The 449,972-nt window shown below is 63.4% G+C and carries 458 protein-coding genes, 3 tRNA genes, 3 pseudogenes and 1 riboswitch (2 of these 465 running past the window's edge); of the genes and pseudogenes, 192 read left to right on the plus strand and 272 right to left on the minus strand.

Annotation, left to right across the window (positions count from 1 at the left end; all coding sequences use genetic code 11):
• Positions 1-679, minus strand: the 5' portion of a protein-coding gene (locus ABMC89_RS06735; protein ID WP_349566485.1) for a T6SS phospholipase effector Tle1-like catalytic domain-containing protein. Its footprint begins 395 nt before the window's first position; the window shows 679 of its 1,074 coding nt (coding positions 1-679); the start codon lies at positions 677-679; the stop codon falls past the left edge of the window.
• Positions 657-2,954 (minus strand): xanthine dehydrogenase family protein molybdopterin-binding subunit, encoded by a 2,298-nt coding sequence (locus tag ABMC89_RS06740; RefSeq protein WP_349566487.1) that lies wholly within the window; start codon positions 2,952-2,954, stop codon positions 657-659. Before ABMC89_RS06740 ends, ABMC89_RS06735 begins: the two co-directional genes overlap by 23 nt.
• A 255-nt stretch (positions 2,955-3,209) precedes the next feature.
• Here ABMC89_RS06740 and ABMC89_RS06745 point away from each other — a divergent pair, with 255 nt between their 5' ends.
• Positions 3,210-6,137, plus strand: a complete 2,928-nt coding sequence (locus ABMC89_RS06745; RefSeq protein WP_349566489.1) for a valine--tRNA ligase — start codon at positions 3,210-3,212, stop codon at positions 6,135-6,137.
• Positions 6,138-6,234: 97 nt separating this feature from the next.
• Here ABMC89_RS06745 and ABMC89_RS06750 read toward each other — a convergent pair whose 3' ends face one another.
• Positions 6,235-7,023: a crotonase/enoyl-CoA hydratase family protein gene (locus ABMC89_RS06750; protein WP_349566491.1), complete on the minus strand. Its 789-nt coding sequence runs from the start codon at positions 7,021-7,023 to the stop codon at positions 6,235-6,237.
• Positions 7,024-7,154: 131 nt separating this feature from the next.
• On the opposite strand from ABMC89_RS06750, the gene ABMC89_RS06755 reads away from it, so the two are divergent.
• Together ABMC89_RS06755 and ABMC89_RS06760 are read left to right on the plus strand one after the other, a co-directional pair.
• A complete protein-coding gene (locus tag ABMC89_RS06755; protein ID WP_349566493.1) occupies positions 7,155-8,258 on the plus strand; it encodes a pyridoxal phosphate-dependent aminotransferase in 1,104 nt (367 codons plus the stop codon).
• A gap of 41 nt (positions 8,259-8,299) precedes the next feature.
• The gene (locus ABMC89_RS06760; RefSeq protein WP_349566495.1) at positions 8,300-8,488 is read left to right on the plus strand and encodes a hypothetical protein; all 189 of its coding nucleotides are present in this window, start codon (positions 8,300-8,302) and stop codon (positions 8,486-8,488) included.
• Here the strand turns inward: ABMC89_RS06760 and ABMC89_RS06765 are convergent.
• Positions 8,485-9,699 carry a pyridoxal-phosphate-dependent aminotransferase family protein gene (locus ABMC89_RS06765; protein WP_349566497.1) on the minus strand — a complete coding sequence of 405 codons (1,215 nt, stop codon included), beginning with the start codon at positions 9,697-9,699 and terminating at the stop codon, positions 8,485-8,487. The two genes, ABMC89_RS06760 and ABMC89_RS06765, sit on opposite strands and share 4 nt — an antisense overlap.
• A gap of 152 nt (positions 9,700-9,851) precedes the next feature.
• On the opposite strand from ABMC89_RS06765, the gene ABMC89_RS06770 reads away from it, so the two are divergent.
• Complete coding sequence (locus tag ABMC89_RS06770) at positions 9,852-11,708, plus strand: ABC transporter ATP-binding protein (protein WP_349566499.1); 1,857 nt, start codon at positions 9,852-9,854, stop codon at positions 11,706-11,708.
• Between the two features lie 2 nt (positions 11,709-11,710).
• Here ABMC89_RS06770 and ABMC89_RS06775 read toward each other — a convergent pair whose 3' ends face one another.
• A complete protein-coding gene (locus tag ABMC89_RS06775) occupies positions 11,711-12,388 on the minus strand; it encodes a TIGR04283 family arsenosugar biosynthesis glycosyltransferase (RefSeq protein WP_349566501.1) in 678 nt (225 codons plus the stop codon).
• Positions 12,389-12,458: 70 nt separating this feature from the next.
• Between ABMC89_RS06775 and ygfZ the strand changes: the two genes are divergently transcribed.
• Positions 12,459-13,196, plus strand: a complete 738-nt coding sequence (ygfZ, locus tag ABMC89_RS06780) for a CAF17-like 4Fe-4S cluster assembly/insertion protein YgfZ (protein ID WP_349566503.1) — start codon at positions 12,459-12,461, stop codon at positions 13,194-13,196.
• Between the two features lie 60 nt (positions 13,197-13,256).
• Here ygfZ and efp read toward each other — a convergent pair whose 3' ends face one another.
• Positions 13,257-13,820, minus strand: coding sequence for an elongation factor P (gene efp / locus ABMC89_RS06785; protein WP_349568539.1), 564 nt, complete (start codon positions 13,818-13,820; stop codon positions 13,257-13,259).
• Here efp and ABMC89_RS06790 point away from each other — a divergent pair.
• Entirely contained in the window at positions 13,734-14,042 is a 309-nt protein-coding gene (locus ABMC89_RS06790) for a hypothetical protein (protein ID WP_349568638.1), read from the plus strand. The two genes, efp and ABMC89_RS06790, sit on opposite strands and share 87 nt — an antisense overlap.
• The gene (locus ABMC89_RS06795; protein WP_349566505.1) at positions 14,039-14,359 is read left to right on the plus strand and encodes a DUF6280 family protein; all 321 of its coding nucleotides are present in this window, start codon (positions 14,039-14,041) and stop codon (positions 14,357-14,359) included. Before ABMC89_RS06790 ends, ABMC89_RS06795 begins: the two co-directional genes overlap by 4 nt.
• A gap of 79 nt (positions 14,360-14,438) precedes the next feature.
• On the opposite strand, the gene ABMC89_RS06800 is transcribed toward ABMC89_RS06795, so the two are convergent.
• The gene (locus ABMC89_RS06800) at positions 14,439-15,014 is read right to left on the minus strand and encodes a cobalamin biosynthesis protein CobQ (protein ID WP_349566508.1); all 576 of its coding nucleotides are present in this window, start codon (positions 15,012-15,014) and stop codon (positions 14,439-14,441) included.
• Between the two features lie 65 nt (positions 15,015-15,079).
• On the opposite strand from ABMC89_RS06800, the gene ABMC89_RS06805 reads away from it, so the two are divergent.
• Positions 15,080-16,549, plus strand: a complete 1,470-nt coding sequence (locus tag ABMC89_RS06805; RefSeq protein ID WP_349566510.1) for a cobyric acid synthase — start codon at positions 15,080-15,082, stop codon at positions 16,547-16,549.
• 6 nt (positions 16,550-16,555) lie between these two features.
• On the opposite strand, the gene ABMC89_RS06810 is transcribed toward ABMC89_RS06805, so the two are convergent.
• The 3 genes from ABMC89_RS06810 to ABMC89_RS06820 all read right to left on the minus strand — a co-directional run bounded on the left by ABMC89_RS06810 (position 16,556) and on the right by ABMC89_RS06820 (position 20,038).
• The gene (locus ABMC89_RS06810; RefSeq protein WP_349566512.1) at positions 16,556-17,746 is read right to left on the minus strand and encodes a hypothetical protein; all 1,191 of its coding nucleotides are present in this window, start codon (positions 17,744-17,746) and stop codon (positions 16,556-16,558) included.
• Between the two features lie 121 nt (positions 17,747-17,867).
• Positions 17,868-19,295 (minus strand): TolC family outer membrane protein, encoded by a 1,428-nt coding sequence (locus ABMC89_RS06815; RefSeq protein WP_349566514.1) that lies wholly within the window; start codon positions 19,293-19,295, stop codon positions 17,868-17,870.
• Positions 19,296-19,384: 89 nt separating this feature from the next.
• Positions 19,385-20,038 (minus strand): protein-L-isoaspartate O-methyltransferase family protein, encoded by a 654-nt coding sequence (locus ABMC89_RS06820; RefSeq protein WP_349566516.1) that lies wholly within the window; start codon positions 20,036-20,038, stop codon positions 19,385-19,387.
• Positions 20,039-20,213: 175 nt separating this feature from the next.
• Between ABMC89_RS06820 and ABMC89_RS06825 the strand changes: the two genes are divergently transcribed.
• The 3 genes from ABMC89_RS06825 (at position 20,214) to ABMC89_RS06835 (ending at position 22,404) form a co-directional block, all read left to right on the plus strand.
• Positions 20,214-20,287 (plus strand) — tRNA-Cys (locus ABMC89_RS06825).
• 321 nt (positions 20,288-20,608) lie between these two features.
• Positions 20,609-21,883: an HD domain-containing protein gene (locus ABMC89_RS06830; RefSeq protein WP_349566518.1), complete on the plus strand. Its 1,275-nt coding sequence runs from the start codon at positions 20,609-20,611 to the stop codon at positions 21,881-21,883.
• On the plus strand, positions 21,883-22,404 hold the full coding sequence (locus tag ABMC89_RS06835; RefSeq protein WP_349566520.1) for a hypothetical protein: 522 nt from the start codon (positions 21,883-21,885) through the stop codon (positions 22,402-22,404). The genes ABMC89_RS06830 and ABMC89_RS06835 overlap by 1 nt, the downstream gene beginning before the upstream one ends.
• Before the next feature lie 452 nt (positions 22,405-22,856).
• Here the strand turns inward: ABMC89_RS06835 and ABMC89_RS06840 are convergent, their stop codons facing one another.
• Positions 22,857-24,254, minus strand: coding sequence for a pyridoxal phosphate-dependent decarboxylase family protein (locus ABMC89_RS06840; protein WP_349566522.1), 1,398 nt, complete (start codon positions 24,252-24,254; stop codon positions 22,857-22,859).
• Positions 24,255-24,413: 159 nt separating this feature from the next.
• Here ABMC89_RS06840 and ABMC89_RS06845 point away from each other — a divergent pair, with 159 nt between their 5' ends.
• On the plus strand, positions 24,414-25,340 hold the full coding sequence (locus ABMC89_RS06845) for a formylglycine-generating enzyme family protein (RefSeq protein ID WP_349566524.1): 927 nt from the start codon (positions 24,414-24,416) through the stop codon (positions 25,338-25,340).
• A 52-nt stretch (positions 25,341-25,392) separates the two neighbouring features.
• Here ABMC89_RS06845 and ABMC89_RS06850 read toward each other — a convergent pair whose 3' ends face one another.
• The 4 genes from ABMC89_RS06850 to ABMC89_RS06865 all read right to left on the minus strand — a co-directional run bounded on the left by ABMC89_RS06850 (position 25,393) and on the right by ABMC89_RS06865 (position 29,555).
• On the minus strand, positions 25,393-26,490 hold the full coding sequence (locus ABMC89_RS06850; RefSeq protein ID WP_349566526.1) for an ABC transporter ATP-binding protein: 1,098 nt from the start codon (positions 26,488-26,490) through the stop codon (positions 25,393-25,395).
• Between the two features lie 4 nt (positions 26,491-26,494).
• Positions 26,495-27,385, minus strand: a complete 891-nt coding sequence (locus tag ABMC89_RS06855; RefSeq protein ID WP_349566528.1) for a carbohydrate ABC transporter permease — start codon at positions 27,383-27,385, stop codon at positions 26,495-26,497.
• The gene (locus ABMC89_RS06860) at positions 27,378-28,250 is read right to left on the minus strand and encodes a carbohydrate ABC transporter permease (RefSeq protein ID WP_349566530.1); all 873 of its coding nucleotides are present in this window, start codon (positions 28,248-28,250) and stop codon (positions 27,378-27,380) included. The genes ABMC89_RS06855 and ABMC89_RS06860 overlap by 8 nt, the downstream gene beginning before the upstream one ends.
• A gap of 63 nt (positions 28,251-28,313) precedes the next feature.
• Complete coding sequence (locus tag ABMC89_RS06865) at positions 28,314-29,555, minus strand: ABC transporter substrate-binding protein (RefSeq protein WP_349566532.1); 1,242 nt, start codon at positions 29,553-29,555, stop codon at positions 28,314-28,316.
• A gap of 211 nt (positions 29,556-29,766) precedes the next feature.
• Here ABMC89_RS06865 and ABMC89_RS06870 point away from each other — a divergent pair, with 211 nt between their 5' ends.
• Together ABMC89_RS06870 and ABMC89_RS06875 are read left to right on the plus strand one after the other, a co-directional pair.
• A complete protein-coding gene (locus ABMC89_RS06870; RefSeq protein WP_349566534.1) occupies positions 29,767-30,504 on the plus strand; it encodes a response regulator transcription factor in 738 nt (245 codons plus the stop codon).
• On the plus strand, positions 30,501-31,934 hold the full coding sequence (locus ABMC89_RS06875; protein WP_349566536.1) for a sensor histidine kinase: 1,434 nt from the start codon (positions 30,501-30,503) through the stop codon (positions 31,932-31,934). The genes ABMC89_RS06870 and ABMC89_RS06875 overlap by 4 nt, the downstream gene beginning before the upstream one ends.
• Positions 31,935-31,946: 12 nt before the next feature.
• Here ABMC89_RS06875 and ptsP read toward each other — a convergent pair whose 3' ends face one another.
• The 5 genes from ptsP to ABMC89_RS06900 form a co-directional block, all read right to left on the minus strand.
• Positions 31,947-34,187, minus strand: coding sequence for a phosphoenolpyruvate--protein phosphotransferase (gene ptsP / locus ABMC89_RS06880; RefSeq protein ID WP_349566538.1), 2,241 nt, complete (start codon positions 34,185-34,187; stop codon positions 31,947-31,949).
• Positions 34,188-34,396: 209 nt separating this feature from the next.
• Positions 34,397-35,635, minus strand: a complete 1,239-nt coding sequence (locus ABMC89_RS06885) for an aspartate kinase (protein ID WP_349566540.1) — start codon at positions 35,633-35,635, stop codon at positions 34,397-34,399.
• 120 nt (positions 35,636-35,755) lie between these two features.
• Positions 35,756-36,400, minus strand: a complete 645-nt coding sequence (locus ABMC89_RS06890; RefSeq protein ID WP_349566542.1) for an SDR family NAD(P)-dependent oxidoreductase — start codon at positions 36,398-36,400, stop codon at positions 35,756-35,758.
• Between the two features lie 33 nt (positions 36,401-36,433).
• A complete protein-coding gene (locus tag ABMC89_RS06895) occupies positions 36,434-36,853 on the minus strand; it encodes a DUF1178 family protein (protein ID WP_349566545.1) in 420 nt (139 codons plus the stop codon).
• Between the two features lie 61 nt (positions 36,854-36,914).
• Positions 36,915-37,394, minus strand: coding sequence for an NUDIX hydrolase (locus ABMC89_RS06900; protein WP_349566547.1), 480 nt, complete (start codon positions 37,392-37,394; stop codon positions 36,915-36,917).
• A gap of 137 nt (positions 37,395-37,531) precedes the next feature.
• Between ABMC89_RS06900 and modA the strand changes: the two genes are divergently transcribed.
• The 3 genes from modA to modC are packed head-to-tail and all read left to right on the plus strand — an operon-like array spanning position 37,532 to position 40,043.
• Positions 37,532-38,272 carry a molybdate ABC transporter substrate-binding protein gene (gene modA / locus ABMC89_RS06905; RefSeq protein ID WP_349566549.1) on the plus strand — a complete coding sequence of 247 codons (741 nt, stop codon included), beginning with the start codon at positions 37,532-37,534 and terminating at the stop codon, positions 38,270-38,272.
• Complete coding sequence (modB, locus tag ABMC89_RS06910) at positions 38,269-38,961, plus strand: molybdate ABC transporter permease subunit (RefSeq protein WP_349566552.1); 693 nt, start codon at positions 38,269-38,271, stop codon at positions 38,959-38,961. Before modA ends, modB begins: the two co-directional genes overlap by 4 nt.
• The gene (gene modC / locus ABMC89_RS06915; RefSeq protein ID WP_349566554.1) at positions 38,958-40,043 is read left to right on the plus strand and encodes a molybdenum ABC transporter ATP-binding protein; all 1,086 of its coding nucleotides are present in this window, start codon (positions 38,958-38,960) and stop codon (positions 40,041-40,043) included. Before modB ends, modC begins: the two co-directional genes overlap by 4 nt.
• A 47-nt stretch (positions 40,044-40,090) precedes the next feature.
• Here the strand turns inward: modC and ABMC89_RS06920 are convergent, their stop codons facing one another.
• Both ABMC89_RS06920 and ABMC89_RS06925 read right to left on the minus strand, forming a co-directional pair.
• Positions 40,091-40,855 (minus strand): EcsC family protein, encoded by a 765-nt coding sequence (locus ABMC89_RS06920; protein ID WP_349566556.1) that lies wholly within the window; start codon positions 40,853-40,855, stop codon positions 40,091-40,093.
• A 73-nt stretch (positions 40,856-40,928) separates the two neighbouring features.
• Positions 40,929-41,417 carry a GNAT family N-acetyltransferase gene (locus tag ABMC89_RS06925; RefSeq protein WP_349566558.1) on the minus strand — a complete coding sequence of 163 codons (489 nt, stop codon included), beginning with the start codon at positions 41,415-41,417 and terminating at the stop codon, positions 40,929-40,931.
• Between the two features lie 82 nt (positions 41,418-41,499).
• Here ABMC89_RS06925 and ABMC89_RS06930 point away from each other — a divergent pair, with 82 nt between their 5' ends.
• Positions 41,500-42,105: a flavin reductase family protein gene (locus ABMC89_RS06930; RefSeq protein WP_349566560.1), complete on the plus strand. Its 606-nt coding sequence runs from the start codon at positions 41,500-41,502 to the stop codon at positions 42,103-42,105.
• Here the strand turns inward: ABMC89_RS06930 and ABMC89_RS06935 are convergent.
• On the minus strand, positions 42,102-43,316 hold the full coding sequence (locus ABMC89_RS06935; protein ID WP_349566561.1) for a GAF domain-containing sensor histidine kinase: 1,215 nt from the start codon (positions 43,314-43,316) through the stop codon (positions 42,102-42,104). The two genes, ABMC89_RS06930 and ABMC89_RS06935, sit on opposite strands and share 4 nt — an antisense overlap.
• 122 nt (positions 43,317-43,438) lie before the next feature.
• Complete coding sequence (locus tag ABMC89_RS06940) at positions 43,439-45,115, minus strand: SulP family inorganic anion transporter (protein ID WP_349566563.1); 1,677 nt, start codon at positions 45,113-45,115, stop codon at positions 43,439-43,441.
• Positions 45,116-45,304: 189 nt separating this feature from the next.
• Between ABMC89_RS06940 and ABMC89_RS06945 the strand changes: the two genes are divergently transcribed.
• From ABMC89_RS06945 to ABMC89_RS06960, 4 genes are read left to right on the plus strand one after another with little or no spacing between them, the layout of a single operon-like run.
• Entirely contained in the window at positions 45,305-46,177 is an 873-nt protein-coding gene (locus ABMC89_RS06945; RefSeq protein WP_349566566.1) for an S-methyl-5'-thioadenosine phosphorylase, read from the plus strand.
• 3 nt (positions 46,178-46,180) lie between these two features.
• On the plus strand, positions 46,181-46,840 hold the full coding sequence (locus ABMC89_RS06950) for a DUF2927 domain-containing protein (RefSeq protein WP_349566568.1): 660 nt from the start codon (positions 46,181-46,183) through the stop codon (positions 46,838-46,840).
• A 12-nt stretch (positions 46,841-46,852) separates the two neighbouring features.
• Positions 46,853-47,482: a LysE family translocator gene (locus ABMC89_RS06955; RefSeq protein WP_349566570.1), complete on the plus strand. Its 630-nt coding sequence runs from the start codon at positions 46,853-46,855 to the stop codon at positions 47,480-47,482.
• Positions 47,479-48,009: an adenine phosphoribosyltransferase gene (locus ABMC89_RS06960; RefSeq protein ID WP_349566572.1), complete on the plus strand. Its 531-nt coding sequence runs from the start codon at positions 47,479-47,481 to the stop codon at positions 48,007-48,009. The genes ABMC89_RS06955 and ABMC89_RS06960 overlap by 4 nt, the downstream gene beginning before the upstream one ends.
• Positions 48,010-48,042: 33 nt before the next feature.
• Here ABMC89_RS06960 and ABMC89_RS06965 read toward each other — a convergent pair whose 3' ends face one another.
• The 11 genes from ABMC89_RS06965 to coxB form a co-directional block, all read right to left on the minus strand.
• The gene (locus ABMC89_RS06965; RefSeq protein WP_349566574.1) at positions 48,043-49,464 is read right to left on the minus strand and encodes an FAD-binding oxidoreductase; all 1,422 of its coding nucleotides are present in this window, start codon (positions 49,462-49,464) and stop codon (positions 48,043-48,045) included.
• Positions 49,465-49,508: 44 nt separating this feature from the next.
• Positions 49,509-50,345 (minus strand): MBL fold metallo-hydrolase, encoded by an 837-nt coding sequence (locus ABMC89_RS06970; protein WP_349566575.1) that lies wholly within the window; start codon positions 50,343-50,345, stop codon positions 49,509-49,511.
• A gap of 110 nt (positions 50,346-50,455) precedes the next feature.
• Positions 50,456-51,049 (minus strand): GNAT family N-acetyltransferase, encoded by a 594-nt coding sequence (locus tag ABMC89_RS06975; protein WP_349568541.1) that lies wholly within the window; start codon positions 51,047-51,049, stop codon positions 50,456-50,458.
• Positions 51,049-52,311, minus strand: a complete 1,263-nt coding sequence (locus tag ABMC89_RS06980; protein WP_349566577.1) for a M16 family metallopeptidase — start codon at positions 52,309-52,311, stop codon at positions 51,049-51,051. The genes ABMC89_RS06975 and ABMC89_RS06980 overlap by 1 nt, the downstream gene beginning before the upstream one ends.
• Complete coding sequence (thrC, locus tag ABMC89_RS06985; RefSeq protein WP_349566579.1) at positions 52,308-53,696, minus strand: threonine synthase; 1,389 nt, start codon at positions 53,694-53,696, stop codon at positions 52,308-52,310. The genes ABMC89_RS06980 and thrC overlap by 4 nt, the downstream gene beginning before the upstream one ends.
• Before the next feature lie 3 nt (positions 53,697-53,699).
• On the minus strand, positions 53,700-54,377 hold the full coding sequence (locus ABMC89_RS06990) for an SURF1 family protein (RefSeq protein ID WP_349566581.1): 678 nt from the start codon (positions 54,375-54,377) through the stop codon (positions 53,700-53,702).
• Positions 54,378-54,484: 107 nt separating this feature from the next.
• Entirely contained in the window at positions 54,485-55,291 is an 807-nt protein-coding gene (locus ABMC89_RS06995; protein ID WP_349566583.1) for a cytochrome c oxidase subunit 3, read from the minus strand.
• Positions 55,292-55,319: 28 nt separating this feature from the next.
• Positions 55,320-55,895 carry a cytochrome c oxidase assembly protein gene (locus ABMC89_RS07000; RefSeq protein WP_349566585.1) on the minus strand — a complete coding sequence of 192 codons (576 nt, stop codon included), beginning with the start codon at positions 55,893-55,895 and terminating at the stop codon, positions 55,320-55,322.
• A complete protein-coding gene (locus ABMC89_RS07005; RefSeq protein WP_349566587.1) occupies positions 55,895-56,095 on the minus strand; it encodes a cytochrome c oxidase system small membrane protein in 201 nt (66 codons plus the stop codon). Before ABMC89_RS07005 ends, ABMC89_RS07000 begins: the two co-directional genes overlap by 1 nt.
• Before the next feature lies 1 nt (position 56,096).
• Positions 56,097-57,032, minus strand: a complete 936-nt coding sequence (cyoE, locus tag ABMC89_RS07010; protein WP_349566589.1) for a heme o synthase — start codon at positions 57,030-57,032, stop codon at positions 56,097-56,099.
• A gap of 88 nt (positions 57,033-57,120) precedes the next feature.
• Positions 57,121-58,017: a cytochrome c oxidase subunit II gene (gene coxB / locus ABMC89_RS07015; RefSeq protein WP_349566591.1), complete on the minus strand. Its 897-nt coding sequence runs from the start codon at positions 58,015-58,017 to the stop codon at positions 57,121-57,123.
• 162 nt (positions 58,018-58,179) lie between these two features.
• Here coxB and tldD point away from each other — a divergent pair, with 162 nt between their 5' ends.
• The 6 genes from tldD (at position 58,180) to ABMC89_RS07045 (ending at position 65,882) form a co-directional block, all read left to right on the plus strand.
• Entirely contained in the window at positions 58,180-59,601 is a 1,422-nt protein-coding gene (gene tldD, locus ABMC89_RS07020; protein WP_349566593.1) for a metalloprotease TldD, read from the plus strand.
• Between the two features lie 98 nt (positions 59,602-59,699).
• Entirely contained in the window at positions 59,700-60,851 is a 1,152-nt protein-coding gene (dprA, locus tag ABMC89_RS07025) for a DNA-processing protein DprA (protein ID WP_349566595.1), read from the plus strand.
• A gap of 186 nt (positions 60,852-61,037) precedes the next feature.
• Entirely contained in the window at positions 61,038-63,785 is a 2,748-nt protein-coding gene (gene topA / locus ABMC89_RS07030; RefSeq protein WP_349566597.1) for a type I DNA topoisomerase, read from the plus strand.
• 120 nt (positions 63,786-63,905) lie between these two features.
• Entirely contained in the window at positions 63,906-64,460 is a 555-nt protein-coding gene (locus ABMC89_RS07035; RefSeq protein ID WP_349566599.1) for a L,D-transpeptidase, read from the plus strand.
• A gap of 94 nt (positions 64,461-64,554) precedes the next feature.
• Positions 64,555-65,259, plus strand: coding sequence for a CoA transferase subunit A (locus tag ABMC89_RS07040; RefSeq protein ID WP_349566601.1), 705 nt, complete (start codon positions 64,555-64,557; stop codon positions 65,257-65,259).
• A complete protein-coding gene (locus ABMC89_RS07045) occupies positions 65,259-65,882 on the plus strand; it encodes a CoA transferase subunit B (protein ID WP_349568543.1) in 624 nt (207 codons plus the stop codon). The genes ABMC89_RS07040 and ABMC89_RS07045 overlap by 1 nt, the downstream gene beginning before the upstream one ends.
• A gap of 304 nt (positions 65,883-66,186) precedes the next feature.
• Here the strand turns inward: ABMC89_RS07045 and ABMC89_RS07050 are convergent, their stop codons facing one another.
• Positions 66,187-67,017: a lytic transglycosylase domain-containing protein gene (locus ABMC89_RS07050; protein ID WP_349566603.1), complete on the minus strand. Its 831-nt coding sequence runs from the start codon at positions 67,015-67,017 to the stop codon at positions 66,187-66,189.
• A gap of 364 nt (positions 67,018-67,381) precedes the next feature.
• On the opposite strand from ABMC89_RS07050, the gene ABMC89_RS07055 reads away from it, so the two are divergent.
• From ABMC89_RS07055 to ABMC89_RS07130, 16 genes are all read left to right on the plus strand, one after another.
• Positions 67,382-67,600 carry a Flp family type IVb pilin gene (locus ABMC89_RS07055; RefSeq protein ID WP_349566605.1) on the plus strand — a complete coding sequence of 73 codons (219 nt, stop codon included), beginning with the start codon at positions 67,382-67,384 and terminating at the stop codon, positions 67,598-67,600.
• A gap of 104 nt (positions 67,601-67,704) precedes the next feature.
• Complete coding sequence (locus tag ABMC89_RS07060) at positions 67,705-67,911, plus strand: hypothetical protein (protein ID WP_349566607.1); 207 nt, start codon at positions 67,705-67,707, stop codon at positions 67,909-67,911.
• 138 nt (positions 67,912-68,049) lie between these two features.
• On the plus strand, positions 68,050-68,898 hold the full coding sequence (gene cpaB / locus ABMC89_RS07065; RefSeq protein WP_349566609.1) for a Flp pilus assembly protein CpaB: 849 nt from the start codon (positions 68,050-68,052) through the stop codon (positions 68,896-68,898).
• A gap of 199 nt (positions 68,899-69,097) precedes the next feature.
• Positions 69,098-70,537 (plus strand): type II and III secretion system protein family protein, encoded by a 1,440-nt coding sequence (locus tag ABMC89_RS07070; RefSeq protein ID WP_349566610.1) that lies wholly within the window; start codon positions 69,098-69,100, stop codon positions 70,535-70,537.
• Complete coding sequence (locus ABMC89_RS07075; RefSeq protein ID WP_439655641.1) at positions 70,524-71,222, plus strand: OmpA family protein; 699 nt, start codon at positions 70,524-70,526, stop codon at positions 71,220-71,222. Before ABMC89_RS07070 ends, ABMC89_RS07075 begins: the two co-directional genes overlap by 14 nt.
• Before the next feature lie 300 nt (positions 71,223-71,522).
• A complete protein-coding gene (locus ABMC89_RS07080) occupies positions 71,523-72,758 on the plus strand; it encodes a CpaE/TadZ family protein (RefSeq protein ID WP_349566612.1) in 1,236 nt (411 codons plus the stop codon).
• A 23-nt stretch (positions 72,759-72,781) separates the two neighbouring features.
• The gene (locus tag ABMC89_RS07085; RefSeq protein WP_349566613.1) at positions 72,782-74,215 is read left to right on the plus strand and encodes a TadA family conjugal transfer-associated ATPase; all 1,434 of its coding nucleotides are present in this window, start codon (positions 72,782-72,784) and stop codon (positions 74,213-74,215) included.
• Positions 74,216-74,263: 48 nt separating this feature from the next.
• Entirely contained in the window at positions 74,264-75,226 is a 963-nt protein-coding gene (locus ABMC89_RS07090; protein ID WP_349566614.1) for a type II secretion system F family protein, read from the plus strand.
• Positions 75,227-75,238: 12 nt separating this feature from the next.
• Positions 75,239-76,222: a type II secretion system F family protein gene (locus ABMC89_RS07095; protein ID WP_349566615.1), complete on the plus strand. Its 984-nt coding sequence runs from the start codon at positions 75,239-75,241 to the stop codon at positions 76,220-76,222.
• The gene (locus ABMC89_RS07100; protein ID WP_439655642.1) at positions 76,222-76,815 is read left to right on the plus strand and encodes a tetratricopeptide repeat protein; all 594 of its coding nucleotides are present in this window, start codon (positions 76,222-76,224) and stop codon (positions 76,813-76,815) included. Before ABMC89_RS07095 ends, ABMC89_RS07100 begins: the two co-directional genes overlap by 1 nt.
• A 70-nt stretch (positions 76,816-76,885) precedes the next feature.
• Positions 76,886-77,734 carry a tetratricopeptide repeat protein gene (locus ABMC89_RS07105; RefSeq protein ID WP_349566616.1) on the plus strand — a complete coding sequence of 283 codons (849 nt, stop codon included), beginning with the start codon at positions 76,886-76,888 and terminating at the stop codon, positions 77,732-77,734.
• Between the two features lie 2 nt (positions 77,735-77,736).
• Positions 77,737-78,231, plus strand: coding sequence for a prepilin peptidase (locus ABMC89_RS07110; protein WP_349566617.1), 495 nt, complete (start codon positions 77,737-77,739; stop codon positions 78,229-78,231).
• 61 nt (positions 78,232-78,292) lie between these two features.
• Positions 78,293-79,600: a DUF8689 domain-containing protein gene (locus ABMC89_RS07115; RefSeq protein ID WP_349566618.1), complete on the plus strand. Its 1,308-nt coding sequence runs from the start codon at positions 78,293-78,295 to the stop codon at positions 79,598-79,600.
• Positions 79,601-79,704: 104 nt separating this feature from the next.
• Complete coding sequence (locus ABMC89_RS07120) at positions 79,705-82,158, plus strand: ligase-associated DNA damage response DEXH box helicase (RefSeq protein WP_349566619.1); 2,454 nt, start codon at positions 79,705-79,707, stop codon at positions 82,156-82,158.
• Between the two features lie 65 nt (positions 82,159-82,223).
• On the plus strand, positions 82,224-82,886 hold the full coding sequence (pdeM, locus tag ABMC89_RS07125) for a ligase-associated DNA damage response endonuclease PdeM (protein ID WP_349566620.1): 663 nt from the start codon (positions 82,224-82,226) through the stop codon (positions 82,884-82,886).
• 2 nt (positions 82,887-82,888) lie between these two features.
• Positions 82,889-83,308 carry a PaaI family thioesterase gene (locus ABMC89_RS07130; protein WP_349566621.1) on the plus strand — a complete coding sequence of 140 codons (420 nt, stop codon included), beginning with the start codon at positions 82,889-82,891 and terminating at the stop codon, positions 83,306-83,308.
• A 50-nt stretch (positions 83,309-83,358) separates the two neighbouring features.
• On the opposite strand, the gene folD is transcribed toward ABMC89_RS07130, so the two are convergent.
• The 16 genes from folD to ruvC all read right to left on the minus strand — a co-directional run bounded on the left by folD (position 83,359) and on the right by ruvC (position 98,843).
• The gene (gene folD, locus ABMC89_RS07135) at positions 83,359-84,261 is read right to left on the minus strand and encodes a bifunctional methylenetetrahydrofolate dehydrogenase/methenyltetrahydrofolate cyclohydrolase FolD (RefSeq protein WP_349566623.1); all 903 of its coding nucleotides are present in this window, start codon (positions 84,259-84,261) and stop codon (positions 83,359-83,361) included.
• 107 nt (positions 84,262-84,368) lie between these two features.
• The gene (locus ABMC89_RS07140; RefSeq protein ID WP_349566625.1) at positions 84,369-86,045 is read right to left on the minus strand and encodes a formate--tetrahydrofolate ligase; all 1,677 of its coding nucleotides are present in this window, start codon (positions 86,043-86,045) and stop codon (positions 84,369-84,371) included.
• A 178-nt stretch (positions 86,046-86,223) separates the two neighbouring features.
• The gene (locus ABMC89_RS07145; RefSeq protein ID WP_349566627.1) at positions 86,224-86,802 is read right to left on the minus strand and encodes an MOSC domain-containing protein; all 579 of its coding nucleotides are present in this window, start codon (positions 86,800-86,802) and stop codon (positions 86,224-86,226) included.
• Positions 86,803-86,902: 100 nt separating this feature from the next.
• A complete protein-coding gene (ftsH, locus tag ABMC89_RS07150) occupies positions 86,903-88,828 on the minus strand; it encodes an ATP-dependent zinc metalloprotease FtsH (RefSeq protein WP_349566629.1) in 1,926 nt (641 codons plus the stop codon).
• 83 nt (positions 88,829-88,911) lie between these two features.
• Entirely contained in the window at positions 88,912-90,210 is a 1,299-nt protein-coding gene (tilS, locus tag ABMC89_RS07155; protein WP_349566631.1) for a tRNA lysidine(34) synthetase TilS, read from the minus strand.
• A complete protein-coding gene (ybgF, locus tag ABMC89_RS07160; protein WP_349566633.1) occupies positions 90,164-90,988 on the minus strand; it encodes a tol-pal system protein YbgF in 825 nt (274 codons plus the stop codon). Before ybgF ends, tilS begins: the two co-directional genes overlap by 47 nt.
• An 11-nt stretch (positions 90,989-90,999) precedes the next feature.
• On the minus strand, positions 91,000-91,527 hold the full coding sequence (gene pal / locus ABMC89_RS07165; RefSeq protein ID WP_349566635.1) for a peptidoglycan-associated lipoprotein Pal: 528 nt from the start codon (positions 91,525-91,527) through the stop codon (positions 91,000-91,002).
• A gap of 103 nt (positions 91,528-91,630) precedes the next feature.
• The gene (gene tolB, locus ABMC89_RS07170; protein WP_349568547.1) at positions 91,631-92,911 is read right to left on the minus strand and encodes a Tol-Pal system beta propeller repeat protein TolB; all 1,281 of its coding nucleotides are present in this window, start codon (positions 92,909-92,911) and stop codon (positions 91,631-91,633) included.
• A 178-nt stretch (positions 92,912-93,089) separates the two neighbouring features.
• Positions 93,090-94,187 carry a cell envelope integrity protein TolA gene (gene tolA, locus ABMC89_RS07175; protein ID WP_349566637.1) on the minus strand — a complete coding sequence of 366 codons (1,098 nt, stop codon included), beginning with the start codon at positions 94,185-94,187 and terminating at the stop codon, positions 93,090-93,092.
• Positions 94,188-94,191: 4 nt separating this feature from the next.
• Positions 94,192-94,662: a protein TolR gene (tolR, locus tag ABMC89_RS07180; RefSeq protein WP_349566639.1), complete on the minus strand. Its 471-nt coding sequence runs from the start codon at positions 94,660-94,662 to the stop codon at positions 94,192-94,194.
• 3 nt (positions 94,663-94,665) lie between these two features.
• Positions 94,666-95,361, minus strand: a complete 696-nt coding sequence (tolQ, locus tag ABMC89_RS07185; protein WP_349566641.1) for a protein TolQ — start codon at positions 95,359-95,361, stop codon at positions 94,666-94,668.
• Positions 95,362-95,470: 109 nt separating this feature from the next.
• A complete protein-coding gene (gene ybgC, locus ABMC89_RS07190) occupies positions 95,471-95,857 on the minus strand; it encodes a tol-pal system-associated acyl-CoA thioesterase (RefSeq protein ID WP_349566643.1) in 387 nt (128 codons plus the stop codon).
• Positions 95,854-96,486, minus strand: a complete 633-nt coding sequence (locus ABMC89_RS07195; RefSeq protein WP_349566645.1) for a hypothetical protein — start codon at positions 96,484-96,486, stop codon at positions 95,854-95,856. Before ABMC89_RS07195 ends, ybgC begins: the two co-directional genes overlap by 4 nt.
• A 120-nt stretch (positions 96,487-96,606) precedes the next feature.
• Positions 96,607-97,626, minus strand: coding sequence for a Holliday junction branch migration DNA helicase RuvB (gene ruvB / locus ABMC89_RS07200; RefSeq protein WP_349566647.1), 1,020 nt, complete (start codon positions 97,624-97,626; stop codon positions 96,607-96,609).
• Positions 97,627-97,674: 48 nt separating this feature from the next.
• The gene (gene ruvA, locus ABMC89_RS07205; protein WP_349566649.1) at positions 97,675-98,340 is read right to left on the minus strand and encodes a Holliday junction branch migration protein RuvA; all 666 of its coding nucleotides are present in this window, start codon (positions 98,338-98,340) and stop codon (positions 97,675-97,677) included.
• Positions 98,337-98,843 (minus strand): crossover junction endodeoxyribonuclease RuvC, encoded by a 507-nt coding sequence (gene ruvC / locus ABMC89_RS07210; protein WP_349568549.1) that lies wholly within the window; start codon positions 98,841-98,843, stop codon positions 98,337-98,339. The genes ruvA and ruvC overlap by 4 nt, the downstream gene beginning before the upstream one ends.
• A gap of 346 nt (positions 98,844-99,189) precedes the next feature.
• On the opposite strand from ruvC, the gene ABMC89_RS07215 reads away from it, so the two are divergent.
• A complete protein-coding gene (locus tag ABMC89_RS07215; protein ID WP_349566651.1) occupies positions 99,190-99,408 on the plus strand; it encodes a DUF1127 domain-containing protein in 219 nt (72 codons plus the stop codon).
• 179 nt (positions 99,409-99,587) lie between these two features.
• Here the strand turns inward: ABMC89_RS07215 and ABMC89_RS07220 are convergent, their stop codons facing one another.
• From ABMC89_RS07220 to ABMC89_RS07240, 5 genes are all read right to left on the minus strand, one after another.
• A complete protein-coding gene (locus tag ABMC89_RS07220) occupies positions 99,588-99,935 on the minus strand; it encodes a hypothetical protein (protein WP_349566652.1) in 348 nt (115 codons plus the stop codon).
• Positions 99,936-100,046: 111 nt separating this feature from the next.
• Positions 100,047-100,919 carry a 50S ribosomal protein L11 methyltransferase gene (locus tag ABMC89_RS07225; RefSeq protein ID WP_349566654.1) on the minus strand — a complete coding sequence of 291 codons (873 nt, stop codon included), beginning with the start codon at positions 100,917-100,919 and terminating at the stop codon, positions 100,047-100,049.
• Positions 100,919-102,313, minus strand: a complete 1,395-nt coding sequence (locus ABMC89_RS07230) for an MATE family efflux transporter (RefSeq protein WP_349566656.1) — start codon at positions 102,311-102,313, stop codon at positions 100,919-100,921. The genes ABMC89_RS07225 and ABMC89_RS07230 overlap by 1 nt, the downstream gene beginning before the upstream one ends.
• The gene (locus ABMC89_RS07235; RefSeq protein WP_349566658.1) at positions 102,310-103,542 is read right to left on the minus strand and encodes an MFS transporter; all 1,233 of its coding nucleotides are present in this window, start codon (positions 103,540-103,542) and stop codon (positions 102,310-102,312) included. Before ABMC89_RS07235 ends, ABMC89_RS07230 begins: the two co-directional genes overlap by 4 nt.
• A 189-nt stretch (positions 103,543-103,731) precedes the next feature.
• A complete protein-coding gene (locus ABMC89_RS07240; RefSeq protein ID WP_349566660.1) occupies positions 103,732-105,984 on the minus strand; it encodes a primosomal protein N' in 2,253 nt (750 codons plus the stop codon).
• Between the two features lie 61 nt (positions 105,985-106,045).
• Between ABMC89_RS07240 and fsa the strand changes: the two genes are divergently transcribed.
• From fsa to ABMC89_RS07260, 4 genes are all read left to right on the plus strand, one after another.
• The gene (gene fsa, locus ABMC89_RS07245) at positions 106,046-106,699 is read left to right on the plus strand and encodes a fructose-6-phosphate aldolase (protein ID WP_349566662.1); all 654 of its coding nucleotides are present in this window, start codon (positions 106,046-106,048) and stop codon (positions 106,697-106,699) included.
• A gap of 126 nt (positions 106,700-106,825) precedes the next feature.
• The gene (locus ABMC89_RS07250) at positions 106,826-107,533 is read left to right on the plus strand and encodes a DUF484 family protein (protein ID WP_349566664.1); all 708 of its coding nucleotides are present in this window, start codon (positions 106,826-106,828) and stop codon (positions 107,531-107,533) included.
• On the plus strand, positions 107,530-108,468 hold the full coding sequence (locus ABMC89_RS07255; protein ID WP_349566666.1) for a tyrosine recombinase XerC: 939 nt from the start codon (positions 107,530-107,532) through the stop codon (positions 108,466-108,468). Before ABMC89_RS07250 ends, ABMC89_RS07255 begins: the two co-directional genes overlap by 4 nt.
• 50 nt (positions 108,469-108,518) lie before the next feature.
• Positions 108,519-109,214 carry a CDP-alcohol phosphatidyltransferase family protein gene (locus tag ABMC89_RS07260; RefSeq protein WP_349566668.1) on the plus strand — a complete coding sequence of 232 codons (696 nt, stop codon included), beginning with the start codon at positions 108,519-108,521 and terminating at the stop codon, positions 109,212-109,214.
• A 23-nt stretch (positions 109,215-109,237) separates the two neighbouring features.
• Here ABMC89_RS07260 and ABMC89_RS07265 read toward each other — a convergent pair whose 3' ends face one another.
• The 6 genes from ABMC89_RS07265 to ABMC89_RS07290 all read right to left on the minus strand — a co-directional run bounded on the left by ABMC89_RS07265 (position 109,238) and on the right by ABMC89_RS07290 (position 116,011).
• Positions 109,238-109,693 carry a methylated-DNA--[protein]-cysteine S-methyltransferase gene (locus ABMC89_RS07265; RefSeq protein WP_349566670.1) on the minus strand — a complete coding sequence of 152 codons (456 nt, stop codon included), beginning with the start codon at positions 109,691-109,693 and terminating at the stop codon, positions 109,238-109,240.
• 31 nt (positions 109,694-109,724) lie between these two features.
• Positions 109,725-109,946: a DUF3253 domain-containing protein gene (locus ABMC89_RS07270; RefSeq protein ID WP_349566672.1), complete on the minus strand. Its 222-nt coding sequence runs from the start codon at positions 109,944-109,946 to the stop codon at positions 109,725-109,727.
• A gap of 16 nt (positions 109,947-109,962) precedes the next feature.
• Entirely contained in the window at positions 109,963-112,866 is a 2,904-nt protein-coding gene (gene ileS / locus ABMC89_RS07275; RefSeq protein ID WP_349566675.1) for an isoleucine--tRNA ligase, read from the minus strand.
• 255 nt (positions 112,867-113,121) lie between these two features.
• A complete protein-coding gene (locus ABMC89_RS07280) occupies positions 113,122-114,150 on the minus strand; it encodes a YcjF family protein (RefSeq protein WP_349566677.1) in 1,029 nt (342 codons plus the stop codon).
• A complete protein-coding gene (locus ABMC89_RS07285) occupies positions 114,150-114,599 on the minus strand; it encodes a GNAT family N-acetyltransferase (protein ID WP_349566679.1) in 450 nt (149 codons plus the stop codon). The genes ABMC89_RS07280 and ABMC89_RS07285 overlap by 1 nt, the downstream gene beginning before the upstream one ends.
• Complete coding sequence (locus tag ABMC89_RS07290; protein ID WP_349566682.1) at positions 114,596-116,011, minus strand: YcjX family GTP-binding protein; 1,416 nt, start codon at positions 116,009-116,011, stop codon at positions 114,596-114,598. Before ABMC89_RS07290 ends, ABMC89_RS07285 begins: the two co-directional genes overlap by 4 nt.
• A gap of 85 nt (positions 116,012-116,096) precedes the next feature.
• Between ABMC89_RS07290 and truA the strand changes: the two genes are divergently transcribed.
• Positions 116,097-116,867, plus strand: a complete 771-nt coding sequence (gene truA / locus ABMC89_RS07295; RefSeq protein ID WP_349566684.1) for a tRNA pseudouridine(38-40) synthase TruA — start codon at positions 116,097-116,099, stop codon at positions 116,865-116,867.
• 16 nt (positions 116,868-116,883) lie between these two features.
• Here truA and ABMC89_RS07300 read toward each other — a convergent pair whose 3' ends face one another.
• The 6 genes from ABMC89_RS07300 to ABMC89_RS07325 form a co-directional block, all read right to left on the minus strand.
• Positions 116,884-117,375, minus strand: coding sequence for a hypothetical protein (locus ABMC89_RS07300; protein WP_349566686.1), 492 nt, complete (start codon positions 117,373-117,375; stop codon positions 116,884-116,886).
• Positions 117,351-119,006, minus strand: coding sequence for a hypothetical protein (locus ABMC89_RS07305; protein ID WP_439655643.1), 1,656 nt, complete (start codon positions 119,004-119,006; stop codon positions 117,351-117,353). The genes ABMC89_RS07300 and ABMC89_RS07305 overlap by 25 nt, the downstream gene beginning before the upstream one ends.
• Positions 119,003-119,986: a membrane dipeptidase gene (locus tag ABMC89_RS07310; RefSeq protein ID WP_349566688.1), complete on the minus strand. Its 984-nt coding sequence runs from the start codon at positions 119,984-119,986 to the stop codon at positions 119,003-119,005. Before ABMC89_RS07310 ends, ABMC89_RS07305 begins: the two co-directional genes overlap by 4 nt.
• 61 nt (positions 119,987-120,047) lie before the next feature.
• The gene (locus ABMC89_RS07315) at positions 120,048-120,398 is read right to left on the minus strand and encodes a DoxX family protein (RefSeq protein ID WP_349566690.1); all 351 of its coding nucleotides are present in this window, start codon (positions 120,396-120,398) and stop codon (positions 120,048-120,050) included.
• 324 nt (positions 120,399-120,722) lie between these two features.
• Positions 120,723-121,421, minus strand: a complete 699-nt coding sequence (locus ABMC89_RS07320) for an anti-sigma factor (protein WP_349566692.1) — start codon at positions 121,419-121,421, stop codon at positions 120,723-120,725.
• Positions 121,418-121,960 (minus strand): sigma-70 family RNA polymerase sigma factor, encoded by a 543-nt coding sequence (locus tag ABMC89_RS07325; RefSeq protein ID WP_349566694.1) that lies wholly within the window; start codon positions 121,958-121,960, stop codon positions 121,418-121,420. Before ABMC89_RS07325 ends, ABMC89_RS07320 begins: the two co-directional genes overlap by 4 nt.
• Positions 121,961-122,100: 140 nt before the next feature.
• On the opposite strand from ABMC89_RS07325, the gene ABMC89_RS07330 reads away from it, so the two are divergent.
• The 4 genes from ABMC89_RS07330 (at position 122,101) to ABMC89_RS07345 (ending at position 125,395) form a co-directional block, all read left to right on the plus strand.
• On the plus strand, positions 122,101-122,700 hold the full coding sequence (locus ABMC89_RS07330; RefSeq protein ID WP_349566696.1) for a 2-hydroxychromene-2-carboxylate isomerase: 600 nt from the start codon (positions 122,101-122,103) through the stop codon (positions 122,698-122,700).
• Positions 122,701-122,781: 81 nt separating this feature from the next.
• Positions 122,782-123,978: an NAD(P)/FAD-dependent oxidoreductase gene (locus tag ABMC89_RS07335; protein WP_349566698.1), complete on the plus strand. Its 1,197-nt coding sequence runs from the start codon at positions 122,782-122,784 to the stop codon at positions 123,976-123,978.
• A 31-nt stretch (positions 123,979-124,009) separates the two neighbouring features.
• Positions 124,010-124,456: a GNAT family N-acetyltransferase gene (locus ABMC89_RS07340; RefSeq protein ID WP_349566700.1), complete on the plus strand. Its 447-nt coding sequence runs from the start codon at positions 124,010-124,012 to the stop codon at positions 124,454-124,456.
• Positions 124,457-124,549: 93 nt separating this feature from the next.
• Entirely contained in the window at positions 124,550-125,395 is an 846-nt protein-coding gene (locus ABMC89_RS07345; protein WP_349566702.1) for an NAD-dependent epimerase/dehydratase family protein, read from the plus strand.
• A gap of 94 nt (positions 125,396-125,489) precedes the next feature.
• On the opposite strand, the gene ABMC89_RS07350 is transcribed toward ABMC89_RS07345, so the two are convergent.
• The 3 genes from ABMC89_RS07350 to ABMC89_RS07360 all read right to left on the minus strand — a co-directional run bounded on the left by ABMC89_RS07350 (position 125,490) and on the right by ABMC89_RS07360 (position 128,037).
• Positions 125,490-125,963, minus strand: coding sequence for a MarR family winged helix-turn-helix transcriptional regulator (locus ABMC89_RS07350; protein WP_349566704.1), 474 nt, complete (start codon positions 125,961-125,963; stop codon positions 125,490-125,492).
• Between the two features lie 195 nt (positions 125,964-126,158).
• Positions 126,159-127,535: an ABC1 kinase family protein gene (locus ABMC89_RS07355; protein ID WP_349566706.1), complete on the minus strand. Its 1,377-nt coding sequence runs from the start codon at positions 127,533-127,535 to the stop codon at positions 126,159-126,161.
• Between the two features lie 37 nt (positions 127,536-127,572).
• Positions 127,573-128,037: a CIA30 family protein gene (locus tag ABMC89_RS07360; protein ID WP_349566708.1), complete on the minus strand. Its 465-nt coding sequence runs from the start codon at positions 128,035-128,037 to the stop codon at positions 127,573-127,575.
• A gap of 194 nt (positions 128,038-128,231) precedes the next feature.
• On the opposite strand from ABMC89_RS07360, the gene ABMC89_RS07365 reads away from it, so the two are divergent.
• From ABMC89_RS07365 to ABMC89_RS07375, 3 genes are read left to right on the plus strand one after another with little or no spacing between them, the layout of a single operon-like run.
• A complete protein-coding gene (locus ABMC89_RS07365) occupies positions 128,232-128,918 on the plus strand; it encodes an ABC transporter ATP-binding protein (RefSeq protein ID WP_349566710.1) in 687 nt (228 codons plus the stop codon).
• A complete protein-coding gene (locus ABMC89_RS07370; RefSeq protein WP_349566712.1) occupies positions 128,915-131,314 on the plus strand; it encodes an ABC transporter permease in 2,400 nt (799 codons plus the stop codon). Before ABMC89_RS07365 ends, ABMC89_RS07370 begins: the two co-directional genes overlap by 4 nt.
• Positions 131,304-132,386: a lipocalin-like domain-containing protein gene (locus ABMC89_RS07375; RefSeq protein WP_349566714.1), complete on the plus strand. Its 1,083-nt coding sequence runs from the start codon at positions 131,304-131,306 to the stop codon at positions 132,384-132,386. Before ABMC89_RS07370 ends, ABMC89_RS07375 begins: the two co-directional genes overlap by 11 nt.
• A gap of 8 nt (positions 132,387-132,394) precedes the next feature.
• On the opposite strand, the gene ABMC89_RS07380 is transcribed toward ABMC89_RS07375, so the two are convergent.
• Together ABMC89_RS07380 and ABMC89_RS07385 are read right to left on the minus strand one after the other, a co-directional pair.
• The gene (locus ABMC89_RS07380; RefSeq protein WP_349566716.1) at positions 132,395-133,930 is read right to left on the minus strand and encodes an AMP-binding protein; all 1,536 of its coding nucleotides are present in this window, start codon (positions 133,928-133,930) and stop codon (positions 132,395-132,397) included.
• A 23-nt stretch (positions 133,931-133,953) separates the two neighbouring features.
• Complete coding sequence (locus tag ABMC89_RS07385) at positions 133,954-134,724, minus strand: SDR family oxidoreductase (RefSeq protein ID WP_349566719.1); 771 nt, start codon at positions 134,722-134,724, stop codon at positions 133,954-133,956.
• 160 nt (positions 134,725-134,884) lie between these two features.
• On the opposite strand from ABMC89_RS07385, the gene ABMC89_RS07390 reads away from it, so the two are divergent.
• Positions 134,885-135,799, plus strand: a complete 915-nt coding sequence (locus ABMC89_RS07390; protein ID WP_349566721.1) for an SMP-30/gluconolactonase/LRE family protein — start codon at positions 134,885-134,887, stop codon at positions 135,797-135,799.
• Positions 135,800-135,866: 67 nt separating this feature from the next.
• Positions 135,867-136,877, plus strand: coding sequence for a serine hydrolase domain-containing protein (locus tag ABMC89_RS07395; protein ID WP_349566723.1), 1,011 nt, complete (start codon positions 135,867-135,869; stop codon positions 136,875-136,877).
• Positions 136,878-136,933: 56 nt separating this feature from the next.
• Here the strand turns inward: ABMC89_RS07395 and ABMC89_RS07400 are convergent, their stop codons facing one another.
• The 5 genes from ABMC89_RS07400 to ABMC89_RS07420 form a co-directional block, all read right to left on the minus strand.
• On the minus strand, positions 136,934-139,351 hold the full coding sequence (locus ABMC89_RS07400; RefSeq protein ID WP_349566725.1) for a YbcC family protein: 2,418 nt from the start codon (positions 139,349-139,351) through the stop codon (positions 136,934-136,936).
• A gap of 18 nt (positions 139,352-139,369) precedes the next feature.
• Positions 139,370-140,875 carry a proton-conducting transporter transmembrane domain-containing protein gene (locus tag ABMC89_RS07405; protein WP_439655657.1) on the minus strand — a complete coding sequence of 502 codons (1,506 nt, stop codon included), beginning with the start codon at positions 140,873-140,875 and terminating at the stop codon, positions 139,370-139,372.
• Positions 140,876-141,672: 797 nt separating this feature from the next.
• On the minus strand, positions 141,673-142,782 hold the full coding sequence (locus ABMC89_RS07410) for a sugar-transfer associated ATP-grasp domain-containing protein (protein ID WP_349566728.1): 1,110 nt from the start codon (positions 142,780-142,782) through the stop codon (positions 141,673-141,675).
• A 468-nt stretch (positions 142,783-143,250) separates the two neighbouring features.
• On the minus strand, positions 143,251-144,474 hold the full coding sequence (locus ABMC89_RS07415; RefSeq protein WP_349566730.1) for a GAF domain-containing sensor histidine kinase: 1,224 nt from the start codon (positions 144,472-144,474) through the stop codon (positions 143,251-143,253).
• A gap of 461 nt (positions 144,475-144,935) precedes the next feature.
• Positions 144,936-145,025: transfer RNA gene (locus ABMC89_RS07420), tRNA-Ser, on the minus strand.
• Positions 145,026-145,357: 332 nt separating this feature from the next.
• On the opposite strand from ABMC89_RS07420, the gene ABMC89_RS07425 reads away from it, so the two are divergent.
• Positions 145,358-145,654: a hypothetical protein gene (locus tag ABMC89_RS07425; RefSeq protein WP_349566732.1), complete on the plus strand. Its 297-nt coding sequence runs from the start codon at positions 145,358-145,360 to the stop codon at positions 145,652-145,654.
• A 69-nt stretch (positions 145,655-145,723) separates the two neighbouring features.
• Here the strand turns inward: ABMC89_RS07425 and ychF are convergent, their stop codons facing one another.
• From ychF to ABMC89_RS07440, 3 genes are all read right to left on the minus strand, one after another.
• A complete protein-coding gene (gene ychF, locus ABMC89_RS07430) occupies positions 145,724-146,821 on the minus strand; it encodes a redox-regulated ATPase YchF (protein ID WP_349566734.1) in 1,098 nt (365 codons plus the stop codon).
• A gap of 50 nt (positions 146,822-146,871) precedes the next feature.
• Complete coding sequence (locus ABMC89_RS07435; RefSeq protein ID WP_349566736.1) at positions 146,872-147,075, minus strand: hypothetical protein; 204 nt, start codon at positions 147,073-147,075, stop codon at positions 146,872-146,874.
• Positions 147,076-147,150: 75 nt separating this feature from the next.
• Positions 147,151-148,272, minus strand: a complete 1,122-nt coding sequence (locus tag ABMC89_RS07440) for an NAD(P)-dependent alcohol dehydrogenase (RefSeq protein WP_349566738.1) — start codon at positions 148,270-148,272, stop codon at positions 147,151-147,153.
• 137 nt (positions 148,273-148,409) lie between these two features.
• Between ABMC89_RS07440 and trpA the strand changes: the two genes are divergently transcribed.
• The 9 genes from trpA to ABMC89_RS07485 all read left to right on the plus strand — a co-directional run bounded on the left by trpA (position 148,410) and on the right by ABMC89_RS07485 (position 156,145).
• Positions 148,410-149,201: a tryptophan synthase subunit alpha gene (gene trpA, locus ABMC89_RS07445; RefSeq protein ID WP_349566740.1), complete on the plus strand. Its 792-nt coding sequence runs from the start codon at positions 148,410-148,412 to the stop codon at positions 149,199-149,201.
• An 82-nt stretch (positions 149,202-149,283) separates the two neighbouring features.
• A complete protein-coding gene (locus tag ABMC89_RS07450) occupies positions 149,284-150,450 on the plus strand; it encodes an alpha-hydroxy acid oxidase (protein ID WP_349566742.1) in 1,167 nt (388 codons plus the stop codon).
• Between the two features lie 7 nt (positions 150,451-150,457).
• Complete coding sequence (locus tag ABMC89_RS07455; protein ID WP_349566744.1) at positions 150,458-151,078, plus strand: hypothetical protein; 621 nt, start codon at positions 150,458-150,460, stop codon at positions 151,076-151,078.
• 264 nt (positions 151,079-151,342) lie between these two features.
• A complete protein-coding gene (locus ABMC89_RS07460) occupies positions 151,343-152,011 on the plus strand; it encodes a 50S ribosomal protein L25/general stress protein Ctc (protein ID WP_349566747.1) in 669 nt (222 codons plus the stop codon).
• Positions 152,012-152,175: 164 nt separating this feature from the next.
• Positions 152,176-152,892: an aminoacyl-tRNA hydrolase gene (gene pth / locus ABMC89_RS07465; RefSeq protein WP_349566750.1), complete on the plus strand. Its 717-nt coding sequence runs from the start codon at positions 152,176-152,178 to the stop codon at positions 152,890-152,892.
• On the plus strand, positions 152,889-153,935 hold the full coding sequence (locus tag ABMC89_RS07470; protein ID WP_349566752.1) for a DUF2332 domain-containing protein: 1,047 nt from the start codon (positions 152,889-152,891) through the stop codon (positions 153,933-153,935). Before pth ends, ABMC89_RS07470 begins: the two co-directional genes overlap by 4 nt.
• Positions 153,936-154,010: 75 nt before the next feature.
• Entirely contained in the window at positions 154,011-155,183 is a 1,173-nt protein-coding gene (locus ABMC89_RS07475; protein ID WP_349566754.1) for a serine hydrolase domain-containing protein, read from the plus strand.
• Positions 155,184-155,186: 3 nt separating this feature from the next.
• Positions 155,187-155,567, plus strand: coding sequence for a DUF2237 family protein (locus tag ABMC89_RS07480; protein ID WP_349566756.1), 381 nt, complete (start codon positions 155,187-155,189; stop codon positions 155,565-155,567).
• Entirely contained in the window at positions 155,564-156,145 is a 582-nt protein-coding gene (locus tag ABMC89_RS07485; RefSeq protein WP_349566758.1) for a DUF4893 domain-containing protein, read from the plus strand. The genes ABMC89_RS07480 and ABMC89_RS07485 overlap by 4 nt, the downstream gene beginning before the upstream one ends.
• 91 nt (positions 156,146-156,236) lie before the next feature.
• Here the strand turns inward: ABMC89_RS07485 and trpB are convergent, their stop codons facing one another.
• The 7 genes from trpB to ABMC89_RS07520 all read right to left on the minus strand — a co-directional run bounded on the left by trpB (position 156,237) and on the right by ABMC89_RS07520 (position 162,847).
• Positions 156,237-157,469, minus strand: a complete 1,233-nt coding sequence (gene trpB, locus ABMC89_RS07490) for a tryptophan synthase subunit beta (RefSeq protein ID WP_349566761.1) — start codon at positions 157,467-157,469, stop codon at positions 156,237-156,239.
• Positions 157,470-157,924: 455 nt separating this feature from the next.
• Entirely contained in the window at positions 157,925-158,572 is a 648-nt protein-coding gene (locus tag ABMC89_RS07495) for a phosphoribosylanthranilate isomerase (RefSeq protein WP_349566763.1), read from the minus strand.
• Between the two features lie 7 nt (positions 158,573-158,579).
• Positions 158,580-158,930, minus strand: a complete 351-nt coding sequence (locus ABMC89_RS07500) for a LapA family protein (RefSeq protein ID WP_349566765.1) — start codon at positions 158,928-158,930, stop codon at positions 158,580-158,582.
• Positions 158,931-159,215 (minus strand): integration host factor subunit beta, encoded by a 285-nt coding sequence (gene ihfB, locus ABMC89_RS07505; RefSeq protein WP_349566767.1) that lies wholly within the window; start codon positions 159,213-159,215, stop codon positions 158,931-158,933.
• A gap of 290 nt (positions 159,216-159,505) precedes the next feature.
• The gene (gene rpsA, locus ABMC89_RS07510) at positions 159,506-161,182 is read right to left on the minus strand and encodes a 30S ribosomal protein S1 (protein ID WP_349566769.1); all 1,677 of its coding nucleotides are present in this window, start codon (positions 161,180-161,182) and stop codon (positions 159,506-159,508) included.
• Positions 161,183-161,615: 433 nt separating this feature from the next.
• The gene (locus tag ABMC89_RS07515; protein ID WP_349566771.1) at positions 161,616-161,993 is read right to left on the minus strand and encodes a rhodanese-like domain-containing protein; all 378 of its coding nucleotides are present in this window, start codon (positions 161,991-161,993) and stop codon (positions 161,616-161,618) included.
• A 47-nt stretch (positions 161,994-162,040) separates the two neighbouring features.
• Positions 162,041-162,847, minus strand: coding sequence for a glycosyl transferase (locus tag ABMC89_RS07520; protein WP_349566774.1), 807 nt, complete (start codon positions 162,845-162,847; stop codon positions 162,041-162,043).
• A gap of 99 nt (positions 162,848-162,946) precedes the next feature.
• On the opposite strand from ABMC89_RS07520, the gene ABMC89_RS07525 reads away from it, so the two are divergent.
• Positions 162,947-163,645: a ZIP family metal transporter gene (locus tag ABMC89_RS07525; protein ID WP_349566776.1), complete on the plus strand. Its 699-nt coding sequence runs from the start codon at positions 162,947-162,949 to the stop codon at positions 163,643-163,645.
• Positions 163,646-163,756: 111 nt separating this feature from the next.
• Here the strand turns inward: ABMC89_RS07525 and ABMC89_RS07530 are convergent, their stop codons facing one another.
• From ABMC89_RS07530 to trmB, 3 genes are all read right to left on the minus strand, one after another.
• Positions 163,757-164,371, minus strand: a complete 615-nt coding sequence (locus ABMC89_RS07530; RefSeq protein ID WP_349566778.1) for a (d)CMP kinase — start codon at positions 164,369-164,371, stop codon at positions 163,757-163,759.
• Positions 164,364-165,713: a 3-phosphoshikimate 1-carboxyvinyltransferase gene (gene aroA, locus ABMC89_RS07535; RefSeq protein ID WP_349566780.1), complete on the minus strand. Its 1,350-nt coding sequence runs from the start codon at positions 165,711-165,713 to the stop codon at positions 164,364-164,366. Before aroA ends, ABMC89_RS07530 begins: the two co-directional genes overlap by 8 nt.
• Positions 165,714-166,194: 481 nt before the next feature.
• Entirely contained in the window at positions 166,195-166,896 is a 702-nt protein-coding gene (gene trmB, locus ABMC89_RS07540; protein ID WP_349566782.1) for a tRNA (guanine(46)-N(7))-methyltransferase TrmB, read from the minus strand.
• Positions 166,897-166,983: 87 nt separating this feature from the next.
• Between trmB and ABMC89_RS07545 the strand changes: the two genes are divergently transcribed.
• The gene (locus ABMC89_RS07545; protein ID WP_349566784.1) at positions 166,984-167,733 is read left to right on the plus strand and encodes a response regulator; all 750 of its coding nucleotides are present in this window, start codon (positions 166,984-166,986) and stop codon (positions 167,731-167,733) included.
• A gap of 273 nt (positions 167,734-168,006) precedes the next feature.
• On the opposite strand, the gene metK is transcribed toward ABMC89_RS07545, so the two are convergent.
• The 8 genes from metK to miaB all read right to left on the minus strand — a co-directional run bounded on the left by metK (position 168,007) and on the right by miaB (position 175,911).
• Positions 168,007-169,188, minus strand: coding sequence for a methionine adenosyltransferase (gene metK, locus ABMC89_RS07550; protein WP_349566786.1), 1,182 nt, complete (start codon positions 169,186-169,188; stop codon positions 168,007-168,009).
• A 5-nt stretch (positions 169,189-169,193) separates the two neighbouring features.
• A riboswitch (SAM-SAH riboswitch) is annotated at positions 169,194-169,244 on the minus strand.
• A 32-nt stretch (positions 169,245-169,276) separates the two neighbouring features.
• Positions 169,277-170,788 (minus strand): apolipoprotein N-acyltransferase, encoded by a 1,512-nt coding sequence (lnt, locus tag ABMC89_RS07555; RefSeq protein WP_349566788.1) that lies wholly within the window; start codon positions 170,786-170,788, stop codon positions 169,277-169,279.
• On the minus strand, positions 170,788-171,693 hold the full coding sequence (locus ABMC89_RS07560) for a hemolysin family protein (protein ID WP_349566790.1): 906 nt from the start codon (positions 171,691-171,693) through the stop codon (positions 170,788-170,790). The genes lnt and ABMC89_RS07560 overlap by 1 nt, the downstream gene beginning before the upstream one ends.
• A 31-nt stretch (positions 171,694-171,724) precedes the next feature.
• Positions 171,725-172,252 carry an rRNA maturation RNase YbeY gene (gene ybeY, locus ABMC89_RS07565; RefSeq protein WP_349566792.1) on the minus strand — a complete coding sequence of 176 codons (528 nt, stop codon included), beginning with the start codon at positions 172,250-172,252 and terminating at the stop codon, positions 171,725-171,727.
• 7 nt (positions 172,253-172,259) lie between these two features.
• Positions 172,260-173,288, minus strand: coding sequence for a PhoH family protein (locus ABMC89_RS07570; protein WP_349566794.1), 1,029 nt, complete (start codon positions 173,286-173,288; stop codon positions 172,260-172,262).
• A 136-nt stretch (positions 173,289-173,424) separates the two neighbouring features.
• Complete coding sequence (locus ABMC89_RS07575) at positions 173,425-173,745, minus strand: hypothetical protein (protein WP_349566796.1); 321 nt, start codon at positions 173,743-173,745, stop codon at positions 173,425-173,427.
• Between the two features lie 11 nt (positions 173,746-173,756).
• Positions 173,757-174,332 (minus strand): OmpA family protein, encoded by a 576-nt coding sequence (locus ABMC89_RS07580; RefSeq protein WP_439655644.1) that lies wholly within the window; start codon positions 174,330-174,332, stop codon positions 173,757-173,759.
• 259 nt (positions 174,333-174,591) lie between these two features.
• A complete protein-coding gene (gene miaB, locus ABMC89_RS07585) occupies positions 174,592-175,911 on the minus strand; it encodes a tRNA (N6-isopentenyl adenosine(37)-C2)-methylthiotransferase MiaB (RefSeq protein WP_349566798.1) in 1,320 nt (439 codons plus the stop codon).
• A gap of 123 nt (positions 175,912-176,034) precedes the next feature.
• On the opposite strand from miaB, the gene ABMC89_RS07590 reads away from it, so the two are divergent.
• Positions 176,035-176,904 (plus strand): glycosyltransferase family protein, encoded by an 870-nt coding sequence (locus tag ABMC89_RS07590; RefSeq protein WP_349568557.1) that lies wholly within the window; start codon positions 176,035-176,037, stop codon positions 176,902-176,904.
• A gap of 1 nt (position 176,905) precedes the next feature.
• Here the strand turns inward: ABMC89_RS07590 and ABMC89_RS07595 are convergent, their stop codons facing one another.
• Positions 176,906-177,256 carry a hypothetical protein gene (locus ABMC89_RS07595; protein WP_349566801.1) on the minus strand — a complete coding sequence of 117 codons (351 nt, stop codon included), beginning with the start codon at positions 177,254-177,256 and terminating at the stop codon, positions 176,906-176,908.
• Between the two features lie 89 nt (positions 177,257-177,345).
• On the opposite strand from ABMC89_RS07595, the gene ABMC89_RS07600 reads away from it, so the two are divergent.
• Positions 177,346-178,461 carry a THUMP domain-containing class I SAM-dependent RNA methyltransferase gene (locus ABMC89_RS07600; protein ID WP_349566803.1) on the plus strand — a complete coding sequence of 372 codons (1,116 nt, stop codon included), beginning with the start codon at positions 177,346-177,348 and terminating at the stop codon, positions 178,459-178,461.
• Positions 178,462-178,525: 64 nt separating this feature from the next.
• Here the strand turns inward: ABMC89_RS07600 and ABMC89_RS07605 are convergent, their stop codons facing one another.
• Positions 178,526-179,317 (minus strand): enoyl-ACP reductase FabI, encoded by a 792-nt coding sequence (locus ABMC89_RS07605; RefSeq protein ID WP_349566804.1) that lies wholly within the window; start codon positions 179,315-179,317, stop codon positions 178,526-178,528.
• Between the two features lie 12 nt (positions 179,318-179,329).
• Positions 179,330-180,559, minus strand: a complete 1,230-nt coding sequence (gene fabB / locus ABMC89_RS07610; RefSeq protein WP_349566806.1) for a beta-ketoacyl-ACP synthase I — start codon at positions 180,557-180,559, stop codon at positions 179,330-179,332.
• A gap of 209 nt (positions 180,560-180,768) precedes the next feature.
• On the opposite strand from fabB, the gene ABMC89_RS07615 reads away from it, so the two are divergent.
• From ABMC89_RS07615 to ABMC89_RS07625, 3 genes are all read left to right on the plus strand, one after another.
• The gene (locus ABMC89_RS07615) at positions 180,769-182,490 is read left to right on the plus strand and encodes a calcium-binding protein (RefSeq protein WP_349566808.1); all 1,722 of its coding nucleotides are present in this window, start codon (positions 180,769-180,771) and stop codon (positions 182,488-182,490) included.
• A gap of 112 nt (positions 182,491-182,602) precedes the next feature.
• The gene (locus ABMC89_RS07620) at positions 182,603-183,982 is read left to right on the plus strand and encodes an NAD-dependent succinate-semialdehyde dehydrogenase (protein WP_349566810.1); all 1,380 of its coding nucleotides are present in this window, start codon (positions 182,603-182,605) and stop codon (positions 183,980-183,982) included.
• Between the two features lie 64 nt (positions 183,983-184,046).
• Positions 184,047-184,643 carry an SDR family oxidoreductase gene (locus tag ABMC89_RS07625; protein WP_349568559.1) on the plus strand — a complete coding sequence of 199 codons (597 nt, stop codon included), beginning with the start codon at positions 184,047-184,049 and terminating at the stop codon, positions 184,641-184,643.
• A 175-nt stretch (positions 184,644-184,818) separates the two neighbouring features.
• On the opposite strand, the gene fabA is transcribed toward ABMC89_RS07625, so the two are convergent.
• Complete coding sequence (gene fabA / locus ABMC89_RS07630) at positions 184,819-185,328, minus strand: bifunctional 3-hydroxydecanoyl-ACP dehydratase/trans-2-decenoyl-ACP isomerase (RefSeq protein ID WP_349566812.1); 510 nt, start codon at positions 185,326-185,328, stop codon at positions 184,819-184,821.
• Between the two features lie 191 nt (positions 185,329-185,519).
• Between fabA and irrA the strand changes: the two genes are divergently transcribed.
• Positions 185,520-185,939, plus strand: coding sequence for an iron response transcriptional regulator IrrA (gene irrA / locus ABMC89_RS07635; RefSeq protein ID WP_349566814.1), 420 nt, complete (start codon positions 185,520-185,522; stop codon positions 185,937-185,939).
• Positions 185,940-186,322: 383 nt separating this feature from the next.
• On the opposite strand, the gene ABMC89_RS07640 is transcribed toward irrA, so the two are convergent.
• Positions 186,323-186,757, minus strand: a complete 435-nt coding sequence (locus ABMC89_RS07640; RefSeq protein WP_349566816.1) for an FKBP-type peptidyl-prolyl cis-trans isomerase — start codon at positions 186,755-186,757, stop codon at positions 186,323-186,325.
• 174 nt (positions 186,758-186,931) lie between these two features.
• Here ABMC89_RS07640 and ABMC89_RS07645 point away from each other — a divergent pair, with 174 nt between their 5' ends.
• The 8 genes from ABMC89_RS07645 to ABMC89_RS07680 all read left to right on the plus strand — a co-directional run bounded on the left by ABMC89_RS07645 (position 186,932) and on the right by ABMC89_RS07680 (position 195,399).
• Positions 186,932-187,618, plus strand: coding sequence for a haloacid dehalogenase type II (locus ABMC89_RS07645; RefSeq protein ID WP_349566818.1), 687 nt, complete (start codon positions 186,932-186,934; stop codon positions 187,616-187,618).
• Positions 187,619-188,443, plus strand: coding sequence for an alpha/beta fold hydrolase (locus ABMC89_RS07650; protein ID WP_349566820.1), 825 nt, complete (start codon positions 187,619-187,621; stop codon positions 188,441-188,443).
• Positions 188,440-189,408: a threonine ammonia-lyase gene (locus ABMC89_RS07655; RefSeq protein WP_349566822.1), complete on the plus strand. Its 969-nt coding sequence runs from the start codon at positions 188,440-188,442 to the stop codon at positions 189,406-189,408. The genes ABMC89_RS07650 and ABMC89_RS07655 overlap by 4 nt, the downstream gene beginning before the upstream one ends.
• 45 nt (positions 189,409-189,453) lie before the next feature.
• Positions 189,454-190,242, plus strand: a complete 789-nt coding sequence (pcaD, locus tag ABMC89_RS07660; RefSeq protein WP_349566824.1) for a 3-oxoadipate enol-lactonase — start codon at positions 189,454-189,456, stop codon at positions 190,240-190,242.
• A 33-nt stretch (positions 190,243-190,275) separates the two neighbouring features.
• A complete protein-coding gene (locus ABMC89_RS07665) occupies positions 190,276-191,601 on the plus strand; it encodes a lyase family protein (protein ID WP_349566826.1) in 1,326 nt (441 codons plus the stop codon).
• On the plus strand, positions 191,598-192,830 hold the full coding sequence (locus tag ABMC89_RS07670; protein ID WP_349566828.1) for a TCR/Tet family MFS transporter: 1,233 nt from the start codon (positions 191,598-191,600) through the stop codon (positions 192,828-192,830). The genes ABMC89_RS07665 and ABMC89_RS07670 overlap by 4 nt, the downstream gene beginning before the upstream one ends.
• A 108-nt stretch (positions 192,831-192,938) precedes the next feature.
• On the plus strand, positions 192,939-194,027 hold the full coding sequence (locus ABMC89_RS07675) for a zinc-binding dehydrogenase (RefSeq protein ID WP_349566830.1): 1,089 nt from the start codon (positions 192,939-192,941) through the stop codon (positions 194,025-194,027).
• A gap of 139 nt (positions 194,028-194,166) precedes the next feature.
• Positions 194,167-195,399 carry a mandelate racemase/muconate lactonizing enzyme family protein gene (locus ABMC89_RS07680; protein WP_349566833.1) on the plus strand — a complete coding sequence of 411 codons (1,233 nt, stop codon included), beginning with the start codon at positions 194,167-194,169 and terminating at the stop codon, positions 195,397-195,399.
• Positions 195,400-195,402: 3 nt separating this feature from the next.
• Here ABMC89_RS07680 and ABMC89_RS07685 read toward each other — a convergent pair whose 3' ends face one another.
• Positions 195,403-195,945, minus strand: coding sequence for a hypothetical protein (locus tag ABMC89_RS07685; RefSeq protein WP_349566835.1), 543 nt, complete (start codon positions 195,943-195,945; stop codon positions 195,403-195,405).
• A gap of 270 nt (positions 195,946-196,215) precedes the next feature.
• Between ABMC89_RS07685 and ABMC89_RS07690 the strand changes: the two genes are divergently transcribed.
• Complete coding sequence (locus tag ABMC89_RS07690; protein WP_349566837.1) at positions 196,216-197,304, plus strand: alkene reductase; 1,089 nt, start codon at positions 196,216-196,218, stop codon at positions 197,302-197,304.
• A 377-nt stretch (positions 197,305-197,681) separates the two neighbouring features.
• Positions 197,682-198,974, plus strand: a complete 1,293-nt coding sequence (locus ABMC89_RS07695; RefSeq protein WP_349566839.1) for an autotransporter outer membrane beta-barrel domain-containing protein — start codon at positions 197,682-197,684, stop codon at positions 198,972-198,974.
• Positions 198,975-199,173: 199 nt separating this feature from the next.
• Here ABMC89_RS07695 and ABMC89_RS07700 read toward each other — a convergent pair whose 3' ends face one another.
• Complete coding sequence (locus ABMC89_RS07700; RefSeq protein WP_349566841.1) at positions 199,174-200,397, minus strand: acyl-CoA dehydrogenase; 1,224 nt, start codon at positions 200,395-200,397, stop codon at positions 199,174-199,176.
• Positions 200,398-200,504: 107 nt separating this feature from the next.
• On the opposite strand from ABMC89_RS07700, the gene ABMC89_RS07705 reads away from it, so the two are divergent.
• Together ABMC89_RS07705 and ABMC89_RS07710 are read left to right on the plus strand one after the other, a co-directional pair.
• Positions 200,505-201,398 carry a LysR substrate-binding domain-containing protein gene (locus ABMC89_RS07705; RefSeq protein ID WP_349566843.1) on the plus strand — a complete coding sequence of 298 codons (894 nt, stop codon included), beginning with the start codon at positions 200,505-200,507 and terminating at the stop codon, positions 201,396-201,398.
• 105 nt (positions 201,399-201,503) lie between these two features.
• Positions 201,504-201,965, plus strand: a complete 462-nt coding sequence (locus tag ABMC89_RS07710) for a cupredoxin domain-containing protein (RefSeq protein ID WP_349566845.1) — start codon at positions 201,504-201,506, stop codon at positions 201,963-201,965.
• A 76-nt stretch (positions 201,966-202,041) separates the two neighbouring features.
• Here ABMC89_RS07710 and ABMC89_RS07715 read toward each other — a convergent pair whose 3' ends face one another.
• Entirely contained in the window at positions 202,042-202,722 is a 681-nt protein-coding gene (locus ABMC89_RS07715) for an SOS response-associated peptidase (RefSeq protein WP_349568561.1), read from the minus strand.
• A 197-nt stretch (positions 202,723-202,919) separates the two neighbouring features.
• Complete coding sequence (locus ABMC89_RS07720) at positions 202,920-204,476, minus strand: bifunctional metallophosphatase/5'-nucleotidase (protein WP_349566847.1); 1,557 nt, start codon at positions 204,474-204,476, stop codon at positions 202,920-202,922.
• 162 nt (positions 204,477-204,638) lie between these two features.
• On the opposite strand from ABMC89_RS07720, the gene ABMC89_RS07725 reads away from it, so the two are divergent.
• Genes ABMC89_RS07725 through ABMC89_RS07735 form a run of 3 tightly spaced genes read left to right on the plus strand, consistent with a single transcriptional unit; the run spans position 204,639 to position 206,457 of the window.
• Positions 204,639-204,989, plus strand: coding sequence for a DUF952 domain-containing protein (locus ABMC89_RS07725; protein WP_349566849.1), 351 nt, complete (start codon positions 204,639-204,641; stop codon positions 204,987-204,989).
• Positions 204,986-205,417 carry a DUF1330 domain-containing protein gene (locus tag ABMC89_RS07730; RefSeq protein WP_349566851.1) on the plus strand — a complete coding sequence of 144 codons (432 nt, stop codon included), beginning with the start codon at positions 204,986-204,988 and terminating at the stop codon, positions 205,415-205,417. The genes ABMC89_RS07725 and ABMC89_RS07730 overlap by 4 nt, the downstream gene beginning before the upstream one ends.
• A 17-nt stretch (positions 205,418-205,434) precedes the next feature.
• Complete coding sequence (locus ABMC89_RS07735) at positions 205,435-206,457, plus strand: quinone-dependent dihydroorotate dehydrogenase (protein ID WP_349568563.1); 1,023 nt, start codon at positions 205,435-205,437, stop codon at positions 206,455-206,457.
• Here the strand turns inward: ABMC89_RS07735 and ABMC89_RS07740 are convergent.
• The 3 genes from ABMC89_RS07740 to ABMC89_RS07750 are packed head-to-tail and all read right to left on the minus strand — an operon-like array spanning position 206,454 to position 208,722.
• Entirely contained in the window at positions 206,454-207,776 is a 1,323-nt protein-coding gene (locus tag ABMC89_RS07740) for an MATE family efflux transporter (protein ID WP_349566853.1), read from the minus strand. The genes ABMC89_RS07735 and ABMC89_RS07740 overlap by 4 nt on opposite strands.
• Before the next feature lie 8 nt (positions 207,777-207,784).
• Entirely contained in the window at positions 207,785-208,303 is a 519-nt protein-coding gene (locus tag ABMC89_RS07745; protein ID WP_349566857.1) for a PaaI family thioesterase, read from the minus strand.
• Positions 208,300-208,722 carry a PaaI family thioesterase gene (locus tag ABMC89_RS07750; RefSeq protein ID WP_349566859.1) on the minus strand — a complete coding sequence of 141 codons (423 nt, stop codon included), beginning with the start codon at positions 208,720-208,722 and terminating at the stop codon, positions 208,300-208,302. Before ABMC89_RS07750 ends, ABMC89_RS07745 begins: the two co-directional genes overlap by 4 nt.
• A 133-nt stretch (positions 208,723-208,855) precedes the next feature.
• Here ABMC89_RS07750 and ABMC89_RS07755 point away from each other — a divergent pair, with 133 nt between their 5' ends.
• The 9 genes from ABMC89_RS07755 to ABMC89_RS07795 all read left to right on the plus strand — a co-directional run bounded on the left by ABMC89_RS07755 (position 208,856) and on the right by ABMC89_RS07795 (position 218,002).
• Positions 208,856-209,236 (plus strand): MerR family transcriptional regulator, encoded by a 381-nt coding sequence (locus ABMC89_RS07755; RefSeq protein ID WP_349566861.1) that lies wholly within the window; start codon positions 208,856-208,858, stop codon positions 209,234-209,236.
• A 240-nt stretch (positions 209,237-209,476) separates the two neighbouring features.
• Complete coding sequence (locus ABMC89_RS07760; protein ID WP_349566863.1) at positions 209,477-209,875, plus strand: MerR family transcriptional regulator; 399 nt, start codon at positions 209,477-209,479, stop codon at positions 209,873-209,875.
• Between the two features lie 83 nt (positions 209,876-209,958).
• Positions 209,959-211,740, plus strand: a complete 1,782-nt coding sequence (locus ABMC89_RS07765) for an acyl-CoA dehydrogenase C-terminal domain-containing protein (RefSeq protein ID WP_349566866.1) — start codon at positions 209,959-209,961, stop codon at positions 211,738-211,740.
• Between the two features lie 52 nt (positions 211,741-211,792).
• Positions 211,793-212,005 carry a hypothetical protein gene (locus ABMC89_RS07770; protein WP_349566868.1) on the plus strand — a complete coding sequence of 71 codons (213 nt, stop codon included), beginning with the start codon at positions 211,793-211,795 and terminating at the stop codon, positions 212,003-212,005.
• 19 nt (positions 212,006-212,024) lie between these two features.
• The gene (locus ABMC89_RS07775) at positions 212,025-213,182 is read left to right on the plus strand and encodes an acyl-CoA dehydrogenase family protein (protein WP_349566870.1); all 1,158 of its coding nucleotides are present in this window, start codon (positions 212,025-212,027) and stop codon (positions 213,180-213,182) included.
• A gap of 166 nt (positions 213,183-213,348) precedes the next feature.
• Entirely contained in the window at positions 213,349-213,987 is a 639-nt protein-coding gene (locus ABMC89_RS07780; RefSeq protein ID WP_349566873.1) for a glutathione S-transferase family protein, read from the plus strand.
• Between the two features lie 99 nt (positions 213,988-214,086).
• Positions 214,087-215,298, plus strand: coding sequence for an acetyl-CoA C-acetyltransferase (locus ABMC89_RS07785; RefSeq protein WP_349566875.1), 1,212 nt, complete (start codon positions 214,087-214,089; stop codon positions 215,296-215,298).
• Positions 215,299-215,316: 18 nt separating this feature from the next.
• Complete coding sequence (locus ABMC89_RS07790; RefSeq protein WP_349566877.1) at positions 215,317-215,769, plus strand: hypothetical protein; 453 nt, start codon at positions 215,317-215,319, stop codon at positions 215,767-215,769.
• A 28-nt stretch (positions 215,770-215,797) separates the two neighbouring features.
• Complete coding sequence (locus tag ABMC89_RS07795) at positions 215,798-218,002, plus strand: 3-hydroxyacyl-CoA dehydrogenase NAD-binding domain-containing protein (protein WP_349566879.1); 2,205 nt, start codon at positions 215,798-215,800, stop codon at positions 218,000-218,002.
• An 83-nt stretch (positions 218,003-218,085) separates the two neighbouring features.
• On the opposite strand, the gene ABMC89_RS07800 is transcribed toward ABMC89_RS07795, so the two are convergent.
• Positions 218,086-218,481, minus strand: a complete 396-nt coding sequence (locus ABMC89_RS07800) for a hypothetical protein (protein ID WP_349566881.1) — start codon at positions 218,479-218,481, stop codon at positions 218,086-218,088.
• Between the two features lie 121 nt (positions 218,482-218,602).
• Here ABMC89_RS07800 and ABMC89_RS07805 point away from each other — a divergent pair, with 121 nt between their 5' ends.
• Positions 218,603-219,562, plus strand: a complete 960-nt coding sequence (locus tag ABMC89_RS07805) for a LysR family transcriptional regulator (protein WP_349566883.1) — start codon at positions 218,603-218,605, stop codon at positions 219,560-219,562.
• Positions 219,563-219,868: 306 nt separating this feature from the next.
• On the opposite strand, the gene ABMC89_RS07810 is transcribed toward ABMC89_RS07805, so the two are convergent.
• The 3 genes from ABMC89_RS07810 to ABMC89_RS07820 form a co-directional block, all read right to left on the minus strand.
• Complete coding sequence (locus ABMC89_RS07810) at positions 219,869-220,495, minus strand: Hint domain-containing protein (protein WP_349566885.1); 627 nt, start codon at positions 220,493-220,495, stop codon at positions 219,869-219,871.
• Positions 220,496-220,776: 281 nt separating this feature from the next.
• A complete protein-coding gene (locus ABMC89_RS07815; protein ID WP_349566887.1) occupies positions 220,777-221,439 on the minus strand; it encodes a sulfotransferase family protein in 663 nt (220 codons plus the stop codon).
• Positions 221,436-222,380, minus strand: coding sequence for a DMT family transporter (locus tag ABMC89_RS07820; protein ID WP_349566889.1), 945 nt, complete (start codon positions 222,378-222,380; stop codon positions 221,436-221,438). Before ABMC89_RS07820 ends, ABMC89_RS07815 begins: the two co-directional genes overlap by 4 nt.
• A 95-nt stretch (positions 222,381-222,475) precedes the next feature.
• Here ABMC89_RS07820 and ABMC89_RS07825 point away from each other — a divergent pair, with 95 nt between their 5' ends.
• Positions 222,476-224,104 (plus strand): AMP-binding protein, encoded by a 1,629-nt coding sequence (locus tag ABMC89_RS07825; RefSeq protein ID WP_349566891.1) that lies wholly within the window; start codon positions 222,476-222,478, stop codon positions 224,102-224,104.
• A 26-nt stretch (positions 224,105-224,130) separates the two neighbouring features.
• Here the strand turns inward: ABMC89_RS07825 and ABMC89_RS07830 are convergent, their stop codons facing one another.
• The gene (locus ABMC89_RS07830; RefSeq protein ID WP_349566893.1) at positions 224,131-224,601 is read right to left on the minus strand and encodes a GNAT family N-acetyltransferase; all 471 of its coding nucleotides are present in this window, start codon (positions 224,599-224,601) and stop codon (positions 224,131-224,133) included.
• A gap of 97 nt (positions 224,602-224,698) precedes the next feature.
• On the opposite strand from ABMC89_RS07830, the gene ABMC89_RS07835 reads away from it, so the two are divergent.
• Positions 224,699-225,712: a hypothetical protein gene (locus ABMC89_RS07835; RefSeq protein WP_349566895.1), complete on the plus strand. Its 1,014-nt coding sequence runs from the start codon at positions 224,699-224,701 to the stop codon at positions 225,710-225,712.
• Complete coding sequence (locus ABMC89_RS07840; RefSeq protein ID WP_349566897.1) at positions 225,679-226,422, plus strand: SGNH/GDSL hydrolase family protein; 744 nt, start codon at positions 225,679-225,681, stop codon at positions 226,420-226,422. Before ABMC89_RS07835 ends, ABMC89_RS07840 begins: the two co-directional genes overlap by 34 nt.
• A 23-nt stretch (positions 226,423-226,445) precedes the next feature.
• Here ABMC89_RS07840 and ABMC89_RS07845 read toward each other — a convergent pair whose 3' ends face one another.
• The 5 genes from ABMC89_RS07845 to ABMC89_RS07865 form a co-directional block, all read right to left on the minus strand.
• A complete protein-coding gene (locus ABMC89_RS07845) occupies positions 226,446-227,861 on the minus strand; it encodes an SPOR domain-containing protein (protein ID WP_349566899.1) in 1,416 nt (471 codons plus the stop codon).
• Between the two features lie 90 nt (positions 227,862-227,951).
• The gene (gene upp, locus ABMC89_RS07850; protein WP_349566901.1) at positions 227,952-228,587 is read right to left on the minus strand and encodes a uracil phosphoribosyltransferase; all 636 of its coding nucleotides are present in this window, start codon (positions 228,585-228,587) and stop codon (positions 227,952-227,954) included.
• Complete coding sequence (locus ABMC89_RS07855) at positions 228,584-229,798, minus strand: phosphopentomutase (protein ID WP_349566903.1); 1,215 nt, start codon at positions 229,796-229,798, stop codon at positions 228,584-228,586. The genes upp and ABMC89_RS07855 overlap by 4 nt, the downstream gene beginning before the upstream one ends.
• Positions 229,798-231,102 carry a thymidine phosphorylase gene (locus ABMC89_RS07860; protein WP_349566905.1) on the minus strand — a complete coding sequence of 435 codons (1,305 nt, stop codon included), beginning with the start codon at positions 231,100-231,102 and terminating at the stop codon, positions 229,798-229,800. The genes ABMC89_RS07855 and ABMC89_RS07860 overlap by 1 nt, the downstream gene beginning before the upstream one ends.
• Entirely contained in the window at positions 231,103-231,495 is a 393-nt protein-coding gene (locus ABMC89_RS07865) for a cytidine deaminase (protein ID WP_349566907.1), read from the minus strand.
• 296 nt (positions 231,496-231,791) lie between these two features.
• On the opposite strand from ABMC89_RS07865, the gene ABMC89_RS07870 reads away from it, so the two are divergent.
• Positions 231,792-234,065, plus strand: a complete 2,274-nt coding sequence (locus ABMC89_RS07870; RefSeq protein ID WP_349566909.1) for an NADP-dependent malic enzyme — start codon at positions 231,792-231,794, stop codon at positions 234,063-234,065.
• A gap of 49 nt (positions 234,066-234,114) precedes the next feature.
• Here ABMC89_RS07870 and ABMC89_RS07875 read toward each other — a convergent pair whose 3' ends face one another.
• On the minus strand, positions 234,115-234,252 hold the full coding sequence (locus tag ABMC89_RS07875; RefSeq protein WP_349566911.1) for a hypothetical protein: 138 nt from the start codon (positions 234,250-234,252) through the stop codon (positions 234,115-234,117).
• A gap of 246 nt (positions 234,253-234,498) precedes the next feature.
• Here ABMC89_RS07875 and ABMC89_RS07880 point away from each other — a divergent pair, with 246 nt between their 5' ends.
• Positions 234,499-236,391 carry a propionyl-CoA synthetase gene (locus tag ABMC89_RS07880; RefSeq protein ID WP_349566913.1) on the plus strand — a complete coding sequence of 631 codons (1,893 nt, stop codon included), beginning with the start codon at positions 234,499-234,501 and terminating at the stop codon, positions 236,389-236,391.
• A gap of 75 nt (positions 236,392-236,466) precedes the next feature.
• On the opposite strand, the gene ABMC89_RS07885 is transcribed toward ABMC89_RS07880, so the two are convergent.
• Complete coding sequence (locus ABMC89_RS07885; RefSeq protein ID WP_349566915.1) at positions 236,467-236,664, minus strand: CsbD family protein; 198 nt, start codon at positions 236,662-236,664, stop codon at positions 236,467-236,469.
• Between the two features lie 169 nt (positions 236,665-236,833).
• Here ABMC89_RS07885 and ABMC89_RS07890 point away from each other — a divergent pair, with 169 nt between their 5' ends.
• The 3 genes from ABMC89_RS07890 to ABMC89_RS07900 are packed head-to-tail and all read left to right on the plus strand — an operon-like array spanning position 236,834 to position 238,421.
• A complete protein-coding gene (locus tag ABMC89_RS07890; protein WP_349566917.1) occupies positions 236,834-237,289 on the plus strand; it encodes a hypothetical protein in 456 nt (151 codons plus the stop codon).
• Positions 237,286-237,852, plus strand: coding sequence for a hypothetical protein (locus ABMC89_RS07895; protein ID WP_349566919.1), 567 nt, complete (start codon positions 237,286-237,288; stop codon positions 237,850-237,852). Before ABMC89_RS07890 ends, ABMC89_RS07895 begins: the two co-directional genes overlap by 4 nt.
• A 5-nt stretch (positions 237,853-237,857) precedes the next feature.
• Positions 237,858-238,421, plus strand: coding sequence for an SCO family protein (locus ABMC89_RS07900; protein ID WP_349568565.1), 564 nt, complete (start codon positions 237,858-237,860; stop codon positions 238,419-238,421).
• A 60-nt stretch (positions 238,422-238,481) separates the two neighbouring features.
• Here the strand turns inward: ABMC89_RS07900 and ABMC89_RS07905 are convergent, their stop codons facing one another.
• On the minus strand, positions 238,482-239,243 hold the full coding sequence (locus ABMC89_RS07905) for an NAD kinase (RefSeq protein WP_349566921.1): 762 nt from the start codon (positions 239,241-239,243) through the stop codon (positions 238,482-238,484).
• Positions 239,244-239,461: 218 nt separating this feature from the next.
• On the opposite strand from ABMC89_RS07905, the gene glyA reads away from it, so the two are divergent.
• Together glyA and ABMC89_RS07915 are read left to right on the plus strand one after the other, a co-directional pair.
• On the plus strand, positions 239,462-240,754 hold the full coding sequence (gene glyA / locus ABMC89_RS07910) for a serine hydroxymethyltransferase (protein ID WP_349566923.1): 1,293 nt from the start codon (positions 239,462-239,464) through the stop codon (positions 240,752-240,754).
• A gap of 199 nt (positions 240,755-240,953) precedes the next feature.
• Entirely contained in the window at positions 240,954-241,349 is a 396-nt protein-coding gene (locus tag ABMC89_RS07915) for a (R)-mandelonitrile lyase (RefSeq protein WP_349566925.1), read from the plus strand.
• Positions 241,350-241,362: 13 nt separating this feature from the next.
• Here ABMC89_RS07915 and ABMC89_RS07920 read toward each other — a convergent pair whose 3' ends face one another.
• A complete protein-coding gene (locus ABMC89_RS07920; RefSeq protein WP_349566927.1) occupies positions 241,363-241,737 on the minus strand; it encodes a hypothetical protein in 375 nt (124 codons plus the stop codon).
• 53 nt (positions 241,738-241,790) lie between these two features.
• Between ABMC89_RS07920 and ABMC89_RS07925 the strand changes: the two genes are divergently transcribed.
• From ABMC89_RS07925 to ABMC89_RS07945, 5 genes are all read left to right on the plus strand, one after another.
• Positions 241,791-242,564: an alpha/beta fold hydrolase gene (locus ABMC89_RS07925; protein WP_349566929.1), complete on the plus strand. Its 774-nt coding sequence runs from the start codon at positions 241,791-241,793 to the stop codon at positions 242,562-242,564.
• Positions 242,565-242,648: 84 nt separating this feature from the next.
• Entirely contained in the window at positions 242,649-243,821 is a 1,173-nt protein-coding gene (locus ABMC89_RS07930; protein WP_349566932.1) for a class I SAM-dependent methyltransferase, read from the plus strand.
• A 134-nt stretch (positions 243,822-243,955) separates the two neighbouring features.
• A complete protein-coding gene (gene carB / locus ABMC89_RS07935; RefSeq protein WP_349566933.1) occupies positions 243,956-247,312 on the plus strand; it encodes a carbamoyl-phosphate synthase large subunit in 3,357 nt (1,118 codons plus the stop codon).
• Positions 247,313-247,424: 112 nt separating this feature from the next.
• Complete coding sequence (locus tag ABMC89_RS07940; RefSeq protein ID WP_349566934.1) at positions 247,425-247,718, plus strand: hypothetical protein; 294 nt, start codon at positions 247,425-247,427, stop codon at positions 247,716-247,718.
• A 209-nt stretch (positions 247,719-247,927) separates the two neighbouring features.
• Positions 247,928-249,052 (plus strand): beta-ketoacyl-ACP synthase III, encoded by a 1,125-nt coding sequence (locus tag ABMC89_RS07945; protein WP_349566936.1) that lies wholly within the window; start codon positions 247,928-247,930, stop codon positions 249,050-249,052.
• Here the strand turns inward: ABMC89_RS07945 and arsH are convergent.
• On the minus strand, positions 249,049-249,765 hold the full coding sequence (arsH, locus tag ABMC89_RS07950) for an arsenical resistance protein ArsH (RefSeq protein ID WP_349566938.1): 717 nt from the start codon (positions 249,763-249,765) through the stop codon (positions 249,049-249,051). The two genes, ABMC89_RS07945 and arsH, sit on opposite strands and share 4 nt — an antisense overlap.
• Positions 249,758-250,216 carry a phage regulatory CII family protein gene (locus tag ABMC89_RS07955; RefSeq protein WP_349566940.1) on the minus strand — a complete coding sequence of 153 codons (459 nt, stop codon included), beginning with the start codon at positions 250,214-250,216 and terminating at the stop codon, positions 249,758-249,760. The genes arsH and ABMC89_RS07955 overlap by 8 nt, the downstream gene beginning before the upstream one ends.
• 133 nt (positions 250,217-250,349) lie before the next feature.
• Here ABMC89_RS07955 and ABMC89_RS07960 point away from each other — a divergent pair, with 133 nt between their 5' ends.
• Positions 250,350-250,946, plus strand: coding sequence for a thymidine kinase (locus ABMC89_RS07960; protein ID WP_349566942.1), 597 nt, complete (start codon positions 250,350-250,352; stop codon positions 250,944-250,946).
• Here ABMC89_RS07960 and ABMC89_RS07965 read toward each other — a convergent pair.
• From ABMC89_RS07965 to ABMC89_RS07985, 5 genes are all read right to left on the minus strand, one after another.
• Positions 250,943-251,893: a 2-hydroxyacid dehydrogenase gene (locus tag ABMC89_RS07965; protein ID WP_349566944.1), complete on the minus strand. Its 951-nt coding sequence runs from the start codon at positions 251,891-251,893 to the stop codon at positions 250,943-250,945. The genes ABMC89_RS07960 and ABMC89_RS07965 overlap by 4 nt on opposite strands.
• Positions 251,890-252,228, minus strand: a complete 339-nt coding sequence (locus tag ABMC89_RS07970) for a tRNA-binding protein (protein WP_349566946.1) — start codon at positions 252,226-252,228, stop codon at positions 251,890-251,892. The genes ABMC89_RS07965 and ABMC89_RS07970 overlap by 4 nt, the downstream gene beginning before the upstream one ends.
• Entirely contained in the window at positions 252,221-253,036 is an 816-nt protein-coding gene (gene proC, locus ABMC89_RS07975) for a pyrroline-5-carboxylate reductase (RefSeq protein WP_349566948.1), read from the minus strand. Before proC ends, ABMC89_RS07970 begins: the two co-directional genes overlap by 8 nt.
• A 33-nt stretch (positions 253,037-253,069) precedes the next feature.
• Positions 253,070-253,570: a type III secretion system chaperone family protein gene (locus tag ABMC89_RS07980; protein WP_349566950.1), complete on the minus strand. Its 501-nt coding sequence runs from the start codon at positions 253,568-253,570 to the stop codon at positions 253,070-253,072.
• A gap of 303 nt (positions 253,571-253,873) precedes the next feature.
• On the minus strand, positions 253,874-254,113 hold the full coding sequence (locus ABMC89_RS07985) for an accessory factor UbiK family protein (RefSeq protein WP_349566952.1): 240 nt from the start codon (positions 254,111-254,113) through the stop codon (positions 253,874-253,876).
• A 90-nt stretch (positions 254,114-254,203) separates the two neighbouring features.
• Between ABMC89_RS07985 and lgt the strand changes: the two genes are divergently transcribed.
• The 5 genes from lgt to ABMC89_RS08010 all read left to right on the plus strand — a co-directional run bounded on the left by lgt (position 254,204) and on the right by ABMC89_RS08010 (position 258,443).
• On the plus strand, positions 254,204-255,106 hold the full coding sequence (gene lgt / locus ABMC89_RS07990; protein ID WP_349566954.1) for a prolipoprotein diacylglyceryl transferase: 903 nt from the start codon (positions 254,204-254,206) through the stop codon (positions 255,104-255,106).
• Positions 255,103-256,167: a class I SAM-dependent methyltransferase gene (locus ABMC89_RS07995; RefSeq protein ID WP_349566956.1), complete on the plus strand. Its 1,065-nt coding sequence runs from the start codon at positions 255,103-255,105 to the stop codon at positions 256,165-256,167. Before lgt ends, ABMC89_RS07995 begins: the two co-directional genes overlap by 4 nt.
• The gene (pgeF, locus tag ABMC89_RS08000; RefSeq protein ID WP_349566958.1) at positions 256,164-256,919 is read left to right on the plus strand and encodes a peptidoglycan editing factor PgeF; all 756 of its coding nucleotides are present in this window, start codon (positions 256,164-256,166) and stop codon (positions 256,917-256,919) included. Before ABMC89_RS07995 ends, pgeF begins: the two co-directional genes overlap by 4 nt.
• Before the next feature lie 286 nt (positions 256,920-257,205).
• Positions 257,206-257,355, plus strand: coding sequence for a hypothetical protein (locus ABMC89_RS08005; RefSeq protein ID WP_349566960.1), 150 nt, complete (start codon positions 257,206-257,208; stop codon positions 257,353-257,355).
• 386 nt (positions 257,356-257,741) lie between these two features.
• The gene (locus ABMC89_RS08010) at positions 257,742-258,443 is read left to right on the plus strand and encodes a Hint domain-containing protein (RefSeq protein ID WP_349566962.1); all 702 of its coding nucleotides are present in this window, start codon (positions 257,742-257,744) and stop codon (positions 258,441-258,443) included.
• 21 nt (positions 258,444-258,464) lie between these two features.
• On the opposite strand, the gene ABMC89_RS08015 is transcribed toward ABMC89_RS08010, so the two are convergent.
• Positions 258,465-258,965 carry an Lrp/AsnC family transcriptional regulator gene (locus ABMC89_RS08015; protein WP_349566964.1) on the minus strand — a complete coding sequence of 167 codons (501 nt, stop codon included), beginning with the start codon at positions 258,963-258,965 and terminating at the stop codon, positions 258,465-258,467.
• 260 nt (positions 258,966-259,225) lie between these two features.
• Between ABMC89_RS08015 and trxB the strand changes: the two genes are divergently transcribed.
• Both trxB and ABMC89_RS08025 read left to right on the plus strand, forming a co-directional pair.
• Positions 259,226-260,230: a thioredoxin-disulfide reductase gene (trxB, locus tag ABMC89_RS08020; protein WP_349566967.1), complete on the plus strand. Its 1,005-nt coding sequence runs from the start codon at positions 259,226-259,228 to the stop codon at positions 260,228-260,230.
• A gap of 158 nt (positions 260,231-260,388) precedes the next feature.
• The gene (locus tag ABMC89_RS08025) at positions 260,389-262,104 is read left to right on the plus strand and encodes a bifunctional sulfate adenylyltransferase/adenylylsulfate kinase (RefSeq protein WP_349566969.1); all 1,716 of its coding nucleotides are present in this window, start codon (positions 260,389-260,391) and stop codon (positions 262,102-262,104) included.
• Positions 262,105-262,186: 82 nt separating this feature from the next.
• Here ABMC89_RS08025 and ABMC89_RS08030 read toward each other — a convergent pair whose 3' ends face one another.
• The 4 genes from ABMC89_RS08030 to ABMC89_RS08045 form a co-directional block, all read right to left on the minus strand.
• Positions 262,187-262,513 carry a cupin domain-containing protein gene (locus ABMC89_RS08030; protein ID WP_349566971.1) on the minus strand — a complete coding sequence of 109 codons (327 nt, stop codon included), beginning with the start codon at positions 262,511-262,513 and terminating at the stop codon, positions 262,187-262,189.
• Positions 262,514-262,557: 44 nt separating this feature from the next.
• Entirely contained in the window at positions 262,558-263,433 is an 876-nt protein-coding gene (locus tag ABMC89_RS08035) for a PhzF family phenazine biosynthesis protein (protein ID WP_349566973.1), read from the minus strand.
• Between the two features lie 80 nt (positions 263,434-263,513).
• Positions 263,514-263,735 (minus strand): DUF1150 family protein, encoded by a 222-nt coding sequence (locus ABMC89_RS08040; RefSeq protein WP_349566976.1) that lies wholly within the window; start codon positions 263,733-263,735, stop codon positions 263,514-263,516.
• Positions 263,736-263,738: 3 nt separating this feature from the next.
• On the minus strand, positions 263,739-264,152 hold the full coding sequence (locus tag ABMC89_RS08045) for an Hsp20 family protein (protein ID WP_349566978.1): 414 nt from the start codon (positions 264,150-264,152) through the stop codon (positions 263,739-263,741).
• Positions 264,153-264,314: 162 nt separating this feature from the next.
• On the opposite strand from ABMC89_RS08045, the gene ABMC89_RS08050 reads away from it, so the two are divergent.
• From ABMC89_RS08050 to ABMC89_RS08060, 3 genes are all read left to right on the plus strand, one after another.
• Positions 264,315-264,539, plus strand: coding sequence for a YdcH family protein (locus tag ABMC89_RS08050; RefSeq protein ID WP_349566980.1), 225 nt, complete (start codon positions 264,315-264,317; stop codon positions 264,537-264,539).
• Between the two features lie 136 nt (positions 264,540-264,675).
• A complete protein-coding gene (gene purE / locus ABMC89_RS08055; RefSeq protein ID WP_349566982.1) occupies positions 264,676-265,164 on the plus strand; it encodes a 5-(carboxyamino)imidazole ribonucleotide mutase in 489 nt (162 codons plus the stop codon).
• The gene (locus tag ABMC89_RS08060) at positions 265,157-266,224 is read left to right on the plus strand and encodes a 5-(carboxyamino)imidazole ribonucleotide synthase (RefSeq protein WP_349566984.1); all 1,068 of its coding nucleotides are present in this window, start codon (positions 265,157-265,159) and stop codon (positions 266,222-266,224) included. Before purE ends, ABMC89_RS08060 begins: the two co-directional genes overlap by 8 nt.
• A gap of 95 nt (positions 266,225-266,319) precedes the next feature.
• Here ABMC89_RS08060 and ABMC89_RS08065 read toward each other — a convergent pair whose 3' ends face one another.
• Positions 266,320-267,462, minus strand: coding sequence for an alpha-D-ribose 1-methylphosphonate 5-triphosphate diphosphatase (locus ABMC89_RS08065; protein ID WP_349566986.1), 1,143 nt, complete (start codon positions 267,460-267,462; stop codon positions 266,320-266,322).
• Positions 267,449-268,237 (minus strand): alpha/beta fold hydrolase, encoded by a 789-nt coding sequence (locus ABMC89_RS08070; protein WP_349568567.1) that lies wholly within the window; start codon positions 268,235-268,237, stop codon positions 267,449-267,451. Before ABMC89_RS08070 ends, ABMC89_RS08065 begins: the two co-directional genes overlap by 14 nt.
• 102 nt (positions 268,238-268,339) lie before the next feature.
• On the opposite strand from ABMC89_RS08070, the gene ABMC89_RS08075 reads away from it, so the two are divergent.
• A complete protein-coding gene (locus ABMC89_RS08075; RefSeq protein WP_349566989.1) occupies positions 268,340-268,798 on the plus strand; it encodes an NUDIX domain-containing protein in 459 nt (152 codons plus the stop codon).
• Here the strand turns inward: ABMC89_RS08075 and ABMC89_RS08080 are convergent.
• The 6 genes from ABMC89_RS08080 to ABMC89_RS08105 all read right to left on the minus strand — a co-directional run bounded on the left by ABMC89_RS08080 (position 268,764) and on the right by ABMC89_RS08105 (position 274,235).
• Positions 268,764-269,621, minus strand: a complete 858-nt coding sequence (locus tag ABMC89_RS08080) for a DMT family transporter (RefSeq protein WP_349566991.1) — start codon at positions 269,619-269,621, stop codon at positions 268,764-268,766. The genes ABMC89_RS08075 and ABMC89_RS08080 overlap by 35 nt on opposite strands.
• A 44-nt stretch (positions 269,622-269,665) precedes the next feature.
• Complete coding sequence (locus tag ABMC89_RS08085; RefSeq protein WP_349566993.1) at positions 269,666-270,337, minus strand: response regulator; 672 nt, start codon at positions 270,335-270,337, stop codon at positions 269,666-269,668.
• 137 nt (positions 270,338-270,474) lie between these two features.
• Complete coding sequence (locus ABMC89_RS08090) at positions 270,475-271,209, minus strand: sensor histidine kinase (RefSeq protein WP_349566996.1); 735 nt, start codon at positions 271,207-271,209, stop codon at positions 270,475-270,477.
• 175 nt (positions 271,210-271,384) lie between these two features.
• On the minus strand, positions 271,385-273,028 hold the full coding sequence (gene groL / locus ABMC89_RS08095; protein ID WP_349566998.1) for a chaperonin GroEL: 1,644 nt from the start codon (positions 273,026-273,028) through the stop codon (positions 271,385-271,387).
• Between the two features lie 62 nt (positions 273,029-273,090).
• Positions 273,091-273,378, minus strand: coding sequence for a co-chaperone GroES (locus ABMC89_RS08100; RefSeq protein ID WP_349567000.1), 288 nt, complete (start codon positions 273,376-273,378; stop codon positions 273,091-273,093).
• 176 nt (positions 273,379-273,554) lie between these two features.
• Positions 273,555-274,235 (minus strand): DUF2161 domain-containing phosphodiesterase, encoded by a 681-nt coding sequence (locus ABMC89_RS08105; RefSeq protein ID WP_349567003.1) that lies wholly within the window; start codon positions 274,233-274,235, stop codon positions 273,555-273,557.
• 255 nt (positions 274,236-274,490) lie between these two features.
• Between ABMC89_RS08105 and ABMC89_RS08110 the strand changes: the two genes are divergently transcribed.
• The 6 genes from ABMC89_RS08110 to ABMC89_RS08135 all read left to right on the plus strand — a co-directional run bounded on the left by ABMC89_RS08110 (position 274,491) and on the right by ABMC89_RS08135 (position 279,429).
• Entirely contained in the window at positions 274,491-275,411 is a 921-nt protein-coding gene (locus tag ABMC89_RS08110; RefSeq protein ID WP_349567005.1) for a manganese-dependent inorganic pyrophosphatase, read from the plus strand.
• A 135-nt stretch (positions 275,412-275,546) separates the two neighbouring features.
• Positions 275,547-276,419, plus strand: coding sequence for a TIGR01459 family HAD-type hydrolase (locus ABMC89_RS08115; protein WP_349567007.1), 873 nt, complete (start codon positions 275,547-275,549; stop codon positions 276,417-276,419).
• Positions 276,420-276,509: 90 nt separating this feature from the next.
• Positions 276,510-276,953, plus strand: coding sequence for a MaoC family dehydratase (locus tag ABMC89_RS08120; protein ID WP_349567009.1), 444 nt, complete (start codon positions 276,510-276,512; stop codon positions 276,951-276,953).
• Positions 276,954-276,991: 38 nt separating this feature from the next.
• The gene (locus ABMC89_RS08125; protein ID WP_349567011.1) at positions 276,992-277,924 is read left to right on the plus strand and encodes a bifunctional riboflavin kinase/FAD synthetase; all 933 of its coding nucleotides are present in this window, start codon (positions 276,992-276,994) and stop codon (positions 277,922-277,924) included.
• Entirely contained in the window at positions 277,921-278,394 is a 474-nt protein-coding gene (locus ABMC89_RS08130; protein WP_349567014.1) for a YcgN family cysteine cluster protein, read from the plus strand. The genes ABMC89_RS08125 and ABMC89_RS08130 overlap by 4 nt, the downstream gene beginning before the upstream one ends.
• Positions 278,395-279,429 (plus strand): threonine aldolase family protein, encoded by a 1,035-nt coding sequence (locus tag ABMC89_RS08135; protein WP_349567016.1) that lies wholly within the window; start codon positions 278,395-278,397, stop codon positions 279,427-279,429.
• 5 nt (positions 279,430-279,434) lie between these two features.
• On the opposite strand, the gene ABMC89_RS08140 is transcribed toward ABMC89_RS08135, so the two are convergent.
• Both ABMC89_RS08140 and ABMC89_RS08145 read right to left on the minus strand, forming a co-directional pair.
• Positions 279,435-280,223, minus strand: coding sequence for an alpha/beta fold hydrolase (locus ABMC89_RS08140; protein WP_349567018.1), 789 nt, complete (start codon positions 280,221-280,223; stop codon positions 279,435-279,437).
• On the minus strand, positions 280,220-280,816 hold the full coding sequence (locus ABMC89_RS08145; RefSeq protein WP_349567021.1) for a 2-hydroxychromene-2-carboxylate isomerase: 597 nt from the start codon (positions 280,814-280,816) through the stop codon (positions 280,220-280,222). Before ABMC89_RS08145 ends, ABMC89_RS08140 begins: the two co-directional genes overlap by 4 nt.
• 105 nt (positions 280,817-280,921) lie before the next feature.
• Here ABMC89_RS08145 and ABMC89_RS08150 point away from each other — a divergent pair, with 105 nt between their 5' ends.
• Positions 280,922-281,941 carry a ribose-phosphate pyrophosphokinase gene (locus tag ABMC89_RS08150; RefSeq protein WP_349567024.1) on the plus strand — a complete coding sequence of 340 codons (1,020 nt, stop codon included), beginning with the start codon at positions 280,922-280,924 and terminating at the stop codon, positions 281,939-281,941.
• Between the two features lie 196 nt (positions 281,942-282,137).
• Here ABMC89_RS08150 and ABMC89_RS08155 read toward each other — a convergent pair whose 3' ends face one another.
• From ABMC89_RS08155 to ABMC89_RS08185, 7 genes are all read right to left on the minus strand, one after another.
• Positions 282,138-282,488, minus strand: coding sequence for an H-type lectin domain-containing protein (locus tag ABMC89_RS08155; RefSeq protein ID WP_349567027.1), 351 nt, complete (start codon positions 282,486-282,488; stop codon positions 282,138-282,140).
• A gap of 101 nt (positions 282,489-282,589) precedes the next feature.
• On the minus strand, positions 282,590-283,027 hold the full coding sequence (locus ABMC89_RS08160) for a F0F1 ATP synthase subunit epsilon (protein ID WP_349567029.1): 438 nt from the start codon (positions 283,025-283,027) through the stop codon (positions 282,590-282,592).
• Between the two features lie 14 nt (positions 283,028-283,041).
• A complete protein-coding gene (atpD, locus tag ABMC89_RS08165) occupies positions 283,042-284,466 on the minus strand; it encodes a F0F1 ATP synthase subunit beta (protein WP_349567031.1) in 1,425 nt (474 codons plus the stop codon).
• Positions 284,467-284,485: 19 nt separating this feature from the next.
• Positions 284,486-285,370, minus strand: a complete 885-nt coding sequence (locus ABMC89_RS08170; RefSeq protein WP_349567033.1) for a F0F1 ATP synthase subunit gamma — start codon at positions 285,368-285,370, stop codon at positions 284,486-284,488.
• A gap of 14 nt (positions 285,371-285,384) precedes the next feature.
• Positions 285,385-286,923, minus strand: a complete 1,539-nt coding sequence (atpA, locus tag ABMC89_RS08175; RefSeq protein WP_349567035.1) for a F0F1 ATP synthase subunit alpha — start codon at positions 286,921-286,923, stop codon at positions 285,385-285,387.
• The gene (locus tag ABMC89_RS08180) at positions 286,924-287,484 is read right to left on the minus strand and encodes a F0F1 ATP synthase subunit delta (protein ID WP_349567037.1); all 561 of its coding nucleotides are present in this window, start codon (positions 287,482-287,484) and stop codon (positions 286,924-286,926) included.
• Positions 287,485-287,779: 295 nt separating this feature from the next.
• Complete coding sequence (locus tag ABMC89_RS08185; RefSeq protein WP_349567040.1) at positions 287,780-288,514, minus strand: methyltransferase domain-containing protein; 735 nt, start codon at positions 288,512-288,514, stop codon at positions 287,780-287,782.
• Between the two features lie 61 nt (positions 288,515-288,575).
• Here ABMC89_RS08185 and gloB point away from each other — a divergent pair, with 61 nt between their 5' ends.
• The 3 genes from gloB to ABMC89_RS08200 all read left to right on the plus strand — a co-directional run bounded on the left by gloB (position 288,576) and on the right by ABMC89_RS08200 (position 292,931).
• Positions 288,576-289,367, plus strand: coding sequence for a hydroxyacylglutathione hydrolase (gene gloB, locus ABMC89_RS08190; protein ID WP_349567042.1), 792 nt, complete (start codon positions 288,576-288,578; stop codon positions 289,365-289,367).
• A 229-nt stretch (positions 289,368-289,596) separates the two neighbouring features.
• Entirely contained in the window at positions 289,597-291,918 is a 2,322-nt protein-coding gene (clpA, locus tag ABMC89_RS08195; RefSeq protein WP_349567045.1) for an ATP-dependent Clp protease ATP-binding subunit ClpA, read from the plus strand.
• A 26-nt stretch (positions 291,919-291,944) separates the two neighbouring features.
• Positions 291,945-292,931: a M23 family metallopeptidase gene (locus ABMC89_RS08200; protein ID WP_349567047.1), complete on the plus strand. Its 987-nt coding sequence runs from the start codon at positions 291,945-291,947 to the stop codon at positions 292,929-292,931.
• A 4-nt stretch (positions 292,932-292,935) separates the two neighbouring features.
• On the opposite strand, the gene ABMC89_RS08205 is transcribed toward ABMC89_RS08200, so the two are convergent.
• From ABMC89_RS08205 to ABMC89_RS08215, 3 genes are all read right to left on the minus strand, one after another.
• The gene (locus ABMC89_RS08205) at positions 292,936-294,897 is read right to left on the minus strand and encodes a peptidoglycan -binding protein (RefSeq protein WP_349567050.1); all 1,962 of its coding nucleotides are present in this window, start codon (positions 294,895-294,897) and stop codon (positions 292,936-292,938) included.
• Between the two features lie 2 nt (positions 294,898-294,899).
• On the minus strand, positions 294,900-296,126 hold the full coding sequence (locus ABMC89_RS08210; RefSeq protein WP_349567052.1) for a biopolymer transporter ExbB: 1,227 nt from the start codon (positions 296,124-296,126) through the stop codon (positions 294,900-294,902).
• Between the two features lie 68 nt (positions 296,127-296,194).
• Positions 296,195-296,725, minus strand: a complete 531-nt coding sequence (locus ABMC89_RS08215; RefSeq protein WP_349567054.1) for a gamma-glutamylcyclotransferase — start codon at positions 296,723-296,725, stop codon at positions 296,195-296,197.
• Between the two features lie 68 nt (positions 296,726-296,793).
• Between ABMC89_RS08215 and ABMC89_RS08220 the strand changes: the two genes are divergently transcribed.
• The gene (locus tag ABMC89_RS08220; RefSeq protein ID WP_349567057.1) at positions 296,794-297,804 is read left to right on the plus strand and encodes a DUF2125 domain-containing protein; all 1,011 of its coding nucleotides are present in this window, start codon (positions 296,794-296,796) and stop codon (positions 297,802-297,804) included.
• On the opposite strand, the gene ABMC89_RS08225 is transcribed toward ABMC89_RS08220, so the two are convergent.
• The 6 genes from ABMC89_RS08225 to ABMC89_RS08250 all read right to left on the minus strand — a co-directional run bounded on the left by ABMC89_RS08225 (position 297,792) and on the right by ABMC89_RS08250 (position 302,663).
• The gene (locus ABMC89_RS08225) at positions 297,792-298,544 is read right to left on the minus strand and encodes an extensin-like domain-containing protein (protein WP_349567060.1); all 753 of its coding nucleotides are present in this window, start codon (positions 298,542-298,544) and stop codon (positions 297,792-297,794) included. The genes ABMC89_RS08220 and ABMC89_RS08225 overlap by 13 nt on opposite strands.
• Positions 298,541-299,464 (minus strand): prephenate/arogenate dehydrogenase family protein, encoded by a 924-nt coding sequence (locus tag ABMC89_RS08230; RefSeq protein ID WP_349567063.1) that lies wholly within the window; start codon positions 299,462-299,464, stop codon positions 298,541-298,543. Before ABMC89_RS08230 ends, ABMC89_RS08225 begins: the two co-directional genes overlap by 4 nt.
• On the minus strand, positions 299,461-300,546 hold the full coding sequence (hisC, locus tag ABMC89_RS08235; protein ID WP_349567066.1) for a histidinol-phosphate transaminase: 1,086 nt from the start codon (positions 300,544-300,546) through the stop codon (positions 299,461-299,463). Before hisC ends, ABMC89_RS08230 begins: the two co-directional genes overlap by 4 nt.
• 97 nt (positions 300,547-300,643) lie before the next feature.
• The gene (locus ABMC89_RS08240) at positions 300,644-301,084 is read right to left on the minus strand and encodes a hypothetical protein (RefSeq protein WP_349567068.1); all 441 of its coding nucleotides are present in this window, start codon (positions 301,082-301,084) and stop codon (positions 300,644-300,646) included.
• 176 nt (positions 301,085-301,260) lie between these two features.
• Positions 301,261-301,881, minus strand: coding sequence for a 30S ribosomal protein S4 (rpsD, locus tag ABMC89_RS08245; protein WP_349567070.1), 621 nt, complete (start codon positions 301,879-301,881; stop codon positions 301,261-301,263).
• A 170-nt stretch (positions 301,882-302,051) separates the two neighbouring features.
• Positions 302,052-302,663: a DNA-3-methyladenine glycosylase I gene (locus ABMC89_RS08250; RefSeq protein ID WP_349567072.1), complete on the minus strand. Its 612-nt coding sequence runs from the start codon at positions 302,661-302,663 to the stop codon at positions 302,052-302,054.
• Positions 302,664-302,809: 146 nt separating this feature from the next.
• Here ABMC89_RS08250 and ABMC89_RS08255 point away from each other — a divergent pair, with 146 nt between their 5' ends.
• The 6 genes from ABMC89_RS08255 to yddG all read left to right on the plus strand — a co-directional run bounded on the left by ABMC89_RS08255 (position 302,810) and on the right by yddG (position 308,860).
• Positions 302,810-303,640, plus strand: a complete 831-nt coding sequence (locus tag ABMC89_RS08255) for an EAL domain-containing protein (protein WP_349567075.1) — start codon at positions 302,810-302,812, stop codon at positions 303,638-303,640.
• A 161-nt stretch (positions 303,641-303,801) separates the two neighbouring features.
• Complete coding sequence (locus ABMC89_RS08260) at positions 303,802-304,977, plus strand: acetyl-CoA C-acetyltransferase (RefSeq protein WP_349567077.1); 1,176 nt, start codon at positions 303,802-303,804, stop codon at positions 304,975-304,977.
• 42 nt (positions 304,978-305,019) lie between these two features.
• Positions 305,020-305,871, plus strand: a complete 852-nt coding sequence (locus ABMC89_RS08265; RefSeq protein ID WP_349567079.1) for a patatin-like phospholipase family protein — start codon at positions 305,020-305,022, stop codon at positions 305,869-305,871.
• Positions 305,872-305,994: 123 nt separating this feature from the next.
• Positions 305,995-306,717: an acetoacetyl-CoA reductase gene (gene phbB / locus ABMC89_RS08270; protein WP_349567082.1), complete on the plus strand. Its 723-nt coding sequence runs from the start codon at positions 305,995-305,997 to the stop codon at positions 306,715-306,717.
• Positions 306,718-307,045: 328 nt separating this feature from the next.
• Positions 307,046-307,984 (plus strand): transcriptional regulator GcvA, encoded by a 939-nt coding sequence (locus ABMC89_RS08275; protein ID WP_349567085.1) that lies wholly within the window; start codon positions 307,046-307,048, stop codon positions 307,982-307,984.
• Positions 307,985-307,993: 9 nt separating this feature from the next.
• On the plus strand, positions 307,994-308,860 hold the full coding sequence (gene yddG / locus ABMC89_RS08280) for an aromatic amino acid exporter YddG (RefSeq protein ID WP_349568569.1): 867 nt from the start codon (positions 307,994-307,996) through the stop codon (positions 308,858-308,860).
• Here the strand turns inward: yddG and ABMC89_RS08285 are convergent, their stop codons facing one another.
• The 3 genes from ABMC89_RS08285 to ABMC89_RS08295 form a co-directional block, all read right to left on the minus strand.
• On the minus strand, positions 308,861-309,025 hold the full coding sequence (locus tag ABMC89_RS08285; protein ID WP_349567088.1) for a YdcH family protein: 165 nt from the start codon (positions 309,023-309,025) through the stop codon (positions 308,861-308,863).
• A gap of 87 nt (positions 309,026-309,112) precedes the next feature.
• A complete protein-coding gene (locus ABMC89_RS08290; protein WP_349567091.1) occupies positions 309,113-309,874 on the minus strand; it encodes a tRNA1(Val) (adenine(37)-N6)-methyltransferase in 762 nt (253 codons plus the stop codon).
• Positions 309,871-310,086 (minus strand): putative signal transducing protein, encoded by a 216-nt coding sequence (locus tag ABMC89_RS08295; protein ID WP_349567094.1) that lies wholly within the window; start codon positions 310,084-310,086, stop codon positions 309,871-309,873. The genes ABMC89_RS08290 and ABMC89_RS08295 overlap by 4 nt, the downstream gene beginning before the upstream one ends.
• A gap of 66 nt (positions 310,087-310,152) precedes the next feature.
• On the opposite strand from ABMC89_RS08295, the gene ABMC89_RS08300 reads away from it, so the two are divergent.
• Positions 310,153-311,151, plus strand: coding sequence for a polyprenyl synthetase family protein (locus ABMC89_RS08300; RefSeq protein WP_349567096.1), 999 nt, complete (start codon positions 310,153-310,155; stop codon positions 311,149-311,151).
• Here the strand turns inward: ABMC89_RS08300 and ABMC89_RS08305 are convergent.
• The 5 genes from ABMC89_RS08305 to soxR form a co-directional block, all read right to left on the minus strand.
• Complete coding sequence (locus ABMC89_RS08305) at positions 311,144-311,938, minus strand: 4-(cytidine 5'-diphospho)-2-C-methyl-D-erythritol kinase (protein ID WP_349567099.1); 795 nt, start codon at positions 311,936-311,938, stop codon at positions 311,144-311,146. The two genes, ABMC89_RS08300 and ABMC89_RS08305, sit on opposite strands and share 8 nt — an antisense overlap.
• Entirely contained in the window at positions 311,935-313,668 is a 1,734-nt protein-coding gene (locus ABMC89_RS08310; protein WP_349567101.1) for a tetratricopeptide repeat protein, read from the minus strand. Before ABMC89_RS08310 ends, ABMC89_RS08305 begins: the two co-directional genes overlap by 4 nt.
• 96 nt (positions 313,669-313,764) lie before the next feature.
• Complete coding sequence (locus tag ABMC89_RS08315) at positions 313,765-315,420, minus strand: electron transfer flavoprotein-ubiquinone oxidoreductase (protein ID WP_349567104.1); 1,656 nt, start codon at positions 315,418-315,420, stop codon at positions 313,765-313,767.
• A 132-nt stretch (positions 315,421-315,552) separates the two neighbouring features.
• Positions 315,553-316,179, minus strand: coding sequence for a DUF998 domain-containing protein (locus ABMC89_RS08320; RefSeq protein ID WP_349567107.1), 627 nt, complete (start codon positions 316,177-316,179; stop codon positions 315,553-315,555).
• A 23-nt stretch (positions 316,180-316,202) separates the two neighbouring features.
• A complete protein-coding gene (soxR, locus tag ABMC89_RS08325) occupies positions 316,203-316,661 on the minus strand; it encodes a redox-sensitive transcriptional activator SoxR (RefSeq protein ID WP_349567110.1) in 459 nt (152 codons plus the stop codon).
• Between the two features lie 89 nt (positions 316,662-316,750).
• On the opposite strand from soxR, the gene ABMC89_RS08330 reads away from it, so the two are divergent.
• The 3 genes from ABMC89_RS08330 (at position 316,751) to ABMC89_RS08340 (ending at position 318,853) form a co-directional block, all read left to right on the plus strand.
• Positions 316,751-317,131, plus strand: a complete 381-nt coding sequence (locus ABMC89_RS08330; protein ID WP_349567112.1) for a VOC family protein — start codon at positions 316,751-316,753, stop codon at positions 317,129-317,131.
• A gap of 144 nt (positions 317,132-317,275) precedes the next feature.
• Positions 317,276-317,746, plus strand: a complete 471-nt coding sequence (gene greA, locus ABMC89_RS08335; RefSeq protein ID WP_349567114.1) for a transcription elongation factor GreA — start codon at positions 317,276-317,278, stop codon at positions 317,744-317,746.
• Between the two features lie 75 nt (positions 317,747-317,821).
• Entirely contained in the window at positions 317,822-318,853 is a 1,032-nt protein-coding gene (locus ABMC89_RS08340; protein WP_349568571.1) for a hypothetical protein, read from the plus strand.
• Between the two features lie 12 nt (positions 318,854-318,865).
• On the opposite strand, the gene ABMC89_RS08345 is transcribed toward ABMC89_RS08340, so the two are convergent.
• From ABMC89_RS08345 to ABMC89_RS08360, 4 genes are read right to left on the minus strand one after another with little or no spacing between them, the layout of a single operon-like run.
• Complete coding sequence (locus tag ABMC89_RS08345) at positions 318,866-320,968, minus strand: molybdenum cofactor synthesis domain-containing protein (RefSeq protein WP_349567116.1); 2,103 nt, start codon at positions 320,966-320,968, stop codon at positions 318,866-318,868.
• Positions 320,965-321,456: a molybdopterin-guanine dinucleotide biosynthesis protein B gene (mobB, locus tag ABMC89_RS08350; RefSeq protein WP_349567118.1), complete on the minus strand. Its 492-nt coding sequence runs from the start codon at positions 321,454-321,456 to the stop codon at positions 320,965-320,967. The genes ABMC89_RS08345 and mobB overlap by 4 nt, the downstream gene beginning before the upstream one ends.
• The gene (gene mobA, locus ABMC89_RS08355; RefSeq protein ID WP_349567120.1) at positions 321,453-322,055 is read right to left on the minus strand and encodes a molybdenum cofactor guanylyltransferase MobA; all 603 of its coding nucleotides are present in this window, start codon (positions 322,053-322,055) and stop codon (positions 321,453-321,455) included. Before mobA ends, mobB begins: the two co-directional genes overlap by 4 nt.
• Before the next feature lie 22 nt (positions 322,056-322,077).
• Positions 322,078-322,959 (minus strand): formate dehydrogenase accessory sulfurtransferase FdhD, encoded by an 882-nt coding sequence (locus ABMC89_RS08360; protein WP_349567122.1) that lies wholly within the window; start codon positions 322,957-322,959, stop codon positions 322,078-322,080.
• A 54-nt stretch (positions 322,960-323,013) separates the two neighbouring features.
• On the opposite strand from ABMC89_RS08360, the gene ABMC89_RS08365 reads away from it, so the two are divergent.
• Entirely contained in the window at positions 323,014-323,733 is a 720-nt protein-coding gene (locus ABMC89_RS08365) for an AzlC family ABC transporter permease (RefSeq protein ID WP_349567124.1), read from the plus strand.
• Positions 323,730-324,062 (plus strand): AzlD domain-containing protein, encoded by a 333-nt coding sequence (locus tag ABMC89_RS08370; RefSeq protein WP_349567126.1) that lies wholly within the window; start codon positions 323,730-323,732, stop codon positions 324,060-324,062. Before ABMC89_RS08365 ends, ABMC89_RS08370 begins: the two co-directional genes overlap by 4 nt.
• Here ABMC89_RS08370 and ABMC89_RS08375 read toward each other — a convergent pair.
• From ABMC89_RS08375 to ABMC89_RS08395, 5 genes are all read right to left on the minus strand, one after another.
• The gene (locus ABMC89_RS08375; RefSeq protein ID WP_349567128.1) at positions 324,042-324,647 is read right to left on the minus strand and encodes a hypothetical protein; all 606 of its coding nucleotides are present in this window, start codon (positions 324,645-324,647) and stop codon (positions 324,042-324,044) included. The two genes, ABMC89_RS08370 and ABMC89_RS08375, sit on opposite strands and share 21 nt — an antisense overlap.
• A 32-nt stretch (positions 324,648-324,679) precedes the next feature.
• Positions 324,680-324,814 (minus strand): aa3-type cytochrome c oxidase subunit IV, encoded by a 135-nt coding sequence (locus ABMC89_RS08380; protein WP_349567130.1) that lies wholly within the window; start codon positions 324,812-324,814, stop codon positions 324,680-324,682.
• Positions 324,815-324,916: 102 nt separating this feature from the next.
• Positions 324,917-325,381 carry a DUF6173 family protein gene (locus ABMC89_RS08385; RefSeq protein ID WP_349567132.1) on the minus strand — a complete coding sequence of 155 codons (465 nt, stop codon included), beginning with the start codon at positions 325,379-325,381 and terminating at the stop codon, positions 324,917-324,919.
• 16 nt (positions 325,382-325,397) lie between these two features.
• On the minus strand, positions 325,398-326,432 hold the full coding sequence (locus ABMC89_RS08390; RefSeq protein WP_349567134.1) for an MBL fold metallo-hydrolase: 1,035 nt from the start codon (positions 326,430-326,432) through the stop codon (positions 325,398-325,400).
• Positions 326,432-328,141 (minus strand): acyl-CoA dehydrogenase, encoded by a 1,710-nt coding sequence (locus ABMC89_RS08395; protein WP_349567136.1) that lies wholly within the window; start codon positions 328,139-328,141, stop codon positions 326,432-326,434. The genes ABMC89_RS08390 and ABMC89_RS08395 overlap by 1 nt, the downstream gene beginning before the upstream one ends.
• Positions 328,142-328,281: 140 nt before the next feature.
• Here ABMC89_RS08395 and ABMC89_RS08400 point away from each other — a divergent pair, with 140 nt between their 5' ends.
• Positions 328,282-329,217, plus strand: a complete 936-nt coding sequence (locus tag ABMC89_RS08400; RefSeq protein WP_349567138.1) for an L-threonylcarbamoyladenylate synthase — start codon at positions 328,282-328,284, stop codon at positions 329,215-329,217.
• On the opposite strand, the gene ABMC89_RS08405 is transcribed toward ABMC89_RS08400, so the two are convergent.
• On the minus strand, positions 329,214-329,768 hold the full coding sequence (locus ABMC89_RS08405) for a YqgE/AlgH family protein (RefSeq protein WP_500812330.1): 555 nt from the start codon (positions 329,766-329,768) through the stop codon (positions 329,214-329,216). The genes ABMC89_RS08400 and ABMC89_RS08405 overlap by 4 nt on opposite strands.
• Positions 329,769-329,894: 126 nt before the next feature.
• On the opposite strand from ABMC89_RS08405, the gene ABMC89_RS08410 reads away from it, so the two are divergent.
• Positions 329,895-330,719, plus strand: coding sequence for a protein-disulfide reductase DsbD domain-containing protein (locus ABMC89_RS08410; protein WP_349567142.1), 825 nt, complete (start codon positions 329,895-329,897; stop codon positions 330,717-330,719).
• 4 nt (positions 330,720-330,723) lie between these two features.
• Here the strand turns inward: ABMC89_RS08410 and ABMC89_RS08415 are convergent, their stop codons facing one another.
• The 5 genes from ABMC89_RS08415 to ABMC89_RS08435 all read right to left on the minus strand — a co-directional run bounded on the left by ABMC89_RS08415 (position 330,724) and on the right by ABMC89_RS08435 (position 337,876).
• Positions 330,724-334,371, minus strand: a complete 3,648-nt coding sequence (locus ABMC89_RS08415; protein WP_349567144.1) for an efflux RND transporter permease subunit — start codon at positions 334,369-334,371, stop codon at positions 330,724-330,726.
• A 3-nt stretch (positions 334,372-334,374) separates the two neighbouring features.
• Entirely contained in the window at positions 334,375-335,829 is a 1,455-nt protein-coding gene (locus ABMC89_RS08420; RefSeq protein ID WP_349567146.1) for an efflux RND transporter periplasmic adaptor subunit, read from the minus strand.
• Between the two features lie 122 nt (positions 335,830-335,951).
• Positions 335,952-336,494 carry a molybdenum cofactor biosynthesis protein B gene (gene moaB / locus ABMC89_RS08425; protein ID WP_349567148.1) on the minus strand — a complete coding sequence of 181 codons (543 nt, stop codon included), beginning with the start codon at positions 336,492-336,494 and terminating at the stop codon, positions 335,952-335,954.
• A gap of 3 nt (positions 336,495-336,497) precedes the next feature.
• Positions 336,498-337,103 carry a LysE family translocator gene (locus tag ABMC89_RS08430; protein WP_349567150.1) on the minus strand — a complete coding sequence of 202 codons (606 nt, stop codon included), beginning with the start codon at positions 337,101-337,103 and terminating at the stop codon, positions 336,498-336,500.
• On the minus strand, positions 337,100-337,876 hold the full coding sequence (locus tag ABMC89_RS08435; RefSeq protein ID WP_349567152.1) for a uracil-DNA glycosylase: 777 nt from the start codon (positions 337,874-337,876) through the stop codon (positions 337,100-337,102). Before ABMC89_RS08435 ends, ABMC89_RS08430 begins: the two co-directional genes overlap by 4 nt.
• Positions 337,877-337,973: 97 nt before the next feature.
• Here ABMC89_RS08435 and ABMC89_RS08440 point away from each other — a divergent pair, with 97 nt between their 5' ends.
• The 7 genes from ABMC89_RS08440 to ABMC89_RS08470 all read left to right on the plus strand — a co-directional run bounded on the left by ABMC89_RS08440 (position 337,974) and on the right by ABMC89_RS08470 (position 343,102).
• A complete protein-coding gene (locus ABMC89_RS08440) occupies positions 337,974-338,912 on the plus strand; it encodes an aspartate carbamoyltransferase catalytic subunit (RefSeq protein ID WP_349567154.1) in 939 nt (312 codons plus the stop codon).
• 134 nt (positions 338,913-339,046) lie between these two features.
• The gene (locus ABMC89_RS08445; protein WP_349567156.1) at positions 339,047-339,580 is read left to right on the plus strand and encodes a hypothetical protein; all 534 of its coding nucleotides are present in this window, start codon (positions 339,047-339,049) and stop codon (positions 339,578-339,580) included.
• Positions 339,581-339,677: 97 nt separating this feature from the next.
• Entirely contained in the window at positions 339,678-340,121 is a 444-nt protein-coding gene (locus tag ABMC89_RS08450) for a hypothetical protein (RefSeq protein ID WP_349567158.1), read from the plus strand.
• A gap of 85 nt (positions 340,122-340,206) precedes the next feature.
• On the plus strand, positions 340,207-341,481 hold the full coding sequence (gene pyrC / locus ABMC89_RS08455) for a dihydroorotase (RefSeq protein ID WP_349567160.1): 1,275 nt from the start codon (positions 340,207-340,209) through the stop codon (positions 341,479-341,481).
• 15 nt (positions 341,482-341,496) lie between these two features.
• Positions 341,497-342,105: a glycerol-3-phosphate 1-O-acyltransferase PlsY gene (gene plsY / locus ABMC89_RS08460; RefSeq protein WP_349567162.1), complete on the plus strand. Its 609-nt coding sequence runs from the start codon at positions 341,497-341,499 to the stop codon at positions 342,103-342,105.
• Positions 342,102-342,371 carry a hypothetical protein gene (locus tag ABMC89_RS08465; RefSeq protein ID WP_349567164.1) on the plus strand — a complete coding sequence of 90 codons (270 nt, stop codon included), beginning with the start codon at positions 342,102-342,104 and terminating at the stop codon, positions 342,369-342,371. The genes plsY and ABMC89_RS08465 overlap by 4 nt, the downstream gene beginning before the upstream one ends.
• A gap of 134 nt (positions 342,372-342,505) precedes the next feature.
• Positions 342,506-343,102 (plus strand): DUF805 domain-containing protein, encoded by a 597-nt coding sequence (locus ABMC89_RS08470; protein ID WP_349567166.1) that lies wholly within the window; start codon positions 342,506-342,508, stop codon positions 343,100-343,102.
• A gap of 22 nt (positions 343,103-343,124) precedes the next feature.
• Here the strand turns inward: ABMC89_RS08470 and ABMC89_RS08475 are convergent, their stop codons facing one another.
• From ABMC89_RS08475 to ABMC89_RS08485, 3 genes are read right to left on the minus strand one after another with little or no spacing between them, the layout of a single operon-like run.
• Positions 343,125-344,495: a glutamate--cysteine ligase gene (locus ABMC89_RS08475; RefSeq protein ID WP_349567168.1), complete on the minus strand. Its 1,371-nt coding sequence runs from the start codon at positions 344,493-344,495 to the stop codon at positions 343,125-343,127.
• A 57-nt stretch (positions 344,496-344,552) separates the two neighbouring features.
• On the minus strand, positions 344,553-345,077 hold the full coding sequence (locus ABMC89_RS08480) for a hypothetical protein (RefSeq protein WP_349567170.1): 525 nt from the start codon (positions 345,075-345,077) through the stop codon (positions 344,553-344,555).
• Between the two features lie 27 nt (positions 345,078-345,104).
• On the minus strand, positions 345,105-345,824 hold the full coding sequence (locus ABMC89_RS08485) for a 16S rRNA (uracil(1498)-N(3))-methyltransferase (RefSeq protein ID WP_349567172.1): 720 nt from the start codon (positions 345,822-345,824) through the stop codon (positions 345,105-345,107).
• A gap of 11 nt (positions 345,825-345,835) precedes the next feature.
• On the opposite strand from ABMC89_RS08485, the gene ubiA reads away from it, so the two are divergent.
• The 3 genes from ubiA to ABMC89_RS08500 all read left to right on the plus strand — a co-directional run bounded on the left by ubiA (position 345,836) and on the right by ABMC89_RS08500 (position 349,108).
• Positions 345,836-346,810, plus strand: a complete 975-nt coding sequence (ubiA, locus tag ABMC89_RS08490; protein ID WP_349567174.1) for a 4-hydroxybenzoate octaprenyltransferase — start codon at positions 345,836-345,838, stop codon at positions 346,808-346,810.
• Between the two features lie 61 nt (positions 346,811-346,871).
• Complete coding sequence (locus ABMC89_RS08495) at positions 346,872-348,785, plus strand: OmpA family protein (RefSeq protein ID WP_349567176.1); 1,914 nt, start codon at positions 346,872-346,874, stop codon at positions 348,783-348,785.
• Complete coding sequence (locus ABMC89_RS08500; protein ID WP_349567178.1) at positions 348,782-349,108, plus strand: hypothetical protein; 327 nt, start codon at positions 348,782-348,784, stop codon at positions 349,106-349,108. The genes ABMC89_RS08495 and ABMC89_RS08500 overlap by 4 nt, the downstream gene beginning before the upstream one ends.
• 56 nt (positions 349,109-349,164) lie before the next feature.
• Here the strand turns inward: ABMC89_RS08500 and ABMC89_RS08505 are convergent, their stop codons facing one another.
• From ABMC89_RS08505 to ABMC89_RS08555, 11 genes are all read right to left on the minus strand, one after another.
• Complete coding sequence (locus ABMC89_RS08505; RefSeq protein WP_349567180.1) at positions 349,165-349,611, minus strand: universal stress protein; 447 nt, start codon at positions 349,609-349,611, stop codon at positions 349,165-349,167.
• Positions 349,612-349,677: 66 nt separating this feature from the next.
• Entirely contained in the window at positions 349,678-350,142 is a 465-nt protein-coding gene (locus tag ABMC89_RS08510; RefSeq protein WP_349567182.1) for a molybdenum cofactor biosynthesis protein MoaE, read from the minus strand.
• A 1-nt stretch (position 350,143) separates the two neighbouring features.
• A complete protein-coding gene (moaD, locus tag ABMC89_RS08515) occupies positions 350,144-350,389 on the minus strand; it encodes a molybdopterin converting factor subunit 1 (protein ID WP_349567184.1) in 246 nt (81 codons plus the stop codon).
• Positions 350,389-351,054, minus strand: coding sequence for a CDP-diacylglycerol--glycerol-3-phosphate 3-phosphatidyltransferase (gene pgsA / locus ABMC89_RS08520; protein ID WP_349567186.1), 666 nt, complete (start codon positions 351,052-351,054; stop codon positions 350,389-350,391). Before pgsA ends, moaD begins: the two co-directional genes overlap by 1 nt.
• Positions 351,055-351,133: 79 nt before the next feature.
• The gene (gene uvrC, locus ABMC89_RS08525) at positions 351,134-352,999 is read right to left on the minus strand and encodes an excinuclease ABC subunit UvrC (RefSeq protein ID WP_349567188.1); all 1,866 of its coding nucleotides are present in this window, start codon (positions 352,997-352,999) and stop codon (positions 351,134-351,136) included.
• A 284-nt stretch (positions 353,000-353,283) separates the two neighbouring features.
• Entirely contained in the window at positions 353,284-354,063 is a 780-nt protein-coding gene (locus ABMC89_RS08530) for an SDR family oxidoreductase (protein WP_349567190.1), read from the minus strand.
• Positions 354,064-354,072: 9 nt separating this feature from the next.
• Complete coding sequence (locus ABMC89_RS08535) at positions 354,073-355,038, minus strand: calcium/sodium antiporter (RefSeq protein ID WP_349567192.1); 966 nt, start codon at positions 355,036-355,038, stop codon at positions 354,073-354,075.
• Positions 355,035-355,202, minus strand: a complete 168-nt coding sequence (locus ABMC89_RS08540; protein WP_349567194.1) for a hypothetical protein — start codon at positions 355,200-355,202, stop codon at positions 355,035-355,037. The genes ABMC89_RS08535 and ABMC89_RS08540 overlap by 4 nt, the downstream gene beginning before the upstream one ends.
• Position 355,203: 1 nt before the next feature.
• Positions 355,204-356,001 carry a S49 family peptidase gene (locus ABMC89_RS08545; RefSeq protein WP_349567196.1) on the minus strand — a complete coding sequence of 266 codons (798 nt, stop codon included), beginning with the start codon at positions 355,999-356,001 and terminating at the stop codon, positions 355,204-355,206.
• Between the two features lie 50 nt (positions 356,002-356,051).
• Complete coding sequence (locus ABMC89_RS08550; protein WP_349567198.1) at positions 356,052-356,813, minus strand: ABC transporter permease; 762 nt, start codon at positions 356,811-356,813, stop codon at positions 356,052-356,054.
• A complete protein-coding gene (locus ABMC89_RS08555; RefSeq protein ID WP_349567200.1) occupies positions 356,810-357,742 on the minus strand; it encodes an ABC transporter ATP-binding protein in 933 nt (310 codons plus the stop codon). The genes ABMC89_RS08550 and ABMC89_RS08555 overlap by 4 nt, the downstream gene beginning before the upstream one ends.
• Before the next feature lie 111 nt (positions 357,743-357,853).
• Between ABMC89_RS08555 and ABMC89_RS08560 the strand changes: the two genes are divergently transcribed.
• Entirely contained in the window at positions 357,854-358,834 is a 981-nt protein-coding gene (locus ABMC89_RS08560; protein WP_349567202.1) for a DMT family transporter, read from the plus strand.
• Here ABMC89_RS08560 and ABMC89_RS08565 read toward each other — a convergent pair.
• The 6 genes from ABMC89_RS08565 to ABMC89_RS08590 all read right to left on the minus strand — a co-directional run bounded on the left by ABMC89_RS08565 (position 358,831) and on the right by ABMC89_RS08590 (position 364,526).
• Positions 358,831-359,793 (minus strand): NADPH:quinone oxidoreductase family protein, encoded by a 963-nt coding sequence (locus ABMC89_RS08565; RefSeq protein ID WP_349567204.1) that lies wholly within the window; start codon positions 359,791-359,793, stop codon positions 358,831-358,833. The two genes, ABMC89_RS08560 and ABMC89_RS08565, sit on opposite strands and share 4 nt — an antisense overlap.
• A gap of 62 nt (positions 359,794-359,855) precedes the next feature.
• Positions 359,856-359,966 (minus strand): DUF2474 family protein, encoded by a 111-nt coding sequence (locus ABMC89_RS08570; RefSeq protein ID WP_349567206.1) that lies wholly within the window; start codon positions 359,964-359,966, stop codon positions 359,856-359,858.
• Positions 359,966-360,973 (minus strand): cytochrome d ubiquinol oxidase subunit II, encoded by a 1,008-nt coding sequence (gene cydB, locus ABMC89_RS08575; protein ID WP_349568573.1) that lies wholly within the window; start codon positions 360,971-360,973, stop codon positions 359,966-359,968. The genes ABMC89_RS08570 and cydB overlap by 1 nt, the downstream gene beginning before the upstream one ends.
• Positions 360,973-362,388: a cytochrome ubiquinol oxidase subunit I gene (locus ABMC89_RS08580; protein ID WP_349567208.1), complete on the minus strand. Its 1,416-nt coding sequence runs from the start codon at positions 362,386-362,388 to the stop codon at positions 360,973-360,975. Before ABMC89_RS08580 ends, cydB begins: the two co-directional genes overlap by 1 nt.
• Positions 362,389-362,514: 126 nt before the next feature.
• On the minus strand, positions 362,515-363,858 hold the full coding sequence (locus ABMC89_RS08585; RefSeq protein WP_349567210.1) for a sensor histidine kinase: 1,344 nt from the start codon (positions 363,856-363,858) through the stop codon (positions 362,515-362,517).
• A complete protein-coding gene (locus ABMC89_RS08590) occupies positions 363,855-364,526 on the minus strand; it encodes a winged helix-turn-helix domain-containing protein (RefSeq protein WP_349567212.1) in 672 nt (223 codons plus the stop codon). Before ABMC89_RS08590 ends, ABMC89_RS08585 begins: the two co-directional genes overlap by 4 nt.
• A 140-nt stretch (positions 364,527-364,666) precedes the next feature.
• Between ABMC89_RS08590 and ABMC89_RS08595 the strand changes: the two genes are divergently transcribed.
• From ABMC89_RS08595 to fahA, 3 genes are all read left to right on the plus strand, one after another.
• Complete coding sequence (locus tag ABMC89_RS08595; protein ID WP_349567214.1) at positions 364,667-365,734, plus strand: Do family serine endopeptidase; 1,068 nt, start codon at positions 364,667-364,669, stop codon at positions 365,732-365,734.
• 436 nt (positions 365,735-366,170) lie between these two features.
• The gene (locus ABMC89_RS08600) at positions 366,171-366,680 is read left to right on the plus strand and encodes a copper chaperone PCu(A)C (protein WP_349567216.1); all 510 of its coding nucleotides are present in this window, start codon (positions 366,171-366,173) and stop codon (positions 366,678-366,680) included.
• Positions 366,681-366,923: 243 nt separating this feature from the next.
• Positions 366,924-368,177, plus strand: a complete 1,254-nt coding sequence (fahA, locus tag ABMC89_RS08605; RefSeq protein ID WP_349567218.1) for a fumarylacetoacetase — start codon at positions 366,924-366,926, stop codon at positions 368,175-368,177.
• 9 nt (positions 368,178-368,186) lie between these two features.
• Here the strand turns inward: fahA and ABMC89_RS08610 are convergent, their stop codons facing one another.
• From ABMC89_RS08610 to ABMC89_RS08620, 3 genes are all read right to left on the minus strand, one after another.
• The gene (locus ABMC89_RS08610; RefSeq protein ID WP_349567220.1) at positions 368,187-371,387 is read right to left on the minus strand and encodes a 2Fe-2S iron-sulfur cluster-binding protein; all 3,201 of its coding nucleotides are present in this window, start codon (positions 371,385-371,387) and stop codon (positions 368,187-368,189) included.
• A 121-nt stretch (positions 371,388-371,508) separates the two neighbouring features.
• A complete protein-coding gene (locus tag ABMC89_RS08615; protein WP_349568575.1) occupies positions 371,509-371,937 on the minus strand; it encodes a MarR family winged helix-turn-helix transcriptional regulator in 429 nt (142 codons plus the stop codon).
• Positions 371,938-372,152: 215 nt separating this feature from the next.
• On the minus strand, positions 372,153-372,638 hold the full coding sequence (locus tag ABMC89_RS08620; RefSeq protein ID WP_349567222.1) for a flavodoxin family protein: 486 nt from the start codon (positions 372,636-372,638) through the stop codon (positions 372,153-372,155).
• 182 nt (positions 372,639-372,820) lie between these two features.
• On the opposite strand from ABMC89_RS08620, the gene ABMC89_RS08625 reads away from it, so the two are divergent.
• Positions 372,821-373,237, plus strand: coding sequence for a VOC family protein (locus ABMC89_RS08625; protein WP_349567224.1), 417 nt, complete (start codon positions 372,821-372,823; stop codon positions 373,235-373,237).
• 144 nt (positions 373,238-373,381) lie between these two features.
• On the opposite strand, the pseudogene ABMC89_RS08630 reads toward ABMC89_RS08625, so the two are convergent.
• Positions 373,382-373,502 (minus strand): annotated as a pseudogene (locus ABMC89_RS08630) (IS6 family transposase); the annotation flags it as partial.
• A gap of 221 nt (positions 373,503-373,723) precedes the next feature.
• On the opposite strand from ABMC89_RS08630, the gene ABMC89_RS08635 reads away from it, so the two are divergent.
• The 3 genes from ABMC89_RS08635 (at position 373,724) to ABMC89_RS08645 (ending at position 377,375) form a co-directional block, all read left to right on the plus strand.
• Positions 373,724-375,343 (plus strand): acyl-CoA dehydrogenase family protein, encoded by a 1,620-nt coding sequence (locus ABMC89_RS08635; protein ID WP_349567226.1) that lies wholly within the window; start codon positions 373,724-373,726, stop codon positions 375,341-375,343.
• Positions 375,344-375,747: 404 nt separating this feature from the next.
• Complete coding sequence (locus ABMC89_RS08640) at positions 375,748-375,903, plus strand: hypothetical protein (protein WP_349567228.1); 156 nt, start codon at positions 375,748-375,750, stop codon at positions 375,901-375,903.
• A complete protein-coding gene (locus ABMC89_RS08645) occupies positions 375,900-377,375 on the plus strand; it encodes a sodium:solute symporter family protein (RefSeq protein ID WP_349567230.1) in 1,476 nt (491 codons plus the stop codon). The genes ABMC89_RS08640 and ABMC89_RS08645 overlap by 4 nt, the downstream gene beginning before the upstream one ends.
• A 40-nt stretch (positions 377,376-377,415) precedes the next feature.
• Here ABMC89_RS08645 and ABMC89_RS08650 read toward each other — a convergent pair.
• From ABMC89_RS08650 to ABMC89_RS08685, 8 genes and pseudogenes are all read right to left on the minus strand, one after another.
• A pseudogene (locus tag ABMC89_RS08650) lies at positions 377,416-377,907 on the minus strand (IS6 family transposase); the annotation flags it as partial.
• A 64-nt stretch (positions 377,908-377,971) separates the two neighbouring features.
• Positions 377,972-381,640 carry a bifunctional proline dehydrogenase/L-glutamate gamma-semialdehyde dehydrogenase PutA gene (putA, locus tag ABMC89_RS08655; protein ID WP_349567232.1) on the minus strand — a complete coding sequence of 1,223 codons (3,669 nt, stop codon included), beginning with the start codon at positions 381,638-381,640 and terminating at the stop codon, positions 377,972-377,974.
• Positions 381,641-381,816: 176 nt separating this feature from the next.
• Positions 381,817-382,524 (minus strand): IS6 family transposase, encoded by a 708-nt coding sequence (locus ABMC89_RS08660; RefSeq protein WP_349567234.1) that lies wholly within the window; start codon positions 382,522-382,524, stop codon positions 381,817-381,819.
• A 116-nt stretch (positions 382,525-382,640) separates the two neighbouring features.
• Positions 382,641-384,428, minus strand: coding sequence for an adenylate/guanylate cyclase domain-containing protein (locus ABMC89_RS08665; RefSeq protein WP_349567236.1), 1,788 nt, complete (start codon positions 384,426-384,428; stop codon positions 382,641-382,643).
• A 6-nt stretch (positions 384,429-384,434) separates the two neighbouring features.
• A complete protein-coding gene (locus tag ABMC89_RS08670; RefSeq protein ID WP_349567238.1) occupies positions 384,435-385,028 on the minus strand; it encodes a 2-hydroxychromene-2-carboxylate isomerase in 594 nt (197 codons plus the stop codon).
• 120 nt (positions 385,029-385,148) lie between these two features.
• On the minus strand, positions 385,149-386,630 hold the full coding sequence (gene terL, locus ABMC89_RS08675) for a phage terminase large subunit (RefSeq protein ID WP_349567240.1): 1,482 nt from the start codon (positions 386,628-386,630) through the stop codon (positions 385,149-385,151).
• Entirely contained in the window at positions 386,627-387,055 is a 429-nt protein-coding gene (locus ABMC89_RS08680) for a DUF5681 domain-containing protein (protein WP_349567242.1), read from the minus strand. Before ABMC89_RS08680 ends, terL begins: the two co-directional genes overlap by 4 nt.
• Positions 387,048-388,448 carry a site-specific DNA-methyltransferase gene (locus ABMC89_RS08685; protein ID WP_349567244.1) on the minus strand — a complete coding sequence of 467 codons (1,401 nt, stop codon included), beginning with the start codon at positions 388,446-388,448 and terminating at the stop codon, positions 387,048-387,050. Before ABMC89_RS08685 ends, ABMC89_RS08680 begins: the two co-directional genes overlap by 8 nt.
• 528 nt (positions 388,449-388,976) lie before the next feature.
• Here ABMC89_RS08685 and ABMC89_RS08690 point away from each other — a divergent pair.
• From ABMC89_RS08690 to ABMC89_RS08705, 4 genes and pseudogenes are all read left to right on the plus strand, one after another.
• Positions 388,977-389,204: a DUF3489 domain-containing protein gene (locus ABMC89_RS08690; protein ID WP_349567246.1), complete on the plus strand. Its 228-nt coding sequence runs from the start codon at positions 388,977-388,979 to the stop codon at positions 389,202-389,204.
• Positions 389,201-389,605 (plus strand): DUF2924 domain-containing protein, encoded by a 405-nt coding sequence (locus tag ABMC89_RS08695; RefSeq protein WP_349567248.1) that lies wholly within the window; start codon positions 389,201-389,203, stop codon positions 389,603-389,605. The genes ABMC89_RS08690 and ABMC89_RS08695 overlap by 4 nt, the downstream gene beginning before the upstream one ends.
• Positions 389,602-390,162: a recombinase family protein gene (locus tag ABMC89_RS08700; protein WP_349567250.1), complete on the plus strand. Its 561-nt coding sequence runs from the start codon at positions 389,602-389,604 to the stop codon at positions 390,160-390,162. Before ABMC89_RS08695 ends, ABMC89_RS08700 begins: the two co-directional genes overlap by 4 nt.
• A 12-nt stretch (positions 390,163-390,174) precedes the next feature.
• Positions 390,175-391,272 (plus strand): annotated as a pseudogene (locus ABMC89_RS08705) (recombinase family protein); the annotation flags it as partial.
• Positions 391,273-391,635: 363 nt separating this feature from the next.
• Here the strand turns inward: ABMC89_RS08705 and ABMC89_RS08710 are convergent.
• The 4 genes from ABMC89_RS08710 to ABMC89_RS08725 form a co-directional block, all read right to left on the minus strand.
• Positions 391,636-391,712: transfer RNA gene (locus tag ABMC89_RS08710), tRNA-Arg, on the minus strand.
• A 78-nt stretch (positions 391,713-391,790) separates the two neighbouring features.
• On the minus strand, positions 391,791-393,176 hold the full coding sequence (locus ABMC89_RS08715) for a sensor histidine kinase (RefSeq protein ID WP_349567252.1): 1,386 nt from the start codon (positions 393,174-393,176) through the stop codon (positions 391,791-391,793).
• Between the two features lie 65 nt (positions 393,177-393,241).
• Complete coding sequence (locus tag ABMC89_RS08720; protein ID WP_349567254.1) at positions 393,242-394,660, minus strand: dihydrolipoyl dehydrogenase family protein; 1,419 nt, start codon at positions 394,658-394,660, stop codon at positions 393,242-393,244.
• The gene (locus tag ABMC89_RS08725) at positions 394,657-395,394 is read right to left on the minus strand and encodes a TVP38/TMEM64 family protein (RefSeq protein ID WP_439655658.1); all 738 of its coding nucleotides are present in this window, start codon (positions 395,392-395,394) and stop codon (positions 394,657-394,659) included. The genes ABMC89_RS08720 and ABMC89_RS08725 overlap by 4 nt, the downstream gene beginning before the upstream one ends.
• 306 nt (positions 395,395-395,700) lie before the next feature.
• On the opposite strand from ABMC89_RS08725, the gene rpmH reads away from it, so the two are divergent.
• From rpmH to yidD, 3 genes are read left to right on the plus strand one after another with little or no spacing between them, the layout of a single operon-like run.
• On the plus strand, positions 395,701-395,835 hold the full coding sequence (gene rpmH, locus ABMC89_RS08730) for a 50S ribosomal protein L34 (protein ID WP_005980833.1): 135 nt from the start codon (positions 395,701-395,703) through the stop codon (positions 395,833-395,835).
• Positions 395,836-395,858: 23 nt separating this feature from the next.
• Positions 395,859-396,287, plus strand: coding sequence for a ribonuclease P protein component (gene rnpA / locus ABMC89_RS08735; protein ID WP_349567258.1), 429 nt, complete (start codon positions 395,859-395,861; stop codon positions 396,285-396,287).
• On the plus strand, positions 396,284-396,520 hold the full coding sequence (gene yidD, locus ABMC89_RS08740) for a membrane protein insertion efficiency factor YidD (protein ID WP_349567260.1): 237 nt from the start codon (positions 396,284-396,286) through the stop codon (positions 396,518-396,520). Before rnpA ends, yidD begins: the two co-directional genes overlap by 4 nt.
• Before the next feature lie 6 nt (positions 396,521-396,526).
• Here the strand turns inward: yidD and ABMC89_RS08745 are convergent, their stop codons facing one another.
• Positions 396,527-397,063, minus strand: coding sequence for a DUF3833 domain-containing protein (locus ABMC89_RS08745; protein WP_349567262.1), 537 nt, complete (start codon positions 397,061-397,063; stop codon positions 396,527-396,529).
• A gap of 76 nt (positions 397,064-397,139) precedes the next feature.
• Here ABMC89_RS08745 and ttcA point away from each other — a divergent pair, with 76 nt between their 5' ends.
• The 8 genes from ttcA to ABMC89_RS08785 all read left to right on the plus strand — a co-directional run bounded on the left by ttcA (position 397,140) and on the right by ABMC89_RS08785 (position 405,007).
• Positions 397,140-397,973 carry a tRNA 2-thiocytidine(32) synthetase TtcA gene (gene ttcA / locus ABMC89_RS08750; RefSeq protein WP_349567264.1) on the plus strand — a complete coding sequence of 278 codons (834 nt, stop codon included), beginning with the start codon at positions 397,140-397,142 and terminating at the stop codon, positions 397,971-397,973.
• A gap of 77 nt (positions 397,974-398,050) precedes the next feature.
• Positions 398,051-399,628, plus strand: coding sequence for a putative bifunctional diguanylate cyclase/phosphodiesterase (locus ABMC89_RS08755; protein ID WP_349567266.1), 1,578 nt, complete (start codon positions 398,051-398,053; stop codon positions 399,626-399,628).
• A gap of 119 nt (positions 399,629-399,747) precedes the next feature.
• Positions 399,748-401,598 (plus strand): membrane protein insertase YidC, encoded by a 1,851-nt coding sequence (gene yidC, locus ABMC89_RS08760; RefSeq protein WP_349567268.1) that lies wholly within the window; start codon positions 399,748-399,750, stop codon positions 401,596-401,598.
• A complete protein-coding gene (locus tag ABMC89_RS08765; protein ID WP_349568577.1) occupies positions 401,598-402,335 on the plus strand; it encodes an MOSC domain-containing protein in 738 nt (245 codons plus the stop codon). The genes yidC and ABMC89_RS08765 overlap by 1 nt, the downstream gene beginning before the upstream one ends.
• On the plus strand, positions 402,335-402,985 hold the full coding sequence (gene yihA, locus ABMC89_RS08770; RefSeq protein WP_349567270.1) for a ribosome biogenesis GTP-binding protein YihA/YsxC: 651 nt from the start codon (positions 402,335-402,337) through the stop codon (positions 402,983-402,985). Before ABMC89_RS08765 ends, yihA begins: the two co-directional genes overlap by 1 nt.
• 35 nt (positions 402,986-403,020) lie before the next feature.
• Complete coding sequence (gene argB, locus ABMC89_RS08775; protein WP_349567272.1) at positions 403,021-403,884, plus strand: acetylglutamate kinase; 864 nt, start codon at positions 403,021-403,023, stop codon at positions 403,882-403,884.
• The gene (locus tag ABMC89_RS08780; protein WP_349567274.1) at positions 403,881-404,516 is read left to right on the plus strand and encodes a ferredoxin; all 636 of its coding nucleotides are present in this window, start codon (positions 403,881-403,883) and stop codon (positions 404,514-404,516) included. Before argB ends, ABMC89_RS08780 begins: the two co-directional genes overlap by 4 nt.
• Positions 404,513-405,007, plus strand: coding sequence for a SixA phosphatase family protein (locus tag ABMC89_RS08785; RefSeq protein ID WP_349567276.1), 495 nt, complete (start codon positions 404,513-404,515; stop codon positions 405,005-405,007). The genes ABMC89_RS08780 and ABMC89_RS08785 overlap by 4 nt, the downstream gene beginning before the upstream one ends.
• A 48-nt stretch (positions 405,008-405,055) precedes the next feature.
• Here the strand turns inward: ABMC89_RS08785 and ABMC89_RS08790 are convergent, their stop codons facing one another.
• The 17 genes from ABMC89_RS08790 to rplO all read right to left on the minus strand — a co-directional run bounded on the left by ABMC89_RS08790 (position 405,056) and on the right by rplO (position 420,883).
• Complete coding sequence (locus tag ABMC89_RS08790) at positions 405,056-405,823, minus strand: amino acid ABC transporter ATP-binding protein (protein WP_349567278.1); 768 nt, start codon at positions 405,821-405,823, stop codon at positions 405,056-405,058.
• Positions 405,824-405,835: 12 nt separating this feature from the next.
• Positions 405,836-407,134, minus strand: coding sequence for an amino acid ABC transporter permease (locus tag ABMC89_RS08795; protein WP_349567280.1), 1,299 nt, complete (start codon positions 407,132-407,134; stop codon positions 405,836-405,838).
• A gap of 1 nt (position 407,135) precedes the next feature.
• Positions 407,136-408,374 (minus strand): amino acid ABC transporter permease, encoded by a 1,239-nt coding sequence (locus ABMC89_RS08800; protein WP_349567282.1) that lies wholly within the window; start codon positions 408,372-408,374, stop codon positions 407,136-407,138.
• 123 nt (positions 408,375-408,497) lie between these two features.
• Entirely contained in the window at positions 408,498-409,514 is a 1,017-nt protein-coding gene (locus ABMC89_RS08805) for an amino acid ABC transporter substrate-binding protein (protein WP_349567284.1), read from the minus strand.
• 197 nt (positions 409,515-409,711) lie between these two features.
• On the minus strand, positions 409,712-410,422 hold the full coding sequence (locus tag ABMC89_RS08810; protein ID WP_349567286.1) for an ATP12 family chaperone protein: 711 nt from the start codon (positions 410,420-410,422) through the stop codon (positions 409,712-409,714).
• Positions 410,419-411,105, minus strand: coding sequence for an HAD-IA family hydrolase (locus tag ABMC89_RS08815; protein WP_349567288.1), 687 nt, complete (start codon positions 411,103-411,105; stop codon positions 410,419-410,421). The genes ABMC89_RS08810 and ABMC89_RS08815 overlap by 4 nt, the downstream gene beginning before the upstream one ends.
• Positions 411,102-412,148, minus strand: coding sequence for an RluA family pseudouridine synthase (locus ABMC89_RS08820; RefSeq protein WP_349567290.1), 1,047 nt, complete (start codon positions 412,146-412,148; stop codon positions 411,102-411,104). The genes ABMC89_RS08815 and ABMC89_RS08820 overlap by 4 nt, the downstream gene beginning before the upstream one ends.
• On the minus strand, positions 412,145-412,525 hold the full coding sequence (gene crcB, locus ABMC89_RS08825) for a fluoride efflux transporter CrcB (protein WP_349567292.1): 381 nt from the start codon (positions 412,523-412,525) through the stop codon (positions 412,145-412,147). The genes ABMC89_RS08820 and crcB overlap by 4 nt, the downstream gene beginning before the upstream one ends.
• A gap of 45 nt (positions 412,526-412,570) precedes the next feature.
• On the minus strand, positions 412,571-413,884 hold the full coding sequence (locus ABMC89_RS08830) for a replication-associated recombination protein A (RefSeq protein ID WP_349567294.1): 1,314 nt from the start codon (positions 413,882-413,884) through the stop codon (positions 412,571-412,573).
• A 3-nt stretch (positions 413,885-413,887) separates the two neighbouring features.
• A complete protein-coding gene (locus ABMC89_RS08835; RefSeq protein WP_349567296.1) occupies positions 413,888-415,264 on the minus strand; it encodes a trypsin-like peptidase domain-containing protein in 1,377 nt (458 codons plus the stop codon).
• 150 nt (positions 415,265-415,414) lie between these two features.
• Positions 415,415-415,834 carry a 50S ribosomal protein L17 gene (rplQ, locus tag ABMC89_RS08840; RefSeq protein WP_349567298.1) on the minus strand — a complete coding sequence of 140 codons (420 nt, stop codon included), beginning with the start codon at positions 415,832-415,834 and terminating at the stop codon, positions 415,415-415,417.
• 135 nt (positions 415,835-415,969) lie between these two features.
• A complete protein-coding gene (locus tag ABMC89_RS08845) occupies positions 415,970-416,986 on the minus strand; it encodes a DNA-directed RNA polymerase subunit alpha (RefSeq protein ID WP_349567300.1) in 1,017 nt (338 codons plus the stop codon).
• A 114-nt stretch (positions 416,987-417,100) separates the two neighbouring features.
• Positions 417,101-417,493, minus strand: coding sequence for a 30S ribosomal protein S11 (gene rpsK, locus ABMC89_RS08850; RefSeq protein ID WP_349567302.1), 393 nt, complete (start codon positions 417,491-417,493; stop codon positions 417,101-417,103).
• 12 nt (positions 417,494-417,505) lie between these two features.
• Entirely contained in the window at positions 417,506-417,874 is a 369-nt protein-coding gene (gene rpsM / locus ABMC89_RS08855) for a 30S ribosomal protein S13 (protein WP_349567304.1), read from the minus strand.
• A gap of 394 nt (positions 417,875-418,268) precedes the next feature.
• A complete protein-coding gene (locus ABMC89_RS08860) occupies positions 418,269-418,916 on the minus strand; it encodes an adenylate kinase (protein WP_349567306.1) in 648 nt (215 codons plus the stop codon).
• Complete coding sequence (secY, locus tag ABMC89_RS08865) at positions 418,913-420,286, minus strand: preprotein translocase subunit SecY (RefSeq protein WP_349567308.1); 1,374 nt, start codon at positions 420,284-420,286, stop codon at positions 418,913-418,915. Before secY ends, ABMC89_RS08860 begins: the two co-directional genes overlap by 4 nt.
• Before the next feature lie 114 nt (positions 420,287-420,400).
• Positions 420,401-420,883 carry a 50S ribosomal protein L15 gene (gene rplO, locus ABMC89_RS08870; RefSeq protein WP_349567310.1) on the minus strand — a complete coding sequence of 161 codons (483 nt, stop codon included), beginning with the start codon at positions 420,881-420,883 and terminating at the stop codon, positions 420,401-420,403.
• Positions 420,884-421,157: 274 nt separating this feature from the next.
• Here rplO and ABMC89_RS08875 point away from each other — a divergent pair, with 274 nt between their 5' ends.
• A complete protein-coding gene (locus ABMC89_RS08875) occupies positions 421,158-421,970 on the plus strand; it encodes an FkbM family methyltransferase (protein ID WP_349567312.1) in 813 nt (270 codons plus the stop codon).
• Positions 421,971-422,044: 74 nt separating this feature from the next.
• On the opposite strand, the gene rpmD is transcribed toward ABMC89_RS08875, so the two are convergent.
• The 11 genes from rpmD to rpmC all read right to left on the minus strand — a co-directional run bounded on the left by rpmD (position 422,045) and on the right by rpmC (position 426,358).
• Positions 422,045-422,233 (minus strand): 50S ribosomal protein L30, encoded by a 189-nt coding sequence (gene rpmD, locus ABMC89_RS08880; protein ID WP_349567314.1) that lies wholly within the window; start codon positions 422,231-422,233, stop codon positions 422,045-422,047.
• Positions 422,234-422,235: 2 nt separating this feature from the next.
• Positions 422,236-422,814, minus strand: coding sequence for a 30S ribosomal protein S5 (rpsE, locus tag ABMC89_RS08885; protein WP_349567316.1), 579 nt, complete (start codon positions 422,812-422,814; stop codon positions 422,236-422,238).
• Positions 422,815-422,962: 148 nt separating this feature from the next.
• Positions 422,963-423,322: a 50S ribosomal protein L18 gene (gene rplR / locus ABMC89_RS08890; protein WP_349567318.1), complete on the minus strand. Its 360-nt coding sequence runs from the start codon at positions 423,320-423,322 to the stop codon at positions 422,963-422,965.
• Positions 423,322-423,855, minus strand: a complete 534-nt coding sequence (gene rplF, locus ABMC89_RS08895) for a 50S ribosomal protein L6 (protein ID WP_349567320.1) — start codon at positions 423,853-423,855, stop codon at positions 423,322-423,324. Before rplF ends, rplR begins: the two co-directional genes overlap by 1 nt.
• A gap of 10 nt (positions 423,856-423,865) precedes the next feature.
• Positions 423,866-424,258, minus strand: coding sequence for a 30S ribosomal protein S8 (rpsH, locus tag ABMC89_RS08900; protein ID WP_349567322.1), 393 nt, complete (start codon positions 424,256-424,258; stop codon positions 423,866-423,868).
• Positions 424,259-424,270: 12 nt separating this feature from the next.
• Complete coding sequence (rpsN, locus tag ABMC89_RS08905) at positions 424,271-424,576, minus strand: 30S ribosomal protein S14 (RefSeq protein WP_349567324.1); 306 nt, start codon at positions 424,574-424,576, stop codon at positions 424,271-424,273.
• A gap of 16 nt (positions 424,577-424,592) precedes the next feature.
• Positions 424,593-425,156 (minus strand): 50S ribosomal protein L5, encoded by a 564-nt coding sequence (gene rplE, locus ABMC89_RS08910; RefSeq protein WP_349567326.1) that lies wholly within the window; start codon positions 425,154-425,156, stop codon positions 424,593-424,595.
• On the minus strand, positions 425,156-425,461 hold the full coding sequence (rplX, locus tag ABMC89_RS08915) for a 50S ribosomal protein L24 (RefSeq protein WP_349567328.1): 306 nt from the start codon (positions 425,459-425,461) through the stop codon (positions 425,156-425,158). The genes rplE and rplX overlap by 1 nt, the downstream gene beginning before the upstream one ends.
• A 2-nt stretch (positions 425,462-425,463) precedes the next feature.
• On the minus strand, positions 425,464-425,832 hold the full coding sequence (rplN, locus tag ABMC89_RS08920; protein ID WP_067296687.1) for a 50S ribosomal protein L14: 369 nt from the start codon (positions 425,830-425,832) through the stop codon (positions 425,464-425,466).
• A 67-nt stretch (positions 425,833-425,899) separates the two neighbouring features.
• Positions 425,900-426,145 carry a 30S ribosomal protein S17 gene (gene rpsQ / locus ABMC89_RS08925; RefSeq protein ID WP_349567330.1) on the minus strand — a complete coding sequence of 82 codons (246 nt, stop codon included), beginning with the start codon at positions 426,143-426,145 and terminating at the stop codon, positions 425,900-425,902.
• A 12-nt stretch (positions 426,146-426,157) separates the two neighbouring features.
• Complete coding sequence (rpmC, locus tag ABMC89_RS08930; RefSeq protein ID WP_349567332.1) at positions 426,158-426,358, minus strand: 50S ribosomal protein L29; 201 nt, start codon at positions 426,356-426,358, stop codon at positions 426,158-426,160.
• A gap of 210 nt (positions 426,359-426,568) precedes the next feature.
• Between rpmC and ABMC89_RS08935 the strand changes: the two genes are divergently transcribed.
• Positions 426,569-427,180, plus strand: coding sequence for a TIGR02466 family protein (locus ABMC89_RS08935; RefSeq protein ID WP_349567334.1), 612 nt, complete (start codon positions 426,569-426,571; stop codon positions 427,178-427,180).
• A 74-nt stretch (positions 427,181-427,254) separates the two neighbouring features.
• Complete coding sequence (locus ABMC89_RS08940; RefSeq protein ID WP_349567336.1) at positions 427,255-427,956, plus strand: DUF2848 domain-containing protein; 702 nt, start codon at positions 427,255-427,257, stop codon at positions 427,954-427,956.
• Positions 427,957-427,965: 9 nt separating this feature from the next.
• Here ABMC89_RS08940 and ABMC89_RS08945 read toward each other — a convergent pair whose 3' ends face one another.
• The 17 genes from ABMC89_RS08945 to rpsL all read right to left on the minus strand — a co-directional run bounded on the left by ABMC89_RS08945 (position 427,966) and on the right by rpsL (position 441,532).
• Entirely contained in the window at positions 427,966-428,154 is a 189-nt protein-coding gene (locus tag ABMC89_RS08945; protein ID WP_349567338.1) for a hypothetical protein, read from the minus strand.
• 175 nt (positions 428,155-428,329) lie between these two features.
• On the minus strand, positions 428,330-428,743 hold the full coding sequence (rplP, locus tag ABMC89_RS08950) for a 50S ribosomal protein L16 (protein WP_349567340.1): 414 nt from the start codon (positions 428,741-428,743) through the stop codon (positions 428,330-428,332).
• A 12-nt stretch (positions 428,744-428,755) separates the two neighbouring features.
• The gene (rpsC, locus tag ABMC89_RS08955) at positions 428,756-429,463 is read right to left on the minus strand and encodes a 30S ribosomal protein S3 (RefSeq protein WP_349567342.1); all 708 of its coding nucleotides are present in this window, start codon (positions 429,461-429,463) and stop codon (positions 428,756-428,758) included.
• On the minus strand, positions 429,463-429,843 hold the full coding sequence (rplV, locus tag ABMC89_RS08960; RefSeq protein WP_298844823.1) for a 50S ribosomal protein L22: 381 nt from the start codon (positions 429,841-429,843) through the stop codon (positions 429,463-429,465). The genes rpsC and rplV overlap by 1 nt, the downstream gene beginning before the upstream one ends.
• Positions 429,844-429,846: 3 nt before the next feature.
• On the minus strand, positions 429,847-430,125 hold the full coding sequence (rpsS, locus tag ABMC89_RS08965; RefSeq protein WP_067296663.1) for a 30S ribosomal protein S19: 279 nt from the start codon (positions 430,123-430,125) through the stop codon (positions 429,847-429,849).
• Between the two features lie 3 nt (positions 430,126-430,128).
• Positions 430,129-430,971, minus strand: a complete 843-nt coding sequence (gene rplB / locus ABMC89_RS08970) for a 50S ribosomal protein L2 (protein WP_349567344.1) — start codon at positions 430,969-430,971, stop codon at positions 430,129-430,131.
• Between the two features lie 344 nt (positions 430,972-431,315).
• Positions 431,316-432,530 (minus strand): MFS transporter, encoded by a 1,215-nt coding sequence (locus ABMC89_RS08975; protein WP_439655659.1) that lies wholly within the window; start codon positions 432,528-432,530, stop codon positions 431,316-431,318.
• 341 nt (positions 432,531-432,871) lie between these two features.
• Positions 432,872-433,078 (minus strand): cold-shock protein, encoded by a 207-nt coding sequence (locus ABMC89_RS08980; RefSeq protein WP_349567348.1) that lies wholly within the window; start codon positions 433,076-433,078, stop codon positions 432,872-432,874.
• A 267-nt stretch (positions 433,079-433,345) separates the two neighbouring features.
• Positions 433,346-433,642, minus strand: coding sequence for a 50S ribosomal protein L23 (locus ABMC89_RS08985; RefSeq protein WP_349567350.1), 297 nt, complete (start codon positions 433,640-433,642; stop codon positions 433,346-433,348).
• Positions 433,639-434,256, minus strand: a complete 618-nt coding sequence (gene rplD / locus ABMC89_RS08990) for a 50S ribosomal protein L4 (protein WP_349567352.1) — start codon at positions 434,254-434,256, stop codon at positions 433,639-433,641. The genes ABMC89_RS08985 and rplD overlap by 4 nt, the downstream gene beginning before the upstream one ends.
• Positions 434,253-435,134, minus strand: a complete 882-nt coding sequence (gene rplC, locus ABMC89_RS08995) for a 50S ribosomal protein L3 (RefSeq protein WP_349567354.1) — start codon at positions 435,132-435,134, stop codon at positions 434,253-434,255. Before rplC ends, rplD begins: the two co-directional genes overlap by 4 nt.
• A gap of 14 nt (positions 435,135-435,148) precedes the next feature.
• Positions 435,149-435,466, minus strand: coding sequence for a 30S ribosomal protein S10 (gene rpsJ / locus ABMC89_RS09000; RefSeq protein WP_349567356.1), 318 nt, complete (start codon positions 435,464-435,466; stop codon positions 435,149-435,151).
• A gap of 192 nt (positions 435,467-435,658) precedes the next feature.
• Positions 435,659-436,777: a Hint domain-containing protein gene (locus tag ABMC89_RS09005; RefSeq protein ID WP_349567358.1), complete on the minus strand. Its 1,119-nt coding sequence runs from the start codon at positions 436,775-436,777 to the stop codon at positions 435,659-435,661.
• 334 nt (positions 436,778-437,111) lie between these two features.
• Positions 437,112-438,287, minus strand: a complete 1,176-nt coding sequence (gene tuf, locus ABMC89_RS09010; protein ID WP_349567360.1) for an elongation factor Tu — start codon at positions 438,285-438,287, stop codon at positions 437,112-437,114.
• A gap of 86 nt (positions 438,288-438,373) precedes the next feature.
• The gene (gene fusA, locus ABMC89_RS09015) at positions 438,374-440,500 is read right to left on the minus strand and encodes an elongation factor G (RefSeq protein ID WP_349567362.1); all 2,127 of its coding nucleotides are present in this window, start codon (positions 440,498-440,500) and stop codon (positions 438,374-438,376) included.
• Between the two features lie 95 nt (positions 440,501-440,595).
• Positions 440,596-441,066 carry a 30S ribosomal protein S7 gene (gene rpsG / locus ABMC89_RS09020; protein WP_349567364.1) on the minus strand — a complete coding sequence of 157 codons (471 nt, stop codon included), beginning with the start codon at positions 441,064-441,066 and terminating at the stop codon, positions 440,596-440,598.
• A 94-nt stretch (positions 441,067-441,160) separates the two neighbouring features.
• Positions 441,161-441,532 (minus strand): 30S ribosomal protein S12, encoded by a 372-nt coding sequence (gene rpsL, locus ABMC89_RS09025; protein WP_349567366.1) that lies wholly within the window; start codon positions 441,530-441,532, stop codon positions 441,161-441,163.
• Positions 441,533-442,013: 481 nt separating this feature from the next.
• Between rpsL and ABMC89_RS09030 the strand changes: the two genes are divergently transcribed.
• Both ABMC89_RS09030 and ABMC89_RS09035 read left to right on the plus strand, forming a co-directional pair.
• Complete coding sequence (locus ABMC89_RS09030) at positions 442,014-442,820, plus strand: putative rhamnosyl transferase (RefSeq protein WP_349567368.1); 807 nt, start codon at positions 442,014-442,016, stop codon at positions 442,818-442,820.
• Between the two features lies 1 nt (position 442,821).
• On the plus strand, positions 442,822-443,631 hold the full coding sequence (locus ABMC89_RS09035) for a putative rhamnosyl transferase (protein ID WP_349567370.1): 810 nt from the start codon (positions 442,822-442,824) through the stop codon (positions 443,629-443,631).
• On the opposite strand, the gene ABMC89_RS09040 is transcribed toward ABMC89_RS09035, so the two are convergent.
• The 3 genes from ABMC89_RS09040 to rpoB all read right to left on the minus strand — a co-directional run.
• Positions 443,620-444,486 carry a DMT family transporter gene (locus tag ABMC89_RS09040; protein ID WP_349567372.1) on the minus strand — a complete coding sequence of 289 codons (867 nt, stop codon included), beginning with the start codon at positions 444,484-444,486 and terminating at the stop codon, positions 443,620-443,622. The genes ABMC89_RS09035 and ABMC89_RS09040 overlap by 12 nt on opposite strands.
• Before the next feature lie 203 nt (positions 444,487-444,689).
• A complete protein-coding gene (gene rpoC / locus ABMC89_RS09045) occupies positions 444,690-448,943 on the minus strand; it encodes a DNA-directed RNA polymerase subunit beta' (RefSeq protein WP_349567374.1) in 4,254 nt (1,417 codons plus the stop codon).
• Positions 448,944-449,021: 78 nt separating this feature from the next.
• Positions 449,022-449,972, minus strand: the end of a protein-coding gene (gene rpoB / locus ABMC89_RS09050) for a DNA-directed RNA polymerase subunit beta (protein ID WP_349567376.1). It continues 3,189 nt past the right edge of the window; 951 of the gene's 4,140 nt are visible here — the last part of the coding sequence; its start codon lies off the right edge, out of view; its stop codon occupies positions 449,022-449,024.

The following is a 449,972-nucleotide window of genomic DNA, read 5'->3' on the forward strand; positions in this document are numbered from 1 at the left end:
GCGCGTGGCAGGCCCGTTTTACATTCTCGCTCAGGTGATGGTCGTGGAAGGAATGGTGCGCCGTGCTGAGACGCCAAAGCACGGGCGCGTTGATGCCCAGCGATTTGACCGTGTCCCACGCGCCAATCATCTCGATCTCGACACCGGACCTGCAATATTTTTCCGAAAAACGGGCACTGGCCGCTGACGGCTCCCTTGCCTGGTAGTGCCTGAAGGCATCGCGCACGTTGCGTTCGGTCGCCTGATCCGCGCGCAACAGCCCCACCCGCTCGATCAGCCCGGCCAGCGACCGCACGGCATAGGCACCGCGCGAGTATCCGAACAGAAAAATCCGGTCGCCTTCGTGATACCGCGACGCCAGATACCCGTAGGTCCGGCGGATCTGGCGGTTGATGCCCTTGCCCGCAAGAACGCCGCTCACGTCGATCCAGGTTTGCCATTGCAGCCCCGGCTCGTAGTAGATCGACACCTCGCTGCCGATCTCGCGCACCAGCTTGTAGGTGAGACCGGCATTCGTTTCGCGCCCGTCCTCGATGGACGACATGGTCCCGTCAAGGATGATCACATGGGTCTGGCGCCCCCTGCGGGGTCCGAAATCGCTGGCCGGTCTTGTCCAGAGCCGGCCGAAGAGCCGCCGAAGGAAACTCTTGCTCAGATCATTCCGCAGCGATCCTGTCACCGTTCAGAAGCTCCCAAACCTTGTGCGGCGTAAAGGGCATGTCCGCCTGCCGGATCCCCTGATCCCACAGGGCGTCCTGCACCGCATTGGAAACCGCTGCCAACGCGCCCACTGTCCCGGCCTCGCCGCAGCCTTTCATGCCCATGATATTGGCAGTGGAAGGTACGGGTTCACTGGTAAAGGAAATGTAAGGAACATCCTGCGCCCGTGGCAGGGCGTAATCCATGAACGATGCCGTGAGCAACTGGCCGTCCTCGTCGTAGACCGTGCGCTCCTGCACCGCTTGGCCGATGCCCTGAACGACCCCGCCATGCACCTGACCTTCGGCCAGCATCGGATTGATTAGGTTGCCAAAATCATCGACGACCGTATAGCGGTCAACGGTGACGATACCGGTCTCGGGATCAATCACGACCTCGCAGATATGTGCCCCGTTGGGGAAACTGCGCGCGGGCAGTGTCGCGCGTTCGTGATGGGTCAGCAGATCCTCGCGCCCCTTTTCGCGCGCCATTTCGGCAACTTCCAGCATCGTGGGCGTCAGGTTCGACCCCTCGGCGCGGAACCGTTCGTCATCAAAACCGATCTCGGACGCGGGGACGCCCATCTCGTCGGCGAGGAAGGCGGTGAAATCCTCGATCATCTTGCTGACGGTCGCCAGCGTGGCGTTGTTCTGCACCGTGACGGACCGTGACCCGCCCGTCCCACCGCCCTGCGCGATGCGGTCACTGTCGCCCTGAACGACCGTGATCTTGTCCAGCGGTATGCCCGTCTGGTCGCTCAGGAACTTGGCATAGACGGTTTCATGTCCCTGCCCGCCCGACTGCGTCCCGACCAGAACCTCGACGGTCCCGTCTTCGAGAAAGATCACCTCGGTCCCCTCGCTGGGATCGCCCAGAATGGATTCGATGTAATAGCACAGGCCTTGACCGCGCAGCAGGCCGCGCTTGGCGTCTGCCTCGGCGCGGGCGGCAAAGCCGGCGGCGTCCGCTTCACCGGCACCGCGTGTCAGGACCTTGTTGAAATCGCCGACATCGTAGGTTTCGCCGGTTGCGGTCTTGTAGGGGAACTGGTCCGGCTTGATGAAGTTGATGCGCCGCAGCTCCCACGGATCGACGCCCAGCTCGCGCGCCGCGCGGTCCATGATCCGCTCAAGGACATAGATCGCCTCCGGACGGCCCGCGCCGCGGTAGGCGTCGACCTGCACGGTGTTCGTGTAATAGCCCTCGACCTGCAACCACGTGGTCTGCACGTCATAGACGCCCATCAGCACGCGGCTGAACAGCTGCGTCTGGATCGGCTGGCCGAACTGGCTGTTGTAGGCGCCCAGATTGCATTTGGTGCTGACGCGGTAGGCGGTGATGCGGTTGTTCTCGTCAAAGGCAAGCTCTGCCAGAGATGTCAAATCGCGCCCGCCGTTGTCGCTCAGCATCGCTTCGGTCCGGTCGGACATCCAGCGCACCGGACGCCCGAGGGTGCGGGTCGCGTGGCAGATCAGGAAATATTCGGGGTATGCCATCGCCTTCATCCCGAAGGCACCGCCGGTGTCGGGGTTGGTCACGCGCACATTCTCGGGCTCCAGCCCGAAAGCGTTCACCAAGTTGTCCTTGTGGACCCAGACGCCCTGCCCGTTGTTGGCAAGATGCAGCTTGGTGCCGTCCCATTCGGCAAAACAGCCGCGCGGCTCCATCGAATTCACGATGATACGGTTGTCGCCCACTTCCAGCGATACGGTCTTGGCCGCTGCGGCAAAGGCTTTCTCGGTCGCTTCCTCGTCGCCCATGCCCCAGTCGAAGGCGCGGTTTTCGGGCGCTTCTTCGTGCAGCGTCTCGCCTCCCGGTCCCAGATCGACCTTCGCCGGCAGTTCCTCCACGTCGAGCATGATAAGCTCCGCCGCGTCCTTTGCCTGATCGTAGGTGTCGGCGATGACCATCGCGACAGGTTCGCCCACGTAGCGGACCTTGTCCTTGGCCAGCATCGGGCGCAGCGGCTTGGCGCCCTTGGTCCCATCACGATTGTCGAGGATCGCGCCACTCATCCCGATCTTCACCCCCGCCTCTTCGAGATCCGCACAGGTAAAGACCAGATGCACGCCCGCCGCCTCGCGCGCGTCAGCCACATCGATCGACGTGATCTTGCCGTGGGCCACGGGGGAGCGGAACACAAAGGCGTGCAGCGCCCCTTTGGGCGCGATATCATCCACATACTTGCCGTGGCCGGTGAGAAAACGAATGTCTTCGACCCGCTGGGTGGACTGGCTCTTGCCGAATTTTTCCATGACGTGAATCCCTTTCGCGGAAGCATTGTTGTGTGCAGGTTAGCCTCGCCGCAGCGGGTGTCCAGAGCACGCAGCGCGATTCACCGCCCGCAAGCGCATTAACCACGCCAATTGCCGCATTTCCCGCACCCAGCACCTTTCGCGCAGCTGCGGGCCCCGCAAAGGCCGCCGGCACACGGCCCGCTGCGGCGGGTCTTTCCCTCTCGCTCAAGCTGAGATAGACCGCCAATCGCGCACAAGGCGAGGTGGAAGATCATGGCACTGGACAAGACATTTGACGCGAAAGAAGCCGAAGCACGGCTGTACGAGGCGTGGGAAAAATCCGGCGCTTTCAAGGCCGGGGCAAACGCCGAAGCCGGGGCCGAGACATTCTCGATCGTGATCCCGCCGCCGAATGTCACCGGCGTGCTGCACATGGGCCATGCGTTCAACAATACCCTTCAGGACATCCTGACGCGGTGGCACCGGATGCAGGGGCACGACACCCTCTGGCAGCCGGGCATGGACCACGCGGGCATCGCGACCCAGATGGTTGTCGAACGCGAACTGGCCAAGGACGGCAAGCGCCGCACCGATTTCACCCGCGAGGATTTCACGTCCAAGATCTGGGAGTGGAAGGCCCAGTCGGGCGGCACGATCATGGAACAGCTCAAGCGTCTCGGCGCGTCCTGCGACTGGTCGCGCACAGCCTTTACCATGTCCGGTGCGCCCAATGCGCCAGCGGGTGAGGAAGGCAATTTCCACGATGCCGTGATCAAGGTCTTCGTCGAGATGTACAACAAGGGCCTGATCTACCGCGGCAAGCGGCTGGTCAACTGGGACCCGCACTTCGAGACCGCGATTTCCGATCTGGAAGTCGAGAATATCGAGACCGACGGCCACATGTGGCATTTCAAATACCCGCTGGCGGACGGCGCGAGCTATACCTACGCCGAGAAGGACGAGGATGGAAACGTGCTCTTCGAGGAAGAGCGCGACTATATCTCCATCGCCACCACGCGCCCCGAAACCATGCTGGGCGACGGCGCCGTTGCCGTTCATCCATCAGATGAACGATATGCCGCAATCGTCTGGAAACTATGCGAAATTCCTGTCGGCCCGAAAGAGCACCGGCGCCTGATCCCGATCATCACCGACGAATACCCCGATCCCGACTTCGGCTCGGGCGCGGTGAAGATCACCGGCGCGCATGACTTCAACGACTACGAAGTCGCCAAGCGCGGCAACATCCCGATGTACAGCCTGATGGACACCAAGGGCGCGATGCGCAGCGATGGCCGCCCCTACGCCGAAGAGGCCGCAACCGCGCAGGCCATCGCGCGGGGCGACGAAGGGTTCGACGAGGCCAAGATCGCCGCGATGAACCTTGTCCCCGAAGCGTACCGCGGCATGGACCGTTTCGAAGCGCGGGCAGCCGTTGTGGCCGACATCACCGCCGAAGGCCTCGCCGTGATGACGCAGGCCCACGACCCGCGTCTGGGCAAGGCCGCCGCAACTCCCGTGGCGCCCGAAGAAGGCGGCGAGCCGCGCGACGAAGCGCTCGTCCCGCTCGTGGAGGCCAAGAAAATCATGCAGCCCTTCGGTGACCGCTCCAAGGTGGTGATCGAGCCGATGCTGACAGACCAGTGGTTCGTGGACACCGCCAAGATCGTCGGCCCGGCGCTCGACGCCGTGCGTTCCGGCGAGGTCGAGATCCTGCCCGAGCAGGACAAGAAGGTGTACTTCCACTGGCTGGAGAACATCGAGCCTTGGTGCATCTCCCGCCAGTTGTGGTGGGGGCACCAGATCCCGGTGTGGTTCGACGAGGACGGCGAACAGTATTGCGCGGCCACCGAGGCGGAGGCGCAGGCCATGGCGCCGGGCAAATCGCTCACGCGTGACCCCGACGTCCTCGATACCTGGTTCTCCTCCGGCCTGTGGCCCATCGGCACGCTGGGCTGGCCCGAACAGACCGAAGAGCTGCAGAAATATTTCCCCACCTCGGTCCTGATCACCGGTTTCGATATCATCTTCTTCTGGGTCGCCCGGATGATGATGATGCAATACGCCGTGGTCGATCAGAAGCCGTTCAGCACTGTCTACGTCCACGCCCTCGTCCGCGACGAGAAGGGCAAGAAGATGTCGAAATCGCTCGGCAATGCGCTCGATCCTCTGGATCTGGTGGATGAATACGGCGCGGATGCCGTGCGCTTCACCCTGACATCCATGGCCGCCATGGGCCGCGATCTGAAGCTGTCGACCGCGCGCATCCAAGGCTACCGCAACTTCGGCACCAAGCTGTGGAACGCCCACCGCTTTGCCGAAATGAACGGCGTGTTCACCGGCACACCGGCGCAGATGCCACAGCCCACGGCCACGCTGAACAAGTGGATCGTCGGCGAAACCGCCCGCATCCGCGAGGAAACCGACGCGGCCCTTGCCGCCTACCGGTTCAACGACGCGGCCAACGGTCTCTATGCCTTCGTCTGGGGCAAGGTCTGTGACTGGTACGTCGAGCTTTCCAAACCGCTGTTGCAGGACGATGCCCCCGAAGCCGAGGAAACCCGCCAGACGCTCGGCTGGGTGCTGGATCAGTGTCTCATCCTGCTGCATCCGATGATGCCCTTCATCACCGAAGAGCTGTGGGGCACGACGACAGAGCGCGCGAAGCCGCTGGTACACGCGGACTGGCCGACCTACACCACCGCCGATCTGCTGGACGAGGCCGCCGACCGCGAACTGAACTGGGTGATCACCGTGATCGAGAATATCCGGTCGGCGCGCGCCCAGATGCATGTACCTGCAGGCCTGAAGGTGCCGATGATCGTGACTGCCATGGACGAGGCGGGCGAAACCGCGTGGCAGAACAACGAGATCATGATCAAACGCCTTGCGCGTGTCGACAGCCTGACCCGCGCCGACGCCTTTCCGAAAGGCACCGTCAGCATCGCGGCACCCGGCGCCACCTTCGGCCTGCCGCTGGAAGGGATCATCGACATCGATGCGGAAAAGGCGCGGCTCCAGAAATCGCTCGACAAGCTGGCCAAGGAGATCGGCGGCCTGAAGGGGCGGCTCAACAACCCCAAGTTCAAGGCGTCCGCCCCCGCCGATGTGGTGGAGGAGGCCGAGGCAAACCTCGCCGCGCGCAATGAAGAGGCCGAACAGCTTCAGGCCGCGCTCGACCGGCTGTCCGAAATCGGCTGAGTGCCGGGAGGGGGGCGGTGCCGTCGCCGCCCTTCTCTTCCGGCAGTCGTTACTTGCTGAACGCTAAAGGGAGGGGCTGGCCCCTCCCGGCTTTTCCTCATTTGAAGACGGGTGCCCTTTTGGCGAAGGACGCGGCGATCACTTCCATCTGGTCGGGCTTGCCCATCAGATCGACCTGAAGGCGCGATTCAGCCTCCAGAACCTCCGCCGCAGGCGATGTCTCTGCGATACCGATCAGCCGCTTTGCCGCGCGGATCGCCGACGGGCTTTTGCCCGCGATGGTCGCGGCCAGATCCATCGCCGCCGACAGCGGATCCTCTGCGATCTCGGTCACAAGGCCCCAGCGTTCCGCCTGTGCGGCGTCGACGGGCTCGGCGGTGTAGGTCAACCGGCGCAGCACGTCCGACCGCACGAGGCGCGGCAGCAGCACCATGCCGCCCATATCCGGCACGATCCCCCATTTCATCTCCATCACCGCGAACTTGGCATCCGGTGCCGCAATGCGGATATCCGCGCCCAGCGCCAGCTGGATCCCCGCCCCGAAACAGACGCCATGCACGGCGGCGATCACCGGAATGTCCATCCGCGACCAGATCATCGCGACTTCCTGCCACTGGTTGGTCGTACCCTCGCCGTGCGTGCGCGGCATCAGCATCTCGGCCGGGTCCTTGCCCGCCATGGCCGACAGGCCGGACACGTCGATACCGGCACAGAAGGCTTTTCCCTCGCCCGAGATCACGGCCACCCGCGCATCCGATGCGGCCACCTGCTGGCCCGCGGCGATGATTGCGTCGATCATCTCCTGATCGACGGCGTTCATCTTGTCGGCGCGGGTCAGGCGGACGTGGGCGATGTGGTTCTCAAAGGTAACGTCGACACGGGACATGGGTTTCCTCCGGGTGATGAATGTTTGACCGCAGGGAACCCGATTCCACGCCATGCCGCCAGCAAAACGTGACGTTAGACGCAGGCGCGACACCCCTTGCCCTTTGGCACCGGCCTGCCTTAACTGCCGCCATGACCAACGCACGCCTCACCCCGCTCGCCCGATCCCTGCCCGCCACGGTTCCCTTCGTCGGCCCGGAAACGCAGGAGCGCGCCCGGGGCGGCCCCTTCGCCACGCGTCTGGGCGCGAACGAAAGCGTTTTCGGCCCGTCACCCAAGGCCGTCGCGGCAATGGCCGATGCCGAGATCTGGATGTACGGCGACCCGGAAAGCTTTGACCTGCGCGAGGCGCTTGCCGCGCATCACGGCACGACAGCGGATCATATCATGGTCGGCGAAGGGATCGACGCGCTGCTGGGCTATCTCGTGCGGCTCTGTGTCGGCCCCGGTGACGCCGTTGTCACCTCTGCCGGTGCCTATCCGACCTTCAACTACCATGTCGCGGGATTCGGCGGTGATCTGCATACGGTGCCTTACGTCGACGACTGCGAAGACCCTGCGAGCCTCTTTGCCATGGCACGCGAAACCGATGCCAAGCTGGTCTATCTGGCCAATCCCGACAACCCGATGGGCAGCCATCACCGCGGCGCGGATATCGTGGCCGCGATGGCCGATCTGCCCGAAGGCACGCTTCTGGTGCTGGACGAGGCCTATGTGGAATGCGCGCCCGAAGGGACCGAACTGCCCCTGCCCGCGGACGACCCCCGCGTGGTGCGGATGCGCACCTTCTCGAAGGGATACGGGCTTGCCGGTGCGCGCGTGGGCTATGCCATCGGGCATCCCGAGCTGATCCGCGCCTTTCACAAGGTGCGCAACCATTTCGGCATGAACCGGGCGGCACAGGCGGGCGCGCTCGCGGCGCTGGCCGATCAGGCCTATCTGGCGGAGGTACAGTCAAAAATCGCCGCCGCCCGCACGCGTATCGCGGATATCGCCCGCGAGAACGGGCTGAAGCCACTGCCGTCGGCCACGAATTTTGTCACCATAGATTGCGGCAGGGACGGCAGTTTCGCCAAGGGCGTGCTGGCCGGGTTGATCGCACGCGGCATATTCGTGCGGATGCCCTTCGTCGCACCGCAGGACCGCTGTATTCGCGTCAGCTGCGGCACACCGGAAATGCTGGATACTTTCGCGCAGGCCCTGCCGGCGGCGATCGCGGATGCAGAAAACGGCTGACCCATCGGAAATTTGCGCTATCGTCGAAGGCGGATAGCAATGTGGATCAGACGATGGACGATTATCCCGGTCGTGCTCCGGACTTCAGAAAAGCCTGCCTTGTGATGTTCGGCGTGAACCTGTCGTGGATCCTGATCGCGATCTGGGCGATCTGGGGGCTGATCGCCGTGGCCTGCACGGGATGGTGCATCAACCGCGCGATCAGCTATGTCGAGGCGCGCCGGGGCTAGGCCCCCGCCCCCCCGATGACATCGGACGCCGCATCGAGCGCGCCACGGCCGTGGGCAATGCCCAGCGCCTTCAGCCCCGCATCAATGCCGCCCAGCATCCCCATGACCATCTGTCCGTTCACATGGCCCATGTGACCCAGCCGGAAGAACGCGTCGCGCCTGGGATCGTCCGGTTCCGCCATACCCAGACCGATGCCGAGGGTCAGGCCGATCTGCCCCTCTACCCATTCGCGCAGGCGTGTGCCGTCGCTGCCATTGAGCCGCAGGGAGGTCACAGCCGTCGACCGATGTGCCCGGTCGGCGATGTTGAGGCGCAGATCACCGCCCTCCCCCCAGGCTTCGCAGGCGGTCCAGACAGCGCGGGCAAGTGTCGTGTGGCGCGCCCAGACGGCCTCGATTCCCTCGGCGTGGATCATGTCGAGCGCGACGCGCAATCCGAACAGATGGTGCGTGGGCGCGGTGCCATCGAAATACTGCCACAGCTCTTCAGCCTGGCTGCGCGGTGTCCAGTCCCAGTAACGGCTGACCCGTGGCATCGCGTCGCGCACGGCCTGCGCGCGGTCGTTGAAGAAGACGAAGGCACAGCCCGGCGGCACCATCAGCCCCTTCTGACAGCCGGTCACCATGATATCGACGCCCCAGTCGTCCATCTCGAACCGGTCGCATCCCAGTGACGCGATGCAATCGGCCATCAACAGCGCCGGATGCCCCAGATCGTCCAGCACACGGCGCAGCCCCGCCACGTCGTTGAGCACCGAGGACGAGGTATCGACGTGGACCGCAAGCACAGCCTTGATCTTGTGCCCGCTGTCGGCTTTCAGCGTCTCGGCGATGCGGTTCAGGTCGAACGGATCGGATTTGCCGAAATCGATCACCTCCACATCGGCCCCGAGCCCCGTCGCCATATCGCCCCATCCGTGGCCGAAACGGCCCGTCGCAGGCACCAGCACGCGGTCGCCGGGGGCCACGACATTGGCCAGCGCCGCCTCCCACGCCCCGTGGCCGTTGGCGATGTAGATGGCGCAATGATGGCTGGTGCGCGCCACCCGTTTGAGATCGGTCATGATGCCCGGCATCATGTCCGGCAGTTCGCCCGCGTAGATGTTCGGCGCAGGGCGATGCATCGCCTGCAAGACCGCTTCCGGCATCACGGAAGGCCCCGGAATAGCGAGATAGCCGCGACCGTGCGACAGGTTGGGTGCGTTGGTCATGAAGTTTTCCTTGATGCTCAGACTGTTGGGCGCTGCGCCTTTCCGGCACCATAGCCCCCTGCGCGCGCCCGTCAATCGCGGGCCTTGCTTGCCCCTGTCCCGCACGGCCGATAGACTGCGCCGATTGAACGCCCCAATCCAAAGGCCCCGGAATGAGCGCAGAAACATATACCTCCGGCCAGTTGATGCGCTGGCTCTGGCGGGACTATCTGCGCAAGCACATGGGCAAGCTGGCGATCGCGCTGATCTTCATGATCATCGAAGGATCGACCTTGGGCGCCATGGCAAAGCTGATGGAGCCGATGTTCGACCGCGTGTTCGTCGCCGGCAACGGATCGTGGCTGTGGATCGTGGCGCTGGTTCTGATGGGGATCTTCGTGCTGCGCGCGATCTCGTCGGTTGCGCAAAAGGTGCTGCTGACACGCATTTCGCAACGCTCCGCAGCGGATATGCGCATTGACCTGCTGGACCGGATGATGTTGCAGGACGGCGCCTTTCACCAGGATCACCCGCCGGGATTTCTGGTTCAACGGGTCCAGTCGGACGTCAACGCCGTCAACGATGTCTGGCGCGCGATCATCACCGGCGCGGGCCGCGATTTCATCGGGCTGCTTGTGTTGTTGGGTGTGGCGATCTCCATCGACTGGGTCTGGGCGCTGCTGGCATGTATCGGCATCCCCGTGATGGTCCTGCCCGCCGCCTTCGCACAGCGCTTCGTGCGCCGCCGCGCCCGTGAGGCCCGCGATCTGGGCGCCACGCTGTCGACGCGACTGGACGAGGTTTTCCACGGGATCGTACAGATCAAGCTGAACGCGCTGGAGGCCTATCAGGCCCGGCAATACCGCGACATCACGCGCATTTTCGTGCGTACCGAGGTCCGCACCGCTTTCGGCAACTCCGCCATTCCGGCGATGATCGATATCATCTCGGGCATCGGGTTCATGGCCGTGATTCTCTACGGCGGGAACGAGATCATCACCGGCGACAAGACCATCGGCCAGTTCATGACCTTTTTCACGGCGATGGGCTTCACCTTCAACCCGCTGCGGCGTCTGGGTGCGATCAGCGGCCAGTGGCAGACCGCCGCCGCCGCGCTTGAGCGGATCAAGGAACTGCTGGACGCCCCCGTCAATCTGACCTCGCCCGAAACACCGCAAAAGGCGCCGGAGGGAACGCCGGATATCGCACTGGAAAACGTCACCCTGCGCTTCGGCGACACGCCCGTGCTGCGCGACTTGTCCTTGCGGGCCGAGGCCGGCCAGACGACCGCGCTGGTCGGGGCGTCGGGGGCGGGAAAGTCGACGATCTTCAACCTGCTGACGCGGCTTCTCGACCCGCAGGAGGGCGATGTGCGCATCGGGGGCGTATCCACCCGCGACATGTCCATTCCCGATCTCAGGCAGCTGTTCTCGGTGGTGAGCCAGGAGGCGCTGCTGTTCGATGAAACCCTGCGCGAGAATATCGTTCTGGGGCGCACCGATGTCAGCGATGAGGCCCTGAAGAAGGTTCTGGACGCCGCCCATGTATCGGATTTCCTGCCGAACCTCAGCGACGGGCTGAACACCCGCGTGGGCCCGCGCGGATCGTCACTGTCGGGCGGACAGCGCCAGCGGGTTGTGATCGCCCGCGCGCTTCTGCGCGACACCCCGATCCTGCTGCTGGACGAGGCGACCTCGGCGCTGGACGCGCAATCGGAGAAGATCGTCCAGAGCGCGCTCGACCGTCTGTCCAAGGGGCGCACGACGGTGGTGATCGCGCACCGGCTCAGTACCATTCAGGGCGCCGACAAGATCGTCGTGATGGACCGCGGCCGCGTCGTGGACGAAGGCACGCACGAGGAACTGCTGTCGCGCGGCGGCATCTACGCCGATCTTTACCGGCTTCAGTTCAAGGACGGGAAAACCGTTTCGGACCGTCCGCGCGGCGCGCTCGCACGCTTTGCCGATCCCGCGCCGGGCGAGGAACAGATGACCCTGATCCAGCGCGTGGCGCAGCGGCTGTTCGGCTGATCCTAGCGGCGGTAGGCGGCGGCCAGACGGTCCGGCGACACGCCCGCGCCATAGCGCGCGAGGGTCCACAGGTTCCGCGCACCGCGACGCATCCAGCCCTGTTTGCGGTACTTGGACGCCGAAGTGACAGCCACCCCGTCGAGTTCGGCGAACCGCCCCTTCAGCTTGCCCGCCATCGCCACATCCTCCATCAGGGGCTGATCGGGATACCCTCCGATCGCATCGTAAAGAGCGCGCGAGATCAACAGGCCCTGATCGCCATAGGGCAATCCCATCCGGCTGCGCAGGTTCGCCCACGACGCCACCGCCGAGGGGGCAAACCCACGCTGGTCGAAGGCCAGCCGGAACCAGCCCGCGTCGTCCGAGGTTTCCAGATGCCGGGCCACGGTTTCGCTCCAGCCCGCGCGCAGGACGGTATCTGCGTGCAGGACCAGCAGCCATTCGCCACGCGCCTCGGCCACGGCGCGGCGCAGCTGTCCTCCCCTGCTGGGCGGGCCGTGCAGAACCTCGGCCCCCCATGCCTGTGCCACCGCACCAGTGGCATCGTCGGACCCGCCATCGCTGACGATCAGCTCGCGGATCAATCCCGCATCGAGCCCTTCCATCAACGCGGTGAAACAGGCGGCAAGCGCGGGTTCGGCATTCAGCGTGGGTACGATGACGGACAGTCTTGCGGGCATGCGGTGTCTGCGCCCCTTTCGTCGGAAATTTGCGTCGCTATATAGAGTGTACCAGAAAAAGGACAGTGCCATGACCCTCCGCAAGATCCTCCGCCTCTCTGGGAAAGACACCCGCGATTTCCTGCAAGGGCTGATCACCAACGATATCGCAAAACTGGACCACGGGCTGGTCTACGCGGCGATCCTCACCCCGCAGGGCAAGTACCTCGCCGACTTCTTTCTACAGGCCGACGGCGACGACGTGCTGCTGGATGCGGATATCACGCAGGCCGATGCCCTGCTCCAGCGCTTGTCGATGTACAAGCTGCGCGCCGATGTCACGATCACGCCGACCGACTTGCATGTGCACCGGGGTCTGGGGGAGCGTCCGGCGGATGCTCTGGACGATCCGCGCACGCCCGCACTGGGCTGGCGTGCGCTGCGAGAGACGCCGCAAACCGACGACACGACAGACTGGGACGCGATCCGGGTTGAAAATCTGGTTCCCGCAGCCGGTCGCGAACTGACGCCGGACAGTTTTATCCTTGAAATGGGGTTCGAGCGTTTGAACGGCGTGGATTTCCGCAAGGGATGCTATGTCGGTCAGGAAGTCACCGCGCGGATGAAGCACAAGACCGAGCTGCGCAAAGGCCTCGCACGGGTCGCGCTGGAGGGGCTTGCCGAACCGGGCGCGGAAATCCTGTCTTCGGGAAAACCCGCGGGCACGCTGCACACACGATCGGGCAATACCGCGCTGGCCTATCTGCGGTTCGACCGCGCGGGCGGTGATCTGGTCGCGGCGGACGCGAGCCTGACGCGCATCGACTGAAGGAAGCGAAAAACGCGGCCCCCGAGGGCCGCGTTTTCTGTCTCAGACACACGTCGCGGGTTAGGCGCGTTCGACGTATTCCATTGTTTCGGTGTTGACGATGATATCCTCGTCCTGCCCCACGAAGGGCGGCACGCTGATCTTGATACCGTTGTCCAGAATTGCCGGTTTGAAGCTGTTCGCGGCAGTCTGGCCTTTCACGACCGGCTCGGTCTCGACGATCTTGCAGGTCACCTTCTGCGGCAGCGACGCGTTCAGCGCTTCGCTTTCGTGGTATTCCACGACGATCATCATACCGTCCTGCAAGAAGGGGCGCCGCTCTCCGAGAAGGTCGGCCGGAACCTGTACCTGCTCGTAGGTGTCGGTATCCATCACGACGAGCATCCCGTCGTCTTCGTATAGGAACTGCTGGTCCTTCTGCTCGAGACGCACGCGCTCCACCTTGTCGGCGCTGCGGAAACGCTCGTTCAGTTTGGAGCCGTTACGGAGATTTTTCATCTCAACTTGCGCAAACGCCCCACCTTTGCCCGGTTTCACATGGTCGACCTTAACAGCCGCCCAAAGACCGCCATTATGTTCCAATACGTTTCCCGGGCGGATCTCGTTTCCGTTGATTTTTGGCATTTGATGAAACTCTGGCAAAAGGTTGATGAAAGTTTGACGAGCCCTATATCTGGTGTTGGGGTGGGGCGCAAGATAGCCCCCTTCGTGCTGCACGCGCAGAAAGCCATGCAAGAAACGCATAGGCGCCATGCGCAAATGGGGTATCCGAATCGCTCTTTATCTGTCAGAAGGTCCAGACGCCAAAATGACAAGAGCAAGAATAACGAAAGGACGACGAAGTGAACGATTTCGTTGATGGCACAGCATTCAATAACGAACAAGGTAACCGCGCCCGGAAACTTTTCGCAGCCGTTGTACTGGCTGCTCTGGACGATGCAATTGCTGACGACAAGAAGTACGGCAATGGCCCCGAGCAGATCGCCCGCTGGGCGCGCTCGCGTGACGGTCGCGAAGTATTGAGCTGCGCCGGTATCGACCCGAACGAGCGGGTTGTCGAAGGTCTGATGACTTTCGTTGGTAAAGGTGTGCGGACCTCCGTCGCCCTCAGCCGCGAAGAGTCCGAGCGTCGCAATGCGGCACTGCAGGCCGAAGCAGCCTGATCCCGATCGGGATTCTAGAATCAAAAAGACGCGGACCTTTCGGTCCGCGTCTTTTTCTTTACGGGTCTGCGCCGCCTTCTCAGGGGCTGAACACGTAAACCCAGACCCAAGAGACCGAAAGCTCGGCCACAAGTGCCAGCACCGCGATCCCGCTGATCCACCAGCCCGCCCGCAACATCACGATGCGCACGGCGGCAACCGCCGATAGCACAACCTCGACCGGACTGACCCAGCCCGCACCCTGCGCAGGGTCCCAATAGCTGAACGGACTTCGGAACACCCAGTCGCTGACCGGCCAGAAATGCGCGCGAGCGTCATCGTGGTGAAGCGGAAAATCAAGAGCGAGATGCAGCACCCCTGCCCCTGCAAAGGCGATCAGGATCGGGCTGCGCCGGATCAGTGCCACTGCGAGAAGAAGCCCCCAGAGGATGAACGAGTTGTCGATCGCGAAGACGGTTTGCCACGCGTCCGAATAGTACAACTCGCGAAACACGATCTCGGGCGCGTAGCCGAAAACGTAGAGAGCCCCACCCGCCAACAGATACAGCGACAGATCGGGCAAGAGCGATCCGGCCATTGCCGCCGCGATGACCCTGCGGTCGCCACCCCGCCCGAAAACCGCCGTGCCCAGCAAAAGATGCGCAGGCGTGTTCATGAATGCCTCTTCCCCTTCAATCGCAGTTGCGTCAGTTTGCCGGACGCAGCCTATCGGAGGACAAGATGGCAAAAGCGATCATGATACAAGGCACCGGCAGCAATGTCGGAAAGTCGATGATCGTCGCAGGCATTCTGCGGGCCTTGCGCGCGCGCGGCCTGACCGTCCGGCCGTTCAAGCCGCAGAATATGTCCAACAACGCCGCCGTCACCGCCGATGGTGGCGAGATCGGGCGCGCGCAGGCGTTGCAGGCGCGTGCCTGTGGTGTCGCACCGCATACGGATATGAACCCGATTCTTCTGAAACCCCAGACCGCGACGGGGGCGCAGGTGATCGTACAGGGGCAGGTCGCAGGCCATCAGGAAGCCAAGGCTTTCGGCAAGAACAAGCAGGCGCTGATGCCAGCGGTTCTGGATAGCTTTCACCGCCTCGCCGACAGCTGCGACATGATCGTCGTCGAAGGCGCAGGATCTCCCGCCGAAACGAACCTGCGCCATGGTGACATTGCCAACATGGGCTTTGCCCGTGCGGCACGGGTGCCGGTGATCCTGATGGGCTGTATCGACCGCGGCGGAGTGATCGCACAGATCGTGGGCACCAAGGCGGTGCTGTCGGATGCCGACAACGCGCTGATAAGGGGCTTTGCCGTCAACAAGTTTCGCGGCGACCGCAGCCTCTTCGATGCGGGGCGCGACGACATCGTTGCCCGCACGGGTTGGCCCAGCCTCGGGGTGATCCCGTGGTTCGACCGTGCCGCGCGGCTGCCCGCCGAAGATGTGATGGACCTGCCCGCACGCGCCCGCTCCGGCGGTGCGGGGATCGTTGTCGCGGTGCCGCAATTGCCGCGGATCTCGAACTTTGACGATCTCGACCCGCTCGCCGCCGAACCGGGCGTCGATCTGCGGATCGTGCCGCCCGGCACCCCCCTCCCCGCCGAGGCGGACCTGATCCTGCTGGTCGGCAGCAAGTCCACCATCGCCGATCTGACCGCCCTGCGCGCCGAAGGCTGGGACGTGGACATCGCCGGCCACATCCGGCGCGGCGGACAGGTGTTGGGCCTCTGCGGTGGCTACCAGATGCTGGGACGCACGCTCAGCGATCCCGAAGGCATCGAAGGGCCCGCCGGAACCGTCGCGGGATTGGGCCATCTCGACGTGGAAACCGTGCTTGAACCGAAGAAGAACCTTGCTCTGCGCTCGGGGACCGATCTGGCCTCTGGTGCAGCGCTCAGCGGGTACGAGATTCACATGGGGGCGACCCGCGGCCCCGATTGCGAACGACCCTGGCTGACATTGGAAGGTACGCCGGAAGGCGCGGCATCCCGCAGCGGTCAGGTGCGGGGATGCTATCTCCACGGGATATTCGCGTCCGACAGCTTTCGCGCGGCATTTCTTGAAACGCTCGGCGCGCAGTCTTCGGTTGCATTCGAAGAGGGCGTCGAAGACACGCTCGACAGGCTCGCAGCCCACGTCGAGGCCTATTTCGACATCGACATGCTGATCGCATCGGCGGCAGAGGTTCAGTCCGAAGGCTGAGCCGTATTATTCGAGGTCTTGTGCCGTCAGCGCGCGGTGGATTTCGCGGCGCACGAGTTTGCGCACGTTGCGTGTGATCCGTTCGCCCAGCGCGCCCTGAAGTTCGGCGCGGACAATTTCGCTGACCAGATCGCGCAGGGTTTCCTCGTCCATCAACCCGTCGTCCAGCGTCAGCGTATCCTCTTCGTCCGCGTCGGCAGCGCGTGCGGTATCGACTGCGGCCTGCGCTTCGCGCGCGGCGTGCTGGAAAGGCTCGCGTTCGTCCGGTTGCTCGCGCAGCGGGGTGCCGCGTGCATCAAGCTCAACGTCATCCTCCCACGCAAGTGCCGGATTTTCGGAGTGAATGATATCCTCCGCCTCGTCACCGTCCGGTTCGAAATCTTGACGGATGGCACCGATGGCTGTCTCCAGCGCGGCGATCTTCGAGGTCAGCGAGGTGTCGAAAAAGGTCTCTTGGCTGTCCGCCTCCGGCGCAGGGCGCGGCGCGGCATCTACCCTGTCGCCGCCATCATCGGACAGCTTGGGGCGGAAGATCGTCGCAGAGCGCAGCCGCTGCGTGAACGCCGCGATATCGGGCGCGTCGTCTTCGGATGGAGCGGTATCGCCCTCCGAGGCAGTCTGCTCGGCATCGGTGTCGATAAAGGGCGCCTCGGCAGGTTCGTTGGCCAATGCGGACAGAACCGCATCCTCGATGCCCTCGGGCTGCGCGCGCGTGTCCTCCGGCTGGTTCTGGTCGTCATCGGCGGGATCATCGTCCTCCCAGTAGCTGGCGGATGAATAATCCCCCTCGCCCTCGTCCTCCAGGACATCCTCTGCCCCGTATGCCTGCGCTTCTTCGTCTTCGGCAGTCTCCCGCTCGGTCGGGGCTGTCGTATCCGGGACGGTCAATTCGTCTGAGAAAAGCGTATCGGGCTGCGTATCCGCATCCCCGTCGGAGGGTGCCAGCACGGCTTCGTCGAGGATCAGCGGCTCTGCCGTGTCCTCTTCTTGCGCTGTGTCGGACGCGTCGGGATTCGCCACGCGCAATGCGGGTGTCAGCACCAGCTTGTCCTGCGACGCCGCGCGCGCGGCAGGCTGTGCCCGCTCCGGCGCGGCGGGGCTGCGCATCCCTGCAAGGGGCCGCTTGTCTTCCGAAACCAACCTGCGGATCGAAGACAGGACGTCCTCTACCTCATCCTGTGTGACGGGCTTTGACATAAATCACCACTCTCTGCTCGACCAGAAGGATAGCCTCACCTGCGGATTCCCACAATGGGGCGGAAAGATAGGAAAAAGATTAAATCGCGCTGTTGCCGAACAACCGTGCGCGATCCCCGGTTCAGTCGCGTTGCAAGCGCTTGAGAACCCTGTCCAATTGCGCGCCCTGCTTCGACGTGCTGGTTGGGCTGTCCTTGACCAGATTGTAATATTCCGCCGGATCGTACAGCTGCACGGGCAAGGCAAGGCTGCGCGCGGTCAGCTGCCCTGTCGAGGCCAGCACCGCATAGGCGGCCACGTAGAGTTGCGACTGCGCCGAGATCAGCGTCGCCTGCGCATCGAGCAGCGCCTGCTCTGCGTCCAGCACGTCCAGCGTGGTGCGCGCGCCGAGCGTTGCTTCCTCGCGGACCCCGCGAAAGGCGATACGCGCGGCGCGCACCTGCCGTTCGGAGGCTTCGATAGAGGCCCGCGCCGACGTCAGGCTGGCATAGGCGTTGCCGACATTCTGCTGGATGTTATGGCGTACCACGTGCAGGTTGCCGCGCTGCGCGTCGCGCTGTGCGATTGCACGGCGCACCGTCGAAGACCGCAGCCCGCCCTGGTACAGCGTGCCGCCCGCAACCACGCCGACGGAGCCGCCGGTGCTGAAATTGCTCGAATCGAGGTTTTCGGAAAGCGACAGGGACCCTTGCAGGCTGACGGTTGGCTTCTTCGCGGCCTCAGCCTGGCGAATGAACAATTCGGCAGCGGCCACCTGATGCTGCACGGCGCGCAGATCGGGATGCTGGCGCACCGCCTGCATCTTTGCCGCTTCGAGGTCGTTGCCGATGTTGGGCAGGCGCGGAGGCGGGTTCAATTGTCCGGGCGCGCGCCCGACGACATTGCGAAATTCCTCTACCGCGATCAGGTAGTTACCCTGCGCCGTGGCAAGGCCGCTGCGGGCCTGAGCAAGCTGCGCCTCGGCGAGGGCCACATCGGTGCGGGTCACTTCGCCGACTTCGAACCGGTTACGGGCCGCGCGCAGTTCCTGTGTCAGCACCCGCAGGTTGTTCTGCCGCAGCGATACGAATTCGCTGGCCTCGATGACGCCCATATAGGCCTGCACCGCGCGGAAAAGAACCTGCTGTTCAACTCCGATCAGCGACGACCGCGTTGCCAGCACCGTTTCCTTGGTTGCCTCGATCCGGAAGGCCGTCGCGCCAAAATCGTAGAGCAGCAGTTCGGCAATCAGCGAGGCACTTGCACGCAGGCTGTCGGTGTCCTGCACGCCGAAGGCCGGCGACGTGCGGCTGCGCCCGTACTGCTGGCTTACTTCCGCCGTCCAGCGGACCACAGGTTCAAGCGCGGCACTGGCCGATGCGACATCCTCGTCCGCAGCGCGCAGCAACGCGCGGTTCTGTACCAGAAGGCCCGAATGGTTGTAGGCGCTGACCAGCGCATCAGCGAGCGTTTCCGCTTTTGCCGGAACCGTTACGGCAAGACCGGCGATACCGATGCACAGGATGCCCGCGCCGCGTTTGAAGCGATGTGCCACTCGTTTGGTGTACATGGTCGGATCCCCGGATCGATGGCCTAGAATTGCCGTTTGTGGATGTGGAAATATGTCACTCTAATCTGGATCACCGCCGATTGAGCCCCTCACAGGGTGAAGGCGCGCTCTTTCGCGAACCCCGGCAGGATCGGTGCCGTCGCGTTGAAAGCGCGGCGCCAGCTGAAGTCTTCGCCACGCCTGTAGCCGACGCGCACTTCGCCCAGCTCGCCTTGCATGAAGAGCGCGGCAATCCGCCCCCCGTCCTTGACCTGCGCAAGCAGGCTGCCGGGGATCTGGCCGACGCCCCCTTGCAGGATGATCACGTCGTAGGGCCCGTGTTCGGCAGCCCCGGCGACAAGGTCACCGTGCTGCACGACGGCGTTGTCCGCACCGGCTTCGACAAGCGCCTCCTGCGCTTCCTGCGCAAGGCTCTCGTCCTGTTCAACTGCGATCACCGCCTCGGCCATGCGCGCGATGACGGCGGTGGAATACCCCATGCCACAACCGATATCGAGCACTAGCTCGTCGCCCTCGATGTTCAGCGCATCCAGCATCTTGGCAAGCGTGCGCGGCTCAAGCACCACACGCCCCTGCCCCAGTGCAAGGTTCTCCCCGACATAGGCCGCTTCGCGCTGCGCGGACGGAACGAAATCCTCGCGGGCGATACTCAGCATCGCATCGATGATGGGAAACTTGGTGACGTCCGACGGGCGCACTTGCGTGTCTACCATCATCGTCCGGCGGGCGGCAAAGTCTGTCATGGGGATCAGCCTGTTCTGTCCAGAATCCTGTTTTCGCGAATGTGCCATATCCGGTCCGCAGCGGCAACGGCAGTTGAACGGATCGGTTCATTTCGGCAACACCGGCCGAACGCCCGGCGCGCGCGATCTTCCCACTTGCGGTACCAGGATCAGCGGTCTATAGCGATGCCACTTCGGCGAGTTGGCGGAGTGGTTACGCAGCGGATTGCAAATCCGTGTACACCGGTTCGATTCCGGTACTCGCCTCCACAATCTTTTCAATGACTTAGATAGCACTTGCCTGACGCGCAGGTTTTTCGTCTAAGCAGGCCGTCTAAGCTTTCTCCGTTTGTTCCCACCGCGATCACTGGTAGTCGGCAGGTCGACAATCACCATATGCTGGAACCGCATACAAAATATGCTAATGCTTGACTGAATCGTTTTTAGTGTAGAACATAGGCGGAACAAACGTTGGTGGTGCAGCGCGTTAGAGACCCGATCCATGACCTGATTGAGTTTGACACATCGGACCAACTGGAACGGGTAGTTTGGCAAATTGTGCAAAGCGCACCTTTCCAGCGACTTCGTCGTGTGAAGCAACTTGGGTTTTCTGAACTTGTCTATCCGGGGGCAACGCATACGCGGTTTGCACACAGCATAGGTGTTTTTCACACTGCAAGAGAGTTGATGAAGATCGTGCGTGAGCGGGTTGAGGAACAAAATCAGACGAGGGAAATGACCGCATTGGCCGCAGCTATGGTTCATGACGTGGGCCATGGGCCATTCAGTCATGCATTTGAAACGGTCGGCAAACGTCTAGGACTCAAACTCGCCGACCATGAGGTCATGAGCGACGAACTGATCCGCAATGGTGAAATTGCCCAAATCTTAAATGACGGATTTGAAGATGGCTTCGCGGGCAACGTTGCGAATATGATCAAGAAGGAAGGAAAGATCACGCTGCACAATTCGGTGGTTTCCAGCCAGTTTGATGCCGATCGGCTTGACTACATGCAGCGCGACAGGATGATGACAGGTAGCAAGCACTCCGCCATCGACCTTACTTGGTTGCGCGCGAACCTCGAAATTGGCGAAGTCGAAGTTGGCGTGGATGAAGAAGCTATTGGCAAAGTGCCAACGTTTGTGATTGGCCCGAAAGCGGTTCAAGCCGCCGAAGCCTACGTATTGGGGCTCTTTCAGCTTTATCCGACAATTTACTTCCACAAAGCCACACGTGGGGCGGAGAAGATTTTCGCAGAAATTCTGGTTCGCATTGTCCAGTTGGTTGCTGATGACGCTACCAGCAAAACAGGGCTACCGGCCAATCATCCATTGGTCCGCTTTGCCAAAGACCCCGAAGCGCTCGATACTGCGCTCGCTCTCGATGACACCGTAGTGTGGGGGGCTCTTCAGCTTTTGAAGGAAGCACCCGACGACCTACTTTCTCAATTCGCAGAGCGCCTCCTTGGCCGCAAGCTATACAAGTGCTTCGACGTTCGCACTGCGGTTGCGCACGCATGCGATCCCGACAATCGTCAAGATGAACAAGATATAGAAAAAATCGAAAAATCTTGTGCAAATGTGCTTCTAAAGCTACAAGACTGGCAAAACGAACAAGGGGGTATCGTCCCGCGCCTCATCACCGATGAGGCTGTACGAAAGCCCTACAAGACAGGCGGCGGCGGCAGTGGTCCAACTGAACAGATCAACGTGCGTACGGATGGTGGTCAGTTGATTGACCTTCGCCAGCGCTCCGAAATCGTGCGTTCGTTGAGCGTTTTCAAGCTTACACGTGTCTATCATGATGTCTCAGATGACGACGCCAAATCTGTGATACAAGATATTATTGACGGGGAGGTCAACTGATGTCCGGATTTAAGATTCAGGAAGTTGCTCAGATTATCAGAGATGCTGGTGGTCAGGTGGTGGGTCGAACAAGGCTGCAGAAGATCGCTTACTTGTTTTTTGCAACAGGGTTGGACGACAGCTTCAGGTTTGCATACAAGCACTACGGGCCATTTAGTGAGGACTTAGCGTCTTCAGCGAAAATCGGTGCATTGGTTGGCGAATTTGAAGAGCGTCAAGAGCAAGCCTCATGGGGTGGCACTTATTCGACCTATTCAGCCAACACCGCTTCTCAGGTGAGTGCTGATTCTGCACGACAAGAACTCGCGCGCCTTTGTTCATCGGTTGACTCCGTTGTGCTGGAGCTGGCAGCGACTGCTGTGTTCCTTTCACACGATGGGTACCCGGACCCTTGGCAAGAGACCGCAAACCGAAAGCCAGACAAATCAACAGCAGATCGTGTTGCAAAAGCAAAGTCCCTATTGTCAGATTTGGCTAAAATCCAAACACCGGTTGAACTTCCGGCTGCAGCTGTTGCATGAGACCATGAGCGGGTGTTTCGCTGCGGATATTTGCGTCTAAACATTCACGTTTTGTCCGCCGATTTCGGCGGACAAATCTACGCAAAACTCTGAACAAAACCAACTACATCCGGATTCTTGCAAATCCGTGTACAGGAGTTCGAATCTCCTACTCGCCTCCATTTACTTTAAATGGCTTAGCGGATCACGCGATCCAGTGCCGCTAACTTGCGCACCCCCGCACCCCTGACAGCTTTTACTGCACATTTGCAGTCCGAATTTTTTGCCAATACCCACATTGTCGCGCAAATCGTTCACAAATCACTGACCAAGTGGCGTCGGTAATCGCCACCAAGTACATCGGCGATGATGTACCGGGCGTTTACTGGAAGAGCGTGATTAATGCCCTAAGAACCTAAAAAAATCCGCGCCGGGGCACTTAGCAGCGGGGGCGGACGGAAAAGAGGCGCGCTCTAGGTGATCCGGCTGTGAACCTCGGCGATCACATCGCGGGCCAGCATGACGTCCTCCCGGGTCGTGTCGAACTGGCCAACCTGAAACCGGATCACCTTGCGCCCTTGGTGCATACCTTGGGTGAGGTAGATGCGTCCGTCATCATTCAGCGCATCGACCAGTACCTGCTGCGCTGCATCATCGCCCCTGCACCGGAACGAAAACAGGCTCAGGATCGGATCGGTCACGATGTCGAAATCGGGCAGCGCACGCAGCGCCTCGCAAAGCTCCTGCGCCCAGAGAACGTGGTTGCGGATGCGGCCGCGCAAGGCCTCCAGCCCGTAGGAGCGCAGCAAAAACCAGATCTTCAGCGCCCGGAACCGTCGCCCCAACGGGATCGTCCATTCCGAATAATTCGTGACGGCCTCTCCGCTTGTGCGCAGGTATTCCGGCTCGATCTTGAGCGTGTTGAGCTGGGCGGAAGGATCGCGCAGGAATTGCACCGAGCAGTCGAATTGCGCGCCGAGCCACTTGTGCGGATTGAACACGATGCTGTCGAAACCGTCCGCCCCGTTCCAGTATTGCGCACGAAACTCGGGGCAGATCATCGCGGCCCCCGCCCAGGCGGCATCGAGGTGGGTATAGAGATCGTATGTCTTTGCCACCTTGTGCAGCGCCGCCAGATCGTCGCAGGCCCCTACCCCCGTGCCGCCGGTAATCGCGATCAGGCCCGCGGGCGTGTGCCCTGCGTCGATGTCCTCGCGGATCGCCCGGTCGAGCGCCTGCGCATCCATGCCGAAATCTTTCCCCGTTCCCGGCAGTTTGACCAGATTGTCCTGTCCGATGCCCGCCACCCAACAGGCGCGGTCGATGGACGAATGCACCTGATCGGAACAATAGATACGCAGCGCCCCCTTGCCTGCTAGCCCTTCGCGGTTGCCGGTAAAGCCCGTTGCACGCTCGCGCATCGTCAGCACGGCAGAAAGGGTACCCGAGGAGGCACTGTCCTGAATGACACCGGTGTACCCGTCCGGCAGGTCGAGCGCCTGCCGCAGCCAGTCCACCATCACCCCTTCGATTTCCGTCGCGGCGGGGGAGGTCTGCCACAGCATGCATTGCGCCGAAACGGTATTGACCAGCATTTCCGCCAGCATCGACGGGGGCGTCGCGTTGGCAGGGAAATAGGCAAAGAAGCGTGGATGCTGCCAGTGGGTCATGCCGGGCATCACGACAGTGTTGAAATCCGCAAGGATCCTCTCCATCGCTTCACCGGTTTCAGGGGGCACAGGCGCGATCTGGCGCGCGATGTCGCCCTGCGCTGTTTGCGCGCGCACCGGACGGTCGCGCAGGTCCTGATGGTACCGCGCGCCCCATTGCGCGATATGGCTGCCCCAGCGCGCGTATTCGTCCCAATCCATATCCGGTCCTCTCGCGTTTCCGGCGATACACCGGCAGCGTCGATTTTTCGCTGCCGCCAGCCGCTCCGATTTTTCCTACCCGCTCGGGCGTTACAGGTCGAGAAGGTTGCGCCGCACGGCACGGTCGACCGACCCCGGCCATGGTGGTAGATCTGCCCCATGACATGCTGTCCCTCTTCCGCGCGCCCCCAAGGCAGCCCCGACCCCATCCGCTTTGCGCCCGCGCAGCGTGATCTGTCCGACCGTGTAACACTGCCCGGGGGCAGTTTCCGCATGGGCACGGATGACAAGATCCTGCCGCAGGACGGCGAATACCCTGCCCGCAAGACACGGCTGCGCCCTTTTGCGATCGACAGCTGCGCCGTCACGGCGGCACGCTTTGCGCGCTTCATCGACGACACGGGCTACACCACAGACGCCGAAAGCTTCGGCTGGAGCTTTGTCTTCCACGGGCTTATGGACCGGCCCGAAGACCACGAGCCCCTTGCGGGGCTGGAATGGTGGCGCAAGGTCGACGGCGCGTGCTGGCGCACCCCCGAAGGCCCCGCCACCGATCTGGAAGGGCGCGAGGAGCACCCCGTCACCCATGTCTCTTGGCGCGACGCCACGGCGTTTGCGTCCTGGGCCGGAGGGCGCCTGCCGACCGAGGCAGAGTGGGAGTTCGCGGCCCTCGGCGGACGGGAAACGGCGCGCTATCCTTGGGGCGATGAAGATCCGCAGGACACCGGGTTCCTGCCCTGCAATATCTGGCAGGGGCGGTTTCCCGACCACAATACCGGCGCGGACGGATATCGCGGCACTGCCCCCGCTTGCAGCTTCGCGCCAAACGGCTACGGTCTCTACAATATGGTCGGCAATACCTGGGAATGGACGGCAGACCGCTTTCGCATCCGGTCCGTCGCGAAAGCGGCCAAGATCAGGAACGCCGAAGCGGCCCGTACGGATGCCCGCACGGTCAAGGGCGGCTCTTTCATTTGCCACCGGAGCTATTGTTATCGCTACCGGATTGCCGCGCGCAGTTCCAACACCCCGGATACGACCCTCAGCCACACGGGGTTTCGCCTGTGCTATGACGTCAGGACGTGAAATCAGGGGCTATCATCCGGCGGGCCGCGCAGCGCACGGCCAAAACCGACCGTCAGTTTACCCGCAATCCGGTATCCGGCGCGAAATAGCTGACTTTCGCCAGATCAAAGGCCAGCCGCTTGGGCGCGCCCGCGCGGGCGTTGGTTTCCGCATGAAGGCGCGCGGTGACGTGTTTGCCGCCCAGTTGCAGCACCGCGTAGGTGTCCGCGCCCGCCGGTTCGAGGATATCGATCACGCATTCGGCTTCCTGCGCGTCCTGCCCGCCGCGCAGGTCGGGGTCGGCGATGTCCTCGGGGCGGACACCGATGATGACATCCTCCGGCAGATCGCGGTTGCGCCGGTCGGTCAGCACCACGGGCGCCGCCCCTTCGCGCGCAATCTCGATCCGGGTGCCGTCGCCGTCCGCGCGGCATTTTGCCGGGATCAGGTTCATCGCGGGGCTGCCCATGAAATCCGCCACAAACAGGTTTGCGGGCCGGTTGTATATCTCGGAGGGGCTGCCGATCTGCTGGATCACACCGCCCTTCATCACGACGATCTTGGTGGCCAGTGTCATGGCCTCGATCTGGTCGTGGGTGACATAGACCATGGACGCGCCGAGCCTCTGGTGCAGGGCCTTGATCTCGGTGCGCATCTCGACTCGCAGCTTGGCGTCGAGGTTGCTGAGCGGTTCGTCGAACAGAAAGAGCTTGGGGTCACGCACCAGCGCACGGCCCATGGCGACCCGCTGGCGCTGGCCACCCGACAACTGGCCCGGCCGCCGGTTGAGCAGCGGTTCGATCTGCAATTGCGCCGCGACCTGTTTGAGCTTTTCGGCCTGCGTCGCCGCATCGACCCCGCGCACCTTCATGCCGAAGGTGATGTTCTTGGCCACCGTCATTGTCGGATAAAGCGCGTAGGACTGGAACACCATCGCGATATCGCGGTCCTTGGGGCTGACATTGGTCATGTTGCGCCCACCGATGTGCAGATCGCCGCCGGTGATCGGCTCCAGCCCCGCGATGCAGTTCAGCAGCGTGGACTTCCCGCACCCCGACGGGCCGACCAGCACGAGGAAATCGCCCTCGTCGATGCTGACGTTGATGTCCTTCAGCACCTCGGTCGCGCCGTAGTTCTTGAACAATTTGTTGATTTCGAGGATGGGGGCCATTGCGTTATCCCTTCACGGAACCGGCGGTCAGACCGCGGATGAAATATTTGCCGGCGACGACATAGACCAGAAGCGTCGGCAGGGCGGCGATGATCGCTGCGGCCATGTCGACGTTGTATTCCTTCACGCCGGTGGTCGAATTGACGATGTTGTTGAGCGCGACCGTCACCGGCTGCGTCCCCGCCTGGCTGAACGACACACCGAAGAGGAAATCGTTCCAGATCTGCGTGAACTGCCAGATGACCGTAACCACGATGATCGGCAGCGAGAGCGGCAGGAAGATCGACCAGAAGATGCGGAAAAATCCCGCCCCGTCGACCTTGGCCGCCTTGGTCAGCTCGGACGGGATCGACACGTAATAATTGCGGAAGAACAGCGTGGTAAATCCAAGGCCATAGATCACGTGGACAAAGATCAGGCCCGGGATCGTGCCCGCGACACCCATCAGCCCCAGCATCCGCGCCATCGGCAGCAGGACCACCTGAAACGGGATGAAACAGCCAAACAGCATCAGCGAGAAGATGATGTTCGCCCCGCGAAAGCGCCACTGCGCCACGACAAATCCGTTCAGCGCACCCAGAAGCGTCGATATCGCCACCCCTGGAACCGCGATCAGGACCGAGTTCCAGAAATAGGGGCGCATCCCTTCGCATTGCACGCCGGTACAGGCGCCCGACCATGCGGTGGCCCATGCATCGAAGGTAATCTCGCGCGGCAGGGCGATCAGGTCGCCCGTGCGGATCTCTTCCAGGCTTTTGAGCGATGTCGTGACCATCACGAAAAGCGGCATCAAGTAGAACAGCGCGAAGAGACCCAGCAGCAGGTAGAGGATCCAGCGCAGGATCACCTTGCCGGTGCGGCGCTCCGATCGGGTGGCGAGTGCGGCATCAGTCATCACGCGTCCTCAACTCGGAATATAGGTAGGGTACGACGATGGCGAAAACGACCATCATCATGACCATTGCCGAACTGGCCGCCTGCCCGATATCGCCGCGCGAAAACGCCATGGCGTACATGTAGGTGGCGGGCAGATCGGTGGCATAGCCCGGCCCGCCGCCCGTCAGGGCGATCACCAGATCGAAGCTCTTGATGGCGAGGTGGCTCAGCACGATGAAGGCGGACAGGAAAATTGGCGCCATGGAGGGTAGGATGATCGCCGTATAGACGCGCCATGTGGGAATGCCGTCGACCTGCGCGGCCTTGATGATCTCGCCGTCCACGGACCGCAACCCGGCCAGAAACAGCGCCATGACGAAACCCGAGCTCTGCCAGATGGCCGCCAGCACGATGGTATAGATCGCCATATCCGGATCGACGAGCCAGTCGAACTCGAAGGTCTCGAAACCCCAGCCCTGCACGGTCTTCTCGATCCCCAGACCGGGGTTGAGGATCCATTTCCACGCTGTGCCCGTCACGATCATCGACAGCGCCATGGGGTAGAGATAGATCGTTCGGAGCGCGCCTTCGGTGCGGATGTTCTGATCCAGCAGGATCGCCAGAACCAACCCCAGCACCATCGCGATAACGATGAACAGCGCGCCGAAAATGAACAGGTTGTTCAGCGCCGTGTCCCACCGCGGGGACGCAAACAGCCGATCATACTGGATCAGCCCCTCGATCTCGTAGCGCGGCATCAGCCGCGAGCGTGTCAGCGACACCCAGGCCGTCCAGCCGATAAATCCGTAGACGAAAACCAGCACGGCAATGAACGACGGTGCCAGCACCAGTTTCGGCGTGTTCTCTTCGAGCCATTTGGTCATGGGATTGGTCCCTTCGGGGGAAATCTCCGCCCGGCGCAAACCACCGGACGGAGAGGGCCGTGATCACATGCTGTTGGCGACCGCGTCGGCCAGCATCTGCACCGCTTCATCCGAGGACATGTCGGAGTTGAAATGCGCCGTCACCACGTCGGTGATCGCACCCGCCTGCGCGCCGCGCAGCGCCATGCCGTGCGCATAGCTTGGCAACAGCGAACCGCTGTCGGAGCTTGCGGTCATGTCAGCCGAGGAAAGCTCTGCACATTGGTCGAATTTCTCTAGCGACACATCGGTGCGCGCGGGGATCGAGCCCTTGTTGAGGTTGAACACCTCCTGGAAGTTCTTGCCGACGACCAGTTCGGCCAGCAGTTCCTGACCGGCCCGCTTGTCGTCACCTTCGACTTCGAACATCGCGAAGCTGTCGACGTTATAGAGGAACCCTTCACCCGGCGTGGAGGCACAGAGGAAATCCTCGCCCGGCACCTTGCCTGCGGCTGTGAATTCGCCCTTGGCCCAGTCGCCCATGATCTGGAACGCCGCTTCGCCGTTCATGACCATCGCGGTGGCAAGGTTCCAGTCGCGGCCCGAGAAGTTGTCATCGACATAGCCGCGCATCTTGCGCATCTGGTCGAAGACCGCCTTCATCTCGTCGGATTTCAGCGTGTCCATATCGAGATCGACAAAGGCCTTGCGGTAGCCTTCGGGCCCCAGAATGCCCAGTGCCACGGCTTCGAAAATGGTCGCGTCCTGCCATGCCTGACCACCGTGTGCCAACGGCGTGATGCCAGCGGCCTGAAGCGTGTCTGCGGCTGCGTTGAACGCGTCCCACGTAGTCGGCATCTCGATGCCGTTCGCCTCGAGCACATCCGCGTTGGCCCAGATCCAGTCGACGCGGTGCACGTTCACAGGTGCGGCGCACCATGTGCCCTCGCATTTCATGTGGCTGGCGATGGATTCGGGCAGCACCTCGGCCCAGTTCTGCGCTTCCGCGACATTCGAGATATCGGCCAGAACGCCCTCTTCGTACCATTCCTGAATGGCCGGGCCCTTCAGCTGCACCGCTGTCGGCGCGTTGCCGGACAGGACCCGCGCACGCAGCGCGGTCATCGCGGCATCGCCGCCCCCACCCGCAACGGGCATGTCGGTCCAGGTGCCGCCGTTGGCCGCGAATTCTTCTTGCAGAACGGCGACGGATTTCGCCTCGCCACCGGATGTCCAGTAATGCAGAACCTCGGCCTGAGGTTCAGCATGGGCAAGGGTCGCGCCAAGCGCCAGCGCGGAAGCCGCGCCTGTCAAATAGATCTTCATGGTATCCTCCCAGATAAGCGTGCCATTTTGGGCACTGCTTCGGACGAGTCTGCCCAATCCCCATGCACCGCGCAACGCCCGCATGACGCGAAGCCGGCGGTTGGCGCAAGATTTTCGGCGCTTTCGTTACAGGCTGTTACACTTGACGGATACGGGCGCCGACCTGTTACATGGCGCGGCGCCGGAATGGCCGCACAGGCAGGGGACGACAATGGCGATTCCACGTATTCTGGTGGTCGATGACGACCCCGAGATGCGCGATATGATGGTGCAGTACCTCCGGAAACACGGCCATATTGCCCTGCCCGCCGACACCGAAGCGGGCGTGCGGGCGCATCTGGCGGACGGGCGCATCGACCTTATCCTGCTCGACGTGATGCTGGGCGACGAGAACGGGCTGGACATCTGCCAGAGCCTGAGGCGCGAACAGGATGTGCCGATCATCATGGTCTCGGCGCAGTCGGCCGACCACCACCGGATGGCGGGATACGAAAGGGGCGCGGACGATTATGTCGCCAAACCGTTCAATCCCGATCTGCTGCTCGCGCGGGTTCGTGCGGTACTGTCGCGCGCGCGCCGTTCGTCCTCTCTGGCGTACCGGAGGCGCACACAGACCTTCCGCTTCGGCGGATGGACGTACGACGGCAAGCGTGACGAGGCGATCTCGCCCCAGGGGTATCAGGTCTCGCTCTCGCGGCGCGAGACGGGGCTGTTGAAAGTGCTGCTGGCCAATCCGCATATCCCCCTCACCCGCGAGGAGATCGCGACCGCGCTTGACGTGACCGGCAGCGACGGCGCGACAGAGGCCAGCGGGCGCGCCATAGACGTGCTGGTCGGGCGCCTGCGGTCCAAGATCGAAACCGATCCCAAAGCGCCCGAGATGATCCGCACCGAACGCGGGATCGGCTATGTCATGGCCGTCGATATCGACACCAGCGACGATCCATGACCCACCCTCTGCGCCTGAGCCAGCTGGCAGTTCTGTGGGTCACCGCCGCGATGCTGGCGGGCGTTCTGAGCGCGACGCTCTGGTACCGGTCCGCGCAGGCGTGGAACAGCCATCTGACCGACGCCTACGAGGCGGGCTTTCGCGTGTTCGAAGCGCTGCGCAGCGGGGCGGATCCGGGCATGGGTCTGAACGTATCCCCCCTGCCCCCCGACCTTGCCACGCTGGCCGAAGCGGGCGCGTTCGACCGCCTACCCGGCGCACCGCAGCCCGCGTTCATCACCCTGCTGTCGTTGCAATCCGACAGCGGCGGGGTGCAGATCGGTGTCGTCTCGGACAAGCTTCGCTATCCCGTGGCGGATATCCGGTCGGGCACCGCGCGGTCTGCCGCCGCAGAACTGGCAGATCTCACACGGCTTTTCGCGACCTATTGCAGCGATCCGATCCTCTACGCCCGGCTGGGGCGCGGCGCGTGGACCCGCGTGGACGGCACGGCGCTCTGGGGCTGCGCTGCGGCGCCGAAGGACTGGCGGCTCGTGGCGGCGGGCCTTGCCGTTCTCGCCCTCGCGGCCATCGTCACCCATATCGGCAACACCACTGCCGCCTTCGACACCTTCGCGCGCGCCCTGCGCATGCGCCAGCGGCTGGGCGGGCCCGACAGCTACGACGCGAACGGCCCCGCCGAACTGCGCGACATCGTTGCCGCCGTAAACAGCTATCTGGGGGCCGAGCGCGACCAGCTGGCCCGCCGCGCGGGCGTCCTTTCGGGGGTGAGCCACGATCTCGGCACGCCTGCCACCAGACTGCGCCTGCGGGCCGCCCTGATCGAAGACGCCGACCTGCGCCGCAAGCTTGAGGCGGATATCGACCGGATGACAGGGCTGATCGACAGCGTGCTGACCTACACCCGCGCCGAAACCAGTGGCGAAACCGCGCGCGAGCTGTCGTTGACCTCTCTGCTGGACGCGATTGTCGAAGACTACCGCGATACCGGTGCGGCGGTGTCCCTGCGCGCGCCTCGCGACACCGTTGTCAGCGGCGCGCCGTCGATTTTCGGGGCCGCGCGGGGCCACGCCACCCTTTCAGGCGACCGCCAGATCATCGTGACAGGCCGTCCGATCGCGCTGGAACGTGCCGTGTCTAACCTGGTGGACAACGCGCTGAAATACGGACGCCGCGCAACTGTCGGCTGGGAATCCACCGCCGATACGGCAACGATACTGGTCGAGGACGAAGGCACGGATGTATCGGCGGCAGAGGTCGAAAGCCTGATCGACCCTTTCAAACGCGGCGACGGTGTCGAGGCGGTCGACGGCCACGGTCTGGGGCTGACCATCGTTGCGACCATCGCACAGCTGCACAGCGGCACATTGCGGTTCGAGGATACCCAGCACGGGCTGCGCGCGCGCCTGACGATCCGGCGCACCGGCTAGCACAGTCCGGCGTCAGTACTGCTCGCGCAGATAGGCCATCACGGAGCTGCGTACCGACATGTCGCCGCGTTCGCGTGCCGCTTCGATGACCGCGCGTACCTCTTGCAGATCGCAGCGCCGCAGCAGGCTTTTCACCGGCCCGATAGAGGCGGGCCGCATCGACAACTGCCGGAAACCGATCGCGGCGAAACAGAGGGCCTCCACTGGACGGCCCGCGTCCTCGCCACAGAACGACAGTGGCGTTTGCGTCTCGTTGCAGCGCGCGACGATATTTTCAAGGAAGGTCAGGAAGCTGACGTTCAGCGTGTCATAACGCTTGCGCACCCTTTCGTTCTCGCGGTCGGCGGCGAAGAAGAACTGCTTCAGGTCGTTACCGCCGATCGACAGGAAATCGACCTCTTCGAAAAACTTGCGCGGGGCGTAGGCCAGCGACGGCGTCTCGAGCATCGCGCCCACGTCGATTTTCGACGGCAGCTTGTGGCCCAGCCGCGCCTCGATCTCCAGCGTCCGGTCGACCTCGGCGCGCGCGGCGCGGTATTCCTCGAACTGGGCGACGAAGGGGAACATCACGGTCAGCGGTCCGCCTTTGGCGGCACGGAAAAGCGCCTGCAGCTGCATGCGCATGATACCGGGCTTGTCCAGCCCCACGCGGATCGCGCGCCAGCCCAAGGCGGGGTTCGGTTCCTCATTGGGCTTCATGTAGGGAAGCACCTTGTCCGACCCGATATCGAGCGTGCGGAACACCACGCGCTTGCCCTGCGCGGCATCCAGAACACGGGCGTAAAGCGCGCTCAGCTCGGACCGGCGGGGCATGTGGTTGCGGATCAGAAATTGCAGTTCGGTGCGGAACAGACCCACACCTTCGGCGCCGGACCCGCTCAGCGACGGCAGGTCTGCCATCAGGCCCGCGTTCATGTGAAGGCCGATGACGCTGCCGCATTTCGTCTCTGCCGGTTTGTCACGGATCGAGGCATAGCGCTCCTGCGCTGCTGCCTGCATCGCGATCTTGTCGCGGAACGCCGTGGCGACGTTGTCTTCGGGCCGCAGGTGCACGATGCCCTGCTCGCCGTCGACCATCACGTGATCGCCGTTCAGCGCCTCGAGCGTGACGCGGCCCGCGTTCACGATCAGTGGAATGGCCAGCGCCCGCGCGACGATCGCGGCGTGGCTGCCGACTGATCCGTTCTCGAGGATGATGCCCTTCAGGCTGCGCCCGTATTCCAGCAATTCCGCCGGGCCGATATTGGTCGCCACCAGAATCGGGTCTGGCGGCATTTCGGCGCCGGTGTCACGCCCCTGCCCGGTCAGGATGCGCAGCAGGCGGTTGGACAGATCGTCCAGATCGCTCAGGCGTTCGCGCAGATAGGCATCCGATGCCTGTCCCATCCGCGCGCGGGCCAGCGACTGTTCCTTTTCCACCGCCGCTTCCGCGGACAGGCCTTGGGTGATGTCGGCCTGCATCCGCTGCATCCAGCTTTTGGAGTTGGCGAACATCCGGTAGGTTTCGATGACCTGCCGCTGGTCCTTGTCGCCGACCGAGAGCGTCAGCATCTGGTCGACACTCAGCCGCAGCGTATCCACCGCCTCGATCAGGCGCTGGCTTTCGCGATCGGGGTCGTCGGCGATGGGATTCGACACGACAACCCTCGGATCGTGCAGCCAGACATGGCCTTCGGCCACACCCTCCTGCGCAACAGTGCCGCGGATCATCACCGGCTGCGAGTGCCGCGCCGACATCGCGGCGCCCTCGCCGACGAAGGCGCCAAGCTCGGTCATTTCCGCCAGCACCATCGCTACCACTTCGAGGGCATAGACCTCGTCGGCGCTGAATTCACGGGCTTCCTTGGACTGTACGACCAGAACGCCCAGCATCTCGCCCAGCCGCTGGATCGGCACGCCGAGGAAGCTGGAATAGATCTCCTCCCCGGTCTCGGGCATGTAGCGGAAACCCTTCGCCTGCGGCGCGTCGGGCGTGTTGATGACCCGCTTGCGGCGCGCCACACGGCCCACAAGGCCCTCGCCCATCTTCATCCGTGTCTGGTGAACCGCGTCTTTCTTCAGACCTTCGGTCGCGCAAAGCTCCAGCGTGTTCTCGTCGCGGAACAGGTAGATCGAACACACCTCGCACCCCATCGAGGTCGCGATCAGATGCGTGATCTTGTCCAGCCGCGCCTGCCCAGCGTCGTCGCCTGCCATGGCATCGCGCAGGCGGCCAAGCAGCTTTCGGCTATCGCTCTCTGTCCGTTCCGCCATATTCTTCCCGATTGCTCGTGCGACACTCTTTATAGCGTCTCTACCCGTATTTGGGGAGGGTGAACAGCAAAGGGTGTCCCGACAGGGTTACGAATAGGGCACAGCACTTGCCCGCGCCGCAGATTTAGGCACGCCAAACCGGCGACCGGCGCCATATACAATTAATGCGTCAAATTAACTTTACGACGCATTACGTTGATATATTTGAATTATACAGCTTTCTCAAGCTCGAAGGCGTCGTGGAGCGCCTGCACGGCAAGCTCCATATACTTGCGGTCGATCAGCACCGAAATCTTGATTTCGGAGGTGGTGATTACCTTGATGTTGATGCCCTCGTTCGAGAGAACCTTGAACATCTTGGCCGCAACACCCGTGTGGCTGCGCATCCCGATGCCGACCACGGACACCTTCGCGACATCCTCGTCGGCGATCAGATCCTGATAGCGGATCACCCCGTCGGCGGCCGCCTTGGCCATCGCCGCATCCGCGCGTTTGACCTGATCGACCGGACAGGACCACGTCATGTCGGTCCGCCCTTCTTCGGCGATGTTCTGCACGATCATGTCGACGTTCACACCCGCATCGGAAAGCGCGGTAAAGATGCTCGCCGCGATCCCCGGTCTGTCGGCCACCGACACCAGTGTCATTTTCGCCTCGTCGCGGCTGAACGCGATCCCAGCAACTACATTGCTTTCCATGATTTCCTCCTCGTCGCACACAAGTGTGCCGGCATCGTCCGATTGTTCCTCGAAGCTCGAAAGCACCCGTAGCTTCACCTTGTAGCGCATGGCCAGTTCGACCGACCGCGTTTGCAGCACCTTCGCACCCAGCGACGCAAGTTCGAGCATTTCCTCGAACGAGATCTTGTCCAGCTTGCGCGCCTTCGACGATACGCGCGGATCGGTTGTATAGACACCATCGACATCGGTGTAGATATCGCAGCGCTCGGCATCGAAGGCGGCGGCGAAAGCAACTGCTGTGGTATCCGATCCCCCCCGGCCCAGCGTGGTGATCCGGCCTTCGGGGCTGACGCCCTGAAAGCCCGCCACGACAGCGACCTTCATGCCGTCCGCGAATTTGGCGAGGATGTTCTTGGGGGGAATATCCTCGATCCGCGCGGCGGAATGCGCCGAGGTCGTCTGGACCGGCACTTGCCAGCCCTGCCAGCTGCGCGCGGGAATATCCATTTCCTGCAAGGTCAGGGCCATCAGCCCCGCCGTCACGTTTTCGCCCGAAGACACGACGGCGTCATACTCGCGCGCATCGTAGAGCGCCGACGTCTCGCCGACCCAGCCGACCAGTTCGTTGGTCTTGCCCGCCATGGCAGAGACGATGACGATCACGTCATATCCCTTGGCAACCTCGACACCCACGCGTTTTGCCGCGCGGCGGATACGGTCCAGCGTGGCAACCGACGTGCCACCGAATTTCATCACGAGAACAGGCATCGTACCCCCGTTTGCGGTCTCCCGCGCCCTCTACGACAGCCGGAGCGCCCTTGCAAGCGTCAGGCGGCCGGTAGGGTCCAGAACGCGCTCCATCGGATCCCGACAGCATGCCTTCCCGGGCTACATGGGGTGGTCGCGCCCGTCCCATGTCTCGAAACAGCCTGTGCGCGTCAGATCCAGGGCCGCGAAACGATCCACCAGCCCCGCGACAGAGGCATCCACATCGATATCGGCGGTCCCGCCCCCCATATCCGTCTGCACCCAGCCGGGGTGATAGATACCCACGGCAATGCCTTCGGGCTTGAGGTCTGTAGCAAGGTTCCGACCCAGATTGAGCACTGCCGCCTTGGACGCGCGGTAGATATAGCTGCCACCCGGAGCCAGAGTGCTGGACGCCATCTGGGACGAGATGATCGCGATTTTCGGCGCCGGGGCGCGGCGCAGATGCGGCAGAAGCGCCTGAATGCTCAGAAATACCCCGGTGACGTTCACCGCAAAGCTCTGCGCCCAGAGGTCCGCGCCGAAACCGGTATCCAGATCGCAGCCCTTGTCGAGGTAGACACCGGCGTTGCACACCAGCAACTCCACCGGCCCCTCGCCCAGCGCCTGCGCCATGGCGCTGTGGCTCGACGGTTGCGTCACGTCGAGCTGGATATCCGACGAAGGTGACCGGCTTGCGCCCATCACGTCCTTTCCGGCTGCGCGGTAATGCTCGGCAAGGCCTGCGCCAATGCCGCGGCTTGCGCCGGTGATCACGATGGTCATTCCTGTCGTCCTTCCTGTGGGGATCGGGGGCCGTTACTGCATTTTCTGGCGCGGCTTGAACGGCAGCGGCGCGACCGGCACACCGTCGTCCAGAAGCGCGCGCGCCTCCGCCGGTGTCGTTTCTCCGTAAATCGGTTTTTCGGGGCTGCGCCCCTCGTGCATCTCGCGCGCGCGTTCGGCAAAGCTTCCGCCGACGTAGGTTGCTTTCGCCTCGATCTCCCGGCGCAGCTCCGCCAGCCTCACCGCGGGGTCCTGCTCGGCTGTGCGCGGCGGCTTGGCCGGTGCGGCCTTTTCGACCACGTTCGGCGCCATCAGCGCCTTGCGCACGGCCCCCGACCCGCAGACCCCGCAGCTCAGATGTCCGGCTTTCGCGAGCGCGTCGAAGGCCGCAGCCGATTGAAACCAGCTTTCGAATTCGTGTCCGTCATCGCAGCGCAGCGCGTAGCGGATCATCTGACCATTCCTTCGTTGCAGACAGTGACTAACCTATAAATGGCGCTGCACCCCCGTTCGGTCAAGCGGGCGCGCTGGGGCCACGGGCTTCGGGCGGGTCGAACCCCACGATCAGCTTCGCCAGTTCCTTTTGCTGCACCAGCTTGGCTGCGCGCTTGCGGGAGACCCACTTGCGCCGCCGCTCGCGCGCTTCGGGGAACCGTTTTTCTGTTGTGCGCACCCGCACCGGATACAGCATCGCCACAACCGGTATCGGTGTGCCGCTGCGGCTGTTTTTCATGTAGGAATAAACGCCGAGGCAGGAATCGCTCGCAACACCGCGGACACCGGCTTCTTCCCAGGCTTCGCGCGCGGCACTGGCGGCGGGGGTCTTGCCCTCCATCGGCCAGCCCTTGGGCACGATCCAGCGCTTGCGCGTGCGCGATGTCACCAGCAGGATTTCAACCTTGCCCTTTTTCACGCGCCAGCACAGGGCCGCAAATTGCACCCGCGCGGCGTCCTTTGCGCCCCCGTAGAGCGATATCGGCAGTTGTTTTGCCATCTTCGGGCGTATCCCCTTCACCTACGCGGTCCGATCTGCAACACAGCTAGCGCCAGAGTGGACGGCTGGCCACCGCAAAAAACCGGCCTGCGGTGCCTCTTGCCGCCCGTGGCCGGTTGAAGGATAGTCGCAGCGACATGATACGCATCCTCGCCCTCACCGTCTTTTTGTTCGGCTTTGCCGGATGGGCGCAGGCCCGTCCGGTCACCGTATTCGCTGCCGCCAGCCTGCGCGACGCGCTTAGCGAGATTGCGCGGAGCTTCCCGCAGGAGGTGACACTTTCCTTCGCGGGGTCCGGGACGCTCGCCCGCCAGATCGCCGCTGGTGCGCCGGTGGATGCCGTGGTGCTGGCGCATGCCGACTGGGCGGACTGGCTGGCTGAGCGCGACGTGCTGCTGGCGGGCAGCCGCGTTGATGTCGCGGGCGGCGCGCTGGTGCTCGTGGGCCGCAAGGGCAGCCCGGACCTACCGGTGGTGGACGGTCCGGGGCTGATGGCCCTGCTGGGCCCGCGCGGGCGCCTTGCCATCGGCCAGCGCGATGCGGTGCCCGCAGGTTCCTACGCGCGGGCATGGTTGCAGCATGCGGGGCTGTGGGAGACGCTGGTGCCGCGTCTCGCAGAGACCGACAATGTGCGCGCGGCACTAGCGCTGGTGGCGCAGGGGGCCGCACCGCTGGGGGTGGTCTATGCCGCCGATGCGGCCGCAGAGCCGCGTGTGGACGTGCTCTACCGTGTGCCGGCCTCCGCGCATCCGCCGATCCGCTATCCCGCAGCCGCTCTGACCGAAGAGGGCCGCGATTTCGTGGCCTTCCTGCGCAGTCCCGAGGCTGAGGCGATCTTTGCGCAGTTCGGCTTTGCGGCTCCGGCGGACGGGCCATGACCCTTGATGCGGCGGCCTGGGCCGCGCTGGCGCTGTCGCTGCGGGTCGCTGTCTGGGCGACGCTGCTGGGCGTGCCCTTGTCGATCTGGGTGGCATGGCTGCTGGCGCGGCGCGACTTTCGCGGCAAGACGCTCGTCAGCGCGCTTGTCCATCTGCCGCTGGTAATGCCGCCGGTGGTCACCGGCTATATCCTTCTGAGCCTCTTTTCGCCCGCGGCCCCGGTGGGCGCCGCGCTTGAAACAGTCGGCATCACGCTTGCCTTCAAGTGGACCGGCGCGGTGCTTGCGGCGGTGGTGATGGGGTTTCCGCTGATGGTGCGCGCCATGCGGCTGGCGTTCGAGGCGGTGGATCCGAGGCTTGAAGAGGCTGCTGCAACGCTCGGCGCGTCGCGCGCGGAGGTGTTCCTGCGCGTGACCCTGCCGCTGATCGCCCCCGGTATTCTTGCCGGGGCCGTCATGGGGTTTGCCAAGGCGATGGGCGAATTCGGCGCGACGATCACCTTCGTTGCGAACATCCCCGGAGAAACGCAAACCCTGCCCATCGCAATCTGGACCGCGCTGCAAATTCCGGGCGGCGAGGCGCAGGCGACAGCGCTGGCGCTGCTGTCCTGCGTCGTTGCACTGGGGGCGGTTTTCGCCTCCGAACTTCTTGCCCGCCGGGTGGCCGCGCGCATCGGGGACCGGGCATGAGCCTGGAGCTGTCGCTGCGCCACCGCTTCGGGGAGTTCGACCTCGACCTGTCGCTGCGTGCGGGCGGCGGGGTCACGGCGCTTTTCGGGCGCTCGGGCGCGGGTAAAAGTACGGTGATCAAGGCAGTCGCGGGTCTGTTGCGCCCCGACGAGGGACATCTGAGCATCGCCGGCGAGACCCTGATGGATACGGCCACCGGCCGGTTCGTCCCGCCCCACAAGCGACGGTTCGGCACGGTGTTCCAGGACGCTCGCCTGTTTCCGCATCTCGACGTGGCGCGGAACCTTGATTTCGGCGCCCGCTACGCCCCCGCAGGGGTGCGCGTGCCGCGGGCGGATGTGATAGACCTTCTGGGTCTCGCCCCGTTGCTGCGGCGCAAACCCGAAACCCTGTCGGGCGGCGAGCGCCAGCGCGTGGCACTGGGGCGCGCTCTGCTGAGCGCCCCGCGGATGCTGCTGATGGACGAACCGCTGGCCAGTCTCGATGCGCCGCGCAAGGAAGAGATCCTGCCGTTTCTGGAACGGCTGCGCGATGGGCCGCTGCGGGTGCCGATCCTCTACGTGAGCCATTCGCTGGACGAGGTGGCGCGTCTGGCCGACACGCTGGTCTTGTTGCGCGCGGGCCGCGTTGCCGCGCAAGGCCCGTTGCGCGACGTGATGTCCGATCCCGCCGCCGTGCCGCATCTGGGGGTGCGCGAGGCCGGGTCGGTGATTGACGCAGAGGTTCTGGCGCATGAGGCCGACGGGCTGACGCGGCTTGGCGTGAGTGCGGGAACGCTGTTGCTGCCGGGGGTGGAAGCGGCTGTCGGGGCGCGCGTGCGCCTGCGGATCAAGGCGCAGGACATCCTGATCGCGCGCGCGCGGCCAGAGGGGCTTTCGGCGCTGAACATCCTGCCCGTGAGGGTGCGCAACATCCGCACCGGCGAAGGGCCCGGCGCGGCAATCGCGCTGGCGGCGGGGACAGACCAGCTGCTTGCACGGATCACGCGGCGGGCGGTTTCGGAGCTGGACCTGCGCGAGGGGCAGGATTGTTTCGCCGTACTGAAATCCACCGCCATCGCACAGGGCAGCATCGGACGCTGACCCGCGCGCTCCTCGCTGCCCTGCGGGCGCTCCTCGCAGGGCGGACCCTAAACGGACGTGAGTTGTTTCATCTTGACCGCGAGGCGCTTGTTGAGCTCTTCGGGGCGGATATCGGCGTCGATCGCCAGCTTGCGCAGCCCGAAATGCACATGCGCCATATCCTCGTAATAGCTGGTATAGGCATAATTCGTCGCGGCCCCCGCGATGGCGCCCAGCACCGGCACGGTCTGCGCGGCGAGTTTCTGGCCCATGACGACCGCAAGGCGCGGTGCCACCTTATGCACGATCGCCTGCACCGCCTTTCCCGAAAGCGCCAGACGCGCGGTCAGGAACGCGAGGTCCGACCCGTCGTCATCCGTCAGCGGACCGGCCGCCGAAAAGACCCGCACACAATCGAAGCGCACGCTTTCCGCCTCGGTGTCAAAGCCGTGCTCGGCGGCGACGCCCTCGATCACGCGCAGCAGAAGCGTTGTGGTCACAGGCAGTTCGGCCAGCGCGGTGGGCAGCCCCCCGGCCCCGCCCGCAGCCCCCATGGCGACAGACACCGCCGAATTGAGCCACGAGGACTGGTCGGGAACCCGCGCGCGGCTGGTATGCGCGGCGTTCATCGCATGCTCGAGCGCGCGCACGGTCGCCGTCTCGAGCTGGCGGCGCACCCCCGCAGGCAGCCTGTCGAGGAGGTTCTCGGCCTGCCCGCCGATCATGTTGAGCACGGTAATTCCAACGCCGCCGGCTTTCTTGTAGCGCCGCGCGATACGCTCAAGCTCGGCCTCGACGTCGATCTCGGCGGGTAAACTGGTGTTGTCGGTCATGGGCGCCTCCCTCCGCCCCAATGTGGGCGTCCTGCGGGCGCAATGCAACGGCGCGCGGAAGGCCGAATACCGCCTAACGCGCGGCTTTCTCGACCAAGCCTGACACGCTGTCCCACGCCCCGTCGGACAAGGCCCGCCCCAGGACCCTGTCGGGATTCGTGGGCGGGGGCATTTCCACATCGGAAAGCTTGGTAAAACCGTAGCGCCCGTAATAGGGCGCATCGCCGACCAGCATCACACGGGTCCAGCCCAGCGGGACAGCACGCTCCAGCGACGTTTCAATAAGCAGCGCGCCCAGCCCCTCGCCCTGCCGTGTCGGGTGGACTGCAACCGGTCCGAGCAGCAATGCGGGATGCCCGCCCACCGCGACCGGCCAGTACCGGATCGCCCCGGCAAGGATGCCGTCGCCGTCGCGGGCCAGCATCGACAAGCCCGCCACGGGCGCCACGCCATCGCGCAGACGGTAGGACGACAACGCCGTCCGACCGGGCGCGAAACACGTATCGTACAGCGCCTCGACCTCCCAATGGTCGTCAGCGCCTTCGGGAAATAGGCTGTACACGGGCGCGCTCCGGTCATTCGTGCTGGAAAGCGGACTAACATGACGCTAGCACTGGGTTCAATCACAACGGAGATACCCCAACATGTTCTATCGTCCCGAAGACGGTCACGGCCTGCCACACAACCCTTTCAACGCTATCGTGACACCCCGTCCCATCGGCTGGATCTCGACCCGCGACTCCGAAGGTCGCGACAATCTCGCACCCTACTCCTTTTTCAACGGCGTGGCCTATACACCGCCGCAGGTCATGTTCGCCTCGACCGGCGCCAAGGACGACCGCGACGGCACCAAGGACAGCATGGCAAACATCCGCGACACCGGCGTCTTTTGCGTCAACATCGTCGAATACGCCGCGCGCGACGCCATGAACGCCTCTGCCGCGCATCTGCCGCATGACGTCGACGAATTCGTCCATGCCGGACTGGAAAAAGTCGAATGCGATGAGATTGCCTGCGCGCGCGTCGCCAATGCCCCCGCGGCGATGGAGTGCCGCCTGACCCAGATCGTTCAGATCGAGGGCGCGGCCAATTTCGTGTGTTTCGGGGAAGTGATCGGCGTGCATCTGCGCGACGACTGTCTTGTCGATGGCAAGTTCGACGTCACCCGCTATGAACCGCTCAGCCGTCTGGGATACCGTGACTACACGCGCGTCCGCGAGGTCTTCGAGATGGCGCGCCCCGACGACTAATGGGTTCTCTTGGTCTGGTAGCGCCATTTCGGCAGCCGGATCCGCGCGGCGGTGCCTTCTGCAGAGCTTTCGATTTGCAGTTCACCGCCGTGCAGCTCGATCAGTTTGCGCGTGAGCGGCAGGCCAAGGCCAAGTCCTCCGCCCGTTCCGCGCTCTGAGAGCTCACCACCCACGGCGAAGGGCTCGTACAGACGGTGCAGTTCGACAGCGTCGTCCAGACGGCCGTTATCGAGCACGGATATGACGACATGCCCGGCAGTGTCGAGTTCCGCCTTCAAGCCGATCTCGTCCCCGCCGTGGAGCACGGCATTCAACAAAAGCGATGTGAGGCAAATCCGCAGATGGCCCTCGTCCGCGAGGATCGCGTCGGAGACCGTGCAGATGGGGGGGATTAGAACCTTGTTCAGCTCGTCGACGCTGGGCGCATGGGCTTCCTGCATCTGGGCAAGCATGTCGCAGATCCTGACCGGCGTCTCGTCCAGCGACATATCCCCCGTCGAGACATCGCTGTAGCGCAGGATCGTTTCAACCAGTTTATTCAGGTGTTCGGTCGACTTGCGGGCGCTTTCGGCAAGGCGCGTGTTGATCGGATCGTCCAGCCGCCCCACGATCAGCTCGAGTGCGCCACGCATGACCGTCAGGGGCGTGCGCAACTCGTGACCTACAAGGGCCAGAAAATTGCGCTGCGCCGTTTCCGGCACCGCCGCCGCGTTCCCCGGCGGCGCTTTCTCCAGGGCTGCAACCACGGCATCGCCAAGGTGGGACAGGATCTCTATCTGCTTGTCCGTGGGGGCCTTGTGCGGCTGCAGGTCCAGCGCGCACAGGCTGCCAAAGCGAAATCCCGACGACAGTACAAGCGGCACGCCCGCGTAGAACCGCGCCCCCGGCCCGCCCTCCGCGACCATCGGGTGTTCGGAAAACCGCGGATGTGCGCTGAGGTCCGTCACCACCATGGGCGAATCGGACATGATCGTGTGGGTACAAAAGGAGGAATCCTTGGGCATCTCGCCCAGCTCGATCCCGACGACGGACTTGTACCACTGCGTCGCCTCCTCGACGACGCTGACATGGGCGATGGGACAATCCAGCAAGGCCGCCACCGCATGGCAAATCGCGTCAAAGACCGCGTGGTTCTCGCGGGTGAGCCCGGGAACCTCCTGCACGGCGCGCACGCGCGCCTCTTCGTTGAATGGGATTGGATATGTCCGCATGCGCCTTACCCGAATTGCTCAATCACCGGCAACACGTTCCGCGGCGCCTAGTTTCTTTGCTGAACACTAGCCAAGGAAAACCTTTCAGGCAAGTTACCCATGCCCGCCCGATCGGTCGTTGCCTAGTGTCCGCCCAGAACGCCGGTGCGGACCTGATAGTTCACCGCCAGCTGGTATTCGGGGTCGTCGTCGCTGTCGATCATCAGGTGGCCCGCCCGTTTCAGCAACGCATGGCAGTCACGACTGAGGTGGCGCAATTGCAGGCGCTTGCCCGCGTCCTCGTATTTGCCCGCAATCGCCTCGATGGCCTGAAGCGCGGACTGATCCACGACGCGGCTGTTTTCGAAATCCACGATCACTTCCTGGGGATCTTCAAGCACGTTGAAGAGTTCGGCAAAACCTTCGGAAGATCCGAAGAACAAGGGCCCCTGAATCTGGTAAACCTTGGCCCCTTCCGGCGTTGTATGGGTCTTGGCATAGATGCGACGGGCGTTGTTCCACGCATAGGCCAACGCGCTGACAATCACACCGACGACAACCGCAACGGCAAGGTCCTCGTAGACGGTGACGACCGTCACCAGCACGATGACGAAGGCATCCATCAGCGGCACCTTGCGCAGGATCGTCAGCGAGTTCCACGCGAATGTCCCGATCACCACCATGAACATCACCCCGACCAGCGCCGCCAGCGGCACCAGTTCGATCATCGGTGCGGCAGCCACGATGAAGACCAGCAGGAACAGCGCGGCAGCGATGCCCGCCACCCGTGTGCGGCCCCCCGATTTCACGTTGATCATCGACTGGCCGATCATCGCACAACCGCCCATGCCGCCGAAAAAGCCGGTGACGGTATTGGCGACACCCTGCGCGACACATTCCTGACTGGCGCCACCGCGCTGGTTCGTCATATCCCCGACAAGGTTGAGCGTCAGCAGGCTTTCGATCAGCCCGATGGCCGCGAGGATCACGGCATAGGGCAGAATGATATAGAAGGTCTCAAGCGTGAAGGGTGCCATTGCCGTACCATAAAGGCCGGTTCCGGTGCCGAAGGGGTTGTGGAAACTTGGCAAACCGCCCTGGATAGAGGCCAGATCGCCCACCCGTGGCACGTCCATTCCTGTGAAAATGACCAGTGCCGCGACGATCCCGATCCCTGCCAGCGGTGCCGGGATCAGCTTGGTGATGCGTGGCATGACCCAGATGATCGCCATGGTCGCCGCGACGAGTGCCAGCATCAGGTACAACGGCTGGCCCGACAGCCATTCGCCGCCACCCATGCCGTGGCCCGTATCGACCATCGTGCCCGGCACCTTGAACTGGCCCAGCTGGGCCAGAAAAATAACAATCGCCAGCCCGTTGACGAAGCCCAGCATGACCGGATGCGGTACCAGCCGGATGAACTTGCCCCATCGCATGAAGCCCGCGAACATCTGCAACAGCCCCATCAGGACCACCGTGGCAAACAGGTATTCGACGCCATGCTGCGCCACCAGCGCCACCATCACGACCGCAAGCGCGCCCGTCGCGCCCGAAATCATGCCGGGCCGCCCGCCGATCAGCGCCGTGATCAGACCGACGATGAACGCCGCATAGAGGCCGACCAGCGGGTGAACTCCGGCGACGAAGGCAAAGGCCACCGCCTCGGGCACGAGCGCCAGTGCAACCGTCAGACCCGACAACAGCTCGACCCGCAGGCGCCCGACAGAGAACCCGTCCTCGCCCATCCAGCGAAGATCGGTCACGTCCAGCGTCTTCGGGGTCAGGTTCTGCGTAAACGAACGAAATACGCTGCGCGCCATGCGAAAATCCTTGAAACTAGCGGAGGAGTTGCGCCCCCCTAGCAAGGATGGGCCGGGATGGAAAGGCCGCAGCGCGCCCGCGCATCCGTAGGCCCTGCAGTCACCCCTTGCGCGCAGCAGGATAACGCGGTTGCATTCACCCCGCTTCCCCGCGAACATCGCCGCATCAACCGACGCGGAGCCCCCCTAATGACCAAGACCAAAATCGCCGTAATCGGCGGCTCGGGTATTTACGAGATCGACGGCCTCGACAATGCCGAATGGATCACCGTCAAAACACCCTGGGGCGCGCCCTCGGACGCGATCCTGACAGGGACACTCGACGGCGTCGACATGGCGTTCCTGCCGCGCCACGGGCGCGGGCACGTCCATTCGCCCACCAGCGTGCCCTACCGCGCCAATATCGACGCGCTGAAGCGGATCGGGTGCACCGACGTGATCTCGGTCTCCGCCTGCGGGTCTTTCCGCGAGGAAATGGCGCCCGGGGATTTCGTGATCGTGGACCAGTTCATCGACCGCACCTTCGCGCGCGAGAAATCGTTTTTCGGCACCGGCTGCGTGGCCCATGTAAGTGTAGCCCATCCGACCTGTCCGCGTCTGGGCGATGCCTGCGAAACTGCCGCCCGCGACGCGGGCATCACCGTCCACCGGGGCGGCACCTATCTGGCGATGGAGGGGCCGCAATTCTCGACCCTCGCGGAATCGCGGATGTACCGGACAAGCTGGGGTGCGGATGTGATCGGCATGACCAACATGCCCGAAGCCAAGCTCGCCCGCGAGGCGGAGCTTTGCTATGCCTCCGTTGCGATGATCACCGACTACGACAGCTGGCATCCCGACCACGGCGAGGTTGACGTGACCGAGATCATCAAAACGCTCACCGGCAATGCCGACAAGGGCCGCGCGCTGGTCAGCCGCCTGCCGGCCCTGCTGGGTGCGGACCGCGCGCCCTGCCCGCACGGATGCGACCGGGCGCTGGAATACGCGATCCTGACCCAGCCCGACGCGCGCGACCCCACGCTCGTGGCAAAGCTGGACGCGGTCGCGGGCCGGATGTTGTGAGACATGCGGCCATGGTGGCTTGCCCTGCCGTTGTCGCTGTTGCTTCCGGTCGCGGCGGCCGCGCAAGACGCGGTCCGCAGTGACGGCGCACTGAGCGACCGCGATTTCTACCGGCTGGTGGCCTGCGCCGCCACCCCCGGCGCGGCTTGCCGCAAGCCGCTGTTGAAATGGGAGAAACCCGAGGTTACCGTCGGCATCGTGACGCGCACACCCCCCTATCTGGGCGGCAAGATGAAACGCGCGGAAGCCTCCGTTGTCCGCGCGGCGCAGAGGCTCACGGCCACCGGCGCGGGCCTGCGCGTGGTTGTGACGGACCGCGCGCCGGATATCGCGATCCACCTGCTCGATACGCTGCGCGGTGACGTCATCGCAGGCTCTGGCACACCACTGGACGGGCTGACGCTGGCCAATGCGATCACCCGCCTGTCGGTGCGCGGCAACCGGATCGAGGCGGCGCATGTCGGGTTTTCCCGCGACATGACGATCCGGCAATACGAATCCGTCATGCTCGAAGAAATCCTGCAGGCGCTCGGTCTGGTCACGGATATCGAGAATCCCCACTATCAAACCCGTTCGATCCTGTCGCAGAATGCCGACAACAGCCTGAAACGGTTGGGAGCACAGGACGAAATGGCGCTGCGAACGCATTATCCCCGCAACTGAAAGGCTCCTCTCATGCCCCTTGACCTCTGGCTGACATTCATGGCCGCGGCCTTTGCGCTGCTGCTGGTTCCCGGTCCCACCGTCCTGCTGGTGCTGACCTATGCCCTGTCCAAGGGCCGGTCCGTCGCGGTCGCCTGTGCAGCGGGCGTGGCGCTTGGGGATCTGATTGCGATGACGGCGTCGCTGCTGGGGCTCGGCGCGCTGGTTCTGGCCTCCGCCACGCTCTTTACGGTGCTGAAATGGATCGGCGCGGCCTATCTGGTGTATCTCGGCGTGAAACTGATCCGCTCGGCCCCCGCCAAGGGGCTCGCCCTGCCCGATGCCGCCGACGTCACTGCGACCCGCGTTTTCGCCCACGCAACCACTGTTACCGCGCTCAACCCCAAATCCATCGCGTTCTTCATCGCCTTCGTGCCACAGTTCATCCGGCCCGACAGCCCGCTTGCCCCGCAGTTCGCCATTCTTGTCGCCAGCTTCACGGGGCTTGCGGCGGTCAACGCAATGGCCTACGCACTGGCCGCCGATCGTCTGCGGCACCTCATCCGCAGACCCGGTGCGCTTGCGTGGATCACCCGTGCCGGCGGCAGCGCGCTCATCGCGATGGGCGTTCTCACAGCAACCCTGCGCCGGAGCACGCCATGAAAACTGTCCGCGATTACATCCGCACCATTCCCGACTTCCCGCACGAAGGCATCATGTTCCGCGATGTCACGACGCTGTTTGCCGATCCGCGCGGGTTTCGCATGGCGATCGACCAGATGCTGCACCCCTACGCGGGCGTGAAGATCGACAAGGTTGTCGGCCTCGAGGCGCGCGGTTTCATCATGGGCGGTGCCATTGCGCACCAGCTTTCCATCGGTTTCGTGCCGATCCGCAAGAAAGGCAAGCTGCCCGGCAAGACGCTGTCGCAGGACTACACGCTTGAATACGGGCAGGCGACGATGGAGATCCACGACGACGCCATCGCGGCAGGCGAACGGGTGCTTGTCGTCGACGACCTGCTGGCCACCGGCGGCACCGCAGAGGCTGGTATCAAGCTGCTGGAAAAGCTGGGCGCCGAGATCGTATCGACCTCTTTCATCATCGACCTGCCGGATCTGGGCGGTCGCAAGCGCCTTGAAGCGTTGGGAATGGACGTGCAGGCCCTGTGCAGCTTCGACGGCGAATGACCGCCTGATCCCACCGGCGCCGCGTTGCGCGGGCTAGGACAGCTCGCGCAGGACCGCGCCGGGGTTCATGATGCCCTTCGGATCCAGCGCGCCCTTGATCGCGCGCAGCGCCGACAGCTTGGCCGGATCGCCGTATTTCTCCAGATCGTCCACCTTCAACCGCCCGATTCCGTGCTCGGCCGAAACCGACCCGCCGAGTTCATGGACCAGATCGTGCACGCAGACCTTGATCGCTTCGCGCTGGTTTTCGTGGTCGGCGCGGGTGCGTCCCTTCTGCGGGAACACGTTGTAGTGCAGATTGCCGTCGCCCACGTGGCCGAAGCAGTTGATGCGCCAGTCACCGAGCTCGGCCAGACGTGCGCCGCCCTGAGCAATGAATTCCGGGATCGCGCCCAGCGGGACCGAGATATCATGGCTTGAGATCGACCCGATCCGGCGATTGGCCTCGGGCAGGTTTTCACGGATGTTCCAGAAATCGTCCCCCTGCGCCTCGGACTGCGCGATCAGCCCGTCGGTGGCATAGCCAGCTTCGGATGCGGCCACGAACAACCGCTCGAGCGCGTCCTGCGCATTCATGCCGTCGGACAGGCCCAGTTCGATCAGGACCGACCAGCGCGGGGGCGTATCAAAGGGCTGGCGGACCTCTGGCATGGTTTCGCTCAGAAAATCGAACCCCTGACCGTCCAGCAATTCAAACGCGCTGATCATCTCGCCCATCTGGGCGCGCGCAAGGTTCAGCAGATCAAGCGCTGCGCGCGCGTCCCTGACAACGAAGAGCGCTGTACCACGCACCGCAGGACGCGCGAAAAGCTTCAGCGCCGCCGCCGTTATGACGCCGAGCGTGCCTTCCGCCCCGATCAGCAGGTGCCGCAGATCGTAGCCGGTGTTGTTCTTTCGCAGGCGTGTCAGCCCGTGCCAGATCTGACCGTCGGGCAAGACGGCCTCCAGCCCGAGGCACAGATCGCGCGTGTTGCCGTAGCGCAGCACGCCGGTCCCGCCCGCGTTGGTGGCAAGGTTGCCGCCGATGCGGGCCGATCCCTGCGCCGCGAGGCTGAGCGGGAAGAGCCGGTCGGCCTTTTCCGCCGCCGCCTGAACGTCGGCGAGTATGACACCCGCCTCGGCCACCAGCACGTTTTCGTCGGGCAGAATGTCGCGGACCCGGTTCATCCGCTCCAGCGACAGGATCAGCCGCGGCGTTTCGCCCGCTGCGACCTGTCCGGCAACCAGCCCCGTCCCGCCGCCGTAGGGGATGACCCCCACGCGCGCCTCTCCGGCCATGCGGATCAGCGTCGCGACCTCTTCGGTGGAGCGTGGGCGCGCGAGCACGCCCGCCTCGCTGATGTAGCGGCCACGCGGTTCTTCAAGGTAGCTTGGTCCGGCGGCACTGATCGTGTCATCGGGCAATACGGATTTGAGCTTGTCGGCGAATGCGGTATCTGCGGGATTGAGTGTCATACCCTACGATCCAATGCCCGCCCGCCGGATGCAAGTGCGATCGCCTAGTCGTCGCTGATATACCCAGGATCAAGCACCATGATCGTCGGCTGGGACGGCAGCACATCGCGCCGCACCGTCAGGCGGCTGTCGTCGACACGAATGACGGTAAAATCGTCCGACATCCCCTCGAGGAAGTCATCGAGCGCCATGTAGGAGAACCAGTGCATCGGTATCACGATGGAGGCACGCAGGCGTTTGAGCACGGAAATCATCGTCGCATGATCGAGCGTATACCCCCCGTCCACCGGCGCCATCACAACGTCCAGACGGCCGATGGCCGCGAATTGTTCATCGTTTGGCGCGTGGTGCAGGTGCCCCAGATGCCCGATGCACAGACCCGCCATCTCGAAAATGAAGATGGAGTTGCCGCGTTCCTCTACCCCCGAAAACTGCGAGCGGATGTCGGTCGATACGTTACGTACCAGCACCTCGCCCAGTTCGAGGTTGTGGGTCACGCCCACTCCGAATTCGCCCCAACCGGGCAGCACATGGGGGATCGCCGGATCGGGATAGGCGGTCCAATGCGTGTCATGGGCGTGGTTCATGGTCACCACATCGGGGATCATCCGGGTGGAACCGATGAAACCGGTGAAATCGGTCACCATGTTCAGCCCGCCGTGGCTGCGGATCAGGAAACTGGCGTGAGAGATATAGTGGATATCGACCGTTTCCTCTTCGACCGGGCCGAGGCTTGCGCGGTGGATATATTCGATGCCCGGTGTGGCATCGGCCAGCGCATGGCAATGCGACGGCGTCCTGTCGGGCGCGGCCTGCTGCGCCAGCAGCGGCGAGGAAAGGGTAGCGGCGGTCAAAGCGGACAGAAGAACACGGTACAGCATGACGCAAGGTTAGCACCGTCCCTGCCCCAGCCCAAAGCGCAATGATCAGCCTTTTTGTCGCACCCTCGCCGGCGGGCCCCTGCGGTCCGGCGATGTGCCGGGCCTGCCGCTCAGCCCTGCCCGGTCGCCCCGATCCGGCCGCGCCGGTCGCCGCGCAGGCTGGCATAGAGCACATGGGTCCGCCAGCGGCCGTCGATTTGCAGATAGCTTTGCGCGACGCCCTCGTATTTGAAACCCGACCGCTCCAGCAGACCGCGCGACGCCTTGTTTTCGGGCAGGCAGGCGGCCTCGATCCGGCTGAGATCGAGATGGTTGAACGCGTAATGCACCACCGCCTCGATCGCCTCGCGCATGTATCCCTGCCGCGCAAACGCCTCGCCCGTCCAGTAGCCCAGCGTGCCCGCCAGTGCAGGCCCGCGCCGGATATTGTCGAGCGTGATCGCCCCCAGCAACGTCTGGTCGTCGCGCCGGATTAGGAAGAGCGGCATAGCGGTGCCCGAATTGATCGACCGGTTGGCCCAGTAGACGCGGTTCGAGAACGCCTTGCGCGACAGATGGTCATGCGCCCACGTCGGCTCCCACGGGGTCAGGAAATCGCGGCTGGCGGTGCGCAATGCGGTCCACGCGCGAAAATCGCTGTGGATCGGCGGACGCAAAGTCATCCGCTCGGTTTCGAGCCGCAGCTTGCGCAGGCTCAGCAGCATCAAGCAGCACGCCGCGCGTGGAGTTCCTCCAGCGTCGGAGCCTTTTCGACGGGACCGTAAAGCGCCAGCGCCGCCGGCGCCTGCGTGGCCATCCGCTCGGCAAAGTCGCGCACGTCACCGGTGGTGACGGCGTCGATCTGCGCGATGGTTTCCTCCAGCGGCGGGATGCGGTCCCAGATCTGGATCAGACGGGCCAGACGTTCGGCGCGATTACTGGGGCTCTCAAGGCCCATCAGCAGACCCGCCTTCATCTGCGCACGGGCCCGGGCCACCTCGGCAGGCGACATATCGGTCGCCGCGCGCTTCATCTCGTCGATGGTGATCCCGGCCAGTTCGGGCAACTCCTCGCCCGAAGTACCCGCATAGATGGTCATCATGCCGGTATCGGCATAGGCCCCTGCCTGCGCGAAAATCGTGTAGCACAGGCCACGGTTCTCGCGGATCTCCTGGAACAGCCGGCTCGACATGCCGCCCCCCAGCGCCGAAGCATAGATCTGTGCGACGTAGATATCGTCGGCGCGATAGCCGGGGCTTTCGAAGCCGAGGGCGAAATGCGCCTGCTCCAGCTTCTTGGCCTTGCGGAACTCGCCGCCCCTGAAAAGGGCCGGCGCCGCATCGGCCTGACCGCGCGGTGTCATATCGCCGAAGTACTTCTCGGCCAGCGCGACAAGCGCATCGTGGTCCACAGCCCCCGCCGCCGACAGGATCATCTGTTCGGGGCCGTAGTGCTGTTCGATAAAGCCGGTCAGATCGCGCCGGCCGAAGGCGGACACCCGTTCGCTGGGCCCGAGGATGGTGCGCCCCATGGGCTGGTCGGGATAGGCCTGCTCCTGCAACCAGTCAAAGATCACGTCGTCCGGGGTATCCAGCGCCTGCCCGATCTCTTGCAGGATCACGCCGCGCTCCACCTCGATTTCGGCGTCATCCATGACCGGATTGCGCAGGATATCGGCGATCACATCCAGCCCCAGCGGCACGTCGTTTTCCAGCACGCGCACGTAATAGGCCGTCACCTCGCGCGAAGTATAGGCGTTGATATAGCCGCCAACATCCTCGATCGCCTCGGCGATCTGCAAGGAAGTGCGGGTCTTCGTGCCCTTGAACGCCATGTGTTCGAGAAAATGCGCGATGCCGTTCTGCTCGGGCGTCTCGTTGCGGCCCCCCGCGCCCACCCAGACGCCGATAGAGGCCGATGCCAGCCCCGGCATATGTTCGGTGACGATACGGAAACCGTTGGAAAGACGATGGGTTTGCAAGCTCACTTGGCGATCAGTCCTTTGATATGGGTCTTCAGCGCGTCCAGATCATTGGGCACGCGGGTCAAACGCTCTTCGCGCTCGAATAGGTCCGACATGCGCGGCGGCAGCGCCGGGCGCTGGCCGGTAGCGGCTTCTACCGCGTCGGGGAATTTGGCGGGGTGCGCCGTTGCCAGCGTGATCATCGGCACGGCGGCGGTGCGCAATTCGTTGGCGACTTTCACGCCCACGGCGGAATGCGGACACAAGAGCTCGCCGGTGCGCGCCAGCATATCGGTGATGGTCTGCGAGGTCTCCTCTTCCGAGGCGCGGCCCGATGCGTAGATTTCGGCCAGTGCCTGCATGGCGCCCTGCGAGACATCGAAGCCCCCCTCGCCCAGCTCGGCCATCAATTGCGCGACCGCCTTGCCGTCGCGCCCGTAGGCATCGAAGAGCGCACGCTCGAAATTCGAGCTGACCTGGATATCCATGGACGGGCTGATCGACGGATGGACGCCGGACTTGTGATAGCCCTGCCCGCTGAGGCAGCGATGCAGGATGTCGTTCTGGTTGGTGGCCACCACCAGCCTGTCGACGGGAAGGCCCATGCGCTTGGCGATATAGCCCGCGAAGATATCGCCGAAGTTGCCGGTGGGCACCGTGAAGCTGACCTGCCGGTCCGGCGCGCCAAGGCTGACCGCGGAGGAAAAGAAGTAGACGACCTGCGCCAGAACGCGGCCCCAATTGATCGAATTCACCCCCGCCAGACGCACACCGTCGCGGAATTCGAAATCGTTGAACATGTCCTTCAGGCGCGCCTGACAGTCATCGAAATCCCCGTCCAGCGCGAGCGCGTGCACGTTGCTTTCCGGCGGCGTGGTCATCTGGCGGCGCTGCACGTCCGACACGCGCCCGTGCGGGTAGAGGATCACCACATCGACGTTGTCGAGCCCCTTGAACGCTTCGATCGCCGCCGATCCGGTATCGCCCGATGTGGCTCCCACGATGGTCACCCGCTCGCCCTTGCGTCCCAGCGCAAGCTGGAACATCTGGCCGATGAGTTGCATGGCGAAATCCTTGAAGGCCAGCGTGGGCCCGTGGAAAAGCTCCAGCAGGAAATGGTTCGGCGCCAGTTCAACCAGCGGCGCCCGCGCATCGTGGCCGAACCCGGCGTAGGCGCGCGCGATCAGGTCGCGGAATTCGGCATCCGTGAAGGTATCGCCGATGAAGGGCCGCATGACGGTGAACGCCACCTCTTCGTAGCTCTGACCGCGCATTGCGGCGATATCGTCATGGGACAGTTGCGGAATCGTCTCTGGAACGTAGAGCCCGCCGTCACGGGCGAGCCCCGTCAACATCGCTTCTTCAAAGCTCAGAACGGGGGCGGTGCCACGGGTCGAGATATAGCGCATGGATCAGTCCGGGGTCTTGGCGCGGCGTGCGCGCAGGAGAAAGGCAAGGCTCATCGCGACCCAGATGGCCGCAAGCGAGAACCAGGTTATCGCGTATTGGAGGTGGTCGTTCGGAATGGCGCTGGTGTCAACAGGCAGCGGCGTGACGGGCGCATCATCGAAGGTGCTCTGTCGCGCGACCACCAGCACCGGAAGCGTATCGAGGGCTGCGGCCATGGCCGCAACGTCACGGGCAAACCAGATATTGCCGGACAGGTCCGGTTCCGGCGTGAAGCTGTCGGTCTCCTGCGGCCATTGCAGGTTTCCCGAAATGCCGACCGGCTCGTCAGGCGTGGTGATATCGCTCCGGTCGGTGGGCACGAAACCCCGGTCGACCATGATCCGCCCCGCATCCGTTTCCAGCGGAGAGATGATCCGGTATCCCGCGCCGATCTGCTTCTGGCTGACCAGAACGCGCAGATACCTGTCGCCCAGCGTCCCTTCCACCCGCACGGGCAGATAGCTGTCCTGTTCGGGATCGAGCGTTTTGGGAAGCGCGACGGGATCCGCCGCGATCCGGGCCTCGATATCCGCGATCACGCCCTCTTTCCATGCAAGGCGCTGGATCTGCCATACGCCGAGGCTAAGCAGGATGGCGGCCCCGCCGAGACCGATCACGATCAGGAAGATGGTGCGCCGCATGGTGTGTCCTCTGACAGAAACCGCAAAAGAGAAACGCGCGGGAGACATACTCTCTCCCGCGCGTCGGTTTACTCAAAGCACCGGCTGGTGCAAGGCCACTTTGCCGATCAGGACGGAATGCCCCAGATGTAGACGGCAAAGAACAGGAACAGCCACACCACGTCAACGAAGTGCCAGTACCATGCGGCGGCCTCGAACCCGACGTGACGTTCGGACGAGAAATGCCCGGCACGCGCGCGCAGGTAGCACACGAACAGGAACAGCGTCCCGATCACGACGTGGAAACCGTGGAAGCCTGTGGCCATGAAGAAGTTCGAATAGAACTCGTCGGCGCCGAATTCCCAGCCTTCGTGCAGAAGATGCTGGTACTCATAGGCCTGAAGCGCCGTGAACAGCACACCCAGTACAACCGCGATAATCAGACCTGTCTTGAGATCGGAGCGGTTTTCTTCGTGTACCAGCGCATGGTGCGCCCACGTCACGGCACAGCCCGACAGCAGCAGGATCAGCGTGTTGATCAGCGGCAGGTGGAAGGCATCGACTGGATAGATATAGGGCGCGACGTATTCGGTGCCCGGATAGCTTTCCATGGGGTAAAGCGCGTGCTTGAAGAAGCTCCAGAACCACGCGGCGAAGAACATGACCTCGGACATGATGAACAGGATGAAGCCGTAGCGCAGGCCGATCCGCACGACCGGGGTGTGGTCGCCGATCTTGGATTCCTCGACCACCTCGGACCACCATCCGAACATCGTGTAAAGCGTGCCCGCCAGACCGACGAAGAAGACCCACGGGGTGACTTCGTGCATCCACAGAACGCCGCCCAGCAGCATGACAAATGCGAAAAGTGCGCTCAGAAGCGGCCAGATCGAGGGCGAGAGGATATGGTAGTCGTGATTTTTTGCGTGGGCCATGGCGTGCGTCCCTATTCCCTTTTCGTATTTAGTTCAGGTCTGTTGGCTGATCCGTATCAAGGGCGGCATAGCCCTCGGGCAGATCGATTTCGTAGAAAGTATAAGACAGCGTGATGGTGTGTATATACTGTCCCTCGCGGTCGTCCACGATTTCGGGGTCGACGTAGAAGCTGACAGGCATCTGCACTGTCTCGCCGGGGGCGAGGACCTGCTCTTCGAAGCAAAAGCAGGCGATCTTTTCGAAAAACGCGCCCGCCTGATACGGCGTGACGTTATAGGCCGCCTGACCCGCGACCGGTTTGTCAGTCGGGTTGTGCGCCTCGTAGAAGGCAAGGTTGGTCTCGCCGATGCGCACGGTCATCTCGCGCTCGACCGGGGCGAATTCCCACGGCATCTGACCGTTCAGCGATCCATCGAAGCGCACCGTGATGGTCTGCTCCAGCACTTCGTCCGGTGCGACCTCGGACACGCCGGTGACGCCGCCAAAGCCGGTGACACGGCAGAACCAGTCGTAGAACGGCACTGACGCCCAGGCCAGCCCGCCCATCAGCACCACAACACCGACGGTCTGGATCACTGTTTTCTTGGGACCGGAAAGGGCCATCAGTCGGATCCTCCACCGCTTGTTGTAACCTGCTCGCCCACGCCGGTGGCCTGGCTTGCGGGGATGCGGAAGTCGCTCGACGTGATCTTGACGAATGTCAGTGCCATGACCAGCACGACGAACCCGCCCAGCATCAGCCCAACACCAAGGTTCAGACCCCGGCGGCGTGTGTGCATTTCGTGTTCGGCTTTGATTGCCATCTTACCAGCCTCCCATTCCGAAGGGTTTCAGCGTCGCTTCGATCAGGATCGCGCCGAAATGCGCGAAGAGATACCACAGCGACAGGCGGAAGAACTTACGCTCGACCGCGAAATTGTCTTGCTCGCTCATTTCCTCGTCGCGCTGCCAGATCGCGTAGGCGCCCTTGAGGAACAGCGCGTTCAGTACCAGCGCCACGGCAAGGTAGATGTATCCCCCGACCCCGGTGAAGGCGGTGCCAACGGCCAGAGCGGCCAGAAGCACGGTATAGCCGAGGATGTGGTTACGGGTGACGCGGCGCCCGTGCGTGACAGTCAACATCGGCACGGCGGCATCGTCGTAATCGTTGCGCATGAACAGCGCCAGCGCCCAGAAGTGCGGCGGGGTCCACATGAAGATCAGCGCGAACATCAACCACGGCTCCAGGGCGAAGCTGCCGGTGGCGATGACCCAGCCGATCACCGGCGGGAAGGCACCTGCGGCCCCGCCGATCACGATGTTCTGCGGCGTCGACCGCTTGAGCCACATGGAATAGGGCACAACGTAGAAGAAGATGGTAAAGGCCAGCATCGCGCCCGCCAGCAGGTTGGCGCTGAGCGACAGCATCATCACCGACAACAGCGACAGACCCGCCCCGAGGTAAAGCGCCGTCTGCGGAGTCACCTTGCCCGCGGGGATAGGCCGGCTTCTGGTGCGCTTCATCACCGCGTCGATATCCGCATCCCACCACATGTTCAGCGCCCCCGACGCCCCTGCCCCGATTGCGAGGAAGAGGATCGAGGCGAACCCGATCACAGGATTGACCGACACCGGCGCTGCCAACATGCCGACCACGGCCGTAAACACCACAAGCTGCATCACGCGCGGCTTCATCAGGGCATAGTAATCGCCCAGTTGCGGCTCGTCCTCGTAGGATCTGGCGGTGGTGATGTCGGTCATTGTGTTCTCAAACCATTCTTAGCGGGTAATGCGGCGCGACAGGATCGCGCCGCATGCATTTCCAAACGTCGGTCAGACGCCTGCGCCTTCAGTCCGCCGATGCGACTGTCAGGGTCTGCGGGATGCCGGCGTATTCTTCACGCGCGCGGCCCAGCCACTCTTCGTAGGCTTCCTCGGACACCACCTTGACGGTGATCGGCATGTAGGCGTGCGCAATGCCGCACAGTTCGGAGCACTGACCGAAATAGACACCCTCACGCTCGGCCTTGAACCACAGTTCGGCAAGGCGGCCGGGAACGGCGTCCTGCTTCACGCCGAAGGCGGGAATGGTCCAGGAGTGGATCACGTCCGACCCGGTGACCTGCACGACGACCGTCTTGTTCACGGGCACGACCACGGCTGTATCGGTGGCCAGCAGGAAATCATCCTCGGAGTAACCGGCCGCCTCAAGCTGTGCGATCACTTCGGGAGTTTTCTTGTTCTCGCCGCCCAGCGCCGGAGCGCCGATCATGTAGCTGTCGAAGCCGAAATCCTCGTCGACGTATTCATAGGACCAGAACCACTGGTTGCCGATTGCCTTGATCGTCAGGTCCGCCTGCGGAATTTCCTGCTGGCGGAACAGGATCGGCAGTGACCATGCGCCGATGCCCACAAGGATCAGGATCGGGACGAGTGTCCACGCGATTTCCACCGGGGTGTGGTGGGTAAAGGACGCGGGTTTCGGGTTACGTTTGCTGTTGTAGCGGATCATCACCCAGATCAGCAGACCGGTCACGAACAATGTGATCAGCGTGATGATGACCAGAATCATTCCGTCGAGCCATTGCAGATCGCTCGCCAGCTCCGTTACCGCCGGCTGGAAGCCCATCGCCCCCTGCTCAGGCTTGCCGATGATCTCAAGTCCCTGTGGATCAACGCTTTGTGCCAGTGCTGGCAGGCTACCGATGCTGGCCAAAAGGCCCGCAAGTGTGAGGTGCTTTTTCATCATTTCCGTCCTGATAGTCTCGACCGATGGTGGCTGAAACGCCGAAGTCCGACCCCGGCGTTGTAATCTCGCGTCTTACAATCATATTCTGATACCGAAAGAAAGAGCCATGCTTGCGTCAGATTGACCCGAAGCAATCCCCCAAATCGAAGGAGCCTTTCCATGGCCGATACGCCTTTTTCGCCGTTCGAGCAGAACATCGCTCGCGAGGACGCCCTGAGGATCCTGCGCGGCGCGGTCGATGGCGCAGACGACGGAGAGCTGTTTTTCGAGCGGCGCCGCTCGGAAGGACTGGTGTTCGACGACGGACGCCTCAAGACAGCAAGCTATGACGCAGCCGAAGGTTTCGGCCTGCGCGCGGTGCGCGGCGAGGTCGCCGGATATGCCCATTCGACCGAGTTGAGCGAGGCGGCCCTGACCCGTGCCGCCGAAACCGCGCGCCTCGCGGTGGGCGACGGGGGCGGCACATGGGCGGATGCGCCCGAAGGCACGAACGCCAAGCTCTATACCGACGAGGATCCGATCGCGGGCGCCGCCTTTCCGGTAAAGGTCGAGACCCTGCGCGAGATCGACGATTTCTGCCGCAGTCTGGACCAGCGCGTGGTTCAGGTGACCGCCTCTATCGCCGCATCGATTCAGGAGGTCGAGATTCTGCGCCCCGAGGGCACCACCGTGCGCGATGTGCGCCCGATGACGCGGGTGAACGTATCGGTCATCGTGGAACAGGACGGGCGCCGCGAAAGCGGCAGCGCGGGCGGCGGCGGCCGTGTGGGGCTGGACGGGTTGCTCGACCGCGCCGACTGGCAGGGCAAGGCCCGCGAGGCGCTGCGGATCGCGGTCGTGAACCTGTCTGCCGTACCGGCCCCTGCGGGGGTGATGGACGTGGTGCTCGGCCCGGGCTGGCCGGGCATTCTGCTGCATGAAGCCATCGGTCACGGGCTCGAGGGCGATTTCAACCGCAAGGGGTCAAGCGCCTTCGCGGGGCTGATGGGCCAGCAGATCGCTGCACCCGGCGTGACCGTGCTGGACGACGGCACAATCCCCGACCGGCGCGGCAGTATCTCGGTCGATGACGAGGGCACGCCAAGCGCCAAGAATGTGCTGATCGAGGACGGCAAGCTGGTCGGCTATATGCAAGACCGGCAGAACGCGCGTCTGATGGGTGTGAAAAGCACCGGCAACGGACGCCGCCAGAGCTTTGCCCACATCCCCATGCCACGCATGACCAACACCTATATGCTGGGCGGGGACGTAGCACCGGGCGACATCGTGGCAGACCTGAAGGACGGTATCTATGCCGTCGGGTTCGGCGGCGGTCAGGTGGACATCACGAACGGGAAGTTCGTTTTTTCGTGCACCGAAGCCTACCGTGTCGAGAACGGCGTCGTGGGGGCCGCGGTCAAGGGCGCCACGCTGATCGGCGATGGTGCGACCGCGCTGCAAAAGATCCGCGCCATCGGGAACGATCCGGCACTTGACCCCGGTATGGGGAATTGCGGCAAACAGGGCCAATGGGTGCCGGTGGGTGTGGGCCAGCCGACGCTGATGATCGGCGGGCTGACGGTCGGCGGATCGGCGGGCTGAGTGTGGATGGCGGGTTTAGTCGATTTGCCGGTTTCTGATTCATCCCCTGTTAACCACTAAAGCCTTATACCTGATTCCAGCAACGGACGGAGATCGGGATGACTGACAGGGACCACAATCCTTCTTCCACTCACCCCCCACTCCCACCCACCCCGGAAGACGAACAGTTTGCCCGTCTCCGTCTGTTGCGCTCGCGCCGGGTCGGCATTTCCACGTATAAACGACTGCTGGCTGAACACGGCACTGCGCAAAACGCGCTGGCCGCGCTGCCTGAGGTAGCGCGCGCCGCGGGCGTCCCGAATTACGAGGTCTGCCCCGAGGGCGTGATCCGTGCGGAATTGCGCGCGGCCCACGCGGCACATGCGCGCCTTCTTGACACTGACCATCCCCTTTACCCTGCCGCATTGCTCGATCTGGAAGATGCGCCCCCGTTCCTGTGGGTGATCGGCGACCCCGAAATCCTGTCGCGCCCGATGATATCGCTCGTCGGGGCGCGCAACGCGTCGTCACTGGGGACGCGGATGGCGCGCGCCCTCGCCCGCGATCTGGGCGAGGCGGGGTTCGTCGTGGTCTCGGGCCTTGCGCGCGGGATCGACGCCGCTGCGCATCTTGCCGCTCTGCCGACCGGCACAGTCGCGGTGCAGGCGGGCGGTGTGGATGTCCTCTATCCGGCGGAAAACACCGATCTTGCCCGCCAGATCGGCGAAAGAGGTCTGCGGATCAGCGAACAGGCCATGGGCCTGCAACCGATGGCTCGGCATTTTCCGCGCCGCAACAGGATCATTTCCGGTCTGAGCCGCGCCACCGTCGTGGTCGAGGCGGCGGCGAAGTCCGGCAGCCTTATCACCGCACGCGATGCGCTGGATCAGGGCCGCGATGTGATGGCGGTTCCCGGCCATCCCTTCGACGCGCGGGCGGCGGGTACGAATATGCTGATCCGGGACGGGGCGACGCTGGTGCGCCGCGCCGAGGATGTGCTCGAAGCGCTCGGATCGCTGGGGGCCCACAGGCCGGAACTGCCGCTTGCCCCACCGCCGCCACTGCAACCGGCAGCGAAACGCAGCCTGCGCGACACCGCCAAGCTGCACCTTTCGATCCTGTCGCGCCTTGGCCCCTCGCCCGTGGCCGAGGACCAGTTGATCCGTGATCTGCGCGTACATTCCGCGGCCGTTGCCCCCGCGCTTGTGGAACTTGAACTCGAAGGCAAGATCAGCCGCGCGGCAGGCGGTTTACTGTCGCGCAGCGACTGAGGGGTAGTACCTCTCCCACAGCCCGAAACCGGCACAAGACAGGGCACCGGATGCGCCTTGCCCTTGGGTAAATCCCCCAAGCTCCAGCGGCCTGTCCCGGTCCGCGGGATTGACAAAGCCCCCTTGCATTCCACATGACAAAGGCCTTAGACGCGCCAAAGCCCCTGACCCAAGGACACCGTTTGAATGCCAGTTGTCGTTGTCGAATCGCCCGCGAAAGCAAAGACGATCAACAAGTATCTGGGCGACAATTTCACCGTTCTCGCCTCTTATGGACACGTCCGCGATCTGCCGCCTAAAGACGGATCGGTGGACACCGAAAACGGCTTCGACATGCTGTGGGAGGTCGCCAGCGACAGCAAGAAACACGTCAAGGCCATCGCCGACGCGCTGAAGAACGACAACGAATTGATCCTCGCGACGGACCCCGACCGCGAGGGCGAAGCGATCAGCTGGCACCTTCAGGAAGCGCTGACCAAACGCAAGTCGATCAACAAGGATACCCCCGTCAGCAGGGTCGTTTTCAACGCGATCACCAAATCGGCCGTCACGGAGGCGATGAAAAATCCCCGTCAGGTCGACATGCCGCTGGTCGAAGCCTATCTGGCACGCCGCGCGCTGGACTATCTGGTGGGGTTCAACCTGTCGCCGGTGCTGTGGCGCAAGCTGCCGGGCGCGAAATCGGCCGGACGGGTGCAATCCGTCACCCTGCGCCTCATCGTCGAGCGCGAGATGGAGATCGAGGCCTTCCGCCCGCGCGAATACTGGTCGGTCAAGGCGATCCTGACGACCCCCTCGGGACAGGAATTCGAAGCGCGCCTGACCACATTGGCAGGCAAGAAGCTCGACCGCTTCGATCTCGGGGATGCCACGCAGGCCGAGATGGCCGTGCAGGCCGTCAGCTCCCGCGACCTGCATGTTGCAAGCGTCGAGGCAAAGCCCACATCGCGAAACCCTTCGGCGCCCTTCATGACCTCGACCCTCCAGCAGGAGGCGAGCCGCAAGTTCGGCATGGGCGCGCGCCAGACCATGAGCACGGCCCAGCGCCTCTATGAGGCGGGGCACATTACATACATGCGGACCGACGGGATCGATATGGCTCCCGAAGCGGTGACCATGGCCCGCGACGCGATCAAGGACCGCTACGGCGACAGCTATGTCCCGGACAAGCCGCGCGTCTACAAGAACAAGGCCAAGAACGCTCAGGAAGCCCACGAATGTGTGCGCCCGACCGACATGACCAAGGACGTGGCGGCACTGGGGTTGATGGATGCCGACCAGCGCAAGCTCTATGATCTGATCTGGAAACGAACGCTCGCGTGCCAGATGGAAAGCGCCCGCATGGAACGCACGACCGTCGAAGTGTCCTCGAAGGACGAACAGGTCACCCTGCGCGCCACCGGTCAGGTCGTGCTCTTTGACGGGTTTCTCAAGGTCTACGAAGAAGGCCGTGATGACGTGGTCGCCGACGACGATGACAACCGCCTGCCGCAGATCAGCCAGGGCGACAAACTCGGCAAGGCGGCAGCAGCCCGCTATAGCGAGGAGTTCGCGAAGGCCGAAGGCGCAGCGGACGAGGAGCGCTCCGGCCTGAAGGCGAAATCCGGCGCCCTTCTGGCCGATAACGCCGCCGTTCTGGGCGCCCAGCATTTCACCCAGCCGCCCCCGCGCTATACCGAAGCGACCCTTGTGAAGCGCATGGAAGAACTCGGCATAGGGCGCCCGTCGACCTACGCCAGCATCGTGACCACGATTCAGGACCGTGGATATGTGCGCCGCGAAGGTCAGCGCCTGATCCCCGAAGACAAGGGGCGTCTGGTCACCGCGTTTCTGGAAAACTACTTCCGCCGCTACATCGGCTACGATTTCACCGCCGATCTCGAAGACCAGCTCGACAAGGTGTCGGCGGGCGATGCCGAATACAAGAAGGTGCTCGAACGCTTCTGGCGCGACTTCTCGGCGGCCATCGCCGAGACATCCGAACTGCGCATCACCGACGTTCTGGAAAAGATCAACGAGGTGCTCGAGCCGCATCTTTTCCCGCCCACCGGCGATGGAACCGATCCGCGACTGTGCCCCAACTGCGGTGCCGGACGGCTCAGCATGCGCACCGCGCGCTCGGGCGGTGCGTTCATTGGCTGCTCGAACTACCCCGAATGCCGCTACACCCGCCCCTTCGGCCCACCGAACCCCGAGGCGGAAGCATCCGCAATCCCGCCGGAAGGCAAGCTTCTGGGCGAGGATCAGGGCGACGAGATCCGTGTGTTCAAGGGACGTTTCGGCCCCTACGTGCAACGCGGCGAAGCCACGGAAGAAAACAAGAAACCCCCGCGCCAGTCGATTCCCAAGGACTGGGAGCCCGAAGAACTTGAACTCGACCGCGCCGTGATGCTGCTGTCGCTGCCGCGCGAGATCGGGCCGCACCCCGAGGACGGGGTCATGGTCTGGGCCAATATCGGGCGCTACGGCCCCTATATCAAACACGCCGAAAGCACATCGCACCGTGGCGGCACCAATGCCAACCTCGAAAGCATCGACGAGGTCTGGACCGTGGGCATGAACCGCGCGGTCCAGCTTCTGGCCGAGAAACTCGCCAGCCGTGGCGGGCGCGGGGCCGCCGCCAAACCGCTGCGCGAACTGGGCGAGCACCCCGAAGCGGGCGGTGCGGTCAACGTGATGAAGGGCAAATACGGGCCCTACGTGAAATGGGAAAAGATCAACGCGACGATCCCCGACACGATCGACCCAGAAGAGCTGACCATGGCGCAGGCCGTGCATCTGATCGACGAGCGTGCAGCCAAGGCCGGCAAGAAGAAACCTGCCGCCAAGAAGAAAGCCGCGCCAAAGAAAAAAGCCGCGCCGAAAAAGACCGCGGCCAAGAAAACGACCACCAAAAAGACACCGGCCAAGAAGACCGCGACAAAAGACGACTGACGCAGTCGCGGCTCATCCGGACACAGAAGGCCCCTCACAAGAATGTCAGGGGCTTTTTGCGTGGTGACTTGGTACGGATCGCCTAACCGGGGCCACCCGGAAATGATCGAGAGGCAGAATATGACAGACAGAAAGATTTCCAGACGTTTCATGTTGGGCGGTACCGGCGCGGCGCTTGCGATGCCATCGCTGGTGCTTGCGCAAGAGGTTCCGCACCGGCGCAACGTGATGAGCTTTAGTCCGCAGCGCTGGCAAGACCACTTCGACACTCTCGGCAAGGCCGCAATCGTCGCTGACACCACGTCGCGCGCGCTGCATTACTGGGACGGCGACGGCGAGACATATAATGTCTATCCCACCTCCGTTCCGCGCACCGACGAGCTGACAAAGCGCGGCTATACCGAGATCGTGCGCAAGAAGGTCGGACCGGACTGGACGCCAACGCAGTCGATGCTCGAAGAAGACCCGTCGCTCAAATACATGCCCCCCGGCCCCGGCAACCCCTTGGGCACCCACGCCATGTACCTCAGCTGGCCTGCCTACCTGATCCACGGCACCCACGACACGCGCAAGATCGGGCGGCAGTCTTCGGCCGGATGTATCGGGCTCTACAACCACATGATCGAGGAACTTTTTGCCATCGCGCCCATCGGCACGCAGGTGCGCATCCTGTGATACCTTACGCAGGGGCGGGCGAGCGATTGACACCCGACCGCCCCGGCGTCACAACTCTTCGCAATCAATCAACGATGATGGAGAGCTTCATTCCATGAAGAAAGTCTACGCCACCGCCGCCGAAGCCCTCGAAGGGGTTCTCGAGGACGGCATGCTTATCGCTTCGGGGGGCTTTGGCCTCTGCGGCATCCCTGAACTGCTTCTGGATGCGATCCGCGACGCGGGCGTGAAGGATCTGACATTTGCCTCGAACAATGCGGGCGTGGACGATTTCGGCATCGGCATCCTGTTGCAGACCAAACAGGTGAAGAAAATGATCTCCTCCTACGTCGGCGAGAACAAGGAGTTCATGCGCCAGTACCTCAGCGGCGAGCTGGAGCTGGAATTCTCGCCCCAGGGCACGCTGGCCGAACGGATGCGCGCCGGCGGCTGCGGCATTCCCGGATTCTACACGAAAACCGGTGTTGGCACGCAGATTGCCGAGGGCAAGGAAGTGAAGCAGTTCCATGGCGAGGATTACATCCTCGAAGAGGGCATTTTCGCGGACCTCGCCATCGTCAAGGCATGGAAGGCCGACGACACAGGCAACCTGATCTTCCGCAAGACAGCACGCAACTTCAATCCGCCTGCGGCCATGTGCGGGAAGGTCTGCATCGCCGAGGTCGAGGAAATCGTGCCGCGCGGTGAACTGGCCGGTGATGAAATCCACCTGCCGGGCATCTACGTGCACCGCATTGTGCAGGGCACGCACGAGAAGCGTATCGAACAACGCACAACCCGCCAGCGTGAGGAGGCCTGATCATGTGGGACCGCAACCAGATGGCGGCACGCGCCGCGGAAGAACTCGAAGACGGCATGTATGTGAACCTTGGCATCGGTATTCCGACGCTGGTGGCCAACTACGTCGGTGACAAGGACATCACCCTGCAATCGGAAAACGGTATGCTGGGCATGGGCCCCTTCCCCTATGAGGGAGAGGAAGACCCCGACCTGATCAACGCCGGCAAGCAGACGATCACCGAACTCAACCGCACGGCCTATTTCGACAGTGCCATGTCGTTCGGCATGATCCGCGGCGGCAAGATCGCGGCGGCGATCCTGGGCGCGATGGAGGTTGCCGAAAACGGCGACCTTGCGAACTGGATGATCCCCGGCAAGCTGGTCAAGGGCATGGGCGGCGCGATGGATCTTGTCGCGGGCGTGGGCCGCGTGATCGTCGTGATGGACCACCAGAACAAGGCGGGTGAATCCAAGCTGCTGAAATCATGTACCCTGCCCCTGACGGGCACAGGCGTGGTCGACCGCATCATCACCAACCTTGGTGTGCTCGACGTGGTCGAGGGTGGGCTGAAGATCGTCGAATGCGCCGATGGCGTCACCGAGGACGAACTGCGCGCCGCGACCGAAGCAACCATCGTCTGATCCGCGCATCACGCAACACACGCGCGTCAGCTGAGGGCGGTAAGCCCTGAGCGAGACACCCAAAGAGGCCGAGCCGGCATATCTCCGGCTCGGCCCATTTGTTTCATAGAGGATTTTATCGAAGCTCCCCTCGCCTGACGGGAAACGGCGCCAGCGAGCCGCCGGTGTGACCTCTGGTCGAAAATATCCGCAGACGGGGCGTCGGCCTTCACTCGCACTGCCCTCTTGGCAACGCCATACGCGCACCGAGCGTCCCGACCGGGCGCATGTGTTCAAGCTCTGGCCGCTGCCCCCTGCGCTGCGGTCATTTCATGGTGGCAAAGACGCAGCCGTCGGAAATCAGCTGTGGGGGGGTCTTGCACAGACCCTTCGCCACCTGAAACGCGGCAAGCACCTTCGGCACGTAATCACGGGTTTCCGCAAAGGGCGGCACGCCCGCATGTTTGCGCACCGATCCCTCGCCCGCGTTGTACCCGGCGAGAACGAGAATCGGATCGTCGCCGAACTCCCCCATCAGCCAATCGAGATACTTGATACCGCCCGCGATGTTTTCCTGCGGCGCGAGACTGTCCTTGACCCCGAAGCGGCTGGCAGTGTCGGGCATCAGCTGCATCAGACCCTGCGCGCCCGCCCCGCTGACCGCATCGGGCTTGCCCGACGATTCAACGGAAATCACCGCAAGCGCCAGCGCGGGCGACACACGCGTCCCGATGCTCGACCGCAGGATATCCACCCCGTGGCTGCGTGCGATGTCCTGCATCTGTTGCAGGCGCGGTGCAGGCACGCGGGTGGAGGCAGCAGCCAGCGCGGTCATCGCTTCTTCCAAGCGCCCCGGCCCCGCTTTGGCGGCCTCTGGCGAAACCTTGGTCCAAAACCAGTCATAGCGGCCGGAAGCCGGGCGCTCGATCTCGCCCGACGGGGCGAGGGCCACATCCTGCGCGTCGGGCGCCGGTGCAGGCGCGTAAACGGGGCGGTTGATCTTCACCCGCGAGGTCTTGCGCGCACTTGCCTGCGGCGGCTTGACGAACTTCGGTTTGAAATCGGGGAACGGTTTGGGCGAATCCGCAAAGGATCCGGCCGCACAGACGACGGCAAATCCCGCCGCAAAGGCGAGCGTAAGGGGGAAAGAGGTCATCGGGCCTGCTCTTTTCTTGATTATTGCTCGATTTTTTCGACCAGCATTACGCAGAAATGCCCTTCAGGCCAGTGAATGCGGCATTTGAACATGGCGAATTTGCCATAATTGGTGCGTTTGGGTCGCAACCGTTAACCAAAAACCCCCGAAATTACACGAAAAACATATTCTTTTCATGTAGATAACGAAAAACCCTCAAGAAAAATCGTTGATACTGCAAATGTCTTAATTCCCGCCAAACTCCTGCCCCAATCATCCGGCTATATAGCGTCATACCAAGTCAAGCAGGCCTGAATGAGAGCGGGCCGGGACGCAGGGCAAGGTTGAGACTGAAATCAAACTGATCCTTTGGAGGGACACTACAATGATGAAATTCGTGAAAAACTTCCGCAACGACGAAGACGGCGCCGTAACAGTTGACTGGGTTGTTCTGACAGCCGCAGTCGTGGGCCTGGCGATCGCCGCATACGGTTCGATCCAGACCGGCGCATCCAACATGACAAGCAACACTTCCGACTTCCTGGGCGCCCAGACAATCGGTGAAGTTGGCGCACCAGCAGCTGACACAGGCACCGGCGGCTAATAGCTACCTCGTAGCTTGAGACTTGGGGGGGCTGCGTTCTGCAAGGGATGCAGCCCCCTTTCCCATTAGTCCGGTAGATTATGCCGCCCTACGAGAGATTTATCATGGCAAAGCCAATTACCTCATTCCTCGCGGATGAAGACGGTGCTGTAACAGTTGACTGGGTCGTTCTGACCGCCGCCGTTTGCGGCCTCGCCCTCGCTTCCTTTGCGTCCATCCAGCAAGGCAGCAAGAGCGTTGGCGACAGGGTCGGAACCTACCTGACCGACACTTCGGTCGAAGAAGTGATCGCCACATCCACGGGCGGCTGAGAAGGCTGACGTCGCCGCGAAGAAGCAGGCACGCCTTTTTTCTTCCGTGAGCCAAAAAAAGAACAAAGTCGCCTGGCATACAGAACGGGAGACGAAGCATCCGGCCCTTCCGGAGCTTGAGGTTAGAGGAGTACGAACATGCGTATGATTTTTGGGCTCGTATTGCTGGTGGGCATCGCCCTTGCAGGCGGCGCCGTCTATCTGGCGAAAGACCAGATCGGCCAATACAAGAACGCGATCGCGCGGGCAGAAGCCGCGAAGCAGAAAATTGTCCCGACGCAGACCGTCTACGTCGTGACCCGCTCGCTCAAATACGGCGAGAAGCTGGAAAAAGAAGATGTACGCCCGGTGGAATTCCCGGTGACGGCCATCCCCGAAGGAACCTTCGGCGATGAAAAGTCGATCTTTCCCGAAAATACAGAAGAGCGCCGCGTCGTCCTGCGCCCGATCGAGAAAAACGAAGCGCTTCTTGCGGTCAAGGTCACCCTGCCCGGTGAAGACGCGGGCCTGACATCGCGACTGGAGCGCGGGATGCGCGCCTTTGCGATCAAGGTCGATGTGTCCTCCGGTGTGTCGGGCTTCCTGCGCCCCGGTGACAGGGTCGACGTCTACTGGACCGGTGGTGTCGGCGGCGGTCAGACCCGCACCGAAGTCACCAAGCTGATCGAGACCGGCATCCAGCTGATCGCCGTCGACCAGCGTGCCGGTGACCTCGAAGGCGCGCAGATCGCGCGGACAGTGACCGTCGCGGTAGACCCGAACCAGGTTGCGGCACTTGCACAGGCCCAGTCGACAGGCCGCTTGTCCCTTGCATTGGTCGGTGTCGGTGACGACAGCGTGTCGCCCCCGATCGAGATGAACCAGCGCTCTCTTCTGGGTATCGAAGAGAAGGTCGCAGCACCCGCCGCCCCCGCCGAAAAGGTATGTACAATCCGTACCCGCAAGGGCGCCGAGGTGGTCGAGTTGCCGATCCCCTGCACCAACTGATCGCCTGAAATTACCAGAAAACAAAGGACGCCGCCCCTCCGGGGCGGCGTTCTGCGTCATGGTATCTGTTGCTATTTATCCACAGCAGCTATCGCCCGGAATGCATTGATTATTGCAAAAAAACTAAAACTGCCCCAAGGTGATCGAAACGACGGGCACCAAGACCCTATTTTGAGGCGTGATCAAAAAGGCAGGTCACATGAAAATCGACAGATTCCTGAAAGCAGCCCTGCTTGGGCTGACTCTGAGTGTATCCTCGCTTGCGATGACCGCTCCTACCATTGCACAGGCAGATGCATTGCGCGTTGTCAAAAGCGGAACCAGTACCCGTTTGTCTGTGCCTCTCAACCGTGCAGTCGTGGTCGAAAGCGACACACCCTTCGCAGAGCTGAGCATCGCCAATCCCGGCATCGCCGATCTTTCATCGCTCTCGGATCGCACGATCTACGTTCTGGGCAAGTCGCCCGGGATCACGACCCTGACGCTCTTCGATGGAGCCGGTCGGTTGATCACCAACGTGGAAGTGCAGGTCATCCCTGATCTTTCCGAATTCAAGGAACGTCTGCGGCAGATCCTGCCCGGTGAACGGATCGACGTGCGGTCGGCCAATGACGGTATCGTGCTGTCGGGCATCGTTTCGTCCTCGCAAAAACTGCAACGCGCATTGGATCTGGCGCAGCGTTACGCGCCCGACCGCGTGTCGAACCTGATGAGCGTCGGCGGCATCCAGCAGGTCATGCTGAAGGTACGCTTTGCCGAAATGCAGCGTTCGGTTTCGAAATCGCTCAGCTCCTCTCTCGCCCTCGGCGGCGGGATCGGCAGTGATGTCGGTGTGCGCGGCGGCACCGGAACCCTGGCAACCTCCGGCGGATCGACCGGCGCGCTCGCGGGCACCCTGCCCGCCGCAAACACGAACACCGGCGCCGTTCTGTTCGGCTTCAATGCCGGATCGACGCAGGTCGGCATCCTTCTGGAAGCCCTTGAAAGCAAAGGCGTTGTCCGTTTCCTCGCGGAACCGAACCTGACCGCGCTTTCCGGTCAGGAGGCGAAATTCCTTGCCGGTGGGGAATATCCCATTCCGGTCGCGCAGGACAACAATACGACCTCGATCGAGTTCAAACCGTTCGGTGTCGAACTGTCCTTCATCCCCCGTGTCGTGGACAAGGAACTGATAAACCTCGAGCTCAAGGCGGCTGTATCGGCGATTGACCCGTCGAACGGGATCACGCTGGACGGCGGTTTCTCCGTCGCGGCCTTCTCGCGCCGTGAAACCTCGACCACCGTCGAGATGCGCGATGGCGAAAGCTTTGCAATCGCCGGTCTGCTTCAGGACGACTTCAGCGACAACTCTTCGCAGCTGCCATGGATCGGCGATGTGCCGGTACTGGGCGCGCTGTTCCGCAGCGCCGACTACCAGCGCAGCCAGACCGAGCTGGTAATCATCATCAGTGCGCACCTTGTGACACCCGTCCGCGGCGAAGCGCTGGCCCTGCCCACCGACCGGATCAAGCCACCGACCGAAAAGGATCTTTTCCTCTACGGCCGGACCGCAGCCGGAACCCGCACCCCCCAGAAGGGCGCCGCGGGCGAGGTTGCCAAGCAGGACTTTACCGGCTCTTATGGCTATGTATTGGATTGACGACATGCAAAGAGCACTTGCCAGAACATTCGGAGCCTTCGGCCTGACCACCGCCCTGCTTGGACTGGCAGCATGCGGCACCTCGAACGATCCCGTCTATACCCAGTTCCATCAAGAAGCGGGACTGCTGCTGGACACGGGCGGCTTCGGAAACGCGACGCTCAACAACAAGCTCGTCATGACCGGAGAGCGCCAGTACACCTTCGATCTCGCGCAACGCTTTGCCGCCGAAGTCGACAGTACCGTGAACTTCGCGTTCAACTCCGCCGCAATCGGCCCCGAAGCGCAGGTCATCCTGCGGCGTCAGGCGGGCTGGATCAAACAATTCCCCGAAGTACGCTTCAAGGTGTATGGCCACACCGACATGGTAGGATCGGATGCCTACAACAAGCGGCTTGGCCTTCAGCGGGCGCAGGCAGTCGTGGGCTATCTCGTGGGAATGGGCATCAGCCGCAACCGTCTTGAAGCGGTCGTTTCCTTCGGAGAAACACAGCCGCTGGTCGTAACGCAAGGACGCGAGCGCAGGAACCGCAGAACCGTGACCGAGGTCAGCGGTTTCGTGCAGCGCCACCCCACCGTTCTGGACGGCAAGTACGCGCAGATCATCTACCGCGATTATGTTCAGAGCGCGGTACCGGCATCGACACTGTCTACTGCCGAAGTCGGATCTGTCACCGAAAACTAAACCGCTGAAAAACAGTTACATCTTTCAAAAAGCCGCGATTCGTTCGCGGCTTTTTCATTGTTTCCGGGCGCCCTGCCCGCTCTGACCAATCCTGCGTTTTTGCCGCCATCGTTTCACCAAATCCAACAATGGAAGCATTTCGGCCCAAATCTCGCCCCAAAGCACTGCGATATATTCCCCAACGAAAAAGCTCTGTCCGGACAAATATGCCGGCAGGGGGTGGACTTGATCGGGTCACCCGGAACGCCGTGAAACGGCTACGACCCGCAGATGACGCCCTTTGGTAGAAGGATTTAGGCTATGAGCAGCACACTGCCACAACCCGAACAGGCGGCCATTCTGGCCTGTACTGTCTGTCGAGATGTCCAGAACTTCGATCTGTTGATTGAGGATATGGAAGCCACCCTCGGTGAAAGCTGGGGCGATCTGGGATTTGCCGAAGCTCTTGCCTTCTTCGGACAGCCCGAAGCCGACGGTATGGAATTCATCGCGCTGGCGATGGATGACGCAGACGAAGACAATTTGCCCCTGATGAGCGAGATCATCACACAGGCCAAGAAACGCGACATCAAGGTGATTCTGATCGCCGAGGATGTGACCCCGAGCGCGCTGCATTCGCTCCTGCGTCAGGGCGCGGACGAATTTGTCCCCTACCCCCTGCCCGAAGGCGAGTTGGCCCGCGCGATCGAACGCATCCGCACGCCCGATCCGGTTCCGGTGGCCGCCCATGACGGCCCTCACCTGAAGGCGGGCAACCAGCGCGATGGCGCGGTCATCGTCGTGCACGGTCTCGCCGGCGGGACCGGAGCCACGACCCTGGCCGTCAACCTTGCGTGGGAACTGGCAACGGTAAGCAAGACAGACAGCCCCTCGGTCTGCATTCTGGATTTCGATCTGCAATACGGATCGGTTTCGACCTTCCTTGATCTGCCCCGCCGCGAAGTCGTCTATGAAATGCTGTCGGACACGGAAGCGATGGACGAAGAGATTTTCGGACAGGCGCTGGTGACCTTCGAAGACAAGCTGCATGTCCTGACCGCGCCGACCGAAATGCTGCCGCTCGATCTGGTCAGTTCCGACGACATCATGCGCGTGCTCGATATGGCGCGGAACCAGTTCGATTACGTTATCGTCGATATGCCATCGACGCTGGTGCAGTGGTCCGAAACGGTCCTGTCATCGGCGCATATCTATTTCGCCACCTTCGAACTCGACATGCGATCGGCGCAGAACGCGCTGCGCTTCAAACGCGCGCTCCAGTCCGAGGAGCTGCCGATCGAAAAGCTGCGCTATGTGCTCAATCGTGCTCCGAAGTTCACCGATCTGAGCGCCAAGAGCCGCGTGAAGCGGATGGCCGAAAGCCTTGATATTTCGATCGATCTGCAACTGCCCGACGGCGGCAAACCGATCACGCAGGCCAATGACCACGGATTGCCGCTGGCTTCTTCCGCCGCGAAAAGCCCGCTGCGCCGCGAAATCGCCAAACTGGCAGCCTCAATCCACACCCTCAAAGACGACAAGGCCGCTGCGGCCTGATCGTCGAAGGAAAGAGAAACGCGATGTTTTCCAAATACAAGAAGACCTCTGAAGCCTCATCGGTCCAGCCTGCACCGGAAAAGGTCACGAAGATCGCGGATGCAAAACCTGCGGTCCCTTCCGGTGTGTCGCGCCGTGCGCCCCAGCCTGCGGCGGTGGCCCCGGCTGACAAGGAACTCAAGCGCAAGCAGCGCATGGGCGAGATCAAGCTCGATCTGCACCGCGCGCTTCTCGACAATCTCAACCTCGCGGCGCTCGAGCACGCGACCGAACAGGATCTGCGCCAGGAAATCAACGCCATCTCGGCAGAGGTGCTGGCCGAGAAATCCATCGTTCTGGGACGCGAGGACCGGATCCAGCTGAACTCCGAACTCTACGACGAGGTTACCGGCCTTGGCCCGCTGGAGACGCTGCTGAAAGACGACAGCGTCAACGATATTCTGGTGAACGGTCCGCAGCAGATTTTCGTGGAGCGCGCGGGCAAGCTGGAACTGACGGACATCACCTTCAAGGATGAGCGCCACCTGCTGCGCATCATCGACAAGATCGTGAGCGCGGTGGGCCGTCGCGTCGACGAAAGCAACCCCTACGTTGACGCCCGTCTGAAAGACGGTTCGCGTTTCAACGCGATGGTGCCGCCTGTCGCGGTCGACGGCAGCCTCGTCTCCATTCGTAAATTCAAGAAAGACAAGCTGGGCATCGACGATCTGGTGCAGTTCGGTGCCTTCACCGAGGAAATGGCCGCCTATCTTCAGGCCGCGGTGGCGACCCGTCTGAACATCATCGTTTCGGGCGGTACGGGCTCGGGTAAAACGACCACGCTGAACGCGCTGTCGTCTTTCATCGACAACGCCGAACGCATCCTGACCATCGAGGATACGGCCGAACTCCAGCTGCAGCAGACCCACGTGGGCCGGATGGAAAGCCGCCCGCCGAACGTCGAGGGCAAGGGCGAGGTGTCGCCGCGCGACTGTCTGAAGAACGCCCTGCGGATGCGCCCTGACCGGATCATCGTGGGTGAAACCCGCGGCGAGGAAGTCATCGACATGCTGCAGGCCATGAACACCGGCCACGACGGATCGATGACCACGATCCACGCGAACTCCGCCCGCGACGGCGTCAGCCGTCTGGAAAACATGATCGCCATGGCCGGGATCGAAATGCCGTTGAAGGCTGTGCGCAGCCAGATTTCGTCGGCGGTAAATCTGATCGTGCAGGCCTCGCGCTTGCAGGACGGCTCGCGCCGGATGACCTCGATCACCGAGATTACCGGTATGGAAGGCGATGTGATCTCCATGCAGGAAATCTTTCGCTACCAGCGCGTCGGCCTGACGCCCGAGAACAAGATCATCGGCCATTTCACCGCCACCGGTGTGCGCAGCCACTATGCGGAACGCTTCCGCATGTGGGGCTACGATCTGCCGTCGTCCATCTACGAACCCGTTGCGGCCGAATAGGGACATGACCTTTTCGCCCTACCGCTCCGCTACTCGAGGATCTGAAAAATGAGTGCAGAACCAATTATCTATGGCCTGATCTTCGTCGGCGTTCTGGTGCTGGTCGAAGGCCTGTATCTTGTCGCCTTCGGCAAGTCGATCAGCCTCAACAGCCGCGTCAACCGCCGCCTCGAGATGCTCGAAAAGGGCCAGCGCCGCGAAGAAGTGCTGGATAAGCTGCGCAAGGAAATGCGCCAGCACATGAACGCGCGGACGATCCCGCTCTATTCGCTTTTGTCGGACAAGGCGCAGAAGGCGGCCATCGCCTTCACGCCAAAGCAGCTGATACTGGTGATGGCGGGGCTTTCGGTCGTGATCTTCATGGGCCTGACCATCGGCACAGCCACCGAAGCGCCGGTGCGGATTGTCATGTCGGTCGGCATGGGCATCGGCGCGGTGTTCTTCTGGATCTCGATGAAGGCCAACAAGCGGATGTCGATGATCGAAGAACAGCTTCCCGATGCGGTCGAACTGATGGTGCGGTCGCTGCGCGTGGGGCACCCGTTCTCGAACGCGATCTCGATCGTGTCGAAGGAAATCCAGGATCCGCTGGCATCCGAATTCGGGGTGATCGCGGACGAAAGCGCCTATGGCCGCGACGTGGGCGAAGCGTTGAAGGATATGGCCGAACGGCTGGACATGCAGGATTTGCGCTTTCTCGCGGTGGCTGTGACCATCCAGCAGCAATCGGGTGGTAACCTCGCGGAAATCCTCGCCGGTCTGGCCAAGGTGATCCGCGCACGCTTTCGCCTGTTCCGCCGCGTCAAGGCGATCACGGCCGAAGCGAAATGGTCGGGCAAGTTCCTCTCCGGGTTCCCCGTGATGGCGCTGATCGTGATCAATATCGGTGATCCGCACTACTATGACGAGGTAAAGGATACCCCCTACTTCATCCCCGCCTGTTTCTTCGTGGGCATCTTCCTGGCGCTGAACCTGTTCGTGATGCGCATGCTTACAAATATCAAAGTCTGAGAGGCACCGACCATGTTTGAGGCCATCAACCAACAGATCTCCGGCGTTCTCGGCCCTTTCGGGATGATCATCATCCTTGGTGTGCTCGGCGTCGTGATGGTTCTGATCACCGTCGCCTTGATGTTGAACCAGCCCGAAGACCCGCTGGAAAAGCTCAAGCGCGACGCGAAAGCACCGCGGGGCGGCAAGGACGGCGCACAGGCCAAGCTGCGCCAGAAAGACGGCAACGCCCAGCTCGAAAAGTTTTCGACGTTCCTTGAGCCGAAAGACACCCAGGAGCTGAGCCAGAAACAGCTTGAGCTGCGTCAGGCCGGATACCAAAGCCGCGATGCCGTGCGGATCTTCTATTTCGCGCAAATGGCGCTTGGCATTCTCGGCCTGATCATCGGTGTCGTCTATACCAACGTCATCAACGAAGTAGAAATGAGCACGCAAAAGACCATCATGTGGACCCTCGGGCCCGGCGCGATCGGTTACTGGCTGCCCAAATACTGGATCGCGCGGCGGGTCGCGGCGCGCAAGGAAGAGATCGAACAGGGCTTTCCCGATGCTCTGGATATGATGCTCGTTTGCGTCGAGGCCGGTCAATCGCTCGACCAGTGTATCAACCGCGTCGCCAAGGAACTGCGCGCCTCCTACGCCGCGCTGTCGGACGAATTCGAGGTCGTGAGCCAAGAGATGAAGGCCGGTAAGGACAAGGTGACTGTCCTCAACGACATGGGCACACGCTGCGGCGTGCAGGATGTGTCATCCTTCGTGACCGTGCTGATCCAGTCGGCGGCCTTCGGTACGTCCATCGCCGACGCTCTGCGGGTCTACGCCGCGGAAATGCGCGACAAGCGCGTGATGCGCGCCGAAGAAGCCGCAAACAAGTTGCCAACCAAGATGACACTTGCCACTATGATGCTGACGGTGCCGCCACTGCTGGTCATCCTTGTGGGTCCATCGGCAATGGGTATCGCGAAACTGGGTGAAATGAGCGGACCAGGACAATAATGCAAGCAATGGCGAGACGCGGCACATGCCGCAGTCTCCTCCTAATTCTGACCCTCGGTCTGGCCGCCTGTTCATCGGGCGGCCTTGGTCCGTTCGGCAGGGGCGCACCCAGCACGCTGGATGCCCCCGGCGTGGATCGCCGCGCGACGGGTGCCGACAATCTCGAGGTCGGCCACCGTCTGGTGGCGGCAGGCGAATACGAACTGGCGATCAAATCATTCAACCGTGCGGCCCTCGATCGGGGCCGTATCGACGCCGAAATCCTGTCCGGTCTCGGCACGGCGAACCTTGGGCTCGGGCGTCTGGGACAAGCCGAGCTTTTGCTGCGCCGGGCGCTGGAGCGCGACGACAGCCAGCCCGAAATCTGGAACAATCTCGGCGTGGTCCTGATGGAACGTGGCAAAAATGCCGATGCCACCCAGATATTCCGCAAGGCTTTCGCCCTCGATAATGGCGAAAGTGTCTCAATTCGTGACAATCTTCGATTGGCACTCGAAAAAACAGAAAACTCTGGTACTGTTTTACCGGATGACCAAGACTATAAACTGGTTCGCCGTGGATCCGCTGACTTCGTGATCCGGTCGACGCTCTGACCTAAAAATAGGCAGGGCATCACAAGGCCAAGGCGCACCTTATGAGGCAGAAGCAGTAGGGGACGCAAGCATGCGCCATTTTTCCGTGTTGAGCACCGTTTTCGCCGGCGCCCTTTTGTTGGGTGCCTGTTCCGAGAAAAGCGCAGACGAGACCGTCGAACGCGCCTTCAAGGATGTGAATGCCATCGACGAGGCGAACCTCGGCGATGTGATGTTGACGGTCGGTGACCCGAACGAGGCGGTCATCTACTTCCAGCGGACCCTTCAGGACAACGCCGACAACATCGACAACCATCGCGGTCTGGCCCAGTCCCTCGTCCGCGCGCGCCGCTACGACGAAGCAGTGGTCGCATGGGACCGCGCGCTGACGGTCACAGGTGCAGGCGACAGTGACCGCGTCGAACTGGCCGATGCCCTGATCCGGTCGGGCAACTGGGACCGCGCCGAAAAGACCCTTTCGTCGATCCCGCCCACCCACGAGACATTCGCGCGCTACCGCCTCGAGGCGATCGTCGCCGACAGCAAACAACAGTGGAAGAAGGCCGACAGTTTCTACGAAACCGCCGTGGGGCTGACGACAAAACCCGCACCGGTTCTGAACAACTGGGGGTATTCCAAACTGACACGCGGCGACTACAAGGACGCCGAGCGTCTGTTCACGCAGGCCGTAACGCAGGACAACGGCCTCTTCACGGCCAAGAACAACCTCGTTCTCGCGCGCGGCGCGCAGCGTAACTATGCGCTGCCTGTCGTGCCCATGGACCAGACCGAGCGCGCGCAGCTTCTGCACACGCTTGCCCTCTCCGCGATCAAGCAAGGCGATGTGGAAACCGGCAAGGGGCTTCTGCGCGACGCCATCGAAACCCATCCCCAGCACTTCGAGGCTGCGTCGAGATCGCTCTCTGCCCTAGAGGGTTGACCATGTCGCTGACCGTTACCGAGGCGCTGTGGTTCTTTCCGTTCGTCCTGCCGATCTGCCTCTACGTGGCCTATACCGACATGTCGCGGATGAAGATCACGAACGGTGCCAACCTGTTGCTCACCGCGGTGTTCCTCGTCGTGGGGCTGGCCGCCCTGCCCTTCGATCTCTACCTGTGGCGCTTGGTCAGCCTCGTGGTGGTGCTGATCGTGGGCTTCGTGCTGAACATGGCCGGTGCGATGGGCGCCGGGGACAGCAAGTTCGCCGCCGCCGCCGCACCGTTCATCGCCGTGGGCGACCTCAGGATGCTGATGTGGCTCTTCACCGCAGCGCTTCTCGCGGCGGTCGTCACCCACCGGGGCATCCGGCTGACCCCCTTGCGCCGTCTGGCCCCGCACTGGACGTCCTGGGAGCAGGGAAAGAAATTCCCGATGGGACTGGCGCTCGGCGCAACCCTCGCGATCTACCTTGGTCTGGGACTTTTCTACGGCGCCTGAAAATCGCCATTTTCCTATCGTAGCAGTCTGGGAATACCCCATTCGAGCAGAGGGAAAACAAATGAACGCCCCGACAACAGCCGTCATCGCGCCACCGCCCCCCAAGACGCTGCAGGAGATGCGCCTGCCGATCGTGATGATGCGCGACATCCTCCTCAAGACAATTTTCCGCCAGAACGTCGATATGGTGAGCGAACTCAGCAAGGCGATCTGCCTGCCAATCCCGGTCACGCAGGAGTTGGTGGACATGTGCCGCACCCAGCGCCTGCTCGAGGCAACGGGAACACTCAGCGCCGAAAAGGGCGGCGAGATGGGCTATCAGCTGACCGACAGCGGCAAGGCGCGCGCCATGGATGCGCTGGCGCAGTCGGAATATTTCGGCCCGATGCCGGTGCCGCTGTCGGTCTACCGCGAGCAGGTCAAACGCCAGTCGGTGCGCAACATGCAGATCACCCGTGCCCAGCTGACAGGGGCGATGGGCCATCTGGTCCTGCCCGATGATCTTCTCGACAATCTCGGCCCCGCTGTCTCCGCCGGACGCTCGATCCTGATGTACGGCCCGCCCGGCAACGGCAAATCCTCCATCTCCAACGGCATCCGCGATGCCCTCGGCGATCAGGTCTACGTGCCTCGCGCCATCGAATACGCCAGCCAGGTGATCACCGTCTTCGACCCCATCGTGCACAACGAGGTTGCGCAGGCCGAGCAGGATCCCACGTCCCTGCGGCGGGTGACCCGTTTTGACGCCCGTTATGTCTGCTGCGAACGCCCGACGGTGATTACCGGCGGTGAACTCAGCCTCAACATGCTCGATCTGGTCTATAACCCCACCGCACGCACCTATCAGGCGCCGCTCCAGCTCAAATCCACCGGCGGGATCTTCATTGTGGACGACCTTGGCCGTCAGGCCGAACCTCCACAGAGCCTCGTCAACCGCTGGATCGTCCCTCTGGAAGAATCCAAGGACATCCTCGCGCTGCAATCGGGCGAAAAATTCGAGGTCCCCTTCGACACGCTGGTGATCTTCTCGACCAACTTCCATCCCAACGAGATCTTCGATCAGGCCGCCCTGCGCCGTATCTTCTTCAAGATCAAGATCGACGGCCCCAATCAGGCCAACTTCCTCAAGATCTTCTCGATGGTGGCAAAGAAACGCGGGATGCCGTTGGACGAAGCGACGCTCATCCATCTTCTGAAGAACAAATATCCCACGATCAACAACACCTACGCCAACTACCAGCCGATCTTCCTGATCGACCAGATGATCGCGATCTGCGAATTCGAAGGTATCCCCTACCAGATGCGGCCCGACCTTATCGACCGCGCATGGGCCAACATGTTCGTCAAGGACGAGCATATCGTGAAATAACGCACGCTCCCCGGTCTTCTCTGCTTTGCCAGAAAACTCCGGGGGAATCGCGCTTTGCGCGATGGGGGCTGGCCCCCGTTCCGGCGGGTGCTATCTGTCGGGGCATGCGCGATTTGCCCCGCCAGTTCAGCGAGTGGTTCAGCTCCAAAGGCTGGACCATCCACCCTCACCAGCGCGCCATGCTCGCGCGCGCCGATGCGCCATCGCTTCTGCTGATCGCGCCAACCGGGGGCGGCAAGACGCTGTCGGGGTTTCTGCCCACGCTCATCGATCTGGCGGCGGGCGACCACGAGGGGATGCACACGCTCTACATCTCCCCGCTCAAGGCGCTGGCCGCCGACATCAAGCGCAACCTGACCACCCCGGTCGAGGAAATGCGCCTGCCCATCACGATCGACGAGCGCACCGGCGACACAAGTGCAACCCGCCGCAAGCGTCAGCGCGCGGATCCGCCCCATATCTTCCTGACAACCCCCGAAAGCCTCGCGCTGCTCGTCTCCTACCCCGATGCGGCGCGCATGTTCGCGGGTCTCAAGCGTGTGGTGATCGACGAAATCCACGCGCTCGCTGAATCGAAACGCGGCGACCAGATGATGCTGGCCCTCGCACGGTTGCAAAGCCTCTGTCCCGACCTGAAGCGCGTCGGGCTTTCCGCCACCGTCGAGGATCCTGAAGCCATCGCGCATTTCATGGCCCGCCACCCCGATCCCTGCGAGATCCTGCAGGCCGATCCCGGTCCCCCGCCCGACATCTCGATGCTGCGCACCCAGGAGGCGCCGCCGTGGTCCGGCGGTGGCGCGGCCTACGCCATTCCCGCCGTTCTCGAAGAGGTCCGCAAGCACCGCACCACGCTGATTTTTCACAACACCCGTGCACAGGCCGAGATTTTCTTCCACAACCTGTGGCTCGCGAACGAGGACAGCCTGCCCATCGGCATCCACCACGGCTCTCTCGACCGGCAGCAACGCGAACGGGTCGAAGCCGCGATGGTGCGCGGCGATCTGCGCGCGATCGTCTGCACCGGCAGCCTCGATCTCGGGATCGACTGGGGCGATGTGGATCTGGTGATCCAGATCGGCGCACCGAAGAACGTCAAACGGCTGGTGCAACGCATCGGGCGCGCGAACCATCGCTATAACGCGCCCTCGAAGGCGCTGCTGGTGCCGGCAAACCGTTTCGAGGTGGTCGAATGTATCGCGGCGCTCGAGGCGGTGCTCGAAGGCGATCTCGACGGTGATCCACGCGGCCGCGGCCCGCGGGACGTCCTGTGCCAGCACATCCTGATCACCGCCTGCGCGGGCCCTTTCGACGCCGAAGCGCTCTTTACCGAGTTTCGCAGCGCCGGAGCCTATAGCGATCTCAGCCGTGCGGCCTTCGACAGCTGCCTCGATTTCTGCGCGACCGGCGGCTATGCCCTGCGCGCCTACGACCGCTGGCAACGGCTGATCCAGCGCCCCGACGGTCTGTGGCAGCTGCGCGATCCCCGCGCCGCACAGCGCATCCGCATGAACATCGGCACCATCCAGGACACCGACACGCTGAAGGTGCGGATGAAGCGCAACCGTGGCGGCAAGCCCCTTGGCGAGATCGAGGAAGGCTTTGCCGCGACCCTGACCAAGGGCGATACGTTCCTGATCGGCGGGCAGATCGTCAAATACGAGGGCCTGCGCGAAATGACGGTCGAAGTGTCGCGCGATGCCGCCAGGAAGCCCAAGATCGCCACCTTCATGGGGACGAAATTCGCAACCTCCACCCAGCTGTCGGCCCGCGTGCAGCGCATGTTTACCCAGGACAGCTGGCCCGAATTGCCCGCCCACACCGCCGACTGGCTTGCCCTGCAACGGAAAGTGAGCGAGTTGCCCCAACCGGGCCGCCTGCTGATCGAAAGCTTCCCCCACGACGGGCGCGAACAGACAGTTGTCTACGGATTTGCGGGGCGCAATGGCCAACAAACCCTCGGCCTGTTGCTGACCAAGCGGATGGAGGAGATGGGCCTGCACCCGCTGGGTTTCGTCGCCACCGACTACGCCACCCTGATCTGGGGGCTGGACCGGCTGACGGATGCAAACGCACTCGTCGACGCAACGGCGCTCTACGACGGTGTCGAAACCTGGCTTGCCGGGAACGCCGTGATGAAACGGACCTTCCGCGCCTCCGCAACCATCGCGGGCCTGATAGAACGCAACACCCCGCAGGCCCGCAAAAGTGGGCGGCAGGCCACGTTCAGCAGCGACATCCTGTACGATACGCTGGCGAAATACGATCCCGACCACCTGATGCTCGACATCACCCGCGAAGAGGCCCTGCGCGGGCTGGTCGATTTCGGCCGGATCGAGGAAATGCTAGAGCGGACCCGCGACCGTATCGACCATCTGACACTCGATCGCGTCAGCCCGCTGTCCGCCCCTCTCTTCCTCGAGGCAGGGCGCGTCCCCGTCAAAGGCGAAGCCGAGGAACGCCTGCTTGCGGAAGAAGCCGCGCGGCTGATGGAAACCTCGGGTCTGAACCAGATCACACCACCACCGTCCGACAAACCCAAGTGGCGCGTCGGCTGGTAGACGGGGGGGCTGCGCGACGCCTTTGATCTTGCCTCCGTTCGCAGAATGTTCCATCCCTGCGCAGGATGAAGGGTTTTGATTTTTCGCTCTGTGGCGCACAGCTTTGCGCGTTGGGCTCTGGCGCACTGTGGTGGCCAGAGCAGTCCCTGCTGGTGGTCAGTGACCTGCACCTTGGCAAATCCGAACGGATCGCCAGACGCGGCGGCGCGTCCCTGCCCCCCTACGAGACACGCGATACACTGGGCAGGCTTGCCACGGATCTGGCATCGACAGGGGCAAGGACAGTGATCTGTCTGGGGGACAGTTTCGATGATCTCTCCGCCTCAGACGCGCTGTTGCAGGACGAACGGGACTGGATCCTGCGGCTTCAGGCCGGTCGCCAGTGGATCTGGATCGAGGGCAATCATGATCCCGGCCCAGTCGAATTCGGCGGCAGCCATCTGGCGGAGTTTGCCTGCGGACCTCTCGTTTTCCGCCACATTGCACAGCCCGACGGGCGCGGCGAAGTCTCGGGCCACTATCATCCGAAAGCCAGCGTGCCGACCCGCGGACGCACCATCACGCGGCCTGCCTTCCTGATCGACGAAACCCGTGTGGTGATGCCCGCCTATGGCACCTATACTGGCGGCCTGAGGGTGCAAACACCGGTTCTGCGCGACCTCATGCATATCGACGCCCGCGCCATCCTGACCGGCCCGACACCCATCGCCATCCCCATGCCGAGGTAGACATGACACCAGACGCCATCGCCCGTATCAAAGACAGCTTCGCGGCACAGAAGATGATGCAAACGCTCGGCGCCGAGATCCTCGAGGTCTCCGAAGGGCTGGTCCGCATTGCAGCCCCGGTTCTCGATCTTGCGACGCAGCAGCAGGGCTTCGGCCATGCGGGGCTGACGTTTTCCATCGGTGACAGCGCGGCGGGCTATGCGGCGCTGACCATGCTGCCGCTCGACACAGAGGTGGTGACCTCCGAGATCAAGATCAATCTGCTGGCCCCCGCCCGTGGCGACCGGCTGATCGCAACCGGCCGCGTGGTCAAATCGGGCCGCAGGCTCTGCGTGGTGACGGCCGAGGTCCACGCCGAAGCGGGCGGAACATCGACACCGATTGCGATCTTGCAAGGCACGATGGTTCCGGTTCCCCGCTAGCGGCCTGGGGCGGTCCCGATTTCTCTAGATCGCTTTCTGCCGCGCGCGCCTCAGGCGGTCAGGCCGTCGGGCTCCTCCACGCCATGGGCGCGGCAGCAGGCCGTGACGGTATTGGCCAGCAGACAGGCGATCGTCATCGGCCCCACGCCCCCCGGAACGGGCGTGATCGCGCCTGCCACGGCGGCGCAGCTTTCGTAATCGACATCCCCGACCAGCTTGGTCTTGCCCTCGCCGCGCTCGGGCGCATCCAGCCGGTTGATGCCCACGTCGATCACCGTCGCCCCCGGCTTGATCCAGTCGCCGGGCACCATCTGCGGTCTGCCGACTGCCGCGATCACGATATCCGCGCGGCGCACCACGTCGGCCAGGTTATTCGTGCGCGAATGCGCGATCGTCACCGTCGCACTGTCGTTCAACAGCAACTGCGCCATCGGCTTGCCCACGATATTGCTGCGCCCGATCACAACCGCATCCATGCCGGAGATCGATCCGTGATGGTCGCGCAGCATCATCAGACATCCAAGCGGGGTACAGGGCACCATGCTTTTCTGTCCGGTGCCCAGACGCCCCACGTTCGAGATGTGAAATCCGTCTACATCCTTCTCGGGCGAGATCGAGTTGATGACCGCGTCCTCGTCCAGATGACCGGGCAGCGGAAGCTGGACAAGGATCCCGTGAATCTCGTCGTCATTGTTCAACTGCTCGATCAGCGCCAGCAAATCCGCCTCGGATGTATCGGCCTCCAACCGGTGCTCGACGGATTTCATTCCGACCTCGACCGTCATTTTCCCCTTCGAGCGGACATAGACCTGGCTGGCAGGGTCTTCGCCCACCAGCACCACCGCAAGGCCCGGTGTGATCCCGTGGCTGTCTTTCAGGCGGGTCACATGTTCTGCCACGCGCCCGCGCACCCGTGCCGCGAATTCCTTGCCGTCAATCACTGTCGCAGCCATGCCGGATGCTCCTTCGTCTTCTCTATTTTGCCTTTAAACTCACGCGCAAAGCGCGACCCGGGGCGGAGGGTCAATCCCTCCGCCCCGGGTATCTTGGCCCAATCCGCTCAGAACAAGCCTTCCACGTCGCCATCCGCGTTCAGCTTGATCGCCTCCGCCGAGGGTTTGCGCGGCAGACCGGGCATCGTCATGATCTCCCCGCAGATCGCGACGACGAAACCGGCACCGGCAGAAAGGCGCACTTCACGCACCGGAACGGTAAATCCGGTCGGCGCGCCGCGGCGCTCGGGGTCGGTGGTAAAGCTGTATTGCGTCTTCGCCATGCAGACCGGCAGCGTGCCGTATCCCTGCTCTTCCCAGTCCTTGAGCTGGTTGAGGATCTTCTGATCCATGACCGCGCTGTCGGCCCGGTAGATCTTGGTCGCGATGGTATTGATCTTGTCGGCCAGCGACATTTCGTCGGGATAGATGGGTGCGAAATTCGCCTCTCCGCGCTCGATCGTCTCGACGACTTTCCACGCCAGATCCGCCGATCCTTCCGAACCGAGCTCCCAGTGGCGCGACAGCACCGCTTCCGACCCCTGCGAGGCGACGTAATCCTTCACCGCCTGCACTTCGGCATCGGTGTCGGTGACGAAGTGGTTGATCGCGACCACCACGGGCACGCCGAAGGATTTCACGTTCTCGATGTGGCGGCCAAGGTTGGCGCAACCGCTCTTGACCGCGTCGACGTTCTCGGTGCCCAGATCGGCCTTGGCCACGCCGCCATTCATCTTCATCGCGCGCACGGTCGCGACGATCACCACCGCAGCGGGCGCAAGCCCCGCCTTGCGGCACTTGATGTTCAGGAACTTTTCGGCCCCCAGATCGGCACCGAAACCGGCCTCGGTCACCACATAGTCCGCCAGCTTCAGCGCCGTCGTTGTCGCGATCACGGAATTGCAGCCGTGGGCGATATTCGCAAACGGGCCGCCGTGGACAAATGCGGGATTGTTTTCCAGCGTCTGCACGATGTTGGGCTGCATGGCGTCTTTCAGCAGCACGGTCATCGCACCGTCCGCCTTGATGTCGCGGCAATAGACGGGGCTGCGGTCGCGGCGGTAGGCAACGATCATCGCGCCCAGACGGTCCTGAAGATCGTCGAGGTTCTTTGCCAGACACAGGATCGCCATGACTTCGGATGCGACGGTGATGTCGAAACCGGCCTCACGCGGGAACCCGTTTGAGACGCCGCCGAGGCTCGCCGTGATCTGGCGCAGCGCACGGTCGTTCATATCCACCACGCGGCGCCAGACGACGCGGCGCAGGTCGATCTCCAGCTCGTTGCCCCAATAGATGTGGTTGTCGATCATCGCGCTCAGCAGGTTGTGCGCGCTGGTGATCGCATGAAAGTCCCCGGTGAAGTGGAGGTTCATTTCCTCCATCGGCACGACCTGCGCGTAGCCGCCACCGGCCGCCCCGCCCTTCATCCCGAAGTTCGGCCCGAGCGATGCCTCGCGGATGCACACGCAGGCGTTCTTGCCGATGCGGTTCAGACCATCGCCCAGACCGACGGTGGTCGTGGTCTTGCCCTCGCCCGCGGGCGTCGGGTTGATCGCCGTCACGAGAATCAGCTTGCCATTCTCGCGGTCCTGCACCGAGTTGATGAAAGACTGCGATACCTTTGCCTTGTCGTGCCCGTAGGGCAGCAGATCGTCCGCAGAGATGCCCAGCTTCGCGCCGATCTCCTGAATGGGGCGTTTGGACGCTTCGCGTGCGATTTCGATGTCGGTTTTGAATGCCATGGTGATCCCCATTCTGTGCCGTTGCGGCAGGTTATGACGCCTGCATACAAGGGCCGCCAGACTGTGCAGGTCTGTTTTCCGACCTATTCAAATGCGGTTGCGGCTTTCTCGGGGGCGAGGTTTCTTTTCCGAAACCTGCAAGGAACAGCTTGCCGCCCCGCTTCCCTATGCTTGGGTCTCAGGGCCGCCACGCCCGCTGATCGGGGATGTGCAGCCGTACCGTAGTCCCCACCGCCAGATGCCCCGGACGCTCGACCCAGCAGGTCACGCCGCGCCGTCCCCGCGCCGCCGCCTTGAACCCTTTGCCAAGCCCCGGCATATCCGTTTCGATCTCGCGCGCGGGCAACTGGCAAGGCCGGTTTTCCATGTCCACGACCAGCGTCGCCCCGTCCGGCGCCTGCAAGCGGGAGGAAGGGGGCAGATGGGTGAGATCGGGCAACCCCTCCAGCACGATCGACGCCCCCATGTAGGACGGGTCGAGCGTGTCGAGCCCCATGGCGGCGGCAATTTCGGCGATTTCCTCGGCGCTCATCACGCACAGCTGCCGCACATTCGCGATCTCGGTCCCGCGCGGATGCTGGGACGTGACGCGACTGCACGAAGGACGTGTGAGCCCGCCGTGGTCCTCTCCTACGGCACCCGCGAAATCCAGCGTCAGCGTATCGCGGGGGGCGGCGCGCAAACCGGCTGCGCGGTCCGCCACAAGACCCAGCCAGGTGATGGTGGCGGTGTAATCCGTGGGAATGAGTGCGGGCATATCTGTCCTCGAAGCATGCCCGGAGACACTGCGCGGGAGCGTGTCAAAAGAAAAGGCCCCGCGAAGAACGCGGGGCCTGATTCTTTCGACATCAGAAAGGTCAGACCGAGGGTTCGGGCTCAAGACCGCCACCGGAAGGTGGGCTTTTCTTTCCCTTCGCTTTCGGAATCGCCGTGACGCTGGGCGCCGACCCGCTATCGGGCGTGTCGTCCTCGTCTTCCGGCGCCTGCGGTGGCTTGCCTTCGATCACGCGCTGGATCTCGTCACCGGTCAGGGTCTCGTATTCCAGAAGGCCCTGCGCCAGTCGCTCGAACTGCTCGGCGTTCTCTTCGATGATGCTGTAGGCGCGCTGGTAGCCTTCGTCGATGATGCGCTTCACTTCGCTTTCGATCAGCTCCTTGGTGGCCGCCGACACCGAAAATCCGCCAGCCCCGCCATTGGCCTGATAGCCTGCCGCCGCTTCGGAATAGTCGATGTTGCCGACCTTGTCGGACATGCCCATGCGCATGACCATGCCGCGCGCCAGCTGGCTGGCCTGCATGATGTCGCCCATCGGACCGGAGGAAACGGTTTCCGCGCCGTATTTCCAGATCTCGGCCGCTTTGCCCGCCATTGTCATGGCGATCTTCTGCTCGGCTTCGTCCTTGAACATCTGGAGCTTGTCCATCTCGGGAAGGCTCATCACCATTCCCAAGGCACCACCGCGCGGAATGATCGTCGCCTTGTAGACCGGATCACATTTCGGCAGCTTGATGCCGACAATGGCGTGTCCGGCCTCGTGGTAGGCGGTTTTTTCCTTCTGATCCTGTGTCAGCACCATGGAGCGGCGTTCAGCCCCCATCATGATCTTGTCCTTGGCGGATTCGAAATCCATCATCGCCACGAAACGACGACCAAGGCGCGCAGCGGTCAGGGCCGCCTCGTTCACGAGGTTGGCCAGATCGGCACCCGAAAACCCGGGCGTCCCGCGCGCGATGATCCGCAGATCCACGTCCGGGCCAAGCGGCGTCTTGCGCGCGTGCACCCCGAGGATCTTTTCGCGGCCCTTGATGTCAGGATTGCCAACGGTCACCTGACGGTCGAAACGGCCGGGACGCAGCAGCGCGGGGTCAAGCACATCCTTGCGGTTCGTGGCCGCAATGATGATGACGCCTTCGTTTGCCTCGAAACCGTCCATCTCGACCAGCAACTGGTTGAGGGTCTGTTCGCGCTCGTCATTACCGCCGCCGTAGCCGGCACCACGGTGGCGACCCACCGCGTCGATTTCGTCGATGAACACGATGCAGGGCGCGTTTTTCTTGGCCTGTTCGAACATGTCGCGCACACGGCTGGCACCGACGCCCACGAACATCTCGACAAAGTCGGAACCGGAGATGGTGAAGAACGGCACACCCGCCTCGCCCGCAATGGCGCGCGCCAGAAGCGTCTTACCGGTGCCCGGAGGGCCCTCGAGCAGCGCGCCCTTGGGGATCTTGCCGCCCAGCCGCGAGAATTTCTGAGGGTTGCGCAGGAATTCCACGATCTCTTCGAGCTCTTCCTTGGCCTCGTCGATGCCCGCCACGTCATCGAAGGTCACGCGGCCATGCTTTTCGGTCAGCATCTTGGCCTTGGACTTGCCAAAGCCCATGGCGCCGCCTTTACCACCGCCCTGCATGCGGTTCATGAAGTAGATCCATACGCCGATCAGCAGAAGGATCGGAAGCAGCGAGACGAGGAATGTCTGCAAGCCGCTTTCCTGCTGGCTTTCGGCACGCACGGGGATGTCGTTCTCGATCAGCAGCGATGTGATTTCCGCATCGGTCGGCAGGATCGTGACGTAATCGGTCCCGTCCGCACGGCGGAAGCGAACTTGCTCTCCGTCGAGAGTTACATTGCTGACATCGCCGTTCTCGACGGCGGTCACGAATTCGGAATAGCTGATCTCGCGGTTCTGCAAGCCCCCGGATCCGCCGTTGAACAGATTGAACAACGAAAAGACGAGGATCAGCAGGACGGCCCAGAAGGCGAGATTGCGAAAGTTACCCAAGGAAAATCTCCTGACTTCGGTTTCGGAAGCGATGGCTTGCGCTCCACGGCCTTAAGATAGACATGAAGACTGTCAGTTCAATGTCATAATGGCTGCGCAATAAAGGCATCCGCACTTCTTGTGAGGGACCAATGCCATTGCGGGTGGTGCTTTACGACCGGTGCACTGACCAGCGTGTCATCGTGCCACAGGCCCGGCAGCCCCAGAAGGGCGGCGCGCGGGATGCCATGTGCGCGCCAATTATCGCATTGTTTCAAGCCATTGGGCCCAAGTGCGCAGATCCGTGCCGCGTTGGCGCCCGCGCCATCACTGCCCTTGACCTGCCAGCGCGTGTCCCAGACCCGTGCGGCGTCAGACCGCAGCGCGCTAACCGCATTGTATTCGCGGTATGCCCAAACCTTGTCCTTTCGGCTGCACAGCGCCACACCGCCGAGCGTTCCTGCCGTGCCGTCGCGCGCGGCGCGCGTGAGCCCCTCCAGTGAAGTGCGGCGCGGCGCATATTCGGCACCGCTGATCCAGCGCAGCACGGCGCGCCACAGGCGGCGCTGGATTTCCTCTGGCGCGGCGCGCAGCAGCGCGGAGTCCACCGCGACGCAGCCTGCCTCGATCCGCACCGCATCCCGCGCCAACCGCGCGGTCGCATCGGCCAAGGCGCCCTGCGCCTGGCGCATGTGCTGGGATACCTCCGAGAGCGCGGCGGCGCTCACCCCCAGATCGTCGAGCAGCGCCAGCGCGCGGCGGATTCGCACCCGCTCGAACCTCGGGTCATCGTTGCTCGGGTCATCGATCCACTCGACGGAGTTCCCCGCCAGATACGCGCGCAGGTCCTGTCGGCGCACGTCCAACAGTGGTCTTAGCCAGACGACCCCTTCGCGGGTTCTGCGCGGTGCCATGGCAGACAGACCGTCGACCCCGGACCGCCGCGCAAGGCGCATGACAACCGTTTCGGCCTGATCTTCCAGCGTATGCCCCAGTGCGACGGCATCCAGACCCGCGCTTTTTGCCCAATCCGCCAGCAACCCGTAGCGCGCCCTGCGGGCCTCATCCTGCAGATTGCCCGAGCCATCCCACCCCCGCCAGCGCAGGGTCGTATGGGCAATGCCCAGACTGTCGCACAGCTGCGCGACCTGTGCCGCTTCGGCAGCCGCGCCTTCGCGCAATCCGTGATCCACGGTCGCAGCCGACAGGGCTATACCGCCGAAGCAGCTCTGTGTCGCAAGAAGGTGCAAAAGGGCAGCGGAATCGCCACCGCCGGACACCGCGACGCCCAGAGTGCGGGGCGGCGCGTCTCCGAGACCGCGCAGGACAGCGCCGGTCAGCGGCTCTGTCACGGGATCAAGAACATCCCAGTTCGGCCCGGCGCGCCACGGCAGTGGCAGCAAAGGGGCTGTCGGGGAACCTGACCAGAACTTCGGCAAGGGTGACGCAAGCCTCAGATGTCTGGCCGAGCGTGCCCAGCGAAGAGCCGAGCTTGAACAGCGTCTCCGGCGCGACAGCCCCCGTGGGCGCAGCACCGAAACTGGCAAGATAGGCGCGCGCCGCTTCGCGGGTGTCACCCGCCCCCGCCAGCGCATCGCCCCGGCGCAGATCTGCCTCGGCCGCTAGGGGCGAACCCGGATAGGTCTGATTGAAGGACGCAAACTGCTCTGCGGCGGTGCGAAAGTCACCGGATGCGAGCGCCTCCTGCGCCCGCTCGAAATCGTCCCGCTCGCCAATGGCAAGCTGTGTGTCGGTTGTCGCCACAGGGGCCTCGGCGGGGGCAGGCGCGCGCGCCTGATCATCGCCGCCGAGAGTCGTGGTTTCCCCCAAGGTGCTGATGTCCCCGCCCTCGAGTTCCAGCAGACGGAATTCAAGGTCCGCGATCCGCCGCGTGCCGTCGTCGACAATGCGGTTGATGCGGAACTCGAGTTCTTCGGCCTTCGCGGTAACGCGCTGCAATTCGCTTTCCATCGCGGCGACACGGTCCAGCACCGATCCGGCGGCGAGCGTGCTGCCCGCACCGGCGGTGCCGGTGGTCGACAGTTCGCGCCGCAGTTTGGTCATCTCGGTATTGAGAACGACCAGTTCCTGCCGGATGTCCGCGAGGGTCTGCGCGTCCTGCGCTACCGCCCCCATGGGGACGGCGCCCAGCACCAGCGCAAAAATGAAAGCAAAACGCATGTGGCTACCCTTTAACTGATGCCGCCACCGGCCAGCACGGTCACGGCGCGGCGGTTCTTGGCGTAGCATGCCTCGTTCGAGCAGATTTCGATCGGCCGCTCCTTGCCGTAGCTGACCACACGCAGACGCGCCGCAGGAATGCCCTGCCCGATCAGGTACTCGCGCGCGGCATTCGCACGGCGCGCACCGAGCGCGAGGTTGTATTCGCGGGTGCCCTGTTCATCCGCGTGACCTTCGATCACGGCTTGATAGTCCGAGTTGGTCAGCAGCCACGACGCCTGCCCGTCCAGCGTGGCGCGCCCGACCGGCGTCAGGTTCGATTGATCCACCTCGAACAGTACTCTGTCGCCAACCGTCTGGTTGAAATAGGCGGTAGAGGTAGGATCACTGGCACTGCCGGGCACAACCCCGTTCAGCGGCTGCCCGCCTGTCGGGTTGCCGCTGCCCGCAAGCGGATCGTCGTTGCCAAAGCGGCTGGGATTTGTGCACGCGCTCAGCGCAACTGCGGCCACCAGTGCCGATACGGTAAGGAATTTCATGGGTCTCGACCTCGATCAGAAATGAAGTGCTTCTTGTTGTTATGCGCCAAACCCTATCACAGCGGCCTGTCCCGGGGGAAGGCCAGCCGTGGCAGCCTGCGCGTTATTGCTGCAACGGCGACCAGCTGGGATCAGACCCGCCGTCGGGTGTACTGACCTGACGCAGCACACGGCCCGTGATGTCGACCGTATAGAGAGATGACGCGCCTCCTTCGCCCTGCGTTTCGCGGGTGAACATGATCACGCGGCCATTCGGCGCCCATGTCGGCCCCTCGTCAAGAAACGATGCCGTGAGCAGGCGCTCCTCTGAGCCGTCGGTGCGCATAACGCCGATGTGGAAACGGCCCGCGTTCTGCTTGGTGAAGGCGATCAGATCGCCGCGTGGTGACCACACCGGGGTGCCGTAGCGGCCTTCGCCGAAGGAAATACGCCGCGCTTCGCCACCCGTTGCGGGCATCACATAAAGCTGCGGCGATCCCGACCGGTCGCTTTCGAACACGATCTGCGTGCCGTCGGGGCTGTAGCTGGGGGCGGTTTCGATGCTGGGCGTATTCGTCAGGCGGATCGACTGGCCAGAATTGATATCCATGGTGTAGATGTCGGTATTGCCACCCTGGCTGATCGAGAAAACGACCGTCTGGCCCGTCGGCGAAAACCGCGGTGCAAAACTCATGTTTCCTTCGGCGCTTTCCAGAACCCGACGCTGGACCGATCCCACATCGAGCACGTAGATCCGCGGAAAACCGCTCTCGTAGCTGGTATAGAGCACCCGGTCGCCGTTGGGCGAGAAACGCGGCGCCAGCACGATCGAGCTGCTGTCGGTGAGGTAGCGCACGTTGGCGCCGTCATAGTCCATGATCGCCAACCGCTTCATCCGGTCGTCTTTCGGTCCGGTCTCGGAAACAAAGACAACGCGGCTGTCGAAATAGCCGCCCTCGCCGGTGATCCGCGAGTAGACCTCGTCGGCGACCTTGTGGGCCATCCGGCGCCAGCCGTCGGTGGTGCCCGAGAACTGCAAGCCTTCGCCGATGTTGGTGCCGGACACCACGTCGTAGACGCGGAATTTCACGTTCACGCTGTTGCCGGACACCGATACCGCACCTGTGACCAGCGCCTGTGCATTGATCGCCTTCCAATCCGCGTATTGGATCGGGGCGTTGAAATCGCTGTAGTCCGAGATGAATGCACTGGACGGGATTTCGCGAAAGACGCCCGTCCCTTGCAGATCGGCCGCGATCACCCGTGCGAGATCGGCGGAAAGCTGTCCGGCCTCACCGGTTTCAGCCTGAAAATTCGGCACCGCGAAAGGCATCGGTTGTATGATGCCTTCTTCGATGGTGATCCGCAGCGGCCCTTGCTGGGCGGTGGCACTACCACCGGTCATCGCCGCACAGAAAATCGCCAGGCACAGTGTCAGAAGTCTCATAGTCCCTCATCCTTTCGGAGCGTATACGCCCCCGCAGTATTTCGTCGCATCCCGCATTTCGCAACGGGGAGAAAGAACTGCCTTCTCCCGCAGGGGAATGACGCGCATCTTTTCACGGCTGAACGCGCGAGTCGGGTCATCGGATCCGCATTCTTTCGGGGTTGAACGTCATTTCGATCTCTTGCCACTGGCCGTATTTCTCCGGCGGCAGCGGATAGCCTTCGCGCTGGCAGATCAGGATCGCGCGGCGCGCGGCGCCGAAGGCCGCATTGGCCAGCGCACTGTCACCGCCTTCACTGGCGACCATGCGTAGGCTGCTTTGCACGACCTTGCCGTCCTGCGTCATGGACATTGCCACGGTCACGGTCGGCCAGCGTGCGCCGGTATCGACGTTCCAGCAGTTCTGCACCGCAAGCCGCAGCGCATCCCTTTCGCCAGAAGACATCGGCGGCCCGGTCGGCACCTCGGTCTGCGCCGAGCTCATCGCCGCTTCCAGCGCGGCCTGAACGGCGGCATCGTCCACGGCGCTCGTGTCTTCCTGCGGCGCAGCGGGTGCAGGTGTTTCCGCAGCCTGCACAGGGCGCGGTGGCTCGGGGCGGCGGGCGGGCGGACGCGGCGAAGCTGTCGGAGACGCGGCAGGGGGCTCTGCGGCTTCGGTCACGATCCGGTCGGAAGCTTCGGGCGTCTGGGCCGCCTCGCGTGGCTCCTCCACGGTTTCGCCTGTTTCTTCCGGCACCGCGGCCTCTTGCGGCTCGGGCGCTTCGGCCACATCGGGCTCGGGCGCGGGTGCCGGTTCGGGCCGCACAACGTCGGCGGGGCGTTCAACGGGCGTGTCATCGACCGGCGCGTCCTTGACCGTCACTTCGGCAGGCGGCTCAGGCAGTTCCGGCGCAGCCTCCGATACCTGCGGCACGGGCTCTTCGACCGGTTCGGGCACCGCTGCCTCTTCGGCGGGTGGTGGCGGCGGCGTGACCGGTTCCTGCGGCGCCACGTCCACTTCGGGGGCGTCTTCGGTCACTTCAGGTGCTGCGGGCGTCGGGGTCTCGGCGATCTCCTGCGGCTGCTGGCGGGCGTCCATCATCGCGGCGAATTCGGCACCGCTGATGACCGCGACCTCCTGAAACTCGACAGGTTCGGGACGGCTGGAAAACCAGCCCCCGAACATGATCCAGCCGATCAGGCCGACGTGCCCTACCCCGGATACGATATTGCCGATCTTGCGCGTGCGCGACATCAGCTCAGTCCCCGGTCTGGTCCAGCGTCGGTCCGCCGATGTCCGTCACCAATCCGATGTTCGAGAATCCGCCGGCATTGAGCGCACCCATGATCTCCATCACCGAGCTGTAAGGCACCGCCCCGTCCGCGCGCAGGAACACGCGGTCGCCCTCGCGTTCGGCCGCTACCGCACGCAGCTTGCTCACCAGCTCCTCGCGCGGGGTCTCGGTGGTCATGATCTGCACCGCGCCCTCTGCCGTGAGCGTGACGGTCAGCGGCTCTTCCTGCTCGCTCGGCAGCGCCTGCGCCGCCGTTTTCGGAAGCTCCACCGGCACACCGACGGTCAGCAGAGGTGCCGCAACCATGAAGATGATCAGCAGCACCAGCATGACGTCCACGAAAGGTGTGACGTTTATCTCGGAAATCGGTTGCGCACCGCCACGGCGGCGGCGTCTGCCGCCCCCGGATTTCTTTTGCATGACACCCGCACCCATGGCTCAGCTGTCCAACTGGCGGCTGAGGATGGTGGCGAATTCGTCCGCAAAGGCTTCATAGCCGTTCAGGATCCGGTCGCTGTCGGCGTTGAGCTTGTTGTAGAACACCACCGCCGGGATCGCGGCCATCAGGCCAAGCCCGGTGGCCAGCAAGGCCTCCGCAATACCCGGCGCAACGACCGCAAGGTTCGTATTCTGCTGCTCCGCGATCTCGATAAAGGCGTTCATGATCCCGAAGACGGTCCCGAACAGACCGACGAAGGGCGCGGTCGATCCGGTCGTCGCCAGCACCGGCAACCCCTTTTGCAGCCGCTCGGCCTCTTTCGCGATGGCCACGTCCATGGACCGGTCGATGCGCGCGGTCGCACCGGGAATCAGGCCGCCGTCCTCGCGGTGCGACCGCCGCCATTCGGTCATGCCCGCGACGAATATCTTCTGCGACGCCCCGCGCGGCTCGGGACCGATTTCGTCGTAAAGCCCGTCCAGCGGCTCTCCCGACCAGAAGGCACGGTCAAAAGCCTCCGCCTCGCGCCGGGCGGCGCGATACTGGATGATTTTCTGCACGATGATCGACCAGCACCAGAAAGACGCCGCAACCAGCGCGATCATGACGAGTTTTACGGTGACGGTCGCTTGGGCAAACATGCCCCAAACGGTGATGCTGCCCCCGATTTCGGCGGCGATCAATGCTGTCTGCATGGGTGTGCTCTACTCTAACTGCCTCGGCGGGTCCGCTATCGGACTCCATTTGCGTGGAAACTAGCCCAGCGCAATCCAAAAGGCGAGAGATAGCTGAGCGCCGCCGCTCCTAGCCCTCAAGTCGGCGGAGTTCTGCCGGAAGGCGCACAGGCTTCCCGCCCGCCCCGATGCACACGATCTGCACCCGCGCGGTGAAAAGAAGCGTCTCGCCGCGCATCACCTCCTGCGTCATCACCATCCGCACGCCCGACAGGCTCTCCAGTGCAGTGCGCACGTCCAGTATATCGTCGAAGCGCGCGGGCTGGATGTAATCCGCCTCCACCCGTCGCACGGCAAAGACGACCCCCGCCTCCTTCATGGCAAGCTGGTCGATGCCCACATCCCGCACCCAGTCGCTGCGCGCGCGCTCGATATAGCGCAGATAATTCGCGTAATAGACGATGCCCGCCATGTCGGTGTCTTCGTAGTAGACCCGTATTTGCTTGCGATGCGTCATTGCGCGCGATCCGCGGCTTCGATCCGCGCATAGAGCCGCAGGGCATGGCTTGCGTCCTGTGACGCGGGCGGCAGCACCGGATCATAGGCCGCGCGGATCAGATCCGCGATCTCGGGCCGCAGGATCGTCCGCTCGGAAGAAACGGCAAGCGCGGAGCGATCCCGAAAGGCCGTATCCGACCACAGAAGATAGGATTGCACGATCTGGCTTAGCGCCAGTGTCTCCGCCGGGACGGCGCTCAGCTGCGCGTCCATGCGCAGGAACACGAAACAGGCCTTGATCGCGCCGTTTTCGTCAAAGCGGAAAAAACGGTACTGGTTCGCCTCCGCCTTCTGCAACCGGTCGACCAGCGCCAGCAGGTCGGGCACCAGCCGGTCCATCCCGGGCACCTCCGGCAGCTCCGCCCACTCCTTGAAAAAGAACACCATGAAATTCGAGCCCAGTTCGGCATCGGTCTCGGCCATCTTGTGACCCGCCAGTACCGACACCGCCTCGAGCGCGCCTTTCACCACTTCCAGCGTCTTTTCCTCGACACCGAAAACAACCGGAGCGATGGGACGCCCCCAGCGCGCAAAGAAAAACGCGCCATCGGCGCGGGTGAACAGGGCTTCGATCTCTTCTGGTGTCATGGCGGATGTCCTTTCGCGCCCTGCCTACTCCATCCGGGCCGCGGGCATCAATCCCCGCACCTGCGGCGGACGGGGCCACGGCGTCGGCTCTCCATTTGGCCAATAAACTCTAATCCGGCCTCAGCCAAACAGATCGACCTGTCCCTTGGGCGGCGTCATTCCCAGATGAATCCAGGCCTTTTGCGCCAGCATCCGGCCGCGCGGGGTCCGCTGGATCAGCCCCTGCTGCAGAAGATAGGGCTCGATCACCTCTTCCAGCGCATCCCGCGATTCCGACAGGGCAGCAGACATGGTTTCGATCCCCACGGGGCCGCCCTGATAATTCTCCGCGATCAGGCGCAAATACCGGCGGTCGGCCCCGTCGAGGCCCAGCTTGTCCACACCCAGCCGCGTCAGTGCCATATCGGCCAGCGCCTGTGTCACCCGACCATCGCCCTCGACCACGGCAAAATCCACGACCCGCCGCAGCAAGCGTCCCGCGATCCGCGGCGTGCCGCGCGCGCGGCGCGCGATCTCGCGGGCGCCGGCCTCCTCGGCGGGGGCGCCGAGCTTGCGCGCGTTGCGCTCGACGATCACGAACAACTCATCCTCGGTATAAAATTGCAGCCGCGTCGGGATGCCGAACCGGTCACGAAGCGGCGTGGTCAGCAGCCCCATGCGGGTTGTCGCCCCGACAAGCGTGAAAGGCTGCAACTCGATCCTGACGGTGCGCGCCGCCGGCCCCTCACCGATCACCAGATCGAGCTCGAAATCCTCCAGCGCGGGATAGAGCACTTCTTCCACCGCCGGATTGAGCCTGTGAATCTCGTCGATAAACAGCACATCGCGGGCTTCGAGATTGGTCAGGATGGCCGCAAGATCGCCCGCCTTGGCCAGCACCGGCCCCGATGTCATCCGGAACCCGACCCCCAGCTCGCGTGCCATAATCTGCGCCAGCGTGGTCTTGCCCAGACCGGGCGGGCCGTGGAACAGGGTGTGATCCATCGCCTCCTCGCGCTGGCGCGCCGACTGGATGAACACCTTGAGGTTGGCGCGCGCCTCTGCCTGCCCCACGAATTCATCCAGCATCTGCGGCCGCAGCGCGCGGTCGAAATCCTCGGGCATCGGCTCGGGTCGAAGGGTCGGATCGCTCTGGGTCATGTTGGCCTCGCGAAGAATGCCCGAACAAGGGCTTGATGAGCCTTACGTCTACTCTTTCGGTGCCAGCAGTTTCAACGCCGCGCGGATCAGTGCGGGCGTTTCGGCCTCCGGCGCGTCGGCGGCGGCCTGTGCCACGGCGCCCGCCGCATCGCCGGGGCTGTAGCCGAGGTTCGACAGCGCGGACAGGGCCTCCGATTGCGCATTGGCGTTCGCCGCAGGTGCTGCGCGGGGTTTCTTCGGTGCCGCACTCTCGACGACCTCCGCCTCCGCATCGCCCAGTGCCTCGGCCACGCTGCCGCCCATCGCCATCACCGACGGGGCCTTGTCCTTGAGGTCCAGAACCACCCGCTGCGCCAGTTTCGGCCCCACGCCCTTGGCGGCTTTCACCGCATTCCAGTCGCCCAGCGCGATCGCGCGGCTCACACCGTCCGGGCCCAGCGCCCCGAGTATCGCCAGCGAGGCCTTCGCCCCCACCCCCTGCACCGAGGTCAGAAGCCTGTGCCACTCCTTCTCTGCCAGCGTCGAAAAACCGAAAAGCTGCATCAGGTCTTCGCGCACCAGAAGATCGGTATAGACCGCCGCGACTTCCCCCGCGCCCGGCAACCCCGCCAGCGTCCGCTCGGAGCAATAGACCAGATATCCCACACCGCGCACATCGATCAGCACGTGATCCGCCGCGCGGTATTCGATGCGGCCGGTGATCTTCCCGATCAAGACGCCGCCCTCGCGACCGCCGCCGCCAGCGCCGATGCGCCGCCCTGATGGGCGTGGCAGATCGCCACCGCCAGCGCATCCGCCGCATCGGGACCCTCAATCTCGACCCCAGGAAGCTGCATCCGCACCATATGGGCGATCTGTCCCTTGTCGGCGTGGCCGACCCCGACCACCGTTTTCTTGACCGCGTTGGGCGCATATTCACCCACCTGCAGCCCCGCCTGTGCCGGCACCAGCAAGGCGATGCCCCGCGCCTGCCCCAGCTTCAGCGTACCGGCCCCGTCCTTGTTGACAAATGTATGCTCGACCGCCGCCTGATGCGGACGGTAGGTGGCAAAGACCCGTGTCAGCTGGCCATGAAGCGCCAGCAGCCGCGCGGGCAGATCCTGCGCCGCATCCGAATGACAGATCCCGTTTGCCACGTGGCTCAGCCTGCTGCCCGCCACATCGATAATACCCCAGCCCATATTGCGCAGGCCGGGGTCGATCCCGATCACCCTGATCATCCGCTCGCACCCTCGTTATTGTTGCTTTTCCGCTGCACTAGCACGAAACGCGAACATTGCATACGGTTTTGTACCACCATTCCAATTGCGACATTGCCGGTGTCGCATTTGCAACGCGGCGCGAAACCCGCGTCCAAAAACGACGCTGCGTCGCAGCAAAGCGGCACGGGCAGACTTTAAATTTCCCTATGTATTACAGTTAATTAAGCGAATATTTGCGACATGCAGAAAACGCATATCAGCTAGGCGTATTCGGTCCTTGCGCGGGGTTCTCACTCTGCCTATTTGCCGATCACCACGCTGAGAAAATCAGCTTAACCCTATCAAGAGAAGGACGGCTACAATGGCTGCTTTTGACACCACCCGCACCAGCTACGGCGTTGCTTCTGCCGCAAACCGCACAGTCGCATTTGTTGCCGACCTCGCGATTTCTGTCGTCGCATGGAATGATGCACGGATCACCCGCAAGGCCCTTTCTGGCCTGACAAACCGCGAACTGGCCGACATCGGCCTCGAGCGGGGCGACATCGACAGCGTCGCGCGCAGCAACCTGATCCGCTGAGGGTCGCGGCAACGCGGGCCCCTCCCTCCCGTTTTCTGCCGCCTCCCAAAGCTCAAGGCCGCGCCGGATTTCTCCGGACGCGGCCTTTTCTTTGCGCATCAAGACACACGCGCAACGCGATCACCGCGCGGCCCATCCCCCCGGAGGATCGACGCGGCGACCGAAATGGGTGAAGCGGCTCAGCGGAACAGCGGACCCATCTGGTTGGCGAGGAATTCGGTCGCCGGATCAATCGCCAGAACGCGCGCGCCCAGAACTTCGACAAAGTTGCCCGCCTCGAGCGTGCTCAGCCGGTCCTTGTAGGCGTCGGGCCCGTTGGCCGACAGAATGAATGCTTTGAAAACAAAGAAGGCCAGCACCAGCAGGAACGCGCCCTTGACGGGCAGGCGAAGGCGCATCTTCTTGGGTTGGGCAAAGATCACACCGTTGCGGTCAACCCGTGTGGTATAGCCGCGACGAACCATCTTTGAATGCCGGTCGCCTACAGTGTTGAGGCGGGCAATGAAGTGCTCTTTCGTTTCAACCATGACAGTGGTCTCTCTTGCAGTGGCCCCCACCGCTGCTGGGAGAATTTCCTAAGGGCTAAATGTGGCGGAAATGGGGCAATTGCGGCAAATTCAACGAAATTGCGTTTGTAATCAGGTGTTTTTCCGCAGGGTGAGCGTCGTCCAGTCACCAATGCTCTCGCGGTGGTGCAGATTGATGCCGGATCGTGCATAAACCTCGATCACCTCGTCAGCCTGTTCGTTCAGAATACCCGAGAGAATCGCGAAGCCGTCCGCATCAAGTGCGTCCGCCATATCGGGGGCAAGGGCGACCAACGGCCCCTTGAGGATATTGGCAAAGACCAGATCGAAGGGCGCGGCAGCGGCCAGCGCCGGATGATCGAAGCCCGCTGCCTCAACGCAGGACACGCGCCCTTCCAGCCCGTTGGCAGCCACATTGGCGGCTGCAACCTCGACCGCAACCTCGTCGATGTCCGATGCCAGCACCGGATCGTCCCAGATGCGCGCAGCCCCCATGGCCAGCACCGCCGTCCCGCAGCCGATATCGACAACCCTGCGCCCGACAAATCCGTCATTGGCCAGATGGTCCAGCGCCCGCAGACAGCCCAGCGTGGTGCCGTGGTGGCCCGTGCCGAACGCCATCGCGGCCTCGATCAGCAAAGGTTCGCACGCGTCCGGCACCTTATCCGCATCGTGGCTGCCGTAGACAAAGAAGCGCCCCGCCTCGACCGGTGCCAGTTCACGCCGCACATGGGCCACCCAATCGGTTTCCGGCAGCTCGCTGACGGTAAAGGGGCGCGCCCCGACCGCCGCAGCCAGCAGCGCAAGCGCGGTATCGTCGGGGGCTTGCTCGAAATAGCCGCCGACCTCCCACAGGCCCGAACCGTCCTCCATCTCGAAAACGCCGACACCCGTCGGCGCGGGATCGAGCGCCTCCATGGCATCGCCCAAACGGTAGGCTGCATCGCGGCCGGGCATTGTCGTCAGCGCGGTAAAGGTGGGCATCAGCGTCTCCTGTGTCTGTCGGGGTTCGGGTAGGTCCGTGGCGGCGGGGCGTCAAGGGTGACCGGATCGACCGCTTCGAGGGTCCTGACGTAAAACCAGCCCCAGGTGGCCGCCGCCGCGCCAACAACGATCCCCGCAGCCGCCTGGCCGTAGATGACGCCCGATGCGCCGAAAATGCCCGTGAACCACAGCGCCGCGGGCCAGCTGAGCAGCCCGTCCTTGGTCCAGTTCACAAGGGTCGAGCGCCCCGGTTTGCCCAGATTGTTGAACGCCGCGTTCGACACGAAAAGCGCCCCGAAGAAAATGAACCCGCCGACACCGATGACGGCGAAGGCGCGCAGCACCTCGGCCCCCTGTCCGGTCAAGCCGAAGGCGGCGATGATGTAGGGAACCAGCAGAACGAACAGCCCCCAGGCCACCAGCGTATAGCCCAGACAGAAGATCAGCGCATCGCGGTAGGTGCTGCGCACCCTGTCCAGCTGTCCCGCGCCGAAGTTCTGCCCGAAGATGCCGCCAATCGCGCCGCTCAGCGCGAAAATCCCTCCGAAAACCACCACTGTCAGCCGCCCGACCACAGCCCAGGCGGCGACCGCGTCATCGCCGTAGGGGGCCATCACGATCGTCAGAAGGTAGTTGCCGACAGGTGTGCTCATCTGGGTGGCGATGGCGGGAATGGCAACGGCAACGAACGGACTGCCGATGTTGCGCAGGGTGCTCAACCGGGGCCGGTCAACCAGCGCCAGCTGGCGGATCGCGAAGTGCACGGCCAGCACCAGCAGGCAAATGCGGAACAGGACCAGCCCGATCGCAGCCCCGTCCAGCCCCAGACCCATCCAGAAGATCAGCACCGGATCGATCAGCAGCAGAACGCAGCCCCCCAGAAGAGTGATATACATCGCCTTCGCGCCATAGCCGTCTGCCCTCAGCGTCCCCGACATCACCAGCGCGGCGGACATCGGAACAAGCGACGGAATGGTGATCGCCAGATAGCGCGCCGCGAGACGCGCGGTTTCCCCTTCGGCCCCTGCAAAACCGACCAGCGCATGCCGGAAGCCCACGATCAGCGAGGCAACAACCGCGAGGGTTGCCGCAGCAATCGCCACCGCCGCCCCGGCCTGACGGCGCGCGCGCTCGCGGTCCCCCGCCCCGATGCTGCGCGACACCACCGCCGTTGCGGCGATCATCAGCCCGACCGCGATGGAGACGGAAAAGAACTGCACCGCGTAGGCAAAGCCCACCGCCGCGACCAGCTGCGGATCCCCCAGTTGCGACACCCAGAGCAGGTTCGCCGCATCCACGATGAACACAAACGTGATCCCCAGCGCACCTGTCGCCGTCATCCGCGTGACATGCCCCAGCGTGGACCCTGTCAGGAATCGCCCCGCCTCGCTCATTCGGCGGCCTGCGGCAGCGCCCCGGCAAAGACGGTCTCGCCCCCGGGCACCGGATGGCGCGGGATCATGGCCGCCAGCAGGAAGGAGATCATCGCCATGCCCGCGGCAAGCAGGAATACCGCCGCAGGCGACGCAAGCCACAACAGCCCCAGCAAGACCGGCAGAAACACCGCAGCGATATGGTTAATCGTGAAGGCAACGGCAGCCGTGGGCGCCATATCCCCCGGCGCGCCGATTTTCTGGAAATAAGTCTTCAACGCAAGGGCGAGCCCGAAAAACATGTGATCCAACACATAGAGAACCGCCGCCACCTGAAACCCCCAGTCGAAGAAATAGACGCCGCCGTAGGCAAGAAAGACGCAGACCAGTCCCGCGTATTCGAACAACAGCGCGTTGCGCTCGCCGAAACGCGCGACGATGCGGCCCAGCATCGGCGCCACGATCATGTTGAGCACCAGATTGATCAGATACAGACCCGCGATCTCGTGCACGGCAAAGCCGAACTTCTCGACCATCATGAAACCGGCAAAAACCATGAAGATCTGCCGCCGTGCGCCCGACATGAACTGCAGCGCATAATAGAGCCAGTACCGCCGGCGCAGCACCAGCCGCTTGATCTGCGGATGCGGGCTTTCGTATTGCGGATAGGCCAGCAGCGCAAAAAGCGCCACGCCGATGGTGATCCCGCCCCCCGCCATGAAGACCACGTTATAGGTCAGGCCCAGAGGCTCCCACAGGACCATGATCACGAAATAGACGCAGAAAGTCGCGGCCGATCCGGTGGCCATCAGCCAGCCCAGAATCTGCGGCGCACGATCCTTGGGAAGCCATTGCAATTGCAGCGACTGGTTCACCGTCTCGTAGTAATGGAACCCGACCGAGCTCAGAAAGGTCAGGATCATGATCCCCGTCAGTTGCGGAAACCAGGCGGTGATCGCCGTGGCAGCCCCCAGCAGCATCAGGGACACGAGCCCGAGAACCTGCTCGCGCAGGACGATGATCAGAAAGATCACCAGAAAACTCAGGAACCCCGGAATTTCGCGGATCGTGTGCAACAGCCCGATATCGGCGCCGTCGAAATCCGCGACCTCTTTCACGAAGTTGTTCAACAGCGCGTACCAGGTGAAGAATGCCACCGGCATCGCCAGCGCCATCAGGAACAGCAGCGTCACGGGCCGACGCCAGAGGGGCTGGTCCTTCGCCTGATCGAGTGTGAGAAAATCCATCATGCGGATTTCATTACGCCCGCGCCTCGCCTTTGGCGAGACTGTTTTGGGCAAAACGGCACGGTCTGTGGGTCTCCATTTTGCCCCTAAACTCATGCCCGAGCCCGCCCGCACGCGATCCGTCGCCTAGGGGGCGGAAACGGGACGGCGGGCGGGGCGTCTTGCGCCCGCGCGCAAGAGCGCCGCACGGCGTCAGTAGAAACTCTGGGGATCGATATCGACCGCTAGACGCAAATCACCGGTCAGCCGGATCTGGCCGACCCATTCGGCCAGCGCCCGTTGCAGCGGGGCGGCCTTGTCGGCCTTCACCAGAAGCCGCACCCGATGGCGTCCGCGCACCCGTGCGACCGGGGCGGGCGCCGGTCCGAAAACCTGCGCGCCGACGGCGCGCAGCGCGCGGTCGTTGCGCGCCAGCCGGTTGCCCGCGTCGAACACCGCCGCGACATCGGGCCCGCTCAGTATGATCCCCGCCAGCCTGCCGTAGGGCGGCATGCCCGCCGCCCGCCTTTCGTCGGCTTCGGCCTGCCAGAACGCCTCTTCCTCACCGGCGAGGATCGCGCGGATCACGGGATGCTCGGGCTGGTAGGTCTGCAACAGCGCCGTGCCCGGCGCTTCGGCGCGGCCCGCGCGGCCCGCCACCTGCCGCATCAGCTGGAATGTCCGCTCCGCCGCGCGCAGGTCCGACCCGCTCAGGCCCAGATCCGCGTCGATCACACCGACCAGCGTCAGTTTCGGAAAATTATGGCCCTTGGCCACCAGCTGGGTGCCGATCACGATGTCCGCGGCCCCCTCGGCGATGCCCGCGATTTCGGCCTTGAGCGCGCGGGCCGATCCGTACATGTCCGAACTCAGCGTGGCGATGCGCGCCTCCGGCCAGAGCGCCGCGGCCTCCTCGCCCAGCCGCTCCACACCGGGGCCGATCGCCGCCAGCTTGTCCTCGGCCTCGCACGAAGGGCACACCGTGGGCATCGGTTTGCTCTCGCCGCACTGGTGGCAGATCAGCCGCTTGAGAAACCGGTGCTCTACCATCCGTGCGTCGCAATCGTCACAGCCGATCTGGTGTCCGCAGGCCCGGCACAGGGTGATCGGCGCATAGCCGCGGCGGTTGATGAACAGCATCGCCTGCTCCCCGCGCTCCAGCCGGGCGTCCACCTCGGCCTTCAGCCTTGGCGACACCCACCTGTCCGACGGCAGGCCCTCCACGCGCATGTCGATGGTACCCATCTGCGGCATCACCGCCGGACCGAAGCGCGATGTCAGCTCGAGCCTTTCGTATTTGCCTGCCTGCGCGTTCACCCAGCTTTCAAGGCTCGGTGTAGCCGAGGCAAGCACCACATGCGCCCCGCAGATCGACGCCCGCAGCACCGCCATGTCGCGCGCGTTGTAAAGCACCCCGTCTTCCTGTTTGTAGGAGGTGTCGTGCTCCTCGTCCACGACCACCAACCCGAGGTTCTGAAACGGCAGGAAAAGGGCCGACCGCGCCCCGATCACCAGCTGCGCCTGCCCTTGCCCAACCATCCGCCAGATCCGGCGGCGTTCGGTCATCGTGGCGCCCGAATGCCATTCGGCGGGTCTGGCGCCGAAACGCGCCTCGACACGGGTCAGGAATTCGGCCGTCAGCGCAATTTCGGGCAACAGCACCAGCGCCTGCCGCCCCTGCCGCAAGGCCGCCGCCACCGCTTCGAGGTAGACTTCGGTCTTGCCCGACCCGGTGACCCCGCGCAAAAGCGTGGTCCCGTAGTCGCCAGACTGGACGGCACAGGCCAGATGGTCGGAGGCCGCCGCCTGATCCGGCGTCAGCGCCTTGCCCGGCAGTTCCGGATCCAGCCGCCCGAAGGGCAGATCGCGCGGGCTGTCCTCCTCGCGCACAACCCCCTGTTTGACCAGCCCCTTGACGACCGATGGGGTCACGCCGGACATCTCGGCCAGTTCCTTGAGCGTGAACGCCAGATCGCCGTATTCGGCCAAGGTTTCGATCACCGCCGTGCGCGCCTTGGTCACACGGTCGGGATCGCCGGCCCCCCGCCGGTAGATCTTGCGCATCGACGGCGGATCGCCCAGCCCCGGCGCGCGCGTCGCCAGCCGCAACATCGCGCTGAGCGGTGTCAGCGTGTAGGCCGCCGATTTTTCCAGAAAGCTTTTCATCTCCTCGCGCATCGGCGCCGCATCCAGAACGCGAATGACCGAGCGCACCTTGGCATAGTCGAAATCTCCCTTGCCCGGCCCCCAGACGACACCCAGCACCTTGCGCGGCCCAAGCGGCACTTCGACGAAGGCACCGGGCCGGCAGCCACCTTCGGGCGCCTTGTAATCCAGCAGACGGTCCAGCGGCTGCGTGGTCAGAACCGCCACCAAGGCACCTTCGTCAAAGAATTCATCTTGCACCAAGGCGGCCTCTCTCGTTTCGGCGGGGCGGGTTTCGGGGGTTCTCGCGCGGCGGATCATGCGCTAAAGCGTGACCAGATATAACCGCCCCTGCCCTCATTCCAACCACGAAGGACCGGATATGAAGTTTTTTGTAGATACCGCCGATGTCGACGCCATCGCAGAGCTCAACGATCTGGGCATGGTCGACGGGGTGACGACGAATCCCTCGCTGATCCTGAAGTCCGGTCGCGACATCCTCGAAGTGACCAAGGAGATCTGCGGCATCGTCTCGGGGCCCGTATCGGCCGAGGTTGTCGCGCTCGAGGCGGATGCGATGATTGCCGAAGGTCGCAAGCTGGCCGAGATCGCCCCGAACATCGCCGTCAAGCTGCCGCTGACATGGGACGGGCTGAAAGCGTGCAAGGTGCTGTCGGGCGAAGGCAAGATGATCAACGTCACCCTGTGCTTCTCGGCCAATCAGGCGCTTCTGGCGGCAAAGGCGGGTGCGAGCTTCATCTCGCCCTTCATCGGGCGGCTCGACGATATCAACCTCGACGGGATGGATCTGATCGAGGATATCCGCACCATCTATGACAACTACGGTTTCTCGACGGAAATCCTTGCCGCGTCGATCCGGTCGGTCAACCATGTACAGGATTGCGCGCGCATCGGTGCCGACGTCATGACCGCACCACCGGAAGTCATCCGCAAGCTGGCGGCCCATCCGCTGACCGACAAGGGGCTCGACCAGTTCATGAAAGACTGGGCAAAGACCGGTCAGAAAATCCTCTGACATCCCGTAGGGCCGGCGCAGGTCGCGTCACAGTCGCGGAAAATAACTTCAATGCGGCGGAAAAAGGGGCAGCAATTTGGCGCTGCCCCTGCTAATGTCGCGCCAAACAAGAAAACCGAGAGCAGCATGAGCAGCAGCCCCAAGATTGAAGACACCGTCCGCGAGGCGATCATTTCGCGTCCCGACGTGATCCTTGACGACACCGACGTGATGCAGGCGCTGATCGCGGCGAATGAAAAGGCGATGGGGGGCAATATCGTCGATCTGCGCGGCATCGCGATGGAACGGCTCGAGACCCGGCTCGACCGGCTCGAGGACACCCATCGCAGCGTGATTGCCGCCGCCTACGAGAACCTTGCCGGCACCAACCAGATCCACCGCGCCATCCTGCGGATGCTCGATCCGGTGGAATTCGAAACCTTCCTGCGCGATCTGGGCGGCGAAGTTGCCGAGATCCTGCGCGTGGATTCGGTAAAGCTGGTGCTGGAATCGGTCCAGAACGACAATGACCCGACGGTCAAACGGCTGGGCGATGTGCTCAGCGTGGCCGAACCGGGGTTCATCGACGCCTACCTCACGCAGGGACGCGGCGGCACGGTGCGGCAGGTGACACTGCGGTCGGTGCAGGATGCATCCGAACAGATTTACGGCCCGAACGCGGACTGGATACGCTCCGAAGCCTGCCTCAAGCTCGATTTCGGCGCGGGCCGCCTGCCCGGCCTTCTGGTGCTGGGTGCGGAGGATCCGCATATGTTCGGCCCGCAACAGGGCACCGATCTGCTGGCTTTCTTCACCGGCGTCTTCGAGCGGACGATGCGCCGCTGGCTGTCTTGAGCGGTCCACAAGATACCCTCGCCATCAGCCCCGCCGCGCGCGATGCCCTGCAAACGTGGCTGGAGCACCAGCGCGCGCTGAAGGGCACCGCCGAAAACACGCTCACCGCCTATCGCGGCGATGTGACCGGCTGGCTGGCATTCATGTCTGTCCACCACGGGCAGAGCCAGGGATTGGGGGCGCTGTCGCGGATCACCATTTCCGACATGCGCGCCTGGATGGCCCAGACACGCGGACAGGACGTGGGCGCACGGTCGCTGGCGCGCAAGCTGTCGGCGGTCAAGGCGTTCTACCGCTGGCTGTCCGAGCGCGAAGGCTTCGAGCCCACGGCGGTTTTGCAGACGCGCGCGCCGAAATTCACCAAGAAACTGCCGCGCCCTCTGGCCATCGACGCGGCGAAAGAGCTGATCGACTGTGTCGAACATCAGGGCAAGGCGCCCTGGGTCGCCGCGCGGGACGTGGCGGTGCTGACACTGCTCTGGGGCTGCGGGCTGCGCATTTCCGAGGCGCTCGGTCTGACGGGCGGCGATGCCCCCCTGCCCGCCAGCCTGCGGATTCTGGGCAAGGGCGGCAAGGAGCGGGTCGTGCCGGTTCTGCCCGCTGCCCGTGCGGCGGTCGATCAGTACCTGTCGCTCTGCCCGCATCCGCAAGAGGATAAGGGGCCGCTGTTCCGGGGGGCGCGGGGCGGTGCGCTGAATCCACGCGCGATCCAGGAGGTGATGGCCGCCGCGCGGATGCAGCTGGGGCTTCCGGCATCGGCAACACCGCACGCGATGCGCCACAGCTTTGCCACGCACCTTCTGGATGCCGGCGGCGATCTGCGGGCGATCCAGGAATTGCTGGGCCACGCGTCGCTGTCGACCACGCAGGCCTATACGGCAGTCGATACGCTGCGGTTGATGGATGTCTACAACCGCGCCCACCCGCGCGCCTGACACCGGTTTTTGCCTTTGCATCCCGCCAGCCAATTTGCGAGACAGTTTCCATGAACATGCGTCAAAAAGCCCTCACCGTCCATTTGCTCACCGCCACAGGCGCCGTCTTTGCGATGCTGGCGATGCTCGCGGCGGTCGACGCCAAATACGACATGATGTTCCTGTGGCTGGTCGTGGCCTTTTTCGTGGACGGCATCGACGGGCCGCTGGCACGCAAGTACGATGTCAAGGCAAACGCGCCGGAATTCGACGGTGTGCTGCTGGATCTGATCATCGACTACCTGACCTATGTGTTCATTCCGGCCTTCGCCTTGTTCGCTTCGGGGTTGATGGACGGCTGGTCGGGGTGGGTGATGATCATCATCGTCACCTTTGCATCCGCCATGTATTTTTGCGACACGCGCATGAAAACAAAGGATAATTCCTTCTGGGGATTTCCGGGATGCTTCAACATGCTGGTTCTGGTGATCTTTGCGCTGAACCCTGCGTGGTATGTCAGCCTGATCCTGGTGCTCTTCCTGTCGATCACCATGTTCCTGCCGCTGAAATTCGTGCATCCGGTCCGCACCGAGCGCTGGCGTGCGGTCACGCTGCCGATGGCGCTGGCCTGGACCTTCTTTGCCGGTTGGGCCGCATGGGTGAATTTCCATCCCGAAAGCTGGGCGCAGTGGGGCCTTGTGATCACTTCCGTCTACCTGATGCTGGCAGGCATCGTGCAGCAGGCCTTTTTCGATCCCAAGGAATGAGGCGGGCCGCCGCGCCCGGCGCCTCAGATCAGGAAACCGCCTGCCCCCTCGTGCCGCAGCAGCGCGACTTTCGTCTCGACGCCGCCCGCCCCTGAAAAGCCGGTCAGGCCTTTCGCGCCCATCACCCGGTGGCAGGGAATGATGACCGGGATCGGATTGCCGCCACAGGCCTGTCCCACAGCCTGCGCTGGCACGCCGAGCGCCTTGGCAATCTCGCCGTATGTGCAGGTTTCTCCGAAAGGAATGGCGCGCATGGCGTCGCAGACTGCGCGCTGGAAATCAGAGCCCGACACGCGTAGCGGCAGATCGAACTCCCTTAGCGTGCCCGCATCGTAGGCCAGAAGCTGGCGGCGGGCCTCCTCCAGCACCTGCGTGCTGTCCTCGGTAGGTGCACGCCCCCACCCGAGGCGCAGGAGGGCGCCGTCATCCTCTGTCAGGACGAGCGTGCCGAATTGCGTGGGAACGGTACAGTGGCGCATGGGGACAGAGTGCCCCTTTGGCGAGGCTGCCTCAATCCGATTCCTGCGGTTTCCGCAGCCGGATCGGACCTCTGGCTGTCAGCGCATCGACGCGAACGCCCTTCTGGACGACCTCGATGCGGCCCCCTTCGGCGAGGTCGGCTGCAACCACGCGCACGGGCTGCATCAGGTCCCGCCAGACGGGCGAGAGCCCGCGCGCCACCTCCGAGGGGCAGACCGACTTGCCCGCCCCCCGCAGATTTATCTGCCGCACGATCTCGGCCGCGATCTCAGCCCGAGACGGCACTGTCGCAACGCTGGCACAGGCCCGCGTGTTCGTGGGTGCCGACATCCGGCAGGACCTTCCAGCAGCGCGCGCATTTCTGTCCTTCCGCCTTGGCAAAGCTGACCGCCACGCCGTCGATTTCGGGCAGGCGGAAGGCATCGGAGGGCGCGGGATCGCCTGTCACCTCGATCTGGCTGGTGATGGTCACATCCTCGAACGACACGCTTTCCAACGCCGCGCGCTGTGCGTCATCCTCCACGTAGACAACCGGCGCGGCCTCGAGCGAGGCACCGATCACCTTGTCGGTGCGCTGCACCTCCAGCGCCGCCGTCACCACGCGCCGCGCGGCGCGCACCTTTGCCCATTTCGCCGCAAGATCAGGATCCTTCCAGCCGTCGGGCGTCGCAGGGATATCCTGAAGATGGACCGAGCTGTCGTCGCCGCCGAAACGCTCCAGCCAGACTTCCTCCATCGTGAAGACAAGCACCGGCGCCAGCCATGTCGTCAGCCGGTGGAACAGCAGATCCATGACCGTGCGGGCCGCGCGGCGGCGCAATGTATCGCCGTCGCAATAGAGCGCGTCCTTGCGGATATCGAAGTAGAAGGCCGACAGGTCCAGCGTGGCGAAGTTGAAGACCGCCTGGAACACACCCTGAAAATCGAATCGGGCGTAGCCATCGCGCACCACATCGTCGAGCTCGGCGAGACGGTGCAGCACCCAACGCTCCAGTTCCGGCATCTCGGCGGCATCCACCCGGTCGCTTTCCGAAAAGTCGCCCAGCGCCCCCAGCATGTAGCGCATCGTATTGCGCAACCGGCGATAGCTGTCTGCCACACCCTTGAGGATCTCGGGCCCGATCCGCTGGTCGGCGGTATAGTCCGATTGCGCGACCCACAAACGCAGGATGTCGGCACCGTATTGGTTCACGATCTCGTCGGGAACGATGGTGTTGCCGATGGATTTGGACATCTTCATGCCCTTCTGGTCCAGCGTGAACCCGTGCGTCACCACCTGCCGGTAGGGCGCACGCCCGTAGGTGCCGCAGCTTTGCAGCAGAGACGAATGGAACCACCCCCGGTGCTGGTCGGTGCCTTCCATGTAGACATCGGCGATGCCGTCGTCCGAGCCGTCCTCGCGGTCGCGCAGGGTGAAGGCGTGCGTGGAGCCGGAATCGAACCACACATCCAGAATGTCGGTCACCTGATCGTAACCGTCGGGGTTGACGATATCGCCGAGGAAACGCTCCTTCGCGCCCTCCTCGTACCAGGCGTCGGCACCCTCTGCCTCGAACGCCTCGACGATGCGGGCGTTCACCTGCGGATTGCGCAGCAGGTAATCGTCATCCGTGGGCAACGCGCCTTTCTTGGTAAAGCAGGTCAGCGGCACGCCCCAGGCGCGCTGGCGTGACAGCACCCAGTCGGGGCGCGCCTCCATCATGGAATAGAGACGGTTGCGGCCCGATTTCGGTGTCCATTTGACGTTGTCGATTTCCGTCAGGGCGCGTTCGCGGATCGTCTTGCCGAATGTGTCCTGCCCGTCGCCCACGGGCTTGTCGATGGCGGCGAACCACTGTGGCGTGTTGCGGTAGATCACCGGCGCCTTGGAACGCCACGAATGCGGATAGCTGTGCTTGATCTTGCCGCGCGCCAGAAGGCCGCCGACCGAGGCGAGCTTGTCGATGATCGCCTTGTTCGCCTCGCCTTCGCCGCCCTTGCGGCTGAGGATATATTTGCCGCCAAAGAACGGCAGATCCGGCCGGAAAGACCCGTCGTCCATCACGTTGTAGGTGATGACCTGTTGCAGCATCCCCAGATCGCGGTAGAGCTCGTATTCCTCCATCCCGTGGGAAGGCGCGCAATGCACGAAACCGGTCCCTTCGGTGTCGGTGACGAAATCGGCGGCGCGGAAATCGCGGATGTCATCCCATTCGCCGTTGCTGCCTTCGGCCCCATAAAGCGGGTGTTTCAGGCTGATCGTGGCCAGTTCGTCGTTGGTGACATCGCGCAGGCGCGTCCACTGGCCCTCTTCCAGACGGGCGCGGGTAAACACATCCGCTGCCAGATTGTCAGCCAGCAGATAGCGGTCCCCGACAGAGGCCCAGCATTCGTCCGGTGTGCCGGTGACTTCGTATAGCCCGTAAGAGATGCCCTCGCCGTAGACCACGGCCTTGTTCGACGGCATGGTCCAGGGGGTTGTCGTCCAGATGACGACCCTGGCGCCTTCAAGCTCGCCACCGCCCACGACCTCGAACTTCACCCAGATCGTGAAGCTTTCCTTGTCGTGGTACTCCACCTCGGCCTCGGCCAGTGCGGTCTGCTCGATGGGCGACCACATCACGGGCTTGGAGCCCTGATAGAGCGTCCCGTTCATCAGGAACTTCATGAATTCCTCGGCGATCACACGTTCGGCGTGGAAATCCATCGTCAGATAGGGATCGGCCCAGTTGCCGGTGATGCCCAGACGCTTGAATTCGTCGCGCTGGATGTCGACCCATCCGGCGGCGAACTGGCGGCACTCGGCACGGAATTCGTTGATCGGCACGTCGTCCTTGTTACGGCCTTTCTTGCGGTACTGTTCCTCGATCTTCCATTCGATGGGCAGGCCGTGGCAGTCCCAGCCGGGGATATAGCGCGCGTCGTAGCCCATCATCTGGTGGCTGCGCACGATCATGTCCTTGATCGTCTTGTTCAGCGCGTGGCCGATGTGCAGATGCCCGTTGGCATAGGGCGGACCGTCGTGCAGGGTGAAAGGCGTGCGGCCCTGTTTCTCGCGCAGGCGGTCGTAGATGCCGATGCGCTCCCAGCGCTCCAGCCATGCGGGTTCGCGCTTGGGCAGGCCCGCGCGCATCGGGAAATCGGTCTTGGGCAGGTTCAGCGTATCTTTATAGTCGGGTGTCTCGGCGCACATCTTGGGCGTCCTTTGTCTGTCGTATCATGTCAAATCAGGAGAAGGGCGGCGCGACGGTCGTCAGCACCTTTACCCGGCGGCCCACCTTCAGGAGAGCGCCGGGAGAATAATTCGCTGTATGCAGAGATAAGCCAACATCTTGCCAGCGCTTATAGGCCCGCTGCAACAGGGGGGCAAGCGCGGTTTGACGGTCTTTTCGGTCACCTGCGTCGCCCGACGATACCGCGCGGCCCCCGCCCTGTTGCAGCCGGCGACCTATGTGGAGCCCTTGTCCTTGGGCGCGCCCGAGCGGGCGGGCATCAGCCCCGACAGGCTGCGCCCGATCAGAGCACGGACCTTGGGACGCCGGCCTGCCGAGAAGGGCATCGGGCGGCAGACTTCCATGGCCGCCACGCCGACCCGCGCGGTCAAGGCCCCGTTGACCAGCCCTTCACCGAACCGCCGGCTGAGCTTGCCAAGGATCGAACCGCCCAGAAACGGCTCGAGCAGGTCGTCGCCCACGGCCACCGCCCCGGTCGCGACCAGATGCGACAGCACCGTACGCGTCAGGCGCCACGAGCCGAAAAAGCCGGACCGCCCGCCGTAGACTTCGGCAATGCGGCGGATCATCCGCAAGTTGGACGTCAGCGCCGCGACGACATCGGCCATCGCCAGCGGCACCAGCGCGGTCACGGTCGCCACCTGCCGCGCGGCGGCCTCGACCTCGCGCTCGGCGGCGCGGTCCAGCGGGGACAGCAGCTCGTGCTCTGCCAGGGCCAGCAGCGCGGGCGCATCGAGCTGGTCGCCGCGCAGTTCTGCCAGCCGGTCACGGCCCCAGCGCGTATCCTCGCGCCCCTTGTAAAGGCTGACCAGCCGGTCCGTGACATCGCGCGCGGCAGCCAGATCCTCTGCTGCGCGTGCCTCGGCTGCCGCATGGCGCAACCCGTCGAGCCGCGACAGACGCCCGAAGGCCGCGGCCTCGCGCAGGGCGATCAGCAGCAGCACCAGAAGGAACGCGCCCGTCAGCACTGTCATGGCCCAGCCCACAAGCGGATACCGCGCCAGCAGGTCGGTGATGAAAGACCACGCCGCAATCGACACGAGCGCGGCCACCAGCGCGGCGAGCAGCCCCCAGAACAGGCGCGTCAGCCGTGACGGCTGGCGCGCGCCCAGCCGTGCCGCGATCTGCATGGCGCGCCCTTCGGGCGTCGCGTCCTGCGCGGGATCGACAATCGCGGGCGCATCCGCGACCGACGGGGCGTCTGCCCTGTCCTCCAGATCGAAAAGAACCGGTCCTCGGGCCATCAGGTGCCCTCCCTTTGCCATTCGAAACGGATATCGGGCAGCCGCGCATCGTTGGTCGCCCCGTCGCTGCGCGTGATCTCGCGAAAGCCCGCCTTGCGGTAAAAGCGGGTGGCACGCGCGTTGCGCTCGTAGCTCCACAGGCCCAGCGCCGGGGCTTGGGCCTGCGCGTGCTGCATCAGCGTGCGGGCAATGCCGCGTCCTTGCAGATGCGGGCGCAGATAGAGGCCATGCACCTCCGCCCCCCGCCGCGCGAGAAAGCCCGCAGCCTGACCTTCCGCAAGCGCGACATAAACCCAGCCCGCGTCGATCATGTCACCGATCATGCCGATGATCTCGGCCCCCGAATAGAGCTTTGGCAACCAGTCCAGACGGCCGTTCGCCTCCGCCATGATCGCACCCAGACGACCCGCATCCAGCGGGCGGGCGGGACGCAGGGCGATCGCGGTCACAGACGGTCTCCGAACAGGAACTCCGCCGCGTGATCCAGACGGATGTGCGGCGGCCCATAGCCCGGGCGCAATGTCAGCGGGCTGGGCGCAAAGCGCATGATGGCATAATCCTCTGCCAGCCATTCGCGGGCGCCCGCACGGGCGGCCGAGAGGATTTCGGACGGGTTCTCGGGCAGCTCACCGGGGTAGAAGGCCGCCTGCTTGCCTGTCTCCAGCAGGGTGCCGCGCACCACGTCCAGATCGACGCCGCCATGGACCATGCGGTCTTCGGTGGTGGCGCGCAGGCTGGCGATAGACATCGCCTGCGTCCGCGCGCCCGCGAAATTCGCACGGTCCCGGGCGTCGCGGGTCAGCGCCTGCATGATCGCGGTCAGCCGCGCGTGCTGGGAATGGTGCAGGTGGTCGGCCTTGGTGGCGGCGAACAGGATCTTTTCAACCCGTTTGCCCCCCAGAAGACCGGCCAGAAAACTGTTGCGCCCCGGGCGGAACGCGCCGAGCGTCTCGGTCATGGCCGCGCGCAGATCATCGACGGCGGGCGGCCCTGCATTGATCGCACCCAGCGCGTCGACCAGTACGACCTGCCGGTCGATCCGCGCGAAATGCTCGCGAAAGAAGGGTTTGACGACCTCGCGTTTGTAAGCCTCGAACCGCCGCGCCATTTCGCGGCGCAGGGTCTTGCGCCCATCCGCTCCGTCGCGCGGCAGCGGTGCGAAGGTCAGCACCGGCGATCCGGCCAGATCACCGGGCAGCAAGAACCGCCCCGGCGTACAGTCCGAAAACCCCGCCCGGCGCGCGGCCTGAAGATAGGCGGCATAGGTCTGCGCCAGCGTCTTGGCGACAGGCTCGGACAGCTCCGCCTGCGCGTCCGTTCGCGCGACGAGGTCCAGATATTCCGCCGCCTCATCGCGGTCCGCGATGCGCGTCAGCACCTGTTCGGACCAGCTGTCGTAATCGACATCCAGAAGACCCAGATCCAGAAGCCATTCGCCCGGATAATCCACGATATCGAGATGCACGGTGCGCGATCCCTTGAGCCCGGCCAGCATCCCGTTCGGCCGCACCCGCAGGCTGAGCCTGAGTTCCGACACCGCGCGGGTGCTGTCGGGCCAGTGCGGCGCCGATGCGGTCAGCGCCGCCAGATGCCCTTCGAAATCGAAGCGCGGCACGGTGTCATCGGGTTGCGGCTGCAAGAACGCCGCCTCGATCCGGCCCTCGCGGGCCGCCAGCAGGCCGGGCATGCGCCCGCGATCCATCAGGTTGGCCACAAGCGAGGTGATGAAAACCGTCTTTCCCGACCGCGCAAGCCCCGTCACTCCCAGACGGATCACCGGTTCAAAGAACGTCTCCGACACGGTGTCCTGCACCGCTTCGACCTGTCGCCAAATACCATCGGCTATCTGTGAAATGACCACGCGCGCCCCGCTTTGAACTTGGGGCTGAACATAGGCACGCGTCACGGGGATTGAAAGACGCGACGCCGCTGGGTAAATCGCCCCTATGCCGCGCTATGCCCTCAAGATCGAATACCACGGCGCGCCGTTCGCCGGATGGCAGCGCCAGCGCGAACAGCCGTCCGTACAGGGCGCGATCGAATCCGCACTGGCCCGGCTGGAACCGCGCGAGCACACGATTGCCGCCGCCGGGCGCACGGACGCGGGTGTGCACGCGACCGGACAGGTCGCGCATTGCGACATGACCCGCGACTGGGGGGCCTACCGGCTGTCCGAGGCGCTGAATTACCATCTCAAACCCGCCCCCGTTGCCATCGTCGCCTGTGCCGAAGTGGGCGAAGACTTCCATGCGCGGTTTTCGGCTGAGGAACGCCAGTACCACTTTCGCCTGCTGATGCGCCGCGCACCGGCGACCCACGCCAAGGGGCTGGTCTGGCAGATCAAGCATGCCCTCGATGTCGACGCGATGCGAGAGGCCGCAGGCCGGTTGCTGGGCAAGCATGATTTCACGACGTTCCGGTCGACCATCTGTCAGGCCCAAAGTCCGGTGAAAACTCTGGACCGGCTCGATGTGCGGCAGGTGGAGACGGCGCAGGGGCCCGAGATTCACTTTGACGTGCGCGCGCGGTCCTTCCTGCACAATCAGGTCCGCAGTTTCGTCGGCACTCTTGAGCGTGTCGGCAGCGGCGCGATGACACCCGACGATGTCGAAGCCGCACTCGCCGCGCGCGACCGTGCCGCCTGCGGTCCGGTCTGCCCGCCGCACGGGCTCTACCTTGCGCATGTCACCTATCCGCAGGACCCGTTCGCGCCCTAGCCAGGAGTGATCGACGTCAGTCGTTGTCGGTCAGACCGGCACCTGCCCCGGCGCGCCGCGACGCTTCGGTTTCGGGCACCAGAATGCGGGCCGCCAGTGCCGACCACTGCGCCACCGTATCCCGGTCGAGGTCGATGCGCCCCGCAAGGCGCAACCGGTTCGGGGCAGCCAGATCGACGACGACCCGGCCTGCGGCGTCGATCCACGCCGCATGGGGCAGCGTTTCGAGATAGGACCGGACGAGTGCTGTATCCATGGACAGGCCGCTCTCGCCCCCTTCCGCGATACGGTCGAGGCTCCGCGGCACCGACAGGATCGGCCCCTGCGGCAGGCTTGCCAGCGCTGCCTTCAGCATCTCCGGATCACGCCCCGCGAGCAGATGCGCCACTGCCGCGCGGCCGAACTGTGCGGCCTGTGCGGGTGGTGCACCCGCACCGCGCGCGGCCTTGCCCGCCAGTGCCATGACTTCGTTGGCGGAAAAGCTCAAAACGCCATCACCGGAAGCCACCAGTCATCCGCACCGGCCCCGAGTTCGTCGGCCAGCGGCGCGCCCTGACACAGGGTCACACGCGTCCAGCGGTCGGATTTCGGATCAAATTTGGAGGCCCCGAAAAACGACAGCTTGCAGCGCAGCATGTCGACGGGCAGACACCCCTGCCCGATAAGGTTATCGCGTATCTCGGCGTAGGGATATCGCGCCGACAGGCAGACCCGCGACACGGCCAGCGCCTGATCGGGATGCCTGTCGACAAACGCGCTGACCGGTTCCGTCTGCGCGGGAAGATCGCGATAGGCCGCCGCCACCCGGCGGGCAATGTCGAGCGGCGATTCCAGATCCGCGCCCGGCTCTTCGAACCGCAAGCCCAGCCGCGGCTCCATCTTGGCCTCGGACACGTACCAGAACTGGCTGCACTCCGCCTTATCCGCATAGTCGCGCCCGAGTGCCCAGTCGAAATCGCGTTCGATCCGCGCGCGCAGCATCTGCGTATCGGCCATGGGGGGTGCGAGCGGGCCGAAGGGATCGGACATGCAGTCGGCCAGCCCGTCAACCAGCTCTCCGAACGGCTCGATCAGCAGCGCGGCCATTAGCTCCTCTACGTCGAGACTTTGCCTTTGCGCGCCGCGCATGGCCGCGTCCAAGGCACCGGGCCGGGCAAGCGCGCCGGGCGCGAGCAGTCGCCGCGCAACGTTCCAGTCGGCCCGCAGCGCCACGATCCGCGCCTGTTGCACGGGATCCGGCACCGACCATTCGGCCAGATGGGCCGCAGCCCGGTCTGCCAGAACCCCGATGCGGTCACGCTGGGCAGGGCCAAGATCGGACACCGCCCGGACACGGGCCAGCGCGGTTTCGCGCGCGATCATCCAGTTGTTCAGCAAGACCGGATGCGCGACCAGAAAGGGCGCCATGCCAAGGCCCGTGGAATTGCCGATCCCGAGGTGCCGCTTGATCCCGCGATCAAGCGTACCGCGGCCGACGTGCTCGGCCAGGGCATGGGTGAAATGCCGGATCAGGAACACGGTCAGCATCTCGGCGGAAAACGGACCTTCAAGGCCCGGTCGCGTATCGTAGACGGCGCGGTCCGCAATACCGAACTTTCCGTTGCCGTAGACCGCCGTGGTGCGCATCAGATACCCGACGTCGCGGATCATCGCGGGGTCGGCCTGGCGGCCCGCGCGCAGGCTTTGCACCACATGCGCAAACAGCCGGACGGATTTGTTCGCGCGGCTGAGAACGAGGTCCCTGTCAGAGAATCTGCCCGCTTCCTGCAAGGGGGCGTTGGCGATGATGCGGGCGACATCCGCGTCACCCGGCACCCCGTCAAACAGAACATAGGCGCTGTCCCACGCCGTCGCGATCACGCGGTCGGTGCGCGCTTCGGGCGGCAGATCGCGCGCCACCGCGACAAGCGCGTAGCGGTGCCCGCCCAGCGCGACGCTGATCACCGCATGGCCGAACCCTTCCGGGCAAAGCTCCCAACGATCGACCCGCACCTCGGCGCGCTCAGCCGCCAGGCGCCGGATCAGCGTGCGCAGAAAGGACAGCCGCGTGGGAAACATCGCCCCCATCCGCGCCAGCCGCATCACCTCGGCCGGCGGGCGCAGCGGCGCTTGCGGCGGCAGGTGCATCCCGTCCTTCACGGACGTGCCCCGAAGCTGTCCTCGTAAAAGCGCAACCAGTTGCCGCCCATGATACCGTCTACTTCATCTTCTGTAAGAGAAGTTTCCAGCAACCCATTACGAATATTTCCAAAATCTAGATTTCCACCGAACCAGTCCGGCATCGCCGGAAAGCCCGGATTGTCGGCAGACCCTTCGCCGTAATCCATCTGCTTGGACCAGCGCCCGACCCGCATCCATTCGACGATACTGTCCGGCTGATCCTGACACAGATCGCTTCCGATCCCCAGCCGGTCCGCGCCGTAGCGGCGCGAGGCTTCCTCGACCATCTGGCAGAAACTCGAGAGGCTGCAATCACTTCCGCCTGCAAGATGATGTGGATAAATCGAAAATCCCACCATGCCGCCCGCCTCTGTCAGTGCGCGCAGCACGGTGTCGGACTTGTTGCGCAACGCGCCGTGCCACCACGCGGGGTTGGCGTGGGTGATCGCGATGGGCCGCGTCGAATGGTCAATCGCCTCCAGCGTCGAGCGCTCTGCCGAATGGGACATGTCGACCACCATGCCGACGCGGTTCATTTCGGTCACGACCTGCCGGCCCATGCGGGTCAGTCCGGTATCGTCATCCTCGTAACATCCGGTCGCCAGCAGGGATTGGTTGTTGTAGGTCAGCTGCATGAACCGGACGCCCAGCTGATGGCAGATCTCGACGAGGCCGATGTCATCCTCGATCGGGCTGGGGTTCTGGAACCCGAAGAAGATCGCGGTCCGCCCGTCGGCCTGCGCGCGCCGGACGCACTCGGCGCCTCTTCCCTTGAAGATCAGGTCCGGGTGCTGTTCGAACCAGCGGTTCCAGCGCTCGAGGTTCAGCACCATTTCACGGAAGCTTTCGTGATAGGCGATGGTCACGTGGACCGCGTCAACGCCCCCGTCATGCATCTCCTCGAAAATGCGCGGAGAGAAATTGGCGTATTGCAGATTGTCGATCAGCGGCGCTCTCATGGCACCACGTTGGCCCAAACCTGCGCGCCGGTCCACGAAAAACGCAACGCGGCGTCACCCTCTAGCGGCGCTCGGCTCCACGCGCGGCCAGCACCAGCAATCCCCCGGCGATCGCCCAGTTCTTGACGAATATGCTCATCTGCCAGGGATCATCGGGGATCCAGTGGAACAGGCTCGTCACGGCGCAATAGGCGGCAAGCGCCAGCGCCGTCGGCCCGAGAAACAGCCGAAAGACAAGGAAAACCGCCCCCAGCGCGTTCAGGGCCAACGCTGGCCAGATCAGCCAAACCGGCCAGCCGCGCATCGCCAGAAGAGCCTGCGCCGCGTCCGGATCCGCCACCTTCTGCACGGATCCCGCGACGAAGAGCCCCGCAAGAAGCCACCGCCCGATCCGTTCCAGCCATATCTCCATCATTCGGTCCTTTCGCGCCAGACAGCCAAAAGGCCCGGGCGGGGAAGCGCCGGGCCTTTCAACCACTCGTTACATGCGGGGAGCCCCCACAAACCACCTAAACTCTGGCTGTGCCCAAACAGGGACCCAGCCGTAACTGGTGAAAGCGCGCGCGGCAGCCGTGGTGGAGACCCATGACGCGCCGCGCTGCGCGGCAGCCCCTTGCGGGGCCGGTACGCTTAAAAACGATTGGAAACGCCTGAGAGTTTCAGAACCTGCGGGAATAATTTGATTACCCTTACGGAAACCGCGAAAAGCCCCATTAAAACAGGGGCAAAGCCGTTATCACAACTCCGCGACCGGTGCGGCAGCCAGCACATCGCCCGTTGGTGCGCCGGTGGGCGACCCGCCCTGCGGCTCGTCCGAGATCGCCAGCGTGATCTCGCCAGCCCGCGCCAGCAGCACGTCGGGCAGAACCACACGGGTGGTTTGCGACGCGGGCAAGACGCCAAGCGATACAGGCGCGCTGTCCGGAAGGATCGCCCAAACCTCGAAGTCCCGCCCGTCCGCGGGCGCACCCGCAAGCCTGTTGAGCGCAATGCTGCCCCGGTCGGGATCGAGCACGGCAAGAACCTGCAACGCGGTGCTGTCGCCGGTCAGCTGGGTCGCATAGACCGTACCGCTTGTGCCGGGCACCTCTGGTCCGAGCTGCTGGATACCCAGATAGCCCGCAACCACCAGCGCCGCGAAGGCAAGACCTTTCCACACCCACAGCCGCTGGCCCAAGGGCACACGCGAAGCGGGGAACAGCCGCGCCATCAGACGTTTCTTGACCCGCCGTTTCGGCGCGACTTCGGCAAATTCGGCGGCCATCGGGATCAGACGCTCGTGCCACATGGCAACAAGGTCGGCGAAGGCCGGATCACGGGTCAGCCGGTAGCGCGCCTCGCGCTCCTCGTCTCCGTCCAGAAGACGCAGCGCCATTTCGGCGGCCAGCGTTTCGTCCTCATCGGGGCCGCTTGCGGTGTCGGGCGTATCTGTCATTGGCTCATGCACTCCCGCAGGGCAATCAGGCCACGGCGCAGCCATGTCCGCATGGTGTTCAACGGCACCGAGAAGCTTTCGGCCAATTCGGCGTATGTCTTGCCCTCAAGATAGGCACCGCGCACAGCCGATCCACGGTCCTCGGCCAGACCGTCGAGGCAATCCACCAGACGCGCCGCCTCGGACGCGGCCACGGCGGAGGCTTCGGGGCTGGGGCCCGGGGCTGCCAGCTCGAACCCCGGTGTGTCGATGTCCTGATGGCCCTTGCGGGTCGCACGCAACCGGTCGATCGCGGTGTTGCGCGCGATGGTAATCAGCCACGTCATCGGGCTGAGCCCGTTCGACTGGTAGCGGCTGGCGTTGTGCCAGATCTTGATGAATGTGTCTTGCATGGCGTCCTCTGCCGCGGCGCGATTGTTCAACACACGCAGGCAGACGCCGAATAGTTTCGCGGACGTCGCATCATAAAGCTGGTCGAAAGCCTTGCGATCGTTCAGGGCGACCTGCCCGATCAAGGCATCGACTTTATCGCGGTCCATGCAATCCACTCCCCCAACGTCACTACCGGGAAGAATGGTGTAGCGGCCCGGTTTGTCAACAAGGTGACACCGGCGGGCTGGACGCGGATGTCCGGCGGCCCCATGATCGGGGAAAAGCCGGTTTCGACAGGAGAACGCCAATGGCCCCGCGGACGATCGAATATTTCTACTCCGCCCATTCGGCATTTGCCTACCTCGGTGCGCCGACCCTGGCCAGGATCGCGCAGGCCTCGGGACGCCGGATCGTCCACCGCCCCTTCGATTTCTGGCCGGTGGTGACGGGGGCCGGCGCGAGCAAGACGCGCAGCAAGGCCCACAGGGACTATTTCTTCGGGCGCGAACTTGTCCGCTGGGCGGAATGGCGCGATCTGCCGATCCTGCGGCACCGCCCTGTCCACCATGACAACACGCTCGCCCCCGCGAGCGGCATGATTATCGCCTCTACCGACCCCGATGCACTGAGCTTTGCGATCCTGCAGGCACACTGGCGCGACGATGCGGACATCGCAGACCGGGCAACACTTGATGCAATCGCGACAGCGGCAGGACAAGACGGTGCAGCTCTGTTCGAGCAAGGCCAATCCGAGGACGCGCAGCGGATATTCGCCGCCAACACCGCAGAAGCCATCGCGCGCGGCGTCTTCGGATCGCCGACGTATTTCGTCGACGGAGACATGTTTTACGGGCAGGACAGGCTGGATTTCGTCGCCCGCGCCGTCGACCGCCCCTTCGGCGACTGATCCGCGCAACAGCCCCTCTGGATTGCGCGCGTCAGGTGTGTTTAGGCTGGATCAACCTCGGCTGTTTTCGAAGGATCAGACATGGCCGCTCCGCGCCTTCAACGCTACGATGTCGTCATTATCGGCGGTGCCATGCACGGCGCGTCACTGGCATGGTGGCTAAGCCGCACCGAAGCCTTCGGTGGCACTGTTCTGGTGATCGAGCGTGATCCGACCTACACCTTTGCCTCCACCTCGCACACGAACAGCTGTATCCGCCAGCAGTTCTCGAACGAGGCCAACATCCGCGTCAGCCAGTTCGGCGCAAGCTTCATCCGCAATTTCCGGTCGTTCATGGGGGATGATCCGGATGTGCCAGATCTGACACTACAAAGCTTCGGGTATCTCTACCTCGCGGACACGCAGGAATTCGCGCACAGTCTCAGACAGGCGCAGGCGGTACAGGTGGCACTGGGGGCCGCCACGCGCCACATGACCCGCGACGAGATCGCCGCCGCCTACCCCTTCTACCAGCTCGACGATATCGTCGCGGGCAATCACAACCTCGTCGACGAGGGATATTTCGACGGCGGCACGATGTTCGACTGGTTCCGCCGCAAGGCCCGCCAGAACGGCGTCGAGTTCGCCCACGGCGACGTGACCGGCATCACCCGCGGAAAGACGGGGGTGGACGGCGTGACCCTTGCCGACGGCACCTCGGTATCCTGCGGCACGCTGGTCAACGCCACGGGGCCGCGCGCCGCGGCGACAGCGGCAATGGCGGGGATCGATATTCCCGTCGTGCCGCGCAAGCGCTTTACCTTCGTCTTTGACGCCGCGCGCCCGCTGGAACAGGATCTTCCGCTGACGATCGACCCGTCGGGCGTGCATGTGCGCAGCGACGGTCGCTACTACATGGCCGGTTGCGGGCCGGATGAAGACCTCGATGTGGCCTATGACGATTTCGCAGCCGATCACGCGATCTGGCAGGACAAGGTCTGGCCCGCCGTCGCCACCCGCATCCCGCAATTCGACACCGTGAAGCTGGTGAATGAATGGGTCGGCCATTATGCCTATAACACCCTCGACCAAAACGCCCTGCTCGGGCCGGTTGAGGGCTGTCCGAATTTCATCTTCGTCAACGGCTTCTCGGGCCACGGGCTGCAACAGGCGCCCGCCGTGGGCCGCGGCATCGCCGAGCTGATCACCTACGGGGAATACCGTGCCATCGATCTGTCCGCCTTTGACGTGAACCGCGCCCTGCGGGGCGAACGTTTTCTGGAAAAAGCGGTGATATGACCGCGCGAAATACCACCAAAGGAACATTGCCATGACAGTGAAAACCCGCGCCGTCGCCGCCTCGGACCGGGCGGATTGGGACCGCCTCTATACCGGATACGCCGCCTTCTACGGCGTTGCGCAGGACGACGCGATGCGCGATCGCGTCTGGGGCTGGCTGCACGATCCCGACCACGAGGTGTCGGGCTTTGTGGCCGAAACCGCGACAGGCGACCTGATCGGATTGACCCACTACCGCCCATTCGCTTCACCGCTGCGCGCCATAACCAATTGCTTTCTCGATGATCTGTTCGTCGATCCAGCAGCGCGCGGGTCCGGCGCAGCAGAGGCGCTGATCCGCGCCGTCGAAGCCCAGGCGCGGAGCAAGGGCTGGGGTGTCGTCCGCTGGATCACCGCCGAGGACAACTATCGCGCGCGCGGCGTCTACGACCGGCTGGCAACCCGTACGCCATGGGTCACCTACGACATCAAGCTCTGATCTTGCACACCAGCGCCCGGCGCGTGAAAGTGCCCCCTGGCACTCCCGCGGTCGCTGCGACCGCGCATATTCTGAATTTCTGAAAGGCTCCCCATGAAAAAGCTAGGTAAAATCGTTCTCACCGGTGCGGCGGGCCGTCTCGGCTCCTACCTGCGCGAACCGCTTACAGCGCTTTGCGAGGAACTTGTTTCCACCGATATCAAGGACGATCCCGGCACGCTCTATCCCGGAGAACGCTACATGAAGGCGGATCTGGCCGACTTCGAAGCGATGGGACGTGTGATCGAAGGCGCCGAGATGGTGATCCACATGGGCGCTTTCGTCGACGAAGGACCGTTCGAGCAGTTGCTCGGGCCGAACTTTGTCGGCTCCTACAATGTCTGGGAAAACGCCCACCGCCACGGCGTGCGGCGCGTTGTCTATGCCTCGTCGATCCACGCGGTGGGCATGTATCCGAAGAATGAGTTCATCGGCACCGACGTGCCCCACCGCCCCGATACCTTCTACGGCCTCGCCAAATGCTTTACCGAGGATCTGGGTCGCATGTATTGGGAAAAGCGCGGGCTGGAGAGCGTCCACATGCGCATCCTCAGCTGCGCGCAGGTCAACAACGCCCGCGCATTGGGAAGCTGGCTGAGCTACGATGACCTGATCCAGCTTGTCACCCGCTGCATCGACACACCGGTCACGGGGTTTGCCATCATCTACGGCGTCAGCAACAACGACCGCGCGCCGGTGGACAACGCCAAGGCCGCGTTTATCGGGTACCGCCCGAAGGACAACGCCGAACAATTCGCCGCTGAGGTTCTGGCCAACGAGCCGCCGATGGATCCACAAGACCCCAGCCACATGTGCCATGGCGGGCCTTTTGCAGGTGTCGATCTGGGCAATTCGGGGCTGGCCAACATGAATGTGGTCGACGATACCAAGAAGTCCTGATCCGGGCGTGGGCACGCGTGCGCCGTCTGGCCTTGGTCACCGGCGCGCGCGAAACATCGCCCCTTCAAGCCGCCCCAACGGCAGGCCGGAAATGTCAGAGAGGGTCGCGGTGCTCGGACGCGGCGTCGATCTTGGACAGAACATCGAGGAAGGTTTCCAGATCCTCACCGGAGATGCCGTTCACAAGGTGCCGCTGGCGCCGCTGCACCAGTGGCAGAACCTCGGCGACCAGCGCCCGCCCTGCTTCGCCGATGCGCAGGATCTGCTGGCGACTGTCGACACGGTCCACCCTGCTGCGCACGAGCTCCCGGTCGACCAGCCCGCGGATCTTCCGGCTAAGCTGGCCCTTGTCCATCTGCAGCAGGCGCGCAAGCTGTGACATGGTGGTGTCGCCCATGGCATCCAGCAGCCGCAGCACACGCCAGTCCACCAGACTGATGTCGGACTGGGTTTTCAGATAATGGGTGATCTGGGCGTTCAGCTTGTTCTGGGTACGCGCAATCCGGAACGTCAGAAATGACGTGATGTGTTCGGCGACATCATTGGTGCCATCGTGATCTTCTATCATACCTGCCTCAAATCGAAGCGTTGACACGTCAACACCCTCATCAGGTCTAGCGCGAGTTGTGCCGCTCCTTCAACTTAAAGTTTAGCGGTCGTGATCAGAAATGCAAATAGACGAAATGAGCACCATCTAGAATTTTTTACCGCGTAGTCAAATTTCCGCTCATTGCGGCCCTAGGGCCGTGCGGAGAGCTTTGTTCTAGGGTCGGGAATTACCCTCTGCCGTTGGCGCTGAAGGCCCGTCGCGCGCATCGAGGTACGGCGCCAGCATCGCGGCAACCGGCAGACGAACACCCAGTCGCGCACCCAGCAGGAACATACCGCCAAGCTTGCGTTGCAGGAACAGGATTTCCCCGGGCAGGACCGGAGGAACAAAGCCATCCCGCGCCAGCGCTTCGCCTTCGCGTTGCAGGCTGCGCGACATCGTCGGGTCGGCGAAATCGAAACTGTCGGCGCGCAGGGCATCAAAGACGATCGCGATCATCCGCATGATCCGGGCACGGTGATCAGAAGCAGTATTTTCGTATATAAATCCGGCACTTATGGAAATGTCTTCAACTTGCCTCATGTCGCCGGCGAGCCCCGCCCGCAAGAGTGCGCGGTAAAGCTCTGATGTTGCGTCGGAAATCTCACGAACCGCACCGAAATCCAACAGGACGACACGGCCCTTGCCGGCCTCGATCCGGTAGTTCGCGAAATTAGGATCTGTCTGCATCAATCTGAAATCAAATAGTTCTTTCAAAGTGAGATCGAGAAGCTGCGCCATCACGCGGTGCCGCTGCTCGAGCCCTGCCTCTGCCAGTTCCTCTATCGGGCGGCTGGCAACGTAATCCATGGCGATGATCGTGCCCGTGCTCCAGTCGGGATGGCTTTCGGGAACGACAAATCCACCCTCGCCCGACAAAAGCGTGCGAAACCTCTCAAGGTATCGCGCCTCGCGCAGGTAGTCGGTTTCCTCGTGCAATTGCGCGGCTGCTTCGGCCAGATAGGGATCGAGCTTGATCCCCCTCGGCAAAAGGCCGGACATGCGGATCAGGGACCCCACATTTGCCACATCACTGTCGATGGACCGGGCCACACCGGGATACTGGACCTTAATCGCAAGATCACGCCCGTCTTTCAGCTGCGCACGGTGGACCTGCCCGATGCTGGCCGCGGCGATCGGACGCACGTCAAAGCGGTGAAAAGATCGCATCCATCTCGCGCCCCACGCCGTATCAAGCACTTTTCGCAGCTGTGCCGGCGGCATGAAATGCGCGTCATCGCGCAAGCGCGACATGATATCAGACAACTCCGGTGGCAGTATATCGCCCGTATCCATCGAGACCATCTGGCCGATCTTCATCGCAGCGCCGCGCATCTTGGCCAGCTGGTCCGCGATCCGCCCGATGTTGCCCGGCGTCATCAGCAGGCCGCGCCACGTCGGCCGCTGGCCCCTGCCCAGCTGCGCCGCGCCGCCCAGCGCCATATTGCCCGCCACACCGGCGGTCATCGCCCCAAGCCGGGACAGGCGCCCAAACCGCGTGGCTGGCACGGCAAGGCCCTTTTCGCGGCGGCTGTCGCGGGCGTCGCTCATGGTGCGACCGCCGTGGAGGTGGCGCGTGCATCGACCATCAGCGGTAGAACCCGATGTCGGACACCGCGATATCGGCCTGCATCTCGCGCCCGTAGGCCAGCACGCCGATGCGCCGCAATTGGGCAGGGTCGAACGACGCCTCTGTCTTGTTGGGCTCGAAACCGGCGAAGGGCAGACGAACCTCCGTCCAATCGGCGGGGGCGGTGAAAACCGCGCGAAAGCTTTGCCAAGGCCGGCTGAGCGCGGTCGTCCGCAGCCGCATTTCGTATTCCGCACCGTTTCCGTGCACCCAAAGGACAATGCCGGCATAGGCCGCTGCATCATGGTCGCCATCAAGGTCAAAGGCGATCTGGATGAAGCCGCCATCGTTCTCCAGCGACACGTCGCCTTGCAGATGCGCGGCGCGGCGCCCCGACACATCCTCGATGCGAAGCGCACCTTGCGATACGCCGCCCATTACGGCGTCTGCGACATACTCCCAATCCGGATCAAGCTTTCTCATCTTCCCCCCTGCGTCCAGCGGCGCGCCCGCCGACAAAACAGTGATTGCAATGGCCCATGACGCCAAGGCCGACAGTCGATTTCTCATGCAGGCCAAGCTAGCGGCGGGCGGGCGCATTGCCAGTCGGGTGCGACCAATCGGGCGCGGTGCGGAATTGCGCTGGCTTTCGCGGGCGCGTGCGATAGGTCAGCCCTATGAGTGCCCAATCCGATGCCCGCCCCCCTGCCCTTGTCGAGGTGCACGATCTGCACAAGTCCTTTCCGGGCGTCGATGGCCCCGTGCCGGTGCTGCGCGGCGTGAGCCTTGCGCTGTCGGCCGGAGAGACGCTCGCGCTCACGGGCGAGAGCGGGTCGGGCAAAAGCACGCTGATGCACCTGATCGGCGGTCTCGATACCGCGGACGCGGGCCGGATCACCATCGGCGGGGCCGACCTGACCGCGATGAACGATGCCGACCGTGCCCGCCTGCGCCGCGAAACCGTCGGTTTCGTCTTCCAGCAGTTCAACCTGATCCCGTCGCTGGACGTGGCCGCGAACATCGCCTTTCAGGCGCGGCTCGCGGGGCGCTACGATCCGGATGGCGCAAGGGATCTGGCGAAAACGCTGGGGCTGTCCGACCATCTGTCGAAATACCCCGAGCAGTTGTCGGGCGGCCAACAGCAGCGGGTCGCCATCGCCCGCGCGCTGGCATCGCGCCCGCGGGTGATCCTTGCGGACGAGCCGACAGGCAATCTGGATGCCGGCACGGCGGAGGATGTGATGAACCAGATGCTCGCACTGGTTGAACAGACCGGTGCGGCGCTGCTGATGGTGACCCATTCGGAAAACCTCGCCACGCGGATGGGCCGCCAGCTGCGTCTGGTGGCGGGGCGTCTGGCGTGACGGCGGCGGCGCTCGGCGCGCTCTGGTCGCACTGGCGGCGCAATCCGCTGCAATTGTTCACGCTGATCGCGGGGCTGGCGCTGGCGACTGCCCTGTGGTCGGGCGTGCAAGCGGTCAACACCGAAGCGCGCGCAAGCTACGATGCGGCTGCCGCCACCCTCGGCGAGGGGCAGTTCGACCAGCTTCTGGCGGCGGATGGCGGGTCCATTCCACAATCGACGTTCATTTCCTTGCGCCGTTCGGGATGGCTGGTGGGGCCCGTGACCGAAGGACAGGTCGGCCCGCCCGGTGCGCGCATCCGCCTCGTCGGGCTGGACCCGCTGACCGCGCCCGGCGGTCTGGGCCCCGTAGGCGGGGGCGACGATGTCGATCTGGCGGATTTTCTGGACAGCCGACCGGTTTTTGCGAATGCCGAAACCGCCGCAAAGCTGGAGGGGCTGCTGGACGCGCCTCTGAAGGTCGTGCCCGATATTGCCCCCGACACCGCGATCACCGACATCTTCGTCGCCCAGCGGCTGCTGGAAATGCCCGATACGCTCAGCCGGCTGATCGTCGCGCCGAACCAGCCGCTGGGACGTCCCGCGCTGTCGCAAGTCGCGCCGGAGCTGGTCCTGCGCCCCGCACAGGGGGGCAGCGATGTGGGCCGTCTGACCGACAGCTTCCACCTCAACCTGACGGCCTTCGGCTTGCTGAGCTTCGCGGTCGGGATCTTCATCGTGCACGGCGCGATCGGCCTGGCCTTTGAACAAAGGCGCGGCATGGTGCGGACGCTGCGCGCGCTCGGGATGCCGCTACGGCGCCTGATCCTGCTGATGGCGACCGAACTGCTGGTTCTGGCGGTCGCGGGCGGAACGGTCGGAGTGTTGCTGGGCTATGTCATCGCCGCAACGCTTCTGCCCGACGTGGCCGCAACGCTCGAAGGGCTTTACGGCGCGCGGGTGTCGGGCACCTTGCAACTGCGGCCCGCGTGGTGGCTGTCGGGGCTGGCAATCGCCGTGCTCGGGACTGCGGCGGCGTCGGCTGGCGCGCTTTTGGGGATTGCGCGCATGCCGCTGCTGGCGAGTGCGCGTCCGCGTGCCTGGGCGGTGGCCCGTGGCGGCGCACGGCGCATGCAGATCGCGGCAGCGGCACTCCTGCTGCTCGGCGCTGCGGTCCTTGCAGCCTTCGGCGAGGGGCTGCTGATGGGATTTGGCCTGCTCGCCTGTCTGCTGATCGGCGCGGCCCTTGCCCTGCCGCCTGTCCTTGACGCGCTTCTGGCCGCGGCGGCGCGCCCTGCAAAGGGGGTCGTGGCGCAGTGGTTCTGGGCCGATACGCGCCAGCAGGTGCCGGGCCTCAGCCTTGCGTTGATGGCGCTGCTGCTCGCGATGGCGGCGAATGTCGGTGTTTCGACGATGGTGTCCAGTTTCCGTCTGACTTTCGTGGGATTTCTCGATCAGCGGCTGGCATCCGAGCTTTATGTCAACACCACGGACGCCGCCGAGGCACAGGCCCTGCAAGCCTTTGTCGCGCCGCGCACCCGCGAGGTATTGCCGCTGCTGTCAGCGGATACGGAACTGGCCGGGATGCCGGCCGAGCTTTATGGCGCGCGGATCGGGGCCACGTACCGCGAGAACTGGGCGCTTCTGGCGAAGGCGCCCGATGTCTGGTCGCGCGTGGCGCAGGGACAGGCGGTTCTGGTGAACGAGCAGCTCGCCCGGCGGGCAGGTCTGTGGGTGGGGGACACGTTGGCCCTGGGGGGCGGCACGGTCTTGCCGATTGCGGGTGTTTTCGGCGATTACGGCAATCCCATCGGTCAGGCGATCGTGGGCGAAGACCTGTTCCGCAGCCTGCGCCCCGAGGTGACGGCCCTGCGGTTCGGGCTGCGCACGGACACGCCCGAAGACCTGCGCGCCGCGCTGACGGCGGACCTCGGCCTTCCGGCCTCCGCGATCACCGATCAGGCACAGATCAAGGCCTTCTCGCTCGACGTGTTCGAGCGTACCTTCACCGCTACCGGCGCGCTGAACGTGCTGACGCTGGCGGTCGCGGGGTTTGCGATATTCATGAGCCTTCTGACACTTGCCGCCCTGCGGGTGCCGCAGCTGGCCCCTGCCTGGGCGCTGGGTCTGACACGGCGGACGCTCGGGCGGCTGGAACTGGTCAGGGCGGTGGTTCTGGCGGTGCTGACAACACTCTGCGCCCTGCCCCTCGGGCTGGCGCTGGCGTGGGTGCTGCTGGCCATCGTCAATGTCGAAGCCTTCGGCTGGCGGTTGCCGATGTTCCTGTTTCCCTCCGACTACCTCAAGCTCGCGGGCTTTGCACTTGTCGCGGCACTGCTCGCCGCCGCTTTGCCCGCACGGCGCATGGCCCGCACCCCACCCTCGGATTTGTTGAAGGTCTTTGCCAATGAACGCTGATCCCGCACGAAGGCTCCTCGCTGGTCTGCGACCGCTCCTCGCGGCGGTGCTGGCCCTCGTGGTGTGCAGCGGCACCGCTGTGGCACAGGGGTTCGCCGGATTGGGCAGTGATGCGGACGGATTTGCCATCCCCGCCCCCGATCCCTCCTTTGCGTTTCCGGCCGATCACGGCCCGCATCCCGACTACCGGATCGAATGGTGGTACCTGACCGCGAATATGACCGGTCCCGACGGCACCGCCTACGGGCTTCAGTGGACGCTGTTCCGATCCGCCATCGCGCCCGTCGCGACCGACGGCTGGGACAGCCCGCAGGTCTGGTTAGGCCATGCCGCTGTCACCACGCCCGACGACCACTTTGCCGCCGAACGATTTGCCCGTGGTGGCATCGGACAGGCGGGCGTGCGCGCCGAGCCCTTCGAGGCGTGGATCGACGAATGGCAGATGAGCGGACCGAGTTTCGACAACCTGCGCCTGCGTGCGGCGGGCGATGTCTTTGCCTACGATGTCGCGCTTTCCGCGCAAGGCCCGCTGGTTTTCCACGGCGACGGGGGATATTCGGTCAAGTCCGCGCAGGGACAGGCCAGCTATTACTATTCGCAGCCGTTCTTCGACCTCGAAGGCACGCTCACCCTGCCCGGCGGAGAGATCGCCGTGACCGGCACTGCATGGCTTGACCGCGAGTGGTCCTCGCAGCCGCTGGCCGCAAACCAGACCGGGTGGGACTGGTTTTCGCTGTCCTTCGACGGGGGCGAGAAACTGATGGGCTTCCGGCTGCGCGAGGCGGCGGGCGGGTCCTTTACTTCGGGCACATGGATCGCCGCCGATGGCAGCACGAGTGCCCTGCCCGACGGCGCGTTCACCGCAGAGCCGCTGGCCGAGACCGATGTGGCAGGGCGCACCGTGCCGACGCGCTGGCGGGTGACGGTGCCCGACCGTGCGCTGGACGTGACGGTTGACGCGGTGAACCCGCGCGCCTTCATGGATGTTTCGGTCCCCTACTGGGAGGGACCGGTCAGCGTCAGCGGCTCGCACGCGGGCCGCGGATACCTCGAGATGACAGGCTACGAGTAGCGACCTGCTCAGATCCGGCGGTCCACCCCTTCCCAATAGGGCGCGCGCAGACGGGGTTTGAAGATCTTGCCACTGTCCTCGCGCGGCAACCGATCGTGAAAGTCGATGGTGCGCGGCATCTTGAACCGCGCCAGCTTGCCTTCGAGGAACGCCATCACCTCCTGCGCATCGGGCTTCCAGCCATCGGCAGGCTCCACCGCCGCGACGATACGTTCGCCGAATTCCGGATCGGGCGCGCCAAAGACAGCCACATCGCGGATGAAAGACGCGCGCATCAGCACCGCCTCGATCTCGGCCGGGAAGATGTTGGCACCGCCCGAGATGATCATGTCTTTCTTGCGGTCCGTGATGAAAAGATAGCCCTCCGCATCAAGCCAGCCCAGATCGCCGACCGAGAAATGGCCGTGCTTCTCCGCGTTCCGGCGGCTTTCGGGGTCGTTGGAATAGTCAAACCCGCCGAACACATCCATGCGCGCGTAGATCTCGCCCACCTCGCCGGGGGGCAGCGGGGTGCCGGCCTCGTCCAGAATCATGATGGTGCCGCCCATCTGCATTCGGCCCGCAGTTCCGGGGCGTGCCAGCGCCTCCTGCGATGACACCATGGTCATGAAGCCGATCTCGCTTGCGCCATAGCTTTCCCAGAACACCGGCCCCCACCAGTCGATCATCGCGACCTTCAGGTCGTGGGGCCATGGCGATCCGGTCGAGACGCAGAATTCGACCGACGACAGATCGTAGCGGGCCCTGACCTCTTCCGGCAGCTTGAGCATCCGGCTCATCATCGTGGGGACAAGATAGATATGGGTGATCCGCTCCGCCTCGATGGTGGCAAGAAAGGCTTCGGGCTCGAATTTGGGAGCGACGATTACCGACACGCCCTCCGACACAAGCGCCGCGCTGGTGAGCGTGGAGGGAGCCGAGTGATAGATCGGTGCTGCCGTGAAAAACCGTGATCCGCTTTTCAGCCGCATCATCTCGTGTCCGACGCGGGCCAGCACCGCCTCGAAATCGCGGCGCGGGCCGGTGGCGGTGCGGCGCACCCCTTTCGGCATACCCGTCGATCCGGAGGTATAGCGCATCAGCGGGCGCATCATCTCGCGCGCGGCAATGGGCGACGTCGCCTCCACCAGATCGTGCCATTCGGGATACTCGGGACAGGCACCGGCAGCCGCCGCATCTATTCCGTAAGCGGTGCAAAGTGCCTTGCCCGGTGTGACCGCGATCACCTGCCGCCCTTCCAGCGCCGGGCGCAGATCCGCGATCAGGTCGCGGTGGATGATGACGTGGCGCGCGCCGCTGTCCTCGCAGATCGCGGCAACCTCGTCTGCCGCGCCATGCCAGTTCAGCGCCACGATCACGGTGCCCGCCTGCGCCGCCGCGCGCATGATCTCGAGCTGAGCCAGATCGTTGCGCAGGATCAGCGCCACGGGCACATCCGCACCGGCCCCCGCCGCGACCAGCGCCTGCGCACCTCGCGCGGCCCGCGCCTCAAGCTCGGCGCGGGGCACACAGGTGTCGAAATCGGCGACGGTGGGTTGCGTCATCTCCCCTGCCCCCGCCTGCGCGGTCAGAGCTTCATCCCGCCCAGTTCCGCCACGCCGACGAAACTGCGGTTCCACGTCGGGCTGATGAGAACCTCGTTCACACAGACATGCGGAGGGGCCTCGGCGATGTAGCGGACCATGGCACCCAGATCCTCTGCCTTGAGCATCTTGGCCATATCTTCCGCAGAGGGAGGCTTGGGGCGCGATTTCATGATCGGTGTCGCGACCTCTCCGGGCATCAGCGCCGTGCAGCGGATACCGTTCACGCCTTCGTCCTGGTTGATCGAATGGCTGAGCGCCACCACCGCGTGTTTCGACGCGCTATAGGCCGGGCCTGTCAGACGCGAGGGGTGCCGCCCGGCCCAGGAGGATGTCAGGATCAGCGTCCCCTCGCCCTTGTCGCGCATCTGGGGAAGCACCGCGAGGATGCCGTTCATCACCCCGTTGAGGTTGATGTCCACCACCTTGGCGAAATCGGGGGCCGTAATCTTGCCCACCGCGCGGTTCGGCACGTTGATGCCCGCGTTTGCCATGAAGATATCGACGCCCCCGTGGCGGGCCAGCAGATCGTCGGCAATCGCCTGCGTCGCCTCGGCGTCCACCACGTCGAGCTGCGCGGTTTCGGCCTTGCCGCCCGCCTCGGCGATCTCGGCCGCGACCCGGTCGAGCTCTTCCTGCCGGCGTCCCGACAGCACCACAAGCGCGCCACTGGCGGCGAGCGCCTTGGCCGATGCTTCGCCGATACCGCCACCGGCCCCCGTAACCCAAGCCGTTTTTCCTGTCAGCGCTCCCATGTCGTCCTCCCGATCTGTCTGCGATGTCCTGGCCAAGAAACTCATAGAATTCGCGGGGCGTCCACCCAATTGCGTGCCGGCGGGATGCCGGTGGCTGTTGCCATGTGCGCGGCGGTCGCCCTTAATGCGTGCAAACACAAATGTTTCGGGAGGAAACGGGATGGAACTGAAAAAGATTTGCGACGGTCTGGATTTCCCCGAGGGGCCCATCGCGATGGCGGACGGGACTGTCATTCTGGTCGAGATCCGGCGTGGGACGCTGTCGCGCGTGCATCCCGACGGTCGGATCGACGTCGTGGCCGAGCTTGGCGGCGGTCCGAACGGGGCCGCAGTCGGCCCTGACGGGATGATCTATGTCTGCAACAACGGCGGTTTCGTCTGGACCAAGGGCGAACCGATCCGCCGCCCCATCGGCACGCCCGAAGATTACATTAGCGGGTCCATCCAGCGGGTCGATCCCGACACCGGCATCTTCGAGACGATCTATGACAGCTGCGACGGACAGCCCCTGCGCGGACCGAACGATATCGTTTTCGACACCGAAGGCGGTTTCTATTTCACCGATTTGGGCAAATCCAATCCCGAATACATGCACCACGGCGCGTTCTACTACGCCAAGACCGACGGCAGCAGCATCCGGCGCGTCCATGCACCGATGATCACGCCCAACGGGATCGGTCTGTCGCCGGACGGCCGGTCTGTCTATGTCGCGGAGACCCGCACGTCGCGGGTCTGGAGCTTTGACATCATCCGCCCCGGAGAGATCGCGCCGGTGCGGTTCGACATGCCGGGCCGGTTGGTGACGACATTGCCCAACTACCAGTTGCTCGACAGCCTCGCGGTGCAGGAAGACGGCCATATCTGTGTCGCCACATTGATGCGCGGCGGCATCAGCGTGGTGCCGCCGGAGGGGGGCGAGGTCAGCTTTGTCGAAGTGCCGGGCGATCCCTACATCACCAACATATGCTTTGGCGGCGACGATATGCGTGACGCCTGGATCACCGCGTCCGGGACGGGGTGCCTGTATCACATGCGCTGGCCCACGCCGGGGCTGAAGCTGAATTTCAACGGCTGAGCCCGCGAGGGCTTTTCCGCCGGGCGCTCGGGCCTATCTCTTGGGCATGATCAAGCAGAAAGCCCGCATGCCAGTATTCAGCCGCCGACATTTCATCGTCTCCGCAGCCGCCTGTGCGGCCGTGCCTGCCAGAGCGCAGCAAACCTCCTGGGACGCTGTCGCCAGCCAGGCGTCGGGATACGATCAATGCCACGCGATCCTGATCCATCAGGACGGGCAAGAGGTGCTGTCACGGGTTTTCAAAGGCCCCGCGTTGGGCCGGTCGGTGCCCGTGAAATCGGTATCGAAAACCATCGTGGCTGCCCTGACGGGGGCGGCGCTGGATCGCGGCGAAATCCCTACCCTCTCAGCCCGCCTTGGCGATCTGGCGCCGGGGCTGATCCCCGAGGGCTCGGACCCGCGTGTTGCGGACATCACAGTCGAAAACCTCGTGACCATGCAGGCCGGTCTGGAGCGTACCTCGGGCGCGAACTACGGCGAATGGGTCAGCAGCGGCAACTGGGTCGCCAACGCGCTGTCGCGCCCGTTCGTCGCTGATCCGGGGGGCAGGATGCTCTATTCGACGGGGTCCTTCCATATTCTAGGGGCGGTCCTGTCCGAAGTCTCGGGGCAGAGCCTGCTGAGCCTTGCAAGGCAGCGTCTGGGCGCGCCGCTGGACATCGACATCCCGCCGTGGACCCGCGACCCGCAGGGGCGGTATCTGGGCGGCAACGAAATGGCGCTGAGCCTGCCCGCCATGATCCGTTTCGGCGAACTCTACCGGCTGGGCGGGGTCGAGGACGCCGCACAGGTGCTGTCGCGCGACTGGGTCGATGCCTCGCTCGAGCCGCGCACGCGCTCGCCTTTCTCCGGCCTCCAATACGGATACGGCTGGTTTCTGGGCCGCGCGGGCGGCAACCGCTATGCCCTTGCACGCGGCTACGGCGGGCAGATCATCTGTGTCGTGCCGGATCTGGCCCTGACGGTCGCGATCACCTCGGACCCGCTGCGCCCGGCGCGCAGTGGCGGGTATTTCGGCGACCTGATGGCGCTGATCGAAGACACCCTTCTGCCCGTCGCGCGGCGCGAGCTGGGCTAGAAGACCACGAAAAGGGCCCGCGGTGCCGTGGCACCGGGGCCCCTTTGGGTCGCGGTTCAGACGACCTCTTTGAGGTGCGGCACATCCGCTTTCGGCGTGGCGGTGTCGACGGCTTCCCACTCCAGACCTCCGGTATACCGCCACGCCATCTGGCCTGCGTCATCCAGCGCGAAAAGATGCAGCCAGCGGTTGTCGAAGAGCGCCCGCACCCCTTCGTGGCGGCGCAGGATGTCTGTCATCGCCTCGCGCGGCGCCTCGATGCAAACCGAAAGGCGCAGCGGCTCGTGGGCGTAATCCTCTCCGTCGTGGACCGACTGCCATGGCAGACCCGCACGCAGCAGCCCGCCGTTGCCTTCGATCACGCCGATCCCGCCCGTGACGTTGTGCAATAGCTTGTTCCCGCCACCGAAAACCGATGGCGCCACGGTCGAGCCGTAGTATTGCAGGCTGATCCAGCTTGCGACGACGACCGGTGCGGTAAGGATCAGTTCCAGCACGCCAAAGCCGCTGTCGGCCCGCCAGTCGTAATTGTGCAGGAACGCGCGGCCTTCCAGACTGCGCCCTGCGGTCCGCGAGCGCGGGGCCGCGATGAACGCCTTGCAGCCCGCAAGCGCCCATTCGGGGCGCACCTCGGCCCAATCGCGCGAACGCTGGGCCACATCGCCGCCACCTTCCGCCCGTGGCAGCCGCAGGGCGCGCTCTGCGCGCGTGACCTGACCGGCGGCCTCCAGCCACGATTTCACCTGCCGCAGGTCCGACTGGTGAGCGGAGGCATCCGTATCCTTGTCGTAGATTTTCACGGCATCGGTCGTGGTATCGTGCAGCGCGGCTAGAAACACCGTGTCCTCGGGCACCGTGATCCCCCGTGATGGCAGTGCGGCACGCACCTCCCTGTCGTTCAGAACCTGCGCCAGTATCCGCGCGTTGACCTCGCCGGAGTATCCGCCACAGGCCCCGCAGTGCAGCGCCGACGCGTGGGGGTTGTTCGTCACATTCGCCCCGTGTCCCGCCAGCATCACCACGCGCGCGAAATTCTCGGTCAGCGACATCGCGCGCAGAACCGTCTCGGCAGCCGTGATCCGCGCGTCCAGATCGAGCGCCGGGTCGAGCTGCGGCGCGGGACCGTCGGGCAGGCTCGCATGCTCCATCCCCAGACCGTCACGCACCAGCTTGCCCGCGTAGATCGGGCCCATCGCCTCCACAAAGGCGAATGACGACACCGCCGCCATCTTGAACCGGCCCCACGCCCGGGTGGCGCGCGCGGCAAAGCGGTAGGTCAGATCCTCGTCCGCCTGTTCTTCGCCACCGGACCGGCTGCTGACCGAAGGGTTCAGCAAGACCGGCAAGCGCAACTCGTCGACATCAGAGCCGAACCCGCGATGCTTGGTCCCGATACCGAAAAAGCCCGCGAAACCGATCGTCTCGATCGCCGGATCGACGGCTTCCAATGCGCGGCGGAAGACTTCGGACCGCACATCGATACAAAAGGCCGCCTGCAATGCGGGCCTCTGCGCGCGCGCGGCAGGCGCCTCGGATGCAAAGAGCGCAGCAAGATCGCGCTGGCCCGCCCGCTCTGCCGCTTCTTGCAGGATCTCGTCCACGATCAGGTCGGGCGAGACTGTAAGCTCTTGTGCGTGCGCCGCACAGGTGCGGGCCCATTCATCGGCGACTTCGTCCTCGTACTGGATGAAAAGCGCCTCTTCCCACGTCAGCCGGATCGCAAGGATCTCGGCCATGATCGGATCGGTGCCGCCCGCCAGTTCGGCTTGCCACAGCCGGTAGCGCGCGAATTGCGCCCATCCGCCCAGCGTCATCAGCAACTGGTGGAAATAGGTCTCAAGCATCGCTTCGCTCAGCCCCAGCCTGGCGGCGGCCCGCGCGATGGCGCCTTCGGCTGTCTCGGGCGCATCAAAAGCGTGTGCGGCGAAGCCGCGAAGCCCCTGTATCTCGGGCGTCAGATCGTGCGAGGCGACGGCGCGCCACTCGTTCCAGGGCCCCCGCCTGCGGGGTGCGGCCCACAGGGCCTGACCCGCGTCGAAATAGGAGGCAGACCATGCCCCCAGCCGCTCCGCGATCAAAGCCGGCCAGTCGAGCCGCGAGGCATCGGCGGCAAGGTCGGCCACCGTGGGCAGAGGTTTGGGCGTGCGCACCGCTGTTTGCGCGGCCTTTTTCAGCGCATCCAGATCGACGGGGCGCGCCCCTGCCGGTGCCGCCGCAAGTGCCGCGGCCAGATCGTCGTCCGTGATCCGGCCATCGGCGATTCGCGCCTGATACCAGTCGCGCGGCATCGCCACGGGGACACCCGCCACCCGTGCAAGACGCGCACCCGTTGTGGCAAGCGTCTCGCCCGTCTGGCCGAGGAAGGGGTTCACCGCGACCGAGGAGGCCAGCGGCCAGACCGGCGGTATCGCCCGGCCCGCAGCATCGGCCGCATGCATCAGGTCTGCGGAAGGAAGTGCATTTTCGCGTGTCATGTCAGTCACTTTCATGTCTCAGATTTTCCGCCGCAGGGTCCAGCCCCCGAGCACGCGGTCAAAGATCGCATTGGCATAAAGCCCGTTCGAGAGATGGACGCGCAGCCCCGCCGCCGCCGGGTGATAGGCCCACAAAGGAAACATCGCCTGCGCCACGGCGACCGCGCCGAAGCTGATGACGGCCAGCACCATCAGCGCCCACTCCAGCGGTCCGGGCACGGGCGTCTCGGGCAAGGTGCCCGACAGCAGCCATTCGGAGCCGCGCTGGAGCGCAAAATACGCCACTGACGCCGCCACCGACATCAGCGCCGTGCGCCGTGTCAGAGCCGCGGGAGCCCGGTCCGCCAGACCTTGCGCAAGCAGATAGGCGACACCGAAGATCAGGATCGCGCCCAGCGCCACGGCCTGCGGCGACTTGCCCTCGAACCCGAAGCCCAGCCCGACAAACCCGTAGATCGCCAGCGCCGCGACAAAGGCTTTGAGCACCGCAGCCCCGTTGGGGATCGCGACCGGTCCGGGCCGCCGGATCGCCGCGACACCTTCAACCGCCTGCCCCGCCGCAAGAAACGCATGCGCCTTGTAGAGCGAGTGCGCGACGATGTGCAAAAGCGCGAGCGGGAAAAGCGCAAGACCGCATTGCAGGATCATGAACCCCATCTGCGCGACCGTAGACCACGCAAGCGATGTCTTGACCGCGGGCTGTGTCAGCATGACCAGACCGCCGAACAGCGCCGAGAACCCGCCAATCGCCACAAGGATCGCCAGCACACCGGGGGCCAGCAACATGACATCCGCGAAACGGATCAACAGGAACCCGCCCGCGTTGATCACCCCCGCGTGCAGCAGTGCCGACACGGGCGTCGGCGTTTCCATCACCTCGGTCAGCCACCCGTGCATCGGGAATTGCGCGGATTTCAGCAGCGCTGCCACGGCCAGGAAAACGGTCGCCCAGATCGTCGTATCCGGCACAACGCCCGCGCGCGCCGCTTGCAGGATTTCGGCGATGTCGCCGGTGCCAAAGCCGAGCTGCATGAGAACCGCAGCCGTCACCACAGCCAGATCGCCCAGCCGCGCCGAAATCCACTTCTTGCGCGCCGCGCGCAGGGCCGGCACCCGGTCGGGATAGAAAAGCAGGAGCCGTTGCAGGAAGGCTCCAGTCGCGAACCATGCCAGCACGAAAAGCCACAGCGTGCCCGCCGTCACCAAGAGCATCACCGAGGCCAGCGTCGCACAGAGCCATCCGGTAAACGCACCCTGCCGGTCTTCGCCGTCCATGTAGGTGACCGAATAGCGCAGCACGATCCAGCCGACAAAGGACACCAGCAGCAACATGATCGCACTTACCGCGTCGAGCCTGAGCGTCAGACCGAAAAGCGCGGCCGACGCCGGTCCGGCGAAGAGCAGCACCAGGCCCGACAACACGGCGACACCAAAGGCCGCGAACGCCGCGTATTCAGCCATCCTGGGCGCGGAGCCCGGACGACGCCCGGGCGTGGTGAAAGCAAAAGCCATGGCGGCAATCATGATTGCCGGGGCCAGAAGGGAGATCGGAAAAAAGTCCAAGGCGGGCGCCTCCTCTGCTCGAATGCACAATGTGCCGCTGAGGTAGAGTGTGGACCGAAAATAGAAAAATAGAAATATCAGAGAAATTCATTCTATTTTTCAGAACGGTTCCCCAGCATCTCTTGCGCCCGCCCGCGGGCAGCCACGCCACTCATCAATCCGGACGAAGAACACCTCGCGCGTGCATCTGCCAGATGCCGCTAACGGGTCCTGTCTGTACTGGAAAGAGATTGCCGGCCGGCACGTAAAGCACCACGTACTAGGCTGTTCGGATGCGGGCCAAAGCCTCGCAAAAACAGCGTTTTAAGAAAAATGGCGGAGACGAAGGGACACTCGGACAATGATGATCAAGCCCTTGAAACCCCTAAAAACATGAGCCTTAGGGGCGCAAGCGTGTGTGGTAATGGCGAAGTATATCGAAAAAAGAAGGCGCGTCTGGTACGCAAAGCTCGAAATCCCCGAGGCTTGGAACAGATGCGCAGCATTTTGGCAAAACCGAGGTCCGCAAAGAGAACAAAGCTGCCGTTGAGCAGAAATTGCATTAGTTGAGCGCCAACGCACAGGTCGTAAAGTTATACGCTGCAGATATTTCAGGTGCCTTCATCTGTGAATTTCACATGTCTTCATCGATGTCGCTCGCGAAAACGAAATTCCCCCAGCGTTTATAGTGTAGCTCAATAAAACTGTCTGCTTGAGTTATCTCAGAAGCAATTCTGGGGCCTGGCATCCGATGGTTTCGTTGTTCGGCGTCTTCCGCTCTATATTTTGGCGCCGCACTCGCGGAAGAAAGCGAGCATCTCGTCGCTCAGCAATCCTTTTCCTGTGGCCATTTGCATTAACTCAAAGGCACAACTGTTGTTTACCTCAACCACAACTGGTCCATCTTCGGTCAATGCAATATCGGTTGAGCCATACTTGTTTGCCCCATGGAGAAGTGCAACTTTTTCATTCAGCGCCTTAAGTTCAGACCACATGGGAAGTTGTTCACCGATCAGCTTGCGCGCAGAGTTTGGCAGGCTGTCATATTCAACACGGGTCCCGTCCTGCGTGTCTACAATCGTCAGGATCGTTCCGGTCTCAGGGTCCAGATGACACAGCAGGTTTCCAGGCCGCCAGAAGTTATCGGCCACGTTGCTCTGCATCGGAATCTTCAGCGCCGCGAAGGGAACACTCAATCCATCCTTTCCGATGAGGTTTAGCAATCGCACGGTGCCAATTGCATCTGTGAGGCCATCAAAAAAGCTGTGCGGGATCAGGCACTTTTGGATAATGTAGCTCTGATCACTAAAGAAATTTTCTGCCAATTCCTTGAAAGTGACGGGGGCCTGACCCTCAATTAGAACATGGGAACTGGTACAGCCATTTATGCGGAAGGCGCCGGCGCTCCACATGCCCGTCATCGGCTTAGCGAAAAAAGGAAAGGCTGGTCCTGCATCAAAAAATGATTTGAGGTCTTCCGCAGTTTCCAACTTCGGCACATCAGGAAAGCTACGTGGCCCCTGGTCGAAAACAGCGGCGATTGCAGGAACGGGCAGATCGTGTTGGCTCAAAAAGCTTGAGGACAACCATTTGTCTTCTGTGACTGCCCACCAACTTGTATCATTGCAGGCATTGACGATCGGCCAGTGGATATGTGCTGAAACAAACCGGTTCCGCTCCTCGTCGCTCCAGCGCTTTCTGTCATAGAGTTCATAAAGCATGTATTCGTAGAACCGGAGTTTACCCTGTCCCCGTCTCAACTTTCGATAGTCAAACCAGATGGATACCGGATTTTTTCCACTCCGGCGAGCCGCTTTGACGAGAGCCGGAGCAACTTCGATCTGCCGCTTGCTTCCGATCATGTCGATATCTTTTGCCTGTGCAGTCATGTCCATCTCGTGCCTCTAAATTTTTCTATTTGTAGAAGTTGGATTTTCCTGAACCAAACAGAAATTTATGAAGAGAGTTAGGCGCGATTATGGCATTCGAGACTCCCCGGATCGGCAACGATTGTCTGCCTCGGAATAGTTCTCGCCGCATGCCGCAACTGGCACGAAGCCCCACTGTGCGAAGACTGCGATAACTTAGCTGATTGTGAACGTGTCAAACTATGTTTTGGAACGGTGCCGAATGTCACTGTACCCGCAGCGCGGACCTCAATGCATAACGCAGCGAACTTCCGCTTCCCGCCCCTTGTGTCTACAGAGTAGCCAAGTTCAGGAACGGCCCAAAACTGCCATTTGCTCCATGCCCGTGCGCTGCAATGCAACCGCGCCAAACCGGCCATTCATCCAAGGCGCAGCATCTTCGATGGTTAGGCTCTGACAGCAACTAACAGTGGCCGTTGAAGCCTAAACTTATGCCGCTGCGTCCTGCTGGGTCGCTATTTCCAAAGGAACCAAGACCGAGAATGTCGAACCTTGGCCCAGTGCGCTTTTAAGAGTGATTGTACCCTCCATCCGGTCGACCATACGTTTCACGATGGGCATCCCGAGGCCTGTTCCTCCGTAAGTTCTTGCCGTATGGGGTTCAGCCTGTTGAAATTCCTTGAAGATTTTTTCATGATGCTCTGGCGCAATACCAATGCCTGTGTCGACGACGTTAATGGCAACTTGACCATAGGAATCTTCGCCAATGCTGACTGTGATGGAGCCGGTATCCGTAAATTTGACGGCATTTCCAACCAAATTTTGCATAACGGTTTGAAGCGCATCTTTGTCTGCAAGATACGTGTTGCCAGCGAGTTGATTGTTGACACTGAGAGTTATGGATTTTGAATCTGCAAGGCTCTGGAACTCGCTCAAGATATCACTGGCAAGCTTCCCGATATCGGTTTCTTCTTCTACAACTTCGAAGTGTCCAGCATCGAGTTTCGTCAGATCAAGTACATCGTTGACGAATTTCAATAGCTTGTCCGCTGATCGGTCAAGGATCGAAATCAAGTTTTTCGATTGTTCTACAGATTTTAGACCCTGTAGAAGCTTGATCGCGCCGATAATACCTGTAACCGGCGTTCTGATTTCGTGACTGACGTGCGCAATGTATCCACTGCGGGTTGCCATGATCTCTTGCAGATCGACACGCGCCTTGTGTTCCTCGAGGGCTGAGGTCCTTGCCCTCACGATATCGTCAACGCAACGAGCCATATCTTCAAGGATACCTACTTCATGCTGGGTCCATTCTCTCGGGGAGTCAGACATGCAGCATACCGCACCGATTACCTTTCCGGACACTGTATGAATTGGACTGCCGAGATAGGAACGCAAACCATTTTGGATTACGAAGTCATTTTCCCGAGTTCGAGCATCCTCGAGCAAATCTGGAATCGCGACCGTCTTCTGGCTTACCTGTACATATTGACAGATTGATTCTTCGATGGGGATGTCGCGAACGGTGGGATCGTCAAAACAAGACCCTACATATGTAGAGATGTATTGCCGACCGTCTTGCTTTTCCAGGACCGAGACAAAAGAGATAGGAACACCAAACACTCGGCTTGCAAGAGTGTTAATGTTCTTTAGGCTATCGTCCATGCTGCCATGCAGCAATCCAAGCGCCTCGAACGTATACGTTTTGGCCATAGTGCTGCTCCTTGTTTTCTGGCTAGGTTGATTGATCCAGAGATCATCCTTTTTTTCAGAAACTAAGTAGATCCTACTACACACGAGATTGTGTTGGAAATATGAAGTCGAATGGAGTTGGTGAAAAAAGCTTGATCGGCAAATGTGGCTCACTGCGGCACTGCGGCGATGCAGACAACTTTCCCGTCTCTGAGGCATCTGAACGTCGGCTTCGAACTCTACGGCACGACCAGCATGCAACCGCGGCGAACGTCAGCTTCCCGCCTTACTCGCATAGCGCAAACCGCAACGTGTGACACCACTCGGATGTCACTAGAAAGCTGCTGACAAGCTTTAACCAGCCGTATTCCCCGCTCAGCCCTGCCCTTGTCAGACAAAGGTGTGGTGAACGTGTGTGGTATGAAAAATCGAAGCCAATCAAACGTAAATGAATTCAAGGACTTCATGGCCACGCGAAGATGTGGCGGAGACGAAGGGATTCGAACCCTCGAGACGATTCCTCGCCTACTCCCTTAGCAGGGGAGCGCCTTCGACCACTCGGCCACGTCTCCGCCGACCCGTTTAGCGGGGGGTTCTGGGGAGGGCAAGGGTTTATTGGCTTTGTTTTCACAGCATTTGACCGGCAGCGGCGCGTCGCGTGCAATGATGGGAAGACGCATCCAGACAGGAGTGCTCCGCTCTCTCGCACGCGCGCGGCGCGAGCTTGCGCCCTGCCCGCGCCAGCGGCCCAACTGCGAGAAAGTTCCATCTCAAGCCATTAATTCCACTCACATTTTCGTCAACCGACGTGACCGCCTGTGACGCAACCGAATGCGGTCCCGGGTCGTTCTTCCGGTACACAACGAGGGGCAACAGCGCCTCTGGGAAATTGAAAGGAAGACCAATGAAACTGATGATTGCAACCGCAGCAGCGGCCCTGATCGGTACCGTCGCGATCGCCGACGAATCCACACGCTACAACGACCTGCGTCTCGACACGTCGAAGACCGCCGAAGTGGAATACTCTGACGAGGTGCGTGAAGCGCCCGAAGATCTGTCGACACGCGCGGCGGATCTGCGCCTTGATACGTCGGACAACGAGCCCGATGTCTCCACCACCTTCTCGAGCCGCAGCGACATCACAAGCGTCGAGGAAATCTACCCCTACGGTGGGTTCGGCCCCGGCAACGACAGCCGCTAACAGGCTTTAAGCAAAAACAAAAAAACCCGGCCATTGGCCGGGTTTTTTATTGGCTGGATGTGATGGGCTTCAGGTGTTGAAGAGGAAGTGCAGCACGTCGCCGTCCTTGACGATGTAGGACTTGCCTTCGGCACGCATCTTGCCCGCTTCCTTTGCCGCCGTTTCACCGCCGAGGCCCACGAAATCATCGTAGGCGATCGTTTCGGCGCGAATGAAGCCTTTTTCAAAATCACCGTGAATGACCCCGGCGGCCTTGGGCGCGCTGGTGCCCGATTTGATGGTCCAGGCGCGCGCCTCTTTCGGGCCGACGGTGAAATAGGTCTCAAGGTGCAGCAGTTCGTAACCCGCGCGGATCAACCGGTCGAGACCAGCCTCCTCCAGCCCCATTTCGGTGAGGAACATCTCCGCTTCCTCTGGGTCGAGCTGGCTGATCTCTTCCTCGATCTGGGCGGAGATAATGACATGGCTGTTGCCCTCGGCGGCGGCCATTTCGCCGACGCGCGCGGACAGGGCGTTGCCCTCTGCGGCATCCGCTTCGGACACGTTGCAGACATAGAGCACGGGTTTCGTGGTCAGCAGTTGCAGCATCCGCCATGCCTTGGCGTCCTCGGCATCCACGTCTACCGTCCGCGCGGGGCGACCGGCCTCCAGCGCCTCGAGCGCCATGCGCATCAGGCGCTCTTGCTGAACCGCCTCCTTGTCGCCGCCGCGCACTTTCCGGGTGATGTTCTGGAGCCGCTTTTCGATGCTTTCGATATCGGCGAGCATCAGTTCCGTCTCGATGGTTTCGGCATCCGCAACGGGGTCTACACGTCCCTCGACATGGGTGACGTCACCATCCTCGAAACACCGCAAGACGTGGGCGATGGCGTCGACCTCGCGAATGTTGGCGAGAAACTGGTTCCCCAGCCCTTCGCCCTTGGACGCGCCTTTTACCAGACCGGCGATATCCACGAAGGTCATGCGCGTAGGGATGATGGATTTCGACTTGGCGATGGACGCCAGCGTATCGAGCCGCGCGTCGGGCACGGCCACCTCGCCCACGTTGGGTTCGATGGTGCAAAAGGGAAAATTCGCGGCCTGCGCCGCTGCGGTGCGGGTCAGCGCATTGAAAAGCGTCGACTTGCCGACGTTCGGCAGGCCAACGATGCCCATCTTGAAACCCATGTGACGTGCCTCCGGACTGTGTTCCGGGCGTACCTAGAAGGTCGAAAGGGTCAGCGCAAGTCTTCGCGGCGCGCCGCACGCTCGCGCGAGGAGAAGATCAGGAACCACGCCAGAAGGATGAACATCGGATGGGTCAGCCCGCCCGAGAAGAAGAGCGCGGGAATCCAGATGAAGAAAATGACGATCCCCAGAATCGGATGACCGGTCAGCAGGATCGACAGGGGCGGGAGCAGGATCGCAAGCAAATAGTTCATGGTGGGAATGTCGGGTTGCAACCCGCCTTTTTAAAGAGGGGAAATGCGGGCGGGAATTCCCCGCCCGCAGCAGCGTCATCCGCCGACGACCGCCCCGCGGTCGGGATCAGCGATCACATCGGCAGAGGTCAGCAGCGTATCACGCTCGGCACGCAGCGTTTCGATGTCGATCACGTGCCGGAAGCGAACGTCCTCGTTCTTCATCCGCGCGAAGGCATTGTTGACCTCGTCAATCGCGATCCGCTCGATCTCGGGTTCGATCCCGTGCTCTGCACAGAAATCCAGCACTTCCTGCGTGTCAGCGATGCCACCGATGAGCGAGCCCGCCAGCGCGATCCGGTGGAACACCAAAGGACCGGGAACGAATTCCTCGACCCCCATCATGTTGCCGACCATCACCAGAGTGGTGTTCGGTTTCATCAGCCCCAGATAGGGCGCGATGTCGTGCGGATAGGGAATGGTGTTGATCAGCAGGTCAAAGGACATCGCCGCAGCCTCAAGCGCGTCGTCGTCGGTCATCACGATCACCTCGTCGGCCCCGATACCGCGCAGCTCGTCGCTCTTTTCCGGGCTGGTGGTCAGCGCGGTGACATGCGCGCCCAGCGCCTTGCCGATCTTGACGGCCATGTGGCCCAGACCACCGATCCCCGCGACGGCCAGTCGCTGGCCCGATTTCAGGCCGAAATGCTTCATCGGATTGTAGGTGGTCACGCCGGCACAAAGGATCGGCGCGGCGGCAGCCGGATCCAGCGCGTCGGGAATACGGACCACGAATTCCTGCCGCACGACGATTGCATCGGTGTAGCCGCCGTATGTATTCGTACCGTCCGGCACTTTCGGGCCATTATAGGTCAGCGTGCAGCTTTTGGGTCCCGAACAATATTGCTCGTCCCCCTGCTTGCAGCTCTCGCATTCCTGACACGAATTGACCATGCAGCCGACGCCGACGATATCGCCCTCGGACAGGCCCTTGACCCCCTCGCCCGTGGCCGTGATGCGCCCGACGATTTCGTGGCCCGGGACGCAAGGATAGACGGTGTTGTTCCAGTCGTCCGCACATTGGTGAAGATCCGAGTGGCAGACGCCCGAATACATGATTTCGATCGCGACCTCTCCGGCGCGCGGATCCTGACGTTCGAACCGGACTGGCGCGAGGTCCGATGTGCTGTCTTTTGCGCCGTATCCAACAACCTGCATGGGTTTACCTTTCTGAACTGGTTAAATGCGTTTCCTTTGCCTAACGCGAGACCGGCCCGCCACGTTCCGCATTGCATTTGCCGCGACCATGCGACACAACCCGTACTGCCCCGACCAAGACCGTGACAGGATTGCCCATGACCCGCATTGACGACACTTTCGCCGCCCTGAAAGCTCAAGGCCGCAAGGCTTTCGTGTCTTACGTGATGGCGGGCGACCCCGACTTCGACAAATCCCTCGAGATCGTGAAGGGGCTGCCGGGTGCCGGTGTCGACATCATCGAACTCGGCCTGCCCTTCACCGATCCGATGGCCGATGGCCCCACCATCCAGCTTGCCGGTCAGCGCGCCCTTGAAGGGGGCATGACGCTGAAGCGCACGCTCGCGCTTGCCACGGAATTCCGCAAGGAAAACAACACCACCCCGATTGTGATGATGGGCTATTACAACCCGATCTATTCCATGGGCGTCGACGCGTTTCTGGTCGCGGCCAGGGAGGCGGGGATTGACGGGCTGATCGTTGTCGATCTGCCACCGGAAGAAGACGACGAGCTGTGCCTGCCCGCACAGGCCGCCGGATTGAACTTTATCCGCCTCGCCACCCCCACCACGGATGCCAAGCGCCTGCCGAAGGTGGCGGAGAATACATCGGGCTTTGTCTATTACGTATCGATCACCGGCATCACCGGATCCGCCGAAGCGGACGCGGGCGATGTCGCCCCCGAAGTGACCCGCATCCGCGACACCGTGGGCCTGCCGGTCATCGTGGGTTTTGGTGTGAATACCCCCGAAAAATCCAAGGCCATCGCCGAAGTCGCGGATGGCGTGGTCGTAGGGTCGGCCATCGTCGCGCAAATCGCATTGGGCAAGAGCACGCAGGAAGTGCTCGATTTCGTGCGCACCTTGGCGGATGGCGCACACGCGGCCTGACCCGGCGGCGGCACACTGGCGATTGATCTGGCTCCGATGGCTCGGTAGACAAGAGCGACCAACCCTGCCGGAGGCCGCCGCAATGCCCGTGATCACCAACATCGACGACCTCAAGCGCCTGCACAAGCGCCGCACGCCAAAGATGTTCTACGACTACGCCGAAAGCGGCAGCTGGACGGAACAGACCTTCCGCGAGAACACCTCGGATTTCGACAAGATCCGCCTGCGCCAGCGCGTGGCGGTCGATATGTCAGGGCGATCGACCAAGACCAAGATGATCGGTCAGGACGTGGCCATGCCTGTGGCCCTCGCCCCCGTGGGGTTGACGGGAATGCAGCACGCCGACGGCGAGATCAAGGCCGCCCGCGCCGCCGAGGCTTTCGGTGTGCCATTCACGCTCTCGACCATGTCGATCAATTCGATCGAGGATGTCGCGCAGGCCACGAACAAACCCTTCTGGTTTCAGCTTTATACGATGCGCGACACCGACTATGTCAGCCGCCTGATCGAACGGGCGCGCGCGGCCAAATGCTCCGCGCTGGTAATCACGCTCGATCTGCAAATACTCGGGCAGCGCCACAAGGATCTCAAGAACGGCCTGTCCGCCCCGCCGAAGCTTACGCTTTCCACCATGGCCGATCTGGCCACGAAATGGCGCTGGGGCATCGGCATGCTGCAGGCCCAGCGCCGCGAATTCGGCAATATCGTGGGCCACGTCGAGGGGATCTCGGATGCCTCCAGCCTCGGCGCATGGACGGCCGAGCAGTTCGACCAGACGCTAGACTGGGAAAAGATCGCCAAGATCAAGGAACAGTGGGGCGGCAAGGTCATCCTGAAGGGCATTCTTGACGCCGAGGATGCCAAGATGGCGCTGAAGGTCGGTGCCGATGCGATCATCGTCAGTAACCACGGCGGGCGGCAGCTGGACGGGGCGCTCAGCTCCATTCGGATGCTGCCTTCGATCCTCGATGCGGTGGGCGGCGAGGTCGAAGTCCATCTCGACAGCGGCATCCGGTCCGGTCAGGACGTGCTGAAGGCGATGGCGATGGGCGCGCAGGGCACCTATATCGGGCGCGCGTGGATCTACGGTCTGGGCGCGATGGGACAGGAAGGCGTGAAAACAGCGCTCGAAGTGATCCACAAGGAACTCGACACAACCATGGCCCTGTGCGGCGAAACACAGGTGACCGGACTGGGCCGCCATAACCTTCTGATCCCGAAAGACTTCGAAGGCGACTGGCAGGAGTGACCCGCGCGTGTTGATCTTCCTGCGGCGCAAGCTTGCGTTTCTGGCCAATCCCAAGACCGGCACCACGGCGGTTGAACTGGCGCTCAAACCCAAGGCCGAGATCGTCTTCGGCAAAAGCCGCAAGCATCTGACCGCACGCCGCTACGCGGTCAAGGTCGCGCCGTTTCTCGACGATACATTCGGCGTGCGCCCCGAGGCGGTCGCGGTCATGCGCGACCCTGTGGACCAGATCGCATCGTGGTTCCGCTACCGCAGCGGCGACCGGCTGATGGGGTCGGAGCTGAGTACGGCGGGCCTGGATTTCGATGACTTCGTGCGTGAACTGGTCAGCGAGGACCCGCCCGCACGCGCGCGCATCGGCAGCCAGTTCGCCTTTCTGACCGACGGCGGCGGACAGGTCATGGCCGAGCATGTGATCGCCTACGAAAACCAGCCGCTCTTTCGTTCGTTCCTGTCGGAGCGGCTGAAAACCGACCTCACACTCAAACCCAAGAACGTATCCCCGCCCGCGCCGACGCGCCTGTCCGACGACACGCTGGCGCTGCTGAAATCGGCGCGCGCGGCGGAATTCGATCTCTACGCGCGCATCCGCGACGCGGGCGACCACCTTGTCACGCGCATCGGCTGACCCACTTTCGCCTCGGGGTTTGAATCCTCGCGATGCTCAAACCGGCCTTCGATGTGGTTGAGGCGGGCCATAGGCCCGGCCTGCCCGGCCCGGGGATGTGACCAGCAGCGCGGACACGCCGCCCTCTTGGGGCAGATTCACTCTTTTCACGCGGGCCGAACCCGTCTATAGGCACGGCTTCACGCGGGGGTTCCCAAAAGGATCCGCCGATTCAGCGGGACGACAGCCTTGGAGGCGTCCCGAGTTTAAAAATTGGAGATTAAAATGGCCGGAGAGATTCCAGATCTTGAAGCCGTGGAACGGACGGGGACAGGCAAGGGCGCCGCTCGTCAGGCACGCCGTGATGGCATGGTTCCCGGGATTGTATTCGGTGGCGACAAAGACCCGCTGCCAATCAACATCCCGTTCAACAAACTGCTGACAATGCTGCGCAAGGGCCGGTTCAAGTCGACCCTGTTCAACATGAAAGTCGAAGGCCACGACGACGTGCGCGTCATCTGCCGCGACGTTCAGCGCCATGTGGTCAAGGACCTGCCGACACACGTCGACTTCCTGCGCCTGCGCCGCACAACGAAGATCAACCTCTTCATCGGCGTCGAAGTGGCGGGCGAAGAAGAATGCCCCGGCCTGAAAAACGGTGGCGTCCTGACGCTGGTGCGTCCGGAAATCGAACTGGTTGTGACTGCATCGGACATCCCCGAAAGCGTCACAGTGGACATTTCCGGATTGGAAATCGGCGACAGTGCGACAATTTCGAACGTCAAGCTGCCAGCGGGCTCCAAGCCCACCATCGACCGTGACTTTGTCATTGCACAGATTTCGGCTCCATCGGGTCTTGCCTCGCAGGACGACGACGAAGAAGAAGATGTCGCAGCAGACGAAGTTCCGACAACGGAAATGGATCCACCGAACGGCGAACAAGCCGACGATTGATCCTTTTTCCCGCAGGGGAAAAGATTTCGAAGGGGCCGCCACGCGGCCCCTTTTTCTTTTGGCCCCCCTTTCCGCTCTGCTGCGCGTCCCCGCAGCGCCCGGCGGGCTGGACCCCCTGCTCCCTCGCCAGTACAGTTCGCGTTGGCGTTGTGAGGAGTTGAGCAATGAAACTGATCGTGGGCCTTGGAAATCCGGGGGCGAAATATGCAGGGCACCGCCATAATATCGGCTTCATGGCGCTGGACCGCATTGCGGCGGATCACGGATTTCCCGGCTGGAAGACCAAACATCAGGGCAGCGTGACCGAAGGCCGCTTTGGGTCGGACCGTGTGGCACTGCTGAAGCCAGAAACCTTCATGAACCGCTCGGGCGACAGCGTTCAGGCCGCGGCGGCTTTTTTCAAGATCGACGCGTCCGACATCATCGTGCTGCACGACGAGATCGACCTTGCCCCCGGCAAGGTCAAATGGAAGGAAGGCGGCGGACACGCGGGACACAACGGCCTGCGATCAATCCACAGCCACCTTGGCCCCGACTACGCGCGCGTGCGGCTGGGCGTAGGCCATCCCGGTCACAAGGACCGCGTACCGGGATATGTGCTGCATGATTTCGCCAAGGCCGATCAGGACTGGCTTGACGATGTTCTGCGCGGTGTAAGCGACGGGGCGCCTTATCTGGCCACGGGCGATGGCGCCGCCTTCATGAATGAGGTAGGCAAGCGGATCGCCCCCCAACGCCCCTCGACCGGCACGCGCAAGCCCGCCACACCCGATTCCCCTTCCCGCGCAGCGCCTGCGGCCGACGAAAACAGCGCCACCGGCGAAGACACCGGCCCCGATACCCGCAGCCAGCTGCAAAAATTGATGGATCGTTTCAAATGACACTGATCGACGCCTTCCGCCAGCAGGCGGTCAGCTGCGAGGCGCTCGGCAGCCCGTTCATGGCCCGTCTGCTTACAATGCTCGCGCAGGAGTGGCCCGCCGACAGCGCTCTTGCCAAGAGTTTCGAAACCATCCCCGGAGAGCCGGGGCCTTCGGGTGCCTCCCTGCCCCTGCGCACCTGCGCGGGGCTCCACGCGCTTGTCCTGACCCGCCGCGCGCCTGCGCTGGCCGCCGTCTATCCGCCCCACACAGCCGAGGACGCCGACCTGCGTGATGCCGTGCTGGCGGCCATCAAAGACCATGCGAAGTTTCTTGTGAACTGGTGCAAGAGCCCGCCCCAGACGAACGAGGTCCGCCGCTCCGCCGCGATGATCGCGGGCGCACAGGTGGCGGTCGCGTCCTACCGGCTGCCGATCCATCTGAGCGAGTTGGGCGCCAGCGGCGGGTTGAACATGATGTGGGACCACTATGCGCTCGAGATCAAGGGCACCCGGTTCGGCCCGCAGATGCCTGCCGTGACCCTGACGCCTGAATGGAGCGGACCGCTGCCGCCCGCGGCCAATCCACGGATCGTGGCGCGCGAGGGCGTGGACCTCAATCCGCTTGATCCGCAGCACGGCGACGACCTGCTGCGGTTGACAGCCTATCTGTGGCCCGATCAGCCGGACCGCCTTGCCATGACCCGCGCGGCGGCGTCAGTGATGACCGCGCCGATCGCGAAAGGGGATGCGATCGACTGGCTCGCGCGGAGGCTGGCCTCGGCGCCGCAGGGCCATCTGCACCTGATCCAGCACTCCATCGCGTGGCAGTATTTTTCAAAAGCCGCTCAGGCGCGGGGACGTGCCCTGATCGAGGGCGCGGGCGCACGGGCAAAACGCGACCGCCCCCTTGCCTGGCTGTCTATGGAGACCGACGGCGACACCACCGGCGGCAGGGGCGCGGCCATCACGCTCAGGATCTGGCCCGGCGACATCACTGTCGTGCTGGGGCGTGCGGATTTCCACGGCCGCTGGATCGACTGGGCCTACGATTCCGCCGGTTAATCCGCGCCGAAGGCAGTTCTTTCTTCCGTTGCATGGAAGCGCGTGTTTCACTCGGACCCAAACCGGGGAGAGAAAATGCGCAAAGCGTTGAAATGGATCGGCTGGCTCGCACTGATGACAGTGTTGATCACCATCGCGGTCGGGGTGTGGAAGCGCGAGGAGATCGCGCGGTTGCTGGCCGTGAATTCGCTCTTTGCCGAAGACAAAATCGTTTCCAATTTCTCGAACATGAACGCGGCCTTCCTGTCGGTACCTGTCCCGCGGGGAGAAGGCCCGGTGAGCCCGCTTCCCAATGGCCCCGAAGCCCGGCTGCCGCAGGAAACCGAGGCGTGGATCAAGGACCACGCGGTGACCTCACTGGTGGTGCTGAAAGACGGGGCCGTGGTGCACGAGAGCTATCATCTGGGCACGACGGCCGGCGACCGGCGGATCAGCTGGTCTGTCGCCAAAAGCTATCTTTCGGCGCTGATCGGTATCCTGCTGGAGGAAGGCGCCATCGACTCCCTCGACGATCCGGTCACGAAATACGCACCGGCGCTTGTCGACAGCGCCTATGACGGATCGACGATCCGCAACGTGTTGAACATGGCAAGCGGCGTGGTCTTCGACGAGGATTACCTGGATCCGGATTCAGACATCAACAGGATGGGCCGCGTGATCGCGCTTGGCGGGCGGCTGGATGACTTCACGGTCGACCTGAAAGAGAGCTTCGCAGACCCCGGCACCGACTGGCAGTATGTGTCAATCGACACCCATGTGCTGTCGATGGTCGTGCGCGGTGCTACCGACCGGTCCATCCCCACATTGCTGAGCGAGAAGGTCATCGCCCCCATGGGGCTTGAGGCGGAACCCTATTATCTGACCGATGGTGCGGGCACCGCCTTTGTTCTGGGCGGGCTGAACCTGACGAGCCGCGATTACGCGCGGTTCGGCCAGATGTATTTGCAGAACGGGCGCTGGAACGGCGAACAGATCGTACCGGCGGACTGGGTTGCGGCCTCGACGAGGGCGAGTGCGCCGACGGGGCCGGACGAGTTGGGCTACGGTTACCAGTGGTGGATCCCGCATGGCGCGCGCGAGGGCGAATTCCTCGCCCGCGGTGTTTACGGGCAGTATATCTATATCAATCGCGCCGCGGGTGTTGTGATCGCCACCACAGCCGCGCATCGCGGCTTCCGCGCGGAAGGGGCGCACGAGCGCAACGTCGAGATCTTTCGCGCCATCACCGACAGCCTGAACGGAGGATGATCCATGCAACCCGATGAAAGCGTTAACGTCGAAGGGGGCACGCTGGCGCTCTGCGGTGCCGATCCTGTCACGGGGTTCTTTCGTGACGGCCACTGCAACACCTGCGATGCCGATCAGGGCAGCCATACCGTCTGTGCGGTCATGACGGCCGAATTCCTTGCCTATTCGAAATACGTGGGCAACGACCTGACGACGCCGAACCCGGTGTTCGGCTTTGCCGGACTGAAACCCGGCGACCGCTGGTGCCTGTGCGCGGGCCGGTTCTTGCAGGCCGCCGACGAAGGCTGCGCGCCGCGTGTCGACCTGGCGGCGACCCATCTGCGTGCGCTGGAAGTCGTACCGCTCGACACGCTGCGGGCGCACGCGCTGGAGAGCGACCGTTGAAGTGGCGGCTCCTCGCTGCCCTCTGGGCGCTCCTCGCCCCTCTCGCAGCCGCCGCGCAGGACATCCGCCCGCAAGAACAGACACGGCTGGAGCGGTTCGAGAGCACCGCCGGAGAGGCGCTGCTGGGCGCACTGGCGGGCGGGGCTGCGCAGGATGTCGCGGCGCTTCAGCAGGCGTTGTCCGGGCAGCCGCAGGTGGCCTTTGACCCCGGCATGGCCGGCGACTGGCGCTGCCGCACGATGAAGCTGGGCAGGCTGTCGGCGCTGGTGGTCTACGCCCCGTTCGACTGCCGGATGACCCTTGATCTGACGGGTGTGACCTTCGAGAAACTGACAGGGTCGCAACGCACCTCCGGCCGGATCGAGCTGAGGGACGGGCGCGCCGTCTACCTGGGCGTCGGATACGTACGCTCCGAGCAACCGCAGGCTTACGCGGATCTGCCGCCCGATTTCACCGGGACCGGAACGATCACACCGGACGTGGCGGTCTTCGAGAGGGTTTCTAACACCCGCGCGCGGCTGATGTTCCCGCTGCCTGTCAACGAAAGCGATTTCGACATTCTGGAACTGACCCGCTGAAATAAAAACGCCCCTCTCCGGAGGGAAGGGCGTGGCCCCACCGGGGCGGAGCATCCAGCCGCGCAGACGGCCTGCGCCTCTCAGCCCCGGATCAGGCGAATTCGCCCATCTCGAACCCCAGCGCGCGGGCGACCGTAAAGATGTCCTTGTCGCCGCGACCGCACATGTTCATGCAGATGATATGATCCTTCGGCAGATCGGGGGCGATCTTCATCACATGCGCCAGCGCGTGGCTCGGCTCCAGCGCCGGAATGATACCTTCCAACTCGCAACATTTCTGGAACGCCGCCAGAGCCTCGCGGTCGGTGATCGAAACATACTGCGCCCGACCGATATCATGCAGCCATGCGTGTTCGGGCCCGATACCGGGATAGTCCAGACCCGCCGAGATCGAAAACCCTTCTAGGATCTGCCCGTCATCGTCCTGCAAAAGATAGGTGCGGTTGCCATGCAGCACACCGGGCCTGCCGCCGGTCAGCGACGCGCAATGCTCCATCTTCTCGTTCACACCCTTGCCGCCCGCTTCGACGCCGATGATGTTCACGTCCTTGTCGTCAAGGAACGGATAGAACAGACCCATCGCGTTCGACCCGCCCCCGATGGCCGCGATCAGCGTATCGGGCAGCCGGCCTTCGGCGGCATCCATCTGGGTGCGGACTTCCTTGCCGATGATGCTCTGGAAATCGCGGACCATGGCCGGATACGGGTGCGGACCGGCAACCGTGCCGATGCAGTAGAAGGTATCGCGCACGTTGGTCACCCAGTCGCGCAGCGCGTCGTTCATCGCGTCCTTCAGCGTACCGCGCCCCGAGGTCACCGGGACGATTTCGGCGCCCAGAAGGCGCATGCGGAAGACGTTGGGGGCCTGACGCTCCACGTCATGCGCGCCCATGTAGACGACGCATTTCAGGCCGAACTTGGCACAGACCGTGGCCGTTGCCACGCCGTGCTGGCCCGCGCCGGTTTCGGCGATGATGCGCTTCTTGCCCATCCGGCGGGCCAGGATGATCTGGCCCAGCACATTGTTGATCTTGTGCGCGCCGGTGTGGTTCAGCTCGTCGCGCTTCATGTAGACTTTCGCGCCACCCAGCTCGTCCGTCAGCCGCTCGGCAAAATAAAGCGGGCTGGGGCGACCGACGTAATGCGTCCACAGATCGTCCATCTCGGCCCAGAAGGTCGGGTCGTCCTTGGCGCGCTCGTATTCCGCTTCGAGATCGAGGATCAGCGGCATCAGCGTCTCCGACACGAAACGCCCGCCGAAATCGCCGAAACGCCCCTTTTCGTCGGGACCGGTCATGAAACTGTTGAACAGATCGTTTGCCATGGCGTGCTGCACCTTTCGCGGACTAAGTTGTGCCCAGCAGTACCGCCGTTGCGAGGGCGGGACAAGCGGGCATCGGGACGCAGTTTTGCGCAGCAGCCCCCAATCTACCGGTGAAGCGGCTTCACTTCCCGACGCTCCAAGCAGCGATCCCACGTCACCCGGTTTTCGAGACCGATCTCGAACTGCGCAGGATCGCGCTCCCGTGCAGCACCAAGGATTTCCGGACCCTCAAGCGAATAGCCGTAGTAGTCCATCCGGTCAGGTTTCTGGGTCGGCTGTATCCCCTACCACCCATTTCGGCATCGCGAAGGCTTTGTGCCGGCAGCGGCGATCTCCAGTCTACAGGCTAATCTCCGACCGTATTTCGCGGGTTTGTCTGCGCCCCGTATCTAAGCCCAGAATAGACAGACGGACGGTTTTGGTCACCGCAATAACGCCTTTGTCCGCCTGCGAGGTTACGCAGCCCGTGCTGCCGCGATAAGTGCCTCGATCTTGGCCGCGTCCTTCACGCCCGGTGCGCTTTCCACGCCGGAGGAGACATCGACCTGCCGCGCGTTCGTGCGGCGGATAGCCTCGGCAACGTTATCGGGCGTCAGCCCACCGGCGAGCATCCAGGGCCGGCGCCACGCCCGCCCCAGAAGCAGCCGCCAGTCGAACGCCAGTCCGTTGCCACCGGGCAGATCGGCACCTTTGGGCGGTTTAGCGTCGATCAGAAGCTGATCGGCGACATCGCTGTACCGGTCAATCGCCGCAAGGTCCGACGGCTTGCGGATGCCGATCGCCTTCATCACCGGCAGGCCATATCGCGCTTTGACCTCGGCCACCCGCGCGGGGCTCTCCTCTCCGTGCAATTGCAGCACGTCCAGCGGCACCACCGCATTGATCGCATCGAGCGTCGCGTCATCGGCATCCACGGTCAGGGCGACCTTGGCCACGCCGATGGGCACCAGGGCGGCAAGCTCTGCCGCCTCTTGCGGGGTGACGTTGCGCGGGGATTTCCCGAAGAACACGAAACCGACGTAACGCGCGCCCGCGTCGGACGCCGCTTTGACGGCCTGCGGGTCCCGCAAGCCGCAGATCTTTACTGCGATGTCGGATGGCATGTGTCGGTCAGCCAGCTTCGTCCAGAAGCGCCAGGACGTCGTCCTTGCCCTTGTGACGCTCGGCTTTCAGGCGGGCGACCTCACGCTCCAGACGGCGCATCTCGCGGGCCTGCTTGGCCGCTTCGGCGCGTTCGGCGTATTCGCGGATCCATTCCCAGATGAAACCGATCAGCAGACCGGCAAGGATGCTGCCCAGAATGACGATGAACAAAGGCAGTTCCAACCGCGGGTTCAGCGCGAACAGGCCCGACACTTCGGCCGGCAGAACCTTCAGGGAAACAATTTCGCGGTTCGCAAGGGCCACGGCGATAAGGGCCACCGCGAAGATGGCAATACATAGGTAGCGGACGTAACGCATTCAGACTTTCCCGTTCAACCGATCACGAAGCAACTTCCCCGTCTTGAAGAAGGGTACATGCTTCTCTTCAACATGAACAGTCTCACCGGTCCGAGGGTTCCGCCCGACGCGCGCATCACGCTTCTTGACGGAGAAGGCGCCGAAGCCGCGCAGTTCAACCCTGTCGCCGCGCGCCATGGCAGAGGTAATCTCGTCAAAAATCGTATTCACAATCCGTTCCACATCACGCTGATATAGATGTGGATTTTCGTCCGCGATCTTCTGGATCAGTTCTGACCGGATCATCTGATTTTCCCCCGCTGATTTTTGTTGTGCGCCAAATCACTATATGGAAACCGGCGGCATCCGAAAAGTGACGGAACCGACCTCAGGGCGCAAATTGTCGCATGCTTTTGCGACATTGCGGGCATTTGGGCACCCTTCCGCCCAAATGCCCGCCACAGGACGCCGTGGCGCACCATCGGTGCCGGATATCGGTAAGCATGTGATTCGCAGCAAAAAACCCCGCGCCTTGCGGCGCGGGGTCTGGTGTTATCGGTGCTGCGGCGGCAGGTGCCACCGGCAGACAGGGCCTATCAGTCGTCGTCGCCTTTCAGCGCCGCGCCGAGAATATCGCCCAGCGATGCGCCGGAGTCGGAGGAACCGTACTGTTCGACGGCCTCTTTCTCTTCCGCAATCTCGCGCGCCTTGATCGAGACGCCCAGACGGTGCGATTTGCTGTCCACGTTGGTCACGCGCACGTCAACCTTGTCACCGACCGAGAAACGCTCGGGGCGCTGTTCGGCACGGTCACGCGACAGGTCGGAGCGGCGGATGAAGGATTTCATGCCTTCGTATTCCACTTCGACGCCGCCATCCTCGATAGAGGTCACGGTCACGGTGATGATCGAACCGCGCTTCACGCCGCCGACTGCTTCCGCGAACTTGTCGCCGCCCACGCCTTTGATCGAGAGCGAGATACGCTCTTTCTCGACGTCGACTTCGGAGACAACGGCCTGAACCACGTCACCCTTGCGATAGTCCTGAATGGCTTCTTCGCCACGCTGGTCCCACGACAGGTCCGACAGGTGAACCATACCGTCGATGTCGCCTGGCAGGCCGACGAACAGACCGAATTCGGTGATGTTCTTGACTTCGCCTTCGACTTCCGTGCCCTCGGGGTGCGTTTCGGAGAACACTTCCCATGGGTTGCGCATGGTCTGCTTGAGGCCGAGCGACACGCGGCGCTTTGCCTGATCGATTTCCAGAACCATGACTTCGACTTCCTGCGAAGTCGACACGATCTTGCCGGGGTGTACGTTCTTCTTGGTCCAGGACATCTCGGAGACGTGGACAAGACCCTCGACGCCGGGCTCGAGCTCAACAAAGGCACCGTAATCGGTGATGTTGGTCACGCGACCGGTGTGCGTGGATTCCAGCGGATACTTCGCGGCCACCAGATCCCACGGATCTTCCTGCAGCTGCTTCATGCCGAGGCTGATGCGGTGTGTTTCCTTGTTGATCTTGATGACCTGGACCTTGATGGTCTCGCCGATCGCCAGGATTTCCGAAGGATGGTTCACACGGCGCCATGCCATGTCGGTGACGTGCAGCAGGCCGTCGACACCGCCCAGATCAACGAACGCACCGTATTCGGTGATGTTCTTGACCACGCCGTCCACGGTCTGACCTTCGGTCAGGTTGCCGATGACTTCGGCGCGCTGTTCGGCACGGGACTCTTCGAGGATCGCACGGCGCGATACCACGATGTTGCCACGGCGACGGTCCATTTTCAGGATCTGGAACGGCTGCTTGAGACCCATCAGAGGGCCGGCATCGCGCACGGGGCGCACATCGACCTGAGAGCCGGGCAGGAAGGCCACGGCACCGCCGAGATCGACAGTAAAGCCGCCTTTGACACGGCCGAAGATCGCACCTTCGACACGCTCTTCCGCGGCGTAGGCTTTTTCCAGACGGTCCCATGCTTCTTCACGGCGCGCCATCTCGCGGGAGATGACAGCTTCGCCGCGCGCGTTCTCTACCTGACGCAGGAACACTTCGACTTCGTCGCCGACTTCGATTTTGGGGGACTCGCCGGGATCGGCGAATTCTTTCAACTCGACGCGGCCTTCCATCTTGTAGCCTACGTCGATGATGGCCTGGCCCGCTTCGATCGCGATAACCTTGCCTTTGACAACAGAACCCTCTTCGGGCGTGTCCATTTCGAAGCTTTCTTCTAGGAGCGCTTCAAACTCATCCATCATATTCGCCATGTAGCGTATCGTATCCTTATCCGTAGCGTTTTTCCGGCCGCGCGGTTGTCTCCGCCGGTCTTGGGTGTGAATTGGACTGAGGGGCATCTTGCCGGTCGGGATAAAGAAAGAGGGCCGGAGAACTCCGACCCTGCCCAGATATCGCGCCCGGAGCCTGTATCCGCCCCTTAGACAAACGCGCGTATAGGCTATGAAAGCCCGCAACGCAAGCCCCGCATGCATCTGACCCCCTGCCCGCGCGCGATCTCGCCCGCGTAATATGGGCACGGCCTGATCCACGACGGGGGGCGGAGCGGCATTCATATCTGCACGAACCGCCACAGTGCGACGGCGCAGATCAGGTACTGTGGGCGGATCCTCCGACCGGGCAGGTCGGATCAATGTCCGAAATGTACCGCGCCGGGGCCTTCGATGCAGGCTCCGGCGCAGGTTTTTAGCTTTCCGTCGGGCCGCCCGCGTCTTTCCAGCCGGGAAATCCGCCGATGTTGGTCACGTTCTTGTAGCCCATATCCATCAGCGTCTTGCCCGCCAGCGCCGCCTGACCGCCCGCACCGCAGATCAGGTAAATATCCGCGTCCTGCTGGAAAACCGGATCATACATCGCCTCGACCGCCGGATCGGCCTTGAATTCGATCAAGCCGCGCGGAATGCGGTGGGCGCCCGCAATCGTCCCGCTTTCGGCAATCGCCGCGCTGTCGCGCACGTCGATGAATGTCCCGCCGCCTTCGGCGTGTTTCGCGATTGCCGCTTCGGCAGTCATCTTCGGCACTACGGCGTTTGCTTCGTCCAGATATTCCTTGGCATGTTTCATCGGATCTTTCCTCCTTGAGTGTTATGCGATGAAGGTAGCGCCTTCGGTCACTCGCGCCAGTGCTCCGCGATCCAGGGCGTCGGTAGCAGGAACCGGCGCAGGTGCCGGAAGCGTTTCTTGAAATGGCGCGGACCGCGGATGGCCCGCAGGATATGCTCGCCCCGGCTGCGGTCGCCTTCTTCGGGCACCCAGCGCCCTTCCAGGGCATCGGGCGGATTCGGGGTCGCCGGAAAGATCACCACGCGCGCGTCGCTCGGCAGTTTCGGGGCGATGAAATAATTGAGCGGGAACAGCGGAATGCACTGGGTCCTGAAATGGCGCACCCACGGTTTCGGCCAGAATTTGACCCCGCCGGGTGCGTTGCGCGTCACGAACCGCTGCTCGAACACATATTCGTCCGCGATCCCCTGCGGATCGGCGCGAAACATCTCCAGCAGCGGCGCAAGCTTGCCTACCGGAAACCGGAAGATCGACGTCTGCCCCAGTTTCTCGAACGGGGTCGTAGGGTTGCGGGCGAGGATCACGTCGTCCGGATCCCCGAAGTCGAAAAACCCGTCCAGGCTGCCGGTTATGACCAGATCGAGATCGAGAAACAGCACAGGCCCTTCCAGACCCTCGAGGGTCGGGTTCCACAACCGCGACTTGGGCCAAATCCCCTTGGATTTCGGCATCACGATATCGCTGGGCGGCAGATCGCGGCAGATCACCTCTGGCCGCACGCCATCGCTGCTGTCGGTGTAGCAGTTGAAAGTGAACGGGCCGGTGATGTTGCGCGCGCACATCGCATAGAGCCTGTTGATATACGGCGCGCCGTATTTCGTGCCCCAGTTGATGCAGATAATCTGCTTTTTCATGCCCTATCCTCTCGCGCTGGTCTCTCATGACGTATCCCGCACAGCCCCGCGCGACAAGCCGCAGCGGAACGGTCGGGCGCGGCGGCGCGTTTTGCGCCTATGCTGATCACTCTGCTCATCCTTGCGACGACCCTTGCGCTTGTACTCGGCGCGGTCTGGGGGCTCTACGGCCCCTTTCCCGCCCACGTCGAGGGGTTCATGGTGGCGCTGGCGGGCGGTGCGTTGATCGTATCCGTCGTGGCAGAACTGCTCGAGCCTGCCGCGCGGGACGCACCGCTGTGGATCGTGCTGTCGGGATTTGCCGCGGGCGCGGGTGTATTCACCTTGGTGGACATCTGGCTTGACCGGCATGCGGATGGGTCATCCGGCAAGGGGCTGCTGGCCGCTGTCGTTCTCGACGGCATTCCCGAAAACCTCGCCCTCGGTGTCGTGCTGGTCAGCAGCGACGCCAAGGGCGTGCTGGCTCTGGCGGCGTCCATCTTCCTGTCCAACCTTCCCGAAGCGGCGGGCGGCGCGCGGGAAATGACCGGCAAGGGTCACAGCCGTCTCAAGGTGCTGGGGCTGTGGTCGCTCACCGCGATGGTGCTAAGCGCTTCCGCGCTTGCGGGCTACGCGCTTCTGTCACCGGCGCAGATCACGCTGATCGCTGTTGTGCAAAGCTTTGCGGCTGGTGCCGTGGTTTCTTCGCTGGCTACAGAGGTGTTTCCCACTGCCTACCGCGAGGACCACAAGGCGACAGGTTTCGCGGTTGCGCTGGGGGTGGCACTGGCCTTCGGCCTGCACCAGTTCGGTGGCTAGGGCGCCCCGCTGTGCCTGCGCGGCGGGGCGAGAAAACCCCGGCAGGAACCGTTGGAACAGGCACCGCAGAACGCGATCCCATCGCTTACACCGTGCGATCCGCAGACCGCGCTAGAGGCGCAGGCCGATCGCGTCGATGGCAGCGGCGACCGCCTGTTCTATCGTCATATCGGAGGTGTCGATCAACACGGCGTCATCCGCCGGGCGCAAGGGTGCGTGGGCGCGGGCCATGTCGCGCGCGTCGCGGGCTTCGACATCCGCAAGCACCTGCGCAAAAGTCTCGTCGCTGCCCTTGCCGCGCAGTTCCTCGAACCGCCTGCGCGCGCGGACCTCGGCACTGGCGGTCACGAACAGCTTGGCCGCCGCGTCAGGACAGATCACAGTGCCGATATCGCGCCCGTCCAGCACCGCGCCGCCCGGACGCTCCGCAAAACTGCGCTGGAAGGCGACCAGTGCGGCGCGCACCGCTTCGATTGCGGCAACCTTGCTTGCGGCCTCGGCAACCGCCGAGCTTCGCAGGTTCGAGGCTTCCAGATCAGCGGGAACCAGAGCGGATGCAGCGGCCTCTGCCTCCTGACCGGCAAGAACTTTCGCGCCCACGGCGCGGTACAGAAGACCGGTATCAAGATGGGCGAAACCGAAATGCGCGGCCACGGCTTTCGATACCGTTCCCTTGCCCGCTGCTGCGGGCCCGTCGATGGCAACCGTGAATACCCGCTCAGACATCGCGCGTGATATCCGCGCCAAGAGCCGCCATCAGCGGCTCGAAAATCGGGAAGGAGGTCGCGATCGGTCCGCCATCGTCAACCCGCACCGGCGCATTCGCCGCCATCCCGAGGATCAGGAACGACATGGCGATGCGGTGGTCCAGAAAACTTCGGCACAAACCGCCCCCCGGCACGGCGCCGTGGCCCGCGCCGGTCACTGTCCACCAGTCCGGCCCGTCCTCTACGGTGATCCCGTTCGCCCGCAGACCCTGCGCCATCGCTTCGATCCGGTCGCTTTCCTTGACGCGCAGCTCCTTGACGCCGCGCATGACGGTCTGTCCTGTCGCGAAGGCCGCAACCACGCTCAGGACGGGGTATTCGTCGATCATCGACGCTGCCCTTTCGGGGGGCACCTCGATCCCCTTCATGTCGGGGGAAAACCGCGCGCGCAGGTCTGCCACGGGTTCGCCGCCTTCCTCGCGCTCGTTCTCATAGGTCAGGTCGGCGCCCATCTCGCGCAGCGTCGTGAAAAGACCGGCTCGCGTGGGGTTCAGCCCGATCCCGGGGACCAGCACATCCGATCCGGGCACGACAAGCGCCGCACAGACCGGAAACGCCGCCGAAGACGGATCGCGCGGCACCTCAATGTGCTGTGGGGTCAGTTCCGGCTGGCCGGTCAGGGTGATCTCGCGCCCCGCGTCGGTGTCGCGCACGGAAATCTCTGCCCCGAACCCCGCCAGCATCCGTTCGGTATGGTCGCGGGTCGCCTCACGCTCGACCACAACGGTCTGGCCGGGCGCGTTCAGCCCCGCCAGCAAAACGGCGGATTTGACCTGCGCCGAAGGCACCGGCACGTCGTAGCGGACGGGCTGCGGGTCGCGTGCGCCCACCAGCGTCATCGGCAACCTGCCGCCGCTGCGTCCCACGGCCTGACAGCCGAACAGGGCCAGCGGATCGGTCACCCGCGCCATGGGCCGGCCATTCAGGCTGGCATCCCCCGAAAATGTCGCCGTGATCGGCTGGGTGGCCATCGCCCCCATGATCAACCGCACGCCGGTGCCGGAGTTGCCGCAATCGATTACCGTCGAAGGTTCGGCAAAGCCGCCGACACCGACGCCCTGTACCGACCAGCGCCCGCCGCCGTGGTCTGTCACCTCGGCCCCGAAATCGCGCATCGCCTGCGCGGTATCCAGAACATCCTGTCCTTCAAGAAGACCGGTGATCGTCGTTTCCCCGACGCACATCGCACCCAGGATCAGCGACCGGTGCGAGATCGACTTGTCCCCCGGCACATTCGCCGTGCCGGACAACGGACCGCAGGCCGATGATTTCATTGGAATCGGATCACCGTGACCTGACATGCGTATCCCCTTCAGCAATTCCACAGCGGTTCTAGCCGAGGCTCCCGCGCAGGTCCATGCCCGCCATCGCCTCCCGCGCCGCTTCTCTTCTGGCCATGAATACTCGGGGGGAAAAGACCGTCAGAGCGCGTCGCCGGCAACACGTTCAGCGGCATCGGTGCCTATACACGGCAAGCCCTCTCGCCGGTTGGCCTCCTGCGCTACGCGGCTTTCACCGCATACGCACGCAGTCCGCGTTTCACGTCCCGGCCATCGCGCGGGCCGGTCCACCGGATCAATGTCGTGGCGGTTCAGCACCGCTGCGGCATCACCCTAGTCACCGCTTCTTATGGCAAAAAGAAACGTCACCATCGCGAGGCCACGATACCGCTCAGCGCCCCAACAGCACTGTGAGCGAGGGTATGAAAAGGGGCATGCGGCTCAGAAAACCGCGAGACAATTGTACCCAAGCACGCTCCGCGAAGATCGCGTTCGAGAAAATCTAGGCCTTGCGGAAGGTCAGGTAATGCGGCGTGCGGCCCTCGCGCAGCGCCTTCATCTCGTAGCGCGTGGACTGCCAGTCCTCCCAGGGGGTGCGCCAGTCGGCGGGACGCTCTGCCAGCCATTCGAAGCCATGGCGCGGTACCTGCTCAAGCGTTTGCCGGACGTAATCCTCGATATCGGTGGCGATGCGCAGGATCGCGCCTTGTTTCATCACGCGGTTGAGCGGCGCGAGATGTTCGGGCGTGACGAAACGGCGCCGGTGGTGACGGGCCTTGGGCCATGGATCCGGGTAGAGCAGGAAGGCCCGCGCGATCGACGCTTCGGGGAGCACATCGAACAGATCGCGCGCGTCGCCGGGATGCACGCGGATATTGTCGACACCCGCCTTGCGGATCTTGCCCAGCAGCATGGCCACGCCGTTGATATAGGGTTCACAGCCGATGATCCCGACGTCAGGGTTGCCCTGCGCCTGATGGACCATATGCTCGCCCCCGCCAAAGCCGATTTCGAGCCAGCACTCACGCCCGCCCCACATCTCTTGCAGGTCCAGCGGCCTGCGGTCCGGGTTTGAATCCCAATCCACCGCTCCGGGGGAAAGGGCGGATAAATCCTCTGACAGGTAGGTCTCTTGCGACTGCTTGAGATTGTGGCCCTTGAGGCGGCCGTAAAAATTACGGCGGGGTCTTTGCGGTGTGCTCATGGGCGGGGCTTTACCGTCCCGCGCGCCGCGCCGCAATAACCTGTTGTTAACAGACCGGCGCATAGTCTGGCACGAAAGGAGTGCGAGATGAGCCTGTTCCAGACCCCGAGCCCGACACCGCGACAGGCCGCCGAAGGCCTGCCCGATATAGCCCGCGTGCTGGTCGTGGAGGACCAGCGCTTTGACCGGATGCGTATCCTGCGCATGTGCCGCGCGCTGGATCTCAGGACCGAATTGACCGAGGCATCGACCCTTGCGGGAATGGTGCAACAACTGGGCAGACAGCGCTTTGATCTGGTGCTGCTGGATTACCACCTTCCCGACGGGACCGGCCTGCAAGGTGTGGAAATGATCCGCGAGGATTTCATCAATCGCCATGCGGCGACCGTGATGATCACCGGCACCACCGAAACACGGATCGCGGGCGAAGCGTTGAAACTGGGGTTCAGTGACTACGTGACCAAGGAAGAACTCTCTGCCCGGACGCTGCGCCGGGCGATGATCTCGGCGTTGCAGAAATCGGGGCTGGTCACCGGGCTTGAGAGCACGGGCACAGCCATGCGCGAAACCCACGCCACGCTGCACCGGTTTTCACGGGAGTGTGCGGGAGAGATAAAGCCCATCGTAAGCCGCATGATGCGCCAGCTGCGCGAGATCAAGCACGGCCCGCCGGAAGCCTCGCGCAGCCGTGTGGAAGAGCTGGAGGCGTCTTGCGACCGGCTGTGGAGCTTCCTTGAGGATCTGCAAAACTTCGGAGACGTCGCCGCGCGACCATCCGTGCGTCCCCGGTCGCAAGCGCCGCGCCCGCCGTCTCCTTTCACGCGCCGGATGAACTGAGACAGAGCCGTGAGGTTTCGCCGCTGCGCATATTCGCTGGCGGGAACGCGCGAGGCGACAGCGGGATTGAGTTTAATGGCAAAATGGAGTTGCGGTCTCGCACTGTCGTAAACGCTGTGCAGTGGCGCAGGCGGCGGAGAGCGGGCCGCGCGACAGGCGCGAGGCAACCGGTGCTACGCGTCCGAAGCGCTTTAAGTGTAGCGACGTTGGGAAACGCGAAAGGGCCGCCCTTTCGACGACCCTTTTTGTTTTTCGGACATCGGGGGAAAGGCCTCAGACGGCGGCCTTGAGCTTTTCCGCGAGGTCGGTGCGTTCCCAGCTGAAGCCACCGTCGGCTTCGGGCGCGCGCCCGAAATGGCCGTAGGCGGCGGTGCGCGCGTAGATCGGTTTGTTCAGCTGCAGGTGCTCGCGGATGCCACGGGGGCTGAGATCCATGCAGGCGCGGATCGCGCGTTCGATTGCGTCCTCTTCCACTTGGCCCGTGCCGTAGGTATCGCAGTAGATCGACAGCGGCTTGCTGACCCCGATCGCGTAGCTGAGCTGGATCGAGCATTTGCTGGCCATGCCCGAGGCGACCACGTTCTTGGCCAGATAGCGCGCGGCGTAGGCCGCCGAGCGGTCCACCTTGGTCGGATCCTTGCCCGAAAACGCACCGCCCCCGTGCGGGGCCGCACCACCGTAGGTGTCCACGATAATCTTGCGCCCGGTCAGGCCCGCGTCCCCGTCGGGGCCACCGATCACGAAGGTCCCTGTCGGGTTGACCCACCATTCGGTGTCTTCGGTGATCCAGCCCTCGGGCAGGACTTCGCGGATATAGGGTTCGACGATATCGCGGATATCGGCGCTGGTCTGGCGTTCCTCGGCGTGCTGGGTAGACAGCACGATGGAGCTGACGCCAACCGGGCGCCCGTTCTCGTAGCGCACGGACAGCTGCGATTTCGCATCGGGGCGCAGCGTCGGTTCGGTGCCGTCCTTGCGCACCTCGGCAAGCCGGCGCAGGATCGCGTGGGCGTAGTGGATGGGCGCCGGCATCAGCTCAGGTGTTTCTTTGGTGGCAAAGCCGAACATGATGCCCTGATCGCCCGCGCCTTCCTCCTTGTCGCCGGCCGAATTCACGCCCTGCGCGATATGCGCGGATTGCTCGTGCAGCAGGTTGGTGATCTCGCAGGTGGCGTGGTGGAACTTCTCCTGCTCGTAGCCGATATCCTTGATGCAGGCGCGCGCGATATCCTCGATCCGGCCCATGTAATCGGCCAGCTTTTCGCGGTCGGACAGACCGACCTCGCCGCCGATGACAACACGGTTGGTGGTCGCGAATGTTTCCGCTGCCACGCGGGCCTCCGGTTCTTCGGCGAGGAAGGCATCGAGAACGGCGTCACTGATCCGGTCGCAGACCTTGTCAGGATGGCCCTCGGAAACCGATTCCGAGGTGAACACGTAGGATTGCCGGGTCATGAGATTGCTCCACTGAAATATCAAAGCGCCACGTCAGGAAGCCGTTGCGGCGCGCATTAGGGCTGCGTAAGCGGCTGCGCGCGAAGGGTCAATCCCCATTCTGAGGGTTTGTCTGACCGGAGGCCGCGCACAGGCGCAGGCTGCCCACCCCGAGCGAAAGCACCAGAAAGACGGCCAAAGGCAGATCGCCGGTGCGGCTGTAGAGCGTGGCGGGCAAGGGCGCGGGCAAGGCTGCGTCGATGAACCCCGCCTGCCCCAGCGGGATCTGGGCCCGCAGCCGCCCGTGCGGGTCGATCATGGCGGAGATACCGGTGTTGGCCGCGCGGACCACCGGCAGCCCCTGTTCGATGGCACGCATCCGCGTCTGGGCCAGATGCTGCTGAGGCCCGGCGTAGCGCCCGAACCACGCGTCATTCGTCGCGTGCAGGATATACTCGGCGCGACCGGAAGCCGCGCGCAGATCACGGGGAAACACCGCCTCGTAGCAGATCAGCGGCATTGCGCGCCCCAGCGGCCCCAGATCCAGAATGCGCGGCCCCGGCCCCGCGGAAAATCCCGCCCCGTGTTGCGGCGCGAGACCGTAGAAGCCGAAACGCGCAGCGAAACCGCCCATCGGCACGTATTCACCGAACGGGACCAGATGGTGCTTGTCGTAGGTTTGAGTCACGGCCCCGGCGCTGTCGAGCGAGACCAATGTGTTGAAATACCTCTGTCCCTCGGCCCTCTGCACGCCGAGCATGACCGGCACACCGCCTGCCGCTGCCGCGATTTCTTCCAGCACCGGGCCGGCGCGGTCGAGCCGCCACGGGATCGCCGTTTCGGGCCAGAGGATCGCGTCAGGGGCCGGTCCCGTGCTCGCGGCCGCCGTCAGGTCCAGTTGGCGGGCGTAGAAGACGGGGATCATATCGGGATCCCACTTGAGATGCTGCGCCGCGTTGGGCTGGATGATCCGCCATGTGAGGTCAGTCAGTTGCGCGGGGCCTGCAATCGGCGGTAGCCACAACACGACCCCGGCACCGACCGCGACAGCCAATCGCCCGGCAAGTGCGGCGACATGTCGCTTCGGTTCGGCCACGGCGACAGCGGCTGCAACGATCAGAAGGGTCAGCCCGTAGGGACCGACCCATGCCAGCGCCTGCCCCGCGACGCTATCGACGGTCGCCTGAGAGAACATCGCCCACGGAAACCCGGTAAAGATATAACCACGCAGCAGTTCGGCCGCAGGCAGGGTGAGGATCAGCGGCCATGTGCGGTGCGACATCCGCCGCGCGGCCCAGAAGGCGAGCGCCCAGAACAGCCCGCCCCCCGCCGCCATGAGCACCACCGCGAAAGGGGCCATCCATCCGTGCCGTGCGATATCGACCAGAAAGGGTGAAACGATCCAATGCAGCGAAACGGCGAAATATCCCGCCCCGAAGGCCCAGCCATAGAGCGTGGCCGCCTTGGCGCTGCGCGCCGACGCGTAGAACCAGAAGGCCCCCACCAGCGCCGCGAACATCACCAGCGGCATATCGAACGGGGCCTGACCGAATGCCGTCAGACCGCCGAGGGCCGCCGCGATCCCCAGCGCCCGGGCCCAGGCCCGTCGGCGTGCATTCATCACACGGACCCGTTCAGCCGCACGCGCAGACGCTTGATCCGTCGCGGATCGGCGTCGATCACCTCGAATTCGGGGCCATCGGGATGCACGACCACCTCGCCCCGCGCGGGAACGGTGCCCGACAGCATGAAGACAAGCCCGCCAAGGGTGTCGATCTCTTCCTCGTCCACGTCGTCGTGATCGGTCAGCGACTGGCCGATCATCTCTTCGAAATCGGCGAGCGGCGTTTTGGCAAGCGCAAGATACTGCCCCGGCTTTTCCTCGGTCCAGAGCTGGTCTTCGTCGACGTCGTGTTCGTCCTCGATCTGGCCGATAACCTGTTCGATCAGGTCCTCGATGGTCACCAGACCGTCGACACCACCGTATTCGTCGATCACCAGCGCCATGTGGCGGCGCTCGGCCTGCATCTTGGTCAGCAGAACCCCGATTGTCATCGACGGCGGCACATAGACCAGCGGGCGCAGCATCTCGGCAAGGTTGAAGTTGCGCGGCTTGCCGTTGAAGCCGTGGTTCAGCGCCAGATCCTTCAGGTGGGCCATCCCCACGGGCGTGTCGAGTGTTCCGTCATAGACCGGCAGACGGGTCATCCCGCTTTCCTTGAAGACCGCGACCAGTTCGTCCATGTCGGCGGTCACCGGCACGGCGACGATATCGGCCTTCGGGATCATCACGTCATCCACCCGCATCCGGCGCAGATTTCCCATGCCGGTCATACCCCGGTCGGGCGCCGTGATGACCCCGGAATAATCAGGGGTGTTGTCTGTGGGACTGAGTGCCTCGATCACACGGCTGAAAAAGCCGCTGCGCGTGCTGTCGTCGGTCTCTTGCGCAAGCAAGGTCGTGTCGGGGGAGGTCTGTGCCTGCGCGCCATGCGCCGCGCCAGAAGATCCGTCTGTGTCGCCCATTGGGTCCTGTCTTTGATGTGCCGCGATCCCGTCAGGAGGCGGCGTCCGTTAAACGTTCGTCATTATATGGGTCATCGACGCCCAGATTGCCAAGAATTTCGACCTCAAGACGCTCCATAAGCGCCGCATCGCCATCGGTTATGTGATCATACCCCAACAAATGCAGTGTTCCGTGAACGATAAGGTGCGTCAGGTGGTCCGCAAAGGGCTTGCCCGATTCGGTCGCCTCGCGCTGACAAGTCTGGAAACTCAGCGCGATATCGCCAAGTTCGATCATGCCATCGAACCCCTGTTGCGGCAACGGCGGAGCGGCCCCTGCCGCGACGGGCGCAAGCGGCTGGGCGGGCCAGCTCAGCACGTTGGTCGGCTGCGCCTTGCCGCGAAACTCGACGTTCAGCTCGGCGATGCGCGCGTCGTCGCAGCCCATCAGCGTGACTTCGCAGTCCTGCGGGTCGAGCCCCATGTGCTCAAGCGTGGCGGACACGGCGCGCGCGCCGAGAACCGGCAGCGCGACGCTCTCCCAGGCGGCATCCTCAAGCAGGATATCGAGCGTGTCCATCACGCGCTCACCCGTCCCGTCGGGTGTCGCGCTCGGCTTCGGCCTCGTAGGCTTCGATGATTGCCGCAACCAGCGGGTGGCGCACAACGTCCTTGGAGGTAAAATAGTTGAAGCTGATCTTGGGGATATGCTTCAGCAGGCGTTCGGCGTCCGCCAGCCCCGATGCCTGCCCGCGCGGCAGGTCGATCTGGGTCCGGTCCCCGGTGATGACCATGCGCGACCCCTCGCCCAGACGGGTCAGGAACATCTTCATCTGCATGGTCGTCGCGTTCTGCGCCTCGTCCAGCACCACGAAGGCATTGCTCAGCGTGCGCCCGCGCATGAACGCCAGTGGCGCAATCTCGATCGTCTTTTCCTCGCGCAGCTTCGCAAGCTGCTTGCCCGGCAGAAAATCGTTCAGCGCGTCGTAGAGCGGCTGCATGTAGGGATCGACCTTCTCGTCCTGCGTACCGGGCAGAAAGCCGAGCTTTTCACCCGCTTCCACGGCGGGGCGGCTGAGGATGATCTTGTCGACCTTGCCGGACAGAAACATCGACACGCCGACGGCAACCGCAAGATAGGTCTTGCCGGTTCCCGCGGGCCCGATGCCAAAGGCCATCTCGTGCTCGAACAGCGCCTGCACATAGGCCTTCTGCGCGGCGGTGCGCGGCTCGACCCGTTTCTTGCGGGTCTGGATCTCGATCCCGTGGTTGATCGGCATTTCGATCTGGTCGCCGTCGCGCACGCCCGTATCAACGGCGGAGTTGCCCATGCGCAGGATCATGTCCACATCCGCAGGCTCGACACTGCGCCCGCCTTCGAGACGCGCGTAAAGCGCGTTGAGGATGGCGGCGCCGCGCTCGGTCGCTCCGGCCTCGCCATGCAGGCTCAGCTGGTTGCCACGCCGCACGATCTGGATGCCCAGCGCCTTTTCCACGGCGGCAAGGTGCTGGTCGTAGGGACCGCACAGGTCGATCAGAAGACGATTGTCTGGCAGGTCGAGGACCTGAGCGGGGGCGGCGGTATCAGGAAGGGTCACGGCGTCGGATGCGGGCAAGAGCAGCTCCTTTCAGCGGGCTTGAAATACCAGATAGGATACGCAGTGGCCAAGGGCCAGAGGCGGGCAGACAAAAAGGGCCGGAGCGTTGCCCGCTCCGGCCCTTTCTGGATGGATGTGTATGACTGGATCAAGATCAGTTCGGATCCTTGACGTTCGATCCGCCCTTGAAGTCGCCGGCGGTATAGGTCGGTTGCGCCACGCCCGAGCAAACGGGCTTGCCGTATTTGTCGAGCCGCTGGGAAAGATACCCTTCGACGCCATCGTCGATGATCCAGTGGTCACAGCCGTTCGGATCGACCCAGATCCCCGCCTGAAGCTGGCTGAGATGTTTCTTGTCGAAGCCCCGGTCCACCGTCTTGTCCGCGGGATAACCGCCTCCGATGCCTTCGTAGTCGGCGCAGGCGGCCAGTCCGAGGGCGCAGGTGGCGAGCAGAATGATTTTTGCTTTTGTCACGATAACTTCCCTCAGCGGATGCAGATGATTTCGACGCGGCGGTTCTTGGCCATGCCGGCGGCGGTGTTGTTGGAGGCCGCGGGCTGGCGTTCGCCATAGCCGCGCACATCGGCGATCCGCGCTCCGGAGGCTTGCGCGACCTTGGCGACCGCATTGGCGCGGTTCAGCGACAGGCGCATGTTATAGGCGTCCGACGCGCGGCTGTCGGTGTGACCGGTAATGATATAGCTCAGCGCGTTGGCCTCGCGGAAGAAGTCGCGCAGACGCGCCTGGCCGGATTTCGACACCCGGTAGCTGTCGGTCGCAAAGAACTGGTCGGTGGGCATCACACCGCAGACGTTGCCACGGCGGCAGACAGGTATGCCCTGACGGCTTACGTGTGGCGTCATGTAGCCTTCGGCGCCGTCGTCCATGACCCAGTGCTCGCACCCGTCGGGATCGACCCAGATGGTCGGAATATACTGGCCCTTGTCGCGGCCCTGTTGTGATCTTGTCTGCGCGTCGGCGGCACCTGCCTGAAGGGCGACAGCCGCGACCAACGCGGCCCCCGCAACCCGACGCAGCGCGGTCAGAAGTGTGTGTGCCACAGCTCTCGTCCTCATGTTGTTCCACAAAGGGACGCAAGCGGCAAAATACGGACCGATCCAGCGCACCCTTACTTGTTGCAGGTTAGGCAACAATTGCCTCTGAGGAAAGAACAATGTGGCAGATATGGTGGGTGAAAACGACTTTAGCGCTAATTCCAGCGTCCGAAACCGCGAAAACACCCTCTGAGGTTGCGCGATGTCCTCCGCTCCGCCGAGAAGGGCCCGCACTGCTTCGCACGGCAACCCGCGCCCGCAGCCCTCAGCGCCTTTCGCGCGCCGTCAGGGAGTTTGTCATCGCCGCCGTGATCCGCACCGGCACCAGATCACCGATTGCAGCCGTTGCATCGTCGATATGCACCGCGTGGAGGTATTCGGATTTGCCGACCATCTGCCCTGCTTCGCGGCCCTTCTTTTCGACCAGAACGGTCAGATCCCGGCCCACCATCGATTGCTGGATCTCGCGCTGCTGGCGGGTGATCAGCGCCTGAAGCCGCTGCAACCGGTCATCGGCCTCGGCGGGATCGACCTGCGGGCGTTCTGCGGCGGGTGTGCCGGGCCGGGTGGAGTACTTGAAGCTGTAGGCATAGCCGTAGCGGATCTGCTCGACCAGATCGAGCGTCGCCTGGAAATCGGCCTCGGTCTCTTCCGGGAAGCCGACGATGAAATCGCCGGACATCACGATATCGGGGCGCGCGTCGCGGATGCGCTCGATCAGGCGCAGATAGCTTTCGGCGGTATGGCTGCGGTTCATCCGCTTGAGGATCCGGTCAGACCCCGACTGCACCGGCAGATGCAGGTAGGGCATCAGCTTGTCGGTGTCGGCATGGGCTGCGATCAGGTCGTCGTCCATGTCGTTCGGGTGCGAGGTGGTATAGCGGATCCGCTCCAACCCGTCGATTTTCGCCAGCGCCCGCACCAGTTGCGCGAGGGTCATTCCGCCGTGATAGGCATTCACGTTCTGCCCCAGCAGGGTGACTTCGCGCACCCCACGCTCGACCAGTTCGCGCGCTTCGGTCAGCACACGTTCGGCGGGGCGCGACACCTCGGCCCCGCGGGTGTAGGGCACCACGCAGAAGGCGCAGAACTTGTCGCAACCCTCCTGTACGGTCAGGAACGCCGCAGGCGCACGGCGGGCCGCCTGTCCGCGCCCCTTGAGATGGGCGAATTTGTCCTCCTCGGGGAAATCCGTATCCAGCGCACGGCCCCCGCCCTGCAGCACGGCCTCCATCGCGGGCAGCCGGTGATAGCTTTGCGGGCCGACCACCAGATCGACAGCGGGCTGGCGGCGCATGATCTCGGCGCCTTCGGCCTGCGCAACGCATCCCGCCACGCCGATCTTGAGATCAGGCTTCGCGGTCTTCAGCTTCTTCATGCGGCCCAGTTCGGAATACACCTTCTCGGCGGCTTTTTCGCGGATGTGGCAGGTGTTGAGCAGGATCATATCCGCATCCTCTGCCCGCTCGGTCAGCGCGTATCCCTCAAGGCTCTCGGCCATGCGTTCACTGTCGTAGACGTTCATCTGGCAGCCGTAGGTCTTGATGAAGAGCTTCTTTTGCGGGTCTGGCGAGGGGCGTGACATGGGCGGGTGCTCCGGAAAGGGGGCGGTAAAGGGGATGCGCTGCGCCTATCAGCGGCACGGCGATCTTGCAATGCACGCCGATTTAACCGATTCTGTCGGAAAACCGAACCCATGCAGGCACCCATGCGCTACGCTACGCTTGACTCATTCATCGCAGACCAGAAGACGGCCCTGAAAAAAGGCCCGATTGCCATGGTGTTCGTCGAGGACGATGTCGAGATCGATACCACCCTGCGGCACCATATCCAGTCCGGATTCAGGCACGTCATCGCCTTTATGCCCGCCCCTTTCGATCTGCCGCGCGACTTGCAGGCAACGGTTTTTCGCGTCGATTATGACACCTCGGCCGACGCGGCGACCCAGACAGCGGTCAACACGATGATCAAGGCCGTGCCGGGACAGTGGATGTATTACTGCTATAACGCGGAGTATCTGTTCTTCCCCTTCTGCGAGACACGCACGATCGGGGAAATGCTGGCCTTCCACACCGAAGAGCGGCGTGATGCCATGCTGACCTATATCGTGGATCTCTACGCCGACGATCTGGACCGGTATCCGGGCGCCGTTTCGCTGGACGCCGCACATCTGGACCGTTCAGGATATTACGCGCTGGCGCGCCCGGACGCAGACAAGCACGGCCACCCCAAGGAACGGCAGCTGGATTTTTTCGGCGGCCTGCGCTGGCGGTTCGAAGAACACGTCCCCCCTGCCCGCCGCAAGATCGACCGGATCGCCATTTTCCGCGCCCGCCCCGGGCTGGCGCTGCGCGACGATCACACCTTCTCGGACGAGGAATACAATACCTACGCCTGCCCGTGGCATCACAACATCACGGCGACAATCTGCTCTTTCCGGACGGCGAAAGCGCTGAAAAGCAATCCGGGCAGCCGGTATGATATCGACACCTTCACGTGGCACAATTCGGCCCCGTTCGAATGGCATTCCCGGCAATTGCTGGATCTGGGCCTGATGGAGCCCGGGCAATGGTTCTGACCTAACCGCCGGTGCCGCGATTGACCTTTACCCGGCTCTGCGGCAGCGCGTTGGCAGGTGGTGCGGACTGAACGGTCTCGCCGATCCCGATCTGCTCCAGCGCCTGCGGCGCGTGCGTTTCGGCCTCTGCCATCTCGACGTCCCTTTGCGGCGGCTCGCGCCCGGTGGCGGCGGATACGGCGGAAATCGCCACCTCCTCGACCGCGCTGCGAAAGGCTGGGTCAAGCCGCAGCAGCGCGACAAAGCACAATGCCAGCCCGAAACCGATGATCCGGCCGGCGATCCACGCCTTGCGGGCGCGCGACCTGCGGCTGATCAGCCGCTCCTCGCGGTATGTCTGTGCGAAACTCATGCCCGAACGTTGCACGCGAAAGCGGCGAAAGTGGGGCCCGCTCGGAAATACCGCTCGCACAGGAGCCATGCAGCGACTATCCCCGCCCCATGGATCAGGATTTCGAAATTTTCCTCGCGACGGTGCCGGGGCTGGAAGACATGCTCGCCGCCGAGGCCGCGGAGCGGGGCTTTGCCGATGTCGCAGCGGTTCCGGGCGGCGTGACCTGTCGGGGCGACTGGCCCGAGGTCTGGCGCGCGAACCTGCAACTGCGCGGCGCCACGCGGGTGCTGGCGCGGATCGGTGGCTTCATGGCCTTCCACCTTGCACAGCTGGACAAGCGCAGCCGCAAGTTTCCTTTTGCGGATATCCTGCGCACGGATGTTCCCCTGCGCGTTCAGGTCACCACCAAGGCATCCAAGATCTATCACGCCAAGGCCGCCCAGCAGCGTGTGGAAACCGCGCTGACCGACACCCATGGCCTGACCCTCGACCCCGAGGCGACGCTGGTCCTGAAGGTGCGGATCGACGACAATGCCGTGCAGTTCAGCATCGACACCTCGGGCGAGAGCCTGCACAAACGCGGCCACAAGCTCGCCGTTGGCAAGGCCCCGATGCGCGAGACGCTGGCCGCGCTGATGCTGCGGCGCGCGGGCTATACCGGTGCGGAGCCCCTGGTCGATCCGATGTGCGGGTCGGGCACCTTCCCCATCGAGGCGGCTGAAATGGCAGCCGGGCTCTGGCCCGGGCGCAGCCGCTCTTTCGCCTTCGAGAGCTTGGCAAGCTTCGACGCGGAGGCCTTTGCCGCGCTGAAATCGCAGATGCCCGAAGCCCCTGCCGGCGCCCTGCCGCTTTGCCATGGATCCGACCGCGACGCGGGCGCCATCAGGATGAGCACCGACAACGCCGAGCGCGCGGGCGTGGCGGACCTTGCGCGGTTCACGATGGCCCCCGCCAGCGATCTCGCACCGCCCGAAGGGCCCGCCGGGCTGGTTATCGTCAATCCCCCCTACGGCGCGCGCATCGGCAACAAGAAACCGCTTTACGCACTCTACGGCACCTTGGGCGAGACATTGAAGTCGCGGTTTTCGGGCTGGCGCGTGGCGCTGGTCACATCCGATCCGGCACTGGCGAAAACCACCGGGCTACCGTTCGGCCCGCAGGGTCCGGCCATTGCGCACGGCGGCCTTAAGGTCTGGCTGTGGCAAACGGGCCCTCTGCGCTGAACATACGCCATTGCCGCCCCCGCGACGCGCGGGGACGGGGCAACGCCCGCTCACACCAGGTTTCTCAGAGGTTCTCGGCCTGCGGCATCCCGAGAATATGGTACCCGCCGTCGATGTGGATGATCTCTCCGGTCGTGCAGGCGCCCGCGTCAGAGGCCAGCCACACAGCAGTGCCGCCCACGGCTTCCAGCGTGGCGTTGGCGCGCAGGGGCGCGTTCATGTCGGTGTGCTTGTAGGTCTTGCGCGCACCGCCGATGGCAGCACCGGCGAGCGTCTTCATCGGACCGGGGCTGAGCGCGTTGACGCGGATGCCTTCGGGGCCCAGATCGTTCGCCAGATAGCGCGTCGCACTTTCAAGCGCGGCTTTTGCCACGCCCATGACGTTATAGTTCGGCACGACCTTGTTGGACCCCTGGTAGGTCAGCGTCATCAAGGTGCCACCCTTCTCGACCATCAGCGGGTGGGCGCGGCGCGCCACTTCGATAAAGCTGTAGGCCGAGATATCCATGGAATGCTTGAAGTTCGCACGGCTTGTGTTCAGGAATCGCCCCGTCAGTTCGGACTTGTCGGAGAACGCGATTGCGTGGACGACGAAATCGATGCTGTCCCACCGTTTGCCCAACGCGTCGAACGCCGCATCAAGCGACGCATCGTCGGTGACATCCACATCGACCATGAAATCCGATCCGACGCTCTGCGCCAGAGGCTCAAGCCGCTTGCCGAAGGCTTCGCCCTGGTAGGTAAAGGCCAGCTCGGCCCCCGCTTCGGCCATGGCCTTTGCAATGCCCCACGCGATGGAGCGTTCGTTCGCAACGCCCATGATCAGGCCGCGTTTTCCGTCCAGTAATCCCGTCATCCCAACTGATCCTTACGCCTTGTACTTCGAAAGGATCATCGACCCGTTCGTCCCGCCGAACCCGAAAGAGTTCGTCATCACACTATCCAGCCCCGCGTCTTCAACCAGTGCGGTCGCGATCTCTTCGGCGGCCAGCCGGTCGTCCAGCGTCTCGACGTTGATCGAAGGCGCGATGAAGTCGCGGTCCAGCATCAGCAGGCAGAAGATCGCCTCCAGCGCGCCGGCAGCGCCCTGCGCATGGCCGGTCATGGACTTGGTCGAACTGACCGGCGGGGTGCTGCCCTGCCCGAAGACGCGGCGCACCGCCTCAATCTCGCCGACGTCACCGACGGGCGTGGAGGTGCCGTGCGCGTTGATATAGCTGACCTTGCGGCCTTCGGGCAGCGTTTCGAGCGCGAGGCGCATCGCGCGCTCGCCGCCCTCGCCCGAGGGTGCAACCATGTCGTGACCGTCGGATGTGGCCGCGTATCCGGTAACCTCGGCGTAGATTTTCGCACCGCGCGCCAGCGCATGTTCGAGGTCTTCCAGCACGACTATCCCGCCGCCGCCCGAGATCACGAACCCGTCGCGGTCCTGATCGAACGCCCGGCTCGCCCGCTGTGGCGTGTGGTTGTATTTGCTGCTCATCGCGCCCATCGCGTCGAACAGGCACGACAGCGTCCAGTCCAGCTCCTCGCCGCCACCGGCGAACATCACATCCTGTTTGCCCAGCATGATCTGTTCGGCCGCGTTGCCGATACAGTGCAGCGACGTAGAACAGGCAGAGGTGATGGAATAGTTGATGCCCTTGATCTTGAACGCCGTGGAGAGGTTCGCACTGACGGTGGACGACATGCATTTCGGTACGGCGAAGGGGCCGATGCGTTTTGTGGCACCCGTCTTTTCGACCGTATCGTGCGCGGCTTTCATCGACGATGTGGACGGGCCACCCGATCCTGCGACCAGACCGGTGCGCGGGTTCGATACCGCGTCCTCGCCAAGGCCGGCATCGGCGATCGCCTGCTCCATCGCGATATAGGCATAGGCCGCCCCCGGCCCCATGAAACGCAGCGTGCGCTTGTCGATATGCTCGGCCACGTCGATCTTCAGCGTGCCGGCGATCTGGCTGCGAAACCCGTGCTCGGCCATTTCCGGCGATGCCTCGATCCCGCTTTTCCCGGCCTTGAGGGAGGCGGTGACCTCGCTTGCATTGTTCCCGATGGACGAGACGATTCCCAATCCTGTGACCACGACACGGCGCATGGGCAGCTCTCCCTATGATTTGATACCCTTCTTAGGCCACCGCGCCGCGCGGGCGCAAGGCGGTAACCCCGCGCTGGCGCTAACGGTTTGTCAGCAAAGTCTCAACCCTTTTGCAATCAAGCGCTGCCATAACGCACGCACCCCAACCGCACGCCCCGACAGAAGGGCGCGGGACTGACAGGGCCTCCCCACCCCAGACGGAGCCCCGCATGATCACAGGCAGAACGACATCCGGCAACGACCGCATCACAGGAGACCCCGCCGCGAACCGGCTTGAAGGCGACGACGGCAACGACACGCTGATCGGCGGAGGCGGTGCCGACACGCTGGTGGGCGGCAACGGCGACGATGTGCTTGTCGTGCGCGGTGGCGCCGGCACCACGGGTCTGCGCGGCGGTGACGGTGACGATTTCCTGTCGGCCACCCTGCTCGGGTCCGGGCAGGTGCATATGTTCGGCATGGCAGGCAACGACACGTTGGAGATTGACCTGACGAAAAACCCGAACGTCTTTCGCAACGGCAAACAGGTCAGCTACATGGGCCACCACGTCTATGGCGGGGAAGGCGCGGACACTTTCGCCTTCATCAATCCGGGTGCTGCGCGCGGCACGATCATCGGGCGCATCGACGATCTGAACATCAGCGAGGACCGGATCACTCTGGACGGACGTCCGGTCAACCTTGCGCGCCCGCCGGCGAGCGTGAAGATTTTCGAGTTCAGGGACCAGCAATGGATGAAGATCGGGCAGAACGCCTATTACGCGCTGGAAGGTGCGCGCGACGGCGGGGAGGAACGGCATTTCCTCGATTTCCCCGATCTGACGGCGATGCTGGCAGCCAGCCGTGGGCCCGAAGTCGCCTTTATCGACCAGAAGAACGAGGTGCCCGAGCCGATGATGAGCGCGCTCAGCGCCAGCTTCCGCCGCGCCAGCATCAAGACCGGCAATGACGACGATTTCGAAGGGGGGCCGACGGCGGATGCCGTGTTCGACACCCGCGTTCGCAGCGGGTCCCTGCCCCGCGACCTGACCGACAACCGGTTCGAAGGCGGCGGTGGCGACGATCTGATCAATGCCGGAAAGGGCAACGACACGATGCGCGGCGGCGACGGGAACGACAGCCTCGCCGGGGGGCAGGACACGGATTTCCTCTACGGCGATGGCGGCAACGACTTCCTGTTCGGTGGCAGCGAAACCGACATTCTTGTCGGGGGCTACGGCAACGACGTGCTCGAAGGGGGCACTGGCGACGACGCGTTGCGCGGGGATGCTGGCGACGATGTGCTGCGCGGCGGTGCCGGCCGTGACCACCTCAGCGGCGGTGACGGCGACGACAGGCTGGGCGGCGGCGAAAACGGCGATACCCTATTCGGTGACGGCGGGCACGATACGGTCTACGGCGACGACGGCAGCGACTTTGTGCGGGGCGGAAGCGGACGCGACCTGCTCTGGGGCGGCGACGGCGATGACCGGATGGACGGAGACGGGTGGAGCGACCGACTGTTCGGACAGGGCGGCGACGATGTGCTCAGCGGCGGTCAGGGCGAGGACACGATCGACGGCGGGCGCGGCGGCGACTGGATCAGCGGCGGACCCGACCGCGACCGCGTCTTCGGCGGCTCGGGCACCGACACTTTTGCCTTCGCCCCCGGCCATCTGGCCGACTGGGACGATCTTGAGGGCGGCACCTATGCCCGCCTGCGCGACCTCGACCGGATCGAGGATTTCGTGATCGGGACAGACCGGATCGTGCTGTCGGGGTTTGCGGGCACCGACGGTCTGTCTGACCTGCGCGGGTTTTCGGTGAGGGTGGACGACACAGACTACATTCAGGTGATCCTGCGCGCCACGAACCACCAGCTGCTGGTCCATCTGGAAGGGGGCGGTGACTGGTCCGATCTGCACACGCAGGATCATTTCGCCTTCGGCTGATCCATGGCCCACGACCTGCCTGCGGCACCTTTTGTCGCGGCCCGAAACGAGCGGAACTTCTCTCGGCTACGGCGTGTTGGTTTGGTGAACCAAATGCGAGGAGCCTACCCCCATGGGAACGATTACAACGAAAAATCCAGCCACCGAAGAAACACTGAAATCCTACGACCTGATGTCGACAGAAACGGCCATTTCCGAAGTCGAAGCCTGCCATCAGGCCTTTCTGGAGTGGCGCAAGACAACTCACGAGGAACGCGGCACCCACTGTCGCAACATCGCGAAGGTCCTGCGCGAACACAAGGAAGAGCTGGCCAAGCTGATGACCAGCGAGGTCGGCAAGCTGTACAAGGACGGCCTGACCGAAGTCGAACTCTGCGCGCGCATTTTTGAATACAGCGCCGATCACGGCCCCGAGGCACTGGCCGACGAAGAGCGCACCCATTCCGGCGGCAAGAAACGCGGTATCGTCACGTACCAGCCCATCGGCGTGATCTATTCGATCCAGCCGTGGAACTTCCCCCTCTACCAGCCCGTGCGCGTGCTGGCGGCGAACCTGATGGCGGGCAACGGCTGTGTCCTGAAGCACGCCGAAATCTGCACCGGCAGCGGCATCCGCCTGCGGGAACTGTGCATCGAGGCGGGTCTGCCCGAGGATATCTTCAAGGTCATCGTGATCGATCACGACACCTCCGACAAGCTGATCGAGCACAAGCTGGTGCGCGGCGTGACCATGACAGGATCGGACCGTGCGGGTCGCCAGATCGGTGCAGCCGCCGCCAAGGCGCTGAAAAAGACCGTGCTCGAGCTCGGCTCGAACGACGCCTACCTTGTCCTCGACGACGCCGACATCGAAACGGCTGTGAAATTCTCCACCATGGGCCGGCTCTATAACAACGGTCAGACCTGTGTGTCGGCGAAACGCTTTGTGGTGACGGACAAGAACTACGACGCCTTCGTTGACGCCTACGTCAAGGCGATGGCCGACATCCCGATGGGCGACCCGATGGACGACGACACCAAGCTTGGCCCCCTGTCGAGCCAGGACCAGTTCGAGACCGTCCGCGATCAGGTCGAGGAAAGTGTCAAGAACGGCGCAAAAGTCCTCTGCGGCGGTGAAGTGCCGGACCGCATCGGTGCCTACTATCCCGCGACCGTCCTCGGTGACGTGACGCCCGGAATGCCCGCCTACGACGACGAAATCTTTGGCCCGGTCGCAGCCGTGATCCGCGCCAAGGACGACCGTGACGCCATGCGGATTGCCAACGACAGCCGCTATGGCCTGGGTGGCGGGATCTTCTGCACCGATGAAGACCACGCAATCCAGCTCGCCCGAGAAGAATTCGACACCGGCATGATCCGGATCAACTCTTTCGGTGCGGCCGATCCCAATATGCCCTTCGGCGGCGTGAAGGATTCGGGCTACGGCCGTGAACACGGCGGCTTTGGGATGAAGGAATTCATCAACGCCAAGGCAGTGTTCCTGCCAAGCTGACGCTCTACCGGAGGGCAGATCCTTGCCCTCCGTCACCCTCCCCCGAAGGAGAATTACCGTGAAAATGAATGTACTTGTCGCGGGCGCGACCGGCAAAACCGGTCGCCTGCTTACACGCGAACTAATCGAACAGGGCGCACACCCTGTGGCACTCGTCCGCGAGAGTTCCGACACAAGCGTTCTGCCCGACGATACAGACACACTTCTGGGCGATCTCGCCAATCTGCAGGACGATGTCTGCGCGGGCATGGATGTTGTGATTTTTGCCGCGGGCAGCGGTGGGGACACCGATGCCGAGATGACCGACAAGATCGACCGCGACGGCGCGCGAACCCTTATGGATCTTGCCGAAAAGGCGGGTGTTGCCCGTTTCGTGATGCTGAGCTCGGTAGGGGCCGATGCCCCACCCCCGGACCACGAACTGGCGCATTACCTGCAGGCCAAACACGATGCGGACGAGCACCTCAAGCAGCGTGATATGCCCTATGCCATCATACGTCCCGTGGCCCTGACGGACGGGCCGAAAACCGGTCAGGTCCGGCTGGGCGACAGTGTGGACAAAAGCGCCAAGGCGCATCGTGCGGATGTCGCCGCCGTCCTTGCCAAAGCCGCTGTGACGGGCAGATACGATGGCAAGGCGCTGGACATGCAAACCGCCTGACGGAACAGCGGGCGCCGATGCAACGCGTAGGCGCCCAGTGCGAACACGGCTTTCCCCGCGCTCAAGCCCGACAATGACGACGCCCGCCCGTCAGGTATCGAAAATCAAAAAGGGACGACCGGTCCGCTGCCGGTCGCCCCTTTTGCTTTCAGAACCGGACAGACGTCCTGCCTGTTCAGCTTTCGCTCAGCGCGACTTTCATATCCTTGACCGCATAGATCTGCTCGCCGTCCGCTTCGACGATGCCGTCGGCCACGCCCATGGTCAGGCGGCGCGTCTGGATCGCCTTGGTAAAGTCGATCTTGTAGGTCAGCATCTTGCGCTCGGGGCGCACCATGCCCGTCAGCTTCACCTCGCCCACGCCCAGCGCATAGCCACGCCCCTGCCAGCCGCGCCAGCCAAGGTTGAAGCCCGTAAGCTGCCACAGACCGTCCAGCCCCAGACAGCCGGGCATGATCGGATTGCCGGGGAAATGGCATTCGAAGAACCACAGGTCCGGCGAAATATCGAATTCGGCGACGATATGGCCCTTGCCGTGGGCACCGCCGTCGGAGGACACATCGGTGATGCGGTCCATCATCAGCATCGGTGGCGCGGGAAGCTGTGCGTTGCCGGGGCCGAAAAGCTCTCCGCGCGCACATTTCAAAAGATCGTCCTTGTCGAAATACGTTGGATAGTCTGACATCGGTGCGCTTTCTGTTTGGTTATCGCGAAGGATCGAACGCTCCTAGCATCGCAAAACCCGTCGGGGCAAGAGGCGCGCATCTGACGCCGTCAGGGCGTTGCGACATGGTCCAACCCGCTTTTACGGGGAAATCGTTTGAAACCCATGCCCCTCAGCCCCTATATTGAGGCAACTACGCAAAGAGGACGCCCATGGCCGACACGCATGTAGATCACGGAACCGAATGGCTTGCCCGGGCAGGGCTGCGCCCGACGCGTCAGCGCGTCACGCTGGCGCAACTGCTCGTCGGCGACGGTCGGCACCGCCATGTCACCGCTGAAAGCCTCTTCGACGCGGCCAAGGATCGCGGCGATCAGGTTTCGCTTGCCACGGTCTATAACACCCTGCGCGCCTTTTGCGATGCCGGTCTGTTGCAAGAGGTGACCGTCGACGGTTCGCGCAGCTATTTCGACACCAATACCCACGACCACCCCCATTTCTTCTGGGAGGACGAGGGGCGGCTTTCGGATGCCCCTTCCGACCAGCTGGTGATCGCGCAATTGCCGGACGTGCCCGAAGGGGCCGAAATTGCCTCTGTCGATGTGGTCATCCGGCTGCGCAAGAAAACCTGATTGATCCGCTGGCCGGGGCCGACGACAACGCTGGCGGACCGGGTGACGAAGCGTAGCTGATCCGTGATTTGCCTGCCGGTCATGCGAAACGCCTCCACCGGAGCCACGGGGGGAACTTAGCCCCATCCCAAGCATGACCGAACGACAGGGCCGGCCAAACGGGCCCGCTCTTTGACGGCTAATGCAGCTGGCAGCGCATTCCCGAATTCGAAAAGGTAAGCCGCCCCCCCCTGCCACCGATCTGGTGCAGCCGAGCGCAGCTTTTTCACGACCAAGCTCTGGTTGAGAAGCCGGGAGCACGATTGGCGCAAGGCGCCGGAAAGCAAAAAGGCCCGACCGCTTACGCGGCCGGGCCTTTTTTAAAAACTGTTCAGTTTCACCGCTCAGGCAGCGTCGACCTTGACCAGCTCGATGTCAAAGGTCAGGTCCTTGCCCGCCAGTGGGTGGTTCGCATCCAGCGTCACGGACGCCTCGTCGACGTCGACCACGGTGACCGGCATCGCCTGCCCGTCCGGTGTCTGCATTTGCAGCTGCGTGCCGATCTCCAGCGGGATATCCGCAGGGATACCCTCACGCGGGACCGCCTGACGCATTTCGGGATTGACCTGACCGTAGGCTTCGTCGGCCACGATGTTCACGGTCTTCTTCTCGCCCTCGGCCATGCCGGGGATCGCGGTGTCGAGACCCGGGATGATCTGGCCGGACCCGACAACGAACTGCAAAGGCTCGCGGCCTTCGGAGCTGTCGAATGTTGTACCATCGGCCAGAGTGCCGGTGTAATGCAGTTGCACGGTGTCGCCTGACTTCACTTCAGTCATGTGTCGTCTCCAATCTGTAGGGGGATTTGATGGAGGAGGCCGCGTGTCTGCGCGGGTGCTCCTTTGCTCGCGCGTATTGTTTCAACTCATCCGACCTGCGGCAACCCCCTTTTCGGCCTTTTCCACCGGCGCGCACCGTGCCAGTCTGCGACAAAACTGCACATCGGAGGCGAAATGCCCATTACAACCTGTATTTTCGATGCCTACGGCACGCTTTTCGACGTCGCCGCCGCCGCCAGACAGGCCGCATCGGAACCCGATTTCAGTGCCATTGCCGAGGATTGGCCGCAACTGGCCGACCATTGGCGGCTCAAGCAGTTGCAATACAGCTGGCTGCGCGCTGTCACGGATGCCCATTGCGATTTCTGGCGCGTGACCCAGGATGGCCTGGACTGGGCACTGGAAAAGACCGGCCACCACGGCAACGGCGCGCTGCGCGACCGTCTGCTCCAGCTTTACTGGGAGCTCGGGGCCTACCCGGAAGTCCCCGAAATGCTGGAAACGCTGAAATCGGCGGGTCTGAACACCGCGATCCTGTCCAACGGGTCGCCCGCCATGCTGCAGGGCGCGGTCAAATCGGCGGGCATCGAAGGGACGCTGGACGCGCTGTTGTCGGTCGAGAGCGTCGGCATCTTCAAACCCGATGCCCGTGTCTACGACCTTGTGGGCGCCGAATTCGGCTGCGCGCGTGACGAGGTTCTGTTCGTGTCGTCCAACGGCTGGGATGCCGCCGCCGCGACCGGCTACGGCTTTACCACCGCGTGGGTCAATCGCGGGCAGGATCCGGTGGACCGGCTGCCCTGGACCCCCGCGCACACGCTTGCCGATCTCACCGGTATCCCCAAACTCGCAGGAGCCTGAATGCCCCGTTTCACCACATCAGACGGTCTCGACCTCTATTACGAGGACGACAAGGCCGATGGCATCCCGATCCTGTGCCTTGCGGGCCTGACCCGAACCACCGAGGATTTCGATTACGTCACCCCCCATCTGGCGGGCTGCCGCGTGATCAAGATGGACTACCGAGGGCGCGGGCAGTCCGATTTCGATCCTGACTGGAAGAATTACATCCTGCCGGTCGAATGTCGCGACGTGCTCGAACTTCTGGCGCATCTGGACCTCGACAAGGTTGCGATCCTCGGCACCTCGCGCGGCGGGCTCAACGCGATGGGGCTGGCCGCAGGTGCAAAGGACCGCCTGCTCGGGGTGGCCCTGAACGATGTGGGGCCGGTGATCGAACCCGGCTTTGTCGCCTTCCTGAAGGAATATATCGGGCGCAACCCCGCCTCCCGCACGATCGAAGAGGCGGCCGCCGCCATGCGCCATGTCTTCGTGGGCTTCGACGACGTGCCTGATGAGCGTTGGCTGGCCGAGGCGCGCAAACAATACCGCCAGACCGACGCGGGGCTCGAGATCACATACGATCCGCACCTGCGCGATGCCACGCTGGCGATGGCCGATCAGGAAATAGACCTCTGGCCCTATTTCGACGCGCTTGACGGGCTGCCGCTGGCGCTGATCTGGGGCGAAAATTCCGCCCTGCTGGCCGAAGGAACGGTAAAGCTGATGCAGGACCGCCACCCCGACATGATTACCGCAAGAGTTCCGGGGCGCGGTCACGTTCCGTTTCTGGACGAGCCGCAAGCGGTTGCGGCTCTGCACGACTGGATCGAGGCCATGAAATGAACATCGACATGATCCGCGCGGCAGCGGGACGTCTGAAGGGCCATGCCCGGCGCACGCCCATGCTGAATTCGCCCTTTCTGGACGAGATCGCGGGCCGGCGCGTCTGGGTCAAACCCGAATGCTTGCAACACACCGGCAGTTTCAAGTTCCGCGGCGCCTATGCGGCGCTTTCCGCGCTGGAGCCGACCGTCCGCGCGCGCGGTGTGATCGCCTTTTCCTCGGGCAACCATGCGCAAGGCGTGGCCTATGCGGCGCGGCTGCACAATGTTTCGTCGGTCATCGTCATGCCCTCGGACGCGCCTGCGCTCAAGATCGCCAATACCCGCGCCTTCGGGGCCGAGGTGGTGCTCTACGACCGCGCGGGCGAGAGCCGCGAAGAGATCGGCGCGCGGTTGAGCGCCGAGCGTGGCCTGACCCTGATCAGACCGTTCGACGAACCCGAAGTCATCGCGGGTCAGGGAACCTGCGGTCTGGAGATCGCCGAGGACGCGGCAGCGCTCGGGATCGATCAGGCGGATGTGATCGTCTGTTGCGGCGGCGGCGGTCTCACCTCCGGGATCGCGCTGGCGCTCGAGGCCGAAGCCCCCGGCCTGCGGGTGCGCCCCGCCGAACCCCAAGGTTTCGAGGACGTGGCCCGATCGCTCGCCTCCGGCGAGATCCAGCGCAACGCGCGCACCTCGGGCAACATCTGCGACGCGATCATCACCCCCCAGCCCGGCGATCTGACCTTTCCGATCCTGAAGCGCCTGTGTGGCCCGGGCCTTGCCGTGACCGAGGACGAGGCGCTGGACGCGATGGCGCAGGCCTTCCTGCGGCTCAAGGTTGTGGCTGAACCGGGCGGCGCTGTCGCGCTGGCCGCAGCCCTGTCGCGCAGCCAGGAGATCGCGGGCGACAACGTGATCGTCACAATCTCTGGCGGGAACGTGGATCCCGACATCTTCGCCCGCGCCCTTGCCCGTCTCTAGGGCGCCATTGTTTCCGATCCCATCCCGCACCCAAAGGAGCCGCGCATGAAACTCTTCGATACCGGTGATGTCCGCATCCACTACCGCGTCGATGGTCCCGACGACGCACCGCCCGTGGTCTTTGCCAATTCGCTGGGCACCGACATGCGCCTTTGGGATCCGATCCTGCCGCACCTGCCCGCCGGACTGCGCATCATCCGCTGGGACAAGCGCGGCCATGGCCTGTCGAGCGTGCCCAAAGCGCCCTACACAATGGGATCGCTCATCACCGATTGCGAACGGCTTCTGGACCATCTGGGCGTGCGCGACTGTGTCTTCGTCGGGCTGTCCATTGGCGGCATGATCGCGCAGGGGCTTGCCGTCAAACGGCTCGACATGATCCGCGCTGTCGTGCTCAGCAACACCGCCGCCAAGATCGGCAACCCCGACCTATGGGCCGAGCGCATCGCGCAGGTCCAGCAACACGGCATCGAACACCTCGCGGATGCGGTGATGGAGCGCTGGTTTTCCAAACAGTTCCGCGCCAAGCCCGAGCTTGAGCTTTGGCGCAACATGCTGGTCCAGCAGGCCGCCGACGGGTACGCGGGCTGCTCGGCGGCGATTTCGGGGACGGATTTCTATACGCCCACCAGCGGGTTGCGCCTGCCCGCGCTGGGCATCGCGGGGGACGAGGACGGATCGACGCCTCCCGATCTGGTCCGCGAGACGATGGAGCTGATCCCCGCGTCCAAGTTCCACCTTATCCGCCGCGCGGGCCACCTGCCCTGCGTGGAACACCCACAGGAATTCGCCAGCGTCATCGGCGATTTTCTCAAGAGCGTCGGTCACGTCTGACCGCAAATCCGCCCCCCGAAGAAAGCTTTCCCCATGGCCGCATCCGTTTTTGACAGCCCGCTTTACAGCCGCCTCTTCCCAAGCGGGGAGGCAGGGCGGCTTTTTTCCGACAGTGCCGCCGTACGGGCCATGCTGATCGTGGAAGGCGCGTTGGCGCGGGCTCAGGCGGCGCAGGGCACCATCCCCGAAATCAGCGCCGCCGCCATCCACCGCGCGAGCCTCGAAATCGCGATCGACCCCGGCGCGATTGCGCAGGCGACCGGCGAAAACGGCGTCAGCGTGCCGGGTCTGGTCGCGGCCTTCCGGTCCGAGATGAACGCCCCCGAACACGCGCAATACGTCCACTGGGGCGCGACCAGCCAGGACATCATCGACACCGGTCTGATGCTGCGCCTGCGGCAGTTGCTGAGCCTGCTGGAAAGCGATTTGCGCACCGTGGTGCAGCATCTGGCCCGACAGGCCGAAGATCACGCGACAACCCTCATGGCCGCACGGACCTACGGCCAGCACGCAACCCCGACAAGCTGGGGCGCCGTGGTGGCAAGCTGGGGACAGCCGCTGGTCGACCTGCTCGAAGCGCTGCCGCAGCTTCGGTCCGGCGCGTTGCTGGTGTCGCTCAGCGGGGCGGCTGGCACTGCCGCGGAACTGGGTGCGGACCCGGCGGCGACCCGCGCGGCGCTGGCCGAGGGGCTGGGCCTGGGCGATCCGGGGCGCAGCTGGCACACCGATCGCGGGCCGCTTCTGCGGATTGCCGACTGGCTGGCGCAGGTATCGGCGGTGATGGCGCAGATGGGCGCCACGCTGATCGAACTGGCCGCCTCCGATCTGGGCGAGGTGCGTCTGGGCGCCGCCGGCGCATCATCGACCATGCCGCAAAAGCAAAATCCCGTGGGACCGAGCGTTCTTCAGGCGCTGGGGCACCACGCGACCGCGATGCGCGCCGCGCTGGGCCCCGCGACGCAGCACCTGCACCAGCGCGACGGGGCCGCGTGGTTTACCGAATGGATGGTCCTGCCGCAACTCTGCCTTGGGACCGCGTCAGCGCTGGAGGTTGCGAAACACCTGACCGAAGGGCTGGCCCCCGATCCCGCGCGTATGGCCGACACGCTCGCGCGCAGCGGTGGCATGATTCACGCCGAAGCGCTGAGCTTTGCGCTGACCTCCACCCTGCCACGCCCCGAAGCCCAGAGGGTTACCAAGGCGCTGTGCCGTGCCGCACAGGAACAAGGTGCCCCGCTGGAGACGCTGGCCCGTGCCGAATATCCCGACCTTCCGGAAGGGCTTTTCGATCCCGCCCGCGCACTGGGCGAGGCCCCGGTCGAGGCCCGCGCCTTCGCGTCCCGTGCCCGCGCTCTGTGACGGCGACTGACGAAGACAGGCCCGACCCGCATCGTCTGCCGGTCATCTTCATCCTGCTGACCGTCATGATCGATGCCATGGGGATCGGGTTGATCGTGCCTGTTATGCCCGATCTCATCCGCGACGTGGGCGGCGGCACATTGGCCGAAGCGGCGATCTGGGGCGGCATCCTGTCGACGACCTTTGCGGTGATGCAGTTCCTTTTCGGCCCCGTGGTGGGCGGGGTGTCGGACAGCTACGGGCGCAGGCCGGTCTTGCTGGTGGCTCTGGTGGTCATGGCGCTCGACTATGTCCTGATGGCGGTGGCCAGTACGCTCTGGCTGTTGCTGCTGGGGCGCGTGATCGGCGGCATCACAGCAGCGACACAGTCCACCGCGACGGCCTATATGGCCGATATCTCGCGCCCCGAAGAACGCGCGGCGCGCTTTGGCCTCGTGGGGGCGGCCTTTGGCGCGGGCTTCGTGCTGGGCCCCCTGCTGGGCGGGCTGGTGGCCGAACTGGGCACCCGCGCGCCGTTCTGGCTGGCGGCGGCACTGGCCCTGTCGAATGCCGCCTTCGGCTGGCTGGTCCTGCACGAGACCGTGACCGACAGCATCAGACGCCCCTTCAGCTGGGCCCGGTCGAACCCGCTGGGGGCGCTGAAAAGCCTCGGGCGTTTGCCGGGGCTGCGCACCCTCCTGCTGGTCTATTTCATCTACTACGTCCAATTCGCCGTCTATCCCGCGGTCTGGTCCTATTTTGGCATCGCCCGTTTTGACTGGACGCCGGCCACGATCGGCCTGTCACTGGCCCTGTTCGGGATGATGATGGCGGTCATTCAGGGCGGGCTGATCCGCCCCGTGCTCGCGGCGTTGGGCGAGCGTGGCACGGTCATCGCCGGTCATGGCTTCAGCATCGTCAGCCTTGCGGCCATCGCGGTGATCCCCTCGGGTCTGTGGGTCCTGATCCTGACGCCGCTGGCGGCCTTCGGCGGCATCATCCCGCCCGCGTTGCAAGGCATGATGTCGGCCCGTGTGGGGGATGACGCGCAGGGGGAATTGCAGGGCGCGCTCACGTCGGCGTCCGCCCTCGCGATGATCCTGTCGCCGCTTGTGATGACCTGGACTTTCGCCCGTTTCACGGAAACCGGCGCGCCGGTCTACCTGCCGGGCGCCCCTTTCCTGCTGGCGGCCGCGCTCAGTATCGCGGGGCTGGGCGTGGTGCTGGGCACCGCGCGCCGCCGCGCCTGACGTTACGTCAGCGACAGCACCCTGACCGGCCAGGGGAAAAGGGGTTGCCGGGGGCGCGGAACTGCGCAACCCTCGGCGAAACTCACCATTCCGACGGGACTATATCGTATGAAAACCATCAAGGCCGCTGTCTGTCACAGCTTCGGCGATCCGCTCAAGATCGAAGACATCCAGATCCGTGCGCCACAGGCGGGCGAAGTCGAAGTGACCCTTGATGCGGTGGCGATCTGCCATTCCGACATCTCTTTTGCCGAAGGGGCCTGGGGCGGATCGCTGCCCGCTGTCTACGGGCACGAGGCCGCGGGCCGTGTAAGCGCCGTGGGCGACGGGGTGAACGGGCTGAGCGAGGGCGACAGCGTGGTGGTCACGCTCATCCGGTCCTGCGGCACCTGCCCGTCCTGCGCGGGCGGCGCGCCCACCCTGTGCGAGACGCCATATGACGGTGACAAGGGCCCGATCAAGACCGCCGACGGGGGCAAGCTGCACCAGGCGATGGCCTGCGGTGCATTTGCCGAGGCGGTGGTCGTGGACCAGCGGCAGGTGGTCAAGATCGGCGAGGATATCCCCAAGGCGTCGGCCGCGCTGATTGCCTGCGGCGTGATCACGGGGGTCGGTGCAGTGGTGAACGCGGCCGGTCTGCGCGCGGGTCAGGACGTTGTCGTGATCGGCGCGGGCGGTGTCGGGCTGAATGCGATCCAAGGGGCGCGGATCGCGGGCGCGCGGCGCATCGTCGCCGTGGACATGAGCGAGGAAAAGCTCGCCGTCGCCAAGGAATTCGGTGCGACCGACGGCATCCTCGCCTCGGAGGCGAAGCCGTGGTCGCAGGCAAAGCGCGCGATGGGGCGCGGGGCAGATGCCGTGATCGTCACCGTGGGGGCGATCCCCGCCTATGACACAGCGCCACGCTATCTTGCCTACGGCGGCCGCGTCATCATGGTCGGCATGCCCCACTCCGGCGATACCTCGACCTATGAGCCGGTGGTCATGGCCGCCGTCGGCCAGGGCATGATCGGATCGAAGATGGGCGACGTGGTGATCCAGCGCGATATCCCGTGGATGGTCGATCTCTACGGCCAGGGCCGGTTGAAGCTGGACGAGCTGATTTCGGGCACGTGGGAGCTGGGGCAGATCAACGACGCCATTGCCGACACCAAGACCGGCAGCGCGCGCCGCAACGTGATCCTGTTCGACCGGTAGCACCCCACGCCGCCGGGGTCGTTCGCGGCTCCGGCAGGATTGAGTTTACTGGCAAAATGGAGATACCGGCGCGCCCGGGCCGGCAGAGTGGTGCCGTGACGCGATCTGCGCCGGAGGTCTGCGAGAGGACGCAAGAACGATGAAACTGCAAGATCTCAAAATTATCGTAACCGCGCCGCCTGCACCGGGATGGGGAGGGCGATACTGGATTCTGGTGAAGCTGACCACCGCCTGCGGGATCACCGGATGGGGGGAATGCTATGCCGCGTCGGTGGGGCCCGTAGCGATGCGGGCCGTGATCGAGGACGTATTCGCCCGCCACATGGCCGGGGAAAATCCCGAAAACATCGAGTTGATGTTCCGTCGCGCCTATTCCTCGGGTTTCACCCAGCGGCCCGACCTGACGGTGATGGGGGCGTTTTCTGGGCTTGAAATCGCGTGCTGGGACATCCTTGGCAAAGCGCGTGAGCGTCCGGTGTGGGCAATGCTGGGCGGATGCATGAACGAACGTATCCGCGCCTATACCTATCTCTATCCCCTGCCGCAGCACGATCTGGATGCGTTCTGGACCTCTGCGGACATGGCTGCCGAGGCAGCGCTCGACGCGGTTGAGCGTGGCTATACCGCGATCAAATTCGATCCCGCGGGCCCCTATACCCTGCGCGGCGGGCATATGCCGGGCATGCGCGACATCAGCCAGTCTGTGGCCTTCTGCCGAGCGATACGCGACGCGGTGGGCGACCGGGCGGATCTGCTGTTCGGCACCCACGGGCAGTTCACCACGGCAGGCGCGATCCGGCTGGGGCAGGCTCTGGAGCCCTTTGCGCCGCTCTGGTACGAGGAGCCAATTCCGCCGGACGCGGTCGAGGAGATGGCGAAAGTCGCGCGCGCCGTGCGCATCCCCATAGCCACCGGCGAACGGCTGACCACCAAGGCGGAGTTCGCCCCGGTTCTGCGCGCGGGGGCGGCCACGATCCTGCAACCCGCACTGGGACGTGCGGGCGGCATCTGGGAGGTCAAGAAGATCGCCGCAATGGCCGAGGTGTATAACGCGCAGATGGCACCGCATCTCTACGCGGGCCCCGTTGAATGGGCCGCCAACCTGCATCTGGCCGCCAGTATCCCTAACCTGCTGATGGCCGAAACCATCGAAACCCCGTTCCATGACGGGCTGATCAAGGGCAGCATCCGCGTCGAGGACGGGTTCGTGGCTGCACCGCAGGCGCCGGGTCTGGGGATCGAGGTGGACGAGGAGCTCGCGCGGGCGCATCCCTACGCGGGCGATGGCCTTCACCTCGAGATGCAGGAAGCACCCTGCAACTACGTGGAAGGCAACAGTTTCGAAGGCGGCGCGCCCGCGCCGCGCGACTGACCCTTACAGAAGCGGGTCGGTCTTGGCCGGGTGCAGCGCGCCCAGCGCCTCGAAATGCGCGGCCTTCAGCGCAACGTCATCGGCGGCGGTGTTGTTGGGCGCAACCTGGCTGAGGACCTGCACCAGCACCCCGCCCTGCGCGGCATAGCTGTGCAGGATGCGGGTGGCCTGTTTGGCACCGCGCACCGTGTAGATCAGCGTCCCGAAGGGCGCGCCGCCGATGCTGCGACTGTCGAGATCGACAAATTCGAACGAGCGACCGCCCGCATCCGCCTGTGCATCCACCATCTCGATGATGCGCGCCTCGATGGTATGCCGGCTTGCGTTGGTGGTGTTCTTTTCCGCCAGAATCTTCGACACGAAGCCGCTGTGGTGCAGCCAGTAGCTCACTCCTTTGCGCGTGCCTGCGTCGATGCGGTCGAAATCCTCTCCGGCGCAGAAGGTCACACCGGCGCCGGCGCGGGTGCAGGGTGTATCGCCGTCCTCCGCCACGACCGGTGTCGAAAGACAGAGCATGGCACATAGGCACAAAAATCTTGCTGACACGGGAACTCCTTTCGTTGCTCGAACGTTATTTTATCCTTGCAAAGAATGTCTGAATGACAAAACGCGAAATCACTCTGCCGGCGACCTTGCACAGAGCTGCCTGAAAATGATGCGAAAATGCGGCAGTCGGGTTGGTGCCACGCGGCCTCTGCAGGGTCGCCACCCTGTCAGGCGCTGGACGCAGGGGAGCCTTGCGCGGGGCGCGTGGAACGCCAGCCGCCCCGAAGCGTTGTGAGACAGACTGTAACACCACGCAAGAGGCCAGAGCCAATGACATCTACCCCTTCCCTGTTCACCCCGATCAATATGGGCGACCTGACCCTACCGAACCGAGTGCTGATGGCGCCGCTGACGCGCAATCGCGCCAATGCCGACGGCACACCGGCGGCGATGGCCAAAACATATTACGCCCAACGCGCCACAGCGGGGATGATCCTGACGGAAGCCACGCAGATCTCACCGATGGGTAAGGGATATCTTGATACGCCCGGCATCTATAACGATGCGCAGGTCGAGGGCTGGCGCGAGATTACCGATACCGTTCACGCACATGGTGGACGGATCTATTGCCAGCTGTGGCACGTCGGGCGGATCAGCCACGTGTCGCTGTTGCCCGATGGCGCGCAGCCGGTTTCATCGACGGACAAGGCGGCAAACGCCCAGACCTTCACCGCGAACGGGTTCGAGGACTGCTCCAAACCCGTGGCGCTGGATGCCGACGGAATAGCCGCGACTGTCGCGGATTACGCCAAGGCCGCACAGGCCGCACGGGATGCGGGTTTCGACGGGATCGAGGTGCACGCCGCGAATGGTTACCTGCTCGACCAATTCCTGCAGGACGGTGTCAACGACCGGACCGACGCTTATGGCGGCACTGTCCAGAACCGGATGCGTTTCCTCGAAGAAGTTCTGGATGCCGTCAGCGACGTCTTCCCGACATCGCGTATCGGTGTGCGCCTGTCGCCGCTGGGCGAGGCAAACGATATGTCCGACAGTGATCCGGAAACCCATTTCGCCGAAATCTACAAAATGCTCGACGCCCGCAATCTGGCCTATCTGCATGTGGTCGAGAAATTCCCCGGCAATGATGGCGCGCGCGATGTTATCCGCGCGCTGCGCCCCAACTACAGCGGGTTCTACATCAGCAACGGCGGCTATGATGCGGAAAAGGCGCGCAAGGCACTGGACGAAGGCCACGCCCATGCGGTGACGTTCGGCCGGCCCTTCATCGCCAATCCGGACCTGCCCGAACGGTTCCGCCGCGGTGCGGCGCTGAATGATCCCGATCCGGACACCTTTTATGGCGGAGACGAAAAAGGATATACGGATTACCCGTTCCTGCCCGACGACCCGGCCTGAAGCCTTAAAAAGATGCTGCCGGGGGTCCAAGCGGCGCCCGGCGGCACGCAGTATTTCAGGATTGAACGAATCAAGCCTGACAATATGAATTCCCGCATAAATTGAATAACATCTTAAATTCCCGCAGGAATTGAATTTTTGATACCCGCATCCTTCCCGAGGGGGCCGGAAACGCATTGTTTCCTGAACTAGAAAACCATTTATTTCAGATTGCTAGACAACATTCGGCCCAATTGGTGCCACATTCTCGACAAATTTGATCGTGACGCAGAATACGATCTTTATTAACCTTTCTTTATCTCACGGCTGGGTCCGAAACGGATACAGCGCCATCCGCGAATGGTCGTTGGGTGGAGATGGATAAAAGGGAAAATACGATGATTTCGCGTCTTACATTTACAACAAGCACATTCGCCGTTTTGGCGTTGACCGCCGGCGCAGCATTTGCCGACACCAACCAAGCACATCTGAAGCAAACGCAGACTGGCACGGGTGCAGGTACGAACTCCGCACTGGTTGTCCAGAGCGGTTCGGACAACGAAGCAGGTTCGGCAACTCAGAACATGAAGCAGACCGCTTCCAGCAATTCGAACAACGATTTGAACATCCTTCAGTCGGGGAACAACAACGATATCGGCTTGAACGGCTTCTCGCAGCTGTCGCAGTACGCTTCGTCTCCGAACGGTAACACCGCTGACATCGAACAGCAGTCCAATGACAACGTTGTTGGCAAGGTCGAACAGAAAAACCGCTTTGGTGGCGCCGTGGGCGCGACAGGCAACGCCCTGACGATCCTGCAAACCGGCGGTGACGACAACGTCATTACCTCTGTCTCGCAGGACAAGCACAAGGGCGGCGGCGGCAACACAGCCGACATCACGATGACGGGCGCAAGCAACACGATCTCGTCCGTCGTTCAGGCTGTGACAGGCGGCGTGCAGGGCAACAACATGACTGTGACGATCTCCGGCGGTGACAACGGCCGTGGAACGCTTTCCGGCTTTGCCGCTTTGAGCGGCGCGGAAACCAGCACGCTCAAACAGGGCTTCAAGGACGTTAATAACGGCAACGCGGCTAAGGGCAACAACTCCCTCACGCTGGATATTTCGGGTGGCTCGAACCAGTTCGGCGTGACGCAACAAGGCGTCAACAACACCGTCGGCACACTGTCGATCACCGGCGACAGCAACCAGCTGGGCATATATCAGGACGGCGACGCGAACAGCGTTGATCTTGCTGTCCTCGGCGGAGCCTTCAACAATGTCGGCGTAACGCAGGGCGGAACGAACTACTCCGACATCTCGATCGTGGGCAACAGCAACCAGGCATCAATCACCCAATCCGGTCTTAACGGCGATGGCACAGACGGGTTTGGTGTGGAACTGTCGATCAACGGCGATTTCAACGGTACGGGTACCTTCAGCGGCTACGCGGCCGGTTCTTTGCTGGTGAATGGCACGATCGACCAGTCAGGCAACAACAACCTGTTCACTGCGTCAATCACTGACGACGGCAACATGTTCGCCGGCTTGCAGTTTGGTGATGACAACACCGCCAACATCACTGTCGCCGGGAATACAAACCAGTTTGCGGTTTCTCAGGTCGGCAACACGAACGTTGCGAACCTGGCGCAGACAGGCAACAACAACAACGCCTTCATTAATCAGTAAGCCTCGCGCTTGACTGTTACGAACTGGGCCGCCCTTCGGGGCGGCCCTTTTCCGTTCGGGTCTGGCCCTTGCGGTCTGCACGTTCCGGTGCAACGGCGACAGGGTTTTCCGCCTCCCCATCACACCCCCCATGAAAACAAAAAATCCCGCGCACAGATCGGTGCGCGGGATTGTTCGTCACGACAGATGCGGCTGTGTCTTAAAAGAACGCCTGCAGGCCGGTCTGGGCACGGCCGAGGATCAGCGCGTGCACATCGTGCGTGCCCTCGTAGGTGTTCACCGTCTCGAGGTTCATCATGTGGCGGATGACCTGGAACTCACCCGAGATGCCGTTGCCGCCGTGCATGTCACGAGCGTGGCGCGCGATCTCCAGCGCCTTGCCACAATTGTTCCGCTTGACGATCGACACCATTTCGGGCGCGGCATTGGCCTGATCCATCAGACGGCCCACCTGCAACGATGCCTGAAGGCCCAGCGTGATTTCTGTCATCATGTCGGCCAGTTTCTTCTGGAACAGCTGCGTCTGCGCCAGTGGCTTGTTGAACTGGTGACGGTCCAGACCGTACTGGCGCGCAGCGTGCCAGCAGAACTCGGCCGAGCCCATGACGCCCCAGCTGATGCCGTAGCGCGCGCGGTTCAGACAGCCGAACGGACCTTTCAGACCCTGCACATTCGGCAGCAGTGCCTCTTCGCCAACCTCGACGCCGTCCATGACGATTTCGCCCGTGATCGACGCGCGCAACGACAGCTTGTTGCCCACCTTCGGCGCGCTCAGACCCTTCATGCCTTTTTCGAGGATAAAGCCGCGGATCTTGCCGCCGTGCTCTTCCGACTTGGCCCAGACCACGAAGACATCCGCGATCGGTGCGTTCGAAATCCACATCTTCGATCCGGTGATCTTATAGCCGTTCGCGGTTTTCTCGGCGCGGGTTTTCATTCCTGCGGGGTCGGAGCCGGCATCGGGTTCGGTCAGGCCGAAACAGCCGATGAATTCACCGCTCGCCAGCTTGGGCAGGTATTTCTTGCGCTGCGCCTCGGAGCCGTATGCGTAGATCGGATACATGACCAAGGACGACTGCACCGACATCATCGAACGGTAGCCACTGTCCACACGCTCGACCTCGCGCGCGACAAGACCGTAGGAGACATAGCTGCCACCCAGCCCGCCGTATTCCTCGGGGACCGTAACGCCCAGAAGGCCCATCTCGCCCATCTCGCGGAAGATCGACGGATCGGTTTCTTCGTTCTCATAGGCCTTGATGACGCGCGGCTGGAGCTTTTCCTGCGCGTAGGATTTCGCGGATTCCATGATCATCCGCTCGTCTTCTTCCAGCTGGTCGTTCAGACGCAGCGGGTCGGACCATTCGAATGCCGCCATGTCGGGGGCATCTTTTGCTTTCAAAATAGGGGCTTCGGCGTTCATGGTAGTTCCTTTCACGCTGATTACGGTTTGGATTGACGTCTTTATTGCATTTTTCGCGGGAAAATTCTAACGATGCTTGATCCTCAACATATGAGTTTATGTAATACATGATCGCGCCGCGTCGATACCTTCCGTCGGTTTCCGCCCTTCTCGCCTTCGAGGCTTGCGCGCGTCTGGGGTCGGCCACGCAGGCCGCGACCGAGCTTTCGCTCACGCAATCCGCGATCAGCCGCCAGATCAAGACGCTGGAGGAACAGCTGGGCGTCGAGCTGATGGCACGGCAGGGGCGCCAGCTGGTCCTGACGCAAGTCGGACAGGATTACGTAAGAGAAGTCCGCGAGGTGCTGGGCAGGCTCGCGCAGGCCTCCATCAACGCGCGGACGGACCGGCAGTCAGGCGTGCTGACGCTGGCAATCCTGCCGGCATTCGGGATGCATTGGCTGGCGCCCCGGCTGTCTGGTTTTTCCGCCGCCCACCCCGAAGTCACCGTGAATCTTTCGACGCGCCTGCGGCCGTTTTCGCTGGGCCCCTCGCCTTTCGATGCGGCGATCCATTTCGGCCACGAAGACTGGCCCGGCGTGCACTACATGCCGCTTTTGCCCGAAATCGTCGTGCCGGTCTGCGCGCCGGACCTTCACGGTGCGCCCTTTGATGACCCCGCGGCGATGCTCGCGCATCCGCTCTTGCATCTAGAAACCCGCCCGCGCGCATGGGCGCGATGGCTGGAGGCCGTCGGCCACGCGGACGCGCCGCCGCACGGCATGATGTTCGACCAGTTCGCCACGATGGCGCAGGCGGCGATGCACGGGCTGGGCATCGCGCTGTTGCCGACCTTCGTTGCCGATCCCTACCTGAAAAGCGGCCAGCTCAAGCTGGCATCGGACAAGACAAACGAAAGCATCGGCAGTTACTTCCTTGTCTGGCCCGACGACCGCCCCGCGCCCCGCGCCCTGCGCGCGTTTTGCGAATGGCTGGAGACGCAGGCAAAAAGCGTTCAGTGACGCTCAGATTGCTAAAATTTTGCCTTGATTGTCAAAATTCGGCCACATTCATACTCTAGAAACGTCTTTCAGTGACCGGGTGGGGCCGACACGAAGGAGCATCAAATGCTTAACACATATCGCGCGCGCGCAGCTTTTGCGGCCGCCTTTCTGACCTGCGCGGCCGGTCCGGCCGTATCCGAAAACTTCGACATCCTCATGATGGAGAACGCGTTCTTCCCGGAAGTAACCTTTGTCCAGCCGGGTGACACCGTCACATTCGTGAACATGTCCGGCCTGCCGCGCAACATCGCGGCCACGGACAAAAGCTGGGACACCGAAAACATCATGGACGGCGGGAGCCTCACGGTCACCGTCAGCAGCGAGATGTCCAGCGAATTCAAACTCTCCGTCAAAGGCGCCGCCAATGACGACAGCGGCACTGCCGTGGGTCATGGTGAAGAAGGTGCCCTGACGGATGACAACCTGACACTCTCCGGCGACGAAGCCGCAACCGCGGAAAGCGCGGCTGCAGTTGTTATCGGCAAGCTTGATTTCACCGCGCCCACTATTGTCGCGGCTGACTGACGGCCACCCGCTCTTTTCGTGATCTTTCCCGGCGCTGCCCCCCACGCAGTCGCCGGGATTGCGCGTGGCGCGCGACCTAGCTTTCGGGATCGAAGGGCTCGATCAGTTCGGGCCCCGAGGCGCGGTTGGAATTTACCGCGCGGTCCACGCGGTGCCAGCGCAGCGCGTCTTCCGGCGCTGCCCGCATCAGTCTGGCGGCCCCCTTCCCGGCCTCCCCCAGCCAAAGCCCGCAGTCTTTTTGCTCGACGATCACCGGCATGCGGTGGTGGATTTCCTGCATCGCGTCATTCGCCGCCGTGGTCAGGATCGCCACGGTATGCCACGTCTCGCCGGTTTTCGGATCCGTCCACGCCTGCCAGAGCCCGGCGAAAGCCAGCGGCGCGCCATCCTCGCGGGTGATATACCACGGGTCGCGCCCACCCTCGCTGTCCTTGGTCCATTCGTAGAACCCGCTTGCCACGACCAGAACGCGCCGGTCGTGGACCGCTGACTTGAATGCCGGTTTTTCCAGCACGGTTTCCGCACGCGCGTTGATCAAGAGCGGGCCGTCGTTGGGTTTCGTGTACCAGTGCGGAATGAGCCCCCAGCGCATCGGCTCCAACCGGCGGGCGCGATCGGCACCGCCACTGACAACAGCCACCTGCGTTGTCGGACACACGTTGTAGTCGGGCGTCTGCGGCAGGTCGTTCGACGGTGCTGCGTCAAAGACATGCGCCATCGCGTCGATCGGCACCGTCACGGCCATACGTCCACACATCTCCAGTCCCTCCGCCCGTTTGCCAAGGGGATGGTAGCGGGCTGCGCCTTTACCGCAAGGCGCGGCGGCCTGCGTCGCGCAATCGGACCGCCCCGCCGCTGCGGGCCAGTCATCCTGACGCTGTTGCGGGCCCATGAAAAAGGCGCGCGCGGGTTTCCCTGCGCGCGCCTGCATTGCGCGGCTCTTTTGGCCGGTGATTATTTCACCGTGATGCGGCCATCGGTATAGGGCTTGTAGGGCGCGTTCGCGGCCAGATACTCCGCCGTGACATCCGCCAGATCGGGGCCGAAGTCGTAGGGGTTCATCGCGGTCTTGAACATCGCATAGCCGTCGCCACCGTTGCGCACGTAGTTATTGGACACCACGCCGTAAGTTGCCTCGGGATCAATTGGCTCGCCGCCGATCATCACGTCGGACACGCGCGATCCGGGTTCTGCGCTCGCATCGAAGGCATAGCTCATGCCCGCAACCTGCGGGAAACGGCCCGCGCCTTCCTCGATCTGGCTGACGCCGTTCTCAAGCGCCTCGATCAGGGTCGATCCCTTCACCTCGAAGGTCGACAGCGTGTTCTGGAACGGAAGAACCGTCAGCACCTCGCCCATGGTGACCTCTCCCGCGTCGATGGACGCACGGATGCCGCCACCGTTCTGGATAGCGACCTGAATGCCCTGATCGGCGACACGCGCCAGCATGGCGTCGGCGATGAGATTGCCCATCGTGCATTCCTGCGCGCGGCAGACTTCGCGGTCCCCGCTGATCGCTTCTTCGGTTTCCGCCACGACGCGGTTGCGGATCTCTTCCAGCGGTGCCGCCATTTCGGCGATACGCTCGACCGTCGCTTCGTCTTCGGCGACCGAGGCGTCGATCAGGATCGGCTCGCCCACGGCTTCGGTGATGTTACCGTCGTCGTCGAAAGTGACGTTCAATTCGCCCAGATATTTCCCGTAGGCATAGGCCTGAACGATAGCCGTGTTTCCGACCATCGTCGGATAGGGGCCTTCGGCGCGATCGCTGGTGTTGCTCAGCAGGGTGTTGGAGTGGCCACCCACGATCACATCGACGCCAGTCGTGTTGGCCGCGACTTCCTGATCGACGGCATAGGACGAGTGGCTGAGCACGATGATCTTGTTCACCCCGTCGGCGGTCAGCTTGTCGACCTCGGCCTGAACGGCAGCGACGGGATCGGAGAAGGTGATGTTGTCGCCGGGGGCCGCGAGCTCGTCGGTATCCTCGGGCGTCAGGCCGATAAGGCCGATCCGTTCACCGCCGCGTTCGATCACGGTGGATTTTTGCAGCTTGTCGGCCAGCAGCGGCTCGGCGCTGACATCGGCGTTCGACATCAGGATCGGGAATTCGATCGCCGCCATGAACGATGCAAGCACTTCGGGCCCGTCGTCAAATTCGTGGTTGCCCACGGTCATGCCGTCATAGCCGAGCTTGTTCATCATCTCGGCGGCCATGGCCCCCTTGTAGTAGTTGTAGAACAGCGTGCCCTGAAACTGGTCTCCGCCGTCCACGAGGATCGCGTTGTTGGTGCGCGATTGCGCGTCCTTGATCGCTGTCACCAGACGCGCGGTCCCGCCGAAACATTCGCCTGCGGTGTTGTCCTCGGCGCCGCATGGACCGTCGTATTTGCTGATCGGCTCGAATCGTGCGTGAAAATCGTTGGTGTGCAGGATGGTCAGTTTGTATTCGGCACTGGCCATTCCCGCACTCAGGCCAAGAACGGCCGCGCTGAGAAGGAATCGTTTCATTATCGGGTCTCCCGTTGGGTTTCTGACGGTATCAAAGCCTGCCACCGGCTGCCTGTCAAAGCGGATGTGCGGCCCCCGCCACCTCCCGCAGCGTCACCCCTGCCGATCTGCGCAAAGCCGGGGCACTTGACCCTCAGGGCGCGAAAAGCCATTCAGGGAAGCATGCATATCTTCAAGATTTTCCGCGCTGCCGAATGGCAGGCGCTGCGCGCCAACGGCGAAACCGCCGGGGCGCCGATCGATGTGGCCGACGGCTACGTTCACTTCTCTACTGCGACGCAGGCGGCGGAAACCGCCGCCAAGCATTTCGCCGCAGAGGACGACCTGTTCCTGCTGGCGGTCGAGACGGACACCCTGGGCGATGACCTGAAATGGGAACCCTCCCGCGGCGACGCGCTGTTCCCGCATCTCTACCGCAACCTGCGGCTGGCCGATGTGATCTGGGCGCAGCCGCTGCCGCTGGTGGACGGCAAACACCAGTTCCCCGCCGGGCTAGAGGAGGCCGCAGAGTGACCGGATATGTAGACACAGACCGCGCGCAGTTCGAGATCTTCAAATCCCTGCCCCGCGATACACCGATCGAAATGCTCAACCTCGTGCAATTCAACGATCTGGCCAACTATCCGGGCGACCACGAGCGGGCCCGCGACGGGCTGACCGGGGCGCAGGCCTACGCGCTTTACGGCCAACACAGTGGTCCGGTCCTGAAAAAGGTCGGAGGAGAGATCATCTGGCGCGGCGGTTTCGACGTCACGCTGATCGGTGATCCGTCCGAACAGTGGGACGCGATGTTCATCGCCCGCTACCCCACCGCAGGAGCGTTTCTGGCCATGGTCACCGACCCGGATTACAAGAAGGCGGTTGTCCACCGCACCGCCTCCATCAAGAATTCGCGGCTGATCCGTGCCCGTGGGCTGCCGCCGCAGGATATCTTTGCGTGAGCGCGCTTCTGGAGGCTATGGGCCTGAGCCTTCTGCGCCAGATTGATCCCGAAACCGCCCATGGCCTTGCGATCCGTGCCTTGCAGGCGGGGCTCGGGCCGAAAACCGGTCCGGTGACCTCGGCGCGTCTGCGCACAAACGTCGCCGGGATCGAGCTGCCCAATCCCGTCGGCCTCGCGGCGGGATTCGACAAGAACGCGCAGGCGGTCACGCCGCTTGGCGCGGCGGGTTTCGGATTTATCGAGGTGGGTGCGGCGACGCCCCGCGCGCAGGCAGGCAATCCGCGCCCGCGGCTGTTCCGGCTGTCCGACGACCGCGCCGCGATCAACCGCTTCGGGTTCAACAACGAAGGCATGGACGCCATCGTCGCGCGTCTGGCGCGCTCCTCCTGCCAGATACCCGTTGGTCTGAACCTCGGGGCCAACAAGGACAGCGCCGACCGCGCGGGCGACTTTGCCCGCGTGATGGAAGCGGCCCGCGACCACGTCGATTTCGCCACCGTCAACGTCTCCTCCCCCAACACCGAGAAACTGCGCGATCTTCAGGGCAAGGCCGCGCTGTCGGCGCTGCTCGATGGTGTGATGGCCGCGCGCGGGACAACGCCGGTCTTTCTGAAAATAGCGCCCGATCTGACCGTTGCAGAGATCACCGAGATCGCCGAGGTTGCGCAGGACGCGGGGGTCGCGGCAATCGTTGCGACCAATACGACACTCAGCCGCGAGGGGCTGCGATCTGCGCAGCGCGAACAGGCAGGCGGGCTGTCCGGTGCGCCGCTTTTCGAACGCTCGACGCGGGTGCTGGCGCGGCTGTCGTCCTGCAGCGATCTGCCGTTGATCGGCGTGGGCGGTATCGCCAGCGCGCAGGACGCTTACGCCAAGATCTGCGCGGGCGCCTCGGCGGTGCAGCTTTATACCGCGCTGGTTTATGGCGGGATGCGCATGGTGCCAAAAATCGCCCACGAGCTTGACGCCTTGCTGGCGCGGGACGGTTTTGCGACCGTTGCGGATGCGGTCGGCAGCCGCCGCGACGACTGGCTCTAGGCCGCCGCGCGCTCGAGCGAGGGATACCGCAGGCCCAGCGTGATGCCCCGCGCGATGAAGGCGATAAGCATCGCCAGCCACAGACCGTGGTTGCCCAGAGGCGGCAGCAACAGCGCCACCGCGACCGCATAGATGACAAAGGACAGGGCCATCATGTCGCGCATGTCGCGGCTGCGGGTCGCGCCCACGAATATCCCGTCGAGCATGAAGGCCGCGCAAGCCAGCACCGGCAGGCCCACCAGATAGGGCAGATAGATCCGCGCCGCGTCACGCACGGGCTCGGAGGTGGTCATCAGGTCGATGATCGCTCCGCCGCCTAGCGCATAGGCAAGCGACAGAAGCCCGGCAGACGCCATTCCCCACCCCGATGCCAAAAGGGCCGCGCGCCGCAGCCGCACCGGATCGCGCTGTCCCGTGGCCTTGCCCACCAGCGCCTCGGCCGAAAAGGCAAACCCGTCGAGGGCGAAGCTGGCGATCATCAGGAACTGCAAAAGCAGCTGATTGGCGGCGAGGGTCACATCGCCCTGCCCCGCACCGAAAAACATGAAGCTGACAAAGATGGCCTCCAGCAGCAGCGACCGGATCAGGATGTCCGAGTTCACCCGCATCATCCGTACCCAGCGCGCCCCGTCAAAAACCTGGACCCAATCGCGCCATGCGGGCGCGGCAAAGGCCGCCCGGCAGAACCAGAGTCCCAGCGCCAACCCGCTCCATTCCGCAAGAAACGTGGCAAAGGCCACGCCGCCCACGCCCCAGCCCAGCCCGATCACGAACCACAGATCGAGCACGATATTCAGCCCGTTCATCCACAGTTGCAGAACCAGAACCGCGCGGGTGCGTTCCGCCGCGATCAGCCAGCCGGTGATACCGTAAAGCGCGATCGCAGCGGGAGCCGACCAGACGCGGATGGTCATGTACTGGCGTGCCAGCACCTCGACTTCGGCGCTGGCGGGCGAAACCCGGAACGCAGCCCAGAAAAGCGCCGACTGGAGCGCAATGATCACGACACCCGCCCCCAGCCCGATCATCAGCGCACGCGTGAGAAGCGCCGCCACCTCGCCACTGTCGCCCTGCCCCTCGGCCTGCGCCGCAAGACCGACCGTGCCCATGCGCAAGAAGCCGAAGACCCAGTAGAACGCCGACAGGATCACCGCGCCGATGCCGACCGCACCGATCGGCGCGGCCAGACCCATCTGCCCCACAACGCCAGTGTCCACGGCGCCCAGTATCGGCACCGTCGCATTCGACAGCACCACAGGCACGGCGATTTGCAGGATACGGCGATGGCTCAGCCGCTGCGGGGCTGCGGTCCCGGTCATGGTCACGGTCAGTCGCTACGCTGGTGGGGCATGACGAAATGACCCAGCCCTTCGGCGTAATGGCGGTCGCGGTTATCCTGCCAGGCCTCGACCTGCACCGACGCATAGCGCCGCCCCGCCCGGGTGATCCGCGCGCGGGCGTAGGCGTCGCGCGGCAGGCCGGTGCGCAGGTAGTCTACTGTAAAATCCACGGTCTTTGGCAGACGCGGAAGATCCGCCGGTGCGGCATCATCGAAACTGAGCTTGCCGGCCTCCAGATCGTCCCACAGATAGGTCCAGTTCAGGGTCATCACCGCTGTCACTTCGAGGAAGGCGGCAGTCGCCCCGCCGTGCAGCGCGGGAAGCAGCGGATTGCCGATCAGGTCCTGCTTGAACGGCATGATGCCGGTCAACTCGTCACCGCGCCGTTCGAATTCGATCCCCAGAAAGCGAATGTAGGGGACTGCATTGACCAACGCGCGCAGCGCACCGTCGCGGCGCTGTTTGACGACCTGTACGGGTTCGGGTTTTCCGCGTTTGCCGCTCATGCGCGTTTCTCCACCGTGAAGGCCCCTGTGGCCGTGGCGACAGGATTGTCTTCGTCGTCGTCCGTGGCGGTTGCCCGCACGAAGGCGACCGAGCGCGTCAGATGATAGCAGGTTGCGCGCGCCGTGATCGCCTGACCGGGCGTTGCGGGGCGCATGTAATCGATGCGCAGATCAATCGTTGCCGTTCCCGCAAGGTTCTCGGGATGGCACATCACCGCCGCACCGCAACAGGTATCCATCAGCGCCGAAACCGCGCCGCCGTGGATCACGCCCGTTGCGGGGTCGCCGATCAGCTCTTCCTTGTAGGGCATCCGGATCGCCGCACTCCCCTCGCCCATCTCGCGTGGCTCCATCCCCAATAGTACCGAATGGGGAAGGGCTTCGATAAACTGGCGCGCCAGTTTGCTTCGGTCGACCATGATTGTTTTGTCCTGCGAAATTGGGGCTCGGGCGGTTGGCCCTTTTACACCGCACGCGCGCAGAAAGGGCAAGTGCGGGCGTTGCACATCCGCGCGCGCCGCTCTAGCTTTGGTCTGGGAGGATCAGCCGGATATGCCAGAAGACGAGCGTCTGACATTCAAGGAGATGTGCGCGAAGTTCGACGTGACGCCGCGCACGCTGCGCTACTACGAATATATCGAACTGCTGTCCCCCGACCGCGAAGGCCGTGCGCGTTTCTACGGCCCGCGCGAAGTCGCCCGCATGAAGCTGATCATGCGCGGGCGGATGTTCGGCTTCCCGCTCGAGGGAATCCGCCAGTGGCTGTTGATCTACGAAAACGAAGGCACCGAAACGCAGATGCGCCTGTGGGTCGACATCGCGGACAAGCAGCTTGCCGAACTGGCCGAAAAGCGCCGTGAACTGGACGAGGCGATGTCCGAGCTCAAGCGTTTGCGCGATGACACGCAAAAGGCGCTGGACCAGACCACCTGATCCGCGCCGCACGGCGGAAAACAGCCGGTCCAATCCCGAAAACTGCTACAGAACCGCTCCAAAAGACGGATTTCCGCGATTTTTCGCGGGCAATATGTCTTGGTTTAACTCGTGACGTAAAGTCTCTTCACGTCACCCTAGCATGTGACGTAACGTATGACTACGTCACCTTCACCAAGTGATGTAAACGGCTCGGACACCCCAAGGATATGCCCGGCCCCGATGATAACGAGACACCCGATGAGTAGCGATACACTTACAATTCGCGAGATGTGCGACACGTTCGACGTGACCCCTCGCACCCTGCGCTTCTACGAAGCCAAGGAACTGCTTTTTCCACAGCGAATCGGGCAGAAACGCCTGTTCACCAAACGCGACCGCGCCCGCCTGAAGCTGATCCTGCGCGGCAAGCGTTTCGGCTTCAGCCTCGAAGAAATCCGCCAGTTGCTCGACCTCTATTACAAAGGCGACGGCCAGTTGAGCCAGCTTGAACAAAGCTACGATCTGGCCTGCAAGCGGCTCGCCGATCTGGAGCAGCAGCGCGCGGAGCTCGACAGTGCGATCAGCGATCTGCGCGACCAGTTGAAATGGGGGGAGAAGATGATCTCGTCCCTGCGCCAGCCCCGCAAGGCAGGCTGAAGACCCCCGAAATTTCGCAGCACGCCCCAGAGCGGTCGTGCCGCACACCTCGCAAACCCGACATACGCTCTAGGGAGAGTTACATGCCCACATACAAAGCCCCCACAAAGGACATGCAGTTCGTTCTGCACGATGTTCTGAAAGTGACCGAAGCCAAGATCCCCGGCTACGAGGATCTTGAGCCCGACTTCACCTCGGCCATTCTGGAAGAGGCCGGCAAGCTGACGTCCGAAGTGCTCGCCCCACTGAACGCAGTGGGCGACAAGGAAGGCTGCCGTCTGGAAAACGGCGTCGTCTATACGCCCAAAGGCTTCAAGGAAGCGTTCGACCAGGTGCGCGAAGGCGGCTGGACCGGCCTTGATATGCCCGAGCAATACGGCGGTCAGGGCATGCCCTATGTGATGGGCACCGCGGTTGGCGAGTTCTTCTCTGCCGCGAACCAGGCCTTCACGATGTACCAGGGCCTGACCCACGGCGCGGCCTCCGCGATCCTCGCGCATGGCACCGAGGCGCAGAAGGACACCTACCTGCCCAAGATGACGTCCTGCGAATGGACCGGCACCATGAACCTGACGGAGCCCCACTGCGGCACCGATCTGGGCCTGATGCGCACCAAGGCCGCACCGCAGGAAGACGGAAGCTACAAGATCACCGGCCAGAAGATCTTCATCTCCTCGGGCGAACACGACATGTCCGACAACATCATCCATCTGGTGCTGGCCAAGATCGAGGGCGGCCCCGAAGGCATCAAGGGTGTATCGCTGTTCATCGTGCCGAAGTTCCTGGTGAACGAGGACGGCTCTCTGGGTGCGCGTAACGGCGTCAGCGTCGGCTCCATCGAGGAAAAGATGGGCATCCACGGCAACTCGACCTGCGTGATGAACTACGACGGTGCGACCGGGTATCTTCTGGGGGAAGAGCACAAGGGCATGCGTGCCATGTTCACCATGATGAACGAAGCCCGCCTCGGCGTCGGCATGCAGGGTCTGGCACAGGCCGACGTGGCCTATCAGAACGCGCTGGCCTATGCCCACGACCGGCTTCAGGGCCGCGCAGTGACCGGGGCCCAGGCCCCCGACAAACCTGCCGATCCGCTGATCGTACACCCCGACATCCGCCGCTCGCTGATGGATCAGAAAAGCTTTGCGGAAGGCGCGCGTGCGTTCATCCTGTGGGGCGCCACCATGATCGACGCCGCGCACCGCTCGGATGACAAGGACGCGGACGGTCTGGTGTCGCTGCTGACCCCCGTGATCAAGGGCTTCCTGACCGACGTAGGTTACGACATGACGGTGAAGGCCCAGCAGATCTACGGTGGCCACGGCTACATCGAAGAGTGGGGCATGTCGCAGTTCACCCGCGATGCGCGCATCGCCATGATCTACGAAGGCGCCAACGGCGTTCAGGCGCTCGACCTCGTCGGCCGCAAGCTGGCGCAGGACGGCGGCAAGCACGTGATGGCCTTCTTCGATCTGGTGAAATCCTTCTGCAAGGATAACGCCGGTCTGAACGAAGACTACGACCGTGACTTCATCGAACCGCTGAAGGCGGCGTCGAAGGATCTTCAGGCGGCGGGCATGTATTTCATGCAGAACGGCATGAAAAACCCGAACAACGCTCTCGCAGGGTCGAACGACTTCATGCACATGTTCGGCCATGTCTGCCTTGGCCTGATGTGGGCGATGATGGGTAAGGCCGCGCATGAGGCGCTGGCAAACGGCACCGATGACGCGACGTTCTACGAGACGAAGCTCGCAACCGGTCGCTACTACATGGCGCGCCAACTGCCTGCCACGTCGCTGCACCTGACCCGCATCCAGAGTGGCGCGGACACTGTCATGGCGCTGGACGCCGCGAACTTCTAGACTGCCGGTTGCGGGCGGACTTTCCCCGCCCGCGGCCAACCCCGGAGAGACCATGCCAAAACGCTTTCGCCTGACCCGCCGCTTTCCTGTCGCCATGACCGAGGACGGCTACCGCCGCCTGAAAAAATTCAGCGCCGATGCGGGGCTGGACGAAGGCGAGGCACTGTCGTTTCTCTTCGAGAATTTTTCCAGCGTGATGAACGAGGAAAACCTCGTTGCACGCCTGCGGCTTTTCAACGCCGAGATCGACGACCGCAAACGCTAACGCGCCCCGGAGGACCCCGATGAGAGATTTCGCCACCAGCCCATCCACCTGGATGACTGACGAGCACCAGATGATCGCCGATATGACGGCGAATTTCATCAATACCGAATGGGCGCCCAAGTTCGAGAAATGGCGCAAGCAAAGCCAGATGGACCGCGAGATCTGGCAGGAAGCCGGCGAGCTGGGTCTGCTTTGCCCCTCGATCCCCGAGGAATACGGCGGTGCGGGCGGCGATTTCGGGCATGAGGCCGCGATCCTGATCGAAGCGGCCCGCGCCAATCTCGCCTCCTGGGGCCATTCCATCCATTCGGGCATCGTCGCCCATTACGTGCTGGCCTACGGCTCGGAAGAGCAAAAGAAGCGCTGGCTGCCCAAGATGGTCAGCGGCGAACTGGTCGGCGCGCTGGCAATGACCGAACCCTCGACCGGATCGGATGTGCAGAGCATCAAGACCAAGGCGATCCGCGATGGCAACGTCTATCGCCTGTCGGGCCAGAAGACCTTCATCACCAACGGCCAGCACGCCAACCTGATCGTCGTCGCTGCCAAGACGGACCCGAGCGCCGGGTCGAAGGGTGTGAGCCTCGTGATCGTCGAGACGGACGGCGCCGAAGGCTTTCAGCGCGGCCGTAACCTTGAAAAGATCGGCAAGCACGCCTCTGATACCTCGGAGCTTTTCTTCGACAATGTCGCGATCCCGCCCGAGAACATCCTCGGCGGTGAAGAGGGCCAGGGGTTCTACCAGATGATGAAACAGCTGCCGCAGGAGCGGCTGATCATCGCCTGCGAAGCCATGGGTGCTATGGAAGGTGCCGTAGAGCGCACGATCAAATACTGCAAGGAACGCGAAGCCTTCGGCGGCCCGCTGACGCAGTTCCAGAATACCCGCTTCAAACTGGCGGAATGCAAGACCAAGACCACGGTCGCGCGTGCCTTCCTCGACCAGTGCATCGCGGAACATCTGCGCGGCGAGCTGACCGTCGACCGCGCCGCAATGGCCAAATACTGGCTGACGGACACTCAGGGCGAGGTTCTGGACGACTGTTTGCAACTGCACGGCGGCTACGGCTTCATGCAGGAATACGCCATCGGCGAGATGTGGGCGGATGCGCGGGTCCAGCGCATTTACGGCGGCACAAACGAGATCATGAAGGAGCTTATCGCGCGCAATCTCTGAGGATCACGCGTGTGGCCGGCTGCGGGATTGAGTTTAAGGGCAAAATGGAGAAGCCCTTCAAGCCCTTCGCGCAACGGATCCGCAGGAGCGCAACCGCAGGCTCCAATTTGCCAATAAACTCATGCGGGGCTTGCCCCGCCTGTAACGCTAGCAACGGGAGAGACAGATGACGATCAAATTGCACTGCTTCGGCGAGAGCGGCCATTCCTACAAGGCGGCCCTTGCACTGGAACTCTCAGGTCTGGACTGGGAGCCGGTGAAGGTCGATTTTTTCGCCGGTGAAGGGCGGTCGTCCGAATTCCGGCAGGGACTGAACGTCATGGGCGAAGCGCCGGTGATGATCGACGGCGACGTGAAGCTGACCCAATCCGGCGTGATCCAGGATTATGTATCCGAGAAATCCGGCAAGTTCGGCGGCCGCGACGCGGCGGAGCGTCGCGAGATCCTGCGCTGGGTCCTGTGGGACAATCACAAGCTGAGCTCCATGGCGGGCGTCACGCGGTTCTTGATGAACTTCCTGCCCGAGGACAAACAGCCCAAGGAAGTTATCGGATTCAACCTCGGGCGTCTGAAAGGGGCCTACGAGGTTCTGGACACCCATCTGGAGGGCCGCGACTGGATTGTGGGAGACGGGATTACCAACGCCGACCTTACCTGTTGCGGGTATCTTTATTACCCCGAGCCCTTCGGATTCGACCGCAGCGCCTATCCCAACATCGACGCCTGGCTGACCCGTTTGTCAGACACGCCGGGCTGGAAATCCCCCTATGATCTGATGCCCGGCTCTCCCGCCGACAGGGCCTGATCCCGAAACGCCCCTTTCAACGGGCCATACCTTTTCGCGGTCTTCGGGCCGCGTTCGAACACCGACGGCCGCGCAAGCGGTCAATCCAAGGAGAAACCGATGACCGAAGCCTATATCTACGACGCCCTGCGCACCCCGCGCGGCAAGGGCCGCAAGGACGGCAGTCTTCACGAAGTGACCGCGTTGCGCCTGTCCGCGCTGACGCTCAATGCCGTGAAGGAACGCAACAATCTTGAGGGCCACGCCGTCGAGGACGTGATCTGGGGTAACGTCACGCAGGTGATGGAACAGGGCGGATGCCTTGCGCGCTCTGCCGTGCTGGCCTCCGATCTGGACGAATCCATCCCGGGTCTGGCCATCAACCGCTTCTGCGCGTCCGGCATGGAGGCCGTGAACCTGGCTGCCAACCAGGTGAAGGGCGGCGCGGGCGAAGCCTATATCGCCGGTGGTGTCGAGATGATGGGCCGGGTCGCGATGGGCTCGGACGGGGCCGCCATTGCCGCGGATCCTTCGGTCGCGCTTGAACAGTATTTCGTGCCACAGGGCATTTCCGCCGACATCATTGCCACGCAGTACGGCCACAGCCGCGACGACGCGGACCAACTTGCCGTGGCCTCCCAGCAGCGCGCCAAGAAGGCATGGGACGAAGGCCGGTTCGACAAATCCGTTATCACCGTGCGTGACCAGAACGGCCTCGAAATCCTGAGCCACGACGAATACATGCGCCCGCAGACCGACATGCAGTCGCTCGGCAGCCTGAACCCCGCGTTCCAGCAGATGGGTGAAGTGATGCCCGGGTTCGACAAGGTCGCCCTGCTGAAATACCCGCACCTGGAAAAGATCAACCACATCCACCACGCCGGCAACTCGAGCGGTATCGTGGATGGCGCCGCAGCGGTTTTGATCGGCAACAAGGAGTTCGGTGAGAAATACGGACTGAAGCCGCGGGCACGCATCCGTGCCACGGCCAAGATCGGCACCGACCCTACCATCATGCTGACCGGTCCCGTCCCCGTGACCGAAAAGATCCTTGCCGAGAGCGGTATGAGCATTTCCGACATCGACCTCTTCGAGGTGAACGAGGCATTTGCATCGGTTGTGATGCGCTTCATGGAAGCCTTCGACGTCGACCACGACCGCGTCAACGTCAACGGCGGCTCCATCGCGATGGGCCATCCGCTGGGCGCGACTGGCGCAATCATCATCGGCACGCTTCTCGACGAGCTGGAGCGTCAGGACAAGCAGGTCGGTCTGGCGACGCTTTGCATTGCGTCCGGCATGGGGGCCGCCACGATCATCGAGCGGCTGTAACCGATGCAAAGCCCGCGGATGGAAACAGCGAAAGACGTGTCGCAAAGGCTGCTGGAGATCACCGGCACGGCTTTGCTGAGCGGCGATTTCGACCGCTTCATGAGCTGTTTCCACCTGCCACACTGCATCGAGACCTCCGATAGGAAAGCAGTGCTGGAGACCCGCGACCAGATGCGCGCCGTCTTCGACCGCGTGGTCTGCGACTACAGAAGAAAAGGCGTCACCGATCTGGTGCGCGTCTGCGATGTGGCCGAGTTCCGCGGCAGTGACCGGATCGAAGCGACTCACACAACGCATATGATGGCCGGAAACTACCGGGTTCAGGATCCCTTCCCCGCCTTCTGCGTGATCGCGCGGGTGGACGGAGACTGGAAGCTGAGCGCCAGCCAGTATGCGGTGGACAACAACACAACTGTAGGGCGCGCCCTGCACAATACCGATATCGGCGTGCCAAGCGCGCCCGGCGCCTGAGGCGCGACAGAAAGAGAGAGAAACGCATATGACTGATTTTACAATGAAAGTCGATGACGAGGGCATCGCCACCATCACGTGGGACGTGGACGGAAAGTCGATGAACGTGATGAGCATAGACGGCCTCGAGGAACTCGATGCGCTGACCGACAAGGCATTGGCCGACGATGCCGTCAAAGGGATCATCATTACCTCGGGCAAGGAAGGCTCCTTTGCCGGCGGGATGGACCTCAACCTGCTGGCCGACCTGAAAGCGGGCGCCGGCGATGACCCGGCCAAGGGCCTGTTCGAGGGCACGATGCGCATGCACACCCTTCTGCGCAAGATCGAACGCGCCGGCATGGACCCCAAGACCAACAAGGGCGGCAAGCCTGTCGCCGCTGTGCTGCCCGGCACCGCTGCGGGCATCGGGCTGGAACTGCCACTGGCGACACACCGTATCTTTGCCGCCAACAACCCAAAGGCCCGCATCGGCCTGCCGGAAATCCAGGTCGGTATCTTCCCGGGCGCGGGCGGCACCACACGCCTCGTGCGTATGCTGGGCGCGATGGCGGCCTCCCCGCTGCTGCTGGAAGGCAAGATGATGGCTCCCGAAGCCGCCAAGAAGGCAGGCGTCATTCACGAGGTCAGCGATGACCCGATGGCCGACGCGCGCGCCTGGGTTCTGGCCGCGACGGATGCAGATATCCTCAAGCCATGGGACGCCAAAGGCTACAAGATGCCCGGTGGCGCCCCCTATCACCCCGCAGGCTTCATGACTTTCGTTGGCGCCTCCGCGATGGTCAACGGCAAGACCAAAGGCGCCTACCCCGCGCCGAAAGCCCTGCTGAGCGCGGTCTACGAAGGCGCGCTGGTGCCCTTCGACACGGCCCTGAAGATCGAGGCACGTTGGTTTACCTCGGTTCTGATGAACCCCTCTTCCTCGGCGATGATCCGTTCGCTCTTCCTCAACAAGGAAGCGCTTGAGAAAGGGGCCGTGCGTCCCGAAGGCGTGCCGGGCCAGCGGGTGAAGAAACTCGGCGTTCTGGGTGCCGGCATGATGGGTGCGGGCATCGCACTGGTGTCTGCGCAGGCGGGCATCGAGGTTGTGCTGATCGACCGCGATCAGGAAGCGGCGGACCGCGGCAAGGCCTACTCTGCCGATTACATGGACAAGGGCATTTCGCGCAAGAAAGCCACGCCAGAGAAGAAAGAGCAGCTTCTCAGCCTGATTACCGCGACCCCCGATCTGGACGCGCTGAAAGGCTGTGACCTGATCATCGAAGCGGTGTTCGAAGACCCCAAGGTCAAGGCCGAGATGACCCAGAAGGTCGAAGCCGTGATCCCCGAAGACTGCATCTTTGCTTCCAACACCTCGACCCTGCCGATCACCGAGCTTGCCAAGGCATCGAGCCGTCAGGAGCAATTCATCGGCATCCACTTCTTCTCTCCGGTCGAAAAGATGCTTCTGGTCGAGATCATCAAGGGTGCCAATACAGGTGACCGCGCGGTGGCCAAGGCGCTCGATTACGTGCGCCAGATCCGCAAGACCCCGATCGTGGTCAACGACGCGCGCTTCTTCTACGCCAACCGCTGCATCATCCCCTACGGCAATGAGGCGAACCGGATGATCACGGAAGGTGTCGCGCCATGGTATATCGATCACGCAGCGCAGATGCTCGGCTTCCCGGTGGGCCCCGTCCAGCTGGGTGACGAGACCTCGATCGACCTTGCCACCAAGATCATGCGCGCCACCAAGGCCGCGATGGGCAACGCCTATCCCGCGTCCGAGGCCGACGATCTGATCGTCTGGATGGAGGAAGAAGGCCGTCTGGGCCGCAAGGCGAAAGCCGGTTATTTCGAATACGACGAAAAGGGCAAGCGTCTGGGCTACTGGAAAGGCATCCACGACAAATACCCGCTGGCGGACGAACAGCCCTCCCTTCAGGACGTTCAGGACCGTCTGATGTTCGTGCAGGTTCTCGAAGCCGTGCGCGCGCTGGAAGAAGGCGTTCTGATGGACATCCGCGAAGGCGACGTCGGTGCGATCCTCGGCTGGGGTTTCGCGCCATGGTCCGGCGGGCCGCTCAGCTGGCTCGACATGATCGGCACCCCCTACGCGGCAGAACGCTGTGACCAGCTGGAGGCGCAATTCGGCGAGCGTTTCAAATGCCCCGACCTGCTGCGGGACATGGCCGAGAAGAACCAGACGTTCTATGGCCGCTTCGGTCCCGAGGCACAGGCAGCCGCCTGAGCCGGATCACCGTCGGTGAATTGACAAGGGGCGCCAGCGGCGCCCCTTTCGCTTTCCGACCGGTCTGAACAGGCAATCGGCGTTCATTCCGCTGCGACGGCGCGGCTCCCCCTCTCGATCCCGTGACGCAGCACGACAACGAGAAAAAGGGCCATTGTCAGGACCGCGAGGACGGACCCGATCTGGGCCAGAATCTCTCCGCGATCGGTAATGGCAAAGACGATCCCCGGCACCAGAACGACGACCGAAGCAGTCGCCACCAGATAGTGAACCTTTGCCAGACCGCTTTCAGCGGCGCGCGGAGACAGCGCATAATATGTACCGAACACCGACATGGCGACAAAGCCGATGAGGTTGAGATGCCCGTGCGCCGGCGACAGGCTGTGATCGTGGCTGGCGGACATTTGTATCCCCCAAGCCATCCCAGCCAGCGCAAAGACGGCAGCGGTGATGAAAAATACAGTTGAAATGGATCGCATCGAAAACTCCTCTTGCTTCCGCTGGACGCTGGCAGTCAGGAGCGCTGCCCGTGCGGACAGACAAAGTTTACGGCAGGTTTTCCCATACAAAAAATCGATTTTTCATATATAATAAATTTACATGAGTGATTTATCTGCATTTGACCTCAACCTCCTGCGGGTTCTCGACGCGCTTTTACGCGATCATTCGACGCTGAAGGCCGGCACGCGTCTGGGCCTGTCGCAACCTGCTGTCTCGGCGGCACTTGGCCGCTTGCGGACAGCGCTCGGGGACGAGCTGTTCTTCCGCAAGGGGCAAGGGCTCGCGCCCACGCAATTCGCGCTGTCGCTCGAAGAGCCGTTGCGCGAGATCCTCGAGGCGGTGGCCGACCTGATCCGCCGCTCCGACGATTTCGACCCCGCAGGTGCGACATCGGACTTCCGTCTGTCGGGCAGCGATTTCTTTGCGGAACTGCTGATGCCCGCGCTGGCCGACCGCATCCAGACACTCGCACCCGCCATGCGGGTCCATCTGGTCGATCTGGTGGCTGACAGCCATCTCGACACGCTGGAACGGTTCAAGGTCGATCTGGCGCTGATCCCGCGAACGGAAAAGCCGAAATGGCTTCAAAGCCGGACGGTCTTTCATTCAACCTTCGTCGTCGTCGCGCGGAAGGATCACCCGAAGATCGGCGGCGCGGGCCTGTCATCCGGCGATACCGTGCCACTGGACCTTTTTTGTGCGCTGGGTCACGTCCTGTTTTCCCCCGAAGGGCAAAATCGCGCCATGGGGGATGCCGCGCTGGAGCGGATCGGACGAAAACGCCGTGTCGTGATGACCCTGCCGGTTTTTTCCGGCGTTTACAGGGCCGTCGCGGGATCTGACCTGATCGCGCTGCTGCCCAGCGCGCTTGCCCACCGCGTAGCCGCCGATGCGGGGCTTGAAGTCTACCGCCCGCCGATGCCGGTCCCCACAGCGACGCTGGAAATGGTGTGGCATCGCAAATTCTCGAGCGATCCTGCCCATACGTGGCTGCGCAACCAGATCGCCGCTCTGCTGGCGCCGCTGGACGAGAAGCCCAAGACTGCTGGCAGGGCCTAGCCCGCGCATCAGAGCCGGAAGAATAGTCCGCCAACCGGCGAGCCCACAAACGCGGTTTCAAAATGGAAGACCGCCTGTCGCTTGGCCAAAGCCCGCAAGGCGGCGGCCCCGGAACAGAAGCCGACAGCCCTGCCCCGCGCGCGCCGTCAGACGGGTCACATATCCGGGAGCAATCCAATCGTGAGGCTCAGAGAAGTCCTTATGCCCGAAGTTATCGTTGCGGGGGCATAAACGACAAAAGGACCGCAGCTGCGGTCCCTTCTGGCCATGGGGTGGCGGGTGTTCTGAACGCAGGCGCGGTCAGCGTCAGGCGGTGTGCGACATGCCGGCGTCACAGGTTGGCCACGCCATCAAATGGTCTTCGATGCACAGACAGTCGGCCATTTCCTCGGCCTCCTCCCCGCAGAGCACCCGGTACTGGCTCGAAGCGCTGCCTTTGATAAATTTGTCGAGGGTCGACAGATCCTGCGGGCAATGGATCAGCGCGCCGCCTTCGGCGTAGATGACTTCGTCCCGCTCAAAATACACGGCGACGAGTTCGACCCGCATCGCAGGCCGCCGCCGGTAGATACCCCGCAGCCCGACAAGGCTTTGCGCGGTCAGGATGACGAAGGGATCGCCATGCATGTCCTGCGCCGCATCGCTTTCGACCATGACGCCCTGCTCGGGCAGAAGAACCATCTCTTCGCGGTTGTCCAATGCCCCTTCGGGCACGACGACAGGCCACAGGGTCTCGCCCGTCTCGGGCGCGTCCAGCCAGACAGAGGCGCGGCGCACTGCGACGACCTCCTGCATGCCGTTGTCGAAGGTCAGAACCTTGTCACCGACCGCCAGCGCGTCGATGGCGCGCCAGCCCAGATTGCTGGCAACCCGCGTCCCGGCGATCAGCCCGTGTGTAAGCGTCGCAAGCCCGCCATCGTATGCGCCGGTCATTTCAATCGTGCGCTTTGCGGGTTGCCGCGATTTGAACCCCATTCCAAACATTTTTCCATCCCCATGGCGTGCACCGGTTTCGTGGTGCGTTTCGTTCATGTGTCCATGGGGAGTGATTCTACTGGCAAGGAAGGGGTGAGTTCGCGGCGAGAATGCGGCATTGTCGTGATTTCGGGGTATAATATGGCTTTGGCCGGATGATTTTAACCAATACGGCAACAATCTTTCAGACGTGCCGCGCGCCGTGCCTCGGAAACGCATGCGCCATCTGCCAGCGGCCATTACGCCTGCGGCGACTCATCGAACCGATATCCGAAGCGCGCGATGTCGCTGGCGCAATAGTCGGCAACCGCCGCGCGGCTCGCCTCAGAGTAGGCGGTGCGATAGTCCGGCACTCTGTCGCTGCGGTTGATGTGGGGCAGCTCAAGGGCGAACCCCAGATGCCCCTCCAGCGGCCCTATGTCTTCGCGCCAGTGCTCCAGCCGGATGAACAGATCTCCGCGTTCGGTGCCATTGGCGTCGGTGACGTAATGCGCCGCCGGCGTGCGACGGAAACTCTCGGCGATCACGGGTGCACGGACAAAAGTTTCGAAATCGCTGCCCTGCGCAAGGCGCACCGCCTCGTGGTCAAAGCTTTGCCCGCGCAGCCAGTGGTAATAGCTGACCATGCGGTCCCATGGATTGCGCACCATGGTGAAGATCAGCAGCCCGTCCATCTCGTCGCGCGTCACGATACCGTCGAGATCGGCAAGGGTCGAATGTTTCCACAGGCGCCCGCTTTCGGGGGCGGGGCGCACCCGGTGCCGGCGGTTCAGCGCCTTTGGCGTGTCGCCCAGCATGATGTCGTCCTTCATGGCGCGCGCCTCCAGTGCCAGCGCCATGGATGTCCCCCCGGTCTTTGGCGCATGCACGAATAGATACTGCCGCCCCCGACTGAGGATCACCGAAGCTCCTCCTCGGGAAGCTTGACGTTGCGCACCGGCACCGCATCGCCCGAGCGCCGCGAGATCACCGCGCCCGCCACCGCGATGCAGGCCATTCCCAGCAATGCCCAGGGCCCCACGGTCTGCCCCCATAGGACCCAGGCCCAGAAGCTTGCGAAAACCAGCAGCGAGTATTCGTAGATCGCGACGCTGCCCGCCTCGCCCAGAAGGTATCCGCGGAATATCAGGCCGATCCCGATGATCGATCCCACCGCCTGCACCGCGATCCAGAACCACATCTCGACGCTCAGCGGCACCCAGCCGCGCAGGGCGAAACCGTCGTGGCCGACCGGCCCGCCCGCGGGCAGCACCAGCACACCGATCGCCCCGAAGACCGCAAGCATCGCGAAGAAACCGGCGGAAAGCGCCACCGCCCCCTCGCGGGCGCACCATAGCCGCGTCACGACCGCCCCGATGGCATAAAAACCGCCTGCCACCACGGGCAGGAAGGATACCGGATCCAGCGCCGCGGGATCGGGCTGTATCACCAGCAGCGTGCCCGCAAAGCCCAGCACCGCCGCGCCGATGCGCACCGGCCCCACCCGTTCCCCCAGAAAAACGACCGAGATCAGCAGCACGAAGAGCGGCGCGGTAAACAGCCCCGCCACGACCACGCCGATGGGCAGAACCGACAGGCAGCCGAAGTAGATCAGCATCGCCGTGGCGGGAAACAGGCTGCGCCCGAGAACCGCGCGCCAGCTGAGCGGGCGGATCACGCCGACACCGGCCGCTGCCAGCGCCACAAGCAGCAAAACCGCCAGCACCCCGCGCAGCATATGGAACTGCCACAGCGATCCCGTGCCCGAAATATAGGGGACAAAATTATCGGTGATGCCCAGCGCGAACATGCCTCCGACGACGCTGAGGGCCGCAAGCCCCGGACGCAATGGTGTGTCGGTCAAAGGCGGCACCTCCCCTGCATTGCCGATTGCATTCCTATCCGCCCTGAATATCGTGTTCACCAGTAGGCGCAATGTTGTTGTGGGGAGCGGAACAGATGGGCTGGATGCAAGATGAAGCCGGGCTCGACCGCGTCGCGGCCAACCATGTCCCGCTGACCCCCCTGTCGCATATGCGCCGCGCCGCGGATGTCTTTGCCAAGCGTACCGCGGTCATCTACGGCAACCACCGCGTCACCTACGGCGAATACTACGGTCGCTGTTCGCGCCTTGCCTCGGCGCTTGCGCGCGCAGGGATCGCACCGGGAGATGTCGTGGCGACGATCCTGCCCAACATCCCCGCGCAGGCCGAGGCGCATTTCGGCGTTCCCGCCTGCGGCGCTGTGCTCAACACAATCAACACGCGCCTCGACGAAGGGACGGTCAGCTTCACCTTCGGACACGGCGGCGCGAAGATGGTGCTGGTCGACACCCAGTTTCTCGATCTGGCCGAAGCCTCTGTCGCCGCGATGGAGGGCGACGGCCCCGTGATCGTGGAAGTCCCCGATCCCGACGCGGGCTATCCCGCGACCGGAAGGCACCGCACCTACGATGATCTTCTGGCAGCGGGCGATCCCAATTTCGACTGGATCATGCCACAGGACGAATGGGAGAGCCTCGCGCTCAATTATACCTCCGGCACCACGGGGCGGCCAAAGGGCGTCGTCTACCACCATCGCGGTGCCTATCTGATGACGATGGGCACCGTGATCAGCTGGCGGATGGTGCTTCACCCGATCTTCATGCAGATCGTACCTCTGTTTCACTGCAACGGGTGGAACCATTCGTGGATGATGCCGCTGATCGGCGGCACGCTGGTCTGTTGCCGTGACATTACGGCGGCCAATATCTTCAACGCGATCGCGGACGAGGGCGTGACCCATTTCGGCGGTGCGCCCATTGTTCTGAACATGCTCGTCAACGCCGATGCCGCAGACCGCCGCGCATTCGACCACACGGTCGAGGTCTTCACCGCAGGCGCGCCCCCTGCCCCCGCCACCCTGTCCAAGATCGAGGCGATGGGTTTCAACGTCACGCAGGTCTACGGGCTGACCGAAACCTACGGCCACGTCACCGAATGTATCTGGCGCGAGGAAGACTGGGGCGATCTGGACACGCGCGGACGCGCGGCGATCAAGGCGCGTCAGGGCGTGCTCATGCCGATGATGGACGACATCACCGTGATGACCGAACAGATGACCCCTGTCGCCCGCGACGGGACCGAGCAGGGCGAGATCATGATCCGAGGCAATTCGGTCATGAAAGGGTACTACAGGAACGAGGCGGCCACGCGCGAGGCCTTCGCAGGCGGCTATTTCCATTCCGGCGATCTGGCCGTGCAGCACGACGACGGCTATATCCAGATTTCAGACCGCGCCAAGGATATCATCATTTCCGGTGGCGAGAATATCTCTTCGGTGGAAGTCGAGGGCACGTTGATGGGCCACGATGCGGTGATGCTGGCCGCCGTGGTCGCCAAGCCGGACGAGAAATGGGGCGAGGTGCCCTGCGCCTTTGTCGAGCTGAAACCCGGCATGCAAGTGGACGAGGCCGCGATGATCGCCTTTGCCCGCGAAACCCTTGCCGGGTTCAAGGCACCGAAGAAAGTCGTGTTCCAGGAGCTTCCGAAAACATCGACCGGAAAGATCCAGAAATTCGCCCTGCGGAAAATCGCCTCCGAACTCTAGTCACGCCGCAGGCGCGGTCGGCGCGGTCAGGCCGCCGCGATGTCGCGCTCGAACCGCCAGATCCGCACGTTGCGCGGACCTTCCGAGGTTTCAACCGCGCAGTCCTCGGGCCCGCGGTTTTCCCAACCGCATTTGGTGTAGAATGCCGCCGCGCGGTCGTTTCCGACGGTGCAGGCCAGCCACGCGCGCGGCGCAGGCAGATCCGCCTCTGCCGCGGCCATCATCTCCTTGGCGACACCCGCACCGCGGTGGTCTGCATCAACGTAGAACTGGTAGAGCTCGCTGCCCTCGATCATGTAGAACCCCGCAAGCGCCCCATCCTTTTCGGCCACCCACGTCCGGTCGATGCGCGCGGCGGTCCGATTGGCGAATTCAGAGGGGTCGCGCAACCGCACGAGGTCGGCATCCACCAGCCCCGCGTGGGCCTGATGCCAGCCCAGATGCCAGATGCGCGCGATCTCTGCTGTGTCCGCCGCCACTGCCGGTCTGATTTGCATCTGCCCTCTCCTCTGCGCTGACCATTGCCCCGCTCCTGTCAGGTGCTAATGTGGCGCGCAACACAAGAAACAACAATAGCCCGAGCAGCCCCGCCCCGTGACAGCCCTGAAGAAATACGCGCGTCTTGAAGCGACCGGCCTGTGGCGGGCCAGTCCCGACAGCCAGCGGCGCGAGGTTGTCGTCTCGGTCGGGGATGCGACGCTGGTGATCTCGGACACCAAGGACCAGGCCATCACGCATTGGTCGCTCGCCGCCGTGGAGCGCTTCAACCCCGGCGTAATGCCGGCGATCTACCACCCCGACGGCGATCCCGGCGAGACGCTGGAAATCGACGCCGGCGAAACCGAGATGATCGAGGCGATAGAACAGCTGCGCCGCGCCGTGCTGCGCACGCGGCCCCGGCCCGGGCGTTTGCGCTGGCTCGGCGCGGCGCTGTCGGTTTCGGCCGTGGCGGCGCTGATGCTGTTCTGGCTGCCCGGTGCGATGCGTGACAACACGCTGCGTGTGGTTCCGCAGGTCAAGCGCGAGGCGATAGGCGTCGCGCTGATGGACCGCCTGCAACGGGTTGCCGGCCCCCTTTGCGAGGACGAGGCGGGCCTGCGCGCGCTGCGCACCCTCGGCGCGCGGCTGAACACGCCCAAACTCGCCGTGGTGCCCGGGCTGACGCGCCCCGCCTTGCACCTGCCCGGCGGCGTGATCGTTCTGAACCGGTCGGTGTTCGAGGATTGGGAAGAACCCGATGTCGCGGCGGGGTTCATTCTGGCCGAGCTTGCGCTTCAGGTCGAACGCGATCCGCTCGCCACGCTGCTGGACGCCGCTGGCCCGTGGGAGAATTTCCGCCTGCTGACCACCGGAGAGATTTCCGACAGCGCGCTTGATGCCTACGCAGAGCAGCTCGTCACGGCGGAAAAACGCGAACCCGATATGGGCAACCTGCTGGCGCTTTTCGAGAGCACGCAGGTGCGCAGCACCCCCTACGCGCGCGCCCGCGACATCACCGGCGAATCCGTCCTGCCCCTGATCGAGGCGGACCCGCAGGCGGGCCGCGCCACCGATCCCCTGCTGGCCGATAGCACATGGTTGAGACTGCAAAGCATCTGCGGCGGGTAATCCGCGACACCACTTTCGCCGCGTTGCTGTCACCGGTGCTGATCTGGCAGGCCGTGGGGCTGCGCCGCCGCGCCCTCAAGCTGCCCGAGGCGATCGGGCCACGCCACGGAACCAGCGGCACCGGCATGCCGCTGCGACTGCTGATCGTCGGTGACAGCTCGGCGGCGGGTGTCGGCGCGTCGCACCAGTCCGAAGCGCTCGCCGGACAGCTGGCGCTGGCCCTGTCGGATCGCCACCACGTCCAATGGACGCTGATCGCACGCACCGGCATCACCACCAACGGGATGCTGCGTGCACTCGACGCCTACGCCCTGCCGCCATCGGACATCGCGGTCATCGTGCTGGGGGTGAACGACGTGACCCACGGTGCGCCACTGCGGCGCTGGCTGAAAGATCACGAGGCGCTGCGCGGCCAGCTGCGCGACCGGGCGGGCGTGCGCCGCACATATGTCGCACAGGTGCCGCCGCTGGGCGCGTTCCCACTGCTGCCCGCACCGCTGCGCACAGTACTGGGCCGCCGTGCCGACCGCTTCGATGCGGCGTTACGCCTGATGCTCGACCGGACGCCGGACGCGACCTATATCGCGCTTCCCGAAACGCTCGACCCTGCGGATATGGCGTCGGACGGGTTTCACCCCGGCCCCGCGATCTATGCGACCTGGGCAAAAGATCTGGCCCGCCGGATCCTCTCCGACGGGCCAGAAGGCTGACAGCTGTTTGCGGTCCGGCAGGCCTAGCGTGCGAAGGCGTTATACCCTGCGCCGCGCAGCTTGCTCACCGCGCCGCGCACCGCGCGGTCATTGGCGAAAGGCCCCGCAATCACCAGACGCGTTGTCGTGCCGTTCTTTGTGTAGAGACCCACGCGCACCGGCAGGCCCATGCGCTGGATGCGCTTGGCCCGCGCCTGCGCCGCAGCAGGATCGTTGAAAGCACCAGCCTGCACGAAACCACTGCGCGCCACCTCGGCCTTCAGCGCGGCGCGCTTCTGCGCGGGTTTTACGCCCCGCTGCGTGGTTGTGACCGGGGCCGAGCGTGTCGAATAGACCGGCTGGCGCGCCACCGTCGCGACACGGGCCTGACGGTTCTGGCCGGGCTGCAGAGCCGCCGTCACACCGCGCCGGATCCGTTTGAGGATCTGGCCGTTGCGGCGCACGATAGTGACCTCGCCCAGCTCGCGCTGCTGGCGCGCGTAATCGACGTAAGGATAGACCAGCGGCACGGAGGCTGTGACATCGGTGCCATCCGCCTGATTGATCAGGCGGCGCGGCACTGTCGAGGTCCAGATCAGCGTCATGGCCTGGTGTCCGGCCAGCGTCTGCTCGGCGCGGTGCGGGTTCAGCCGCCCGTCTTCCCACACGCGCTTGTACCCCTTTGGGACGCGCACGTTGGTGGTGTTGACGCGGTTGACGGCCACGTGGCGCGGCACGATCCGCCGGTTCGGAGAGACCGTGATCGGCGCGGCGTCAACGCTTGCCACCCGGCGGGTGCTTGGCGCTGCGACAGTTTCGGGCCGGTCACCCCGCACGCTGCGCGTGCCGATGATCGGGGCAGTCTGTGGGCCGCAGCGCACCGCCAGCTTTCCGGCGCGGGTGTAGGCCTGCCCCAGTGGCGACAGGTTCGGACAGGCGGTCGCCGGGTCGGTCACGCGGGCCGTGCGCACGGGGGCGACTGCCGGCTTCTCGACGATGGGTGCGGGGCGCTTGGCGACCTGACGCACGACTTTCGGCTTCGGTTTTGGCGCAGCCTTGCGCACGACCGGCGCCGGGCGCGGCTTGGGCGTGACCGCACCAGCCGCAGCGGCGGGCGCGGGGTTGGTGATCGTCACCGGTTCGGCGGCAGCGGTCTGCACAGGCGCTGGCGCTGGCGCTGGCGCTGGCGCTGGCGCCGCTTCGCTGACCTCACCGGCGAAGGTCGGCTTGAAGCCGCAGACGCCTTGCCGCGCGCGGGTAACACGGGGCACCCATGTGATATTCCCGTCGATCCCGGCACGGATGAAAACACACCCCTGACTGTCGACATATTGCTTGCCCTTGTAGGAAGCGGGCGGAAATTCAGCCGGTGTGGCCTTGGGGGCGGACTGCGCGAATAGCGCAGTGCCACTGATCGACCCCAAGATGAACGCTGTTGCTACAAGTCTGGTAAATTTCATGCCCGCCCCCACATTATATGGTAGCAAGAATGACAAAGCTGTCGCCCTGAGTAAAGCGATAGCAGCGACAATCAGCACTTTTTTAGGGGATTATTTCGTCCCGAACATGCGATCGCCGGCATCGCCGAGCCCGGGAACGATATATCCCAGTTCATTGAGCTGCGTATCCACGGATGCGGTGACAATCGGCACGTCCGGGTGGGCCTCTTTCATCCGCGCCACGCCTTCGGGCGCGGCAAGCAGGCACAGGAAGCGGATGTTGGTGGCCCCGGCCTGTTTCAGCAGGTCGATCGCCGCAACCGAGGAATTGCCGGTGGCCAGCATCGGGTCGACCGCGATCACCAGACGGTCCTCCAGCCCCTCGGGCACCTTGAAGTAATATTGCACCGGCTTCAGGGTTTCTTCGTCGCGGTAAAGCCCGACAAAACCGACACGCGCCGACGGTATCAGCTCCAACACCCCGTCCAGAAGCCCGTTGCCCGCGCGCAGAATGCTGATCAGCGCCAGCTTCTTGCCGTCGAGCGTGGGGGCCATCATCTCTTCCATCGGCGTTTCGATGCGCTTGCTCGTCAGCGGCAGGCCGCGGGTGACCTCATAGGCCAGAAGCTGGCTGATTTCGCGCAGAAGCTGCCGGAACACCGCTGTCGGCGTCTCGCGGTCGCGCATGATGGTGAGTTTGTGCTGCACCAAGGGATGATCCACCACGGTGAGATGCTGATCGCTCATGTCCGGCTCCTGTCTTTCGCTGTTGCGGGCACCTCTACCCCCAGATGCGCCGCAACGAAAGATGCCACATCCGCAAATCCGATCATCCCCAGGCTTCCTGCGCCCTGCCCCGCAATCAGCACGGGAACCCGTTCGCGGGTATGGTCCGATCCGGTCCATGTCGGATCATTGCCATGGTCCGCGGTCAGGATCAGCACGTCATCGGGGCGCAGCCGCGCGATGAGCCGCCCGATGCCGCTGTCGAACAACTCCAGCGCGCGCGCATATCCCGACACATCCCTGCGGTGGCCGTAGAGGCTGTCGAACTCGACGAAATTCGCAAAGGTTAAGGATCCGTCGGGGGCATCGTCGACCAGATCGGACAGATGCTCCATCAGCTCGGCATCCGTCCCCTTGCGGACCTCGTCGAACCCCTCCATCGAGAAGATATCGCCGATCTTGCCCACGGCAAAGCAGGGGCGGCCCGCGTCCTGCACCCAGTTGCTCAGCACCGGCGCGGGTGGTTTCAGGGCGAAATCGCGGCGGCGCGGCGTGCGGATGAAACCGCTGTCGGTGTCTCCGGTAAAGGGACGTGCAATCACCCGGCCCACCCGCATGCCGTGCAGGTGCGGCGCGATATCGGCACAGAGCTGCAACAGACGGTCGAGGCCGAACACCTCTTCGTGGGCGGCGATCTGGAACACGCTGTCGACAGAGGTATAGCAGATGGGCCAGCCGGTGCGCAGGTGCTCTGCCCCCAGATCGTCAATGATGGCCGTGCCCGAGGCATGGCAGTTGCCCAGTATACCGTCCGTGCCCGCGGCCTTGGCGACCAGATCGACCAGATCCGGCGGGAACGAATGCTCGCGCGCGGTGAAATAGTGCCAGTCCCACGTCACTGGCAGCCCCGCCAGTTCCCAATGCCCCGATGGCGTGTCCTTGCCACGGGAGGTTTCGGTGGCCACGGCCCATGTGCCGACAGGGATGACCCCGAAGGGATCAGGCAGGCCGGACGCGGCCTCGATGGCGCGGCCCAGGCCCAGTGCGGCAAGATGCGGCACGGCCAGTGGCCCGCTGCGCCCCTCTTCGGCGGCGCCCTCGGCACAGGCGCGCGCGATATGGCCGAGTGTATTGGCACCGGTGTCAGGGGTGTCGCCGTTGAAATAGCTGTCGGCATCCGGCGCCCCGCCGATGCCTGCGCTGTCCATCACCGCCAGGAATGCACGCGCCATCAGCCCACCCTCTCGATGATCAGCGGCAGTGGCGCGGGCGCAGTTTCGCCCAGCGTGATTGCGGCCTGAACCGCGGCAACGGCGGCATCCGCCTGCGCGGGCCGCGCGGCGTGGACACGGGCCAGCGGCTGCCCCTTGCGGACGCGGGTGCCCAGCCGGACCACCTCGGCAAGGCCGACGGCGGGATCGACCGGATCGCTTTCGACCATGCGACCGCCCCCCAGATCGACGACCGCCATGCCCAGCGCCGCGCCGTCGATGTTCTGCACCACACCCGATTCGGGCGCGGGCACCTCGCGCAGAACCGTCGCCTCCGGCAGGAACCTCTGCCATTGCTCGACGAAGCGCACCGGCCCGCCGAGGGCCGCGACCATCGCGCCGAACCGCTCGGCGGCCCGTCCGTCGGAAATCACCTCACGGATCATTTCCTCTCCGGTCTCGGCGTCTGCGGCCAGATCGGCACGGTCAAGCAGCGCGCCGCCCAGCGCCGCGCAAAGATCCACGATCGGGCCGGCGTGCACCCCCGTCAGCACCTCCATGACTTCGGCCACCTCCAGCGCGTTGCCCAGGCTGGGGACCAGCGGCTGGTTCATGTCGCTCAGCACGGCCTGCGTGGGACAGCCCGCCGCATTCGCCGTCCCCACCAGCGCCTGCGCCAGCGCGCGCGCGGCTTCGATGTCTTTCATGAATGCGCCCGATCCGACCTTCACGTCCAGCACCAGACCTTCCAGACCCGCTGCCAGCTTTTTCGAGAGGATCGACGCGCAGATCAGGTCCAGACTGTCCACGGTCGAGGTCACGTCACGGACCGCGTAGAGCCTCTTGTCGGCGGGGGCGATATCGCCTGTCGCGCCGACAATGGCACAGCCGACATCGGCCACGACACGGCGCAGCCGCGCCTCCTCCAGCATCACACCGACGCCGGGGATCGCCTCCATCTTGTCAAGTGTGCCGCCGGTATGACCAAGGCCGCGCCCCGATATCATCGGCACATAGGCCCCGCAGGCGGCCAGCGCCGGCGCGAGGACGAGGCTCACACAGTCACCGACACCGCCCGTGGAATGCTTGTCCAGGACAGGCTTGTCGAGATCCCACTGCAGAACCGTCCCGGAGGCACACATCGCCTGCGTCAGCGCCACGCGCCCCGCCTCGTCCAGCCCTGAGCGGCACACGCCCATGGCGAAGGCGCCCGCCTGCGCATCGCTCAGACGGCCATCGGCCAGTGCTGCCGCGATCCATTGCAGGTCTTCCACGCTCAGCGGCCGGTCGTGGCGCAATTTTGCCAGTATGTCGCGCGCCGCCATTCAGCCCCCCATGAACGAAGGATCAAAGGCGCCCGGCAACAGATCCGAGATCCGGCGCACTTCCTCGGCCCCGTCGACCGTTGCCATCGTCACCTGCACATCCGCCGCACCGAACTCGGCCAGCTTCTGGCGGCAGCCGCCACAGGGCGTCACCGGCAGGGGCGATCCGGCAACGACATAGGCCTCGGTCAGGCGCGTCTCGCCCGCTGCGACCATCGCGGCGATGGCCCCCGCCTCGGCGCAGGTGCCTTCGGGATAGGCGACATTCTCGACGTTGCAGCCGACATAGATCGCGCCGGAGGCCCCCCGCAGGGCGGCACCAACCTTGAAGTTCGAATAGGGGGCGTGGGCGTTTTCCCGAACCGCCACCGCGGCGTCGCGCAACTCTGACATCTGTGATCTCCATTCTTTCGGAGTGCCAGACTAGCTGTCCCACACCAAAGATGCGACGGGTTTTCGCCCCCTTTCCGCAAGATTACCCTCGCCCCCGCCGCCCCCCTGAGATCCTGTCCGGTCACGGCAGGAAAGTGGAGGTGCAGACCCCGCGCGCAGAGGGTGGCAGGCGGCCAACACCCCTTGACGGGGCGACGTCATCCGCCCACGCTAGCCCGATAGAGGCGGTCATGGCACTTGCCCGACCGAAAATAGTTTAATACTAAACTATCCTGAATACCCCGGGGAGGCCCATCATGTCCGACACATCCAACGCGCGTCAGGCGGCGCTAGATTATCACGCCTTTCCCAAGCCCGGAAAACTGGAAATCCGCGCGACCAAGCCGCTGGCGAACGGGCGCGATTTGGCCCGCGCCTACAGCCCCGGCGTGGCGGAGGCCTGCCTCGAGATCCAGAAGGATCCGGCCACTGCGGCGCTCTATACCTCCCGCGCAAATCTTGTGGCGGTGGTGACGAACGGCACGGCGGTGCTGGGCCTTGGCAACATCGGCGCGCTGGCATCGAAACCGGTCATGGAGGGCAAGGCGGTCCTGTTCAAGAAATTCGCCAGCATCGACTGTTTCGACATCGAACTCGACGAAAGCGATCCCGAAAAGCTGGCCGAGATCGTCTGCGCGCTGGAGCCGTCCTTCGGGGCGATCAACCTTGAGGATATCAAGGCGCCGGATTGCTTCACGGTCGAGCGGATCTGCCGCGAGCGCATGAACATCCCCGTGTTCCACGATGACCAGCACGGCACCGCGATTGTCGTGGGCGCCGCCGCCACCAACGCGCTGCATGTGGCGGGAAAGCGTTTCGAGGATATCAAGATCGTCTCGACCGGTGGCGGCGCTGCGGGCATCGCCTGCCTGAACATGCTGCTGAAACTCGGCGTCAAGCGCGAGAACGTATGGCTGTGCGACATCCACGGCCTTGTCCACAAGGGCCGCGAGATCGACATGAATCCGATCAAGTCGGAATACGCGCAGGACACGGAGCTGCGCACGCTCGACGATGTGATCGACGGCGCGGACCTGTTCCTCGGCCTCTCCGGCCCCAACGTGCTGACGCCCGAAATGGTAGCGCGGATGGCGTCACGCCCGATCATCTTTGCGCTGGCCAATCCGAACCCGGAAATCATGCCCGATGTCGCCCGCGCGGTCGCCCCGGACGCGATCATCGCCACAGGCCGGTCCGATTTTCCCAATCAGGTCAACAACGTCTTGTGTTTTCCCTTCATCTTTCGCGGAGCGCTGGATGTAGGGGCGACCACAATCAACGACGAGATGAAGATCGCCTGCATTGAAGGCATCGCCGCACTGGCCCGCGCCACCACCTCTGCCGAGGCGGCCGCCGCCTACAAGGGCGAGCAGATGACTTTCGGGCCCGACTACCTGATCCCCAAACCCTTCGATCCGCGTCTGGTCGGCATCGTATCGACCGCCGTGGCCAAGGCCGCGATGGAAACCGGCGTTGCCACCAGACCGCTGGACGATCTGGTCGCCTACAAGACCCGCCTTGACGGATCGGTGTTCAAATCCGCCCTGCTCATGCGGCCCGTGTTTCAGGCGGCGCGCCTTGCCCCGCGCCGCATCGTCTTTGCCGAAGGCGAGGACGAGCGCGTGCTGCGCGCCGCGCAGGCCATCACCGAGGAAACGACGGAACGCCCGATCCTGATTGGCCGTCCCGAGGTGATCGAGGCACGGCTCGAGCGCGCCGGCATGACCCTGCGCATCGGCGAGACCGTCGAGGTCGTGAACCCCGAAAACGACCCGCGCTACCGCGACTACTGGGAGACCTACCACAACCTCATGGCGCGCCGCGGGGTGTCGCCCGATATCGCGCGCGCGATCATGCGCACCAACACCACCGCCATCGGCGCGGTCATGGTGCACCGCGGCGAGGCAGACAGCCTGATCTGCGGCACCTTCGGAGAGGTCCGCTGGCATCTGAATTACATCGAACAGGTGCTCGGGCGCGACGGCCACCGCCCCCACGGTGCCCTGTCGATGATGATTCTCGAGGACGGCCCGCTGTTTATCGCCGATACGCAGGTGCACCAGCATCCCACGCCCGAACAGCTTGCCGAAATCGCCATCGGCGCCGCCCGCCACGTGCGCCGCTTCGGCATCACGCCCAATGTCGCCCTGTGCAGCCAAAGCCAGTTCGGCAATCAGGGCGAAGGCTCCGGCAGCCGTCTGCGCCGCGCGATCCGCATTCTGGACGAGGCGCAGGTCGATTTCAGCTACGAGGGCGAGATGAACATCGACACCGCGCTCGACCCCGAGCTGCGGGCGCGCCTGTTTCCCGGCAACCGCATGCAGGGGCCCGCGAACGTGCTGGTCTTCGGCCACGCCGATGCGGCCTCCGGCGTGCGCAACATTCTGAAGATGAAGGCAGACGGGCTCGAAGTCGGTCCGATCCTGATGGGAATGGGCAACCGCGCGCATATTGTGTCACCGGCGATCACCGCGCGGGGGCTTCTGAACATGGCGGCCATCGCGGGTACACCGGTGGCCGAATACGGCTGAAGCTTTGCCGGCAAGGCGGGGCATGGCACCCCCGCCTTGCCGGCACCTGTTATTTCTTGCGTGCGACCAGACCGGTCACACTGGCCGGTTTTCCGCCTGCAACCGGTGCTGCGGATGGTGCCGGCGCGAGCGAGACTTTCGTCTTCCGCTTCGCCTGTTTTTCCTTGTTGGCGCGCTTGTCGCCCATGACATACCCTTTCAAGGTTTCGGATACGGGACCAATCGCCCGCATCTTTTCCAACTCTACACCAGCCACCGCCGCGCGTCCGATCCGTTTTCGACACCGCGTGCCAAATTCGACAGGAACGGGTGGGGAAAAGAGGAGCGGCGTCTTTGGAAAATTTCTTTACACAAAGCGGGTCGCAGGATGGATCCAGCCTTGCAACAGCAAGCCCGAAACGCCTAGGCAAGACATGTCAGGGAGGAAATGACGATGGGTTACGCCGATATATATGCCGCCGCCAAAGCGGATCCGGAACGCTTCTGGCTTGAACAGGCACAGGCGATCGACTGGGTCGAAGCCCCGAAGAAGGCGCTCTTCGACCTCGGTGGTGATCTTTATGAATGGTACGCGGATGCGCGGGTAAACGGCTGCTACAACGCCGTCGACCGCCACGTCGAAAACGGGCGCGGCGATCAGGCCGCCATCATCCACGACAGCCCGATCACGCAAAGCAAACAGACCATCACGTTTTCAGAGCTTCAGACGCGTGTTGCGCGGCTGGCCGGTGCGCTGGTCGATCAGGGCGTGACCAAGGGCGACCGCGTCATCATCTACATGCCGATGGTGCCCGAGGCGATCGATGCCATGCTGGCCTGCGCGCGTATCGGCGCTGTCCATTCGGTGGTCTTCGGCGGTTTCGCCGCCAACGAACTAGCCGTGCGGATCGACGATTGCACCCCCAAGGCCGTCATCGCCGCATCCTGCGGACTGGAGCCGGGCCGCGTGGTGTCCTACAAACCGCTGCTCGACGGAGCCATCGAGATGGCCAAGCACAAACCCGACTGCTGCATCATCCTCCAGCGGCCCGAACAGCCCTGCGCGCTGATCGACGGGCGCGACGTGGAATGGCACGCGGCGCTTGCCGCGGCAACGCCCGCTGACTGCGTTCCGGTCGAGGGCAACCATCCCGCCTATATCCTCTATACCTCCGGCACCACCGGTGCCCCCAAGGGGGTCGTGCGCCACACCGCCGGGCATCTCGTGGCCCTCAACTGGACGATGAAGAACATCTACAACGTCGATCCCGGCGATGTCTTCTGGGCCGCGTCCGATGTGGGCTGGGTCGTCGGGCACAGCTATATCGCCTACGGCCCTCTGGTGCATGGCAACACCACGATCGTCTTCGAAGGCAAACCCGTGGGCACCCCCGATGCGGGCACCTTCTGGCGGGTGATTTCCGAACACAACGTGCGCAGCTTCTTTACCGCGCCCACGGCGATCCGCGCGGTCAAGCGCGAGGACCCCAAGGGCGAAGAGCTGAAGAAATACGACCTGTCGTGCCTGCGCGCGCTCTACCTTGCGGGCGAACGCGCCGACCCCGACACGATCGTCTGGGCGCAGGACATGCTGCAAAAGCCGGTGTACGACCACTGGTGGCAGACAGAAACCGGCTGGACCATCGCGGGCAATCCCGCGGGCTGCGAAGCGCTGCCGGTCAAGATCGGATCCCCCACGGTGCCGATGCCCGGCTACGACGTGCAGATCCTCGACGAGGGCGGCAACCCGCTGCCCGCCGGAACGCTTGGCGCGATTGCGATCAAGCTGCCTTTGCCGCCCGGCACCCTGCCGACCCTGTGGAATGCGGAAGCACGGTTTCGCAAAAGCTACCTGACCACCTTCCCCGGCTATTACGAGACGGGCGATGCGGGCATGATGGACGAGGACGGATACCTCTACATCATGGCGCGCACCGATGACGTGATCAACGTTGCCGGTCACCGCCTGTCGACCGGAGCGATGGAAGAAGTGCTGGCCAGCCATCCCGACGTCGCCGAATGTGCCGTGATCGGGGCGAGCGATCCGCTCAAAGGTCAGGCGCCCGTGGGGTTCGTCTGCCTGACCAAGGGCGTGAACCGCCCGCATGCGGAAATCTCGGCCGAATGCGTCAAGCTGGTGCGCGACAAGATCGGACCGGTGGCAGCCTTCAAGCTGGCTGTGGTGGTGGACCGCCTGCCCAAGACCCGTTCGGGCAAGATCTTGCGCGCAACTATGGTCAAGATCGCCGACAGCGAAGAGTTCAAGCTGCCCGCGACGATTGACGATCCCGCGATCCTCGACGAAATCCGCGAGGCGTTGCGGTCTATCGGCCTCGCACAGGGATAGAGCGCACGCCGCCCCGCACGAACGAGAAAAGGCGGCCCGCAAGGACCGCCCATTCTTACTCTTTATCCGGCGTGTTTAGTGGCTCGCCATCCACTCGTCGACTTCGCGCTTGGCTTCCTCTTTCGACTTGCCATAACGCGCCTGAATCCGGCCTTCGAGCTCCTCACGGTTGCCTTCTGCCTTGTCCAGATCGTCGTCCGTCAGTTCGCCCCACTTCTGTTGCGCCTGACCTTTGAACTGCTTCCAGTTGCCTTTGATTTCGTCCCAATTCATCTTGGATACTCCTCTTTGTCTGTTCTGTTTTGCCGTTCGACATACGTCCGGCTGTTCATAGATATAACGCGATCGTGAGCCTTCCGTTCCGCATTGGCCCGAATAAATCCTTGCTCCGGCGATGATCCGCCCTCTACGCTGATGACACCGAAACCACCGGAGTCTCGCCATGCAACGACCTCTCTCAGCGGCCTTTGGCTGGCTTGTTCTTGCGGCCCTGCCGGCGCATGCGCAGGACGGCACCCGCGTCCAGGTCAGCGGAGAGATCATTGATACGTGGTGCTATTACTCCGGCGTCATGGGCGGGCCTGACGCGGTGGTCGGCACGGCGCATCACACCTGCGCGCTCTGGTGCAGTGCGGGCGGCATCCCGGTCGGCATTCTGGCCGAGGACGGCACAGTTTATACCGTGCTCAAGGTCGACGAGGACGATCAGGCCGCGGGGGGCGACACGCTGTTGTCGCTCGCCTCTTACTACGTGACAGCCGACGCGATGCTGTACGAGCGTGACGGGCTGAAATACCTCGTCGTCGGGCGGGTCGAGGCCGCGCCCGAAATCACCAACCTGACACATCTCGATTACGGTCCGGTGCCGGGCTTTGCCATTCCGGACCCTGCGAAATGATCGCGCGCATCGCAGCGCTCGCGTGCCTGCTGGCGTTTCCCGTGGCGGCACAGGATTTCTCGGCCGGTTCCGAAGCGAAGCCATGGAACCTCTACGCTGAGCAGCCCGCCCGTTTCGAGGCGCGTGTCGTGGACCTGCTGTGTACCTTCACCGGCAACTGCCCCGAGGACTGCGGCGCGGGCCGTCGCCAACTGGGGCTGGAGCGTGTGGCGGACGGTGTGCTGGTGCTGCCGATGAAAAACGCGCAGCCCGCGTTTTCGGGCGCGGCGGTGGATCTTGTGCCCTATTGCAACCAGACTGTCGAAGTCGACGGCTTGATGATCGTCGACCCCGATCTGGGCGCCGATAACATCTACCTCGTCCAGCGGATCAAACCATCCGGCGGCGACTGGACCGCGGCGAACCGCTGGACCCGCGACTGGGCGGACAACAATCCCGACGCACCCGGCAAAGGTCCGTGGTTCCGCCGGTCGCCGCGGATTCTGGCGGAGATCGAACGCAACGGCTATCTCGGCCTCGGGCCGGAGGCGGACGCCGCCTATATCAAGGAACTGTTCAAGTGATCCGCATGGCGGTGATCTGTGCGGGTCTTGCCCTCATCGCACCGGCGGCCCCCTCCGGCGCGGACGGTCTGTTTCCGCTTATCAAGGGCGGGCCTTTCACACTGGTTGACCACAACGGCCAAACCCGCACCCAGATAGACCCCGAGGGGCACGCACAGCTGTTGTTCTTTGGCTACGCGAATTGTCCGGGCATCTGCACCGCCGCCCTGCCCCTGATGGCGGATGTGACGGACGCGGTGGCAACCCACGGCATCACGGTAACGCCGCTGATGATCACGGTCGATCCCGCCCGCGATACGGTCCAAACGATGGGCGCGCCGCTGGCGCGGGTGCATCCCGATCTGGTCGGCCTGACCGGCGACGCCGAGGCCCTTTCCGCCAGCTATGCGGCTTTCAACGTCGATCACCGGCTTGCCTACGAAGATCCCGAATACGGGCCCGTCTACAGCCACGGATCGCTTGTCTACCTGCTCGACGGTGGCGGGGCCGTTCTGACCGTGCTGCCACCCGTGCTCAGCGCGGCGCAAGCCACCGACATCGTTCTGAGTTATCTGCGCCCGCAAGGGTGAACCGCCCGCAACGGAGGCCCGCAGGCGCACCGGCAGATGCTCTGCCCGCGCTGGCACCGGTCAGTTGAACTGTTCCGAGATCAGGCGCTCTTCCAGCCCGTGACCGGGATCGAAAAGGATCTTGTGGACGATGCTCGGCTCCGACCTGATTTCGACCGACAGCACGTCGCGGTGGCTGTTGCCGTCGGCATCCGCCATCACCGGACGCTTGTCCGCTTCCATCACGTCAAAGCGCACGGTCGCCGTCTTCGGCAACAAGGCCCCGCGCCACCGGCGGGGTCGGAACGCGGCCATCGCGGTCAGGGCCAGCACATCCGCGCCGATGGGCAGAATCGGCCCGTGAGCGGAATAGTTGTAGGCGGTCGATCCCGCCGGCGTTGCCACCAGTGCGCCGTCACAGACCAGCTCCTGCATGCGCAAGCGCCCGTCCACCGTGATCTGCAGCTTCGCGGCCTGCGGCCCCTCGCGCAGCAGCGCCACCTCGTTCAGCGCCAGCGCGTTCGATACGCTGCCGTCCGTATGCGTGGCCTTCATCGACAGCGGGTTGATCTCGGCCTCTTCGGCAGCCGCCAGACGGTCGCGCAGATCGCTTTCGGCGTAGGCGTTCATCAGGAAGCCGATGGTGCCGCGATTCATCCCGTAGACCGGCGCGGGCAGATCCTGCGTCTCGTGCAGTGTTTGCAGCATGAAACCGTCACCGCCCAGCGCAACGATCACCTCGGCCTCTTCCAGCGGGACATTGCCGTACCGTCCGGTCAGCGCCGCCCGGGCGGTCTGCGCCACCGGCGCACGGCTGGCCACGAAGGCGAGTTTCTGGGGCATGGTGTTTCCGATCGTGGCAAGTCTTCCACCGAGACAAACACATTATCCCCCGTGGCGCCAGATGCGCCCGACGAAAGCGCCAAACGCGACAAAATGGCGGTCGCGCAGCCCGCGCGGCGCATCTATCCCACAGCCAGTCGCATTACCATCTTCATTCCCGCGCGGGTTTCCGATACGAAACCGCCAACGGGAATCCCACAGGCTCAAGGAGCATGCACATGTTGGACAACAAGACCTCAGACTTCTTCACCCGCTCGCTCGCCGAGACAGATCCGGCAATTGCCGAAGCCACGAACAAGGAACTCGCCCGCCAGCGCAGCGAGATCGAACTCATCGCATCGGAAAACATCGTCTCTGCCGCCGTCATGGAAGCGCAGGGCGGCGTGATGACCAACAAATACGCCGAAGGCTACCCCGGGCGCCGCTACTACGGCGGCTGCGAATTTGTCGACATCGCCGAAGAGCTGGCGATCGAACGGGCCTGCAAGCTCTTTGACTGCGGATTTGCCAACGTGCAGCCCAACTCCGGCAGTCAGGCGAACCAGGGTGTGTTCCAGGCACTGCTGGAGCCCGGTGATACGATCCTCGGCATGAGCCTCGATGCAGGCGGCCACCTGACCCACGGGGCCAAGCCGAACCAGTCAGGCAAATGGTTCAACGCCATCCAGTACGGCGTGCGCCAGCAGGACAACCTGCTGGACTATGATCAGGTCCAGCAGCTGGCGACCGAACACAAGCCCAAGATGATCATCGCCGGCGGCTCGGCCATCCCGCGCACCATTGATTTCGCCAAGATGCGCGAAATCGCCGACAGCGTCGGTGCCTATCTGCTGGCCGATGTCGCGCATTTCGCCGGGCTGATCGCGGCAGGCGAATATCCCAACCCCTTCCCGCATGTGCATGTTGCCACAACGACGACCCACAAGACCCTGCGCGGCCCGCGCGGCGGCATGATCCTGACCAATGACGAGGCACTGTCCAAGAAGTTCAACTCGGCCATTTTCCCCGGCATTCAGGGCGGCCCGCTGATGCATGTGATCGCGGCCAAGGCCGTAGCATTCGGCGAGGCGCTGGACCCCTCGTTCAAAAGCTACATCCAGCAGGTCATCAAGAACGCGCAGGCATTGAGCGACCAGCTGATCAAGGGCGGGCTTGATACGATCACCCACGGCACCGATACCCACGTCCTGCTGGTCGATCTGCGGCCCAAGGGTGTGAAGGGCAACGCGACAGAAAAGGCACTGGGCCGCGCGCATATCACCTGCAACAAGAACGGCGTGCCCTTCGACCCCGAAAAACCGATGGTTACCTCCGGCATCCGTCTGGGCTCTCCTGCGGGCACAACGCGCGGCTTTGGCGAGGACGAGTTCCGCCAGATCGCGGACTGGATCATCGAAGTGGTCGACGGCCTTGCCCAGAACGGCGAAGAGGGCAACGCGGAGGTCGAGGCGAAGGTGAAGGCCGAGGTCGAAGCCCTCTGTGCGCGCTTCCCGATCTATCCGAACCTCTGAGCAAGACCCCCGTAAGCAAAGAGGGCCGGTGCAGCGATGCACCGGCCCTTTTTCATGCATGGGCGCGGCACGGCGCTGCGGCGTGACCTGCACCCGGCAGCGCAAGATCCGCTGTGGGCGAAGGCGGCTGCCAGAATCCCCTAGCGGTGTCAGCGATGCCGCCCTAGGCTCGGCGCAAACAGTTCAAAGGAATGTCACCATGATCATCCATCCCGCAGGCTCCCGCCCCTCGACCGTGCCAGATGCCGCCTATTTCACCGGCACCGTGCGCATGGACCCGATCAACGCGGCCCCCGAACCCGCCCGCCTGCGCGCCATTCTCGTGACCTTCGAGCCGGGCGCGCGCACCAACTGGCACACGCACCCCTACGGGCAGACACTGATGGTCACCACCGGCGCGGGACGCGTCCAGAAAGAGGGCGAGGAGATTCAGACAATCCGCCCGGGCGACGTGGTCTGGATCCCGCCGGGGGAGAAACATTGGCACGGGGCCGGGCCCGATACCGCAATGTCCCATATCGCCATGCAGGAGGCCGAAGATGGCGCGACGGCAAACTGGATGGAGCCGGTGACGGACGCGCAATACGGCGGCTGAGGCACAGGCGCGCTCAGACGTAGCCGCGCCACCACAGCCAGACGATGAACGCGGCGATCACCGCCAGCAAGTTCGCAGCGATCGTCGCCGCCACCGCGAGCAATCGTCCCCGCCGCCGGTCCGCGACGTCGATACCGCGCAGGTGGCTGACCACGGCGTCGAAATCCTTCTCGACCGCGGCAGCGTCGATCTGGCGGGCCAGCTTGGGATTTTGTGCGAGCGTCTCTGCCGCTACCAGCCGGTCGGCGCGTTCCCGCACGCGGCGCGGCAACCGGCGGCCGACGCGGCGAACCCCGCGCCGCAGATCACGCGCCTGCACCCCGAATTTCTCGCGCAGCAGGCCCAGCACCGCATTGGCCTTGGCCGCCATATCCCTGTCCGACATCATTCCCTTTCCTAGCGCCTCTGGAACCCCGTGCGCAATGGCGCTAGGTCTGTAGCATGTTGAACTATTCCGAACATGGTACCGATACCGACGCGCCGCCACTGGTCATCGTCCACGGGCTCTACGGGTCCGGACGCAACTGGGGCGTGATCGCCAAACGCCTGTCCGACCGCAGCCGCGTGATCACCCCGGATATGCGCAACCACGGCGACAGCCCGACCGAGCCCACCAATTCCTACCCCGAAATGGCCGCCGATCTGGCAGAACTGATCGAACACATCGGCGGACCCGTCGATCTGTGCGGGCACTCCATGGGCGGCAAGGCGGCGATGGTTCTGGCGCTGACGCGGCCCGATCTGCTGCGCCGCCTGATCGTCGCCGATATCGCACCCGTTCCCTACGCCCACAGCCAGTCCCACCATATCGCCGCGATGCGGTCGGTAGACCTCGCAACCGTGACGCGCCGCTCCGAAGCCAGCGAGCAACTGGGCCACCACGGCGTGGAACCGGCCCTGCAGAGTTTCTTTACCCAATCGCTGGATGTGGCCAACAAGCGCTGGAAACTCAACCTCGACGCGCTCGAAGCGGACATGGACGCGATCATCGGCTTTCCTGAGGTCACAGGTGTCTTCGAGGGTCCGGCGTTCTTTCTGTCGGGGGGCGAAAGCGACTATGTGCGCCCCGAACACCGCCCCCGGATAAAGGAGCTGTTTCCAAGGGCGCGTTTCGCCAAACTGCCGGGTGCGGGGCATTGGCTTCATGCTGAAAAACCACGCGAATTCGAAGCAGCCCTGCGCGCCTTTCTCGACGCGGAGGCATCACCGGGTTGACCCTGCCACGATCTGCGTGAAGATTTAGGGACGTCAGATCACACACCACGGGACAAGGATATGTGGAAGACGGGATTTGAAACGATGGTTCGCCGCTTGATGGTGCGCGACCGTCTGACAGTCGATTATCCGGACGGCACCACCGGCCGCTACGGCCCCGATACGGGGCGCAGCGTGCGGTTTGAGATCACCGATCAGGCACTCTTGCGGCAGTTCTGTCTGGACCCGGAAATGGCACTGGGAGAAGGATACATGGACGACCGGCTGCGGCTGGTCGATACGCCGCTCGATACTTTCCTTCAGGTGCTGATCGAAAACCGCGATGCGGGGCGTCTGCCGGGGTGGGTCAATGCAGGCTACCGCGCGCGCTATCACGCACGCCGGTTCATCCAGCGCAATGCGCCGCACCGCGCACGGGCGAACGTGGCCCATCACTACGACATTTCCGACGATCTCTACCGGCTCTTTCTGGACCCCGACATGCAGTATTCCTGCGCCTATTTCGGCGATCCCGACATGACGCTCGACGCCGCGCAGGAGGCAAAGAAGGCCCATATCGCGCGCAAGCTCTGCCTTGAGGGCGGAGAGCATGTTCTCGATATCGGCTGCGGCTGGGGCGGCATGGCGCTGACGCTGGCCCGCGATTTCGACGCGCGCGTCACCGCGATCACCCTGTCGGAGAACCAGCTGGCCACGGCCCGCGCTCGTGCAGAGGCCGAAGGCCTGCAAGACCGCGTGGATTTTCGCCTGATGGACTACCGCCGGGTGACCGACACCTTCGACCGCGTGGTCAGCGTCGGGATGCTCGAACACGTCGGGCTGCCGAACTACGACACCTATTTCGAGCGTGTCGCGCGGGTGCTGAAACCGGACGGGATTGCCCTGATCCACACCATCGGGCGCAGCGCCGCGCCCCTGCCCCACAGCACCTGGCTGAACAAGTACATCTTCCCGGGCGGCTATGTGCCGTCGCTGTCGGAACTGGCTTCCCCGATGGAGCGTAGCGGCCTGTGGCAATCCGACATCGAGGTGTGGCGCCTGCACTACGCCCGAACCCTGCGCCACTGGCGCAACCGCTTTGAAGAGAACATCGACCAGATCACCCAGATGTACGACGCCCGTTTCGTCGCCATGTTCCGCTACTATTTCGCGATCTGCATCGCTGCCTTCGAGCACCAGATGCAATGCGTCTACCAGTTGCAGCTGGCCCACCGGCGCGATGCGGTGCCTCTGACGCGCGATTACCTCTACCGCTAGCGCCCTTGCGTCCCGGCGCCCGGCCCCGCGTCGGGATCTTTGCGGCACAGATGCACAGCCGCCCCCATTCCGCCCTTGCGCTGGACGCATCCATCCCTATAACGCAGACAATTTGCATATGAGGGGGCCACGCCATGCCAAAGCGTACCGACATCCAGTCGATCATGATCATTGGAGCGGGGCCCATCGTCATCGGGCAAGCCTGCGAATTCGACTACTCCGGCGCACAGGCCTGCAAGGCGCTGAAAGAGGAAGGCTATCGCGTCATCCTCGTCAACTCCAACCCCGCCACCATCATGACAGACCCCGGTCTGGCCGATGCCACCTATATCGAGCCGATCACGCCCGAAATCGTCGCCAAGATCATCGAGAAAGAGCGCCCCGACGCGCTTCTGCCGACCATGGGCGGTCAGACCGGTCTCAACACCTCGCTGGCGCTCGAAGAGATGGGCGTGCTCGAAAAATACGGCGTCGAGATGATCGGGGCCAAGCGCGAAGCCATTGAAATGGCGGAAGATCGCAAGCTCTTCCGCGAGGCGATGGACCGCCTGGGAATCGAAAACCCCAAGGCGACGATCTGCACTGCCCCGATGACAAACGGCAAGAAAGACCTCGCCGCCGGTGTCGCCATCGCGATGCAGGCGCTGGAGGAAGTCGGCCTGCCCGCGATCATCCGCCCCGCCTTTACCATGGGCGGCACCGGCGGTGGCGTCGCCTACAACCGCGAGGATTACGAGGCGATCTGCCGCTCCGGCATGGACGCGTCCCCGATGGGCCAGATCCTGATCGACGAGTCGCTGCTGGGTTGGAAGGAATACGAGATGGAAGTGGTCCGCGACACCGCCGACAACGCCATCATCGTCTGCTCGATCGAAAACGTCGACCCGATGGGCGTGCATACGGGCGATTCCATCACCGTGGCCCCGGCGCTGACACTGACCGACAAGGAATACCAGATCATGCGCAACCACTCGATCGCGGTGCTGCGCGAGATCGGCGTGGAAACCGGCGGGTCGAACGTGCAATGGGCCGTGAACCCCGACGATGGCCGCATGGTGGTGATCGAGATGAACCCGCGCGTGTCGCGCTCCTCGGCGCTGGCGTCCAAGGCGACAGGCTTCCCGATCGCCAAGATCGCCGCCAAGCTGGCGGTAGGCTTCACGCTGGATGAACTCGACAACGACATCACCGGTGTGACCCCTGCGAGCTTCGAGCCGACCATCGACTATGTCGTCACCAAGATCCCGAAATTCGCCTTCGAAAAATTCCCCGGTGCCGAACCCTACCTGACGACGGCGATGAAATCCGTGGGCGAGGCGATGTCCATCGGCCGTACGATCCACGAATCCATGCAAAAGGCACTGGCGTCGATGGAATCCGGTCTCACCGGCTTCGACGAGATCGCGATCAAGGGCTTCAATCCGGACCTGCCGGGCGACGCACCGGACAACCGAGCGGCGGTGATCAAGGCAATCAGCGCCACAACGCCGGACCGGATGCGCACCATCGCGCAGGCCATGCGCGTGGGGCTCAGCAACGACGACATCCACGCCACGACCATGTTCGACCCGTGGTTCCTCGACCGGATCCGGGAGATCATCGAGGCCGAGGCAGAGGTGCAGGCCGCAGGCCTGCCGAACGACGAGGCCGGGATGCGCCACCTCAAGATGATGGGCTTCACCGATGCGCGCCTTGCCATCCTCACCGGCCAGAGCGAATCCGACGTGCGCGCCGCGCGCCTCGACCTCGGTGTGAAGGCCGTCTTCAAACGGATCGACACCTGCGCCGCCGAATTCGAGGCCCAGACCCCCTATATGTACTCCACCTACGAGACCCCGATGATGGGCGATGTCGAGTGCGAGGCCCGTCCCTCGGACGCCAAGAAGGTCGTGATTCTCGGCGGTGGCCCCAACCGGATCGGCCAGGGCATCGAGTTTGACTACTGCTGTTGCCACGCCTGCTACGCGCTCACGGATGCGGGCTACGAGACGATCATGGTCAACTGCAACCCCGAGACCGTCTCGACCGACTACGACACCTCCGACCGTCTTTATTTCGAGCCCCTGACCTTCGAGCACGTCATGGAAATCCTGCGGGTCGAGCAGGAAAACGGCACGCTCCACGGGGTCATCGTCCAGTTCGGCGGCCAGACACCGCTGAAGATCGCGGGCGCGCTGCACGAGGCTGGCATTCCCATCCTGGGCACAACGCCTGACATGATCGACCTTGCCGAAGACCGCGAGCGGTTCCAGCAGCTCGTGCAGGGGCTTGGCCTCAAGCAGCCACGCAACGGCATCGCCCATTCCGACGCAGAAGCCTTCGAGATCGCCAAGGACATCGGCTTCCCGTTGGTGATCCGCCCCTCCTACGTCCTGGGCGGCCGCGCGATGGAGATCGTGCGCGATCAGGCAAACCTCGAACGCTACATTACCGAAGCCGTCGTCGTCTCGGGCGACAGCCCTGTCCTGCTCGACAGCTACCTCTCCGGCGCGGTGGAGCTTGACGTGGACGCCCTGTCCGACGGCACCGATGTGCATGTCGCAGGCATCATGCAGCACATCGAAGAGGCGGGCGTCCATTCGGGCGACAGCGCCTGTTCGCTGCCCCCCTATTCGCTGCCCCGCGACATTATCGACGAGGTCGAGACCCAGACCAAGGCCCTTGCCAAAGCGCTGAACGTCGTCGGCCTGATGAACATCCAGTTCGCGGTAAAAGACGGCGAGATCTACCTGATCGAGGTGAACCCGCGCGCCTCCCGCACCGTGCCCTTCGTCGCCAAGGCCACCGATAGCGCCATCGCTTCCATCGCCGCACGCATCATGGCCGGCGAAAAGCTTGCCAGCTTCCCGATGCGCGCCCCCTATCCCGAACAGACGTCCTATGCGGATGTGCTGCCGCTGGGCGATCCGCTGACGCTGGCCGACCCCAACATGCCATGGTTCTCGGTCAAGGAGGCCGTGCTGCCCTTCGCCCGCTTCCCCGGTGTCGATACCATCCTTGGCCCGGAAATGCGTTCGACCGGCGAAGTCATGGGCTGGGACCGCGATTTCCCCCGCGCCTTCCTCAAGGCGCAGATGGGCGCAGGCAACATCCTGCCGCGCGAAGGCTGCGTGTTCCTGTCGATCAAGGACGCGGACAAGACCGACCAGACCCTCGATGCGGCCCGCACGCTGAGCGGCCTCGGTTTCACCATCGTGGCGACGCGCGGCACGGCAGCGTGGCTCGACGCGGCAGGCATTGCCTGCGACCTGGTCAACAAGGTCTACGAAGGCCGCCCCGACATCACCGACATGATGAAGGACGGGCGCATCCACCTGGTGCTCAACACCACGGAAGGCGCGCAGGCTGTCGAAGACAGCAAATCCATCCGCTCGATCGCGCTTTACGACAAGATCCCGTATTACACGACAGCCGCGGGCGCACAGGCGGCGGCACTGGCGATCAAGGCACAGGCCGAGGACGAGATCGGGGTAAAACCGCTTCAGGGGTAATTGGCTACCCCTGCGGCCGCCCCTCCTTGCGGATAGGCTAGCCCGCCGCCCTCTATCTGGGACGGCCCCCCTTGTGGTAAAATCGCGCAGCGAACCACAGAGGAGCGTTCCCATGCGTCTTGTCCTATCCCTCTTTCTCGCCGGTGCAGTGGCGGCCTGCGCCGCCGCGCCGGTCCCGCCTGCCGCAACATCCTTGCCCCTGTTCGGCGATGGCTACCGTTTCGAGGGCGATGCCTGTCGTCGCGTCGGAGAGGCACCGCAGACCGTCGAGTACCTCGACGACGCGGCTGATCTTGTCGCCTGCCCCGAGGACCTTGAAAACCTCGGCGTCTTCGTCATCGACTTCGACGCTGTAGAAGTCGCTCTTGTCGACGGCTATAGACTGTTCTCCGTGCCTGTCAGATAGTCCTGCGCCGGATGCGAAGATCGGCGGCCCCGGCCCGGCGCAGACGCCAGATGCTCTGGGCAAGCCGCATCAACTGCGTTAAAAAAAGTCCAAGTTTCTTCGGCCCCCAGCCGGATGGATAATGCGGACGCACAGGCTGCCCGCGCAGAAAAAGGTTATCCACAGGCACAAACCGGCGTAACCTTCTGCGTAACAAGGAAGATCAAAAGATGTACACACCCGCGATTACAGGCACAGGCGTCTTCACGCCGGATCAGGTCATCACCAATGCCGAACTGGTCAAGGCCTTCAACGCCTATGTTGACATCTATAACAAGGAACACGCCGACGAGATCGAGGCAGGCACTTTGCCCGCCAAGGAATATTCATCCGAGGATTTCATCGTCAAGGCGTCGGGCATTGAACAGCGCTATGTGATTGACAAGGTTGGCATTCTGAACCCGCACGTCATGCACCCGCTGCTGCGCCAGCGGTCGGACGACGAACCATCGCTGATGGCGGAAATGGCGCTGGATGCGGCGCACAAGGCACTGGCGCAGGCGGGCAAGACCTCTGCCGATGTCGGTGCGGTGATCTGCGCTGCCTCGAACCTCGAGCGCGCCTATCCCGCCGTCGCGATCGAAATTCAGGATTTGCTGGAAATCAACGGCTTCGCCTTCGACATGAATGTCGCCTGCTCTTCCGCCACATTCGGGATTCAGGCCGCCGCTGACATGATCCGCGCCGGGTCGATCCGCAGCGCGCTGGTGGTCAACCCCGAAATCTGCTCCGCGCACCTCGAATGGCGCGACCGCGACTGCCACTTCATTTTCGGGGATGTGGCCACAGCCACGTTCATCGAACGTGCCGAAGACGCGAACGGCGCCTATTTCGAAATCAAATCAACCCGCTGCGCGACGGAGTTCTCGAACAACATCCGCAACAACAACGGCTTTCTGCGCCGCTCCCGCCCCGATGGCGTTGCCGACCGGCGCGACATGCAGTTCATGCAGAACGGACGCAAGGTGTTCAAGGAAGTCCTGCCCATGGTCTCAGACCATATTGCCGGCCATATGGGCGACGAAGGCGTGGCGCCGGGCGATCTCAAACGGCTCTGGCTGCATCAGGCCAACAAGTCGATGAACGACTTCATCGGTCGCAAGGTGCTGGGCAGGATCCCGGAGCCGGGAGAACAACCCAATATCCTTCAGGACTACGCCAACACCTCTTCGGCGGGGTCGATCATCGCTTTCTCGCAGAATTCCAGCGATCTGGAGGACGGCGACACCGGTCTGATCTGTTCATTCGGGGCCGGCTATTCGGTCGGGTCGGTGATCGTGGAAAAGCACGGCTAGAGCTTCTTCAGCGACACCCGCTGGTGCACCTCGTCGACGCTTTCCACCCTTTCGGAGTAGCGATCCACAAGGTAATCGGCCCGTCCGCGCACCAGCCATGTGAACTTGACCAGTTCCTCCATGACGTCGACGATACGGTTATAGAACGCTCCGGCGGGCAGCCGCCCCTCTTCGTCGAACTCCAGCCAGGCCTTCGGAATGCTGGATTGGTTCGGAATCGTAACCATCCGCATCCAGCGCCCCAGAATGCGCATCTGGTTGACCGCGTTAAACGATTGCGACCCGCCGGACACCTGCATCACCGCTAGGGTCTTGCCCTGCGTGGGCCGGATACCCCCCTTGAGAGACAGGGGAAGCCAATCGATCTGGCTTTTCATGATGCCGGTCATCGCCCCGTGGCGTTCGGGACTGGACCAGACCATGCCTTCGGCCCAGACGGCCAGCGCGCGCAACTCGGCGACCTTGGGGTGGGTGTCGTCCGCGCCATCGGGTTGCGGCAATCCGCGCGGATCGAATATCCGCGTTTCGCATCCGAGATGGCGCAGGATCCGCGCAGCCTCTTCAGCGGCACGGCGGGAATAGCTGACCTCGCGCAGCGACCCGTAGAGAAGCAGGATCCGCGGCTTATGCCCTGGATCACTTGGCGATTTCAGGCTGTCCACATCGATGTCAGGCAGCGCCTCGGGGCGCAGCGCGCGCAGGTCTTCAGACACTTTCGTCTTCCAGATGCAGTTTCATATCCACGAGCACCTGTTGCAGCGCCGTTGTCTCTTTCAGCAGCCGCTTCGCCTCGTTCACGGTGATCTTCCCGTCCGCGATGCTCTGCTGGTATTCCGCCATCAGCACGGCAAAGCGCTGGCTCAGGGCGATGACGTCCGCGTTCACCCCACCGGTCGAGGTGTCATTGGGCCGGCGTTCGTTGAAATCGAGATGGCCGCCCGACAGTTCGGCCAGTGCCTGCGTGACGTGCGGATACCCCGCCGCCTGCTCCAGAAGCGCCACGGCATCCACGGGAATAAACCGGTCCACGTGCTCGTCGTGGTCGGAATAGTAGCGTCCAAGCGTCGCTTTGGACTTTCCGGTCACCTCGCAAGCGGCCTCTACGCCAACCGCTTTCACCAGGGCTTCCGTGTGCTTCTTCAGATAACTGCCGACTGCATTCATACCGTTTCCTCAATCCAGACCTGGACCCATTTTAGTCTGCCGCGTTTCAGATCCTAGTGCAAAGAAATGACAGACATGTCAAATGCCCCGGAGCCCCCTTGCGACCCGACCGGCCAGGCGGATAAATACCCGGATGGCCAAGCTCTATTTCAACTATTCAACGATGAACGCGGGAAAATCGACCGTGTTGCTGCAAGCCGCGCACAACTACGCCGAACGCGGGATGCGCACCTATCTTCTGACCGCGCAATTCGACAATCGCGCGGGCGAGGGCCGTATCGCATCGCGCATCGGCATCGGTGCTGCGGCCGACACTTTCGCTCCGGACGAGGATCTGTTCGCAAAGCTGAAGCGCAGGCTGGATACGGGCCCCTGCGCCTGCGTCTTCATCGACGAGGCGCAGTTCCTCACGGACAACCAGGTCTGGCAACTGGCCCGCGCGGTCGATGATCTGCGCGTGCCTGTCATGTGCTACGGCTTGCGTGTCGATTTCCGTGGAGAACTGTTTCCCGGCTCCGCCGCGCTGCTGGCGCTGTCGGACGAAATGCGCGAGATCCGCACCATCTGCCACTGTGGCAAGAAGGCGACGATGGTCGTCCGGCAGGACGGCGAGGGCAAGGTGCTGCGGCATGGCGCTCAGGTGCAGATCGGCGGCAACGAGACCTATATCTCCCTGTGCCGCCGCCACTGGCGCGAAGCAATCGACGACAGGGCCGCGACCGACGCCTAAACCGCGTTCGGCGGCTCCTTCCCCGCAAGAACCGCTTGCAGGTTCGCCGCGGCCATGCGGCCCATGTCCACGCGCACCTCCTCGGTGGATGTGCCCAGATGCGGCAGCAGCGTGACATTGTCGAGCTCGCGCAGCGCCTGCGGCACCTTCGGCTCGAACTCGTAGACGTCCAGACCCGCGCCCCCGATGCGGCCCGAAGAGAGTGCGTCGATCAGCGCCGCTTCGTCGACCACGTCGCCGCGCGCGATATTGATCAGATGGGCGTGGGGCTGCATGGCGCCGATGACATCCGCATCGATGATATGGTGTGTTTGCGGGCTGGCCGGAACCGCGGCAACCAGAACATCCACCTCCGCCGCGAGACGGGCCAGATCGGGGACGAACTCTGCCGCGAAAGACGTCTCCTTGGCGGACCGGTTGCAGTATTTCACCGCCATGCCGAACCCGAAATGGCAGCGCCGCGCAATCGCTTCGCCGATCCGCCCCATGCCGAGGATACCCACCGTCTTTCCGGTAAGATGCAGGCCCAGCATTTGCGTCGGATGCCAGCCCTCCCACTTGCCCGAGCGGACCAGACGCTCGCCCTCGGCGGCGCGCCGTGCGCTCATCAGCATCAGGGTCATCGCGGTATCGGCGGTGGCATCCGTCACCGCACCGGGGGTGTTGGTGACGGTAATGCCGACCGAGCGGGCGGCGTCCACGTCGATATGGTTGTACCCGACACCGAAATTCGCCAGCACCTTGCAACGGGGCGAGGACACATCCGCGAAAACCTCGGCGGTGAAGGCATCGCCGATTGTCACAAGCGCGCCGTCGTAATCACGCAGGACCCTGCGCAGCTCCTCCGGCGACAGGGGCGTTGTCAGGTCACGCCGCACGACTTCAAGACCCTCAAGTGATGGATAAACACCCTCTGGCAAGCCTCTGGAAATGAATACCTTTGTCAATGCATCTGCCCTCCGTCGGGTACAGGCTGATCGGGGGACAGCAGGACGATCGCCCCCTCCTTGTCCGGCACGCCCAATACCAGAACTTCGGACATGAACGGCCCGATCTGGCGGGGCGGGAAATTCACCACGGCCAGCACCTGCCGCCCGACCAGCGTTTCGGGGGAATAGTGAACGGTGATCTGGGCCGAGCTCTTGCGCGTCCCGATCTCTTCTCCGAAATCGACCCACAGCTTGATCGACGGATTGCGCGCTTCGGGAAAGGGCTCTGCCCGGGTGACGGTGCCGCAGCGGATATCGACGGCCTGAAACTGGTCAAAGGAAATCTCAGCCACGCGACAGCTCCCGCGACCGGTCGGCGGCTGCCGCCACCGCACGGCGCAACAACGGGGGAAACCCGTCTTCCGGGTTCATAAGCACTTCGAGTGCGGCCTGCGTCGTGCCGTTGGGGCTGGTGACATTCTTGCGCAGCTGCGCGGGGTCTTCATCGCTTTGCATCGCCAGAGCGCCCGCGCCCGCGACGGTTGCCTTGGCCAGCTGCAACGCCAGCTCGCGCGGCAGACCCTGTGCCTCTCCCGCATCGGCCATCGCTTCCATCATGTGAAACACATAGGCCGGACCCGACCCGCTGACGCCGGTCACGGCGTCGATCTGCGCTTCCTCGGCAAGGCGGACAACATCGCCCACAGCGGATAGAAGCGTTTCCGCCTCGTCCAGCGACCGATCCCCCGCGACGGCGTTCCCGACGATCGCGGTGATCCCGCGCGAGATCGCGGCGGGTGTGTTCGGCATCGCGCGCACCACGGGGGTCTCGGCGCCCAGGGTTTCTTCGAAAAAGCGGATCGGCGTGCCTGCCGCCACGCTGATGAACAGCGTTTCACCGTTGCCCATTTTGCGCAGGGTCGGCAGTGCCTCGGCCATCATCTGCGGCTTGACCGCAACCAGAACGATCGCGGGTGCGGGCGGCAGATCCTCGTTCAGATGAACACCCTGCTCCTGCAACCAGTCAGACGGATAAGGGTCGCTGACCCAGACCGACGCGGGCGGCAACCCGCGCGCCAGCCATCCTTCCAGCATGGCCGATCCCATCTTGCCACAACCCAGCAGAACCAGGCCGTCGCGCGCGATACGTGTCTCTTTCATGTGGTGTCCCCGCCTTTGTGTGCGGGCACAGGTTTACGCGCGCCCGTAGGCCTCTGCAATGGCGACATCCAGCGCCTGTGCCGGGGTCTGATCGCCCCAGGCGACCAGTTGCAGCGCGGGATAGTAGCGCTCGGCGCTCAACACCGCCGCGCCGATCATCGTGTCGATCTGTTCGGGGGATGCGACATGCCCGCCCGAGAGCACCAGACCGTAGCGGTAGACCATCAGCTTCTGCTCTGCCCAGTAGGTGAAGGCACCGGCCCAGCAGCGGTCGTTGATATCGTTCAGCAATCCGTGGACGGCAGGAACGCGGGCTTCGGGCGGCTCCATCTCGAAGGTGCAGATCAGGCGCAGGGTTTCGTCAAAGGCCGACCATGCCAGCGTGACGGAATAGGTGCGCCACTGGCCTTCGACGGCCATGGCGATCTGTTCGTCCGAAATCCGGTCAAACTCCCAGTCGTGGTGGGCTGCCAGATTCTCGACGATGTCGATGGGATGAATGTCGTCTTCCAGATACTGCTCGGACAGGGCCATGGGGTCACCTTTTTGTTGTCGCCCTAGCGATGGAGGCCCCGATCTGCCCCCAAAGCTTGGGTGCTTCTGCTACAGGACGCTAGTTTGCCTGCGCGTCCTACTAGATATGGTGGCCGCCGGAGAAGACTCTGGCAAGTCTTTTTCTGGGGATAACCCGAAAGAGCGGGGGATAACTTGGCCAAGGCGCCAAATATCATCGCCTCGGGGGGCACCCGCCCCGACAAAATCGGGAAGCGCGTGCAAAAATGAAAAACGGCAACCGGAAGGCCGATCACCGCTTCAGCAAGGTCGCAGAGGGAAGGCTTACTTCGTTTCGAGCGCGTCGAGCCGTGCTTTCAGCGCTTCGTTCTCTTCACGGGCCTTTTGCGCCATGGCGCGCACTGCGTCGAATTCTTCGCGGGTGACGAAATCACGGTCGGCAAGCCAGCGGTCCATCATGCCCTTGAGGGCATTCTCGGCCTCGTCCTTGGCCCCCTGTGCCACACCCATGGCGTTGGTCATGATCTGGCTCAGGTCGTCGAAAATCTTGTTGCGGGTCTGCATGGCTCTCTCCACTGGCTGTAAGGTGTATATGGGGCGCGTTGCCGCGTCTCGCAAGGTTGACTTCGCCGTCCATGCGCGCTCAATCACCGCATGAACGCGCTGATCCCCTTCCCCGACATTTCGCCAGAGATCTTTTCGGTCTCCCTTTTCGGTATCGAATTTGCCCTGCGCTGGTACGCGCTGGCCTACATCGTGGGCATTCTGCTGGGCTGGCGTCTGGTGGTGCTGGCCGCCCGCACGCCGCGGCTGTGGCGCGATGAAACGCCGGTGATGCGCCCCCAGCAGATCGAGGATCTGCTGACGTGGGTGATTGTCGGTGTCATCCTCGGCGGCAGGCTGGGATACGCGTTTTTCTACCAACCCGAATACTATCTTTCCAACCCCGGCCAGATCCTGCGGGTCTGGGAGGGGGGAATGTCGTTCCACGGCGGTGCGCTGGGTGTGATCCTCGCGGGCCTTGTCTACGCCCTGCGCCACGGCATCGCCAAGGTCAGCATGGGTGATCTGGTCGTGCTGGGCGTCCCGCCCGGCCTGCTGCTGGGCCGGATCGCGAATTTCATCAATGCCGAGCTTTGGGGCAGGCCTACGGACCTGCCTTGGGGCGTCGCCTTTCCGACCGAGGCCGCGCAGTACTGCCCCGATGTGACAGGTATCTGCGCCCGCCATCCCTCGCAGCTCTACGAAGCCTTGCTTGAAGGGGTCGTGCTGGGCGCGGTGCTGATCTGGCTTGCGTGGCGGCGTGGCGCATTCAAGACACCCGGCCTGCTGCTTGGCGTGTTTCTCGGCGGATACGGGATTGCCCGTTTCGCGGTGGAATTCGTGCGCCAGCCCGATGCGCAATTCGTCTCGGCGGGCAATCCGCTGGGTCTGGCCTGGCACATCGGCGGATACGGCCTGACCATGGGGCAGATCCTGTGCCTGCCGATGATCGCGCTCGGGGCGTTCTTTGTGCTGCGCGCAAGGGCAAGGGCAAGGGCACGGACGCAGGCGTGACGGCGCTGAAGGATATCCTGCTTGACCAGATCGCGGCGGGCGGCCCGCTGCGCGTGTCGGATTACATGTCCGCCTGCCTGCTGCATCCGGTCCACGGCTATTACACGACGCGCGCGCCCTTCGGCCGTGCGGGTGATTTTGTCACCGCGCCCGAAATCAGCCAGATGTTCGGCGAGCTGATCGGGCTGGCGCTGGCGCAGGCCTGGCTCGATCAGGGGGCACCCGCCCCCTTCACGCTGGCCGAGCTTGGGCCCGGTCGGGGCACGCTGATGGCCGATGTGCTGCGCGCGACGGCGCGTGTGCCGGGTTTCAATGCCGCCGCCCACATCACGCTTGTCGAAGCATCACCAAACCTGCGCGAGCAACAGGCGCAAACCCTAGCCCCCCATACCGTGCGGTTCGCGGACGACGTGGGCGCACTGGACGAGGCGCCGCTGTTTCTGGTCGCCAACGAGTTCTTCGATGCGCTGCCGATCCGGCAATTCCAGCGCGACGGCGATGGCTGGCGCGAACGCCAGATCGGCGCGCGCGATGGCGCACTGGCCTTCGGGCTTGGCCCCGCACAGGCGCAACCCGCGCTGGCGCAGCGTATTGAGGATACGCGCGACGGCGACCTGATCGAACACTGTCCAGCCCTTGCGCCGACCGTCGAGACGATTGCAGCGCGGATCGCCCGGCACGGGGGGGCAGCACTGCTGATCGACTACGGCGACTGGCACACGCTGGGCGACACGCTTCAGGCGGTCGCCGATCACGCGCCGGTCGATCCGCTGGCCTCCCCCGGTGCCGCCGACCTGACCGCGCATGTCGATTTCGAAGCCCTCTTCGCCTCTGCCGCTGCCTGCCGGCGCAGCAGGATCACCCCGCAGGGGGTGTTTCTGGAACGGCTGGGCATCACCGCCCGCGCACAGGCACTTGCCCAAAGCCTCGGCGGAGAGGCACTTGAAACCCACATCGCGGCACATCGCCGGTTGACGCACCCCGAGGAAATGGGAAACCTGTTCAAGGTCCTCGGGGTGGTCCCCGAATCCGCCCCGATGCTGCCCGGATTGGAAACATGACGCTAGAGATACTCACATCCGATGCGCTTGACGGGGTCACACACGGCTTCTTCACGCGGCGGGGCGGTGCGTCTTCGGGCGTCTTCGCCGGGCTGAATTGCGGTCACGGCTCATCGGATCAGGCCGAGATCGTATCGATCAACCGCGCGCGGGTCGCCGATGCGCTGGGGGTGACGCCGCAGAACCTCGTCGGGGTGCACCAGATCCATTCGGCCACCGCAGTGACAGTCGACGGGCCCCTGCCCGACAAGCCGCGCGCCGACGCGCTGGTGACAAGGACACCGGGCGTTGCCCTTTCGGTTCTGACGGCCGATTGCCAGCCCGTGCTGTTTGCCGATACCCATGCGGGGGTGATCGGTGCGGCCCACGCGGGCTGGCGCGGGGCGCGCGACGGGATCGTGCAATCGACCGTGGACGCGATGGAGCGGCTGGGCGCGGAGCGCGGCAGGATCGTCGCCGTGATCGGGCCCACGATCAGCCAGCGCGCCTATGAGGTCGGACCGGAGTTCCTTGAAGCCTTCCTCGACGAAGACCCCGACAACGCGCGCTTTTTCATCAACGGCGATGGCGACCGCTATCTCTTTGATCTGCCCGGCTACGGGCTGAGCCGGTTGCGCGCCGCCGGAGTGGGCCACGCAGAATGGACGCGCCATTGCACCTTTTCGGACGCGCAGCGATTCTATTCCTATCGCCGAACCACCCACGCCAAGGAAGCGGATTACGGCCGGCTGATCGCCGCGATCACCCTCTGATCTGGGCGCAAATCGGGCAAAACCGGTCATGGACCTGCCCCATTGCTTTCCGGACAATCCCCCCGAAAGGCCGCTTTCTGTCCCCCGAACAGAAACAATAGGGTCAAAATAACTGTTTTTAAACGATTTCGCGGGCGCCCGGCTGCCGGCCACAATTCGAACCTGTCGCCAGTGAAATTTTGCGAAAAATTTCGGCTGCCGCCCAAAACCGGCCCGAATGGCCCGTCATATTCAGTCTCAAGCAAGGGCGAACGCCCGCACCAACACGAGACAGGAGATACCAGCCATGAAAACCAACGCACGCTTCATCAAGTCGATCACCAAAGCCGCCGCCGAAAACGAAACCGTCATGCCCTGGGCCCGCGGCAAGCGTCGCGCGGCTTTCATCGCCAAGCGTCAGGCATCCGAAGCGACATCTCTGCGCAAATCGGCCTGATCCACCCACCATCATAGCGCGTGCCACACCGGCCCGCGCCCCGGCCTGCGTCCCGCACGCCCGACCCGTCCTGCGAATCAATCGCGGGGCGGGTTTTTATTTGCGGTGTGAAATAAGGCGGCCAGCGCCATAGCGTGCGAAACAAAACCCCGGCGGATTGGCGATTAGTGATGGATTCATCTCAAATGTTGTTCAAACTTTGACAATACGGCGCAATCGTGGCGAATTGGGGCGTATATAAGACACGAAATGACCAACCCGTCATTTCCGTCGTTGTCGGTGGGGGCCGACGAGGGATGTGACCAACCTGCCAGGGTGATCGCATGACACTAACTGCCAATCCAGCCGCCGCACGTCCGTCGGCACGTGCCAAAGGGTACGGAACCATGACTTCTTCACTGCCGAACAACGGACCGCAGACACGTTTGCCCCAGCGCAATTACGAAGTCGCAGCCCTGCGCGAGGACGGATCGCTGTTTATCGGGCAAAGCGCCGCGCCCGCGATCGATCTTTTCGAAAGCGCGTTTTCGGCCTTTACCCACGGCAGCCTGATCCAGACCGACTACGGACAGGTAGCGGTCGAAGACCTGCAGCCGGGCGATATGATCCAGACCGCCACCGGCGAGGCGGCAGAACTGGTCTGGGTCGGCACGTCCACATTCTCTCCCGCCGATTCGGGCAAACGCACGCCGCTGATCCGCCTGATGCCAGATTGTCTTGGCCAGTCGCGCCCCGAACGCGCGCTGACGGTAGGGCCCGGCGCGCGCATTCTGCACACGCCCCCTGCCCTGCGCGGGATCGCCGATGGCCGCCAGTTGCTGACGCCCGCGTCGCACTTCGTCGACGGGGTGAATGTGATCGAGGTGACACCCCCGACGCCCACGCGCCTGTTCCATATCTGCCTGTCGCGCCATGCGGTGATCCGTGTCGACGGGATCGAGATGGAAACCTTCCATCCCGGCGCGAAAGCCCCGAGAGAGGTCAGCCACAGCCTGCGCGACCGCTTCATCTCGCTGTTTCCGAGGATCGCCCATCTGGCGGATTTCGGCCCACTTGCCCATCCGCGCACGCCGGAACTGGATTCCTGACCGTAGCGGTCTGATCGCGGTTCAGGCGTCGACGCTCAGCCTTTGTTCCAGCACATCGAACGGGACGCCGGGTTCATCCTTTGCGTTCCGGATCACAAGGCTGGTCTTCACGCTGGCCACATTGGGCGCGGTCAACAGCTTTCCTGTCAGAAAGCTCTGAAAGCTCGACAGATCGGGGGCTACGCATTTCAGCATGAAATCGACTTCGCCGTTCAACATATGGCACTCACGCACCAGCGGCCACGCGCGACAACGTTCTTCGAAAGCCGACAAGTCCGCTTCGGCCTGGCTGTTGAGGCCCACCATCGCAAAGACCTGAACCTCGAACCCGAGTTCGCGGGGATCCACATCGGCGTGGTATCCGCGAATGAATCCCTGCTCTTCGAGAGTACGCACACGGCGCAGGCAGGGAGGCGCGGAAATACCGACACGTTTGGCCAATTCCACGTTGGTCATGCGCCCGTCTGCCTGAAGTTCTGCAAGAATTTTTCGATCAATTGGATCGAGCCGCGTGCCTGCCATATGTCCCCCTACAGCTTTGCGATTGTTATAGCGCCAACGTAGGTATACGCAATATTGTTTCAACAAGACGCAAGAATGTTTTTCCGCAGAGCGGCATAATGCGTCAAGCTGCGCCCAGCGCCGCTCCCTACCCGCCACGGAGCGGCACCGATTGGCAAAGCGGTCATCCCGCGCCGCCGCTGCCGGGGGCTTTTGATCGGGAGCGGTCGCGTATATATCACCTTCCGACACACAGGATTCTGACCCGGGGGACCGACCGCATGGCCGAGACACGTAAAACCAAGCTTCTGATCATCGGCTCCGGCCCCGCGGGATACACCGCAGGCGTCTACGCCAGCCGCGCAATGCTGGATCCGATCCTCGTACAGGGTATCGAGCCCGGCGGGCAATTGACCACCACGACCGAGGTCGAGAACTGGCCCGGCGATACAGAGGTGCAAGGGCCCGATCTGATGGTGCGCATGGAAGCGCACGCCAAGGCGATGGGCACCGAGATCATCGGCGACATCATCACCGATCTGGACCTGTCCAGCCGTCCGTTCCACGCCAAGGGTGACAGCGGCACCACATATGTCGCCGATGCCGTCATTCTGGCAACGGGCGCACGGGCCAAATGGCTCGGGCTGGAAAGCGAGGAAAAGTTCAAGGGCTTCGGCGTATCGGCCTGCGCGACCTGCGACGGCTTCTTCTACCGCGGTCAGGAAATCGTGGTGATCGGCGGCGGCAATACGGCGGTCGAGGAAGCGCTCTTCCTGACCAACTTTGCCTCCAAGGTGACCCTGATCCACCGTCGTGACGAACTGCGCGCGGAAAAGATCCTGATCGACCGGCTGATGAAAAATCCAAAGATCGAACCGCTGTGGTTCCACCAGCTTGACGAAGTCTACGGCACCGACACCCCTCCGGGCGTCGAGGGCGTGAAGGTCAAGCACGTCAAGACCGGCGAAATCACCGACATTCCCTGCAAGGGTGTGTTCGTGGCGATCGGCCACGCCCCCGCGAACGAACTGGTGAAAGACACGCTGGAGACGCATATGGGCGGCTACGTCGTGACCAAACCCGACAGCACGGAAACCTCTGTGCCGGGCGTCTTCGCTGCCGGCGACCTGACCGATCACAAATACCGCCAAGCCGTGACAAGCGCCGGAATGGGCTGCATGGCCGCGCTCGAAGCCGAACGGTTTCTGGCCGAACACGGCGAGGTCGAAGGCAAGGAGGTCACCGAACCTCTGGGATACGGGGCCGAGGCACCTGCCGCCGAATAGCGGCAGGGAACAGCCGCCATGCAGACACGTCATGGCAGCAATTCGGTCCCTGCCCCCTGATCCACGATCAAATGCCTTGAAATCGGGCGGTGAAGGGGGCAAAGCGCGCATCAACAGCCGTCAATGACGCATGTCTCGAATAAAACGAAAGCCCCCCGATGATCCAATTGAACAATCTCGCCCCGATTTCCGAGCTCTATGTTTCCTACGACTCCGCACAGAAGCTGAAGGTCGAGGCCGGCGATCTTGTCAGCCACGACCTGACGCCACGCCAGATCTGCGATCTGGAGCTGTTGATGAACGGCGGCTTCAACCCGCTGAAGGGTTTTCTGAGCGAGCAGGACTACGACAGCGTTGTCGAGAACATGCGCCTCGCCGATGGCAGCCTGTGGCCCATGCCGATCACCCTCGACGTGTCCGAGGAATTCGCAAGCAAGCTGGAGATCGGGCAGGACATCGCCCTGCGCGATCAGGAAGGTGTGATCCTTGCCACCATGACGGTCACCGACCGCTGGACGCCCGACAAGGCCCGCGAGGCCGAGAAGGTATTCGGCGCCGACGACAGCGCCCACCCGGCGGTGAACTACCTGCATAACCAGGCGGGCAAGATCTATCTCGGCGGTCCGGTCACCGGCATCCAGCAGCCCGTCCATTACGATTTCAAATCGCGCCGCGATACACCGAACGAATTGCGCGCCTATTTCCGCAAGATGGGCTGGCGCAAGGTTGTCGCCTTCCAGACACGCAACCCGCTGCACCGCGCGCATCAGGAACTGACGTTCCGCGCCGCCCGCGAGGCACAGGCCAACCTTCTGATCCATCCGGTCGTCGGCCTGACCAAACCGGGCGATGTCGATCACTTTACCCGCGTGCGCTGCTACGAGGCCGTTCTGGACCAGTATCCGCAAGCCACCACCGCGATGTCGCTGCTGAACCTTGCGATGCGCATGGCAGGCCCCCGCGAGGCGGTCTGGCACGGGCTGATCCGCAAGAACCACGGCTGCACCCACTTCATCGTTGGCCGCGATCACGCCGGCCCCGGCAAGAACTCCGCCGGTGACGATTTCTATGGCCCCTATGACGCGCAGGAACTCTTCCGCACGCATCAGGAGGAGATGGGCATCGAGATGGTGGACTTCAAACACATGGTCTATGTGCAGGAGCGCGCCCAGTACGAACCCGCGGACGAGATCGAGGACGAGGACAAGGTCACGATCCTGAACATCTCGGGCACCGAACTGCGCCGCCGTCTTCAGGAAGGTCTGGAAATCCCCGAGTGGTTCTCCTTCCCCGAAGTGGTCACCGAATTGCGGCGGACACGTCCGCCCCGGGCGCAGCAGGGCTTTACCGTGTTCTTCACAGGCTTCTCGGGGTCGGGCAAATCGACCATCGCAAACGCGCTGATGGTCAAGCTGATGGAACAGGGCGGCCGCCCGGTGACCCTTCTGGACGGCGATATCGTGCGCAAGAACCTCAGCTCCGAGCTGGGCTTCAGCAAGGAGCACCGCGACCTCAACATCCGCCGCATCGGCTATGTCGCGTCGGAGATCACCAAGAACGGCGGCATCGCGATCTGCGCGCCGATCGCACCCTATGCGACCACACGGCGCGCGGTGCGTGAAGACATCGAAGCCTTCGGTGCATTCGTCGAGGTGCATGTCGCCACCTCCATCGAGGAATGCGAACGCCGCGACCGCAAGGGTCTCTACAAGTTGGCCCGCGAGGGCAAGATCAAGGAATTCACAGGGATTTCAGACCCCTACGATGTTCCGGAGAACCCAGAGCTGCGCGTGGAGACCGAAAATGTGGATGTCGACAACTGCGCGCATCAGGTTCTGCTGAAGCTGGAAAGCATGGGCCTTATCAAGGGCTGATCGCTCCACCGGCAACGATTACGGGCCAGCCTTTCCGGGCTGGCCTTTTTCGTTCCGGCATCAGCTGGTGGGGCGCCCCGGCTCACGCCCCTGAAGACGCAGCCTGCGCATCTTCCAGCAATTCGATCTCGATGAAGGCGCATTCAAAATCATTCGCGCTGATCACGTCATGCTCCGCCCCGAGCGGGCGATAATAGGGAACGCCGTTCTGTACCTCGGCGTGGATACGCTCTGCGCCGCCGGTGTCGATTTCCAGAACCCCGTCGAAGAGCGGCACAACCACATAGTCAAAATCGTGTCGGTGCCAGCCGGTGTTCTGCCCGCGCTGAGCAAAGCGCCATTCCGTCACCCGCACCCTTTCGTTGTCAATCTGGACTGTCGCTGTCGCGGTCCCTGTCGCGTCGCACATGGTCTGTCTCCTGCATTGTCTTCCGACAGGGTGGCATCCCTGCCCTAACTGTCCAGAAAAACCTCTCCCGACATCACGATCGCGCCCTGCCCCGTGACCTTGACGCCCGTGATTGCATCCCGCGGGCCCAGCACTTCGACTTCGGCGCACCCCGGACGGCCCAACCCGTGCCCTTGTTCAGCGACAAATCTGGCCCTGTCGATGAGCCTGTGCGCCCATAGATAGGCCGCCATGCAGCCGGTCGCGGACCCTGTGAACGGATCCTCGGGTGGGCTGGGCGGGGCCAGAACCAGACGCGCGAATGTATCGCCCGCCTCCGTCGCCCCCGAAAGGGTCACCCAGAAAGGCTCCATGATATCGCTGGCCTCGTGGCCCAGCGACGCGGCATAGGCGTCCAGAGCGTCGGGATTCAGGCGAACCCGCTCCAGTGCGGCGCGGTCGCGCAGCACGGTCACGCAGAAGGGCAAACCGGTCGAGACGATCTGCGGCGTGCCAACGATATCCGCCGGATCGATGCCGCCCGTTGCCGCCACAAGGGCCGGATCGACCTGCGCGCCGAAGTCGGGCGCATTCTGCGTCATGGTCACAGATGTGCCGCTTACGGTAACCGGAATGATTCCGGCGTCGGTCTCCAGCGTCAAAGCACCGTCTGGGATGAGGCCGCGACGGCGCATGGCGACAACCGTGGCAATCGTGGGATGGCCCGCGAAGGGAATTTCGCGGCTGGCCAGAAAATAGCGCACCCGCACGTCGGCCACATCCGACGGTCCGGTAAAGGTACATTCCACCAGTGATGTTTCGCGCACGTAGGCCATGCAGGTTCGCGCATTCAGACCGGCACCGCCGTGCACCACCGCACAGCCATTGCCCCCGAACACCCTGTCCGCAAACGCATCGACCCAGTCGAATTCGAACGCCATATCATCCCCCCAAAACGCAAAAAGGGCCGCACGATGGCGGCCCTTTCAGCATCCTGTTCTGACCCGTCGGGTCAAGCTGGTTAATGCACCAGTACGGGCGCGTAGTTATGTTCGCGCGCCAGCGCAAAGGCCAGTTTGCGGTCACCGACAAGCGCTAGCTGCTGGCCTTGGGCATCGTGCACCGCGTAAAGCTGCTCAAGCCCCTCGGCCTGTTCACGCACTTCGCGGGGCAGATCGGTGACTGCGATTGTCTTGACGTAGACGGTGCGGTCCGCGCCGCCGTTCATTTCAAGGTTATCCATGTCTTACCCCTTCTTGATTGCGATCGTCTGCACGATCTTTTCGGGTTCGGCGCGTGTCAGATCCACATGCAGCAAACCGTTTTCCATCAGCGCTTCGCCCACCTCGACCCCATCGGCCAGCACGAAACTGCGCTGGAACTGGCGCCCTGCGATGCCGCGATGCAAGAACACGCGACCGGTGGTATCGTCGGTCTGGCGGCCCCGGATGACCAGTTGCCGATCCTCTACGGTGATCGCCAGATCGTTCTCGGAAAATCCCGCCACCGCCAAGGTAATGCGATAACTATGCTCCGAGGTCTGTTCTATGTTGAAGGGCGGATACCCCTCGTTGCCGGATTTCGCACTGCGTTCCAGCATACGCTCCAGCTGTTCGAACCCCAGCATATGGGGATAGGAAGCAAGCGTCATTTTCGTCATGCGACACGTCCTTTTTCGTTAAGCGACAGTCAAAACGGCCCCGCCTCGCGGCGACCGCTAGGAATAATATGGGGAGCGTACCGGCGCTGCACAAGGGCTAGGCGCAGCCGGACGTTCGGCCTAAGATGATTGGCACAGCAATTGAGCAGAATCAGGGCAACGATGAACGCGCAAAGCGACATTTCGATGAAAACCGACGAGGTTCTGCGCGTCGAGCTTGAGGTATTCCGCCGCGAACACCGCGATCTCGACGACGCGATCACCGCGCTGAGCGAACGCGCGGTGGCCGATCAGCTGACCCTTCAGCGCCTGAAAAAACGCAAACTGCGCCTGAAGGACAAGATCGCCCAGATCGAGGACCGCCTGACACCGGACATCATTGCCTGACAACCGATCACTGCCGCAGCCTATGTCAGCCCCCGGTCCCGCCCCCTTCAATTCCGCCCGTTTCCGCGCATTGCCACCGGTGAAACAGCGGCTATAGTGCGCGCTTTCACCGACCCGAAGAACAAAGGCGTTCCGCATGACCACACCCCCCATCGGCATCATCATGGGTTCGCAATCGGATTGGGCCACCATGCGCGAGGCGGCCGTGGTCCTTGACGAGCTGGCCATCCCCTACGAGACGCGCATCGTGTCTGCCCACCGCACGCCGGACCGGCTGTGGTCTTACGGCAAGACGGCGGCGGAGCGTGGCTTGCAGGTGATCATCGCCGGTGCGGGCGGTGCGGCGCATCTGCCGGGGATGATGGCCTCGAAAACCCGTATTCCGGTGATCGGCGTGCCCGTGCTGACCAAAGCACTCTCGGGTGTCGACAGCCTGTATTCCATCGTCCAGATGCCCAAGGGTTTCCCCGTGGCCACCATGGCGATCGGCGCTGCGGGAGCCGCGAATGCCGCGCTGATGGCCGCCGGCATCCTCGCGCTTCAGGACGCCGATCTGGCCCGGCGCCTCGACGCATGGCGCGCGGCGCTTTCTGCGTCCATCCCAGAGGAGCCCGTCGATGACTGATCCCCTGAAGACCGGCAGCACCATCGGAATTCTTGGCGGCGGACAACTGGGCCGGATGCTCAGCGTGGCCGCCGCCCGCCTCGGCCTGCGCACCCACATCTTCGAACCGGGCGCGCAGCCACCGGCCGGGGACGTGGCCCACCGGATCACGACCGCCTCCTACGAGGATACGGATGCGCTTGAGGCATTCGCCCGCTCCGTCGATCTTGTCACCTACGAGTTCGAGAACATCCCCACCACGGCGCTCGACACGATCGAGGCAATCACCCCGATCCACCCCAATCGCCGCGCGCTCGGAACCTCGCAGGACCGGCTGACAGAGAAGACTTTCCTCGAAGGCATCGGCCTCACGGTTGCCCCCTTCGCCGACATCACGGACGCCGCCAGCCTTCATGACGCGCTGGCGGGCATCGGCGCACCGGCGATCCTGAAAACCCGCCGCTTCGGCTATGACGGCAAGGGGCAGGTCCGGATCATGGCGGCACAGGACGCGGACACAGCACTTGCCGAACTCGCCGGCGCGCCTGCCGTGCTCGAAGGGTTCATCGATTTCACCTGCGAGATTTCGGTCATCGCCGCCCGCAACCCGCAGGGCGAAGTCGCCTGTTTCGATCCCGGCGAGAACGTGCATCGCGACGGCATCCTGCACACCACCACCGTCCCCGCGTCCATCCCGGCAAGCTTGCGCACCGACGCGGTCCTGCTCGCGGGCCGCGTTCTGAATGCGCTGGACTACGTCGGCGTGATGGGGGTGGAGCTTTTCGTCACGCCCGGCGGCCTCGTGGTGAACGAAATCGCGCCCCGCGTCCACAATTCCGGACATTGGACGCAGAACGGCTGCACCGTCGACCAGTTCGAGCAGCACATCAGGGCCATCTCCGGCTGGCCCCTGGGCGATGGCAGGCGCCACGCGGATGTCACCATGGAAAACCTGATCGGTGACGACATGGACCGGGTGCCCGCCCTCGCCGCGGATCCGTCCTGCGCGCTGCACCTCTACGGCAAGGCCGACGCCAAACCCGGTCGCAAGATGGGCCACGTCAACCGCATCACAAGCTGACCCACCCTCCACGCGACGGCGCTGTTGCGCGCGGCGCGGGGCCTCCATTTTGCCCTTAAACTCACTCCCGCACTCACCGCGCGGGCAACGTCCGATCAGGCAAGAAAACGCTCCGCCACATCTCCGGCCATGTAGCTCACGCGCCCGCCCGCGAAAGTTGCCGCAACACGCAGGCTGTCACGGTTCAGAATGCACAGGTCGGCCCGTTTCCCGGGCGCGAGCACCCCACGGTCCTCCAGCCCCAGAACCGCCGCAGGCCCGGAAGAGACAAGCGCCCAGGCCCCTGCCAGATCGCGCATCCCCGTCTGCCAGACCATCAACGCCGCGCGCCTCAGGCTGGGATAGTGGTAATCCGAGGCAAGGGCATCGCAGTATCCCATGGCGATCAGATCAACGGCCGATACGTTGCGGTTATGCGACCCGCCCCGCACCACGTTCGGAGAGCCCATGACAACCGTACCCCCCCCGGTGGCGGCAGCCTCGGCGGCGTCCAGTGTCTCGGGAAACTCCGCCACGCTGACGCCGCGCGCGGACCATCTGGCGCGGTCTTCCGCGCTTCGGTCGTCGTGGCTTCCCATCGCGATACCCTCCGCCGCCAGACGCGCGCAGAGCCGGTCCAGCGCAACCGCCACCTCGTCGCGCTGCGCGTGCATCTGCTGCATCAGCTCCAGTTGCTTTTCCGGCGACCGCCCGGCCCGCAGCGCCATCGCCGTCAGGCGGCGCGGCGTGCGCCCGTCGGCCAGACGGTCGTGCGGCAGATGGTCGTTGAAGACGATATACCGCAGCCCCCACGCCTTCAGCCGCTCGGGCAGATCCTCGTACAGCTCCAGCATCCCGGTCTCGAACCGGATCTGGCCGCGCAAGTCGGTGACCATCCCGGGCGCGACATCGCGCAGGTGCGTGAACACCTGCTCGGCGAAATCCGGTGACCGCACGCCCCCTTCCCAGCTCACGAACTGGGCAAGGATCGCGGTTGTGATACCGTTCGCGGCCAGTTCCGCCTCGACCGCGCGCAGGCCTTCCGCCATCTGCTTCATCGCGCCGCGACGGGGGGCCAGATGCCGCTCGAAGCCGTCGCCGTGCAGATCGACGATACCGGGCAGGACAAGGTATCCGTCCAGATTGACGGCCCGCCCCACGGGCGCGTCCACGATCCGCCCGTCAGCGAAAGACAGCGGGCCAACGTGCAGCCCGTCGGGGCCAAGCACCTGCGCGCCGGTCAAATCAAGGTTCAGCATCGCCCTCGGCCTCCACCCCCGGCAGGCAGCCTCCCTCCGGACAGCCGAGCTGCTCCAGCACGGCCCCGAACAGTGTCAGCGACCGGTCGAAGGCACCGGTGCGCAGGAACGCGACGGTTTCCGCGATCACCTGCGGATTGTTCATCATGAAGGTATGGGTCACCGGCAGGACGATATGATCGGCCATGCCGCGCACCCGCGTCGAGTAGACGGCGACCTTGCCGTCATCCTGCCCGGGCAGCAGCGACGAGAAATAGGGGTTGAGCGATTGCGAACCGGCGATCACGCCAAGATCGAAATCCACCGGCGGCAGGGTCCGCGGCAGCGATCCCACCTGCGTGCCCATCTGCATCCCCGCCGGTCCGTTGATCCAGTCGAACGCAATGACGTCTTCAAGTTCGTCCACAACTTCGCTGCCCTGGTTGGGTGGCCCCAGCATCACGACACGGCCGATCCGCTCCGGGCCGACCTGTGACACCCATTGGCGCACAAGGATGCCGCCCATCGAATGGGTCACGAAATCCACCTTCTGCGTGCCGCACTCCGAAACGGCATCGGGCAAAGTGCGTCGGGTCAGCTCCTCTACGGGCGCTTCGGTCGAGGGGTATCCGGGCCGAACCACCCGCCAGCCCTCGGCGGACAGGGCCGCCTCCATCAGCGCAAAGGACGATTCCGTTCGCGCAAGCCCGTGCAGCAGGATCACGCATCGCCCCGCCCCCGCGCCCTGCGCGGTATCGGCGGGCTGTGCGACACAACCGCTTGCAGCAAGGGCCATCGCCCCTATGATCCAGAAGAGTTTCATGCGGAGCTATCTAGTGCGTTCGCGCCCGTGTTGTAATCCCCCGCATGGCCGTGACGCAACGAAAGGCCCTTCGCCATGGACGACACCCCCATGCCCCGCATCGCCGTCCGCGCCCTGATCCTCCACGAGAACCGCCTGCTGCTGGTCAACGCTTGGCCGGCGGGCAAAAGCGATCTGATGTGCGCGCCCGGGGGCGGGGTCGAACGCGGCAGCAGCCTGCCCGACAATCTGGCGCGCGAGGTTCACGAGGAAACCGGCCTGCGGATCGAGGTCGGCGCACCCTGCCTCGTCAACGAATTCCACGACCCCTCCGGCAGCTTCCATCAGGTCGACATCTATTTCCGCTGCACACTCAACGGAGCTCCGACACTGGACCACACATGGCAGGACAAGGACGCGATCGTGACGGACCGCCGTTGGGTCACCCGCACGGAGCTTGCTCAGCTGCGAGTCAAGCCCGATAGCCTTGCGGCGGTTGCGTGGGACGACACGGGCGCGGTCACCTACGATCCGCTCGAGCCGCTTTTGGTCTAGGCGCCGTCACCGCCCAGCCGATCCCGCCCAGCACCAGCACCGTCGCGATCAGCACGGTCGCACTCACCGCCTCGCCCAGCAGGACCGCACCGCCCAGAATCGCGATGATCGGCACGCTCAGCTGCACGACGGCGGCGGTTGCCCCCTTCATGCGCGGCAGGATCGTGTACCACAGCGCATAGCCGAGGCCCGATGTCGCGGCACCGCTGAACAGGGAAAGCGAGACACCGTAGGCGTTGGCCTCAAAGCCGTAGGCCGCAAGGGCCAGAACCACCAGTGGCAGACAGAGGATGAAATTCGCAGCCGTCGCCGCCAGCGGATCGCCCGCCCCGCGTCCAACAATCGTATATATGCCCCATCCGATCCCCGCTGCCACCATCAGCGCGGCCCCGACCGGATCGCTGACGGCCCCCCGCGTGGGCCACAGGACCAACGCGAGCCCGGCAAAGGCAAGCGTCGCACCAGCGATCTGCCGCCGGGTCGGCGGCGCGCCAGTCACGGCACCGTGCAGGAACATCACGATCTGCGTGACCCCGAAAAGGATCAGCGCACCCAGCCCCGCATCAAGCGTGATGTAGGCCAGCGAGAAGCCCGTCATATAAAGCGCGAGGCTGACCGCACCGGGCAGCCGTGCCAGCCGCAAGAGCGGCAGCGCCCCGCCGCGCAGCGCGACAAGCGCCCCCAGCGTCAGCGCCCCTGCGGCCACGCGCAGGATCGCGAACCCCTGCGGGGTGATATGGCCCGGCTCGACGGCCGCGCGCGTCAGCAAGGAGTTGGCCGCGAAGGCCGTCATTGTCAGGAGGGTCAGCAGGATCAAACGCATGCTCCGCCCTACCCCGGCGCGACTGTCAGGCCAAGACCCCGCCGTCAGTCGAAGATGAATTCATCGTCATCGTCGAGCGAGGCAAGGACCGCATCGAGCGCGCTATGATCCTGTGCGGGCTGGAACAACCGGATCCGCGCCTGCTGCGCATCGAGCGCACTGTCCATCTGATCGCGAAACAGCGCGACCACGCTGCCCTGCACTCTCTCGTCCATCAGCGCCGCTGTCAGCCCCTGCTGGATCACCTCGCGCTGGTGGGCGGTCTGGGCCAGCAGCGCGCGGTGTTCCTGCGCTGTGTCCATCGCCCCGATCATGGCAGTGCGCAACTGCTCGGCTGTCATCCCGTCTTTCGTCAGAAAGTCGTGGCAGCCGTTGCGCATGGCGGTCACGGCAGTTTTCAGATCCCCGTTGCCGGTGATCATGATCGTCGCCGCCTCGCTGTTGCGCGGGGTGCGGTGGATCATATCCAGCACCAGCAGCCCGTCGCCCTCGGGCAGGCGGTAGTCGATCAGGATCAGGTCATAATCGACAGCCGCGGTTGCCGCCTCCAGCTCGCCGATCGACCCGACTTCGTCGATCTGCAACATCAGGTCCGTCTTTCGCGACATGCGCCTGATCCGCGCGCGGTCGAACGCGCTGTCGTCCAGCAACAGGGCACGGATCACTTTCGGCGCGGCCTCCTCTTCGGGGCCGCTCAATTGGACAGGCAAGGTCATTGCACCATCTCCCACTACTTCTCACCACGGGGGTCAGGGTAGCGCCGGAGCACCTACGAAAAGCTTAACGCGCCCGGTTGGGGCGCGCGCAGGATGCTTTCGATTAGACGCAGAGACGTTTCAAATTATCGCATCGGTCAGGCGGCGACGGCGGCGCCGTCCAGTGGCAGGCAGACGTCCACCCGCAAGCCGCGTCCGTCATCGGACGCCGCCGACAACAGCACATGCCCGCCGTAGTGCGACGCCATCTTGCGCACCTTTGCCAGCCCCATGCCGGTCCCTTCGACCTCGTCGCGCGGGCGCAGGGTTGTCATCGCCTCAAGAGCCTTGGAGCGCAGCGGGGCGGGAATACCGGGGCCATCGTCGATCACGGACAGGCGGATCATCGGCCCCTCGCGCGCGGTTTCGGCATGGATGTGACCGCTGGCCCCGTCGTGATGCTTCACCGCATTCCCCAAAAGCGCGTGCCACAGGGTGAGGATATCCTGCTCGCCCATGCGACATGTGTCACAGCCGACCGACCGCGTCAGGATAAACCCCTCGGGGATCTTCAGCGTGCCTGCGACTTCTTCCAGCGCCGCGCCCACATCGACCACAGAGACCTCCTGCATCCGCCCCACGCGCGAATAGGCCAGAAGGTCCGCCAGCATCCGGTCCAGCCGCGCGGTGTGCCGGTTCATCAGGTCGATGGATTGCGCCACCGGCCCCGTGATGTCGACACCGGCATCCGCCAGATCTTCGGCAATCCACTGCGGCAATTCCAGCAGGGCGCGCACCGATGCGCGCACATCGTGGCTCATCAGATAGATGAAATCATCGATATCCTGCGTCGGAGGAGTGGCAGAGCCGGCATCGACAGCGGATTGCGACATGGGGCACCTTTCATGAACCTGGTGAAGGTCCATGGCTTAGCATGTGCCGCGTTGCGCTGAGGTTAACCAAATGCGGCGATAGCGTGCCAAACGCAAAAGGGCCCCCCTGCGGGAGCCCTTCCGGATGGCGCGGCCCCCGAAGGGACCACACCGAAACAAGCGTTCAGAGAACGGCTTACATCATGCCGCCCATGCCGCCCATGTCGGGCATGCCGCCGCCGCCGTTGCCGCCGTCCTTGGACGGACGATCGCCAACCATGGCTTCGGTTGTGATCAGCAGACCCGCGATGGAGGCCGCGTCCTGCAGGGCAGTCCGCACCACTTTGGCAGGGTCGATCACGCCGAACTTGAACATGTCGCCATATTCTTCGGTCTGGGCGTTGAAGCCGAAGGTCAGATCGTCACTTTCGCGGATCTTGCCTGCGACGACCGAACCGTCGACACCGGCGTTTTCAGCGATCTGACGCAGCGGCGCTTCCAGCGCCTTGCGCACGATCGAGATACCTACGTTCTGGTCGTTGTTCGCACCGGTCAGCCCGTCGAGCGCTTTCGCACCCTGAACAAGAGCAACACCACCGCCAACGACGATACCTTCCTGAACGGCCGCGCGTGTCGCGTTCAGTGCGTCATCGACGCGGTCCTTACGCTCTTTCACTTCGACCTCGGTCATACCGCCCACGCGGATCACGGCAACACCGCCTGCCAGTTTGGCAACGCGCTCTTGCAGCTTCTCGCGGTCGTAGTCGGATGTGGTTTCTTCGATCTGGTTGCGGATCTGTGCGACACGCGCATCGATCTCGGCCTTCTCGCCCGCACCGTCGACGACAGTGGTCTCGTCCTTGGTGATGGAGACTTTCTTGGCCGAACCCAGCATGTCCATGGTGACGGACTCAAGCTTCATGCCCAGATCTTCGGAGATCACCTGACCGCCTGTGAGAATCGCGAGATCCTGCAGCATCGCCTTGCGACGATCGCCGAAACCGGGTGCCTTCACGGCCGCGATCTTCAGGCCGCCGCGCAGCTTGTTGACCACGAGGGTCGCCAGCGCTTCGCCTTCGACGTCTTCTGCGATGATCAGCAGGGGTTTCTGCGACTGGATCACCTGCTCGAGCAGCGGAACCATCGGCTGCAGCGACGACAGTTTCTTCTCGTGCAGCAGGATGATCGCGTCTTCCAGCTCGACTGTCATCTTGTCGGAGTTGGTGACGAAGTATGGCGACAGGTAGCCGCGGTCGAACTGCATGCCTTCGACGACATCGGTTTCTGTTTCCAGACCCTTGTTCTCTTCGACGGTGATCACGCCTTCGTTGCCGACTTTCTGCATCGCATCCGCGATCTGACGACCGATTTCCTTTTCGCCGTTGGCGGAAATCGTGCCGACCTGCGCGACTTCGTCGCTGTCGGTCACGTCACGGGCCGCGGCGCGGATGGCTTCGACGACTTTCGTTGTCGCCATGTCGATGCCACGCTTGAGGTCCATCGGGTTCATGCCGGCGGCGACGGATTTCATGCCTTCCTTGACGATGGCCTGGGCCAGAACGGTTGCGGTTGTTGTACCGTCACCCGCTTCGTCGTTGGTCCGGGAAGCGACTTCCTTGACCATCTGCGCGCCCATGTTCTCGAACTTGTCTTCCAGTTCGATTTCCTTGGCGACCGAAACACCGTCCTTGGTGATGCGGGGTGCGCCGAAGGATTTGTCGAGCACGACGTTACGGCCTTTGGGGCCGAGTGTGACTTTGACGGCGTCTGCAAGGATGTTCACACCCTTGAGCATCTTGTTACGCGCGTCGGTTGCGAATTTGACGTCTTTAGCTGCCATTTTCGAATTCCTTTATGTTGGGTTGAGGTTAAGCGATCTCAGGTCTCGTCCGGCCGGTGGGCTCAGTCGAGGATCCCCATGATGTCGCTTTCCTTCATCATCAGCATTTCCGTGCCATCGACGGTGACCTCTGTGCCGGACCATTTGCCGAACAGGATCTTGTCGCCTGGCTTGACGGCCGGTGTGATCAGCTCGCCGCTGTCTTTGCGGGCGCCTTCACCAACGGCTACGACTTCACCTTCGGAAGGTTTTTCCTTCGCGCTATCAGGAATGATCAGCCCGCCAGCTGTTTTTTCTTCGCTTTCAGTGCGCTTAACCAGCACGCGGTCGTGAAGCGGTTTCAATGCCATCTTTGTAGCTCCTTAACGCTCAAAGTGTTTCTCCCAGAACCAGGCCTTTTCATTAAGCACCTGGCCATTAGCACTCATCTCCGTCGAGTGCCAACGAACCGTAGCTAGGCAGTGCGACGAAAGGTGTCAACAGCGGGATGCACAAAAATCGAAAGGAATGACGAGAGGCGGGCGGCTCAGTCCGCGCCCAACACGCGCGGCGCGGTGGCCACGGCGTCGGCACCCTGCGCGGTCAGACCGTAAACCCCCTTCTCTACCCGCTCGAACCAGCCGTAGTGATTGTCGCGCATCATCGTGGTCGCGCGGGCCACCCCTGTCTCGCGCGCCACCTCCGCCCCCTTGCTCGCGCCGGCCTCGAAGAGGTGCAGCGCGAGTTTCAACGCGTCCTGCCGGTAGGCTGTGACGAGACCTGCGCGGGTCTGGCCGCCATCGTTGGGATCGCCCTGACGCCGCGCGAATTCGCGCAGCAGCCGCGCGCGGCGCTTGGGCTGCTTGCGCGGGATATATGGACCGGGGTCGCAATGGACCTCGACCAGGCCATCGGCTAGCCGCACCGTCATCAGGCCCAAACCCAGACGCCGCGCCAGCGCCGTGTTTGCTTTCAGCGCCTTGGCAAAGCGTTTGCCCGGCTGCCGGGCCACCGCCAGATAGACCTCGTCCGCCGCTTTCAGCCGCTCGATACATTGGTGGAAGAGCGCCAGCGAGAACCCGAGCTTGAGCTCCACGACAACCGGCGGCTCTGCGCCGCGCACCGCAACCACGTCTGCCGCGCCGACTTCGGATTTCACGACATAGCCCTGATCCAGCAGGAACGCCTTGATCGGCGGATATAAATCAGTCTCGCGCGGGGGTGTCATGGCCGCAGGCTACCAGCATTGCAGCGCGCGGGGAATCCCCGTTGGCCGGTCGCCCAGGGCTGGCGGGGGCGGTAGCGCGGAACGCGCGGGCCTACGCGTGCGGTGACCGAGGGAATGAGTTTATTGGCAAAATGGAGACGCGGGTCCGGTGGATCAATGGGACAGGCGCGCCGTGCGATGAAGTGGTCCGTGACACCCGTGGCGATCCTGCTATAAGGCGCGCAAATTCGACGCACACCGGCAAGGAAGACTGCTATGACAACGCTTGTATTTGGCCATAAATCCCCAGACACCGACAGCACCGGAAGCCCGATCATCTGGGCGTGGTACCTCAACCAGATCAAGGGCGTGGACGCCAAGCCCGTGCTGCTGGGCGAGCCCAACACCGAGGCGCTGTTCATGCTGGAGCACTGGAAGCTCGACAAGCCCGAGATCATCGCGGATGTGGACGCGGGCCAGGACGTGGTGATCGTGGACACCAACAACCCCGCCGAACTGCCGCCGTCGATCAACAGCGCCAACATCACCGGGATCATCGACCACCACAAGCTGGCGGGCGGTCTGGAGACAGCGGCCCCGCTGGAGATCCGGATCGAGCCGCTCGCTTGCACCGCGACCATCATGTGGAAGATGATCGGCAGTGACATCGCGCAGATGCCCACCGAGATCAAGGGCGCCATGCTGACCTGCATCCTGTCCGACACGCTGGAGTTCCGGTCCCCCACCACCACCCAGGAAGACAAGGCCATCGCCTGGTCGCTGGCAGAGGATCTGGGCGTCGACATGACCGATTTCGCATCGCAGATGTTTGCGGCGAAATCCGATGTCTCCGCCTTCTCCGAAGCGGAGCTTCTGCGGATGGACAGCAAGGAATACGAAGTAGGCGGCAAGCAGTTCCGCGTATCGGTTCTGGAAACCACATCGCCCGCGTCGATCCTCGACCGGAAGGATGCGCTGATGGCAGCCATGCCCGGCGTCGCCGAAGAGGACGGTGCGGATCAGGTGCTGCTTTTCGTCGTGGATATTCTGAACGAGGAAGCGACCATGCTGATCCCCAACGATCTGACCAGATCCGTGGCGGAGAAAAGCTTTGACGCGACCGTTTCGGGAGACACCGTGGTGTTGCCCGGCGTGATGAGCCGCAAAAAGCAGATCATCCCGAACCTGAAGGTCTGATCCCGTCACACCGCTGCAGAGGGCGCGTCGGGACCACCGGATGCGCCCTTTTGCCTGCGCGCGGTCGCAGCGACATTTTGCATCCTGTCAGCGCTTGCCGTAAGGCTCGCTCCAACACTTGCGAAGGATCCCGCCATGACCCGTATCATCACCGAACTATCCGAGATTTCGGCCCCCTATGACGCGCTCTTCGTCGATCTCTGGGGTTGCGTGCATGACGGGGTCAGGGCGCTGCCCGCTGCCGTCGCCGCATTGCAGACCTATCGAAAGGGCGGCGGCAAGGTGATCCTCGTCACCAATTCGCCGCGCCCGCGCGCGGGGGTGGCCAAGCAGCTGGTCCACTTCGGTGTGCCCGACGATGCCTTTGACGCCATTGCCACCTCCGGCGATTCGGCGCGTGCCGCGATGTATCGCGGCGTGGTCGGACAGAAGGTCTGGCACCTCGGGCCGGTCACCGACAGCCGGTTCTTCGACCCGCTCGAAATCCTCGACAATCCTGTCGAGATCGAGCGCGTCGCGCTGGACGACGCCGAGGGAATCGTCTGCACCGGCCCCTTCGACGCCTCGGCGGATCCCGAAAGCTGGCGCGCCGATCTCGAGGCGGGTCTGGCGCGGAACCTGAAACTGCTCTGTGCCAATCCCGACATCGTCGTGGACCGCGGCGAGACACGCGAATGGTGCGCCGGTGCCGTGGCCAAGATGTACAGCGATATGGGGGGCGAGAGCCTCTATTTCGGCAAGCCGCATCCGCCGATCTACGATCTGGCCCGCCGCCGCCTTGCCAAACTGGGCCCCGCGATCGCCGATGACCGCATTCTGGCCATTGGCGATGGCATCCACACCGACGTCGAGGGCGCGGTCGGCGAAGGCATCGATTCGCTGTTCATCTCTGGCGGGCTGGCCGCCGCCGAGACGAAAACCAGCCACCAGCCGGACGCAGCCGCGCTTGCCAGCTATCTGGAAGCAGAGGAAATGATGCCGACATTCACCATCGGCCACCTGCGGTAACTCATTTTCCGCTTGCCTTTCTGCGCTTGCGAAGTAATTAAGTTTCACACAAAGCCACGGCTACGTCACTTTATTACCGAGAGGGTGCATATGTTTGACAATCTACCGCGCGGCACGATCGTCATCGAAGACATCGAAATCGGCATGTTCCGCTACATCCGCAAGGAAGTCACCGATGCGGATATCGAGATGTTCGCGACGATCTCGACCGACCGTAATCCGGTGCACCTTGATGACGACTATGCGCAGGACACGATCTTTCAGGGGCGTATCGCCCATGGCATGCTGACCGCGGGGCTTATCTCGGCGGTGATCGGGGAACAGTTGCCGGGCCACGGCACCGTTTATCTGGGCCAGTCGCTGAAATTCCTGCGCCCCGTACGCCCCGGTGACATGGTCTATGCGGAGGTGAAGGTGACAGACATCGACACCGCAAAGCGGATCGTGAAGATGGACTGCCACTGTTCGGTCGACGGCAAGAAAGTTCTCGTCGGAGAGGCCACGGTTCTGGCACCGTCGCGCAAGTTCGACTGAACTTGCGCCCCTTCCGCTGCAGCGCTACCTAGGGCGGCATGCGGATCATCTCGGACTATAAATTTGTAACGGATGCGGATCGCGGCGCCACGGCCGCGATTGGCAATTTTGACGGGGTGCATCTGGGCCATCGGTCGGTCATCGAACTTGCGCGCAGCGCGGCCCCCGACGCGCCTCTGGGCGTGGTCACCTTCGAGCCGCACCCCCGTGCCTTTTTCGCCCCCGATGCCCCGCCCTTCCGCCTGATGGGTCCGGACGCGCGCGCCAGCCGTCTGGCCAAGGTCGGAGTCGAGAAGCTGTACCAGCTTCCGTTCAATGGTGCGCTGGCCTCCCTGTCTCCGTTCGACTTTGCCCAAGGGGTCCTGCACGACGGGCTGGGCCTGCGGCACGTGGTCGTCGGAGCCGATTTCTGCTTCGGCAAGGGGCGTCTCGGCAATGCCCGCGATCTGGCCGCCTTCGGCGCTGAAATGGGGTTTGGCGTCACCATCGCGCCGCTGATGGAAAAATCGGCCAATACGATCTCCTCCACCGCGATCCGCACCGCGTTGACCGAGGGCCGCACCCGCGATGCGGCCGCCATGCTGGGGCACTGGCACCGCATCGAAGGCCCCGTCATCGGCGGCGAACGGCGCGGGCGTGAACTGGGCTATCCCACAGCGAACATGTCCATCGACGGGCTGCATCCGCCTGCCTTCGGCGTCTACGCGGTGCTGGTCGATGTGCTTTCGGGTCCGCATGCGGGCAGCTACCACGGTGTCGCCTCCATGGGCGTGCGCCCGATGTTCGGCGAGAACACCCCGAACCTCGAAACCTTCATCTTCGACTTCAAGGGCGATCTGTACGGCACACCGCTGTCGGTCGGGCTGGTCGAGCACCTGCGCGGCGAGGAGAAATTCGACAGCCTCGATGCGCTGATCACCCAGATGGACGCCGACAGCGCCCGCGCCCGCGCGATCCTGGCGGCCCTATGAGCGACGATCCGATCGACCGCAACGGGCTGGCCAGCCGGTTCTGGGAACGCAAACCGCTCAAGAAGCTGAACAGCCGCGAATGGGAAGCGCTCTGCGACGGCTGCGGCAAATGCTGCCTGAACAAGCTGGAAGACGAGGACACCGGCGAGGTGGCGCTGACCAACGTGGCCTGCCGCCTTCTGGACGACGGGAGCTGCCGGTGCAGCCAGTATGACATCCGCCACCAGTTCGTGCCCGACTGTATCGTGATGACACCCGAAAACATCGACGAACATGCCTACTGGATGCCCCAGACCTGCGCCTACCGCCTGCTGTGGCAGGGCAAGCCCCTGCCGGAGTGGCACCCGCTGCTGACCGGCACACCCGAAAGCGTCCACCGCGCGGGGGTCTCGATGCGGGGCCGCACGGTCAGCGAGTGGGAAACCGCGTTCGAGGACTGGGAAGACCACATCATAGAGGAGCCTACCTGAATGTTTTTCGCCTCTGACAATTCCGGCCCCGTGCACCCGAAGATCATGCAGCATCTGGCGCAGGCCAACGAAGGCTATGCCATGCCCTACGGGCGCGACCCGATCATGGATGGCGTGCGCACCCGCCTGCGCGAGATTTTCGAAGCCCCCGATGCCGCCGTCTATCTGGTGGCGACCGGCACCGCCGCGAATGCGCTGGCGCTGGCGTGCTATACCCAGCCCTACCAGACGGTATTCTGCTCGGAAATCAGCCACATCGAGGAAGACGAATGCAACGCGCCCGAATTCTATTCGGGCGGCGCAAAGCTGACGCTGATCCACACCGACAACAAGATGACCACTGAAGCGTTGCGCAAGGCCATTGAACGCAGATCCGGTGATAACGTCCACATGGCGCAGGCGGGGCCGGTGTCGATCACGCAGGTCACTGAACGCGGGTCGGTGCATTCGCTGGACGAATTGCGCGCCCTGACGGCGGTTGCCAGGGACGCCGGACTGCCCGTGCATCTGGACGGGGCGCGGTTTGCCAATGCGCTTGTCTCGCTTGGATGCTCACCCGCCGAGATGACATGGAAGTCGGGTGTCGACGTGGTCAGCTTCGGCGGCACCAAGAATGGCTGTATGGGCGTCGAGGCCGTGATTTTCTTCGACCCCGCGAAGGCGTGGGAATTCGAGCTTCGGCGCAAGCGCGCGGCGCATCTCTTTTCGAAACACCGCTACCTGTCGGCACAGATGGCCGGCTATCTGGAGGATGACCTCTGGCTGGACATGGCACGCGCGGCCAATACCGCCTGCGCGCGCCTGGTCGAAGGGCTGCGCGCCCGCGGAGCCGAAATCCTGCACAACCCAGATGCGAATATGATCTACGCGGCCTTCCCGCGCGCGACCCACAAGAAGCTGCAGGCGGCGGGCGCGAAATACTACCCCATGTCAGACGTGGAAAACGGGCCGGACGAGGAAATGGTCGCGGCCCGCATGGTCTGCGACTGGTCGATGACCACCGATAACATCGACCGCTTCCTCGCCCACTTCTAGGGCCGTCAGCTGCGGGCGATCAATGCGCGCACCGGCGCCGCACAGGCGTCGGGATGGGTTACCGGCACCATATGGCCCGCGCCTTCGATCACCACCCGCTCAACGTTCGGCAGGCGCTTTTCCAGTGATGTCGCGACCTTCTCGCTCATCGGGGGTGACTGGTCCCCCTCGATCAGCAGGGTCGGCATCGCCGCCTGCGCGAAACGGCCCGGTTCCAGCAGGCCCGCGCTGTCGTAGTGCAGAAAGGCCGAGCTGGCAGGAACAAAATGAACCAGCCGTGTCATGTGTTCGCGCATCCGTTCGGGTAACGTATCCCACGGCGTCCCATCGCCCCAGTCGCGGTTGAAGACCCGCGCGGCCTCCCGCTCGTCCCCGCTGGCAAACGCGGCATCCAGCGCTGCGTTGTCGCGCCTGTAGTCGTCCATCAGCTGCGGATCGTCGGCGATCGCGGCTGCGAAATAGACCGGTTCGATCAATGTCAGCGACCGGACAAGCTGCGGCGTTTCTATGGCGATCCGCAAGGCCACGGTGGCGCCGAAGGAATGGCCGATCAGATCCATCGGCCCCTCGATCAGCCCGCGCGCCATGTCGGTGGCAACGTCGTGGACGTTGCCGGTGCGGTCCCATGTTCCGGACTTTCCGTGACTGGGCAGATCGAAGGCCAGAAGGCTCAGATCGTCCTTCAGCGCAGCGGCCATGCCGCGCCACGCTCCGGAGTGTCCCAATGTGCAGTGGATGGCGAGCGCGGTCCGCTTTGCCCCCTCGAACAGATGTGTATGGCAGTGCAGTGTCACAGTTTTCCTTGCAGATGCAGATCCAGATCTCCGATGCGGTCCTGCCCCCAGAACCGCGCGTCTCCGACGACATAGAACGGCGCACCAAAGGCACCAGCCTCTACTGCCTCCTCGAGGTTGCGGGCGTAGGTTTCGGCCCCTTCCAGCAAACCGCTGTCCGCCAGACCGGCGTCGAAACCGGCCTCTTCCAGACAGTCGCGGATCACCGCATCCTCGGCGATGTCGCGTTCGTCCGCCCAGACCGAGCGCGTGATCGCATGTGCCAGCTTGCCCAGATCGCCGCCACCGGCATTCTGCGCCGCGATGAAGGCATAGGCCGCCGGGGCCCCATTGGTCGGCCAGTGCGCGGGCTTGAGGTTGAACGGCATGCCAAGCTTTCTGGCCTGTCGCGGCAACTCCTGCGCACGGTATTCGATCCGCGACGGATGCCGGTCGCCGGGGGGTGTTCCACCGGTGCGTGCAAAACCCGCGATGATGTCGAACGGTTTGTAATTGATGGTCGCGCCGTGTTTCTGGGCGACCTCCTCCAGACGCGTCCCCGCAAGGTAGCAATAGGGTGACAGCGTCGCGAAATAATAGTCGATCTGGGTCATTGGTCCGTCCTTCGCTCGGTGGCAGCTTTGCGGGACGGTAGGCGCATGTTAAGCGGTGTGCAACGTAACGATTCTGTTATCCCGCTGCCACGGAGCCCCCTCCCCATGCCCGCCACACCCGAACCAAAACTGATCTCAGGAAACGCCAACATGCCGCTGGCCAAGGCCATAGCGCGGCGGATGTCCCTGCACCGCGGTGTGAACGTAGGATTGGTGGACGCGCGGGTCGAGCGTTTCAACGACGGTGAGATCTTCGTCGAGGTTTTCGAGAACGTGCGCGGCGAGGATATGTTCATCATCCAGCCCACCAGCAACCCTGCCAACGACAACCTGATGGAACTGCTTATCATGGCCGACGCGCTGCGCCGGTCGTCGGCCAAACGGGTCACGGCCGTTCTGCCCTACTTCGGCTACGCGCGGCAGGATCGTCGCACCAAGGCGCGCACACCCATCACCGCCAAGATGGTCGCGAACATGATGGTCAGCACCGGCATCGAACGAGTGCTGACGATGGATCTGCACGCCGCCCAGATACAGGGCTTCTTCGACATTCCGGTTGATAACCTCTATGCCTCGCCGGTCTTCGCGCTGGACATCAAGCACGAGTTCAAGGGCCGCCTCGACGAGTTGATGATCGTGTCTCCCGACGTGGGCGGCGTGGCCCGCGCACGCGAACTGGCCAAGCGTCTGAACGCGCCGCTTTCGATCGTCGACAAACGCCGCGAGAAAGCGGGCGAAGTGGCCGAGATGACGGTGATCGGCGATGTGACCGGCAAGACATGTATCATCGTCGACGACATCTGCGACACCGCAGGCACGCTCTGCAAGGCGGCCGAAGTGCTGCTGGAAAACGGCGCAAAAGAAGTCCACGCCTACATCAGCCACGGCGTGATGTCCGGCCCTGCCGTGGAACGCGTGACCAAGTCGGTGATGAAATCGCTGGTCATCACCGACAGCATCGCCCCCTCCAGCGCGGTCAAATCCGCCGAGAATATCCGGATCGTCCCGACGGCCCCGATCTTTGCGCAGGCGATCCTGAACATCTGGAACGGCCATTCGGTCTCGTCGCTGTTCGAGGCGGATACGCTGGGCCCGATCTATGACGGGATGTACGACCCCGAGTAAGGCGCGCGCACCGGCGCGGCGTTGATCGCCTGCGCCCGGCGGATGCGTGATCGGGTCTGAAAACGGGCGTCTTTGTCAGATAACCCCGACGGATACGGCTCGGAAAACCGGTTTGCCCGAAACCGGCAGAGGCATGGGAACTGGCCGCTTCCGGTGATGGATCGTTCAGGCTCAACCCGGGCGCCCTTGGCCTGCCCTACCCCACGTCCCACGTGTCTGCATCTTCCAGCTCGCCCACCGCCATCCACGCCACGCGGATGCGGGCAACGCGGGTGTCGCCCCATGTGCGGAACACCATGTCGAACCCCTTTTCGGTGACAGTCTCGGCTGCAACATCGGCGCGCAGGACGGTGCCTGCATCCATGTCCCACAGCGATATCGACAGGTGCACTGTCGGGGTGGACAGGTAGCGTTCCGAAAACTTGATCCGCCGGCGGCGTTCACGCTGGCCGCGGCCTGTCCACATCTCTCCGCCGTCCTCGAAATCCTCGAACAGGATCTCGTCCCCGCTGTCGATCCCCAGAATGGATGCGCGCAATTTTTTCATACAGTTCTCCCCGCCTGCGTTTTATGCCAGCCCGGCAGGGCCAAGCAAAGCAAAAGGCCCCGCATTTCTGCGAGGCCTTCCGTAACTTGCTCGAATACCGCTCAGAGGTTGGGCTGCTTCGCGCTCAGACCGATCTCTTCGCCCATCGCAACCATGTCCGACAGCAGCTTGGCCGCATCGTCTACGGGGCCCGGTTCATTTTGATAGGCTTCCTTCACCTTCTTGTAGGTGTGCTGGGCCTCTTCCATGATCTCGTCCATCTTCTCCTGTGTCATGTCCTCGCGCGCATGCGCACGCTCGGCCAGGATCGAAATGGACTTGGCCGTGATCTCGGCGAAGCCGCCGGTGACCACATATTGCGATGTGCCATCGGTCCCTTCGACGGTCAGAAGACCGGGACGCAGCGTGGTGATGGTCGGCGCATGGTCCGGCATCGCCGTCATATCGCCGTCCATACCGGGTATCTGCACCGATTTCACCTCACCCGAGGCGAGCCGCCGCTCAGGCGACACCAGATCGAATTGCATCGTGTCTGCCATTGCTTGAGCCCTCCTTAGGCCGCGTCAGCCGCCATTTTTTCAGCTTTCGCTTTCACTTCCTCGATGCCGCCAACCATGTAGAAGGCACCTTCGGGCAGGTGATCGTACTCACCGGCCACAACCGCCTTGAACGACTGGATGGTTTCGGCCAGCGGAACCTGCTTGCCGTCCGCACCGGTAAAGACTTTCGCAACGTCGAAGGGCTGGCTGAGGAAACGCTCGATCTTGCGGGCGCGTGCCACGGTCAGCTTGTCCTCTTCGGAGAGTTCGTCCATCCCGAGGATCGCGATGATGTCCTGAAGCGACTTGTAGCGCTGCAACACCTGCTGCACGTCCGTCGCAACCTTGTAGTGCTCTTCGCCGATAACCAGCGGATCCAGCAGACGCGACGTGGAACCGAGCGGGTCCACAGCCGGGTAGATACCTTTTTCCGAGATCGAACGGTCCAGAACGGTTGTCGCGTCGAGGTGGGCAAAGGATGTCGCTGGCGCGGGGTCGGTAAGGTCGTCCGCAGGAACGTAGACCGCTTGCACCGACGTGATCGAACCGGCTTTGGTCGAGGTGATGCGTTCCTGCATCGCGCCCATGTCGGTTGCCAGTGTCGGCTGGTAGCCCACGGCGGAAGGAATACGGCCCAGAAGGGCGGACACTTCGGAACCGGCCTGCGTGAAGCGGAAGATGTTGTCGACGAAGAACAGAACGTCTGTACCGGACTGGTCACGGAACTGTTCGGCCAGCGTCAGACCTGTCAGGGCCACACGCATACGCGCTCCGGGTGGTTCGTTCATCTGGCCGTAGACCAGCGCCACCTGCGACTCTTCGAGGTTGTCGGGGTTGATAACGTTCGATTCGATCATCTCGTGGTAAAGGTCGTTGCCCTCACGGGTACGCTCCCCCACACCGGCGAACACGGAATAGCCCGAGTGCACCTTCGCGATGTTGTTGATGAGTTCCATGATCAGAACGGTCTTGCCCACACCGGCACCGCCGAAGAGGCCGATTTTACCGCCCTTCGCATAGGGGGCCAGAAGGTCGATCACCTTGATGCCTGTTTCCAGCACTTCGGATGTGGTCGACTGCGCCTCGAACGAAGGCGCGTCCGCGTGGATCGAACGGCGCTCGTCCGATTTGACGGGGCCCTTTTCGTCGATAGGCTCGCCCACGACGTTCATGATGCGGCCCAGCGTGCCGTTGCCCACAGGGATCGAGATCGGTGCATCCTGGTCGATGACTTCCTGACCGCGCACAAGGCCCTCGGTCGCATCCATCGCGATCGCACGAACGGTGTTTTCGCCAAGGTGCTGAGCCACTTCGAGGATCAGATCCTTGCCTTGGTTTGGTGTTTTCAGCGCGTTCAGGATCTCTGGCAGGTGATCCTCGAACTGCACGTCAACGACGGCGCCGATGACTTGGGTGATTTTGCCGACTGCATTTGCCATGTCGTGTCTCTCCAGTAACTTACAGCGCTTCCGCGCCGGAAATGATTTCGATCAGCTCGTTGGTGATGACCGCCTGACGCGAGCGGTTGTATTCGATTGTCAGGTCTTCGATCATCTCGCCCGCGTTGCGCGTCGCGTTGTCCATCGCGGACATCCGCGCGCCCTGTTCGGACGCCCCGTTTTCGAGCAGCGCCGAGAAGATGGCCGTGGCCACACCACGCGGCAGCAGGTCTTCGAGGATCTGCTCCTCGCTCGGCTCGTAGTCGAACAGCGTATCGGTGTTCACGCCTTCCGAGGTTTCGTCCGCCTCGAAAGTTGCGGGAATGATCTGCTTGGCCTGCGGAACCTGGCTGACCACGTTCACGAACTCTGCGTAAAACAGGGTCGCGACGTCGAATTCACCTTCGTCGAAACGAGTCAGAACGTTTTTCGCGATACCCTGCGCATCGCCGTAGCTGACCCGCTTGACGTCGGTCAGATCGACGTGATCGACGAAATGGCTCGCATAGTCGCGCTTCATCTGGTCGCGGCCCTTCTTGCCGACGGTCAGAATCTTCACGGTCTTGCCCTCGTCCAGAAGCTTGCGGGCATGTGCCCGCGCCTTCTTGGCGATGTTGGCATTGAAGCCGCCGCACAGACCGCGCTCTGCGGTCATGACGACCAGCAGATGCACGTCACGCTTGCCCGTCCCGCGCAGCAGTTGCGGGGCGGTATCGCTGTCGCCGACAGAGGCCGCGAGCGACGCCATCACGGCATTGAACCGCTCGGTGTAGGGACGCGACATTTCGGCAGCTTCCTGCGCGCGGCGAAGTTTCGCCGCGGCAACCATTTGCATGGCCTTGGTGATCTTGCGCGTGTTCTTCACACTCGCGATCCGGTTTTTAAGGTCCTTGAGATTTGCCATTGGGCTATCTCCCCTTAAGCGAAGTCAGCAGCGAACGCGTCGAGAGCCGCCTTGATTTTATCTTCCAACTCGTCCTTCACCTTGCGGTCGTTTTTGGTGATGTCTTCGAGAAGGTCGGCGTTCTTCGAACGCAGGTGCTTCAGCAGCCCCTGCTCGAAGCGGCCCACGTCGGACACGGACACCTTGTCGAGGTAACCGTTCGTGCCGGCGTAGATGACGCAGACGATTTCAGCGTTGGTCAGCGGGTTGTACTGTGGCTGCTTCATCAGCTCGGTCAGACGCGCACCACGGTTCAGCAGCTGCTGTGTCGCAGCGTCGAGGTCGGAACCGAACTGGGCAAAGGCCGCCATTTCGCGGTACTGGGCCAGCGACAGTTTCACCGGACCGGCAACCGAGGACATCGCCTTCGTCTGGGCCGAGGAGCCCACACGCGAAACCGACAGACCGGTGTTCACGGCGGGGCGGATGCCCTGGTAGAACAGTTCGGTTTCGAGGAAGATCTGGCCGTCGGTGATCGAGATCACGTTGGTCGGAATAAACGCCGAAACGTCACCACCTTGGGTTTCGATGATCGGCAGCGCGGTCAGCGAGCCGTTACCGGCCGCATCGCCCAGCTTCGCCGAACGCTCCAGCAGACGGGAGTGGAGGTAGAAAACGTCGCCGGGATAGGCTTCGCGGCCCGGTGGGCGGCGCAGCAGCAGCGACATCTGGCGGTAGGAAACGGCCTGCTTGGACAGATCATCGTAAACGATCAGCGCGTGACGGCCGTTGTCGCGGAAGTGCTCTGCCATCGCTGTGGCGGAGTAAGGTGCGAGGAACTGCATCGGCGCCGGCTCGGAAGCCGTGGCGGCCACGATGATGGAATATTCGATCGCGCCGGTTTCTTCGAGCTTCTTGACCAGCTGTGCCACGGTGGACCGCTTCTGGCCGATCGCGACGTACACGCAGTACATCTTCTTGCTTTCGTCGTCGCCCGCTGCCGCGTTGACCTGCGCCTGGTTCAGCATCGCGTCCAGCGCGACGGCTGTCTTGCCTGTCTGGCGGTCGCCGATGATCAGCTCACGCTGGCCACGGCCGATCGGGATCATCGCGTCCACGGATTTCAGACCGGTCGCCATCGGCTCGTGTACCGATTTACGCGGGATGATGCCGGGGGCCTTCACTTCGGCAAGGCCACGCTTGGAAGCGTTCAACGGGCCTTTGCCGTCGATGGGGTTGCCCAGACCGTCAACAACGCGGCCCAGCAGTTCGTCACCGATCGGCACGTCCACGATGGAGTTCGTCCGCTTGACGACGTCGCCTTCCTTGATGTCCCGGTCGGAACCGAAGATCACGACACCGACGTTGTCGGTTTCGAGGTTCAGCGCCATGCCCTGGATACCACCGGGGAATTCGACCATTTCACCGGCCTGCACATTGTCGAGCCCGTAGACGCGCGCAATACCGTCACCGACGGACAGCACGCGACCGACTTCGGCCACTTCGGCTTCTTGACCAAAGTTCTTGATCTGGTCCTTCAGGATCGCAGAAATCTCTGCAGCTTGGATACCCATTTATCCGACCTCTTTCATTGCATTCTGGAGGGAATTGAGCTTCGAGCGGATCGACGTGTCGATCATCTTGGAGCCCACTTTGACGACGAGACCACCGATGAGGCTTTCATCAACGGTCTGTTGGAGAGTAACGGTTTTGCCTGTCGACGCCTTGAGCGACTTCGCCAGCTTGTCGGCCTGCGCCTTGGTCAGCGCCTTTGCCGATGTCACATCGGCGGTCACTTCGCCCTTGGCTTCGGCAATGATCTCGCGCAGCGATTGGACCAGCTGCGGCAGAACGAACAGACGGCGCTTCTGCGCCATAAGCGAAAGCGTGTTCGACATGATCTCGGACAGCTTCATCTTTTTCGACAGCGCGCCAATCGCGGCCTTTTGCTGATCGCGGCTGTAGATGGGCGAATGGATAAGGTCACGGAAATCCGCGCTGTCGCTCATCGCATCGTGAAGCACAACAAGGTCGCCCTCGATGTCTTTCACTTTTTTGGCATCATTCGCCAATTCGTAGACGGCAGTCGCGTAGCGTTCTGCAATACCCGTGGAAATCGAAGCTGGTTCGGACACGTCCATCCTCTCATACGTCTGCACCGGCAGGGCGCGTTTCGTGCGTCGCCAGTGTGTTTGCGCGGCCCGGACCATGTCCGAGCGGTTAAATCAGGGGCGATGTAGCAGACCCCTTCCCGTGCCGCAACACAGTATAGTGCCGCAGCCCCTGCTTTGCTTTACCAATAATTAAAGGCTTTGAGGGGGATGGGGCGTTTTGCAGTATGCCTGAATTTTCATCATCCGTCGCTTTTGCCGGTTTTTCGGGCGATTCTGCACGCGCAGGTGGCGGTCACGCTCTTTTCGGGATCGGCCGCTAGACGGGCTTCGGCGCGCCTTCCAGCGCACCGACCGGCCTGCGAACGCGCTTGCGCTCGATCTTGCCCTTGGGCGGATAGACCAGCTTGGTCGCCTCGACCATGAAGGCACCGCCGGCAAGGATCGTGGGCATATGCCGCCCGACCCTCTCGAACAGAGCTGCCGATTTCATCCAGACGCGTTGCTGGCTGGGAAACTGGTAGAGCGCGCCCATATGGCGTTCGGGCAGAAACTGGTGCTTGCGCAGCTGCGCCTCGAGCTGGCCCGGCGAATAGGGTCGCCCGTATCCGAAGGGCGTGCGGTCGCGCCGCGCCCAGAGCCCCGCGCGGTTGGGCACGATAAACAGCGCACGGCCACCGGGGCCGAGCACGCGCCAGCACTCCTCCAGCAGATCGGACGCCCGCTCGGATGTCTCCAGCCCGTGCAGCAGGACCAGCTTGTCCACATGCCCCGTCTCGAGCGGCCAGCGGGTTTCCTCCACGAGCACGGAGGTATTGGGCAGGCCCGCAGGCCAGGGCATCACCCCCTGCGGTCCGGGCATCAGCGTCATCACCCGCCGCGCATCGTTGAGGTAGGGCCGCAGCAGCGGCGCGGCGAAACCGAATCCGACGACGGTCTGGCCTTTGGCCTCGGGCCAGATTTCCAGCAGACGGGTGCGCATGGACTTCTGCGCCGCCCGCCCAAGGGCGCTGCGGTAGTAGAAGTTGCGCAAATCCTGCACGTCGAGATGCATTGCAGTGTGCCCTTCGTTGCGCCATGCTGTCCCACTCTAACGCAGCAAAGGAAGCTTGCCCATGCCTTGCGAAGTCCACGAGACAGACAGTCATACCCTCGTCACGATCCCCTGCCTGTCCGACAATTACGCCTTTCTTCTGCGCGACAAATCCAGCGGTGATGTCGCCCTGATCGACGTGCCCGAGGCGGATCCGATCCTGCACGAACTGGACGCCCGCGGCTGGAAGTTGTCGCAGATCTGGCTGACGCACCACCATTTCGATCACGTCGACGGCCTTCCCGCGCTGCTGAAACAGCAGCAAGCGCCCGTCTACGGCGCAAAGGCCGATGCAGAACGTCTGCCGGACCTCGACGTTGCCCTCGCCGATGGCGAAAGCTTTGCCTTTGGCGAAAACGATATCGACGTCCTTGATGTCTCGGGCCATACCATCGGGCACATCGCCTTCTACGCACCCGCCGCCGGCATGGCCTTCACCGCCGACAGCCTGATGGCACTGGGCTGTGGGCGCCTGTTCGAAGGCACACCCGCGCAGATGTGGGACAGCCTGTCGAAAATGTCGGACTGGCCGGACGAGACGCTGATCTGTTCGGGGCACGAATATACCGCGTCGAATGCCAAGTTCGCCCTGACGGTCGATCCCGACAATGCCGCCCTGCAGGCGCGCAGCGACGCGATCCGCGCGGCCCGCGAGGCCGGACGCTTTACCGTGCCGTCGCGCATGGGCGAGGAACGCGCGACGAATCCCTTCCTGCGCCCGCAGGATGCGACCATTCGCGCGGGTCTGGGGATGCAGGACGCAACCGATGCAGAAGTTTTCGGTGAAATCCGCGCGCGCAAGGACAATTTTTAACCTTTTTAGGCGCATGGTGGTGGCGCGGGTGGAACAACCATCGCGGGTACGACGTGATGAAAACAACGTCGCGCGATGGGGCCACATCCGATTGTGACATCTTTATTGCAGAAAAGACTTGAAGGTTGGCGCCACTCAACCAAACTCTAAGGTATCAGGCCATGGTCGGATCGCAGGTGCCGGCATCCCTCGCGCCCCCCGCCGACCCCCATCGAAAAGGAGCACGCCCGTGCCTTCATTCTCGAACACTCTTGAGCAGTCCATCCACGCGGCGCTGGCGCTGGCGAATGCCCGCCGCCACGAGTTCGCCACGCTGGAGCACCTGCTGCTGTCGCTGGTAGACGAGCCTGACGCCCTGCAGGTCATGAAAGCCTGCTCGGTCGATGTGGGCGAATTGCGCGACACGCTCGTCGAATTCATCGACGAAGACCTCAGCAACCTCGTGACCGATGTCGAAGGATCCGAAGCGGTACCCACCGCAGCCTTCCAGCGCGTGATCCAGCGCGCCGCGATCCACGTCCAGTCGTCCGGACGCACTGAGGTGACCGGCGCGAACGTGCTTGTCGCGATCTTTGCCGAACGCGAAAGCAACGCCGCCTATTTCCTGCAAGAACAGGAAATGACGCGCTACGACGCGGTGAACTTCATCGCGCACGGTGTCGCCAAGGATCCCGCCTACGGCGAACCGCGCCCCGTGTCCGGCGCCCCCGAAGCCGAAGAAGAAGCGCAAGGCGTCACCGACGGCGAGAAGAAAGAATCCGCGCTGGCGAAATACTGCGTGGACCTGAACAAGAAATCGCGTGACGGCGATGTCGATCCCCTGATCGGGCGCGACTCCGAGGTCGAGCGCTGCATTCAGGTGCTCTGCCGCCGCCGCAAGAACAACCCGCTGCTGGTGGGCGACCCCGGTGTGGGCAAGACCGCCATCGCCGAAGGGCTCGCGCGCAAGATCGTCGCGGGCGAAACCCCAGAGGTTCTGGCGAATACCACGATCTTCTCGCTCGACATGGGCGCGTTGCTGGCCGGTACCCGCTACCGCGGCGATTTCGAGGAACGCCTGAAGGCGGTCGTGACCGAACTGGAAGAACACAAGGATGCGGTTCTGTTCATCGACGAAATCCACACCGTGATCGGTGCGGGTGCGACATCCGGCGGTGCCATGGATGCGTCCAACCTGCTCAAGCCCGCTCTCGCGGGGGGCAAGCTGCGCACCATGGGCTCCACCACCTACAAGGAGTTCCGCCAGCATTTCGAGAAGGACCGCGCGCTGAGCCGCCGGTTCCAGAAAATCGACGTGGCCGAACCTTCGGTGGAAGACGCGCAGAAGATCCTCAAAGGCATCAAGCCCTACTTCGAGGATCACCACAGCGTGAAATACACCGCCGATGCGATCAAGACCTCGGTTGAACTGGCGCACCGCTATATCAACGACCGCAAGCTGCCCGACAGCGCCATCGACGTCATCGACGAAGCCGGCGCCGCCCAGCATCTTGTCGCCGCCTCCAAACGCCGCAAGACCATCGGCACCAAGGAGATCGAGGCCGTGGTCGCGAAAATCGCACGCATCCCGCCCAAGAACGTCTCCAAGGACGACGTGGTGGTGCTCAAGGACCTCGAAGCCTCGCTCAAGCGCGTGGTCTTCGGCCAGGATCAGGCCATCGAGGCGCTGTCATCGGCGATCAAACTGGCCCGCGCGGGTCTGCGCGAACCCGAAAAGCCGATCGGCAACTACCTCTTCGCCGGTCCGACCGGTGTGGGTAAAACCGAAGTCGCCAAACAGCTGGCCGATACGCTGGGTGTGAAACTGCTGCGTTTCGATATGTCCGAATACATGGAGAAACACGCCGTATCGCGCCTGATCGGTGCCCCTCCGGGCTATGTCGGCTTCGATCAGGGTGGCATGCTGACCGACGGTGTCGATCAGGATCCGCACTGCGTTCTGCTGCTGGACGAGATGGAAAAAGCGCACCCGGATGTCTACAACATCCTGTTGCAGGTCATGGACCATGGCCGCCTGACCGATCACAACGGACGGACTGTGGATTTCCGCAATGTCGTACTGATCATGACCTCGAACGCCGGTGCCTCCGAGATGGCGAAAGAAGCCATCGGTTTCGGTCGCGACAAGCGCGAGGGCGAAGATACAGCCGCGATCGAGCGGACGTTCACGCCGGAGTTCCGCAACCGTCTGGATGCGGTGATCTCCTTCGGCGCGCTGCCCAAGGAAACCATCCTGCGCGTGGTCGAAAAGTTCGTGCTGCAACTCGAAGCGCAGCTGATGGACCGCAACGTGACCATCGAGCTGAGCAAGAAAGCCGCCGAATGGCTGGCCGACAAAGGCTACGACGACAAAATGGGCGCGCGCCCGCTGGGCCGCGTGATCCAGGAATACATCAAGAAGCCGCTGTCCGAAGAACTCCTCTTCGGCAAGCTGGCGAAGGGTGGTGTCGTCAAGGTCGGTGTGAAAAAGGGCGAACTGGACCTTCAGGTCGAAGGCCCCGACAGCCCGCGCCTGTCGGGCAACAAGCCGCCGCTGCTCACCGCTGACTGAGGGCGGAGGCCGTGCGACCTCCAGGAATGAAATCGGCCCACCCTTCGGGGTGGGCCTTTTTGCTGGCAGGAACCATTGGCCTTTGCGCGCCATCGGGCGCTGCCACGCAGGAGCTGCGCCTGATCTCTCCGATAGATTGCGATCTGAACGGCCCCTGCCATATCCAGCAATACGTCGATCACGATCCCGGTGCGCAGGCATCGGATTTCACCTGTTCCAGCCTGACCTATGATGGCCACAAGGGCACGGATTTCGCCCTGCCCGCCCAATCCATGATTGCCGATGGCGTGAATGTGCTGGCCGCGGCGGCGGGCACCGTGCGCGGGCTGCGGGACGGAATGCCCGACACCGGATATACGAGCGAAACCGCCGACCTTGTGCGCGACCGCGAGTGCGGCAACGGCGTGGTGCTGACCCACCCCGGCGGGTGGGAAACCCAGTACTGCCACCTGCGCGAAGGATCGCTTGGCGTGACCAACGGCCAAAGCGTCGCGGCGGGCGACAAACTGGGCGAAGTGGGCATGTCCGGGCGCGCGCAATTCGCCCATGTCCATCTTTCTGTCCGCAAGGATGGCGAGGTCGTCGACCCCTTCGATCCCGACGGGACCATCGTCTGTGGCACACCTTCCACCGAAACCCTCTGGGCCGAAGAGATCCCGACCCGCCCGGGGGGCATCATCACCCTCGGCTTTGCCAATGGCGTGCCCGACTTCGAAACGGTCAAGCAGGGCGCGGTCCCACCGGCCTCCCGCACCGGGGGCGCTCTGGTGATCTGGAGCTATCTCTTCGGCACCCGCGCAGGCGATACCCTGCTGCTGCGCCTCGACGGCCCGCAGGGCGAGGTCATCTCCCGCAGTATCCCGCTCGACCGGACGCAGGCACAGTCCTTCCGCGCGATCGGCAAGCGGTCGGGCAGCTCTGACTGGCCCGCGGGGGATTACAGCGGCGTGGCCGAGATGCGGCGCGCGGGCAGTGTGCTGGACCGGGCCGAGATCACCCTGACCCTGCCCTGAGAGATTACTTTTCGGTGAACTTCAGCTCGATCCGGCGGTTGCGCGCGCGCGCCTCTTCGGTATTGCGCGGATCGACGGGCTGGTACTGCCCGAAGCCGTTCGCAGACAGCCGCCCCGGCGGGATCCCCAGCGATTGCGACATGTATTTCACCACCGACAGCGCCCGCGCCTGACTCAGCTCCCAGTTGTCGGCAAATTCGCCCAGCCCCGACAGCGGCACGTCGTCCGTATGACCGTCCACGCGGATCACCCAATCCAGCCCCTCGGGTATGTCCGCCGCCACGCGGCGCAGGATATCGGCAACCTTCGCGACCTCGCCTCGCCCCTCCGGCGACAGCGCGGCCTCGCCCGGCGGGAACAGCACTTCAGAGGAAAAGACGAACCTGTCGCCCTCGATCCGCACGCCTTCCTGCGTGCCCAGAAGGTTGCGCAACTGCCCGAAGAACTCCGACCGGTATTGTTCGAGGTCTTTCTTCTCGGCCTCCAGACGCTTGCGCTCTGCCGCTTCCAGCTCGGCGCGCTTGCGCTGTTCGGCGGCGACACGGGCCAGCGCCGTGTTCAGCTGCGAGCCCAGCGATTGCAACTCGACCTCGCGCGCCGCATCCTCGGCAATCGCGGTGTCGAGCATCCCCTGAAGGTTGTTCAGCTGCGCCCGCAGGTCGGCGACCTGCTGGTTCAGCAATTCGGTCTGCCGCTGTGCGCGCGCCGAGGTCTCCTGCTCCTGCGCCAGTTCCGCCTGCGCCTGCATCAACAGCGCCGCACGCCGAGCGGCATCCGATTGAGTATCCTCGACCGCCTCTTCCGCAGCCAGTTTGGCGGCAAGCGCGGCAGCCAGACGGGTGCGCAGCGTTTCCAGCTCTTCCTCGGCCAGCGCCCGCGCGGCCTCCAGCCGGTCCCGCAGATCGGCAGCCGTGCCGCCCTCTTCGTCCAGTTCCGCGCGCAGGGCCGCGATTTCCTCGTCACCGGCGGCGACTTCACCGCGCAGGCTTTCGGCCTCCGCCTCTGCGGCGCGCAGGGCTGCGGCCAGCTGGTCGATCTGTGTCTGCGTGTCAGACTCGGTTTGCGAAAGCTCGGTTTCCAGCCCCTCGGCCCGCAGCAGGGCGGCGGCAAGCCGCGCGTCCAGATCATCCTCAGCGGCGCGCGCCGCGGCCAGCAGCGTCAGGGTTTCTTCGGCCCGCTTGCGCTGCGCTTCCAGCGACAGCGTCATGGCTGTCAGCTCCGTGTCCGCATTCTCCAGCCGCTCGCGCAGCGCCTGCGCTGCTGCCGCTTCGGCAAGACGGGCGGCTTCCTCGTCACTCAGCGCCGCCTCGGCCTCGGCAAGGCTGGTCTCCAACGCCTGAACATCCGCATTCGCATCGGCATTGCGCGACCGCAGGTCGGCGACCAGCGCCTGAAGCGCCTCACGGCGCGCCGCCGCCAGACGGGCGGCTTCGGTCTGCGCGTCGATCTCGTCACGGCTGGCGGCCAGTGCGGCGTTCAGCGCCTCCTGCTCGCTCAGCAATTCATCCGCGCGGGTTTCCAGATCCGCCACCCGCGCCTCGGCCCCGTCCCGTTCGGCGATCAGGGCCGCAACCCGCGCCTCGAAGCTGGTGATGCGGGTTTCTGCATCGGCAAGCGCCTCGGCCTGCGCGGCGCGTTCCGCCCTGAGCGACGCGATCAGCGCGCCCTGCGCCGCGGCCTGATCCTCGGCCGCTTCCAGCGATGATCTGAGCGATCCCAGCTGCGTTTCCAGATCGGCGTTGGTGCGCTGCTGAACCCCCAGCGCCTGGGCGAGCGTTGCCACTTCGTCGGCCAGCGCGTCCAGTTCGGTTTCCTGCCCCGAAATCCGTTCGGTCAAAACGAACTGCACGACCATGAAAATGGTCAGCACGAACATCAGCACCAGCAGGAGACCGGTCATGGCGTCCACGAACCCCGGCCAGATCGAGGCCTGAAACCGCGCGCCGGTGCGTCGCGACAGGGCCATGCTCAGCTCTCCCCGGTGTCGGGTTTCGCGGAAGGTCCGGGGGCGCGAACCCTGCGCGGTTCGGTCTGGCCACGCGGAGCGGACAGGGCCTTGGCAAGGATCGACAATTCATGGCGCAACGCGGCCACGGTTTCCTGACGTCCGGCAGAGATCTCCTCGAGGATGCGCAGCATCTGCACGTCGATCGACCGCAGCCGCATCCGGCTTTCGGCGTCGGGCCCGCTGGTGTCGCCCGCGTTCTTTCCCTGATCCTCTATCGCCGCGACGACACGCTCCTGCCCCTCGGCGATGCGCTCCAGCGTGGCAGACCCGTTACCCCCGTCGCCGAGCTGCACAGCCATCCTCTCGATCGCCGTGGTCAGCGAGGCAAGCCGCTGATCCGCTTCCGCCCGCCCCGCTTCGGCGCGCACATGCATCTCCTGCAACTCTTCCATCTGCTGGGCCATATGGTCGACCATGGAGGCCATGACCGCCTGCTCCGGCGTGCTGTCATCGCCCGCGGAAAACCCGACCCGCGTGATCGAGCTCAGCCAGTCCTCAAGCTCCTGGTAGAACCGGTTCTGTCCGTGACCGGCGAAAAGCTCCAGCAGGCCCACGATAAGCGACCCCGCCAGCCCCAGCAGCGACGAGGCAAAGGCCACGCCCATGCCCGCAAGCTGGCTTTCCAGCCCGCTCATCAGCCGGTTGAATACATCCGTTCCACCCTCGCCGTCCTGCGGCGCTAGGCTGCGGATGGTATCGACAATCGCCGGCACGGTTGTGGCAAGGCCGTAGAACGTCCCGAGAAGACCAAGGAAAATCAGCGTATTGACGATGTAGCGCGTGATCTCGCGCGCCTCGTCGACGCGCGTGGACACGGAATCGAGGATCGACCGCGTCGAGGAGGCGCTGATCTGCATCCGCGCGCCGCGCGTGCGCAGCAATGCCGCAAGCGGCGCCAGCAGCTGCGGCGGGCGGTCTGCCTGAACCTCGCCTTCGGACACGAAGGTCTCGATCCAGCGCACCGATCCGATCAGCTGCACCACCTGATAGAAACAGGCCACGACACCGATCAGGAAAACGAACCCGATAAAGCCGTTCAGATAGGGGTTCGCCTGAAATACCGGCAGCACCCGCGGAAGCGCCAGAAACCCGCCAAAGCCGCAGAGGGCAAGGACAAGCAGCATCAGCGTGATCTGACGCACGGGTTGCGAAAAATGCGGTGTCGCCTCGCGGTCTGGCTGCGCCATGCGCGTCCTGCTCCTGACCCATTATTATTGACAAGATGTTAACGTGAAATCGCCACAACCCCAAGGGTTTATGACGTCAGTTTTCGCACCCGCTCGGAAAGCCACTCAAGCGCCGGATCGTGCAGGCCCAGCTTGGCGAGGTGTTCGGAGGTATTGAACAGGTATTCGGTGTTCGGCCCGCGCCCGCCGACGGCACGGGCGATGATCTGCGCCTGCTCTTCGAGGGGCAGACCACCGCAATACTGCCAGTGGTCCTCGTTGATGACATAGACCAGCGATTGCACCCGCCGCCCGTCCACCAGATCGACATCCAGCGTTTCCTCGACATAGGCAGAGGAGATCAGTTCACGCTCGCGCAGGTACGACAGTGTCGTGTCCTCGGCCCCCTCGGCCACGCGCAGCGCCACGCCCTCGCAGGCGCGCCCTGTCTGCCGGTCAAGCGCGAGGACCAGACCGGGGTTTTCCTCGGTGCCGCGATGGTGGATCGAGCGCATGCAAAAAGACCGCGCAAACCCCGGCAGCGTGCCGATCACGCTTTCCGCGACCTCGAACCCCGGGTTCCACAAAAGGCTGCCATAGCCGAAGACCCACATGCTCATCCCCTTCTTCTCTTGCCTTCGGGGCGGTAAAGCGCATCTTCGGGGCGAAGAAAAGGGGGCATCCTGACATGACGCGAAGACTGATCTGGCTCGGCGCGGTGGTGCTGTTGGTCTGGAGCGGCTGGTGGTGGGTCGCGACCTCGGCCTTGCAGCGCGGCATCGTGGGCGGCGTGCAGACGCTGCGCAACGCGGGCTGGATGGCCGAGACGGGGCCGACAGCGCCCGCGGGCTTCCCCCTGCACATCGGGGCTGCGATTGACGCGCCGTCGCTGTCCCCCCCCGGAAGCCCTGTGGTCCTGACAGCCCCCCGTGCCGATCTCGGCGCCGCGATCTACTGGCCGGGCAACATCGCGATCACCGCCCCCGAGGCCACGGCGGCGTGGGACACCGCGCTTGGCCAGACGGAGATGCGCAGCGATCTGGTGCAACTCGCCCTGTCGCTCGGACCGTCCCGCGCGCTGCCGCTGGAGGATCTGACGCTGAGCGCGACCGCCCTTACTGCCGTCACCGCGCCGATCGGCGCCCTGTTCAGCGCGGACCGTCTGGACGCGCGGCTGTCGGCGCTGTCGGCGCAGGACGCGCCCAATACCTACGGCTTCGATCTGGACATTACCGGCCTGCGCCCCGATCCGTCGCTGCGCGACGACCTGCGCCTGCCGGACAGCCTGCCGGAGGTTTTCGACACAACCGCGATGCGCGGAACACTGTCGTTCGACGGCCCGCTGGACCGGACCGGACGCGGCAGGGTGCAGCCCGTGGCGCTGGCGCTCGACGACATGCGGATCGTCTGGGGCGCGGTGTCGCTGACGGCGCGGACCAGTCTGGAGATCGACCCGCAGGGGCGGGCGAGCGGTCCGGTGCAGGTCTCCGTCACCCGCTGGCGCGAACTGCTGGACCTCTTGCAAAACGCAGGCACCCTGCCCGCTGACAGACGGCAACAGATCGAAACCGTCCTCTCCGCAGCGGCAGGCGGAACCGACCGGCTGGACCTGAACCTGACCGTGAACCGTGGCGTGCTGACGCTGGGCTTCATTCCGCTCGGCCGCGTGGCCCCGATCCGCCTGCCCTACCGGCAGTAGGTGCCCGACCGGTAGCGCGCGGTGTCGAAATGGAAATGATCAAGGTGAAAGCGGTCCGCGCGCGGCCCCAGCACCGTGCCGAAGGGGCCGCAGGCCTCCTTGTGCATCCGCTGCATGACCTTGCGGCTGCTGCGCGCGTTCCATCCTTCCAGCACCGAAATCTCGCTGCCGTCCGCCAGCCGGAAGGCCGAGATGTCGATTGCGCGGCCCCTGCCATGTTCGGAAATCTTGCCGGTCTTTGAATTGTTGCGACGGCGGCAGGCGTAATGCGCGGCAACCCGCAACTCGCGCAGGCCGCCCCCCTTGCGCGACAGGGCGGGCTTGGCGCTGCTCTCGACCCATGTTTTCAGCGCGCGCGCTGTCCCGCAATCCATGGTGGCGCGTGTGGACAGCTGCACCCCCGCGACCGAGGTGATCGTCACGGCGTCGTCGATCCCGCAGCCCGAAATCCGCCCCGGCACCCGACCCATGGCCTGCCCCTGTATCGCGATGTCCCCGCAGACGGCCCCCGCCGCCAGAACCTTCTGCTGCTGGCGCAACTCGCGCGCCGCCGCAGGAGAGCGGAAGGTCGGCCTCAGCGACCTCAGGAACCCGCCCTGATTGTTCTCGGTGGCGGAGCGGTCGATGGTGCCATCCGCCTCTATCTGCGCGCCGGGTCGGGCTTGCGGACGCTCGGACGTATCGGGACCGGCACAGGAAACAGTCGCAAGAAGGCTCAGCAGCAGAACGAGTTTCTTCACGCTTTCTTTCCTCCTCCACGGCCGAAATCGGGGGCGTCCGTGTCCTGCCCCGCTTCGATGATACTACGCCGGATCGCGCGTGTCCGGGTGAAATAATCGTGCAGATGCTCCCCGTCGCCCTCGCGGATCGCCCGTTGCAGGACGAACAGCTCTTCGGTGAACCGCCCAAGGATTTCCAGCGTCGCCTCGCGGTTGGACAGGAACACATCGCGCCACATCGTCGGGTCCGACGCGGCGATACGGGTGAAATCGCGGAACCCCGCCGCCGAGTATTTGATGACCTCGCTGTCGGTCACACGGCGCAGGTCGTCGGCAACACCGACCATGGTATAGGCAATCAGATGTGGCGCGTGGCTGGTGACGGCCAGAACCAGATCGTGGTGATCCGCCTCCATCTCGTCGACATTGGCGCCCATCGCCTCCCAGAGCGCGCGCAGCCGCGCAACGGCCCCGGCGTCGCTGTTTTCCACGGGCACCAGCAGGTGCCAGCGATTCTCGAACAATTCGGCAAAACCCGACCGCGGGCCGGAGTGTTCGGTCCCGGCGAGCGGATGGCCCGGCACGAAATGCACACCCTCCGGCAGATGCGGCCCGACACTTTCGATGACCGCGCGCTTGACCGATCCCACGTCCGTCACCGTCGCACCGGGTTTCAGCGCCGGCGCGATCTGCTCGGCCACCGTGCCCATCACACCGACGGGGACACACAGAACCACCAGATCGGCCCCTTCGACCGCGTCGAGGATGTCGTCGCAGATGCGGTCGCACAGGCCGATTTCGCGCGCGGTGTCGCGCGTCGCGGCGGAGGGCGCATAGCCCGTGACTTCGCCCGCCAGACCATCGCGTTTCATCGCCCAGAACATCGAAGACGCGATCAGGCCCAGACCGATCAGCGCAACGCGGTCGTAGATCACACTCATGCCCGCGCCCGCCATTCGGTCAGCGTGTCGATCACACGGCCCGTCTGTGCCGCGTCGCCCACGGTGATGCGCAGTGCTTCGGGAAACCCGTAGCCCCCCGCCGCGCGGACCAGTATCCCCTCGTCCAGCAAGGCCGCTTCGGCGGATTGCGCCTCGGCCCCGTCCGCAAAGCGCGCCAGAACGAAATTCGTCTGCGACGGATCGACCGCCACGCCCAGCTGGCCCAGCGCACCGATCAGCCGCCCGCGCTGCGCCTCGTTGAGCGCCACGCAGTCTTCGACCCACGCGGTGTCCCGCACAGCGGCTTCGGCGGCGGCCAGCTGCACCGTCGACAGGTTGAACGGCTGGCGGATACGCGTCATCACGTCGATCATCCACTGCGGCCCGTAGCCCCAGCCGATGCGCAGACCGCCCAGCCCGTAGATTTTCGAGAAGGTGCGCGTCATCAGCACGTTGGGGCGGGTTTCGGCAAACCGCGCGCCACCGTCATAGCCCGCCGCATATTCCGTATAGGCCGCGTCGATCACCAGCACGATACGTTCGGGCAGGCCGTCCACCAGCCGCTCCAGATCCGCATCGGGCAGGATCGTGCCCGTCGGATTGCCCGGATTGGTCAGCAGCACGATCCGCGTCGCATCCGTCACCGCGCCCAGAATCGCATCCACGTCGACCACGCGCTCACGCTCGGGCACGCAGACGGCGGTGGCCCCCGCCATGTTGATCAACACCGGATAGAGCGAGAAGCCATGCGCGGTGTGAATGATCTCGTCCCCCGGCCCCGCAAAGGCCTGCGTCACGAACTGCAGCACTTCGTCGGACCCCACGCCGCAGATCACCCGCGCCGGATCGACGCCCCAGACCTCGCCGATGGCAGTGCGCAGACCGGCGTGGTCGGTGGACGGATAGCGGTGCATGTCCGCCGCCGCTGCCGCGACCGCTTCGATCGCGGCGGGCACCGGCCCCAGCGGGTTCTCGTTCGAACTGAGCTTGAGCACGTCGGTGCGGCCCGCAATGGCGGATTTACCCCCCTGATAGAGGGTGATGTCCATGATGCCGGGTTGCGGTGTGATAAGTTGGGTCATTGCGTCAGCCCCCGAGGAAATTCTGACGCTCTTCTAGCGGCTGTGGCGGGAAGGGGCCAGTGGCGGATTGTCCCGCGGGCCAGTTGTCGCGTGCGGCTTAGGCGGCCCGCAGCGGTCCGTCCGGCCCGGCCGCCAGATCAGACAGGCTTTCAACCCCGTAGAGGGTGTAGACAATTTTCCAGACATCGCCCTCGCGCTGGATCATCGCATAGCTCGTGCGCCGGCCCGAAAGCTCTCTCGCGCCCGAGAAGAAGCGCGATTCGTAGACGTATTCGATCAGGTCCTCGGATTTGAAACTCGCCTCGACACAGCGCCGCACCATGCCGTCGATACCCCGCTTTCGCTGGAAGTCGACGACTTCGTAGAATGTCTCGATCAGCTCGTCCCTGCTGCCGATGGGCTTGGGCCCGTTCAGTGTTTCCAGCTTCTGCGGCAAGGCGAAATAGGATGCGAAAGTCTCGGCATCGCGGTTCAGCATCGCCTCTTCCGTGCCGCGCAGCACATCGCACGCGATTATTCTGGCCTGCGTTTCGTCCATAGTAGCATCCTCCACCCAGAAACGATCCCGGCAAAACACCGATACGGTTGCGGAGGTTCGGTATCGCAAGAAAACGTGCCGAAAATCGGGCACGAGCAAGGCAATCTGTGAACAAAAAAACACCCCGCCGGACAGCGGGGTGTTTCGCAGAATAGAATGGATCGTGACGGCGAAGATCAGTTCTTCGCGTAGAATTCCACGACGAGGTTCGGTTCCATCATCACCGGGTAAGGCACATCGCCCAGTGTCGGTGTGCGCACGAATGTCGCGGTCATCTTGGAGTGATCGACCTCGATGTAGTCGGGCACATCACGCTCTGGCAATTGTGTCGCCTCGATCAGTGCGGTCATCTGCTTGGACCGGTCACGCACCTCGATCACGTCGCCTTCTTTGACGCGGTAGGAGGGGATGTTCACCAGCTTGCCGTTCACGCGAACGTGGCGGTGGTTCACGAACTGGCGCGCGGCAAAGACCGTGGGCACGAATTTCGCGCGGTAGACAACGGCGTCCAGACGACGCTCCAGCAGGCCGATCAGGTTTTCACCGGTGTCGCCTTTGACACGCTCGGCTTCACCGTAGATGCGGCGGAACTGCTTTTCGGTCAGGTCGCCGTAGTAGCCCTTGAGCTTCTGCTTGGCGCGCAGCTGGATGCCGAAATCGGACAGTTTGCCCTTGCGGCGCTGGCCGTGCTGGCCGGGGCCGTATTCACGACGGTTGACCGGGGATTTCGGACGGCCCCAGATATTTTCGCCCATGCGGCGGTCGAGCTTGTACTTGGCAGCGGTGCGTTTTGTCACGGCTGGTCTCCTTCATAGTTTGTTAACGATTACCCATGGGTAACCGAGCGAAGGGCGTTGTCCTCTGGGCGCGAGCCCCGACAGGCATCCCCTTGCGGGGGCCACCAACACCAATGAGCGGCGCTTATATGCCCGTGTACGGGGGAGTCAACACGCAACCTGCACCGCGACTAGGCGGTCCGCGCGCCGCTCCTTCGGTCGCGCGGCACAAAGGGCTGCGCCAGCGCCGCGCAATCGGCGTGACGCGGGCAGCCGGTCAGGTGGTCATTCACCAGACCGCAGGCCTCCATCCACGCATAAACGATGGTCGGGCCACAGAACTTGAAGCCCGCCTTCTTCAGATCCTTCGAGACCCGCTCCGACAGCGCGGTCTTCGGCGGCACCTCGTCCATACTGGCAAAGCGGTTCTGGAGCGGTGCGCCGCCGACGTAATCCCACATCATCGTGGCGAACCCCTGCTCGGCCTCGATCCTTTGCCACGCGCGGGCGTTGGTGATCGCGGCCTCGATCTTGCCACGGTGGCGCACGATACCGGGATCGGCGAGCAGCCTTTGCACATCCGCCTCGCCCCATGTGGCGATGACATCCGGATCGAACCCTTCGAACGCCTCGCGAAAGGCCTCGCGCTTCTTGAGGATCGTGATCCAGCTCAGCCCGGCCTGAAACCCGTCGAGGATCAGTTTTTCCCAAAGTGCCCGGCTGTCGTGTTCGGGCACGCCCCATTCGGTATCGTGATAGGCGATATAGATGTCTTCGGGCCCGGCCCAGTCGCAACGTGTCATGTCATTCCCTGTTCTTGGCCGCGCGGGCGGAACCAGCCGCAGCGCCGTCGAAGATTTGCACAAAATCGTCCCCTTAACACCTCTTTAGCGGCTGTGGGTCAATCTGCGCGCAGGCCGCAGACAGGGACCGGAGCTTGAGACGCAGCATGAACCGCAAATTTGCCGATGTTCCCGCAGGGGCCGACAATCCTCTGAACTACGCCGTGGCGCTGCGCGATCAGGACACGCTCGATACCGTCCGCGAGGCGATCGAGCATCGCCAGACCCTGCTGGCCTACCAACCCGTCATGCGCACCGACAAACCCGGTCAGGTCGGATTTTACGAGGGGCTGATCCGCGTGCTGGACCCGACCGGGCGGGTGATTCCCGCCACCGATTTCATGCATGCCATCGAACCTACCGAAATCGGACGCCAGATCGACGTGCTGTCGCTGCGGCACGGGCTGCACGCGCTCAAAGCGAACCCGACGTTGCGGCTGTCGATCAACATGTCCGCCCGCTCGATCGGGTTCCGGCCCTGGGTCAACACGCTCAACCGCTTCCTGAACGAGGACGCCGGGATCAGCCACCGGCTGATCCTCGAGATTACGGAAAGCTCTGCCATGACGGTGCCGGAACTGGTGGTCGATTTCATGGACCGCATGCAACATACCGGCGTCTGCTTCGCGCTGGACGATTTCGGCGCGGGCTATACCGCGATCCGTTATTTCAAGGATTTCTTCTTCGACGTGCTGAAGATCGACGGCAGTTTCATCCGGGGGCTCGCCGCCGACAGGGACAATCAGGCGCTGACGCGGGCAATGGTCGACATCGCGCAGCACTTCAGCATGCTGACGGTCGCCGAATGTATCGAGACGGCAGAGGACGCGGAATGCGCGATCCGGATGGGGGTCGACTGCCTTCAGGGCTATCATTTCGGGGCCCCCGCCCTGCGGCCCGCGTGGATGCGAGACGCACAGATGCGGCGCAGCGGCTGATCCGGCCAGCGCCGCGCCGCGCGCCCCTGATCCGGCGCCAGTTGCCGTGGTTTGCACGATAGGGTATCCCGTTATTGGAACGGGGGAGTTGCTGCACCGGCACTAGGGCCGGATCGCGACAGGGCGCTCCGCCACATGCTTTGACAAGAGGATCGCCTTCCATGACAAATGTTGTAATCGCTTCCGCCGCGCGGACTGCCGTGGGCAGCTTCGGCGGCGCGTTCGCCAATACACCGGCACATGACCTTGGCGCTGCGACGCTGAAGGAAATCGTGGCGCGCGCCGGCATCGACCCTTCCGAAGTGTCCGAGACGATCCTCGGTCAGGTCCTGACCGCCGCGCAGGGCCAGAACCCCGCACGCCAGGCGCATGTGAATGCCGGCCTGCCGATCGAATCCGCCGCGTGGAGCATCAATCAGGTCTGCGGCTCGGGGCTGCGTGCCGTGGCACTTGGCGCGCAACACATCCAGCTGGGCGATGCCAGCATCGTCGCCGCTGGCGGTCAGGAAAACATGACGATGTCGCCCCACGCGCAGGCCATGCGCGCCGGTCAGAAGATGGGCGACATGAAACTGATCGACACGATGATCAAGGACGGCCTGTGGGATGCCTTCAACGGCTACCACATGGGCCAGACCGCCGAGAACGTCGCGGAAAAATGGCAGATCAGCCGCGACCAGCAGGACGAATTCGCCGTCGCATCGCAGAACAAGGCCGAAGCCGCACAGAAGGCCGGTCGGTTCGACGACGAAATCTTTGCCTACACCGTTCCGGGCCGCAAGGCGGACGTGACAGTGGACAAGGACGAATACATCCGCCACGGCGCGACCATGGAAGCCATGCAGAAACTGCGCCCCGCCTTTACCAAGGACGGCTCGGTCACCGCGGCCAACGCCTCCGGTCTGAACGACGGTGCCGCCGCCGCCCTGCTGATGAGCGCGGATGAAGCCGAACGCCGCGGGATCGAACCGCTGGCGCGGATCGCCTCCTACGCGACCGCCGGTCTGGACCCGTCCATCATGGGTGTCGGCCCGATCTACGCGTCGCGCAAGGCACTGGAAAAGGCGGGCTGGAAGCCTGAGGACCTCGATCTGGTCGAGGCGAACGAAGCCTTTGCCGCGCAGGCCTGTGCGGTCAACAAGGACATGGGCTGGGATCCGGCAATCGTGAACGTGAACGGCGGCGCCATCGCCATCGGCCACCCGATCGGCGCGTCCGGTGCGCGTATTCTCAACACGCTGCTGTTCGAAATGAAGCGCCGCGGCGCGAAGAAGGGTCTTGCGACATTGTGCATCGGCGGCGGCATGGGTGTCGCCATGTGCCTTGAGCGCCCCTGAGCCAACAGGACGCGGCGACACCGATCGCCGCGTCCGCCCCCTATGACGTCACGCACCGATATCAGCTATGCGCAGCTTGTCTGCTCGGGCGGCGGGACCCGCTGCTGCTGGCAGGGTGGATGGCTGGACGTGGTGCGCGACGAGATCGCGCTGTCGCCCGACCGCATTTCGGCCGTCAGCGGCGGCGCCCTCACAGCGGCAGGCTTTGTCACCCGCAGCGGCCGCACGGTGCTGGACACAATGTGCGCGGCCTTTTCGGCGCTCGACAGCAACGTTGATCCGCACGAATTGATTGAGGACGAAGGCCTGTCGCTGCACCAGCGCACCTACCGCGAGATCGTGAACGACGTTTTCGACGCCTCGCGCCAGCGCGAGGTTGCGGACGGGCCGTCCTTTCAGGTCCTGCTTGGCCATCCCCCCACCGACACGCTGGCGAAATTCACAGGCACCGCTGCGACTATGGCCTACGAGGCCGAGTTGCACCTGATCGGCAGCCCGCATTTCAACTGGGCCGAACGGCTGGGCGTGCGCGCCAGCCTGATCGACGCCCGTGCCGCTGCGGCCGATGGCAAGCTGGCCGATCTGATCTGTGCTGCGGCGGTGATCCCGCCGCTGTTCGATCTGCCCGAGTGGGACGGGCGCAAGATCATCGACGGCGGCATGTCCGATCAGGCGCCCCTGCCCGATCCCGACGAGGGCCGAAGCCTGATTCTGCTGACCCGCGACTACAAATCCGTCCCCGAGATCGCGACCCGCGACTACATCATGCCGGACAAGGCTGTCCCCGCGGACAAGATCGACTTTACCGATCCGGACAAATTGCGACAGAGCTGGGCCACCGGGGAAAAGGCGGGCCGCAGGTTTCTGGAAAGCACGGCGAAAAACAGCGGATGATCGCGCTTTTGCCCTCGCTTCAATGTTGCCAAAACCGCCTGCCCCCCCTAAACGGGAACTAGGGATGAAATAAAATTGCGCCAGATAGATGCAATTGGAAATAACATTACGGAGGAGACCACAATGTCACGTGTTGCACTTGTTACCGGAGGAAGCCGCGGAATCGGCGCTGCCATCTCGAAAAAACTCAAGGAAGAAGGCTATACCGTTGCCGCGACCTATGCGGGCAACGACGAAGCTGCCGCAGCCTTTACCGATGAAACCGGTATCAAGACCTTCAAATGGAACGCGGCAGACTATGATGCGTCCAAGGCAGGCATCGAGAAGGTCGAGGCAGAGCTGGGCCCGATCGATATCGTGGTGGCCAATGCCGGCATCACCCGCGACGCGCCTTTCCACAAGATGACGCCGCAGCAGTGGCACGAGGTCATCGACACCAACCTGACCGGTGTTTTCAACACGATCCATCCGATCTGGCCCGGCATGCGCGAGCGCAAGTTCGGCCGGATCGTCGTCATCTCGTCGATCAACGGCCAGAAGGGGCAGTTCGCACAGGTGAACTATGCCGCGACCAAGGCGGGCGATCTGGGCATCGTCAAATCACTGGCACAGGAAGGGGCGCGCGCAGGCATCACCGCCAACGCGATCTGCCCGGGCTATATCGCGACAGATATGGTGATGGCCGTGCCGGAGAAAGTGCGTGAAAGCATCATCGCGCAGATCCCCGCGGGCCGTCTGGGCGAGCCCGAAGAGATCGCGCGCACGGTGGCGTTCCTCGTGGCGGACGACGCGGGCTTCATCAACGGATCGACAATTTCCGCGAACGGCGGCCAGTTCTTCGTCTGATCCGCGCAATGCGTAAAAAAGGGGCCGGTGGATCACCACCGGCCCCTTTTTCGTGCCGCAAGACAGGCCGCGGACCCGTCCTCGGTACGTTCAGCCGCGGGAAGAGCGGCGGAACCAGGCAAAAAGTCCGCCGATGGCCTGGGCGCGTTCTGTATGGGCGCGCTCCATGGCGCTGCGGGCGTGCGGGTTTGTTGTGGCTTCGAACATCTGGGTGTCTCCTGCGGGGGTATCAGTTCAATCTGTTTGACTTGATGTTAATATGAGACCCAGATAGCAGTCATACAAACGAGACTTTCAGCATCATCAATCAAGATTTACTTAACTGAATATGTCGAATCGCCTGCCTCCGCTGACGGCCCTGCGCGCCTTTGACGCTGCCGCGCGCCACATGTCCTTTGCCAAGGCCGCGGCAGAGCTGAACGTGACGCCCGCCGCACTGTCGTTCCAGATCAAATCACTGGAAGAGCATCTGGGCGCGCCGCTGTTCCGGCGTCTGAACCGTGCCGTCGAGCTGACCGAGGCAGGCAAGGCGCTGGCACAGGGGGCTGCGGACGGGTTTCAGATGCTGGCCGCCGCATGGCGTGCCGCGCAACGCACGCAGGACACCCAGACGCTGACCGTCACCGCCGGACCGGCCTTTACCGCCAAATGGCTTGCGCCACGGCTCTATGATTTCGCGCAGGCGCACCCCGAGATCGAGCTGCGGTTTGCCGCTTCGCTGCACCGGATGGATTTCGGACGTGACAACGTGGATGTGGCAATCCGTTTCGGCAAGGGGCCGGATACGGGGCTCTATGCACTGCCGCTGGCCGAGGAATGGGTGATGCCGGTGATGACACCGGAACTGGCCAAGGGAATTACCGATCTCGACAGTCTGCGCGAGGCGACATTCATCTTTGACGATTCGATCAGTTTTCTGGATCCGCCCGTCGACTGGGCGCGGTGGTTCGCGGCGATGGGCAGCTCCTTTGCGCCGGACCACGGCCCGCGGTTCTCGCAGGCCGATCATGCGCTGGACGCGGCGCTTGCGGGCATGGGCGTGGTGCTGGGGCGGCGTGCGCTGGTGGTCAAGGATCTGGCGGATGGCCGTCTGGTGGCCCCTTTCGGCACTGCCCTGCTGACCGGTGCGCGCTTTCGGTACCTGTGCCCGGAAGGCATGGAAAACCGGCCCCAGATCGCAGCCTTCCGGGACTGGGTCCTCGCGGAGATTGACAAGACGGCGCATATCACCGACGCCTTGACGCTGATCCCCGCAGAGGCCCCTTGACCCCCTATGATGACCCGCGCCCGTGCCACCGCCATAGGCTTTGTCGCCGTCCTGCTCTGGGCCTTGCTCGCGCTGTTTACGGTCGGCTCCGCGCCGACACCGCCGCTGCTGCTGAACACGCTGAGCTTCGGCATCGGCGGTCTTGTCGGGGTTGTCTGGGCGCTGGTGACCGGCAGCGGCAGAGCTTTGCGCGCGGTCCCGCTGCCCGTCTATCTCTACGGCACATTGGGGCTGTTCGCGTATCACCTGCTGTATTTTTCCGCTCTGCGGCTGGCCCCGCCGGCCAAGGCGGGGCTGATCGCCTATCTGTGGCCTTTGCTGATCGTGCTGTTTTCCGGCCTGCTGCCGTCGGAGAAGCTGCGCGCGGGCCATATCCTTGGTGCGCTCTGCGGCTTTGCGGGGGCGGCGATGATCATCGCCGGTCGCGGTGACGCGGGCGCCGGTGGCCATCTGGCGGGCTATCTGCTCGCGCTTGTCGCGGCGCTGACATGGGCCAGCTATTCGGTGTTGTCGCGGCTGGTGGGCACGGCCCCCACAGCCAGCGTCGCGCTGTTCTGTCTGGGCACCTCGGCGCTGTCGCTGCCGCTGCATCTGATTTTCGAGGAAACCGTCCTGCCGGACACGGTGATCGGCTGGGCGTCGATTGCGGGTCTCGGCCTCGGCCCCGTGGGGCTGGCCTTCTATGTCTGGGATATCGGGTGCAAGCGCGGAGACATCCAGCTGCTCGGCACGAGTTCCTACGCGGCACCGCTGCTGTCCACACTGGCCTTGGTGGCGGCGGGTGCGGCAACACCGGATCTGACGCTGCTATGGGCCGCGCTGTTGGTCACTGGCGGCGCGCTGATCGCAGCGCGCGCCAGCTTTTCGGTCGGGTGATCAGTCCGAAAGGCGTGTGATCTCTTCCTTCAGGCGCATCTTCTGTTTTTTCATGGACGCCAGTTCAAGGCCGTCCACACCGGGGGATCGCTGGGCTTGTTCGATCGCCTCGCTCATGTCGTGATGCTTTTTCTTCAACGACTCAAGATGTCCGCTAAGTGCCATACGTCCTCCGTTTGGTTGATTGGATCTTCAGTGAAGCATGAACCCCTTTCAAAGTCACGCTGCCCTGCAGCATAGGCTGACCCTAGGTTAACATCCGCTTAACGGCGCCTCGAAATCCAGCGATGCCCCCCTGCGCAGGACGGCGCGGACAGCCGGTGTGAACTGGTCGCCATCGCGGTGGCTGTCGCCCTCGTGCATGATCAGCGGGGGATGCAGACGGAAATCACCGCGCCCCGATTTGCGCGCCCGCAGAATGACACGGTCGGCCCCGCGGCCCGTGCGGGCGGCGATCGGCAACACCTCGATGCTGCCCATGTCATGCGGCAGGGCGCGGATCATGTCGGGCAGACGTTCGGCACGGTGGATAAAATGCAACAGACCGCGCGGCGCCAGACGCCGTGCTGCCGTTTCGATCCAGAGCGCAAGGGGGGTCTGCTCGGCAAAGGCCGCTTCCTTGGCGGGATCGTCCGTGGCGACAGAGGCGTCGCGCCGCCAGTAGGGCGGGTTCGCCAGCACATGGTCGAATTGCCGCTGGCGCAGGTCGACGGGCAAGGCGGCGATGTCGGCCTCGACCACGGCAAGCCCGTCGCCGCCATTGCGCCGCGCCAGTGCCGCATAATCGGGATCACGCTCCACACCGGTCAGCGACAGGCCCGGCACCCGCGCGCCCAGACACAGGATCGCCGCCCCTGCCCCGCAGCCGAGTTCGAGCACCCTGTCGCCCGCCCTTGCCGGAACGCTGGCCTGCAGGAGCACCGGATCGACACCGGCGCGGTAGCCGCGTCGCGGCTGCCACAGATGCAGCAGTCCGCCAAGGAATGCGTCCCGCGTCAGGCCCTCGTCTGTCACAGGCCCAGCGGGATCTCGTTGTCGCTCATCACCCGCAAGGCGGCCTCGTGGTCGCCGTCACGCACCATCAGCCGGCGGGGGAAAATCCCGATGCCGCCTTCGAGGATGCTCATGTTTACGTCCATCTGAAAGCAGTCTATATCCTCGCCTTGCAGGAGGGCTGAGGCAAAGGCGATGATCGTAGGGTCGGTGCTGCGCAAAAGTTCTTTCATGAGAGTGATGTAAGCCGAGCCGTCCCGCTTTGTCGAGCGGTGCGCGCGCAGCGGGAGAGCGCGGGAATGACCAGCGATACCATGCAAAAGCCACACGACCGTCTGGCCGAGGCACTCGCCGACGATATGACGGCGGTGAACGCGTTGATCCGTGAACGGATGGCGTCGGAACACGCGCCGCGCATTCCCGAAGTTACCGCGCATCTGGTCGAAGCGGGCGGCAAGCGGCTGCGGCCCATGCTGACGCTGGCGGCGGCGCATATGTGCGGCTACACGGGCCCCTATCACATCCACCTCGCTGCGACGGTCGAATTCATCCACACCGCCACGCTTTTGCACGACGATGTGGTCGACGAAAGCGAACAGCGGCGCGGGCGGCCCACGGCGAACCTCTTGTGGGACAACCAGTCGTCGGTGCTGGTGGGCGACTACCTTTTTGCGCGCAGCTTCCAGTTGATGACCGAACCGGGATCCATGCGGGTGATGCGCATTCTCAGCAACGCGGCGGCAACGATTGCCGAAGGCGAAGTGCTGCAACTGACCGCAGCGCGCAACCTCGCCACCACCGAAGGGGTCTACCTTCAGGTCGTGCGCGGCAAGACGGCGGCGCTGTTTTCGGCGGCCACCGAAGTCGGCGGCGTGATCGCGGATGCCCCCGAAGCGCATATCGAGGCGCTGTTCAACTATGGCGACGCGCTGGGAATCGCATTCCAGATCGTGGACGATCTGCTGGATTATCAGGGCGACACCGGCGCCACGGGCAAGAATATCGGTGACGATTTCCGCGAGCGGAAGCTGACCCTGCCGGTCATCAAGGCCGTCGCCCGCGCCACCGACGAGGAGCGCGCATTCTGGTCGCGCACCATCGAGCGCGGCAGGCAGCAGGACGGCGATCTGGAACAGGCGCTGGCGTTGATGAACGCGCACGGCACCCTGGCCGAAACCCAGCGCGACGCGCTGGACTGGGCAGCCAAGGCCCGCGCGGCCCTTGCCCCGCTGCCCGATCACCCGATCAAGGACATGCTGGTCGATCTGGCCGATTATGTGGTGAGCCGGATCAACTGATCCCCAGGGGCCGGCAGGCCACCACCCACCAATCGGGATGCGCCCTGCGCAACACCTCGGCCGCTTTGGCGGCGCCCCCGGCGAACAGTCCGAAACAGGTCGCACCCGACCCTGACATCCGCGACAGCCGCGCCCCTGCCGCGTCGAGCCGCGACAGCGCGGTGCCGATTTCCGGCACGAGCCTGCGGGCAGGCGGTTCCAGATCGTTGCGCTGATCCGCGAGCCACGCGCAGAAATCTTCAAACCCGGACCACTGCGGCAGGATCTGCGGCATCGGGGGATTATCCTTTGACGCCAGCGCGGCGAAAACCGGCCCGGTCGGCACCGCCACACCGGGGTTGACGAGAACCATCTCGAAATCCGGCAGCGGCGGCGCAGGCGTGCAGACCTCTCCGATGCCGCGCATCCGCTGGGCGGCGGGGCTGAGGCATACCGGCACATCCGCGCCAAGTGTCAGCGCGCCTTCGTGCCCGCCGAACTGGCGCAGCACCGCCGCTGCATCCGCGGACCCGCCGCCGATCCCCGCGCCGTGGGGCAGGTTCTTTTCAAGGGTGATATGGCCCTGCCAGCCGGCCAGTTCAGCCGCCTGCCAGACCAGATTGCGCGCGTCCCTGGGCACACCTTCGGCGAAAGGGCCAGTGACGGTGATGCGCATATCCCCGTCCGCGAACCGCAATCTGTCACCGACATCCGCGAACACGACAAGGCTGTCGAGCAGATGGTACCCGTCCGCCCGCTGGCCCGTGACATGGAGTGTTAGGTTAACCTTTGCAGGCGCAGCGATCATTCGCCGCCGTCGTCATTGGCCACCTTCAGAGGTGGCGCGCCTTCTTCCTGCAGCACCTGATCCAGACCGACCTCCAGCTTGCGGCGGATGCGGTCGGGTTCGGCTTCGGTATCGGTCTGGCCGTATTTCACGAAAGACAGCGCCCGCTTCCACTGGAAACGCGCCTCGCGCTCGCGCCCGACGGCCCAGTAGACATCGCCCAGATGGTCGTTGACCACCGGATCGACCGCTTCAAGTTCGACCGCGCGCTCCATCTGCTCGACCGCCTCTTCGTAGCGGCCGAGCCGGTAATACACCCAGCCAAGGCTGTCGACGATATACCCCGACTGCGGGCTGGCGGCGACGGCGCGTTCGATCATATCCAGCGCCTCGTCCAGCTTGCGCTGCTCTTCGACCAGCGAATAGCCAAGATAGTTCAGCACCTGCGGCTGGTCGGGATTGATCGCGAGCGCGGCGCGGAAGTCTTCCTCGGCGGCGACGGTATCACCGCTGCGCGATTCCGCGATCCCGCGTGAGAAATGCAGGAACCACGCCCGCTCGTCGCCCTCCGGCGTAAGCTCTAGCGCGGTTGTGTAGGCGGCGATTGCCGCTTCGTCTTCGTCGCGCGCGCGCAGGGTGTCGCCCAGCGTGGAATGGACGACGGCAAGGTCGCCGTGACTGCGGGTCAGCTGTTGCAGCACCTCGACCGCCTGATCGGTCTTGTCGAGCTGGCGCAGCGCCGCCGCCCGGCCCAGTTCGGCGACGTGATAGGCCGGATCGTCAGCGGATACCGCACGGTATTCCTCGATGGCGAGCGTGTGTTGGCCCAGATCCTCGAGCAGTTCCGCCGACAGCAGCAGCGCATCGACGTGATCGGGCCGCAGATGGCGCGCCACGCGGGCATAGAGAAGGGTGTAATATTCGCTCGCCTGTTCGGCGCGCAGAAGCGCGGCGAAGGTATAGAACACTTCGGCCAGACCGGCGCGCGCTGTGGGCGCCTGCGTGAAAGGCAGTGTTTCGCCGGCGTCGAGGGCTGCGATGATCGCATCGAGTTCGGGATCGGACGAGCCGCCGAAGGTGTTGCCGATCACATTGCGCGCATCCTCGTTGCGGCCAAGCTGCGACAGGATCTCGACCTGCGCCAGCACGCCGCGACGGGTGCGGGCCGCGCCGGCCACCGCGCCGCTGTCGAACAGCGCCTGCGCGGCGTCGTAGCGCCCCAGCGTGCCCAGCGCGAGCGCCTTGTGGTAACTCACGATGCCTTCCATCCCGGACTCCCGGCTGATCGTGTCGAAGGCGGCCAGCCCGGCATCGACCTGATCGGCGCCGATCAGCGCCCAGGCCCGGACCAGGCCGTCGACCCACGGGCTGATGCCGTCGGTCTGCACCTCGCGTTCGGCAAGCGCGGCATAGAGCCCTTCGTCGGCCATGCCCGCGGTGATGACCATGCGCGCGGCCTGGCTGTCCTGCCCCTCGCGGACGATCGAGCGCGCGAAGGGGAGTGCCTGCTGAATCTTGCCCAGCGCGAGATAGGCGAGTGCCGCACTTTCCATCAGTTCGAGGTTGCCGGGATCGCGCGCGAGGGCCGCACTGTAATACTCTGCCGCCTTGGCATAGTCGTGCTGAAGCGCCGCCGAGCGACCGGCCAGATAGGCGCCCGCAAGCGAACTTGCGTCGGCCCCGCGCGGGGCGGGCAGGATCATCGCCAGACCGAGAGCCATGGCGGATACGGTTGTCAGGATACGTCGCATGATTTGCCTCACATCAGTTGTGCCAAGGCTACCAGCTTTGCGCCGCAGCGCAATGGCGGCCCCCCGCGCTTTTCGGCGGGAGACCGCGTAATCCGATCACATGTTCGGGTAGTTCGGCCCGTCCCCGCCCTGCGGGGTGGTCCAGACGATGTTCTGGCTGGGATCCTTGATGTCGCATGTCTTGCAGTGGACGCAGTTCTGGAAGTTGATGACGAAACGGTCCTCGCCGGTTTTGTCATCTTTCACGAACTCGTACACGCCCGCCGGACAATAGCGCGCCGAGGGGCCCGCATATTTCTCAAGGTTCACCTTCACCGGCACATCCGCGTCTTTCAGCTTGAGGTGCGCAGGCTGGCTTTCCTCGTGGTTGGTGAAAGAGAAAGCCACGTTCGTCAGGCGGTCGAACGACAGCTTGCCGTCGGGCTTGGGATAGTCGATGGGCTTGTGCTTGGACGCGGGTTCGGTCGCTTCCGCGTCGGATTTGCCGTGGTGCATGCTGCCCAGAAGCGAGAAATTGAACAGCTCGTTGCACCACATGTCAAACCCGCCAACCGCGAGCGAGGTCGTCAGACCGTATTTCGACCACAGCGGTTTGACGTTGCGGACCTTCCACAGGTCCTTGCCGATGTCGCCGTCGCGGACAGCGGTTTCGTAGTCGGGCAGTTCGTCGCCCGCGCGGCCGTCCTGGATGGCGGCATAGGCGGCTTCGGCAGCCGCTTTGCCCGACAGCATCGCGTTGTGGTTGCCCTTGATACGCGGCACGTTGACCATGCCCACGGAACAGCCCAGCAGCGCCACACCCGGCGCCGTCATCTTGGGCATGGACTGGTATCCGCCCTCGGTGATCGCGCGGGCGCCGTAGGCGACGCGCTTGCCCCCTTCGAGCAGGTCCTTGACCATCGGGTGATGCTTGAACCGCTGGAATTCCATGTAGGGGAAGACATGCGGGTTCTTGTAGCCGAGGTGGACAACGAAGCCCACGTAGACCTGATTGTTCTCGAGGTGGTAGATGAAGGATCCGCCGCCCGCGTTCTTGTTCAGCGGCCAGCCCATGGTGTGGGTCACGGACCCTTCCTTGTGCTTGGCGGGATCGATTTCCCAGATTTCCTTCATGCCGAGGCCGTATTTCTGCGGCTCGCTCTTGGCGTCGAGATCGTATTTCGCGATCACCTGCTTGGACAGCGATCCGCGCACGCCTTCGGAGAGGAAAACGTATTTGCCGTGCAGCTCCATGCCGGGCTCGTAGCCGTCGCCCTTGGTGCCATCGGGGCTGATGCCGAATTCACCGGCAACCACGCCTTTGACTTCGCCATTCTCGCCATAGACGATTTCCGAACACGCCATGCCGGGGAAAATCTCGACGCCGAGTTCCTCGGCCTGTTCGGCCATCCAGCGGCAGACGTTGCCCATCGACACGATGTAGTTGCCGTGATTGCTCATCAGGCGGGGCATCGGCCAGTTCGGCACACGCACTTCGCCGGCTTCGCCCAGCATGTAAAAATGGTCTTCCTTCACCGGAACGTTCAGCGGCGCGCCTTTTTCCTTCCAATCGGGGATCAGCGCATCGAGGCCGACAGGATCCAGAACCGCGCCCGACAGGATATGCGCGCCCACTTCCGATCCCTTCTCGAGAACGACGACGTTGCAATCGGCATCCAGTTGCTTCAGCCGGATTGCGGCTGAAAGGCCAGCGGGGCCTGCGCCCACGATGACGACGTCATATTCCATTGCTTCGCGTTCGATCTCAGCCATGTTCCGGCGCTCCCTTCGCGTAAAAAACAGGTTCCAAGGGAGGTAGCGAAGGACGCGAAGGTTTGCAATTGCAACCCCGCGTTAAAATCGTCGCACTTTCGCGGTTGTGCCGATTTATCGCTCTTCCCGTCATCAAAGTGCACGCCCGAGCCTGACCAGCCATGCGCCGGTCGCCACCGTCCAGACAATCGAGACAAGGCCCAAGCCACGCTCGAACGCCCCATCGTAGGCGGTGGGCAACATGAAGAACACCGGCACGCCCACGGCCCAGAGCGCGCAACAGACCCAGCTGAGCCGCGACAGCGGCCGGTTGATATCCGCGAAAATCCGCCCCGCCAGCGCGAAACACGCGATATAGGCGGCGCCGAGGGCATAGACGATGTAGATGTGAACGACGACGCCGTCCGTATCCCCGTCGCCGTATTCATTGCGCGCCCCGATCACCGTCACGCAGAGCGCCAGCACCGTCAGAAGGCCCACAAACGCGCTCCATTGCCAGTGCGCGCGATGCAGATGCGCCGCGGCCAGCGCCAAAGCGGCAAGCGCACCGCTGTAGGCGTATAACGTGACGTCCTGAATGATCTCGTACCGGCCAGCGGCCAGATCGCTGACGGTGTCGGCCACCCAGTCATGCCCCGGCACGACGATCGATCCCACCACATTGCCGACCAGCAGGGCGAGGCTGCCAAGGATGGCGCAGACGCCGAGGCTGGTCACAAAGGCAGAGCCGGGCGGGCGCGTGAATTGCGATGTATCCATGCCCACCAACGTCCCAAGGACTGCTAGTGTTCCGCGGGCCTGTCACCCAGAAGGTATCGCGGCCCCTGCCCGCCCGCATTTGCCCTGTCTTCGGGATTGTAGAGCCGGCACGCCCGAAGGCTGAGACAGCCGCAGCCGATACACCCGTCCAGATCATCGCGCAGCTTGGTCAGCGTCGCGATGCGCGCATCCAGATGGTCGCGAAAGGATGCGCTGATCCGCGCCCAGTCCGCTTTCGTAGGGGTGCGACCGCCGGGCAGCAGGTCCAGCTGCGCCTTGATCTGCGGCAGGGTAAAGCCGAACTGCTGGGCGATCATGATAAAGCTCAGCCGCCGCAGATCGGCGCGCTGGAACCGCCGCTGGCCACCTGCATTGCGCCACGGCGCGATCAGCCCCTGCGCCTCGTAATACCGGATCGCCGACACCGCGAGCCCGGTGCGGCGCGCCAGCGCCCCGATCGACAGACCTTCGTTCACCGCCATGGGAACCCTCCCGAAAAATACCTTGACCTAAAGTTAGGTTTAGAAATTAGCGTGGAAAAACGCAACAGATGGCGAGACAGGAGAACACCATGACAGCAAGACTTGAACACGCGAATTACACGGTATCGGATCCGGCGGCGACCGCGGCCTGGATGGAGAAGCTCTTTGGCTGGCACCGCCGCTGGGAAGGCGACGCAACGGCCGGCGGCCACACCGTGCATATCGGGACGAAGGACCAGTATCTGGCCCTCTACACGCCCGCCGGCGCGCCCTCCCGTGCCGCGGACAGCTACAATCACGTGGCCGGGCTCAATCACATCGCCGTGGTGGTCGATGACCTTGACGCGATGGAAAAGGCGGTCAGGGCACATGGCTTCGAGACCGGCAATCACGCCGATTACGAGCCCGGCCGCAGGTTCTATTTTCACGATGCGGACGGCATCGAATACGAGGTCGTCCAATACGATTGACCGCGCGCTCTTCGGCGGATCATCGCCCGCCGCGGGCCTCTATTCCGCTTGCAATCATCGTGCCGATTGGGTCAGGTATCGGTAACGCAAACGCGCGCCCCGAGAGTCATTTCGGGGCGCGCCTTAGTTAGACGGACAAGGCCCATGGAAAAGATCCCGATGACACGCGACGGTTTCGCGGCGCTCGAGACCGAGCTGAAACACCTCAAGAGCACGGAACGCCCGGCTATCATCCGCGCCATTGCCGAGGCCCGCGAGCACGGCGACCTGTCCGAGAATGCCGAATACCATTCCGCCAAGGAAAAGCAGTCTTTCATCGAGGGCCGGATCAAGGAACTCGAAGGCGTCATCTCGCTTGCCGATGTGATCGACCCCAAGAAGCTGTCCGGCCCGATCAAGTTCGGCGCCACGGTCACGCTGGTGGATGAGGACACCGACGAAGAGAAAACCTATCAGATCGTCGGGGAATACGAGGCGAACATCGAAAAGGGTCTGCTGAACATCAAGTCGCCCATCGCCCGCGCCCTGATCGGCAAGGAAGAGGGTGACAGCGTCGAGGTCCGCACGCCCGGCGGCGAAAAAGCCTATGAGGTCGTCAAGATCGTCTACGCCTGAGCCGGAGCCTGTGCCATGACCGAAACCTCTTCCGCGCCCCGACCAAGGTCCACCGCGGACGCGGCGCGTCCGGCTATGGGGCGTCCGGCGGTCGACAAGCCCGCGGGCGCCAAGCCGACGCCGCTGGGCATCTACGACCGGACCCGCGCCGACGGGGTGACCGGCATCGAAATCGCGGCCATCGCGCTGTCGGTCTTGTGGCTGCTCGGGGCGGCGGTGTTCTTCCTGGTTCTGGCGCCGGAGCCTGCGCCGGATGACGGTCAGGGAGGCCTGCGTTTCCTGATGACGATGCTGGCGGTTTTCATGCCCGTCGCGATGATCTGGGTGGCGGCGACCGCCGCCCGCGCGAGCCGCGTCATGCGCGAGGAAAGCCAGCGGCTTCAGGCCGCGATCGACGCGATCCGCCAAGCCTATATCGCCCAGACGCAAAACGGTTCGCTGAACTCGGAAAGCTCGGTGGCGCGCAAGCTTGACGAGATCGCGGCCTCGACCCGCAAGGCGGAGACCGCGCTGGCAACCTTTTCCACCCGCCGCGAGGAGCCGCGCCGCGCGGCCCCCGTGGCCGTGGCACCGCCCACGCCCCCCGAGGGACAGCAATCGCTCGCCCTGGGAACGCAGAGCGACGATCTGCTGCCGCCCATCGAGGGCGACGATCTGATCCGCGCGTTGAATTTCCCCGAGACCGCGGAGGACGCGGAAGGGTTTGCAGCACTCAGACGGGCGATGAAAGATCGCGGCGCGGCGCAGCTGATCACCGCCGCGCAGGATGTGCTGACGCTGCTCAGCCACGATGGCATTTACATGGACGATCTCGTGCCCGACCGCGCGCGCCCCGAAATCTGGCGCATGTTCGGACAGGGCGCGCGCGGTCGCCCCATTGCGGCATTGGGCGGGATCCGCGACCGGTCATCGCTGGCGCTGACGGCGGGGCGGATGAAACAGGATCCGATTTTCCGCGACGCCGCGCATCACTTCCTGCGCCGCTTCGACAAGCTGTTCCAAGAGTTCGAGAAGATCGCGACCGATGCCGAAATCTCGGCGCTGGCGAACACGCGCACGGCGCGGGCGTTCATGTTGCTGGGGCGCGTGGCCGGAACATTCGACTAGCCCCCGGGCAGGTTACAGCCCGAACCCCGAGAACGGCAGATACCGGACCGGATCGCCCTCCGCGATGTCGGCGGCGTGGGGCGGCAGTTCGACCAGCCCGTCGGCCCAGGCCAGGCCGCTGATCCGGCCTGATCCCTCCGAGGCGAAAACCTCGGCCCGGCCGTCTGACAGGCGCGCGCGCAGGTATTCCGTCCGGCCCGCCTTCTTCTTCTTGGTGAAGGCGGCGGGCACGGTGAGCCCTTCGGGCACGGGCCAGTCCGCACCGGCGAGCACCGCCAGCGCCGGGCGCGCGAAGATCAGGCTACAGACCATTGCCGCAACGGGATTTCCCGGCAGGCCGAAAACCGGTTTGCCGTTCCAGACGCCCAGCGCCAGCGGGCGGCCCGGTTTCACCGCGATCCGCCAGAGGTTCAGCGCCCCTGCTTCCTCCAGCAGCGCCGACACGTGATCCTCGTCGCCCGCCGAAGCGCCGCCACTTGTCAGAATCGCATCGACCTCGGGCGCGGCCCGGTCCAGCGTCCGGCGCAGCGCCGGACGGTCGTCCGCCGCAATCCCCAGATCCACCGGAAGATGGCCAAACCGCCGGAGCAGCCCCATCAGCATCGGCCTGTTCGCATCGTGGATCTGGCCCGGTGCGGCGGTGCGGCCCGCTTCGACAAGCTCGTCACCGGTCGACAGCACCCCAACGCGCAGGGGCCGGTACACCGGCACCGTGGCAACGCCCGTAGCGCTCAGCAGCGCCAGATCCGCAGGGGTTATACGCCGCCCAGCGCGGAGCACGGGCGCCCCCGCCGAGACGTCCTCGCCCGCGCGGCGGGTATTCGCACCGGTCTTGATGGGTCCGTGAAAGGCGATGCCGGAGGCCTCCGCGCGCACGTCCTCCTGCAGCACCACCGTATCGACGCCATGGGGCAGCGCGGCCCCCGTCAGAACGCGGATCGCGTGCCCCTCCGGCACGGGCGCAGGCGCGTCCCCGGCTGCCGCGCGGCCCTGCGCCAGCGGCAACCGGTGAAGGCCCTCCCCGCGCCCGCCTGCGAAACCGTAGCCATCCACGGCGGTGTTGGGCAGCGGCGGGTTCGGGCGTTGCGCGGCAACATCGGCGGCGGCGATCCGGTCCAGGGTCTCGCCGAGCGGCAACAGCTCCTGCGCGGCCACGGGTCGGAGGCGCTGGCGCAGGTTGTCCAGCGCCTCCTGCACCGGTGTCCAATGCACCCCCGGCGGCAGGGCGAAACAGTCGTTGCGCAACGGCGGCGCCCCGTCCTGTGCCAGATCCGACAGCCTGTCCGCGATGCCGGTGCCGAGGATCCATGCCTCCTGTCGCGCGATATCGGGCACATCCGCCATATGCGCCGCCAGCGCGTCGGGATCGAGCCGCGAGAGCGCCTGCGCCAGCAAGCGCACCTGCGCGCGATCGCGGATTTCATCGGCAGGCGCGGATTTGACCGCCCTTTCGATCAGGCCCGGCCAGATCTCGGCCAGAACCACCGGCGCGTCCTGCGTCTCCTCGAAGGGCCAGACCCGCACACCGTCGAGGCCCCGCAGGCGCGACAGCATCGGCAGGCCCATCATCATCTGGCTGCCCACCGTCGGGTTGTAAAAGAGTTGGAAACACGAGGAAGAGGTCATGGACGCCGTATCGCAATGGCGCTTTTCCGGCACCGTGTCATAGACGACCCCCGCCTTCCTGTAGGGAATACCCGGCCAGCGGTCACGGTGGGATTTGCCCCAGAACGGCCCCGGCCCGTCAAAAAGCGCGTTCAGTCCCTCGGCCACATCGAAGCGGTTGTTGCTGCCGTCGGGCGCATCGGTGATCCGCGCCGCGAACCAGTCCCAGAGCGCGAAGGGATCGTCCGATCCGGTGACCCGTCTGGCAAAGCCCCGCGGATAGGCGAAGGGGAAATCGAAGGTCGCCAGCAGGCGTCGACCGGCGCCGCGTTCGGTCGCGACCAGTTCGGTGATCCATGCTTCCGCCTCGGCCCGCGTGCGGCAATAGACGGGATCAAGGTTGACGCCCTGCCGTGTCAGCCCGATCCAGATCGCGTCCTTTGACGGGCGCGCGGGGGCGCGTTTGGCTGCGGACCAATCGACCACCAGAAAGCTGTCGAAACCGCTCACAAACCCACCTCTGACAGGATGAAATCGGCGATGGCGCGGGTATCGTCGAGGTCGAACACCGGACGGTCGAGCGTCAGGGGCGTATCGCTGGCCACGGCGCGCACGGTAGGATCCTCCGGCGCGATCAGCGGATTGCCGGTCACGGCGCGATGCGCTTCGATCTTGGGGTGGTCGTCGCGCTTGTAGCCCTCGACCAGCACCAGATCGACGGGCGACAACCGTGCAAGCAGATCGTGCAGGGGGGGTTCGGGCGCGCCGCGCAATTCCTGCATCAGCGCCACGCGGGTGCCCGATGCCAAGAGCACCTCGGACGCCCCCGCCGCGCGGTGGCGAAAGCTGTCCTTGCCGGGATGGTCCACGTCGAAACTGTGATGGGCGTGTTTGACGGTCGAGACTGTGATGCCGCGCTGGGTGATCTCGGTCACCAGCCGCTCCATCAGGCCCGTCTTGCCCGCGTTCTTCCAGCCGACGACACCGTAAAGCTTCACAGCATCGCCTCCGCCCGAGTGAGGTCTTCTGGGGTGTTCACGTTGAAAAACGCCTCCGCGTCGGGGAATGTCGCCAGCCGCCCGCCGTGGCGGTCCGTCCAGAGCACCACCTTGCGCAGGCCGTCCTCCAGCGCGGCGCGCAGATCGTCGCGCCGGGCAACGGGCCAGAGGCCGAATGTGGGGTGGCGCGCGGTGCCACGGTCGGGATCGGGCGTCGCGGCAAGGGCGAGCGGGTGATCCATTCCCTCGGCAGCCAGCAAGAGGCGCGGGACCAGATCGCAGGGAAAGAACGGCGTATCCGCCGCTGCGGTCACGATACTGTCGCCCCCCTGCGCGGCAGCCCAGTCGAGCCCAGCGAGCACGCCCGCCAACGGTCCGGCAAAGCCCGGCACGCTGTCGGCAATCACCGGCAGGCCCAGGCCTTCGAACCGCGCGGCATCGCCGTTGGCATTCAACGCGACGGCAGAGACCTGCGGCGCGAGGCGGTCGATCACATGGTCCAGCAGCCGGCGCCCGCCGAGCGGTTTGAGGCCCTTGTCGCCGCCGCCCATGCGTGTCGCCTGCCCCCCTGCGAGGATCACGCCCAGTGGTTGTTTCATCGAGGGTTCCTTCCGGTCCGGATCACGCCGCGCCCTTCCGGCCCGCGCGGCGCGGCTCTTCGGGGACGCTCTGCGGGTCGACATCGCGAATCAGCCGCGCCTCGCCCGACAGGCAGACGAAACGCTGCCCTTTCAGACGGCCGATCAGCGTCAGACCCAGATCGCGGGCGATCTCCACCCCCCAAGCGGTAAAGCCCGAACGCGACACCAGCGCCGGAATGCCCATCATCGCGGTCTTGATCACCATTTCCGATGTCAGCCTGCCGGTGGTGTAGAGGATCTTGTCATCGGCGCTGACCCCTTCGGACAGCATCCAGCCCGCCACCTTGTCGACGGCGTTATGGCGACCCACGTCTTCCATGTAGACCAGCGGACGATCGCGATGGCACAGGACGGTGCCATGGATCGCGCCGGCCTGAAGGTAGAGGCTCGGCGTGCGGTTGATCTTGGCCGACAGCGTATAGAGCCACGAGGTCCGCAGCGTGTTGGCGGGCAAGGTGATCCCGTCGAGCCCTTCCATCATGTCGCCGAAGACCGTGCCCACGGCGCAGCCCGACGTACGCGTCTTGCGCTGCATCTTGGCTTCGTAGTCGGTTGCGCGGGCGGTGCGGACGACGACTGTTTCAAGCTCTTCATCGTAGTCGACGCGCGTGATCTCGTCATCCTCGCGCAGCATGCGCTGGTTGCGCAGGAAGCCCAGCGCAAGGTAGTCGGGATAATCCCCGATGGTCATGGCGGTCACGATCTCCTGACTGTTGAGAAAGATCGTCAGCGGGCGCTCCTCCACCACAGACAGCGACAGCGGTTGCCCGGCGTGATCCGTGCCCTCGACGCTGCGCGTCAGCCGCGCCGCCGCGGGATCGGGCGCGATGATGTAGTCGGAAAGATCGGGGTCGGTCGCCAATTGCAGTCCCTTCGGCAAAACGTTACGAGTGTGCGCGTAACCTAAGGCCATCGCATGACCTCTTCCAGACGCAAATCCCCTTATGTCTCGGGGATCATCGACAGCAGCCCGTTCATACTGGTAATCATCCCTTTCGCCTCGCTGTTTGGCGTGCTCGCCACCGAGGCGGGGCTGAGTGTGGTTGAAACCATGGCCTTTTCGGTCGTGGTGATCGCGGGGGCGGCACAGTTTACCGCGCTGCAGCTTCTGCAGGAGAACGCGCCCACCGCGATCGTTCTGGCCTCGGCGCTGGCGGTGAACCTGCGGATGGCGATGTATTCGGCGTCGCTGACCCCCTACATCGGCGCTGCCCCTTTGTGGCAGCGCGCGATCTGCGCCTATCTGACGGTCGACCAGACCTATATCGTCAGCGTCGCGGAATACGAGCGCGAGCCGCAGATGACGGTGCGCGAGCGTGTCGCCTATTTCATGGGGGCGGTCACGCCGGTTGTGCCGCTGTGGTACATCTTCACCTATGTCGGCGCGGTGCTGGGCACGCAGGTGCCCGACAGCTGGGCGCTGGATTTCGCGATCCCCATCGCCTTTCTGGCGATGATCGCACCGATGTTCCGCACGCTGGCGCATGTGGTTGCGGCGCTTGTCGCGGTGGTCGTCGCACTTCTGGCCGCCGGTGTGCCCTATTCGCTCGGGCTGATAATCGCGGGGATTGCGGGCATGATGGCGGGTGCGCAGACCGAACTGTGGCTTGACCGGCGCGCGGAGACCGCACCATGACCGATATCGATACAGGCACGCTCTGGACCGTCATCATCGTTCTGGGTCTGGGCAGCTTCGGACTGAGGTTCGTCTTTACCGGATTGGTCGGTGACAGGGCGATGCCGCCGTGGGTGCTGCGGCATCTGCGCTATACCGCCGTGGCGATCCTGCCGGCGCTTGTGGCACCGCTGGTGGTCTGGCCTGCCGCGACGGACGGGGCCTTCGATGTGCCACGCGCGGCGGCAGCGGCGGCGGCGCTGGGGATCGGGCTGGTCACGAAGAACACCATACTCGCGATCATCACCGGTGCCGGCACGCTTTACGCGTTACTCTACCTGCTGGGGTAGCGCACGCACACCGTCGGTAATATCGCCGCTGTCGTTCTCGTAGTAGCGGTCGGTGACGACACCGGGCATCGCCTCGAGCTGCTCCATCAGCTTCAGCGGGTAATACCCCTGACGGATCCCCTCGAAGCCGGGGATCTGCTGAAGAACGCCTGAAGTGGCCGATGCGCACATGGCACTCGGGACCGACCCTCTGGACTGGACCAGTTGCAGTGCCGTCTGGGCCTGCGCCGGGGTGACCGGAATACGCTGGGTGACGACGTGAAATGTCTCACGGGCGTGGGCGGATTTGTAAAGCTCCACCCAGCGCGGCGACATGCCGTAGAGAACATCGCCGCGTTCGGGAACCTGCGGATGGATGAAAGAGCCCGCCGGATCGAAGAGGACCGCCTGCGATCCCTCGACCAGAAGGGCGGAATGGGCCCCCGCGCCGGAGTTGTTGTTCACCATGGTGAACAGCGTCAGGGCGGGCGCGCCCGTTGGCCGGTAGACTGCCGCCTCGATCTCGCTCAGCGGTGATTCCTTGCCCTTCTCGGCGCAGCCCGCCAAAACGGCCAAGGCCAGACCCAGCGCAATCGCAGGTTTCATCATTGCGGCTATCTGCCCCGTAAAGTCGCGGTTCAGCGTGCGAAAATCGCGAGGAAAATGAGGAACACGATGATCGCGATCACCGTGCGGGTCACGAAGGTCATGAACCCGTCAAAGGTCTTTTCCTGCGTGTCGGTATTCATGCTGCCGTGCTCATGCTCTGCCATGGGAATGTCCTTCTGTCTCGGTCGGCTACGCGTTTTCGGCTGATTACGGCATTTGGCGGCGGCTGTCACGCGACAAACCGGCCTGCGCGACAAGAAGCCCCGTCAGCCCGTATTTTCTTCCAGATCCTTGACCAGCTTGAAACCGATCCGCTGGGCGACCTCGTGGTCGCGCGCCTTGGGCAGGGCGCGAAAGACCACGTTCAGCTGGCTGATATGCTGGACCAGCTGCATTTTCGCCCCTGCCGGATCGGTGCCGTAGAAGGTCACGATATCGGGGTCGAAATAGCCCATCCCCTCGATCCGCAGCACGCCCGCATCGGCGCCCGCAAATCCCATCGCCAACTCGTGCTGATCGTCGAGCGATTCCTCGAACTTCTTGAGGTACAGCACGGTCCGCTCGTAGGCCCATTGCGCCGGGGATTTCTGGGCGACCGGCTGGGCCTGCATCGCCTTCGGCAGCGGCTGGTTCTGCACGCAGGGCGTTGCATCGTCGGCGTGGACCTCGTGGCGGCGCGGCAGGGCGCCCGATTCCAGCGCTTCGGCGGTCGTGGCAATCGTGTCGTCCATCACGCTCTTGTCTCCGTCAGGTCCGCGTATAGAGCCATGCGCCGTCTTCGCGGGTGGTGCGGGTGGCGCGCCCAGTCTGGTGCAGGTGGCTCAGATGCGCAAAGGCTTCGACCAGCGCGAGGCCGTATTCCGCCTCGCCGATCTTGCGCTTGAAGAGGGGGGCGAAGACCTCTCCGGCGGTTTTGGGCGTGTCGATGTAATCGGCCAGCCGGTCCAGCGCACCGTGGTGGTTTTCTATCAGCTGGCGCATCCGTGTGGGCAGCCCTGTAAACGGCAGCTTGTGCCCGCCCAGCACCAGATGTTCGGAGCGCGCCAGCGGGGCCAGCCGCTCGCAGGCTTCCAGCCACTCTCCGATGGGGTCGGCCATGGGTTCGGTCGCGTAGACGCCGACGTTGGGGCTGATCGAGGGCAGGATCTGGTCACCGGCGATGACCAGATCGTCATCGCGGCTCCAGAATGTGGCGTGTTCGGGGGCGTGGCCGTTGCCGATATGCACGTCCCAGCTGCGCCCGCCCATGCGGATCGTGTCGCCCTGCTGCACGCGCGTATAACCCAGCGGCAGGGGCGCCACGATATCGGCGAAATTGAACGGGCGGTCGGCGGCGCGCTTGTCGTAGATCGCGCCGTCCATCCCGGCCGAGCGGTAGAACGCGAGCGTTTCGGCGTTGGGTTTTTCCTGAACGTCAAGCGTCAGCATCCGCGCGGTCAACCATGCGGTGCGGGTCGTGACCAGTTCGGCGCCGTGTTCGGACTGGAACCACCCTGCAAGCCCGATGTGATCGGGATGGTGGTGCGTGATCACGATGCGCCCGACAGGCTTGCCCCCCAGAGGCCCCGAGAGGATTTCTTCCCAGATCGCCTTGGTCTTTTTCGACGCGAACCCGCTGTCGATGATGGTCCAGCTGTCGCCCTCGTCCAGCGCGTAGACGTTGACGTGATCCAGTTTCATCGGCAGCGGCAGACGCATCCACATCACACCCTCGGCGACCTCGATTGCCTCGGCGCCTTCCGGCGCTTCGTCCCACGGGTATCTCAGCGTATCCTTGGGCATCAGGCTGCCAGCTCGTCCGCGCTGAGCGCATAGAGGTCCTCGGCACCCGCCTGCGCATGCGCCAGAAGGGCCGCGTGTTCCGGCAGCATCCGCTGGATGTAGAAGCGCGCCATCTTCTCGCGCGCGCCACCGCGGTCGGCCATCGCGGATTTCAGGTGCAGGTGGCCGCCCAACACACGGGCAAAGGCGTGGAGATAGGGCACGGCCCCCGCGAAACGGTTCTGAAGGTCGCTCTGCGCCACCAGCCATTCGGTCGCTTCGCGCATCGATTCGGTGGCGTTCCAGACATCGGTCGCAAGGCGCGGGAACACTTCGCGCGCGGCTTCGACATCTGCCTCGATCTCGTCCAGCAGGGCCATCGCCGCCTCGCCGCCGTCCATCATCTTGCGCGCGACAAGGTCCATTGCCTGAATGCCGTTGGTGCCCTCATAAATCGCGGTGACGCGCACATCGCGCACGAATTGCGCGGCGCCGGTTTCCTCGACAAAGCCCATGCCGCCGTGCACCTGCACGCCCATGTCCGCCACGGCGATGCCGGTGTCGGTGCCGAAGGCCTTGGTGATCGGGGTCAGCAGCGCCGCCCGCGCCTTCCACGCCTTGTCGCCCGTGGCCTTCGCCATGTCGATCGCCACCGCGTTGCTTGCCGCGATTGCACGCGCCGCGAAGGTATCGGCCTTCATGGTGCTCAGCATCCGGCGCACGTCGGCGTGGCCGAGGATCGACCCCTCCGGTCCGCTGGTGCGGCCCTGCCTGCGGTCCTTCGCGTAGGCCAGCGCGTGTTGGAACGCCGCCTCGGCCACGCCGATGCCTTGTCCGCCGACGCCCAGCCGCGCGTTGTTCATCATCGTGAACATCGCGGCCATGCCGCCCTGTTCGGGACCGACGAGCCAGCCTGTCGCCTTGTCATATTCCAGCACGCAGGTGGGCGATCCGTGCAGGCCCATCTTGTGCTCGAGGCTTACGGTGTTCACGCCGTTCCGCTTTCCGGGGTTGCCGTCCTCGTCGGGGATGAATTTCGGCACCAGAAACAGGCTGATCCCCTTGGTGCCTTCGGGCGCGCCGGGCAGACGCGCGAGCACCAGATGGCAGACGTTGCCGCCGAAATCATGATCGCCCCAAGAGATATAGATTTTCTGGCCGGTGATGCTGTAGGTGCCGTCGCCGTTCGGCTCGGCCTTCGAGGTCAGCGCACCGACATCCGATCCCGCCTGCGGCTCGGTCAGGTTCATGGTGCCGGTCCATTCACCGGAAATCAGCTTGGGCAGGTACAGCGCCTTGATCTCGTCGCTGCCGTGGTGTTCCAGCGCTTCGATCTGGCCCTGGCTCATCAGCGGGGCCAGTTGCAGCGACAGGCAGGCGCCGCTCATCATTTCGCCCACGGCAGCGGTCAGCGCCATCGGCAGGCCCATGCCACCGTATTCGGGCTGCGCGGCCATGCCCACCCAGCCGCCATCGGCAATCGCCTTGAAGCCGTCCTCGAACCCCGGCGAGGTCCGCACGACACCGTTTTCCAGATGCGCAGGGTGCAGATCCCCGTTGCGTTGCAGCGGCGCGAGGATTTCGTCGCACATCTTGCCCGCCTCTGTCAGGATCGCGCGGGTGACATCATCCGTCGCCTCGGCGAAACGCTCTGTCTGGCGCAAGGGCTCCAGGCTGACCACATGATCGAACAGGAAATTGTAGTCTTCAACAGGTGCACGATACGGCATAGAACTCCCTCCAGATTAAGGCCGGGCCTCCCGGTCCGGCGCGGGCGGCAAATTGGCCTGCCCGAAATTACTATAAGGATGTAGAGCAATCCACCCGAGCGCAACCACCACGCTACGTAAAAGCCGCAGGGCGCAGCCCCGTGCGGACTGAACGGCTGCGCAACGATCCGGCGGGGATCGCCGTCGCGGCGGAGCTGCTGCGCGCGGGATCGCTGGTCGCCTTCGCGACCGAGACGGTCTACGGCCTTGGCGCGGATGCCCGTCACGGTGAAGCGGTCGCGCGCATTTACGAGGCGAAGGGGCGTCCGAGCTTCAATCCGCTGATCGTACATCTGCGCGGGCTTGCGCAGGCGCGGGAGCTGACCGAAATGCCCGAAACGGCGCTGAGGCTGGCCGAAGCCTTCTGGCCCGGTCCGCTGACGCTGGTTTTGCCGTTGAAAGACGGACACGGTCTGTCACCGCTGGTGACGGCGGGTCTGCCCACCGTGGCGCTGCGCGTGCCCGCGCAGAAGGATGCGCAGGCGCTTCTGGCGGCGTTCGGCGGGCCGGTGGCCGCGCCGTCGGCGAACCCTTCGGGCCGGATCAGCCCGACCACCGCCGCGCATGTGCTGGCGGGGCTGGACGGGCGGATCGCGGCCGTGCTGGACGCGGGCCCCTGCACGGTCGGCCTTGAAAGCACGATCATCGGTTTCGAGGGCGACCGCGCCATCCTGCTGCGCGCCGGTGGCCTTCCGGTCGAGGCGCTGACCGACGTGCTGGGCCATGTGCCCGCGCCCGCCACCGCCGACACGATCACCGCGCCGGGGCAGCTGGGGTCGCATTACGCTCCGCGCGCGCAGGTGCGGCTGGGCGCGACCGATGCACGCGGCAGTGAGGTTCTGTTGGGCTTCGGTCCGGTGGCGGGCGATCTGTCGCTGTCGCCCTCCGGCGATCTGGTGGAGGCGGCCGCCTGCCTGTTCGAGCGGCTCCACGAACTTGATGCGCTGGGGCGTCCCATCGCCGTCGCAGCGGTGCCTGAAACCGGTCTGGGCGTGGCGATCAATGACCGGCTGCGCCGCGCCGCGGCGCCGCGCTAGGCCCGCCCGGCAGCGCCAGACAGGCTGACCGGATCAATCCCGATGCTGGCCAGCGCCGCATCCCATTTCCGGTCGTTCGACGTGGCAAAGACCAGATCCTGCGTTGGCGTCGCGGTCAGCCAGCCGTTTTCGGCGATCTCGCCCTCAAGCTGCCCCGCACCCCAACCGGCATAGCCCAGCGCAAAGAGATAGCGGTCGGGGCCCTTCCCCTGCGCGATCCGTTCAAGGATATCCTGCGTCGCGGTCAGCGCGAAACCACCGGGAATCACCAGCGGCTCGATCACGTCGGGAAAGTCGCTGTCGTGCAGGAAAAAACCGCGCTCGGTCTCCACGGGGCCGCCGATGTGGATCGTCCCGCCGGTGTGTTCCTTGCGGCCCGCGATATCGAGCCGGTCGAGCACCTCGGAAAAGCGCATCCCGGTCACCGGCTTGTTCAGGGTCAGCCCCATGGCCCCGTCGCTGTCGTGGCTGCACACCAGCACGACCGACCGCATGAAGCGCGGGTCAGTCATGCCGGGCATCGCAATCAGAAGCTGTCCTGTCAGATCCATATCGTCCCCGCGTCGGTCAGACCCGTACCCTGCCCGTCCGCTGAACAAGGCGCAAGGCGCATGCGGTAACACGGGTTGACCTAAGTGTGACTTGGCAACCGCCGCGCAAACTCGCAGAAAGGGCGCATGATGTACCCTACCCTACGCCTTCTCCCTGCCGCACTGGCCCTCGGCCTGTCCGCTCTTTTTACACCGGCGACCGCGCAGGACGCCTCCGGCGGACCCGTGACCGCAGACCTGATCGAAGGATGGCAGATGCCCGACGGCAGCCGCATTGACGCGCTGCGCCTGCAACTGGCACCGGGGTGGAAGACCTACTGGCGCGCGCCCGGCGATGCGGGCATTCCACCCAGTTTCGACTGGAGCGGGTCGCGCAACCTCAAAGCGGTCAGCGTGCTGTGGCCGACACCGAAAGTCTTCGACCAGAACGGCATGACCTCGATCGGCTATACCGGTCAGGTGATCCTGCCCCTTGCGGTCGTGACCCGTGGCAAGGGACCTGCGGTCGACGTGAACCTGACGCTCGATATCGGAGTGTGCAGCGACATCTGCGTGCCCGAACGGCTGGAACTCTCGGGCACGCTGGACAGCACGGGCAGCAAACCCGTCCCCGCCATCGCAGCGGCACTGGCCGAGCGCCCCTTCACCGCCCGCGAGGCAGGCGCGCGGGGCGTCACCTGCACGCTGGAACCCACCGACCGCGGATTGAAGATCACCGCGACGCTGTCCCTGCCCCACAGTGGCGGCACCGAACATGTGGTGATCGAAGCCGGTCGCCCCGATGTCTGGGTGTCCGAAGCCGAAAGCAGCCGCAGCGGGAACACGCTGACGGCCACGGCAGAGATGATCGCCAACGGTGGCGGTCTCTTGTCGCTCGACCGCTCCGCGATCCGGTTCACGGTGCTCGGCAAGTCCCACGCTGTCGATCTGCACGGATGTACCGCAGGATAACGGATCAGGTCGCGCGCCGGCGCAGCAGCATCGCCAGCGCGCCCACGATATATCCCGCAATCGCCATGACCGCGACACCACCCACGAACAGCGCGAGCGCTGCGGCCATCGGGGACAAGCCGCCGAGCATCGGCAAGGCCCTCGCCAGCGCGGGGTAAAGTGTTCCCTGCCACATCACGTGGCCCAGCGTCAGCGCCGCCCAGACCAGCGTCACGCTCCACAAGAACACCAGCCCCATGCGCAGCGCCGTCACCCGCGTCCGCAGGCCGCGCCGCATGGCCACGATCTGGCGGGCGACATCGTGCTGAACCGCGACCAGCGCGGGCACAACCAGCAAAACCAGCAACATCCCGAAGCCGAGGCCATAGACCAGCGTGATGATCGTGGGTTTGAGAAATTGCGCCTGCTGGCTGCGCTCGAACAAAAGCGGCGCCATGCCCAGAACTGTCGTCAGCGTCGTCAGCATCACCGGCCGCAGGCGATCAGCTGCGCCGTCGATGATCGACGGGATCAACCCGCGCTCGGCTGCATATTCGTCGATCGTCGTCACCAGAACGATGCTGTCGTTGATGATGATACCGGTCATCCCCAGAAGGCCCACAACCGTGAACATGCTGAGCGGCACATCCCAGACGTAATGGCCGTAAATCGTGCCCACCAGACCGAAGGGAATGATCGCCATGACAACCAAAGGGCGTGTCCAGCTGCCAAAGACCCAGGCCAGCACGAGGAAAATCCCGGTGAGACACAGGATCAGCCCGGTCAACGCATCGGTCAGGAACTGGTCTTCCTGCTCGCTCAGGCCCGCAAGGCGGAATTCGACCTGCTGTTCGGACGCGATGCGCGGCAGGATGTCTTCGGCCAGCGCTGTGTTGATCTCGCTCGCCCGTGCGGCGTCGTCTTCGGAAATATCGCCCGTGACCGAAATCAACCGGATCCCGTTCTCGCGCCGCACGGTGTTGAAGCCGGTGCGCTGCTCGACGCTCACAATATCGCCCAGCGCGACATATTCGCCTGCGGGCGTGCGCATCTGCGTCCGGTCGAGGAAATCCGCCGTCAGCTCGCCCTCGGGTAGTTCGACGCGGATCGCGGCAGAGCGTGGCCCCTCGGGATAGGTCGCCGCCTCGATCCCGCCCAGACGGTTGCGCAGAACCCGCCCCAGCGCGTCGATGGTAAAGCCCAGCGCCAGCCCCTGCGGCGTCAGGTCGAGGATCAGCTCTTCCTTGTCATAGGCGAGGTTGTCCTGAACCGCGCTGACCTCGGGGTATTGCAGCAGCGCGGTCTGCAACGCTTCGGAGGCGGATTTCAGGGTCTGCGTATTGGCGCCGTAGAACTGGACATCCAGCGCATCGCCCCCCGGCCCCGACCGCCAGCCCCTGAAGCTGACCTGCTCGGCCAGCGGATGCTGCACGACCTCTTCCTGCAAATCCGCGACGAAGGCAAAGCTTGAATAGGGGCGCAGATCGGCATCGATAAGCTCGATCGAGATACCGCCGAGCAGGTCGGGGTCCTTGCCGTCCGCCGCGTCCAGACCGCGCCCGGAATTACCGCCGATCTGCGCGATGACGTAATCAAGCGGGTTCGCGCCATGTTCGGCTTCGAGCCGCGCGGCGACGGCTTCGGTCGCGCGCTGCATCTCGCGCATCATGGCAAGGGTATCGGCGCGGGTCGCACCTTCGGCCATGATGAAGTTGCCGGTGACCGATCCGCGTTCGGGCGCGTTGAAGAAACGCCATTGCACGTCGCCACGGATGAACAGCGCCGCCTGCGAGGCCAGCACAACCAGCACACCGGCCAGCACCACGTAGCGCGCGGCAATCACGCCGGCCATGAAGGGCCGGAAGACTCGTTCGCGCATGGCAACGAAGCCGCGGTTGATCACGTAGGACGGTGTATCGATCCCGTGGGTGCCGACAGACCGGACCAGCCGGTCGAGCCTGCCCGCGTTCAGCGCGATCACGGCAGCGATCACCGCGACAGGCACCAGCGCCAGCAGATGCCACCGCCCCTGCGCCATCGGCATGATCGTGGTCACATCGCCGCCGGTGATGCTGAAATAGGCGTAGAGTGCGGCAAACAGGGCCGCGAGGCTCAGCACCGTTGCGACGGCGGCGGCGGCCAGCAGGCCGACGACCAGCTTGACGCCCGAGTACCGGTCCTTTTCCGCGCCCCGCGCGAGGGCGTGGTTCATGTGGTGCGGCAGGATCAGGAAACATTCGATCAGCGAGGCGATGAGCACCGCGATCACGGTGAACGGAATGTCGCGGATCAGATCGCCGAAACGGCCCCCCACCGCCACCAGCCCGAAGAACGCGATGACCGTGGTCAGCGTTGCCGCGAAAACCGGCATCGCCATGCGCTGCGCCGCCCCCTCGGCGGCCTCCGCCGGCGTCAGCCCACCGGACCGGTAGAGGTGGTCGGCGTGTTCGCCCACCACGATGGCATCATCCACCACGATCCCCAGCGTGATGATGAGACCGAAGAGCGAGATCATGTTGATCGTCAGGCCGCCCAGATACATGAACGCGATGGCCGCGCCCATCGCGACCGGGATGCCCGCCGCCACCCAGAAGGCCGTGCGCGCGTTCAGGAACAGAAACAACAGGCCGACCACCAGCCCCAGGCCCATTAGGCCGTTGTCGATCAGCAGATCGAGACGCCCGGTGATGGCTTCGGCGCGGGTTCGGATTAACTCGGCCGTCACGGTAGACGGCAAGGTCGCGGCCAGTTCCGCCGCAACCCGTTCGACGCTTTTCTGGATGCCGATGGCATCGCCCCTGTCCGACCGGTCGACACGCACCGACATGGCCGGATCGTCGCCGACAAAGAACTGCTGCTCGCGGTCGACGCCTTCGCTGCGCACAGTGGCCACATCGCCGATCCTGAGCTTCGAGCCGTCAGGATTGGACCGCAGGGCGATATCCGCGATCTGCTGCGCGCTCCGCTTCGCGGTGCCGGTCCGCACACGGGTGTTGGCGCCCGCCACGTCCCCCGCGGGGTCCGCATCGACCTCCGACGCGATCGCCTGCGCGATTTCGGCCATCGTGATGTCATTGGCGATCAGTTTGGCCGACGGCACCTCGACCAGTGTCTGCGGGGCCGCGACACCCTGGATCGTGGTCCGCGTCACCCCCGCCGCAAACAGGCGGGTCACGAATTCATCGGCAAACCGGCCCAGCTGCTCGGGGGCGACCGGCCCCGTGATGACCACATCGGTCACGCGGTCCCGCCACGCACCGCGCCGCACGACCGGGTCTTCGGCCTCTTCCGGCAGGGTAGAGATCGCATCGACCGCGCCCTGCACATCGTTGGCCGCGCGCGCCATGTCCCAGCCCGGCTCGAACTCCAGCGTGATCAGCGACCGCCCCTCCCGCGAGGTGCTGGAAGAGCTTTCGACCCCCTCAAGGCCCAGAAGCGCGGTTTCGAGCACTTGGCTGATGGCCTCGTCCACATCCTCGGCGCCGGCACCGTCCCAGACGGTGGTGACGGCCACATTATCGAGGATCACATCAGGGAAAAACTGCGCCCGCATGTTCGGCGCTGCCGCGATACCGGCGACCAGCATCAGAACCAAAAGCAGGTTCGCAATCGTTCGGTGGCGGGTAAAGTAGGACAGGATGCCCTTTGCTCCCTGCGGGATTGCGCGGGCCATCCCCTAGCCTCCCATCCGGCTTTCGATGCGCGCGACCATCTGCGCGGGCACCTGCGGTTCGGCCAGACGGGCCAGCACCCGCGCCTTTGCCTCTTGCGGCATCCGGTCATTCGCCTCGACAAAAGCCACGAGCCGTGCGCGGCGTTCCTCCGTCAGTTCCAGCATTTCGGGGCCGGTGGCAGGATCGGGATCCGTCCCGCGCAGGGGGCGCACCGCGATGCCCGCCCCCAGAAGTGGCGAGCGCGCCTCGACCACCTCGCGCCCGTCGATCGGGCCGCGCACCAGCACGTCATCGCCCTGCCGGCGCAGAACCTCGACCCGCGCTTCTTCCAGCCGGTCGTCGGCGCCGAGGACAAGAAGCAACCCTTCGGCATCCACCGCCGAGGCCGGCAGCCGGATCACATCGTCCAGCGTGGGTTCGCGCACGCGCACGGTGACGAAATCACCGGGACGGAATCCGGGTGCAGTCTCCAAAGCGGCGAATACCAGACGGCCGGTCTGGCCCGCGCCGGTTGCCGCCGAGGTCCGGGTGATGCGCCCAGTGGCCGCCAGATCGACGCCCGCCACATCCAGCGTGACCGAGACCGGGGCGGCGATGATCGCGCCTTGGGCATCCAGTAGCCGCGCGTATTGCGCGGTCGACAACCGGAACGACACCTCCAGATCGGTGGGGTCGATCAGATCGGCAAGCCTTTCGTTCGGGCTGACCAGACGCCCCTCGATCACCGTGGGATCACTGATGGTGCCGTCGAAAGGGGCCGCGATGACCAGATCATCAAGGCTACGCTGCGCCTCGGCAAGGGCGATTTCGGCGCGGGCCTGACGGGTTGCCGCCTGATCGATCCGCGCTTCGGCCTGCGTCAGCGCCTGACGGCGCGCCAGAACCGCCTGACGCGCCGCAGCGACGGCAAGTTCGGCGGTTTCGGTCGCGGCCGTGGTGCCCACGCCGCGCTCTGCCAGATCGCGCTGGCGCTCCAGCGCACGCTCGCGCAGGTCCGCCTGATCCTCGCCCGCGCGCAACTCGTCTTGCGCCAGATCCAGTGCGCGGGCCGCATCACGCACTTCTGCCTCTGCATCCGCCAGATCGTTTTCGGCACGCGAAACGGCGGCCTGCGCATCCGCCGGATCGATCCGCACCAGAACCTCGCCCCTTGCCACTTCACCGCCGTCCTCGAAGCCATCTGCAAGGGCAATCACACGTCCCGCACCGGCGGCGCGCAGCTCAAGCGTCCGGCGGCTGGCGATTTCACCGAAGCTTTCTAGGATGGGCGTTTCGGCAGCGGGCGTGGCGGTGACCACGTTTACCGCGAACACACGTTCGCGCGCCGGCGGCGCATCGGGTTCGTCCGCCATGCGGGTCTGTACCGCGCCACCGACAAGCTGAACCGCCCAGAGCAACAGCCCCAGCGAAACCGCCGCCAGAAAAAAGCCGATGATGGTCTGCCTCAGAAAGCGCATTCGACTACCAATTTCACTGTCCTCTTCGGGAGATAGCTCGGGCCGGGGCAAGGCCCACGCAAGTATATACGAAAGCTGTGCGCGATTCCGTCACTCTTGCGTGAGAAAAATGCGTCCCTGCGTCATTTTCTGCGGTGATGTTCGTCCAGACGGGGCAAAATCTCAACGAAATTGCAGGGGCGGTGACGGTAATCGAGCTGCTTTTCCAGAATTTCGTCCCACGCGTCCTTGCAGGCGCCGGGGCTGCCGGGGAGTGCGAACATATAGGTGCCATTGGCAACGCCGCCCGTGGCGCGCGACTGCACCGCAGAGGTTCCGATCTTGCCCATGGAAACGATGGTGAACACCGTGCCGAAGGCATCGATTTCCTTCTCGTAGACGTCGCGGTGCGCCTCGACCGTGACATCGCGGCCGGTCAGGCCGGTGCCGCCGGTCGAGATCACCACATCCACGCTGTCGTCCGCGCACCACGCGCGCAACTGCGCCGCGATCTCGCTGCGTTCGTCACGCAGGATCTTGCGGTCTGCCAGCTGGTGTCCGGCCCCTTCGAGGCGCGCAACCAAAGTGTCGCCCGACCGGTCCTGCGACAGATCGCGGCTGTCCGAGACTGTCAGAACGGCAATCCGGACCGGAATGAATGGCTTGTCTTCGTCGATCGTGCTCATCGCTTACTCCATTACCGCAAGGCGCAGCGCCAGTGCTGCATAGATCGTCCCCGTGACATAGCCCAACACATCGCTTTGGCGCACCAGCGTGCGGCCCAGCGTTCCGGCGTAGGATCCCACAAGGCCGTTCACGACCAGCCCGCCCAGCGCGATCATGATGCCGTAGGTCAGAAACTGGAGGAACACCGGGCCCGCATCGGGGCTGACAAATTGAGGTATGAATGCAAGAACGAACCAGATCACCTTGAAATTACTCAGATTAGTGAAGAGGCCCGTCCAGAAGGCACGCTGCGCGCTCATGCCCGGCGCACTGGCCTTGAGCCGTCCGCCCTGAAAGGCCCGCACCGCGAGATAGAGCAGATAGGCCACGCCGATCCACCGGATGATATCGAAAGCCTGCGGTATCGCGGCGATCACGGCGCCCAGCCCCAGACCTGCAATCGTGACGTGGATCAGCCCCCCTGTGCTGACACCCGCACTGGCCGCCCAGGCCGCGCGCGGGCCGCTGCGCAGCCCCTGCGCGAGGCAGAGCATCATGTCCGGTCCGGGCGTGACGTTGAGGGCAAGGGCGGCAGGCACGAAGGCCAGCAGCAAGGTCGGGTCGATCACTTGTCCACAGCCTCTCTGAGGGTGAGAAGATCGGCCCAAGCCTCTCTTTTCGCGGCAGGATTGCGCAGCAGGTAAGCGGGGTGGAACATCGGCAGCGCAGGTTTATCCACAACCTTTTCCCAGCCCCCGCGCAGCCGCGTGATGCCGCGTTTGCCCAGAAGCGCCTGACAGGCCCAATTTCCCATCATCACCAGAACCTTGGGATCCGCCAGTTCGATATGGCGCAGCAGAAACGGTTTGAGCATCGCGATTTCCTCGGGTTTGGGATCGCGGTTCTGCGGGGGGCGCCACGGCAGCGTGTTGGTAATGTAGATCGGCGCGTCTTCGCGGGTCCGGCCCATGTCGAGCGCCGCGAACATCCGGTCCAGCAACTGGCCCGCAGTGCCGACAAACGGCTTGCCCTGACGGTCTTCCTCACGGCCCGGTGCCTCGCCCACGATCATCACGGGGGCCCCTGCGATACCGTCGCTGAACACCAGATTGCGCGCGCCGCGCTTGAGATCGCAATGTTCGAACCCCTCGATCGCGGCCCGCAGGTCATCCAGCGTGCGCGCAGCCGACGCCGCCGCCTGCGCCTCGGCCACCGGGTCGGCTTCGGCGCGCAGCGCAGGCGCGGCAGGCCCCCGGGCCGGGGCGGAGGCCGCCTCGGGCTTGGCGATCTTTTCCGGCAAATCGTAGCGATTAACGGGCAGATCGACGATACATTCGTCCGCGCCCAGCTCTATCTGCCATTCCAGCATGGCCCGCGCCGTGTGATGATCGAGTGATTCCATGACCGGACCTTACGCCGCTTGACCTGCAACCGGAATGGCCTGCGCTTGCCCGCCTTCCATTGCGCGCCTATAACGCTTTAAACAGACGAGGTTGCCCATGTCGTTCGCCCACCGCCACCTTCTTGGCATAGAGCCTCTGCACCCCGGCGACATCACCGCCCTTCTTGATCTGGCGGACGAATACGCCGCCCTGAACCGGCAGCCCAACAAACACGCCGACGCGCTGGCGGGCCTGACCCAGATCAATATGTTCTTCGAGAATTCGACGCGCACGCAGGCCAGTTTCGAGATCGCGGGCAAGCGTCTGGGGGCGGATGTGATGAACATGGCGATGCAGGCGTCGTCGATCAAGAAAGGCGAGACGCTGATCGACACCGCCATGACGTTAAACGCGATGCACCCCGATCTTCTGGTGGTGCGCCATCCCCAGTCGGGCGCGGTCGACCTCTTGGCGCAGAAGGTGAATTGCGCCGTTCTGAACGCGGGCGACGGGCGGCACGAACATCCCACGCAGGCACTGCTGGACGCGCTGACGATCCGGCGCAAGAAGGGCCGTCTGCACCGGCTTTCCATCGCGATCTGCGGCGATATTGCCCACAGTCGCGTGGCCCGCTCGAACATCATCCTTCTGGGCAAGATGGAGAATCGCGTGCGCCTGATCGGGCCGCCGACGCTGATGCCCGCGCAGATCGCGGACCTCGGCGTCGAGGTCTACGATAACATGCACGAAGGCTTGCAAGACGTTGATGTCGTGATGATGCTGCGCCTGCAAAAGGAACGGATGGACGGCGGTTTCATCCCAAGCGAGCGCGAATATTACCACCGCTACGGGCTGGATGCCGAAAAACTGTCGCACGCAAAGGAAGACGCCATCGTGATGCATCCCGGCCCGATGAACCGCGGGGTCGAGATTGACGGCACGCTGGCGGACGACATCAACCGCAGCGTCATCCAGGATCAGGTTGAAATGGGCGTGGCTGTCCGGATGGCCGCGATGGATCTGCTGGCGCGCAACCGGCGCTCTGCTGCCGCATGAGCGCAACGGGCGCAGGGCAAATCGCGGCGGACCGGAACGAAACGCGCGGCCTGCGCCTTGTCTCCCTGTAGGTGGGCGGTGAAAATGCGCAGTAGCGTCGGGCGTGACGCGTGAACAAGGCGAAGGATGCGAAGATGGCGAAAATTGAAATTCCGCAGCAGGAACTGGGCGTTGTGCGCGTCTTTGCAATCTCGAAGCCGATCCCCGACATGTCGCGCCAGATCGCGTCTGGAGGTAAATCCGCCGTCGCCAGCGACCTTCTGGGGCACGGGGTCGACGAACGCGACATCGAGCTTTTCGCGATCAGCGATCTGGCGGGAATGGGCCTTGCCGCCTATCTCGCCGAAGGGTACGGCATCCCGCGCGAAGCGCTTGGCGCGGATCGCGGGCGTCTGGATGGGCTGGACGGCTATGTGCTGCTGCTGCATTCGTCTGTCGCGCGGGACGGCGCGGTCACGGTGACACCCGATCCTGCGCTTACCCTGATCGGAACCTACGCGGAGCCCACGCGCAGCCGCGCGGCGGCGCCGATCCGGACCGAGGCCGCACGGCCCCACTCCGCCGAGACGGCAACGCCCACGCGTCCGGTGAAATCGCGCCTCGGCAGCGTTCTGGGGCTGGTGATGCTCGCGATTGTCCTTCTTGTTCTCTGGCTGGTGCTGACATGAAAGAACCCAAACCCGATCCGAAAATGTCGGGCAGAATCGCAACGATCGCCCTGCTGGTCATCTTCGCCGTGGCGTTTGGCATGATCTGGCTGGCCGGATGAACGTGCCTCTGGCCGCCTGGCGTCCTTCGCTCTCTGTCTATGTCAAACACGTCGCACTTGTCGGTGTCGCGACGCTGGCGGTGATGGCGGCGGCGGGATGGGCCATCGGGGTTGCGACGGGCTACTGGCAGGCGCTTTACGCGGGGCCGGCCATGGCTCTGGTCTATTTCGTGCTCTTCGACGATCCGCTCAGGTGGCGATCCATCCGCCAGACCCGCTGGCAGCTGACGACCGAAACGCTCACCCACGGGTTCCCCGACGGAGAAGAGAGCATCCCGCTGGCCGATGTGGTCGATGTGCGCAGCCGTCTTGGCCACAGCGTTGTGGCGTTCCTGCGCGGCGGGATGCGCGTCAGGATCAGCTATGTCGAGGATCCCTCTGAAATCGCCGCGCAAATCCTCAGGGCGCGCGACAGGGCCGTGGCCGGACCCGTGGCATGACAGGGCAGCGGTGGCAGCGGGTCGACATTGACGCAGGGGCCAAAAACCGTCACCTCCTAGCCAGGTTCAGTAAGGATGTGTTCCCATGACGCTGCATTTCATCAACGCCCAGCTGATCGATCCAGAGGCCGGAACGCTGAGCGAAGGGTCCGTCACGGTCGAGGCAGGCCAGATCACCGCCGTTACGCAGGGCAACATTGCCAACCCCAAGGGTCAGATCGTGGATTGCGGCGGACAGTACCTCGCCCCCGGCATGGTCGATCTGGGCGTGAAAGTCTGCGAGCCGGGCGAGCGGCACAAGGAAAGCTTCCGCTCCGCCGGGCTGGCTGCCGCGCGCGGGGGGGTCACCACGATGGTCACCCGCCCCGATACGACACCCGCCATCGACAGCCCCGAAACGCTTGAATTCGTGACCCGCCGCGCGAACGAGGCGTCGCCTGTGCAGGTCCTGCCCATGGCCGCGCTGACCAAGGGCCGCGAGGGCCGCGAGATGACCGAGATCGGATTCCTGATGGACGCGGGCGCGGTGGCTTTCACCGACTGCGATCACGTCGTCAGCGACACGAAGGTGTTTCAGCGCGCGCTGACCTATGCGCGCAGTCTGGGCGCGCTGGTGATCGCGCATGTGCAGGAACCGATCCTGAGCGCGGGCGCGGTTGCCACATCTGGAAAATTCGCCTCCCTGCGCGGGTTGCCTGCCGTGTCACCGATGGCCGAGCGTATGGCGCTGGACCGCGACATGGTATTGGTCGAAATGACCGGCGCGCGCTATCACGCCGACCAGATCACCACCGCCCGTGCCCTGCCCGCACTGAAGCGGGCAAAGGCAAACGGGCTGGATGTGACCGCCGGTGTTGGCATCCACCACCTGACGCTCAATGCGCTGGACGTCGCGGATTACCGCACGTTCTTCAAGCTCAAGCCGCCCCTGCGGGACGAGGAGGACCGCATCGCGATGGTCGAGGCGGTGGCCTCCGGTCTGATCGACGTGATCTCCTCCATGCACACGCCGCAGGACGAGGAAAGCAAACGCCTGCCCTTCGAGGAGGCGGCCTCGGGTGCGGTCGGGCTCGAGACGCTTCTGCCAGCGGCGCTGCGCCTGTGGCACGCCGAGATGATCGACCTGCCGCAGCTGTGGCGTGCGCTGTCTTTCAACCCGGCGCGGCGGCTCGGACTGGCGTCGGGACGGTTGCAGGCGGGCGCGCCCGCCGATCTGGTGCTCTTCGACCCGAACAAGCCCTTCGTGCTCGACCGGGCCACGCTGCGGTCGAAATCGCGAAATACCCCTTTCGACGGCATGCGCCTGCAAGGTAAGGTTCTGGCGACGTATGTCGCTGGCAATTGCGTCTACGAGAACTGAAGCGAAAGGCCATCCATGCCCCTGATCGAAACATTGCTGCCGCTGCTGATCCTCTGGGCGCTTGCCGGATACCTGATCGGATCAATCCCCTTCGGCATCCTGCTGTCGCGGGCCATGGGGCTGGGCAACCTGCGAGAAATCGGATCCGGCAACATCGGGGCCACGAACGTGTTGCGCACGGGATCGAAACCCGCTGCGGCGGCGACATTGCTGCTGGACGGGGCGAAGGGGGCCGTAGCCCTCCTGCTGGCCCGGATGCTGACCGGGGAAGACGCGGCACAGCTTGCGGCGGTCGCCGCGATGCTGGGCCATTGCTATCCGGTCTGGCTTCGTTTCAAGGGCGGCAAGGGTGTCGCCACATTCCTCGGCATTCTGATCGCCTTCGCGTGGCCGGTGGGCCTCGCGGCCTGTGTCATCTGGTTGCTGGCCGCGTTTCTCAGCCGCACCTCGTCTATGGGCGGCCTCACCTCGGCGGCGGCATCGACTTTCCTGATGGTCTTTCTGGGCTTCGGCTACGGGCTGGTCATGGGCGCGCTGCTGACGCTTCTGGTGTTCTGGCGTCACCGCGCGAACATCGCGCGCCTGCGGGCCGGAACCGAACCCAAGATCGGCCAAAAGGGGTGAGACAGGCCGCACCCGACGGGTTTGCGGCCACCCTTGACGCCATTCCCGAAGGCACCAGCCGCGGACAGGCCTTTGGCCGCCTCTACCTCGTGACGCGCAGCCTGTTCAACGGGGGCAAGTCGCAAAAGCTGGTCGCCGAAGCGCTGGACGGCAGCGACTATATCAGTCTCAATTTCTATAGCCTGACCGCCGGTGACCAACTTGCCCCCTGCGAGATGCCGCACGACAAGGTCGTCCGCTTCGCACAAAGCTATCGCGCCGACTGATTGTCCCACCGATGGGGGCGACTACCCCCGAACGGGAAACACTGCGTTTCTGCAACCTCTCGCTTTCGCCACAATCCGCCCATTTCGCGGACACAGACGCGATGCAACCTCTGCGGGACAACGAGGAGACAGCAATGACCGGACCGTTCACCGCCCTTAACCTTGCCTTTGTGCGGATCTTCAACTTCTCGGGGCGTGCGTCGCGGTCGGAATTCTGGTGGGTCGCGCTGTTTGTCGGGACTTTCACCATTGCGGCGGCTGTCGTGGATCTTTTGAGCGTGTCGGCGCTCTTCGCGGCTGGCGGGCCGGAGGCACTGATCGGGCTGGGATTTTTCGATTTCTATTCGGGCCTCGTGTCGTTGATCTTCATCATCCCGATGACCAGCCTTTCGGTGCGGCGCCTGCATGACGCGGGGTTTTCCGGCTTCTGGATCCTCGCAAGCGTTGTGCCCATCGTCGGGGGATTGCTGCTGATGGTGATGTATGCCCTGCCCTCGCGCCAGACGACATCGGTACACGGGTCTCCGGCCGTGATGGCCGCTGCGGCCCCCCGCGCCGCCCAGGGGTCGCAAAAGAACCGGCAGGCCGATGCGCAAAAGCGCGCGATGCAGGGCTACGCGCTGCTGTTCGACAAGGACCAGCCCGTCACGCCGGAAATGGAAGCTGCCCGCAAGGCGGAAATCTCCGACTACTACCGCAGCCGGGTCCTGAAGCCCGCGGCGAGCGCCTGAGCGCCACGCCGCGCCGGTCGCTTCAGTAGGAGAAGTCGGCGTAGATCCGGCTCAGATCGCCGTTCCAGTCGCCGTGGTAATGTTCCAGCAGTTCGTCGGCTGGCACTTTACCGGTCTCGACACTTTCCTTCAGCGCATTGAGAAAATGCGTCTCGTCAGGGACAAGCCCCCCCGCGCCGGGGCGCGCGCGGGCCTTCAGACCCGCTTCGGAAAGGGCGACGACTTCGCGGGCAAGATCGTGCATCTTCACGCCGTTGACCTCGGCCTGAAGCGCGTCCACGGATGCGGCCACACGCAGACCTTCGCGCGTTTCGGCATCCCAGCCCTTCACAAGATCCCACGCCCCATCCAGCGCATTCTGGTCGTACATCAGCCCGACCCAGAAGGCCGGAAGCGCGCACAGACGCCGCCACGGGCCGCCATCGGCACCGCGCATCTCGATGAATTTCTTCATCCGCGCTTCCGGGAAAGCCGTTGTCAGGTGGTCGGCCCAATCGCTGAGCGTTGGCGTCTCTCCGGGCAGCGCGGGCAGTTTGCCCTGCATGAAGTCGCGGAAGGACTGGCCCAGCGCATCGATGTATTTGCCGTCGCGGTAGACAAAATACATCGGCACATCCAGCGCGTAATCAACCCACGCCTCGAAGCCGAACCCCTCGTCGAAGACGAAGGGGATCATGCCCGTGCGCGCATCGTCGAGATCGCGCCACACGCGCGAGCGCCACGATTTGTGGCCGTTCGGCTTGCCCTCGAAAAACGGGGAGTTGGCGAAAAGCGCCGTCGCAAGCGGCTGCAATGCCACGGCCACGCGCATTTTCTGCACCAGATCGGCCTCTGACCCGAAATCCAGATTGACCTGCACGGTGCAGGTGCGGCGCATCATGACGCGGCCCATGGTGCCGACCTTGGTCATGTAGTCGTTCATCAGCTTGTAGCGGCCCTTGGGCATCAGATCCATCTGATCGTGGGTCCATTCCGGCGCGGCGCCCAGACCGATGAAGCCGACGCCGATCTCGTCGGCGACGTCCTTCACCTCACGCAGGTGGGTGTTTACCTCGTCGCAGGTTTCGTGGATCGTCTCGAGCGGCGCGCCCGAGAGTTCCAGCTGCCCGCCGGGTTCGAGGCTGATGTTGGCGCCGTCCTTTTCCAGACCGATGATCTTGCCCGCTTCCTCGACCGGCGCCCAGCCATGGCGGTCGCGCAGCCCTTCCAGCATCACCCGGATGGAGCGGTCGCCTTCGTAGGGCAGCGGTTTGTGGGTGTCGCGGCAATACCCGAACTTTTCGTGTTCGGTGCCGATGCGCCAGTCTTCGCGGGGCTTGCAGCCATCGGCAAGATATTGTGCCAACTGATCAAAACTTTCGATCGGCCCGCCGCCGGATTGTGGAATGGACATGGGCAGAGGCTCCTCGGTTACGCTTGGTCCCGCAATCTAAGCGGAATCACTGGAGCGTCAATGCAGCAGCGCGTGGGCCGGGCGCAAGGGGGTGCGTTCCCATATCACGACCGCTTGAGCCGTCCCGCCCCTGAGTTCGGACAGCATCCGTTCGGTGTGAAACTGCGGCAGCGACGCGTAGGCATCGAAAAGGGCGTCGGCATTTGCGGCGTTCACGGGGATCATCACCGGCTCCTGTCCCGGGGCGTCCAGCTGCCAGTGCGGCGGGCGTGCCGTGCGCACGAGGCTGATCCGCTCAAGATCGCGCAGCGCCACCACACCGCCCGTCAGCGGACCAAGATAGCTGACCTGCCCCTCATCGACCGACACCACGCCCGCCCCTTCGCCGTTGCCGCGAAACCGCGCGCGCTGCACGCCGATCCACGCGAGCGCGGCCCCGATCCCCACCAGCGCCACAGCGGGCACCGCCAACAGCCCGCCGGGCCCCAGCAGCCACCACAGGCCAAGACACACCAAGGCCCCTGCTACGAGAACCTCGCGCCAGCGCCACAGCGCGGCCTTGGCTTCAGGCCGGAAAAACATGCTGCCCCTCCAGCGAATACACCTGCGTCATTGCCAATCTCCGAACCGTTGCTGCCAGACTGTCAGCGCCGCGACCGCCGCCGTATCCGCGCGCAGGATGCGCGGGCCGAGCGACACGGGCACCGCTGCCGGATGTTCGCGCAGCCGCGTGCGTTCCCGGTCGGAAAAGCCGCCTTCGGGCCCGATGAAAATTGCCCAGGGGCCCGGATCGCCGGCCAGCGGGGCCTGATCGTCGGACAGCGCCTCGTCGCAGAACATGATCCGCCTATCCCCCGGCCATTGGTCGAGCAGCCTGTCCATGCGGTACAGATCGGCCACTTCGGGCACGTAGGTGCCACCGCATTGCTCGGCAGCCTCGACCGCATGTGTCTGCAACCGGTCGCGCTGGATCCGGCCCGCGTTGGTGAATTCGGTCTGGACAGGCACGATCCGCGCCGCCCCCATCTCGGCCGCCTTTTCGACGATGAAATCGGTGCGCGCCTTCTTGATTGGGGCGAAACACAGCCACAGGTCGGGCGGCATCTGCAAGGGGCGTGTCTGCGCGTCGACCCGCAGGGCGCCACCGCGCTTGCCGGCATCGGTGATCGTCGCGTGCCATTCGCCGTCACGGCCATTGAACAGCAACACCGCCCCGCCCACGGCCTGCCGCATCACCCCGAAAAGGTAATGCGCCTGCGCGCGGTCCAAAGGAACCGTTTGCTCCTGCCCCAAGGGGTGATCTACATACAGTCTGATTTTTGCGTCCATAAGGCCGATATATGCAAGACAGCCCTCCACCGCCAGAGCAGCCGTCAGACGGCGTGGTTGCAGATGCCTACGCGCGAAACTGGGTCGACCGCTACGCCCCTGCCGCCACGCGCCCCTACCTGCGCCTGAGCCGCGCCGACAGGCCCATCGGAACATGGCTGCTGCTGCTGCCCTGCTGGTGGGGGTTGAGCCTTGCGATGCTCTATGACGGGCAGGCGCGCTGGTCGGACTTGTGGATCTTCGCGGGCTGCGCCATCGGTGCCTTCCTGATGCGCGGCGCGGGCTGCACATGGAACGACATCACCGACCGCGACATCGACGCGCAGGTAGCGCGGACGAGGTCGCGGCCCATCCCCTCGGGTCAGGTCAGCACGCGGGGCGCGGTGGTCTGGATGGTCGTGCAGGCACTGGTATCCTTCTGCATCCTGCTGACGTTCAACGCCGCCGCGATCCGTCTGGGGATCCTCGCACTGGTGCCGGTGGCGATCTATCCCTTCGCCAAACGGTTCACCTGGTGGCCGCAGGTGTTTCTGGGTCTCGCCTTCAACTGGGGCGCCCTGCTGGCCTGGACGGCGCATACAGGCAGGCTCGATGCACCCGCTGTCGTGCTCTATCTGGCGGGGATCGCATGGACGTTGTTCTACGATACGATCTATGCCCATCAGGACACCGAGGACGACGCCCTGATCGGGGTGAAATCGACCGCGCGGCTCTTCGGGCAACGCTCCGGACAATGGCTGCGCCGGTTCCTCATGGCGACTGTCGGCCTGATGGGAATCGCCGTGGTCTATGCCGGTCTGCCGGAAGCGTCGGTGCTGGCGCTGGCCGTAGCGATCGCCGGGCCGTGGGCCATGGGCTGGCACATGGCGTGGCAGCTGCGCGGCCTCGACATCGACGATCCGGCCAAGATGCTGCAATTGTTTCGGGCCAACCGCGATACCGGCGTGATCCCGCTGCTGTTTTTCGCCACCGCGTTGCTGCTGTGATTGCACGTCCGCACTTGCCATCGTATCACCTTTGGACCGTCAACAGACGTTGAAAGAATCCATGCGACTGTCATCCCTCCTCATGATTTTCCTCACTTTTGCCGCTGCCGCAGTGGTGTCACTGGTTGCTGCGAATTTCTCGGTAAAGCTGATAGAGGAGTCATCGGAGATCGGTGTGCGGGACGCTCTGGACGCGCGGGGCATGACCTGGGCAGAGGTGCAGGCCAACGGATTGCAGATCGCGCTCTCCGGCACCGCGCCGACCGAGGCAATCCGCTTCTCCGCGCTGAGCACAGCTGGAACGGTTGTCGATGCGGCACGCGTGGTGGACGAAATGAGCGTCGCGGCGCAGGATGCGATCGCGCCACCCAAATTCTCGGCCGAGATATTGCGCAACGACAGCGGCCTGTCGGTCATCGGCCTGATCCCAACCGCCACCGACCGCGATTATGTCATCGCACGCTTCAACAGCCTTCAGGGGTCCACCGGTGTCACCGACCTGCTGGAAAGCGCCGATTACCCCGCGCCCGACGGCTGGGACCGCGCGCTTGATTTCGCGCTGAGCGCCATGAGCCGTCTGCCGCGCGCGAAAGTGTCGGTCGAGGCCAATCGCGTGGCGATTACCGCGATCACCGACAGCGCGCAGGCCAAGGCAGACCTTGAACGATACCTCGAACGCACGGTGCCCTCCGAGGTCGAACTGATCCTCGAGATTTCCGCGCCGCGTCCGGTCATCACCCCCTTCACCACGCGGTTCCAGATCACCGAGAACGGCGCACGTTTCGATGCCTGTTCGGCTGATACCGAAGCCGCGCTGGAGCGCATCGTCGCGACCGCCGTGGCCGCCGGTGCGGAGGATCCGCGCTGTACCGTGGGCCTCGGCGTGCCAAGCCCCAGCTGGGCCGATGCCGTCACGGCCTCCATCAACGCGCTGGCAAAGATCGGCGGCGGATCGGTGACCATCGCGGACGCCGATATCACGCTGGTTGCCGCCGAAGGCACCAGCCAGTCGGAATTCGACACGGTGGTGGGCGAGCTGGAAAGCACCCTGCCCGATGTTTTTGCCCTTCAGGCCAGTCTGCCCGACACCGTCGATCCGAATGCCGGTCCACAGGAATTCACCGCCACGCTGAGCCCCGAGGGCCAGGTACAGCTGCGCGGCCGGGTGTCTGACGTGGCGCTGCGCGAACTGGCCACCAGCTATGCCAAGGCGCGCTTCGGATCCGACAGGGTGTACACGGCGACGCGGGTTGTCGATGACCTGCCGAAGGACTGGACAACCCGTGTGCTTGCCGGTCTGGAAGGACTGGGGATGCTCAGCAACGGGGCGCTGCGGGTCACGCCAGACGGGCTGAGCCTGTCCGGCAATACCGGGAATCCCGATGCCTCGACCGAGGTCGCGTCCTTGTTGGCCGGGAAGCTGGGCGAAGGCGCCAGTTTCGACGTCGACGTGACCTATCAGGAAAAGCTCGACCCCGTTCTGGGGCTGCCGACGCCGGACGAATGCGAGGCCGAGATCGCGGAAATCGTGTCGCGCGGAAAGATCAACTTCGAGCCGGGATCGGCAACCATCGACGCTTCGGCGCTCGGCACCATGGACGACATCGCCGAAGTGCTGAAAACCTGCGGTGATATCCCGCTGGAAATCCAGGGCTATACCGACAGCCAGGGCCGCGAGAGCATGAATCTGTCGCTGAGCCAGAGCCGCGCGGAATCGGTACTCAACGAGCTGCGCGCGCGCCGTGTGCTGACCGGCTCCTACAGCGCCAAGGGCTACGGCGAGGAAAACCCCATCGCCGATAACCAGACCGAAGAAGGCCGCGAGGCAAACCGCCGGATCGAATTCAAACTGATCCGTCCGGACACTGTGGACACGCCCGAACAAACAACGCTAGAAAGCGCCGCCGAGGGCGCTGATCCCGCGCCTGCGGACGCCCAGCCAGAAGACGCAGAAGAAGAAAGCACCACCGAATGAGCCCTCGTTTCCAATTCGTTCTGACGACAGCGGCCATTCTGTTCGTGGCTTTTTGCCTCGGATGGTTCGCAAACTGGCTTTTGCATCGCTTCACCCGCGTGGCCGCCGACGATGTGGCACAGCTGGACCGGATGAGCCAGGAACTGCACGAAGCCGAAGAAACCCGCGATCAGGCGATCACCTATCTTCAGCAGCGCGAGGCAGAGCTGACCAACCAGCTGGCCCAGACCGAGGCGGAACTGCGCGCCGCGATGGACGGCCTCAGGGACGCGCGTCACGAGACCGAAGAGCTGCGCGCATGGATCGACAGGCAGGACAAATAAGGCCGCGACTCGCGTCACGGCCTGCCTCTGTCCGGTCGGAATAGTGCCGTCGGGCCCTAGGGCACCGTCAGACACGCGCAGGGCGCAAGCTTGCTGATCTGGTGCGACGTGCTTCCCAACACCAGCGCGCCCAAATCCCCCAGCCCACGCCGGCCCGTCACGATCAGATCGGCATTGATCGCCTTGGCGCGCGATACGATATCATGCGCCGGATCGCCCGTGCCGATATGGACCTCGACGTCTTTCACATCCGCTTCAGCCGCGATTTCCTTGGCCTGCTGCGCCATATGCTCCGCCGCTTCGCGCAACATGTCGGCCTGCGCCGCGGTCTGCCCCACATAGACGCCCGAGATGACCTCGGCGGCGTGGGTCACTGTCTCTCCGCGGGGGGTGTGCATGATCTCGACGCGTGCGCCCAGCGAATTGGCCAGCGCGCAGCCCGTCTTGATCGCGCGGGCCGCCGGATCCGACCCGTCGTATCCGATGATGATGGATTTGAACATTGCGTGTTCTCCTGTGTTGGATGTCGCGAGAATCGCAGGTCCTGCCGCAGGCCGCGTTGATCCAGATCAATCCCCTGCAGGATCGCCCGACCACCTCTCGAGTGCGCGTTCGTCGGCGTCGCGGGCCGCAACCCACGCGGCACCGTCTTCGGTGATTTCACGCTTCCAGAAGGGTGCGCGGCTTTTGAGGTAGTCCATGAGGAATTCCGCCGCGTCAAAGGCATCCTTGCGGTGCGGCGCTGCGGTGGCGACCATCATGATCATCTCGCCCGGGGTCAGCCGCCCGAAGCGGTGGATGACCAGCACATCGCCCAGGGCAAACCGGTCGCGCGCCTCGGTCGCGATCTTTTTCAGCGCGCCTTCGGTCATCCCCGGATAGTGTTCGATCTCCATCGCGTGCAATGTCGATCCGGGCAGATCACGGACCACACCGGTGAAGGTGACGACGGCACCCATGTCGGTGCGCGCGCGGGCGAATTCCGCGGTCTCGCGTCCCAGATCGAACGGTTCGCTCTGCACCGAAATCCGCATATCAGCCGCCCGTCATCGGCGGGAAAAACGCAACTTCGCGCACCCCTTCTAGGGATGCGTCGAATTCGGAGAGTTCCTGATCCAGCGCCACGCGAAGCGCCGAGGTATCCTCGAAGGCGGCGGCATAGCGTTCCTCGCGCGCGCGCAGCTCGTCCACCAGATCGTTCACCGTCGGCGCCGATGTGTTCACGGTCTCGCGGGCGATGCCGATGCGTTCGCGGACCCAAGCGAAATAAAGAACGTCCATTAGCTTTCATCCTTCAGATAGGGCAGCGCCTTGCGGAAATAATCCCAGCCTGTGATGGCCGTCAGCGCCGCCGCCAGCCACAACAGGATCAGCCCGACGATGCCGGACCAGTCAGTCGCAGCCACCTTCCACCCCAGCCCCAGCACGTCTTCCTGCTGGCCGCTCAGGATGCCCTGCACCATCGCCGCGTCCATGCCGTAGACGCTCATGCCGAGGTAGTGTTCGAACACCCCCTGACTGAACAGGACGGCGATCGCGGTCATCTGCACCGTGGTTTTCCATTTCGCCAGCTTGGTCACCTTCAGCGTCCCGGCAGTGTCGCCCAGAAACTCGCGCAGGCCCGATACGAAAACCTCGCGGAACAGGATCACCGTCGCGGGCAGGATCAGCCACGGCGACCAGCTGGAGAAGCCGACGATCACCATCAGGGCGATCACCACCATCGCCTTGTCCGCGATCGGGTCCAGCATCGCGCCCAGTTTGGTCTCTTGTTTCCAGCTGCGCGCCAGATAACCGTCAAACCAGTCCGTCACCGCCGCAGAGACGAAAAGCAACAGCGCGAACCAGTCCGCATAGGGCCGCGTGAAGTAGAGAAACATCACAGCCACGGCGGGGGCCGCAAGAAGACGCAGAACAGTCAGGCTGTTGGGAAAATTCAGTGTCATGGGCGCACCCTATACGCAGGCCGTGCCGGGTAAAAGGACCGAGCCCCGCCCGCCAGCGAATAATGCCACAAACATGCTCTCAGGCCCCCTCGTGGAAGTAGGCATAGATCGTCTCGGCCAGCGCATCGGACACACCGTCGACCGCCTTGAGATCGCTCAGGTTGGCGCGCGATACCGCCTTGGCCGATCCGAAATGCGCCAGCAGCGCGCGTTTGCGCGCAGCCCCGACGCCCGGCACGTCATCGAGCGGGGTTGCCCCCACGGATTTCGCCCGCTTCGCGCGGTGGGTGCCGATGGCGAACCTGTGCGCCTCGTCCCTGAGCCGCTGGATGAAATAGAGGACCGGATCGTTGTGCCGCAGCGCCTTCACCGGCTTGCCGGTACGGTAGAACTCTTCCTTGCCCGCGTCACGGTCCTCGCCCTTGGCCACGCCCACCATGGGAATATCCTCTACCCCGTATTCGCGCATGATCTCGCGCACGGCGCTGACCTGCCCCGCGCCGCCGTCGATCAGCAGAAGATCGGGCCAATGGCCTTCCTTCCGCTCCGGGTCCTCCTTGATCAGGCGCTTGAACCGGCGGGTCAGGACCTCTTTCATCATGCCGAAATCATCGCCGGGGGTAAGGCTGTCGCCGCGGATATTGAACTTGCGGTACTGGTTCTTCATCAACCCTTCCGGCCCCGCGACGATCATCGCGCCAACGGCGTAGGCCCCCTGAATATGCGAGTTGTCGTAGACCTCGATCCGCTCTGGCACCGCTTCTAGATCGAAGGCTTCCGCGATACCGCGCAGCAGTTTCGTCTGGGTGGCGCTTTCGGCCATCTTGCGGGCAAGGCTCTCGCGGGCGTTGCGCAGGGCACTGTCGATCAGCTCTGCCTTCTCGCCCCGCTGCGGCACCAGTATCTCGACCTTGCGGTCGATCTTGGTGCCCAGGGCTTCGGCCATCAGATCGGGGTTCTCGATCTCGTTGCTCAGGATCAGCTGGCGGGGCGGCTCACGGGTGTCGTAGAATTGCCCGACGAAGGCCTCCAGCACCTCGGCGGCATCCACATCGTCGCCCACGCGCGGATAGTAGTCGTGGTTGCCCCAGTTCTGGCCGGAGCGGATGAAGAACACCTGCACACAGGCCTGACCGTCCTGAAGGTGGAGCGCGATGATGTCGGCTTCGGTCACGTTCCTGGGGTTGATGCCCTGTGCGGTCTGCACTTGCGTCAGCGCCTTGATCCGGTCCCGCAGGGCGGCGGCGCGTTCGAATTCCATATCCTCGCTCGCCTGCGCCATCTCGGCGGCAAGGCGGCCCTGAATATCGGTCGTCTTGCCCGACAGGAACTTCTGCGCGTCGCGCACGGTCTGGGCATAATCCGCGGCACTGATCTTGCCCACGCAGGGCGCCGAACACCGCTTGATCTGGTGTTGCAGGCACGGGCGCGTGCGGCTTTCGAACTGCGAATTGCTGCAATCACGCAGCAGGAACACCCGCTGGAGCTGGTTCAATGTCCGGTTCACCGCCCCCGCGCTGGCGAAGGGGCCGTAATATGCGCCCTTTTCCTTCTTCGCACCGCGATGCTTCTTGATCTGCGGGTAGTCGTGGTCCGTCGTCACGAGAATGTTGGGGAAACTCTTGTCGTCGCGCAGCAGCACGTTGAACTTCGGCTTGAGCTGCTTGATGAGGTTTTGCTCGAGCAACAGCGCCTCGGTTTCGGTGCGCGTCGTCAGGAACATCATCGAGGCGGTATTCGAGATCATCCGCGCGATGCGCGGGCTGTGACCGGTGGGCCGCGCATAGCTGCTGACCCGTGCTTTCAGATTGCGTGCCTTGCCGACATAGAGAACGCGGCTTTCCGAATCCAGCATCCTGTAGACGCCCGGTGACCCGTCGAGCGTGCGAAGATATCCTTGGATAACCTCGTGTCCGAGTGGTTGCGTCTGGTCCGTTCCGGGCATGGTCTGTCGATTCTCTTTCCTCTTCACGTTTCGCAGATCCGATCAATGCGAAACATGTCCACCGTTCCTGTGGATAACTGCGCGTATAACTTTTGGAAGCTATGTATTTTGCCTTCAATTCTAAAGAGTTCGTTAATGTGCCCAATAAATGGGCATCAATATACATCATTGAAAACGTTAACTATTTTTATTGAAGCGCAAATCTCCCGCCTCCAAAACTGACCTAAGGTAACATCTCACAGCGCGATACGGTACCGGTGCAAAACTCCTGTAGTCACCTGCGTTTACTCCACTCCGACCACGTCCGGCGTGCGCCAGGCCAGGTGTTGCCCGCCGTCCACACAGACCAGTTGACCGGTGACAGAAGGCATATCCAGAAAGTATTCCAGCGTCCGGCAGATATCGCTTGGATCGGGTCCGCGCTCGAGGATCAGCGCCTCGCGCTGTTTGCGGAAATGCTCTTCGGATTGCCGGCCGCCTTTCAGCGTGGGCCCTGGCCCGATCGCGTTCACGCGGATCGCCGGTGCCAGCGCCTGAGACAGCGTTTGCGTGAGAGCCCAGAGCCCCATCTTGGCCAGGCCGTAGGTCATGAACTCAGGCGTTGGTTTGCGCACACGCTGGTCGATCATGTTGACGATCACGCCCGCTGCGACAGCCTCGCCGTTTTCATCCTCGCCCGGCGTCAGCCCCTGCTGGCTCATCGCCTGGCTGAGAACGAAGGGCGCGCGCAGGTTCGAGTTGATATGGCGGTCCCAGCTTTCACGGGTTGCCGTGTCGATATTGTCGTACTCGAAGATGGAGGCGTTGTTGATCAGGCAGGTGATCTTGCCGCCCAGCGCCTCAGCGGCCCGCGGCAACAGGCCTTCCATCTCGTCAAGGTTCAGAAGATCCGCCTGGACGGGCTGCGCGTTGCGCCCCATGGCCCGCAATTCGTCCACGACCTCCTGCGCGCCCTCCCGAGAGCTTGCGTAATGTACCGCGACGTCATAGCCGCGCTGCCCCAGTGTAAGCGCCATTGCGCGGCCCAGACGGTGCCCCGCCCCTGTTACCAAAGCTCGTGTCATGGGATCTCCCTAGAATGCCAGTATCACGTAGAGATAGGCGACATAGAGCGCGGTCAATGCGATCCCCCAGAACCGCGTGATATTCCAGCCCATAAACACGAAGGGAACCAGAATAAGCGAGGAGGCCAGCATGACCCACAGATCGAAACGCAGGAACTCGGGATCGACACGGATCGGACCGACAAGGCTGGCAATGCCGATGATCGCCAGAAGGTTGAACATGTTCGACCCGATGACGTTGCCCAGCGCCACATCCGCCTGACGCCGCAGGGCCGCGGCAACGGTCGTCGCCAGCTCGGGCAGAGAGGTCCCGACGGCGACGAGGGTCAGGCCGATAACGGTATCGCTGACCCCGAACTCGCGCGCGATGATCGTCGCGTTGTCCACTAGCAGCGATGCGCCAGCCGGCAGGCCGATCAGGCCAAGCGCGAGGTAGAGACCGATTTTCCAGCCGGGCATGTCCGGGTCGACCCCTTCGAGGTCCTCTTCCACATCGGTGGCGCAGGCCTGCTCCCCGTTGCGGTGGGCACGGGCATCCCGCGCAGCGGTATAAAGCATCACGGCAAGCGCCAGCAGAAGCACGACAGCCGCGATCCAGTCGAAGACACCGCGGAAGGCCAGAATGATGAACAGCACCGTGGCGGCGATCATCTGCTTGTAGGACGTGCGCGTGTCGCATTCCGAAGTATGCATCGTCGCAAGCAGCGCAGGCAGGCCCAGGACCAGAAGGACATTCGCGGTATTTGATCCCACGACGTTGCCCAGCGCGATGCCCGGCACATCGTCCAGCACCGCCTTGATCGAGATCAGAAGCTCGGGCGCGGAGGTCCCGAAGGCCACGATGGTCAGCGAAACGATCAGCGCGGGTATCCCCACCCGCAGGCTGAGGTTTACCGCACCCTTGACCAGCGCGTCCCCCGCGCACACCAGAATAAGAAGGCCAAGGCCCGCCAGCAGCCACACCTGAAGGATCATCCCCGCCCCCCTTCACAGGGGCATGGCCCCTTGCCGATGCGAAAGCGCCCGCAGGAGCGACACTTCTTCTGGGTAAGGGTTTTGCCGCCGATCCAGTGCATTTTACCGAACCAGCCCAAGACCCCAATAAAGACGAGGAACAGTGCGACGATCTTCAGGATCATTCTAAAGCCCGAACCGTGCGTATTCCGCACGTTCTTCGACGGCGCCTAGCGCATCGGCCACGATCCGCGCGCCAAAGCGCGACAGCAGGCCCTTCTTGATGCCGTAGCGGCGGAATTTGACCTTGTCGCCGAAACGGTCCTTGAGATGCGGTTTCAGATGACCGATCCCGTCGATCAATCCCAGCTCGGTGGCGCGCCGCGCCAGCCAGATCTCTCCGGTAAACAGATCACGGTCCTCCGGCAGCTTACCGGACCGGCGCGCGGTGACGTGATCCTTGAAGTTCACATGGATATCCTCAAGCAGCTCCTTGAGCCGCTCGATATCCTCGTCCTTGGCCGGGCGGAACGGGTCGAGCATGGATTTCGACTGGCCTGCGGTATAGACGCGCCGCTCGATCCCGTAGCGGCCGATCAGCTCGTGCAGGCCGAAGCCGGCCGAGATCACGCCGATGGACCCCACAACCGAGGACGGATCGGCATAGATTTCGTCCGCCGCAGCGGCCAGCCAATAGCCACCGGAGGCGGCGACATCCTCGACAAAGGCGATTACGGGGATTTCCTTTTCCTCGGCAAGGCGCCGGATACGCGCACCGATCAGCGAGGACTGCACCGGGCTGCCGCCGGGCGAATTGATCTCAAGCGCGACGGCTGCGGGCTTGCCTTTGGAAAACGCCTTTTCGATCACCGGACCCAGCGTTGCGTCGCTGAGCACACCACGCCCCGTCGCTCCGATCACACCAGACAGGCGGATAACGGCGACGGTGGGCTGCTTTTTCAGGAAAGGAAACCATTCTGTCATGCTGGCCTATGTAGAACGCCCCGCCGCCCGCAACAAGGAGCGCGCCCCGATTATTCCCGGATGCGCCAGCCCGTGCGGAAGATCCACCAGATTATCCCAAGGCACAGGGTGGTGAAGGCGGCAATCGCCAGCAGGCTGATCCCGATGGGGACATCCGCAGAGCCATAGAACGACCACCGGAAGCCCGAGATCAGATAGACCACCGGGTTGAAATGCGAAATCGTCTGCCACACCGGCGGCAGCATGGTGATGGAATAGAACGACCCGCCAAGGAAGATCAGCGGCGTGATGATCAGCAGCGGCACAAGCTGCAGCTGCTCGAAATTGCCTGCCCAGATGCCGATGATAAAGCCCATCAGCGCAAAGCTGATGCAGGTCAGCACCAGAAACCCGACCATCGCCAGCGGGTGCATGATCTCGAAATCGACGAACAGATAGGCCGTGGCCAGAATGATCGTCCCGATAAACAGCGCCTTGGTCGCCGCGGCCCCGACATAGCCCATGACGATTTCCAGAAAATTCACCGGAGCGGACAGCAACTCGAAGATCGTACCGATGAACTTGGGAAAGTAGATGCCGAAGCTTGCGTTGCTGATCGACTGGGTGATGACGCTGAGCATGATCAGCCCGGGCACGATGAACGCCCCATAGCTGACCCCCTCGATCTGGTCGATGCGGCTGCCGATGGCCGCCCCGAAGACCACGAAATAGAGCGACGTGGACACCACGGGCGAGATGAAGCTTTGCATGATGGTGCGAAAGAAACGCGCCATCTCGAAAACGTATATGGATTTTACCGCCGTCCAGTTCATGCGTCTTCTCCTTCGTGTACGAGGCCCACGAAAATCTCCTCAAGGCTCGACTGTCGCGTCACCACGTCGCGCAGGACCAGCCCCGCAGCGGAGACTTCGGACAAGAGCTTGGTGATGCCGGTACGTTCGCGGTTCACATCGTAGGTATAGATCAGCGCCTGCCCGTCCGCAGAAAGCCGCAGCGCGTCGGATCTGAGGCTTTCGGGAATCGCGTCGATCCGTTCGGTCAACTGCACTTCCAGTTCCTTCTTGCCCATCCGCGCCATCAGCTTGTCCTTGTCTTCCACCAGCAGGATCTCGCCCTTCGAGATCACACCGATCCGGTCGGCGATGGCCTCGGCCTCTTCGATATAGTGGGTGGTCAGGATGATCGTCACACCGTCGCGCTTCAGGTCGGCGACGATCTCCCACATGTCGCGGCGTAGCTCCACGTCCACGCCCGCTGTCGGCTCGTCCAGAAACAATACGCGCGGCTCGTGGGCCAAGGCCTTGGCGATCAGCACACGGCGCTTCATACCGCCCGACAGCTCGCGGATCTGGTTGTCGCGCTTGTCCCACAGCGAAAGCTGCTTGAGGATCTTTTCCATCAGCGCAGGATCGGCACGCTTGCCGAACAGACCGCGCGAGAATTTCACCGTGTTCTGCACCCGTTCGAACGGCTCGAGGTTGATCTCTTGCGGGACCAGACCGATCATCGACCGCGCGGCGCGAAAATCGCTGACAGTGTCATGCCCGCCGACCTTGACCGCGCCGGAGGTTGCAGTCGTGATGCCGCAAATGGTGGAAATCAGCGTGGTCTTGCCCGCCCCGTTCGGCCCCAGAAGGGCAAGGATCTCTCCTTCCTCGATTTGCAGGTTCACGCCTTTGAGGGCTTCGAACCCGTCCGCGTAGGATTTGCGCAGGTCCTGTACGTCAACGATGGGGGACATGGTGGTGCTCCGGTCTTGGGAGCCTCTACCTAGGACGGAACGGCGCCGGTCAACAAGGGTGTGCGGCATTGGGGGTGGACAGGGTCAACGGATTTGATCAAACCTCTGGCCATGACCACTCTTCCCCAAAACCGCGCGGGCGCCGCGATCGCCTTTGTGCTGTTCGGGGTGCTTTGCATCTCGCTCAACGATATGCTGATCAAACAGCTTTCGTCCGGCTACCCGCTGCACCAGATCGTTTTCTTTCGCTCGTTCATCGCGCTGATCTGCACCTTTGCCATCCTGCGGTTCGAAGGCGGGTTTGCGGCGCTGAGAACCGATGCGCCGGGTCTGCATGTGATGCGCGGGTTGCTGGTCGTGGTGGCGAACATGGCCTATTTTCTGGCGCTCGCGGTACTGCCCTTGGCGGATGCGACCGCGCTGTTCTTTGCCGCGCCGCTGTTCATCACCCTGCTGTCGATCCCGATCCTTGGCGAACGTGTCGGCCCGCTGCGGCTGGGGGCGGTCGTTCTGGGGTTCATCGGCGTGGTGATCATGCAGCGCCCGTGGGAGAGCAGCGCCAGCCTTGACGTGTCGCGGCTGGTCCTGTTGCTGCCCGTGCTGTCGGCCCTGACCTATGCGCTGAACCAGTTGATGACACGGCGGCTGGGCATGAAGGCCCCCGCGTCGGTGCTGGCCATCTACATTCAGGGCACATTCGTTCTGGTCTCGGTCGGGTTCTATCTGGTGGCCGGTGACGGAAGGCTTGCGGAAGGTCTGGAAAACCGGTCCCTGATCTTTCTTCTGCGCGCGTGGGTCTGGCCCGCGCCGCAGGACTTCTGGGTGCTGATCGGCATGGGGGTGAACGGCGCGCTGATCGGGTATTGCCTCAGCCAGGCCTACCGGATCGCGGATGCGGCGACGGTCGCGCCATTCGAATACATCGGCCTGCCGCTTGCCGTGTTCTGGGGCTTCGCCGTTTTCGGCGATCTGCCCAGCTGGGAAGTCTGGACCGGCATCGCGCTGATCCTCGCCTCGGGTCTCTTTGTCTTCTTCCGCGAGCGCGCCGTGGCGCGCCGTGTCACACCGCGCCCGGTGGCAAGACGCCACTAGGACGTGGTGATCACGACCTTGCCCGTGGCCTTGCGCGTGCGCAGCAACTCCAGCCCCTCGTGGGTCCGCTCCAGTGGCAGCACATTGCTGACGTGCGGGCGGATCTTGCCCTCAACGTACCAGTCGGTGAGCGTCCTGAAACTGTCGGTAAGCACCTTGGGGTTCAGCGCCGCATAACCGCCCCAGTAGAGGCCCAGAACACTGATGTTCTTGACCAGAATGATGTTGGCCGGAATTTGCGGCACCTCGCCACTGGCAAAGCCGAGCGGCAGGATGCGGGCTTCGCGGTTGCAGGCCCGCAGCGCGGCCTTGAACTGGTCGCCGCCTACCGGATCATAGACGACATCGGCACCGCCCAGCGATTTCACGACCTCGCGGATATCGCCGCTGTCTGAATCGATCGTGTGATCGGCGCCCATCCTGCGGCAGATTTCGAGCTTCTCCTCGCCCCGTGCGCAGGCAATCACCTCTGCGCCCATGACCTTGCCCAGCTCCACAGCAGTCAGTCCGACACCACCGGACGCCCCCAGCACCAGAAGCCGCTCACCGGGTCGCATGCGCGCCTTGTAGTCGAGGGCGACGTGGCTGGTGCCATAGGCGATCAGAAACGCCGCGGCATCCTCGAAGGACATCTCGTCGGGGATCTGGACACATATGTCGGCGGGAATGGCGGCATAATCGGCCAGCCCGTGAAACCCGGAATAGGCCGCGATGCGCTGGCCGGGTTCCAGATCCCTCACACCCTCGCCCACGGCTTCGACCGTGCCGGCCAGCTCCATGCCCAATGTCGCGGGAAGCGGCGGCTTTTCCTGATAGGTGCCCTTGATGATCAGCAGATCACCGAAATTCAGGCCACAGGCCGCTACCTTGACCAGAACCTCGCCCGCGCGGGGCTGCGGCTTGTCGATCTCGCGCAGTTCCAGAGGCTGATCGTGGGCGGTAAGCTGCATCGCGCGCATGGGGTGTCTCCTGTTTCCTGGCGCGCAGACTGCCCGCGCCCCCCGAAGAAGACAAGCCCGCCTCAGGGCACGATGGCAAGCCTGATCGCATAGGCCACAGCACCCAGTACGGCGACGCTCGCAACCCAGAGGAAGACGAACCACGCAATCCTCTTTCCCCACGGTTTGGCCATCAGTGATACCCCTCTTCGGGATCGACCTTGCCGCGGAAAACCCAGTAGGCGTAGCCGGTATAGATCAGGATCATCGGGACCAGCACCAGCGTGCCGACAAGCGCGAAGATCAGGCTTTCGTCCGGTGCCGCCGCGTCCACGATGGTCAGGCTGGGCGGGACGATATGCGGATAGAAGCTGATGCCGATTCCGATGAACCCCAGCACGAACAGCGCCTGCGCACAAAGAAAAGGCCGCACCTCCTGCCGCTTTTGCAGACCGAAAAACAAGCCGGCCACGGCGACGGCAACCAGAACTGGCACAACCGCGCTGAAGGCCGCTGTCGGCCACGCGAACCAGCGCGAAAAGTAGACGGAGTCCAGAAACGGCGTCCACAGGCTGACCAGCCCCATGCAGATCACCGTGCCGATTGCCGCAGGCCACGCAAGGCTGCGCATGTGACTCTGGATCCGGCCCTCCAGCTTCATGTTGAGCCATGTCGCGCCGAGCATCGCGTAGCCGATGGTGACAGCCACCCCGCACAGGATGGAAAACGGCGTGAGCCAATCCCACCAACCGCCCGCGTAGGCGCGGTTCTCGATCTCGATCCCCTGCACAAGCGCGCCCAGCGCGATCCCCTGACAGAAGGCCGCCGTCAGCGATCCGCCGAAGAAGCCCAGATCCCAAAGCGGTTTCCAGCGTTCGGTCCGCCAGCGGTACTCGAAGGCGACGCCGCGGAACACCAACCCCAAGAGCATCAGGATGATCGGCATGTAGAGCGCGGGCATCACAACCGAATAGGCCAGCGGAAAGACAGCGAACAGCCCGCCGCCCCCCAGCACCAGCCAGGTTTCGTTTCCGTCCCAGACCGGCGAGACCGAGTTCATCATCACGCTGCGCTCTTCCTCGTCATCGGTCAGCGGAAACAGCAGCCCGATGCCCAGATCGAACCCGTCAAGGACGACGTAGACCAGCACAGCGAAGGCGATGATCCCCGCCCAGATGAATGAAAGCTCAAGACCAAACATCACGCTGTCCCCCCTTCGCGTTTCATCGACTGCGCGATGGGCGTGGTGCCCGAAGACCGGATCGGCCCTTCCTTGCGGAACGGTTTGCTGCTGACTTCCTTCACCGGCTTGTTCATCATCCGCAGCAGGTAATAGGTACCGGCGCCGAAAACGAAGAAATAGACGACGATGAACGCGGTCAGCGATGCCGCCACCGCCGGTGCCGCAATGGGCGCGAGGCTGTCAGAGGTCCGCATGAGGCCGTAAACCGTGAACGGTTGCCGCCCGACTTCGGTCGTGACCCAGCCCGCCAACACCGCCACGAAACCCATCGGTCCCATCGCAAGCGCCGCGCGGTGCAGCAGCGGCGCAGTATAGAGCCGGCCGCGCAGGCGCTGCACGAGCGCCCACAGCCCCAGCCCCAGCATCGCAAAGCCGAGCGAGATCATGATCCGGAAAGACCAGAAGACGATGGCGACGGACGGCTCGTCCTCGTCGGGGATCGTATCCAGTCCGGCCAGCGGCGCGTTCAGATCGTGCTTGAGGATCAGCGAGCTGAGCTTGGGGATCTCCAGCGCGTAATCAATCCGCTTTTCATCCGGGTTCGGGACGCCGAACAGGATCAGCGGTGCGCCCTCGGGGTGGCTGTCGTAATGCCCCTCCATCGCCATCACTTTTGCCGGCTGGTGTTCAAGCGTGTTGAGCCCGTGGAAATCGCCCGCCACGATCTGCAGCGGTGTCACCACCACCAGCATCCACATCGCCATCGAGAACATCTTGCGGCTGGCCATGTCGTAGCGGTCGCGCAGCAGATGAAGCGCACCGACAGCCCCCACGACCAAGGCGGTCGTCAGGTATGCGGCCAGCACCATATGCACCAGACGGTAGGGGAAGGAGGGGTTGAAGACGATGGCCCACCAGTCTTCGGGAACGAATTGCCCCACATCATTGACGCCGTATCCCGCGGGCGTGTGCATCCAGCTGTTGACCGACAGGATCCACGTCGCCGACAGCAATGTGCCGAAGGCCACAACAGCGGTCGCGACCATGTGCAGGCCGTTGCCCACACGCTCGCGCCCGAAAAGCATGATGCCCAGAAATCCGGCCTCGAGGAAGAAAGCCGACAGCACCTCATAGGCCATGAGCGGGCCGATGACCGGCCCCGCGCGGTCAGAAAAGACGGACCAGTTCGTACCGAACTGATAGGACATCACGATGCCCGACACGACGCCCATGGCAAAGGCGACCGCGAAGATCTTTTTCCAGTATTCGAACAGAACCTTGTAGGTTTCGTTGCCGGTTTTCAGCCAGAGCGCGTTCAGCACCGCAAGATAGCTTGCCAGGCCGATGGAAAAGGCCGGAAAGATGATGTGAAAGGAGACGGTGAAGGCGAATTGAAACCGCGCCAGCACCTCTGCCGAGAAACCGTCAAGCATCATGAAGGTCCTTTCTGATGTTCTGCCAACCATCTAGGTAAAGCATCGCCAATGGCAAAGAAGGCGGTTTGCCGCATCAAAGGATTAGCAGAAAACAACGCCCGCAGGTCAGAAATCTGCCACCGGTCAGGAACTGGGGAACTCGATCTCCACGCGAAGGCCCGGTTTCGCATCCGTCAGGGACAGCGTTGCCCGGTGCAATCTGGCCACCCCTTCCACGAGGCTGAGCCCGAGCCCGTTGCCGGGCGTATGGCGGCTGCGGTCCAGCCGGTAGAGACGCTGCAACACCGCCGCGCGCTCGGATTCGGGCACGCCCGGCCCGTCATCCTCTACGATCAGGCGGACGTTGCCGGTCGCGCCCCGCGCCAAGATAACGGCGATCCGGCTGCCTTCGGGCGTATGGCGCAGCGCGTTCTCGATCAGGTTCGCCAGCATCTGGCCCAGCAGATTGCGCTCGCCCGTCACGGCCAGCGCGTCCTCAGGCAGGGTGCACAGCAGCGTCCGGTTTCCGGCAACGGCTGTGGGTTCGTAAACCTCGACCATGGTGCGGCAAAGCGCTGCGAGATCGACCGGCCGAAAGGCACTGCGCAGGCTGCTGTTTTCGACCTGCGCCAGTTGCAGCAGCGCGTGGAATGTCGCGGCGATACCCTCGACTTCTGCGCGCGTCTGCGCCACCAGATCGGCGGCGGGGGTGTCCGGTTCCACCTTCTCGGCCAGCGCTTCCAGCTGGACGGACACCCGTTGCACCGGCGTTTTCAGATCGTGGGCGATATCCGATGACACCTGCCGGAGCGCGGTGACCGACCGTTCCTGCGCCTGCGCCATGCCGTTGATCGCGGTGCCGATGCGGACGAAATCGTCGGCCCAGCGCGGCCCCGGTTCAACCCGGGTGGCCAGATCGCCGCCGGTGAGTTTCTCGAGGGCACCCCGGATCACCTCGACGTGGCGGTTGGATCGCCGTGCGAGGAACACGCCGCCCCAAAGCGCGATCAACGCGGTGGGCAACAGGCTGACCAGCAGGATATTGACGAACACGGGGCGCAGCGCCTCGATTTCCGCGCGGCTGCGGGCGATGGTCAACTGACCGCCGAAGAGGTTTGTGCTCAGCGCCAGATACTCGCCCTCGAGCGCCGTGCCACCGTCCTCCAGCGACAGGATGTGAAACCCTTCGTCGTCGCGCGCGACCGCCCCGTTGCCGTAAACCTGCCCGGCGGGCGACAGGTAGCTCAGCACCAGACGGTCGGGATCGGTTTCGCGGGATTCTGCCTGCACCAATATGGCGACGGCGCGCGCCGAAGGTGCGGCGCGGAAACCGGCCAGGTCCTGCGCCAGATCATCGCGGATCGCCTGCTCAAACGCTGCACGGCTGACGGCATAGCTTGCGGCGAGGCTCAGAAGGCTCACGGTGGTGAAAAGCACCACCAGCGCCAGCGCCAGCCGCAGGGGGGTCGACCGCCACAGGCGCCTCATCCGTCGATCCTGTAGCCTGCGCCGCGTACCGTCTTGATGATATCGCTGTCGAACGGTTTATCGACCTTGGCGCGCAGACGGCTGATGTGGGTTTCGACCACGTTGGTCATGGGATCGAAGGACAGATCCCACACCCCTTCCAGAAGCATGGTGCGCGTCTGCACCCGCCCCTTGCGCCGCAGCAGAAACTCCAGCAGCGCGAATTCGCGCGGCAGCAGATCTATTTCCTGCCCTGCGCGCGTTACCTTGCGGGTCAGCAGATCGACCGTCAGATCCCCCGCCACAAGCGTGGTTTCCAGATCGGATGTCTGCGGCCGCCGCCCCAGCGCCGCCACGCGCGCCGATAACTCGCCAAAGGCGAAGGGTTTGACCAGATAGTCGTCCGCCCCCGCGTTCAGCCCCGCGATGCGGTCTTCGACCGATCCCATGGCTGTGAGGAACAGCACGGGCGTGGTGTTGCCTGCCCCGCGCACGGTCTTCAGCAGCGTCAGCCCGTCGACGCCCGGCAACATACGGTCCACGATCATCACGTCGTAGGTGCCGGACGCCGCTTCGACCAGCCCGTCGCGCCCGTTATCGAGCAAATCGACAACGTGGCCCTCTTCGCGCAGGCCGCGCGCGATATAGCCGCCGGTGGTCACATCGTCTTCGATCACGAGTATCTTCATAGTGTTTCCATATAGCGCGTCGGCCTTCGTCCTGCACCTGCGTGTGAAATTACAGTTTTGTATAGCGCGGGTGGGTGTCCGCGTAATGCTGGGCGCGCATCTGATGTGTCATCGAAACGAAGAATTCAAAGGAGTTCCAGATGACATCTGTGCTTTCCAAATCCGCCTCTCTCGCGCTTGTTGCTTCCGTTGCCCTGCCCGGGATCGCGCTGGCGGTTCCCCCTGGTGGCTACGGCGATCTGGTCGAAGAAGTCGCCCCCGCCGTCGTCTTCATCGAGGTGACCGCGGCCCAGCCAACCGGTGGCCAGCTTCCACCGAACATGCCCGAGGCCCTGCGCCGCCAGTTCGGTGACCGGCTGCCCGAGGCCCGTCCGCAGCAGGGGCTGGGATCGGGTTTCATCATCTCGCAGGACGGCGAGATCGTGACCAACCATCACGTGGTCGCCGGCGCGCAGACAGTCAGCGTGACCCTGACCGATGGCCGCACCTACGACGCCGAGGTTATCGGGTCGGACCCCGCGACCGATATTGCCGTGCTCAAGATCACCTCGGACGCGAAGCTGCCTTTCGTGACCTTCGGCTCCTCCGAGGAAATGCGCGTGGGCGACGAAGTCGTGGCGGTGGGCAATCCCTTCGGCCTCAGCTCGACCGTGACGTCGGGCATCATCTCGGCCAAATCGCGCAACATCAACGCGGGCCCCTACGACGAGTTCATCCAGACCGATGCCGCGATCAACCGTGGCAATTCGGGCGGGCCGCTGTTCAACAATGAAGGTGAGGTTATCGGCGTGAACAGCGCGATCATTTCGCCCGGCGGCGGCTCTGTCGGCATCGGTTTCGCCGTGCCATCCGATCTGGTGGTCGACGTGGTCGAGGATCTGGGTGACGACGGCAGGGTAACACGCGGCTGGCTGGGTGTTCAGATCCGCCCGATGAGCGAAGAGGTCGCCGAAGTTCTCGGGTATGACAACCCGCGCGGTGCCGTGGTCGAGGCCGTTACCGAGGACAGCCCCGCCGCGAGGGCAGGCTTGAAAACCGGTGACATCATCCTCACCTATGCTGGGAAGGAAGTGCAGGAACTGCGCGACCTGACCCGTGCCGTCGCCCTGACGGAGCCCGATGACAGCGCACAGATCGTGCTGCTGCGCAAAGGACGCGAAGAAACGCTGGACGTGACCATCGGCACGCTGCCCGATCAAGACGCCTGATTGCCCGGAACGATCCCCGGACGATCCACGATAGTCCGGTATCCCCGCCATAGGGGTGCCGGATCGGCCCTTCGGCTTACCTCGAAGGACCGCCGCCCCGCGCGCATCCCCCCGCGCCGGGGCGGCACTTTTCCGGCCCCGGCGGCAGGGTGCCGCAGGGTTTCGGACTGGTACAGGCGGCGTGTGACGCATAGAGGTGCGGCATGACCGCCCTACACATTTCCCCCACTTACACCGCGTTGACGCCTGCGGTTTTTGCGGTGCGTGCGACGCTGCCTGTCGGGCATCGCGCCAGCGCTGCGCCGATCACGCCCGCCTTGGCGGATGTCATTGTACCGGGCGACCCGCACGGCGCGGGCATCGCCACAGGGCCGAAGGCCGCATCATCCAGAAGATACCAGCGTTCACATCGGGGCGCACAAAAACGGATATGACCATGAAAACCATCCTCTCGATCGCCACGGCGGCGCTTCTTTCCGCGACAGCACTTTTGGCGCAGGAATACAGGGCCGGCGATATTTCCGTCGATCACCCGCGCAGTTTTGAAAAACCCGCTTCGGGGGCCGTCGGCGTCGGATATCTGACACTGACCAACACCGGCAGCACCGATGACGCGCTGATCGGGTTGCGCGGCGAAAGCCTGGAGCGCGTCGAGATCCACAAATCCGAAACCGACGACATGGGCGTTGCCCGCATGGCCCGGCAGGAACGGATCGACATCCCCGCAGGAGAAACCGTGATCCTGCAACCCGGAGGCCTGCACATCATGTTCATGGGCCTGTCGGGGCAGGAATGGGCAGAGGGCGACAGGTTCGAGGCCACGCTTGAGTTCGAGCGCGCGGGCCCGCTGGCGGTGGCGTTCAACGTGGAAAAACGCGGATCACAGGGCCACGGCGGGACCGCCCATTCCACCCATGGCGCTATGGGCGGCACCGCGCAGGACTGAGCGTCGCCTTTGGTGCCACCGGCACAATGGCGCGCGCGCATTGCCCGCGTCAGTGGCGCAACGGGCTGCAGCCCACCCGTCCGGAGCAATCCGAATTGTCCTGTTCCCGGCGTGCCCCCGGCCTAGTATCTTCCCCAACGACCAGTAACCCGGATCCCGGCGACCGCCATACGGCCTACGCCGATCCGCGAACCGGAACACCCGCGCAGAGGCGCGACCGCCCTGCCCCGAAAGGATACCGCGATGACATTGATGACCTCTTGGGTGGAAAGCGCGAATGACGCCGCCTGCCCGTTTCCGCTCAATAACCTGCCCTACGGCGTGTTCTCGACCAACAGCCTCGAGCCGCGCTGCGGTGTGGCCATCGGCGACATGATCCTCGATATGGCCGCCGTGGAAGAGGCACGGCTGATCGAACTGGCCGATGACCCCGTGTTCGATGTGCCCTACTGGAACGACGTGATGGAGTTGGGCCCGGAGGCTTGGGAAATCCTGCGCCTGCGCCTGATGGGTCTTTTGCACATCGACTCCACCGAGCAGGCCGCCGTTGCGCCGCATCTGGTCCCGATGGCTGAGGCACGGATGGAAATGCCGCTGGTGGTGGCGGAATATACAGATTTCTACGCGGGCAAACACCACGCGAGCAATGTCGGCACCATGTTTCGCGGTGCCGAAAACGCGCTGCCGCCAAACTGGCTGCACATGCCCATCGGTTACAACGGGCGCGCGTCCTCCGTCGTGGTATCGGGCACCGACATCATCCGGCCCAACGGCCAGACCAAGGCGCCGGATGCCAATGCGCCCGTCTTCGGCCCCAGCAAACGGCTCGATATCGAACTTGAAATGGGGGCGATTGTCGGCAGCGCTTCGGAACTGGGCCATCCGGTGACGGTCGCACAGGCCGACGAGATGATCTTTGGCTACGTTTTGTTGAACGACTGGTCGGCGCGCGACATTCAGGCTTGGGAATACCAGCCGCTCGGGCCTTTTCAGGCCAAGGCATTTGCCACGTCGATCAGCCCGTGGATCGTGACACGGGCGGCGCTGGAGCCGTTCCGCACATCCACGCCCGCCCGCGAGCGCGATCTGCTGCCCTATCTGCAAGAGCCGCGCCCGATGCTTTACGATATCGCGCTGTCGGTCACGTTGCGCCCGGAGGGCGGCGAGGAGACGACCATCTGCGAAACCAACTACAGCGAGATGTATTACTCCTCCGCGCAGCAACTGGCCCATCACGCGAGTTCGGGCTGCGCCATGACACCGGGCGATCTGCTGGGGTCGGGCACCATTTCGGGTGCGGGCAAGCACCAGCGCGGTTGCCTGCTGGAACTGACCTGGGGCGGAGAGGATCCCATCGACATCGGCGGCGGACAGACCCGCAGCTTTATCGAGGACGGCGATACCCTGACCCTGCACGGCGCGGCGAAGGGTGACGGCTATACCGTCGGTTTCGGCACCTGCACCAGCACCATCAAACCGGCGGTCAAATTCCCGTAAAGGGCCGCGCTAAAGATCGATCTCGACCGTGCCGCCCGCTGTGGCGGCGCGGCTCTGGCACAGGATGATCTCCTGCGCGCGCTGCGCTTTGGACAGCACGAAGTCGCGGTGATCCACCTCGCCCGAGATCACACCGCAGCGGCACACCCCGCAAATCCCGTCGGCGCATTTGAGATCGACGTGATAGCCGTTCTCGACCAGCACATCGGCGGCACTGCGGTCCGCTGGCACGGTAAATTCCCTGCCGGAGCGGGCGAGCTTGAGTGTAAAGGGCGCGCTTGGCGTCTCGGCCCTTTCCGGAACCGCGAAATACTCCAGATGCACGGCCTCTTCGGGCAGGTCCGCGGCCTTTGCCGTCTCGACAACGGCCTGCATGAAGGGTTCAGCACCGCAGGTGTAGACATGGGCACCCTTCGGCAGGTCCGACACGATCCGCGAGATATACGCGCGGCTGCCCTCGTCGCTGATGTGCAGCGTGACGCGATCCGCCCATGGCAACTGCGCCAGATCGTCCAGATAGGCCATGCGCGACCGGCTTCGTCCCGAATAGTGCAAAGCAAAACGCCTTCCGCTGGCGTGGAGCTGGTGCGCCATCGCGATCATCGGCGTCACACCGATCCCCCCGCCCATCAGCAACGAGAACGGCGCGTCGTGCAGCGGGAAGTGGTTGATGGGCCGAGAAACGAACACCCTGCGTCCTTCGGCAAAGATGCGGTGCAGCAGTTTCGATCCGCCGCGCCCGTGATCCTCGCGCAGCACGCCGATTTCGTAGCAGGATCTGTCGGCAGGATCGCCCGACATGGAGTATTGCCGCAGGTAATCCGGCGCCACCACGATATCGAGGTGCGCGCCCGCCTCCCACGCTGGCAGATCCCCCCCGTCGGGGCGGCGAAAGCGGAACCTTGTGATTTCGGGCGTCATCCTGACCGCCTGCGCGATCTCAAGTTCCAGAACGGGGCTCTCGCCGGGCACGGTATAGACATGCTGGGGCGCCGCGCCCCGCGCCGCGCGGGCGCGATATTCATCGGCGGTGATCATCGCCTGATAGGCCTCGATCCCGCGCTCGCGGTCCATCGGATGCGGATAGGGCCACGGCGGCGGCGCCAGAGGGGCGGGATAGACGGCCAGCGTCTGGTCGGCGTAGCGCAATTTCAACCCGCGCTGAAGGGACCGCGCATTCACGGGGGCATCAGCGGCGCGGTATCCGCCGTCTTCCTTCACCTCGATGTCCCACCACCATTTCTTGACCGGGTTGATCCCGCCGCGCCCCGCCGCGTCGTCAATCCGCGCCAGCGCGGGCGCAAGCTGCGGCACGTTCATCGCGGCCCAGCGGAACGGGGCCTCCTTGAACACGCCCTCAAGGTTCCAGGGACAGGTTTTCATGCACCGTCCGCACATCGCGCCCCCCGGTGTGCCCAACCGGTATGTCGCGCATTTCTGGCTGTCGGATTTCCAGATCTCGTAGCCGTTGAACATCAGCTTCGGACCGGCGGTGATCGCGCCGGAGGGGCATTCGCGGGCGCATTTGTTGCACGATTCGCAAAACCGCTGGAGCCCGAAATCGATGGGGCGGTCATGCTCCATCGGCAGATCGGTCGTGACCACACCGGACTTCAGCCTCGGCCCCAGAAACGGGTTCAGAATGACCTCGCCGATGCGGCTGACCTCGCCCAGACCGCTGAGCAGCAGCAACGGCGGTTGCAGGACTTCACCGTCGGTGACCGTGTGCGCCTTCGCCCCGTATCCGAGCCGGCGCAGCTGCGCCGCCAGGACGCCGCCGATCAGCGAGAACCGCAGATAGGCACGCATGGACTGCGCGACCGAGATCCAGTCATCGCCCGACGCGCCCTCCATCGTTTCGAACCCCTGATCGATAATGATCGAGATGGCCTGATCGTGGGGCGGGTCGATGGGCGCGCCGCGCGCGTCGTGGCTGTACCATGTCCAGTCGGGGCACCGTGAAACGCCGACCGCATCCGCGCCCAGCCAATAGGCCGTCGCCTTGACCAGATCGGCAGCCTGTCGCGCCGTGAACTCGCGCCGCGTTGGCGCTGCCGCACCGTCCTGCAGAAGCGTGAACGCGCCCAGCGCCCGGCGCTGCGCCATCGCGGGGGCGGATCGCCGGATGTACTGCCCTCCGCGCGCGGTGTCCTGCACCTTCTTGCCCATGTCGCCGAACTGGGCGCGCGCGAACATATCCGCACGCTTTGGCACCCGCGCGACGTTCGGCTCGTCTATGTAGGTTGTCGGCGTATCGACACGTTTCAGCCGCTCGAACGGGTGAGCCCCGTCACGGAAGCGGCGTTTGGCGTAGGGCGTTGCCGTCGATGCGCGCTTGGCCGACCGCAGGCCGGTTTTCCACGCCAGCCCAAAGGCGCGGGCGGGCTGTTGCGCCATCGGGGCCAGCGGCAGGTCGGGTGCCATGGCAAAATCGGTCGTCACCACGGCAAGTCCGAACCGCGTCCCGATGTAGGGGTGTTTCAGCGTCCCATCTTCAAGCGTGACAAGCCCCGCCGCCGCCGCCATCCGACCTGCATCGACATCGCTGCACGACGCGGTATGCGCCCGCGCGCGGTATCCCAGCAAGCGCAGGTATCCCGCCAAGACAACCGCCGTTTCCGAGGCCAGCAGCGCCGCGCGGTGGGCCTGGGCGTCCATGATCCAGTCGCACCCCGCCTCCCCCACCGCCGGAGCGCGGGGGTTTTCGTACATCAGGACCAGCGCGTGGGTATGCGCGTCGATGGTGGTGGGCTCCGCGTCCAGCGCCTCCTTGAGATCGGCCATGATGCTGTCGATCCCCGACGCCAGCGTTTTGGTCTGGCGCGTCTTGAGGTCTTCGGACAGGCGGGCAAGATCGGGGTTGAGGTGAGGCCGCGCCAGCACAGCCGCACCGGGGATTTCACAGATCCCGACCCCGGCGGCGTCACAGAAATATCCGAACGCCTTGAGATGTTGCGCGCGGGTGAGCGGGTCGTCGGGCACTTCGGCCACGGCCCCGTTCACAAGGCCCTCGCGGATCGCATCCATCATCGCCTGATGGTCGCGCATCGCGTTGATGATCGAAGGCCCATCCTCCGCGCGCGCGAAGGTCAGCGCAGGCGAAACCGCGATGGCCTCCAGATCGGGCAGATCCTTCTGCCGCGCCAGCATTTCGCAGGGATAGGGGCCGGCGTGGACGGGCCGTCTGGCATCTGAAAATATGCGGCCCATGGGCGCCTCCATCATGCTGGAAAAAGACTTTGCACCGAAGCGACGCCGGGGGCCAGTGGCCGCGAGGGCCGCAAGCGCGCGCCGCGTCCCAACGAACCGGTTGCCCGGCCCGCACGCGCAATCAATTTTCCTCGGCGTCGATCCGGTTCATTTCGTCCTCTAGCAGGTCGAGCACCCGGATGAAGGTCTTTCGCTCCTCTTCAGACATGACCGACAGCAACCGGTCCTGACGGTCATAGATCAGGGGCCGAACCTTCTGAAACAAGGCACGTCCGCGTTCGCTGAAGTCGATGACCTGCCCGCGCATGTCATCGGTGTTGGGGACCGCTTCCAGCAGACCCCGCTCTGTCATGTCGCGGATTGTCCGGCTCAACTGGCCCTTGTCCAGGCCGGTCTCGCGCACGATCTCTGCCGGTGTCGTCTTGCCCAGCGCATCGAGCATGAACAAAACCCGCCACTGCATGACCGATAGCCGCTGATGATCGCGCAACAACTGCGCGATCTGGGCTGATAACCGCGCCTGTACCCGCGCGATCCTGAAGCCGAACATCGACCTCAAATTAACTCGTTTATGGTGCACCTGGTGTCCTGATTAAAAGAAATGAGTATCGTAAAGCCACAAAACAATATACTTGTGAATAAACGTAAATCCATGAAAAGGGGAACCTTTTCATCAATTCCTTGAAAATTACGCGAAAAGAGTGACCTTTCCGCACACCCCTCGGTTGCAGGACCGCGATTTAACCGAAACAGCCCCCCGGCGGGCTAGAATACACCCATCGCAAGGCCCGCACCCAGCGCGGTGCCGATCTCGCGGCAGCGGTCCAGATCCGCTTCGCCGATGGTCTTGGTCGCGAGAATTTCTTCCGGCGTTTGCGCCTTCGTGCAGACGATGAGCGGCGGCTGGACTTCGCGAAGCCGCCAGCCCTTCGCGATTCGCGCCGTCTGGCGGGCCGCGTTCTCTCCGTCCGATCCGGCGCAGACCAACTGGGCATAGGGGCGGCCCTCGATCCGTCCCAAAACGGGATAATAGCAGCGATCGAAGAACTCCTTCATCGCACCGGACAGCGCCGCAAGGTTTTCCGGCGCGCAAAAGAGATACCCATCCGCCGCCAGCACGTCTTCGGGTGACGTTTCGTCAGCGGTTTGCAGCAGCGTCGAAACCTCGCCCTCGGCGCCTTCTGCCGCCGCCTGCGCCATCTGGCGCGTGCCGTCGGTACGGGAATGATAGACAATCAACAGCCTGGTCATGCAGCAAGGGTGAGGCCCGGTTGCGCATTTGTCAAAGCGATCACGCCTCCTGCAAGCTGGCGACACGGTCGTCCTTTGCTTGGCACACCGAAACCGTCAGGTCGCTGGGGCGGATTGTATGCGGGGCCGCAGCTGTGCAGTATTTCACCCGCAAGGCCCCGCAGGAGAAAGGAACACGCTGCATGATCGCCTATGTCACGGTTGGCGCGGATGACATCGCGCGGGCGAAACGGTTCTACACGGCGTTTTTGCCTGCCCTTGGATATGACCTGAAAGAAGGGGCCGACGGTCTCAGCTTTGCGCTGCCTGTGCCCCAGGGCCAGTTGCCCATGCTGCCGGATTTCTACGTGAAGCCTACGTTCGATGGCCGCCCCTCTTCTGCCGGAAACGGCGTGATGATCGCGTTCCAAGCGCGCAGCCAAAGACAGGTGCGCGAGCTGCATGCCGCGGCGCTTGCGGCGGGAGGCACGGACGAAGGCCAGCCGGGGTTTCGTGCCCCCTACAGCGCGGATTTCTACGTGGGCTACCTGAGGGATCCCCAAGGCAACAAGATCGCCCTGTTCTCGAGCAATCCCGCTGACCCCGGCCGCGACGGCTGAAAAGACCGGCAGGTGCTGGCAGACCAATTCGAACCAGTCTCCACAAGGCCAGTGGCACTGCCCGTTTTGCCGTGCCGATACCGCGCCCCTTCCGAAAGAGCAGCGGCATGGTTGGGCTTGAAATTGTCTATTCTGTAGAGCGCACTCATGAAGAAGATACTTCAAATTGCGCAGCGACAGCCGAAAACCGCATGTACAGCATCACCGCCAGGCGGATTATCTTACGGCTCGTTTTGAAGCAGCGAAATGGATCAGGTTTGGTCATCCATTGATTGCTAAGAAGCCGCCCTGCCCGCCTGAAGCCAGTTTCGTCTGACAGTGCCTAGTTTTCTTCTGTAGCTGAGGACGTCATCGCGCGTCGACTTTCAATTGATGGATAGAAAACTCAAAACGTACTAGACTTCACCAAGAGCAAAGACGGGCGGCCCTGTGTCCGCGCCCCGACGATCCTTTCCAGATAGGCCCTTTCGCATCAATGAGGCTTCCATGACGCACCCTGCTCCGCAATCGGATCTTGGCACACACGAGGTCCATAACCAGCCCGAGAGCCGAGGTGACTGCGATCTCTGGGAGAGCGATCCTGCCTTGCGTTCGATCGCGCCACAGATGGGCGCGCAGCGTGATCCTCTCCAGAGGTATGCGAAAGCCCTTGGAACGGAAGAATTACGCCAGGCCGCACGCGATGCCAATCGGCACACACCTGAGCTTGAGCTGTTCGATCGTCAGGGTCGGCGGCTCGATGAGGTGCGCTATCACCCGGCCTACCACCAGTTTATGGAAGTCTCGGCGGCGGCGGGGTATTCGGCGGTGGCGTGGGAAGGCACGCCGGGCGGGCATGCGACCCATGCAGCGATGGTTTACCTCGCCAGTCAGGTGGAACCGGGGCATTGCTGCCCACTGACGATGACATACGCCGCCGTGCCAGTCATCGCTGCCGCCCAAGGCATCCCTTCGGACTGGCACCGCAAGATCCTGTCTCGGCAGTACGACCGCTCGGTCGGGCCGGTGTCCGGCAAACGCGGCGCAACCATCGGCATGGCCCTTACCGAAAAACAGGGCGGCTCGGATGTGATGGCAAACGCAACGCGCGCCGAGGCCGATGGTGCGGTGTGGCGGCTGACCGGACACAAATGGTTCTGTTCCGCACCGATGTCAGACGGGCTCTTGACACTCGCGCAGGGCCCCGAAGGCCTCACATGTTTCTTCGTGCCACGCTGGCTGGAGGGCACGCGCAATGGCATTCGCATCCAAAGGCTGAAGGACAAGCTGGGAAACCGCTCTAATGCCTCTGCCGAGATCGAATACGACCGTGCCCTTGCCTACCAGATCGGCGAAGGCGGGCGCGGGGTCCGGACGATTATCAAGATGATCCACCACACCCGGCTGGACACCGCCATGGCTCCGGCTGGGCTGATGCGTGCGGCCTTGGTCGAGGCTCATCACTGGGTGGCCCATCGAACCGCCTTCCAGAAAAAGCTTATCGATCAGCCTCTGATGCGCAGCCTCCTCGCCGATCTGACGCTGGACTGGGAAGGGTCTCTCGCCCTCGGGATGCGCGTGGCCCAAGCCTTTGACGGGGACGCCGAGGAAGATCGTGCTTTCGCCCGCACCGGGGTCGCTCTGGCGAAGTTCATAAACAACAAGCTTTGCCCAATGGTCGTCGGCGAGGCGATGGAGATCCTCGGCGGCATGGGGTACATAGAGGACACGCCGTTACCCATGCTCTACCGGGAGGCCCCGCTGAACGGGATCTGGGAGGGATCGGGCAATGTCATTTGCCTAGATGTGTTGCGCACCCTCGCAAAAGACCCGCGCGCGCGTGAGGCCTTGAACATGGAGCTGGACGCCGTCGCGGGGCAGGATCGGCAGTATGACGAGGCGCTTCAATCCTACCGAACACGTTGGCGCGGCCTCCCATCAGAAGAGGAAGCCCGCTGGTTCGTGGAAAGGACCGCGTATCTTTTGACCGCGTCAATCCTGATCCAGCATGCGCCGGAGCCAGTTGCAGCCGCCTTTGTCTCGACACGGCTTTCAGGCGAAAGAGGCCGTGTATCCGGATCGGTAAGCAAACAGGAAACGCGTGAGATATTGTCAAGGCTTGGGTGACCGAGGTCAATCCGGAAGGGTTTGAGCAAAAGTGGCTTGGCTCACGCGAGTTGTGAACACAGGTCCGTCACGATCGCCCTGAGCCGGCGCCCGTTGGATCGGGGACGACATCACGCGCGCGCCGAAGGCTGATTGATATCCGGTGCGGAGGCGATCGTCGCGAAGATCGCCGACAACTTGACGATGCACCTGCCGGACTTCTGCGCTGTAGCGTTTACTCAAACCTTTCAGGCGCGGAACGCACGGACGCTTGATGCGACAACAAACTGAAGACGCGAGGGTTCATCGTGCTTGTCTCGTGATGCGACAGGGGGTACCCAGTACTTGCTACACTGGGGGGAAAGACCATCGATCAGATCGGAAAAGAACGGCAACGGCGTGGCAAGGCCATTTGGCTTGCAGCCATGGCCATAACAGTGCTGGCAGGCATCGCCGTGCCTTATGGGGTGTTGACAGACAGCGCGATGACCATGGCCGTACCCCTGTTCTGGTTTCTTTTCGGTATCGTCGTCATCGTCCTGATCGTCATCGGCGTGGCGCGTTGGAGGGATGACGCATGATCGCGCCTGGCCTTATCTGGGTGGTCATTGCTGTTTTTGCGGCGTTCGGCTTTATCATCGCGGTGCGCGCGGCACGCGCGAATTCCGGGACGGCGAGCGATTACTATATCGGCGGACGCGACATCGGCGGCATGGTAGCCGGGCTTTCTTATGCCGCGACGACCTATTCCGCCTTCATGCTCGTCGTTTTGACAGGCCTCACCTACCGTGGCGGGATCGGCGCGCTTGGCTTTGAGCTGATCTATTTCGCGGGCCTGTCCCTGTTGGTGATCTTCGCACCGCGCTTTTGGCTTGTGGGCAAGCGTTGGGGGTTTATTTCGCCGGCCGAGATGATCGGTGCGCGCTATGGCAGCCGCGGCCTTGCCCGTGCGATGGCCATTGTCAGCATTGTGTTTCTTCTGCCCTATTGCACGACGCAGATGGCCGGAATTGGGCTGCTGCTATCGGGTGTGACGGGCGGAGAAATTAGCCTCTTTCAGGCGGTCGCGACGGGTGCGGCCCTTGCAATGTTCTGGGCCTTGCTCGCGGGTCTGCGCTCCGTAGCCTGGACCGATGCTGCGATGTCCGTTGTGATGTTGGTCTCAGGCCTGCTGGCCGTCGCCTTCGCAGTTGCGGCATTGGGCGGTCCGGCAGAATTCCTTGGCACCCTGCAAGCGGATCATGCCGAGTGGCTCACGGTTCCGGGGCCCGGTCTCTGGAGCCTTCCGACCTTTATCGCGCTGTCGCTTCCGTGGTTCTTCTTCACCCTTTCTAATCCGCAGGTCAGCCAGCGGTTGTTCATCCTGCGGGACTTCCAAGCCATGCGCCGGATGATCCTCTGGGTGCTGGGGTTCGGCTTTGTCTTCACGCTCGTTGCCGTGATCTGGGGGTTGGCCGCGCTGCAACTTGCGCCCGACATCGCTAACACATCGATGGCGACGCCTGCGCTTCTTTCCTCAGGGGTCATTCCAACTTGGGTTGTGCTGCTCTTGATCATTGGCATTCTGTCGGCAGCGATATCAACACTGGACTCCATCGCGTTGACAGTCGGGGCGATGATCGCGCGCGACGTTGTGCCGAGGGTGGAAGCCCAAAACGACGCGCGACAGATACTTTCCGGTCGCCTCGTCATCGTTGCGGTGGTTTTGTTCGCGAGCTATTTCGCGCTGGAAAAGGCCGCCATCGTGGATCAACTGGCAGCGCTTTCTGCGGCAGGGCTGATGGTCTCTGTGCCGCCGATCGTGGGGGCCTTCTTCTGGCGCAGCGGCACCGCGACAGGCGCCATGGCAGCCATCGTCGGCGGCGCGGCCGTGGCTGTTTGGCTAGCGATCTTCCAGGGGGTCAGCGTATTCAACCCAGTGCTGCCTTTCGCTGTCGGGGGAACGAGTGTGCTACTTTTCATCGCGGTCAGCATTTTCACCAAGCCTCGGGCAAATGCGCTGGATTTCCAGAGCGAGATCACCGACCAACTCACCTATCACCGTGCATGGTAATAGGTGCTGCCAGACGGGTTCGAACTCGTCTCTGGTAGGCCAGCAAACGACCGGTTTCCTGACAATCCGCCACCCCGATTTCCTTCAGCACGGCCCCATATGAACGCAGCTTGTCTGTGACGAATACGTGGGGACGGCCAGGCCGCTTCATCAATTTCCTGAGGAATTTCAATGCCACTTTCTTGTCGCGCTTTTTGGTCACGAAGCTTTCAAACACCGCGCCTTAGTGATCATCGGCCCGGCATAGATACTGTCGCTCGCCATTGATCTTCACGAACATCTCATCCAGATGCCAACGCCAGCGGTTCGATCGCAGCCCCTCAATCCGGCGCTTCCGGATCTCCGAGGCAGACATCGGGCCGAAACGGCGCCACCAAAACCGGACCGTTTCATGGCTGATTTCCACACCGCGCTCCTGCAACACATCCTCAACATTTCGTCGAGGCAGCGGGAACCGAATCTACAAAATCACCGCCAGGCGGACGATCTCAGGGCTGGTTTTGAAGCACTGCAGGGGAGCGCCTTTCGTCACTCGTGAAGGCTGCGCAAACGTCCTGCACACCTCAAGCAGGTTCCTCTGACGCCCCCCCGCCGTATCAGGATGTTGTTGCCAGCAGGCTTGCGTTGCCGCCCGCTGCCGTCGTGTCGATGCAAAGATGCCGCTCAAGGACGTAGCGCCACGGTGCGATACTTTCGGTCACAAGCGGCAAGATCGCCCCATCGCGCTCGGACAATGCGATGCGCAGGCTGCGTGTCCAGTCGGACGCCCCCGCGGCCGCCACCACAGAAAACCCCTCCAAATCGACCAGTGTTTCGGGATCGAGCATTCCATCGAGGGCCACGACCGGCGCACCTGCCGCGACCAAAGCATTGGCCATCGAGGCCGCAGCGCCCGGGACGACGATCACCGCACCGCACCCCGCACCGAGGGCCTGAATGGCCTGCGCCACCGCAATTTCTGGTGTCGGACCAAGGCACAGGACCGTCCCGCGCGGGAACATACGCAGGCGATTGCTCTCCCCCGTGGGGCCGGGCAAGGTCTGGGGCGTGGTATCAAAAGCCGCTGTTTCGGCCAGTGCCTTGCGCACCACGCCGGTCCGGCCCGTCAATGCCGCCCTGAGCACCGAGACACGGTCCGCCCGTGCGGCCCAATTGCGGGCATCGATCTTTTCGATCGCCGCGTCGATTGCGCTGCGGGGCATCACTGTGCCGTATGGTTCGACAGCGGGATCCGCTTTGCCAATGCGGCGGAACCGCGTGAGATAGTGCGGCCCCCCCGCCTTCGGTCCTGTGCCGGACAGGCCTTCACCACCAAACGGCTGGCTGCCGACGATCGCACCGATCTGGTTGCGGTTTACATAGGCGTTGCCGACCTGGATCCGCTCCACGATCTGCTCGACCCGGTCGTCGATCCGGGTGTGCAGCCCGAATGTCAGGCCGTAGCCGCGATCGTTGATCTCGTCGACGACCTTGTCGATATCCCGCGCCCGGAAGGTTGCGACATGCAGCACAGGGCCAAAAATCTCGCGCTCCATATCGGCGATGCCATTCACCTTTACCACGGCGGGAGTGGCATAGGTGCCGTGCGCAGGTACGTCGAGTTTCTTCAGCAGCGTGCCGGCTTTTTCATGCTCGGCCACATACTCCATGACCATCTTTTGCGCATCCGCGTCGATCACGGGCGATACGTCGACATCCGTTGACCACGGATCGCCCGTCACCAGCGCATCCATTGCACCGTAGAGCATTTCTGTCAGCCGTTCCTCGGCTTCTTTCTGCACATAGAGGATCCGCAGCGCCGAACAGCGCTGGCCCGCAGACTGGAAGGACGAGATCAGAATGTCGCGCACGGCCTGCTCGGTCAGGGCGGAGGAATCCACCATCATCGCGTTCAGACCGCCGGTTTCGGCGATCAGCACCGCGTCGGCACCGGCGTTCTTGGCCAAGGCCTTGTGGATGATCTGCGCCACCTCGGTGGAGCCTGTAAAGCAGACGCCGGCGATCCGCGGGTCGCTGGTCAGCGGGCCGCCGACCGTCGGGCCATCACCGGGCAGCAATTGCAGGACCGCCTCAGGCAGTCCCGCCTCGCGCATCAATTCGACAGCGCGTTGCGCGATGATCGGGGTCTGTTCGGCCGGTTTGGCGAGGACCACGTTGCCGACAGCCAAGGCCGCCGCGATTTGCCCCGAGAAAATTGCCAATGGGAAATTCCACGGGCTGATGCAGACAAAAATACCCAAAGCACTGCCCGGCTCCTCGTTCTCCAGACGCTCGGCTTCGTTCGCGTAGTAGCGCAAGAAATCGACCGCTTCGCGGACCTCGGCGATCCCGTCCAGCACGGTCTTGCCGGCCTCGCGGGTCGTGATCGAAGTAAGCTCCGCGATGTTCTCTTCGTAGAGGTCCGCGATCTTGCGCAGGATCGCCGCCCGCTCTTCCACCGGGGTCGCCGCCCAGTCCTCGAAGGCCGATTGCGCCGCGGTCAGGGCCGTCTCGACCTCGTCGGGAGTCGCATCGTAGATCTTGCCCACGACACGGTCAGGGTCTGCGGGCGACAGCGCATCGCGCGCCTCTCCCTGCGGTGCAGACAGGCCGGCCACCATCGGGCCACCGACCCATTGTTTGTCAGCGAACTCTTCGCGGGCCGCAAGCAGCGGTAGGATCGATGCAGGTTCGTTCACGCGGAAACCCTTGGAATTCCTGCGCTGGGGCATGAACATATCCCACGGCTGCGCAATCGTCGGGTTACCAACCTGAGCGCCCAAAGCCTTGACCTGATCGACCGGATCCTTGGAGATCGCCTCCGACGGGATGTCCGTATCCACGATCTGGTTCACGAAGGACGAGTTGGCCCCGTTCTCCAGCAGACGCCGGACGAGATACGCGAGCAAATCCCGGTGGGCCCCGACGGGCGCATAGATGCGGCAGCGCGTGCCCTCCGCCTTCATGACGATCTCGTGGAGTGATTCACCCATGCCATGCAAGCGCTGGAATTCGAAGCTGTTCTTGTCATTGCCGGCCATCGCGATCACGGCTGCGCAGGTATGGGCATTGTGCGTTGCGAACTGAGGATAAATCCGGTCGCGGCGGTCCATGAGCATTTGTGCACAGGCCATGTAGCTCAGGTCGGTATTGACCTTGCGGGTAAAGACAGGGAACCGCTCCACGCCCAATTCCTGTGCAATCTTGATCTCGGTGTCCCAATATGCACCTTTGACCAGACGCACCATGATCTTGCGATCATACCTTTCGGCCATGTCATAAAGGGTCTCGATCACGGGGGCGGCCCGGCGGCCGTAGGCTTGGACCACCACGCCGAAGCCCTCCCAGCCTGCAAGCTCGGGATCCGAGAGCAGCGCCTCGATCACATCGAGAGACAGGTCCAGGCGGTCCTGCTCCTCCGCGTCGATGTTGAAACCGATATTGGCTTGGGCCGCTTGCTTGGCCAGTTCCAACGCGCGGGGGACCAATTCACGCATGACTGTTTCTTTGTGCGTATATTCGTAGCGCGGATGCAGCGCGGACAGCTTGACAGAAATCCCCGGGCTCGAACGGACATCACCCTTGGCTGCTTTCTCAATCGACGCAATCGCATCGCTGTAGGCCTTCTGATAGCGCTTGGCATCATCGTCGGTCCGTGCCGCCTCGCCCAGCATGTCGTATGAATACGTGTAGCCCTCGGCCTCTTCGCTGCGCGCGTTCTTCATGCCTTCCGAAATGGTTTGGCCCAGAACGAACTGACGGCCGAGAATACGCATGGATTGCCCCACCGCTTTGCGTACAATCGGTTCGCCCATCCGCTTGACCAACCCGCGCAGGACGCGAGCAGGTCCTTTGGGATCGTCATCGAGAACGCGGCCCGTCAGCATGAGCGCCCAAGTGGATGCATTCACCAAAGACGAGGAAGACTGGCCCAAATGCGCGCCCCAATTCGACGGGGCAATCTTGTCTTCGATCAAGTCATCAATCGTCTCGGCATCTGGAACCCGCAGCAAAGCCTCGGCCAGACACATCAGCCCGACGCCTTCCTCTGTCGACAGACCGTATTCGGCAAGAAATGCCTCCATCATCGACGGCGATGTTTCCTTGCGGACACGGTCCACATAACGTGCACCCGCCTTGGCAACCTTGGCGCGGTCTGCATCGGACAGCTTGATCTGTTCCGACAGCAACGCGACGACCTCTGCTTCTTCGACTTTGTATCTCTCGCGTACAAGCGACCTATACTTATTTTCATTGATTATATCGGAATTCGTATGGCTATTCATTCTGGATTCCCTATCGGCAATGAGTTCACTCGACGCTATTGGTGGTAGCACCCCGGGTCAAGCAGACGGTAAAACGGGATGGTTGCAACCCTCCGTAGACGGCATCGGCACTTGCCAAAAAGAGGCTCTGTCAGACCAATTCGAACCAGTCTCAGTTCACCGCCAGATGTCTGAACCTATGCCGAACAAAGCTGGCGCCACCCGGCGAGGGCGGCGGCGCGGTTCAGCTTGAAATCGTCACGTGTGTAGAGGTGGCGTTCCTGGTTGAAGTGGTTGCAGACAGAAGCATGAACGGCGGCGAATTTTTGCAGACATCGCATCTGCCGGAAGCGGAGCATCGCGCGTTCCCGTCGTCGGAAAGGTAGATGCGAATTCTCCGCCCGGTTGTTCTGCCAACGGCCTGTTTCCTGTCGACTGGTGTTGCCGATGACCTTCATCGCGGCACCATAGGAGCGGAGTTTATCGGTCACGATCATTTCCGGATTGCCGTACCGCTTCATTGATTTCCTGAGGAATTTCAATGCGGCCTTACGATCCCGGCGCTTCGTGACGTAGCTCTCCAGCACCTCGCCTTCGTGGTCGACGGCCTGCCACAAGTAATGCGTCGCGCCGTTGATCCTCACGAAAACCTCGTCGAGATGCCAACGCCAGTTCGAGTAACACCGCAACTTCTGGATACGTTTGCGGCGGATTTCAGCGGCAAACATCGGGCCAAATCTATTCCACCAGAAGCGGATGGTTTCGTGGCTCACATCGATGCCCCGTTCTTGCAACAGATCCTCGACATTTCTAAGTGACAACGGGAACCGAACGTAGAGCATCACTGCCAGGCGGATGATCTCAGGATTGGTTTTAAAGTAGCGAAATGGAGAGCGTTTTGTCATCTGGCCAAACGACAAAACCGCCACACCCGTCTCAAGCCAGCTTCCTCTGACAATGCACACCGCTCGGTTTTAGAACCGTGAATCACGCGCCTACGCGGAAATCATTGGGCCTTGACTCAAGGCAACCCGGCCAGTTCCAAACCTTCAAGCAACCTTTGCCTGTCACTCTCGCGCTGTAGCCACATCCGATCCTCGTGTTTGGTTCGCGTATAGCCCGGAATGATATCCAGCAGTCGAGAAACCGCCTTTCCTGCTTCTTCGAGCTCCCCCAAAAACGCGCAGGAAGCTGCAAGAAACGTGTAAACACCAAACCAGTTGGGTTTGATGAGAACATATCTTTGGCATTCCTGCTTGGTGATCTCGTAGTTTCCGCTAACGAAATTCGCGATAATAATCGCCATTTGACGCTGAGACCGGTCCAGATCGCGTGGGCTTATATGATCGGCCTGCAGGCAGATTTCCAACGCTTCCTCGCTCTTGCCGGTAAATGCGAGGGCTGTTGCCAATGAGCTGTAGGCAGAGGTGAGGCTTGGATCGAGTTTCAGCGCGGCTTGCGCCGACAGGATGGCCTCGGGGAATTCACGACAATAAATATGTACGGCAGCTTTGGCGTCGTAGCCTAGCGGGTTGGTCGGGCCGCAATCGATCGCTTGATGTGCAGAGTCTATAGCTAGTTTAAGCTCTTCTTCCTCGCTATCCCCCCATAGCTGATAAACTGCCGTGATATGACATCGGCTTAGCATCGCCCAGGCAGATGAGTATTCCGCATCCAGATCCAGAACCCGGTGCAGATGCGAAATAGCCTCGCGATTGGCGTTTTCCGTCATTTTCTGCATCAGTTCAACGGACTGAAGATAGTGATCCCACGCTGAAAGGTCACCGACCCGAACTTTTCTGGTGCGCTCTATCTCGGCGCGCGTAATTTCCGGAATGATGGCGGAGGTCAAAGCCGCCGTCATCTGGTCTTGCAGATCGAAAACGTCCTCTATTTCACCATCGAATTTATCTGACCAGACTTCCGTCGCAAGGGTTGTATCCACCAAGCTTGCGTTGACCCGAATTCGTGGTCCAGCCGTCCTAACGCTCCCCTGAATGATATAGCGGGCGTTCAGCGACCGGCCAACTTGCTGGGGATCGATTGCGTTTGGGTCGAACGAGAAGGAAGAATTTCGGGCGACCACCCTGAAGAGTTGCGATTTCGACAAGGATGATTGCAAGTCATCGCAGATCCCGCGCACGAGATATTCCTGCTCTTCGTTGTTGGAGAGGTTCAGAAACCTCAAGACCGCCACCGAAGGTCTCGACGATTGGCGATGTTCACTGGAAACGGGGCGTTCGGGTGGCGCGACTGCCACGCTTTCAGGCAGCCACTGCCAAACCTTCATCGGTGTGTCCAGGTTCTTGAGGTCTACATTGCCCATCGAAACAAGCTTCCTGGTGACCTCGCCATTCAGATAGCCGTAAACCGGCTTGGAAACCAACATGCCGCCGGGCGCGGCCAGGCCTTCCAGGCGGGAAGCAACGATGACACCGTCGCCAAAAATGTCATCGCCGTCGACGATCACGTCGCCGACATGCACGCCAATGCGCAGCAAGACACGATCGTCGTCACGAAGGCCCGCATTCTTCTCTGCGATCTGTTCTTGAATCGCGAAACCAGACGAAACGGCGCTGGAAACGCTGCCAAATTCCATAAGAAAACCGTCGCCCATCGATTTGACAAGCCGCCCATTGTTTTCCTCGATGCAGCGCACAATCCCTGAGGCCAATTCCTTGATGCGGGCATGTGTGGCGACTTCATCGCGCTGCATGAGGCGCGCGTACCCCACGACGTCCGCGCACATGACGGCAACGAGTTTTCGGGACCTGTCAGGCTTTCTTTTCACAGGGCTAGATACACGCACGACAACTCACCGCGTCGTGCAGAATTCGATGGCGTCTTCCAAGCGGTCATCGCCCCAGAACAACTCCTCGCCCACGACAAATGTCGGAGCCCCGAAGATGCCGAGCCGCCTCGCCTCGTCGGTTTCCGCATCGAGCCTCGCCACTGTTTCGGGGTCTTTCGCGATTTCCATGACCGATGCAGCATCTTGGCCGATGTCATCAAGGCACTCGACCAGATCGCTTTCCTCCATCCCGCTGTGCTCGGTCTCGAACCATTTGCGGTAGTAAGATTGGATGAAATCCACACCCCATCCATGGTCCAGACCGATACGCGCTATTCGATTGCCGAGATGAGCCTGCATATTGGGATAGGGCGCTGGCAGGTTCGGCTCCAGTCCCAGTTTCGATGACTTTCGTGCCAAGTCGTGCCACATATACGCGGTCTTTGGAGAGCCTTCCTTGAACGGAAGTCCGCTCAGTTCTTCGAGTATCGACTTGAGCTGAAACGGGCGCCAACGCATGCCCAAATCGTTTCTCGAGCAAACCTCGGAGCAGCGCATGACACTCAGATATGTATAGGTGCTGCCAAGGGAAAACCAAAAATCAATGCACCTAGTCATGTGTCCGCGCAGCCTCCTTACGTTATCTATCGTAAGGCAGAAGCCGGATTAAATCCAACTAAAAGCAGGGTGGGAGGAGGTGGGCTTCGAACCGAAGGTTCCTTAGGTTTTTTCCCAGCATCAACTCCGCATCCTCGGTTTGTTGATCTGTTCGCGCCGACACCGTACCCGCATCGGATCATCATGCGGCAGGGTGCGCCAGAAGCCATTACCCTTGGACCAATTCAGAAATTGGCTGAAGCTGTCGACCTGATCATCGTGTCGGCTGCGGGGAAAGCCCTGTAACTCGCGTTTAAATTCAGGGAGCCAGGGTGCCTCGCGCGGGAGGAGGACATTGCCAGCCTGCACCGGGGCACAGGCCGAGTTGAAACGGATTTCCTTGTTCTTTTCGGGGCGAACAAGGATGAACCGTGACTGGTCGGTCTGGCGGCATTCCTGTAGCAGGGGTCTGCCAGTTGCCGCATCCTCGATCAGGACCCGATCGGCTTTCCAAAGGTCACCGAGTGCGATTGCCTTGTGCTTGAGATCTGGAAAATCCAATCGACCACGGTATACATCCAAGAGATGCCACCTGTTCCCTTTGACCCCCCAGGTCGTGCACACGGAATAATCCGACCGAGGGTCTGCCGACATGCCGGTGTCCCAACTTTGGATGATCATCTGGTAGCCGTCGCGCTGTGCGACAGCCTCGTAGGTACCGAACCATTCCCACCTCAAGGGCGAGCCGTCAGGCGCGATCGGATTCTGCTGATATTGGCAGTTGAAAGTAGCCGCCCCCATTTCGCGGCGCGTGCGTTCAAGGTCCTCAAGCCCCATGCGTTGGGGGAACAGCGCTTCACTGACATTGCGTCGATGGACCCTGCCCTGCCCCAGTGCCACCACTTCGGATTTTTCGGCAATGGCTGGCAGCTCGAGATGCCGATATCCCCCTTTCCCCAGCAGATAGCCGGGCGGATCCATTTCGTGCAGGCGCTGCGCGATCATCACCACCCGGCCCTCCGAAGGGTTGTCAAACCGCGACAGCAAAGAACCGTCGATATAGTTCTGCGCCCTTTCAAGTTCGACCTCAGACGTGGCATCCCCGGCCTTCATCAGATCGTCGATGATGATGTAGTCCGCGCCATGCCCGGTCACTGCACCGCCGATGGAGACGGATTTGCGTCCCCCACCGCTAGATGTCTTGAGCTCATCCATAGTGTTGCCGCGCTGAGCCAACCGAGTTCCGGGGAAGAGGCGGTGGTACCAGGCCGCATTCATGATCCGGAGGCAATCTCCGGAATGTTTCTTGGCAAGATCGAGTCCGTAACTTGCAACAACGATCTTGGAATTTGGGTGATGCCCCAGCACGAAGGCCGCAAAGGCCACCGCCACCGTGATCGACTTGAGGTGTCGTGGCGGCACGTTAATGATTAACCGCTTGTTCTCACCTGCCCGAACTTTGTCCAACTCATGGCACATGGCTTCCACATGCCAGGTAGGCACGAACTGGGATGTCGCTCCGGGATGCAGCTCATCAAAGCAGCGCCAAACGAAGGCGTAAAAACTGGTGCGATATAGCGCATCAGTGATCATGCGGGCTTCAACAGGATCAATCTGTTTCATGGCCCTGCCCCCCCATCATCCCCGGACCCACCCGATTCTTTTCGGATCTGGGCCGTGAAGTGCGCCAAAACCGCTTCGTCCGTTTTGTCCAGCGTAGTACCCATTGGCTGATCCATTTTAGTGCTGTCAGCTGATCCAACAAAAGAGCTGTCAATCGTCACGAGCATCCTCAAAGCTGCCATGTCGCCTTTAAGAGCAAGTTCCACCAAGCGCTTTGCGCCCGCCTCCGCCTTGGATATGTAGACGGAATGGTCGCCCTCCCGAACCATGATCTTCGCTTCCAATTCACGGTTGAGGCTAGCAATAAGTCCCTTGGCCCCTTTTGGTCGCCCTTTCGGATTGCCAGATTTTCCTTTTTGGAACCGGCTGGCTGTCGGCGGCTTGCCGTAACCCACTTCGTACTCGGGTTCATCCTTCTTAGACATCCTTGAGCTCCTTTTCAGTCAGGGCCGCGATAGCGTCATTACGCGCATTAAATGTCTCGCCAGATCCGCTCAGTGCGGCCTCCTGCCCAGTCACTTCCTGCCAACGACGTATCGCGACATCGACATACAAAGGATCCAGCTCAATGAGCCGCGCCCTGCGGCCTGCCTTCTCAGCCGCCAGAAGCGTCGCCCCCGATCCACCAAAGGCGTCGAGCACGATGCTGCCGCGCTGGCTGACATCAAGAATGGCATCGGCCACCAGTGCGGTTGGCTTGACCGTCGGGTGATCAACCAGATCAGCATCACGCCCAGCACCGAAGCTATTCACCCCCGCGTAATCCCAGACATTGGTGCGGTTGCGGCCATGCTTGCCGAGTTCTACATTGTTGACGTGGCGCGCACCGGGCTTCTTAAAGACGCAGACCAACTCGTGCTTGGATCGGTAGAGGCTACCCATCCCGCCATTGGTCTTGTTCCAGACGCACAGGTTGATCAGATCCAACCCGCAGGCCCTGCCTTCGCCGATCAGCTCTTCGACGTGACGCCAGTCCATGCAGATCATCGCAACGCCGCCTGCACACAGATTGTCGACCAGTCGCGTGATACTGGACTTGAGAAAGCTACGGAACTCAGATTTGGACATTTCTCCGGAGGCCATTGCAAACTCGCGGTGAGCACTGCCATTGCCGCTGCGCACATGGCCCTGCACCGCCACATTATAGGGCGGATCGGTAAAAATCATCGCGGCCACTTCACCCTGCAAAACGGCCCTATGGCTCGCCTCTGCAAGCGCATCACCACAGTAGAGGCGGTGATCACCGAGGATCCAAAGATCGCCAGGTTGCGTCACGGCTGACTTATCCGGATCCGGGTCCTCGACTGTCTCAGTCGGTGCCGCCTCCGCCTCGGAGTTGCCGCCGATGATGATGTCGATCTGAGGTAGATTGAACCCAGTTACGTCGAGGTCAAAATCCAGTTCACCTGCGAGGTCCAGTTCGGCAAGATCGGCAAATTCTATCTGCAACGCCGTCTCGTTCCAGTCAGACAGTTCTGCCAAGCGGTTGTCAGCAATCCGCAACGCGCGGGCCTGTGCCGCGCTCAAATGATCTGCCAGTACAGTAGGCACGATGGGCAGACCAATCATCTTTGCCGCTTCATAGCGACCATGGCCCGCAATAATCACTCCTGATCTGTCGATCAGAATTGGTACGACAAAGCCAAAGGTCTCGACCGAGGTCGCCAGCCTTTTGATACTCGCAGGATTGTGGATTCGGTTATTCTGCTTGTAGGGCTTCAGATCGCAAAGCGGTGTCTGGGTGACTGTGTCGGCCATCCAGATCAGTGGAGCAGGTGCCGGAACATCCTGTTTCGTTTTAGTGTTGGTGTGAGCCATGTTGGCTTCCTCTCAAATGCGTCGGCGCGCGACACGGTTTCAAAAGGATCAGGTCGGGATTTTTGGAGAGAGCATAGATAGCAACTCCCCGGACCGAGTGATCCGAGTTGTTGCCCTTTGGAATGCTCGATTTCGACCAAGATCAGATCGGATCTGGGTCTACAGCAAGCCTGGATCGGGTCCAGACGTACAGCGTGCTGCCACCAGGGCGGTAGTCGTGATGTTCCGATATGGAACGCCCTTAAGCTAGCCAACTTTCTCCTGACCGACAAGGCCTAAAACGACCTAAGCCATTGCTGACGAACAATCAATTACCTCCCACCAGCAATGCGCGCCGACGGCCGCGGGTCAAAATCCTGCTAGAATACCATCACGACGCGAGCCTCTCGCCATCCGTCCCGGCCTTCCGGCACAAAGGACTGGACTGCTCCGGTAAAGCACGCATCAATGGCCCCACGCCCGACCCTGTTTCGGGCGCTCCTCAGTACAGGGTCTGCACCCCGCAGCCCCGCGCAGAGGAGCAAGTGAATGTCAAAACCCAAGCAAACCAAGACCGCAAAAGTAACGGCCATGTTGCAGCGCCCGTCGGGCGCCACGCTGGAGGCGATCTGCAAAGCCACCGGCTGGCAGCCCCATTCGGCACGAGCAGCCTTGAGCGGGCTGCGCAAGGCCAACCATCAGATTGAACGCATCGCAAAGGAGGGAAGCGCCGCCTCCGTTTACCGGATTGTTTCCAGCACCGAGGCCCCGTCATGACGGTGACCGACATCGAGACCATGGACCGGGCCACATTGATCGACACCTGGTCTGCCTTATTGCGTACACCGGTGCCCAAAGGGCTGAGCAAAGCCTTGATGCGCCGGTTCCTAGCCATTGAGATGCAGACCCGCCGATACGGCGGCTTGACCAAGCAGGTGCGCAAAGCCTTGCGGCAGCCAAAGGACAATACACCACGCCCGAGGTCACCCGCCTTGAAGCCCGGCGGCCGGATACTGCGCGAGTGGAATGGGGTCACCCATGTGGTTGAGATCGGCGAAGATGGGTTCATATGGAAAGGCACCCGATACCGGTCGCTTTCTGCCATTGCCCGCGAGATCACCGGCGCGCACTGGTCGGGCCCGCGGTTCTTTGGGCTGAATGGGGCATCCAAATCATGAGTGCTGCCAGAATCCGCTGCGCCATCTATACGCGCAAGTCTACGGACGAGGGGTTGGATCAGGAGTCCAACTCACTGGATGCGCAACATGAGGCCTGTGCCGCCTATATCGCGAGCCAGAAGCACGAGGGCTGGAAGAGGCTGCCCGCACGATATGATGACGGTGGGATCTCCGGCGGCACGCTGGAGCGCCCTGCCCTGCAGCAACTCATGACGGATATCGATGCCGGGCGCGTTGACATGGTGGTAGTTTACAAGATCGACCGACTGACACGATCTCTCGCCGATTTTGCAAAGCTGGTGGAAAAGCTGGAGGCCGCAAACTGTTCGTTCGTTTCGGTCGCGCAAGCGTTCAACACGTCCTCTTCCATGGGGCGGCTGACGCTGAATGTCCTGTTGTCTTTCGCTCAATTCGAACGCGAGGTCACCGCCGAACGTAGCCGCGACAAGATCGCCGCGTCCAAGAAGAAAGGTCTCTGGATGGGAGGGATCCCGCCCCTTGGATATGATCCACATCCGGACAAGACACGCCGGGAGTTGGTGGTGAATGAGGTTTAGGCCGAAGTCGTTCGGCAGATATTCCAACTCTATGAGAGCCATCGCTGTCTGAGCGTGGTGGTGAGTGAGACAGACAGGCTGAGACTACAATCCAAGCGACACGTCTTTTCAACGGGGCGGACTCAAGGTGGCAATGCGTTCAGCCTTGGTCAGATTTATCATATGCTCACCAACCCTGTTTATCTCGGGACGATCCGTCACAAGGATCAGACTTTTGAAGGGCTGCACCCCGCGATCATCGACCAAGCCATCTGGGATCGGGTACACCAGCATCTCAAGTCCGCCAGCGCGCGCCGGCGCGGCGCAGCTGCAGGGCAAGCAACTGGATCGGACGCACCGCTCAAATGCAAGGTGCGGGATGAGACCGGCGATATTCTGACGCCCACTCACACAGTACGGCGCGGCAAGCGGCTACCCTATTATGTCTCCAACCGGCTGATCTCGGGTGGCACTGATCCAACTGGCTGGCGACTCCCTGCGCAAGCCTTCGAGGATGCAGTCGTGCGCGCTATCTCCGATCACCTGCAAGATCATGCAGACCGACATGCCGTTCTCGGCACATGCGACGCTACAAGGTCAGAGATCGCATCAAACGCAGTTGGTGACCTGGCCAAAACGATCAGAACTGAGACTGCCCAACCGGCGTGTTCACTTATCTCAAACATTGTGATCGGACATGGTCGATTGCAAATCGCGGTTGATCAAACCGCGCTGGCTGCAGCCGTCGAACTCAAAACGGATGACCTGCACGCCTCTCTTTACGCCATCGATGTTCCGTTCACATGCCGACGGCGCGGGGTTGAGACCAGAATCATCGCCGGAGATCGCGCCGCGGCAACGGACGAGACATTGCTCCGCGCCTTGCGCAACGCGCACGATTGGGCCGAATGCCTCAAATCTGGGGAGCCTCTCAAAACACTCGCCCAGCGCGTTGGACACTCTGAACGCTACATCAGACGTGTGACGTCCCTGGTCTCTCTTTCACCCAAAATCCAGAGCGCGATCCTGGATGGAACACAGCCGCTTGAGATGACCCTTGAAACACTGGTGCGCGCAGACATTCCGCTCGACTGGTCACACCAAGAGCAGCGCTTTGGATTTGGCAAATAGCCACTTCCCTGTTTGCGAATAACCGTTCCCTGATACACACCTGAACATTCCCTGTTCCGTCTAAAAATTTCCCTGTTATCTTCCTTAGGGAAATCCCATCTAAACCTCTGACTTTGCTTCTGTAATACACCTCCACTCCCAGTGATTTTGGGTCAAATGCGCAAATTTCCCTGTAAATTGGTTATTATCAGGGAAATACCCAGAAAACCGGACCGGCGTTTTGAGCACAGTGAGACGACTGGCATTCAACCTGCCAATGGGCCCACCACGGGGCGTCTCTGTTGGTGTGGGGGTTTCGCAAATAGCGGGAATTGCGCAAAAATTCTGCGCTGTTCGGTCATCGAAAATGGAGACAAGGGTGGGTGGCGGACCGAGGAGGATTCGAACCCCCGACCCCTTGATTCGTAGTCAAGTACTCTATCCAGCTGAGCTATCGGTCCACTGGCGGCGGGTTTAGTCCGCCCGCGCGGGGTATGCAAGCCCTTCTCTCCGCGAATTTCACCTTTGTCGAAAAAACCTCAGCCCGATCTGTCGCCCTTGGGGAATCGCAGACGGAATTCGGTCCCCTCGGGGCCGGTTCTCGCCAGCCGGATGGTTCCGCCGTGGCCGCGGATCAGCTCTGCCGAGATGGCGAGGCCAAGCCCACTTCCGCCCTTGCTCATGGAGCCCTGAAACGGCTCGAACAGATGCGCCTGCGCTTTTCCCGGAATGCCGGGGCCGGTGTCTGTCAGGGTAATCAGCCATGCGTCGCTGACCTCCTCGGCCTGTACCACGATGTCGCCGGGGTTGCCCGTTGCGGCGATAGACTGGCGGGCGTTGCGGACAAGATTGCTCAGCACGCGGTGCAACTGCTCGGGATCGGCAGGCAGATGTAAATGCTGCGGCACATCGGCCCGCAGGGTGATCGGCGCCTCCCCGACGGCCAGACGCTCTCCGTCCAGCACATCCTCGACCAGCGGCGCGAGGTGCACACGGGACATGGTCGGGGTCGGCTCTTCGGCCTTGCCGAAGGCAAGTGTCGATTCGCACAGATGAACCGCGCGGGTGATAGAGCCGACAAGCTTGGGCGCCATACGCCCCACGACAGGGTCCTCGGATGCCTCGATGCGGTCCGTAAACAGCTGCGCCGAAGTGAGGATATTGCGCAGATCATGGCTGATCTTGCTGACGGCAGCACCCAGTTGGGCCAGCCGCTCTTTCTGGCGCAGCGCCGCTGTCAGTTCGGTCTGGAGCGACTTCAGCGCCTCTTCGGCCTCGCGCAACTCGCGTATCCCCGCCGAGGGCGCGATGATGCGGCGCGCGTCTTCGGGCGCGTCCGCATAGCGCTGCATGTGGGCCACCACGCGCTTGATCGGGCGGACCAGCAGGATGCGCAGGGCCACAAACAGCAAGAGCGCCGTAATCACTGAAATCACCGCCGACAGGGCCAGGATGCGCAGGCCGTAGTCGATCATGGCGTTCCGCATGGGCGCGGTTTCCATTGTCACCTCGATCAGCAGACCCGCGTCGCGCACCGGCGCCCCGATCACACGGATCACCTCGTTCTGGCTGCGCAGCAGACGGCGCATCGCGTCACGGATCAGGGTCAGCGCGTCGTTCTCGCGCAGGTCTATGGTGCCGGCAATCTGCCGCGGCATGGGCGAGGCCAGAACCAGCTGGCGCACGGCATCGCGCCGCAACACCACGTTGAACACCTCGGCGTTGCGCAAAAGCTCCGCTTCGAGATCGGCGTCGATCATGTCGTCGGCCAGCAGGGTCAGCGACGCGATCTGCGCGCGCTCCAGCCGGTTGAGCATATAGTCTTCGCGAAACCGGGCGATCGACGGGACAAAGATCAGCACTTCGGCGATCATCACGAAGATCGTCGTCAGGACAAGCAATCGTCCGGAGAGCGAATTCACCATCGTCCGGGCCCGCCCCTATACGGGATGGCGGGAGGGATGTCGCGGCACGCGCATGCCTTCCGCCATCATGGAATAAATCTCTGCACGAATCGCACCACCCGTTTGACCGTATCGCTCTCGAACAGGCGCGGACTGAAATAGGCCCCCGCGGCGCGTTTGTTCACTTCACCTATCGTCGGATACGGGGCAACCATATTGGCGATCTGGCTCATCTTCATCTTGTTGGCCAGCGCAAGCGCCCACAGGTTGATCAACTCCCCCGCCTGATAGCCGACGATCGACGCGCCCACCGGGCGCCCCCGGACAACCATGACCTTGATCATCCCCTTCGTCCGCCGCTCCGCGATGGCGCGGTCGTTGTGCGCGTAGGCGAAGCGCACGACCTCGAGCTTGCTGCCGTGCGATTTGCGGGCCTGCTCTTCGGTCAGGCCGACCTGCGCCAACTCGGGGTCGGTATAGGTTGCCCAGGGAATATGCGCGGTTTTCGCTTTCGAGGGCAGCCCGAACAGCAGCGAACGGATGACCACCCCCCCGTGGTAGCCTGCCACATGGGTAAACTGCATCCCGCCCGCGACATCCCCGATGGCATAGACCCTGCGGTTCGTGGTGCGCAGGCTCTCGTCCACGTCGATCCCGTTCTGCGCTGGCCTGATCCCGCCCAGATGCAGGTCCAGACCGTCGGTGTTGGCCTTGCGCCCGACAGCGATCAGCAGATGCGTGCCCTTGAAGATCCGCCCGTCCTCTGCCTCGACCTCGATCGCGCCGGCGGTGCCGCGCACCTGCGCCGCCTGCGCCCCTTCTGCGATCTCCACCCCTTCGTCGCGCAGGGTGTCCAGCACCACGGCGGCAAGCTCCGGATCGTCCTTTGCCAGCGCCTTGTCGCCTTCGATCACCGTCACCTTGCAGCCCAGCCGGATATGCGCCTGCGCCATCTCCATGCCGATGGGTCCACCGCCGACGATCAACAGATGACCGGGCTTTTCGCGCAGATCGAACAGCGTCTCGTTCGTCTCGTAGGGCACCTCCTCCAAACCGGGGATCGGCGGCACGAGGGGCGACGAACCCGTCGCGATCACGATGCGCCGCGCCGCGATGATCGTGTCCCCCGCCTGCACCTCGTCATGGCTGATGAAACGTCCGTATTCGCGGATGACCCGCACACCCAGCCCCTCGAACCGCTCCTGGCTGTCGACGGGCGCAATCTGCGCGATCACCTCGGCCACGTGGTCCTTGGCGGCGGCGTAATCCACCTTTCCCGGGGCATCGGCCACGCCGAAAGCAGAGGTGTTGCGCTGCCCGTAGGCGGCTTTCGCACTGGCGATCAACGCCTTGGACGGGATACAGCCGTAGTTCAGGCAGTCCCCCCCCATCTTGTGACCCTCCAGAAGGGTCACATCCGCGCCCATCTGCGCGGCGCCTGCCGCCACGGACAGCCCGCCCGACCCGGCCCCGAGTATCAGGATATCGGTCTTGATCCGTTTCATTTCAGTAGATCCTTCCTGCCTGTAACCGCCTTGATCCCTACCGGCAGGATCGACAGAGCACAAAGCCCGAGGATCGGCAGCAGGATATGCGGCTCGAATATGATGCCCAGATCGGGCGTGCCGCCGCGTGCGAATACCGCCCCCAGCCCCGCACCCACGGAGGTATAGACAATCGCGCCGGGAATGATGCCCAGAAATGTCGATACCGCAAACCTGTAGAGAGGGACGTCAAGAAATGCCGGGATCAGGTTTGCCACGAAGAACGGCACCGCCGGCACCAGCCGGATCGCGAAAAGCATCGACCATTGGTTTTCGTCGATCCCGCGCTTGATCTTCGCGACAACGCCGTCCGAAGCGTCGATCCGCGCCTTCAGCATCTCTCCCAATCCCAGACGCGCGGCCAGAAAGATCGCGATCGCGCCCAGCGTCGCACCGGCCACATTGAAGACGGTGCCGATGCCCGTGCCGAACAGGAAGCCGCCGGTCAGCGTGGCAATCGTGGCACCGGGCAGCGAAAAGCCCACGATCACCACATAGGCCAGCACGAAGACGGCGGCTGTCAGCAGGTAATTGCTGTCGCGAAAGGCGATCAGCGCCTCGCGGTTGTCGCGCAACGTCTCGAAGCTGAGGTAGTCACGCAGGAAAAACAGCCCCGCCAGCGACACAACCGCGACCAGCGCAAGCGGGCCGAAGCGGGCGATCGTGCTTTTCTCGCTGTCTGTGGTCTGGTTCATCTCGGTCATTTCTGGACGCTCCTGCGCGACATGTCGGTTGCGTCCGACATGACCGCACAAGATCGCGCGCGACAGGGGCTCTCACGCGTGATTGATCGGCTGTGTCGATATCTAGCGCATTTGGCCCGAATTTCTCATCGATTGAAACATATCGGGCGGTTGCTGACACAGTTTTATTGCTTCCGGGGCGGATTTCCGGCGTGCGGGGTTTGACTTGGTCCGCCATCCTCTTTAGGGGACAGGTCTGAATTGACGCGAGGCAGCGATTCCGCCGCCCGCACCCCTGCTTTTGATGGAGACGGAGCGATGAAACGCACCTACCAACCTTCGAACCTCGTCCGCAAGCGCCGCCACGGGTTCCGTGCCCGTATGGCGACCAAAGCCGGCCGCAAGATTCTGAACGCGCGCCGCGCCCGTGGCCGGAAATCGCTCAGCGCGTAAATCACGCGTTGCGATCTGATCGCATGGCACCGTCGCACCCTCTCTCGCCCGGCCTTTCGCCGGAAGAGACGCAGGATGCGGCGGTTTCGTCGTGCGTGCCGCCTTCCACGCTGACGAAACGCCGTGATTTCCAACGGGCCAGCCGCGCACGTCGCGTCGCCATGCCCGGCTTCATTCTGCAGGCACGTCAGCGGAGTGCGGGCGAAACCGACACGGACGGTCTGCGCGTCGGTTACACCTGCTCCAAGAAAGTCGGCAACGCCGTCGCACGCAACCGCGCAAAGCGCCGCCTGCGCGAAGCTGTGCGCCTGACGCTGCCGCCCCTCGCCCGCCCCGACCATGACTATGTGTTGATCGGTCGCCGCGATGCGACTGCGCACCAGCCCTTCGCCGCGCTGTGCAAGGACATTGCCCGCGCATTGGCCATACTGCACGCGGACACCAAGGCGTGACGCCGCTCGCGCGGGTGCTGTCCCTGCCGGTGATGTTCTACCGCCTCGTTTTCAGCCCCTGGGTGGGATTCAACTGCCGCTACCAGCCGACATGCTCGGCCTACGCGCTGGAGGCACTGCAAAAGCATGGCGGGTTGCGCGGCAGCTATCTGGCCGCCCGCCGCATCGGTCGCTGCCATCCGTGGGGCGGCGACGGCTATGATCCGGTTCCCGAGCCACCGTCAGACCCCTGACCGGACCTAGGATTTTTCGAAGGTTATGATGACCTCGCCGATATCGACGCCGTATTTTTTCATGTAGGCGCGATTGAGGACAGTGCCGCCGCCCATGTCCCACATCCAGTCGTTGAATGCGACGCGCAGGGTGCCGTCGGGAACGGGCAGGTCGATCCTGTAGGTCCAGTTGAAAGTATCGCCGCGCTCCTGTCCGGTCGCAACACCCAGCACGCCGTCGGCAGTGCCTTCCCACGTCTGGTCCGCGGTTATCGGGCCGGTCTTACGCAGGGTCCAAATGCGCTGCTCGGTCGATCCGTCCTCATAGACGAAATCCTCGACCAGCTTCAGGGTCTCACCGTCCCACGTGCCGGTCACATCCACGTCGAACCTGCGCCGCACGGTCCCGAACACGTCCTGAAACTGGCCCTTGGCCACGGTATGGCCCTGAAAGTACCGTTCGAGATCGAAATTCCGTTGCGACAGTTTCTCGTCGTCCAGCGCGGGCTTGCCCGTGCAGGCCCCCAACACCAACAACGCCGCAGCAATTATCATGTAACGCATCACACGCTCCTCCGGGCTTCACCGGACAAACTAACGTGATATAGGGAAATTCAACTGCCCGCCGAGGAGTTCCGCAATGCTCGACCAACCCGAAGAAATCCACGCGCTCTTTCAGGGTGCCCCGCAGACGACCGAGTTCCGCAAGCTGCGCAAGCGTATCGTGCGCTACACCCGCGAGGCGATCGAACAATACGGGATGATCGAAGAGGGCGGCAAATGGCTGGTCTGCCTGTCCGGCGGCAAGGACAGCTATACCCTTCTGGCCGTGCTGCACGAGCTGCAGTGGCGCGGGCTGTTGCCGGTGGAAATTCTTGCCTGCAACCTCGATCAGGGCCAGCCGGGATTTCCCGCCACCGTCCTGCCGGAGTTTCTGGAGCGGATGGGCGTGCCGCACCGGATCGAATATCAGGACACCTATTCCATCGTCATGGACAAGATACCGGCCGGGCGGACCTTCTGCGCGTTGTGCTCGCGGCTGCGGCGCGGCAACCTCTACCGGATCGCGCGCGAGGAAGGCTGCACCGCGGTGGTTCTGGGCCATCACCGCGACGATATTCTGGAAACCTTCTTCATGAACCTCTTTCACGGCGGCAGGCTGGCGACCATGCCGCCGAAATTGCTGAACGAAGAGGGCGATCTGTTCGTCTATCGCCCTCTGGCCCATGTCGCGGAAGCGGATTGCGAAAGATTCGCCTCGGCGATGAAATATCCGATCATCCCCTGCGATCTGTGCGGATCGCAGGACGGCCTGCAACGCCAGCAGGTCAAAGCGATTCTGGATGGCTGGGAAACGAATAGCCCCGGCAGACGGCAAGTGATGTTCCGCGCGCTGATGAACGCCCGTCCGTCGCATCTGCTCGACCCCAAAATATTTGATTTCGCTGGCCTTTCCCGGGATCTCGAAAAATAGAAACAATTTTTTCGAGATATTTTCGATACGTTAACCTCCGCTTGTTTTCGTACCCGCTAGAGTAGTGGGGTGGGCGCATGTCTGGCCATGACGCCCCCGAACCGGAGGGTCCTGTGCTGGAACAGCAAAACAAATCCGCCTACCAGATGGTGCGCAAACGCCTGTTCCGTGCGTTGACCGGACCGCCCGCCTTGGCATTCGTGCCCGCCTTCTCGCTCGCCGCGTTCTGGTTCGGCGGCGAAGGCGCGCTGCTGGTTGTCGCGGCGATCTTGCCCGTGCTCTACCTCGTGGCGGGCGGGACGGTGGCAACATCCGCGCGGCGCGATGTGTCGGACAAACCGATGTCTGCCCGCGCCTTTGACGAACGGGTGGCGCAGGTCGCCGAAACCTCCCGCCAGCACCAGCTGGAGGCCTGCATACACCTCGTCTTTGTCGAAGAGCTTGAGGATCTGCGCGGTCACCACGGGGCCGCCGCTGCAGAACATGTGATACACCAGACAGGGATGCGCCTGCGCAGCATGTTGCGCGACGAGGACGCATTGGCCGATCTCGGTCAGGGGTGTTTCGGCGTCTGCGTGGGGCCTTCGCGGCAGCTGTCGCTGGAGCATTGCATTCAGGTCGCCGCGCGTCTTCAAACGGTTGCCGAGGACGCGATCGCGGTCGACGGCACCGCGATCTATATCAACGCGACGGTTGGATTCTGCCAGCTGTCGCGGTCCACTGCCGGAGCAGGCGCAGAATGGCTGGAGGCCGCGCGCACAGCGCTCAGCCATGCGCAGGCACGCGGCCCCTCTTCGATACGCGCCTATTCGGACCAGATGAACAAGGTGATCCGCCCCCGCCGCACCCTGCGCGAAGAGGTCGAGGATGCGCTCGAAAGCGGAGAGATCGCACCGTGGTTCCAGCCGCAACTCTCAACCGACACAGGCATGGTCAGCGGGTTCGAGGCGCTTGCCCGGTGGGTCCACCCCGTGAGGGGCACGTTGCCGCCGGCCGAGTTTCTGCCCGCAATCGCCGATGCAGGGCTGATGGAGCGGCTTGCCGAGAAGATGATTTTCCACAGCTTTCGGGCGCTGAAGGCCTGGGACGCTGCGGGTTTGAAAATTCCGTGCGTCGGTGTGAACTTCACCGGATCGGAACTCAGCGATCCCAATCTCGTGGAACGGATCAAATGGGATCTGGACCGGTTCGATCTGGGCGCCGACCGGCTGGCGATCGAAATCCTTGAAACCGTCGTTGCGAATTCGCCCGAGGATATCATCGCCCGCAACATCAGCGCCCTCGGCGATCTGGGGTGCAGGATCGATCTGGATGATTTCGGCACCGGCAACGCGTCTTTCACCGCAATCAAGCGGTTTGCCATCGGCCGGATCAAGATCGACCGAAGCTTTGTCGTCCGCGCGGACCGCGACCCGGACCAGCAGCAGCTGGTCAGCGCCATCCTGACGATGGCAGAGCGGCTGGACCTCGACACGCTGGCCGAAGGGGTGGAAACCATGGGCGAACATGTGCTGCTGGCCCAGCTTGGCTGCAACCACGTTCAGGGCTTCGGCATCGCGCGCCCCATGCCTTTTGACCAGACCGTTGCGTGGATCACCGCGCACACGGCCAAGCTGCAGGAGGTTCCGCAGATCGCGCAGAGCCGCCGGAAATAGGTAACCGATGCACTGAAACGCTTGTGTCAAAGGCGCGCGCGGGCCTGAATCCCCTTGACCTTTGGCACGGCAGGTTGTGTACCCACCGGACAGTTTTCAGTCAGCAGGTGGCGGTGCCAATGGACGACCAGAACAAGAACCTCATTCTCGCAACGGCGCTTAGTTTCGTAGTGATCCTCGTTTGGTTCGTCCTGTTCCCTCCTCCGGAGGGCGATGTGCCGGTAGACGGCGTCGAAACCTCCCAGACGGCACCCGCCGAAGGCTCGCTCAGCGCACCGAGCGCGGATCTGACCTCCAGCACCCCTGGCGCGCAAGCCGATACAACGACACCGCCCAGCGCCATCGAATCCGCAGCGCGCGTCGGCATCGAAACGGATCGCCTGACCGGTTCGATCTCTCTTCTGGGCGGCCGCATCGACGAACTGGCGCTCAAGGATTACAGCACATCGCTGGACGAAGACGCACAGATCGTCGAAGTCCTTCACCCCGTCGGTACTTCGGAGGCGGAATATGCCGTCCACGGCTGGGCCGCCGCAACAGGTGTCGATCCTTCCTCCGTGCCCGGCCCCAATACGGAATGGACCCTGTCCGAAGGCGAAACCCTCGGCGTCGGCAGCCCGATCACCATGACATGGGACAACGGGTCGGGACAGCTCTTCAGCAAGACGATTTCCGTCGACGAAGAGTTCATGTTCACGATTTCCCAATCTGTCGAGAATACCGGCGAAACCGCGGTGGCAATGGCCCCCTACGGCATTCTGGCCCGTCACGGTGTGCCTTCCGACCTCAAGAATTTCTTCATTCTCCACGAAGGCGTGGTCGCCATGGCGGACGGTGAATATTCCGAGACCGATTGGGACGATATTCCCGAGTTCGAATTCAACCCTCGCGCCGGTGCCCGCACCCAAGAGGCGAATATCACCGAAAACGGCTGGATCGGCTTCACCGACCACTACTGGATGAGCGTTCTGGTCCCCACGCAGGGCTCCGCGTTCAAATCCGTGATCAAATACGACGAACGCCGCGACATCTATCAGGTTGAAGCGGTCATGCCCGTTGAAACCGTGGCCCCCGGCACGACGTCGACAGTCGAAACCCAGTTCTTTGCGGGCGCAAAGGAGTGGGACGTTCTGAAGATGTACGAGGACAACGGTGTCTACAACTTCATCGACGCCATCGACTGGGGCTGGTTCGTTTTCCTGACCAAGCCGATCTTCTGGCTGCTGCACCAGTTCAATATCCTGATCGGCAACATGGGTGTCGCGATCATCGCGCTCACGCTCTTCATCAAGGCGCTTCTGTTCCCGCTGGCCTATAAATCCTACGTTTCAATGGCGAAGATGAAAGAGCTCCAGCCGAAGATGGAAAAGCTGAAGGAGCAGGCGGGCGACGACCGGCAGAAGATGCAGCAAGGCATGATGGAGCTGTACAAGAAGGAAAAGGTGAACCCCGCCGCGGGCTGTCTGCCGATCCTTCTGCAGATCCCGATCTTCTTTTCGCTCTATAAGGTGATCTTCGTTACCATCGAATTGCGTCACGCGCCCTTCTTCGGCCCCTTCCAGGACCTCAGCGCGCCCGACCCGACAACGATCCTCAACCTCTGGGGCCTGCTGCCCTTTGCCAGCCCCGAACCGGGGTCGATCATGGCGCTCGTGTTCATCGGTATTCTGCCGCTGCTACTGGGGATCTCCATGTGGCTCCAGCAGAAGCTGAACCCGGCACCGACAGACCCGACACAGCAGATGATCTTTGCTTGGATGCCTTGGGTCTTCATGTTCATGCTCGGCAGCTTTGCCTCCGGCCTAGTCGTATACTGGATCGCGAACAACACGATCACCTTTACCCAGCAGTATCTGATCATGCGCAGCCAAGGCTATAAACCGGACCTTCTGGGCAACATCAGATCCGGCTTCTCCCGCAAGTCCAAGGCGGCGAACAAGGCCACGTCGCCGTCCAAGAGCAAGAAGTGATGCAGGTTACGGCGCTCTGGCGACATCCGGTCAAGGCACACGGACGCGAAGCGCTGGACCGGGTTCGCCTTGTCGAGGGGCAGTCCATGCCCTTTGACCGGCTCTGGGCCGTGGCCCATGACGCCGCCAAGATGGAGGACAACCATTGGGTCGGCTGCCAGAATTTCAACCGTGGTGCCAAGACGCCGGGCCTGATGGCCATCACGGCCAGCCTTGATCCGCAGACGGAAACGCTGACGCTGCGCCACCCGGATCTGCCTGATCTGACCGTCCAGCCCGACCGCGACGGGGCGGCGTTGATCGAATGGGTCAAGCCCCTGTGCGACCCCGCCCGCGCCCAGCCCGATCACGTCGTACGCCTTGACCGGCGCGGCTATACCGACACGCCTTTCCCCTCGATCTCGCTGTGCAATGCCGCATCCCACGCGGCTGTCGAAAGCATCGCCATGGCCCCGCTCCAGCAAGAGCGCTGGCGTGGCAACATCTGGTTCGACGGGGCGCCCGCATGGGCCGAATTCGACTGGATCGGACGCGAGATTTCCCTTGGCTCGGCCCGCCTGAAAATCGAGGAGCGGATCACCCGCTGCCTTGCCACCACCGTGAACACCGATACCGGCGCACGTGATATCGACACGCTGGAAGCGCTCAACGCCCTTGGCCATCAGGATTTCGGGATCTACTGCACGGTGGTCCAGTCCGGCGAGATTGCCGTCGGTGACAGTCTGGAGGTGATCTGATGCAGCTGCCCTTTCCCGAGGTCGAAGAACCGGACGCACAAACGCTGGAAAAAGGCCGAATGCTGTTCGCGGGTGAGACGGTTTTCGTCAAGGGCGTGGTCGCCATGTCCGGCCTGCCCGATCCCGACCGCCTCGAAGTCTGCTTCGCGGGGCGCTCCAACGTCGGCAAGTCCTCTCTGATCAACGCGCTGACGGGGACAAAGGCGCTGGCACGCGCGTCGAACACGCCCGGACGCACCCAGGAAATCAACTATTTCACCGCCGGTGACGATCTCTATCTCGTTGACCTGCCCGGATACGGCTATGCCAACGCACCGCTGCCGGTTGTCGAGAAATGGCAGCGGCTGCTCAAACAGTTCCTGCAAGGCCGCCAGACGCTCCGCCGCGCCTTTGTTCTGATCGACGCACGCCATGGAGTGAAAAAGGTCGACGACGAGATCATGAGCCTGCTCGACAGCGCTGCGGTGACGTTTCAGGTGGTCGTGACCAAGGCCGACAAGGTCAAGGAAAAGGACCGCGCAAGGATCCTCGACCAGATCCGCGGTGCCCTGTCGAAACACCCCGCCGCCTACCCCGAGATGATCGTGACCTCTTCGGAAAAGGGCTGGGGCATCGCGACCCTGCGCGCAGTGATTGCCACGCTGGAATAAGCGCCTATGATCCCCTGACAAACGGGATCCGAAGAATGAGAAAACAAGACATGAACCGCGATTGGGCCGCTACCGCCGCCACCCTGTCACAGGCGCTGCCTTACATGCAGCGCTACAACGACGCGACCGTCGTGATCAAACTGGGCGGCCATGCCATGGGCAGCGACGACGCGATGATGGAATTCGCGCGCGACGTGGTGCTGATGCGGCAGGTGGGCGTCAATCCGGTCATCGTGCACGGCGGTGGCCCGATGATCAACGACATGCTCCGGCGGCTCGATATCAAATCCGAATTCGTCAACGGCAAGCGCGTGACCGATGCCGCGACCATGGAAGTGGTCGAGATGGTTCTCTCCGGCCTCGTCAACGCCAAGATCGTGCAGGCGATTTCCGCGCAAGGCGGACGGGCGGTAGGTGTGTCGGGCAAGGACAGCGGCCTGATCATCTGCGAACCGGAAGACCCGGCCTTGGGTCTTGTGGGCAAGCCGACCAATGTGAACCCCCGCCTGCTGCTCGATATGGCCGAGAAGGAGCTGATTCCCGTGATCGCACCGCTGGGAATGGGCATGGCGGGCGAGACCTTCAATATCAATGGTGACACCGCAGCAGGGGCCATCGCAGCCGCGCTGAAGGCCGATCGCCTGCTGCTGCTCACGGATGTGTCGGGGGTCAAGAACGCCGAAGGCGAGGTCGTGACGGAATTGACCGCGACACAAATCCAGCAGATGACCGCCGAGGGCACGATTGCGGGCGGCATGATTCCGAAAACCCAGACCGCCCTCGACGCGCTGGAGGCAGGGGTGCGTGCCGCGGTAATCCTCGATGGACGCGCGCCCAACGCCTGCCTGCTGGAATTGTTCACCGAGCACGGCGCCGGCTCTATCATCCGCGCCGGATGAACGGGCTCGCCGCCCTCTGCGCTCCCCATGGGCTGATGCCGATGGGCGCGCTGCACGAGGGCGGGCGCACGATTGCCCTGATCGGCTGCGACAACACCTTCTGGGACGTCTTTCGCGATAGCCCCGAGGCGCAAGATGGAAAACCCGACCCCGTTGACCGCTGGTCCGGCCGCGTCATTGCCGGCCTTGCCACTGCGGCAGAGGCCGACGATCACGTCTTTCCTTTCGGCGGCCCGCCCTTCGCCCCCTTCATCGCCTGGGCACTGGCCAGCGGAGAGGCATGGCAAAGCCCTGTGGGGATGCTGGTACACGCCCGCGCGGGATTGATGATCTCCTACCGTGGTGCGCTGGTCTGGGACCGGCACCTGCCCCTGCCGGATCAAACACCGGCAAATCCCTGCACCAGCTGCGCCGACCGGCCCTGCACCACCGCCTGCCCCGTCGATGCCCTGTCGGCAGACCACGGCTATGACGTGCCCGCCTGCAAAGCGTACCTCGACACCACGGCGGGCGATGCCTGTATGAGCCATGGCTGTCAGGTGCGGCGCGCCTGCCCCGTCAGCCACGCGTTTGACCGCCCGTCTGCGCAATCGGCGCACCACATGCGCTATTTCAAGGGAACCGGCGAATGAAGCGACTGATCCTGATGCGCCATGCGAAATCGGACTGGGCCGGTGACCTGCCAGACATCGAACGCGGCCTGAACGCGCGCGGCACCCGCAGCGCCGAGGCGATCGGGGACTGGATGCGATCAGAGAACGTGCTGCCCGATTCGGTGCTGTGTTCAGCCGCCACGCGGACGCAGGAAACGCTCGCCGGCCTGAAGCTGTCAGAGGATACGGCGGTGACCGTTACGAGAGAGCTCTACCTCGCCGACCCCGAAGAGATGCTCGCTATCCTGCGGACCGCTAATGCCGATACCGTTCTCATGCTCGGGCATAATCCCGGCTCTGCGATGCTGGCATCCGATCTGGTGGCTGCCCCGCCCGCGCACGCTGATTTCCACCGGTTTCCCACCTGCGCCACACTGGTTGCAGACTTCACGATCAACGACTGGTCACAGCTGCGCATCGGCACCGGTACAGTCCGGCACTTCGTGGTCCCCCGAGAAATAATGAAATAGGGGCGAAGGTTTCCCTTCGCCCCCGGAAATTCTGACCATCGAAAGAGCCTAGTGGCCCAGAATCTGGCTCAGGAAGAGTTTTGTCCGCGGGCTTTGCGGATTCTTGAAGAACGCCTCTGGCTCGTTCTGTTCAACGATCTGGCCCTCGTCCATGAAGATCACGCGGTTCGCCACCTGACGGGCAAAGCCCATCTCGTGCGTGACGCAGAGCATCGTCATGCCCTCTTCGGCCAATTCGATCATCGTATCGAGCACCTCCTTGATCATTTCGGGATCAAGCGCCGATGTCGGTTCATCGAACAGCATGATGCGCGGACGCATGCACAGGCTGCGCGCAATCGCGACACGCTGCTGCTGGCCGCCGGACAGCTGGCCGGGATACTTGTTGGCCTGATCGGGGATCTTCACCTTTTCGAGGAAATGCATCGCCGTGGCTTCGGCTTCCTTCTTGGGTGTCTTGCGCACCCAGATCGGCGCCAGCGTACAGTTTTCCAGAATGGTCAGGTGCGGGAACAGGTTGAAGTGCTGGAAACACATGCCGACTTCCGACCGGATCTTGTCGATGTTTTTCAGATCCGACGACAGCAGCGTCCCGTCCACGGTGATTGAGCCCTTCTGGTGCTCCTCCAGCGCATTGATGCAGCGGATCAGCGTCGATTTACCCGATCCCGACGGGCCGCAGATGACGATGCGTTCGCCACGGTAGACCGTCAGATCGATGTCACGCAGCACATGGAATGCCCCGTACCATTTGTTCATCTTGTTGATCTCGATCGCGACTTCGTCGGATACTTTCATTTGTGCAGTCTCAGCCATGTCGAGATCTCCTTAACGATGGTCTGTCGCGAGGCGGCGTTCCAGCCACTGCGAATATTGTGAAATGCTGTAGCAGACGACGAAGAAGACGACGCAGGCAAAGCCCAGAAGTTCCCAGTAGACGCCGTTCCATTCCGTCGAGGCGAGGATCGGTCCGCGGATCATGCCCACGATGTCGAACATCGAAATGACAGAAACGAGGGTGGTATCCTTGAAAAGACCGACAGCGATGTTGACGATCCCGGGGATCGAAATCTTCAGCGCCTGCGGCAGGATGATCAGCCGCATCGCCTGCGCGTAGTCCAGCCCGAGGCTGTCCGCCGCCTCGTACTGCCCCTTGGGCAGCGCCGCCAGACCGCCGCGGATCACCTCGGCGATATAGGCGGACGAGAACATGGTGATCATGATCACCACCCGCAGGAACAGGTCGACCGTCGCTTCGGGCGGGAAGAAATACGCCAGCATCACCGACGCCACGAACAGCAAGGTGATCAGCGGCACACCGCGGATGAATTCGATGAAGACGACGCAGATGTATTTGATCAGCGGCATCGAGCTTTGACGCCCGAGCGCCAGCGCGATCCCCAGCGGAATCGACAGCGACACACAGGTCAGGCCCAGCATCATGTTGAGCATGTACCCGCCAAGATCGCGCGACGGCACAGCTTCGAGCAGCGGCGTTTCCGGCGCCAGCATCGGCACGATGAATCCAGCAATCAGCCACACCACGACGGCCGCGGCGACACCTCCGAAAAATCCGAGGGCGAAGCTGCGGGTGACAAACCGGCTGTAGACGAGATATCCGGCTACGAAGCCGAGAAGCGCCATGATTGGCGTCCAGATGGTGCCGCCCCAGATCAGCCAGTAAGCAACGAAGGGAAACAGCGCTGTCACGATCAACAACTTGCGCGGCAGATCAAAGAACAGAACCGGCGCCAGAGCGACGAACATCAGGATAAAGGCAGTCAGGGGACGCCAGTATTCTTCCTGCGGATATTTGAACCCGAAGAGAAGCTGCGGCCAGCGTTCCACCAGCACGGCAAAACAGGCACCGCTTGTCCCCTGAAGGATCTCGCGGCACTCCGTCAGGCTGTCGGCATTCCAGACCCCGTTGAGGATCCATGGCAGCGTGCTGGCCAGGATCAGATAGATCACATAGGCCGCCGCGATTGTCAGCGCCGCGTTCGCGGGCGTCGCGAACAGGTTCTCGCGCATCCATTTGATTGGTCCGGCGGCTGTCGCCGGCGGCTCCGAGGCAGGGATCGCTGTTTCGCGTACAAAGGCGACGGATTCGGCGTGTGTATCGCTCATCTCAGCGCTCCTTCAGCTTCACGGCGTTGTTGTAAACGTTCATCCCCGCCGAAATCAGGAGCGAGATGATGAGGTAGAAGGCCATCAGCAGCAGCACGCATTCAATTGCGCGGCCCGTCTGGTTCAGGGTGATCCCGCCCAGCGTCGCGGTGATATCCGCGTAGCCGACGGCAATCGCCAACGACGAGTTCTTGGTGATGTTGAGGTACTGCGAGATCAACGGCGGGATGATGACCCGCAGCGCCTGCGGCAGAACCACAAGGCTCATCACGCGGCGCGGGCGCAGGCCCAGCGCAGAGGCCGCTTCGGTCTGCCCCTTGCTGACGGCAAGGATACCGGCGCGCACGTTCTCGGCGATGAAGGCACCGGTGTAGATCGACAGGGCGAACCACAAGGCGATCAGCGGGCCGCCGATCTTGAGGCCACCGCCGAAGTTGAAACCGCTCAGCGCGGGAATGTCCCACGCAAGCCCGAGGATCGTCAGCAGGATGATGATCGGCACGAACCAGATCGCGAGGTTGATCCACAGTGTGTTGGGCCGGACGCCGGTCGCTGCCTGCTTGGCCTCGGCGCGGGCGGTCACCGCTCGCGTACCGAAAAGCGCCGCCACCATGGTCGCGATGACCAAAAGCCAGTTGATCCAGCTTCCATCCTCGCCACCGATGCCGCGGGTGAAATAGGGACCCGGAATATAGACGCCGCGGTTGGTGAAGGCGAAGAGGTCGAAAAGCATGGTGGAATCGGGATCGTCGCCGCGGAACGCACTTGGCGCAGGCATCACGGCGGTCATGATGGTGAAGATGATGATGATCCAGATCAGCACCGGAATATTCCGGAAGATCTCGACGTAGACCGCCATCAGCTTGCGCACCAGCCAGTTGTTGGACAGGCGCAGAACACCGGCAATGACGCCGAAGACGGTTGCGGTGATACAGGCAAGGAACGCGACCAGCAGCGTATTGAGAATGCCGACCATGGCGGCGCGCAGGTTGCTCGACTGGCTGTTGTAGTCGATCAGCGTCTGGTTGATGTCATAGCCCGCAGGCGCACCGAGGAAGTCGAACGCGATGTTCAGACCGGCCTCACGCAGGTTCTCGGCAAGGTTGGAATAAAGATAGAAAAGGCAGGCCGCCAGAATTATCGCCGCGATCACCTGAAGCGTCGCCGAGCGATAGCGCGTGTCGTTCAACAGCATGGATAGCCGGAACGAGCCCTGCTGAGGGTCCGAGAGTGTCGACATGAGATGTATCCCCGTGTGCCCGGTCCTTAAGGATGCGCTTTTCGCGTCTAATCCGGGTCAGTTTGCCTTCGTCCAATAAGGCACGAAGGGCGCGGATTATACCGCGCCCTCCGGCTGTCGTTTTTAGCGGAAAGGTGGGCTGTAAAGCAGGCCGCCGTCTGTCCACTGCGCGTTCAGACCGCGCGCCAGACCGATTGGCGTTTCTTCACCGATGTTCTTGGCAAAGATTTCACCGTAGTTGCCCTGGGTTTCGATTGCGCGCTTGGCCCAATCGGCATCCAGACCCAGCATGGAGCCCAGCTCGCCCTCGGTGCCCAGCAGGCGGGCGACTTCGGGATTGTTTGTGCCCGATGCCATTTCAGCAACGTTGGCCGACGAAACGCCCAGCTCTTCTGCTGTGATCAGCGCGTTCAGAGTCCAGCGCACGATGTCGCCCCACTCGTTGTCGCCGTGACGTACCAGTGGGCCCAGTGGCTCTTTGGAAACGATCTCGGGCAGCAGGATGTGCTCGCCTGGGTTTTCGAAGGTCGCGCGTGTGGCGGCCAGACCGGAAGCGTCTGTCGTGTAGACGTCGCAGGCACCGGCAAGGTACTGCTGCTGTGCTTCGGCGTTGGTTTCAATCGGCACGGGCTCGTAGCTGATGTTGTTCTTGCGGAAGTAGTCCGCGAGGTTCAGCTCGGTTGTTGTGCCGGTCTGGATGCAGACGGTCGCGCCGTCCAGATCCTTGGCCGACGAAACGCCCAGTGCTTTTGGCACCATGAAGCCCTGACCATCGTAGTAGTTGATGCCGGTAAATTCGAACTTCAGGTCGTTGTCACGGCTGAATGTCCATGTGGTGTTGCGTGCCAGCATGTCGATCTCGCCGGATGCCAGCGCGGTGAAGCGTGTCTTGCCGGTTGTCGGAACGAATTCAACGGCGTTCGGGTCGCCCAGAACGGCGGCGGCAACTGCGCGGCAAACTGCCACGTCAAAGCCTTTCCATTCGCCGTTGGCGTCAGGTGCGGCAAAGCCCACAAGGCCCGTTGTCACACCGCAGTTCAGTTTGCCGCGCGACTTGACATCGTCAAGCGTGGCTGCGGCTGCTGCACTGGCGGACAGACCAACGACGGTCAGCGCGCCAAGAATGTAAGATTTCTTCATTTTTACCTCTTCCTGAGTTTCCGCCATGGTTAAGACGGAGATAACGGCGCTTTGCGCGCCGGTGGCGATACTGCACGGGTTTCCCCGCGTAGTGGCCGTCACTGTGGGCGGATTTGCGCCAAAAGGTCAAGGGCGGGCCGGTCAATTTTGAGGCGACGAGACAGCTTGACCCAGGGGCAATGCCTGTATTTTAGCTTCTACCGCTGGGCGAGAGCGAACATCCGCGTCGCGTGCAGGAATGCCTCATGTTTAAGCGCCGCAAGCGCAGTCGCCTCTTCGTCCTCGCCCCACTGCTCTTCCTGCCAGATCTCGTCGAGCCGGGAGATACGCCAGATTTCGTCCGCGGGCCGGACCTGTTGCGCTGCCGCAAAACCGAGCACCAGAGACCCCGACAGGCTCACAAGATCGTGAAAGGCGGCAAGTTCGAACGAATCCAGCCGTGCGGTATGGCTGTGAAGCACTTCGAGCGCCGCAGGATCCTGTGGCTGGTGCATGACGCCCACCCGCGGCTCCAGACGCGCGCCCAGCGCCTGATGCGCCCAGTCCAGCATCGGATCCCAGATTTCCGCCTGCCGCGCCACCAGTTCTTCGGGGCGATCGGCGCGGTAGCACAAGAGATCGCTGTCGCCGTAGGCCGCCAGCATCTCGACGACCTCCTGCTTTTGCACCGCCACCTTGTCGATCGCGGCATTCGCCGTTTTGGTCACCGGCATCGTGTGCGGCTTGATCTCTTTTTCCTGCGCGTCCCACTCCAGCGCGATCGCTTCGGCCATAGCACGGGTCGGGACGGCAAGCGGGCGTTTGGCAGGTGTCTTTACCGGACGACCGTCCAGCGCGACGGAATAGCCTGCGGGATGTTCCACCACATCGGCGGCTTTCCAGAACCGTTTCGCCTTCCATTCGCTCATGTCTCTTCCTTCCAGATCTCTTCGAGCAGCGGCACAAGCGCGGTGAAATCCGCGATCAGATGTGTCGCCGAAGCCAGCCTTTCGGCTGGATGATAGCCCCAGCCGACCCCGATGCCAGTGATCCCGGCAGAGGCGGCCATTTCCATGTCAAAGCTCGTATCGCCGATCATCACCGCATCCGGCGCATCGATTCCGGTTTCGGAAAGCGCGGTTTCCAGCATGGCGGGGTGCGGCTTGGACGGATGGAAATCCGACACCTGCTGGGTGATGAAATAGCCTTCGAGGCCGTGCCCCTCGATCAGCTTGTCGAGCCCGCGTCGCGACTTGCCCGTCGCCACCCCGAGCAGCACCTCGTCCCGTGCGCGCAGGCGGTCCAGCGCGTCACGCGCACCGGGGTAAAGCGGCGAGGATTGCGCGGCCCCCTGCGCGGCGCGCAGGGCCACATAGGCGTCCTTGTACCCATCGACCAGCCGCCGGTGGGTGGTCACACCCGCCTGCGGCGCGAGAAGTGGCATCATCACCTCCAGCGACAGGCCGACATGGGACAGAACGGACGCGCGGTCGGGCGGCGCAAGGCCCTCGGCCTCGAAGGCGAGCGTCATCGCGCCAAGAATATCCGCCTGGCTGTCGACCAACGTGCCATCCACGTCGAAGACCACCAGACGCAGGCGGTCGTCACTCATCCCCAGTCTTCCTCGAACGGGTCTTCGGGTACGTCCGATGGCTGCCACTGGAAGGTGTCCCAGGTGCGGGCCATGTGGTCCGGCAAGGGGGCCGTCAGATGCAGGATCGCGCGGGTCGCGGGGTGTTCGATCTTCAGGCTGCGGGCGTGCAGATGCAGCTTCTTAGACAGCTCTCCGCCCAGCTGCGCGCCCCAGCCGTCGCCGAGGTTTTCCTGACCCGACCCGCCGTATTTGCCGTCGCCCACGATCGGATGCCCGATTTCGGCCATATGCGCGCGCAGCTGGTGCGTCCGTCCGGTGACCGGGATCAGCGCCATCCAGCAGCAGCGGGTGCCGGCTTGTTCCAACGTGGTGTAATCGGTTGTCGCGCGCTTTGCGCCGGGCGTGTCATCGACTTCGGCGGGATGGACGGCGACCATCTTCTCCCCCTCGCCGCGCTTGCCGTGCCCACCGGCCTTGACCAGCCCGTACTTGATGGTCCCGTCCCGCGGCTGCGGCACACCGGCAACGGCAGCCCAGTAGATCTTGCGCGTCTCGCGGTGCCGGAAATTCGCCGTCAGCGCCTTCGCCGCCTCGCGGGTGCGCGCCAGCAGCAACACGCCTGACGTATCCTTGTCGATCCGGTGCACCAGACGCGGCCGTTCCTCCAGATCGAACATCAAAGCCTCGCTCAGCGCGTCGACGTGGCGTTCGCCCATCCCCGACCCGCCCTGCACCGCAAGGCCCGGCGGCTTGTTCAGGGCGATCACGTGGTCATCGCGGTAGATCACGCAGGAGCGGATGAATTTCGCGTCCGCCTCGCTGATGCCGCCACGCTCCGGCGCGGGAGCCTTGGTGTCGGGCAAGGGCGGAATGCGCACCTGCTGGCCGACCTCGATGCGGGTCGATCCCTTGACCCGCCCGCCGTCGACGCGGATTTCCCCCTTGCGGCACATCTTGTCGACACGCCCCTGCGGGATATGCGGAAACAGGCGCTTGAACCAGCGGTCAAGCCGCTGATCCCCGTCGCCTTCGGCCACGGTGATGGTCTGGACACGGCTCATGCAAATACTCCCCGGGCCAGCAAAAGGCCCAACATCAATCCCGCGATACTCAACCCCACGGACAGCGCCACATAGGCACCTGCCGCAGCGATCTGCCCCCGTTCGACCAAGGTCACGGTTTCCAGCGAAAAGGCGGAAAACGTCGTGAACCCGCCCAGCAGGCCGGTCATCACGAAGGGGCTGAGGTGCGTCAGACCCTTCTGCGCCGCCGCGACGACGAAAACGCCCATCAGGAACGACCCGATCACGTTGACGCCCAGAACCGCGACAGGAAACTCCTGCGGACCGGTCAGGCGCAACACGCCCACCCCCACGAGAAAGCGGGCCGCGGCACCGATGGCACCGCCCGTGGCAACAAGAGCAACAGTTGAAATCATGCCGCGTCTGTCCGCCCTGACGCGGCAAATGTCAAGCATGGGGCCCTAGCCGCCCCGCTTGCTCCGCAGCTTCGCGAAATAGTCGAGCCGCTTCTTCAACTCACGCTCGAACCCGCGTTCGACCGGCTGGTACATCTCTTCGCGCGCCATGCCGTCCGGGAAACAGTTCTGCCCCGAAAATCCGTCTTCGGCGTCATGGTCGTAGGCATATCCCTTGCCGTAGCCGAGGTCCTTCATCATCGAGGTCGGCGCGTTCAGGATATGCTTGGGCGGCGGTTCGGATCCGGTCTTCTTGGCCGCGCGGCGCGCTGCCTTGTAGCCCACGTAGGCCGCGTTCGATTTCGGCGCCAGCGCGAGGTAGACAACCGCCTGCGCCAGCGCAAGCTCGCCCTCGGGAGAGCCGAGCCGCTCGTAGGTTTCCCAGCTTTGCAGGCAGACTGCCTGCGCCTGGGGATCGGCCAGACCGATATCTTCGACCGCCATCCGCGTGATCCGCCGCGCGAGGTATCGCGGGTCCTCCCCGCCTTCCAGCATCCGCGCGAACCAGTACAAAGACGCATCAGGATCGCTGCTGCGCACCGATTTATGCAGGGCCGAGATCAGGTTGTAGTGTTCGTCCCCGCCCTTGTCATATTGCGCCGCGCGCTTTGACAGCCGCTTGCCCAGAGCTTCGGGATCAAGAGGATCGTCGCCTTTCCACGCAGCGATCTGTTCGATCAGGTTCAGCAGTGCGCGCCCATCCCCGTCGGCCATATCCAGAAGCTGCTGGCGCGCTTGGGGTGTGACCGGCAACGGCCGGCCCAATTCGGTCTCGGCACGTTGGGCGAGCCCTTCCAGATCCTCCCCGTCCAGCCGCTCCAGAACCAGAACCTGCGCACGGCTCAGCACGGCGCGGTTCAACTCGAAGCTTGGGTTCTCTGTGGTGGCCCCGACCAGCAGGATCGTGCCGTCCTCCATATGGGGCAGAAACCCGTCCTGCTGCGCCTTGTTGAAGCGGTGGATCTCGTCCACGAACAAAAGCGTGCCCTGCCCGGTCTCGCGGCGCTGCTTTGCGGCCTCGAACACCTTGCGCAGCTCTGGCACGCCACTGAAAATCGCGCTGATCTGGACGAAATGCAGATCGGTCTCATCCGCCAGCAGACGCGCGATCGTCGTCTTGCCGACGCCCGGCGGCCCCCAGAAGATTAGCGAACTCAGCGCGCCGTCCTGCAACATCGCGGTCAGCGGCGCGTCCGGCCCCAGAATCTGGTCCTGCCCGATGACCTCGGCCAGCGTCTTGGGGCGCAGCCGGTCGGCAAGAGGCCGGTGCGCGCTTTCCGTGGCCGGTGTCGTGGCTGCGGTTCCGAAAAGATCTGCCATGCCCTACCCCCTGAACCGCATCGTGATCCGGCGCGCCCCGCGCTGGACGACCATCTCGATCCGCCGCATCTGTCCATCTAGCAGCTGCGCCACGTCGTCGGGATGCGCGGGGACAATACCGTTGACGGCAAGGATGACATCCCCGGCGCGCAGCCCCGCCCGCGCGGCGTATGGGCCTGAGTCGGTCACGGCCACACCTTCGATTTCGAGCGGCAGGTTCAGCTCCGACAGGACGGCCGGATTGATCCGAACGACCGACAGCCCCGGAAAGGCACTTTGGGTGTCCAGCGTGACGGGATCGCGCGGGGGATCCTCTGGCGCCGCGATCAGGGCGACACGCGCCGTGCGTTCCTCCTCGCCCCGCGAGAACCCGACCTCGGCCTCGGCGCCCAGCCCCGCAACACTCATCCGGTAGATCATCTCGGCGGGGGTGTTCACCGGCTGGCCTCCGACGGTGAGGATCACATCGCCGACCTCCAGCCCCGCTGCACGGAAGGGGCTGACCGCATGCAGCCCCGAGATGATCAGCCCGCCCGAGCGATCAAAGCCGAGGGTTGCCGCCATATCCGCATCGAGCGGCTGGCCGCTGATACCGGCCCAGGGCTTGCCGAAACTCGTCGCACCGCTGCGCGCCTGCGCGACGAAAGCCGCGACAAGATCCGCAGGGATGGCGAAGCCGATGCCGTTGGAACCGCCCGAGCGCGTCAGGATCGACGTATTCACCCCGATCAGACGCCCGTCCACATCGACCAGCGCCCCGCCGGAGTTGCCGGGGTTGATCGGTGCGTCCGTCTGGATGAAATACCCCTGACCGCCGCCACCGGATGCCCCCGACCGCGCGAGGCCCGACACGATCCCGCTGCTGACGGTCTGGCCGACGCCGAAAGGGTTTCCGATGGCGAGCGCCAATTCACCGACCTCGACACTGTCGCTGTCGCGCAGGTCGAGAAAGGGCAGCGGATCGGGCGCGTCGATCTTGAGAATGGCAAGGTCCGCCTCTTCGTCGCCCAGAAGCACCCGCGCCTGAAATTCGCGCCGGTCAGCGAGCACCACACGGATGTCCGTGGCCATGCCGACAACATGGTAATTGCTGACCACGATGCCGTCCTCCGACAGGATCACCCCCGACCCCAGCGAGTTCTGGACCCTCGGCTTGCGCTCGGCAAAAGGGTCGCGAAAGAAGCGTTCGAAGAACGGATCGGATTGCAACGGGGTGCCACGTTGCTGGCGCATGATGCGCGCATAGATGTTCACCACCGCAGGAGCAGCCTGTTTGACCACGGGAACAAAGCTCATCCGCATTTCGGCTGCCGATTGTGGCACCTGCTGCGCGATGGCCGGAGCGGTGAGGAAAATCAGTAGAAGGGCGATATATCTCATGGGTCTGATATGCGCTTCCGCGAGACCGCGCGCAACAACGCGCCCGATGTTTTTCCTCCGCCCGGATCGTGACCGCCAGGCGCGCGCCCCTCAAGAACGCAAAAGGCCCCGCTGTTGCCAGCGGGGCCTCGCGCGCCAGAGCGGCGGAATTTATTCTGCTGCGTCATCCTCGGCAGCGACGCGTGCCTTGTCGGACGCGCCTTTGGCGTCACGGTCACGGTCGACGAACTCGATGATCGCCATTGGCGCCATGTCGCCATAGCGGAAACCGGCCTTCAGGATACGGACGTAGCCGCCCTGACGGTCCTTGTAGCGTGGTCCCAGAATGTCGAAGAGTTTCGCAACATACTGATCTTCTTTCAGGCGGGCGCGGGCCTGACGGCGGGCGTGCAGATCGCCACGCTTTGCCAGCGTGATCATCTTTTCGATGATCGGGCGCAGTTCTTTCGCCTTTGGAAGCGTTGTCTTGATTTGCTCATGTTCGATGAGCGAGCCTGCCATGTTTGCAAACAGCGCCTTGCGGTGCTCATGTGTGCGGTTCAGGCGGCGGTATCCACGTGCGTGACGCATAGTCTTTCTCCAGTACTGATGCCCTCTACGGGCGGTTTTGCTTTGTCCGGCTGGCGTGCGTAGCGCCAGCTCTCCTTGGGGTCTGCCCGACCCGGGGGTGTGCAGGGTGCGCGGGTAAGGCGCACCCTGCAAAACTTAAAAGTTGTCTTCGAACTTCTTGGCCAGATCCTCGATGTTGTCCGGTGGCCAGTCCTCGACGTCCATGCCGAGGTGCAGACCCATGCCCGACAGCACTTCCTTGATCTCGTTCAGGGACTTGCGGCCGAAGTTCGGCGTGCGCAGCATCTCGGCTTCGGTCTTCTGGATCAGATCGCCGATGTAGACGATATTGTCGTTCTTCAGGCAGTTGGCCGAACGCACGGACAGTTCCAGCTCGTCCACCTTCTTCAGCAGAAGCGGGTTGAATTCCAGACCGTCGTCATCGTCCTGACGCGAAGCGCTTTCAGGCTCGTCGAAGTTGACGAAGATGCCCAGCTGGTCCTGAAGGATACGCGCGGCGAATGCCACGGCATCATCCGGCGTGATCGATCCGTCTGTTTCCACCTTCATGGTCAGCTTGTCATAGTCGAGCACCTGACCTTCACGGGTCGGCTGCACGTCGTAGGACACTTTCTTGACCGGCGAATAGATCGCATCGATCGGGATCAGCCCGATTGGCGCATCCTCGGGCTTGTTCTTGTCGGCCGACACATAGCCTTTGCCGGTGTTGACCATCAGTTCCATGTAGATATCCGCACCGTCGTCGAGGTGGCAGATCACGTGGTCACGGTTGAGGATCTCGATACCGGCGGTTTCCGAGATATCACCGGCGGTGACAACACCCGGACCCTTCGCGGAGATCGACAGGCGCTTGGGCCCCTCAACTTCCATGCGGATCGACACACCCTTGAGGTTCAGGATGATGTCGGTGACGTCTTCGCGCACACCGGCGACGCTGGAAAACTCGTGCAGAACGTTGTCGATCTGGACAGAGGTGATGGCCGCCCCCTGAAGCGAGCTCATCAGAACGCGACGCAGCGCGTTGCCCATGGTCAGACCAAAGCCGCGCTCAAGCGGTTCGGCCACAACTGTCGCCTGACGGGCAGGATCGTTGCCGGGTTTGACGTCAAGCTGCTGTGGCTTGATCAGTTCGGCCCAATTTTTGTGGATCATGTGTCCCTCCATTCCTGTCTGCGCCCGTATGTCCGACCGGAGCAGCACCTCGAGGTTTCAAAAAGTCGTAGGGGGCCCGTGCGGATGCACGAGCCCCAATCGCAAATGTATCGCTTAAACGCGGCGGCGCTTCGGAGGGCGGCAGCCGTTGTGCGCCATCGGTGTCACATCACGGATCGAGGTGATGTTGAAACCGGCGGCGGCCAGTGCGCGCAATGCGCTTTCACGGCCGGAACCGGGGCCTTGCACTTCGACTTCCAGCGTTTTCACGCCGTGTTCCTGTGCCTTGCGGCCAGCATCTTCGGCAGCCATCTGGGCGGCATAGGGTGTCGATTTACGCGACCCTTTGAAGCCCATTGTGCCAGCCGAAGACCAGCTGATCGCATTACCCTGAACGTCAGAGATCAGGATCTTCGTGTTGTTGAAAGAAGAGTTCACATGCGCCACTCCCGCGGCGATGTTCTTGGAGACCTTACGCTTTGTGGTCCGACGTGTATCGCGTGCCATTGATGCGTCTCCTTATTTCTTCTTGCCGGCAATGGCCTTTGCGGGGCCTTTGCGGGTACGTGCGTTGGTGTGCGTGCGCTGGCCACGAACGGGCAGGTTGCGGCGGTGGCGCAGGCCACGGTAGCAGCCAAGGTCCATCAGGCGCTTGATGTTCATCTGAACGTCACGGCGCAGGTCACCCTCGACGGTGTAATTCTCGTCGATGTGCTCGCGGATTTTCAGGATCTCGGCATCCGAAAGTTCGTTGATGCGACGCGATTGTTCGATGCCGACAGCTTCGCAGATCGCTTTCGCGGAGGAGTTGCCGATACCGGTGATATATGTGAGGGCGATTGGAACCCGCTTTGCAGTCGGGATGTTAACGCCGGCGATACGTGCCACGTGTCATATTCCTTTTCGTTGCGGGTCCGTAGCTCCAGACCCTTTTTTCACAACGTAAGCCCGCGGGTTTGTCCCCCGTCGGGCTACAGCTGATCAGGTGATCTTGCGGTCGGATCCGGGTCCGGTCCGCAGTTTGATTCTCTTTCGAGATGGTGCTGACTAGGGGCTTTTCGCGGGGGCGTCAACCCGGCGGCGCTCATGGTTGTCAAAGTCGCCACGTCACCGCCTACCATGCCCTTATATATGGGCACCGAAGGCAGACCAAACACCCCCTCGCCGGCTAATTTTCCGCTCCACCAGAACGTCGACGGAGAGCGGACTGCCCATGAAGCGGAAAGGGCCGGCATCCTCCATGGCGCCGGCCCTTTCTACCTATAACCAGGTCGTGCCGGTATCAGGCGTCCAGCACCTTGGCGATGCTGGAGCGTACTTCGTCGATCTTTGCCAGACCGTCGACGACGCTCAACATATCCTTGGCGTAGTAGTATCCCACCAGCGGCGAGGTCTGTTTGTAATATGCCAGCAGACGCGTCTTGAGGCTTTCCTCGTTGTCGTCCTCGCGGCGCTTGAACTCGGTCCCGCCACAGTTGCTGCACTTGCCGTCGCTCGGGATCGGCTTGGTGTTGTCGTTATAGACCTCACCGCACGAACCACAGGTCGAGCGTGCCGTGATCCGGTCGACAAGCGCGGTGTCGTCCACCCGCATCTCGATCACCGCGTCCAGCGTCTCGCCCTGCGCCTGCATCAACGCGCCCAGGGCATCGGCCTGTGCCAGCGTGCGCGGAAAGCCGTCGAAGATGAAACCACCGTGATCGGTATCCCCTTCCAGCTTTTCGCGGATCAGGCCGATCACGATCTCGTCCGTCACAAGCGCACCGCGCGCCATGACGTCGGCGACGATCTTGCCCATTTCACTGCCGCTGTCCTTGGCTTCACGCAGCATGTCGCCGGTGGAAAGCTGGATCATATTGCGGGATTCGACGAGGTGGCGGGCCTGCGTGCCCTTACCCGCGCCGGGCGGTCCGAGGAGTATAATATTCATCGACGCACAGGGCTCCGTTTCTTGCGTGGTTTACCTTTGCCCGCGCCTTTGCCGCGCAGTTGCGATTTCTCGAGCAGCCCTTCGTATTGATGGGCCAGAAGATGCGATTGGACCTGCTGGATCGTGTCCATGGTGACCGAGACCACAATCAGTACCGATGTACCGCCAAAATAGAAGGGGATTGCGAACTGACCGCGCAGGATTTCCGGCAGGATACAGACCGCCGCCAGATAGGCCGAGCCCAGAACCAACACGCGGTTGACCACGTATTCGAGGTACTCTGCCGTGCGCTTGCCCGGACGGATCCCCGGAACGAACCCGTTCTGGTTCTTCAGGTTATCGGCCACGTCATCGGGTTTGAACGATACGTTGAACGTATAGAAATAGGCGAAGAACACGATCATCGCGACGAAGAACAGCAGGTAGAGCGGCTGCCCCGGTCCGAAGTTCGCCAGCAGCCAGGACATCACCGGGCTGGTGGAGTTGCCCGAGAAGGTGCTGACCGTCACCGGCAACAGCAACAGCGAGCTTGCGAAGATCGCGGGGATCACGCCCGATGGGTTGACCTTGACCGGCAGGTGGCTGGAGCCACCGTCGTAGACCTTCATGCCGACCTGACGGCGCGGGTACTGGATGTGGATCTTGCGCAGGGCGCGCTCCATGAACACCACGAACATGATGGTGGCAATCACCATCACCAGAACGCCGACGATGACCGCAGGGCTGATCGCGCCGGAACGGCCGGAGGCGAAGAACTGCGCGATAGCGGCGGGAACTTCGGCGATGATGCCCACGAAGATGATGAGCGAGATGCCGTTGCCGATGCCGCGTGCGGTGATCTGCTCGCCCAGCCACATCAGGAACATGGTGCCGCCCACCAGCGTGATCATGCAGGACGCGATGAAGAACGCGCCGGGATCGGCGGCGATATCGCCCGCCTGCAACGAGACGGCCAGCCCGTAGGATTGCACCGTGGCCAGCGCCACCGTGCCCCAGCGGGTGTACTGGTTGATCTTCTTGCGCCCCTGCTCGCCCTCTTTCTTGAGTTGCTCGAGCGCGGGAACCATCGACGTCATCAGCTGGACGATGATCGAGGCCGAGATGTAGGGCATGATGCCAAGCGCAAAGATACCCATCCGCCCGAGCGCACCACCGGTGAACATCGAGACCATGCCACCGATGCCCTGACCGGCACTGTCCATGAATTCGCGCAGGGCAGCGCCGTCGATTCCCGGCACGGGAATGAAGGTCCCCAGCCGGTAGACGATCAGAAGGCCGAGGGTGAACAGGATCCGGTGGCGCAGGTCGGTGGCCTTGCCAAAGGCGGACCAGCTGCTGTTCGCTGCCATATTTTCGACGGCTGAAACCATTTGGGGCTGTCCTTTTTAAACAAAACGCCGCCCGGGCCGTTTTCCGGCGGGCGGCGTTAGGGAAAACTCAAGGGTCTATGTAAGCGGGTCGACGCCCGCTCACAAGTCCGAAGCTTATTCGGACGCGTCCGCCGCAGCCGGTGCCGTGACAGTCAGGCTTCCGCCCGCCTTTTCCACAGCTTCGATCGCGGACTTCGACGCGCCTGTGACCGCGAGGGTCATCTTGGCGGTCACGTCGCCTTTGGCCAGAACGCGGATCCCGTCACGCTTGCGGCGCACGACGCCGGAGGCGATCAGCGCATCCTCGTCGATGGTGCCTTTCGCGTCGAGCTTGCCCGCGTCGATGAACTTCTGGATCAGCCCGAGGTTGACGACGGCGTATTCACGGCGGTTCGGCTTGGTGAAGCCACGCTTTGGAAGACGCTGGTAGAGCGGCATCTGGCCACCTTCGTAGCCGTTGATGCTGACACCCGAGCGCGATTTCTGGCCCTTGATACCACGGCCACCCATCTTGCCCTTGCCAGAGCCGGGGCCACGGGCAACACGCATGCGTTTCTTGGCGGCGCCTGGATTGTCGGAAAGTTCGTGCAGTTTCATGTCGCTTCTCCTTTTGCCGGATACACCCCCCAGCGACGGGAGCGGATGACCACGGCGTTTCGATTCTCGCGGGCACCCCTGTGCCCACTGCGGGCGTATAGGCGATGCACCTTGGTGAGGCAAGTGGCTGTGATAATTTGCACGCGCGGCAGGACGAAACCATTTTTATGCCACGAAACCGCGTTAACGGCTGTTAAACAGTGGAAACAGGATCGGGCCCTTTGCGCCCCATGCGGCGTTTCGCGCCAGCGATATACGAACAAAAGGCCACAGAATGAAGAAATACCTCGTCGGGACCGCTTTGGGGCATTCGCTTCTGGGCCTGTCCCACTTCAAATCGCTCAAATCCTTGCGCACGCAAAACCCCGAACGGGCGGCGATGGTCGCTAACGCGGTGCTGGCCGACAGGCTGGTCACGCGGCTCTGCCCCTCTGGGGGGACGTTTATCGACGTCGGCGCGCATATCGGCTCGATCTTTTCGACGGTACATAGGCTCGACAGTTCCGTCCGGATCGTCGCTGTCGAAGCGGATCCGTCGAAGGCCGAGAACCTTGCGGCACGGTTCGACTACATCACGCTGCACGCCTGCGCGGTTGGCGACAGCGAGGGGCAGATCACCTTCTACATCGACCCCGATGCGACCGGCTACAACTCTCTGGTCAAGCGCGAGGATGGCACACAGATCGAGATTTCGGTGGAGATCCGGAAACTTGACGACCTGCTGAAAGACGAGACACCCGATGTCATCAAGATCGACATCGAGGGCGCGGAACTGGGCGCGCTGCGCGGCGGCGCGCAGGTCATCGCAGTGCATCGGCCCACGATCATGTTCGAGAGTACCGAGACAGGCACAAACGCGCTGGGGTATTCGCCCGACCTTCTGTGGAACTGGCTACATGACATGGGCTACGGGGTCTTTACCCCCGACAGGCTGGCGCATGATGCCCCCCCGCTTGACCTGACCAGTTTTCTCGACGCCCACGCCTATCCGATGCGGACATTGAACTATTTCGCAGTCCACGACAGCAAACGCACGGATATACGCGACCGCGCCCGTGGCATCCTGGGTATCAAGGTCGGCGCCTGACCCCTGTGCGCTACGAAAAAAGCCGCCCCGAAGGGCGGCTTTCGCTGTGTCACTGCGGCAATTGCCGCTCGGCCTCAGCCTTTTTCTTCAACGATCTCGACCATGTGGCTGACCTTGTTGATCATGCCACGCACGGCTGGCGTATCTTCCAGCTCACGCACACGGTGCATCTTGTTGAGACCCAGCCCGATCAGCGTCTGGCGCTGCTTTGCGGGGCGGCGGATGGGCGAACCCACCTGCTTGATCACGATTGTCTTGGCCATGCTTATGCCTCCTCAGCCACGTGCGAGGATGCCTCGTTGGCGTCTTCGCGTTTCGGCAGGATGTCGGCCACCTTCTTGCCACGGCGCTGTGCGACGGAACGGGGCGACTGTTCCTTGCGCAGACCGTCCATGGTGGCGCGGATCATGTTGTAAGGGTTTTGCGACCCGATCGATTTGGCGACAACGTCCTTGATGCCCAGCATCTCGAACACGGCGCGCATCGGACCACCGGCGATGATACCGGTACCTTCAGGTGCGGTCCGCATCACTACTTTGCCGGCACCGTGACGGCCCGACATATCGTGGTGCAGCGTGCGGCCTTCGCGCAGCTGAACGCGGATCATCTGGCGCTTCGCCTGCTCGGTTGCCTTGCGGATCGCCTCGGGGACCTCTTTGGCCTTGCCCTTGCCGAAGCCGACACGGCCTTTCTGGTCGCCAACCACCACAAGTGCGGCGAAGCCAAAGCGCTTACCACCTTTTACGGTCTTGGAAACGCGGTTGATCGCGACCAGACGGTCCGCGAATTCTGGGGTTTCGTCGCGCTGGTTGCGGCGTCCGCCCCGGTTGTCATCTCTGGCCATGCTGGCCTCCTCACTCTTGTGGACGGTACCGTCCGTCTAGTCCAACCGAAGTGCCACCCCGTGGTGGCCCCGGTCATCGAGGGTACGCAAACAACGCATCCCCTACAGGGTCTGTGGTAGGGTGCGCAGTTGCTGCGCACCCCGGGTCTTAGATCTTCAGACCGCCTTCGCGGGCTGCATCGGCGAGCGCCTTGACCTTGCCGTGGAAGAGGAAACCGCCGCGGTCGAAGTACGCGGTGTCGACACCGGCCTTCTTCGCACGTTCCGCGATCGCCTCGCCCACCTTGGTGGCCGCCTCGATGTTGTTCTTGCCAACCACACCCAGCGCTTTTTCCAGCGTGGACGCGGACGCAACGGTCTTGCCGTTCACATCGTCGATCAGCTGGACGCTGATGTTCTTGTTTGAACGGTGCACGCTCAGGCGCATACGGCCCGCGTTCGTGCGGCGAAGTTTGTTCCGAACGCGCAGGCGGCGTTTGATGAACAGCTGACGTTTTGTGTTTGCCATTACTTCTTCTTCCCTTCTTTGCGGAAGATGAACTCGCCCTTGTAGCGGATACCCTTGCCCTTGTAGGGCTCGGGCTTGCGCCACGCACGGATGTTCGCTGCAACCTGACCAACAAGCTGTTCGTCAATGCCTTCAACCACAATCTCGGTTTGTTTCGGCGCAGTCACGGTCACGCCCTCGGGGGCTTCGTAATCCACGTCATGCGACAGGCCAAGGTTCAGCTTCAGGGTGTTGCCCTGCATCTGCGCCCGGTAACCCACACCCTGGATCTCAAGCTCTTTCTTGAAACCGGTGGTCACGCCCTGAACGAGGTTCGCAACCATGGTGCGGGACATGCCCCACTGCTGAAGCGCGCGCTTGGATTTGCCGCGCGGCGTGACAGTGACGGCACCGTCATCCACAGCCAGGGTCACATCGTCGGTCGCGTGGAACGAACGGGTGCCTTTTGGCCCTTTGACTTCGATCATCTGGCCGGAAACGGACGCTGTAACGCCGTCGGGCAGATCGACCGGTTTTTTACCAATACGAGACATCTTGCCCTCCTTAGAATACGGTGCAGAGCACTTCGCCGCCAACGTTGGCCGCCCGTGCGTTTGCATCCGACATCACACCCTGCGGGGTGGAGACAATCGACACACCCAGACCCTGACGGACCTGCGGGATATCATTTGCGCCCATGTAGACGCGGCGACCGGGCTTCGACACCCGCTTGAGTTCACGAATGACGGGCTCGCCTTCGTAGTACTTGAGGCTGATTTCGATGGCCGGATGGCCGTCGGCGCCTGTCGTCTTCTCGTAGCCACGGATGTAACCTTCGTCCGCCAGCACATCCAGAACCCATGCACGCAGCTTGGACGCCGGTGTAAGAACTGTGGATTTGCCGCGCAGCGAAGAGTTACGGATGCGTGTCAGCATATCTGCGATAGGATCGTTCATCTGATGCGCTCCTTACCAGCTCGACTTGACCATGCCGGGGATCTGGCCGTTGGAGCCGAGATCACGCAGCGCGATACGCGAGATTTTAAGTTTACGGTAGTAAGCGTGCGGACGGCCTGTCAGCTGGCAACGGTTGTGCAGACGCACAGCCGAGGAGTTGCGGGGCAGTTTCGCCAGCTTCAGGGAGGCGCGGAAACGCTCTTCCATCGGCTTGCTCTCGTCGTTGATGATTTCTTTCAACGCGGCACGCTTCGCGGCGTATTTCTTGACCAGTGCTTCGCGCTTCTTCTCGCGCTCGATCATGGATTTCTTAGCCATATCTATTCCCTCCCGATCAGCTGTTGAAAGGCATGTTGAAGTGCTTCAACAGCGCCTTGGCTTCAGCGTCGGTATCCGCCGTGGTGGCGATCACGATGTCCATACCCCAAGTCTCATCGACCTTGTCGAAGTCGATCTCGGGGAACACGATGTGCTCTTTCATGCCCATGGCATAGTTGCCACGGCCATCGAAAGATTTGCCCGATACGCCGCGGAAGTCACGGATACGGGGCATTGCGATCGTGATCAGACGGTCGAGGAATTCATACATGCGGTCGCCGCGCAGGGTCACTTTCGCGCCCAGTGGCATATCTTCACGCACGCGGAAGCCCGCGATGGATTTCTTCGCCGTGGTGGTCAGGGCCTTCTGGCCCGCGATCTTGGTCAGGTCTTCCTGAGCGGACTTGGCTTTCTTGCTGTCACGGACAGCCTCTGCGCCGCAGCCGATGTTCAGGACGATCTTGTCCAGACGTGGCACCTGCATGTCATTCTTGTAGCCGAACTCTTCTTTGAGAGCGGCACGAATGGTTTCGCGGTACTGCGCCTTCAGGCGGGGTGTGTAGTTTGCATCGTCGAGCATCAGATCACGTCCCCTGTTGTCTTGGCAAAGCGCACTTTCTTGTCGCCTTCCATTTTGAAACCAACGCGGCTGGGTTTGCCGTTGGCATCCTTGATCGCGAGGTTGCTAAGGTCGATCGGCATCGCCTTCGGGATGCGGCCGCCCTGCGACGTCTGCGACTGGCGCGTGGCGCGGATCGCGATGTTGACGCCGTCAACGATTGCCTTGCCGGACTTGGGGTCGACGGACGTGATCGTCCCTTCCTTGCCCTTGTCCTTGCCGGTCAGAACGATGACCGTGTCACCTTTTTTCAGCTTGGCAGCCATGGTTACAGCACCTCCGGAGCGAGCGAGATGATTTTCATGAAGTTCTTGCCGCGCAGTTCACGAACCACTGGCCCGAAGATACGGGTGCCGATCGGCTCGTTGTTGTTATTCAGGATAACGGCTGCGTTGCGGTCGAAACGGATGGCTGTGCCATCGTCGCGACGGACTTCCTTGGCGGTGCGAACGACGACGGCCTTGCGGACGTCGCCCTTTTTCACACGACCGCGTGGGATGGCTTCCTTCACCGAGACGACAATGATGTCGCCGACGGAGGCGTACTTACGCTTGGAACCACCCAGGACCTTGATGCACTGAACACGGCGCGCGCCGCTGTTGTCAGCAACATCCAGGTTGGTCTGCATCTGGATCATTTGGTTTCTCCCGACCTTTGGGGGGCGATGCGTGCCTTGTCCCCAGGGTTTCGATTAAGCAGGACGATTACGCTTCGGCTTTGGCGCCGGCGTAGACTTCCCAACGTTTCGTCTTGGATTTCGGCGCGCATTCGATGATGCGGACCGTGTCACCTACCTTGTAGGTGTTGTTCTCATCGTGGGCCCGGTATTTCTTGGACTTACGGATGGTCTTCTTCAGAACCGGGTGGGTAAAGCGGCGCTCTACCGATACGGTGACTGTCTGTTCGTTCGCGTCGGAGGTTACGACGCCCTGCAGGATACGCTTTGGCATGGGTGTCTCTCCTTATTCCGCAGCCGCTTTGGCTTTTTCGTTCAACAGCGTTTTCACACGCGCCACGTCACGCTTCACGGCGCGCAGGCGGGCGGGGTTTTCCAGCTGGCCGGTGGCTTGCTGGAAACGCAGGTTGAACGCTTCTTTCTTGAGGTTCACAAGTTCGTCACGGAGCTGGTCCGGCGTCTTGTCACGCAGTTCGCTGGCGATCATGCCATTTTCCTTTTTTCAACATCACCAGTAGGCCCCGTGCGGGTGACCATGATTCTGGTGGAGTTCATGATGAGTGCGCCGGATAGCCCCTATTGACCGGGGGCGCAACCCCTTTGCTTGACAAAGGCGCGGGCCGTCCGCAGCTGCGCGGCCTTTCGTCCGGCCCTGTTTCACCGTAAAGCAGTCGGGATACAACTGAAAGGCGCTGTCATGGCCGATATCCGATCTCTCTTCGTGACCCGTATCTACCACGCCCCGCTGGGCGGCGATGTCGACGCGGAAGAACTCGAGGCATCCTGCTATTCCATTGCCGAGGACGACGACGCAGGACAGGAATGGAGCGAGGCGAACGGCTACCCCGGCTATACCTCCTACGCCTCGCTGACCGATCTGGGGTGGCGGTTTCCGATTTTCGCGCAGGTCATCGCGGCGCTCGACAGCCATGTCGAGGCTTTCGCCGAAGAGCTGGCGCTGGATCTGGATGGCCGCGCGCTGAAGCTTGAAGACATCTGGATCAACATCCTGCCCGAGGGCGGGATGCATTCGGGGCACCTGCATCCCCATTCGGTGATCTCGGGTACGACCTATGTGGCGATGCCCGACGGGGCCAGCGCGATCAAGTTCGAAGATCCGAGGCTGCCGATGATGATGGCCTCTCCGGCGCGCCGCAAGGACGCACCAGAAGACCTGCGCACCTTCGCCTACATTGCGCCAAAGGTCGGCGACGTGTTGTTGTGGGAAAGCTTCCTGCGCCACGAGGTGCCGATGAACATGTCCGAAGAGGACCGCATCAGCGTGTCGTTCAACTACAGCTGGGGCTGAGGGCGGCACCCCTTGCGGCAGATTTGCCGCTCCCAGACGGGCGCGGCGCGTGAAAACCTGAACGGAGAGACGACATGACGACTGCACATACCCTCGATCTGACGCTGGTGGATGGCGACGAGAAGCGGCAAGTGTCCTTCACGCCCGAACGTTTCATCGTCGCCGGCTGGACCGGACGCGACAAGGCCGCGATGGAGCATCACATGGCCGAGCTGGAGGCGCTGGGGATCAAACGCCCCGCGTCCACGCCCGTGTTCTACCGCAATGCGGTCACGCGTCTGGTGACAACCGACCTGCTGCAAACCCCCGGCGCCGGATCGTCCGGAGAGGTGGAATACGTCCTCTATAATATCGACGGCGAGATCTGGGTCGGCATCGGGTCGGACCACACCGACCGCGAGGTTGAAGCCTATAACATCACGGTATCGAAACAGATGTGCGACAAACCCGTCGGGACGGTCCTGTGGCGCTACGATCATCTGCGCGCTGTCTGGGATGATCTGGCGGTGGAAAGCCATGCGACCATCGATGGAGATCAGGTGGAATACCAGCGCGGGACACTGGCGGCGATGCTGCCTGCGGATGCCCTCATCGCGGCTTTCGAGGCCGACAGCGGCACCCGTTTCGGCCCCGGCGATGTCATGATGGGCGGCACCCTGCCCGCGATCGGCGGCGTGCGCCCCGCCGAAAGGTTCGACTTTTCGCTGACCGATCCGCGCAGTGGCGCGCGCCTGAGCCACGGGTACCGGATCGAGGTCCTGCCGAACGTCGGCTGAGCGCTGCGGCTACTTCTGCTCGCTTGCCGCCTTGCGTGCGGCTTTCTCTTCGCGGGTCAGCTTGTTGCCCCACTGGTTGTTGCTCAGGCCCAGACCGTCCGGCAGCGGCTTGGTCTTGCCCTTCTTGACGGTGCCGCCGTTGTCGAGAAACGCCTGGATCAGGTCTTCGTCGGTTGTGGGCTTGGGGACTTTTTTCATCTCGGAGCGCCTTTCGCGTTTTCCTGCCGGATAGTAGCCCCCCTGCCCCGCGCTGACCAGCGCAACCGGCCGAAGCGGGACAGATGGACCCGGAATACAAAAACCCCCGCTGAGTGATCAGCGGGGATTTTCAATCTTTACCGGCGCCAGACCCCGGCAGGCGGGGTCGACGGGATTACCAGTCTTCGCGGACCACGACGCGTGTCTTGATCGGCAGTTTCATCGCAGCAAGGCGCAGGGCCTCGCGCGCGACGTCTTCGCCAACACCGTCGAGTTCAAACATCACACGACCGGGTTTCACCTTGGCCGCCCAGAAGTCCACGGAACCTTTACCTTTACCCATACGCACTTCGACGGGCTTGGAGGTTACGGGCACATCCGGGAAGATACGGATCCAGACACGGCCCTGACGCTTCATGTGACGTGTCATCGCGCGGCGTGCCGCTTCGATCTGACGCGCTGTCACACGCTCGGGCTCAAGCGCCTTCAGGCCAAAGGTGCCAAAGTTCAGGTCGGACCCGCCCTTTGCCAGACCCTTGATGGAGCCTTTGAACTGCTTGCGGAATTTCGTACGCTTTGGTTGAAGCATCTCATTCCCTCCTTAACGACGACCGCCGGCACCGCGAGGTGCTGGGCCGTCTTGCATTTCTTGTGCCTTGCGGTCACGCGCTGCCGGATCGTGCTCCATGATCTCGCCTTTGAAGATCCAGGTCTTGATCCCGATGATGCCGTAGGCTGTCATCGCTTCGACATGTGCGTAATCGATGTCGGCACGCAGGGTATGCAAAGGCACGCGGCCTTCACGGTACCATTCGGTCCGCGCGATTTCCGCACCACCCAGACGACCCGCGAGGTTCACGCGGATACCCTGAGCGCCCATGCGCATGGCGTTCTGCACGGCGCGCTTCATGGCACGACGGAAAGACACCCGGCGTTCCAGCTGCTGTGCGATGCTCTCACCCACGAGGGCTGCGTCCAGCTCGGGCTTGCGCACTTCAACGATGTTGAGGTGAAGCTCGGAGTCGGTCATCTTGGCGATTTTCTGGCGCAGACCTTCGATGTCTGCCCCTTTCTTGCCGATGATGACGCCGGGGCGCGCTGTGTGGATCGTCACGCGGCACTTCTTGTGCGGACGTTCGATGATCACACGGGCGATACCCGCCTGTTTGCATTCCTTGTTGATGAACTCACGGATTGCGATGTCTTCGAGCAGAAGATCACCGTAGTCCTTCGTATCGGCGTACCAGCGGCTGTCCCAGGTGCGGTTCACCTGCAGACGCATGCCGATCGGGTTTACTTTGTTACCCATTATGCTTGCTCCTCAACCTGACGCACGACGATGGTGATTTCCGAGAACGGCTTGATGATCTTGCCGAACCGGCCACGGGCACGTGGGCGTCCACGCTTCATGGTCAGGTTCTTGCCGACATAGGCTTCGGCAACGATCAGTTCATCCACGTCGAGGTTGTGGTTGTTTTCGCCATTGGCAATCGCGGACTGAAGGCATTTCTTCACGTCCAGCGCGATCCGCTTCTTGGAGAAGGTCAGGTCCGTGAGGGCCTTGTCCACCTTCTTGCCGCGGATCATTGCGGCGACGAGGTTCAGTTTCTGCGGGCTTGTACGCAGCATGCGCAGTTTTGCACGTGCTTCGTTGTCGGCCACGCGGCGGGGATTCTTATCCTTGCTCATGGCTTACTTCCGCTTCGCTTTTTTGTCGGCGGCATGACCGTAGTAGGTCCGCGTCGGGGAATATTCACCGAACTTCTGACCGATCATGTCTTCGCTGACGTTGACTGGGATGTGCTTGTGGCCGTTGTAGACACCGAAGGTCAGACCCACAAACTGCGGCAGAATGGTGGAACGGCGCGACCAGATCTTGATCACTTCGTTGCGACCGCTCTCACGCGATGCTTCGGCCTTCTTGAGGACATAAGAGTCGACAAAAGGGCCCTTCCATACTGAACGAGACATAAATTAACGCCCCTTCTTCTTGGCGTGCCGCGACCGGACGATAAGCCGGCTGGACGCTTTGTTCTTGTTGCGGGTCTTGGCACCCTTTGTCGGCTTGCCCCATGGGGTCACCGGGTGACGACCACCGGAGGTCCGGCCTTCACCACCGCCGTGTGGGTGGTCGATCGGGTTCATCACGACACCACGTACCGAAGGACGGATGCCCTTGTGGCGCATACGGCCCGCTTTACCGAAGTTCTGGTTCGAGTTGTCGGGGTTGCTGACCGCACCAACGGTGGCCATGCATTCCTGACGTACCAGACGCAGCTCGCCCGAGCTGAGACGGATCTGCGCGTAGCCGCCATCGCGACCGACGAACTGGGCGTAGGTGCCCGCGGCGCGTGCGATCTGGCCGCCCTTGCCGGGCTTCAGCTCGATGTTGTGGACGATTGTACCGATCGGCATGCCGGAGAAAGGCATTGCGTTGCCCGGCTTGATGTCGGCCTTCTGCGACGCGACGACGGTGTCGCCGATGGCGATCCGCTGTGGCGCGAGGATGTAGGCCTGTTCGCCGTCGGTGTATTTCACCAGCGCGATAAAGGCGGTACGGTTGGGGTCATATTCGATGCGCATGACGGCCGCTGGTACGTCCATCTTGTTGCGCTTGAAATCGACGATACGGTAGAGGCGCTTTGCTCCCCCACCCTTGCGACGCATTGTGATCCGCCCGGTATTGTTCCGGCCACCGTTCTTGGTCAAACCCTCTGTGAGGGACTTGACCGGACGGCCTTTCCAAAGCTCCGAACGGTCGATCAGTACCAGCCCACGCTGGCCCGGCGTCGTCGGTTTGTACGACTTGAGTGCCATGTTGTCTGTCTTCCGTTTTGCTATGTACCACCCCGAAAGGCGGTGTCGTTGTAGGCCCCCGTAGGTGCCAGAGTGAAGGTACACACATTCGCGTACCGGGCGCATGACAAGGTGTCACACATTCAAAGGCAAAGCCCCGGACGAATCCGGGGCCGGTGCCGATGGGGTCGTGTAGGTCAGGTCTAAGGGAGGGTCAAGGCATTTAGCCCGGAGCGCCGATATTCGACTGCCCGACAGCTTTGCGCGCGATGCGGACGTTCCATTTCCACCGGGCACGACGGCGGCCCAAACGCCCTCGCAAACGAAGGCTCGAACATCAATACCGGTGGCGGCGCACCAGCGTGCTACGCTGTTGCCCTGTCGTCCGCCACATCCGCTTCGACGTTGTCCGCGGCCCAGGCGCTTGCCGCTTCTGCGGCAACCGGTGTGGCACCCGGAACGACGCTGATATAGCTGTCAGTCTCCTCAACCGGCATCTGCGCGCGCTGTGTCATGCGATAGAGCGCATAGACTGCGATCACCGCAAAGGTCGCCCCCAGGCTTAACCAGAATGCGAAGGGCCCCGTCACCTCCATCGCCCACCCTGTCAGCAGCGGACCCAGAATTGCCCCCGCGCCGAAGACGAAGACAAGCCCGCCGGACGCGCCGGGCATTTCATCGGAGGTCAGATAATCGTTGGTATAGGCCAGCAGCAGGGCATAGAGCGGTGTTGTCATACCGCCCGCGATGAATGCTGCGGCCAGCAGGGCGAATTCGTTGTCGCCCGCGAAAAAGCCAATCATGCAAAAACCGCCACCGATGGCTGCCGATCCGCAGATCACCTTGCGCCGGTCGATGCGATCGGAAAGCCACCCGATCGGATACTGGAAGACCAGCGCACCGGCAAAGAGCGCCGCCACGAACAAGGAGATCGCATTGGCGGTCATGCCTGTCTGCCCGCCAAAGACAGCCCCCATCCCCGATTGCGTCGCGTAGATTGCACCAAGGAAGAAGATCCCGACCGCGCCCAGCGGAGAGCTGGAAAACAGGTCCTTCAGAGACATCGGGCGGGATACAGTGGTCGCCGGCGCGGGGGAGGCCGACAACAGGATTGGCGCAAAGGAGACCGACACAAGGATCGATGCGCCGATAAAGAGAACGGATGTCGCCGCATCGCCGAGTGTAAGCAGCCATTGCGCCCCGATGATGCCGACCGTCTGGCAGATCATGTAGGCGGCAAGAATCTTGCCCCGTGTTTCGTTGGTCGACTGCGCGTTCAGCCAGCTTTCGGCGGTGACGTATATGCCCGACATGCAAAAACCCAGCATCACCCGAAGGGCTGTCCATGCCCATGGGTCAGCCAACAGCGGAAATGCAATCAGCCCCGCCGACATCAGCCCGCCAAGAGCTCCGAACACGCGCACATGCCCCACACGGCTGATGAGGACGGGGGTGTAGCGGGCCCCCACAAGGAAACCGGCGAAATACCCTGAGGTGATGATGCCAAGCTCGGGTGCGGAGAACCCTTCGATGTCACCGCGCAGGCCCATCAGCGTGAACTGCATCCCGTTCCCGAGCATGATGAGCACGATGCCCACGAGAAGTGCCGCGATGCCTTGGAATGCCTGCAATCATCCGCTCCGTGCGTAGTGGTCCCCTATATACGACCCCTAAAAGCCACAGATCGTGTTTGCAAATCTTGCGGGTGTCAGAAGCGGGCCTGCTAGGGCGCTTCCGGGGCGAAACGGATGGACTGGTCAGGGACTGGGCGGCGCCACTCACTTTTTGCGCATCCGGCAAATCTGTTCTTCGGCGCGCCGCGCAGCCTTCCGACGCTCACGCCACCGCAGAAACGTAAAAGGGCGCAGCATTCAAGCTACGCCCTTAAAATTCTCAAAAACCCCGTCAGGGGCGCAGTGGCTTATGCCAGTGCGAGGTTGGTCGCCGACTCGCGGCCGTCACGGCCTGCTTCGATGTCGAACGTGACCTTCTGGTCGTCTTGCAGACCGGTCAGACCGGCGCGCTCAACGGCAGAGATGTGTACGAACACGTCTTTGCTGCCGCCGTCGGGTGCAATAAAACCAAAACCTTTAGTGGTGTTGAACCATTTGACTGTGCCTGTGGCCATAGTCTTTACTCCTGTTTCATGCTGCCCGCAGGATGCGGCAGCGTCGGCTAAGTCAGTGAAAGATCGCAAAACTGAGCCGGTAGGAGCAGAAATTCGATGGATTTGTAACGTCGCACGCCCTCAATGCGCCTTTCGCACGCAGATAGCAAGCGATTCCCACGCGCCCCGCGCGATCGGCGGAAATCCCCGGTCCGCGCGGCGCTGACGCCAACAAAAAAAGGCCCCCGCCTGCGCGGGAGCCCTTCGTCATTTCGAAACCGGTAAGTCTTACAGACCGGTGGAGACGTCGATCGTGTTGCCTTCTTCCAGCGTCACATAGGCCTTCTTCACGTCGCGGCGGGTGCCGAGCTGGCCCCGGAAACGCTTGACCTTGCCCTTGGTGATGGTGGTGTTCACACCCTTCACCTTCACACCAAACAGCGCCTCGACGGCCTCTTTGATCTGGGGTTTGTTGCTGTCCATCGCCACTTCGAAAACCACGGCGTTCTGTTCGGACGCCATTGTCGCTTTCTCGGTGATGATCGGCTTGCGGATCACGTCGTAATGTTCTGGTTTCGCGCTCATTTCAAACGGGCCTCCAGTGCTTCGATACCCGCTTTGGTGATCACGAGTGTGTCACGCTTGAGGATATCATATACGTTTGCGCCCATCGACGGCAGGACATCCAGACCCTCGATGTTGCGCGCGGCTTGGGCGAAATCCTCGTTGACGGAGGCGCCATCGATGATCAGTGCCCGCTTCCAGCCCAGATCCTTGACCTGCTTTGCCAGCGCCGCTGTCTTGCCTGCGGATGTCGCCTCGTCGATGATGACGAGAGCGCCTTCCTTCATCTTGGCGGACAGTGCGTGGCGAAGGCCCAGCTTGCGGAACTTCTTGGTCAGCTCGTGGCCGTGGCTACGCGGGGTCGGACCCTTGTAGATACCACCCTTGCGGAAGATCGGTGCAGAGCGTGCGCCGTGGCGTGCGCCACCGGTGCCCTTCTGGCGATAGATCTTCTTGGTCGAATAGCTGACCTCGGAGCGTGTCTTGACCTTGTGCGTGCCCTGCTGCGCGTTGTTACGCTGCCAGCGAACGACGCGGTGCAGGATGTCGGCGCGTGGCTCAAGACCGAACAGGGCCTCGTCCAGGTCTACCGATCCGGCCTTGCCGCCGTCGAGTTTGATGACATCGAGTTTCATGCGTCACCTTCTTTCTTGTCTGCGTCGCCAGCGTCGGAGTTATCCGCATCGGAAGACTCTTCGGCGATTTCGGCTTCGGCTGCTTTCAGCGCTTCGGCTTCAGCGGCGGCCTGCTCTTCTGCAAGGCGCTTGGCTTCGGCTTCGGCTTCTGCGGCGGCTGCGGCGGCTGCTTCTTCAGCGGCTTTTGCGGCTTCGTCAGCTGCGGACTTCAGTGCGGCCGGGAAGATCGCGTCTGCCGGGAACGGCTTCTTGACCGCATCCTTGACAGTGACCCAGCCCCCCTTGGAGCCCGGAACAGCGCCCTTGACCATGATCAGGCCGCGGTCGCTGTCGGTCCGGACAACTTCGAGGTTCTGCGTGGTCACACGGACAGCGCCCATGTGGCCGGCCATCTTCTTGCCTTTGAAAACCTTGCCGGGATCCTGACACTGGCCTGTGGAGCCGTGCGAACGGTGGCTGATCGACACACCGTGCGACGCCCGCAGACCGCCGAAATTGTGACGCTTCATCGCACCGGCAAAACCTTTACCGATCGATGTGCCTGCCACGTCGACGTACTGACCTGCGTAGTAATGGTCCGCGATGATTTCCTCGCCAACGGCGATCAGGTTGTCGGCGTCGACGCGGAATTCCGCGACCTTGCGCTTTGGTTCAACCTTGGCCGCGGAGAAGTGTCCGCGCATCGCCTGGGAGGTCCGCTTTGCCTTCGCAGTGCCCGCGCCGAGCTGAACAGCCGTATAGCCATCCTTTTCCTCGGTGCGCTGTGCGACGACCTGAAGCTTGTCGAGTTGAAGGACGGTGACAGGAATCTGACGGCCGTCTTCCATGAACAGCCGGGTCATGCCGACTTTCTTTGCAATAACGCCTGAGCGCAACATTTCCGAAACCCTCCTTACGATTGCAGTTTGATCTCGACGTCCACACCAGCGGCGAGGTCGAGCTTCATCAGCGCGTCCACGGTCTGGGGAGTCGGATCAACGATGTCCAAGAGACGCTTGTGCGTACGGATCTCGAACTGGTCGCGGGATTTCTTGTCTACGTGGGGTCCACGCAGAACGGTGAATTTCTCGATCTTGTTCGGCAGCGGAATGGGGCCGCGAACGGAAGCGCCTGTGCGCTTGGCGGTGTTGACGATTTCCTGTGTGGAGGAATCGAGCACCCGGTAGTCGAACGCCTTCAGGCGGATACGGATGTTCTGGCTGGCAGCCATGGTCATATCCCTTATCTTCGGGATGGTCACGGAGAGGAGGACAGCGGCTCATCCGGCACCCTCATCGCGATCTTGTGTAACGTCAACGGGGCACGCGAATGGCGCACCCCGGTCAAGTAAGGGGCGTATAGAAGGAGTCGCCAGCCGTGGCAAGGGGCGATATGGCGTTTTCGGGAGTGTGCGAACCAGCGCTCAGCCGAAGGCCGCGATCGGGCGGGCGTTCTTGGCGTGGCGCATCATCAGGTTCTTCACCCGGCGCCCCGTCATCAACGGACGCGCAACTGTCGGGGCGTCGTTTTGGGCCACCACCTCGGCCAGTTCCGGCAGCAGCGCCATGATTTCCGCGCAGGCGGCAGCGCCCAGCGATTTCAATGCCTGCGGCCCGGTCAGAAGGGTCTCTGCCGGGGTGCCATTGGCGAAAACGATCTCGTGATTCTCGCACAGGATATGCAGGTAGGTGACCTCGACCAGATCGCTTGCGACCGCCACACCCGGCATCTCCAGAAGATGTTTGGCCGCAACAAGCACCTGTTCCGATCCCACCATGCGCCCCGCGATGCGCGAGGTCACGAGCAGCCGGTGCTGCGGGGATACAACCAGATCACGCTCGGGATAGCCCTGCCCCAGCGCGTTCGCCGCGATGCGGATCGGCACGAACTTCGGGTTCTCGCACAATTCCGCGTGGCGCAGCACCCGCCGCCCGATCCACCGCACGCGCTGGTATCCGTGGTCGAGGGTGCGCACCCTGTCCCCGGCGCAAAGAGCTGCAATATCCACCGGGCCCCGGTCCGTTTCGATCATCGTTCCTGCCGCAAAGCAGATCGGCGTGCCACCGAGAGTGGTATGGGCCGGGTTCGCATCGTTGTCGACAAGGCCGACAACGCTCAGCTGCGTGTCCGGTGGGGGCGCGTCGCCGCGAAAGACAAGGTAATAGCCCTGTTCGGCCGTACCGGTGTTGATCGTCCCGTCGTTGTTGAGATCCGCGTCGATGACGGACACGTCATAGGTCCGGGTGCCGTCCGACACCCTGAAAGTATAGTCGTAGAGGACCGACGTCGCAGTCCCGTTGATGACCGTAGACTGCTCCTGCGCCTGCCCCACCCGCATCGTCGACTGCACGGTCTCGTTCGTCGGATCCCCGTTGTAAAGGGTCGCGGCGTTGTCGGCCTCATAGACGACATGCATGAACTGGCGACCGGAATAACTCCAGGTGGCACCGGCGGGCGGAAGGCTCTGGTAGTTGTAGGCGGTCCCGTTAACCGTGCTCTGCGATCCGAGGATCGTCTGATTGTACGCGTAATAAACAGGCATTCTGACCGCCCTAAAAAATCGAACATTTGAGTCGAATTTTCGCGTAACATCTTGCGCATTCAGCGGCGCAATACTGGCGATAGTTTGTCCAATGACATCTCTTTCACGGGATTGTCTTCGGGATCTCGGGGCGGCGGGGATCCCTTTGCCGTGGCGCGTGATCATTGCCTGTCGGAGGCCATGCGCCTTCGGTATCTCCCATTGCGTTCTGCGCGCGCCGCAAACGCCAAGGGCCGCCCCCTGCGGGGCGGCCCTTGTTTGTTGCAACCGGTTTGTCTGCCTGCGCTTTCGCAGCCTTGCCTGCAGCAAGGCGCCGCCGCGCGGGAAGAGCGGCTTATTCCGTGATCTTCGACACCACGCCCGCGCCGACGGTGCGGCCGCCTTCGCGGATCGCGAAGCGCAGGCCCTGCTCCATCGCGATCGGTGCGATCAGCTCGACGTCGAACTTCAGGTTGTCGCCGGGCATGACCATTTCAGTGCCCTCGGGCAGCTGGACCGTGCCGGTGACGTCTGTTGTCCGGAAGTAGAACTGCGGACGGTAGTTCGCGAAGAACGGCGTGTGACGGCCACCCTCTTCCTTCGTCAGGATGTAGGCCTCGGCCTCGAACTTCGTGTGCGGGTTCACCGACTTCGGCTTGCACAGAACCTGACCGCGCTCGACGCCGTCACGCTCGATACCGCGCAGCAGAACGCCCACGTTGTCGCCCGCTTCACCGCGGTCCAGCAGCTTGCGGAACATCTCGACGCCTGTGCAGGTCGTCTTCTTGGTGTCGCGGATGCCCACGATTTCCAGTTCGTCGCCGACGTTCACAACGCCACGCTCGACACGGCCGGTCACAACCGTACCACGACCCGAAATCGAGAACACGTCCTCGACCGGCATCAGGAACGGCTGGTCCACGGCGCGCGCGGGCGTCGGGATGTATTCGTCAACGGCGGCCATCAGCTTGCGGATCGACTCTTCGCCGATCTCCGGATCGGTGCCGTTCATCGCCGCCAGAGCGGAGCCGGGGATGATCGGAATGTCGTCGCCGGGGTACTCGTAGGAGGACAGCAGCTCGCGGATTTCCATTTCGACGAGTTCCAGCAGCTCTTCGTCGTCAACCTGGTCAACCTTGTTCATGTAGACGACCATGTAGGGAATGCCGACCTGACGGCCGAGCAGGATGTGCTCGCGCGTCTGGGGCATCGGGCCGTCGGCCGCGTTCACAACCAGGATCGCGCCGTCCATCTGCGCCGCACCGGTGATCATGTTCTTCACATAGTCCGCGTGGCCGGGGCAGTCGACGTGCGCGTAGTGACGGCTCTCGGTCTCGTATTCCACGTGCGCGGTCGAGATCGTGATCCCGCGCGCTTTCTCTTCGGGCGCGCCGTCGATCTGGTCGTAGGCACGGAAGTCGCCGAAGTACTTCGTGATCGCCGCCGTCAGCGTCGTCTTGCCGTGGTCAACGTGACCGATCGTGCCGATGTTTACGTGCGGTTTCGTGCGTTCAAACTTTGATTTTGCCATGGGGGTGGCTCCTTTTATGCGGGAGGTGCGCATTGATGCGCACCCTACGGATGGGTGTGGGGTGCGCCTTTAGGGCGCACCTTTTGTTATGCGAACTTGGACTGGATCTCGTCCGAGATGTTCTGTGGCACGGCTTCGTAGTGGTCGAACTGCATGGTGAAGTTCGCACGACCCGAAGACATCGACCGCAGAGTGTTGATGTAGCCGAACATGTTGGCCAGCGGTACGAAAGCGTCGATCGCGATCGCGTTGCCGCGGGTGTCCTGACCCTGAACCTGGCCGCGACGCGACGTCAGGTCACCGATGATGCCACCGGTGTATTCTTCGGGTGTGATCACCTCGACCTTCATGATCGGCTCGAGCAGTTTCGCACCGGCCTTGCGCATCCCTTCACGCATGCACATCCGTGCCGCGATTTCGAACGCGAGGACCGAGGAGTCCACATCGTGGAACTTACCGTCGATCAGCGCCACCTTGAAGTCGATCACGGGGAAGCCGGCAAGCGGGCCGCTGTCCATGACCGAGTTGATGCCTTTCTCAACGCCGGGGATGTATTCCTTCGGCACGGCACCACCAACGATGCGCGATTCAAAGGAATAGCCTTCGCCGGGCTCCGTTGGCGAGATGATCATCTTCACTTCGGCGAACTGACCCGAACCACCCGACTGTTTCTTGTGGGTGTAGGTGTGCTCGACTTCGTGGCCGATGGTCTCGCGGTAGGCCACCTGAGGCGCACCGATGTTCGCTTCAACCTTGAATTCGCGCTTCAGACGGTCGACGAGGATGTCGAGGTGAAGTTCACCCATCCCCTTCATGATGGTCTGACCGGATTCCAGATCGGTTTCGACGCGGAACGACGGGTCTTCTGCCGCCAGACGTGCCAGACCCTGAGACATTTTCTCCTGGTCCGCTTTCGTCTTTGGCTCGACCGCGATCTCGATGACCGGATCGGGGAAGGTCATGGTTTCGAGAACCACTGGTTCCTTGTCGTCACACAGCGTGTCGCCCGTTGTGGTATCCTTCAGGCCCGCCAGCGCGATGATGTCGCCCGCGAACGCTTCGGTGATTTCCTCGCGATCGTTGGAGTGCATCATCATCATACGGCCAACGCGCTCTTTCTTCCCCTTGGTGGAGTTCAGAAGCGTTGCACCCTTGGTGAGTTTGCCGGAATAGACGCGTGTGAACGTAAGCGAGCCCACGAAGGGGTCGTTCATGATCTTGAACGCAAGGCCAGCGAAGGGCATGTCGTCATCCGCGCGGCGCGGAATGTTACGTGTTTCCGTCTCGTCACCGGGTTTGAAGCCCATGTAATCGACAACGTCCAGCGGGCTGGGCAGATAGTCGATCACGGCGTTGAGCAGAGGCTGCACGCCTTTGTTCTTGAACGCGGAACCGCCCAGGACGGGAACGAAAGACAGCGACAGCGTCCCTTTGCGCAGCAGTTTGCGCAGGGTGTCGACGTCAGGCTCGGCGCCGTCCATCAGGTAGTTTTCCATCGCGTCGTCGTCCATTTCGACGGCCGCTTCGATCATCTTGCCGCGCCATTCGTCGGCCAGATCCTTGAGGCTGTCACGGATCGGCTTCTTGATCCAGGACGCGCCCAGATCTTCGCCTTCCCAGACCCATTCTTCCATGGTGACGAGGTCGATCAGACCTTCCAGCTCGGTCTCTGCACCGATCGGGATACCGACGGGAACAGCACGCGCACCGGTGCGGTCCTCGATCATGCGAACGCAGTTGAAGAAGTCCGCACCGATCTTGTCCATCTTGTTGACGAACACCATGCGCGGCACCTTGTAACGGTCGGCCTGGCGCCACACGGTTTCGGTCTGTGGCTCGACACCGGCGTTGGCGTCGAGAACGCAGACCGCACCGTCGAGAACCGCCAGCGAACGTTCGACTTCGATGGTGAAGTCAACGTGGCCGGGGGTGTCGATGATGTTCATGCGGTATTTGGTGTCGGATGTACCGTCGGCTGTCGGCTCTTCCTGACGCTGCCAGAACGTGGTGGTCGCGGCCGACGTGATCGTGATGCCACGCTCCTGCTCCTGCTCCATCCAGTCCATGGTGGCTGCGCCATCGTGCACTTCGCCGATGTTGTGGGATTTGCCCGTGTAGAACAGGATACGTTCGGAACAGGTCGTCTTGCCAGCATCAATGTGGGCCATGATGCCGAAGTTGCGGTATCTTTGAAGCGGATAATCGCGTGCCATCTGTAAAGCTTCCTTGGAGGTATTGCTTTGAAAGGGTCAGGGGCCCGGCACATCCGGGCCCCGATCTTGGGAGGTCGGGGCAGCGCCCGACCGAATTACCAGCGGTAGTGGCTGAATGCCTTGTTGGCGTCGGCCATCTTGTGGGTGTCTTCACGCTTTTTCACGGCGGAGCCACGCGATTGCACGGCATCCAGAAGCTCGCCCGCAAGGCGCTCTTCCATGGTGTTTTCGTTGCGTGCACGGGCGGCCTTGATCAGCCAGCGGATCGCGAGGGCCTGACGGCGCTCGGGGCGCACTTCGACAGGAACCTGGTAGGTCGCACCACCGACACGGCGCGAACGCACTTCGACGGAAGGCTGGATGTTGTCGAGCGCTTCGTGGAACACTTCCACGGGGGCGCGCTTGATCTTGGCTTCGACGCGGTCGAAAGCATTGTAGACGATGGTTTCGGCGACAGATTTCTTGCCGTCGATCATCAGGTTGTTCATGAACTTCGTCAGGATCAGATCGCCGTATTTGGCGTCTGGCAGAACTTCGCGTTTTTCAGCGGCGTGGCGGCGTGACATCTAGTTGTCTTCCTCTTGGCGGGTGGGGCGGCACAGGCTCTGCGCGCCCCAAGGATGAATGGAGAATGCGCAATCCTGCGCACAGCGGCATCAATTACTTCGGACGCTTCGCGCCGTACTTCGAACGACGCTGCTTACGATCCTTGACGCCTTGCGTATCCAGAACGCCGCGCAGGATGTGGTAACGCACACCGGGAAGGTCTTTTACACGGCCGCCGCGGATCAGGACAACGGAGTGCTCCTGAAGGTTGTGCGATTCGCCGGGAATGTAGGAGATGACTTCGAAGCCGTTGGTCAGGCGGACCTTGGCAACTTTACGCATCGCCGAGTTCGGCTTCTTAGGTGTGGTTGTATAAACGCGTGTGCAGACGCCGCGTTTCTGCGGGCAGCCCTGCAGGTGCATGGATTTCGATGTTTTGCGTTTCGGCTGGCGCGGCTTGCGGATCAGCTGCTGAATCGTTGGCATTCCGGTTAAATCCCCGTGTAGCTCATAATGGATGCACGGGGGCGCGGCCCCTATGCGGTGACTGTCTGACCGCGCGTCCGCGATCCGGTGTTCGGGCATGTGTTGCAAAGCAATTTGGCCGCGACGCTTCCGTACCGAGGTAAGCGAGGCGGCTTGCTTACAGAGGATCGGGCCAATGAAGGCGGCCTGGATCGTGACCACATGCGGTATGATATGCGCGTCCGGGGCGACCCCCATCTGCGAGATGTCGGGGATATACGCACCCCGGCGATGGGTGTCAACAGCCCCCTCCCCTCACCTGCGGGCCTTGCGGCCCCCAGCGCAACAAGGCCTCTGCCGCGCGGCGCCAATGGGCCCCGCCGTCCGCCTGCCCGCGCCACAGGCCACGGCAAATCCGCACCCTGCGCGCGAAGAAGTCTCAACTTCGCCAGAAACAGGCGCTAGAGTTCGGTGCGAGGCAACGACGGAACGAGTTTCTCTTATGCAGGTGATCGGACTTTGCCGGTTTTCCTACCCCGCAATCGGCGGCTTTCAGGTGGATCACGACACCATCGAGGAACGTATCGCGTATCTCTACGATCCCGAACGGCTGGAGGAACGCTTCCGCCTGTTCGAGGGCGTCGCCCTCGCCAGCCTGCGCGCGCAGACCGATTCCGATTTCGACCTCGTGATCGTGACGGGCGACCAGCTGCCCGCAGCGGCGCGCGACAGGCTGCATGACCTGACTGCCGATATGCCGCAGGTGTCCATCGTGGCCGAGCCGCCGCGACCGCAGCGCGAGGTGATGAAAGAGATCCTCAACCGCAGCAGGCGCGACCCCGCAGCACCCTGCATCCAGTTTCGCGCCGATGACGACGACGCCGTCGCCGTCGATTACATCGCGCGCCTGCGCAACGCTGCCACCGACTGCGCGGGGCTGACCGCACAACATCGCAGCGTCGCCTTTGACTGGAACAAGGGATACATCGCCGACTACGGCGCCCACGGCATCCGCGCGACCGAGATCTTCCGCCCCTTCGACGTTGCGGCGCTGGGTATGTGGGTGAAGGGCAACTGCCCCGTCACGATCATGAATTTCGCCCACAACAAGATCAACCGCTTCATGCCCGCCGTCAGCTTTGACGAACCGCGCATGTTCATCCGTGGCCATAACGCGTGGAACGACAGCCGCCAGAAGCCGGTGAAGCCGGTCGAACTCGCCCCGCTCGACTACGATCGCGCGGTCGAATTCCGCGACCGCTTCGGCATAGATATCGACCGCATCCAGTCCATTTTCGGGGGCGGCTGACATGCGTTGCATCGGCCTGTGCCGGTTTTCCTATGCGGGCAAGGGCGGGTTCAAGAACGGCGATGACGATCTCGACGCGCTCAAGGCATTCCTCTACCGGCCCGACCGACTGGAGGAACGGTTCCGCCTGTTCGAGGCGGTCACCCTGCCGTCGATCCGCGCGCAAACCGATCCCGATTTCACCTTCCTGATCGTCACCGGCAAAAGCCTGCCCGCGCCCGCCCTGACCCGCTTGCGGGCGCTCACCGCGGACATCCCGCAATGCGAAATCCGCCAGGTGCCACCGCGCCCGCACCGCCGCGTCATGCGCAAGGTGATAAACGAATGGCGCGGCCCGCCGGAAGCGCCCTGCCTGCAATTCCGGCTCGACGATGACGACGCCATGGGGGTGAGCTTTGTCGAGCGGTTGCGCCAGAGCGCGGACGACCTGCGCGCACTCACCGCGCGCCACACGTCGGTCGCGGTGGATTTCAATCAGGGGTACGTCTTTCGCGCCGGGCCGCAGGGTCTGCGCGTGGCCCCCTATCACTATCCCTATTCCGCCATCGCGCTCGGCATGATCGTGCAGGCGGGCAGCGACGATACGATCATGAACCACGGACACGAAAATCTCTGGACGACGATGCCGACTGTCACCTTTACCGGCGACGACATGATGCTGCGCGGCCATAACGATTTCAACGACAGCCGGCTGAAAGGCAAGAACCGCGCCTTTGACTATCGCCCGCTGGATGCAGCGCAGGCCGCGCATATCAAGACCACATTCGGTGTCGATGACGCGCAGGTGCGTGCGGTATTCTCAGCGCCGTGAAAGCTGTCTTTCGCGGTAGAAGGTGAACACTCCCGTGGCGATCACGATGCCCGCCCCCACCAGCGTCAGAACTGTCGGCACTTCGGAAAACACCAGATAGCCGACGATCATCGCCACGACCAATCCGGTGTACCGGAACGGTGCGATGAACGATACATCGCCCGTCCGCATGACCTGTATCGAAAAGAAATATCCCGCACAGACAAATCCGGCGGACCCCACGATCAGCGCGGCATTTCCCGAGGACACAGGCACCCACGCCTGCGTGGTCGACGCAAGGCCCGCCGCCGTCATCATCGCAAGCGACGTTCCCAACGTGACCTTCAGCCCCGGCGCCGAGGCGGATAGCCGGCGCGTCAGCAGATCGCGCACCGTTACCCCGACCACGGCGGCCAGCGCATAAAGGGACCACAGGTTGAACCCGTCGGGCCCGGGCCGGATGATGATCAGCACCCCGCCCAGACCGATCAGAATGGCAAGCATCCGCCGCCAGCCGACCGGTTCGCGGTAGACCAGCGCCGCCCCCAGCGTCACGGTCAGCGGCACGACCTGCATGATCGCGTTGAGGTTACCCAGAGGCATTTCGAAAAGCGCGTTCAGAAAGAAATAGGCGGTCAGGATCTCTGCCAGACCGCGCAGGACGACGATCCGCCGGTCTGCTGCCGTCAGCCGCCCCTTCAGCGCGCCCATGGCGTAGGCCAGCACGAAGATCAGCAGACTGCCCAGCACACTGCGGATGAAGATCAGCTGGAACAGCGGAATGTCACCGCCCGTCAGGCGCAGGAAACTGTCGTTGCACACGAAAGCCACCATCGAGGCCATCATGAACAACGCACCGGTCACATTGGGGGACATCCTACCTCCGATCTGTCGCGGACAGCTTTGGCCGATCCCGCGCGCCACGGCAATGCGCAAGCGCACCCGGAACGCTTGCCAAGGCAAGAAATTTTCGCCCACCCCGCCGTGCGGGCCGATCCGCCCTGTCTCGACAACGAAAAACCCCCGCGCCTTGCCGGTGCGGGGGTCTTGGTTTTTTTCAGTCGCTGGAAAGGCGCGGTTTAGTCGCGGCTATCCTCGTCAAAGCTCGGTGCCTGATCGAAGACGTCACCGCCGACGATGTCCTCGTCGGGCCGCTGTTCGGGCGCGGCAAGGCGTGCTGCCTCTTCGGCCTCGATGCGGCGTGCTTCGATGACGACGTTGTCGCGGTCCTGTGCAACACGGCGCATCTGCTGCGTCGCGCCACCGGTACCGGCGGGGATCAGACGACCCACGATCACGTTCTCTTTCAGACCGACCAGCTTGTCCTTCTTACCCTGCACGGAGGCTTCGGTAAGAACGCGCGTGGTCTCCTGGAAGGAGGCCGCCGAGATGAAGCTGCGGGTTTGCAGCGACGCCTTGGTGATGCCCAGCAGGATCGGTTCGCCCTTCGCGGGGCGGCCGCCCTTCGAAATGGCCTTTTCGTTGGCCGCATCGAATTCCTGCTTGTCGACGTGTTCGCCCTTGAGCAGCGTTGTTTCACCGCTGTCCTGGATTTCCCACTTCTGGAGCATCTGGCGCACGATCACTTCGATGTGCTTGTCGTTGATCTTCACACCCTGCAGGCGGTAGACGTCCTGCACCTCGTCGATCATGTAATCCGCAAGCGCTTCGACCCCCATGATGGCGAGAATGTCATGCGGCGCTGGATTGCCGTCCATGATGTAATCGCCCTTCTGCACGAAGTCGCCTTCGGCCACGGGGATGTGTTTGCCCTTGGGCACCATGTATTCGACCTTGTGATCCGGATCCTCGGAGCTTTCGATCGCGATGCGACGCTTGTTCTTGTAGTCCTTGCCGAAGCGCACATAGCCGTCGATTTCCGCGATGATCGCGTGATCCTTCGGACGACGCGCTTCGAAGAGTTCGGCAACACGCGGCAGACCACCGGTGATGTCCTTTGTCTTCGCGCCTTCACGCGGGATCCGCGCGATGACGTCACCGGCCTGAACCTCGTTACCGTCCTCGACCGACAGAACCGCATCCACCGACATCGGGTAGGTGATCGGGTTGCCCGCGTCGTTGCGCACAGGCTCTCCGTCCGCACCGACCAGAATGATCTCCGGCTTCAGCTCGTTGCCCTTGGGCGCTGCGCGCCAGTCGATCACGATCTTTTGGGTCATGCCCGTGGCATCGTCGGTCTCATCCTTGACGGCGATACCCGACACCAGATCGACGTGCTTGGCCGTACCGGCTGCCTCGGCGATGATCGGCAGGGTATAGGGATCCCATTCGAACAGCTTGTCGCCGCGGCTGACCTCCTGACCTTCCTTGACGAAGATCTTCGTGCCGTAGCCGACCTTGAAGCTGGCGCGCTCTTCGCCATGCTCATCCATGATGAGCATCTTCATGTTCCGGCCCATGACCATCGTCTCGCCCGAGGAGTTTTCCAGCGTCGAGGTGTTCTCGAAGTGGATCTTGCCGGACTGGCCGGCCTCCTGGAAGGACTGCTGGCCACCCTGAGCAACGCCGCCGATGTGGAACGTCCGCATCGTCAGCTGTGTGCCGGGTTCACCGATCGACTGTGCCGCGATGATGCCCACGGCTTCGCCCTGGTTCACAAGCGTACCGCGCGCAAGGTCACGACCGTAGCACATGGCACAGACGCCTTCCTCGGCCTCGCAGGTCAGCGGGCTGCGGATACGTGCGTTCTGCACGCCCGCCTCGTCGATGATGTCCGACAGACGCTCGTCGATGATCGTGCCGCGCGCGGCCAGTACTTCCTCTGTGCCGGGGCGCAGGATGTCCTCGGCGACGACACGGCCCAGCAGACGCTCGGCCAGCGATGCCACGACTTCACCGTCGTTGACCGCCGCAGACGCGGTAATCGCGACTTCGGTACCGCAATCGTGCGTGCGCACGATGCAGTCCTGCGCCACATCCACCAGACGACGTGTCAGGTAGCCCGAGTTCGCCGTCTTCAGAGCTGTATCCGACAGACCCTTCCGGGCACCGTGGGTCGAGTTGAAGTATTCGAGAACGGTCAGACCTTCCTTGAAGTTCGAGATGATCGGCGTCTCGATGATGTCGCCGTTCGGCTTCGCCATCAGACCGCGCATCCCGCCCAGCTGTTTCATCTGCGTGACCGAACCACGGGCACCGGAGTGCGCCATCATGTAGACCGAGTTCGGCTCCATTTCGGCGCCGTTCTCGTCGCGACGCTCGGCCGAGATCGACCCCATCATCGCTTCGGTGACCTTGTCGTTACACTTCGACCAGGCATCGACGACCTTGTTGTACTTTTCGCCCTGGGTGATCAGGCCGTCCATGTACTGCTGTTCGAAATCCTTCACCTGCTCGCGGGTGTCCTCAACGAGGTCCCACTTGGTTTCGGGGATCAGCATATCGTCCTTGCCGAAGGAAATCCCGGCACGGAAGGCTTCACGGAAACCCATTGTCATGATCTGGTCACAGAAGATGACGGATTCCTTCTGGCCGCAGTAGCGGTAGACGGTGTCGATGACCTGCTGCACTTCTTTCTTGCGCAGCAGACGGTTGACCAGATCGAAGGGCGCCTTGGCGTTCAGCGGCAGCAGCGCACCCAGCCGGACACGGCCCGGCGTGGTGTCGTAGCGCACCAGAACTTCGTTGCCTTCGTTGTCGATCTGCTTGATCCGCGCCTTGATCTTGGTGTGCAGGTGCACTTCGCCCGCGTCCAGCGCGTGCTGAACCTCGTCGACGGAACCAAAGACCTTGCCTTCGCCCTTCATCCCTTCACGCTCGAGGGTCGTGTAGTAGAGACCCAGGATCATATCCTGCGACGGCACGATGATCGGCGCGCCGTTGGCGGGCGACAGAACGTTGTTCGTGGACATCATCAGAACGCGCGCTTCCAGCTGGGCCTCAAGGCTCAGCGGGACGTGAACGGCCATCTGGTCACCGTCGAAGTCGGCGTTGAAGGCCGAACACACGAGCGGGTGCAGCTGGATGGCTTTACCTTCGATCAGAACGGGTTCGAACGCCTGAATGCCAAGACGGTGCAGCGTCGGCGCACGGTTCAGCATGACGGGGTGTTCGCGGATGACTTCATCCAGAATATCCCAGACCTCGGGACGTTCCTTTTCAACCAGCTTCTTCGCCTGCTTGACCGTCGAGGACAGGCCCTTGGCTTCGAGCCGCGAGTAGATGAACGGCTTGAACAGCTCAAGCGCCATCTTCTTCGGCAGACCGCACTGGTGCAGTTTCAGCTCGGGGCCGGTCACAATGACCGAACGACCCGAAAAGTCGACCCGCTTGCCCAGAAGGTTCTGACGGAAGCGGCCCTGCTTGCCTTTCAGCATGTCGGACAGCGATTTCAGCGGACGCTTGTTGGCGCCGGTGATCACGCGGCCACGACGGCCGTTGTCGAACAGCGCATCGACCGATTCCTGCAGCATCCGCTTTTCGTTGCGCACGATGATGTCGGGCGCACGAAGCTCGATCAGGCGCTTCAGGCGGTTGTTGCGGTTGATGACCCGGCGATAGAGATCGTTAAGGTCGGATGTCGCGAAGCGGCCACCGTCCAGCGGCACCAGCGGGCGCAGCTCTGGCGGGATGACCGGAATAACGGTCATGACCATCCACTCAGGACGGTTGCCGGATTCGAGGAAGCTTTCGACCACTTTCAGACGCTTGATGATCTTCTTGGGCTTCAGTTCGCCCGTGGCTTCCTTGAGCTCTTCGCGCAGCTGGTCGGCCTCGGCTTCGAGGTCGATCGCGGCGAGCATCTCACGGATCGCTTCGGCACCGATGTTCGCGGTGAAGGCGTCCATGCCATAGGCGTCCTGCGCATCCATGAACTCTTCTTCGGTCATCATCTGACCGTACTGAAGGTCTGTCAGGCCCGGTTCGATCACCACGTAGTTTTCGAAATAGAGAACCCGCTCCAGATCGCGCAGCGTCATGTCCAGCATCAGGCCGATGCGCGACGGCAGCGATTTCAGGAACCAGATATGCGCAACCGGCGATGCCAGTTCGATATGGCCCATCCGCTCGCGGCGGACCTTCTGCAGCGTGACTTCAACACCGCATTTTTCGCAGACGACGCCGCGGTATTTCATCCGCTTGTACTTGCCGCACAGGCATTCGTAATCCTTGATCGGACCAAAGATGCGCGCGCAGAACAGGCCGTCACGCTCGGGCTTGAACGTACGGTAGTTGATGGTTTCGGGCTTCTTGATCTCGCCGAACGACCAGCTGAGGATCCGCTCGGGGCTTGCGAGAGAGACCTTGATCTCGTCGAAAGTCTTCTGCGGCGTCAGCGGGTTGAAGGGATTGTTTGTCAGTTCCTGGTTCATACTTTTTCCTCAAGTGTCAGAGGGTGCGGGGGAGGGTTCGGCGGAAGGTGCGCAAAGACTGCGCACCCTCGGTTTCGCCTACTCTTCCTCCTCCGCATCCAGGAGTTCCATGTTGAGGCCCAGACCGCGGACCTCCTTGACCAGAACGTTGAACGATTCCGGGATACCGGCCTCGAAGTTGTCTTCGCCCTTGACGATGCTCTCGTAGACCTTGGTCCGGCCTGCCACGTCGTCCGACTTCACCGTCAGCATTTCCTGCAGGGTGTAGGCGGCGCCGTAGGCTTCCAGCGCCCAGACCTCCATCTCACCGAAGCGCTGGCCACCGAACTGCGCCTTACCGCCCAGCGGCTGCTGGGTGACGAGGCTGTAGGGCCCGGTCGAACGCGCGTGGATCTTGTCGTCCACAAGGTGGTGCAGCTTCAGCAGGTACTTGATGCCCACGGTGACGGGGCGTGCGAATTGTTCGCCCGTGCGACCGTCGAACAGGACCGACTGACCGGAGGTGTCAAAGCCCGCACGTGCAAGGCTGTCGTTCACGTCCGCTTCCTTCGCACCGTCGAAAACAGGCGTCGCGATCGGCACGCCGCGGGTCACGTTGCCCGCCGCTTCCAGCAGGTGATCCTCGTCCATGCCTTCGATGCCCTCTTCGTAGACATCGTCGCCATAGGCCAGTTTCATCGCCTCGCGCACGGGGGTCAGATCGCCGGAGCGCTTATACTCCTGCAGCGCCTCGTCGATGTTCAGACCCAGACCGCGTGCGGCCCAGCCCATGTGCGTCTCGAGGATCTGACCGACGTTCATACGCGACGGCACGCCCAGCGGGTTCAGACAGAAATCGACAGGGGTACCATCGGCGAGGAACGGCATGTCCTCCATCGGCACCACCTTCGAAATCACACCCTTGTTGCCGTGACGACCGGCCATCTTGTCGCCCGGCTGCAGCTTGCGCTTCACCGCGACGAACACCTTGACCATCTTCATCACGCCCGGCGGCAGATCGTCGCCCCGGCGCACCTTTTCGACCTTGTC

Source organism: Sulfitobacter sp. HNIBRBA3233 (genome assembly GCF_040149665.1).
Taxonomy (GTDB): Bacteria; Pseudomonadota; Alphaproteobacteria; order Rhodobacterales; family Rhodobacteraceae; genus Sulfitobacter; species Sulfitobacter marinivivus.

Coding starts and splice junctions, on each gene's coding strand:
- ABMC89_RS07390 (WP_349566721.1), top strand. CDS start 134,885: ATGGAACTGAAAAAGATTTGCGACGGTCTGGATTTCCCCGAGGGGCCC.
- ABMC89_RS08230 (WP_349567063.1), bottom strand. CDS start 299,464: ATGAGTGTGATCTACGACCGCGTTGCGCTGATCGGTCTGGGCCTGATC.
- ABMC89_RS08220 (WP_349567057.1), top strand. CDS start 296,794: ATGACGCGAAGACTGATCTGGCTCGGCGCGGTGGTGCTGTTGGTCTGG.
- ABMC89_RS08945 (WP_349567338.1), bottom strand. CDS start 428,154: ATGAAAAAAGTCCCCAAGCCCACAACCGACGAAGACCTGATCCAGGCG.
- ABMC89_RS08565 (WP_349567204.1), bottom strand. CDS start 359,793: ATGCGCGCGATGCAGCTTACCGCCCACGATCAGCCTCTGGAACTGCGC.
- ABMC89_RS08470 (WP_349567166.1), top strand. CDS start 342,506: ATGACCGGACCGTTCACCGCCCTTAACCTTGCCTTTGTGCGGATCTTC.
- ABMC89_RS08635 (WP_349567226.1), top strand. CDS start 373,724: ATGACGCACCCTGCTCCGCAATCGGATCTTGGCACACACGAGGTCCAT.
- ABMC89_RS07395 (WP_349566723.1), top strand. CDS start 135,867: ATGCCAGTATTCAGCCGCCGACATTTCATCGTCTCCGCAGCCGCCTGT.
- fsa (WP_349566662.1), top strand. CDS start 106,046: ATGAAGTTTTTTGTAGATACCGCCGATGTCGACGCCATCGCAGAGCTC.
- ABMC89_RS07715 (WP_349568561.1), bottom strand. CDS start 202,722: ATGTGTGGACGTATGGCCGTGACGGTGCCGATCGACGCGATGGCGCAT.
- rplD (WP_349567352.1), bottom strand. CDS start 434,256: ATGAAACTCGATGTCATCAAACTCGACGGCGGCAAGGCCGGATCGGTA.
- rpsG (WP_349567364.1), bottom strand. CDS start 441,066: ATGTCACGCCGCCACGCCGCTGAAAAACGCGAAGTTCTGCCAGACGCC.
- ybeY (WP_349566792.1), bottom strand. CDS start 172,252: ATGGACACGCTCGATATCCTGCTTGAGGATGCCGCCTGGGAGAGCGTC.
- ABMC89_RS07280 (WP_349566677.1), bottom strand. CDS start 114,150: ATGGCCCGAGGACCGGTTCTTTTCGATCTGGAGGACAGGGCAGACGCC.
- rpsA (WP_349566769.1), bottom strand. CDS start 161,182: ATGGCGAATATGATGGATGAGTTTGAAGCGCTCCTAGAAGAAAGCTTC.
- ABMC89_RS07640 (WP_349566816.1), bottom strand. CDS start 186,757: ATGACTGAAGTGAAGTCAGGCGACACCGTGCAACTGCATTACACCGGC.
- ABMC89_RS08090 (WP_349566996.1), bottom strand. CDS start 271,209: ATGTCGCAATCCGCTGTCGATGCCGGCTCTGCCACTCCTCCGACGCAG.
- ABMC89_RS08500 (WP_349567178.1), top strand. CDS start 348,782: ATGAGCCCTCGTTTCCAATTCGTTCTGACGACAGCGGCCATTCTGTTC.
- rpsQ (WP_349567330.1), bottom strand. CDS start 426,145: ATGCCAAAGCGTATCCTGCAGGGCGTCGTAACCTCCGACGCGAACGAA.
- modA (WP_349566549.1), top strand. CDS start 37,532: ATGATACGCATCCTCGCCCTCACCGTCTTTTTGTTCGGCTTTGCCGGA.
- gloB (WP_349567042.1), top strand. CDS start 288,576: ATGCCTTGCGAAGTCCACGAGACAGACAGTCATACCCTCGTCACGATC.
- pgeF (WP_349566958.1), top strand. CDS start 256,164: ATGACGCTAGAGATACTCACATCCGATGCGCTTGACGGGGTCACACAC.
- ABMC89_RS08755 (WP_349567266.1), top strand. CDS start 398,051: ATGTCTGGCCATGACGCCCCCGAACCGGAGGGTCCTGTGCTGGAACAG.
- plsY (WP_349567162.1), top strand. CDS start 341,497: ATGCCCCTGATCGAAACATTGCTGCCGCTGCTGATCCTCTGGGCGCTT.
- ABMC89_RS08120 (WP_349567009.1), top strand. CDS start 276,510: ATGTTTGACAATCTACCGCGCGGCACGATCGTCATCGAAGACATCGAA.
- ABMC89_RS07615 (WP_349566808.1), top strand. CDS start 180,769: ATGATCACAGGCAGAACGACATCCGGCAACGACCGCATCACAGGAGAC.
- ABMC89_RS08410 (WP_349567142.1), top strand. CDS start 329,895: ATGATGTACCCTACCCTACGCCTTCTCCCTGCCGCACTGGCCCTCGGC.
- ABMC89_RS08805 (WP_349567284.1), bottom strand. CDS start 409,514: ATGAAGAAATCTTACATTCTTGGCGCGCTGACCGTCGTTGGTCTGTCC.
- putA (WP_349567232.1), bottom strand. CDS start 381,640: ATGAATAGCCATACGAATTCCGATATAATCAATGAAAATAAGTATAGG.
- lnt (WP_349566788.1), bottom strand. CDS start 170,788: ATGAATGCACGCCGACGGGCCTGGGCCCGGGCGCTGGGGATCGCGGCG.
- ABMC89_RS07895 (WP_349566919.1), top strand. CDS start 237,286: ATGATCGCGCGCATCGCAGCGCTCGCGTGCCTGCTGGCGTTTCCCGTG.
- ABMC89_RS08075 (WP_349566989.1), top strand. CDS start 268,340: ATGGACGACACCCCCATGCCCCGCATCGCCGTCCGCGCCCTGATCCTC.
- ABMC89_RS09005 (WP_349567358.1), bottom strand. CDS start 436,777: ATGCCTGTTTATTACGCGTACAATCAGACGATCCTCGGATCGCAGAGC.
- ABMC89_RS07260 (WP_349566668.1), top strand. CDS start 108,519: ATGAACATGCGTCAAAAAGCCCTCACCGTCCATTTGCTCACCGCCACA.
- ABMC89_RS08395 (WP_349567136.1), bottom strand. CDS start 328,141: ATGCCGTATCGTGCACCTGTTGAAGACTACAATTTCCTGTTCGATCAT.
- ABMC89_RS07475 (WP_349566754.1), top strand. CDS start 154,011: ATGCGCAAAGCGTTGAAATGGATCGGCTGGCTCGCACTGATGACAGTG.
- ABMC89_RS08660 (WP_349567234.1), bottom strand. CDS start 382,524: ATGACAAAACGCTCTCCATTTCGCTACTTTAAAACCAATCCTGAGATC.
- terL (WP_349567240.1), bottom strand. CDS start 386,630: ATGAAACAGATTGATCCTGTTGAAGCCCGCATGATCACTGATGCGCTA.
- ABMC89_RS07000 (WP_349566585.1), bottom strand. CDS start 55,895: ATGGCCCTTTCCGGTCCCAAGAAAACAGTGATCCAGACCGTCGGTGTT.
- ABMC89_RS08060 (WP_349566984.1), top strand. CDS start 265,157: ATGACTGATCCCCTGAAGACCGGCAGCACCATCGGAATTCTTGGCGGC.
- rplF (WP_349567320.1), bottom strand. CDS start 423,855: ATGTCTCGTATTGGTAAAAAACCGGTCGATCTGCCCGACGGCGTTACA.
- ABMC89_RS08570 (WP_349567206.1), bottom strand. CDS start 359,966: ATGGCCAAACCGTGGGGAAAGAGGATTGCGTGGTTCGTCTTCCTCTGG.
- ABMC89_RS07110 (WP_349566617.1), top strand. CDS start 77,737: ATGTCGCTGACCGTTACCGAGGCGCTGTGGTTCTTTCCGTTCGTCCTG.
- rpsS (WP_067296663.1), bottom strand. CDS start 430,125: ATGTCTCGTTCAGTATGGAAGGGCCCTTTTGTCGACTCTTATGTCCTC.
- ABMC89_RS06965 (WP_349566574.1), bottom strand. CDS start 49,464: ATGACACTCAATCCCGCAGATACCGCATTCGCCGACAAGCTCAAATCC.
- ABMC89_RS07265 (WP_349566670.1), bottom strand. CDS start 109,693: ATGCGCCACTGTACCGTTCCCACGCAATTCGGCACGCTCGTCCTGACA.
- ABMC89_RS06775 (WP_349566501.1), bottom strand. CDS start 12,388: ATGCCCGCAAGACTGTCCGTCATCGTACCCACGCTGAATGCCGAACCC.
- ybgC (WP_349566643.1), bottom strand. CDS start 95,857: ATGACGCATCGCAAGCAAATACGGGTCTACTACGAAGACACCGACATG.
- ABMC89_RS07825 (WP_349566891.1), top strand. CDS start 222,476: ATGGGCTGGATGCAAGATGAAGCCGGGCTCGACCGCGTCGCGGCCAAC.
- ABMC89_RS07075 (WP_439655641.1), top strand. CDS start 70,524: ATGTATTGGATTGACGACATGCAAAGAGCACTTGCCAGAACATTCGGA.
- ABMC89_RS06820 (WP_349566516.1), bottom strand. CDS start 20,038: ATGACAGACTTTGCCGCCCGCCGGACGATGATGGTAGACACGCAAGTG.
- ABMC89_RS08125 (WP_349567011.1), top strand. CDS start 276,992: ATGCGGATCATCTCGGACTATAAATTTGTAACGGATGCGGATCGCGGC.
- ABMC89_RS07805 (WP_349566883.1), top strand. CDS start 218,603: ATGAGTGATTTATCTGCATTTGACCTCAACCTCCTGCGGGTTCTCGAC.
- ABMC89_RS08160 (WP_349567029.1), bottom strand. CDS start 283,027: ATGGCAGACACGATGCAATTCGATCTGGTGTCGCCTGAGCGGCGGCTC.
- phbB (WP_349567082.1), top strand. CDS start 305,995: ATGTCACGTGTTGCACTTGTTACCGGAGGAAGCCGCGGAATCGGCGCT.
- ABMC89_RS07650 (WP_349566820.1), top strand. CDS start 187,619: ATGCCCCGTTTCACCACATCAGACGGTCTCGACCTCTATTACGAGGAC.
- ABMC89_RS07470 (WP_349566752.1), top strand. CDS start 152,889: ATGACACTGATCGACGCCTTCCGCCAGCAGGCGGTCAGCTGCGAGGCG.
- ABMC89_RS07230 (WP_349566656.1), bottom strand. CDS start 102,313: ATGAGCGAGGCGGGGCGATTCCTGACAGGGTCCACGCTGGGGCATGTC.
- ABMC89_RS07750 (WP_349566859.1), bottom strand. CDS start 208,722: ATGGTCGACCGAAGCAAACTGGCGCGCCAGTTTATCGAAGCCCTTCCC.
- purE (WP_349566982.1), top strand. CDS start 264,676: ATGACCACACCCCCCATCGGCATCATCATGGGTTCGCAATCGGATTGG.
- ABMC89_RS07735 (WP_349568563.1), top strand. CDS start 205,435: ATGGGCCTGAGCCTTCTGCGCCAGATTGATCCCGAAACCGCCCATGGC.
- ABMC89_RS07875 (WP_349566911.1), bottom strand. CDS start 234,252: ATGGGCGACAAGCGCGCCAACAAGGAAAAACAGGCGAAGCGGAAGACG.
- ABMC89_RS08155 (WP_349567027.1), bottom strand. CDS start 282,488: ATGAAAAAATTGCGCGCATCCATTCTGGGGATCGACAGCGGGGACGAG.
- tolB (WP_349568547.1), bottom strand. CDS start 92,911: ATGACCGGTGGTAGTGCCACCGCCCAGCAAGGGCCGCTGCGGATCACC.
- ABMC89_RS07620 (WP_349566810.1), top strand. CDS start 182,603: ATGGGAACGATTACAACGAAAAATCCAGCCACCGAAGAAACACTGAAA.
- rpsH (WP_349567322.1), bottom strand. CDS start 424,258: ATGAACGATCCTATCGCAGATATGCTGACACGCATCCGTAACTCTTCG.
- trpB (WP_349566761.1), bottom strand. CDS start 157,469: ATGGCAAACGATCTGTTCAACAGTTTCATGACCGGTCCCGACGAAAAG.
- ABMC89_RS08560 (WP_349567202.1), top strand. CDS start 357,854: ATGACCACTCTTCCCCAAAACCGCGCGGGCGCCGCGATCGCCTTTGTG.
- glyA (WP_349566923.1), top strand. CDS start 239,462: ATGTTGGACAACAAGACCTCAGACTTCTTCACCCGCTCGCTCGCCGAG.
- ABMC89_RS07705 (WP_349566843.1), top strand. CDS start 200,505: ATGATCGCGCCGCGTCGATACCTTCCGTCGGTTTCCGCCCTTCTCGCC.
- ABMC89_RS08745 (WP_349567262.1), bottom strand. CDS start 397,063: ATGCGTTACATGATAATTGCTGCGGCGTTGTTGGTGTTGGGGGCCTGC.
- ABMC89_RS08645 (WP_349567230.1), top strand. CDS start 375,900: ATGATCGCGCCTGGCCTTATCTGGGTGGTCATTGCTGTTTTTGCGGCG.
- fusA (WP_349567362.1), bottom strand. CDS start 440,500: ATGGCACGCGATTATCCGCTTCAAAGATACCGCAACTTCGGCATCATG.
- ABMC89_RS06790 (WP_349568638.1), top strand. CDS start 13,734: ATGGTCGACCTTAACAGCCGCCCAAAGACCGCCATTATGTTCCAATAC.
- ABMC89_RS07545 (WP_349566784.1), top strand. CDS start 166,984: ATGAGCCTGTTCCAGACCCCGAGCCCGACACCGCGACAGGCCGCCGAA.
- ABMC89_RS06920 (WP_349566556.1), bottom strand. CDS start 40,855: ATGACCGACAACACCAGTTTACCCGCCGAGATCGACGTCGAGGCCGAG.
- ABMC89_RS06765 (WP_349566497.1), bottom strand. CDS start 9,699: ATGACCAACGCACCCAACCTGTCGCACGGTCGCGGCTATCTCGCTATT.
- pdeM (WP_349566620.1), top strand. CDS start 82,224: ATGAAGGGTTTTGATTTTTCGCTCTGTGGCGCACAGCTTTGCGCGTTG.
- ABMC89_RS07400 (WP_349566725.1), bottom strand. CDS start 139,351: ATGACACGCGAAAATGCACTTCCTTCCGCAGACCTGATGCATGCGGCC.
- pgsA (WP_349567186.1), bottom strand. CDS start 351,054: ATGACACTGAATTTTCCCAACAGCCTGACTGTTCTGCGTCTTCTTGCG.
- ABMC89_RS06990 (WP_349566581.1), bottom strand. CDS start 54,377: ATGCGGCGCACCATCTTCCTGATCGTGATCGGTCTCGGCGGGGCCGCC.
- ABMC89_RS09035 (WP_349567370.1), top strand. CDS start 442,822: ATGCGTTGCATCGGCCTGTGCCGGTTTTCCTATGCGGGCAAGGGCGGG.
- rpmD (WP_349567314.1), bottom strand. CDS start 422,233: ATGGCCAAGACAATCGTGATCAAGCAGGTGGGTTCGCCCATCCGCCGC.
- ABMC89_RS07225 (WP_349566654.1), bottom strand. CDS start 100,919: ATGCCCACCTTTACCGCGCTGACGACAATGCCCGGCCGCGATGCAGCC.
- ABMC89_RS08380 (WP_349567130.1), bottom strand. CDS start 324,814: ATGGCAGAGCATGAGCACGGCAGCATGAATACCGACACGCAGGAAAAG.
- mobA (WP_349567120.1), bottom strand. CDS start 322,055: ATGAAACAACCACTGGGCGTGATCCTCGCAGGGGGGCAGGCGACACGC.
- ABMC89_RS08080 (WP_349566991.1), bottom strand. CDS start 269,621: ATGCGTTTGATCCTGCTGACCCTCCTGACAATGACGGCCTTCGCGGCC.
- ABMC89_RS08785 (WP_349567276.1), top strand. CDS start 404,513: ATGAAGCGACTGATCCTGATGCGCCATGCGAAATCGGACTGGGCCGGT.
- ABMC89_RS06945 (WP_349566566.1), top strand. CDS start 45,305: ATGACCAAGACCAAAATCGCCGTAATCGGCGGCTCGGGTATTTACGAG.
- ABMC89_RS08085 (WP_349566993.1), bottom strand. CDS start 270,337: ATGACCTTGCCTGTCCAATTGAGCGGCCCCGAAGAGGAGGCCGCGCCG.
- ABMC89_RS08685 (WP_349567244.1), bottom strand. CDS start 388,448: ATGGCTCACACCAACACTAAAACGAAACAGGATGTTCCGGCACCTGCT.
- ABMC89_RS07740 (WP_349566853.1), bottom strand. CDS start 207,776: ATGACCGGGACCGCAGCCCCGCAGCGGCTGAGCCATCGCCGTATCCTG.
- ABMC89_RS07055 (WP_349566605.1), top strand. CDS start 67,382: ATGATGAAATTCGTGAAAAACTTCCGCAACGACGAAGACGGCGCCGTA.
- ygfZ (WP_349566503.1), top strand. CDS start 12,459: ATGACCCTCCGCAAGATCCTCCGCCTCTCTGGGAAAGACACCCGCGAT.
- ABMC89_RS07345 (WP_349566702.1), top strand. CDS start 124,550: ATGAAAAAGCTAGGTAAAATCGTTCTCACCGGTGCGGCGGGCCGTCTC.
- ABMC89_RS07665 (WP_349566826.1), top strand. CDS start 190,276: ATGGCCGCATCCGTTTTTGACAGCCCGCTTTACAGCCGCCTCTTCCCA.
- ABMC89_RS07590 (WP_349568557.1), top strand. CDS start 176,035: ATGCGCTACGCTACGCTTGACTCATTCATCGCAGACCAGAAGACGGCC.
- ABMC89_RS08310 (WP_349567101.1), bottom strand. CDS start 313,668: ATGCGACGTATCCTGACAACCGTATCCGCCATGGCTCTCGGTCTGGCG.
- ABMC89_RS08445 (WP_349567156.1), top strand. CDS start 339,047: ATGGCGAAAATTGAAATTCCGCAGCAGGAACTGGGCGTTGTGCGCGTC.
- ABMC89_RS06960 (WP_349566572.1), top strand. CDS start 47,479: ATGAAAACTGTCCGCGATTACATCCGCACCATTCCCGACTTCCCGCAC.
- ABMC89_RS08115 (WP_349567007.1), top strand. CDS start 275,547: ATGACCCGTATCATCACCGAACTATCCGAGATTTCGGCCCCCTATGAC.
- ABMC89_RS06850 (WP_349566526.1), bottom strand. CDS start 26,490: ATGGCCCCCATCCTCGAAATCAACAAATTGTTCAAGAACTACGGCGCG.
- ABMC89_RS07350 (WP_349566704.1), bottom strand. CDS start 125,963: ATGATAGAAGATCACGATGGCACCAATGATGTCGCCGAACACATCACG.
- ABMC89_RS06870 (WP_349566534.1), top strand. CDS start 29,767: ATGGCGATTCCACGTATTCTGGTGGTCGATGACGACCCCGAGATGCGC.
- pal (WP_349566635.1), bottom strand. CDS start 91,527: ATGAAATTCCTTACCGTATCGGCACTGGTGGCCGCAGTTGCGCTGAGC.
- ABMC89_RS06950 (WP_349566568.1), top strand. CDS start 46,181: ATGCGGCCATGGTGGCTTGCCCTGCCGTTGTCGCTGTTGCTTCCGGTC.
- yidC (WP_349567268.1), top strand. CDS start 399,748: ATGGACGACCAGAACAAGAACCTCATTCTCGCAACGGCGCTTAGTTTC.
- ABMC89_RS07450 (WP_349566742.1), top strand. CDS start 149,284: ATGCCCGTGATCACCAACATCGACGACCTCAAGCGCCTGCACAAGCGC.
- ABMC89_RS08285 (WP_349567088.1), bottom strand. CDS start 309,025: ATGGCACTTAGCGGACATCTTGAGTCGTTGAAGAAAAAGCATCACGAC.
- ABMC89_RS08050 (WP_349566980.1), top strand. CDS start 264,315: ATGAACGCGCAAAGCGACATTTCGATGAAAACCGACGAGGTTCTGCGC.
- ABMC89_RS06935 (WP_349566561.1), bottom strand. CDS start 43,316: ATGCGGACATATCCAATCCCATTCAACGAAGAGGCGCGCGTGCGCGCC.
- ABMC89_RS07885 (WP_349566915.1), bottom strand. CDS start 236,664: ATGAATTGGGACGAAATCAAAGGCAACTGGAAGCAGTTCAAAGGTCAG.
- ABMC89_RS07360 (WP_349566708.1), bottom strand. CDS start 128,037: ATGAGAAAGCTTGATCCGGATTGGGAGTATGTCGCAGACGCCGTAATG.
- modC (WP_349566554.1), top strand. CDS start 38,958: ATGAGCCTGGAGCTGTCGCTGCGCCACCGCTTCGGGGAGTTCGACCTC.
- ABMC89_RS08610 (WP_349567220.1), bottom strand. CDS start 371,387: ATGGGCCGCATATTTTCAGATGCCAGACGGCCCGTCCACGCCGGCCCC.
- ABMC89_RS08010 (WP_349566962.1), top strand. CDS start 257,742: ATGACTTCTTCACTGCCGAACAACGGACCGCAGACACGTTTGCCCCAG.
- ABMC89_RS07810 (WP_349566885.1), bottom strand. CDS start 220,495: ATGACCGGCGCATACGATGGCGGGCTTGCGACGCTTACACACGGGCTG.
- ABMC89_RS07695 (WP_349566839.1), top strand. CDS start 197,682: ATGATTTCGCGTCTTACATTTACAACAAGCACATTCGCCGTTTTGGCG.
- metK (WP_349566786.1), bottom strand. CDS start 169,188: ATGACCCGGCAATCCTACGTGTTCACCTCGGAATCGGTTTCCGAGGGC.
- ABMC89_RS09030 (WP_349567368.1), top strand. CDS start 442,014: ATGCAGGTGATCGGACTTTGCCGGTTTTCCTACCCCGCAATCGGCGGC.
- ABMC89_RS07480 (WP_349566756.1), top strand. CDS start 155,187: ATGCAACCCGATGAAAGCGTTAACGTCGAAGGGGGCACGCTGGCGCTC.
- trxB (WP_349566967.1), top strand. CDS start 259,226: ATGGCCGAGACACGTAAAACCAAGCTTCTGATCATCGGCTCCGGCCCC.
- ABMC89_RS07195 (WP_349566645.1), bottom strand. CDS start 96,486: ATGACACCAGAAGAGATCGAAGCCCTGTTCACCCGCGCCGATGGCGCG.
- rpoC (WP_349567374.1), bottom strand. CDS start 448,943: ATGAACCAGGAACTGACAAACAATCCCTTCAACCCGCTGACGCCGCAG.
- ABMC89_RS07520 (WP_349566774.1), bottom strand. CDS start 162,847: ATGAAAAAGCAGATTATCTGCATCAACTGGGGCACGAAATACGGCGCG.
- ABMC89_RS08005 (WP_349566960.1), top strand. CDS start 257,206: ATGAAAACCAACGCACGCTTCATCAAGTCGATCACCAAAGCCGCCGCC.
- ABMC89_RS08150 (WP_349567024.1), top strand. CDS start 280,922: ATGCCCGCCACACCCGAACCAAAACTGATCTCAGGAAACGCCAACATG.
- ABMC89_RS08815 (WP_349567288.1), bottom strand. CDS start 411,105: ATGAGTGACGACCGCCTGCGTCTGGTGGTCTTCGACGTGGATGGCACG.
- ABMC89_RS08420 (WP_349567146.1), bottom strand. CDS start 335,829: ATGCGCTTTCTGAGGCAGACCATCATCGGCTTTTTTCTGGCGGCGGTT.
- ABMC89_RS07460 (WP_349566747.1), top strand. CDS start 151,343: ATGGCCGGAGAGATTCCAGATCTTGAAGCCGTGGAACGGACGGGGACA.
- ABMC89_RS07710 (WP_349566845.1), top strand. CDS start 201,504: ATGCTTAACACATATCGCGCGCGCGCAGCTTTTGCGGCCGCCTTTCTG.
- ychF (WP_349566734.1), bottom strand. CDS start 146,821: ATGGGTTTCAAGATGGGCATCGTTGGCCTGCCGAACGTCGGCAAGTCG.
- ABMC89_RS08450 (WP_349567158.1), top strand. CDS start 339,678: ATGAACGTGCCTCTGGCCGCCTGGCGTCCTTCGCTCTCTGTCTATGTC.
- ABMC89_RS08680 (WP_349567242.1), bottom strand. CDS start 387,055: ATGTCTAAGAAGGATGAACCCGAGTACGAAGTGGGTTACGGCAAGCCG.
- ABMC89_RS07515 (WP_349566771.1), bottom strand. CDS start 161,993: ATGAAACATGCCAAGGAATATCTGGACGAAGCAAACGCCGTAGTGCCG.
- ABMC89_RS08315 (WP_349567104.1), bottom strand. CDS start 315,420: ATGGCTGAGATCGAACGCGAAGCAATGGAATATGACGTCGTCATCGTG.
- cyoE (WP_349566589.1), bottom strand. CDS start 57,032: ATGACCGACATCACCACCGCCAGATCCTACGAGGACGAGCCGCAACTG.
- ABMC89_RS07675 (WP_349566830.1), top strand. CDS start 192,939: ATGAAAACCATCAAGGCCGCTGTCTGTCACAGCTTCGGCGATCCGCTC.
- ABMC89_RS06745 (WP_349566489.1), top strand. CDS start 3,210: ATGGCACTGGACAAGACATTTGACGCGAAAGAAGCCGAAGCACGGCTG.
- ABMC89_RS06995 (WP_349566583.1), bottom strand. CDS start 55,291: ATGGCCCACGCAAAAAATCACGACTACCATATCCTCTCGCCCTCGATC.
- aroA (WP_349566780.1), bottom strand. CDS start 165,713: ATGTCAGGTCACGGTGATCCGATTCCAATGAAATCATCGGCCTGCGGT.
- ABMC89_RS08975 (WP_439655659.1), bottom strand. CDS start 432,530: ATGCTCGGGAACGGGATGCAGTTCACGCTGATGGGCCTGCGCGGTGAC.
- ABMC89_RS07050 (WP_349566603.1), bottom strand. CDS start 67,017: ATGACCTCTTTCCCCCTTACGCTCGCCTTTGCGGCGGGATTTGCCGTC.
- tldD (WP_349566593.1), top strand. CDS start 58,180: ATGGCCGATACGCCTTTTTCGCCGTTCGAGCAGAACATCGCTCGCGAG.
- ABMC89_RS07765 (WP_349566866.1), top strand. CDS start 209,959: ATGCCCACATACAAAGCCCCCACAAAGGACATGCAGTTCGTTCTGCAC.
- ABMC89_RS08830 (WP_349567294.1), bottom strand. CDS start 413,884: ATGGCAGATCTTTTCGGAACCGCAGCCACGACACCGGCCACGGAAAGC.
- ruvB (WP_349566647.1), bottom strand. CDS start 97,626: ATGACCCAGAGCGATCCGACCCTTCGACCCGAGCCGATGCCCGAGGAT.
- ABMC89_RS08390 (WP_349567134.1), bottom strand. CDS start 326,432: ATGCCCAAGGATACGCTGAGATACCCGTGGGACGAAGCGCCGGAAGGC.
- ubiA (WP_349567174.1), top strand. CDS start 345,836: ATGCAAGACAGCCCTCCACCGCCAGAGCAGCCGTCAGACGGCGTGGTT.
- pyrC (WP_349567160.1), top strand. CDS start 340,207: ATGACGCTGCATTTCATCAACGCCCAGCTGATCGATCCAGAGGCCGGA.
- ABMC89_RS08555 (WP_349567200.1), bottom strand. CDS start 357,742: ATGTCCCCCATCGTTGACGTACAGGACCTGCGCAAATCCTACGCGGAC.
- ABMC89_RS08725 (WP_439655658.1), bottom strand. CDS start 395,394: ATGAACCAGACCACAGACAGCGAGAAAAGCACGATCGCCCGCTTCGGC.
- soxR (WP_349567110.1), bottom strand. CDS start 316,661: ATGGCGGTGAACGAAGGTCTGTCGATCGGGGCGCTGGCGCGCCGCACC.
- irrA (WP_349566814.1), top strand. CDS start 185,520: ATGGCCGACACGCATGTAGATCACGGAACCGAATGGCTTGCCCGGGCA.
- ABMC89_RS08780 (WP_349567274.1), top strand. CDS start 403,881: ATGAACGGGCTCGCCGCCCTCTGCGCTCCCCATGGGCTGATGCCGATG.
- ABMC89_RS06970 (WP_349566575.1), bottom strand. CDS start 50,345: ATGCTGTACCGTGTTCTTCTGTCCGCTTTGACCGCCGCTACCCTTTCC.
- trmB (WP_349566782.1), bottom strand. CDS start 166,896: ATGAGCACACCGCAAAGACCCCGCCGTAATTTTTACGGCCGCCTCAAG.
- truA (WP_349566684.1), top strand. CDS start 116,097: ATGCCGCGCTATGCCCTCAAGATCGAATACCACGGCGCGCCGTTCGCC.
- ptsP (WP_349566538.1), bottom strand. CDS start 34,187: ATGGCGGAACGGACAGAGAGCGATAGCCGAAAGCTGCTTGGCCGCCTG.
- ABMC89_RS07905 (WP_349566921.1), bottom strand. CDS start 239,243: ATGCCCCAGAAACTCGCCTTCGTGGCCAGCCGTGCGCCGGTGGCGCAG.
- ABMC89_RS07495 (WP_349566763.1), bottom strand. CDS start 158,572: ATGCCATCCGACATCGCAGTAAAGATCTGCGGCTTGCGGGACCCGCAG.
- ABMC89_RS08640 (WP_349567228.1), top strand. CDS start 375,748: ATGGCCATAACAGTGCTGGCAGGCATCGCCGTGCCTTATGGGGTGTTG.
- ABMC89_RS07770 (WP_349566868.1), top strand. CDS start 211,793: ATGCCAAAACGCTTTCGCCTGACCCGCCGCTTTCCTGTCGCCATGACC.
- ABMC89_RS08370 (WP_349567126.1), top strand. CDS start 323,730: ATGACCGATATCGATACAGGCACGCTCTGGACCGTCATCATCGTTCTG.
- ABMC89_RS08985 (WP_349567350.1), bottom strand. CDS start 433,642: ATGAGCGCGAAACCAGAACATTACGACGTGATCCGCAAGCCGATCATC.
- cpaB (WP_349566609.1), top strand. CDS start 68,050: ATGCGTATGATTTTTGGGCTCGTATTGCTGGTGGGCATCGCCCTTGCA.
- ABMC89_RS07800 (WP_349566881.1), bottom strand. CDS start 218,481: ATGCGATCCATTTCAACTGTATTTTTCATCACCGCTGCCGTCTTTGCG.
- rpsL (WP_349567366.1), bottom strand. CDS start 441,532: ATGCCAACGATTCAGCAGCTGATCCGCAAGCCGCGCCAGCCGAAACGC.
- ABMC89_RS08530 (WP_349567190.1), bottom strand. CDS start 354,063: ATGACACGAGCTTTGGTAACAGGGGCGGGGCACCGTCTGGGCCGCGCA.
- ABMC89_RS06845 (WP_349566524.1), top strand. CDS start 24,414: ATGACATGCTGTCCCTCTTCCGCGCGCCCCCAAGGCAGCCCCGACCCC.
- ABMC89_RS07090 (WP_349566614.1), top strand. CDS start 74,264: ATGAGTGCAGAACCAATTATCTATGGCCTGATCTTCGTCGGCGTTCTG.
- proC (WP_349566948.1), bottom strand. CDS start 253,036: ATGAAAGAGACACGTATCGCGCGCGACGGCCTGGTTCTGCTGGGTTGT.
- ABMC89_RS07840 (WP_349566897.1), top strand. CDS start 225,679: ATGGTTGAGACTGCAAAGCATCTGCGGCGGGTAATCCGCGACACCACT.
- ABMC89_RS08385 (WP_349567132.1), bottom strand. CDS start 325,381: ATGGACGACACGATTGCCACGACCGCCGAAGCGCTGGAATCGGGCGCC.
- ABMC89_RS07865 (WP_349566907.1), bottom strand. CDS start 231,495: ATGTCAGAGTTGCGCGACGCCGCGGTGGCGGTTCGGGAAAACGCCCAC.
- ABMC89_RS08305 (WP_349567099.1), bottom strand. CDS start 311,938: ATGATCGCTGCGCCTGCAAAGGTTAACCTAACACTCCATGTCACGGGC.
- ABMC89_RS07830 (WP_349566893.1), bottom strand. CDS start 224,601: ATGCAAATCAGACCGGCAGTGGCGGCGGACACAGCAGAGATCGCGCGC.
- rplN (WP_067296687.1), bottom strand. CDS start 425,832: ATGATCCAGATGCAGACCAACCTGGATGTTGCTGACAACAGCGGCGCG.
- ABMC89_RS07035 (WP_349566599.1), top strand. CDS start 63,906: ATGACAGACAGAAAGATTTCCAGACGTTTCATGTTGGGCGGTACCGGC.
- ABMC89_RS07250 (WP_349566664.1), top strand. CDS start 106,826: ATGAGCAGCAGCCCCAAGATTGAAGACACCGTCCGCGAGGCGATCATT.
- ABMC89_RS07860 (WP_349566905.1), bottom strand. CDS start 231,102: ATGGCGGCGCGCGACATACTGGCAAAATTGCGCCACGACCGGCCGCTG.
- ABMC89_RS08700 (WP_349567250.1), top strand. CDS start 389,602: ATGAGTGCTGCCAGAATCCGCTGCGCCATCTATACGCGCAAGTCTACG.
- ABMC89_RS08110 (WP_349567005.1), top strand. CDS start 274,491: ATGACAACGCTTGTATTTGGCCATAAATCCCCAGACACCGACAGCACC.
- ABMC89_RS06800 (WP_349566508.1), bottom strand. CDS start 15,014: ATGAACACGCCTGCGCATCTTTTGCTGGGCACGGCGGTTTTCGGGCGG.
- ABMC89_RS08845 (WP_349567300.1), bottom strand. CDS start 416,986: ATGATCCACAAAAATTGGGCCGAACTGATCAAGCCACAGCAGCTTGAC.
- ABMC89_RS07930 (WP_349566932.1), top strand. CDS start 242,649: ATGGTTCGCCGCTTGATGGTGCGCGACCGTCTGACAGTCGATTATCCG.
- rpmC (WP_349567332.1), bottom strand. CDS start 426,358: ATGATCGCCAGCGAACTGCGTGACAAGACGCCGGACCAGCTCCGTGAC.
- ABMC89_RS07700 (WP_349566841.1), bottom strand. CDS start 200,397: ATGAACGCCGAAGCCCCTATTTTGAAAGCAAAAGATGCCCCCGACATG.
- topA (WP_349566597.1), top strand. CDS start 61,038: ATGCCAGTTGTCGTTGTCGAATCGCCCGCGAAAGCAAAGACGATCAAC.
- ABMC89_RS08240 (WP_349567068.1), bottom strand. CDS start 301,084: ATGGACGAAACGCAGGCCAGAATAATCGCGTGCGATGTGCTGCGCGGC.
- ABMC89_RS07335 (WP_349566698.1), top strand. CDS start 122,782: ATGGCCGCTCCGCGCCTTCAACGCTACGATGTCGTCATTATCGGCGGT.
- ABMC89_RS06940 (WP_349566563.1), bottom strand. CDS start 45,115: ATGGCGCGCAGCGTATTTCGTTCGTTTACGCAGAACCTGACCCCGAAG.
- ABMC89_RS07410 (WP_349566728.1), bottom strand. CDS start 142,782: ATGACTGCACAGGCAAAAGATATCGACATGATCGGAAGCAAGCGGCAG.
- miaB (WP_349566798.1), bottom strand. CDS start 175,911: ATGTCACGCCCCTCGCCAGACCCGCAAAAGAAGCTCTTCATCAAGACC.
- ABMC89_RS08040 (WP_349566976.1), bottom strand. CDS start 263,735: ATGGATAACCTTGAAATGAACGGCGGCGCGGACCGCACCGTCTACGTC.
- ABMC89_RS08250 (WP_349567072.1), bottom strand. CDS start 302,663: ATGACACGTTGCGACTGGGCCGGGCCCGAAGACATCTATATCGCCTAT.
- ABMC89_RS08260 (WP_349567077.1), top strand. CDS start 303,802: ATGACAAATGTTGTAATCGCTTCCGCCGCGCGGACTGCCGTGGGCAGC.
- rpsE (WP_349567316.1), bottom strand. CDS start 422,814: ATGGCCAGAGATGACAACCGGGGCGGACGCCGCAACCAGCGCGACGAA.
- ABMC89_RS08435 (WP_349567152.1), bottom strand. CDS start 337,876: ATGGAATCACTCGATCATCACACGGCGCGGGCCATGCTGGAATGGCAG.
- rplX (WP_349567328.1), bottom strand. CDS start 425,461: ATGGCTGCCAAGCTGAAAAAAGGTGACACGGTCATCGTTCTGACCGGC.
- ABMC89_RS07945 (WP_349566936.1), top strand. CDS start 247,928: ATGTACACACCCGCGATTACAGGCACAGGCGTCTTCACGCCGGATCAG.
- ABMC89_RS06815 (WP_349566514.1), bottom strand. CDS start 19,295: ATGTACACCAAACGAGTGGCACATCGCTTCAAACGCGGCGCGGGCATC.
- ABMC89_RS08015 (WP_349566964.1), bottom strand. CDS start 258,965: ATGGCAGGCACGCGGCTCGATCCAATTGATCGAAAAATTCTTGCAGAA.
- ABMC89_RS08670 (WP_349567238.1), bottom strand. CDS start 385,028: ATGACTAGGTGCATTGATTTTTGGTTTTCCCTTGGCAGCACCTATACA.
- trpA (WP_349566740.1), top strand. CDS start 148,410: ATGACCCGCATTGACGACACTTTCGCCGCCCTGAAAGCTCAAGGCCGC.
- ABMC89_RS08170 (WP_349567033.1), bottom strand. CDS start 285,370: ATGGCAAATCTCAAGGACCTTAAAAACCGGATCGCGAGTGTGAAGAAC.
- ABMC89_RS06835 (WP_349566520.1), top strand. CDS start 21,883: ATGTCCGGATTTAAGATTCAGGAAGTTGCTCAGATTATCAGAGATGCT.
- efp (WP_349568539.1), bottom strand. CDS start 13,820: ATGCCAAAAATCAACGGAAACGAGATCCGCCCGGGAAACGTATTGGAA.
- ABMC89_RS07925 (WP_349566929.1), top strand. CDS start 241,791: ATGTTGAACTATTCCGAACATGGTACCGATACCGACGCGCCGCCACTG.
- ABMC89_RS07080 (WP_349566612.1), top strand. CDS start 71,523: ATGAGCAGCACACTGCCACAACCCGAACAGGCGGCCATTCTGGCCTGT.
- ABMC89_RS08135 (WP_349567016.1), top strand. CDS start 278,395: ATGTTTTTCGCCTCTGACAATTCCGGCCCCGTGCACCCGAAGATCATG.
- ABMC89_RS08550 (WP_349567198.1), bottom strand. CDS start 356,813: ATGAACTGGACGGCGGTAAAATCCATATACGTTTTCGAGATGGCGCGT.
- ABMC89_RS09040 (WP_349567372.1), bottom strand. CDS start 444,486: ATGTCCCCCAATGTGACCGGTGCGTTGTTCATGATGGCCTCGATGGTG.
- ABMC89_RS08105 (WP_349567003.1), bottom strand. CDS start 274,235: ATGACACCCCCGCGCGAGACTGATTTATATCCGCCGATCAAGGCGTTC.
- ABMC89_RS07120 (WP_349566619.1), top strand. CDS start 79,705: ATGCGCGATTTGCCCCGCCAGTTCAGCGAGTGGTTCAGCTCCAAAGGC.
- ABMC89_RS08615 (WP_349568575.1), bottom strand. CDS start 371,937: ATGTTCGGCTTCAGGATCGCGCGGGTACAGGCGCGGTTATCAGCCCAG.
- ABMC89_RS08545 (WP_349567196.1), bottom strand. CDS start 356,001: ATGACAGAATGGTTTCCTTTCCTGAAAAAGCAGCCCACCGTCGCCGTT.
- rplB (WP_349567344.1), bottom strand. CDS start 430,971: ATGGCACTCAAGTCGTACAAACCGACGACGCCGGGCCAGCGTGGGCTG.
- ABMC89_RS07040 (WP_349566601.1), top strand. CDS start 64,555: ATGAAGAAAGTCTACGCCACCGCCGCCGAAGCCCTCGAAGGGGTTCTC.
- ABMC89_RS08935 (WP_349567334.1), top strand. CDS start 426,569: ATGGCCGATATCCGATCTCTCTTCGTGACCCGTATCTACCACGCCCCG.
- rpsC (WP_349567342.1), bottom strand. CDS start 429,463: ATGGGTAACAAAGTAAACCCGATCGGCATGCGTCTGCAGGTGAACCGC.
- hisC (WP_349567066.1), bottom strand. CDS start 300,546: ATGACCCAACTTATCACACCGCAACCCGGCATCATGGACATCACCCTC.
- ABMC89_RS07605 (WP_349566804.1), bottom strand. CDS start 179,317: ATGACGGGATTACTGGACGGAAAACGCGGCCTGATCATGGGCGTTGCG.
- ABMC89_RS08580 (WP_349567208.1), bottom strand. CDS start 362,388: ATGCTTGACGGTTTCTCGGCAGAGGTGCTGGCGCGGTTTCAATTCGCC.
- ABMC89_RS07060 (WP_349566607.1), top strand. CDS start 67,705: ATGGCAAAGCCAATTACCTCATTCCTCGCGGATGAAGACGGTGCTGTA.
- ybgF (WP_349566633.1), bottom strand. CDS start 90,988: ATGCGTTTTGCTTTCATTTTTGCGCTGGTGCTGGGCGCCGTCCCCATG.
- ABMC89_RS06875 (WP_349566536.1), top strand. CDS start 30,501: ATGACCCACCCTCTGCGCCTGAGCCAGCTGGCAGTTCTGTGGGTCACC.
- ABMC89_RS06885 (WP_349566540.1), bottom strand. CDS start 35,635: ATGCCTGTTCTCGTGATGAAATTCGGTGGCACGTCGGTTGCCACGCTG.
- ABMC89_RS07415 (WP_349566730.1), bottom strand. CDS start 144,474: ATGGCCAAAACGTATACGTTCGAGGCGCTTGGATTGCTGCATGGCAGC.
- ABMC89_RS08185 (WP_349567040.1), bottom strand. CDS start 288,514: ATGCATCTCGACGTGCAGGATTTGCGCAACTTCTACTACCGCAGCGCC.
- carB (WP_349566933.1), top strand. CDS start 243,956: ATGCCAAAGCGTACCGACATCCAGTCGATCATGATCATTGGAGCGGGG.
- ABMC89_RS06840 (WP_349566522.1), bottom strand. CDS start 24,254: ATGGATTGGGACGAATACGCGCGCTGGGGCAGCCATATCGCGCAATGG.
- ABMC89_RS06740 (WP_349566487.1), bottom strand. CDS start 2,954: ATGGAAAAATTCGGCAAGAGCCAGTCCACCCAGCGGGTCGAAGACATT.
- moaD (WP_349567184.1), bottom strand. CDS start 350,389: ATGGACGTTCTTTATTTCGCTTGGGTCCGCGAACGCATCGGCATCGCC.
- ABMC89_RS08265 (WP_349567079.1), top strand. CDS start 305,020: ATGACGTCACGCACCGATATCAGCTATGCGCAGCTTGTCTGCTCGGGC.
- ABMC89_RS07380 (WP_349566716.1), bottom strand. CDS start 133,930: ATGACGCAACCCACCGTCGCCGATTTCGACACCTGTGTGCCCCGCGCC.
- ABMC89_RS07320 (WP_349566692.1), bottom strand. CDS start 121,421: ATGACAGATACGCCCGACACCGCAAGCGGCCCCGATGAGGACGAAACG.
- ABMC89_RS06810 (WP_349566512.1), bottom strand. CDS start 17,746: ATGTCAAAGCCCGTCACACAGGATGAGGTAGAGGACGTCCTGTCTTCG.
- ABMC89_RS08835 (WP_349567296.1), bottom strand. CDS start 415,264: ATGAGATATATCGCCCTTCTACTGATTTTCCTCACCGCTCCGGCCATC.
- ABMC89_RS08715 (WP_349567252.1), bottom strand. CDS start 393,176: ATGGTGAATTCGCTCTCCGGACGATTGCTTGTCCTGACGACGATCTTC.
- ABMC89_RS07425 (WP_349566732.1), top strand. CDS start 145,358: ATGAAACTGATGATTGCAACCGCAGCAGCGGCCCTGATCGGTACCGTC.
- ABMC89_RS07240 (WP_349566660.1), bottom strand. CDS start 105,984: ATGATCCGCCGCGCGAGAACCCCCGAAACCCGCCCCGCCGAAACGAGA.
- ABMC89_RS08130 (WP_349567014.1), top strand. CDS start 277,921: ATGAGCGACGATCCGATCGACCGCAACGGGCTGGCCAGCCGGTTCTGG.
- greA (WP_349567114.1), top strand. CDS start 317,276: ATGGAAAAGATCCCGATGACACGCGACGGTTTCGCGGCGCTCGAGACC.
- ABMC89_RS07980 (WP_349566950.1), bottom strand. CDS start 253,570: ATGGCCCTGTCCGAGCAGTATCTGGAAGACGACATTCATCCCATCGAC.
- ABMC89_RS07310 (WP_349566688.1), bottom strand. CDS start 119,986: ATGAGAGCGCCGCTGATCGACAATCTGCAATACGCCAATTTCTCTCCG.
- ABMC89_RS07385 (WP_349566719.1), bottom strand. CDS start 134,724: ATGGGAGCGCTGACAGGAAAAACGGCTTGGGTTACGGGGGCCGGTGGC.
- rpsJ (WP_349567356.1), bottom strand. CDS start 435,466: ATGGCTGCCAGCCAGAACATCCGTATCCGCCTGAAGGCGTTCGACTAC.
- ABMC89_RS07955 (WP_349566940.1), bottom strand. CDS start 250,216: ATGAATGCAGTCGGCAGTTATCTGAAGAAGCACACGGAAGCCCTGGTG.
- ABMC89_RS08375 (WP_349567128.1), bottom strand. CDS start 324,647: ATGAAACCTGCGATTGCGCTGGGTCTGGCCTTGGCCGTTTTGGCGGGC.
- ABMC89_RS08440 (WP_349567154.1), top strand. CDS start 337,974: ATGTCGTTCGCCCACCGCCACCTTCTTGGCATAGAGCCTCTGCACCCC.
- atpD (WP_349567031.1), bottom strand. CDS start 284,466: ATGGCAAATGCAGTCGGCAAAATCACCCAAGTCATCGGCGCCGTCGTT.
- ABMC89_RS08025 (WP_349566969.1), top strand. CDS start 260,389: ATGATCCAATTGAACAATCTCGCCCCGATTTCCGAGCTCTATGTTTCC.
- ABMC89_RS08070 (WP_349568567.1), bottom strand. CDS start 268,237: ATGGCCCTTGCTGCAAGCGGTTGTGTCGCACAGCCCGCCGATACCGCG.
- ABMC89_RS07115 (WP_349566618.1), top strand. CDS start 78,293: ATGAACGCCCCGACAACAGCCGTCATCGCGCCACCGCCCCCCAAGACG.
- ABMC89_RS06770 (WP_349566499.1), top strand. CDS start 9,852: ATGAGCGCAGAAACATATACCTCCGGCCAGTTGATGCGCTGGCTCTGG.
- ABMC89_RS08860 (WP_349567306.1), bottom strand. CDS start 418,916: ATGAATATTATACTCCTCGGACCGCCCGGCGCGGGTAAGGGCACGCAG.
- ABMC89_RS08485 (WP_349567172.1), bottom strand. CDS start 345,824: ATGGACGCAAAAATCAGACTGTATGTAGATCACCCCTTGGGGCAGGAG.
- ABMC89_RS08045 (WP_349566978.1), bottom strand. CDS start 264,152: ATGACGAAAATGACGCTTGCTTCCTATCCCCATATGCTGGGGTTCGAA.
- ABMC89_RS08365 (WP_349567124.1), top strand. CDS start 323,014: ATGACCTCTTCCAGACGCAAATCCCCTTATGTCTCGGGGATCATCGAC.
- ABMC89_RS06855 (WP_349566528.1), bottom strand. CDS start 27,385: ATGACTGATGCCGCACTCGCCACCCGATCGGAGCGCCGCACCGGCAAG.
- ABMC89_RS06930 (WP_349566560.1), top strand. CDS start 41,500: ATGTTCTATCGTCCCGAAGACGGTCACGGCCTGCCACACAACCCTTTC.
- ABMC89_RS07725 (WP_349566849.1), top strand. CDS start 204,639: ATGCATATCTTCAAGATTTTCCGCGCTGCCGAATGGCAGGCGCTGCGC.
- ABMC89_RS07365 (WP_349566710.1), top strand. CDS start 128,232: ATGAGTGCCCAATCCGATGCCCGCCCCCCTGCCCTTGTCGAGGTGCAC.
- ileS (WP_349566675.1), bottom strand. CDS start 112,866: ATGTGCGCCGAGACACCCGACTATAAAGATACGCTGAACCTGCCCAAG.
- tolA (WP_349566637.1), bottom strand. CDS start 94,187: ATGTCGCGCACGCGCAAGATCGGCAATATCGTATCCGGGGTAGGGCAC.
- ABMC89_RS07985 (WP_349566952.1), bottom strand. CDS start 254,113: ATGCAGACCCGCAACAAGATTTTCGACGACCTGAGCCAGATCATGACC.
- ABMC89_RS06900 (WP_349566547.1), bottom strand. CDS start 37,394: ATGGCAAAACAACTGCCGATATCGCTCTACGGGGGCGCAAAGGACGCC.
- ABMC89_RS08480 (WP_349567170.1), bottom strand. CDS start 345,077: ATGTTTTTCCGGCCTGAAGCCAAGGCCGCGCTGTGGCGCTGGCGCGAG.
- ABMC89_RS07720 (WP_349566847.1), bottom strand. CDS start 204,476: ATGAAACGATTCCTTCTCAGCGCGGCCGTTCTTGGCCTGAGTGCGGGA.
- ABMC89_RS07940 (WP_349566934.1), top strand. CDS start 247,425: ATGCGTCTTGTCCTATCCCTCTTTCTCGCCGGTGCAGTGGCGGCCTGC.
- ABMC89_RS07625 (WP_349568559.1), top strand. CDS start 184,047: ATGAATGTACTTGTCGCGGGCGCGACCGGCAAAACCGGTCGCCTGCTT.
- rplV (WP_298844823.1), bottom strand. CDS start 429,843: ATGAGCAAGGATAAGAATCCCCGCCGCGTGGCCGACAACGAAGCACGT.
- ABMC89_RS07085 (WP_349566613.1), top strand. CDS start 72,782: ATGTTTTCCAAATACAAGAAGACCTCTGAAGCCTCATCGGTCCAGCCT.
- ABMC89_RS07755 (WP_349566861.1), top strand. CDS start 208,856: ATGCCAGAAGACGAGCGTCTGACATTCAAGGAGATGTGCGCGAAGTTC.
- ABMC89_RS07525 (WP_349566776.1), top strand. CDS start 162,947: ATGCTGATCACTCTGCTCATCCTTGCGACGACCCTTGCGCTTGTACTC.
- ABMC89_RS08145 (WP_349567021.1), bottom strand. CDS start 280,816: ATGACCCAGATCGACTATTATTTCGCGACGCTGTCACCCTATTGCTAC.
- groL (WP_349566998.1), bottom strand. CDS start 273,028: ATGGCAGCTAAAGACGTCAAATTCGCAACCGACGCGCGTAACAAGATG.
- ABMC89_RS08695 (WP_349567248.1), top strand. CDS start 389,201: ATGACGGTGACCGACATCGAGACCATGGACCGGGCCACATTGATCGAC.
- ABMC89_RS06755 (WP_349566493.1), top strand. CDS start 7,155: ATGACCAACGCACGCCTCACCCCGCTCGCCCGATCCCTGCCCGCCACG.
- ABMC89_RS07375 (WP_349566714.1), top strand. CDS start 131,304: ATGAACGCTGATCCCGCACGAAGGCTCCTCGCTGGTCTGCGACCGCTC.
- rpsK (WP_349567302.1), bottom strand. CDS start 417,493: ATGGCACGCGATACACGTCGGACCACAAAGCGTAAGGTCTCCAAGAAC.
- ABMC89_RS07845 (WP_349566899.1), bottom strand. CDS start 227,861: ATGAAATTTACCAGACTTGTAGCAACAGCGTTCATCTTGGGGTCGATC.
- tolQ (WP_349566641.1), bottom strand. CDS start 95,361: ATGCAGACAGCATTGATCGCCGCCGAAATCGGGGGCAGCATCACCGTT.
- ABMC89_RS08495 (WP_349567176.1), top strand. CDS start 346,872: ATGCGACTGTCATCCCTCCTCATGATTTTCCTCACTTTTGCCGCTGCC.
- ABMC89_RS07890 (WP_349566917.1), top strand. CDS start 236,834: ATGCAACGACCTCTCTCAGCGGCCTTTGGCTGGCTTGTTCTTGCGGCC.
- ABMC89_RS08875 (WP_349567312.1), top strand. CDS start 421,158: ATGAAGAAATACCTCGTCGGGACCGCTTTGGGGCATTCGCTTCTGGGC.
- ABMC89_RS08585 (WP_349567210.1), bottom strand. CDS start 363,858: ATGAGGCGCCTGTGGCGGTCGACCCCCCTGCGGCTGGCGCTGGCGCTG.
- ABMC89_RS07870 (WP_349566909.1), top strand. CDS start 231,792: ATGTCCGACACATCCAACGCGCGTCAGGCGGCGCTAGATTATCACGCC.
- ABMC89_RS08475 (WP_349567168.1), bottom strand. CDS start 344,495: ATGTCCATTCCACAATCCGGCGGCGGGCCGATCGAAAGTTTTGATCAG.
- ABMC89_RS07405 (WP_439655657.1), bottom strand. CDS start 140,875: ATGATTGCCGCCATGGCTTTTGCTTTCACCACGCCCGGGCGTCGTCCG.
- ABMC89_RS08820 (WP_349567290.1), bottom strand. CDS start 412,148: ATGAGCCGTGTCCAGACCATCACCGTGGCCGAAGGCGACGGGGATCAG.
- ABMC89_RS07070 (WP_349566610.1), top strand. CDS start 69,098: ATGAAAATCGACAGATTCCTGAAAGCAGCCCTGCTTGGGCTGACTCTG.
- ABMC89_RS07920 (WP_349566927.1), bottom strand. CDS start 241,737: ATGATGTCGGACAGGGATATGGCGGCCAAGGCCAATGCGGTGCTGGGC.
- ABMC89_RS08505 (WP_349567180.1), bottom strand. CDS start 349,611: ATGTTCAAATCCATCATCATCGGATACGACGGGTCGGATCCGGCGGCC.
- ABMC89_RS07600 (WP_349566803.1), top strand. CDS start 177,346: ATGGATCAGGATTTCGAAATTTTCCTCGCGACGGTGCCGGGGCTGGAA.
- ABMC89_RS06975 (WP_349568541.1), bottom strand. CDS start 51,049: ATGCTGCTGAGCCTGCGCAAGCTGCGGCTCGAAACCGAGCGGATGACT.
- ABMC89_RS08210 (WP_349567052.1), bottom strand. CDS start 296,126: ATGGCGCAGCCAGACCGCGAGGCGACACCGCATTTTTCGCAACCCGTG.
- yihA (WP_349567270.1), top strand. CDS start 402,335: ATGCAGCTGCCCTTTCCCGAGGTCGAAGAACCGGACGCACAAACGCTG.
- ihfB (WP_349566767.1), bottom strand. CDS start 159,215: ATGATCCGGTCAGAACTGATCCAGAAGATCGCGGACGAAAATCCACAT.
- argB (WP_349567272.1), top strand. CDS start 403,021: ATGAGAAAACAAGACATGAACCGCGATTGGGCCGCTACCGCCGCCACC.
- ABMC89_RS07785 (WP_349566875.1), top strand. CDS start 214,087: ATGACCGAAGCCTATATCTACGACGCCCTGCGCACCCCGCGCGGCAAG.
- ABMC89_RS07760 (WP_349566863.1), top strand. CDS start 209,477: ATGAGTAGCGATACACTTACAATTCGCGAGATGTGCGACACGTTCGAC.
- ABMC89_RS08415 (WP_349567144.1), bottom strand. CDS start 334,371: ATGGCCCGCGCAATCCCGCAGGGAGCAAAGGGCATCCTGTCCTACTTT.
- uvrC (WP_349567188.1), bottom strand. CDS start 352,999: ATGCCCGGAACGGACCAGACGCAACCACTCGGACACGAGGTTATCCAA.
- ABMC89_RS07530 (WP_349566778.1), bottom strand. CDS start 164,371: ATGTCTGAGCGGGTATTCACGGTTGCCATCGACGGGCCCGCAGCAGCG.
- ABMC89_RS08980 (WP_349567348.1), bottom strand. CDS start 433,078: ATGGCCACAGGCACAGTCAAATGGTTCAACACCACTAAAGGTTTTGGT.
- ABMC89_RS08255 (WP_349567075.1), top strand. CDS start 302,810: ATGAACCGCAAATTTGCCGATGTTCCCGCAGGGGCCGACAATCCTCTG.
- fabB (WP_349566806.1), bottom strand. CDS start 180,559: ATGCGCCGTGTCGTGGTCACAGGATTGGGAATCGTCTCGTCCATCGGG.
- ABMC89_RS08200 (WP_349567047.1), top strand. CDS start 291,945: ATGAAATCGGCCCACCCTTCGGGGTGGGCCTTTTTGCTGGCAGGAACC.
- ABMC89_RS07780 (WP_349566873.1), top strand. CDS start 213,349: ATGACGATCAAATTGCACTGCTTCGGCGAGAGCGGCCATTCCTACAAG.
- ABMC89_RS07690 (WP_349566837.1), top strand. CDS start 196,216: ATGACATCTACCCCTTCCCTGTTCACCCCGATCAATATGGGCGACCTG.
- rplQ (WP_349567298.1), bottom strand. CDS start 415,834: ATGCGTCACGCACGTGGATACCGCCGCCTGAACCGCACACATGAGCAC.
- ABMC89_RS08590 (WP_349567212.1), bottom strand. CDS start 364,526: ATGAAGATACTCGTGATCGAAGACGATGTGACCACCGGCGGCTATATC.
- crcB (WP_349567292.1), bottom strand. CDS start 412,525: ATGATTTCAACTGTTGCTCTTGTTGCCACGGGCGGTGCCATCGGTGCC.
- tolR (WP_349566639.1), bottom strand. CDS start 94,662: ATGGGTGCGGGTGTCATGCAAAAGAAATCCGGGGGCGGCAGACGCCGC.
- modB (WP_349566552.1), top strand. CDS start 38,269: ATGACCCTTGATGCGGCGGCCTGGGCCGCGCTGGCGCTGTCGCTGCGG.
- ABMC89_RS07960 (WP_349566942.1), top strand. CDS start 250,350: ATGGCCAAGCTCTATTTCAACTATTCAACGATGAACGCGGGAAAATCG.
- ABMC89_RS07915 (WP_349566925.1), top strand. CDS start 240,954: ATGATCATCCATCCCGCAGGCTCCCGCCCCTCGACCGTGCCAGATGCC.
- ABMC89_RS08620 (WP_349567222.1), bottom strand. CDS start 372,638: ATGACCAGGCTGTTGATTGTCTATCATTCCCGTACCGACGGCACGCGC.
- ABMC89_RS07100 (WP_439655642.1), top strand. CDS start 76,222: ATGCAAGCAATGGCGAGACGCGGCACATGCCGCAGTCTCCTCCTAATT.
- ABMC89_RS06750 (WP_349566491.1), bottom strand. CDS start 7,023: ATGTCCCGTGTCGACGTTACCTTTGAGAACCACATCGCCCACGTCCGC.
- fabA (WP_349566812.1), bottom strand. CDS start 185,328: ATGTCAGACTATCCAACGTATTTCGACAAGGACGATCTTTTGAAATGT.
- ABMC89_RS07745 (WP_349566857.1), bottom strand. CDS start 208,303: ATGAGCGGCAAACGCGGAAAACCCGAACCCGTACAGGTCGTCAAACAG.
- rpsN (WP_349567324.1), bottom strand. CDS start 424,576: ATGGCTAAGAAATCCATGATCGAGCGCGAGAAGAAGCGCGAAGCACTG.
- ABMC89_RS08795 (WP_349567280.1), bottom strand. CDS start 407,134: ATGAGCGATACACACGCCGAATCCGTCGCCTTTGTACGCGAAACAGCG.
- ABMC89_RS08205 (WP_349567050.1), bottom strand. CDS start 294,897: ATGGCCCTGTCGCGACGCACCGGCGCGCGGTTTCAGGCCTCGATCTGG.
- ABMC89_RS07880 (WP_349566913.1), top strand. CDS start 234,499: ATGGGTTACGCCGATATATATGCCGCCGCCAAAGCGGATCCGGAACGC.
- ABMC89_RS07435 (WP_349566736.1), bottom strand. CDS start 147,075: ATGAACTATTTGCTTGCGATCCTGCTCCCGCCCCTGTCGATCCTGCTG.
- ABMC89_RS07655 (WP_349566822.1), top strand. CDS start 188,440: ATGAACATCGACATGATCCGCGCGGCAGCGGGACGTCTGAAGGGCCAT.
- ABMC89_RS08330 (WP_349567112.1), top strand. CDS start 316,751: ATGACAGCAAGACTTGAACACGCGAATTACACGGTATCGGATCCGGCG.
- ABMC89_RS07595 (WP_349566801.1), bottom strand. CDS start 177,256: ATGAGTTTCGCACAGACATACCGCGAGGAGCGGCTGATCAGCCGCAGG.
- rplO (WP_349567310.1), bottom strand. CDS start 420,883: ATGAAACTGCACGAACTTTCCGACAATCCAGGCGCCGCCAAGAAACGC.
- ABMC89_RS07340 (WP_349566700.1), top strand. CDS start 124,010: ATGACAGTGAAAACCCGCGCCGTCGCCGCCTCGGACCGGGCGGATTGG.
- ABMC89_RS08940 (WP_349567336.1), top strand. CDS start 427,255: ATGACGACTGCACATACCCTCGATCTGACGCTGGTGGATGGCGACGAG.
- moaB (WP_349567148.1), bottom strand. CDS start 336,494: ATGAGCACGATCGACGAAGACAAGCCATTCATTCCGGTCCGGATTGCC.
- ABMC89_RS08765 (WP_349568577.1), top strand. CDS start 401,598: ATGCAGGTTACGGCGCTCTGGCGACATCCGGTCAAGGCACACGGACGC.
- rnpA (WP_349567258.1), top strand. CDS start 395,859: ATGGCACCGTCGCACCCTCTCTCGCCCGGCCTTTCGCCGGAAGAGACG.
- ABMC89_RS08625 (WP_349567224.1), top strand. CDS start 372,821: ATGATCGCCTATGTCACGGTTGGCGCGGATGACATCGCGCGGGCGAAA.
- ABMC89_RS07005 (WP_349566587.1), bottom strand. CDS start 56,095: ATGGCAATCAAAGCCGAACACGAAATGCACACACGCCGCCGGGGTCTG.
- ABMC89_RS08300 (WP_349567096.1), top strand. CDS start 310,153: ATGACCAGCGATACCATGCAAAAGCCACACGACCGTCTGGCCGAGGCA.
- ABMC89_RS07140 (WP_349566625.1), bottom strand. CDS start 86,045: ATGGCATTCAAAACCGACATCGAAATCGCACGCGAAGCGTCCAAACGC.
- ABMC89_RS06865 (WP_349566532.1), bottom strand. CDS start 29,555: ATGAAGATCTATTTGACAGGCGCGGCTTCCGCGCTGGCGCTTGGCGCG.
- fahA (WP_349567218.1), top strand. CDS start 366,924: ATGACATTGATGACCTCTTGGGTGGAAAGCGCGAATGACGCCGCCTGC.
- ABMC89_RS08535 (WP_349567192.1), bottom strand. CDS start 355,038: ATGATCCTTCAGGTGTGGCTGCTGGCGGGCCTTGGCCTTCTTATTCTG.
- ABMC89_RS08275 (WP_349567085.1), top strand. CDS start 307,046: ATGTCGAATCGCCTGCCTCCGCTGACGGCCCTGCGCGCCTTTGACGCT.
- ABMC89_RS08600 (WP_349567216.1), top strand. CDS start 366,171: ATGAAAACCATCCTCTCGATCGCCACGGCGGCGCTTCTTTCCGCGACA.
- ABMC89_RS07680 (WP_349566833.1), top strand. CDS start 194,167: ATGAAACTGCAAGATCTCAAAATTATCGTAACCGCGCCGCCTGCACCG.
- ABMC89_RS07330 (WP_349566696.1), top strand. CDS start 122,101: ATGGCCCCGCGGACGATCGAATATTTCTACTCCGCCCATTCGGCATTT.
- atpA (WP_349567035.1), bottom strand. CDS start 286,923: ATGGGTATCCAAGCTGCAGAGATTTCTGCGATCCTGAAGGACCAGATC.
- ABMC89_RS08595 (WP_349567214.1), top strand. CDS start 364,667: ATGACATCTGTGCTTTCCAAATCCGCCTCTCTCGCGCTTGTTGCTTCC.
- ABMC89_RS08540 (WP_349567194.1), bottom strand. CDS start 355,202: ATGATCCTGAAGATCGTCGCACTGTTCCTCGTCTTTATTGGGGTCTTG.
- ABMC89_RS07220 (WP_349566652.1), bottom strand. CDS start 99,935: ATGGTTGAAACGAAAGAGCACTTCATTGCCCGCCTCAACACTGTAGGC.
- coxB (WP_349566591.1), bottom strand. CDS start 58,017: ATGAAAAAGCACCTCACACTTGCGGGCCTTTTGGCCAGCATCGGTAGC.
- ABMC89_RS08800 (WP_349567282.1), bottom strand. CDS start 408,374: ATGTCGACACTCTCGGACCCTCAGCAGGGCTCGTTCCGGCTATCCATG.
- ABMC89_RS08065 (WP_349566986.1), bottom strand. CDS start 267,462: ATGCTGAACCTTGATTTGACCGGCGCGCAGGTGCTTGGCCCCGACGGG.
- ABMC89_RS08690 (WP_349567246.1), top strand. CDS start 388,977: ATGTCAAAACCCAAGCAAACCAAGACCGCAAAAGTAACGGCCATGTTG.
- ABMC89_RS07560 (WP_349566790.1), bottom strand. CDS start 171,693: ATGGGCGACACAGACGGATCTTCTGGCGCGGCGCATGGCGCGCAGGCA.
- tuf (WP_349567360.1), bottom strand. CDS start 438,287: ATGGCAAAATCAAAGTTTGAACGCACGAAACCGCACGTAAACATCGGC.
- ABMC89_RS08340 (WP_349568571.1), top strand. CDS start 317,822: ATGGGGCGTCCGGCGGTCGACAAGCCCGCGGGCGCCAAGCCGACGCCG.
- ABMC89_RS06860 (WP_349566530.1), bottom strand. CDS start 28,250: ATGACCAAATGGCTCGAAGAGAACACGCCGAAACTGGTGCTGGCACCG.
- ttcA (WP_349567264.1), top strand. CDS start 397,140: ATGCTCGACCAACCCGAAGAAATCCACGCGCTCTTTCAGGGTGCCCCG.
- ABMC89_RS07130 (WP_349566621.1), top strand. CDS start 82,889: ATGACACCAGACGCCATCGCCCGTATCAAAGACAGCTTCGCGGCACAG.
- ABMC89_RS07095 (WP_349566615.1), top strand. CDS start 75,239: ATGTTTGAGGCCATCAACCAACAGATCTCCGGCGTTCTCGGCCCTTTC.
- rplC (WP_349567354.1), bottom strand. CDS start 435,134: ATGTTGCGCTCAGGCGTTATTGCAAAGAAAGTCGGCATGACCCGGCTG.
- ABMC89_RS06895 (WP_349566545.1), bottom strand. CDS start 36,853: ATGATCCGCTACGCGCTGCGCTGCGATGACGGACACGAATTCGAAAGC.
- ABMC89_RS08035 (WP_349566973.1), bottom strand. CDS start 263,433: ATGGCGTTCGAATTCGACTGGGTCGATGCGTTTGCGGACAGGGTGTTC.
- ABMC89_RS08320 (WP_349567107.1), bottom strand. CDS start 316,179: ATGGATACATCGCAATTCACGCGCCCGCCCGGCTCTGCCTTTGTGACC.
- upp (WP_349566901.1), bottom strand. CDS start 228,587: ATGAGCGATCAGCATCTCACCGTGGTGGATCATCCCTTGGTGCAGCAC.
- ABMC89_RS07795 (WP_349566879.1), top strand. CDS start 215,798: ATGACTGATTTTACAATGAAAGTCGATGACGAGGGCATCGCCACCATC.
- ABMC89_RS07790 (WP_349566877.1), top strand. CDS start 215,317: ATGGAAACAGCGAAAGACGTGTCGCAAAGGCTGCTGGAGATCACCGGC.
- ABMC89_RS07900 (WP_349568565.1), top strand. CDS start 237,858: ATGGCGGTGATCTGTGCGGGTCTTGCCCTCATCGCACCGGCGGCCCCC.
- secY (WP_349567308.1), bottom strand. CDS start 420,286: ATGGTTTCAGCCGTCGAAAATATGGCAGCGAACAGCAGCTGGTCCGCC.
- pth (WP_349566750.1), top strand. CDS start 152,176: ATGAAACTGATCGTGGGCCTTGGAAATCCGGGGGCGAAATATGCAGGG.
- yddG (WP_349568569.1), top strand. CDS start 307,994: ATGACCCGCGCCCGTGCCACCGCCATAGGCTTTGTCGCCGTCCTGCTC.
- dprA (WP_349566595.1), top strand. CDS start 59,700: ATGACTGACAGGGACCACAATCCTTCTTCCACTCACCCCCCACTCCCA.
- folD (WP_349566623.1), bottom strand. CDS start 84,261: ATGGCTGCGACAGTGATTGACGGCAAGGAATTCGCGGCACGGGTGCGC.
- rplR (WP_349567318.1), bottom strand. CDS start 423,322: ATGGCAAACACAAAACGTCAGCTGTTCATCAAACGCCGCCTGCGCGTT.
- thrC (WP_349566579.1), bottom strand. CDS start 53,696: ATGCGCTATATCTCGACCCGTGGCACCGCCCCCGTTCTGAGCTTTGAA.
- ABMC89_RS07500 (WP_349566765.1), bottom strand. CDS start 158,930: ATGCGTTACGTCCGCTACCTATGTATTGCCATCTTCGCGGTGGCCCTT.
- ABMC89_RS08790 (WP_349567278.1), bottom strand. CDS start 405,823: ATGGCTGAGACTGCACAAATGAAAGTATCCGACGAAGTCGCGATCGAG.
- ABMC89_RS08720 (WP_349567254.1), bottom strand. CDS start 394,660: ATGAAACGGATCAAGACCGATATCCTGATACTCGGGGCCGGGTCGGGC.
- ABMC89_RS08030 (WP_349566971.1), bottom strand. CDS start 262,513: ATGTGCGACGCGACAGGGACCGCGACAGCGACAGTCCAGATTGACAAC.
- ABMC89_RS07235 (WP_349566658.1), bottom strand. CDS start 103,542: ATGATGGATTTTCTCACACTCGATCAGGCGAAGGACCAGCCCCTCTGG.
- ABMC89_RS07325 (WP_349566694.1), bottom strand. CDS start 121,960: ATGGACCGCGATAAAGTCGATGCCTTGATCGGGCAGGTCGCCCTGAAC.
- ABMC89_RS08810 (WP_349567286.1), bottom strand. CDS start 410,422: ATGAGCGAATGGAAGGCGAAACGGTTCTGGAAAGCCGCCGATGTGGTG.
- ABMC89_RS07440 (WP_349566738.1), bottom strand. CDS start 148,272: ATGCAGGTTGTTGGATACGGCGCAAAAGACAGCACATCGGACCTCGCG.
- ABMC89_RS08100 (WP_349567000.1), bottom strand. CDS start 273,378: ATGGCATTGAAACCGCTTCACGACCGCGTGCTGGTTAAGCGCACTGAA.
- ABMC89_RS08405 (WP_500812330.1), bottom strand. CDS start 329,768: ATGGATCTGACAGGACAGCTTCTGATTGCGATGCCCGGCATGACTGAC.
- ABMC89_RS07145 (WP_349566627.1), bottom strand. CDS start 86,802: ATGCCCGCACTCATTCCCACGGATTACACCGCCACCATCACCTGGCTG.
- ABMC89_RS06805 (WP_349566510.1), top strand. CDS start 15,080: ATGGCAAAAGCGATCATGATACAAGGCACCGGCAGCAATGTCGGAAAG.
- cydB (WP_349568573.1), bottom strand. CDS start 360,973: ATGTTTGGTCTTGAGCTTTCATTCATCTGGGCGGGGATCATCGCCTTC.
- ABMC89_RS08510 (WP_349567182.1), bottom strand. CDS start 350,142: ATGCGGATTTCGGTGCAGAGCGAACCGTTCGATCTGGGACGCGAGACC.
- ABMC89_RS07355 (WP_349566706.1), bottom strand. CDS start 127,535: ATGAGCGACGCCCGCGACAGCCGCCGCGAAAAGGGCCTTGCCGTGCCA.
- ABMC89_RS06955 (WP_349566570.1), top strand. CDS start 46,853: ATGCCCCTTGACCTCTGGCTGACATTCATGGCCGCGGCCTTTGCGCTG.
- ABMC89_RS07105 (WP_349566616.1), top strand. CDS start 76,886: ATGCGCCATTTTTCCGTGTTGAGCACCGTTTTCGCCGGCGCCCTTTTG.
- lgt (WP_349566954.1), top strand. CDS start 254,204: ATGAACGCGCTGATCCCCTTCCCCGACATTTCGCCAGAGATCTTTTCG.
- ABMC89_RS07645 (WP_349566818.1), top strand. CDS start 186,932: ATGCCCATTACAACCTGTATTTTCGATGCCTACGGCACGCTTTTCGAC.
- ABMC89_RS07315 (WP_349566690.1), bottom strand. CDS start 120,398: ATGGAGATATGGCTGGAACGGATCGGGCGGTGGCTTCTTGCGGGGCTC.
- ABMC89_RS07855 (WP_349566903.1), bottom strand. CDS start 229,798: ATGGCGCGTGCATTCCTGGCGGTGATGGACAGCGCAGGCATCGGCGGG.
- pcaD (WP_349566824.1), top strand. CDS start 189,454: ATGAAACTCTTCGATACCGGTGATGTCCGCATCCACTACCGCGTCGAT.
- rplE (WP_349567326.1), bottom strand. CDS start 425,156: ATGCTCGACGATGCAAACTACACACCCCGCCTGAAGGCGCAGTACCGC.
- ABMC89_RS06890 (WP_349566542.1), bottom strand. CDS start 36,400: ATGACCATCGTGATCACCGGCGCAAGCCGCGGCATTGGCGCAGGCCTT.
- ABMC89_RS07775 (WP_349566870.1), top strand. CDS start 212,025: ATGAGAGATTTCGCCACCAGCCCATCCACCTGGATGACTGACGAGCAC.
- ABMC89_RS08295 (WP_349567094.1), bottom strand. CDS start 310,086: ATGAAAGAACTTTTGCGCAGCACCGACCCTACGATCATCGCCTTTGCC.
- ABMC89_RS07215 (WP_349566651.1), top strand. CDS start 99,190: ATGGCTGCTTTTGACACCACCCGCACCAGCTACGGCGTTGCTTCTGCC.
- rplP (WP_349567340.1), bottom strand. CDS start 428,743: ATGCTTCAACCAAAGCGTACGAAATTCCGCAAGCAGTTCAAAGGCTCC.
- rpmH (WP_005980833.1), top strand. CDS start 395,701: ATGAAACGCACCTACCAACCTTCGAACCTCGTCCGCAAGCGCCGCCAC.
- ABMC89_RS08215 (WP_349567054.1), bottom strand. CDS start 296,725: ATGAGCATGTGGGTCTTCGGCTATGGCAGCCTTTTGTGGAACCCGGGG.